Origin of the sequence: Aeromonas sp. FDAARGOS 1415 (genome assembly GCF_019048365.1) — a bacterium.
Lineage (GTDB): Bacteria > Pseudomonadota > Gammaproteobacteria > Enterobacterales > Aeromonadaceae > Aeromonas > Aeromonas taiwanensis.
This window is the reverse complement of record NZ_CP077363.1, coordinates 3,522,081-3,983,453: the sequence shown is the minus strand read 5'-3', so window position 1 is coordinate 3,983,453 and position 461,373 is coordinate 3,522,081. Positions and strand designations below refer to the sequence as shown.

Sequence of the window (461,373 nt, the reverse complement as noted above, 5' to 3'; positions counted from 1 at the left end):
GGAGCCGGGGGCCAGGGACGACTTGACCCAGGGCTTGCGCACCAGGCCGAGCCGGTTGGCGTTGCGGGCCAACAGACCGGCCGCAATCACGTTGCGCGGGTTGCTGGTGTTGGTGCAGCTGGTGATGGCGGCGATGATGACGGCGCCATCCGGCAGCAGGCCGTCCGCCTCCTGGGCGCGGGCCTTGTCCAGATCCACCGCGATGCCCCGTGTGGCGAGTTCGGCCACCGGCAGGCGGCGATGGGGATTGGAGGGGCCGGCCAGGGTACGCACCACGCTCGACAGGTCGAAGTGCAGCACGCGCTCGTACTGGGCGCCCGCTAGGGCGTCGGCCCAGAGGCCCGCCTCCCTGGCGTAGGTCTCGACCAGTTTCACCTGCTCGTCGTCACGACCGGTGAGCCGCAAGTAGTCGAGGGTCTGCTGGTCGATGAAGAACATGGCCGCGGTGGCGCCATATTCCGGCGCCATGTTGGAGATGGTCGCCCGATCGCCGAGGGTCAGGGCCGCGGCCCCTTCGCCGCGAAACTCCAGATAGGCGCCGACCACCTTCTCCTTGCGCAGGAATTCGGTGAGGGAGAGCACCAGGTCGGTGGCGGTGATGCCGGATTGCGGCTTGCCAGTCAGTTCCACGCCGACGATCTCCGGCAGCCGCATCCAGGAGGCGCGGCCCAGCATGACGTTCTCTGCTTCCAGCCCGCCCACCCCCACCGCGATGACACCGAGGGCGTCCACGTGGGGGGTGTGGCTGTCGGTGCCGACGCAGGTGTCCGGGTAGGCCAGGCCGCGGTCCGCGTGGATGACAGGAGACATCTTCTCCAGGTTGATCTGGTGCATGATCCCGTTGCCCGGCGGGATCACCTCGATGTTCTTGAACGCCTGCCTGGTCCAGTTGATGAAGTGGAAGCGATCCTCGTTGCGGCGATCTTCGATGGCGCGGTTCTTCTCGAACGCATCGGGGTCGAAGCCGCCGCACTCCACGGCCAGCGAATGATCGACGATGAGCTGCACCGGTACCACGGGGTTGACCTGGGCGGGGTCGCCCCCCTGATCGGCGATGGCGTCGCGCAGGCCCGCCAGGTCCACCAGGGCGGTCTGGCCCAGGATGTCGTGGCAGACCACCCGGGCCGGGAACCAGGGGAAGTCGCGATCGCGCTTGCCGTGCACTATCTGGCCGAGGCACTCGGTGAGAATGGCCGGGTCGCACCGGCGCACCAGGTTCTCGGCGTGCACGCGGGCGGTGTAGGAGAGCCTGTCCCAGCTGCCTGGCTGGAGGGCGTCGACCGCCTCACGGGCGTCGAAGTAGTCGAGCGCCGTGCCGGGCAGGGGCTTGCGGTATTGAGTGTTGATCATCACTTGCGCTCCTTGAGCGGCACGAAGGCCAGATCTTCCGGGCCGACGTAGTTGGCGCTCGGGCGGATGATCTTGCCGTCGATGCGCTGCTCGATGACATGGGCCGACCAGCCGGCGGTGCGGGCGATGACGAACAACGGGGTGAACATGGCGGTGGGCACCCCCATCATGTGGTAGCTGACGGCGCTGAACCAGTCGAGGTTCGGGAACATCTTCTTGGCATCCCACATCACGGCCTCGAGGCGTTCGGCGATGTCGAACATCTTGGTGCTGCCCTGCTCCTCGGCGAGCTCCTTCGCCACCTGCTTGATCACCTTGTTGCGGGGATCGGAGATGGTGTAGACCGGGTGGCCGAAGCCGATGATGACCTCTTTTCTCTCGATGCGGGCGCGGATGTCCGCCTCCGCCTCGGCCGGGTTCTCATAGCGCTTCTGGATCTCGAAGGCCACCTCGTTGGCACCGCCGTGCTTGGGCCCGCGCAGGGCGCCGATGGCGCCGGTGACGCAGGAGTACATGTCGGAGCCGGTGCCGGCGATGACACGACCGGTGAAGGTGGAGGCGTTGAACTCGTGCTCGGCGTAGAGGATGAGGGAGGTGTGCATGGCTCGCACCCAGGAGTGGCGCGGCTTCTCACCGTGCAACAGGTGCAGGAAGTGGCCGCCGATGGAGTCGTCGTCTGTCTCCACCTCGATGCGCTTGCCGTTGTGGCTGAAGTGGTACCAGTAGAGCAGCACGGAGCCCAGGCTCGCCATCAGCTTGTCGGCGATGTCCCGGGCGCCCGGGTGGTTGTGGTCATCCTTCTCCGGGGCGAGGCACCCGAGCACAGAGACGGCTGTGCGCATCACGTCCATGGGGTGGGCGGAGGGGGGCAGCTGCTCCAGGGCGGTTCTGACCCCGGTGGGCAGGCCGCGCAGGGCCTTGAGTTTGGCCTTGTAGGCGGCGAGCTCCGCCACGTTGGGCAGGTGCCCGTGCACCAGCAGGTGGGCTATCTCCTCGAACTCGCAGCTGGTGGCTACGTCCAGGATGTCGTAGCCGCGATAGTGCAGATCGTTGCCGGAGAGGCCCACGGTACACAGGGCGGTGTTGCCGGCGGGGGTGCCGGAGAGGGCGACGGATTTCTTCGGCTTGAAGCCGGCGGTGGTTTCAGAAATGGCGCTCATCACATATCTCCTTGATTCAGTCCGTTGAGGCACCGGCCGCCGGCATGGGCAGCCGATGGTCGGTTATTCCTTGGTAGACGGGTCCTTGGTGAACAGTCTGTCCAGCGTCTGTTCGTAGTGGTGGTAGCCGAGGAAGTCGTAGAGGGACTCCCGGGTCTGCATGGTGTCGACCACGGCCCGCTGGTGGCCGTCACGGCGAAGCGCCTGATAGACGTTGAGGGCGGCCTGGTTGGCGGCGCGGGCGGCGCTCAGGGGGTAGAGCACCATGTCGACGCCGTGGGCCGCGAGCAGATCCTTGTCAAACAGCTCTGTCTTGCCGAATTCGGTCATGTTCGCGAGGATCGGCACCCCGGCCGCCTGCTTGAAGCGATCGTACTGGTCCAGCTCGGTGACCGCCTCGGCGAAGATCATGTCGGCGCCGGCTTCTGCATAGGCGGCGGCGCGCTCCAGAGCCGATCCCAGCCCCTCCACGGCCAGGGCGTCGGTGCGAGCCATGATGACGAAGCTCTCGTCCTGGCGGGCATCCACCGCCGCCCTGATCCTGTCCACCATCTCTGCGGTGGAGACCACGGCCTTGTTGGGCCTGTGGCCGCAGCGCTTCTGGGCCACCTGATCTTCCATGTGCACGGCAGCCACACCGCCACGCTCGAAGGCGCGGATGGTGCGGGCGATGTTGAAGGCGCCCCCCCAGCCAGTGTCGATGTCCACCAGAAGCGGTACCCGGGTGGCGGCGGTGATGCGTTCGGCATCGATCAGCACGTCGTTCATGGAGGTCATGCCGAGATCCGGCAGGCCATAGGAGGCGTTGGCCACCCCGGCACCGGAGAGGTAGAGAGCCTTGAAGCCGCTGCGCTCGGCCATCAGCGCCATGTAGGCGTTGATGGTGCCGACGATCTGCAGGGGCTTCTCGTTGGCCAGGGCAGTGCGAAAACGCGTCCCGGCCGAGGGGGAGAGGTTGGACATGGTGACTCCTGTCATGGTGTTCATATGTTGCTGTGGATACTGGCTGTGAATACCTCCATCTCACACTACGTTTACGTTAACGTCAATTATGCTTAGGTCCAAGGCCCGTCCGCCTGTGGGCGTGAGGGCCTTCCTCTCTTATTAATCCAGGTAATTCAATAAGCTATCTATTCATGCCCCGGGCGGAGCTGGCCAGATGCCTCTGCCTGTTGTCGATGAGACAGCGGGAAAGGTGTCCCATGACGGCAAGTTCAAGGGAGAGGCGAGGGAGCCCGACCCTATGCGGTAATCCCCGGGACCGGCACCGGCAAGGTGGGCAAGAAACGGATCCGGGTGCAGGAGCTCGGCAGGGCGGGCGAGGGTTGAGCCCCCATCACAAGACCGGACGAGGCCCCTCAGCCATCCCTACTCTTTGCGGGGGCATATTGTTGTGGCCGAAACGCTTGACTACGCTAATTGAGCCATTACACAAGAGGCATGCGCTATGGGTAAACAACAGGTTCATCTTGTCAACGAAGAAGTGGATTTTTCCGTTCATGAACAGCTGGTCTCCACTACGGATCTGCAGGGGGTCATCACCTATGCCAATGATAATTTTTGCCGGGTGGCGGGATACAGCCGGGCGGAGATGATTGGCCAGCACCACAACATGGTGCGCCACCCCGACATGCCCAAGGCGGCCTTTGCCGATCTCTGGAGCAAGCTGAAACAAGGCAAACCCTGGCGTGGCATGGTGAAGAACCGTTGCAAGGATGGGCGCTACTACTGGGTGGATGCCTATGTCACCCCCATCTTCGAACAGGGGCGGATCAACGGCTACCAGTCGGTGCGCAGCCGCGCCGTTCCCGAGATGAAGGAGGTGGCCGCCCGCACCTACGCCAGACTGAAGGCGGTGGAGCGGGGGGAGCGCAAGGCCGTGCTGAGCCTGCGCCCAATGCGCCACGGGCTCGCCATCGTCGGTCTCTTGTTGATGCTTGCCGGTGGCATTTACGCGATGGGACCCTGGGCCCCCCTGTTCACCCTGCTGCCCCTGGTGTGGCTGGGGCTGCTCTACCGTCATGCCCTCTTCTCCACCCCCCGTTTCCTGCGCCAGCTCGCCGAGGAGTACGACAGCCTGACCCGGCTCATCTATTCGGGGGATGAGCCCAGCGCCATCGCCGACTTCCATATCAAGTTGTTGCAGGCCAGGATCCGTACCGTCCTTGGGCGGGTGGATGACGCGACCCTCTCCCTGCAGGAGCTGGCGGCCCATCTCAAGACTGCCTCCAGCGAGGCCAGCGCCGACATCGCCGAACAGGATATCCAGACCCAGCAGGTGGCGACGGCCATCACCGAGATGGCGGCGACGGCCCACGAGATCGCCCGCAACATCCAGGAGACGGACAACCAGATCGCCCATGCCAAGGCCCACTGCGAGCATACCGACCAGCAGCTGGAAGAGACCCAGCAGCGGGTCACCGAGCTCGCCACCCAGGCGGAGCACGCCTTCACGGCCGCTGTGGCGCTGGCCGAGGAGTCGGATCGCATCGGGGTGTTGATGAACGAGATCCAGGGGATCGCGGATCAGACCAATCTGCTGGCGCTCAACGCCGCCATCGAGGCGGCGCGGGCGGGTGAGCAGGGGCGCGGTTTCGCGGTGGTGGCGGACGAGGTGCGTACCCTCTCCACTCGTACCCACAAGGCGACCGAGCAGATCCAGGGCAGCATAGGGCAGATCCAGCGCACCCTGAACAGCTGGAAAGGGATGATGCAGCAGAACCTGCAGCAGACCCAGTCCTGCGTGGCCCTGACCCGGCAGGGATCGGAGAGCCTGCACGAGGTGCTGACGGAGATAGAGCGGGTGGTGGATCTCTCGACCCAGATTTCAGCGGCAGCCGAGCAGCAGCAGGCGGTGGTGGAAGACATCAGTCGCAACGTCAACGCCATCTCCCAGCACTCCCATACCAACAGCAGCAAGATGCAGGACATGGACGCCTCGAGCGACATCCTGCTCACCAAGGCGTGCCAGCTCAAATCCCTGGGGCAGACCTTCGGCTAGATTTCGTCATTTCCGTCATGGAAGAAGGCCACCCCAGGGGTGGCCTTCTTCCATTGGATCGCGGCAGTGGTGGGAGTTGCTCTGCCTGCTCTGCCTGCTCTGCCTGCTCTGCCTGCTCTGCCTGCCCCGTCAGCCGGATTGCTCCGCGAGGGTGATGAAGCTGCCGCTCTTGTCACAGTACATGGCCTTGTCTGCCTGGATGAGCCACTGCTCCGGGCTCCAGTCATGCTGGTAGTGGCTGATCCCTATGCTGATCCCGACCTGCATGGGCTGGTCGTTCACCACGAAGGGGGCCTGCATGGCCTGGCGGATCACCTCGGCTATCTCCTCTGCCTGGTGGGTGGTGTACGCGGGCAGCAGCAGAATGAACTCATCCCCCGCCAGACGGGCGAAGTAGCACTGGTGGCCGATGGCATCATGGATCCGTCTGGCCAGCTGGCAGAGGATGGCATCCCCCTGGCTGTGGCCGAAGTTGTCATTGATGCGCTTGAAGTCGTTGAGATCGCAAAACAGCAGGCAGCCCGGGTTGGCGCTCTGTACCTGCTCCTTCAGCTGCTCCATCAGGCTCAGCCGGTTGGGCAAGCCGGTCAGGGGATCGAGGCGGGCCAGCTGCAGTATCTCTTGCTCGCGCTGCTGGCGCAGGGCCACCTCCCGGTTCAGGCGCTTGTTGCAGAGCAGCAGATAGAGGGAAAGCAGCAGGATGAGGGCGCCCACTCCCAGGCTCAGCAGGAACCAGGGGCGCCAGAATATCCACTGATCCGACGGAACCTGATAGAGGAAGCGGCGCAGGGCCACCGGTTTGGCCACGAGCCCTATCTCGACGAGCTGCTGCATGATATGGGCGAAGCGATCCGGATTCATATACCCGATCTCCACATAGAGCGGCTGGATCATCTCCTTGCTCATCTGCAACTCGTATTCCATGTGGGCTTGGCTGCGGTTGACGCCATATTCCGTGCGCAACAGGGTGATGGCTTCCTCGGGGTGGGCGAGGGCGTAGCGCCATCCCTTCAGGCTCGCCGCTCGAAAACGCGCCACCCGATCCGGGTTGAGCTGCTCCTGTGCCTGGGTGGTGAAGAGGATGTCGCTGTAGAAGTCGACGCCGTAATTGCGGGGGTTGATGACGGAGACCGAGATACCGCGCTCCTCCAGATAGAAGGGCTCGTTGCTCAGGTAGGCGTTGAAGATGTCAATCTTGCCCGTGATGAGATCGTCGATGTTGACCGAGGTCGGCACCGGGATGAGCTGGCGTTCGTGAAGCCCCTGATAGTAGAGGGTGGCCATCAATTCGGCATCCTGATGGCCGGGAAACATCATGATCCGTTTGCCACGCATGTCGGCAACGGTGAGAATGCCGCTGTCGCGGCGGGCCAGGAAGATGGACGGAGAGTGCTGGTAGACGCTGGCGAGCGCCAGCAGAGGCTCTCCCCGGGCATAGCCGGTCAGCACCTCGGTATTGCCGACCCCGAAGTCGGCGCGCCCGGCCAGGACCTCCTGGACGGGGCTGATCCCCTTGCCGCCGGGACGGATCTCGACATCCAGTCCGGCATCGGCATAGAACCCCTTGGCCTTGGCCATGTGATAGCCCACAAACTGGGGCTGGTGCAGCCAGCGCAGTTGCAGGACCACCCGGTCCGGCTGTTCCTGGGGGCGTTCACTGGCCAGGAGGGGCGACGCATAGCTGGCGCCAAGCAACAAAAGCCAAAACAGGCATCTTCTCATTCGTGCGATTCTTGTGCTGAGGGTCCATGGGGATGGCCAGCAGGCCCGCATTCAATTTTTTAACATATTACATTCTAAAGGGTTATACATGTACCGGATACAGCTGCAGCACAAAGATTTCTTGGTGATCAACAAGAGCCCGGGTCTTGGCATGCACGACGACGCCGGCGAGCCGGGTCTGGTCAATCTGGTGCGAGCCGACACCGGGCTGGAACTCTACCCCGTTCACCGCCTCGACAAGATGACGTCCGGGCTGGTGCTGCTGGCCCGCACCCCGGAAGCAAACCGCGCCCTCAGCATGGCGTTTGCGGCGAGGGAGGTGAGCAAGCAGTATCTGGCGCTCTCGGATCGCAAGCCGAAGAAGAAGCAAGGCTGGGTGAAGGGAGACATGGAGAAGGGGCGCGGCGGCAGCTGGATGCTGACCCGCACCCAGGAGAATCCCGCCATCAGCTGGTTCGATTCGGTGTCGGTGCAGGAGGGGTTGCGCCTCTATCGCATCAAGCCCCAGACCGGCAAGACCCATCAGATCCGGGTGGCCTTGAAGAGCATAGGGGCCCCCATTCTCGGGGATGAGCGCTATGGCGGGACCACGGCCGATCGCGGCTACCTGCACGCCTGGCGCCTCGCCTTTACCCTGGCAGGGGAGGCGTTCGACGTCGTCTGCCCGCCCGATGAGGGAGAGCGCTTCTTGCTGCCCGAGTTGCACACCGCCATCTCGGGCCTGGCCGAGTGAGCGATCAAAAGCGGATCCCCGGATCGGGCTGGATCCTGGCGGATTTTGACGACACCCTGGCTCCCGGTGACAGCCACGCCGGCTTGCTGCGCCATATCCTGCGCCGCCGTCTCTGGCCGCTGCTGCTGTGGCCGGTGATCGCGCTGGGCGGGTTTGTCTATCTGCTGCCTCGCCTGCGCCGGCAGGGGCTCACGCTTATCTGGTGGGCCATCACTCTGGGGCTCTCTCCCCTGGCGTGGCGTGCTCTGGTGCGGGAGTACAGCCTCACCCGGCCCGGCCTGTATCCGGAGGCGCGCGCGCTCCTGATGGGGGAGGGGGCGCGTTGCTGGATCATCTCCGCGAGTCCCCGTGCCCTGGTGCGCGCCCAGCTCCATCGGCGTTTGCCAAGGCTTCCTCACCGCATCATCGGCTCACGGATGTGCTATTGCGCCGGCGGCCTGGTCCCCCGGGTTTACTGCCATGGGCCGCGCAAGCTGCTGCCGGAAATCCGGCTGCTCGACGTCGCCCTTGCCTTGAGTGACAGCCTGCACGATCTGCCGCTGCTGGCGCTCGGGCGAGCGGCCTGGCTCGTCAATCCCACTCACCGTCGCCTGCAACAGGCCCGGGCCCGTCTGCCTCACCTCAGGGTGAAAACCTGGCGCCTGTAAGGCAAAGCTGACAGCCTGGCGACCCCGCCGGGGGCACTCCGCAAGGTCGCGGCCTCAATGTCACATTTCATTTACATCTTGTGGCGGCGACCTCCGCCCAACTATCTGATGCCAGCCTCTTCTCTTTCGTCGTGCCGATACCTCTAATGAAACAAGTTATTAACAACGCCGGTGGTGGCTGTCTGTAGCGTCCTTCCGGTGTGACCCGTTTCGTCATCAGCCCATCGCAAGGAGCGCATCATGACCACCCCCTCTTCCCGTACTCACACCATCAACCCCCTCGGGACCGATGGCTTCGAATTCGTCGAGTACACGGCCCCGGATCTCAAGGGCATTGCGGCCCTCAAGGCATTGTTCGTCTCCCTGGGGTTTGCCGAGGTGGCCAAGCACAGGCACAAGCAGTGCTGGCTCTATCGCCAGGGTGACATCAACTTCGTGGTCAATGCCGAGCCCCACTCCCAGGCGGAGGAGTTCGCCAGGGCCCACGGCCCGAGCGTGTGCGGCATGGCGTTTCGGGTGGCCGATGCGGGCCTTGCCCAGCAGTATGCCATCGCCCAGGGAGCCAAGCCCTTTGTCGGCAAGATAGGGCCCATGGAGCTCAACATCCCCGCCATCTACGGCATCGGCGAGAGCACGCTCTCCTTTGTTGACAGGTACGGCGAGCGGGGATCCATCTATGACGTGGATTTCGTCTTCTACCCGGACTGGCAGGCGCGCATGGCCGAGGTGGACGCGGGACTCTATGAGATCGATCACCTGACCCACAACGTGCACCGCGGCAACATGAACCTCTGGTCGAATTTCTACGAGCGGATCGGCAACTTCCGCGAGATCCGCTACTTCGACATCGAGGGCAAGCTGACGGGCCTGCATTCCCGCGCCATGACGGCACCCTGCGGCAAAATTCGCATTCCCATCAACGAGTCGGCGGACGACAAGTCCCAGATCGAGGAGTACCTGCGCCAGTACAAGGGGGAGGGGATCCAGCACATCGCGCTGGCCTCCAATGACATCTACCAGACCATCCGCACCCTGCGCGAGCGCGGCACCGGCTTCATGCCGACCCCGGATACTTATTACGAGGGGGTAAACCGCCGGGTCGAGGGGCATCAGGAGGATCTGGCTGCGCTGAAAGCGCTGCGCATCCTCATCGACGGCTCGCCGACGAAGGACGGCATCCTGCTGCAGATCTTCACCGACACCGTCATCGGCCCCGTCTTCTTCGAGATCATCCAGCGCAAGGGGAACGAGGGGTTCGGGGAGGGCAACTTCCAGGCACTGTTCGAATCCATCGAACTGGACCAGATCCGCCGCGGCGTGCTGGATGGCGCAACGCAAGGCGAGAAAAACGGAGCACAGCGCGATGCGTAACTGGATAAGCTTCCCACATCGGGAGGGGACCCACTCCCGCCAGGCCCACGCCGATCTGCCCGAGCAGGCCATCTACGAGCGCGAGCTGGGGCGCTCGGGCTTCTTCGGCCCGGCCACCCACATGCACCACAAGCACGCCCCCACCGACTGGACCCAGTGGGAGGGGCCGCTGCGACCGCGGGCCTTCGACCTCAACAACTTGCAAGAGGAGGTCCGCTCCCTCTCCCCCTGGGTGATGCCGGACATCCTCAGCAACCCCCACTGCCGTTACCGGATCTGGCGCCTGCATGAGTCCATGCCGTTCCTGGTGCGCAACGCCGACGGCGACGAGCTGCTGTTCATCCACGAGGGGGGCGGCGAGTTCTATTGCGACTACGGCCACCTGACCCTGAGAGATGGGGACTACGTGGTGATCCCCCGCGGCACCATGTGGCGCATCGAACCCACGGCGCCGCTCTTCATCCTGATGATAGAGGCGACGGACGACAGCTATCAGCTGCCGGACAAGGGGCTGGTGGGCAAGCACGCCATCTTCGATCCGACGGCGCTGGACGTGCCCGCCATCGACGAGCGCTTCCTGGCCCAGCAGGACGAGAACCCCTGGTCGCTGCAGATCAAGCGCCACAACCAGGTCTCGGTCGTCACCTGGCCGTTCAACCCCCTGGATGCCCAGGGGTGGCACGGGGATCTCTGCGTGGTGCGCCTCAACTGGCGCGACATCCGCCCGCTGATGAGCCACCGCTACCACCTGCCGCCCTCGGCCCACTCCACCTTCGTGGCGAGCCGGTTCGTCATCTGCACCTTCGTGCCGCGGCCCATCGAGAGCGATCCCGGTGCGCTGCGGGTGCCCTTCTACCACAGCAACGACGACTTCGACGAGGTGCTCTTCTACCACGCGGGGGACTTCTTCAGCCGGGACAACATCGAGCGGGGCATGGTCACCTTCCACCCCGCCGGCTTCACCCACGGCCCCCATCCCAAGGCGTTTGCGGCGGGCCTGGCCCATGCCAAGACGTTCACCGACGAGGTGGCGGTGATGCTCGATACCCGGGACGCCCTCACCGTCGGCGAGATCTGCGAGAAGGCCGAAAACAGTCAATATGTCACCAGCTGGCAGAGCCCAGGCACCAGCGGCAAATAAGGAATTTCCCATGAAATTGGCAACCCTGAACAATGGCAAACGGGACGGCGTCCTGGCGGTGGTCAGCCGCGATCTGACCCGGGCGGTGCACGTCAGCGAGCTGGCGCCCACCCTGCAGGCGGCCCTCGACGAGTGGGCAGAGCTCTCGCCGCAACTGGCGCTCGTCTATCAGCGGCTCAACGACGGCGACTGTCCCGATGCCTTCCCCTTCGATCAGAACGCCTGCCTCTCCCCCTTGCCACGGGCCTACCAGTGGGCGGACGGCAGCGCCTACGTCAACCACGTGGAGCTGGTGCGCAAGGCGCGTGGCGCCGAGATGCCGGAGAGCTTCTGGCACGATCCCCTGATGTACCAGGGGGGCTCGGACAGCTTCCTGTCGCCGCGGGGTCCCATCGTGATGGGCTCCGAGGAGTGGGGCATCGATTTCGAGTCTGAGGTGGCCGTCATCACCGACGACGTGCCCATGGGCACCAGCCCGCAGGCGGCCGCCAGCCACATCAAGCTCCTGATGCTGGTCAACGACGTGAGCCTGCGCAATCTCATTCCCGGCGAGCTCGCCAAGGGATTTGGCTTCTTCCAGTCCAAGCCCTCCAGCGCCTTCTCGCCGGTGGCCATCACCCCGGACGAGCTGGGGGAGGCGTGGCACGATGGCAAGGTACATCTGCCGCTGCTGACCCATCTCAACGGCGCCCTGTTCGGTGCCCCCGACGCCGGGGTGGACATGACCTTCAACTTCCCCGAACTGGTCGCCCACGCCGCCCTGACCCGACCCCTCGGGGCGGGCTGCATCATCGGCTCGGGCACCGTCTCCAACTACGACAGAAGTGCCGGCTCCTCCTGCCTCGCCGAGCGGCGGATGCTGGAAATTATCGAGTCTGGTCAAGCCACTACACCCTTCCTGCGCTTTGGTGATACAGTGTCCATCGCGATGCAGGATCGCAACGGACTGAGTCTGTTTGGCACCATTTTGCAGCGGGTCATGCCGGCGGACGCCAGCCAGACGAAGTAAGAAAGCCGGCAAGGGCAGAGGCCGGCCAGCGAGCGGCGGGTGCCCTTGCACCTGCCAACACAGGGACAGACTATGTTGCAGTTGTTTGGATATTGGCGTTCATCGGCAAGTTATCGGGTGCGGATCGTGATGCAGCTCAAGGGGCTCGACTACGAGCAGCATCCGATCAATCTGCGGCAGGGAGAGCAGCGGGAGAAAGCCTACCGCCGGATCAATCCCCAGGGGCTGGTGCCCTTTCTGGTGGACGGCGAGGTGCAGGTCGGCCAGTCGGTGGCCATCATGGAGTACCTCGACGAGACTTACCCCGCCCACCCCCTGATGCCGTCCGCCCCCCTGGAGCGGGCCCGGGTGCGCCAGATCGTCAACATGATCGCCTGTGACATTCACCCCCTCAACAACCTGCGGGTGCTGAACTACCTGGGGGAGCACTTCAGGGCGGGCAAAGAGCAGGAAGCGGCCTGGTATCGCCACTGGATTGACGAGACCTTCAGCGCCCTGGAGCAGCTGTTGATGACCACCGCCGGCATCTATTGCGTCGGCAACGAGGTGACCCTGGCGGACTGCATGCTGGTGCCCCAGGTCTACAACGCCCGCCGCTTCGACATGACCCTGGACGACTACCCCACCATCAATCGCATCGTCGCCAACTGCGAGCAGCTGCAGGCCTTTATCAAGGCCGCCCCGGCCAATCAGCCGGATGCGCAGGTCTGATACCAGGGCATCCGTTTCGATAGGCGCACAGTGCCGTGCTCGACAGTTCGAGCGATAGCCGCGACGCCGTGACGAATGGCTGACATGAAAAAGCCCCTCTCAGGAGGGGCTTTCTGCTATCCGGGGCTGTGCCTTGGCTCAGTAACCCTGCTGGTGGACGTCCATCACGGCGCGACCGGACGGGTCGGCCATCTCCTTGAACTTGGCATCCCACTCCAGCGCGGTCGGGGTGGAGCAGGCGACCGACTTGCCGTAGGGCACGGTGCGGGCGGCGGACTCCAGCGGGAAGTGCTCGTCGAAGATGGCGCGGTAGTAGTACGCCTCCTTGGTGAGCGGGGTGTTGATGGGGAAGCGGAACGCCGCCGCCTCGAACATCTGATCCGTCACTTCCTGCTCGACCATGGCTTTCAGGCTGTCGATCCACGAATAGCCCACGCCATCGGAGAACTGCTCCTTCTGGCGCCACGCCACCTCGTGGGGCAGCAGATCCTCGAAGGCTTCGCGCAGGATGTGCTTCTCGATCTTGCCCTTGCCGCACATCTTGTCGGTGGGGTTGAGGCGCATCGCCACGTCCATGAACTCCTTGTCGAGGAAGGGCACGCGACCCTCCACGCCCCAGGCGGCCATGGACTTGTTGGCCCGCAGGCAGTCGTAGAGGTGCAGGGCGGACAGCTTGCGCACCGTCTCCTCGTGGAACTCGCGAGCGTTCGGCGCCTTGTGGAAGTAGAGGTAGCCGCCAAACAGCTCGTCGGAGCCTTCGCCGGAGAGCACCATCTTGATGCCCATCGCCTTGATGTAGCGCGCCATCAGGTACATGGGTGTGGAGGCGCGGATGGTGGTGACGTCATAGGTCTCGAGGTGATAGATGACGTCCCGCAGGGCATCCAGCCCCTCCTGCACCGTGAAGTGGATCTGGTGGTGGATGGTGCCGAGGTGGTCGGCCACCTTGCGGGCGGCGGCGAGATCCGGGGAGCCTTCCAGACCCACGGCGAAGGAGTGCAGCTGGGGCCACCAGGCTTCGCTCTTGCCGTCGTCTTCCACCCGGCGGGCGGCGTAGAGCTTGGTGATGGCGGAGATGACGGACGAATCCAGACCGCCGGAGAGCAGCACGCCGTAGGGCACGTCACACATCAGCTGGCGCTTGACCGCCGCTTCCAGAGCGGCCTTGAGCTCGGCTCTGTCGCTCTGGTTGTGCTCGACCGCACCGTATTCCATCCAGTCGCGCTTGTACCACTGTTTGAGCTCGCCATCCTTGCTCCACAGGTAGTGTCCCGGCGGGAAGGTTTCGACGCTCTTGCACACTGGCACCAGGGCCTTCATCTCGGAGGCGACATAGAAGTTGCCGTGCTCGTCGCGGCCGGTATAGAGGGGGATGATCCCCATGTGGTCGCGGCCGATGAGGTAGGCGTCCTGCTCGGCATCGTAGAGGATGAAGGCGAAGATGCCGTTGAGATCGTCCAGGAAGGCGGGGCCCTTCTCCTTGTAGAGGGCCAGCAGCACCTCGCAGTCGGAGTGGGTCTGGAAGCGGAAGTCGACCTTGAGGTTCTTCTCCAGCTCCTTGTGGTTGTAGATCTCGCCGTTGACGGCCAGCACGTGGGTGCGCTCGGGGTTGTACAGGGGTTGGGCGCCGTTGCCCGGGTCGACGATGGCCAGGCGCTCGTGCACCAGGATGGCCTTGTCGGAGCTGTAGACGCCGGACCAGTCAGGCCCGCGGTGACGCAGTCGCTTGGACATCTCCAGGGCCGATTTGCGCAAGGTGGCGGAGTCGGTCTTGATGTCCAGAATGCCGAAAATAGAACACATTGGCGGTAATCCTCTTGATTTTTATATGAGCCCCCCACGTTTGGGCTCGAAATTCCATTTACATTCCTCGCCAATCACAATGCCTAGCGGAAAACCCTTTTGCAAGCGGGAAAACCGCAGAAAATCATGCCGTAAGCGTCAAGCTGCGCCAGGGGATGGCGACCGTCCGGCCGCCGGGGAGGGGAGTGAGGTTGACGTGCGCGTCAGGTCGCGGCGGGTTCGAAGATGACGTAGAGCTTGCGGCAGGGGACCAGGGTCTCCCACTCGCCGACAAAACCGGCGGGAATGACGAACTGATCCCCGGGTTTCAGGTGCAGCTGGCCGCCCTGACCGTCGTGGATGCAGGCCTCGCCCTCCAGCATCTGGCAGTATTCGTGCTCGGTGTAGTGCACAGCCCAGCGTCCCGCCTCGCAGGACCAGAAGCCCACGTGAAACTGCTGGCTGGGGTCGGAGTAATGATTCCAGGCGATCTGAGACGGGTTGCCCGCCCTGATGCGATCCCTTGCCGGCATCAGCGGGGTGGGGGAGACGGCGTGCTTGTCCAGCAGGATCCAGTCGTTCAGGCTCTTCATGGTGCGTCCTTGCAGTGGCGGGGAGCATCCTGCTCCCGTTTAGTTTGTTTAACAATGTTGCGCTTACGTTAAACGATGACGGCCCCCTTGCCAAGGGGGCCGTGCTGGTGGGTTGCCGTCCGGGCGAGGTGGCGAGGGGATCAGACGATGTCGATGTCGACCACGGAGTCGAAGATGTGGTTCGGCCTAAACGGCATGCGGTCGATGTCCGCCACCTTGCTCACCCCGGAGAGCACCAGTACCGTCTCGAGACCGGCCTGGAAGCCCGCCAGGATGTCGGTGCGCAGGTTGTCGCCGATGATGATGGTGTTGTCGGAGTGGGCCTCCATCCGGTTCAGGGCGGCGCGGATGATCCAGGCGCTCGGCTTGCCCACGTAGAACGGCTTCTTGCCGGTCATCCGCTCGATGGGGGCGCACAGGGCGCCGCAGGCCGGGTACATCAGGGGGCCGTGGGTATCCGGGTTGGTGGCGATGAAGCGGGCCCCCTGATCCACGAACTTGGCGCCGAGCTGCATCATGCTCCAGTTGTAGTTGCGGGTTTCGCCCACCACCACGAAGTCGGGGTCGATGTCGGTGATGGTGAAACCGGCCTTGTAGAGCTCGTGGGTCAGGGCCCCTTCACCGATCACATAGGCTTTCTTGCCATCCTGGCGCTTGAGAAAATCGGCGGTCCCCATGGCGGAGGTGTAGAAGCACTCCTCGGGCACCTCGATGCCGGCGGAGCGGAAGCGGTTTTGCAGATCTTTCTGGGTCTGGGCCGGGTAGTTGGTGAGAAACAGCAGCTTGCTGCCCTGCTCCAGCAGGCGGTGGACGAAGCGATCGGCACCGGGCACCAGATCGTTGTTGTGCAGGATGACGCCGTCGATGTCGCAGATGACGCTTTTCTTCATGAATACTCCTTGTCGGGCACAGGCGCGGGGGCGGAGGCTCCCACCTTTTAATGTCTTCAATCGGTTATGGTTTTTGTGTCGCCATTATAAGGCGCTTTGATGACAAGTCTCCCTCGGTGCGACAGATGGGTGCACAATGAAAGGGAAGGAGGGCGTCGCCCTGGCCGCGCCCGAACCGGATCTGACGATGGAGCCGTCACCATGGATACCTTTATTGCCGATTTGCCCAAGCTGGAACTGCACCTGCACATCGAGGGGACCCTGGAGCCCGAGCTGATGTTCGCCCTTGCCCGGCGCAATGGCGTGGCGCTGCCCTGGCCCGACGTGGCGAGCCTGCGCACCGCCTATGAGTTCGACAGCCTGCAATCCTTTCTCGACCTCTACTATCAGGGGGCCAGCGTGCTGGTCACCGAGCAGGACTTCTTCGATCTCACCTGGGCCTACCTCGAGCGCTGCGTGGCGGATCACGTGGTCCACGTGGAGATCTTCTTCGATCCCCAGACCCACACCGCCCGCGGCATCCCGTTCGAGACGGTGCTCGGCGGCATAGAGCGGGCGCTGAAGGATGGCGAAGAGGCCTTCGGCATCAGCTGGCGGCTTATCATGAGTTTCCTGCGCCACCTGAGCGAAGAGGAGGCGTTCGCCACCCTGGCAGAGGCCGAGCCGCACCTCGCGCGTCTGCACGGGATTGGTCTGGATTCGAGCGAACTGGGCAACCCCCCGGGCAAGTTTGCCCGGGTGTTTGCCCGATGCCGCGAGCTGGGACTGCCGGCGGTGGCCCATGCGGGGGAGGAGGGGCCGGCGGACTACATCTGGCAGAGCATCCAGGAGCTGCAGATCCGGCGCATCGATCACGGGGTGCGCTGCAGCGACGAGCCCGAGCTGGTGCGCTACCTGGCGGATACCCGGCTGCCGCTCACCGTCTGTCCGCTCTCCAACGTGCGCCTCAGGGTGTTCGACGAGATGGCGCACCACAATGTGCTGCACCTGCTGGAACAGGGGCTCTGCGTCACCATCAACTCGGACGACCCTGCCTATTTCGGCGGCTACATGGGGGCGAACTTCCGGGCTCTGGTGCAGGGACTCGGTGCGAGCCGGGAGCAGCTCTGCCGTCTGTGCCTCAATGCGGTGGAGGCCAGCTGGCTCGATCTGGCAGACAAGGTGCGCCTGACCCGGGAGATCCGTGGCTATGCCGCGACCCACGGGGTGATCCTGCACTGATGGCCCGCGTCAGCCAGCCCCCCGCGCAATACGCGCAATAAAAGAGAGGCCCGCCAGACATGGCGGGCCTCTCTCGTCTCAGGGGGCGGCCGAGGATCAGGCTCCTTCGGCCTTATAGACGGGGTAGTCGGTCAGCCCCTTCTCGCCGCCGCCAAACAGGGTGGCGGGATCGTGGGGGGCAAACGGGTAGCCGTGACGCAGGCGGTTCGGCAGATCCGGGTTCGCCACGAAGGGGCGACCGAAGCCAATCATGTCCGCCCAGCCCGCCTCGATGGCGGCACGCGCCCGCTCACCGTCGTACTTGCCCGCATAGATGAGGGTGTTGGGGAAGGCATCCCTCAGCCCCTGCTTGAAGCTCTCTGCCATCAGGGGAGCGTCGTCCCAATCCGCTTCCGCGACGTGCAGGTAGGTGACATTGAGGCGGCCCAACAGGCGGGCGGCGGCCAGATAGGTCTCCTGCGGATTGGCGTCCACTGTGCCGTTCAAGGTGGTGAGCGGCGCGAGGCGCACCCCAACCCGATCGGCGCCAATCTCCTGGCTCACCGCCTCGGTCACCTCTTTCAGGAAGCGCAGCCGGTTCTCCAGGGATCCGCCGTAGCCATCGGTGCGGGCGTTGGATTCGGAGTCGAGGAACTGGTTGATGAGGTAGCCGTTGGCGGCGTGCAGCTCGATGCCGTCGAAGCCCGCCTCCATGGCGTTGCGGGCCGCCTGGCGAAACTGCCCCACCACGGCGTCGATGTCATCCTGGGTCATGGCGCGGGGGGTGACCGTCTCGACAAACCCCGGGGCATCGCTGCCGTTGTCGACGAACACCTTGACCCCTTTCGCCTGAATGGCGGAGGAGGAGATGGGCTGGGCGCCGCCGATGTTGTCCGGGTGGGTGACCCGGCCCACGTGCCAGAGCTGGGCGAACATGGTCCCCCCCTTGGCGTGCACGGCGTCCGTGACCCGTTTCCAGCCGGCCACCTGTTCGGCGCTATAGATCCCCGGCGTCCAGGCATAGCCCTTGCCCATGGGGTCGACTTGGGTGCCCTCGCTGATGATGAGGCCGGCGTCGGCACGCTGGGCGTAATAGGTCGCCATCATGGCGTTGGCCACATCGCCGGGCTGACTGGCGCGGGAGCGGGTCATGGGGGGCATGACGATGCGGTTGTTGAGGTGCAACTGGCCGAGGCGAAGGGGGCAGAACAGGGGATCGTGGTTCATGGTGAACTCCTCGTGTTGGAATGGAGGAGACTCTAGCGGTGATGACCATTGCGAAAAAGAGGGGAGATTGCAGAAGAGAATTGCCGTTTTCACAGCAATAGCCCTGATCCCGTGGCGGACACCACGAGAAAGAGGGCCCGGGGGCCCTCTTGTCATATGGCGACTCTGGCTCAGGCGTCGACAGGGGTCACGCGAACTCGCTCGATGCGGCGCTCGCTCACCCCCATGACCTCGAAGCGGAACTGGCCGAGGTGCAGCTGCTGACCGGCCTCGGGCAGGCTGCCGAAGTGGGAGAGCAGCATGCCCGCCAGCGTCACGTACTCGTCGCTCTCGCTCACCAGGCCGTCGCAGTTCAGGGCCTGCTCGACCTGGTGGATGTTGGTGCTGCCGTTGATAAGCCAGCCTGCGCCGTCGATGACCACGTCCGGGGCCTCGTCCTCGTCCGGCAGCTCGCCCACGATAGCCTCCAGCAGGTCGTGGGTGGTGACCAGCCCCTGGATGACGCCGAACTCGTCCGCCACCAGGATGAGGCTGCCGCGCGCCTGGCGCAGCTCCGCCAGCAGGCGGATCACGTTGATGGTCTGCGGCACGATTATGGGGTCGTTCTGTCTGGCCAGCTCGGCCAGGGATTGCCCCTCGTTGAGGGCAAACAGCAGATCCCTGGCCTTCACCACCCCGATGATCTCGTCCAGCTCCCCGTCGCAGACCGGGAACAGGCTGTGGGGGGCCCGCTGCAGCAGGGTGCGGATCTCGTCCGCGGAGTCATTGATGTCGATCCACTCCATCTCGGCCCTGGGGGTCATGATGGTGCGGATGGAACGCTCGGCCAGCGACAGCACGCCGCTCACCATGTAGCGCTCCTCCTCGCCAAAGCCGGGGGGCAGGGGCTGCTCCAGCGCCTCTTCCTCGTCTTCTTGCGGGTGTGCGGAGCGCTTGTTGCCCCCCATCAGCTTGAAGATGGCGGCCGTGGTGCGCTCGCGCAGGGGCTGGCGGGCCTCATGGCGCAGGGCACTGCGCTGGGCGAGCTGGTTGAAGAACTCGATGAGCACCGAGAAGCCGATGGCCGCATAGAGGTAGCCCTTCGGAATGTGGAAGCCGAAGCCCTCCGCCACCAGGCTGAAGCCGATCATCAGCAGGAAGCTCAGGCAGAGCACCACCACCGTGGGGTGGGCGTTGACGAAGCGGGTCAGGGGCTTGGAGGCGAGCACCATCACCACCATGGCGATGGTGACGGCCGCCATCATGACGCCGAGGTGATCCACCATGCCGACGGCGGTGATGATGGAGTCCAGGGAGAAGACCGCATCCAGCACCAGGATCTGGGCGATCACCACCCCGAACCCGGCATAGACGCCGGTGGTGCCCTGCTCCTCCGGCTTGGCCTCGAGCCGCTCGTGCAGCTCGGAGGTCGCCTTGAACAGCAGGAAGAGGCCGCCTCCCATCAGGATGAGATCCCGACCGGAGAAGGGATGATCCCAGACGTGCAAAATGGGACTCGTCAGGGTGACCAGCCAGGACATGACGCTGAGCAGTCCGAGACGCATCAGCAGGGCCAGGGACAGGCCGATGATGCGCGCCTTGTCCCGCTGGGCGGGGGGCAGCTTTTTCACCAGGATGGCGATGAAGACCAGGTTGTCGATCCCGAGTACGATTTCCAGGATGATCAGGGTGAGCAGACCGACCCAGATAGAGGGGTCCAGCAAAAATTCCATGTGATAAACCTCAGTAAAAACAGATGCGACGAATGTGGGTCACGGCAAGGGGGCCGTGGCAGAGCAGGGCATCTCGTCAGAGGCGTTGGTTGAGCAGGTACAGATAGGCTTTGATGGGGAAAGACGAAGGGCTACTTCGGGGATTGTCCATGATGGGCAATAAAACCTCGGGTCAAAAGTGAGCTCTGATGATAACGGCTCGCAGCCATTTGGCAATAGGTCTGTGATGGCCCTGTGACGAGGGGGTTGCCAGGGGGAGGCGGGTGGCGCAGCCTGAACATCGGCCGCACGAAGAGGGGGGGCACGCGGGGCCGGGCTGCCCCGCGCGTTACCGGGACCTTGGCCGGGCTCAGAGCCAGCGCTTCTCCCGGGTGAAGCAGACCGACAGCCAGGCATCACCCAGGGTGTCCCCGAGGCGGGACCAGAGCTCCTGGCGCAGGGCATCCTGGCGCTCGACGGGCCACTCCTGGCCCGGGGCCACCAGGATGTTGAGCTCGAGATCGAAGCGGCGCCCGCTCTTTGCCAGGTGGCTGTAGCACTCGACCCCATGGCGCTGGCGCAGGGCTTCGACTTCACGGGCGACTAGGCGAGAGACGTCCCCCTTGGGGGCGATTTTCAGCACCTCCCGCAGGTTGCGACCCAGCACCTTGATGGGAATGAGGGTGGCGCACAGGGCCAGGAGAGAGACCAGTACCGGGTCTATGTAGCGATTGTAGTGGCCGTAGCCCAGGGTATCGAGGCCGATGGCGACCACGAAGCCGGCGAGCAGGGTGGCGCTCAGCAGGGTATCGACCAGCCACTCCTTGGAGTCCACCCGCACCAGCTCGGAGTCGACCCGTTCGGCCACGTCGGCCTCGATGAGGTAGAGGACACCGCAGAAGAAGGTGGAGACGGCGGCATAGATGAGGGCGTGGCCGAGATCGATCTCCCGTCCCCCTGCCAGCAAGGAGACGATGCCGCCATAGAGGGCGCCGAGGCAGAGCAGCAGGATGATGGCGCCGTTGATGACGTTGGCGATGGGCTCGAAGTGGGCGTAGCCGTACTGGAAGCGGGCGTCGGAGGGGCGGGTGACCAGGTAGGCGGTGATGAGTCCCAGGCCCGTCATGCCCATGCTGAACAGGGTGAAGATGCCATCGAGCATGATGGCGTTGGAGCCGACGAAGAGGCCATAACCGATGCCGAAGATGGCAAAGGTGATGCAACCAAACAGCGACAGGGTCAGCGCCTGTTTTTCGGTGCGAACCAGCGTACTGATAACATGGCTGTAATGAGCCATAAAAGTCCTCCTTTCAAATGGTGAAGATTGCGCGCGCAAGCGGTTTTCTAGCTGATATACTGCCCGCTCACATGTGAGCGGACTGGTCCGGGCACCCGCGAAGAGGCTGGCCCGGGCGGTCGTTGTCGCCGGTATTCCGGCATCAAGCAAAGGAAGGGAACAAGGATTCATGATCCCGAGACTCGATTACCAGGACAGTTTGTCACCTACAACCCTGCAGTTTCTTGAGTTGCTGGCGCGATCAGCATTTCGTGGTGATATCGAAAAGTCTTATGCAAGCCGGTTGGCGATGGCGACGGATAACAGCGTCTATCAGGTCGTACCTCAGGCGGTTCTCTATCCGCGCAGCGCGGACGATATAGCGGTGATGCTCAAGCTGGCCCAGGGGCCCGAATTCGCGGCCTTGAGTTTCTTCCCTCGCGGCGGCGGTACCGGCACCAATGGTCAATCCTTGGGCGGCGGCATTATCGTCGATCTCTCGCGCCATATGAACCAGATCATGGAAATTAATCTGGAGGAGGGCTGGGTGCGGGCCCAGGCCGGGGTGGTGAAGGATCAGCTCAACGCCTATTTGAAGCCCCACGGCTACTTCTTCTCGCCGGATCTCTCCACCTCCAACCGCGCGACCCTGGGGGGCATGGTCAACACCGACGCCTCCGGGCAGGGGTCCCTGGTCTACGGCAAGACCTCGGATCACGTGCTGGGTCTGAAAGCCGTGCTGGAGAACGGCGACATCATGGCCACCGAGCCGGTCAACGGCTCGCGGCTCCAGGACAAGCTGGCCCTCGAGAGCCGCGAGGGAGAGATCTATCGCACCCTCTATCGCATCGGCAAGGAGCGGCGCGCCGACATCGAGGCCACCTTCCCCAAGCTCAACCGCTTTTTGACCGGATACGATCTCAAACACCTCTATATCCCCGAGAGCGACACCCTGGATGTGAGCCGGGTGCTGTGCGGCTCTGAAGGGTCCCTTGGCTTCATCACCGAGGCGAAGCTCAACATCACCCCCATTCCGCGTTACCGGACCCTGGTCAACGTCAAGTACGACAGCTTCCCCTCGGCCCTGCGCAACGCCCCCTTTATGGTGCAGGCCCACGCCCTGTCGGTGGAGACCGTGGACTCCCGCGTGCTGGGACTGGCCCGGGCCGACATCATCTGGCACTCGGTGAAGGATCTCATCCAGGACGTGCCGGGCAAAGATCTGCAGGGGCTCAACATCGTCGAGTTTGCCGACACCGATGAGGCCGAGCATCAAAGCAAGGTGGCCGAGCTGTGCCGGCGCATCGACGGCCTGCTGGCGAAGGGAGACGCCGGGATCATCGGCTATCAGGTGTGCGACCACCTGCCGAGCATCGAGACCATCTACGGCATGCGCAAGAAGTCGGTGGGGCTGCTTGGCAACGCCGAGGGGCGCAAGAAGCCGGTGGCCTTTACCGAAGATACTGCGGTTCCTCCCGAGTCACTCGCGGACTTTATCATGGAGTTTCGCGCCCTGCTGGACGCCCACGGCCTCGACTACGGCATGTTTGGCCACGTCGATGCGGGTGTCCTGCACGTGCGCCCGGCGCTGGACCTGTGCGACCCCGAGCAGGAGGTGCTGCTGCGGCGCATCTCGGATCAGGTGGTGGCGCTCACCGCGAAATATGGCGGCCTGATGTGGGGGGAGCACGGCAAGGGGTTCCGCTCAGAATACAGTCCCGCCTTCTTCGGCGAGCTGTGGGAGGAGCTGCAACGGGTCAAGGGAGCCTTCGATCCCCAGAACCGCGTCAATCCGGGCAAGATCTGCATGCCTTATGGCAGCGGCGCCGAGCTGGTGTCGGTGGACGGGCCCAAGCGCGGCAAGTTCGACAGGCAGATCCCGGTAGCGGTGCGGGAAAGCTATACCCGGGCTCTGGACTGCAACGGCAACGGTCTGTGCTTTACCTTCGAGACCGACTCCCCCATGTGCCCTTCGGTCAAGATCAGCCGCGATCGCCGCCACTCCCCCAAGGGGCGTGCCGGCCTGATGCGCGAATGGTTGCGCCAGCTGGCGGAGCAGGGCTTCGATCCCCTCGCCGAGGAGGTGGCGCTGCAAAGCGGCGGTCTGCGCGTCAAGCAGATTGTCGACAAGTTCCGCAATACGGTGGCCCGCGCTCGCGGCCAGTATGACTTCTCCCACGAGGTGATGGAGGCGATGGAGGGGTGTCTGGCATGCAAGGCGTGCACCAGCCAGTGCCCCATCAAGGTGGATGTGCCCACCTTCCGCGCCCGCTTTATGCAGCTCTATCACAGCCGCTACCTGCGTGGCCCCAAGGATTACTTCGTCGGCACCGTGGAGAGCTATACCCCCCTGCTCGCCAAGGTGCCCAAGCTGGTCAACTTCTTCCTCGAAAAAGAGTGGGCCCAGAAGGCGGCCGAGAAGAGCATCGGCATGGTGGACGTGCCGCTCTTGAGCGTGCCGACCCTGGCCGAGGAGCTGCGCGATCACAAGGCCCGCTACTTCGACCTGCCGGGCCTCGAGGCCATGAGCCCCGAGCAGCGTAAAAAAGTGGTGCTCATCGTGCAGGATCCCTTCACCAGCTATTACGACGCCCCCGTGGTGCGCGACCTGGTGAAGCTCGCCGGCAAGCTCGGGCTGCAGCCCTATCTGCTGCCGTTCAAACCCAACGGCAAGCCCCAGCACGTGAAGGGATTCCTGCGCGCCTTCGCCCGCACCGCGGCGAGCAGCGCCCAGTTCCTCAACAAGGTGGCGGCGCTGGGCATTCCCATGGTGGGGGTGGATCCCTCTCTGGTGCTCTGCTACCGGGATGAGTACGCCAAGGCCCTGGGTCCGGCGCGCGGCAACTTCCAGGTGCTGCTGCCCCAGGAGTGGCTGCTCTCCTTGCCGGCGGACGCGCTGCCGGTGCGCGAGGAGGCTGCCGCCGAGCCCTGGTACCTGTTCGCCCACTGCACCGAGAAGACTGCCAAGCCGTCGACCCACGGCGACTGGAGCACCCTGTTCAGCCGCTTTGGCGCCAAGTTGCAGCCGGTGTCAGTGGGCTGCTGCGGCATGGCGGGCACCTATGGTCACGACGCCAAGCAGGTGGAGAACTCCAAGGGGATCTACGGTCTGAGCTGGGCCGAGCCTCTGGCGCGCCTGCCCAAGGAGCGCTGCCTCGCCACCGGTTATTCGTGCCGCAGCCAAGTCAAGCGGATGGAGGGGGAGAAGCTCAGACACCCGTTGCAGGCGCTGCTGGAACTGCTCTGATGCTCAGCTTCCCCAAGGGATTCCGGGTGCCAAAGGCGTATCGGCACCCGCACTTCCTGCTGCTGCCCGCCACGCCCTCCCAGGCGGTGCTGGAGTTCGTCGCCATCCTGCGCGAGCGGGAGCAGCTCCATCAGCTGTTTCGGCCGAATGACCTCTGGCCCTCGGCCGATTTCAGCCTGAGCCAGCACGAGGCGGATCTGGAGTGGCAGCGCTCCGAGTTTCTGGCCAAGCGCTCCTTTGCTTATGGCCTCTGGAGCCCGGACAGGGAGCCGCAGTTCTGGGGGGGCGTCTACCTCTACCCCTCTGTGCTGCCTGAGGTGGCGGTGGAGCTCTTCTTCTGGAAGGTGGCCGAGGCGCCGCTGGAGGAGGCCGAGCTGGAGGCTGCCTTGCGGGCCTGGCTTGCCAGGGTCTGGCGCTGGCCAGATCCGCGCCTGCCGGGGCGGGAGATGCCCTGGGTCGAGTGGCCCGGGGTGACCTACCCCTGGTGAGATACATCCCTTGTGACAAGTTGCCCCGGTCGGGGCATCTTTTTTTATTCGCCTTTATCGCCGACACTGCCCAGGTCGCCCATATCGGCGCTTATCCCTTTATCGGATCAGGAGTCCGCTCACCATGAGCCAAGAGAACAGCCACATCTGGCGCAAGCCCATGAGCCTGGAAAGGCTCAACGCCAGTTCCCGCCACACCCTGATGGAACACCTCGACATCGTCTACACCGCCTTAGGTCCCGACTGGCTAGAGGCCACCATGCCGGTGGATCACCGCACCCACCAGCCGCTCGGCATGCTGCACGGCGGCGCCTCCGTGGTGCTGGCGGAAACCCTGGGTTCGCTCGCGGCCAACATGGCGGTGGGGGAGGATAGCTATTGCGTGGGGCTGGAGGTGAATGCCAACCACCTGCGCGCCAAGCGGGAAGGGGTGGTGACGGGGCGCTGCGCGCCGCTGCATCTGGGGGCGACGACCCAGGTGTGGCAGATTGAAATTCGGGATGAACGGGAGCGCTTGCTATGCACCAGCCGGCTCACCATGGCGGTGCTGAAACACAAGCGGGAGCGGGACTCCAGCGCAGTCTGATCGGCAATAACGCACCATGAGTGAAAAATAAGCAAGCCATACTCGCCAGATCCCTCTATAATTGCCAACGTCTTGAGAGGCTTATCACATTTTTCAAGACAGCAGAACAAAGTGGCGCTATAATCGCCGCCTTTTTGCTATTCCGCGGTGTTAGCCGCCTGCCTTAATCTGGAAGAATCTATGTCTGATACCGAACAACTGCCCCTTTTTAGTGAGCTTGGACTGGCCGCGCCTGTACTGAAAGCGCTGCAGGACGTGGGCTATGAGCGCCCGTCCCCCATCCAGGCCGCAGCAATTCCCCACCTGATGGCGGGCCACGATCTGCTGGGGCAGGCACAAACCGGTACAGGGAAGACCGCTGCTTTTGCCTTGCCTCTGTTGTCTCGTCTGGAAGCCGGTAACCGCAACACCCAGATCCTGGTGCTGGCGCCGACCCGCGAACTGGCCCTGCAGGTGGCTGAGGCGTGCCAACGCTACGCTCACCACATGCCCGATTTCCACGTGCTGCCCATCTACGGCGGCGCCTCCTACGAGACCCAGACCCGCGCCCTGCGTCGCGGTGCCCAGGTGGTCGTCGGTACCCCGGGCCGCGTGATGGACCTGATCCGTCGCAAGAACCTGGATCTCTCCGGTCTGAAAGCCCTGGTGCTGGACGAAGCGGACGAAATGCTGCGCATGGGCTTTATCGACGACGTTGACTGGATCATGGATCAGTGCCCGTCTGGCCGTCAGGTTGCCCTGTTCTCTGCCACCATGCCGGAGCAGATCCGTCGCGTGGCCCAGAAGCACCTGAAGCAGCCCAAAGAGATCAAGATCGCTTCCAAGACTGCCACCGCCACCACCATCCGCCAGCGCTACTGGCAGGTGACCGGTCTGCACAAGCTGGACGCCATGACCCGTCTGCTGGAAGTGGAATCCTACGAAGCCCTGCTGGTGTTCGTACGCACCAAGAATGCCGCCGAAGAGCTGGCTGGCAAGCTGGCCGCCCGTGGTCATGCCTGTGAAGCCCTGCACGGTGACATCCCGCAGAAGCTGCGTGAGCGTACCGTTGACAAGCTGCGTCAGGGCCAGCTGGACATCCTGATCGCCACCGACGTGGTCGCCCGTGGTCTGGACGTCGAGCGCATCACCCACGTGGTGAACTACGACATTCCCTACGACACCGAGTCCTACGTTCACCGTATCGGCCGTACCGGCCGTGCCGGTCGCAAGGGCGAGGCCATCCTGTTCGTGGCGCCGCGCGAGCGCCGCATGCTGCGTGCCATCGAGCACGCCACCCGTCAGGCCATCGAGCCGATGAAGATGCCGAGCACCGAGGACATCAACCAGCACCGTCTGGCCAAGTTCAAGGAGCGCATCCGCGAAACCATGATGGGCGAAGAGCTCGAGATCTACCACAACCTGGTGAACGAGCTGATCGAAGAAGATTCTGCCGATCCGCTGGAGCTGGCTGCTGCGCTGGCCAAGCTGGTACAGGGCGACCAGCCGCTGCTGCTGGATGACTCCATCCCGGATCCGCTGCTCAATGCCGGCAACGATCGCGGTGGCTTCGAGCGTCGTGAGTTCAACGACCGCGGTGGCCGTGACTTCGGTGACCGTGGCGATCGTCCGGCCCGTCGCATGCCCTCCCTGGAGCCGCGTCCGCTTAAGGACAACCCGGACGTGGAGATGGAGCGCTACCGCGTAGACGTGGGTGCCCATCACGGCGTCAAGCCGGGTCAGATCGTCGGCGCCATTGCCAACGAGGCGAACATCGAGAGCCGCTTCATCGGCAACATCGACATCGCAGATGACTTCTCCACCGTGGACCTGCCCAAGGGCATCAGCCCCGAGGTGCTTGAGGTGATCAAGAAGGCCCGTGTCTGCCAGCGCCCGCTGCAGATCAGCCGCTACACCGAAGTGCCGGCCGGCGGCAACACCAGCAGCCGTCCGCCGCGCGGTGATCGTCCGTTCCGCAGCGACCGTCCTTTCAACAAGGATCGCCGTCCGCAGGGCGACCGTCCTTTCAACAAGGATCGTCGTGAAGGCGGCTTCAACAAGGATCGCAAGTTCAGCAAGCGTCGCGACAGCTAAGCCCGCATCGCACTGACAAGAGGCCGCTCATGGAGCGGCTTTTTTGTGCCCGTCATTCGGCCAGACCCTGTGGCCCGGTTATGTCGCGAAGGCCCGGGGGTCTCCAGCGTTGCCGATAAGGGGGCCGACATTGTGTAATCCGGAGCTGGCTAATCGGGAGCTGGCAAGACAACGCGGCCTGCAACGGCACCCATGAGGAGTGGCGACTGAGTGCGACTTTGGTCTGAAGGGAAACACCGGCATTTGCATATGGGTCGATTGAGTGCGATGAATACAGTCACCAGAATGCTATGACAAGGAGGGTCAGCATGGGGAAATGGCTTGGCGGGGTGCTGGTGTTGTCCGGGTGTCTCGTGTCGGGGATGGTGTCGGCCGAGGAGTCCTTCCTCCGTATAAAGGGGAATGGCTGCTGCGGTGGCAAGGGGGAGGCGGTGCTGACCCGGGCCGAATTCGAGGCGCTGCCCCAGACGGAGGTGAAGACGGGGACGCCCTGGACCGAGGGGGAGCACCTCTATCGCGGGGTGCTGCTGCGGGATCTGCTCGGTGCCTACGGCCTGAAGAGTCAGGAGATCAAGGCCCTGGCCATCAATGACTACTGGGCTGTGCTGCCGAAGGCGGATGGGGACAAGTATGCGGTGCTGCTGGCGGAGAAGCAGGACGGCAAGCCATTGACCCTGCGCAACAAGGGGCCGCTCTGGATCGTCTATCCCCTCTCGGATCATCCCGAACTTGACAAGGAGCTCTATCACAACCGGATGGTGTGGCAATTGGCCGCCATCGAGAGCCAATAAGATGCTGCGCGGCAAGTTTCTGACCCTTCTTCTCATGGTGACCAGCTTTCTGGGGGTCGCCATCTGGTCGGTCTGGAACTATGACCGCGCCTTCAATGCGGTGGCACGCTACACCCAGCTCTCCGCCTGGTCGTTGGCCCAACTGGAGCTTGAAGTCCACGCCTTCGATGAGGCGCTGAAGTTGTATCGGGCTCGCGCCGTCAGCCGGGAGGAGATGAACAAGCGCTTTGACATCGCCTGGAACCGGCTCGATGTCTTCTTGCATGGGGAGGAGGCAAAGTCGGTTCGGGCACGCTTCGATGCGGACAAGGCGGTCGGCGGAATACTGGTCCTCTTCGAGTCGTACGAACAGGAGGTGGTGAGCGGGGAGCCGGACTCTCCCGGGCTCAAGGCGTTGACGGCGGCACTGGATGAAGACATGCAGGCGGTGCGGGACGTGATGGTGAAGAACTTCACCGGGCCCTCCGCCATCGCGCAGCAGGAGTTGATCAACGAGTCGCGGGCCCAGAACTTCTTTATCCTGGGGTTCCTGATGCTGGCGACCATGGTGATGTTGCTGCTGCTGTTTCGCGAGATGCGCCACCAGCACTTTCTGGCGTGGAATGATCCCCTGACCCGATTGCCGAACCGGGCTGCGCTCATCAAGCACCTCCAGGAGCGAACCAGGCATCGGAGGTCACGAAGTACCATCACCGTCTGTCTCATCGATCTCGGCCACTTCAGGGAGGTCAACGACAGCCTTGGCTATGAGGTGGGGGACTGCCTGCTCAGGGGGCTTGCAGCCCGGATCCGGAGCGCGTCTGGCCCGGGGATCTTCGTCGCCCGTACCGGCAGCGACGAGTTCGCACTCATCATCTCCGGGGCCATGCCCGCCTTTCTCCGTTTCCCGTTTCTGGAGCAGCTGCGCAGCGATCTGGCCGAGCTGGTGTTTGCGGCGGACCCCGCCCATCGGGTTCGGGTCTTCATGGGGATCAGCCAATACGTGCGGCCAAACCACACACCGGAGGAGATGCTGCTGTTTGCCGATATTGCCCTCGACAGCGCCAAGCGCAAGCGACTGCATCGCAACGTGGTCTTTTCCAGCAGCATGTTCCGGCTCCACCAGCGCAAGCGCCAGCTCTCGGCCGAGTTGCGCGACCTGATCCAGTCTCCGGACTGCCCGCAGCTTCGTCTCGACTATCAGCCCATCGTGCGCAGCCAGAGCGTGGTGCGGCTCGGCGCCGAGGCGCTGATCCGCTGGCAGCACCCGGAATACGGCGCGATACCTCCCCTCGATATAGTCGCGCTGGCGGAAGAGAACGGCCTGGGGGAGGCGCTGGGGGAGTGGATCATCCGGCGGCTGCAGCAGGATCTTGCCGGCTTCCCGGTGGCCCTGCTCGAGCCGCTGGAGATCTCCATCAATCTCTCTGGCTCCATGTTCAACATGGGGCTGGCGACGGCGCTGGCAGCGCAGATGGAGGAGGGCCCCCTGGGCCTGGACCAGCTGATTGTGGAGTTGACCGAAACCATTGCCCTGGACGATATTGCCCTGAGCAAGCAGATCATCCATACCCTGCGCCAGACCGGTGTGCGGGTGGCCCTCGACGATTTCGGCACTGGCTGGTCCTCCTTCTCCTACCTGCGCGAACTCTCTTTCGACAAGCTCAAGATCGACCGCTCCTTCATCACCGCCATCGACAAGGATCCCCGTCAGGCGCTGTTCGTCGAGACCATCACCACGTTGTCGCACCAGCTGGAGGTGCAGGTGGTGGCAGAGGGGGTGGAGACCTGGGAGGAGCTCAGGGCGGTGCTCGAGATCGGGGTGGACGAGATCCAGGGATACTTCTACTCGAAGCCCTTGCCGCTGCCGGAGTTCCTGCTGTTCTGCCGTCGCTATCTCGCCCAGCATGCCGTCGTGCAGGCGGTGGCGCTGGGTTAGCCCGGCAGGGCATGCTGCCTTGCGTCTTGTCCCGGTGCGGCCATGTGTCTGCACCTTGTCGAGCCCCCGTCCCGATCTGAGTGTCCTGTTGCCGGGCCGCCCGTGACACGGCTTATCTGTGCCCTTATCGGCGAACATGGAGAACGAGGGTGCGAGGGGGCAGGCTCAATGCTACCTTGTGCCACGAACAGTGCCAAAGGGTGGGAAAGAGGAGTCATCGATGGATCGCTTGGGGGTGATGGAAGTGTTTGTGCTGGCGGTGGAGACCGGTTCGTTCTCGGCGGTTGCCCGCCGGTTGGGATTGGGGCAACCCACGGTCTCCAGGCTCATCGCCCAGTTGGAGACGCACCTTGGCAGCCGCCTGTTGTTGCGCTCGACCCGCGGGTTGGCGCCCACCGAGGCGGGGGAGGCCTACTATCTGCGGGCCAGAGAGATCCTGGCCCAGGTCAACGAGGCCGACGCCATGGTACAGCAGTGCCGGGCGGGCCTGAGCGGGCGTCTGCGGGTGAGCGCCCCCGTCACCTTCGCCCGACAGAACATCATTCCCCATCTTGCCGGTTTTCTGGCCGCCCATCCCGGGCTGGATCTCGAGATCCTGATGAATGACGGCAATGTCGATCTCATTGCGGCTGGCGTCGATGTGGCCCTGCGACTCGGAAAACAGGCGGACTCGGCGCTGGTCGCCCGCCGTCTCTCCCGATGCGAGATGCGGGTGCTGGCGACGCCGGCCTATCTGGCGGCCAAAGGTTCGCCTGCGTCTCCCCAGGCGCTGCAACAACATGATCTGGTGCTCTACAGCCCAAGACCCGGGATGAGACAGCAATGGCGGTTTCGCCGTGACAGCCAGGAGCTGGTGGTGTCCGGGCGGGGCAGGCTGACGGTCTCGGCCGCCGAAGGCATGCGTGCCGCCGTGCTGGCGGGGCTGGGGCTTGGCATCGCATCTGAGTGGATGTTTGCCCAGGAGCTTGCCCGCGGTGAGGTCGTGGCGGTGCTGCCCGAGTGGCAACTGCCTGAACAGGAACTCTGGACTCTGCTCCCGGCGGGTCGCCAGCCTGGCGCCAAGGCGAGCGCCTTCCTCGCATTCGTGGCCGGCCTGCCCGGTCTGGGGCATGCGCCAGCGGAATAACAGTTATGGTGCCCGTCCCTCTACTGGAGCCGTCTCTCCCCGGGTAGGCTGTGCGCATTGACCCCGTATCTGCGCGGGCTCCCCTTTATCACGAGGAGAAGATCATGAGTACATCGCCCTCTGCCAGAGGCGCCATCACCCCTGGCCCCTCCCTGCTCTTCGCCATGGCCCTGTCCTGTGGTCTGGCGGTCGCCAACATCTATTACAACCAGCCCATGCTGGCCGTGATGGCGCAAGACTTTCCCGGGCACTCCGCCATCCCCCTCATCGCCATGCTGACCCAGCTCGGTTATGCCGCCGGTCTGCTCTTGCTGGTGCCGCTGGGGGATGTGGTCGAGCGTCGCTGGCTCATTCCGGGGCAGTTCGGGCTGATCGCGCTGGCCTCCCTGCTGGCGGCCACGGCCACGGAGGCCACCACCTTGATGGTGGCCTCCATCCTGCTCGGTATCGGGGCCACGGCGGCCCAGCAGATAGTGCCGGTGGCGGCGACCCTGGCCGATCCGGACAGGCGGGGAGCCGTGGTGGGCAGCGTGATGAGCGGCCTGCTCGCCGGGATCCTGCTGAGCCGCACAGTCGCCGGCCTGGTCACCGCCTACGGCAGCTGGCGCGCCATGTTCTGGCTGGCCATCCCGCTGGCCCTGGCGGGGGCGCTGCTGATGGCGAGGATGATACCGCCGGGATTGCCGCGCTCCCCCCTGGGCTATGGCCGTCTGCTCCACTCCCTGATCGGGCTGTGGCGCGAGGAGCCCGCCCTGCGCCGTGCCACCCTGACCCAGGCCTTGCTGTTTGCCTCCTTCAGCGCCTTCTGGACCGTGCTGGCCTTCTACCTGGCCGAACCCGGTTACGGGCTTGGGGCCGACGTTGCCGGCCTGTTCGGTGCCATCGGGGTGGCGGGGGTCGTGGCGGCGCCCCTTGCAGGCCGGATGGCGGACCGGCTGGGAGCCAAACCTGTGGTGCTGGCCGGCGCCATGCTGGTGGTCCTGGCCTGGATCTGCTTCGAGCTGTGGCTCTCCCTGGCCGGGTTGGCGTGCGGGGTCATTCTGCTGGATCTAGGGGTGCAGAGTGCGCTCATCGCCCATCAACAGCGGATCTATGGCCTGAGGCCGGAGGCGAGGGGGCGCATCAACACCCTCTTCATGACCGGTATGTTCCTGGGGGGGACGCTTGGCTCCAGTCTAGCCATGCTGGTCTGGCAGCAGGGGCACTGGATCGGCGTGGGGGCAGCCGGCATGGGGCTGGCCCTGGTGGCCTGTCTCTGCGCCCTGGCCTGGCCGCGGGAGTGGCAACCCGTGGCCTGAAGAAGGTGGAAGAGGAAAGAAAAAGGCGACCTCAGGGTCGCCTTTTGTCTGCCTGTTTGTCCTGAATGGGCTCAGAGCACCATAGCGGCGATCCAGCCGAAGATCACCAGCGGGATGTTGTAGTGGATAAAGGTGGGGACCACGCTGTCCCAGATGTGGTCGTGCTGGCCATCGGCGTTGAGGCCCGACGTGGGGCCCAGGGTCGAGTCGGAGGCGGGGGAGCCCGCATCTCCGAGCGCGCCGGCGGTGCCCACCAGGGCGATGGTCGCCATGGGCGAGAAGCCGAGGTGGATGCACAGGGGCACGTAGATGGTGGCGATGATGGGCACGGTGGAGAAGGAGGAGCCTATGCCCATGGTGATGAGCAGCCCCACCAGCAGCATCAGGAAGGCGGCCAGCCCCTTGTGACCGGCCATCATGCCGGAGACGGACTGCACCAGGCTCTCGACACCGTGGGTCTCCTTCATCACGGCGGCGAAGCCGGCGGCGGAGATCATGATGAAGCCGATGAGGGACATCATGCGCACCCCCTGGGTAAAGGCGTCCTGACTCTCGCGGAACTTGATGACGCCGCCACAGGTGAAGATGACGAAACCCGCCAGCGCCCCGAGGACGATGCTGTTGGTCATCAGCTGCAGGCCCAGCGCCACGGCGATGGCCAGCAGGGCGACCCAGATGTGGTTCAGGTTGAGATCCACCGTCTCGGGCTCGGCGGCCAGGATCTTCTGCAGGTCATACTGGCGCGGCTTGCGGTAGGTGAAGAAGACGGCGATGAGCAGGCCGACGAACATGCCCAGCACCGGAATGGCCATCGCCAGCGGCAGCTGGCTGTATTCCACCGGCACGCCGTTGTCGACGAGGTTCTTGGCCAGGATGTTGTTCAGGAAGATACCGCCAAAACCCACCGGCAGCAGCATATAGGTCGCGGTCAGGCCGAAGGTGATGACGCAGGCCACCTGGCGGCGATCGATCTGCATCTGGGCCATGACGTGCAGGAGCGGCGGGATCAGGATGGGAATGAAGGCGATGTGTACCGGGATCAGGTTCTGGGAAGAGATGGAGACCGCGAGCACGGAGGCGAGTAGCAGGCTCTTGACCCAGAGGATGCGGGCGCTGCTGGCATCCTTGCCGAGCTGGCTTATCACCTTGCGAGCCAGCAAGTCGGTGATGCCGGAGCGGGAGATGGCCACCGCGAAGGCGCCCAGCATGGCGTAGGAGAGGGCGATCTCGGCGCCGCCACCCAGACCACCGGTGAAGGTGCTGAGGGTCTGCTCGAGGGAGAGTCCGCCGAGCAGACCACCCACAATCGCACCGATGGCGAGGGAGACCACCACATTGATCCGCAGCAGGCTGAGCACCAGCATCAGCGCCACTGCGATAACAACAGGATTCATTTGATTTCCTTATAGTTTGTGTTGCTGTCTGTCGTGTGAAAGGCAGTTAGTTTGCGAAAAACGTGACAAATGTCGAGAAAAAAATCGGCCATAGCCGTGATTCGGCAGCATCTTGTCGTTGAGTATGGATCTGGGCTTGAATAGCGTCCCTCTTTGGCGCCTATACCAGGCAGAAGGGCATTCAGTCTGACCTGATGGGCGGCCTGGCTACCCCGGAAACAGACAGGCTGCCATGGGGCAGCCTGTTGCAGGAGTGCTCAGGCACTCACTGTTCGGCCTCGCCGGCGGCTTCCTCCGGGTTGGCGGGCGGCCAGCCTCCCAGGCTCTTCCAGCGATTGACGATATGACAGAACAGCTCGGTGGTGCGTTCTGTGTCGTAGAGGGCGGAGTGCGCCTCTTTGTTGTCAAAGGGGATGCTGGCGCACTGACATGCCTTGGCGAGGACCGTCTGCCCCAGGGCCAGGCCCGAGAGGGCCGCGGTGTCGAAGGTGGCGAAGGGGTGGAAGGGATTGCGCTTGAGGCCGGCCCGCTCGGCGGCGGCCATGACGAAGCCGTGATCGAAGGTGGCGTTGTGAGCAACGATGATGGCACGGCCACAATCCTGTTCTTTCATGCCCTTGCGCACCCCCTTGAAGATCTCGGTGAGTGCCTCCTTCTCCTCCACGGCGCCGCGCAGGGGATTGAAGGGGTCGATGCCGGTGAACTCCAGTGCCGCCTTCTCCAGATTGGCGCCCTCAAAGGGGGTCACATGAAAATGGAAGATCTGGTCGGGCACGAGCCAGCCCTGCTCGTCCATCTTGAGGGTATGGGCTGCGATTTCCAGCAGGGCATCTGTCTTGGCATTGAATCCGGCGGTTTCAACATCGATGACGACGGGGTAAAAGCCACGAAAGCGGCCCTTGAGGGTGTGAACGGCGTCGGTCATGGTATCTCGGTCGGCGTGAAAGGAGGCGGCATTATGGCAAAAAAGCAGGCCCTTGTCCCTCATCCGCCGATATGGGAGGGTGTTCGGTTCTATTTGAAGCACTTGCGCCTATAATTGGCGACTTCAACCATGGAGGGAGAGGCGATGAAAAAGCTGGGATTGGCACACAAGATGCTGCTGGTAGTCTGTTTGCCACTGTTGGCCCTGCTGTTCTTTTCTGGTCGGTACGTCTATGAACGCTACCAGGTCGAACAGGAGATGAGCGAGGCGCTGGCCGCGCTGGCCGTGGTGAAGGAGGCGGCGCAGCTGGCCCATGAGCTGCAAAAGGAGCGCGGCATGTCGGCCGGCTTCCTGGGCTCCGGCGGCAACAAGTTCCGCGATGCCCTGCCGACCCAGCGCAAGGTGGTCGACACCCTGCTGCAACGCTTCCAGCAGGATCCGGCCCTGCTGGCCCTGACCGAGGTGCAACAGGGGTTGGCGGGGCTGACTGCCATGCGTGAGCGGGTCAGTGCCCTGGGGGTCGAGGTGGCGGATCAGGTCGGCTTCTATACCCGCCTGGTGACCCGGTTGCTGGCCGTGGTGGATCAGATCAGTGTCGATAGCCACGACGCCACCATAGCGCTGCAGACCAATGCCTATGCCGCCTTCTTGCAGAGCAAGGAGCGCATGGGGCTGGAGCGGGCAACCCTGAGCAACGTGTTCGGGCGCGACAGCTTCACGCCGGCACTGTTGCAGCAGTTCATCTCTCTCCTGTCCGCCCAGAACACCTACCTCGAGCGTTTCCAGGCGGTGGCGAGCCCCTCCCAGCGTCAGTTGCTGAGCGACAGCCTGGCTTCCCCGGTGGTGGCCAGGGTGGCACAGATGGAGAAGCTGGCCCTGGAGAAGGCGACCAGCGGCGGATTCGGGATCGATGCTGAAGCCTGGTTTGCCCTGAGCACCGACAAGATAGGCCTGCTCAAAGAGATAGAAGACAGCCTCTATCGGCAGCTGCTCGATCGGGTCGAGCAGATGCGGGCCAGGAGCGCGGGCGCATTCTGGTGGGGGACGCTCGGCGTGCTTCTGTGCATCGCCCTGACCACCTTCGTCAGCTGGCGGGTGGTGCGGGATCTTCATCTGGGCTTCATGGCCCTGCACCAGACCTTCAAGAAGCTGGTGCAGGAGAACGACCTGACCGTGCGGGTGAACTGGCGCTCGGGGGACGAGCTGGGGGCGCTGGCACAGGACTTGAACCGCTTCCTTGCCCATCTGGAGAGTCTGTTGCTGGCGGTGCGCCGCTCCTGCGACGTGCTGATGCACAGCGCCGCCACCTCGGCCAGCGTCATTGCCGAGGTGAATGCCGGCGTGGCCAAGGGATTCGGGCAGGTGGATCTGGTGGCGACCGCCGCCACCGAGATGGCCTCGACGGTGGCCGAGATTGCCCGCAACGCCACCCAGACCTCCCAGGCGACCCAGCAGGCCATCGGCCGGGCCCGGCAGGGTGACAAGGAGGTGGATCAGACCATAGACGCCATCCAGCAGGTGGCGGGCACTCTGGCCGACACCCGGCAGCTGGTGGACAGCCTGCACCGTGACACCGAGTCGGTGGGGGAGGCCTTGAGCCTCATCAAGCAGATTTCCGACAGGACCAATCTGCTGGCCCTCAATGCGGCCATCGAGGCGGCCCGCGCCGGGGAGTCCGGGCGCGGCTTTGCGGTGGTGGCCGAAGAGGTGAGGGCGCTCGCCGGGCGCACCCAGCAGGCGGCGGATGAGATAGAGCAGATGCTGGGTCGCCTGCGCCAGGGGGCTGATCAGGCGGTCACGGCCATGCACATGGGCACGGAGCAGGCAGGCCTCAGCGTGACGGAGGCCAAAAGGGCGGGGAATGAGTTGACCGACATCGTCAACGAGGTGCGCAAGGTGAGTGACATGACCGCCCAGGTGGCCACCGCGACCGAGGAACAGCGCTACGTGACTGACGATATCCAGCACAACGTGTTGACCATCCGCGAAGTGTACGAGGCGCATCGCCAGCATTCTGAAACCCTGCAGCAGCACAGTGCCGAGCTGGACCAACTGGCCCGAGAGCTGGCGGGGCGTCTCGCCAGCTTCAAACTGATGGCGCATTCTTCCCCCCACTGAGCGTTTTGCCCTAAAGCTTGCCCCGCCACGGCCGATAGGTAATTCGAGATATCGTGGAGGGCAAGCCGTTGAATGCTTGGGTGTTGGGGTTGGTCAGCATATCAGTGAGTATGCAGTTGCAGGCGGGAGTGACCGAATTCGGCGCCGGCCTGGATCAATCCGTCTGGCGCCTGACTTCGGATACCCAGGTGGAGTGCAGGCTGGAGCATCCCATTCCCCGCTGGGGCACGGGGGCCTTCGTCAGCCGGGCGGGTCGCAAGATCAATCTGGATTTCGAGCTGAAAGGACAGCGCCCCCAGGCGCGCACCCAGACAGTGAGCCTCGGGATCATGCCTCCCAGCTGGCGCCCCGGTGTCGCGGGGCGGCAGATAAGCCAGCTGCAGTTTTACCAGCAGTTCGACGGCCTGGTCGCGGGCCAGACCGCCTGGACCATGCTGGACGAACTGGAAGGGGGGCGCATGCCGACCTTCCAGTATCGTGACTGGTATCGTCAGGACAGGCCGGTCCGGGTCTCCCTCTCCTCGGTCAACTTCAGGGTCAAGTACCAGGCTTTCATGGACTGTCTGAGCGGCCTCTTGCCCTACAGCTTCAACGACATCGCCTTCAGCGTGCTCTCCTACGACAAGAACAGCGATCAGTTGTCACCGGCCTCCAAGCGGCGACTGGCGATGATCGGTGACTATGTGAAGGCGGACAAGAGCATCGATGTGGTGGTGATCGACGCTTACAGCGACAGCTATGGCGGCCGCTGGCCAAACCAGAAGCTCTCCGAGAAGCGGGCCGATGCCATCAAGCAGGTGTTTGTGGATCTTGGCATCGAGGAGGGCAAGATCTCGGTGGAAGGCCATGGCGAGAAACAGCACGTGGCCTCCAATGAGACGGATGCGGGGCGTGCCAAGAACCGGCGGGTGGTGATCAACATGGGCCGTAACGGCACCATCTGACCGGGTGGCCGTGGTGAGTGCGGCCTCTTTTCTCATGCCGCCATGAAATCCAGCCATAAAAAATGCCAGTCGGCGGGGCCGACTGGCATTTTTTTCAGGGATACGCGCTTACTTGGCCAGGGATTCCGGCAGATCTTCGCGGATCTTGCCGAGCATCTCTTTCAGGACGCGGGGATTGGCCACGACGATGTTGCCGGAGTTCTCGTAGTTGTGACCACCGACGAAGTCGGTGACGATGGCGCCGGCTTCCTTGGCCAGCAGCTCACCGGCTGCGGTGTCCCAGGGCTTCAGGCCGATTTCCCAGAAACCGTCGATGCGACCGGCGGCCACATAGGCCAGATCCAGGGCGGCAGAGCCGGCACGGCGGATGTCGGCACATTCGATGAACATGCTCTGGAACATCTTCAGGTAAGACTCGATGTGGTGCTTCTGCTTGAACGGGAAACCGGTAGCCAGGATGGTGCCGGACAGTTCTTTGGCCTTGCCGACACGGATACGGTAGCCGTTCAGCTGGGCGCCGCTGCCACGGGTGGCGGTGAACAGCTCATCGCGGATGGGATCGTAGATGACGGCTTGTTCGGTCTTGCCCTTGACGCGCAGGGCGATGGAGACGGCAAAGTGCGGAATGCCCTTGACCAGGTTGGTCGTGCCATCCAGTGGGTCGATGATCCATTGGTAATCCGGATTGGTACCGGCGATCTCACCAGACTCTTCAGCCACGATGCTGTGTTCCGGGTAAGATTTCTTGATGGTATGAATGATGGCCGCTTCGGCGTCACGGTCAACGTTGGTCACGAAGTCATTGCTGCCCTTCTGGATAACCTCGATGTTCTCGGGTTGAGAGAAGGCTTTTACTACAACTTGACCGGCGTTGCGCGCAGCGCGCACGGCGATATTCAGCATCGGATGCATAGGTTCACCACTGGATGTTAAAGAACGGGGGATAAAAGGACGCGGTATCTTACCAGTATTCCGGGGAATGGCAACCATTATAGCCTGGCACGTACATATCCCGGACTGATAGATCTGACGGCTCCAATAAAGGCTCATCTTCGTCTAATCTTATCGCGACAGCTGGATAACAGGCTGTGGTTAGCATAGGGACATGAACCATGAATCTGTCATTAGCCAGTCAAAAACCGTCGGCGACGACAACATTGGACGTGTTGGCCGCCTTGCGTCGTGCCAACGGGTCAGGGGATTACTTCCGCGAGGTCAGGGTGACGGAGCCGGAGCAGTGGCAACCGTCGAAGGAAGAGGCGGCCGTCTTGCTGCTGGAAGAAGATGATGGGGCATGGCCGGCCCCCGTCTGGAGCACCAGCGGTGACACCCTGGGGCTGCCGGTGTTGCCGCTTCTGGTGCAACGGCAATTTGATCGGCCTCGCCAGGGGCCGGACGTCAGGGATCCACATTTCTATTTCGTCTCCAACGGCATCGTGCTGGACGAGGGGGAGCTGACGGACCCCGCCTGCAGCCTGGTATTGCAGAGCAAGCTGGGATCCTACTTCCCGCTGCTCTCCCGCCTCATCCTGCTGCGTCAGCGTCAACCCATGGTGCTGTGCAGCTAGCGACCCATCTCCCCTGATGCAGAGTGTTCAAGCGGCGCAATATTTGTCATAAGGAACAAGGAAATATGTTACACCGGTAGGCCGGTATAACATGTTCCAACAGACCGATATGCGCCGCGAGCCATGGCGCCTGCACGCCAGACGACAATGGTTCGTGTCTGCGTCGCCACAGGAGGTGAGATGAAGATTTATGAATTGAAACGGGCCCCCAACGCCCGCCGGGTCAGGATGTTTCTGGCGGAGAAGGGGATCGAGATGGCCTATCAACAGGTCGATCTGGGCGCGGGGGAGAACCTCGCGCCCGAGTTTCTGGCCAAGAACCCGGCGGGGCGCATACCTGTGCTCGAGCTCGATGACGGCACCTATCTCAGCGAGACCCTGGCCATCTGCCGTTATTTCGAAGAACTGCATCCCGAGCCCAACCTGTTTGGCCGCACGGCACTGGAGCGCGCCACCGTCGAGATGTGGAGCCGCTTCATCGAGTTCAACCTCTGGTTGCCGACGGGCATGGCGTTTCGCCATATCACAGGTTTTTACAAGGACAGGGAGACCGTCTTCCCCGAGTGGGGTGAAGAGTGCAAGCAGCAGGCCCTGGCCTGGTTTGCCAAGCTCGATGCCAGGCTGGCCGAGCAGCCCTATGTGGCGGGGGAGCGCTTCACCATCGCCGACATCCTGGCCCTGTGCTCCATCGACTTTGGCAAGGTCGTCGATATTCGCATCGCCCCCGAACAGCGTCATTTGCAGGCCTGGCACGACAGGGTGAGTTCACGTCCCAGCGCCCAAGCCTGATACTCATGTTAGAACATTCAAGGAGTTCAAGATGATTGATCTGTATACCGCCGCCACTCCCAATGGCTTCAAGATCTCGATCGCCCTCGAAGAGATGGGGCTGCCCTACCGGGTGATCCCCCTCGACTTCTCGACCATGGAGCAGAAGCAGCCCGAGTTCCTGGCCATCAACCCCAATGGCCGCATCCCGGCCATCGTCGATCGGGACAACGGGGACTTCGCTGTGTTCGAGTCCGGCGCCATCCTTCTCTATCTGGCGGAGAAGACCGGCAAGTTGCTGCCCCAGGATCCCAAGCGCCGCTCCCAGGCCATCCAGTGGCTGATGTTCCAGATGGGCGGTGTCGGTCCCATGATGGGGCAGGCCAACGTCTTCTATCGCTACTTCCCCGAGAAGATCCCGGCCGCCATCGAGCGTTACCAGAAGGAGGGGCGCCGCCTCTTCGAGGTGCTCGACGGCCACCTGGCGAATCATGAGTACCTGGCCGACGAGTACAGCATCGCCGACATCGCCACCTGGCCCTGGGTGCGCATTCATGACTGGAGCGGTATCTCCATCGAGGGGCTGGTGCACCTGCAGGCCTGGATGGCACGGATGGAGGCCAAGCCGGCTTGCCAGAAGGGGATCACCATACCGCCGCGCAACGAGACCCCCGAGGATCAGGTCAAGCGGGCACAGCAGATGGTGACCCGCTGACGCAAGAGGATGGCCCGTGACGGGCCATCTCTTTTTCTCCTCTATCCCTCCTTCCTTGCATCTCTTTCCCCATTGCCCGCCTTGCGCCCTTGTGTTCCTGAGCCTCTCACCGAGGATGGTGTGGTGGCGGGTGGTTCATTGACGGAGTTCTGGCGGGCAAACAGGCCAGACGTGGCGGCTAAGGGCTGATGGGGAGGTGGGCTAAGGGTGTCGGAATACCGATCACGACCCTGTGAACGACCGGCTGACGGGGACTCAGACTCGTGACATTAGAAAAACTTGGGAAAGCAGATTATAAAGATTAGTTCGTTTTTTGTGACATGAATCACTAAGATTGTCGCAAGCCAAAGAGCGTCCTGCTCCTGGCGGGTGCGGGTCCTCCGCCTTGTTTCATTTCTTCACCGACCCTTGCCTGACTCCTCCTGCAGATCCCAGCCCGGAGGGTGGCGGCTTATTGATTTTTTCGGACGACAGCTATGTATCGGCACAGTTTCTATCCCCTGTTTTTCCTGACCATCCTGATGGTCGCCGTGGGTCAGATGACCCAGACCCTCTATGTGCCCTCCATTCCCATGATGGCGGGGGACTTTCACGTGGCCTCCGGCCAGCTGCAGGCGGTGATGGCCTGCTACCTGATCCCCTATGGCCTCTCCCAGTTCGTCTACGGCCCTCTGTCCGATCGCATCGGCCGTCGACCCGTGCTGCTCATCGGCATGATGGTATTTCTGGTGGGGACCCTGACCATTCAGCTCATCCCGCACTTTGCCGCCCTGCTTGCCGGCAGCTTCATCCAGGGGCTGGGCACCGGCGCCGGGGGCGCCATGAGCCGGACCGTGATGCGGGATCGCTACAGCGGCGCCGAGCTCAACCGCGCCAACAGCCTGGTGAGCATGGGGGTCATCTTCTCGCCCCTGCTGGCCCCTGTGCTGGGGGGCTGGCTGACCGAGCTGTTCAACTGGCGCGCCGGCTACTGGTTCCTGTTCGGCTTCGGCGCCCTGACCACCCTGGCCCTGCTGGCCTGGTTTGGCGAGACCTTGCCTGAGGCGGCCCGGCAGCAGCCGCTGCGCGTCGGCGCGGCCTATCGTCACGTGCTCGGCAACCCGCGCTTTCAGGGCAATCTGCTCTGCCTGATGGCCACCTTTGCGGGGCTCGCGGTCTTCGAGGCGGCGGCCGGGGTGTTGCTGGGGGATGTGCTGAGGCTGAGCGCCCGTACCGTGAGCGTGCTGTTCGTGCTGCCGCTGCCGGGTTATCTGTTCGGGGCCTGGCTCTCCGCCAGGCTGAGCTATCGCCTGAGCCAGGGCAAGCTGATGCGCCTTGGCATCGCCTTCCTGGCGCTGGGGGCGCTCATCATCCTGTTGTCCGGCCTGTTCGGGGTCGTGAGCGCCGCCTCCCTGGTGGGCGGGGCTGCGGTCTACTTCATCGGCAGCGGCATCCTTTATCCGACCGCCACCTCCTGCGCCATCGAGCCCTTCCCCGGCCAGGCGGGCACCGCCGGCGCCATTCTCGGTGGCATGCAGAACCTGGGGGCCGGGGTGGTCACCCTGCTGGCGGCCAGCTTCCCGATGACGGGGCAGGTGACCCTGGGCGCCATCATGGCCGTGATGGTGCTGATCGTGGCGCTGAGCTTTGTCTGGCTACGCCACCACGGCTCCCCCCGGGAGCAGATGGCGGTCTGATGGGCCGTACCCTGCGCAAACCCGCCCCTGTGGCGGGTTTTTTTATTTCCCCCAGGTCGCGGTGGAACAGGAGGACACCGATAAGCGCACAGGGTAAAGAGGGGAGGGGGGAACGCAGACAAAGAAAAAGCCCGTCGTGATGACGGGCTTTTTGGGTAGGTACCCCGGAGATGCCGTTGCCGGTTTGGGCCCTTGAACCGTCGGTTCAAGGCGGAGATCTAATCTGGCCGCAGGCTTCTCGGTCGGGCCGAGCATGCTCAATAGCCAGAAGGCAGACCCCCTGTTTGGTATGAATATCGGCTCGGGGACTTGAACCGGCTGACAAACACTCCAGGGAATTTCAAAACTCGGTGCGATTAGGGCTGTTGCCCCTCCTCGCTGGATTCACCGTATTGACCGTGCTCGATCAAGGCTGCCTCTATGGTGCGTTGCAGCATCTTGATCCGCTTGTCCATGGTCTCAGAGTATTGGTGGTTTTTCTCTTTTTCAAGGCAGAGCTCGTGACAGAAATTGAGCGCTGCCATGACTGCCAGCTGTTCGTTGCTGGAGACCTTGGAACGTTGACGAAGCTCGATGAGCTTGTCGGTCAGCTGGTCGGCGGCCTGGCGCAGGGCATCCTGTTGTCCCAGGGGACAGGACACCTTGTAGGGACGTCCCAAAATGACGATTTCTACGGCCTCTATGCTCATGCCTTCCTCAATACGGCGGGGCTGATTTCCGCCTTTATCCACGTGGACAACTGGGCGGGACTATATAGCGCAGATGCAGAACTTTCAAGGCCTTGCTGGCTCTGGAGAGGGGAGAATGCTAGGATCCGGGCCATAAATTCTGCATATTTGCCTGAACTTTGAGCGGATCCCCGATGAGCAAAACGAACCCCCTGAAATACGCGGCCGTGGCCGACCTGATGGAGCAGCACGAGCTGATGGCGACGGCTGTCGAGGCCCATGGCGTGATCTGCGGCCTGGTGTGCGGTGGCGTGGCACTGGACGACAAGAGCTGGTTGCCCCATTTCAACGATCTGGTCAACGACGGCTTCGGCTTGCCGGCCCCGGTGCGCCAGGTGATGACCGAACTCTATCAGGAGGTCATCGAGAGCCTGATGGCGCAAAAAGGGGTCGAGTTGCTGCTGCCGAATGACGAAACGCCCCTCGACGAGCGCATCGATGCCCTGGTGGACTGGTCCCAGGCCTTCCTCGCCGGTTTTGGCGTGGTGCAACAGGAGCTCTCCAAGGCATCCGAAGAGCTGCAGGAGATGATCCAGGACATCGCCAGCATCACCCAGGTCTCTGCGGAGTTCGATCAGGAGGACGACGAGAACGAAGCCTCCTTCCTGGTGCTCTACGAACATGTACGCCTCGGGGTCATGATGGCGTTCGAGGAGTTTGGCAAGCGCCCGGACGCACCGAGCACCCCGCCGACCCTGCATTGAGCATCCGGCCAACCCGGTACATGAGAAAGAGAGCGCCCCATGGCGCTCTTTTCTTGTCGCTGGTGGGGGGAAACCGGTTGGGACGGCACGCCGGTGCGCGGCGCCAGATCGCTTTTTTGCCCGTGGCTTCGCATCCCGCCTGCCGGCTTTGTGATACGATTGGCCCACGTTTTTTGCCTATGCCCTCTTCTCATGTCTCAATCTGATCTGGCTCACGTCGACGTGACTATCGTCGGCGGCGGTATGAGCGGCGCCGTGCTGGCCCTCTCCCTCGCCGCCCTCCGGGGACCGGATGGTGCCCCCCTGCAGATCCTGCTGCTGGAGGCGAGCGCCCCCGAGCTCAATGCCCATCCCGGCTTCGACGCGCGCGCCATCGCCCTCTCGGCGGGCACCTGCGAGGCCTTGACTCGCCACGGCATCTGGTCCCGTTTCGCCCCCCATTGCGCCCCCATCACCGACATTCACGTCTCGGATCGGGGCCACTGCGGCCAGGCCAGGCTGTCGGCGGCGGAATACGGCTTGCCGGCGCTCGGCCAGGTGATCGAACTCTCTGCCGCCGGCATCGAGTTGCAGCGGGCGCTTGCCGCCACCCCGCAGATCCGGGTGTGCTGCCCGGCCCAGCTCGCACAGATTGACCCCGACGAAGAAGGGGTGACCCTGACCCTCGCCACGAACGAGCGCTATCGGACCCGGCTGCTGGTGGCGGCGGATGGGGGCAACTCCTTCGTGCGCCAGCACTTCAAGATGCCGGTCAGTCGCCACGACTATGGCCAGAATGCCATCATCGCCACCGTGAAGACCGCCCAGGATCCCGCCGGGCGGGCCTTCGAGCGCTTCACCGAAGGGGGGCCGCTCGCCCTGCTGCCGATGCAGGAGGGGCTCTCCTCCCTGGTCTGGAGCCTGGCGCGGGACGAGGCACAGGCCCTGATGGCGCTGGATGACGCGGCGTTTCTCGCCCGCCTGCAGGAGGCCTTTGGCTGGCGCCTCGGGCGTTTCGAACGCACCGGCGTGCGCCACCTCTATCCGCTGGTGCTGACGGTGGCCGATTATCCCCTGGCCCAGCGCACCGTGCTGGTGGGCAATGCGGCTCACCTGTTGCACCCCATCGCCGGTCAGGGCTTCAACCTCGGCATGCGCGACCTTGACCTGCTCACCCGTGCCGTTGGCCAGGCGCTCCTGGCGGGGGAGGACATCGGCAGCTTCGAGGTGCTGAACGGTTACTGGCAATCGCGCCGGGAGGATCAAGCCCAGACCGTCTGGCTCACCTCCTCCTTGGCCCAGCTCTTCTCCAACGGCCACGCTCCCCTGGTGGCGGGGCGCAACCTGGCGCTCTCCCTGATGGGACGACTGCCCTGGCTCAAGGCGCCGCTGGCTTCCCGCACCCTGGGGTTCGTCACCGACCTGTGCCGGCCATGAGGCGCCGCCTGGCCCGGTGGACACGACATATCGAAGAGGCGCGCCCGCGGGCGTGGCTCCGCTGATCCCGGGGATCAGCCACGAAAGGACATAAGAGAATGCAGATGCAAGAAGTAGATGTGGTGATCGTTGGCGGGGGCATGGTGGGCCTGGGGCTGGCCGCAGCGCTCAAGAACCGTGCGCTCAAGGTGGCCATCGTGGAGGGGCAGCTGCCGGAGCCCTTGCTGGGCGAGGCGCCGGACAACAGGGTCAGCGCCCTGAGTCTGGCCAGCCAGCGCATCCTGCAGGGGGTCGGCGCCTGGGCCGGGATCGAGGCACGCCGCCTGCAGCCCTACGAGAAGATGGCGGTGTGGGAGCAGGACAGCTTTGGCCAGATCGCGTTCGACGCCGCCACCCTGCGTCAGCCGGCGCTCGGCCACATCGTCGAGAATCGGGTCATCCAGCTGGCGCTGCTGGAGGCCATCGAAGGGGCCAGCAATATCCAGATACTGACGCCGGCCCGGGCCAAGAGCCTGCAGAGCGGTCCAGCGGGATCCCTCCTCTTGCTCGAGGATGGCCAGGCCATCTCGGCCAGACTGGTAGTGGCCGCCGATGGTGCCCACTCCTGGGTGCGCCGTCAGGCCGATATCCCGCTGACCAGCTGGGACTACGGCCACCACGCCCTGGTGGCGACGGTGCGCTGTGCCGAGCCCCACGAGGCGGTCGCCCGCCAGATCTTCACCCCCCAGGGGCCGCTCGCCTTCCTGCCCCTGTGGCAGCCCGATCTCTGCTCCATCGTCTGGTCGGTGCCCGCCGCCCGGGCCGAGGCGCTGTGCGCCTGCGATGACGACTCCTTCAATCGCCAGCTCACTGCCGCCTTCGACGCCAGGCTCGGGCTGTGCAAGGTGGAGGGGGCCCGCAGCGCCATCCCGCTTACCGCCCGCTACGCCCGTGACTTTGCCCGCGAGCGTCTGGTGCTGGTGGGGGATGCGGCCCACACCATACACCCGCTGGCGGGGCAGGGGGTCAATCTGGGGTTGCTGGATGCGGCGGCCCTGGCGGAGCAGATCCTCAGGCACCACGGCATGGGGGCGGACATCGGTCTGCTCGCCAACCTGCGGGGTTACGAGCGCTGGCGCAAGAGCGAGGCCGCCCGCATGCTGGCGGCGATGGAAGGGCTCAAGCGGCTGTTTGCAGGCAGCAACCCCCTCAAGAAACTGGTGCGCGGGGTGGGGCTCTGTGCCGTCGACGGGCTGGGTCCCCTCAAACAGGGCGTGGTCCGGGCGGCCATGGGGCTGGAAGGGGAGCTCCCCGCCCTGGCCAAGGGTGAAAAAATCTAATATTACTCCGGTATTTTAACAAGAAAACTAATCTGACAAGGCTGTATGCCCCTGCGGGGTGTCAGCCTTTAATGTTGGCAATCAGCGAAACGTTTTTCTGTAAATTGTGACGAAGCGGTTAAAATCAACATTAAATCTTGTCGATGTGCGGTTTGCACTGTTTTTATCACTGTTTTTGCCTTAGTGTCTGGTGTCAGTGTATCGGGTGAGGATTAGTTTTTTTTGAGCGGCGCCACGGCGCGCTTGTCATATAATCCGCACCGTTCAAGGAATCACTCCTGCCCGCCCGGGCGGGAACGAGCACAGAGCTTGTGGTCCGTTTTTCCCGACGAGCCGGGGCGGATTGCGAGTGTTGTCGCGAACGCTTAAGGAAACACAGCGATGATCCAGACTACTGTATTGCATCCCAAACACCTGGAAGCGGGTGCCAAGATGGTGGACTTCCACGGTTGGGAGATGCCCATCAACTACGGCTCCCAGCTGGAAGAGCACCACGCGGTGCGCACCGATGCAGGCATGTTCGATGTCTCCCACATGACCATCGTCGATTTGACCGGCGATCGGGTCAAAGCCTTCCTGCAACACCTGCTGGCCAACGACGTGGCCAAACTCACCGTCTCCGGCAAGGCCCTCTACAGCGGTATGCTGACCCCGGAAGGCGGCGTCATCGATGACCTCATCACCTATTACCTGACCGATACCTTCTACCGCCTGGTGGTGAACTCCGCCACCCGCGAGAAGGATCTGGCCTGGATCCGTCACCACGCCCAGGACTTCGGCGTGGACGTGACCGAGCGCCCCGAGCTCGCCATGATCGCGGTGCAGGGGCCGAATGCGAAGGCCAAGGCGGCCAAGGTGTTCAGCGCCGAGCAAAATGCCGCAGTGGAAGGCATGAAGCCCTTCTTCGGTGTGCAGGCTGGCGAGCTCTTCATCGCCACCACCGGCTACACCGGTGAAGATGGCTACGAGATCGTGGTGCCGCAAGAGCAGGCGTGCGATCTGTGGCAGGCGCTGCTGGACAGCGGCGTGGCCCCCTGCGGCCTGGGCGCCCGCGACACCCTGCGCCTCGAAGCGGGCATGAACCTCTACGGCCAGGACATGGACGAGAGCATCAGCCCGCTTGCCGCCAACATGGCCTGGACCATCGCCTGGGAGCCTAGCGATCGCGCTTTCATCGGCCGCGCCGTGCTGGAGGCCCAGAAGGCCGCCGGCAACCAGCCCAAGCTGGTGGGTCTGGTGATGGAAGAGAAGGGCGTGCTGCGTGCCGGCATGCCGGTCACCTTCACCAGCGAGAGCGGCGAAGTGCGCGAGGGGGTGATCACCTCGGGTTCCTTCTCGCCGACCCTGGGCTACAGCATCGCCCTGGCGCGGGTGCCCCGCGACATCGGCGAGCAGGCCCAGGTCGAGATCCGCAAGAAGCTGGTCACTGTCAAAGTCACCAAGCCGGCGTTCGTGCGCAACGGCCAGCCATTGGTGTAATCATTCATTGCGGCGAAGGGAGTTCCCTTCGCCGAACCGTTTTTGTTGAAGCGATCCAAGAGCATAAAGGAAGCACAAATGAGCCATATCCCGAGCGAACTGAAATATGCCACCTCCCACGAGTGGGTCCGTGTTGAAGCCAACGGCGAAGCCGTGGTCGGTATCACCGAGCACGCCCAGGATCTGCTGGGTGACATGGTGTTCGTCGATCTGCCGGAAGTGGGCAAGCAGGTGAGCGCCGGTGAAGACTGCGCCGTGGCCGAGTCCGTCAAGGCCGCCTCCGACATCTACAGCCCGGTGAGTGGCGAGATCCTGGCCGTCAACGAAGAGCTGGAAGGCAGCCCCGAGCTGGTCAACTCCGATCCGTACGGCGCTGGCTGGCTGTTCCGCATCAAGCTGGACGACGCGGGTGAGCTCGCCAACCTGCTGGATGCCGACGGCTACCAGAACGTGGTGGACGAAGAGTAATGCCCCCGGGCCCTGCCAACACAGCAGGGCCCTCTTGTATGCCTGCCATCCTGCGGCCATGGAGGTCGCAGGAAGGGCGCAGCCTTTGCGCCTGCGGGATGCCTCTGCCGCATCCCCCGTCTGCCCGCGGCGGACACAGAACACGAGTGGAGCCGGTATCAGCCGGCTACAGGAACATCAGGTCTTGGTTATCAGAACGTCATACCAGGACTTAATTACCAGGAAATAGGGAAATGACCCAGTCACTGTTTGAACTCGAGCAAAAAACCGATTTCATCCGCCGTCACATCGGCCCGGGTGAGGAAGAACTGCGGGCCCTGCTCGCCACCGTGGGCGCCGAGAGCCTGGAGGATCTGATTGAGCAGACGGTCCCCGCCGCCATCCGCCGCCCGGGGCCGCTCGGCATCGGCGCCCCCATGACAGAAGTGGAAGCCCTGGCCAAGCTCAAGGGCTATGCCGCCAAGAACCAGATCGCCAAGAGCTACATCGGCATGGGGTATCACGACACCCACGTGCCCCACGTCATCCTGCGCAACGTGCTGGAAAACCCGGGCTGGTACACCGCCTACACCCCCTATCAGCCCGAGCTGGCCCAGGGCCGTCTCGAAGCCCTGCTCAACTTCCAGCAGCTGACCCTGGATCTCACCGGCATGGATCTGGCCAGTGCCTCCCTGCTGGATGAAGCCACCGCCGCTGCCGAAGCCATGGCGCTGGCCAAGCGCATGGCGAAATCCAAGTCCAATACCTTCTTCGTGGCCGACGACGTGCACCCCCAGGTGATCGACGTGGTCAAGGAGCGCGCGGTGCACTTCGGGTTCGACGTGGCTGTGGGCCCCGCGAGCGATGCGGTGAGCGAAGAGGTGTTCGGTGCCATGTTCCAGTACCCGGGCACCACCGGCAACGTGACCGATCTGCGCGCGTTGATCGCGGCGGTCCAGGCCCAGAAGGGGCTGGCCTGCGTCGGGACCGATATGCTCTCCCTGCTGCTGCTCAAATCCCCGGGTGAACTGGGTGCAGACGTGGTGTTCGGCAGTGCCCAGCGCTTCGGCGTGCCCATGGGCTACGGTGGCCCCCACGCCGCCTTCTTCGCCACCCGCGACGCCTACAAGCGCTCCATGCCGGGCCGCATCATCGGCGTCTCCAAGGATGCCCGTGGCAAGGCCGCCCTGCGCATGGCCATGCAGACCCGCGAGCAGCACATCCGCCGCGAGAAGGCCAACTCCAACATCTGTACCGCCCAGGTGCTGCTGGCCAACATGGCGAGCTTCTACGCCGTCTACCACGGCCCGGTGGGGCTCAAAACCATCGCCTCCCGCGTCCATCGCCTGACCACCATCCTGGCGCTGGGTCTGAAAGCCAAGGGCGTGGCCCTCAAGCACGACAGCTGGTTCGATACGCTCACTGTACTGGCAGGCGACAAGGCTGCCCTGATCGCCAAGGCCGAAGGGCTCGGCATCAACCTGCGCGCGGATCTGGACGGCGCCGTGGGCGTTTCTCTGTCTGAGACCACCACCCGCGGTGACGTGGCCGAGCTGTTCGAGCTGTTCCTGGGGGCGGGCCACGGCCTGGATCTGGAAGTGCTGGACAAGGCGGCCCAGGGCCATCACGGCATCCCGCAGGATCTGCTGCGCACCGACGCCGTGCTGACCCACGAGGTGTTCAACAAGTACCACTCCGAGACCGAGATGCTGCGCTACATCCACCGTCTCGAAGCGAAAGATCTGGCGCTGAACTACGCCATGATCTCGCTCGGCTCCTGCACCATGAAGCTCAATGCCACCGCCGAGATGATCCCGGTGACCTGGCCCGAGTTCGGCAAGCTGCACCCCTTCGCGCCGCTCAAGCAGACCCAGGGCTACCAGCTGCTGCTGGCGGATCTGGAAGACTGGCTGGTGAAGGTGACCGGTTACGACGCGGTCTGCATGCAGCCCAACTCCGGCGCCCAGGGCGAATACGCGGGTCTGCTCGCCATCAAGAAGTACCACGAGTCCCGCGGCGAGGGGCATCGCGATGTCTGCCTCATCCCGGCGTCCGCCCACGGCACCAACCCGGCCTCCGCCCAGATGGCGGGCCTCAAGGTGATCGTCACCGCCTGCGACAAGGCCGGCAACGTGGATCTGGACGACCTGCGTGCCAAGGCCGCCGAGGTGGGAGATCAGCTCTCCTGCCTGATGGTGACCTACCCCTCCACCCACGGGGTGTACGAAGAGACCATCAAGGAGGTGTGCGACATCGTGCACCTGTATGGCGGTCAGGTGTACCTGGATGGCGCCAACATGAACGCGCAGGTGGGCCTGACGGCACCGGGCTTCATCGGGGCGGACGTCTCCCACCTCAACCTGCACAAGACCTTCGCCATCCCCCACGGCGGTGGCGGTCCGGGCATGGGCCCCATCGGCGTGAAACAGCACCTGGCACCCTTCGTGGCCGGTCACGCCGTGGTCAAGACCGACAAGGAGAGCCGTGACAATGGCGCCGTGTCGGCCGCTCCGTTTGGCTCGGCCAGCATCCTGCCCATCAGCTGGATGTACATCGCCATGCTGGGGGACGAGGGGCTGAAGAAATCCACCCAGGTCGCCATCCTCAACGCCAACTACCTGGCCAAGAAGCTCGGCGAGTCCTTCCCGGTGCTCTACACCGGGCGCAATGGCCGGGTGGCCCACGAGTGCATCCTGGACATCCGCCCGCTCAAAGAAGCCTCCGGCATCAGCGAGATGGACGTGGCCAAGCGCCTGATGGACTACGGTTTCCACGCGCCGACCATGAGCTTCCCGGTGGCGGGCACCCTGATGGTCGAGCCGACCGAATCCGAATCCAAGCGCGAGCTGGATCGCTTCGTGGAAGCCATGACCGCCATCCGCGCCGAGATCGCCAAGGTGCAGGACGGCCACTGGAGCCTGACCGACAACCCCCTGGTCCATGCCCCGCATACCCAGGATGACGTGATGGATGCAGAGTGGAATCGCGCCTACACCCGCGCCGAGGCGGTCTTCCCGTCCGACGCCGTGCGCGCCAGCAAGCTGTGGCCGTCGGTGAACCGCATCGACGACGTCTATGGCGATCGCAACCTGTTCTGCTCCTGCGTACCGACCGAAGACTACGCCAACTAAGCGGCGTGCTGATCACGGACATTTAAGTTGGAAACCGTGACATTGAAGTTGGAAACCGACCATTCAAGTTGGAAACTCAAAGGCCCTGCAACAGCAGGGCCTTTTTATTTTGTGCGGTGAATATCTGTAATTAAATTACAAAAATGATCTCGGTTGGATCTTTCAGGCTGGCCAGGGTCTACCTCTTGTCAATGGCACACATAAAAGCATCATTCCAATTGATGCAAAAATAATTGGCGTTAATATTGACTCAGTAGCGTCAGATGCGACACACTGTAACTGCATCATTAACGATGAAGAGATTTTTTGTGAAGCTGAACCAAATTGCCACCATCAGTGCTGGGCACCCCTATCGCGGCAAGATCCCGGAGATCGATTCCGGCAGCATGGCCGTGGTGCAGATGAGAGATGCCTCGCCAGAAGGGGGGGTTGACTGGTCTGCCTGCCTTCGTTCTGAGCCTACCAGCAAGAAGGAGCCTGATTGGCTGCAAACCGGCGATATCCTGGTGGCGGCCCGTGGCAGCACTAACTATGCCGTGCTGGTCGATACCGGGCTTGCACCATTGTCCGCCGTAGCCGCCCCTCACTTCTATGTGGTGCGGTTGCATAGCGAGGCGCTCAGTCCCGAATTTCTGGCCTGGCAGCTCAATCAGTCCCCTTGCCAGCGCTACTTCGAGCTTCACGCCGAAGGCAGCGCGGCAAAAAGTATTCGCCGTCAGGTGTTGGAGGAGGCCCCTATCGGCATCCCGTCTCTTGAGAGACAAGCCGCCATCATGAAGCTGGTCCACAGCCTGCGTGAAGAACGAAACCTGATGCAACAACTGCAACGTAACGGCGAGCAGATGATGCAGGCCATCGCTGCCAGCCTGCTCGAACAATCCGATCAGCCTGCGAAATAGTTTCGCTGAGCAGCCCATTTTTCCAAGAAATACCCAAGGAATTGTGACTTATGACTACCTCGATAAACCAGGACGATATCAACAAGGCCCTCTGGTCTGCCTGCGATACCTTCCGGGGCACCATCAGTGCCGATACCTATAAAGATTTCGTGCTCACCATGCTGTTCCTGAAATACATCTCCGATGTCTGGCAGGATCACTACGATGGCTACAAGGCCGAATATGGCGATGAGCCGGAGCTCATTGAAGAGATGCTCAAAAACGAGCGTTTCGTGCTGCCCAAACAGGCCAGTTTCTACGCTCTTTATGAGCGTCGTCACGAGCCTGGCAACGGTGAGCGGATCGATCAGGCGCTGCACGCCATCGAAGAGGCCAACGGCACCAAGCTCAAAGACGCGGGCAAGAGCGTGTTTCAGGACATCAGCTTCAACACCGACCGCCTCGGCGAAGAGAAGCAGAAGAACACCATACTGCGCCACCTGATGGAAGACTTTGCCAAGGATGAGCTAAACCTCAAGCCGAGCCGGGTCGGCACTCTGGATGTGATCGGCAACGCCTATGAGTATCTCATCAAAAACTTCGCCGCCAGCGGCGGCCAGAAGGCTGGGGAGTTCTATACCCCGCCCGAAGTCTCCGATCTTATCGCCGAGTTGCTGGAGCCGATGCCGGGCGACACCATCTGCGATCCGGCCTGTGGCTCGGGGTCGCTGTTGATGAAGTGCGGCCGCAAGGTAGTAGCAAATCATGGCGAGAAGCACTACGCCCTCTATGGGCAGGAGGCCATCGGCTCTACCTGGTCGCTGGCCAAGATGAACATGTTCCTGCACGGGGAAGACAACCACAAGATCGAGTGGGGCGACACCATCCGCAACCCCAAGTTGCTCGATAAAAACGGCGATCTGCTGCGCTTTGATATCGTGACCGCCAACCCGCCCTTTTCGCTGGATAAATGGGGTTATGAGGAGGCGGGGAACGATAAGTTTGGTCGCTTCAAGCGAGGGCTGCCGCCCAAAACCAAAGGGGATTACGCCTTTATCCTCCATATGATTGAGACCCTTAAGCCTAAGAGCGGCCGCATGGGGGTCGTGGTGCCTCACGGCGTGCTATTCCGGGGCTCTTCTGAGGGTAAGATCCGCCAGCAGCTGATCGATGAAAACCTGCTTGATGCAGTGATTGGCCTGCCGGAAAAGCTCTTCTACGGCACCGGTATCCCCGCCGCCATTCTGATCTTTAAAAAGCAGAAGGTGGATGACAATGTGCTGTTTATCGACGCCAGCCGCGAGTTCAAGGCGGGTAAAAACCAGAACCTGTTAAGCGCGGACAATATCGCCAAAATTGTCGCCACCTACCGCAACGGCGGCAATGTCGATAAATACGCCTATCTCGCCTCGCTTAAAGAGATCAAGGAGAACGACTACAACCTCAATATCCCACGCTATGTGGATACCTTCGAGGAGGAAGAGGAGATCGATCTGCTAGCGGTGCGGGCCGAGCGCGAACAACTGAAAACCCAACTGGCCGAGCTGGAAACCGAGATGGCTAAGTATCTGAAGGAGTTGGGATATGGCGCGTAGTTTAGCTAAGAACCGTCTTCCGGCTGGATGGAAATACGATCTATTAGACAAATTTTCAACTCGTTGTAGCGGTCATACGCCTAGTAAATCTTTTCCGGAGTACTGGAATGGAGGCATTAAATGGATTTCTCTGGCAGATAGCTATCGCTTAGACCAAGGCTATGTTTATCAAACTGATAATGAGATATCTGAAGCTGGAATAGCTAATAGTTCAGCGGAGCTGCATCCAGCAGAGACTGTCGTTTTATCTCGCGATGCAGGTATAGGAAAAAGTGGTGTAATGGCTGTGCCTATGGCAGTTAGTCAACACTTTATTGCATGGAAGTGCGACAACAAGGAAATATTAAATAGTTGGTTTTTGTATAACTGGCTTCAGTTGAATAAGGCTGAATTTGAACGTCAAGCTGTTGGATCAACAATTAAGACTATTGGGTTGCCGTATTTCAAAAAGTTAAAAATCGCGGTGCCACCCTACCCAGAGCAAAATAAAATAGCCCACGTCCTCTCCACTTGGGATAAGGCTATCAGCACCACCGAACAACTGCTGGCTAATAGCCAGCAGCAGAAAACGGCACTGATGCAGCAACTGCTCACAGGAAAAAAACGCCTGCTGGATAGCAATGGGATGAGGTTTAGTGGGGAGTGGAGCTTCATCACTTTTGACGACATGTTCAAGGTTAACAACAAAAAATCAGCTCAAGTTAAATCGTCAGATTATCTTGAAGCTGGCGCTGTACCTGTTGTCGATCAGGGTAAACAGTTGATCGTAGGGTATTGTAATAATGAAGAAATCTATACCGACATTCCTGTAATTGTTTTTGGCGATCATACTCGTTGCTTAAAATGGGTGGACTTTGAATTTTGCCCAGGGGCTGATGGAACACAATGAATCGCCCCGGCTTCTCTAGACACTTTTGAGCCGTTCGAAATATTGCTTTTCACACTCTACTGGCGATAGCCCGTTGTTGAAACTGTGCCGACGCTTGGGGTTGTAAAACATTTCAATGTAATCGAACACATCCCGCCGGGCCTCCTCGCGATCCGCATAGGTTTTACGTCGGATCCGCTCGCGTTTTAGGAGCTGGAAGAAACTCTCCGCCACCGCGTTATCATGACAGTTACCACGTCTGCTCATGCTGGCCTTGAGCCGGTGCTCCCGCAAAAAATCCTGCCAGTCATAGCTGCTAAACTGGCTACCTTGGTCGGAATGAACCAACACTTCCTGCTCAGGTCGCCGTCGCCACACCGCCATCAGTAACGCGCTGATGGCTAGCTCTCGGTCGATCCTTGGCCTCATTGACCAACCAATGACTTGTCGTGAAAACAAATCCAATACTGCGGCCAGATAGAGCCAGCCTTCATGGGTTCGGATATAAGTGATGTCCGTTACCCAGACCTTATTTGGCTCAGTCACATCGAACTGGCGCTCAAGATGATTCGGTGCAACCACTGCCGGCTGGCCACCATAATGACCGGGACGGCGACGATAACCGGTTTGTGAACGTAAACCCTCATGACGCATTAATCGCGCCACCCGGTGTTTCCCGCAGGTCTCTCCCATCTCTCGCAGGTCATCCCGGATCTTACGATAACCATAGACGCCCCCGCTTTCTAGCCAACATTGCTTGATCTGGCCCAGGAGGCGTTGGTCTTCCAGGGCTCGGGCAGATAAAGGCTGGAGCTGCCAGGCGTAATAACCGCTCGGGTGGACATTCATCATTCGACACAGTCTGCGGATGGGATATGTGGACGCGTGCTCCCGGATGAAGGCGTACCTTACCCTGACAGCTTGGCAAAGTACGCGGCGGCCTTTTTTAAGATATCTCGCTCATCGGTGACGCGGCGCAGTTCAGCCTTGAGGCGCCTAATTTCGGCTTGCTGGCTGGAGTCATGCTGTTGCTGCACGTCGGGTTGGCTGTAGCGCCTGATCCAGGCGTAAAGACTATGGCTGGAAACACCAAGCCGCTCAGCAACCTCTGCCACTGGGTAATTCCGCTCAGTCACTTGCTTGACGGCGGCCAATTTGAATTCTTCCGTGTAACGTTGCTGTTTGCTCATAACACCTCCTGAATGACCTCAGTTTGAGGCTCTTGGGGTGTCTAGGAAAGTAGGGGCGATTCAGACAGCCAATACGCACAAGGCCACCCCCAGGGGTGGCCTTGTTGTTTGTGGCACCCGCGCGAACGGGCTAGTCGTCCCGGCGCGCCGCCTCGATGAGGGCAATTTCAATCTTGCCCATCTGCATCATGGCCTCGAAGGCGCGCCTCGCGGCGGCAGGGTCGGGATCGGTGATCGCCTCGGTGAGGGCCAGGGGGGTGATCTGCCAGGAGATGCCCCACCTGTCCTGGCACCAGCCGCACTCGCTCGCCTGACCGCCGTGCTCGATGATGGCGTGCCAGTAGCGATCCGTTTCAGCCTGGTCCTGGGTGGCCACCTGGAACGAGAAGGCCCAGTTGTGGCTGACCCCGGGCCCGCCGTTGAGGCCGAGGCAGGGGATCCCCATCACGCTGAACTCGACCGTCAGCACGTCCCCTTTCTTGCCGGCGGGATAGTCGGCCGGGGCCCGGTGTACGGCACCGACGGCGGAGTCGGGGAAAGTGCTGGCGTAGAAGTGCGCCGCCGCTTCGGCATCCCCGTCGAACCAGAGGCAGATCCGGTTCTTTGCTGCTTGCGTCATTTTATTTCTCCGTTGAAAACAGCGGGGCCGTTGCCGGCCAGATACTGCTATGGGGAGGGAGTGGCGGCCGATGCGGCCGCCGTGTCGGTGGCCTGTACGGCGGCACTGAGCTGCAGCTTGAATTGATCCAGCTGCGCTCTGGCCTGTTTGGCCTGTTCCGCCTGGAGTTTTCCGGTGGTTGCCGCCGTGCTGACCAGTTCGCCGCCGCACCCGGTCAACAGGGCAGCGATAAGCGGCAGCAGGTATCTGGATGTCGACATGGATCCCCCATGGCCTGGTGGTCAACAGTGTGCGCCTCCCTCGGCGAGGCCGTTCAGGGTTGAGTGTAGTGCCAGAGTGAACATGGACGCTTGAAGGGGGGTCGCTCCCTTCCGTCTCACTCCGTCACAGGCCAATGCCTTATCACTGGGGGATCTGCCAGGTTCAAGCCTTGTCCAGGCTTGAATACCCTGCTCTGCGGTCTGGCTGTCGCGACCACTCTGCCAGTTCCCGATGAACCCATGCTCAAGGGGGTATCACCAAGGCACAGTGCATGGCACGTGCCGATGCTGAGGGTGCTGACTCTGGCCAGGTCTGTTGTTGTGTGGCAGTCAAGTGCCCTCATGCGGTTGCCCCGACGCTGGATATTGGTGCAGGATGCCTGAACGGCATCATGCAAATCCGCGTGATCCACCACAAGGAGCGAGCGATGGACAGTACCCAGCGATTCTCGACCCGGGTCGAGGCCTATGTGAAATATCGCCCCGGCTACCCGGCGGCCATGCTGGATTTTCTGGCAAGCGACTTGGACATGGGGCCCCAGACCCAGGTGGCCGACATCGGGGCCGGCACCGGCATCCTGACGGCCCTGCTGGCCCCCCGGGTACAGAAGGTGTGGGCGGTGGAGCCCAATGACGAGATGCGGGGCGCGGCCAGGCGGATGCTGGCGGACGCGGGCAACATCGGCTGGCTGCACGGCAGTGCGGAGGCCACCGGCCTGCCGACGGGCTCGGTGGTTCTGGTGACGGTGGCCCAGGCGTTTCACTGGTTCGATCGCGCAGCCTTTCGGCAGGAGTGCCAGCGCTTGCTCAGACCCGGTGGCCGGGTTGCCCTCATCTGGAACGATCGACTGATGAACACCGACTTTCTCAAGGCTTACGAGGAGGGGCTGCACGCCTATTCGGGAGACTACGAGGAGGTCAATCACCGCAACCTCGGCGAGGCGGATTTTCGCGCCTTCTTCACCGGGGAGTACCGGCTCGATCGCTTCGAGAACAGCCAGCTGTTCGATCTCGACGGGGTGCTGGGGCGGCTCAACTCCTCCTCCTATGCGCCTGTCGTCGGCACCCCGGCCCACGATCAAATGACGGCGCTCATCCGCCGCGAGTTCGAGCGCCATGCGGTGAACGGCAAGATAGCCTTCAACTACAGCACCCTGGTCTACAGCGGCCGGGTATGAGGCCGGAGATGACAAGGCCCTCGCCACGGGTGCGAGGGCCTTGTGTTAAGTGGCTGGCTCTCGCATCGGGATGATGCGAAGCAGCCTGTCGCAGGGGACGGTGACGCTAGCCTTTATCGATGCCGAGGATGGTCATGGCCTTGGCCAGGGTATCGACCGATTCCTGATGCTTGCCCGCCTTGTGCAGGTTCTCTCCGTCCGCTCTCAACTGCTTCACCTCGGCCAGCTGTTCGGCACTGAGGGCCGGGCCGGCGGCCAGGGCATCATCGATCTTCTTCATGTCCATGGGACAGTGGAAGGCGAGGACGCCGCCGGAGAAGAGCAGGGCGGTCAACAACAGCATGAGTCTCATCTTGACGATCTCCGTGATGGAACCCGTTAAGCATAGTCCCGGGCTGGCAGGCGGGTTGAAGTGGACGGGAGGCCGGGGCTACCATGATCCTTTCGCCACGAGGAGGTTCCATGACGATCAGACGATTGTTCTCCCCCCTGACCAGCCTGGTGATATTCATTCTGGGTCACGGCCTGTTCAACACCCTGCTGACGCTGCGCCTGTCGGCGGAGGAGGTGTCGGCCCAGGCCATCGGCCTGGTGTCGGCCGCCTACTTCGGCGGGCTGGTGCTGGGCGCCTTTGTCAACGCCCGCCTCATCATCCGGGTTGGCCACATCCGGGCCTATGCGGCCTATGCTTCCCTGCTCTGTTTCCTGTTCCTGCTGCACGGCATGGTGGTCGAGCCTGTCACCTGGGCGGTACTGCGACTGGTGGGGGGCTTCGCCACCGGCGGCCTGTTTGTGGTGCTGGAGTCCTGGATGCTGGTCTCCAGCACCCCGGCCAACCGGGGGCGTCTGATGTCTCTTTACATGATCCTGCTCTACGGCTCCCTGGCTCTGGGCCAGCAGCTGCTGAAGTGGGTGGATCCCATGGTGCTGACCCCCTTCGCCCTGTGCGCCATGGCGGCGACCCTGTCGGTGGTGCCGCTCGCCCTCTCCCGGGTGGCGACCCCTGCCATGGTGGCCCCCCAGGCGGTCGGGGTGCGGGAGCTGGTGCGGCTGACCCCTGCGGGGATGGCGAGCAGCTTTACCTCCGGTCTGGTGCTGGGGGCCATCTATGGCCTGTTGCCGCTCTATTTCGCCGACAGCGGCGCCTCTCTCGCCCGGGTGGCGGACATGATGGCGCTGGTGATCCTGGGGGGCATGTGCCTGCAATACCCCATCGGCCGGATGTCGGATCGCTACGACAGGCGGGGGGTGATCCTGCTGCTCTGCGCCGTGCTGACCCTGCTCGCGATCCTGATGGTGTTGCTGCCGGATGCCTGGCGCGGCCCCGTCGAGGGGAGCCTGGTGTTCCTGCTGGGGGGCATGGCGTTCTCCATCTATCCCTTGAGCCTCAGCCACGCCTGCGACGAGCTGGATCCGGATCAGGTGCTGGGGGCCAATCAGGGGCTGCTGCTCGCCTACAGCCTGGGAGCCATGATAGGCCCCTTGCTGGCCCCCTTCGTCATGGGGTGGTTCGGGCCGCAAGGGTTGTTCGTCTACTTCGCGCTGTGCGGGTTGCTGCTGTCCGCCTATCTGGAGTGGCGCAGGAGGCAGCGGGCGCCCATCCCCCTGGCCGAGCACCAGGTCTTCATGCCGGTGCCGCCCAATACCCCCATGACGGCGGAGCTTGAGCCCAGAACGGATCTGGACGGGGAGGCGGTCCCCACGAGCTATGCCACGCCGGAGCCCGCAGCGCCTGAACCAGAGGCGAGCGAACCGGAAGAGGCCAAGTGCTGAACCTGGTGATTCACCCATAAAAAACCGACTCCCTGGAGTCGGTTTTTTGTTGGCCTGAAGAGGATTATCAGGCAGTCACGGTGTCGGCCTGGGTGGCCTGGGCCTCCGGAGCCGGGGTGCGAATGAGGTAATCGAACGCACCCAGGGCAGCGGTAGCACCAGCCCCCATGGAGATGATGATCTGTTTGAACGGCACCGTGGTGGCGTCCCCTGCGGCGTAGACGCCGGGCAATGAGGTGGCACCCTTGGTGTCGATCTCGATCTCGCCAAAGCGGGTCAGGGCAATCTCGCTCCCTTTCAGGAACTCGGTGTTCGGCACCAGACCGATCTGGACGAAGATGCCAGCCACCGCCAGGTGCTTGATTTTCCCGGTGGTGCGATCTTCGTAGTCCATGCCCACCACCTTGCTGCCGTCCCCGATCACTTCTGTGGTACGGGCGCTCATGATGATGTCGATGTTGCCCATGGAGCGGGCCTTCTTCTGCAGCACCTCGTCGGCACGCAGGGTATCGGCAAACTCCACCACGGTGACGTGTTCGACGATGCCGGCCAGGTCGATGGCCGCTTCGATGCCGGAGTTACCGCCACCGATCACCGCCACGCGCTTGCCCTTGAAGAAGGGACCGTCGCAGTGGGGGCAATAAGCCACGCCTTTGGTGCGGTACTCGAGCTCACCCGGCACGTTCAGGTCGCGCCAGCGGGCACCGGTCGCCAGGATGACGGCGCGGCTCTTCAGGGTGGCGCCGGAGGCGAGATCCACGTTCACGTAGCCATCCTTGCTGATGGCGGCGGCACGCTGCTCGGTGATCACTTCCACGCCGTACTGCTTGACGTGCTGCTCCAGGCTGGCGGCCAGCTTGGGGCCCTCGGTGTAGGGCACGGAGATGAAGTTCTCGATGCCGACGGTGTCCATCACCTGGCCACCGAAACGCTCGGCGACGATGGCGGTGCGGATGCCTTTGCGGGCGGCATAGATGGCGGCAGCGGCGCCGGCCGGGCCACCGCCCACGACCAGCACGTCGTAGGGAGCTTTTTCGCTCAGCTCAGCGGCCTTGCGCTCGGCGGCGCCGCTGTCGACCTTGGCCAGGATCTCTTCCAGGGAGATGCGGCCCTGGCTGAACGGCTGACCGTTCATATAGACGTTCGGGACTGCCATGATCTGGCGCTCGTTGACCTCGTCCTGGAACAGGGCGCCGTCGATCATCACGTGCGTGATGTTCGGGTTCAGGGTCGCCATCAGGTTCAGGGCCTGTACCACGTCCGGGCAGTTGTGGCAGGAGAGGGAGATATAAGTCTCGAAGTGGAACTCACCCTTCAGATTCCTGATCTGCTCCAGCACGGCCGGATCGGCCTTGGAGGGGTGGCCGCCGCTTTGCAGCAGGGCGAGCACCAGGGAGGTGAATTCATGACCCATGGGGATGCCGGCAAAGTGCACGCGCGGGGCTTGGCCCTGGGACGCGATGCTCATGGAAGGCTTGCGGGCGGCAGTGCCAGAGGTCTGGGTAATCTTGGGGGACATCTCGGCGATCTCGGTGGCCAATGCCAGGAGTTCGGCGGATTTGTCGCTGTCGTTGCCGGACACGCTGATCTCGATGGGATTGACGATGTACTGCAAGTAACCGTTGAGCTGTTGTTTGAGGTTGGTATCTAACATGGTCGAATTCCTTCTTGCTGAATGCGGGTCGGCGATATGACTGAATACAGTAAAGGCTGGGCCGAAAAGCAGGCCGTCGCCCTTGAGCCAGGCCGGAAAACAGACCGGCCCTGAAACGGGCCGGTCTTTAGAGCGGGGAGGCTTAGATTTTGCCTACCAGATCCAGGGACGGGGCCAGAGTGGCTTCGCCTTCTTTCCACTTGGCCGGGCAGACTTCACCCGGGTGAGCGGCAACGTACTGGGCAGCCTTGACCTTGCGCAGCAGCTCCAGAGCGTCACGACCGATGCCGCCAGCGTTGATTTCAACGATCTGGATGACGCCGTTCGGGTCGATAACGAAGGTACCGCGGTCAGCCAGGCCAGCTTCTTCGATCATCACGCCGAAGTTGCGGGTGATGGTGCCGGTGGGGTCACCGATCATCGGGTACTGGATCTTCTTGATGGTGTCAGAAGTGTCGTGCCAGGCCTTGTGGGTGAAGTGGGTGTCGGTGGAGACGGCGTAGATCTCGACGCCCAGCTTCTTGAAGGAAGCGTAGTTGTCTGCCAGGTCGCCCAGCTCGGTCGGGCAAACGAAGGTGAAGTCAGCCGGGTAGAAGAACACCACGGACCACTTGCCTTTCAGGTCAGCGTCGGACACCTGAACGAATTTGCCTTCGTGGTAGGCGGTAGCGTTGAACGGCTTGATTTCAGTGTTGATGTAGGTAGACATGTATTTGCTCCTTGGTGATGTACATATGCCTGTCTGGTGTTGAGTCTTGTGCCAGACGAGGCGCTTAACTTTCGATGGAGGCATCATAGTGGCTTTTTCTAATCGGTCAAAGCCACAATTTTGAATCACATAAATCTATTTATTAGATAACCCATCGCAACTGTACCTGACATGAATATCTCAGGCCTGCAGAGATAACTCATTGTCGAAGTTCAATTTCTGTCCTCCGTGTCACATTTTCAAGGCCCGGGTGGGATCTTGTTTTATGTGGCGGGGTGGGGAAGGGGTGGCGGGAGAGGAAAAACGCGGACAAAAAAATCCCGGCGCGGTCGCAATGACAGGGCCGGGTCATCAAACAAGGAATGGCGATATAAATGCTTTACAGCAAAGACTAACTACGGGGTGTGCAAACTTGCGGATATATGAAGAGAAGAAGTCGGGTGCACAATCCTCATCTCCTCTTCGGCAACCATTGCATGACGGGCATCTTAGTGTGATGAAGATCACATTGCAAGTTTGTGGTGTAATTTTTCAGTCAAACTGAAAGTGTTTCAGCATTATAGCCGTTTAAATAGACTGAAAACGCTTTTATTGTAATTTTATTACAGTTTTTTGTGATCAAAAGTCGGTGGGGGGGTCCTGTTCTTCCATCAGCTCCAGCAGGTTGATGGCCACCGCGATGAAATCCGACTCGGTGACGATGCCGATCAGCTTGCGCCCCTTGAGCACCGGCAGGCAGCCATATTTGTGGCGCTGCAGATAGAGTGCCGCCTCCTTGATGCCCGCATGGGGATCCACGCTCGCCACCTGGCGGGTCATGATCTCGTCGAGCTGGACACTGTCGGTGAATTCCGCCTCCCGCTCCGGGTTGATCAGCAGCAGCTTGGACTCGCGGGTGGCCAGGATGTCGGAAAGGGTGACCAGGCCCAGCAGGTGGTGGTGCTCGTCGACGATAGGGATGTGGCGGATCCGCTCCTGCTGCATCAGCTCCATTGCCTGCTTGACGCTGTTCTCCGGACCCAGGGTGAAGGGATGTTCAGTCATGATCTCGGATAGGGTCATCATGGTGGGCCTCCTTGTGTATCTGCTTTCACCCTAGCCCAGCCCCGGCGGGCAGAACATGATCAGGGTCAATACAAAAGAGTAAAGGTTTTTTAACGGGGGGTCTCTCACAGAATTGCCCGCTATCCCTTGTCTGCCTTGGGTTTTTAGTCTTTTGGGTTGCCTTGCAAGAGGGGGATAACTAGACTAGCCGCCGATTCCCCCGAGGTGAAAGATGCAAGTATCCGATTTTCATTTTGATCTGCCAGACGAGCTGATTGCCCGCTACCCGATGGCGGAGCGGACCGCCAGCCGCCTGCTGCAGCTCGACGGTCAAACCGGCGCCCTGCGCCACGGTCACTTTGTGGATGTGCTTGACCAGCTCAACCCCGGCGATCTGCTGGTGTTCAATAATACCCGGGTCATCCCCGCGCGCATGTTTGGCCAGAAGGCCAGCGGCGGCAAGCTGGAGGTGCTGGTGGAGCGCATTCTGGACGAGCACAGCGTGCTGGCGCACGTCCGCTCGTCCAAGTCCCCCAAGCCAGGCACCCGCCTGATCCTGGATGCCGGTGCCGACGGCGTGCCCGTCGAGGCCGAGATGCGGGCTCGTCACGACGCCCTGTTCGAGATCCACTTCCTGGACCCGCGCCCGGTGCTGGAGATCCTGGAGGCCATCGGCCACATGCCGCTGCCGCCCTATATCGACCGCCCCGACGAGGACGCCGACAAGGAGCGCTACCAGACCGTCTACAACCAGAAGCCTGGTGCCGTGGCGGCGCCGACCGCCGGCCTGCACTTCGACGAGCCGCTGCTTGAACGGATCCGCGCCAAGGGGATAGCGACGGCCTTCGTCACCCTGCACGTAGGGGCGGGCACCTTCCAGCCGGTGCGCGTCGACAAGATTGAAGATCACCACATGCACTCGGAATATGCCGAGGTCCCGCAGGAGGTGGTGGATGCCATCGCGGCAACACGAGCCCGTGGCGGTCGTGTCGTCGCGGTCGGGACCACCTCGGTGCGATCGCTCGAGAGCGCGGCCAAGGTGACCCTGGCCCAGGGCAAGCCGCTGGCGCCTTTCTTCAGCGACACCGACATCTTCATCTTCCCGGGCTACGAGTTCCAGGTGGTCGATGCGATGATCACCAACTTCCACCTGCCCGAATCCACCCTGATCATGCTGGTCAGCGCCTTCGCCGGCTACGACAATGTGATGACCGCCTATCAGGCCGCCGTGACCGGGCAGTACCGTTTCTTCAGCTACGGGGACGCCATGTTCGTCACCCGTCGCCGGGCGCAGGCTTAAACCTCGCCCTTCAGAAGCCGTTCAGGGACTGCTTGTCAGTATCCCGGCCGGCTTCTTTTTTCCGGGCCCATCGGGCCCTCCGTTGTCAGACTGTTTCTCTGACTGATAGAGGTAGCAATGAAATTTGAACTGAAAACCACCGATGGCCGTGCCCGTCGCGGCCAGCTGGTATTCGAGCGCGGCACAGTGCAGACCCCGGCCTTCATGCCGGTCGGCACTTACGGTACCGTCAAGGGGATGACCCCGGAAGAGGTGCGCGACACCGGCGCCCAGATCCTGCTCGGCAACACCTTCCACCTCTGGCTGCGCCCGGGTCAGGAAGTGATGCGCGCCCACGGCGATCTGCACGACTTCATGAACTGGCAGGGGCCCATCCTGACCGACTCCGGCGGTTTCCAAGTGTTCAGCCTGGGTCACATCCGCAAGATCACCGAGGAGGGGGTGCACTTCCGCCATCCCATCAACGGCGAGAAGATCTTCCTCGACCCCGAGAAGTCCATGGAGATCCAGTACGATCTGGGCTCCGACATCGTGATGATCTTCGACGAGTGCACCCCGTACCCGGCCACTTATGAAGAGGCGCGCAAGTCCATGGAGATGTCCCTGCGCTGGGCCAAGCGCTCCCGGGACAAGTTCGATGCCCTGGGCAACAAGAACGCCCTGTTCGGTATCATCCAGGGCTCCGTCTATGAGCCGCTGCGGGATGTCTCCCTGGACGGCTTGCTGGAGATCGGCTTCGACGGCTATGCGGTCGGTGGTCTCGCCGTGGGGGAGCCCAAGGAAGACATGCACCGCATCCTCGAGCACGTCTGCCCGCGCATTCCGGCGGACAAGCCGCGCTACCTGATGGGGGTGGGCAAGCCGGAAGATCTGGTGGAAGGGGTGCGCCGCGGTATCGACATGTTCGACTGCGTGATGCCGACCCGCAACGCCCGCAACGGCCACCTGTTCACCACGGACGGCGTGGTCAAGATCCGCAACGCCAAGTACCGGGAAGACACCAGCACCCTGGATGCGGATTGTGACTGCTACACCTGCAAGAACTACACCCGCAGCTATCTGTACCATCTGGACAAGTGCAACGAGATCCTGGGTGCCCGTCTGAATACCATCCACAACCTGCGTTATTACCAGCGCGTGATGCAGGGTTTGCGGGACGCGATCGAGCAGGGTAAATTAGACGACTTTGTAACTGAGTTTTACCGTCGGCAAGGGAAGCCTGTGCCTCCACTGGCTGAAAATGACGTGAAATAACAACGATATATAAGTTAGTTTTCAAATCTACATCAATAAGAGGTTGTTAAATGAGCATTATCTCCAAGGCGTATGCAGAAGGCGCGGCTCCGGCAGCACAGGGTGGTGGCATGGAAATGATCATCATGCTGGCCGTGTTCGGTCTCATCTTCTATTTCATGATCTACCGTCCCCAGGCCAAGCGTGCCAAGGAGCATCGCAATCTGATGAGCTCCCTCTCCAAGGGCGACGAAGTGCTCACTTCCGGTGGCCTGGTCGGCAAGATCGCCAAGGTCTCCGCCGATAGCGACTACATTGTGCTGGCCCTGAACGATCAGACCCAGGTCACCATCAAGCGTGACTTCGTCTCTGCCGTTCTGCCCAAGGGTTCTATCCAGTCCCTCTAATCTCCCGAGGAGCACAGCGTGTTAAATCGCTATCCGCTGTGGAAATACCTGATGGTGATCGTGGTGATCGCCATCGGTTTTCTATATGCAGCCCCCAATCTTTACGGCGAAGACCCGGCTCTGCAGGTCTCTGCCAGCCGCGGTGCCGAAGTCAAACTAGAAACCCTCGATCAGGTGAAAGAGACGCTGGAGGCAACCGGGATCCCGGTCAAGCATGCGGCGTTCGAGCACGGCTTCATCCTGATCCGTTTCAATAACACCGAAGACCAGCTCAAGGCCCGTGACATCGTTGCCAACAAGCTGGGCGACAACTTCATCACCGCCCTCAACCTGGCACCGTCCACCCCCGCCTGGCTCGAAGCCATCGGCGCGGCGCCCCTGAAACTCGGTCTTGACCTGCGCGGCGGCGTGCACTTCCTGATGGAAGTGGACATGGCCGAGGCGCTGACCAAGCAGCAGGAGCAGATGGTCCAGGACTTCCGCTCCGAGCTGCGCACCCAGAAGATCCGTTACTCCGGCGTGCGCCGGGTCGGCGATCAGGTGCAGGTGGTGTTCCGTGACGAGGCTGATCAGGCCAAGGCGATCTCCTATCTGCGCCGTCAGAACCCGGATCTCACCTTCACAGGCGAGCAAAAGGGGGATGACTTCATCCTGCTGGCCGCCTTGAGCGAAGCCAAGATCAAGGAGGTGAAGAAGTACGCCCTCGAGCAGAACATCACCATCATCCGCAACCGGGTGAACGAGCTGGGGGTGGCCGAGCCGCTGGTCCAGCAGCAGGGCGCCGAGCGCATCGTCGTCGAGCTGCCGGGGATCCAGGACACCGCCCGTGCCAAGGAGATCCTGGGGGCCACCGCGACCCTGGAGTTCCACATGGTCGATGAGGCCGCCGACATCCAGGCCGCCGCCAGTGGCCGGGTGCCGCCGAGCTCCAAGGTCTACAACGATCGCAACGGTCGTCCCGTGGTGCTGCACAAGCGCGTGATCCTGACCGGTGACCACATTGTGGGTGCCCAGTCCGGCTTCGATGAGTACAGCCGTCCCCAGGTCAACATCAAGCTCGATGGCCAGGGTGGCAACAAGATGGCCAACTTCACCAAGGACAACGTTGGCAAGGGCATGGCCACCGTCTTCATCGAGTACAAGCCGGTGGGACAGCCTGGTCCGGATGGCAAGCGCAAGTTCCGCAAGCAGGAAGAGGTGATCAACGTCGCGACTATCCAGTCTCGTCTGGGTAGCCAGTTCCGCATCACCGGGATCGACAACGCCAACGAAGCCCACAACCTGGCGCTTCTGCTGCGTGCCGGTGCCCTGATTGCCCCCATCCAGATCGTCGAAGAGCGCACCATAGGCCCGAGCCTGGGTCAGCAGAACATCGACAGCGGGATGGAAGCCATCGGCTGGGCCATGCTGGTGATCGTGCTGTTCATGGGGATCTACTACCGAGCCTTCGGCTGGGTGGCAAACCTGGCGCTGACCATGAACCTGGTGCTCATCGTCGGCATCATGTCGATGATCCCCGGGGCCACCATGACCCTGCCGGGCATCGCCGGTATCGTGCTGACGCTCGGCATGGCGGTGGATGCGAACGTGCTGATCTACGAGCGTATTCGTGAAGAGATCCGCAACGGCCGCGGAGTGCAGCAAGCCATTCACATGGGCTTTGATCGTGCCTTCTCCACCATCGCCGACTCGAACGTCACCTCGCTCATCACCTGCGTGATCCTGTTCGGTATCGGCACCGGTGCCATCAAGGGCTTCGCCCTGACCCTCGGGATCGGTCTGACCGCCTCCATGTTTACCGCCATTACGGTATCCCGCGCCATCATCAACCTGGCCTGGGGCGGACGGCGCATCGACAAGCTGCCGATCTAAGGAAGAGACATGTTTCAAATTCTACATTTTGAAAAGCCCATCCCCTTCATGCGCTTCGCCAAGCTGGGGATGGTCCTCTCCGCGCTGGTGACGGTGTTCGCTCTCTACGTTCTGTACGACCGCGGCCTGAACTGGGGGTTGGACTTCACCGGTGGCACCACCATCGAGGTGGGGTTCGAGCAGTCGGTGAGCCTGGACAAGATGCACGAGGCGCTGGATCAGCAGAAGATTGAAGGGGCAACCCTGCAGTTCTTCGGCTCCAGCCGTGACGTGCTGGTGCGCATGACCCCGAAAGAGGGGGTCAAGGTGGAACAGCAGGGCAACGAAGTGCTGGCGGCAGCCAAGCTGATCGACGAGAGTGCCGTGCTCAAGCGCGTCGAGTTCGTCGGCCCCTCCGTGGGTGACGAGCTGGCGACAGACGGTGCCCTGGCCATGCTGGCCTCCATCCTCTGTATCCTGATCTACGTGGCGGTGCGCTTCGAGTGGCGTCTGGCCACCGGGGGTATCCTCTCCCTGGCTCACGATGTGATCATCACCCTCGGCATCTTTGCCTACTTCCAGTACGAGTTCGATCTGACCGTGCTGGCGGCGCTGATGACGCTGGTGGGGTACTCCCTGAACGACACCATCGTCGTGTTCGACCGCGTGCGGGAGAACTTCCGCAAGGTGCGCCGTGGGGATACCGCGGAGATCATGGATCTCTCCATGACCGAGACCCTGAGCCGGACCATCATCACCTCGGGGTTGACCTTCGTGGTGGTGGTGGCGCTGCTGCTCAAGGGCGGGCCGCTCATCCACGGCTTTGCCATCGCCATGGTGATCGGGGTGGCCTTCGGGACCTACTCCTCCATCTATGTGGCGAGTGCCTCTGCCATGTTCCTCGGGGTCAAGCGGGAGCACATGCTGCCGACCCAGGTGGAAAAAGAGGGAGCGGATCAACAAGAGATCCTGCCGTAACAGACAAGGGCGCCGCAAGGCGCCCTTTCTCTTGTGGGCTGGGTGAGTCATGATGCTTCCCACACACCCATCTCCGATTACCCAACGCAAGGAGCAAGCCAATGCAACATAACCCCCGTTTTCTGGCCCTGGTCGAGGCCATTCGTCCGCAGGTGCAGGAAACCGACGTTCACCAGATCAAGCGCTGGCAGGATGGAGGCCGGGATTTTCACCTGGTCGACGTGCGCGAGGAGAGCGAATGGGCCAAGGGCCATCTGCCAGGCGCCACCTACCTGGGGCGTGGGGTGATAGAGCGGGACATCGAGACCCGCTATCCCGATCCGACGACCGAGCTCTACCTCTATTGTGGTGGCGGATTTCGCTCCATCCTGGTGGCGGACAACCTGCAGAAGATGGGGTATTCCCACGTCGTCAGTGTCGATGGAGGCTTTCGTGGTTGGAGTGAGGCCGGATACCCTGTCGAATCCTGATTTATTTGAGGGATAGGGGTTGCGCCACATGACAAACGGCCCCGTGATCTTTACCATATGCGGGGTCAAGCGTAAGCGTCGGAGTGTTCATTGAACGTCAGGATAGGGATTGGATACCTCACGGGTATCCTGTTGTTGCTCCCCATGTGGGGATGCAGCAGTAGCAGTCAGGTACAAACGCCTCAAGTTCCCAAGCCGCAACCCGCTTCACTGGTATTGGCGACCCCTTTGCAGGTCTCCTACCAGAGCGAGTTGGCGCTGGCGCGACTCGGGCAGATGCTCAGTGAAATGGAATTGACGACCGAACAGCGGGCAGAACTCTTCTACGAGCGTGCCGTGGTGTTTGACCGGGTTGGCTTGCGCTCCCTCGCACGGCTCGACTTCAACCGCGCTCTGCGGGAGAAGCCCGACTTTGCCGAGGCTTACAACTTCATCGGTGTCTATCTGGTTCAGCAGCAGAACTATGACGAGGCCTATGAGGCCTTCGATTCGGCCCTGGAGCTGGCCCCGGATTACGACTATGCCTATCTCAATCGGGGGATTGCCCTCTATTACGGCAACCGTCCCGAGCTCGCCACGGCCGATATGAAGCGCTTCTACGAGGCGCAACCGGAAGACCCTTACCGGGTGCTCTGGCTCTACCTGGCCGAGCAGAAGCTCAACGGGCCGGCGGCCATGAGCCGGATGCGCGAGCGGCTCAACAAGTATGATGACGATGCCTGGAACTGGGATCTGGTTCGCCTCTACACCGGCGAGATCAATGCCACCCAGCTGATGACCAACGTGGTGAAAGGGGTGAAGGACAACCGGGAGCTCGCCGAGCGCCTGTGCGAAACCTACTTCTATCTCGGCAAGTTCGAGCTGGCCAAGGGCAACCGCAAGGAGGCCATCAGCTACTTCAAGCTGGCGCTGGCGAACAACGTCTATGACTTCATCGAGCATCGCTACTCCCTGCTGGAGCTGGAGCTGATGGCGCGCAAACCCCTTCCGCCAGGTGCCCAGGGCAAGAACGGCAAGGCGTGATGCGCCTGTCGCCCCTGTGAAAAAGGCCTCATTGCGAGGCCTTTTTGCTGTCTGCGATATGGGATTGCTGCCCGGCTCGGGCCTGGGGCAGGGGACCATGATGGTCGCCCTGCTGTGCGCATCTCTTCGTTATTCCACCAGGCTCATGCCCGGGATCTGGCGCCAGTAGCCGTTGCAGTCCCGCTCCTGTTGCAGAGGAAGGGGGGCCTGCCCCTGCGCATTGGCCTTGAAGCGTGCCAGCATGTCCAGGGTGTCCAGTCCCTGGGGAGAGAGACGCACCACGTCCACCAGTCCTGCCATGCCCGCAAGCTCGTTGCCCAGGTTGTAGCAGTAGCCGGACTGGGTCTGGATGCCGTTGAGGTTGAACACCTTCTGCCCCTCGCGGCTGTTGGCCAGCCGTCCGGTGGGGTAGTGGATGCAGGCGAGCTCACAGCTGTCCTTGGGCTTGTCCAGGGAGCGGGCGGTGAAGCAGCGCGCCGAGTAGGCGAGGGGCAGATGACCATAGGCGAAGACCTCCACCTCGAACTGCTGGCGCTCCTTGCCCAGATCCTGGACAAGCTGCACCAGCCAGTCGCGGGACAGCTCCACCGGCATCACCCAGCGTTGCATCCCGCTTCTGAGCAGCATGCGCAGCACGTCGGCGTTGTAGGCGTTGATGGCGGGGCCGCAGACAAAGGGGAGGCCGCCCTCGCGGGCAAGTTGAACCGTGCCCAGATCGTTGGCCTCGATCAGGAGATCGCCGTTGTCGACCAGCCGCTTGACCTCCTTGAGCTCCGACGGCGCCGAGATCAGGGCCAGGGTGGAGAGCACGGCCTGCTTGCCGGAGCCGGCCACCTGGCGGGCCAGGGCAATCCAGTCATCCACTTTGAGTTCACGGCGCTTGCTGCACACCGTCTCCCCCAGATAGATGATGTCGGCCTGGCTTTGGGCTGCCGCCTCATAGAAGGCCTGGGTATCGGCCTTGGGCCAGTAGAAGAGCAGGGGCCCGAGAGAGAATTGCATCAGTGGCGCTCCTTGTTGCCGCAAGTGAAGAGGAGAAAAGAGAAGGGCATCGGGGACTCCTTACTGCCACTGGCGATGATAGGCACCGAGGGTGGTCTGGCTTCCCTCGGAGACGCGGGCGAGCTGGGCGTCCCACTCGGCCTTGACCTGATAGGCTTCGGGGTTGGCTTGATAGGCATCGATGGCGGCGCGCCAGACCCGGGTCACCTGCTCCACATAGGCAGGACTGCGCTGGCGTCCTTCGATCTTCACCGACTGGATGCCGGTCTGGCACAACTCGGGCAACAGGCCCAGGGTGTTGAGGCTGGTCGGCTCCTCCAGGGCATGGTAGGTCTGGCCGTCCACCTCGAAGCGCCCCTTGCACAGGGTCGGGTAGCCGGCGTTTTCACCCCGGCCGTAGCGATCGATCAGCACCTCGTTGAGCCGCGACTCGAGGCCGAGTGGGGTTTCCTCCCAGCGCACGAACTTGGCGGGTGAGCAGGCCCCCACGGTATTGGGGCTCTCGCCGGTCATGTAGGACGAGAGGTAGCAGCGCCCTTCCGCCATGATGCAGAGGCTGCCGAAGGCGAACACCTCTAGGCCGACGTCGGTCTCGCGGGCCAGCTGTTTCACCTGGTGCATGGAGAGCACCCGCGGCAGTACCACACGGCCGACGTTGAAGTGCTGCTGGTAGAAGCGGATGGCGGCGGCGTTGGTGGCGCTGGCCTGTACCGACACGTGAAGTTCCATGTCGGGGTGGCGGCGACTGGCGTAATCGAGCACGGCGAGATCGGCGATGATCAGGGCATCGGCCCCGAGCGCCACCCCCTTGTCGACCGCCTGCTTCCAGCGGGCATCGGAGCCAGGGTGGGCGAAGGTGTTGATGGCGATGTGCAACTTGCGGCCGTGCTGGTGCACGTAGTCGACCGCTTTATCCAGCTTGCTGTCGGTGAAGTTGAGGCCGGCGAAATGGCGGGCGTTGGTGTCATCCTTGAAGCCGATATAGACGGCGTCGGCTCCGTTGTCCACGGCCGTCTTCAGTGCCGGCAGGCTGCCTGCCGGGCAGAGTAATTCCATCGGGTACGCTCCGAGAGGGCAAAATGTAAAAAAGTGGCCCGATTGTATGCATGCTCGCGCCCCCACTTTTTGACCTGAGGCAGCTTTAGGTGGCTTTACCCTTCTCGAGGTAAGTGGGCACAAGTTTGATTTTCAACAGGATCTGGATGAAGGGCCTGTGCTTGAATGCGCAAAAAACTGGGAGTTTATCGTGCTTCAACAACTGCAACACCGCCTGGTCGAACAGGCTCCTCGTCTCTTGCGCCACCCCCTCAAGCTGGTGCCCTTCGCCTTGCAACAGAACCTGATGGAGGCCCTCCTGGCAAAGGTATTCGGGGAGGCCATCGACGAGGGGGATTTTGCATTTCTGGCGGGAAAATGGCTGAAGGTCGAGGTCACGGATCTCGGGCTCTGCTGGTTTATCAGCGAACGTGACGGGAAGCTGGTGGTAGCCCGTCAGTGCGAACAGCCCGATGTCTGCTTCAGCGGCAGCAGCCAGGATCTCATCCTGATCGCCGGGCGCCGTGAAGATCCGGATTCCCTCTTCTTCCAGCGCAGATTGAAGATAGAAGGGAAGACGGAGCTGGGTCTGGAGGTGAAAAACCTGATGGACAGCCTGGATCTCGACGGTCTGCCCGCCCTGATGAAGTATCCCCTGATGGATCTGGCCACGCTGATCGAACGCGTCCGCGCCAACGCGCCCTCAGCGCAGGAGCCGGCTCCCGCGTCTGTGGGTTGAGCTGCGCCTCAGTTGCTTGGCCAACCCCCTGGCATGGTGGCGGTGCAGACGCCGGGCCCACAGGCATCGACAGCCCCACAAACAGGGGAGCAGCGCCAGCAGCGGCGTGGTCTCAGGCAGGCGCAGCAGCATCAGCCCCAGCGCCAGCCACAGAAACGGCAGGGCCTCATAGAACCATTCAGGTTGCAGCCAGCGCTTGGCCGGGAAGATCACGAGATCGGTACGCCGGTAGTTGGAACGCATCATCCAGATGAGGGTCCCCACCACAAACAGCAGGGCGGCCGCGAGCCAGATCAGGGGAGAGTGGGCGAAGAGCCACAGGGCGGCGGCCATGAACAGATACAGCTGCGGCAGTTGCTCGTAGATCCAGAGAGGAAGCATGGACGGGCTCCGTGACGGCGGCTCATCCTTTAAAGCTAGTCTGAGGGCGCACCTCTCCTCAGGCCGGTTGGTTATACGAAGGATCACGTTAGTTCTGAAATGCGAGGTCAGAAGCGGTGCCAAAATAGCGATTGGTTATGTTACAATTGCGCGCCATTTTTGACTGAAGATTGACTGGGCATGCTGGATCAGATTCGTATCGTCTTGGTAAACACCTCCCACACCGGCAACATGGGGTCTGCGGCGCGGGCCATGAAGACCATGGGGTTAACCCAGTTGGTGCTGGTCGATCCGCAAGCCTTGCCGGACGAAGAGGCGGTCGCCCTGGCGGCCGGTGCCAGCGATGTCCTCGCCAGTGCCCGCATCGTGCCGACGCTGGATGAGGCTATCGCCGATTGTGGCCTGGTCATCGGTACCAGTGCCCGCTCCCGTACCCTGAGCTGGCCCATGCTGGATCCCCGAGAGGCGGGCCATCAGCTTGTGCAGGAAGGGGGTCAGCATCCGGTCGCCCTGGTCTTTGGCCGGGAACGCACCGGCCTCACCAACGACGAGCTGCAGAAGTGCCACTACCATGTGGCCATTCCGGCCAACCCCGACTATAGCTCGCTCAATCTGGCCATGGCGGTGCAGACCCTCTGCTATGAGATACGGATGCGCTGGCTGGCGCTGCAGGAACAGCCGGCCTCAGAACCGGGTGCGGAGCCGGTGGCCTATCCCAGCGCGCAGCAACTGGAGGGGTTCTATCTGCATCTGGAGCAGACGCTGCAAAAGACGGGATTCATTGCCGACGATCACCCTGGTCACGTGATGAGCAAGCTGCGTCGCCTGTTCAATCGGGCTCGACCGGAGGCGGTGGAGCTGAATATCCTGCGCGGCATCCTCACCTCGGTTCAGAAATCCCGGCCGCAGGATTAATCCCGACTGATTTACTCAACCATATACTTGACTGATTTAGTCGGGTATGTGACCATGTGCCTTATATTGATTGGTTCGCAAGACGGTAAGGCATATGAGACTGACCTCAAAAGGACGTTACGCAGTGACAGCCATGCTCGACGTGGCGTTGCATGCAGAGCAGGGGCCCGTTCCCCTCGCTGATATTTCAGAACGCCAGGGCATCTCCTTGTCCTATCTGGAACAGCTGTTTGCCCGTCTGCGCAAGCATGGCCTGGTGAGCAGCGTACGTGGCCCGGGCGGCGGCTATCGCCTCGGTCTGGCCCCTGGCGAGATTTCGGTAGGTCAGGTGATCACCGCGGTCGATGAATCGGTCGATGCGACCAAGTGCCTCGGCAAGGGGGGCTGCCACGGCGGTACCCAGTGTTTGACCCACTCCCTGTGGCGCGACCTGAGCGAGCGAATCTCGAGCTTCCTCGGTGATATCACCCTGGCGGAGCTGGTCGGCCAGGCCGATGTGCGCCGCATAGCCGGCAAGCAAGATGAACAAATGAAGACCGTGTTGTCCCTGGTTGACCGGGCAGAACGCGGTGATGTGAGCTTGAAAGTCCAACTATAAACGTGCTTTCCACGACGAGTCGCAGTGTGACCCCGTCGTAACGGAGAAAAAGATGAAACTGCCTATTTACCTTGATTATTCGGCAACCTGTCCGGTGGACCCGCGTGTCGCAGAAAAAATGATGCAGTGCCTCACCATGGACGGCCTGTTTGGCAATCCTGCCTCCCGTTCCCACCGTTTCGGCTGGCAGGCCGAAGAGGCGGTCGATCTGGCCCGTAATCAAGTGGCAGAGCTGATCGGTGCCGACCCGCGCGAGATCGTCTTCACCTCCGGTGCGACCGAGTCCAACAACCTGGCCATCAAGGGCATCGCCCATTTCTACGCCGGCAAGGGCAAGCACATCATCACCTCCAAGACCGAGCACAAGGCCGTTCTGGATACCTGCCGTCAGCTGGAACGTGAAGGCTACGAGGTGACCTATCTCGAGCCCATGCCCAACGGCCTGTTCACTCTGGAGCAGATCGAAGGCGCACTGCGCGATGACACCATCCTGGTGAGCATCATGCACGTCAACAACGAGATCGGCGTGGTTCAAGACATCGCCGCCATCGGCGAACTGTGCCGCTCCCGCAAGATCCTGCTGCACGTGGACGCGGTCCAGAGCGTGGGCAAGATCCCGGTTGACGTGGAAGCCCTGAAGGTTGACCTGCTCTCCATGTCTGCCCACAAGGTATACGGTCCCAAGGGGATCGGAGCCCTGTACGTGCGCCGCAAGCCGCGAGTACGTCTGGAAGCCCAGATGCACGGTGGCGGTCACGAGCGCGGCATGCGTTCCGGCACCCTGGCAACCCACCAGATCGTCGGCATGGGTGAAGCCTTCCGCATCGCCAAGGAAGAGATGGCGAGCGAGAGCCAGCACATCATGGCCCTGCGTCAACGTCTGTGGGACGGCATCAAGAACATCGAAGAAGTCTATATCAACGGGGATCTGGACCACCGTGTCCCGGGTAACCTGAACGTCAGCTTCGCCTATGTGGAAGGGGAATCCCTCATCATGGCGCTGAAGGATCTGGCTGTCTCCTCCGGCTCGGCCTGTACCTCTGCCAGCCTGGAACCCTCCTACGTGCTGCGCGCCCTGGGCCTGAACGACGAGTTGGCACACAGCTCTATCCGTTTCAGCATCGGTCGCTTCACCACGGAAGAGGAGATCGACTACGCAATCAAGCTCATCTGCGACTCCATCGGTCGTCTGCGCGAGATGTCCCCCCTGTGGGAGATGTTCAAGGACGGCGTCGATCTGAACACGGTCGAATGGGCACATCACTGATCCTTGCCACAAGTGCAAGTGTTTGGTGAACAACGGAATTAGCAGGAGTTAGATATGGCTTACAGTGAAAAAGTAATCGACCACTACGAGAATCCCCGCAACGTCGGTGGTTTTGACAAAAACGACCCCAGCGTCGCCACCGGCATGGTCGGTGCACCGGCCTGCGGCGATGTCATGAAGCTGCAACTGAAGATCAGCGATGACGGCATCATCGAAGACGCCAAGTTCAAGACCTACGGTTGTGGTTCTGCCATCGCCTCCAGCTCCCTGGTGACCGAGTGGGTCAAGGGCAAGACCCTGGACGAAGCGGCCGGCATCAAGAACACCGACATCGCCGAAGAGCTGGCGCTGCCGCCGGTGAAGATCCACTGCTCCATCCTGGCGGAGGATGCCATCAAGGCCGCCATCGCCGATTACAAGCAGAAGAAAGGTCTTTAAGGTCCGGAGAGCAGTATGGCCATAACCATGACAGATGCCGCAGCGGCGCGGGTTTCCTCCTTCATGACCAACCGGGGCAAGGGCATCGGCCTGCGCCTCGGTGTCAAGACGACCGGCTGTTCGGGCCTTGCCTACGTGCTCGAGTTCGTGGATGAGCTGGCCGCCGAGGATCAGGTGTTCGAGCAAAAAGGCGTCAAGATCATCGTCGATGCCAAGAGCCTGATCCACCTGGATGGCACCGAGCTGGACTTCGTGAAGGAAGGCCTCAACGAGGGTTTCCAGTTCAACAACCCCAATGCCAAGGGCGAATGCGGTTGTGGCGAAAGCTTCAGCGTCTAGGTGATTGAGCTGACGAGAAATCGTCGGCTCAACAGCCTCGCCAGCGTCAAAGGCCAGTGCTTTCGTGTCTGACGCCTTGCTCATCAACACAGTGGTATGGCCCCCATGCCACTGCTTCCATGTTCAAGACGAGTGTGATGGCGGTACCCGCGGTATTGTCTGAGGACGTACGATGAATCATTTCGAGCTGTTCGGGCTGGCAGAGGGCTTCGAGCTCGATACTCGCCAGTTGGCTGACACCTATCGTCAGTTGCAAGCCCGTTTTCACCCCGATCGTTTTGCCACCGCCCCCGAGCGGGAGCAGCTGGCTGCGGTGCAGCGTGCTGCCCAGATCAACGATGCCTTTACTACCCTCAAGGCGCCCCTGCGCCGAGCCGAGTATCTGCTCTCCCTGCGCGGTACCGATATCCGTGGCGAACAGCAGACGCTGCAAGATCCTGCCTTCCTGATGCAACAGCTGGAGTGGCGCGAGCGTCTGGCCGATCTCAAAGGAGATGCGGATCCTGAGGGGGCCGTCCAAGATTTTCGCCGAGAAATCAGGCATGATCACCAGTCTCTGATGCAACGGCTGACCCAGGCCCTCACGTCGGGTGAGGATCTGACCGCAGCGGATTGCGTCCGCAAGCTCAAGTTTGTCGACAAGCTCCTCGAGGAGCTGGAACGATTCGAAGACTCGCTGTTCGAGTCTTGATCCCCTAACGCAGGAATTGTGATTACCCATGGCATTACTGCAAATCGCCGAGCCAGGCCAGAGCGCCGCGCCTCACCAGCATAAACGGGCCGTCGGCATCGATCTCGGCACCACCAACTCCCTGGTCGCCGCCGTGCGCAGCGGCCAGGCCGATACCCTCTGCGACGAGCAGGGGCGTTTCCTGCTGCCCTCCGTGGTGCACTATCAGACCGATGGCCAGGTGCGGGTCGGGGTTGACGCCAAACGTGAGGCGGCCCTCGATCCCCACAACACCATCGTCTCGGTCAAACGGATGATGGGCAAGGCGCTGGCCGACATCGATACCCGCCAGCAACCCTATGAGTTCGTGGCTGCCGACAACGGCATGCCCCAGCTTCAGACCCGTCAGGGACTGGTCAACCCGGTTCAGGTCTCCGCCGAGATCCTGAAGACCCTGGCAGAGCGCGGCACCGCCTCCCTCGGGGGAGATCTCGACGGCGTGGTCATCACGGTGCCCGCCTATTTCGACGATGCCCAGCGTCAGGGCACCAAGGATGCTGCCAGGCTGGCCGGTCTGCACGTGCTGCGCCTGCTGAACGAGCCCACTGCGGCGGCCATCGCCTATGGTCTTGACTCCGGTCAGGAAGGGGTGATCGCCGTCTATGATCTCGGCGGTGGCACCTTCGATATCTCCATTTTGCGCCTGCATCGCGGCGTCTTTGAAGTGATGGCCACCGGCGGCGATTCGGCCCTGGGTGGCGACGATTTCGACCACCTGCTGGCGGACTGGCTCAAAGAGCAAGCCGGGTTGTCCGGTCAGCTCGACGCCCGTACCCAGCGCGAACTGCTGGACGTGGCCGCCAGCGTCAAACACGGCCTGACGGATGCCGACAGCGTCCCTTGCGCCTTTGCCGGCTGGCAGGGTACGGTCACCCGCAGCGAGTTTGACGCGCTCATCACCCCCCTGGTCAAGCGTACCCTGCTGGCATGCCGCCGCGCCCTGCGCGATGCGGGTCTCGAGCAGGAGGAGGTGCTGGAAGTGGTGATGGTCGGCGGCTCGACCCGGGTGCCTCTGGTGCGCGAGCTGGTGGGGGAGTTCTTCCAGCGCCCGCCGCTCACCAGCATCGACCCCGACAAGGTGGTGGCCATCGGTGCCGCCATCCAGGCTGATATCCTGGTGGGCAACAAGCCCGACGCCGAGATGTTGCTGCTGGACGTGATCCCGCTCTCTCTGGGTCTTGAGACCATGGGAGGCCTCGCCGAGAAGGTGATCCCGCGCAACACCACCATACCGGTGGCCCGTGCCCAGGAGTTCACCACCTTCAAGGATGGTCAGACCGCGATGGCGATCCATGTGGTGCAGGGGGAGCGCGAGCTGGTGGCGGATTGCCGTTCCCTGGCCCGCTTCACCCTGACGGGCATTCCGCCCATGGCGGCGGGGGCGGCCCACATTCGCGTCACCTTCCAGGTGGACGCGGACGGTCTGCTGTCGGTCAGCGCCATGGAGAAATCCTCCGGCGTGCAGGCCGAAATCCAGGTCAAGCCCTCCTACGGGCTGGCGGAAGAGGACATTCTCAGCATGCTGAGCGCCTCCATCGCCAATGCCCAGCAGGACATGGACGCCCGCATGCTGGCGGAGCAGCAGGTCGAGGCGGATCGCGTGGTCGAGAGCCTCAATGCCGCCCTGGCCGCCGATGGCGAGGCGCTGTTGAGCCCTGCCGAACGCGCGCACATTGATGAGGCCATCCAGCATCTGCTGGTCATGCGCCACACTGGTACCACGAATCAAATCAAAGATGCCATCGAGGCGGCGGATGCTGCCAGTGGCGAGTTTGCGGCCCGTCGCATGGATGCTTCCATTCGCAAGGTGCTGACCGGCCAAAACGTCAACAAGGTGTAATATGCCAAAAGTGATCATTCTGCCTCACCCCGAACTCTGTCCGGAGGGCGCGGCCCTCGAAGGCGTGAGCGGTGAGACCATACTGGACATCGCGCTGCGCAACGGCATCGAAGTCGAGCACGCCTGCGAGAAGTCCTGCGCCTGCACCACCTGCCACTGCATCGTGCGGGAAGGGTTCGACTCCCTGGAGCCCAGCGACGAGCTGGAAGACGACATGCTGGACAAGGCGTGGGGGCTGGAGCCGGAATCCCGCCTAAGCTGCCAGGCCAGGCTAGCGGACGAGGATCTGGTGGTGGAACTGCCCAAGTACACCCTGAACCTGGCGTCCGAACGCCACTGATGGCCGCTTAATTACACATGAGTGAATTGAGTGTGCAGCATCACGCGGTGCAGTAATGATATGGTGAAGGCCGTGACCCTTGAGGGTGCGGCCTTTTTTGTGCCCGCGATTTCCCTATTCGTAGATGAAAGTGCCAATAACAAGGAAGCAAGAGAACATGGCTGACATGATGAACGTACGGTTGTCCTCCCAGGCGGCCGCTCCCCACTGGGGCGAGGGTGCCCTGCTCAGTTTCAATGGCGACGAGGCCCATCTCCACCTTGGGGCCGGTAGCCAGGAGAAAGAGGCGCTGCGCACCATCCAGCGCGGGGCCAGACGCCTCGAGTCCAGCGGCATCAAGCGCGTCAGACTGGTGGGCGAGGGCTGGGATCTGGAGCGCCGTTACGCGTTTTCCCAGGGTTTCTACGCCGCCAAGGGTGTGCGCGAAATGGACTTCGGCGAGCAGAGCGACAAGGAAGCTGGCGAGCTGGCGGCCCTGCTCAAGGCGGCCCGCTGGGTGCGCGAGGTGACCAACGGCTGCCCGGAGGAGATCTATCCCATGAGCCTGGCGGAGTCCGCGCTGCTGCTGATCCGCAGCCTGGGCGGCGACAAGGTGAGCGCCCGCATCACCGCCGGTGAGGCGCTGCGTGAATCCGGGCACATCGGGATCTGGTCGGTGGGCCGCGGCAGCGAGCGCGAACCCGTGCTGCTCGAACTCGACTACAACCCGACCGGAGATGCCAACGCCCCCGTGCTGGCAGCCCTGGTGGGCAAGGGGATCACCTTCGATTCCGGCGGCTACTCCATGAAGTCCTCCGACAACATGCTGCCGATGAAGTCCGACATGGGCGGTGCTGCCATGGTGACCGGCGCCCTGGCACTGGCCATCAGCCGTGGCCTCAAGCAGCGGGTCAAACTCATCCTCTGCTGCGCCGAGAACCTGGTCTCCGGCCACGCCTTCAAGCTTGGCGACATCCTCACCTATCGCAATGGCATCACGGTGGAGATCCAGAACACCGATGCGGAAGGTCGTCTGGTGCTGGCAGACGGCCTGCTGGCCGCGAGCGAAAGCGGGGCCGCCTACATCCTCGATGCCGCTACCCTGACCGGCGCCGCCAAGACGGCGCTGGGTCGCGACTACAACGCCGTGTTCGCCCTCGATGAGTCCGAGCAGGTGCGTGCGCTGGCCGCCGCCAAGGCCGAAAACGAGCAGGCCTGGGCCCTGCCGCTGGAGCCCTGGCACGCGGGCCAGCTCACCTCCGCCTTTGCCGAGCTGGGGAACGTGGCCTCCGCCGAAGGCACCGCCGGTGCCACCACGGCGGCCGCCTTCCTGTCCCGTTTCGTGCGTGACGAAGGTAAAGGCTGGGTGCACCTGGATCTGGCCGCCTCCTATCAGAAGTCCGGCAACGATCTCTGGGCGACCGGCGCCAAGGGCCACGGTCTGAGAACCATAGCGCGCTGGTTGCAGGAGGTGGGCGCATGAACGTCTGGCTGAGCCGAGAGTTTGCGCCGGCCGAGTGGGGGGAGGGGGCACTGCTCTCCCATCGCGCCGATGGCATGGTGATCCACCTGGTGACCTCTACCCCCTTGCTGGACATCCAGCAGGCGGCGCGTCGCCTGTGTAGCCAGGGGATCCAGCAGGTGGTCCTGGCCGGTCACTGGGAACGGGAGCAGCAGTGGGCCTTCGCCCAGGGGCTGCAGACGCCCAAGGCGGAAGTGGCCCTGCAGTGGGCCACCTCGTCCGAGGAGGACAGGGAGGAGCTGGAGGCGCGCTGGCTCTGCGGGCGCTGGGTGCGGGAGATGACCAATGCCACGCCGGAGCAGCTGGGACCGCTAGAGCTGGCGGTGGAGGCGGCAGCCTTCCTCACCGAGCTGGCACCGGATCGTATCAGCCATCGCATCCTCAAGGGAGAGGCGCTGCAGCAGGCGGGTTGGGTCGGCCTCTATCAGGTCGGCCGTGGCAGCGATCGCGAGCCCGTGATGCTGGAGCTGGATTTCAACCCCAGCAAGGATCCCAAGGCGCCGGTGGCGGCCGCACTGGTGGGCAAGGGGATCACCTTCGACTCCGGCGGCTACTCCATGAAGACCTCCCAGGGCATGCTGACCATGAAGCACGACATGGGGGGCGCCGCCATCGTGACGGGCGCCCTGGCGCTGGCCATATTGCGCGGGTTAGACAAGCGGGTGAAGCTCATCCTCTGCTGCGCCGAGAACCTGGTCTCCGGTCATGCCTACAAGCTGGGCGACATCCTCACCTACAAGAACGGCACCACGGTGGAGATAGTCAACACCGATGCCGAGGGTCGCCTGGTGCTGGCCGATGGCCTGCAGCTGGCCGGCGAATCCGGTGCGCCCCTCATCATCGACGCGGCCACCCTGACGGGGGCGGCCGTGATGGCGCTGGGTGGGCGCTACAACGCCCTGTTCGGCCTCGACAAGGGGCTGGTGAGCCGCGCCATGGCGTACTCGGATGCGGAGCAGGAGCCGGCCTGGCCCCTGCCGCTGGAACCCTGGCATCGCCACCAGTGCCCGTCCCACTACGCCGACACCGCCAACAGCCGTCCGGTGCCGGGGGGTGGCCCGGGTGGTGCCTCCAACGCGGCGGGCTTCCTCTCCCGCTTCGTGCCCAACGAGGGGAGGGGGTGGTTGCACGTGGATCTGGCTGCCTGCTTCAACGAGAACGGTGACAGTCTCTGGGCGCCGGGGGCCAACACCCTGGGGATGCGTACCATAGCGCACGCCCTGCTGACGGAGACACGTTCGGCGATCTGATAACGCGAAAGGGCACCCCGGGGTGCCCTTTTCGACCGTGCTGCTTTGCTGAGCAATTGATAGGGTTTCAGGGCATTAGCAAGGCAATCGTGCGCAAGCGCACATTTTTTCTTACCCCCATGGCACAAGATGAGTCACCATGTTGTTTCAAGGAATCTTTTGTTTAACAAAAAGTTGATTTTTTGTGTGTTGTTTCGCGCTTTGTTTACGTATAATCGCCGCCGAAAAATGGATTCCTACAATAAACCTCTGTAGTTAAGGAAAGAACTCAATGGCTATCGAACGTACCTTCTCTATCGTCAAACCGGACGCGGTCAGCAAGAACCTGATTGGTGCCATTTATGCTCGCTTCGAGAGCGCCGGTCTGAAAGTGGTTGCTGCCAAGATGCTGCACCTGACCAGCGAACAGGCCGCCGGTTTCTACGCCGAGCACCAGGGCAAGCCGTTTTATGACGGTCTGGTCGGCTTCATGACCTCCGGTCCCGTCATGGTGCAAGTGCTGGAAGGGGAAGACGCCATCCGCCGTCACCGTGAAATCATGGGCGCCACCAACCCGAAAGAAGCCCTGGCCGGTACCCTGCGTTCCTGCTACGCCGAGAGCATCGATCGCAACGCCGTTCACGGCTCCGACGCCCCGGCCTCTGCCGCCCGCGAGATCGCCTACTTCTTCTCCGACGACGAGATCTGCCCGCGCGGCTGATGTTGTCTGGTGATGCCCAAGGGAGCCTCGGCTCCCTTTTGTTTTTTGGTCATTCGGTCAATATCCATTTATTCTCCAGGTGGAAAGCCGGACCCATTATTTGTACAATGCCGCCCCCTGACGTAGGTCAGCCGATAATTTATGAAGTGTGTGAGCTGAGGCCCTTGATGAGCGAAATGAAAACCAACCTGCTGGATCTCGATCGGGATGCCATGCGTGCCTTCTTCGTCGAATTGGGCGAGAAGCCGTTCCGGGCCGATCAGATAATGAAGTGGATCTATCACTTTGGTTGTGATGATTTCGATCAGATGAGCAACGTCAACAAGGCGCTGCGCGAGCGCCTCAAGGCCATCGCCGAGATCCGTGCCCCCGAAATCAGCCGCGAGCAGCGCTCCGCAGACGGCACCATCAAGTGGGCCCTGCAGGTGGGAGATCAGGAGGTCGAGACCGTCTACATCCCGGAAGCGGATCGCGCGACCCTGTGCGTCTCCTCCCAGGTGGGCTGCGCCCTGGCCTGTACCTTCTGCTCCACTGCCCAGCAAGGCTTCAACCGCAACCTGAAGGTCTCCGAGATCATCGGTCAGGTGTGGCGCGCCGCCAAGGTCGTCGGTGGCAAGCGTCCCATCACCAACGTGGTGATGATGGGCATGGGCGAGCCGCTGCTCAACCTCGCCAACGTGGTGCCGGCCATGAAGCTGATGATGGACGACTTCGGCTTCAGCATCTCCAAGCGTCGCGTCACCCTCTCCACCTCCGGCGTGGTACCTGCACTGGACATGCTGGGGGACCAGATCGACGTGGCCCTGGCCATCTCCCTGCACGCACCGAACGACCAGCTTCGCTCCGAGATCATGCCGATCAACGACAAGTACAACATCGAGTCCTTCCTTGCCGGGGTTCGCCGCTATCTGGCTAAATCCAACGCCAACGGCGGTCGGGTCACCGTGGAATATGTGCTGCTCGATCATATCAATGACGACATGCAGCATGCCCATGAGCTGGCCAAGGTCCTCAAGGAAACCCCTTGCAAGATCAACTTGATCCCGTTCAACCCCTTCCCGGGCAACCCGTTTGGCAAGCCGAGCAACAGCCGCATCGACCGCTTCTCCAAGGTGCTGATGGAATATGGTCTGACCGTCATCGTGCGCAAGACCCGCGGGGACGACATCGATGCCGCCTGTGGCCAGCTGGTGGGGGAGGTAATCGACCGTACCAAGCGCACCATGAAAAATCGGATGCAACAGGATGGGATTTCCGTCAAAATGGTTTAACTCCTAAGCCATTGTATAGACAGGAAATGGATATCCGTACATTGATCGTAGTGGCAGCGCTCAGTGCGCTGCCAGGCTGTGTGACAGAGACCACTTACGCTGGCCAGAATTCGACCCAGCGTGAAGTGGGTCCCGACCTCAAGGCCGCCGCCCAGACTCGCCTCGATCTGGGGATCCAATACCTGCGTCAGGGCAATGCCGAACAGGCGAAGTTCAACCTTGACCGGGCCCTCCAGTACGATCCCAATAATCCTCAGGTTTACATCGGTTTTGCCTACTTCTACCAGCAGGTGTCGGATTTCAAGGCGGCCGAGGTGAACTACAAGAAAGCGCTGGCCATGGATCCGTCCAATGCTGACGCGATGAACAACTATGGCGCCTTCCTCTGCAACCGCGGCCGCTTCGACGAGGCGGACAAGGCTTTCATGCAGGCGGTGAGTCAGCCCGATTACGTCAAGATCGCCGATACCTACGAGAATGCGGCGCTCTGCTCGATGCAAAATCACAGAAATGATAAGGCTGGCGAGTACTATCGTCTGGCCTTGGGGTATAATCCCCGCAATCCTAGGTTATTGCTGGACATGGCGGAGCTTTCCATGAAAGATGGCAAGCTGCCTGACGTCCAGTCTTACCTCGTGCGCTTTGCCGAAGTGGCAGAGGAAAACGAGGAGAGCCTCTGGCTCCGGCTGCGGCTGGCCCAGGCCATGGACAAACCGGCATTACTTCACCAATTCGGGACTGAGCTGGTAAGGCAATATCCCACTTCGCAACAAGCCAAGCGTTACTTAGCCAATGACTACTGAACAGCCACACGATTTCCAAGACGACTCCCAGGCAGCGGGCCCAGGCCAGCTGCTGCGCAATGCCCGTGAACAGCTCGGCTGGACGCGAGAACAGGTTGCGTCCCGCATTCACCTTCGTCTGACCCTGATCGCCGCCATCGAAGCGGATACCTACGACAAGCATACGTCCCATACCTTCATTCGCGGCTATCTGCGCGCCTATGCCAAGCTGGTCGGCATTCCCGAGGAGACCATCCTCGCCGCCTACGACAAGCTGGGGTTGACCCCCCCCGACAACATCGACATGCAGAGCTTCTCCCGCCGCTCCCGTCAGCAGGCCAATGACAGCCGCCTGAAGGTGATGACCTGGCTGGTGATCCTGGTGTTGATCGGTCTCTCCGTCGCCTGGTGGTGGCAGAGCACGGCGCGCCGCTCCGCCGGTGAGGAGGCTCTGGCCGCCACCGAGATAAGCAGCACCGAGAGTACCCCCAGCGCCGCCGTGCCGTCCGAGGTGGATGTCGACGTCGCCGCGCCCGTTCTGCCCGCGGTCTCCGAGGCCGTCTCGACCGCGCCTGTCGTGAGCGATGCCGCCGCGACCGTGCCGGCCGTGGTGGCCGAGCCGAGCGCCGCTGTATCGACCGATGCCTCTGCCGCCGTGGCGACCGAGTCACCTGCCCAGGATGAGACTGCCGAACCGGCCAAGGCGCCGCAGCTCAAGATGAGCTTCACCGCCGACTGCTGGCTGGATGTGAAGGATGCCAACGGCAAGACCCTGTTCAGCGGGCTGAAGAAGGCGAACGACGAGCTTGTGCTGGAAGGACCCGAGCCACTCAAATTCATCATTGGCGCGCCCATGGCGGTCAATCTCGAATACCAGGGCAAGTCCTTCGACATGAGCCGTTACAACAACGGCCGGACTGCCCGCTTCTCACTGCCGCAGGAGTAATCAGTCCGCCATGTCTGTTCACGAAAAGCCCGCACACGAATCTCCCATCATTCGTCGCAAATCCAGGCAGATCATGGTCGGTAATGTACCGGTTGGGGGCGATGCCCCCATCACGGTGCAGACCATGACCAACACCAAGACCACGGACGTGGCCGCCACCGTCGAGCAGATCCAGCGGATCGAGCGGGTGGGGGCAGACATCGTCCGGGTGTCGGTGCCCACCATGGAGGCGGCGGAAGCGTTCAAGCTCATCAAGCAGCAGACCCGCATCCCCATCGTCGCCGACATCCACTTCGACTACCGCATCGCCCTGAAAGTGGCCGAGTACGGTGCCGACTGCCTGCGCATCAACCCGGGCAACATCGGCAACGAAGAGCGGGTGCGCGCCGTGGTCGACTGCGCCCGCCACTACAACATCCCGATCCGCATCGGGGTGAATGGCGGCTCCCTGGAGCGGGACCTGCAGGAAAAATACGGGGAACCCACCCCGGAAGCCCTGCTGGAATCGGCCATGCGCCACGTGGACTACCTGGATCGCCTCAACTTCGACAACTTCAAGGTGAGCGTCAAGGCGTCCGACGTCTTCCTGGCGGTCGGCGCCTACCGCCTGCTGGCCAAACAGATCGATCAGCCGCTGCATCTGGGCATCACGGAGGCGGGCGGTTTTCGCGCCGGCGCAGTCAAGTCCGCCATCGGCCTCGGCATGCTGCTGAGCGAAGGGATCGGTGACACCCTGCGCATCTCCCTAGCCGCCGATCCGGTGGAAGAGGTGAAGGTGGGCTTCGATATCCTGAAATCCCTGCGCATCCGTTCCCGCGGCATCAACTTCATCGCCTGTCCCTCCTGCTCCCGCCAGGAGTTCGACGTCATCGGCACCGTCAATGCCCTGGAAGAGCGGCTGGAGGACATCATCACGCCGATGGATGTCTCCATCATTGGCTGCGTGGTGAACGGTCCGGGGGAGGCGCTGGTCTCCGATCTGGGCCTTGCGGGCGCCGCCAACAAGAGCGCCTTCTACGAAGGGGGCCAGCGGGTCGACCGGCTCGACAACAAGGATCTCGTGCCGACCCTGGAGCGACGCATCCGCGCCCGGGCCGCCATGCTGGATCCGGCCAACCAGATCCAGATAGACAAGGGTTGAACCCCTGAGGGTTCAACCAGAGCGGGGCCACCTGGGGTGGCCCCGGCTTTAGGTTATTGATTTTACATCCCGCATCCGGGCGCCCGATTTTACCTCGGGGTCGAAAATCCCTATAATGCGGCCAAATTTTACCTCTTTTTCTCGAGTATCAACGTGGCAAAACAGATCCAAGCGATTCGCGGTATGAATGATTGCCTGCCGGAGCAGAGCCCGGTATGGCAGAAAGTGGAACAGATCCTGCGCCAGGTCGTCGCCAGCTATGGCTACAGCGAAGTGCGCATGCCCATCGTCGAGCAGACCCATCTGTTCAAGCGCGCCATCGGTGAAGTGACCGACGTGGTCGAAAAAGAGATGTACACCTTTGAAGACCGCAACGGCGATAGCCTGAGCCTGCGTCCGGAAGGGACCGCCAGCTGCGTGCGGGCCGGCATCGAGCACGGTCTGCTTTACAACCAGGAACGCCGGATGTGGTACATGGGCCCCATGTTCCGCCACGAGCGTCCCCAGAAGGGTCGTTATCGCCAGTTCCACCAGTTTGGTGTCGAGCTGTTTGGCATCAACGGTCCGGACATCGACGCCGAGCTCATCATGCTGACCCATCGCCTGTGGCGCCTGTTCGGCATCCAGGATCACGTCACCCTGCAGCTCAACACCCTTGGTCAGAGTGCCGAGCGCGCCGCCTATCGCGATGCCCTGGTAGCCTATCTGGAGCAATACAAGAGCGAGCTGGACGAAGAGAGCCAGCGCCGCATGTACAGCAACCCGCTGCGGGTGCTGGATTCCAAGGACGAGAAGGTCCAGGCCATTCTGGTGGGCGCGCCGCGCCTGTTCGACCACCTGGGCGAAGAGAGCCTGGCCCACTTCGAGGGGCTCAAGCGCCTGCTCACCGCCGCCGGCATCCAGTTTGAAGTGAACGAGCGCCTGGTTCGCGGCCTCGACTACTACAACCTCACCGTGTTCGAGTGGGTCACCAACAGCCTAGGTGCCCAGGGCACCGTCTGTGCCGGTGGCCGCTACGACGGCCTGGTGGAGCAGCTTGGCGGCCAGCCGACCCCGGCCGTGGGCTTCGCCATGGGCATGGAGCGTCTGGTGCTGATGCTGGAGACCCTGGAGCTCAATGCCGACATCCGCCCGGCGGTGGATGTTTACCTCTGCATGGTGGGCGAGGGGACCGAGCAGGCCGGCTTTGCCTTGGCCGAGCGGCTGCGCGATGCGCTGCCTGACCTGCGCCTGATGAGCCACTGCGGCGGCGGCAACTTCAAGAAACAACTCAAGCGTGCCGACAAGAGCGGTGCGGCCATTGCCCTGATCCTCGGCGAGACCGAGGCGCAAAGCGGCGAGATCACCATCAAATATCTGCGTGGCCAGGCCGAGCAACAGACCGTCTCGGTCGATGCCGCCATCGCCCTGCTGGCAGCTAAAGGAGAGTAAGCTGTGGAAGTGTATACCACTGAAGAACAACAGGTTGAGGTCATCAAGAACTGGTGGAAAGAGAACGGCACCTCGGTCATCGCAGGGACGGTGATCGGTCTGGTCGGTCTCTTCGGCTGGCGTTATTACAACGAGATGCAGCAGGGCAACCAGGAAGCCGCCTCCCAGGCTTACAACGAGATGACTGCCCAGCTCGCCAAGGGTGACGACGCCGCCCTGGAACAGGCGAAGAGCTTCATCACCGCCCACAAGGGCGATGCCTATGCGGAACTGGCCGCCCTGCAACTGGCGGCGGCTGCCGTCAAGGCAGGCAAGCTGGATCTGGCGGCCGAGCAGCTGACCCAGGTGGCCAGCAGCGGGGACGACAGCATCAAGCCCATCGCCGGCCTGCGCCTGGCCCGTGTCCTGAACGATCAGGGCAAGGCCGATGAAGCGCTGGCCCAGCTTGGCAAGATCAGCAACGACGCCTTCAAGGCCCAGGTTGCCGAAGTACGCGGCGACATCCTGCACAAGCAGGGCAAGGCGGAAGAGGCGCGGGATGCTTACCAGGCGGCGGCGGATGCCGGCGGTCTGCAGTCGAGCAGCGAACTCAAGTTGAAGATGGACGATCTGGCGCTGCCAGCGGTGACTACGGGCGAGGCTCCGGATGCGTAATCTCTACAAGCGAGTGGTGCTGGGAGCGGCCGTCTCCCTGGCCCTGCAGGGGTGCTCCCTGTTCAGTTCCGACGAAGATCTCAACCCCATGGCCCCGTTGCCCACGGTGGAGTCTGCGTTCACCGCCGACACCGCCTGGTCCTCCTCGGTGGGCGATGGCATCGGCGACTTCTACTCCCAGCTCAAGCCGGTGGTGGAAGAGGATCACATCTATGCCGCGGCCCGGGACGGTGACGTGACCGCCTTCGATCGCGAGAGCGGCAAGGAGCTGTGGAGCGTGGATCTGGCTGATCTGCCAGTCAACGCCGACAAGCGCAGCGCCCGCCTCTCCGGCGGTCTGGTCTCCCGCTATGGCAAGCTGTTCCTGGGGTCCGAGAACGGGGTGGTCTACGCCCTGAACGAGGCAAACGGGGAAGTGCTGTGGCAGACGACTGTGCCCGGTGAAGTGGTGGCGAGCCCCGCCGTCGAGGATGGCCGTGTGGTGGTGCTGACTACCTCGGGTCGCCTGGTGGCGCTCGACACCGACGAGGGCAAGCTGCAGTGGAGCCTGTCCGAAGAGCAGCCCCCCCTGACCCTGCGCAGTGCCGGTGCCCCCATCATCACCAACGGCGCCGTACTCTACGGCCGTGCCGACGGCAAGGTGGGCATCGCCCTGCTCAGCAACGGCCAGCCGGTGCGCCAGTCCAAGGTGGCCGACCCGCGCGGTGCCACCGAACTGGATCGCATGGTGGACGTGGACGCCACTCCCCTCATCGCCGGTGATGAGCTCTATGCCATCGCCTACAATGGTCAGCTGATGGCCCGCAAGCTGATGAGCGGCGACGAGGTGTGGAAGCGCAAATACTCCGGCTACCGCGACATGGCGGTGACCGGCAATGCCATCGTATTGACCGACAGCCGCAGCCACCTGTTTGCGGTCGACCGTCGCAATGGCCTCGAGCTGTGGTCCAACACCCAGCTGGAAAACCGCACCGTGACTGCCCCCGTCATCCTGGGTGACTATGTGGTAGTCGGCGATGTGGAAGGTTACCTGTACTGGCTGGATCGGACCGACGGGTCCATCAAGGCCATGCAGCAGCTCGACAGCAGTGGTCTGTATGCCGCGCCCCTGGTGGACGGCGACACCCTGTATGTGCAGAGCCGGGGCGGCAAGCTGTACGCCATCAAGCGTCCCTGATCGCCCGAAATTGGAATATCCGGCTCCTGGTCTTCGGACCCGGAGCCTTTGTCGTCTTGAGAATGAGGCTTTTATGACTCCTGTAGTAGCCCTGGTGGGCCGCCCCAACGTGGGGAAATCCACCCTGTTCAACCGCCTGACCCGTACCCGGGATGCCCTGGTTGCCGACTTCCCCGGCCTGACCCGGGACCGCAAATACGGCCAGGCGAAGCTGGGCGAGCTGGAATTTATCGTGGTCGATACCGGCGGTATCGATGGCACCGAGGAGGGGATCGAGCTGAAGATGGCCGAGCAGTCCCTGCTGGCCATCGAAGAGGCGGACGTGGTGCTCTTCATGGTGGATGCGCGGGCCGGCTTGACCGCCGCGGATCAGGCCATCGCCGAGCACCTGCGCAAGACCCACAAGAAGGTGTTTCTTGTGGCCAACAAGACCGACGGCATCGACGGTGATTCCGCGGTCTCCGAGTTCTACGGCCTGGCCCTGGGCGAGGTCTACCAGATGGCGGCGGCCCACGGCCGTGGCGTACTGAGCCTGCTGGAGCTGGCTCTGGCTCCCCACCTGGAAGAGCTGGTCGGTGCGGCCACTGGCGAAGAGGTGCAGGAAGAAGAGGAGGACTTCGACGAAGAGGCCCTGCTGCGCCTGGTAGCCAGCGGCGAGCTGGATACCCGTGAGGACACCAAGGAGACCCCGTTCGCCGATCTGCCCATCAAGTTTGCCATCGTCGGTCGCCCCAACGTCGGCAAGTCCACCCTGACCAACCGCATGCTGGGTGAAGATCGCGTCATCGTCTATGACATGCCGGGCACCACCCGTGACTCCGTCTACATCCCGATGGAGCGCGATGAACAGAAATACGTGGTCATCGACACCGCCGGCGTGCGTCGTCGCGGCAAGGTGCACGAGACGGTGGAGAAGTTCTCCGTCATCAAGACCCTGAAGGCCATCGAGGACGCCAACGTCTGCCTGCTGGTGATCGATGCCCGCGAGACCATCACGGATCAGGACTTGAGCATCCTCGGCTTCGTGCTCAACAGCGGCCGCTCCGTGGTGCTGGTGGTGAACAAGTGGGACGGCCTGGATCAGAAGGTGAAAGAGGACGTCAAGAACGAGCTGGACCGTCGTCTGGGCTTCATCGACTTCGCCCGCGTTCACTTCATCTCAGCCCTGCACGGCAGCGGTGTCGGCCACCTGTTCGAGTCCATCAACGAGGCCTACGAGTCCGCCACCCGTCGTACCAGCACCGCCATGCTGACCCGCATCATGCAGATGGCCCAGGAAGATCACCAGCCGCCCATGGTGAACGGTCGCCGGGTCAAGCTGAAGTATGCCCACGCCGGTGGCTACAACCCGCCGCGCATCGTGATCCACGGCAACCAGCTGAACGATCTGCCGGATTCGTACAAGCGCTATCTCATCAACTACTTCCGCAAGTCGTTGAAGATCATGGGTACCCCGATCCGGGTCGAGTTCCAGGAGTCGGTCAACCCGTTCGAGGGCAGGAAGAACACCCTGACCCTGAGCCAGGAGCGCCAGCGCAAGCGTCTGCTCAAGGCCAAGACGAAGAAATAAGGCCAGGCGGCTGCCCTCACCGGCAGCCGTTTTTATTGGAGTCGATGGAGGAGGGGAATGCGTGGTGGGCCCACCCAGCGCACATTCACTTTGAGAGGAGTCGAGTATGAGTGCACCCTTGTGTCCGGCCTGTCAGGTCGAACTGGACAGCCGTGGCGACGAGACGCGCTGCAGCCAGTGCCAGACCCGCTATCGCATCCGGGCCCTGTGCCCGACCTGCGGGCAGGGGCTGGAGCGGCTTAGGGCCTGTGGCGCGGTGGATTACTTCTGCAATCACTGCAACACCCTGGTCTCCAAGCGCACCGTGCAGTTCGAGGCGGTGGCGGCGCCGGAGTGAGGCAATAAAAAACCCGGCGGATGCCGGGTTTATACTGTGTGCTCCGCTATCAGCAGCGTGAAGGAGCGGTTTCTGTGCCATATCTTGCGCTTGGTGTCGGCCAGCTTGAGCTTGCGTCTCGGGCTCCAGGCACATTTGGTCTTTCGGGCCAACATGGCTCTTCTGCGTGCTCGCATCTTGTTCTCCTCCCTGGTCTCCTCGGCCGAAGGGCGGCTGGGCAGGTAGTGCAACGTGATGAATACATTGCAATAAGCCAGACTCGCGTCCCTCGGATCTGGTTGGATGTTAACAGAGAATCTGCTGGGAAAACACACCCCCAGGGCTAGGGGGTGATGATCTGCTTGACCACCTCGGCGATGATGGCGGGACGCTCCATCGGGGCGGCCGGTTCGCTGCTGTCGTCCTCATCCAGCTCCTCGCGGCGGTGGGCCTTCTGCTGTTCGTTGTCGAGCCAGAGCAGACTCTGGTAGTACTGGCGCACGTTGTTGACATAGTTGCGCGCCTCGCCGCCACGGGCATAGCCGTAGCGCACCTTGCGATGCCAGCGTGCCTGTTGCAGCAGGGGCAGCACCTCCTTGACGTCGCTCCAGGCATCCGGATTCTTGCCAAGCTGCTTGGTCAGGCGTCGCGCATCCATCATGTGGCCGTAGCCGATGTTGTAGGCGGTGAGGGCGAACCACACCTTCTCGTCCGCCGGCACCGAGTCCGGCACCTTATCCATCATCTCCTCCAGATAGCGGGCACCGCCCTTGATGCTCTCCTCCGGATGGGTCCGGTCGCTGATCCCCATCGCCTTGGCGGTGGGCTCGGTCAGCATCATCATGCCGCGCACCCCGGTGTAGGAGCGGGCCTGGGGGTCCCAGTGGGACTCCTGATAGCTGATGGCGGCCAGCAGCCGCCAGTCTATCTCTCGGGCGTGGGTCTGGAACATCGCCTGGTACTTGGGCAGCAGGCTCTTGGCACGCTTGAGGAAGGTGCGGGTGTCGACGAAATCGAAGTTCTGCACGTGGCCGAAGTACTTCTCGTCCAGCTTGGCGATGGCGCCATCCATGAAGCGCTGGCCGAAGAAGTCGATGATGCTGGCGTAGAGGCTGTCATCGGGCACCTTGGTCATGGCCCAGGCCACGGTCTGCTTGCTGGCCAGGGTCAGCCCCTCGGTGAGCTCGGGATAGTAGCGTTGGGTACGGGCCAAGATGGTGTCCTGCACCACGGTGTAGTCCACCTCGCCGTCGGCCACCTGCTTGAGCAGCTCCTCCACGTCCGCGTCCCGGTTGGTGCGCCAGTTGAGGTTGGGGTACTGCTTGGCCAGCTCCCTCATCAGATCCTCGCCGGTGGAGCCCGCCGGCACCACGATGCTGCCCTTGATGTCCCCCAGCCCTTTGGGCCTGGGAGAACCGTTGCGGTAGACCAGCTTGGGAGAGACCTGGTAGAAGCCGGGGCCGAAGCGAAACAGCTTGCGCCGCTCCGGGGTCACGACGATGGCGGCGGCGGCGAGATCCAGCTTGCCCTTTTGTAGCTGTTCGACCAGCTCGGCGGTGCTGTAGGCCGGCACTATGGTCAGCTTGACCCCCAGCCAGTCGGCGTAGAGCTGCGCCAGTTCATAGTCGAAGCCCTGGGCGACGTCATCACGCTGGTAGTAGGAGGTGGGGCCATAGAGGGTGCCGACCCGGATCTCGCCCCGTTGGCGGATCTGTTCCAGCTGGCTGGAGGGGGTATGGAAGTCGCAACCGGCCAGGGCCAGCGTCAACATCATCCCGATAAACAGTCGAAAAATGCAGCGCAAGTAGGTGAGTACCCTTGTTGAAAAAATCGGCATTTGTCAAAAGAGAGGCCCCTTTATACCAGAGAGTCCGGAGGGAGTCACATCGTGGGAGATGAGAAAAACGTTTGTTCGTGCTGGGGCTGATCCCTATAATACGCGCGTCTCAAATCCCCCCACACTCTAAAACTTGGTGAGAAAGGTATATGGAAATCTTGCGTGGTGCCCCAGCACTGTCTGAGTTTCGTGTCCACAAGCTGCTGCAGAGCTGCGCACAGAGAGGAGTAGAGATAGCAAGCGTCTATGCCGAATACGTGCATTTTGCCGAGCTGACGAGCCCGCTGTCGCCCCCGGAGCGAGCGACCTTGGGCCAGCTGCTGCGCTACGGCCCGACCATCCCGGAACACACCCCCAGCGGTCAGCTGTTCCTCGTTACCCCCCGCCCCGGCACTATCTCCCCCTGGTCTTCCAAAGCAACCGACATCGCCCACAACTGCGGCCTGAAACAGGTCAAGCGGCTGGAGCGCGGCATTGCCTATTACGTGCAGGCCAAGGGTGAGCTGAGCGTTGCCCAGCGCGCCGATGTGGCTGCCCTGCTGCACGATCGCATGATGGAAGTGGTGTTCGGCGAGATGAACGAGGCCGCCGCCCTGTTTGCCCACCACGAGCCCCGTCCCTTTACCCAGGTGGACGTGCTGGGTGGCGGTCGCGCCGCTCTGGTCGAGGCCAACGTGGCCCTGGGTCTGGCCCTGGCGGACGACGAAATCGACTATCTGGTGACGAACTTCACCCGACTTGGTCGCAACCCCAACGACATCGAGCTCTACATGTTTGCCCAGGCGAACTCCGAGCACTGCCGTCACAAGATCTTCAACGCCGACTGGACCATCGACGGTGAGCAGCAGCCCAAGTCGCTGTTCAAGATGATCAAGAACACCTTCGAGCAGACGCCAGATCATGTCCTGTCTGCCTATAAAGACAACGCCGCCGTGATGGAAGGGAGTCAGGGGGGTCGCTTCTTCCCGAGCCCCGCCAGCGGCGAATACCAGTATCACCAGGAGCGCGTCGACATCCTGATGAAGGTGGAGACCCACAACCACCCGACCGCCATCTCCCCGTTCCCGGGGGCGGCCACCGGCTCCGGCGGCGAAATCCGCGACGAGGGCGCGACAGGCCGTGGCGCCAAGCCCAAGGCGGGCCTGGTCGGCTTCTCCGTCTCCAACCTGCGCATCCCCGGCTTCGAGCAGCCCTGGGAGCAGAATTTCGGCAAGCCGAGCCGCATTGTCAGCGCCTTCGACATCATGCAGGAAGGCCCGCTCGGCGGCGCCGCCTTCAACAACGAGTTCGGTCGTCCGGCCATTCTCGGTTACTTCCGCACCTTCGAAGAGCAGGTGCCGAGCCACAACGGCGTCGAGGTGCGCGGCTACCACAAGCCCATCATGCTGGCGGGCGGCATCGGCAACATCCGCTCCGAGCACGTCCAGAAGGGGGAGATCCCCGTGGGCGCGGCCCTCATCGTGCTGGGGGGCCCGGCCATGAACATCGGTCTGGGGGGCGGCGCAGCATCAAGCATGGCTTCCGGCCAGTCTGCCGAGGATCTCGATTTTGCCTCCGTGCAGCGGGACAACCCCGAGATGGAGCGCCGCTGTCAGGAAGTGATCGACCGCTGCTGGCAGTTGGGGGATGAGAACCCCATCGTCTTCATCCACGATGTGGGGGCCGGTGGCCTCTCCAACGCCATGCCGGAGCTGGTGAGCGACGGCGATCGCGGTGGTCGCTTCGATTTGCGCGCCATCCCGAACGACGAGCCGGGCATGAGCCCGCTGGAAGTCTGGTGCAACGAGTCCCAGGAGCGTTACGTGCTGGCCGTGGCCCAGGACAAGCTGCCCCTGTTCAAGGCCCTGTGCGAGCGTGAACGCGCCCCTTATGCCGTCATCGGCACCGCCACCGAAGAAAAGCACCTGACCCTGTCCGATGCACACTTCGACAACCAGCCCATCGATCTGCCGCTCGACGTGCTGCTCGGCAAGGCGCCCAAGATGCACCGCGACGTGCAGAGCCTGCCCGCCCAGGGCAAGGCGCTGCAACTGGACGGCATCACCTTGAGCGACGCCGCCGAGCGCGTGCTGCGTCTGCCGACCGTGGCGGAGAAGTCCTTCCTCATCACCATCGGCGATCGCTCGGTGACGGGCCTCGTTAACCGCGACCAGATGGTCGGCCCCTGGCAGATCCCGGTGGCCGATTGCGCCGTCACCGCCGCCACCTACGACAGCTATCACGGCGAAGCCATGTCCATGGGCGAGCGCACCCCGGTGGCGCTGCTCTCTCACGCGGCCTCCGCCCGTATGGCGGTGGCCGAGGCCCTGACCAACCTGGCGCCGGCCCACATCGGGTCGCTCAAGCGGGTCAAGCTCTCCGCCAACTGGATGTCTGCCGCCGGTCACCCGGGGGAAGATGCGGGTCTCTACGAGGCGGTCAAGGCGGTGGGCGAGGAGCTCTGCCCGGCCCTTGGCATCACCATCCCGGTGGGCAAGGACTCCATGTCCATGAAGACCCGCTGGCAGCAGGACGGGGAAGAGCGCAGCGTCACCTCGCCGCTCTCCCTGCTCATCTCCGCCTTTGCCCGGGTCGAGGACGTGCGCAACACAGTGACCCCGCAGCTGCGCACCGATCTCGGTGAGACCGACCTCATCCTCATCGACCTTGGCAACGGCAAGCAGCGCCTCGGCGCCTCCGCCCTGGCCCAGGTCTACCGCCAGCTGGGGCAAAGTGCCCCGGATCTGGACAACCCGGTCCAGCTCAAGGGCTTCTTCAACGCCATCCAGGCGCTGGTGGCGGATCGCAAGCTGATCGCCTACCACGACCGCTCCGACGGTGGTCTCTTCGTCACCCTGACCGAGATGGCGTTTGCCGGTCACTGCGGCCTCGACATCCAGCTCGACCGCGTGGGTGGTGACCTGCTGCCGGCCCTGTTCAACGAGGAGCTGGGTGCCGTCATCCAGGTGCGCCGCGACGACAAGGAAGCGGTGCTGACCCTGCTGGCCGGCCACGGCCTGGCCGCCTGCTCCCACGTGCTGGGCACGGTGCGCGAAGACGACCTCATCCTGTTCCAGCGTGCCGGCACCGAGGTGTACCGCGCGAGCCGCACCGCCCTTCGCACCATCTGGGGCGAGACCAGCTGGCAGATGCAGCGCCTGCGTGACAACCCGGAGTGCGCGGATCAGGAGCACGCCGCGCGCCAGGACGCCACCGATCCGGGCCTGCAGGCCAGACTGACCTACAACCCGTCCGAGGACGTGGCCGCGCCCTACATCGCCCGCGGGGTCTCCCCCCGTCTGGCGGTGCTGCGCGAGCAGGGGGTCAACTCCCACGTGGAGATGGCGGCGGCGTTCGACCGCGCCGGCTTTGCCGCGGTCGACGTGCACATGAGCGACATCCTCAGTGGCCGCATCAAGCTGGAGGAGTTCCAGACCCTGGTGGCCTGTGGCGGCTTCTCCTACGGTGACGTGCTGGGGGCGGGCGAGGGCTGGGCCAAGTCCATCCTGTTCAACGACAACGCCCGCGAGCAGTTCCAGCGCTTCTTCGAGCGCGGCGATACCCTCTCCTTGGGCGTGTGCAACGGCTGTCAGATGATGTCCAACCTGCGCACCCTGATCCCGGGGGCCGATCTCTGGCCGCGCTTCGTGCGCAACCGCTCCGAGCGCTTCGAGGCGCGCTTCAGCCTGGTGGAAGTGCAGGACTCCCCGTCCGCCTTCTTCGCCGGCATGGCGGGCTCCGTGATGCCGATTGCCGTCTCCCACGGGGAAGGGCGCGTGGAAGTGCGCGACGGCGCTCACCTGGATGCGCTGCAACAGAGCGGTCTGGTGGGTCTGCGTTTCGTGGACAACCGCGGCAACGTGACCGAGCAGTACCCGGCCAACCCGAACGGCGCACCGGCGGGCATCACTGCGGTGACCACCACGGATGGTCGCGCCACCATCATGATGCCGCACCCGGAGCGGGTGTTCCGCACCGTGGCGAACTCCTGGCACCCGGACAACTGGGGCGAGGATGGCGCCTGGATGCGCATGTTCCGCAATGCTCGGGTTCGCCTGGGTTAATCCCGCGCGTACTTGAGCTCCGAATCAGAACCGGCCCCCGTGGCCGGTTTTTTTTATGGGCGGGTGGGGCACTCTTCAATTCTGTGAGCCGATGGCCGGAGGCAGACGCACAGTGCTCAGAGCAATACGGGAAGCGGGCTAAGGGGGGAGGGGGCTGGCACCCTGATCCGGGCTGCCCCCGGGAGATAAAAAAACCGGCCACGGGGGCCGGTTTTTTCCTGGAGGGCGAGTTCCTAGCGCAGCACCACGTGCTGGAAGCCCTGCACCAGGCTGATGACGGGCTGGGGATAGATGCCGAGCGCTACCACCAGGATGGCGGAGAGCAGCACCACCAGGCCCCCGGAGGAGAAGGCCCAGTCGGCCGTGGCATCGCGCAGTTGCATGCCGGGCTCGCGCAGGTAGAGGGTGACCATGACCCGCAGGTAGTAGTAGAGACCCAGGGCACTGCCGAGCACGATGGCGCCACTGAGCCACCACAGCTTGGCATCCACGGTGACGCCGATGAGGTAGAACTTGCCGATGAAGCCGAGGGTCATGGGGATGCCCGCCAGGGAGAGCATCATCACCGTCATCACCGCCGTCAGATAGGGGCGTTTCCAGAACAGGCCGCGGTAGCTGTGCAGGGAGTCCGCATCCTTGCCGCGATAGGGGCTGGACATCATGCTGATGACGCCGAAGGCCCCCAGGCTGGTGAACAGATACATCAGCAGATAGACGCCGGCCGCTTCCACCGGCATCTCGCCGAGGCGACTCGCCACCACCACCGCCAGCAGATAGCCGAAGTGGGAGATGGAGGAGTAACCCATCATCCGCTTGATGTTGGTCTGGATCAGCGCCAGGAGGTTGCCGACCACGATGGAGATGACCGCCATGGCCGCCAGCAGCCAGTGGATCATGGGATCCGAGGTGGCCGGCACCGCCAGGTAGAAGCGCAGCAGCACGCAGAACACGGCGATCTTGCTCACGGTGGCGAGGAAGGTGGCCACAGGTGCAGGGGCCCCTTCGTAGACGTCCGGGGTCCAGAGGTGGAAGGGGGCGAGGGACAGCTTGAAGGCGAAGCCTACCAGCATCAGGCCGAAGCCCCCCATCAACAGCGGGTGGTGGGCCGGGCTCTGGGCCAGGGTCAGGCCGAGATCGCTGAAGCTGAGGCTCCCCGCCTGGGCATAAAGCAGCGCCATGCCGAACAGCAGGAAGGCAGTGGCGCTGGCGGAGAGCACCATGTACTTGATGCTGGCCTCCAGCGAGTGGCGCTCGCGATAGGCATAGCCCACCAGGCCGAACATGGGCAGGGTCAGCATCTCGATCCCGATAAACAGCGACGCGAGATGGCGGGAGCCCGCCAGCACCAGACCACCGGCAGTGGCGATGAGCAGCAGCAGGTAGAACTCTTCCCGGTTGTCCGGGTAGCCCTTGAGCCAGGTGCGGCCGAAGGTGCAGGTGGCCAGGGCACCGATGAGCACCAGCCCCATGTAGAAGACCGCATAGCTGTCCACTTGCAGCAGGGGCGTGACCCCCTGATCCCCCTGGGCCATCACGACGGGCAGGGAGAAGAGCGCGAGGTTGAGGCCGGCAATGGTCACCGTGAAGGCGGTGTCGTCGCAGCGCTTCCAGGCGATGGCCAGCATCAGGGCCACCATGGCCCCTGTGGTCAGCAGCAGGGGCAGCAAGGCCAGCAGTTGAGAAGCAGTAAACGTCATGACAGGGCTCCCGACATGGACATGGAAGGCGAAAGAGAAAGCATCATTGCAGCGCTCCCGTGTCTGGCAGCGCATACCAGTGCAGCACGCTCAGCAGGCTGCTGCTGGCGGTATCCAGCACCGGCTGGGGATAGAGGCCGAGCAGCACCAGGAGGCCGGCGATGGTCAGCATCATGGCCAGTTCCCGCTTGTCCAGCCCCTTGAGCACGCTCTCCTCCTTGGGGGTACCGAAGCAGGCGCGCTGCAACATGATGAGGGAGTAGACCGATGCCAGCACCAGGCCGAAGGTGGCGATGACGGTCATGATGGGGGCCACCTGGAAGCTGCCGATGAGGATCAGGAACTCGCCGACGAAGTTGCCGGTGCCCGGCATCCCGAGGGAGGCCACAGAGAAGAACAGCATGACGCCGGGCAGGTAGCGCAGGCGTCCCCAGAGGCCGCCCATCTGGCGCAGGTCCCGGGTGTGCAGGCGCTCGTAGAGCTGGCCGCACAGGATGAAGAGGCCGGCGGCGGAGAGACCGTGGGCGATCATCTGCACCACGGCACCCTGCAGGGCGAGCTCGCTGCCGGAATAGATGGCGATCATCACGAAGCCCATGTGGGAGATGCTGGTGTAGGCTACCAGCCGCTTGATGTCGGTCTGGGCGAACGCCAGTAGGGCGCCGTAGACGATGCCGATGAGGCCGAGGCCCATGGCGTAGGGAGCGAACTCGGCGGAGGCCTCGGGGAAGAGCGGCAGGGTGAAGCGCAGCAGGCCGTAGGCGGCGGTTTTGAGCAGGATGCCAGCGAGATCCACGGAACCTGCGGTGGGCGCCTGGCTGTGGGCGTCAGGCAGCCAGCCGTGCAGGGGCACCAGGGGCATCTTGACCGCGAAGGCGATGAAGAAGCCCAGCATCAGCAGCCACTGTACCGTGTTGCTCATGGGGGTGTTCAGCAGCTCCTGATAGTTGAAGGTGAAGACGCCAGTGGCGGCGTGGTGGGTCAGCACCAGGCCCAGGATGGCCACCAGCATGATGAGGCCGCTCGCCTGGGTGTAGATGAAGAACTTGGTGGCGGCGTTGATGCGCGACTTGCCGTCGGTGACCGAGTGGCCCCAGAGCGCGATCAGGAAGTACATGGGGACCAGCATCATCTCCCAGAAGAAGAAGAAGAGGAACAGGTCCACCGCCATGAAGACGCCGAGTACGCCCCCCAGGATCCACAGCAGGTTCAGGTGGAAGAAGCCGATGCGCTGCACGATCTCCTTCCAGGAACAGAGGATGGCCAGCACGCCGATGAAGCTGGTGAGCATCACCATCAGGAGCGACAGGCCGTCCACCGCCAGATGCAGGGAGATGCCGAAGCGGGGGATCCAGGGCTGTTGCCACTCTGCCGCCCAGACGGGCAGGCCGGGGCTGGCCAGGGTGAAGTCACCGCCGAGCCAGATGGCGCTGGAGAGCACCAGGCAGGCGCTCATGGAGGCGAGGGCCACCCAGCGGACGAACTGGCCACCGAGTCGCTCCATCTGCCAGCAGAGCAAGCCGCCGATGAAGGGTATTAACAAGATCCAGAGTAAGGTCACGATATCAGCTCTCGTCTATGTTCTGGTCGTTGTGCAGGCCCGCAGGCCTGCGTGAAATTGACATGCCATGGGATCAACCGAGCAGCAGCAGGGCCAGGATCAGGGCGGCACCCATCCCCATGGAGGCGGCATACCAGCGCAGCTTGCCGGAGACGGTCCATGCCAGCAGCTGGTGGCCGGCTTGTGCCAGCACGGCGGGCAGATTCATCAATCGGTCCAGCGGGTCCTTGCCGAGCAGCCGGGTGGCCAGCAGGTAGGGCTTGACCCAGAGCAGGTCATAGAGCCAGTCAAAGCCCCAGGCGTTGAACCAGAGGGTACCCAGCAGACGGCCAGGCCCGCTCTCGGCGACTCCCTTCACCAGACGGCGTTCGCCCAGGAACAGGAAGGCGGCCAACGCGATGCCTGCCACGGCGATGAGGCCGGAGAGGATCTCCAGGGCATGGCGACCCTCCTCGATCTGATCCCCCGGGCCCGCCGGCAGCACACCGGCCAGGGGCGGCACGATGAGGGCACCCACACCGGTGGAGAGCACCAGCAGCACCAGCAGCGGCAGCTGGTGGGCCAGGCCGTGACCGGCGTGAGCCTCGGTCTGCGCCTTGCCGTGGAAGGCGATGAAGATGAGGCGGAAGGTGTAGAGGGAGGTCAGGAAGGCCCCGCCCAGGCCCGCCCACAGCAGGGCGCTCTGGCCGCTGGCCTGCACTTGCCAGAGGATGGCGTCCTTGCTGTAGAAGCCGGCGGTCACCAGCGGCAGCGCGGCGAGCGCCGAGCCCCCCACCAGGAAGCAGGCGTAGACCAGGGGCAGACTCTTGCGAAGGCCCCCCATCTTGAAGATGTTCTGCTCGTGGTGGGTCGCATTGATCACGGCCCCGGCGGAGAGGAACAAGAGCGCCTTGAAGAAGGCGTGGGTCATCAGGTGGAAGATGGCCCCTTCCCAGGCACCGACCCCCAGGGCCAGGAACATGTAGCCGATCTGGCTCATGGTGGAGTAGGCCAGGATCCGCTTGATGTCGGTCTGCACCAGGGCGGCGAAGCCTGCCAGCACCAGGGTCACGGCACCTACGACGGCCACCAGATGCAGGATCTCGGGGGCGAGCAGGAAGAGACCGTGGGTACGGGCGATGAGGTATACCCCCGCCGTCACCATGGTGGCCGCGTGGATCAACGCCGAGACCGGGGTCGGACCCGCCATGGCATCCGCCAGCCAGGTCTGCAGCGGCAGCTGGGCGGACTTGCCGACCGCGCCGCCGAGCAGCATCAGGCAGGCGAACGACAGGGCAGGGGAGCCGTCGGCAAACATGGCCGGGGCCCGCACCAGCAGCTCGTGGATGTTGAGGGTGCCGAGCTCGCGGTAGAGCACGAACAGACCGATGGCTAGGAAGACGTCACCGACCCGGGTCACCACGAACGCCTTGAGGGCGGCCGCCCCGTTGGCGGGGTTGCGGTAGTAGAAGCCGATCAGCAGGTAGCTGCACAGGCCCACCCCTTCCCACCCCAGGTAGACGAACAGCAGATCGTCTGCCAGCACCAGGAACAGCATGCTGGCGATGAAGAGGTTGGTGTAGGTGAAGAAGCGGGAATAACCCTCTTCCCCGCGCATGTACCAGGAGGCGAACAGGTGGATGAAGAAGCCAACCCCGGTCACCACCCCCAGCATGGTCAGCGACAGCCCGTCCAGGGAGAGGCGGAAGGCGGGCTGGAACTCGCCCACCGTCATCCACTGCCACAGGGTCTGGGTATAGACGCCGCCTTCCGGCTGGTGATTGAGGAAGTCGAACCCGACCCAGGCAGTGGTCAGGGCCGACAGGCCTATGCTGCCGACGCCGATGAGCGCCGAGGTGCGCTCACCGAGGCGGCCGAGGGAGAAGGCCAGCAGCAGCCATCCCAACAGGGGGAACAGAAAAGTCAGGTATAGGAGGCTCATCCGCGCATCTCGCTCACAGTGTCCACGTTCAGGGTGTGGTAACGACGATAGAGCAGCAGTAACAGGGCGAGGCCGATACTGGCCTCCGCTGCCGCCAGAGAAATCACCAGTATGTACATGATCTGGCCGTCGGCCTGGGCCCAGCGGCTACCCGCCACCACGAACGCCAGGGCGGACGCATTCATCATGATCTCGATACTCATGAGGATAAACAGCAGGTTGCGGCGTATCAGCAAGCCACACAGGCCGATGGCGAACAGGATGGCCGCCAGCAGGAGGCCGTGCTCCATGGGTATTCCACTCATCGCCATTCTCCTTGTGCTTGCTGGATGGAAAGGGGGCAGGCCGCCGGCAGCAGGCCATGCATCACCATGGGAATGCCGCTCATTGCTGACCTCCTTCTTGTGTGGTGCGGGGCACGGAGAGCACTTCCCCGCTCTTGTCCTCGCGGCCCAGGTGATAGGCGGTGACCAGGCCCGCCAGCAGCAGGATGGAGGCGAGCTCCACCGCCAGCACGTAGGGGCCGAACAGGGCGATGCCGACCTCCTTGGCGCTGACGTCGGTCTGACCCAGCTCACCGCCGGTTACCCCGAGGATGCCCTGGGCCAGGAAACCCAAGAGGACGAGGGAGAGCAGGGCGGGGCCGCCCCAGGTGGTGGGGGTGAGCCACTTCTTCTCCTGATCCTGGGCCGAGCCCAGGTTCAGCATCATCACCACGAACACGAACAGCACCATGATGGCGCCGGCGTAGACGATCACCTGCAGGGCCCCTGCGAAGGCGGCGCCCAGGCAGAAGAAGATCATGGCCACGGCGATGAGGGAGATGATGAGATTGAGCAGCGCGTGCATGGGGTTGCTGGTGCTGATCACCCGCAGCGTGCTGTAAACGGCGACCAGGGCCGCGGCATAGAATGCCAGTTCCATGATTGACTCCTAGGGCAGCAGGCTCTTGACATCGATGGGCTTGGCTTCGTTCTCGGCATCCCCTTTCGGCTTGCCGTCGATGGCCATCCCGCTCATGCGGTAGAAGTTGTAGTCCGGGTACTTGCCGGGGCCGCTGATCAGCAGATCTTCCTTCTCGTACACCAGATCCTGGCGGCGATACTCCCCCATCTCGAAATCCGGCGTCAGCTGGATGGCGGTGGTGGGGCAGGCCTCTTCGCACAGGCCGCAGAAGATGCAGCGGGAGAAGTTGATGCGAAAGAACTCCGGATACCAGCGGCCGTCTTCCCGTTCCGCCTTCTGCAGGGAGATGCAGCCGACCGGGCAGGCGACGGCGCACAGGTTGCACGCCACGCAGCGCTCGTCGCCGTCAGGGTCGCGGGTCAGCACGATGCGGCCGCGAAAACGCGGGGCGGCATAGACCGGCTGTTCCGGGTAGCTCAGGGTTTCGCGAGGGCGCCAGGCATGGGAGAAGACCATCCCCAGGCTGCGCAGTTGGGTGCCGACACCCTTGATAATGCTCGTAATTTTCATTGGTGCCTCATTACATGTTCAGCAGCACGACTGCGCCTGTGACCAGCATGTTGAGCAGGGTCAGGGGCAGGCAGACTTTCCAGCCAAAGGACATCACCTGGTCGAAGCGCGGGCGGGGCAGGGAGGCCCGCAGCAGGATGAAGAACACCATGAAACAGGCGGTCTTCAGGGCGAACCAGATGAAGGGCGGCAGCCAGGGGCCGTGCCAGCCACCGAAGAAGAGGGTCACGATGAGCGAAGAGATCAGTACTATGCCGATGTACTCGCCCACGAAGAAGAGACCCCACTTCATGCCCGCGTACTCGATGTGATAGCCGTCGGCGAGCTCCTGCTCGGCTTCCGGCTGATCGAACGGGTGGCGGTGGGTGACGGCGACCCCGGCGAACAGGAAGGTGACGAAGCCCAGGATCTGGGGGATCACGTTCCACATGCCGGCCTGGGCCTCGACGATGTCACGCAGGTTGAAGCTGCCGGTCTGGATGACGATGCCCATGAGCGACAGTCCCAGGAACACCTCGTAGGAGAGGGTCTGGGCGGAGGCGCGCAGGCTGCCGAGCAATGAGTACTTGTTGTTGCTCGACCAGCCGGCGAACAGCACGGCGTAGACCGCCAGCCCCGCGATGGCCAGGATGTAGAGCAGGCCCACGTTGAGATCCGCCACGCCCCAGGTGGGGGTGATGGGCACCACCGCAAACGCCAGGATGAAGGCGGTGAAGGCGATGATGGGGGCCAGCACGAAGATCCGGCGATCCGCGAACGGCGGGATCCAGTCCTCCTTGAAGAACATCTTGACCATGTCGGCCGCCAGCTGCAGCAGACCGAAGGGGCCAACCCGGTTGGGGCCGTAACGATCCTGCCAGAGTGCCAGCAGACGGCGCTCGATGAAGCTCATGAAGGCACCGGCCCCCACTATCCCCACCAGCACGATCAGGGCCTTGCCGATTTCCAGCAACAGATCAATCAGCGCATCGCTCATGCGATCACCTCCTGCAGGTTATCGAGAAGGGCGTGGTGCAGCGCGGTCGGCAGACCGTTGACGCCGAGCGGCAGCCCCACCAGACCCTGGGCCAGCTTGTCGCTCAGGCGCAGGGCCAGGCGCCAGTGGTTGCCACCCCAGGAGAAGGCGACCTGGCTGCCGGCGCCCAGGGCCAGACGCGCCGCGTCGGCCGGGTTCAGCACCAGGGCGGGCTCGCCCATGCGGGCCTGGATGACCGGACTGCGGGCGGAGAGCTCTTCGCCGCCGAACAGCTGATCGTAACTCACCACCTGCAGGGCTGCCTGGGCGTGGAAGGGGGCGGGGATGACATCGAACCAGCCGAGGCTATCCTCGCCCGGCTCCAGCAGGCGACGGCCGGGATCCCCGGCGCGCAGGTTGCCACCCACCTCGTCCTGGAACTTGTTCCAGGCGGAGGGCGAGTTCCAGCCCGGTGCCCAGGCGAAGGGCACCTGGGAGAGGGGCTGGCGGGCACCGGCGTAGCCTTCCATGGAGAAGGCGAACGGGGAGTCGGGATCCTGCGCCACCCTGGGCTCGCTCACGTTCTGATCCGCCAGCATGGAGGTGCGGCCGCTGTAGCGGTGCGGCTCGCGGGCGAGCTTCATGCCGCGGATGCGCAGGCCGGCGTTGGGAGCAGGCTCGCGCATGGTGCTGAGCTGCGGGGTGCTGGCGGCGCACTCGGCGCTCACGTCGTCGAAGGTGCTCCAGCGCAGGGGCTTGCGTGCCAGCGTCCCCTGCAGGGCGGCCAGCCAGCGCCAGCCCTCGCGCACCTGGATGTCGGCGTCGTAGAAGGCGGGGGAATAGACCTGGAAGAAGCGCTGGGCGCGGCCTTCCATATTGATAAGCGTCCCGTCGCCTTCGGCGAAGCTGGCGGCGGGCAGCACCAGGCTCGCCTTCTTGGCGGTCTGGGTGTCCTGGTGGTCCACCAGCAGCAGGTGCTGCAGGCGTTCGAGGGCGGCATCCACCCGGCTGCGCGGCGCACGGCGGTAGAGATCGTTCTCCAGCACCACCAGGGCGAGTTTCTCCTCCCCTTCGATGCGCTCGAGAGCGGCCTCCAGGGGAGCGGCATCCCGGGCCAGCATGGCCAGCCCCAGACTGTTGACCTCCTGGGCCACCAGGGCGAGCTCCACCGCCTGGCCGCGGCCCTTGAGGGCGCGGGCGATGTTGCTGGCCGCCTCGATCAGGGCCAGTGAACGGGCACCATTGCCTGCGATGATGAGGGGCTTCCTGGCGCTACCGAGCAGTTCGGCCCAGCGGGCTGCCAGGGCCTGCTGCTCGGGAGCGAGATCCGTCGGCGCCGGAGCAGAAGCATCCAGCAGGTGGGCGATGGCGAAGCCAAGGCGCGCCTGATCCGTGTGAGGGGCGTGCAGGGTGCCGCTCGCCACGTCATCAAGACGGGTGGCATCCAGGCTGGTGATGAGCAGGGGGTAGCGTTCGTTCTGGGCCAGGGTCTGCACCGCGGCGACCTGCCACAGATCCACTTTCAGCTTGCGGGCGATCTCGCGCCCCTTGCCCTTGACTGCCTGGCGCAGGGCCAGGGCGATGCGGGCGGCGGTCTGGGTGACGTCTTCGCCGAGCACCAGCACGGCGTCGGCTTCTTCCATGTCGCGCAGGCTGGGGGTGCGCACACCGCCCTGCTCCAGGATCTGCAGCATCTTCTGCAGGCATTCCCATTCGCTCTGCTCGACACCAGAGTAGAAGTTGGCGGCGCCCACCAGCTCGCGCAGGGCGTAGTTGCTCTCAAGCGACGCCCGGGGCGAGCCGATGCCGATGAGGCCGGAGGCGGTGCGCAGGGCATCCGCGGCGCGGTTCAGGGCACCGTCCACCGTGATGGCCAGCCTGTCGCCGCCCTCTTGCAAGAGGGGCTGGCGGGGGCGGTCGGCCAGGTTGACGTGACCGTAGCCGAAGCGACCGCGATCGCACAGGAAGTAGTGGTTCAAGGCGCCGTGGAAGCGGTTTTCGATGCGGCGCAGCTCACCGTAGCGCTCACCCGGGCTGATGTTGCAGCCGACGGAGCACCCCTGGCAGATGCTGGGGGCAAACTGCATGTCCCACTTGCGGTTGTAGCGCTCGGAGTGGGTCTTGTCGGTGAAGACGCCGGTGGGGCAGACCTCCACCAGGTTGCCGGAGAACTCGCTCTCCAGGGTGCCATCCTCGACCCGGCCGAAGTAGACGTTGTCATGGGCGCCATAGACCCCGAGATCCTCGCCACCGGCGTAGTCCTTGTAGTAGCGCACGCAGCGATAGCAGGCGATGCAGCGGTTCATCTCGTGGTTGATGAAGGGGCCCAGATCCTGGTTCTGGTGGGTGCGCTTGGTGAAGCGGTAGCGGCGGCTGTTGTGGCCGGTCATCACCGTCATGTCCTGCAGGTGGCAGGCGCCGCCCTCTTCGCACACCGGGCAGTCGTGGGGGTGGTTGGTCATCTGCCACTCCACCACCGTCTTGCGAAACTCCTTCGCCTCTTCGTCCTCGATGGAGATATAGGTGCCATCGGTGGAGGGGGTCATGCAGGACATGACCAGGCGGCCGCGCTTGTCGTCGGCATTCTGATACTGTTTGACCGCGCACTGGCGGCAGGCACCGACGCTACCGAGCGCCGGGTGCCAGCAAAAATAGGGGACGTCCAGACCCAGCGACAGACAGGCTTGCAGCAGGTTGTCTGCCCCGTCTACCTCGTACTCTTTACCGTCTACATGAATGGTTGCCATACAACTTCCCTGAAACCTGTTTTGTGAAATCGGCTATTGCCCGATGCGTCCGGGCGTTTACCAGCGCTCGCCCAGCAGGTTGGGCTGGATGCCCTTGAACAGCTTGTGATTGTCCTGCGCGGCCTTGACTCCGGCCTCGAATTCGGAGCGGAAATACTTCATCGCACTGCCAAGGGGCTCGACGGCACCTGGGGCGTGGGCGCAGAAGGTCTTGCCCGGGCCGAGGAAGCTGACCAGCTGCTCCAGGGTGGCGAGATCCTCGGGCTGGCCTTCACCCCGCTCCAGGGCCCGCAGGATCTTGACGCTCCAGGGCAGGCCGTCGCGGCAGGGGGTGCACCAGCCGCAGGATTCGCGGGCGAAGAACTCCTCCATGTTGCGCAGCAGAGAGACCATGTTGATGCTGTCATCCACCGCCATGGCAAGGCCCGTCCCCATCCGGGTGCCGACCTTGCCGATGCCGCCGGCATACATCTGGGCATCCAGGTGTTCGGGCAGCAGGAAGCCGGTACCGGCGCCGCCCGGTTGCCAGGCCTTGAGGCGATAGCCGGGTTTCATTCCGCCGGCGTACTCCTCGAACAGCTCGCGGGCGGTGATGCCAAAGGGCAGCTCCCACAGCCCCGGGTTGTTCACCTTGCCGGAGAAGCCCATCAGCTTGGTGCCGTGATCTTCCGAGCCGGGCAGGGCCAGCCCCTGATACCAGGCCACGCCGTTGCCGATGATGGCGGGCACGTTGCACAGGGTTTCGACGTTGTTGACGCAGGTGGGCTTGCCCCAGACGCCGGAAACGGCGGGGAAGGGGGGTTTGGCCCGCGGGTTGGCGCGCCGCCCTTCCAGGGAGTTGATGAGGGCGGTCTCTTCGCCACAGATGTAGCGGCCGGCACCGGTGTGGACGAACAGCTCGAAATCAAATCCCGAGCCCAGGATGTTCTTGCCAAGGAGCCCGGCGGCCTTGGCTTCTTCCACGGCGCGGCGCAGGTGGATGGCGGCGTCCACGTACTCGCCGCGCAGGAAGATGTAGCCGCGATAGGCCTTGAGGGCCCTGGCCGAGATGATCATCCCCTCGATGAGCAGATGGGGCAGCTGCTCCATCAGCAGCCGATCCTTGTAGGTGTTCGGCTCCATCTCGTCGGCGTTGCAGAGCAGGTAACGGATGTTCATGCTCTCGTCCTTGGGCATCAGTCCCCACTTCACCCCGGTGGAGAAGCCTGCGCCGCCGCGCCCCTTGAGGCCGGCATCCTTGACGGTGCTGACAATCTCGTCCGGGCTCATCTGGCCCAGCGCCTTGCGGGCGGCCTCGTAGCCCTGCTTGGCCTGGTACTCCTCGAGCCAGACCGGCTGGCCGTCGTCCCGCAGGCGCCAGGTGAGGGGATGCGTCTCGGCAGCGCGGGGGATGCGGTTGGCGGTGCCGAGGGAGGCGAGAGTCTTGCCTGGCTGGATGCTCATGGGTAAGCCTCCAGGGTCTTGAGCAGGCTGACGGCGTCGAGCCCGCCATAGGTGTCGTCATCGATCATGATGGCCGGCCCCTTGTCGCAGTTGCCGAGGCAGCAGACCGGCAGCAGGGTGAAGCGGCCATCCGGGGAGGTCTGGCCGGGGGACAGATTGACGACCTCTTTCAGGCCGGCCAGCAGCTGCTCATGGCCGTTGATATAGCAGACCATGCTGTCGCAGACGCGAATGATGTGGCGACCCACCGGCTGGCGGAAGATCTGGCTGTAGAAGGTGGCGACCCCTTCCACGTCGCTGGCGGGGATGCCGAGCTCGGCACCGATGGCGTGGATGGCACCATCCGGTACCCAGCCGCGGGCCTGCTGCACTATCTTGAGCGCTTCGATGCTGGCGGCACGGGGATCTTCGTAGTGGTGTTTCTCGTGTTCGATGGCATCGCGCTCCGCCTGGCTCAGGACGAAATCGCCCTGCTGGCTGCTGCATGCCCCTTGCCCTTGTGGGGTCTGGTTATTGTGACACTGACATTGGCTCATGACTTGACCTTTTGTGGCTTGTCCCTTTACTGCGCGTCTCGCCCTTCGCCCCGTCTGCCGGGGCGAGAGGACTCAACGATCCACATCTGACATAACGAAATCGATACTGCCCAGGTAGACGATGAGGTCCGACACCATCTGGCCGCGGATCACCGAGGGGATCTGCTGCAGGTGGGCGAAGCTCGGGGTGCGGATCCGGGTCCGGTAGCTCATGGTGGAGCCGTCACTGGTCAGGTAGTAGCTGTTGACCCCCTTGGTTGCCTCTATCATCTGGAAGGACTCGGCGGCCGGCATGACGGGCCCCCAGGAGACTTGCAGGAAGTGGGTGATCAGGGTCTCGATGTCCTGCAGGGTGCGATCTTTCGGCGGTGGCGTGGTGAGCGGGTGATCCGCCTTGAACGGCCCTTCGGGCATGTTCTTCATGCACTGCTCAATGATGCGCAGGCTCTGGCGGATCTCCTCGATGCGCACGGTGGCGCGGTCGTAGGCATCCCCGTTCGCTCCCACCGGCACCTCGAACTCGAACTGGTCGTAACCGGAATACGGGCGCCATTTGCGCACGTCGAAGTTGAGGCCGGTGGCGCGCAGACCGCCCCCCGTGGTGCCCCAGGCCAGGGCCTGCGCCGTGTTGTAGGCGGCGACGCCTATGGTGCGGCCGCGCAGTATGCTGTTGCGCATGGCGGCTTTTTCATACTCCATCAAGCGCTTGGGCAGCCAGCTCAGCAGGTTGTCCTGGATGAGGCGGGCCCAGCCGGTGGGCAGATCGTGGGCCACGCCGCCGATGCGGAACCAGGCCGGGTGCATGCGTGCGCCCGTGATGGCTTCGATGATGGTGTAGATCTTCTGCCGGTCGGTGAAGGTGAAGAAGACCGGGGTCATGGCCCCCACGTCCTGGATATAGGTGCCAAGGAACAGCAGGTGGCTCTGGATGCGGAACAGCTCCGCCATCATGACCCGGATCACGTCGACCCGGCCCGGCACCTTGATGCCCGCCAGCTTCTCGACCGCCAGCACATAGGGCAGGTTGTTCATCACGCCGCCCAGATATTCGACCCGGTCGGTGTAGGGGATGTAGCTGTGCCAGGACTGGCGCTCTCCCATCTTCTCGGCGCCGCGGTGGTGATAGCCGATGTCGGGCACGCAGTCGCGGATCTCCTCCCCGTCGAGCTGCAGCACCAGGCGAAATGCCCCGTGGGCGGAGGGGTGGTTCGGGCCGAGGTTCAGGAACATGTAGTCCTCGTTCTCGTTGCCCCGGGCCATGCCCCACTCTTCGGGCTTGAACAGGAGGTTGTCCTGCTCCTGATCCTGCTTGACCGCATCGAGCATGAAGGGATCGAACTCGGTCGCCCGCGCCGGGTAGTCCTTGCGCAGCGGGTGTCCCTGCCAGCTCTTGGGCATCATGATGCGGGTCAGATGGGGGTGGCCGTCGAAGGTGATGCCCATCAGATCCCACACTTCACGCTCGTACCAGTTGGCATTGGGGAAGTGGCAGCTGACGGTGGGCAGATGCAGATCGCTCTCCTTGAGCGGCACCTTCAGCATGACGTCGGCGTTGCGGTCGATGGAGACGAGGTGATAGAAAACGGTGAAGTCGCTCTCGGGCAGACCGTGGCGATGGCTGCGCATCCGTTCGTCGGTGGCGCTCAAGTCGAACAGCATCACGAAGGGGGAGGGCAGCGTTTTAAGGAACCCCATCACGTCCAGCAGCAGTTCCCGGGAGAGCCAGATGACGGGGACACCGGTGCGGGTGCTCTGCACGGTGAAGCGCTCGGCGCCGAAGTGGGCGAACAGCTCGCCCACCACCTGGGCATCGGCGTGATCGACGGTTTGCCACTGGGCCATGGTGTAGTTGCTTGGGAATTCTCGAGTCAGTTTCATGGTCAGATCTCATCCGGCGTGCGCAGGTTGGTCACGTTGATCCGCTCGCCGCGCTTGCGTTCCTTCTCGGCCTGCATCTGGGGGCGATAGACACCCTGATCTCCCACTACCCAGGAGAGGGGGCGGCGTTCCTTGCCGATGGAGTCCTGCAGCAGCATCAGGGCCTGCAGGAAGGCCTCGGGGCGGGGCGGGCAGCCCGGAATGTAGACGTCGACCGGCAGGAACTTGTCCACCCCCTGGACGACGGAGTAGATGTCGTACATGCCGCCGGAGTTGGCACAGGCGCCCATGGAGATGACCCACTTGGGTTCGAGCAACTGTTCATAGAGGCGCTGGATGACGGGCGCCATCTTGATGAAGGGGGTACCGGCGATCACCATGAAGTCCGCCTGGCGCGGTGAGGCGCGAATGACTTCGGCGCCGAAGCGGGCCACGTCATGGGGGGAAGTGAAGGCGGTACACATCTCCACATAGCAGCAGGAGATGCCGAAGTTGTAAGGCCAGAGGGAGTTCTTGCGGCCCCAGTTGACGGTGTCTTGCAGCACCTCTTCGAGACGCCCGATCATGATGCCACGGGTCGCTTGCTGCGCCAGTGGATCATCGACGGTCTGGCGCTGTTCCTGGGGGTAGCGCTCGACGGGCGCATCCGGGTCAATCCGGGTCAGGGTGTACTTCATGGTGCAACCTCAAAGAGATAATCGGTAGTTCAGTCTGGTTTCTTGTCAGTCAGGACACGCTTTTTCGGCGCCCAGTCGAGGGCGCCGATGCGCCACAGGTAGATGAGGCCTACCAGCAGCAAGGTGATGAAGATGGTGGCTTCGATGAAGCCGACCCAGCCGCTTTCCCGAACGGACACGGACCAGGCAAAGAGATAGAGCGCCTCGACATCGAAGATGACGAAGAACATGGCGACCAGATAAAACTTGGCGGAGAAGCGCAGGCGGGCGTTGCCCACGGAATCCACGCCTGACTCGAAGGGTTTGTTCTTGGCTCGGCCATAGGCACGACCCCCCAGCAGGGCTGCCAGACCTATCATGATAAGGCAGATGCAGATGGCGCCAATGACATAGACAGCAAAAGCCCAATGCTGGACGGCAATATCAGCAAACATATAGGTTTTCCCTAACCAAATTAATCATGTGACTTAACAATGGTGTTACGTAGTATGCCACTTTCATACTGATTTACATGCCATTTCAGCGGATTAATTATTAATCATCAGAGGGAAAATCGCGTTTTGCTAGCGGGGTCAATTTTCTCATTTGAGAATCGTTTTCAATCGTTTTTGAGAGGCCCCAAAAACAGGGAATGTTTGAAAAGAGGGAGGTGTCGCAGGAGAGAAAAGACCCCGCATGGCGGGGTCTGTTTCAGGGTTTGAGGAGGGGCAGGGCCTGTTCCGCCGCTTTGCCCTGGGAGAGCACGATCTCCACCCGCCGATTGGCCTGGCGGTGTTCCGGGGTGTCATTGGGATAACGGGGCTGGGTGTCGGCCACCCCTTGTGCAATGACCCGTCGCGAATCCAGCTTGGGATTGGTCAGCAGGGTGTGGACTATGGTGGCCGCCCGCAACACCGACAGCTCCCAATTGTTGCGATAGAGTTCCACCGGCGCCTGGGAGTTGTCGGTGTGGCCGGTGACCACCACCATGCCGGGGATATCGGCCAGGACGTCGGAGACCTTGTTGACCAGGGGGATGAACTGGGGTTGCAGGAAGGCCGAGTCCGCCGGGAACAGGGTCTTCTCGCCGATGCGGATCACCAGCTGGCTGCCAAGCTGTTCTACTTCGATCTCCTTGGATTCGATCTGGCTCTTGAGCTGCTGCTCCAGCTTCTGCTTGGTGCTGATGGTCCAGTCCTGCTCCTTGGTCTTGTGGGGCCAGGATTCGGTCGCACTGGGCTTCTCGGACGATCCTATGGTCTCGTTGAAGGGATCGGAGGCCGATGCAGGAGCTTCGGTGTCGAGCACCTTTTCCTGCTGCGACGTACCCGGGGTGGTCTTGGACTCGGGCTCCAGGATACCTGTGCCCCCCTGCATCACGGGGGAGCCCGCAGGCAGCGAGACCAGGCCTATCTTGCCGAGCGACTCGATAAAGCCCTGTATCAGTACCCGGGTCTCCGACTGCTTGGCCATGGCGAACGAATAAAGCACCACGAACAGGGCGAACAGCAATGTCATGAAGTCGGCATAGGAGACCAGCCAGCGCTCGTGGTTCTCCGGCGCCTCAGCCTTTTTCTTTTTCGCCACCGTGGCCTCCGAGGTAGGGTTCAAGGGTCACTTGCAGCCGCTGTTGTGACTCGCCGTCCACGATGCAGAGGATGCCGGTCAGGGTCATCTCCTTGTAGTGGCGGATCTGGTGGGCGAAGCCCTTGTAGCGGTTGCCAAAGGGCAGGAAGATCAGGTTGGCGGCACCAACCCCGTAGATGGTGGCGATGAAGGCCACCGCGATGGCGCCCCCCAGTTTGTCCGGTGCATCCAGCAGCCCCATGGCGTGGATGAGGCCAAATACGGCCCCGACGATCCCCATGGTCGGGCAGTAGCCGCCCATGGCTTCATAAAATTTGACGGTCTGTTCGAGATCCTCCTGCTCGAACTCGATCTCGTTTTCCAGCACCTCGTGGATCTTGGTCTTCTCGTAACCGTCCACCATCATCTGGACCCCTTTCTTCAGGAAAGGATCCTTGATGTCGTCGATCATCCCCTCCAGCGCCAGCATGCCGCTGCGCCGCGCATTGCCTGCGAGGGTTTCCAGCAGCTGGGCCTGTTCCAGCATGTCGAGACGCAGGGGAGAGATGAGCCACTTGAAGCGTTTGAAGGTCTTGCCGACCACGGAGAAGGGGAACTGGGTCAGCGCCGCCCCCACGGTCCCGCCGATGACGATGAGGAAGGCGGGGAGATCGAGCAGGGCACTGGGATGCCCCCCCTCGATGATGTTGCCACCCAGGATGGCAGCCAGGGCCAGCAGCAAACCAATCAGACTCATGTGTCCATATTCCCTATGCGTTGTTTGTGGCTAGTGTAGCCACTTAACTATCAGTTTTTCAAAACGATATCCAATCGGTGAGCAAATATCCGGGGGGGAAGATCGACCAGGTCATCTCCCTCTTTTCTACCCGTAGGGGTCATGGGGGCTGCCATAAAATGGGAGCCGCATGCCATTTGATGGAGCACCACAATGGCTCCGACTACCGGTAGGCTCTGCACGAGGATATTGGCAGGATCCTGACGTGGATCTCGCTGTCAGCCCCAGTGTGATGATCCTATCCTGCTCCTCCCTTGGCTGCGCTGGCATGGGTATGCACTTTAAAATGGCTGGCGTTTGATATCAGCCAAGGCACGGTACTTTTGCGGCCGATTAGGCATATTCGGATAGCGTTTGGATCTGCACCTTGTCACGGGATACCACCACCTATTACTCGTAGTGGCTATATTTTGATAGTTTGCTCATTAATTGGGCTGACATATCGGGTTACTGGCGGGACCTTGGTAACCCCAAGGTGTATGGAATAGAACCAAGAGTGAGGAACATATGAAGCCTTTTGCAAAGTCATTGCTGGCTGTTTCGATTAGCGCTCTGTTGTTTGGCTGTGGTGGCGGTGATTCGACTGACAATAGCGGCACACCTAGTACCGACGACGGGGGGACGGACAATCCCCCTGTGACTACCGTTCAGTTAAAGGTTCAGGCCATTGATGGCGTGCTCAAGGGCGCGCGCGTATGGGTGGATCTCAATCGCAATGGCCTCCAGGATGAGCAGGAGCCAACAGGCACCTCTGATGACCGGGGTCAGGTGCTGTTTACTCTGACAGAGGAGCAGGGAAACGCGCCCATCTATGTGATGGCCATTCCTGGGGAGACGGAGGATCTGGAGCGTGGGCCCATCGAGACAGCCTTCACCCTGGCTGCACCAGCCAACAGTGGTACGGTGCGGGTCGTCAGTCCGTTGACCACCCTGCTGTTCCTGGAGATCGCCAAGACCAGTGATCCGGCGCAAGCCAGGGTGGCGCTGGCCAACCGACTTGGCATTGACCCGGATATGTTGGAATCCAATTTCATCGAACAGGACAATGGTCTGGTCGCATTTATTGCCAAGAGCATCGTCGACGCGTTGCCTGCAACGGGCTTGCCCATCGATGCGACCAAACAGGAGACGATGCGGTTGATGTTGAATGCCAGTGCCAGTGACGCGGCAGCCATCTATGTCAAGCTGGGAAGCGTGCATGAGGGGGCAGAAGGCTTGCCCACCCTGAAGCGCGAGATCGATTACAACACTCACCAGATCGTTTTTAGCGTGGAATTCGCGACTCGCAAGGTGGTTGATGGCAAGGCAGTTAGCCAGGGGATCAAATATTACTGGGACAGCATGGCCAACGACTATGAGAGGCTCAATGGCGATCCCCTCGTTGCCACCGTCTGGACACTGGAAGAGCGTCAGTTGGGCGACGGTACAATAGAGCGCCATTCGACCTGGGAAAAGGATTTAAACAAAGATGGCGTGCGTCATTTCAAGGGGCAATTGCTGAGCTTGGGTACGAGTGAACACTGGACAGAGTACTATGACGAAGGCTCCAATTGTGATGAGTCGGCTGTGGGCTGTGTCGATAATGGTCGACACTACGATAATACCGATCTCAGGGCCGCCTTGGCCGCGAAGGATTACAGCACCATCGATTTTGTTCAGGTATCGGACAAGATGGCAGTGACGGGCGGACATGATATCAAGATGGTTGAATACACGCCTGATGCCCCTACCCAGGACTGGTTCAAGCCGTTATCCCCCGGCACAGCTGGCTACAGTCGCCTGGAGCACAGGGTCACGGACAGCGAGGGCACTAGGGTCATCTTCGAGCATGACTGGCATGCGGATGGTTCGATCAATCAACGCGAGTCTCTGCTGACTCGTCTTGATGGCTCGACGCGTTTCGCGTCGGGCAAGATAGTCTGGGCTAATCCGTTGGGCGATGAGTTTGAGGAGTATGCCGATTACAACACCTTTGGTCCCACGAGGACTTCCTACTGGTATGACACCGTCACCGATAGGATTCATACCGGGGTTAATCTGCAGACATTGACTATCGAAGGGAAGCGCTATCTGCTGGATGAAGATAACCAGATAAAATTGAGTGACAGCGCTCATCCTGAAGGTTACCTGTTCAATCAGTATCGGGTGGAGCAGCAGGATATATCGGCCGATGAGCGCCACATCTATGTGACGTGGGATCATAGGGTTCAGCAGGGCTACGAAGCCCTCAATCAGGACAGCTCTGGCCAGGAGTTCAAGGTCATGCTGCGTCACAAGGGAACTGGTGATGCGATGGACGGCTGGTGGATTGGCCATGACTTTGCAGAGTGGAACTCACGCGAGATTGCGGATTTACCTGACAAGATCCTGAGCTTGCGTGCGCAAGGAGTCAGCTTTGGTCAGATCAACGCCGACAATCTGCCGGGGTTGAGTATCTACGACCAAGCTGCACTCGACGGCCCGCTGTTCAAGACAGGCACAAAGCGCTATCTAGTGACCAATGACAGCTGGCTGGGGGGATCTGGTACTCAGAAACTGACGTTCAATGGTATGCTTATCGATGATCCGGATCAGGACCTGTTGCTGCATCTGGATGGCGGAATGATGTCCCTGGTGCTGCTGAAAGGGAATGAGCCGACCCCTTGCACTTGGTGGACATGCTGGGAGCAGCGCTTCAGCCAGATAGATACCATTAATCCGGTGAAGGGCATAGTGACCTTTCGGCATGGGGTGGATGATCCCACCACAACCCTCTATCTGAGGGAGGAAGATGCTGACGCAGCCCTAGCGACGCCTTGAACCCAAAGTCAAAATAAAGGAAAAGGGCCTGCCTTGCGACAGGCCCTTTTCCTTTATTTGGCGGTGAGGGAGGGATGATTCGCCACAGCGTGGCTCACCCCTTCGGGGCGGCCTGCGACCGTTCATCGCAGCAAGCTGCTCTGTTCGAACCCGACGAGGTTTCTCACCCTCCCTCCATCGGCATCGGATGTTGCCATGTCACCAGATGCAAAAAACCGACCATCAGGTCGGTTTTTAAAATTTGGCGGTGAGGGAGGGATTCGAACCCTCGATACGTTGCCGTATACACACTTTCCAGGCGTGCTCCTTCAGCCACTCGGACACCTCACCAAATTTTTATTTCTTGAAGTGGCTTTCGGAGCACGCTGCGCGTGCATCTTGCCGACTTCGTCGGTGGGCAGCCTCTCGGTCACCTCACCAAATTTTGGTCTGTGGTTTAACGTGTTCAGCCAACACGGTGTTCGTTGCGCCGTTGCGCTGGAACGGGGCGTAATTTAGGGGAAAGGGCTGCCGGGGTCAACCTCTTTTCCCCTTATTTTTCATAATCTTTATCGAATGCCTATCCCTTGAACAGAATGCCGTTTTTTTGAACCCGATCAGGGCTTGTCGAGGATGATCAGGCTGTCGGGCAGCTCGTTCTGATCCCGGGTCGCCGGAAACGCATCCGTCAGGATGGCGCTGGTACGCTCCACGCACTCGAGGAAGCCCTGTTCGACCTCCTTGTTGCGCACCCGCACCACGAAGTCGTCGATGATTTCTTGCCACTGGGCGTTGTCGATGTGCTGGGCGATGCCGTCGTCCACCAGGATCTCCACATAGTGTTCCGCGACCGAGACGAAGATCAGCACCCCGAGCCGGTCGCGGGTGCGGTGCAACCCCTGCTCGATAAACTGCAGGCGGGCCATCAGGGCAGCCCTGTGCTGGCGTACCTTTTTGGGAATGAGCCGCATCTTGATGGGGGTCCAGTGGAACAGCAGGCTCAGCAGCAGCCAGACGGACCACTGCACCAGCAGGATCTCGTACCAGCCGAGCCAGAAGCCGAGCTGGAACACCAGCAGGGGGGTGAGCATGGCCAGCAGGGCGGCCCACAGGGTCGGAATGTAACGGTAACCATCGCTGGCCGGTGCCAGCACCGTCACGAGTTCGGCGTCCGTGGCCTGTTCGGCCTGGCGCACCCTGGCCTGCAAGGTGTGATAAAACTGTTTTGAAATCATTTTGTTGTCTCGTTTCCCTGATTACCAACCGCCGGAGGCGCCGCCGCCACCGAAACTGCCACCACCACCGCTGAAGCCGCCACCGCCCCCGAAGCTGCCACCGGAGCGACCGGTGCCAAATCCACCGGCCAGATAGGCGGCGCGGCGTCGGCCACGACCGCCCCCACCGCCGCCCCCGCGCAGGTTGTGCAGCACGATCATCACAATCACCACCAGGATAAAGAGCCAGGGGCCCCCGAGTTTCTCCTCCTTGCTGGCGTTGTCCACGGGCTGATACTCCCCGGCCAGGGCCTGCATGATGGCCTGGCTGCCGGAGACGATGCCGTCCACCATGTTGCCCCGCTTGAAGGCGGGCAGGATCCGGGTCTGGATGATGTTCGCGGCGATGGCGTCGGGCAGGGCGCCTTCCAGGCCATAACCCACCTCGATGCGCACCTTGCGCTCGTTCTGGGCGATGAGCAGCAGGACGCCGTTATCTTTTCCCTTCTGGCCGATGCCCCAGTGGCGACCGAGCTGATAGCCGTACTCCTCTATGGTCTCGCCATCCAGGCTGTCGATGGAGACCACCACCAGCTGGATACCGCTGCGCTGCTCGAAGGCGGCCAGTTGCTGGGTCAGCTGGTGGGCCTGCTTGCGGGACATCAGGCTGGCGTCATCCACCACCCGCCCGGTCAGGGCCGGGAAGTCGGGAGCGGCATGCAGCGCCGTGGCCCAGCACAGCAGGCAGAGCGTCAGCCAGCGTTTCATCAGGCTCATTGGAAGCTGACCTTGGGCGCCTCATCGGCACCGGGCTTGGCGCTGAACGTGGGCTTGGCCTCCAGATCCGAGTAGAGCAGCTTGGACCAGATGACCCCGGGGAAGGTGCGGATCTCGGTGTTGAACTGGCGCACTGCCTCTATGTAGTCCCGTCTGGCCACCGCGATGCGGTTCTCGGTGCCCTCCAGCTGGGCCTGCAGGGTGAGAAATTGCTGATCCGCCTTGAGGTCGGGGTAGCGCTCGACCACCACCATCAGGCGGGAGAGGGCGCTGGAGAGCTGATCCTGGGCCGCCTCGAATGCCTTGAGCTGGGAAGGGTCGCTCGCCTGCACGCTGCCGACCCGGGCCCGGGCATCGGTCACGGCCTTCAGGGTCTCCTGCTCGTGGCTGGCATAGCCCTTGACGGTGGCCACCAGGTTGGGAATGAGATCGGCCCGGCGCTGGTACTGGTTCTCCACCTGGCCCCAGCTCGCCTTGACCTGCTCATCCAGGGTCGGAATGGTGTTCACACCGCAGCCGGTCAAGCCCAGCAGCAGGGTCAGGGTCAGGGTCAGGGTCAGCAGGCCGCGCAGGGGCCCGCGCCAGAGTGCAGTAGCCATCTTGTTGTTCTCCATTGAAATTTCCAGCATTTATCGGTTCACCATAACAGCTTGTGGTCAGCCCTCACAACGTGCGGGCAACACGGGGGGACGGTAGCTCATCGACACCTTGGGCAACTGGGGCTTGTCCTTGATCCAGGAGGCCAGCTCCTCCCCGCAGCCGTTGCCGGGGGGGATGGGGGCCTGGGGCTGGCAATCCGGGCTGTTCGCCGGGCAGCGCAGCCGCACGTGAAAGTGGCTGAAGTGGCCGACCCAGGGGCGCAGCTTGGCGACCCAGGCCTCGCCGGGGGCCTGCTTGCACACCTCGGCCTTGATGACGGGGTTGATGAAGATGCGCGCCACCTCGGGCTGATCGGCCGCCATGTGCAGCAAATTGAGCTGCCGGGGGCCGAAGCGGCCGGGCAGCATGCGGTAGCTGGGCTCGTCGATCAGCGCCCACTCCCTGGGGGCATCCTGCTCCCATTTGCTGATGGGTCTGTCGGCCATCCGGAACCAGATGTCCGCATCGAGGCCGGTCTGGTGGCTGCGATGGCCGGAGGTGAAGGGGCCGCCGTGCATCATGGCGAGATCGGCGATATAGAGATCCGGCATGCCCGCCAGCCTGGTCCGGTTGGCCAGGTGCTGCAGATAGTGGATGAGACTCGGGTGGCCGTAATAGCGCAGCCGTTTGCTGCGGATCACCTGATAGCCCGGTCCTTCCAGCGGCAGGGCCACGGCATTTTTCAGACAGCCGGCCGAGTAGCCGCCGATGGCTTCGGCATAGAGGGCGCTGGTGGTGAATAGCAGGGCGGTGGCGAACATGGGACTCCCGGTGATGACGCCCGGTGCGGGCTCAGACAGCCCCAAGCATACCAAGAGTGCCCGCCGGCCGTCATCCGCGCCGCCGTGTCGGTTGCAACCTGCGGCCCGGCTCGCGCACAATGCGCGGCAACGCAGTGACGGCAGACCGTCTGCAACCATATGAGGAGAATTGGAGATGAGAGTCAGTGAGCTGGCAACGCGGGCAGGGGTGAGCTGGCTGATGCCCCCGGCACGGCGTTTCTACGGGATCATGAGCGTGTTGCTGCTGGCGAGCCTGGGCACTGTGGTGGCCGCGCTCTGGCTGGGCTATCCCGAGATGGGGCTGCTGCCCTGGGTCGGCCTGGTGTTTGGCGGCATCGTGTTGGTGATGATGGTGTTGCCGCGCAACTGGCAGCGCTGGCGCCTGGCGGAGATCGCCTGGGATGAGCATCACCTCTACCTGCTCAACGGCGGCGAGGACAGGGCGCTGGCCCTGCCGAGGGCGGTACTGGTGGGTATCACGCGGGATCGCAAGGTGGGCCACGATGGCCAGTGGCTCGACTTCAGCCTGGATCTCGGACTGGATGACACTGCACTGGCCGACGCCACCACCCTGCTGGGACTGGGCCGGGAAGGGACCCATGAGACGGCACCCGGTGTCTATCGCTTCGGGTTTAAACGGGCCTGGCACAGCCGCCGCGCCCTGGACAGGGTGCTGGCCACGCTCTACCCCGTCTGACTATTTTCTCGACAACTTTCTCGACAACGCGTGCCAAAGCTCAGATACTGCGTCTGATTCGATTTGATCTTTTCTGCTCCGATAATCCAAGAGATCAACGACTTGGAATACGAAGCGGGAAGCGCCACGGCATGATGCCATGGCTGGTCCGGCCTGGGGGTTGTGCCCTTACTCCCAGATCGGTGGATGCATAGATAAGGCACCTTGAATCGAGAGTGGATGGCATGAAGATTTACGTAGGTAATCTGTCGTACCGGATGACGGCCGACGAACTGACAACCGTGTTCAGCCAATTTGGGCAGGTAGACAAGGTCGATATCATCATCGACCGGGATACCGGTCAGTCCAAGGGATTTGGCTTCATTGAAATGCCTGTGAACGGGGATGCCGAGAAGGCCATTGCCGAACTGCATGGCACCGAGGTAGGCGGCCGCACCATCACGGTCAATCAGGCCAAACCGAAGACAGATGCACCCCGTGGTCGCCCCCAGCGCCATCGTTGAATCGTCTCGATAACGCAAAACGGCATGGAATCTTCCATGCCGTTTTTGTTTTCAGGGTCTGGGCAAGACTCAGGGCACGTCATACCCCAGGGCCGCCTTGCGGATGCGGAACCACTGCTGGCGGTTGAGCTGGATGGACTCGGCCGCCACGGCGGCGGCGATCCGCTCCCGCTTGCCTGAGCCGATGAGGGGCAGCGGTTGGCTCGGCAACATCATGACCCAGGCGTAGACCACCTGCTCGATCTGCTCGGCACCCACCTCCTGGCGGATCTGCTCGAGCTCGGCGCGCAGCGGGCCATAGGCGGGATCGTTGAACAGTCGTCCGCCCCCGAGGCAGGACCAGGCCATGGGCTTGATGCGCAGCTGCTGGCACTGATCCAGGGCGCCGTCCAGGGTGCCCTCCTGGTGCAGCGGCGAGATCTCCAGCTGGTTGGTCACGAGCGGGAAGGGCAGGCGGGACTGCAGCAGGGCAAACTGGTGGGGCGTGAAGTTGGAGACCCCGGCATGCTTGATCTTGCCGGCCTGCTTGAGGCTGATGAAGGCCTCGGCCACCTCGTCGGCGTTCATCAGAGGATCGGGGCGGTGGATCAGCAGCAGATCCAGGTGATCGGTGCCGAGCTTTTGCAGGGAGGCCTCGGCACTGGCGACGATGTGCCCCTTGCCGGTGTTGTAGTGGTTCAGCGCGTGCGCCGGGTTGGCGGTGAGGGCGATGCCGCACTTGCTGACGATTTCCATCTTGTGGCGCAGGGAAGGCTCCAGGCGCAGGGCATGGCCGAAGGCCTCCTCGCACTGGTAGCCGCCGTAGATGTCGGCGTGATCTATGGTGGTGACCCCGAGATCCAGGTGGTATTTCATCAGATCCAGCAGGGCGGCAGGGGAGAGCTGCCACTCCATCAGGCGCCAGTAACCCATGATGAGGCGGGAGAAGGTGGGGCCTTGATCGTGCAGGGCCAGGCGGGATACGGACATGGTGATTCCTCTACGGATAAAGAGACGGATAAAAGTGCTGCCAGCATCTTGGTCTCTTCCGGTGGACAAGGCAATAATGCGCCCTTCTTGATTTCGAACTATGGTTCTGGCCGACAGACGAGCCCGGGCCTGCATGCCCGAGTGATGAGAGAGCGATGAGAGAGGTTGTGATGGAAGGATTTGCCACCAGGCTGCAAAGCCTGATCGGGGAGGGGAGCGTCAGCGCGTTCGCCCGCAAGGTGGGGTTGAGCGAGGCGTTGATCCGCAAGTATCTGAAAGGGGCCGAGCCCGGCCTTGGCAAGGCGAACCAGATCGCCATGGGAGCGAATTGCTCCCTGGAGTGGCTCGCCACCGGCTGCGGTTACCTCTATCGTCAGGCCGAGGTGGTGGACAGGGACGCCCTGGCGGCGGCAGGGGCCCTAGTGCAGGAAAAACTCCCCGGCCAACCGATGCCGGACGAGGCCCAGCTGGTGACCCTGCTCGCCTATTACCAGTTCCTGCGCAGCCACAAGCAGGCCGACGGTTTTCTGGATCTGGCGCGGGCGCGGGAATTTGGCCGCCACCTGGCGGAGGCCTGAGCCGGAGGCTGCGTGCGGCAGCCCGCCGTTCTTCTGATACCCTCTAAGCAGTGAATACATCCAAGGACACGCAGATGAGCTATCTGATCCTGGGCAGTGGCGGACTGGGCTGTGCGCTGGCGCACGAGCTCGCGGAGCGCGGTGAAGCGTGGTTGCTGGCGGGCAGGCAGTTGCCGAAGGGGCTGGATCCGGCCTGCTACTTCCCGTTGCAGGAGGTGGACCCGCTCTCCTTCGAGGCCCTGTTCACCCTCTACGATGGGGACTCCCTGCCCACCGTGGTGATCAACACCATAGGCCTGCTGCACGATCTCGCCCACATGCCGGAGCGGCGGGTGGAGGAGGTGACCCCCGAGTGGCTGGAGGAGAGCCTGCTGGCCAATGCCTGGCCCCACCTGGCCCTCGGCGCCAGCCTGAGCAGGCTGATGACCCCAGAGAGCCGGCTCTGGCTCTGCTCCCTCTCGGATCTGGCGGGCAGCCTGGCGGCCGCCGATCGGAGCCCGGTGCGCCGCTACAGCTACCGGATGAGCAAGGCCGCCCTCAACATGGGGGCCCGGATCCTGGCGGGGGAGTGGGCCGAACGTTTCCCCGGTGCCGGGGTCATCACTGTGCATCCCGGACTCATGGACACCCCCATGCAGCAACCCTTCCGGCAGGAGATTGGCGCTGCCCAGTTGCAGGATCCCGCCCGGGTCGCCAGCCGCCTGCTGGACCTCCTGGGGACGCTGACGCCGGCACACTCCGGCTGCTTCGTGGACTTGCAGGGCAACCCCTTGCCCTGGTGAGCCGCCGGGCTCACATTCCCGTCTCCCTTCCCTTGCCAGCCGGGTTCCGGCTGGTTAATGTCATCGTCCTGCATCAGGAGGATGACATGCGCTATATCGATTTGCGAAGTGATACGGTGACCCGGCCCACGGAGGCCATGCGCCAAAGCATGCTCCATGCCGAGGTGGGGGACGATGTCTACGGGGAAGATCCCACCATCAATGCGCTGGAGCGCCGGGGGGCGGAGCTGCTCGGCAAGGAGGCGGCCCTGTTCGTGCCGTCCGGCACCATGTCCAACCTGCTGGCCATGATGAGTCACTGCCAGCGCGGAGAAGGGGCCATACTGGGGTCGGCCTCCCACATCTATCGCTACGAGGCGCAAGGCTCTGCCGTGCTGGGCTCGGTGGCCCTCCAGTCCGTGCCCACGCAGGCCGACGGCACCCTGGCGCTCGAAGACGTGCGGGCCGCCATCGCCCCCGATGACGCCCACTTCGTCCAGACGCGCCTCGTCTGCCTCGAAAATACCCATAACGGCAAGGTGCTGCCGTTGTCCTATCTGCGCGAGATGCGCGCCCTGGTGGACGAGCACGGCCTGCGACTGCACCTGGACGGCGCCCGTCTGTTCAATGCGGTGGTGGCGAGTGGCGAACCGGTCGCGGCCATCGCGGCCCCCTTCGACAGCGTCTCCGTCTGCCTCTCCAAGGGGTTGGGGGCGCCGGTGGGTTCCCTTCTGGTGGGCAGCTCTTCCTTCATCGCACGCGCCAGGCGCCTGCGTAAAATGTTGGGCGGTGGCATGCGCCAGGCAGGGATCCTGGCCCAGGCCGGCCTGTTTGCCCTGGAGCAGCACGTGGCACGGCTGGCGGACGATCACCGCCGCGCCCGGCGCCTGGCCGAGGGGTTGGCCACCCTGCCCGGCATCGTGCTGAACCTGGGGGAGGTGCAGACCAACATGGTGTTCCTGCGCCTGGCGAAGGGGGAGAGTGCAGAGCTGCTCGCCTTCATGAAGGAGCGCGGTATCCTCTTCTCCGGGTACGGAGAGCTCAGACTGGTCACCCACCTGCAGATCACCGACGACGACATCGACGAGGTGATCGATGCGTTCACCGAGTTTCTGAACGACTGAACGCGGTTATAGCCGCAAAGAGCAAGGGCGCCATCGGCGCCCTTGTTGCATTGGTTTCCCGGATCAGCCCTGGCGCTGGTTGGTGATCAGCATGGCCTCGTCGGTGGCGTCGTAGATCATGATGGCGAGGTGAGTGACCTCGCCGGTGAAGTCGGCCAGGGGGACCAGGGTGAGGTTCTGGTACATGTAGGGGGCCGAGCCCGTGATGGGGCGGTAGTTGGAGAAGCGCAGCAGATAGGGGCGCTGCTCCCAGGTGCTGAAGGCGCGGTTGTTGAGCTTGAAGACCATGTTGGCCTTGCGCTCGAACCAGGCCTTGTCGACATCGGGGAAGAGCTCGAACAGCCCCTGATCGCGCACCTCGCTGGCCAGTCGGCCGCTGTGGCTCTCCATGAAGCCGTTCCACACCTGGATCCGGTATGCCTTGTCGAGCACGACCAACCCCACGTCCAGGTTCTGGACTATGTTCATCAGCCAATGAAATTCCCGAATTTCCATGGTCACTCCTAGAGCAGGTGCTTGATGTTGTTATTGTTGCTGGCGATGGGACCAAATCGCTAGAGCATATGCATGATCTTGTTGTTCATGGTGGCGATGGAATCTTCGGTAAACAGCAGCAGCAGATCGCACTGCACCGCGTAGCCCTGCACCCGGTAGTTGATCTCGATGGCCAGGGTACGGCGCCAGCGGCTCTGGTTGGTGCGAATGAGTTCCTGGATGGGCCTGTGCTGGCCGAGCACCACGGGATGGCCCTGGCTGAAAGGGGTGTCGAGCTGGTTGGCATAGCCGCGCAGGAAGGCGCCGATCAGCACGTTGGCCGTGTCCATCAAGAGCTCCAGCTCGGCGCCGTGATCCAGTGCCCCCTGATGGTTCATCAGCCGCGCCAGATCCTGGAAGCTGGCGTCGTGGAACAGCAGGAGCGCCTCGCCGGCAATGCCGGCACCGATGAAGCCCTGGCAGACCGCAGAGAGGGTATCCGACTCGGCGGCCGCGGAGAGGGCCATGTGCAGCTCGGAGACTTCCAGCACGTTGACGTTCGGGATGGGAAGCTGGACGAAGGCGTCGAGCAGGCGAGCCAGCAGATCCGCCCCCTGGCCCATGGCGACGTTGGCAAGCTCCTGATAGACATCCCGCAGCTCGGGGGTGAGCAGGGCCGGAGCGGGGCTTGGCTGGTGGTCGCTGGCGGTCAGGGAGGGGAGAACGGGGGGCTTCTCCGCCGGCTGCCACAGGCCGTGGCGCTTGAGCAGGGTCAGCAGGGCCTCGGGGGACGCCGGTTTCTTGATGAAGTCGAGGGCCCCGAGCGCCATGACGCGCTCATGGGCCTCCGGCTGGATGTCCCCGGAGACGACGATCACCTTGCTGCGCAGCCCTTCCCGCTGGAGGGTTTCGAGCACGCCGTAGCCGTCCATCTCCGGCATGGTGAGATCCAGAAAGATGAGATCCCCGTGGCCCATCAGGATCTGCTCCACCCCCTCCAGGCCATCGGCGGCCTGGTGCAGGGTGACATGCCAGTCGGCAGGGAGGGCACGCATCAGCTGCTTGCGGGCGAACCCTGAGTCATCACATACCAATACATTCATAGTGTTAGCCGACCTGTGCAACGAAGGTTGCGCTAAGTGTGGGTCATCAGCCGTCAGATGCAACGGGCAGCGGCAGGGCCGGCAAGAATTGATCGTCCCGCTGATGGGTGCGATAGCGCACGGAATATTTCTCGACGAAATCGGCGAACATCTTAACACGCAGCGGAGTGAACTGGGGCTGGCAATGGAGCATGTAGAAGGGGCGCCTCCCGGATTGCCAGTCCGCCAGCACAGGGACCAGCTGCTGGTCCTGCAGGAAGGGGTGGACGTAGTGCAGCGGGGCATTGACAATGCCGAGGTGACGGCGGGCCGCCCGCACTGCGGCCTGGGTCTGGTCGATGCAAAGGCGTGGCGTGCGCTTGATGCAGACCGTCTGCTCGTCCCGGCCGCTCAGCTGCCAGTACTGGTGAGGCCAGCAGTAGATGAGTGCGTGATCTTCCAGCTGGGCAGGGTGGGACGGCACCCCCATCTTCTCGAGATAGAGGGGGGAGGCGAAGAGGCCGTATTCGATGTGCCCGAGGCAGATCGCGTTGGGCAGGGTCTGGGAGAGCTCGCCGTTGAAGAACACCAGATCCCTGTCCTGATCCGCATGGGGGGCATGGTCATTGGTCTGGCGGATGTCGAACTGCACCCCGGGATAGCGCAGGCCGAAGTCCGCCAGCATGTCGACCAGGATGGTGTTGGAGAGGGCGATGGGGGCGGCGAGGCGGATGAGGCCGCTGATGTCGGTCTCCTCGCCCCGGATCTCGCCGGTCGCCTGCTCGATTTCGGCCAGCGGGGTGCACAGGCGTTCGTAATAGCGCAGCCCCTCGTCGGTGAGGCGCAGCTTGCGGGTGGATCTGTGCAGCAGGCTGCATCCGAGCTGTTCTTCCAGTTGGGAGATCCGGCGACTGATGGTGCCGGTCGGCATGCCCAGGGCGGCGGCGGCGTGGGAGAAACCGCCCTCTTGCACCACCTTGACGAACAGATAGAACTCTTCGATGTACTTCATAAGCGGTTTAGGGGGTGTGCTGGCTGTAACAGGCCAGAGACCTTATGAAGTGTCACCAGGCTTGGCAAGCGCAATCCGGCGTTTAATTGATCTGGATTAGATTCGACTCCCGCTGGTATTGATGCAGCAAATGGACAAAATCGGCGGGGGGCCTGTCCAGGCTGTTGTCCGGCACCAGCAGATCGTAGCCGAGGAGATCCCGAAGCCGGGTCATCCGGTTGCCGAGCATGGCGATCACCCCCTCGTAGTGGTGGCCCGACGGGGAGCGAAAGCGGCTCTCTTCCAGCAGGCCTTCTCCCAGCAGGCCGCCACCGCAGCCGCCGGTGGGGCAATCGGGCTGCTCGCTGTTCATGGCCTGCAACAGCACAGCGCGCTGCTCGGTCAGCAGGCGCACGGCGAGCCTGGGTGTGATCAGCGTCAAAAAATCATCGTAATCTTTTATCTTCAAACCTATGTAGGGCAGGTCCACGAGATCCCACCCGGAATGGATGCGTGGTTGGTCAATTCGCTGAATATTTCTCCACTTCAGTATCCAGCCACCGTACTTGTGGTGGTATTGCAGACAATCCTGACACAAAGAGAGACTAAAATGAGGCTCACCCAGCTTCAATGCTCCGACAAGAATTGTCATCAGTCCCGCCAGGAGGAGGGAAATCGCGGGCATTAGTAGTTGTTCACTGAGAAAAAAAAGTATAAAAATCATAGCAATGGTTATCACCATGCCCAACAATACCAGTGTGAGTCCATTTCTCCTGACCATGGGTCTCACATGCAGCGTTTTCATATGATTTCGGCCCTTTTTTTACATGTTTGTTACCAGATTATGGGCCGAAACGGATTTTGTACCAGCGGGATCGCGTCCGAGCGGCGTGGTGATGGCTGGTCCGGCCATGAGTTTTTCAGCATGAATCATCACTCAACATGAATACGCTAGACGAACGCCAGCTCACCGTGATGGATGTACTCCATACGCCCGTCTGGGTCTATGACATCCAGCGCCATCATATTTACTGGGCCAACGGCTCGGCGCTGGGGCTGTGGGAGGCGAGTTCGCTGGCCGAGCTGCAGTCCCGGGATTTCTCCTCCGACATGGCCGCCGCCATCGATCTGCTGCTGCAACGCTATCTCGGCGATTTCCAACAGAATCGCAGCTACAACGAGTGGTGGACCCTCTCCCCAAAGGGCGTCAAGAAGCAGGTCTACCTGCGTCTTTCCGGCATCCAGCTTGCCGGGCGTCAGATGATGATGGCGGAAGCGGTCATCGATGCGGACACCCTCTATCAGGAGTCCTCTCTCGCCACCGGCGACACCCTGGCCTGCCTGTTTGACAACCTGGGCGTGCTCGAGAGCGGCAACCACCACTTCGACATGTGTTTCGGAGATGGTATCGGCAGCCTGGACCAGGTCTTCTCCGGGGCGGACGATGCCTTCTATCACCGCCTCTCCCGCCTGGATGAAGTGGTGGCCGAGGGGGAGTGCCGGACCCTCAAGGGGATGCGCTGGTTCCAGTACCAGTTTCGCCACATCCAGCAGGGCGCCCGGATCCTGCTGACCATGCGGGACATCACGGACCGCAAGCTCGAGGAGTTGGAACACCGCCACCTGGCCTGGCACGACTCCCTCACCGGACTGCTCAACCGCTACGGACTGATGAAGTCCCTCGAGGCCTATTGCGGCCTGGGGGGACGCTTCGCCCTGGTCTTCATGGATCTGGACAACTTCAAGCTGGTCAATGACAACTATGGCCACAAGGCCGGGGATCGTCTGCTGGAACGGGTCGCCGGCCGCCTAAAGCAGATCTGCCCCCGGGACGTGGAACTGGCACGTCTCGGGGGAGATGAATTCACGGCCCTGGTGCCTCTCAATCAGGCAAGCGAGCGGGCCCAGGAGGTGGCGGACCTCATGCTCTCCCAGATGAGCAAACCGCTGCAGTTGAGCGGCGTGCCCGAGGTCACCATAGGTGGCAGCATCGGCATCGCCATCTATCCGGACGATGCCGATGACGGGGACAACCTGATCACGCGCGCCGACATGGCCATGTACCAGGCCAAGCAGATGGGGCGCCTGCGCTGGCAGCGCTTCACCCCCAGCATGCAGCAGAGCCTGCACCGCAAGCTAACCCTGAAGCAGTTTTTGGCCAAGGCCGTCGGCCGGGGGGAGCTGAACCTGTGTTACCAACCTCAGGTGGATGCGGTTCAGGGCCGGGTCATCGGCTTCGAGGCCCTGGTGCGTTGGTACAACCCCGTGCTGGGACATGTGTCGCCGGGGGAGTTCATCCCCCTGGCGGAGGAGATGGGGCTCATCCGTGAGATCGGCGGCTGGGTGCTCTCCACCGCGCTGGCCCAGATGGGGGAGTGGCAGCGCCAATGGCAGGTGCGGGTGCCGGTGTCGGTCAATCTGTCGGGCTTCCAGCTCTCCTCCGACCTGCCCGAGCTGGTGGCCCGGCAGCTCGAGGAGTTCGCCGTGGAGGCAGAACTGCTGACCCTGGAGCTGACCGAGACGGTGCTGATGCTGGACATGAAGGGAAGCATCGAGATCCTCGATGCCCTGAGCGAGCAGGGGATCAAGATCGCTATCGATGACTTTGGTACCGGCTACTCTTCCCTGGCCTATCTCAACCGACTGCCCATCGACACCATCAAACTGGATCGCTCCTTCGTGGTCGGCCTCAACCTGCCGGTGATCCGGGCCACGGTGGCCATGGCGACGAGCCTGGGGCTCGGGATCCTGGCGGAAGGTGTGGAGGACGAGCACGAACTGGCGGCGCTCCAGGCCCAGGGGTGTCACGTCTTCCAGGGGTTCCTGTTCAGCCAGCCCATGACCCCTGACGCAGTGGCGTCGGCGGGGTTCGGCGTCCAGTGCCGACTGGGGCATTATCCCCTCGCAAGCCGTTGAGAACCTTGCCGATAAATGTGCGGCATGTCCCATTTATGAAGCGGGAGATGCCAAATTAAACATAATTAATCGAATATTTGTCTCGAATCATGGGATTCGTTGGACGTTATCGCTAGTATGCGCGCTCATTCCTTGGTAACGGAGTATCACCATAATGAGTCAAGCCGCAGTGAACGAGCGTCCGGCCAATACCGGTGGCTGGTTGAACCGCTTTCTGAACGGGGTCGAGAAGGCGGGCAACAAGCTGCCGGATCCCGCCATGTTGTTCCTTTATGCCCTGCTGATCGTCTGGGTCGGCTCCTGGATAGGCTCCCAGTTCACCTTCGATCTGGTCAATCCCCGCACCGGGGAGGCCGTGGTCGTCAACAACCTGCTGACCGGGGCGGGCCTGGCCGAATTCCTCTCCAGCATGGTCACCACCTTCACCGGTTTTGCCCCCCTTGGCATCGTGCTGGTCGCCATGCTGGGTGTCGGGGTGGCCGAGCAGTCCGGCTTCATCAACACCGGGCTCAAGAAACTGCTCAAGGTCACGCCGGCGCGCTTCCTGACCCCCATGCTGATCCTGGTGGCCATCGTCAGCCATACCGCAGCCGATGCGGGCTACGTGCTGGTGATCCCCATCGGTGGCATCATCTTCCACGCGGCGGGTCGTCATCCGCTGGCGGGGATTGCCGCCGCTTTTGCCGGCGTCTCCGGCGGCTTTGCGGCGAACTTCCTGCCCTCGGGCGGTGACGCCCTGCTGCAGGGCTTCACCCAGTCCGCCGCCCAGTTGCTTGACCCCGACTACATGGTCAATACCCTGTGCAACATCATCTTCACCGGCGCCTCCTCCCTGCTGATCATCTGTGTGGGCTGGTTCGTCACCGAGAGAATTGTCGAGCCGCGCCTCAAACAGGTGCCCCTCAACGAGGATCTGGAAAGTGCCGACGAGATGGGGCGCTACAGCGAACGAGAGAGCCGTGCCTTCAACTGGGCCGGGTTCGCCATGCTGGCGGCCGTGGTGCTGCTGGGGCTGGCCCTGTCTCCGGGTGACTCGCCGCTGCGGGCACCGGATGGTTCCCTGACCACCTTCGCCGCCCCGGTGATGAAGTCCATCGTGCCCCTCATCTTCCTGCTCTTCATCCTGCCCGGCATCGTATACGGCTTCGTGGCAGGCAGCTTCAAGAGCGGCAAGGACGTGATTGACGCCATGTCGGCCACCATGAACAAGATGGGCTCCTACATGGTGATGGCCTTCTTCTGCGCCCTCTTCATCAAGGCGTTTGGCGACTCCAACCTGGGAACCCTGCTGGCGCTCTCGGGCGCCGAGGTGCTGCACGCCCTGGCGCTGCCGGGGGAGGTGACCATCGTCGGGATGATCCTGCTCACCGCCACCGTCAACCTGGTGGTGGGGTCGGCCTCCGCCAAGTGGGCCCTCATCAGCCCGATTCTGGTGCCCATGTTGATGGCGGTCGGTATCTCGCCTGAGCTGACCCAGGCTGCGTATCGCGTGGGCGACTCCGCCTCCAACATCATCACCCCGCTGATGGTCTTCTTCCCCCTGGTGGTGGTCTATTGCCAGCAGTATGTGAAAAGCACCGGCATCGGCACCCTGGTCTCCATGATGCTGCCTTATTCCCTGGCCTTCCTGGTGAGCTGGACCATCTTCCTGCTGGTCTACTGGGGGCTGGGCTTCCCGCTCGGGTTGCAGGCACCCTATGTGTATCCGGCCCCCTGAGGGCGGCGAGGGGCCTTGGGCCCCTCGATTTTTTTGGGTACAGTGTGGCCTCCATTGTGGAGGTACCATGAACCCGACCATCGATCTCATCCTTTCCCATCGCTCTATTCGCCAGTTCACTTCGCAGCCCATCACCGCAGAGCAGCTCGATCAGATCCTGAGTGCCGCCCAGAGCGCCGCGAGTTCCAGCTTCCTGCAGGCCAACAGCATCATCCGGGTTACCGACAAGGGGCTGCGCACCACCCTGGCCGAGCTGGCCGGCCACCAGGCCTACGTGGCCGAGGCGGCGGAGTTTCTGCTGTTTTGTGCCGACTACCAGCGCCACAGCCAGATCGTCCCCGAGGCCCAGACCGGGTTTGTGGAGCAGCTCCTCATCGGCGCCATCGACGGTGCCCTGATGGCCCAGAATGCACTGTTGGCCGCCCAGTCCCTGGGGCTGGGGGGGGTCTACATCGGCGGCATTCGCAACAATCCGGCCGCGGTGAGCGAGTTGCTGGGGCTGCCCCAACAGGTGATACCGCTGTTTGGCCTTTGCCTTGGCCACCCTGCCCAGCAGCCGGAGCAGAAGCCCCGCCTGCCCCGGGCGCTGGTGGTGCATGAGAACCGCTATCCGGCGGCCCTGGATCGCGCCCTGCTGGCCCAGTATGACCAGCAGATCCACGACTACTATCAGGGGCGCAGCAGCAACAACAAGCAGCAGACCTGGAGCGGGCAGATCAGGGCCATCCTCGGCAAGGAGGCCAGGCCCTTCATGCTGGGGTTCCTGCAGTCGAAGGGTTTTTGCCTCAAGTAATGGGGGCGGCGGGCGATATGGAACATGGCGCCGCAGGTTTTGTGCCCTGCTCGTGTTCTTGTGAGGCAGGGCGGGATCTGGGCGCTATCCTATGTGGCTAAGCTGTTGTAGGATCACGCAATTGGATTGGGACTGGAGTGTGAACACCCTATGATTTTAACCTTGATATTGCTGTCAATTGGCGCACTCCTGTTTCTGGTCATCGCCTACAACGTGGTGCAGCAATACAAACAGAAGGCCGAGGCGGACAAGCGCCAGGCCATCGCCCGCCACAAGGCCGTGGCCGACGAGACCGAAGAGGTGCTGCTGAACGTCAACCTGGTGCCCTTCTCCAAGAACATGGTGTTGCTGATGCAGCACCGCATTCTGGATGCCTATCGCGCCATCGCCCTGGTCATGCCGAACGCACAGATCAAGCAGCGCATCGTCGATGTCCAGACCCAGATCAAGAATGTGCAGGAGAACTACAGCAGCCAGGACGAGGGCCACTTCAAGACGCCGGAGTCCGACCGCCAGGCTATCCAGATGCTGCAGCTGGCCAAGAAGATGCGGGCCGTGCTGCGGGTCGAGCACAACAAGGGCAAGATAGATCCACAGGGGTTCGCCCAGGAGGATCGCCGCCTCGAGCTGATGCAACTCAAGATCAACATCGCCAACCTGCTCAAGCGGGCCATGGATGCCCAGATCCAGGGGCAGTACGGCACCTGCCGCCAGCTCTACACCAAGGGACTCGGCGCCCTGGCCAACGTCTCCGACAAGGATCCCTACCTGCTGGCTCGGGAAGAGGACATGCGTCAGGGGATGCGGCAGCTGGAAGAGCACCTGCAGCAGCACAGCGAGAAGGAGCTGCAAAACCTCAAGGACAAAGAGGCCGACGAACTCGACGTCCTGTTCCAACCGAAGAAGAAATGGTGACCATGTCTCATCCACTGGATTCCACGCTGGGGCCCATGGCCCCATTCGTTTGCCAACTGCTCACGGAAATGCACGCCATCATGGGGGCATCAGACTCCCCCGTGGTGGACCATCTCTGCTACCGGGCCGCCACCCTGCCGGAATATCTGGAGTTGAAAGAGACGCTGGCGGCGCACGGGGTATTGCTGGTGGAGGGGATGATAGGGGGGCGCCCCATCGCTACCTATCGTCTGCATCGGCCCGTCAGCTGGCAGCAGGTCACCGTGCCCTGCATCGAGCTGGCCGCCCCCAAGGCGGGACGCAGCCATCAGGCCGGTCTCGAGCATATCGAGCTGGTGGTGCCGTCGCTCCAGGCCCTGGTGGTAGCCCATCCCGATGTGGCGTTCAAGACGGCCAATATGGATGACGGGCGCAACCCTGACGTGGGCCTGATGCTGCCCTCCGGGCAGATCAAGTTTCACTTGCGCCCGCTTTCTGAGGTGATCGACGAAGAGCTGTGTACCGGTGCCGTGGTGCCCGTACCGGCGGATTACTACGATGGCCTGTGAGTCGACGGTCCGCCGGCGCCGGGCTGGGTGAGGACAGGGGGCTGCGCCGCGCGCCCCTTCAACTGCCCCAGCCAGAGACTCAAGCCCGCGGTCACGCACAGTACCAGCTCGATGCCGAGCACCAGCCCGCCCAAGCCCCCCCGCTCCCAGAAGGGATGCAGATACAAACCACCCAGACTGGCTCCCAGATAGTACCCCACCAGATAGAGCGATGAGGCGAGTGCCCGGTTGTGCTCCACGTGCTGGCCGACCCAGGCGCTGGCACAGGCGTGGGCGAGGAAGAAGCCGAAGCTCGATATCAGCAGCCCCCCGATGATGGCGACCAGGGTGCCTTGCAACAGGGCGAGGCTGCCGAGCGCCATCAGGGTGATCCCCGCCAGCAACATGCGTTGCGGGCCCCAGCGATGGGCGCCGCGCCCGCTCAGGGAGGAGGCGAGGGTGCCGGTGAGGTAGGTCAGAAACAACATGCCGAGCCACTGGGTTGGCAGGGAGAAGGGGGCCTTGGCCAGCAGGAAGGTGAGGTAGCTGTACTGGTTCAGAAAGACCATGAAGTTGAGCCCGCCGATGAGGTAGGCCCCTGCCAGCAGCGGGTTGCCGAGGTGGCTCTGGATGGCGCGGCGCAGCTGTCCGGGGGCGGCTTCCACGGCCACGAAGCGGGTCTGGGCCGGCAGCAGCCAGATGACCAGGGGGAGCAGGGCGAGGCTGATGAGGCCGATGCCGAGGAAGGTGTGCTGCCAGTCACCGAATCCGCCGGCCAGCAGACCGCCGACCACCCGGCCTGCGATGCCCCCCAGGGAATTGGCGGCGATGTAGACCCCGACTGCAGAGAGCAGGGCTCGCTTGCTGAACTCTTCCCCCATGTAGGCGATGGCTGTGGCTGGCAGCCCCGCCAGCAGCATCCCCTGCAGGATGCGCAAGCTCACCAGCAGATCGAACCGGGTCACCCAGGGGATGCACAGGGAAAGCAGGATGGCGGCGCTCAGGGTCCATAGCATGATCCGCCGCCGCCCGAACCTGTCCGCCAGGCGGGCGCAGATGAGCAGCGATCCTGCGAGCCCGGCGGTGCAGCCGGCCAGGGTCCAGCTGGCGGACAAGGAGCTGACGGAGAACACCTCTGCCAGGAGGGGCAGCAGGGGGTGAGTCTGGTAGAGATTGAGAAATACCAGGAAGGATCCCAGGCTGAGGGCCAGGGTGGCGCGTATCCATTCGCGACTACCTACTTCGATCATGTGGAGTTGTCCCGACGACTTTTGTGCAGAGTAGTGGGCCGTTTACTATAAATATAATATATTTAAATTATTGCTCCGATAAATGAAATTGATATGGATCTGAAACAGCTTGGTTATCTGCTGGCGGTACGCGATGCCGGCTCCTTCACCCGGGCGGCACAGGCGCTGCACGTGGCCCAGCCAGCTGTCAGCATGGCCATCGCCAAGCTGGAGCTGCAGCTCGATCTGCGCCTGTTCGACCGGCAGGACCGCAGCGTGCGCCTCACGCCGGAGGGGGAGGTGCTCTGCCGCCACGCCGAGCGGCTGCTGCGCCAGATGCACCAGGCAGAGGCAGAGATGGCCGAGCTCAAGGGGCTGGAGCGGGGGGAGGTGCGCATCGGCATCCCCTACATGATGGGATCCTACTATTTTCCCCCTATCCTGATGGCCTTCAAGCACCGCTATCCCGGTTTGAAGATCAGGGTAGAGGAGGCGGGGACCCGGGAGCTGCTCAGCCGCATGGTGGACGGCAGCCTGGATCTCGCCATCCTCATCACCAGCGATCTGCCGCCAGCCCTCGAGGGGGCCCAGCTCCTGCGCGAGGAGATGCTGATGGTGGTCGGGGAGGAGCATCCGCTGCGGGAGGCGGGGGCCGTCTCGTTGCCGCAGTTTTTCGGCCAGGATCTCGCCATGTTCCGGCGAGGGTTCTACCACAGGGAGCACATGGAGGTGCTGGCACAGGGGCTTGGGCTAGAACCCAACATCGCCTTCGAGAGCAACCTCATTCCGCTGCTCAAGGCCGTGGTGCGCCAGGGGTTTGCCGTGACCACCTTCCTGCGCATGGCGCTGGAAGAGGAGCCGGCGCTCACCGGCATCCCCTTCGCTCCCCCCATCTTTCTCGATCTCTGCGTGGCCTGGCGGCGGGGGGATCCCCTCTCCATGGCGAACCGGGCGCTGCGCGACTTCCTGCTGTCACAGGCTGCACCGGGAGCAGACCCCGGCCCAGGGTGACGACGCCAACAAAAACGCCTCCCAAGGGAGGCGTTTTTCATGTCGAGTTCGGCCAGGCGGCATCACTTCTTGAGCAGGTGGTCCAGCTTGTTGGCCTTGGTGGAGAGATAGAACTCGTTGTGGGGGTTGCGCCCTTCCTGCAGGGGCACGCGCTCCGCCACTTGAATGCCAAAGGATTCCATCGCCTTCATCTTGCGCGGGTTGTTGGTCATCAGACGCAGGGACTTGACCTCGAGCGCCTTGAGCATGTCGGCACAGATGGTGTAATCGCGCATGTCGGCGGCAAAGCCCAGCGCCACGTTGGCCTCGACGGTATCAGCCCCCTGATCCTGCAGATGATAGGCACGGATCTTGTTGAGCAGACCGATGCCTCGCCCTTCCTGACGTACATAGAGCAGGACGCCGCGGCCTGCCTTGGCGATGTTCTCCAGGGCGGCCTGCAGCTGGAAGCCGCAGTCGCAGCGCAGGCTGAACAGGGCATCCCCGGTCAGGCACTCGGAATGGATGCGCCCCAGTACGGGCTCACCGTCAGCGATGTCGCCCATCACCAGCGCGGCATGATCCTTGCCAGTGCCGGTTTCCTGAAAACCAACCAGCGTGAAAGTGCCCCAGGGGGTCGGCAACTTGGATTTGGCCACGAGGGTAACGCTGCTCATATGGTTGCTCCTGACTACAGCTGCTTGAAAAAGGGCGGCTAGTGTAGCGCGCATCGCTCATAACAACCATAAGAACAAAACCTTGCGTGCGCAGGGGGTTAGCGGATTGGTCAGAATTGGCGCAATCGCGACGACTTTTGCGCAATTGTGCGCCCCGACAACTGCCAGCGCCGGTGCATTCGGGTATAATCGGCGCCCATTACCCCATCCCGACCAGGGATGCGTAACCAGTCAAGATGCCGAGTACGCAGGAGAACGAATATGCCTCACATGGCCCCCGTTATGACGATTGATGGCCCGAGTGGCGCAGGGAAAGGCACGCTGTGCCAGCTGTTGGCGGCGAAACTGGGTTGGCACCTGCTCGATTCCGGGGCCATCTATCGGGTACTGGCCCTGGCGGCCCTGCATCACGATGTGGAGCTGGATGCCGAAGCGGCGCTGGTCCCCCTGGCCGCCAATCTGGACGTGCAGTTCCAGGTGGAGGGTGATCTGGTCAAGGTGGTGCTGGAAGGGGAGGACGTTTCCCGCACCATCCGCACCGAAGAGGTAGGCAATGCCGCGAGCAAGATCGCCGCCTTCCCGCGCGTGCGCGAAGCCCTGTTGCGCCGCCAGCGTGCATTCCGCCAAGCCCCTGGTCTCATTGCCGACGGTCGCGACATGGGCACAGTGGTTTTCCCCGAGGCCAACGTGAAGATTTTCCTCGACGCCAGCGCCGAGGAACGGGCCCAGCGCCGCTATAAGCAGTTGCAAGATAAGGGCTTTGATGTTAACTTTGAGCGTCTTTTAACCGAGATTCGGGAGCGTGACGATCGCGATAGAAATCGTGCCGTTGCCCCCCTGAAACCCGCGGAAGATGCTCTTGTGGTAGACTCAACGTCTATGACCATAGATGAAGTGCTGGTGACGGTACTTGCCTATGCAGAGCAACAACTTGGTGACATCGGCGCAAGCTGATGCCAGTCGTCTGCACCATGGATGGCGCAGATAATTTAAAACAACCCCGCTTGTGCAGGATTGCAGGTGGATGTTTCATTTGTGACATAAACAATGATCGAATCTTTTGCTCAACTCTTTGAAGAGTCCCTGAACGCCGTTGAAACCCGTCAAGGTTCCATCGTCAAGGGCACTGTCGTTGCTATCGAGAACGGTTTCGTACTGGTTGATGCCGGTCTGAAATCCGAGTCTGCTATCCCGGCTGAAGAATTCAAGAACGCCATGGGCGAGCTGGAAATCAACGTAGGTGACTCCGTTGACGTGGCTCTGGACTCTATCGAAGATGGTTTCGGCGAAACCAAGCTGTCCCGCGAAAAAGCCAAGCGCCACGAAGCCTGGCTGCAGCTTGAAAAAGCTTACGAAGAGCAAGCTACCGTTATCGGTATCATCAACGGCAAGGTCAAGGGTGGTTTCACCGTTGAACTGAACGGCATCCGTGCCTTCCTGCCGGGTTCCCTGGTTGACGTGCGTCCGATCCGTGACACCGCTCACCTGGAAAACAAAGAACTCGAGTTCAAAGTCATCAAGCTGGACCAGAAGCGCAACAATGTTGTTGTTTCCCGTCGTGCCGTGATCGAAACCGAGAACACCTCCGAGCGCGAAAGCCTGCTGGCCAACCTGCAAGAAGGTCAAGAAGTTAAGGGTATCGTCAAGAACCTGACCGACTACGGTGCATTCGTAGATCTGGGCGGCGTTGACGGCCTGCTGCACATCACCGACATGGCGTGGAAGCGTGTTAAGCATCCTTCCGAAATCGTGAACGTTGGCGACGAGATCGCAGTCAAGGTTCTGAAGTTCGACCGCGAGCGTACCCGTGTATCCCTGGGTCTGAAGCAGCTGGGCGAAGATCCCTGGGTTGCTATCGCCAAGCGTTACCCGGAGACCACCCGTCTGTCTGGCCGCGTGACCAACCTGACCGACTACGGCTGCTTCGTTGAAATCGAAGAAGGCGTTGAAGGCCTGGTACACGTATCCGAGATGGATTGGACCAACAAGAACATCCACCCGTCCAAGGTTGTTAACGTTGGCGACGTGGTTGACGTGATGGTTCTGGATATCGACGAAGAGCGTCGTCGTATCTCCCTGGGTCTGAAGCAGTGCAAGTCCAACCCGTGGCAGCTGTTTGCCGAAACTCACGCCAAGGGCGACCGTGTTTCCGGCAAGATCAAGTCCATCACTGACTTCGGTATCTTCATCGGTCTGGACGGCGGTATCGACGGCCTGGTTCACCTGTCTGACATCTCCTGGAACAACCAGGGTGAAGAAGCTGTGCGTGAATTCAAGAAGGGCGACGAGATCGAAGCCGTTGTTCTGCAAGTGGACCCGGAGCGTGAGCGCATCTCCCTGGGCGTCAAGCAGATCGAAGAAGACCCGTTCAACAAGTACCTGTCTGATAACAAGAAAGGTGCTATCGTGAAGGGTAAGGTTACCGAGGTTGATGCCAAGGGTGCCGTGATCGAACTGGCTGACGGCGTAGAAGGCTACCTGCGTGCCTCCGACGCTGCTCGTGACCGCGTAGAAGACGCCACTCTGGTGCTGTCTGTTGGTGACGAAGTTGAAGCTAAATTCATGGGCGTTGATCGCAAGAACCGCACCGTAAGCCTGTCTGTCCGCGCTAAGGACGAGGCTGACGAGCGTGTTGCCATCGACAACCTGAACCAACAAGAAGAAGTTGTGTTCAGCAATGCCATGGCTGAAGCGTTCAAAGCCGCCAAGGGTGAGTAATCCTTGATGCAAGAAAAGGGCGGCATTGCGCCGCCCTTTTTTATCCTGGCAAAATGTTTATTGCATGTGATCGGGGAAGGAGATTTAACCTTATGACCAAATCAGATCTCATCGAACAACTGGCAGCCAGCCGCATGCATATGCCGGCCAAGGATGTCGAAGCCGCCATCAAGGAGATCCTTGAGCAGATGGCATCGACCTTGCAAAACGGCGACCGGATTGAAATCCGAGGATTTGGAAGTTTTTCACTGCACTATCGTGCGCCCCGTGTGGGTCGCAACCCCAAGACAGGGGACAAGGTTGAACTGACCGGGAAATATGTCCCGCACTTCAAGCCTGGCAAAGAGTTGCGCGAGCGCGTGAACATCGTCGAATAATGCAGAAAATGGCATACCAGGGTATGCCTTTTTTATTTTTACCGTCTTTAACCTGCGCAAACCTGCGCATTGTCGGGTTTCTCGCAGTCTTTTCCCATTCGCTCTAGAGTCTGCCGGTGATTTTAAGGATAATCAGTTTCTCATTAGCTACAGACAGGGAGCTCCCATGAAGCGTATCTTGGCCCTCATCCCATTGGTGCTGGTGTTTGTTCTGACGCTGGCCATAGGTTCGCAAAACGGTCAGCTGGTACAGTTCAATTATCTGATCGCCCAGGGGGAGTTCTCGCTCTCCATGTTGCTGGGATTCTTCTTCGCCGGTGGTTTCCTGCTGGGCTGGCTGGTATTCGGCCTGCTCTTCCTGCGCCTCAAACTGCAAAACCGCACTCTGAATCGAACCATGCGTCGTCAATCTCGCGAGTTGGAGCTTGCCCGGTCGACAACCAAGGAATAATGTCCCTCGATGCTTGAACTGCTTTTCCTGCTGTTGCCCATTGCCGCCGGTTATGGCTGGTATATGGGACGCAGGAGTGTTCGCCAGGACACCCAGCAACAGAGTAACAAGTTTTCCCGCCAGTACGTGGCGGGTCTCAACTATTTGCTGTCCGATGAATCCGACAAGGCGGTGGATCTCTTCATCCAGCTGCTGGAGGTGGACAGCGAAACCATCGAAACCCATCTCTCCCTCGGCAACCTGTTCCGCCAGCGGGGCGAGGTCGATCGTGCCATCAAGATCCACCAGAACCTGGTCGCCCGCCAGCTGACCCGGGAGCAGCGCCAGCTCGCGCTGCAGGAGCTGGCCCGCGATTTTCTGGCCGCAGGGCTCCTGGATCGGGCCGAAGCGCTCTGGAAGGAGCTTTGCGAGGACAGTGACTTCGAGGAGACGGCGTTGGCCCAGCTGCTCGTCATCCATCAGAAACTGCGTGACTGGGACAGGGCCATCGAGGTGGCCAGTCGCCTGCAGAAATTCCAGGGCAAGAAACTGGCCGAACCCATCTCTCATTTTTATTGCGAGCAGGCGGAGAACGCCCTGCGCGACGGCGACAGGGTAACGGGCATCGCCAAACTCAAGCGTGCCCTCGGCGCCTATCCGGCTTGCGCACGGGCGAGCCTGCGACTGGCCGATCTCTCGATGGAGGAGGGCAAGTTCGAGGAGGCCAGCAAGGAGCTGCTGCGGGTGTTCGAACAGGACATCGATTTTGCCTCCGAAGCCATCCCCAAGCTGCTCGACTGTTATCGCGAGCTCGGCCGCAGCGAGGCGCTGATCCCGCTGCTGGAAAAGGCGGTGGAGGATCATGCCGGAGTCAGCGTGACGCTGGCACTGGCCAACCTGGTCGAGGCACGCGACGGCCTGAGCCAGGCCCGCGCTCTGGTGCTGCGCCAACTGCGCCGCCACCCCTCCATGAAAGGCTTCTATCAGCTGGTCGGCTTCCAGCTGGCAAGCGCTGAAGAGGGGCCGGCCAAGGAGAGCCTCGAGCTGCTGCAGCAGCTGGTCGGCGAGCAGATCAAGATCAAGTCGACCCACAAGTGCCGTCAGTGCGGCTTTGCGACCCATTCGCTGTTCTGGCAGTGTCCTTCCTGCCGGCAGTGGGGCTCCATCAAGCCGATCCGTGGCCTGGATGGAGAATAAGAGTCAGCAGATAAGACGTCAGCCCCCATGTGGGACAGGTGCGCTGCCCACCCTGTCGACCAAGGACACCCAAGTAATTCAGATGCCAGTGTGCACCCGGTCTGCGGTCCGGCTGCCTCTGGATGTGGCATAACAACCCATAGGAAGTGACATGCAAGACCCCAAAGTACTGGTTGCGCTGGATTATCAGCACGAAGCCGACGCCTTCGCCTTCATCGAACAGATCTCCCCGGCCCAGTGCCGCCTCAAGGTAGGCAAGGAGATGTTTACCCTGTTTGGCCCCCAGTTCGTCCGCCAGCTGGTGGCAAAGGGGTTCGACGTCTTCCTGGATCTGAAATTCCACGACATCCCCAACACGGTGGCCAAGGCGGTGGCGGCAAGCGCTGAACTTGGCGTCTGGATGGTGAATGTCCACGCCAGCGGCGGCGAGCGGATGATGCGTGCCGCCAAGGAGGCGCTGCTGCCATACGGCGACAAGGCCCCCCTGCTCATCGGGGTGACGGTGCTGACCAGCATGGAGCAGTCCGACATGGCGCCTCTGGGGCTGGATGTGACCCCGGCAGAGCAGGTGATCCGTCTGGCCACCCTCGCCAAGGCGGCGGGACTGGATGGCGTGGTCTGCTCCGCCGAGGAGGCTCGCGAGCTGAAGGCTCTGCTCGGGGCCGAGTTCAAGCTGGTGACCCCGGGCATTCGTCCAAGCGGATCCGCCGCCGGGGATCAGCGCCGCGTCATGACACCGCTGGCAGCGGTGGAAGCGGGTGCCGACTACCTGGTCATCGGGCGTCCCATTACCCAGTCAGGGGAGCCTGCTGCCGTGCTGGGGGCGATCAATGCCGAGCTGAGCCGCTAACGGACTGAGCCTCGATAACACAACAGGCCGGATCCCAGATCCGGCCTGTCGCATTTTGGGGAATGGCTGACGGCTGCCCGGTGGACGGGCTCAGCTCTTGCTGACCTGGATACCCAGGCTGATGGGGAAGAGGCCGAGGAGCAGGCCGGCGCCGGACCCGATGAGGTGCGATTCGATATGCACCCTGGCCCCGATGAGGGCGGAAACCGGGCTCTCTCCGGCGCTGTAGAAATCCACACCCAGCTTGATGACGATGCCCAGCAGCATGAGCCAGCCGGAGTGACGGCGGTAGCGAATATCCTGCATGGCCCCCCATACGAACAGGCCGTGCAGCAGGCCGGAGAGGCCCATGTACCACAGGGTCTGCGGGCACCACCACCAGATCCCGAGCCCGACGGCGGCGCCGAGCAAGAGCAGCAGCACGGGCAGGCGCCACCCTGTCAGATACTCCTGAAACAGGCTGTAGAGTACCGCCAGCCCGCAGAGGTTGAGCAGCAGGTGCCATCCATTGGTGTGGGCCAGATTGCCTGTTATGATGCGCCACCCTTCGCCCTGGGCGATCAGGTCGCGTTCGAAAGCGAGTTGATGGTTCGGCACGGTGAAGAAGAGCAAGGCAGTGACGAGCGAAAGCGCGATGACCCAGAGCAGACCCGATTTTTCAGACAACATGAAACAGCCCAACGACAAAGAGAGCCGATACTGTACACGCTGTACCCGAGCCCTCAAAGCGTGCCTGTGCGATTATATCCGGCGGGTACCTCATCTCGCACCGCTCCACATCCTGCAACACCCCGGCGAGGTGGGACACCCCAAGGGGACGGCCGCGCTGCTGGCGGCGTCTCTCACCGATGTCCGCATCCACGTGGGTGAGGATTTCTCCGGCGACGAGGCGCTCAATGCCCTGCTGGCCGACCCCAAAGTACAGTGCTATCTGCTGTGGCCTGATGAGGATGCGATGACTCCGGCACAGGCGAGGTCGCACCTCGCACGCCGTGCCGATGGGGGAGAGGCGAGGGCGCACTTCATTCTGCTCGATGGCACCTGGCGCAAGGCATACCGCATGCTGCACAGCTCGACGGCCCTGCTCGGGCTGCCGCGGATCACGCTCGGCGATCTTGCCGGGCAGTATTCCATTCGCAAAAAGCCGTTTCCCGGCGCCTTGTCGACCCTGGAGGCGGGCTACCATCTGTTATCCCAATGGGAGGGCGAGCCTGAGCGCTTCGCCCCTCTGATGACCCTTTTTACCCATTTGAACCGGCAGTGGCATGACTTTGCACAGGGTCGTCGCCGTTGAACTGCCCAGAGGAGTGATGAACGTGAAAAAAGCCGTCGTGGTATTCAGTGGGGGACAGGACAGCACCACCTGTCTGGTGCAGGCTCAGGCTCTTTATGACGAAGTGCACGCCATCACCTTCGATTACGGCCAGCGCCACCGGGCGGAGATAGAGACCGCGCGCCGGCTGGCCGGGGCGCTTGGCATTGCCGCCCACAAGGTGATGGACGTCACCATGCTGGGGGAGCTCGCCATCTCGGCCCTGACCCGGGACGATATCCCGGTGAGCGGTGAGCTGCAGGATAACGGCCTGCCCAATACCTTCGTACCCGGGCGAAACATCCTGTTCCTGACCCTGGCCTCCATTTACGCCTATCAGGTGGGCGCCGAGGCGGTGATCACCGGGGTGTGCGAGACCGATTTCTCCGGCTACCCCGATTGCCGCGACGAGTTTGTCAAAGCGCTCAATCAGGCGGTCTCCCTGGGGCTGGATCGCGCCATTCGCTTCGAGACCCCCCTGATGTGGCTCGACAAGGCCGAGACCTGGGCACTGGCGGATCACTACGGTCACCTGGATACCGTGCGCCACCAGACCCTGACTTGCTATAACGGCATCCAGGGGGATGGCTGCGGGGCTTGTCCTGCCTGCGAGCTGCGCCGACGGGGGCTAGACCTCTATCTGGCCGACAGGGCAGCCATTGCGGCCCGGTTGTACGAGAAAACCGGGCTCGGTGAGAAAAGCGGAAGTTGAGCCTGTGCCGCGCCGGGCTTTGGGGTATAATCCGCGCCTTTTGTAGCCAGTCGTGATCAAGATGCACTATCCAATCAACGAGATCTTCCAGACCATCCAGGGGGAGGGGGTCTTCACCGGCCTGCCCGCCATCTTCGTTCGCCTGCAGGGCTGCCCGGTGGGGTGCCCCTGGTGCGACACCCGCCATACCTGGGTGGTGGATCCCGCCCGTGAGGTCGGGCGCGGCGAGGTGCTGGACAGATCCAACGAATCCGATGGCTGGAGCAAGATGAGCACCCACGACATCCTGGCCAGCTTCGATACCCTGGGATACCGGGCGCGCCACGTGGTGTTAACCGGTGGCGAGCCCTGCCTCTATGATCTGCACGAGCTCTCGTCGGCCCTGGTGGCATCGGGTTACCAGGTGCAGATCGAAACCAGCGGCACCAGCGAGATCCTGACCCATGAGCAGACCTGGGTGACCGTCTCCCCCAAGATCGGCATGAAAGGGGGGTTGCCGGTGCTGGTGTCGGCCCTGGAGCGGGCCAACGAGATCAAGCACCCGGTAGCGACGGAGCGACACATCGAGGAGCTCGACGCCCTGCTGGCGAGCGCCCGGCTGCGCGAGGATGTGGTGATCGCGCTGCAACCCATCAGCCAGAAACCCAGAGCCACCGAGCTGGCGATGGCGACCTGCATCGCCCGCAACTGGCGGCTCTCCATCCAGACCCATAAATACCTGAATATCGATTGATATGGACGGACTCGGTGATGAGAGGGTATTGCTAACCCTGACGCAGAAGATGCCGTACGGGAAATATCGCGGGCGGCGCATCATCGATATTCCTGAACCCTATCTGGTATGGATGGCACGCAGCGGCTTTCCTGCCGGCGCCCTTGGCCAATCTTTGGCACTGGCGTACGAGATAAAACTCAATGGGCTGGAGTCCATGATTATTCCCATTATTAACAGGATGTCAGAATGAGAATATATACGAGGCAGGGGGACAAGGGGCTCACGCGTCTGGCTGACGGAACTTCCCTGGCCAAAGATGATCGACGTGTGGAAACTTATGGTGCCATCGACGAGCTGAATTCCCAGATAGGACTCTTGATGGCCGAAATACCCGCCGACGAGACGGTATTATTGGCCGAGCTGATATTGCTGCAGCAAGAGCTGTTTGATCTGGGCGGCGAGCTGGCCTTTTCCAGCGAGGCGCAAGAGGCCAGCCTCTGGCAGGTCAACGAGAGCTGGACCCAGAGACTGGAGCAGCAGATCGATGCCTACAGCGCCCAGCTGCCGGTGTTGCGTAATTTCATTTTGCCGAGCGGATCGCGGGCGGCTGCCCAGGCCCACGTGGTACGTACCCTGACCCGCCGCTGCGAGCGCTTGCTGCTGGGGCTGAGCCGGGAAGAGCGGGTGAACCCGGCTGTCCTGCCTTACCTGAATCGGCTAAGTGATTGGTTTTTCACGGTGGCCAGATATCTGCTGGTCTCGCAGGGCATCCCTGAAGTGCTCTGGGTTAAGGCCGCAGAGCGGCGCTGAAGGGCAGACTCTGGCAATAAAAAACCTCGCCTGGCGAGGTTTTTTATTTGGCGGGGAAGGGCATTCACGCTCAGATGGCAAAGTCTTCCACGGACTTGCCTTCGGCCACGGCCTTGGCAATGACGGAGGGCATGCGACCCTGGCCGGTCCAGGTCTTTTCCACGCCATTATCGAGATAACGATATTTGGCGGGACGGGGGGCGCGTTTGCCTTTGCTGGCCTTGGGGCTGTCGATGGCGGCCGTGGTCACCAATTCAGCCGGATCGATTCCCGCGGCTTTCAGCATTTCGGCGTATTCGGCAATTTTCTTTTGATGTTCTTCGCGGGCCTGGCGTTCGGCAGATTCATCCTGTTGACGCTCAGCGACCACGGCGGAGAGTTTCTCCAATCCCTCTTCCAGCTGTTCCAGCGTCAATTCACGGCAAGTTGCCCGCAGGCTACGGATATTCAACAGTACTTTCAAAAACTCGTTCATATTGGCTACCACGCGAGCAGAATATTATGGAGGGGAAGATGTTTTTCGGTAATTTATAGGGGGGGTTGGCATCAAGTCAAGTCTACCGAAATAATTAATTAGGCTGATAAATTAAGAAGCGTAAATATTCTTGAAGATATATTTATCCTGTTGGATGTGTGCATTTCCGAATGAGTTCCAGGTAGATGAAAATGTCGCTCTGTGCCAATATTGCGAACCATTTGACTACCATTTCCCCTTGTTTTGCCATAGCTGCCTTGAAATTTAATCAAAAAACTTGCTATCACCCGGTGGCTCGATAAAATGTGCCGCGAATACCTTTAAGTAGAGGCGCGCTGCCTATGACTACTTGTGCGGAGGGTGATGCCGATGATGCACAAGGAAAGGAGTCAGCGCCGAAGTGACCAGGCCATCATACCGGGTTGCTGGTTCTGCATCTAATAGGTGCAGGACTGCCATAGTCATTCACTATGGAGCGCTACCTGAAGGGGCTGAGGAGTATGACCTCCCCATGGGTTTTGTTTCTTTGATCCTCTCGGTAGATCTCCACCTGTTGTCTTTAGGTGCAAAGAGATCATGGACATCGTTCACTTCGCCGACTCCGGTTGGTCCGTCGTTCCCCCCTTGCTGGCCGTCGCCCTGGCGATCATCACCCGCCGCGTCCTGGTGTCGCTGGGGGTGGGCATAGTCGCAGGCAGCCTGCTGCTGAACCAGTTTTCTCCTCTCGATTCCCTGCATTACATGCTGAACACAGTGCTGAAGATCTTCTGGGTCGATGGCGCGCTCAATCGTGACAACGTCAACATGATCATCTTCATGTTGCTCCTCGGTGGCCTCATCAGCCTGATGAGCGTCTCCGGGGCGACCCGGGCCTTTGCGGAGTGGGCCGAGCGCCGCGCCAAGACCCGCAAGGGGGCCAAGACGCTCACCGGTCTGATGGTGTTTGCCTTCTTCATCGATGACTTCTTCCACAGCCTGTCGGTGGGGGCCATCTGTCGTCCGGTGACCGATCGCTTCCAGATCTCCCGCGCCAAACTGGCCTATTTGCTGGACTCCACCGCCGCACCGGTCTGCGTGCTGATGCCCATCTCCTCCTGGGGGGCCTACATCATCGCCCTGGTGGGGGGCATCATGGCGGCTCACGGTCTGACCGAGCAGAGCCCCATCTCGGCCTTCGTGGAGATGATCCCCATGAATCTCTATGCCGTGTTTACCCTGATCATGGTGCTGGTGGTGATCGCCTTCCAGCTCGATATCGGCCCCATGCGCCAGCACGAGCAGTGGGCCCTGGAGGGCAAGCTGTGGGATGAGTCCAAGGGCCGCCCCATCGGTCTGGACATGGAGAGCCCGGAGGAGAGCAATGGCGGCATGATTGACATGGTGCTGCCGATCCTGACCCTGACCCTGGCTACCGTCTATTTCATGATCGACTCCGGTGCCACCGTGCTGGCCGACAAGGGGCTGCCGTTCAGCGTGCTCGGCTCCTTCGAGAACACCAATGTGGGTTCTTCCCTGGTCTATGGCGCCCTGTGCAGCCTGGTGGTCTCCATCGGCCTGGCCATGCGCCTGAAGCTGGGCGCCAGCAACTGGATGAAGGCTGCGCCGCAAGGGATCATGGCCATGCTGCCGGCCATCAACATCCTGCTGTTTGCCTGGACCATTGGCGCCGTGGTGCGCGACGTGGAGACCGGCAAGTACCTGGCTTCCCTGGCCAACGGCAACCTGCCCGTCGAAGTACTGCCTGCCGTGGTCTTCGTGCTCTCCTGCGCCATGGCGTTTGCCACCGGCACCAGCTGGGGCACCTTCGGCATCATGCTGCCGCTTGCCGGCGACATGGCAGCGGCCAGCGATGCGGCCCTGATGCTGCCCATGCTGGCGGCCGTGCTGGCGGGGTCGGTGTTCGGCGATCACAGCTCGCCCATCTCCAGCACCAGCATACTGTCGGCCACCGGCGCCGGTTGCCATCACATCGATCACGTGATGACGCAGCTTCCCTATGCGCTGGCTGTCGCCTTCGGTGCCGCCCTCGGCTACCTGGTGATGGGGCTGATGCATTCTGTGCTGGCCGGCTTCACCGTCAGTGCGCTCTGGTTCCTGATATTCTCTGGCTACCATTTGCGCAAAACCCGGCAGCATCGCGCGCTGGCCGTCGCATAAGAGCACAAGGGGCCTTCGGGCCCCTTGGTTTTGGCGGGGGCTTTCGTTAGCATGCGCCCCATCATTCCCCTTTCGGAACTCCATCATGGCTTCACTGCACTACAAATTTGCCACCATGAATTCAGGCAAATCGACCCAGCTCATCCAGGCTCATTTCAACTATCTGGAGCGCGGCATGGTTCCGCTGGCCATGACCCCGGCCATCGACGATCGTTTCGGGCTCGGGGTCATCAGTGCCAGGGTAGGGCTGGAGCTGAGGGTGGAAGTGTTCAGCGACACCTGCGATCTGTTCGAGATGGTCAAGGCGCGTCACGCCGAGCGTCACATCGATGTCTTCATCGTGGACGAGGCGCAGTTCCTGACCCGTGAACAGGTCTATCAGCTCGCCCGCATCGTCGATGAGCAGGACATCCCGGTGATCGCCTACGGCCTCAAGACCGATTTTCGTGGCGAACTCTTCCCCGGCTCCTACCACCTGCTCTGCCTGGCCGACAAGTTCGAGGAGCTGAAAAGCATCTGCTGGTGCGGCAACAAGGCCCACATGAACTCTCGCGTCAATGAAGCAGGGCAGGTGATGCGTGATGGCGAGCAGGTGGAGATCGGCGGCAACGATCGCTATGTGTCGCTCTGCCGCAAGCACTATCTGGAGGGGCGGGCTTTCAAGTAACCCGCGGCTGATGCGTGCAACGTGAACAAGAAAGGCGCCAATATGGCGCCTTTCTTGTTTCTGACGGCTCAGTCGATCTCGATATCGACGGGGGCGATGATGGGATCGGCCACCGGCAGGCGGTGGAACAGCTGGCGAAAATGCTGCTGCACCCGGCCTATGTCCACCAGGGACATGCCGGAGGCGAAGCCGAACCAGACGTAGAGGCCGGTGAGATCGCGGAACATGGGGGGCAGGTAGCGGGGAGCATCGATGAGCCCCTCCAGATAGTGCTGGTAGAGCACAGGGATGTCGTCCAGGGTCACCTTGCCGACGAACAGCATGGGCAGGATCTCGGGCACCCCCTCCAGCACGGCGCTGCGGATGAAGTTGACCGTCTCCACATAGCCCTTCACATAGGAGAGATCCTTGGTGAAGCAGGCACCGCCGGCCACCATGCCACCGCGAAAGACCCGTTGGGTGATCTTGTAGGCATCGTGTTCGCTGGCCCCCTTGTCCACAAAGTGCCGGAACACCTCGATGAAGTCGGCGCCGCGCTCCGCCATGTCGATGGCCATGACCCGATCCGAGATGCGCTTGGCCCTGTCCGGGAAAGAGCTGAAGGTGAGGGTCTCGATGAGCACGGCGAGCCCCTCCTGGCAGGCGGTGATGCGCGGCGAGCCGGCGCCGAGCCAGGTGGCGTAGGATTGCTGACGACCGTTCAAGGTGGTGCCCACGTGAACCCAGCCCTCGTGCACCTCCAGCACCTGGAGATCGAGCTCCGAGAAGCGGGCGTGGGAGTTGAGCTTGATGTAATCCCCCCCGGCGGCGGCATCGGAGACGATGCCATCGCTGAGTTTCACCTGTACTGTGCCGTCGCTGAAGTAACTCGACAGCTTGCCCTGCAACCTCGCCACTGCGGCGTCCCCCTCGAACTCCTTGGGGTAGGGGCGTACCAGATGACGGGCACCGGGCAGGGAGAAGATATCGCACAGCCGCGCACCCAGCTCTTTCAGGGTTTTGCGATCCCCGCGCAGGTGATCGCTGGCCGAGCCGTAGAGCCGCTGGCTGTAGCGCTGGAAATCCGGTTGCCCGCGCTGGCGCAGCATCTCGATCACCACCATGTATTGATCCACCGTCTCTTGCAGGATCCGCCCCAGATCGTCCTGGGGACCGAGGCGCCGGCGGATCCTGTCCCTCAGCTCCTTGAGCTCCAGGTATTTGTTGCGGGGATCGAATCCCAGGGGGAGGGCGTGATAGAAGTCTGCGTCGATGGCGGGCAGCTCCCTCCCACCCTTGGCGAGAAAGTCGTCTTGCAGGTGGCGGGGCCATTTGATCGCATCCAGGATGCGGATGGGCTTTTGCAGGGCGAGCAGTTCATCCGAGAGGGATTTCAGGTGCAGGCGATACTTTTCTTGGATGGTCATCTGGCCTTCCATGGAGGCGGGGGGCTACGAGAATGGCTGAGTATAGGCACAGGGATTGTCAAAAAGAAGCGGGACCGCGGCTGATCCGGCCTGTGTGCTTTTGGTTGTCTGAAAATTGGTTTAGACTGCGCCCCTTGATCCCTATAGCGTCGTGGAAATGATGAATATCCCCAGCTCTGAAATGATAATGCGTTGGTTGCAGCAGGCCCGGATCGAGCACTATGTGTGCGATCAGTGCCACGGCATCCACATGGTCTCCCTGCAGTCCGTCGAGGGCATTCAGGAGAGCCGGATCTTCGTCGAAGAGGAAGGGCTGCTGTTTTCATCCGAGCTGGAGGTGCGCCCCTCATCCCTGCTGCCGCTGATGGCCGAGCTGGGGCGTCTCAACATGCAGTATCCCTCCCTCAAGGTGTTCCTCGACATCATCGACGACAACCTGCCGCGCCTCATCGTGGGCCACACCGTCTTTACCCGCGCGGGGCTCAGTGTCGAGCAGTTCCTGCTGTTCGTGGAGAGCACCACGTCGGCCACCCACGAAGTGGTGGCCGAATGCGAACGTCTGGGCTTCCTGAACCTGCCGGAAATCCAGGTTGCGCCGGAGTCCGTGCACTGATTTGTGCGTTTAATGTGCGAACGGTTCGCTGCGGCCAAAAAGCCGTTGACGGCGGCGGGGCTTTCCCCTACATTACGCCCCGTTCCAGCGCAACCGCGCAACGAACACCGTGTTGGCTGAGCACGTTAAACCACAGACCAAAATTTGGTGAGGTGTCCGAGTGGCTGAAGGAGCACGCCTGGAAAGTGTGTATACGGCAACGTATCGAGGGTTCGAATCCCTCCCTCACCGCCAAATATAACCCGTTGAATTTCAACGGGTTTTTTCATTTCTAGACTTACGTGATTTTTTTCCTGGATCAACTGGGTGGAACAATCATGTATCTGAGTAAAAATGCCTCCGGCACCTACTACACTCGTCTCCCGCTGCCTAAGTCATTACGTGACCGTGGCTTGCCCTTCGCTATCCGTACTTCCCTTTGCACCAAAGATCGTCAGCTCGCCGTAGACCGAAACCTGGCTGTGGCAGCTCGTACTCGCGCACTTATCGCGGCTACCCCTGCCGATACAGCCCCCCGCAGTTTCTATCGCTGGATCCGCGCCGATCTAGACGCGTTCAAAGCAGCGGGGTTCATCCCTCCTCAAACACCTTCCATACCTCGTGAACCTTCTGTTGATGCCCCAGCTTGCCCCAGCAGTGGGATCACGCTCACCCACGCATTGGCGAGATTCATCGAGGCTAAAACCAGTGAGGGGATCCAGCACAAGTCGGTGGGCCAGCTCCAACTTCGGATCAACGCCTTCGTCACCTGGGCCAAAGGGGTTAAAGTCGATGAGGTGACGCCCGCGCTGGCACAGGAGTATCGCAACGGCTTGCTGCGTAAGGCCGACATCAGTTTCAAAACCAAGACCGATTATTTGGCTGCCCTGAAACAGTTCTTCCGTTGGTGCGTGGCACTGGACTATTGCAGTCGTAACCCATTCGATGGGCTGACGGCAGGTAAAAAGCCGAACAAACGGGCGGATGAGGAGCGAGTGCGCTGGTATCGCCCTCAACTGGCCCAACTGTTTGCCAGCCTGCGCAGCAAACAATCCCAGAAAGGCAAAAAGTTGAAAATCCAGGACTGGTGGGTACCGCTCTTGTGCCTGTATGCAGGGCTGCGTCCCTCTGAGGCCTGTCAGCTCAAAACTCACAACATCAAACAGGTCGAGGGGATTTGGTGTTTGGTGGTCGATGCGGGAGAAGCGGATCAGCAGCTCAAAACCGTCAATGCGTACCGTACCGTGCCACTGCACAGTGCGTTGATCGGACATCAATTCCTGGACTATGTGGAGAGTCGTCGCAGTCAAGGGAAGGTATTTTTGTTCGATGACCAACCATCAGGCAAAGACGACGACTGGGCGCATAACATCACCTGTCGCTTCCAACGCCACCTCAATGATGCTGGCATCGTAGGTCAGGGCCGTCCCACGCTTTACGGGCTGCGGCATACTGAATCGCCCCGGCTTCTCTAGACACTTTTGAGCCGTTCGAAATATTGCTTTTCACACTCTACTGGCGATAGCCCGTTGTTGAAACTGTGCCGACGCTTGGGGTTGTAAAACATTTCAATGTAATCGAACACATCCCGCCGGGCCTCCTCGCGATCCGCATAGGTTTTACGTCGGATCCGCTCGCGTTTTAGGAGCTGGAAGAAACTCTCCGCCACCGCGTTATCATGACAGTTACCACGTCTGCTCATGCTGGCCTTGAGCCGGTGCTCCCGCAAAAAATCCTGCCAGTCATAGCTGCTAAACTGGCTACCTTGGTCGGAATGAACCAACACTTCCTGCTCAGGTCGCCGTCGCCACACCGCCATCAGTAACGCGCTGATGGCTAGCTCTCGGTCGATCCTTGGCCTCATTGACCAACCAATGACTTGTCGTGAAAACAAATCCAATACTGCGGCCAGATAGAGCCAGCCTTCATGGGTTCGGATATAAGTGATGTCCGTTACCCAGACCTTATTTGGCTCAGTCACATCGAACTGGCGCTCAAGATGATTCGGTGCAACCACTGCCGGCTGGCCACCATAATGACCGGGACGGCGACGATAACCGGTTTGTGAACGTAAACCCTCATGACGCATTAATCGCGCCACCCGGTGTTTCCCGCAGGTCTCTCCCATCTCTCGCAGGTCATCCCGGATCTTACGATAACCATAGACGCCCCCGCTTTCTAGCCAACATTGCTTGATCTGGCCCAGGAGGCGTTGGTCTTCCAGGGCTCGGGCAGATAAAGGCTGGAGCTGCCAGGCGTAATAACCGCTCGGGTGGACATTCATCATTCGACACAGTCTGCGGATGGGATATGTGGACGCGTGCTCCCGGATGAAGGCGTACCTTACCCTGACAGCTTGGCAAAGTACGCGGCGGCCTTTTTTAAGATATCTCGCTCATCGGTGACGCGGCGCAGTTCAGCCTTGAGGCGCCTAATTTCGGCTTGCTGGCTGGAGTCATGCTGTTGCTGCACGTCGGGTTGGCTGTAGCGCCTGATCCAGGCGTAAAGACTATGGCTGGAAACACCAAGCCGCTCAGCAACCTCTGCCACTGGGTAATTCCGCTCAGTCACTTGCTTGACGGCGGCCAATTTGAATTCTTCCGTGTAACGTTGCTGTTTGCTCATAACACCTCCTGAATGACCTCAGTTTGAGGCTCTTGGGGTGTCTAGGAAAGTAGGGGCGATTCAGCTGTACTAATTTCTTGGTTGTCAATCGGCAACACATTTTCGTTCGGCGGCAAGCCGGGTGAGAAAAGCATTGGTCTCAGCAGAACCGAGTTCCTACGTGTGTCGCAGTTGATGAAAGCGTATGAAATTGCGGATCCAGTACAAGTAGGACTTTTCAGTACGGATGCTGTAGTGATGTAAACGCATCACTGTCCTGACCTGTTCACGCAGGCGGGGCTTGCTGGCGCCTTCCATCTAATCACTGTTATGTACTAAGAGGCTTACGTGGATACTGAGTTTTTAATCATACCGGTGTATAGAATATCTTCAGAAAAGTATTATCAACAACGAGAGGAGTTTGTTGAGAAGCATTTATATAATAGTAGCAACGAAGAGTTAAACGAACTAGCTAGGCAGGTTCATAAAGAACAACCTAGCGTTAAATTGCAATCACAATATATTTTACGTAATAGTTACGGCTCTGTTTGGGACTTTAATGAAATCATTGGGTATATAAAACTTCACTTCGTAGGAAACCAAATTAGAGGTGAGTATTGGGCTGTTAAAGCTAGGCGAATTGTAAAAACTCGTAAAAAAGAATTTGAATATAAAACACATAAATTAGCTGCTGAAATGTCCATTTCAAGAGGCCTAGATAACAATGAAATTTTTGAAGTCGTAACTCAGTATATAGATAGGTGTAGAAAAGAACTTAAAAATAGATATATCGATGATGCTCAACTTAAAACAATAGGTGAGTTTGTTGATTGGCGAAAATTAATGGAAAGCTATTCTCTTTAATGTCAAGCACATAACAAGGCACTTAAACGGAACTAAAACAGTGGGTTACGTTTCGCTTCGCTACACATTATAACCCACAATTTTAGTCTGCTTAGTGCGACGTTAAATTGCACTGGAAATATCGAGGTTAAATGGACGTTCTTACTTTTATATCGGAACTAATTAAAGCTGTGGCATGGCCAGCTACAGCCATTGCCCTCGTTGTCTTGCTCCGGAAACCAATCGTTGAACTTATACCTTTGCTACGCAAGTTGAAATATAAGGAAATTGAGCTTGAATTTGCTCAAGAGGTTTCTGAACTAAAAGCTGAAGTTGAGGCAATAGCAAAGGAGAAGGGGGAAGAGGCCCCATCAATCGCTTCTACGTCCTCGAACCTTTTAAATCTTGTTACCTTTTCAACTCGTGCAGCAATCATGGAGGCTTGGCTAGAAGTCGAGTCTGCAAGTGTAACTGTAGCGAGTTCATTCTGGGGGAAACCTCCAAATGAAACCTCCTGGAATATGCCAAGACTTGGAGAATATCTGCTTCAGTGTAAAATAATTGATGAAAAGCAGCTTTCTGTTTTCAACAAGTTGAGGCAGCTAAGAAATAAAGCTGCACATGCACAGGAGTTGGATCTTAGCGAAAACGATGCGAGGTCTTATGTTCAGCTTGCTTCTGATCTCGCCAAACACATTAGAGAGGCATAGTGCAGGTGCAATTTAACAAGCCGCTCAAATTCGTTCCGACCATAAAAAGCGTGGCCTCCACCGGACTCGCTAACGCTCGCCGTTTAGCGGGGCGTTAGCTTTCTTTCACTACCAACTATCACATATATTAAAAGGACATGTCATGACAATTTTCGAACCAGGTGTTCAATATAAAGATCTTGATGGATCTGTTCATGCAGATCGAGATGACAATCAAAATGCAACTGATTATCTAAGAAACCACCACCACATTTCTGAGAATAGCTTTGTACTCGGCATTCAAGTTTATTCGTCTGTACATAATGTAAGAGAACATACCCTTACAGTTAGGTTTCTACATTCAAATATTGGTGGTTATGACAATATCCAAGAGAAAATGAAAGCTGAAGGTGATGCTCTAGCTCTAAACGAAATTGAAATTGATATGCCTTACAATGAATTTTTTGGGCTATTTAAACGCTTTAGCTTAACTTTATCACCCAATGGCTTGCTAGAAGGCAAGTCATATGCCGCAATATAAAAGCTAACAAGTTGCTTAATTTCGTTCCGGTCACAAACAATGTGGCCTCCACTGGACTGCCTACGCTGCGCTGCGGCAGCCAATTAGCAATACGTTATTAAGCCCTGCTAGCCTCGGTGTTAAATTTAAGGATTGAATATATGAATATGGCTGTTGAACACACTAAGGCAAAATTCTGGAAGTGCGCATTACAAGTAAATCCTGCAAGTTATATAAAGTACCGAGGGAAGAATCAGGGTATATCAGAAGATGACTACAATCAGAAACTATTGGAAGTTTGCCTTGAGGAATCAATAAAGGTTGTGGGAATAGCCGATCATGGCAATGTTGATTCTGTTGTAAAAATCAAAGAAACTTTTAATGCACAAGGAGTCATCGTATTTCCAGGATTTGAAATTGCATCTAGTGAGAAAATACATTTAGTTTGTTTATACCCAGAAGATACAAGTATTCAGACTTTAAAGAATTATTTATATGAGTTTGATATAGATAGTTTTAATGGCACAAAACCATCAACTAAAAGTGCAGACTTCATTCTGTCTACAGTTAAGGATAAAGGTGGCTTTGTGTATGCTGCACATTGCACAGATGACAGCGGTGTTTTAAAACAAAAATTAAACAATATTTGGAAAAATCCGAATTTACATGCGGCACAAATCCCTACTTCATTAGAAGCACTGAAAGAACAAGGTGATCAAGCATATCACCAGATTCTTCTAAATAAAAACCCTGATTATAAACGTGAAAAAAATATTGCGATTATAAATGCTAAAGATATAGAAGACCCTGAAACATTAAGAAAAGAAAATGCGACTTGCTTGGTTAAAATGTCAACGCCCTGCTTTTCCTCATTTAAACTAGCGTTTTCAGATTCTGAATCCCGTGTTCGCCTTAACTCTGATATTAAAGAGAAATATTACTCTAGAATAGAATCGGTTAGGTTTGTTGGTGGGTTTCTCGATGGAATTCATATTAACTATTCTGAGCATTTAAATGCTTTAATAGGTGGCAGAGGAACAGGTAAATCGACTTTAATAGAGGCGATTCGCTATGTTTTAAATATTGAACCTATTAGTAAAGAAACAAAAGCACAACACCTTAAAGTTATAAAGCAGAATCTTGGTTCAGGGTTCGCTGAATTAACTATCAAGTCAGCAGTAAAACATGGGAAATTGTATAAAATATCAAGACGCTATGGTGAATCCCCGATAGTAAAAGATGAAAGCGGAGCTGTTTCTATTTTTTCTCCTAGAGACTTATTACCTAATATTGAAATATTTGGTCAAAATGAAATTCATGAAATCGCCAAAGAACCAAGTGAGCAACTAAAAGTAGTAGAACGATTTCTAAATACAGATAAAATTGAGCAAGAGTCAGGTATTTCAACAGTTAAGGAGTCGTTAGTTACAACAAGAAATAATATCGCTGATTTAACATCTAGCGTCTCTAGCTTAGAATCTGATGTGGAAGCCTTGAAGGCTCACGAGGAAGATGAAAATAGGTATAAAGAGCTTGGAATAGACCAGCAATTGAAACTATTACCAATCGTTGAGTCGGAAAGAAGTACTTTCAAAACGGTTGCAGAAAAGATGGACACGTTAAAGAAAGCACTAAAAGAGTTCTATGAATCTATTCCATGCGGTGACTTTATTACCGAAGAGTTGATTAAGGGATTTCCCGACAAAAAAACATTTGAAAACGCTAAATTAGTATTGTCTGAATTAAAAGATAACATCAATAAATCTATTGCAAAAATAGAATTGGATTCAGAAAGTTCTCAGCAGAAGATAGATCTACTTGACAAAGAACTTCAAGAAAGCATACAGAAACAAGAAGAGTCCATCACTAAAGAGTTTAAAAAGTTGGCTCCTGTTGAAGGTTTGACTGGAAAACAAATTGGTGAACAATATCGGGATTTAATTAAAAATATCGAGAGATTAAAACCCAAGCGTGCGGAACTTGTAACTGAACAAGGTAAGCTGGACAAAGAAATAGCTAAGAGACAGACTCTACTGTCTGAGTTGTCCGAGAAAAAAACCAACAGAGCTACAGCTTTTGAAAAGGGCGTAAAACAGCTAAATAGAAAATTAAAGGGCAATATAAAAGTAAATTACTCAGCAGAAAAAGATAGACTGGGATTAATAAAACTTATCGTAAGTTATCATTTACCTGATGTCGCTGAGGGAAGACTTTCTTGGATGAAAGGTGTAGATGAGTTCTCGGCACCTCTATTCGCAGAGACTATCAAGAAAGGATCGGATGCTTTATTAGAGAAAAATTGGGGTATGACTTCGACTACCGCTGATAGATTATCAAAAATCAGCAATAAACAAATAATGGAAATTGAAGAATTTAAGATCGATGATTTGGTTGGTATTGAGCTGAATGTTTCGAGCAGTGAAGAGCCTTTATATAAAAAACTTGATTCATTATCAACAGGTCAACAGTGTACAGCCTTATTGCACATGCTCTTACTTGATAACCAAGATCCTCTACTTTTAGATCAACCGGAAGATAATCTCGACAACGCATTTATTGCAGAACGAATTGTTACCCAAGTGCGAGATGCCAAACTAACCAGACAGTTTATTTTTGCTACACATAATGCAAATATACCTGTTTTTGGTGACGCTGAATGGATTGGAGTTTTGGAATCAACGAATGAAAATGCAACTTTGCCCATTCAAAATCAAGGTTCAATAGATCAGCCAAATATTCAAAACCTTGCTGCTAAAATTCTTGAAGGTGGTGAAGATGCATTTAATCGAAGAAAAGAAAAATATGGTTTTAAGTAAGGGCTAAAAAACAAGGAATTTAAACGGAACTAAAACAGTTGGTTAGGTTCCGCTTCGCTCCACATTATAACCAACAATTTTAGTCCGCTTAATGCGGCGTTACCGCAAAGCAGGAGTTCGCGAGGACGTGAATCGATTCGCCATTCAGAGGAAACGATAACATGATTCCGATAGTCAGAAAGTATGTTCATGTTCTTGACATTTCAAAATTTCTCTTTATAAAATATGTAGAAAACTCATGGCAATAGCTTGAGTCAATTGCGTTGCTTTTATGGTCGACAATAATGGCGTAAGTCATTGAAAATGAAGGTTATATTTGTGCTGTGATATATAAAAGTGAGGGTTCGAATCCCTCCCTCACCGCCAAATTGTAAAAAACCGACCTGATGGTCGGTTTTTTGCTTTGGGGAAGAATCATCGGCTCATCTCGAAGAGAGAGGGAGAGATGCCTCGACGGGCTCGAGCAGAACAGCTGGCTGCGATGAATGGCCAGAGGCCGCCCCGAAGGGGTGAGTCACGCAGTGGCGAATTATCCCTCCCTCACAGCCAAATAAAGCAAAGGGCCCCGTCGCAAGACGGGGCCTTTTGCTTTATCCGATGATGGGTGGCTCGGTTCGAACCCTGTTAGACAGGCGGGCGTCAGGGAGGGGACAATCCCGACCGGGAAGCTCACTTCAGAAGGGACCACCCAGGTGAGTCCTTTTCACATCTCGCTCGGAACTTCGGGAGGCTGAGAACCCTCGCGGGGTTCGTGCAGAGTGGCTGGCTGCGATGAACGGCCGGGGGCCGCCCAGAAGGGATGAGCCACGCAGTGGCGAATTATCCCTCCCTCACCGCCAGGCTTTACCCTGAATGGTCTTTTGCTCTCAGCCTTTCCGCCGCCTTGTCCGTTGCTCTCGTTATCGCCTCAGTCTGGAGACATAGGGGATATTCCGGTACTTGTGTTCCCAGGGCAGGCCATAGCCGACCAACAGGTCATCGCTCGTCATTTCGTAGGCATAAAACTGCTCGGCGGGGATAGCCACGCGCCCCTGTTTGACAAACAGGGTCGCGATGGACAGCGAGCGTGGCGCGAACGCCTGCAGGTGCGCGACCAGCCGCTTCATTGTGCCGCCCGATTCGATGGCGTCGTCCATCAGGATGACGTCTCTGCCCCGGATGCCGACATTGTCGTGAAAGACGATGGGGGAGGCGTTGTGGCGCTCCCCCGGAGTGTGGGGGCAGGAGATATAGTCCATGGCGACATCAAAGCGCAGCGCCCTGACGACATCGGCGGTAAACAGCATGCCGCCCGGCACCACGGTGATCACCACCGCCTCCGTGAATCGCTCGTTGAGCCGCTTGGCGATGACCTCGACGCCGAGCGCAATGTCCTCGGTTTTCAATACCACCTCGCCGAAAACAGGGTTTCTCATGGCAGCTCCTGACAGGTTGTTGAAAGAGGGGTGGCCCGTGGTGCCAGCCGCACGCGTCTGCTGAGCAGCAGGGCCAGCACCATCAGCAAGACGACGCCGTGGAGGGCTGCCGGCAGACCGAAGGCGTCGGCGCCAAAGCCGACCAGGGTGGGGCCGGAGAGCACCCCGACATAGCCCAGGGTGGAGACGGCGGTGATCGCCAGGGCCCCCGGCATGAGCGACTGCTGGCCGGCCGCCGAAAACATGACGGGGACGATGTTGGAGCAGCCCAGGCCGATCAGCGCATACCCCAGCAGCGCCGTCTGCCACTGGGGCAGCGACAGGCTGAGCAGGAAACCCGTGACGGCGATCAAGGTGCCTGCTGTCACCACCACGCGGGCCCCCAGCCTGGCGACGGCGCGATCCCCGAGCAGGCGCCCCGTCGTCATGGCGATGGAGAAGAAGAGGATGCCCAGCCCCGCCGCGCTCGCCGGCACGGCGCGGTATTCGTTGAGGAAGATGCCGCTCCAGTCGAGCACTGTCCCCTCGGCCAGGAAGAACACGAAGCAGACGATGCCGATGACGACGACGGGCCCTCGCGGCAGGGCGAAGAGCGGCCCGCTGCGGGCGGTGGCGTCCGTCCTGTAGCCGGGGGCGTTCAGTACCAGCAGGGCCATGATCAGCAGCGAGGTTGCCAGGGTCGCGGCGATGGGGCCCATGCCGAGGGTGAGCAGCAGGGCCAGGATGAAGGCGCCGGCCATGCCGCCCAGGCTGTAGAAGCCATGAAAGCCGGACATGAGCGGCCTCTTTGCCTCCTGCTCGACGGCCAGGGCGTGGATGTTCATCGCGCAGCCCGTGGTGCCGACACTCATCCCGTAGCAGACCAGGGTGAGGGCCAGCAGCCAGGGAGAGCTTGCCAGCAGCAGGCAGGGCAGCAGTAGGGCGATGGCGGACACCGCCCCCACGAGCACCCGCTTGCACCCGACGCGGCTGGTATAGATGCCTGCGATGGGCATGCCAAGCAGTGCGCCGCCTCCGAGGCAGAGCAGCATGATGCCCAGGGTGGCGTCGCTTATCTGGGCGTTCAGTTTGACGAAGGGGATGATGGAGGCCCAGGCCGCCGTGGCAAAGCCCGAGCAGAAGAAGGTAGCTCGGGTGGCGAGCCGCTCACGCCGGGGCCGCCGGCTGGAGAGTGTGGACAACATGGGGTCTCCTTGAATGACAATCGAAGGAGGGGGGCTGTGCCTGGGATCCTCCGAGCGAGGAGGCCATGCTATGATCATTTAGATCAAATATGAACATAAATGATCTTATTTTTGTTTGTGTGTGTTCATTGTGGCGATATGATGACCTCGGTCAGAATGCATACATCCGAGGTAACAGCATGATCAAACTCATCATCACGGACATGGACGGCACCTTCCTCAATAGCAGGGGGGATTACAACCGAGCCCTGTTCGCCGAGGTGGTTGCCGCCATGGCGCAGCAGGGGATACATTTTGCGCCCTGCACGGGAAAACAGGTCGACCGGGTCGAGGAGCTGCTGGGGGCGCAGAGCGCCAATTTCTGGATCCTGGGAGACAGCGCCACCCGGATCAAGCACCAGGGTCGCTACGTCTATCAGTCGCTGCTGGACAACGCCCTGGGTCTGGTCATCATCCGTCGGTTGGAGCGTCTGCCGGGTGAGCACATCGTCATCGCCTGCACGGCGGCCTGCGCGGCGATCCGGGAGGAGGTGCCGGATCATCTGAAAGCCCTGGTGCGCCGCTCCTACACCCAGGTGCAGACGGTCGCCGATTTTGGCGATATCACCGCGGACTTTGTGAAGATCACCGTCTATGACGAGCAGGGCCGCTGCCTGGAGCTGCGGAGCCAGCTTGACGAGTTTGATGACGAGGCCTACATAGTGGCGTCCGACAAGCAGTGGATAGACATCGCCAATGCCGGCGTGCACAAGGGGACGACGGTGGCCAGGTTGCAGCAGCTGGTCGGCGCCGGTCGCCATGAGACCCTGGTCTTTGGCGACGGGCTCAACGACATCGAGCTGATGGAGTGCGCCGACTTCAGCTTCGCCATGCGCAATGGCCACGACGAGACCAAGGACGCCGCCAATTTCATCATCCGCTCGAACGATGAAGACGCCGTCATGCACACCATCTTGCAACTGCTCGCACTGCAGCGGCAGGGGGCGTGAGACGGGCCGGGCGATGATTGCCCGGCCATTACAAGGGAACACCATGGACAAGTATTCACCGGAGGAGCGACGCCTCCTCATTCTGGATCTGCTGGCCGCGCACCACAAGGTGATGGCGGCGGAGCTGGCGGAGCCGCTGGGCACCACGGAGGCGACCATCAGGCGGGATCTGCGCTATCTGGCCGATGAGGGGCGCTGCAAGCGCATTCACGGTGGCGCCATCTCCCTGTCGCCACAGACGGGGACCCTGACCGAGCGCAGTACCCAGCATGTAGCGGAGAAGCAGGCGCTGGCCGTGGCCGCCCTGAGCCTGGTCAAACCGAACCAGCTGATCTTCCTGGATGCCAGCAGCACCCACCTGCTATTGGCCTCCCTCATGCCGGAGCATCAGGGCCTGACGGTGGTGACCAACAGCCCGGCCATCGCCTGCCGGCTGCTGGAGAGACCCGGCATCAGGACCATCCTCCTCGGTGGCGAGCAGGATCCGCTGGTCGGCGGGGCCGTCGACATCACGGCGGCCGAGACCATCAAAAAGTTCCGCTTCGACCTCGGCTTCCTGGGGGTCTGCGCCTGGTCCTCGGATCTCGGCTTCAGCGCCGTGCATTACCAGGACAGCGAGTTCAAACGCCGGGTCGCGGAGCGTTCCGGCTCGCTGGCGGTGCTGTGCAATGACGACAAGCTGGAGTCCTTGGCCTCCTACCCCTATCTGCACGCCGCGGATCTCGACTACCTGATCTGCACCCGGCAGGACCCCGCCCTGCTCAAGGCGTTCGAAGGGGAGGGCTGCACCGTCATCACCGCCGGCTGACCCTGGGGCGGCGGCCGTATCAGAAAGCCGCGGCCGTGGAGCCCGGGCGCACTGCTCATCAGAATGAGCACGGCCCCCGTGGTATTCACGGCCGCGTTTCCCTGAATCGGGCGTGATAATCATCACGTTTCCCGCATTTACTTTTCGCCCTTCTCGATTGATTTGGTCCTTTTGTTACACTGCGTGACATCGTTACAAATCAGATTTATATCGACTCAGGGCGAACGGGAATGTTTAATAATCAATTGGTCTCCACGTTAAATACCTTTGAGTTTAAAGTTTATAACTATGTGATGAAACATCATCAGACGGTTATTTACATGACGATCAGGGAGCTGGCCGAAGCGAGCGATGTGTCAACCGCCACCATATTGCGCTTTTGCAAGAAAATGAATTGCAGTGGCTATGCGGAATTAAAAGCCTATCTCAAGATGAATGCCGAGAAGCGCAGTCAAATATCCGTTCCCCACGGAGCCAACGAGTTTCTCGCATTTTTCAAGAGCATCAACAACGAGGAGTTCGATGCCCTGATCCTGAACGCGGCGGAGCAGATCGCTGGTGCCGAGCGGGTGATCTTCGTGGGGGCCGGCACCTCGGGCACGCTCGGGCGTTACGGGGCGCGCTTCTTCTCCAACATTGGCAAGTTCAGCAACCACATCGACGATCCCTACTACCCGGTCAACACCGACATGTACAAGCAGGCGGTGGCGATCGTGCTCTCGGTCTCGGGAGAGACGACGGAGATCATCAAGCTGGCGGAGCAATTCCTGCTGCATCACTGCAAGGTCATCACCATCACCAGCGACAATAAATCCACATTGGCACAGATGGCGGATTTCAATATTTCATATCATGCGGCGAGAGTGGTGGTCGACAATGAATATGATATTACTACCCAAGTGCCGGTGATTTATATTATCGAATCCATTGGTCGCCAATTGGCAAAAACAATCAGCGCCGAGTTGTCACAGGGCGTGTCTTTTCCGTAACAAGTGACATCGTTGGGGATTTGTTATGCCGTGACAAGGTGAAATGCTTTCCCTACCATCCATTATCGAAATTTGCATGACGTCGATATTAATTAATACATGGCAGGGAAGAATAACTATGGCAATTAACTATGCGGATTCGGCGAAACAGATCGTCGAATTAATCGGTGGTGATGACAACGTGGTGAGCGTCACCCATTGCGCCACGCGCCTGCGGTTCGTCCTCAAAGAGACGGGGCGGGTCGACAAGGAGGTGCTGAAACGGGTGAAGGGGGTCATCACCGTCATCGAATCCAGCGGCCAGTTGCAGGTGGTGATCGGCAATCACGTCGGGGATGCCTACCGGGAGGTGCTGCGTCTGGTGCAGATCGACGAGGGCGCCGCGGTCAGCGCCCCCAGGGTCGGGCTCGTCAACCACCTGATGGACATCATCTCCAGCATCTTCGCCCCCTTCCTCTATCCGCTGGCCGCCTGCGGCGTGTTGCAGGGGCTCATCTCCTTCTTCGCCGCCATCGGCTGGATGGACGCTGGTAGCGGGACTTTCCGCATTCTCAACTTCGTCTCCTGGACCGGGTTCACCTTCCTGCCGGTGATGGTGGCCTTCACCGCCGCCAGGAAGTTCAACGTCAACCCCTTCACCGCGGTCATCGCGGCCTGTGCCCTGGTCTCGCCTGACTACATGAACATGCTGACCGCGAACAAGATCGTTCTGGCGAACTCCGCGGATCCGGCGGTCCAGGCGCTGATGCAGTCGGCCATGGAGAACCCGGCCATCAACGAGGCCATCGTCAACCTGACGGGGATCCCCCTCAACAGCGCGCCGCTCACCTTCTTCGGCCTGCCGGTACAATATCTGAGCTACACCGCGGCGGTGATCCCCATCATCCTGATGGTGTGGGCCATGTCGTATGTGCAGCGCTTCTTCGAGCGGATCCTGCCCGTGGTGGTGCGCAACCTCTTCACCCCCATGTTTTGCCTCGCCATCATGGTGCCGCTGACCCTGCTCGCGTTCGGCCCCATCGGCAACCTGATCGGTGGCGCCATCGGCGGCATCTACAACACCCTCTATCACCTGAGCCCCGCCATCGCTGGGTTCGTGGTCGGCGCAGTCTGGACACCGCTGGTGACCCTGGGCGTGCATTGGGGCATCACCCCGGTCACCGTCGGCAACTACGCCACCTTGGGCTATGACACCTTTACCGGCCTGCAAGCCTCCGCCGTGTTCGGCATCGCCGGCGCCGTGTTCGGGGTCTACTTCAAGGCCAAGGATCCCGAGCTGAAAAGCGTGACCCTCTCGGCCGGCGTGACCGCCCTGTTTGGCATCACCGAACCCGCCATCTACGGGGTGGCCCTGCGCTTCAAACGCCCGCTCATCTGCGGCTGCCTGGCCGGTGCAATCGGCGGCACGGTCGCGGGGGCCTTCAACGCGGTCTCCTGGAGTTACTGCATCCCCGGCATCGCCGTGCTGCCGGTGTTCTTCAAAGAGGGCCACATGGCGCAGTTCCTGGGCTTCCTGCTCTCCATCGGCGTGGCCTTTACCCTGGGCGTCATCTTCTCCTGGATGGCGGGCTTTCAGACCGATGCCGAAATAAGCCAACCCCAGCCGCTGACATCCAAAGCCGTATAAGGAGTGACAAGTCATGAAGAACGCATTGCCGAAAGATTTTATGTGGGGCGGGGCGGTTGCCGCCCATCAGGTCGAAGGGGGCTGGGATCAGGGGGGCAAGGGGATGAGCATCGTCGACGTGCTCACCAGCGGCGCCCACGGGGTGGAGCGCATCATCACCGACAAGATTGAAGAAGGCCATCGCTACGCCAACCACGAGGCGGTGGATTTCTACCACCGCTATCGGGACGATATCGCACTGTTTGCCGAGATGGGCTTCAAGTGTTTTCGTACCTCCATCGCCTGGTCGCGCATCTTCCCGTTGGGGGACGAGCTGGAACCGAACGAGGAGGGGTTGCGCTTCTATGACGATATGTTTGACGAGTTGCTGCGCCATGGCATCGAGCCCGTCATCACCCTCTCTCACTTCGAGATGCCCAACCACCTGGTGACGGCATACGGCGGCTGGAAGAGCCGCAAGCTGGTGGACTTCTTCGTGCGCTTCAGCGAGGTGGTGCTGCGCCGCTACCAGCACAAGGTCAAATACTGGATGACCTTCAACGAGATCAACAACCAGCGCAACTGGAAGGTCCCCCTGTTCGGCTACTGCTGCTCCGGGGTCATCTATCCCCAGGAGCCGAACCCGGAGGAGTGCATGTACCAGGTGCTGCACCACCAGTTCGTGGCGAGCGCCAGGGTGGTCAGCCTGGGCCATGCCATCAATCCGGACTTGCAGATCGGTTGCATGCTGGCCATGGTGCCGCTCTATCCCTACTCCTGCCACCCGGACGACGTCATGTATGCCGAGATCGCCATGCGCGAGCGCTTCCTGTTCGGGGATGTGCACATGCGCGGCCATTACCCCGCCTATATCCGCAGGGAATGGCAACGCAAGGGCTACCGGATCGCGATGGAGCCGGAGGACGAAGAGATACTGCGGGCGGGCTGCGCCGACTACATCGGGCTCAGCTACTACATGAGCAACGCGGTGCGGGCCCTGTGGGCCGGCACGGGCACCGCCCTGTCGGGCTTCGAGGGCAGCGTGCCCAATCCCCATGTGAAGGCGTCAGAGTGGGGCTGGCAGATAGACCCCGTAGGGCTGCGCTACACCCTGAACCAGCTCTACGGGCGCTACGAGAAACCGCTCTTCATCGTCGAGAACGGCTTCGGGGCGCGGGACGTCAAGAATGAGCAGGGCGAGATCGACGATGACTACCGCATCGCCTATCTACGAGCCCACATCGAGCAGATGAAGCTCGCCATCGTCGAGGACGGGGTGGAGGTGATGGGCTACACCCCCTGGGGGTGCCTGGACTGTGTCTCCTTCACCACGGGGGAGTACAGCAAGCGCTATGGCTTCATCCACGTGGACAGGCATGACGATGGTAGCGGCAGCTTCGCCCGCACCAGAAAGCGCAGCTTCGACTGGTATCGGCAGGTCATCGCCAGCAACGGCGAGACGCTCTGACCCGGCAGACCGAGTCGAGCTGGCCTGACAGGCCACGGTCATCGCAGCCTCCATCACGGCCTCCATCACGGCGTAGGAACCTGATGGAGGCTTTTTATTGGCGCGTTGTGTGGAAGGGAGAGGGGACGGTCCTGGTCGTGAGGGGGCTGGTGAAGGGAGCTCTATCGCCGCGAGAAGAGGGGAAAGAGGTAGGGAGCTGGAGGCGATCCATAAAAAACGCCCCGTTCCCGGGGCGTCGGGAACGGGGCGCCTGTAAGCGTCCTCAGGCGAGGTCGAAGCGATCCAGGTTCATCACCTTGGTCCAGGCCGCCACGAAGTCCTTCACGAACTTCTCCTTGGCATCCGTACTGGCGTACACCTCGGCCAGGGCGCGCAGCTGGGAGTTGGATCCGAACACCAGATCGACCCGGGAGCCGGTCCACTTGACCTTGCCGCTCTGGCGATCACTGCCTTCATAGACACCCGGGCTGCCCGCCGCCGGCTTCCACTCCGTGCCCATATCCAGCAGGTTGACGAAGAAGTCGTTGGAGAGGGTGCCCGGGGTGGCGGTAAAGACCCCGTGGCAGTTGCCCGCATTGGTGCCGAGCACCCGCATGCCACCTACCAGTACCGTCATCTCCGGCGCGCTCAGGGTGAGCAGCTGCGCCTTGTCGATCAGCATGGCCTCCGCGAAGCCCGCGCACTCGCCCGCGTAGTTGCGGAACCCGTCGGCGAGGGGTTCGAGCACGGCGAAGGAGTCGACATCCGTCTGGGCCTGTGAGGCATCCATCCGGCCGGGAGCGAAGGGCACCGTCACGGCGACACCGGCCAGCTTGGCGGCCTGCTCGACCCCCACGCCGCCTGCCAGCACGATGAGGTCGGCGAGGGATACCCGCTTGCCACCGGTGGCCGAGGCGTTGAAGGCCTGCTGGATCCCGTCGAGGGCCTGCAGCACCTTGGCGAGCTGGGCCGGCTGGTTGACGGCCCAATCCTTTTGCGGGGCGAGGCGGATGCGGGCACCGTTGGCGCCGCCACGCTTGTCGGAGCCGCGGAAGGTGGAGGCAGAGGCCCAGGCGGTCGACACCAGCTCGGCCACGGACAGGGAGGCCGCCAGGATCTTCTCCTTGAGCATGGCCACGTCCTTGTCATCGATCAGGGGATGATTGACGGCGGGGATGGGGTCTTGCCAGATCAGCTCCTCTTTGGGCACTTCCGGCCCCAGGTAGCGGGCGATGGGTCCCATGTCACGGTGAGTCAGCTTGAACCAGGCACGGGCGAAGGCATCGGCGAAGGCCTGCGGATCCTCGTAGAAGTGGCGGGAGATCTTGCCGAACTCGGGGTCGAAGCGCAGGGTCAGGTCGGTGGTGAGCATGGTCGGCTTGTGGAACTTGCCCGGGATGTGCGCATCGGGAATGATCTCGGGCGCATCCTTGGCCACCCACTGCTTGGCGCCGGCCGGCGACTTGGTCAGTTCCCACTCGTACTTGAACAGGTTCTCGAAGAAGTTGTTGCTCCACAGGGCCGGGGTCTTGGTCCAGGTCACCTCGAGGCCGCTGGATACGGTGTCTTTGCCGTGGCCGCTGCCGTAATTGCTCATCCAGCCGAGGCCCTGGGCCTCCAGGGGGGCGGCTTCCGGCTCAGGTCCCTTGTGGGATTCCGGCGCGGCGCCGTGGGCCTTGCCGAAGGTGTGACCGCCGGCGATGAGGGCCACCGTCTCTTCATCGTTCATCGCCATGCGACCGAAGGTGGAGCGGATGTCCTTGGCCGCCTCCATATAGTCGCCGCTGGCGTTCGGTCCTTCCGGGTTGACGTAGATGAGACCCATGTGGGTGGCGCCGAAGGGGGCGGTGAGCTCGCGGTCCCCCTTGACCCGATCCGGGTCGACCCCGAGCCAGGCGATTTCATCCCCCCAGTTCACGTCCTGATCCGGCTCCCACACGTCCGGGCGACCACCGCCGAACCCGAAGGTGCGGAATCCCATGCTCTCCAGGGCGACGTTGCCGGCGAGGATCAAGAGATCGGCCCAGGAGATCTTGTTGCCGTACTTCTGCTTGATGGGCCAGAGCAGGCGGCGCGACTTGTCGATGTTGACGTTGTCCGGCCAGCTGTTGAGCGGGGCGAAGCGCTGCTGACCGCGACCGCCGCCACCGCGACCGTCTGTGGTGCGATAGGTACCCGCGGCGTGCCAGGTCATGCGGATGAACTGGGGGCCGTAGTGACCGAAGTCCGCCGGCCACCACTCCTGGGAATCTGTCATCAGTTTGACCAGGTCTTTCTTGAGGGCCTGATAGTCGAGGCTCGCGAAGGCCTTGGCGTAGTCGAAATCCTTGCCCATGGGATCGGAGCTGGTGGAATGCTGGTGCAGCAGATCCAGCCGCAACTGGTTCGGCCACCAATCACGATTGGTTCTGCCGACGCCGGCGGTGTGGTTGAAGGGGCATTTGCTTTCTTCACTCATCTCGGTCTCTCCTTGGAGGGCATCTACATTGCTGACAACTTAGTATGGAAACATTTCCACCGGACGGTGGGGTACCATGAGGCTGTTTTCCTCTCGCCACGACGGGTGGATTTTCAATTACTCCTTGCTTTTCAATTGATTGATTGAATTTGATGGGAATGGATTACGAAAAGATGAATCACGGCCATCGAGTTTGGCGATCTGCCGTGACCCTGTTTCGGCGGGATCTGGGATCTTATTGATTTATTTATCTATATCATGGGCGCCAGCCCCGAAATTTGCGCTGTGTCATGGCATGCCGGGATCACGGGCTCTGGCTGGTGCTTTCGTCCATTTCTGTGACCCAGGCACTCGAGCCGCATCACCCGGCCTGACGACGGTATAAAGCGTAGAGGGATAATGGATAAAAGTGGGGAAAGGGGCCAAGACGGGCAGATTGCGCCTCCAGGAGGCGCCCCCAGAGAGTGAGAGATAGGGGAGCAAAGAGATAAAGAGGGGGGAAGAGAAATAGGAAAAAGGGAGAAGAGCGTAAAAACAAAAAGACCGGCACTGGGCCGGTCAAGGCGACACCGCAGTGTCGCATCATCAGGTTGTGGGCAACCTGGGGGAATAATGGGGTGGCTGATGGGGCTCGAACCCACGACAACCGGAATCACAATCCGGGACTCTACCAACTGAGCTACAGCCACCACTGAAATCTGCCGTCAATGTGCGCTTATTATAACGCCGCGACATTGATGGCGCGCCCTGCAGGATTCGAACCTGCGACCCACGGCTTAGAAGGCCGTTGCTCTATCCGACTGAGCTAAGGGCGCGTTGTATCAAGAAATCCGGAGGACTTCCCGATGAACCTGGTCGGTGATAAAGGATTCGAACCTTTGACCCTCTGGTCCCAAACCAGATGCGCTACCGGGCTGCGCTAATCACCGAAAATTCACTGTCCAGCATACCGGGGACGGTACGACTGGGCAACGGGCGGGCATCATACCCAAGCGCCAAAGTCAGCGTCAACGACTTTTTCCGCCAGTAAATTCAAGTGCCTACTTATTGCCCGTCAGGCGAGAGCTGCTAACACCCGCGCCAAAAAAATGCGACAATGCGCGCAGTTGAACACATGGTGAGTGAAGAACGATGTCTGCCAAAATCATTGATGGAAAACAGGTTGCGCAAACGATTCGCAATCAGGTCGCAGCGCAAGTCCAACAGCGGTTGGCTCAGGGGAAGCGGGCACCGGGTCTGGCGGTGATCCTGGTGGGGCTGGATCCGGCGTCCCAGGTCTATGTGGGCAGCAAGCGTCGTGCCTGTGAAGAGGTGGGCTTTGTCTCCCGCTCCTATGACCTGAGTGCCACTGCCACTCAGGAGGAGTTGCTGGCGCTGATCGACCAGCTCAACGGGGATCCGGAAGTGGATGGCATCCTGGTGCAGCTCCCCCTGCCGGCCCACTGCGACACTACCCAGGTGCTGGAGCGCATTCGTCCCGACAAGGACGTGGATGGCTTCCACCCCTACAACGTGGGTCGTCTGGCCCAGCGCATCCCGGCGCTGCGCCCCTGCACCCCCAAGGGGATCATGACTCTGATCGAGACCACCGGCGTCAAGACCCACGGTCTGCATGCGGTGGTGGTCGGGGCCTCCAACATAGTGGGGCGCCCGATGACGCTGGAGCTGCTGCTGGCCGGCTGCACCACCACGACCTGCCACCGCTTCACCCAGGATCTGGAGACCCAGGTGCGCCGGGCCGATCTGCTGGTGGTGGCGGTGGGCAAGCCCAACTTTATTCCGGGGGAGTGGGTCAAACCGGGCGCCCTGGTGATCGACGTGGGCATCAACCGCCTGGCGGACGGCTCCCTGGTGGGGGACGTGGAGTATGAAACGGCGCGCAATCACGCCGCCTTCATCACCCCGGTACCGGGGGGCGTGGGGCCCATGACGGTGGCCAGCCTGATGGAGAATACCCTGAGCGCCTGCCAGGACTATCACGACGCCTGAGCCAGTGTGTCGCCTGGGCGAACAGGGTCGGCGACATAGACAAGCAGACAAGAGAAAGGGAAGGCCTGGCCTTCCCTTTTTTATTGCGCGGCGCCTGTTGAGCGTGGCGACTGGGGTCAGATCAGGGCCAGGGCGGCGGCCAGATCGGCGATCAGATCGTCGGCATCCTCCACCCCGATGCTAAAGCGGATGAGATCGTCATTGACCCCGGCGGCGAGGCGGCTCGCCTCGTCCATGGCGGCGTGGGTGGTGCTGGCTGGATGGCAGGCCAGGCTCTCGAGATCCCCCAGGCTCACCGCCTGCACGAACAGCTGCAGGTTGTCGAGCAGGGTGGCGCAGCGCGCAAACCCCCCCTCCAGCTCGATGCTCACCATGCCGCCAAAACCGCTGGCGAAGGCGCCGAGGGCGTCGTGGCCAGGATGGCTCGCGAGCCCAGGGTAGATCACCTTCTTCACCGCCGGATGGGCGGCCAGGAAGTCGGCCACCTTCTGGGCGTTGTGCAGGTGGGCATCCATGCGCAGGGGCAGGGTCTTGACCCCGCGCTGCAGCAGGTAGGCCTCCTGCGGGCCTATGGGGGAGCCGATGTGCTTGAGGGCCACGGTGCGCACCGACTTCATCAGCGCGTGAGAGCCCGCCACCACCCCGGCGATGATGTCGCCATGACCGCCCAGGTACTTGGTGCCGCTGTGCATCACCAGATCGACCCCGAGCTCCAGCGGGCGCAGCAGATAGGGGGTGAGGAAGGTGTTGTCACAGACGGTGATGGCGCCCACCTTGCGGGCCGCCTCCACCACCACCCGGGGATCCACCACCTTGAGGGTGGGGTTGGTCAGGGTTTCGAACAGTACCACCTTGGTGGCCGGGCGGATGTTGGCCAGCAGATCCTGATCGCTATCGTAGGCGGTGATCTTGATGCCGGCACGGCTGAAGGTCTGCTTGAGAAACGCATCTGTGCCGCCGTAGAGGGGGCCGATATAGGCCACTTCATCGCCGCTGTCCGCCAGGGCGTACATGATGGCGCTCACCGCCGCCATGCCACTCGCCACCACCAGGGCCTCGTCTGCCCCCTCCAGTGCTGCCAGCTTCTGCTCCAGCTCGGCGGTGGTGGGGTTGCCAAAGCGGCTGTAGATGAAGCCGGGGGCCTGACCGGCGAAGCGCTCCTTGCCCGTCTGGGCATTGAAGTAGCTGAAGGTGCTGCTCTGGTAGAGCGGGGTGGTGAGGGCGCCGGTCTGGGGATCGATCCGCTGGCCGCTGTGCACGCTCATGGTCTTGAATTTCATCGTGTTACTCCGTCATTGCCAGGCCGTGGCCCAACTGCTTGTGTCATGGATTGGCGGGGCGCCGCGGCGTCCCGCCCTGTCATCAATATGGCAAATTCAGGCGGGCTCGGTCCGCACGCTACCTGCCGTCCGTTCACGGCCCTGCGCCATCGGGGCGCCATAGTGGCGGGCCGCCACATCCGGGTGGGAGCGCAGCCTCCCCTTGAGCACGTTCTCCCCCACCTGATAGAAGAGCGGGTTGGCGGGATCGCTCTGGGGTCCTTCGGCCAGTGCCGCCAGCTCGGGGGAGAGGCTAAGCAGTGGCACAGTCGCATCCAGCCTTGCCGCCATAAAGAAGGCGCAGGAGAGGCGCGATACCCCGGGCGGCGGGCTCACCACCCGGTGCAGGGTGGCCTTGAGGTAGCCGTCGGACGCCAGCTCCAGCAGCTCGCCGATGTTGACCACCAGGGCCCCCGGCACGGGCGGCGCCGGGATCCAGCCGTTCGCCGTCTCCACTTCGAGCCCGGAGTGTTCGTCCTGCATCACCAGGGTCAGGTAGCCGGGATCCTTGTGGGCGCCGACCCCCTGACCGCTACCACCCGCCTCGCGCCCCGGGTAGTGAATGAGCTTCATGTGCTGGTAGGGGGCACCGCGGATGCTCTCGTCGAACACCCCGGCCGGCTGCGCCAGCACCTCGGCGAAGGCGGCCAGCAGGGTGAGACTGATGTCGCTCAGCTTCTCCTGCCACGCCAGCAACTGCGCCTTCATCCCGGGCAGGGCGGCGGGCCACTGGTTGGGGCCGGTGAGCCGCTGCCAGGGCTGGGTCAGGGTGGCGGCGTCGAGGGCCGCCTCTTCGTTCATGATGTCGAACTGCTCCCGCAGATCCGGCCGCGCCCGGGTGAGTTCGGCCCCCACCTGGTTGTAGCCGCGAAAGTGGGGGGAGTGCACCATCTGCACCGCCAGCTTCTCCTGCGCAGGCAGGGCGAAGAAGCGGGCCGCGAGCGCCAGTGTCTCCCGCTGCGCCGATTCACTCAGGCCGTGGCCCACCAGATAGAAGAAGCCCACCTCGCGGGCCGCCTTGCCGAGCGTGGCCAGCATCTGGTTGCGCGCGTCAGGGGCGCCCTGGAGGGCGGCGAAATCGATGAGCGGCAGCGATGGGTATGTCATGGGCATCTCCTCATGTTCCGGGGGCGTGACCTGTCAGCACAGGGGCGCCAGATGGATTGAGGGTGATGCTACTGTTCGGTGTTATAAGTGCGAAACAATAAATTATTCTTAGTTATATACAAAATTCGAAATAGAATTCGATGCCCATTCGGGGTGGCGGCCAGAACGCGGCTCGGGCCCATCTTGGCCGAATGAGTTGGCCGAATGCACTGACCGAAGCAGTCGACCGTCTGGCGGGGGGCTCCCGAAGGCGGGGTCAGATAAGGGGCCCCGGGCGGCAAGATGGTAAGGGGACAAGGGCGGCCGGATGACCGAGCGACAGCACGCAAAGAGGGAGGCCCAGGCCTCCCTCTTTCTCATGGCGGGGCCAGGCCCCTGATTGGCGGCGATACCCCATCGCTTTGCCGCAGGCGGCTCAATATCCCAGGGTGAAGCGCTGGCGCAGGTGGGCCGGCTTTTCCGCCTCGTTCAGCACGCCGTCCGCCAGATCCCCGACCGTGATGCTAGCGGGTTTGTCTCCGTCAAACAGCACCTGATCGGAGCCGAGCCGGTAGCCGCCGCGCTTCTCGCCGGGTTCCAGGAACACGGGCGGGGAGACGAAGCGCCAGTCGAGGGCGGCTTCACGGCGAAGGGTGGTGAGGCCGTCGCGGGCCGCCAGGGCTCCCTGTTTCCACTCGGCCGGGAAGTCCGGGGTATCCACCAGCTGCACGCCGGGGGCGATCTCCAGGCTGCCGGCACCGCCGACCACCAGCAGCCAGCGTTTGGCCGCGACGGCGGCGGCCACGATGGCGCTGGCGCCCTTGAGGTACTGGTCGTAGATGTCCGGCACTGTCCAGCCCGGGTTGTAGGCGCTGATCACTCTATCGTGCCCCTCGATGATCCCGGCCAGGGCCTGGCTGTCCTGGGCGTCCACCGCCACCGCGGTGACCTGCGGGTGGGGGGCAATCTTGCTGATGTCGCGCACGATGGCGGTGACGTGGTGGCCGCGGCTGACGGCCTCCTGGAGGATGGTGGAACCGACAAAACCGCTGGCACCGATCAGGGCAATTTTCATGGGGATTCTCCTTCACTGTTGGAATGAGGCTATCCTACGCCCCCGGATGTGATTTAATAATCCACTATAAATTGCATTCACTTGTAAGCAAGGCTTCATAATGGATCAGCTCAGACGCTACGCCATCTTCGCCGCCGTGGTGGAGTCGGGCAGCATGACCGGCGCCGCCAAGGCCCTCGGCATGACCCCGTCCGCCGTCAGCCAGCACATCGGCCAGCTAGAGGGACTGCTCGGCCTGCCCCTGCTGCACCGCTCCACCCGCCGCCTCAGCCTGACCGAGGCGGGGGAGGTGGTGTGGCAGGGGTGCCAGTCCCTGCGCCAGACCCTGAACCAGACCGAGCTGCGCCTCTCGGAGGTGCGCGACAGCTTGCTCGGGGAGGTGCGGATCACCGCGCCCGTGGGGATGGCGGGGCAGCCGCTGGCGCGGGCGCTCTCACCGCTGCTGCAGGCGCACCCGGGCCTGTGCATCCAGATCATCGCCGACGACGGCAAGCGGGATCTCATCAAGGAGCGTATCGACGTGGCGCTGCGGGTCGGGACACTCGAAGATTCCACCCTGGTGGCCCGCAGACTGGGTCAGACCCGGATGCTGCTGTGCGCCTCGCCCGCCTATCTGGCGCGCAAGGGCACGCCGCGCACGCCGGTGGATCTGCTGACCCACGACTGGCTGGCCTCGGACATGCTGGGCGGGAGCCTGCTCCTGCTGGACGACAAGGGGCAACCCCACCGGCTCAGACCCAAGCCCAGGGTGCTGTGCAACAACGTGCTGCCCCTGCGCCAGTTCACCCTGGCGGGGCAGGGGATCTCGCTGCAACCCGAGGGGGAGATCGAGGAGGATCTCGCCTCGGGCCGCCTGCTGGCGCTGCTGCCGGGCTTTCAGGCGCCCGCCATGGAGATCCACGCCATCACGCCCCAGCGGGAGATCCCGGAGAAGGTGCGCCGGGTGATCAGCGCCCTGCGAAGCCACTTCGCCGAGCACGGCCAGAGCCGCGCCCAGTAAGCGGTAATGAAAAGGGGCGGCCGGGTTCCCCCGGCCGCCCCCGACGCCTCGCGCGGGCTTATTTCATGTAGAGGCCGCCGTTGATGGCCAGGGTTTCCCCCGTGATATAGGCCCCCGCTTCGCTGGCGAGGAAGGCCACGGCGGCGGCGATCTCCTCCGGCTTGGCCAGACGGCGCATGGGGATATCGGCCTTGATGCTGTCGAGCACGTCGGTGCGGATCGCCGCCACCATGGGGGTGGCGGTGTAGCCGGGGGCAATGGCGTTGACCGTGACCCCGAAGCGGGCCCCCTCCGCCGCCAGCGCCTTGGTGAAGCCCAGCATGCCCGCCTTGGCCGCCGAGTAGTTGACCTGACCGAACTGCCCCTTCTGGCCATTGACCGAGGAGATGTTGATGATGCGGGCATCGCGCTGCTCGCACATGGCGTCGAACAGCGGCTGGGTCACGTTGTAGAGGCTGCACAGATTGGTGTGGATCACCTCGAACCACTGATCCGGCGTCATCCGCTTGAAGGCGCCATCCCGGGTGATGCCGGCGTTGTTCACCAGCACGTCGACCCGTCCCTCCTCCTGCAGCAGTCGGCCCAGGGTCTCGCGGCACATGGCAGTGTCGGCCACGTCCAGCGCCAGCAGCCGCACCCGATCCGGATGATGCCCCTGGTCGTTGAACCACTCCCGCGCCGCCGCCGCGCTGGTGCTGGAGTGGGTGGCGACGATGCGATACCCCTGTTCCAGCAGGGCGGTGGTGATGGCGGTGCCGATGCCGCCACGGGCTCCGGTGATCACGGCAATTTTCTTCATCCTGGCTCTCCCTGGCATGTCGCGACGAAAGGATGCCCTGCACGGGCAATTGATAACCTTGTCCGTATCCACTGTGACAGGAGAAGGCGTCACTTTTGTGACGGGTTGGCGTGAGCCGCGCCCCTTTATCCGTCGCCGGCTCCCCCTTGCCGCGGGCAGGGCGGCCATGTTTAATGGGCGCTCTCATCCCGGCAGGCTGTGATCCGCACGCATCATGACACCGACACTTCCTCTTCCATCTCCCGGCCCGGCACCGGAGACCCATGCCCACTTCACCCGCATCGAGCGGGTGCTGGACTACATCCACGCCAACCTGGATCAGCCGCTCTCCCTGGAACAGCTGGCGGAGCAGAGCTGCTGGTCCCGCTGGCAGCTGCAGCGGGTGTTCCTGCACGAGACCGGCCAGACGGTGGCCCACTACGTGCGCGAGCTCAGGCTGAGCCAGGCGGCAGAGGCCCTGCTCTCGACCCGGCAGCGGGTGCTGGATCTGGCGCTCGGCCATGGTTTTGGCTCCGAGGTGAGCTTCAGCCGCGCCTTCAAGCAGCAGTTCGGCTGCTCGCCGCTGGCCTATCGCAAGCGGGGGCTGCGGCTGGGGCTCTCCCTGCCGCTGGCCCGGGCCCAGACAGCGCCGATCCTTAACCCGAAATGGGTCCAGGTGCGGGTGGAGAGCCGTCCGGGCTTCGTGCTGCACGGGGTGAGGGGGACGATCCGGGGGCTGTTTGCTCCGTCGCCGGACTTTCAGCAGACGGTGCCCGCGATCTGGCGCGCCCTGCGCGAGGCGGGGGGCCTGGGTTCGTCCGGCGAGCTGCTGGGGGTGGTGGATGTGTCGACGGCGGGCGAGGCGTTGCTGCCCTACTGGGCCGGGGTTCCGGCGGGGGAGGAGGAGGTGATGCCCGCAGGCCTTGCACGACTGCGGGTGCCGCCCCAGGAGTACGCGGTCATCACCCATGTGGGGCCCATCGACGAGCTGGCCCGGACCCTCACCTGGTTCATCCTGCACTGGCTGCCCACCTCCGGTTACCGGGGCCTGGACGGTTTCGAGCTGGAGCGCTACCCCACGGAATTCGACGGCCGACAGGTGGATGCCCGCATGGAGTACTGGCTGCCCGTCGCCCCTTGCGGGGGAGCTTGAGCGCCTGTTTGTGCCTCTCCTGCCGGCGTCATCAGTCTGTTCCCCCGAACCCAAGGCGTGCTGGTGCCGAGACCGATAGCCATTTGAACTCACCAGCGCCGTTCGTTGCCAATGAGTCTTGTCATTTGAGACTGACTTCCTCCTGATCTCTCTGCGTTTCCCGCCAACATGCCCCAAATTGTTAATTCCGGGGCGAAATAGAACAATAAAATGCAAATGATATTTGTTACTATTCACACGCAGTTGGCAGTCGAGGATCAGATGCAACTTGTTCACCCCCCATTGACCGTGGTCGCCGCGACCATCTCCACCCTGTTGTCCGGTGCCGTGTTGGCCGCCCCCGCGAGTCAGGAAGCGGCGCGCGCCGACGAGACCCTGACCGTGCTCGGTCAGACCTATCGCAATACCGCGACCAAGAGCCGGCTCGACCCCGTCGAGACACCCCAGGCGATCTCGGTGGTGGACGGCGAGACCCTGGAGCAGCGGGGCGTGAGTTCGGTGAGCGAGGCGCTGCGCTACGTGCCCGGGGTCAACACCGAGCTGCGCGGTGGGGCCGTGAACCGGCTGGATCTGTTCAACATCCGCGGCTTTGACAACTACCAGAACTTCTATGACGGCCTGCTGCTGCAGTACAACGAGTGGAACCTGCAACCCCAGATAGATCCGGTGGCCATCGAGCAGCTGGAGGTGTTCAAGGGGCCGACCTCGGTGCTCTATGGCAGCATGCCGCCGGGCGGCATGGTCAACCTCATCGCCAAGCGCCCCCAGCGGGAGGCCAGCCACAGCGTGAGCCTGGCGAGCGGCACCGGCGATCTCAAGGAGATGACCCTGGACAGCACGGGGGCCATCAACGACAGGCTTGCCTACCGGGTGGTGGGGCTGGCTCGCCAGAAGGAGGGGCAGGCGGTGACCTCCGAAGAGGAGCGCTACGTTTTCGCACCGTCCCTGGACTGGCAGCTCGGCGAGCAGACCCTGCTGAACCTCAACCTCTACTACCAGAAAGATCCCGAGGCGGGTATCTACACCACTGTGCCCGCCAGCGGCTCGGTCAAGATCAATCCCCTGGGGCAGCTCGGCAGCGACACCTTCCTCGGGGACGAGAACTGGAACGAGTACAACCGTGAGGTGACTCTGGTCGGCTACAAGCTGAGCCACGACTTCAACGCGAGCTGGCAGGTGCTGCAGAATGCCCGTTACATGGATGCGTCCGCCTATCAGCGCAACACCTACAACGCGGCCCTGGGGGCGGACAACCGCACCCTGGCCCGCAATGCCTATCTCACCGATGAGGACTCCCGCGGTTTCGTCATCGACAACCAGCTGGCGGGCAAGGTGCAGACCGGCGCGGCCCAGCACAACCTGCTGCTCGGGGTCGACTACCAGTACCTGGATGCCCACGTGCTCTACCGGGATACGCTCGACTACTCGGCGCCCGCCATCGACATCTTCAATCCGGACCACAGCCAGATAGTGCCCGGGGCGCTCACCTTCAACTATCAGGATAAGAAGGTGATCCGCCAGTCCCAGAGTGGCGTCTATCTGCAGGATCAGGTGCGCCTCGACCGGCTGGTGGCCATCGGCGGTGCCCGCTACGACCGCTACCGGATGGACACCGACAGCCGGACCCTCTATCAGGGGGCGGACAGCCAGTCCCTGGCCCAGATCGATCAGGACAACCTCTCCTTCCGCCTGGGGGCGCTCTACGAGCTGGATAACGGCCTCTCGCCCTACGTGAGCTATGCCGAGAGCTTCGAGCCGGTACCGGGGGCAGACAAGAATGGCAAGGCGTTCAAGCCGGCCACCGGTCAGCAGTGGGAGGGGGGGCTCAAGTTCCTCTCCGAGGACATGAGCAAGACGGCCACGCTCTCCGCCTTCCACATCACCAAGGAGAACGCCCTGGTGACGGATCCGGACAACGTCTACGGGCCCAAGCTGCAGACCGGGGAGACCGTCTCCCGGGGCATCGAGCTGGAGGGGCGCGCCGATCTCACCAGCAGGCTGGACCTGACCGCCAGCTACACCCTGATGGACATGGAGATCACCCGGGACACCACCAGCCTGCAGGGCAAGACCCCGGTCTGGGTGCCAAGGCAGATGGCGTCGCTGTGGAGCAACTACCAGCTGGGGGGCAGCCTTGAGGGGATGCGGGTGGGCACCGGCCTACGCTACGTGGGGGAGGCCGAGATCGATGCCGCCAACACGGGCAAGGTGCCGGACTACCTCCTGATGGACATGTCCGCCTCCTATGAGCTGGCCGCCCTCAGCGCGAGCCTGAAGGGGGTGGGGGTGTCACTCAGCGCCAGCAACCTGTTCAACAAGACCTACTACTCCTGCTATGACCAGAACAACTGCTGGTTCGGGGCCGAGCGAAGCGTGGAGGCGCGACTCAAATACGCATTCTGACCCTGCGCCCCGGGCCGCGTCCGGGGCATTCACCCTTCGGCGGCGATGGCCGCGAGAGCGCCCGGCAGCGCGGCCTCGGCGCGCTGGCGCTGCATGGCGAACATTCCCGGGCGGCGGAGCACGACGCCCTGTTTGCAGCCGCGGCTGCGCTGATCCCTTCCCTCAAGGGGCAAGGGCGGGTGGCGGGCAGTCAGCCCCCGCTGCTGACGGCGTCCGCGTGCAACACCCCCGGCGAGGTGGCGGTGGCCCTGCATGATCACTGGCGGCAGGCACACCCGGAGGCGGGCCCGGCCTACTGGCTGACCCGCAGCTGGGGCATGCTCTGCTGGCAGTCCATCTATCTTGCCATGGTGGCGGTTTACCGGCACAAGGCCGTGCCCGCGCTGGACAGGCTGGGACAGTGGTATGAGGCGGGGCTGGTGTCCGGCTTCTGCCTGCCCCTGGAGCCCATGATCAAGGGAGAGGTGGAGACCCTGATCGCAGTGGCGGGGGAGCGGCTGCAGGCCCACTGGCAGGGACTGCTCGCGCTCGTCGGGGAGGGGCAGCGGCTGCGGCCCGGCTTCGTGCGCCCGCTCCTGGCCGACGATCTGCTGGCGGCCCTGGTGCGGGTGCCCGAGTTCTTCGGGGAGGTGCGCCGGGAGGCGGTCGCGGCCCACGCGCCACTCTGGCTCGCCGCCTGCGGCCTGCCTGACGAGCATCTGGCGGGCTGGCGCCCGGCCGCCTTGCCCCTGGATGGCCTCCCGGGCTATGTGCGCCAGCGCTGCTGCCTGCACTACAAGCGTCGGGACGGGGATCTCTGCGGCAACTGCCCGAGGCGGCAGGGGGCCGTGAGCTGTTCAGAGGGGTGATGCCCGGGAGTGGATCCCGGGGAATCATTGGTATGAGAGCCGCCCTGGGCGGCTTTTTTCATGCCTCCTGCGGCGCGCTTCCCATCCGGGTGCGAATGCGCTCGAACAGGCTCTGCAGGCAGGCCTGATCCCGATCGGCGGCCCGCACCGCGCCATACATATGGCGGCGCACGCCCTCTCCGAGCGGGCGCGCCTCGAGCAGCCCCTGGCGCACGAACTCGTCGCTGGCCCAGCGGGGCAGGGCGGCGACCCCGAGGCCAGCGGCGGCCATCTGCAGCATCACAGAGGTGTTGTCCACCGGCTTGCAGCGGGCGGGCTCCACCCCGGCCGGCTGCAGGAAGCGGCTGAACACGTCCATGCGGGCGCGCTCCACCGGGTAGACCAGCAACACCTCCTGGCGAAGATCCTCCGGCACTATGGTGCGCCGCTGGCAGAGGGGGTGATCCGGTGCCATCACCAGGGTGAGATCGAAGGCGAACAGGGGCTCGAAGTGCAGATCCCCGCGAGCCTGCACGTCGGAGGTGAGCAGCAGATCGAGCTGGCCGCCGAGCAGGGCGCTGATGGCGTCAAAGCCCGGCACCGACTCCACCTCCAGATCCACCCCGGGCCACTGGCGGCGAAAGTCCGGCAGCAGCGGCAGCAGCCACTGGATGCAGCTGTGGCAGTCCAGGGCCAGGTGCAGCCTGCCCGCGTCGCCGCTGTGCAGGGCCTGCAACTGGCGCTCGGTCAGCGCCAGGGCGGGCAGCACCTGACGGGCCAGGGCGAGGAGATGCTGCCCCGCTGCCGTCAGCACCAGGGGGCGGCTCTTGCGAAGAAACAGCTCCAGGTTGAGGCGGGTCTCCAGCTCCTTGAGCTGATGGGAGAGGGCGGACTGGGTGAGGTTGAGGGTGAGCGCCGCCCCGGCCAGCGACCCCTGCTCGGCCAGGGCGCTGATGGTCTTCAGGTGTTTGAGATCGATGCCCGGATTGCTGCTTGCAGGGTTGTTGGACTGGTTGGGCACACCCATGGCACTGCTCCTTTGTGCGTCAGTTGAGAAATTCTTGAGAGCCAGTTGAAGAGGATTCAATAGCCAAGGCCACCTTATCTCGTCATTCTGGATGTGTAAACATCTGGATGGCCAAATCATCCAGTTTCCCATCAGATGAATGAGCATAAGGAATTGGACCTATGACACGAGCACACACCCTGGGCTTCCCCCGTATCGGCGCCAAGCGCGAGCTGAAATTTGCCCTCGAATCCTACTGGCGTGGCGAGACCACCCAGGCCGAACTCGTTGCCGTGGGCAAGAGCCTGCGTGAGCGTCACTGGCAGGCACAGCGCACCGCCGGGGTCAACCTGCTGCCGGTGGGCGACTTCGCCTGGTACGATCAGGTGCTGGGTACCAGCCTGCTGGTGGATGCGGTGCCCGCCCGTCACCGCCACGGCGACACCGATCTCGACACCCTGTTCCGGGTGGCCCGTGGCCGTGCGCCGACCGGCCCCGCCGCCGCCGCCGCCGAGATGACCAAGTGGTTCAACACCAACTACCACTACCTGGTGCCCGAGTTCAGCCGCGATCAGCGCTTCAAGCTGGGCTGGAGCCAGCTGTTTGACGAGGTGGAAGAGGCCAAGGCCCTGGGGCTGCCGGTCAAGGCGGTGCTGCTGGGCCCCGTTTCCTACCTCTGGCTCGGCAAGGAAAAAGAGAGCGGTTTCTCCCGTCTCGAGCTGCTGGAGCGCCTGCTTATCGTCTATCAGGAAATTTTGGCGAAACTGGCCGCTCAGGGCGTGGAGTGGGTACAGATCGACGAGCCGGCCCTGGCCCTGGATCTGCCGGACGAATGGCGTCTGGCCTACCTCAAGGCGTATGAGCGCCTGAGCGGTCCCTGCAAGCTGCTGCTCACCACCTACTTCGGCTCTGTGGCCCATCAGCGCGACATCATCACCAGCCTGAAGGCGGACGGCCTGCACCTGGATCTGGTGGCGGCCCCCGAGCAGCTCGAGACGCTGGTCCCGCACCTGCCGGCCCAGTGGGTGCTCTCGGCTGGCGTCATCAACGGCCGCAACGTCTGGCGCGCCAACCTGGCCAGGCTGGCCCCGACCCTCAAGGCACTGAAAGAGAAGCTCGGCGAGCGCCTCTGGGTCGGCTCCTCCTGCTCCCTGCTGCACAGCCCGGTGGATCTCACCCTGGAGCACGAGCTGGATCCCCAGACCCGCAGCTGGTTCGCCTTCGCCCTGCAGAAGTGCTATGAGCTGGGACTGCTGGCGGACTATCTGGATGGCGGGGATCTGGACAAGATTGCGGCCTACAGCCAGCCCATCGTCGATCGGGAGTCCGACAGCCGGGTGCACAAGAAGGCGGTGCAGTCGCGCCTGGCCAGCCTCACCAACAGCGACTTCAGCCGCCAGAGCGTCTACCCGGTGCGTGCCGAGGCCCAGCGCGCGGATCTCAAGCTGCCGCTCCTGCCCACCACCACCATCGGCTCCTTCCCGCAGACCGCCGCGATCCGGGGGCTGCGCCAGGAGTGGCGTGCCGGTCGCATCGACAACGGTGCCTACGAGGCGGGCATCCAGGCCCAGATCAAGGATGCCATCGAACGTCAGGAGGCCATCGGGCTGGACGTGCTGGTACATGGCGAGGCCGAGCGCAATGACATGGTGGAGTATTTCGGCGAGCTGCTGGACGGCTTTGCCATCACCCGCTTCGGCTGGGTACAGAGCTACGGCTCCCGCTGCGTCAAGCCGCCGGTGATCACCCGTGACATCGACCGTCCGACCCCCATGACCCTGGCCTGGACCCAGTTTGCCCAGAGCCTGACCGAGAAGCCGGTGAAGGGGATGCTGACCGGTCCCGTGACCATCCTCTGCTGGTCTTTCCCGCGGGAAGACGTGAGCCGCGAGCAGTCCGCCCTGCAGATTGGCCTGGCCATTCGCGACGAGGTGGCGGATCTGGAAGCCGCCGGCATCAAGATCATCCAGATCGACGAGCCGGCGATCCGCGAAGGGTTGCCCCTGCGCAAGCAGGATCACCAGGCCTATCTGGACTGGGCGGTGCGGGCGTTCCGCCTGAGCGCGAGCCCTGTGGTGGACAGCACCCAGATCCACACCCACATGTGCTACAGCGACTTCAACCTCATCATCGAGGCGGTGGCGGCACTCGACGCGGACGTCATCACCATCGAGACCAGCCGCAGCCAGATGCAGTTGCTCGAGGCGTTCGAGCGCTTCAACTACCCCAACGAAATCGGGCCGGGCGTCTACGACATCCACTCCCCGAACGTGCCGAGCCAGGGCTGGATTGAGGATCTGATCCGCAAGGCCGCCAAGCAGATCCCGGCGGACCGGCTCTGGGTCAACCCGGACTGCGGCCTCAAGACCCGCGGCTGGGATGAGACCACCGCCGCCCTCAAGGTGATGGTCGACGCGACCCGGGCACTGCGCGCCGAGCTGGCCTGACGGCCCTGACTGGCCCGGTGAAACACCGGGGCACGGAACAGACAGAGTGACGAGAGAGGGAAGGCGAGAGCCTTCCCTCTTTTTTTCGTGTCTTGCGTGCTGATGGAATGTTCCTGCGCCAGGTCTGCGGCAGCCGATGGCAATGGGAGGCTTGATCACCAGATTCCGACAAGGGGTGAGGGTACCCGGGCGACGGGGACGCTGGTGCTCGGCGGTGGAAGTTGGCTAGAATTGCGCATTTGAAATAAATGTTATCGACAGCGGGAGCAGGATGCAGTTCAGGGATTTCTTGCCGGTATCGACCAATACCAGCATCAAAGAGAGTTGTTATGGTGCCCTCGGCGCCCTGGTCGGTTTGCTGGGCACCGCCTGGCTGTGCCGCTGGGGGCTAGGGCTTGAGGTGCACTGGCTGATCGCCCCCATGGGGGCCTCCGCCGTGCTGCTGTTTGCCGCCCCGGCGAGCCCCCTGGCGCAGCCCTGGTCCATCCTGGTGGGCAACGGCGTCTCGGCGCTGATGGGGGTGTTGAGCGCCAGCCTGGTGCCGGATCTGACGATCGCCTCGGCCCTGGCGGTGATGCTGGCCATCGCCGCCATGTTCCTCACCCGCAGCCTGCATCCCCCCGGCGGGGCGGTGGCCCTGACCGCCGTCATCGGTGGCGAGGGGATCCGGGCGCTGGGGGTGGGCTATGTGCTGCTGCCGGTGTTGCTCAACTCCTCGTTGCTGCTGGCCATGGGCCTCTTCTACAACCGGCTGCTGGGACGACGCTACCCCCACACCGGCAAGGTGGCGCCCAACCGGCACCAGACCGCCGATCCCCAGCCGAGCGAGCGCCTTGCGACCCAGGCCACGGACATCGATTTTGCGCTGGAAAAACACGGGGAGCTCCTCGACATCAACCGTCAGGATCTGCAGGAGCTGCTGCAGGAGGCCCAGTTGCACGCCCTGCGCGAGCGGGTGGGCACGGTGCGCTGCCAGGATGTGATGTCGCGGGATCTCGTCGTCACGGCGCCGACCGCGTCGGCCATGGCGGCCTGGCACCTGCTCTCCCGGCATCAGATCAAGGCGTTGCCGGTGGCGGACGAGGAGGGCAGGTTGCTTGGCATCATTACCCTGCACGACCTGATGATCGACCGGGCGGAGCGGCAACCTAGATCCCAAGCGGATCTCGAGGGGCTGACTGTGGCGGATCTGATGACCCGGGAGGTGCAGACGGCGCGGCGCTACCAGCCGCTCTACGATCTGGTGGAGGCTTTCTCCGACGGCGGACTGCACCACATGCCGGTGGTGGAGGGGGACCAGCTGGTGGGGATCATCACCCAGTCCGACATGGTGGCAGCCCTCTTCACCCTGGCCCTGCAACCCGGGCTGGCCCGAGAACGGGAGCCAGGTGCCGACAATCCATAAGAAAGGGGCCCCGCGAGGGGCCCTTGTCATTACGGTTCCGGGGCTGCACCTGTCTTTGCAATGGCGGTGCCCGCCGCAGCCCTGGTCGCCCGGCGTGCACGGGAGGTCTGACACGCGAGGAATAAAAAGAGAGGGAGTGCCTGGCACTCCCTCTCTCTATCAAGGCGATGGCAGCAGAGGCCTTAGCCGTAGCGGGCCAGGGTCAACCCCTCGTCGCTGATGGCAGGCGCCGTGCCGGAGATGAGATCGCTCAGCAACTGGCCCGAGCCCGCCGCCATGGTCCAGCCCAGGGTGCCGTGGCCGGTGTTGAGCCACAGGCCCGGGATGGGGCTCGGCCCCACCAGAGGCGTGCCGTCCGGCGTCATGGGGCGCAGCCCGGTCCAGAACTCGGCGCGGCTGATGTCGCCCCCCTCGGGGAAGAGATCGCCGACGACCATGGCCAGGGTGTCGTGGCGTTTCGGGTTGAGGGCCAGGTTGTAGCCCGACAGCTCCGCCATGCCGCCGACCCGGATCCGCTCGTCGAAGCGGGTGATGGCCACCTTGTAGGTCTCATCGAGCACGGTACTGCGGGGGGCGCCGGCGGCATCCGTCATCGGCAGGGTGAGGGAGTAGCCCTTGACCGGGTAGACGGGGAGCGAGATCCCCAAGGGGCGCAGGAAGCCGGTGCCATAGCTGCCGAGGGCACAGACGATGGCGTCGGCCTTGAAGCGCTGCTCACCGGCGCGCACCGCCACGGCGCGCCCCTGGGCGAGCTCGACCTCGTCGATGGCGCAGTTGAACACGAACTTGACCCCGAGCCGCTGCGCTTCGGCAGCCATGGCCTTGGTGAAGCGGAAGCAGTCGCCGGTCTCGTCCCCCGGCAGGCGCAGGCCGCCCACCACCTTGCCCCGCACCCGGGCCAGGGCGGGTTCCACCTCCTCGCAGCCGCCGGCATCCAGCGACTGGTAGGGAACGCCGTACTCCTCCAGCACCTCGATGTCTCGCTGGCTGGCGTCCAGCTGGGCCTGACTGCGAAACAGCTGCAGGGTGCCGAGTTGGCGCCCCTCATAGTCGAGGTCCAGCTCCTCTCTCAGCCCCTTCATGCAGTCCCGGCTGTACTCGGCCAGACGCACCATGCGCCCCTTGTTGACCGCATAGGCGGCCGGGGTGCAGTTGGCGAACATCTTGAGCATCCAGCGCAGCTGGAAGGGATCCGAGGTCGGGCGCACGGTGAAGGGGGCGTGCTTTTGCAGCATCCACTTGGCGGCCTTGAGGGGGATGCCGGGAGCCGCCCAGGGAGAGGCATAACCCGGGGAGATCTGACCCGCATTGGCATGGCTTGTTTCGAGTGCCACCCCATCACGCCGCTCCAGCAGGGTCACCCTGTGACCGGCTTTGGCCAGATACCAGGCGCTGGTCACGCCGACCACGCCACCACCGAGTACTACTATGTCCATCTTGTCTCTCCTTGACTGGGGCCTCCACCTTAATAAGCCGCCACAGGATATTCAACTGGTGTAGATATAATTGGGATATATATCTATTCACATTTTGTTAACTGGCTCTCAATATCGAAATTTTCATCATTATTGGCATTAAGTGCTGGTTCTTGGGCCGCGTTGGGAAGGGGGGCGTCGTCGCCAGCAGGGCGACAGCGGGGAGCGTGCCCGGCCGGTTGATCCGGGCGGTATCGCCAAGCGGTGAGAGGGCTGTGGGGTGGGGCCAGCCTGGCAGCGGGTCGAACATCAGGTGTTGAGCAATAAATGCTGATGCAGCAAGTGAAGCTGCAAAGAAAAGGCCCCCGCACCTGACGATGCGGGGGCCTCGTTGTCTGACGGACCTTATTGGTTGCTGAACAGCTTGGGCCTTGGGCTGGACTGGGCGGTCAGGGTCATGCGACCGGAGGTTTCCAGCCAGGTCTTGATTTTCCGGGCGTCGGCGACCCGCTCGTTCGTGGTGTTGGCGTGGAGCAGCACCATGACCACGGGTTCATTGCTGACCCGGGTCCCCATGACCAGGCAGCGACCCGCCTCGCGGATATAGCCGGTCTTGGAAACCAGAACGGGCCACTGGCCTTCCCGGACCAGGCTGTTGGAGTTGCGATAGTGCAACTGGCGCTTGCCGTTGCGCACCAGGCGCTGCTCGGAGGCGGTGTATTGGCGGATCAGCGGGTAGGTGGAGGCGGCAGCGGCCAGCTTGGCGAGATCGTGGGCGGTGGAGACGTTGCGCGGGTTGAGCCCGGTGCTGTCGGCGAAATGGGTGCTCCACATGCCGAGCATGCGGGCCTTGGCATTCATCGCCTCGATGAAGGCCTTGCGACCGCCCGGGTAGTACCGTCCCAATGCGGAAGCGGCGCGGTTTTCAGACGACATCAGGGCGATGTGCAGCATGTCGGCGCGGCTCAGGCGCGAGCCCACCGCGAGGCGGGAGCCTGTGCCCTTGAGCCTGTCCACGTCGTCCATGGTGACGGTCAGGGTCTCGTTGAGGCGCAGGTTGGCATCCAGTACCACCAGGGCCGTCATCAGCTTGGTGATGGAGGCGATGGACATTACCCGATTGGCGTTGCGCTCGGCCAGGATCTCGCCGGTACGCGGATTGGCGACCACGAAGGCATCAGATCTCAGGGCGAGATCGGTGCGTGGGGCAATCAGTTGGGAGGAGGAAGAGGTCGCAGAAAACGGGTTGGCATGGGCGCTTTCCATGCTGGCGGGAAGGAGGAAGGCGCCGAGCAGCAGGGGAAGAAAAGGGCGAAGGTTCATGATTGGACTCTACTACGACTCACAGGGACATTTGGCTAAGTTATATGACGGTAATTGACGCTTCACAACGTCTGGCGGCCCGATATTTCAATTTTATGGGTTGGCGCACCTTGAAATAGCCGAATTCACGGCTATGGCGCCCTTTCGCGGGATTCATAATGAGCCACACCTGGCGCGCACATTGGCCGGGTTCAGCCCGTCATGGGGCGCACTATATGCCCTTTCTGACCCATCATTGCTACTCTTTTTGTGCCTTCCGGTGCGGCATCGGGTCGAACGCACCATTAATCCTCTTTGTGTCGGTGAAGATGGGCGCCGTCAGGGGCTTCGAGGGAGGTGTCAGCCGACCCGGATCAGCGCAGTGCCACCCTCATCAGCGGCGAGGGGCGGCGCGCCACAAAATGGTGCCAGACATGGTCATAGAGCGCCTGCTGGCCGGGGAAACTCACCAGTCCCTTGGCCTCGGCCAAGGTGCACCAGCGATATTCGGTGTGCTCGTCGTTGAGAGTGACCGTTTGATTGGGCGGGCAATAGACCACAAAGACCGGCACTACCTCCACCGTATTTGAAGCGCTTTCGTAAAATTGTTCCAGATAATGGGCTGTGTATAACTCGCAAACCGAGATACCCGTCTCTTCGCCAAACTCGCGAATAATGGTCTGCCAGCCGGTTTCCCCCGCCTCAACCGTGCCCGCCACATGGCACCAGAAACCGCCCTTGACCCGTTTCATCACCAGCAGCTTTGTTTCGCCATCAATCGTTGAGAGGGCGACACCGGAGACGGCTTTACAGCGAATGGGGATCATGGGGGAGGCTCCAAAAAAAGGTTCAATAGACGCCTATTGTTCGGCCGCCGACGGGAGGCTGGCAAGTGATTTCTCTGCCATCAGCGCTTGTGCGGGCCAAACGTGACAGGGGCATTCAGCCCCCATTATGTGTGTAGTCAGCCCCCCATCATGCGGGCTGTCTGGATCGCCTCGATCAGCGCGGCCCGGTTGATGCGGGGGCGCTCCTCGTCCAGCAACTGCTGCCAGAGGGCGATGGCCTGGGAGTAGCGGCCGTGCAGAAAGTGATCGGAGGCGAGCAGCATCAGGGCGCTCACCTCACCCTTGTCCTGCTTGAGCGCACTATCGAGCAGGCGCTTGGCCTCCGGGGTCAGCTGCTGGCCCGCTTGGTAGTAGCGCACTGTGGCCTGGGCGGCCTGGGTCGCGGCACTGGCCCCCCCTTCTTGCAGGGCGAGACGTTGGTAGGCGAGCAGGGCATTGTCGTACTCGTCCCGATAGAGATAGAGCTGGCCGAGCGCCGCCCAGCCGTCGAGATCGGCAGGGTTGGCTTGCAGGCGCTGGTGCAGGGCGCCCAGCTCCTTGTCCTGCAGATCCCGCGGGCTCAATCCCGCCAGCGGATCGGGGCGCGACTGATAAGCCTGCCACGCCTGATAGCGGCCGGTTCCGGCATAAATGCCGGCCATCAGCGCCAGCAGAAGGGCCCCAAGTGGCATCCATGACTGCTGCCAGGACCGGGCGGAGCGAGAGTCGGCCAGCCGGGCGCGCAGGGCCTGCTCGGCGGAGGGGGTGGCGTTGGCGAGACGGGCCAGCTCCAGCTCCCGGTAGAGACGGCTGTGGTGGGCAAGCCCCGCCTGCTGCTCGGCCATGATGCACCGGTTCAGCTCGGCCCTGGGGTCGTGGGCGAGCATCCCCTCGGTTCTGTCGCCGACAAGGGGCACCCGCGCCGGTTGCCGGCGATGCAGGCTCCTGCGCAGGCGATTGAGGGCCAACAACAGCAAGAGGGCGGGGCCACCCCAGAGCAGCGCCGTGCTGGCCTTGAGGGGCGGGTCATAGCGCACGAAATCGCCGAAGCGCTCCGTCATGCGGGCGATCACCTGTTCATCAGACTGTCCCTCGTCCACCCAGCGGTAGACCTCGAGCCGCAGATCCCGCGCGATGGGGGAGTTGGACTCCACCAGGTTCTGATTCTGGCACTGGGGGCAGCGCAGGGCGCGGGCCAGCTCCTGAGCGCGGGTTTGCCGCTCGGGGTGGCGAAACTCATAGGTGTCGACCCCGCTGGCAAGGGCCCCGAGGCTCAAGGCCAGCAAGAGCGGCGCGATCAGGGCGTAGCAGAGACGGCTCATGGCTTGCTCTCCTGCACTTCTCTCTCCACTTCGGGCTGGCTAGCGGTGTTGCTGCGGGCCTTTGCAAGCAGGGGGGCAAACTGGCGTTGCCAGATCTCCCGGGTGAGCAGGCCGGTATGACGGGTCAGCAGGGTGCCGTCGCCGGCAAAGAGATAGGTCTCCGGCGTGCCGTAGACGCCGAGCTCCAGGGCGAGTCGGCCGTCGGGGTCGGCCAGCACGGCGCGATAGGGGTTGCCTGCCTTTGCCAGCCAGGCGCGGGCCGCATCCCCCTTGTCCCGATAGTTGAGGCCGTAGAGGGGCACGGAGCCCGCAAGCTCACCCAGCAGCGGATGTTCGGCGCGGCAGTTGGGGCACCAGCTGGCCCAGACGTTGAGCACAAAGGGTTCCCCTTTCAGGCTGGCGGTGTCAATGGCCGCCCCTCCCAGCAAGTTCTCACTCTGCCAGGCTGGCAGGGTGCGCCCTGCGACGGCCTCATCCTGGCCGTAGGGGTTGTTGCCAAGGCCGAGCCAGAGCAGGGTGCCGAGCCCCAGGGTCAGCACGAGAGGAAGAAAGAGACGCAGGCGGGATCTCATAGGGACTCCTGTTCGAGCCGGGGGCAGGGGGCTGTGGTCGGGGCCGGACGGGCCGCAAGCAAGGGGCGGCGGGCGAGCAGGCGCAGGGTGCCCCCCGCCATCATCAGGAGGCCGCCGAGCCAGATCCATCGCACCAGCGGCTTGTGGTGCAGGCGCATGGCGTAGGCATTGGGCCCCATCTTCTCGCCGAGCACCACGTAGAGATCGCCCAGCATTCCCCACGCGATGCCGGGCTCGTTCATGTTCATGGTGCGCACGCTGTAGTGGCGCCGTTCAGGCGCGAGTCTGGCAACCTCCTGGCCCCCCTTGTGCACGCTGAGGGTGATGCGCTCGGCGGTGTAGTTGGGGCCAATCAGCGGCTCGCTCCCCTCATAGCGAAACTCGAAGGCGCCGAGCCGATAGGGCTGGCCTGCGGCGAGCACTGTTCCCCCCTCCTGGCTGTGGTGACTGACCTGTGCAATGCCGAGGGCGCACACCGCCACCCCGAGATGGGCCAGCAGGCTGCCGAGCCGGTTGAGGGTGAGCTCGCGCAGGGCGGCCGGTCGGGAGAGCGGGAGCAGCAGGCTCGCCACCAGCCAGAGGCCGACCATGTTGGCAAGGATGCCGCTCCAGCCCGCGGTTCCCTGTCCCCGATAGGCGAGGCTGAGGAGTCCGCCTCCCAGCACGCCGAGCAGCAGCGGCAACAGCCAGCGCCAGCGGGAGCAGCTGGCCAGCCTCTGCCAGCGCAGACGGGGGATCTGGGTCATCAGCGCCATCAGCACCAGGGCCAGGGGCACGAAGAGGGTGTTGAAGTAGGGGGCACCCACGGAGAGGGATCCCAGATGGAGCGACTGGAACACCATGGGGTAGAAGGTGCCGAGCAGCACGCTGGCACAGGCCACGCAGAGCAGCAAGATGGTGGCCCCGAGCAGCCCCTCTTTCGACCAGAAACCGAAGCGGGCGTAGGGGGCGCGGGTGTCGGCCCGCAGGGCAAAAAGAGTGAGAGCGAAGGTCAGCAGCAGGCCGAGCAGCAGCAAGAGGGTGAGGCCGCGATCCGGATCCACCGCGAAGGCATGCACCGAGGTGATCACGCCGGAGCGCACCACGAAGGTGCCGAGCAGGCTCAAGGAGAAGGTGAAGATGGAGAGCAGCAGCACGGCGTGGCCGTAGGCGCCGCGCTTCTCGCACACCACCAGGGCGTGGAGCAGGGCGGTGCCGAGCAGCCAGGGTAAGAGGGAGGCATTTTCCACCGGATCCCAGAACCACCAGCCGCCCCAGCCGAGCTCGTAGTAGGCCCACCAGGAGCCCAGCACGATGCCGGCGGTGAGAAACACCCAGGAGCCGAGTGCCCAGGGGCGGCTCCAGTGGGCCACGGCACCGTCGAGCCGGCCCGAATGCAGCGCCGCCATGGCGAAGGCGAAGTTGACTGCAAAGCCGACGTAGCCGAGATAGAGCAGGGGCGGGTGGAGGATGAGTCCGATGTCCTGCAGCATGGGGTTGAGATCGCGCCCCTCCAGCGGCCCCGGGAACTGCCTGTCAAACGGGCTGGAGAAGATCAGGGTATAGAGGCCGAACAGCCCGACGATCAGCCCCATGATGGCGAGTACCCGCACCAGGATCAGCGAGTCGACCCGCGCCGAGCAAAGGGCCACCAGGGCGCCCCAGAGGGCCAGCGCGAAGACGAAGAAGAGCATGGAGCCCTCGTGCCCCCCCCACACCGCCGCCAGTTTGAACCCCAGGGGCAGGGCGCTGTTGGCGTGCTGGGCCACATAGACCAGGGTGAAGTCATTCTGGGCGAAGCAGATCCCGAGCAGCACCAGGGCGGCACCGAGCAGGGCGGCATTGAGCAGCGCCAGCGGCCTGGCACAGTCCAGCAAGGCCGGGGAGGCGAACCGCAGCCCCAGCCAGGGCAGCAGCCCTTGCACCAGGGCGAGCCCGGTCGCCAGCAGCAGTGAGAGATAGCCGAACTCCGCCAGCACACAACCTCCAGTCAATCATTCGTCTATGTTATGCCGCAGCGTCTGCACCGTACCGGCGCTGGGGGATAACATCCACATTCCTGGTAACAACCAATCGCAACAAATAAGCGCCAGTCACCCGAAGGTGGCTGGCGCTGGTGATCATACCGTTATACGACTGTCATTTGACCGGCGTAGAGCACGAAGTAGCGCAGCAGCAGTATCCCCACCAGGGTCAGGCTGCAGACCAGCACCAGATGGCCGTTTCTCTCCTGCAGGGGAGCCGGGGTCAAGAGGGCGATCAGCTGGGGCAGCAGCATGCCGATGCCCACCACCCCCACCCAGAACACCTGGGCCCAGAAACCGCTGCCGATGGCGGCCCACATGGCCACCTCTTTCTGGCCGCCACCGAAGTAGAGGCCGGTGAAGAAGCAGACCAGCAGCAGCACCTCCACCGCCAGCACCGGCCGTTCGAAGCGGTGGACAAAGCTGACCCCCTGGCTGTGGTGGTTCTCCCTGAACAGGGTCACTGCCAGCAAGATGGTGGAGGCGATGCCGGAGCTGACGCCGGAGACCAGGAACAGCACCGGCAGTACCGGGTTGTTCAGGAGCGGATAGGTCTTGAGCGCCGAGAGCAGGAAGCCGGTATAGGCTCCCAGCAGCACGGCGAGCAGCAACAAGAGCGGTGCCAGCATCTGTTCAACGCGGGCAAGCCAGGCGATCAGCCCATCCACAAAGGCGAACTTCTCTTTGAGGAAGCGGCTGCGCAGGGTCTCGATCTCGCTTCTGAACACCACTGCCAGCCAGGCGAACAGCACCGCCATGTAGAGCTGGAACAGCATGACCCCCATGGACATCACGGAGTCGAACTGGTAGTGGAACATCAGCTTCCAGAAGGTCCAGGGACGGGCCAGATGGAAGATGAGGATGAGTAACCCCAGGATCACGCTCGCGGGCGCCAGGATGGCGGTCGCCTTGATGATGCCGCTCTCGCTGCCTGCCCCTTTGCGGCGCAACAGCACCGAGAGGGTGGTGGCCCCGGCGGAGATGCCGAGCAGGAACAGGTAGATCGCGATCGGCCAGTCCCACACCAGCGAGGGGAAGTGAAATGCCTCTTGCATCGTCATGACTTTATCTCCCCTTTGGGCACGCGGTACATCTTGGGCGAGGTGCCGAGCGCCTGCTTGTAGCGATAGGTGGTCTCCTTCACCAGCCGCTTGGCGATGGGGCTGTCCGGGTCATCCAGATTGCCGAACACCAGCGCCTTGGTGGGGCAGGAGACCACGCACGCCGGCTCCTTGCCCTGGGCCAGATTGGTCTTGCGGCAAAAGTCGCACTTGTCGGCAACCTTGGTCACAGGGTTGATAAAGCGCACCTGATAGGGGCAGGCGGCCAGGCAATACATGCAGCCGACGCAGAGATCCGGGTCCACATCGACGATGCCATCCTCGGTGCGGATATGGGAGGCACCGGTCGGACAGACGTGGACGCAGGGGGCGTTGTCACAGTGCTGGCAGGACTTGCGAAAGAAGTGGTACTCGGCGTCGGGATATTCGCCGACGGGGCCGGAGCGGAGGATCTCGAGGCGCGAGACCCCTTCCGGCACCTGATTCACTTCCCGGCAGGCATCCATGCAGGCGGTGCAGCCGATGCAGGCCCGCTCGTCGTGGAGCATGCCAAAGCGCACCCCGTCGATGGTCTGGCTGTGGGCGAGGGTGGCTGCGCCTGCTCGCACGGGGCCCGTCATCATGATGAGGGCCCCGGCGCTCATCCCCGCCATGAATTGACGGCGAGAGCAGCTCATGGCGCCTCCTTGCCCAGGCTGGCCGTCTGGTTGGCCGCCTTGGCCTGGTGCTGCTTGCTGTGGCAGTCGACGCAGAGCTTGATGCGGGACTTCTCTGGAATAGCGACCATGGGCTCCTTGGCCGGGTGCAGGGCGTGGCAGCTGGTGCAGGTGAGCTTGGTGGCGTGCACATCGTGGGCCCAGAGCGCCTCGCGCAGGGGCTTGGGCTCGTGGCAGCTCATGCAGACGCTGTTCTGCTCCACGATGGGGTAGGCCTCTGTGCTCTTCTTGTCGCTGAAGCTGTTGCTAAAGCGCATCACGTCCTTGACCCCTTCCCGGTGCTGGGGGGAGGGCTGACCGTGGCAGTTGGTGCAGGTCACCGGTTTGAGGTTGTTGGGATTGGTCGCCTGGCCATGCTTGCCGTGCATGACGTCGTCCTGATCCTTGTGGCAGTCGGTGCAGGCCTTGTCGGCGCTGCGCAAGAATTCCACCGCGTGGGTGGGGGGCACGGCGGCGGGAGCGGTTGTCTGCTCGGTGGCCTGGCCCTGCAGGCTGGTGAGCAGCATGGCCGCCATCAGCATCAGTCGTAAGAAATCCATCGTTAAATCACCCATAGGAAGCCTCCATCCATTGCGAGCCCGGCCAGGCCGGGCTCGCAGGCGCCATTACTGTGCCAGCCGTCCGGCCGCTTTGGCCTCGGCATCCCAGGCGGGGACTGTGGTCTTGAGGAACTGGGCCTTGTCGCCGTTCATCTGCTTCATGTCCATGCCAAGGGCGGCCTGGGCTTTCTCCTTGGTGGAGATGTCAGGGATGGCGATCTCGTGGCTGATCCCCTTGGCAGCCAGCAGGCGTGCCAGCTTGGTGCGGGCGTCGGCGGCCTTGTCCAGGGCGGTTCCCAGCATGCGCAGCGCCACTTCCGGGGCGTGCATCTGCACCCCGTGGGAGGCGATGGAGAAGTCCCAGCGCCACTGGGCGTGACGGATGTCCTGCAGAATGTCCTTCATTTCGGCCTCGGTGGCACCGGCATCCCAGGCAGCCTTGGCCTCGAAGTGGGCGTGCACCAGCTGCTTCTCGACTTTGAGCTTGATTTCGGTGACGGCATCCTTGCGCTGCTTGACCACCCCTTGCAGCATCTCTTTGCTCTGGGTGTGGCAGTTGCGGCAGGTCTGGTCGAAGCGATCGAAGGGGTTGCCTACCTTGTGGTCCGTGTAGACCTTGCCCTGTTCGTTCTGCACCTTGGGCATGTGGCAGTCGACGCAGGCGACGTTGTTCTGGCCGTGAATGCCGGCGCGCCAGGTCTCGTACTCGGGGTGCTGGGCTTTGAGCATGGGGGTCCTGGAGAGGGCATGGGTCCAGTCGGCAAAGCCGATGTCATCGTAATACTGCTCCATCTGCTCCACTGTGGTGCCCTTGTCCCAGGGGAATTTCACCGCCTTGGTCGGGCCGGTGAAGTAGTACTCCACGTGGCACTGGCCGCACACCTGGGACTGCTGATCGAACCGGCCCTGCTCCTTGAACGGCTTGCCGATGGCGGTCATGGCCCGATCGGCGTAGGGACGGGAGAGGTGCAGGGCGGGCTTGCCCTCCTTGAACTCTTTCGACGCGGTGTCGTGGCAGTCGGCGCAGCCGATGGTGTTGACGATCTCGGGACCACCCTTGGCCCACATCCCCTTGAAGTAGCCATCCTCACCCTTCTCGTCGATGACGCGGGCCACATCCGGGCCTTTGCAGCTCCAGCAGGCCATGGGCAGGGGACCATCTTCGGCGCTCTTGGGGGCGCCGGTGCGCAGGGTCTCGCGCACGTCGGTCAGCGCATAGAAGTGACCGCGCGGTTTGTTGTAATCCTTGGCGAAGGCATAGCCGCCCCAGAGCACCACCATCTGCGGATCTTCCGCCAGGGCATCGGTGCGCTCGCGACTCTCGCCGGTGGCCTTCCAGCTGCTGAACTGATCGGCGTGATCCTTGGCGAACAGCTCGCTGCGCGCCTCTACCTTGCCCTTGGGGGCGGCCTCCTCTGCCTGCGCCAGATTGCCTGCACCGAGCAGGGCGGTCAGCAGCAGGGCGGCGAAGCCTGGCCGAAATAGCTTGTCATATGAACCCACAGTCATCACTCCCAGATAAAAAGTCCATCTCTGGCCTGACCGTTCCATCTCGGTGTGGACATCTGTGCTCATCATCGACGGGCATGGCAGGCCGATTAATTGTTATGGCTGCATATAGATTGGAATTTATGCAATTGATCGAGGGAATAATACCAAATGGGTAAAATGGATAATGATTTATCCCGACGGGAATTGCGCTAGATCAATTGCCATGGGGGGAGGATCCCAAAAGTGGGATCCAGGTTGAATTATCGAGTGTCATCTGGGGGTTGCTGCCTCGCTTTTTCCGCAGGCAGGAGCGCTGGAGTGTACCACCCCAGGATGTACCGCAAGGCGAAGTGGGCGTGCAGGGAGGGGCTAGCATCTGCTCGGCCCGGGAGGAGGGAGTGAACGCGTGAATACACATGCACGATTTTGCCTGTGCTGGCCAGGGGGATTCTGCCTGCTGAAATAGTGAGGCGGGTCGGAAAATAGGGGGGGGCCAGAAACTGTCGCGTTCTCGGGAGCCAGAAGAACCGGATGTTTGTCTGAAACGGCTGTGAAAGCGCTTTTATGTCTGCGTTAAATCAATTTTTAAGTATTTAAGTGCAATTAATTGGAGGGTTTGCCGCATTTTCTTTCGATATTATCGAAAATGACGAAGTGTTGCGCTGGGTTGTTGGCGGTAAAATAGCCGCCTGTCACGGCGACTTTCCTTATTAAGCTTCATGCGCTGGGAAGTCTGTATTTACCCGTTGGAGGATGTATGGCCGAGCTGCGAATCGAGAAACCGACTCTTATTGCCAAGGTGGAAGGCACTGTGTTTGTGATGGATGCCGAGGGCGCCCTTCGCCCCGCCACCCCTGGTATGCAACTGGAGCCGGGAATGCGCCTGGTCAGCGGATCCGACGGACATGTGGAACTGGTCGATACTGGCGGCGAGCCCTCCGGGCCTGCCCGGCCGGAGGCATCGCCCGAGCCTCTGGCGGCGGATCCCGAGCTTGCCAGCTTGCAGGAGGCTATCCGCCAGGGGGTTGACCCGACCGCCCAGTTTGAAGAGACGGCGGCGGGCAATGCCGCCACCGGCAACGTCGGTGGCGTGGCCGGCTCCAGCGCCGGGGGCTTTGTGGTGGTGGATCGCACCAATGATGCGACCCTGTCCGAGGCGGGCTTCGACACGGATCACCAGGGTGTCGCCCGGGGCAGTGAAACCCCCTATGTGGAAGATCAGGATCAGCAGGCCCATATCACCATCACCGAGCCCCAGACCGACGACAACATCATCAATGCCGACGAGGCGACCGGCGTCATCATTCGCGGGTTCGTTCGGGACGTCGAGGTAGGCCAGACGGTGACCGTTACCCTGACGGATCAGGAGGGCCATCGCCTGACCACCACCACAGTGGTGTTACCCGGCTTCGTCTGGGAGGCGAACTTCGGGGATGTCACCGGCAAGCTGGTGGACGGCCCCCTCAACATCCAGGCGGATACCCGGGATGCCGCCGGCAACCGGGCCAGCGACACCGGCGAGACCCTGCTCGACACCATCACCACCATCACCCTGGATCTGGCGGACGAGAGCGACACCGGCACCAGCCAGACCGATGATCTGACCCGCGACACCACACCACTTCTGCAAGGGAAGGGGGAGCCGGGCGCTACCGTTACCCTGACCCTGGAGGGCAAGGTGATGGCCGTGCTCACCGTGGATGGCAACGGCAACTGGCAATATCAGATCCCCGATACCCTGGCGGACGGCGCCCATGATTTTCGTGTCGAGGCGGTGGACATTGCGGGCAACCGGGCGAGCGACACCCTGACGGTGACGGTGGATACCCGGGCTGCCATCGACATCGACGATCTCGACACCAGCCGCATTCTCGGCCATGACCAGGTCACCCTGAGCGGCACGACCACGGACGTGGAGGCGGGGCAGCGGGTCACCATCACCCTTATCGGCCAGAATGGCGAGGCCCTCTACAGCGGCAGCGCCCTGGTGGGCAGCGACGGTCGCTGGCAGCTGGATGGCCTGGATCTCACCGGCATCCAGGGCCCCTATGAGGTGCGCGCCGAGGTGACGGATCTGGCGGGCAACCGGGTGATTGACGGGGCCCCTCTCATCGGACAGAGCGATACCCTGACCCTGTCGGAGGCGGATCTGGCCGGGGGGCCGGTGAGCGCCACCGGATCCCTGCACACCGGGGCCGGGCTCGATGGCAGCCTGCAGGTGAGCTTCGGGGCCGATCAGAGCGCCCTCAATCAGCTCGGCCTGACCAGCCACGGGACGGCGCTCGCCTACCAGGTCAGCGGCCAGACCCTTACCGCCAGCGCCGGCGGCCACTCCATCTTTACCCTGACCCTGGCCAACGACGGCAGCTATCGCATCGTCTGGCACCAGAGCCTGGATCACGGCCAGGAGAGCCTGAGCCTGCCTTTCAACCTGGAGTACCGCGACAGCGACGGGGATCTGGTGAGCGCCCATCTCACCGTCAACCTGGTAGACAGCACACCCCCGGACTTCACCATCGCCCCCATCAGCCTTGTGGAAGATGATTTCACCCATCCGGCGGCGGTGGTGGGCGAGAGCCAGTTCGTCGTGGGTCATCAGTCCGATCCCCTGCTGGCGGACTCCCTCGCCTTCGCCGATCAGGCCAATACCCTCGTTCGCCTCAACGGCAGCGGTCTTGCCAGCGACGGCCACCTGCTCAGCTTCGAATTCAGCGGCGATCGCCTGCTGACGGGCTACTACCTGGATGGCAATGGCAAGCGGGTCGAGGTGCTCAAGGCCGAGCTCGGCGCAGCCCAGTCGGGCAGCGACATCCAGGGCAAGGTCACCGTCTCCCTTGTCGGGCCCCTGGATCATCAGGGCAGCGACAGGCTCTCCCTCGGGCTCACCGTTTCCGCCAGGGAGATAGACGGGGATGAGACCCGCGCCGATCTGGTTGTCTCCATCGACGACGGTGTGGACCCCAGCCTTGGCATCGACAGCGGTGTCACCTTGCAGGAAGGGGCCTCTGGCCAGACCCTGGATGGCCAGTTGCCGGTCACTGTGGGCAGCGATCGCCTGGTGTCTCTGAACTTCGAGGCAAGCCAGCCCGCCCTGGATAACCTCACCAGCGGCGGCCAGCCGACCAGCTATCAGGTCAACGGCAACGTCATCACCCTGCTGGATGCGGACGGCAAGACCATTCTGACCGTGACCCTGGGGCTGGATGGCAAGTACCAGGTGGTGCTCGACGGCGTGCTGGATCAGCCGGTCAGCACCAACAGCGTCAACCTGGGGTTGCAGGTACAGGGCACCGACTTTGACGGGGACAAGAGCAACCTGGGCACCCTCAATATCCATATCACCGATGGCGTGCTGCCCCAGGTCGACCCCGTCTCCCTCACCCTGGTGGAGGACAGCGACTGGAGCGCGGCCCAGACCCTCTCCGGCGATCTCGATATCACCGCAGGCGCCGACCCCCTGGTCAACATCGCGTTCGATGCCAGCCAGCCCGGCCTGCAGGGGCTCACCAGCGGCGGCGCACCTGTGGTCATCACCATCGGCGGCAACAGCATCAGCGGCACCGTCAACGGCCAGAATGTCTTTACCCTGACGCTGGATCCGCAGGGGCACTATGTTTTCACCCTCAACCAGCCGCTGGATCAGGGGGGCGCTGACTGCCTGCTGAAGGCGGGCTTCACCCTGACGGACAGCGACGGGGACACCGTTTCTTCCACCCTGACCGTGGCCATCGGCGACGGGGCCAATCCAGTCATCAGCGCCGTGACCGGCACCGAGATGACGGAGGCGAACCAGGGGGATGCCGCCGTGGTGAGCACCATGAGCTTTACCGTGAGCCATGGCTCGGATGCATTGGATCAAGGCAGTCTCAGGTTCGATATCGCCGCCATTCAGCAGAGCCTGGATGGCAAGTACAGCAGCCACGGCAGCCCGGTGACCTTCACCCTGGATGCCAACGGCGAGCTGGTGGGGACCAGCGCGGACGGCCGCGAGGTGCTGCGGGCCGAGCTGGATTTGGTGGAGAGCAACGGCAACTGGAGCGTCACCGCCAGGGTGACCCTGGGGGCCGAGCTGGATCACCAGGGGAGCGAATCCCTCGAGCTGCCGCTCGGGGTCACCCTCACGGACAAGGACGGAGACAGGGTCTCGACCACCTTACCCCTGACCGTCAGGGACGGTCATGCGCCGGGCTTCGTGGCGGGCAGTGGGGTAGACCTGAGCGAGAGTCGCCTCGATGGCAGCAACAGTCTGACCGAGGTGGGTCATTTCACGCTGGAGGCGGGGTCGGACCGGGTGAGTCAGGTGTCGTTTGCCGATCCCTCCGAGCAACCCCCCCTGACCGCCCTCGGCCAGTCGGTGCAATACGAGCTGGTGAGCGGGGATCCCGGTATCCCGGGCAGCCAGGTGCTCAAGGGGTATGTGGAGGTGGGTGACCAGCGCATCGAGGTGCTCCAGGTCGAGCTGGTAGGCACGCTCGACAACGCTGTCAGCAACAGGTTCGACTACAAGGTGACCCTCTATCAGGGGGTGCATCAAAACGGCGGTGATGGCGCCACCAGCCTGCCCCTCAAACTCGACATCATCGACAGTGACAAGGGGGGCGGCAACAACGACAGCACCACGGGCACCCTGGACATCACCATCAGCGAGGGGGTCAGGCCTATCGTCAACGGGGTGACCATCGACAGCGTGACCCTGGGCGAGGGGCGCTTCGATGGCGCCGCCAGTGGCGCGACCGCCGACGATCAGCTCATCGCGGGCAAGGTGACGGTGCAGGCCTATTCCGACCCCATCGTCGATGTGCGCCTGGTCCTGAGCGGTCAGGTGATGGACGTCAACGGCAATCCCGTCACTCACAACGGCGAGCCCCTCACCTGGCAAGAGGTGCCGGGCAGCAACGGCCATTCCTTCCAGGCCCTGACAGCCAGCGGCACCCTGGTGCTGAGCGTGACCCTGCCCAATGTGCCCGATAGCGTCGCGGCGCACAGCAAGGTGGAGTTCGATTATCAGGTGGTGACCCACACCAACCTGGATCACGGCGCCGGCGATCGGCTCAATATCGAGGTCGGGATGCAGGTGACGGACAGCGATGGCACCGTCAGCAAAGGCGATACCGTCATTCATGTGACCGATGCCGCCGATCCCCACCTCGGCATCGACAGCGGTGTCACCTTGCAGGAAGGGGCCTCTGGCCAGACCCTGGATGGCCAGTTGCCGGTGAGCGTGGGCAGCGATCGCCTGGTGTCGCTGAACTTCGAGGCAAGCCAGCCCGCCCTGGATAACCTCACCAGCGGTGGCCAGCCGACCAGCTATCAGGTCAACGGCAACCTCATCACCCTGCTGGATGCGGGCGGCAAGACCATTCTGACCGTGACCCTGGGGCTGGATGGCAAGTACCAGGTGGCGCTCGACGGCGTGCTGGATCAGCCGGTCAGCACCAACAGCGTCAACCTGGGGTTGCAGGTACAGGGCACCGACTTTGACGGGGACAAGAGCAACCTGGGCACCCTCAATATCCATATCACCGATGGCGTGCTGCCCCAGGTCGACCCCGTCTCCCTCACCCTGGTGGAGGACAGCGACTGGAGCGCGGCCCAGACCCTCTCCGGCGATCTCGATATCACCGCAGGCGCCGACCCCCTGGTCAACATCGCGTTCGATGCCAGCCAGCCCGGCCTGCAGGGGCTCACCAGCGGCGGCGCACCTGTGGTCATCACCATCGGCGGCAACAGCATCAGCGGCACCGTCAACGGCCAGAATGTCTTTACCCTGACGCTGGATCCGCAGGGGCACTATGTTTTCACCCTCAACCAGCCGCTGGATCAGGGGGGCGCTGACTGCCTGCTGAAGGCGGGCTTCACCCTGACGGACAGCGACGGGGACACCGTTTCTTCCACCCTGACCGTGGCCATCGGCGACGGGGCCAATCCAGTCATCAGCGCCGTGACCGGCACCGAGATGACGGAGGCGAACCAGGGGGATGCCGCCGTGGTGAGCACCATGAGCTTTACCGTGAGCCATGGCGCGGATGCATTGGATCAAGGCAGCCTCACATTCGATATCGCGGCCATACAAGGCAGCCTGGATGGCAAGTACAGCAGCCACGGCAGCCCGGTGACCTTCACCCTGGATGCCAACGGGGATCTGGTGGGGACCAGTGCGGATGGCCGCGAGGTACTGCGTGCCGAGCTGGATTTGGTTGAGAGCAACGGCAACTGGAGCGTCACGGCCAGGGTGACCCTGGGGGCCGAGCTGGATCACCAGGGGAGCGAGTCCCTCGACCTGCCGCTCACCGTCACCCTGACCGACAAGGATGGGGACAGGGTCTCCACCGACTTGCCGCTCACCATCAAGGATGGCCATGCGCCGCACTTCGTGGCGGGCAGCGGAGTGAGCCTGGATGAGCGTGGGCTCGACGGCCACAACACCCTGACCGGCACTGGCCATTTCCAGGTCAATGCGGGTTCGGATCGGGTGAGCGAGGTGTCGTTTGCCGACATCAGCGAGCAACCTGCGCTGACCGCGTTGGGCCAAAGCGTCAAATACGAACTGGTGGACGGGGATCCCGGTATCCCGGGCAGCCAGGTGCTCAAGGGGTATGTGGAGGTGGGTGGCCAGCGCATCGAGGTGCTCCAGGTCGAACTGGTGGGCACGCTCGACAACGCCGCCAGCAACGGCTTTGACTACAAGGTGACCCTGTTCGAGGGGGTTCACCAGAGCGGCGGCAACGCCATCGACCTGCCGTTCAAGCTCAACATCGTCGACAGCGACAAGGGGGCGGGCAACAACGACAGCACCACGGGCACCCTCAGCATCCGCATTTCGGAAGGGGCCAACCCGACCCTCACCCTGACCGGCGTGAGCGTCAGTGAAGGTCGCTTCGATGGCGCCGCCAGCAACCAGACCGCGGACGATCAGCACGCCACCGGCACCCTGACCATCACGGCGGACTCCGATCCCGTGGTGGATGTGCGGCTGACCCTCTCGGGCCAGGTGGTGGATGGGAGCGGCAAGGCCATCACCCACAACGGGGAGACCCTCACCTGGCAAGAGGTGGCGGGCAGCAAGGGCCACAGCTTCCAGGCAGTGACTGCGAGCGGCACCCTGGTGCTGACGGTGACCCTGCCGAGCGTGCCGGGGCGCATCGAAGCCCATACCCAGGCAACCCTCGATTACCAGGTGACGGTGCACACCAACCTGGATCACGGGGCGGATGACAAGCTCAACCTGAGCCTGCCGGTGAAGGTGACCGACAGCGATGGCAGCGTGATCACCGGCAGCACCACGGCGGTGATCACCGATGCGGCGGATCCCGTGATCACCGCCATCGAGGGGGTGACCGTCAAGGAGTCGGACCTCAACGGGGGCAGTGGCCAGCATGGGGGCACCAGCCCGTCAGGTACGGGAGAGATTGCCATCGGCCAGGTGACGATCGCCGCCGGGAGCGACCGGGTGGTTTCCCTGCAACTGGATGTGGCCCGCTTCAACGCCCTCAATACCCTGACGTCGGGGGGCAAGGTGGTCACCCTGGGCGCAGACAGCCAGCCGGGTGTCTACCTGGGCAAGGACAGCGCAGGCAAGCTCATCTTCAAGCTGACCCTGGATGTGTCCGGCCGCTACACCTTCGAGCTGACCGGCAACCTGGATCACAGCGTCCAGGGCAAGGATCTGCTGGATATCCAGCTGCCATTGCAGGCACGGGACAGTGACGGGGATCTGAGCGCCGAAGTGATCGGTCATGTGAGCGTGCAGGACGACGTGCCGGTGGCCGTGGACGCGAGCAAGACCCTGAATGAAGGGGCGAAAGTGACCGGCGATCTGCTGGCCACTGCCAGCGAGGGGGCGGATGATGCGGTGGTGAGAGCGGTGACCATCAATGGCACCGAGCACCCCATCGCCGCCACAGGCAACACCACCATCTCGGTGACAGATGGCACGGGGCAGATCATCGGCACCCTGGTGATCAATGCCGAGGGTGACTACAGCTTCACCGCCAAATCAGGCATCGATCACAGCAACAGCACCCTGGTACAGCAGATAGGCTTCCACCTGGTGGATGGCGACGGAGATACCGACGACGGTCTTCTGACCCTGACCATCAGGGACGAGGCGGGCAAGCTCACCGTGAGCGCAGTCACCGGCCAGGAGGATGCGGGGGCGAGCGATCCGGGCCAGGGGATCCCCATCACCATTAACCTGGATGTGGGGGATTTCGATCGGGGCGAGCACGTGGAGCAGTTGCTTATCCAGGCGCCAGCCAACGCCCAGGGCACCTTCTATTTCAACGGCGTCGCACTGACCACCATCACCCAGGGGGGCAAGACCTGGTATGAGGTGCCGCCCGCGGCCATGGTGGCGGTGGCCACCACCGATGACAAGTTCCAGCTCACCGGTGTCACCTTTGTGCCGAACCACGACTACTCGAGCTACAACAACGGAGGTGCTGCGCTGCGCTTCCCGGTGCAGTTGCAGGTGGGGGTCACCGAAGGGAGCAAGCCCCCGGTGCTGACCGGCAATCTGGACATCACGGTGCAGGGCATTGCCGACAAACCCCTGTGGGATGCGGGCAGCACGCACCAGCACTACACCACGGACGAGGACAGCAGCGGCATCGCCCTCAACGTCAAGGCGGGTCTCACCGATACGGACGGCTCCGAGACCCTGAGCTACCAGATAGAGTGGGCCTCCGGCCAGGGCACGCTGACCCTGAATGGCAAGGTGCTCACTCCGGGGGCGAACGGCCTCTATACGGTGGCCGGTGGCGACATCAACAAGGTGACCGTGGTGCCCGGCAAGGACTACAGCGGTGACATCAAGCTCATTGTGACCCCGGTGAGCACGGAGAAGACCCCGGTGGTGACCGGCAAGGAGACGGCCCTCGGCGATCCGCTGGAGGTGATTGTCAACGTAAACCCTCTGGCGGACGACGCCAAGCTGACGGTGCGCGAGATCCAGGGCAAGGAAGATACCCTGATCGATCTGGGCAGCAAGATTGGGCTCGCCTATCTGGGAGACACCACGGATGGCTCCGAGCAGCTGTTCGTGCGCATCAGCGGCCTGCCCGCCGGTGCCACCCTGCTGCTTGGCGGGGTGGCGGTCACTCTGGATGCCAACGGCTACTACGAGGTGCCCTATGACCGCATCAATGACCTCAAGCTGCTGCCGCCCAAAAACAGCAACGTCGATTTCGATCTCACCATCAAGGGGGTGGTGAAGGACACCGCCATCCTGACCGATGCCAGCGGCCAGACCCACACTGTGGTGAACGAGAAGGAGACCGGCAGCCAGAGCCTGCACGTGGATCTGGTGGGGGTAGTGGATGAACCCCATTTCGATCTCAATACCACCGACTGGACCCAGGATGGCAACGGCTACAGCATCACCATCCAGGAGGATGGCCGGGCACCGCTGGACTTCAAGCTCACCTCGGGGGAGTGGACGGATACCCCGCTCGATCACTCGGAAACCCTCAACCTGGTGCTGGAAGGGCTGCCGGAAGGGGCCAGGGTATTCGACGGCAGTGGCAAGGAGCTGACCCTGACCTTCGCCGGGCTCGATGGCAAGGGCAATCCTCTCTATCAGGTGGATGTGACCAGCCTTGGCAACCTGCAGATCCAGCCGCCCCCCAACAGCACTGCCGATCTGCACCTGGTCGGCCACGTGGTGGTGACCGAGAACGACGGCGATCACAAGAGTTTCGACGTGCCCCTCACCATCAAGGTGGAGCCGGCCATCGACGCCACCGACTATGCCAAGACCAGCCATGGCCTGGAGGATCAGTTCACCGTCCTCGACTGGCAGCCTGACCTGACCGACGGCGCCGAGAAGGTGACCCACCTCAGCCTGTCCGGTATCGAACCCGGGTATGAAGTCTGGATCCGCGTGGGCGGGGTCGAGACCCAGCTGACCGTGAGCGGCGGCGCCGTGGAGTTGAGCGACGCCGAGCTGCAAAGCCTGCTCGGCGGTGGCCAGCTGTTGGTGAGAGGGCCCGAGGACAGCGACAGGGACACCACCCTCCAGAGCCATGTCACGGTGACACAAGTGGACGTGGACTCCAGCGCCACTGCCCAGAAGGTGATCGACGGCACCCTGCATGTGGATATCCAGGCGGTGGTGGAGCCCGATGGCAACCTGGTGCAGACCGGTCAGCTGGAGAGCCCGGACGGGCACGACATCCCGCTGGACGGCGTCTTCGTGTTCGAGGATCTGGACCCCAGCAGTGATGAGGTCATCGACTACCTGGTGATCAGCGATCTGCCCCCCGGCTTCGTGGTGGTGGGGGGGATCAACGACGGCCAGGGCAACTGGACCGTGCCCCATGACGCCCTCGGCAGCTACGCCTTGCGCTCGCCGGATGGCTTCACCGGCACCGTCACCTTCAAGGTGAGCGCCAGGGTGATCGACCTTGGCGACAACAACGAGGGGGATGTGAGCGCCCCGGCCTATCGGGAGATCACCGCCAGTGCCGACTTCCATAGCGCGACCCACTCGGGCCAGGTGGCCGCCGATGTCGATTTTGACAACAGTTCCCCCATCACCGGGGTGGAGGATCACGGCGTCAACTTCGGCAGCCAGCTCAAGCAGATGGTGACCCTGGGCACGGCGGACAGCGGGGATGACGAGCTCAGCATCGTCATCACTGGTCTCCCCCCGGGCGTCAACGTGCAGGGGCTCACCTTCGACTTCGTTAACGGCGAGTACCTCATCAAGCTGCCGGGTGGCCTCGATGATCTCGACCGCCTGACCCTGACCCTGCCGCAAGACTATGCCGGTGACGGCCTGCACTTCAATGTGCGCCTGGTCAACACCGACACCGTGAGCGGTGACACCAAGATGGTGGAGAAGGACGTCACCCTCTCCATCACCCCGGAGGTGGACGTCAACGGCGGGGCGGACGGCCTGCCCGAGCTGCAACTGAACGTGAAGGATGTGAACGGCGACGGCCAGCCTGACAACCTGGAAGACACCGAGATCCACCTCGATCTCTCGGTGAAACTCGCCGACATCAGCCCCTCGGTGGCCGATGGCGGTCTCGAGACCGTGGAGCGGGTGGTCGTGACCGTGGATCCCCAGTATGGTCACTTCCTCGACACGCACGGCCAGCCGGTCTCCACCCTCAGGGTGAACGATCCGGCGGGTCTCAAGGATCTGGTCTTCGTGCCCAAGGAGCACTTCAGCGGCAAGGTGCCGCTGGCGGTGACGGTGGAGATCCTCGATACCGCCACCACGGGCACGGATCGGGGGAGCTGGGGCGGCAACGTGAGCTTCGAGGTGCTGCCGGTCAACGATCCGGCCAACCTCACGGTCCAGAACGCCACGGGCCAGGAAGATGGCAGCGTGAGCCTGGGGGGGCTGGGGGCCAGCCTCATCGACAACGATGGCTCCGAGCAGATAGTGGGGCTGCAGATCAAGGGTGTGCCGGATGGCTTCACCCTGTCCGCCCCGGCGGTGAACAATGGTGGCGGGGTGTGGCAGGTGCCTGTGGGCACCGACTTCTCCACCCTGACCCTGATCCCGCCTGCGGACTTCAGCGGCACCGTGGATCTGACCCTGAGCGCCTTCACCCTGGACAAGGGGCTGACCCTGCCCCTTGAAACCAGTGCGGGCTTCACCGTCACCGTCAATCCGGTGGGGGATGCGGTCATCACCGACATGCAGGATCAGGCGAGCGGCACCGAAGGGGACGTGATCACCCTGCACCTGGGGGTAGAGACCCGGGACACCCATGCCACCGGTGGCAGCGCCGGCAATGTGCAGGAGAACGGGCCCGAGCAGGTGCGCGTCACCCTGGAAGGGGTGCCGGACGGGGCAGAAATCCGCTTGCCGAGCGGGGTCCGCGGTACCGTGGTGGATCTGGGGGGCGGCCGCTGGCAGGTCACCACGGATGGGGGCAAGCTCGACGGGGTGGAGCTGGTGACCCATGACGCCAACGGCGCCATGGCGATCAAGGTGACGGCCCAGAGCCTGGACAACGGCGCCCTCGGCCCCGAAGTGAACGGCACCATCCATCTCGATGTAAGCCCGGTCAACGATGCCCCCGTCAACGTGCTGCCCGGGGATCCCCAGGTGGCCCAGGAGGACGAGCCCTTCGTCATCCAGGGTCTGCAGGTCAAGGACGTGGATGCGGGCAACGGCATCATGGAAGTGCGCCTGTCGGTAGAGCACGGCACCCTGACCCTGCCGGACGGGAGCGGCGTGACCCTGACCGGCAACGGCACCGGCGATGTGGTGCTGACCGGCACCCTGGCGGATCTCAATGCCCTGCTCTCGGGCGGGGTCACCTATCAGGGCAACCCGGACTTCCACGGCAATGACGCCTTGACCATGGTGACGGACGATCGGGGCAATACCGGCAGCGGTGGCGCCCTGAGTGACACCGACGTGCTGCCCATTGAGGTACAACCGGTCAACGATGCCCCCGTCAACCAGCTGCCGACGACGCCCCAGGTGGTGCAGGAAGACCAGCCCTTCACCATTCACGGGCTGCAGGTGAGCGATGTGGATGCGGGCACCAGTCCCCTCTCGGTGACCCTCTCCGTGCTGCACGGCACCCTGGAGCTGGCGGCGGGCAGCGGCGTGACGGTGAGCGGCAGCGGCAGCAACACCCTGGTGCTGAGCGGTTCCCAGGACGCCATCAATGCCTTGCTCTCTGGCGGCGTGACCTATCAGGGTGAGCAGGATTTCAATGGCCAGGATGCCCTGACCATGGTGACCAATGATCTTGGCAGCACCGGCAGCGGTGGCCCCCTGAGCGACACCGACGTGTTGCCCATCGAGGTCGCGCCGGTCAACGATGCCCCTGTCACCCAGGTACCGGGCACCCAGCAGGTGAAAGAGGATGGCTCCCTGTCGCTCACCGGGATCAGCGTGAAGGACGTGGATGCGGGCAGTGCGCCCATCTCCATGATGCTGCGGGTGGAGCACGGTGTGCTGACCCTGCTGGGGGCGGCGGGCGCCGTCTCGGTGCAGGGGGCGGGGACCGGCGTGATGACTCTGGTGGGATCGCTCGATGATCTCAACAGCCTGCTGGCCGGCAACCTGCATTACGAACCGGCCAGGGACTTCTGGGGTCAGGACAACCTGAGCATCACCACCTCGGATCTGGGCAACACCGGCGCCGGTGGCGTCCTGACCGACAGCGCCCAGATCGCCATCCAGGTGACGGCCGAGCCGGACGATCCCCAGCTGGGGGTCGGCACCCACGATATCCTTGCGCTGCAAGGGGCCTGGGTGCCGCTCAACCTCAGTGCCAGCGTGGTCAATCCGGCAACCGGCGAGCTGTCGGTGCGTATCCAGAATCTGGGTGGTGCCCAGGTGGTGGACGAGCACGGCCAGAGTGTCGGCCATGCGGATGGCAACGACTGGCTGCTGCCCATGGACCAGTCCGTTCCCATCTACGTCAAGGATCTGCCGGCGGGGGATCATGCCCTCACCCTGAGCGCCGAATCCAGCCTGGGTGGCAGCACTCTGAGCTCGGCCACGGAGACCATCACCATCCACAGCCAGAGCGGCCACGATCTGCTGGGCTCGGATCAGGGAGACTGGTTGTTCGGCTCCACCGGCAATGACCGCCTCCTGGGCGGCATGGGGGATGATGTGCTGCGGGGGGGTCAGGGCAACGACATCCTGAGCGGTGGCGCCGGCAGCGATCTCTTCGTGTGGGGCAGTGGTGACGAGGGGACGACGGCGCAGCCTGCCATCGACACCATCACCGACTTCCGTCCCCAGGAGGGGGACAGGATCGATCTGGCCGACCTGCTCAAGGGGGTGACTGGCAACAGCGTGGATAGCCTGCTTGGCCATCTGCAGGCGTCGGTGACCAGCGTGGGTCACGGCCTGAGCGACGTGAACCTGTCGGTGTCACCGGCGGGGGATGGCCATGTCACCCAGCAGATCACCCTGAAGGACGTGGATCTGAGCGGCTGGAGCCTGAGCGGCACCTCGTCCCACGACATACTGCAATCCATGCTGGATCAGCACAGCCTGATCGTCCAGCACCCCTGATGGGGCGGATGTGAATGAAAAGAGCCGGCGCTTGCCGGCTCTTTTTCCATCTGGTGTTGGCTTATCGGCCCCTTTGCCGAGCGGGTCGTCTGGCCGGGCGTGGCAAGGGGATCAAGCCAGGGCTCTGGCCAGCAGGTGGATAGGGTGTTCACAGGGGAACGCCGTGCTCATCTCGATCTGCCACTTGCAGGTCTCGCAGTCGGTGATGACGAGATCGGGCTTGAGGCGGTTTATCTGATCAAACAGCCCCTCGCCTATGGTCTGGCTGGTCTCGTAGTTCTCCGACTTGAAGCCGTAGGTGCCGGCGATGCCGCAGCACTGGGACTCCAGCACGGTCACCTTGACCCCCGGGATGGCGCGCAGCAATTCGAGTGTGTAGATGACGCCCCCCATCTTCTCCATGTGGCAGGGGGTGTGGTAGGCGATGTGCAGCCCGAGCGGCTTCATGGCCGGCTTGTTGCCCTTGTAGAACTCGTTCCACAAAAAGCGGGTCACCAGGGAGATGCGATCGCGCACCTTGTGGTTGTCCTGCTCCAGCAGGTGGGGGTATTCGTCCCGCAAGGTGAAGCCGCAGGTGGAGGAGGTGGTGAGCAGCGGCATCTCGTTGCCAAGCAGGCTGTTTTCCAGCTGCTGGATGTTGAAGGCCGCCTGCTGTTTGGCCTTGTCCATGAAGCCGTTGGCTATCAGCGGCACGCCGCAGCACTTCTCCCGCTCGAGCAGCTGCACGCCGATCTTCATGGCGTTGAGCACCTGCACCAGCTCCTTGCCGAGCTGAGGGTGGTTGTAGTTGACGTAGCAGCCGTGGAAGTAGGCGACCTGGCGCGCAAAGCTGGCTTGGGTCTCCTTCTGCTTCTTGTACCAGCCGCGGAAGGTGCCCTGGGAGTACTTGGGCAGGTTCCGGTGGGAGGAGACCCCGAGCGCCTTGTCCAGCACCAGCTTCATCGGCTTGAGGCCGGTAGTGAAGTTGACGACCGGGGCCATCAGGGTGGACATGCTGCCCATGAGATCCGTGTGGGAGAGCACGAATTCGCGGATCCCGGGTTTGAAGCCGCTGTACTGGTGCTTGGCCTTGGCGATGATGTCGCCGATGCGCACCCCGCTCGGGCAGGCCACCTCGCAGCGCTTGCAGTTGGTGCAGTACTTGAGGGCGCTGTCAAAGAGCTCGGGGCTCTTGATGCGCAGCCGCTCCCCGTCCGGCCCTGCCTGCTTGGGGCCCGGGTAGGCGGGATTGGCCTTGGCCACCGGACAGTAGGCGGTGCAGACGGTGCATTTGATGCACTGATCGAAAGTTTGGTTGGCGTGATCCAGTAGCATGTCAGTTCTCCTCCCGTCGAGTTTGAAGGCACGGGATATGGGGCGAAATCATCATTGGGCTGAACTCAAAATGTGGCCGGCGGCCTGCCAGCCGGTGGCAACCGCGACACCTGAACCTGACCCCTCTTTTATGGGGTCATAGTGGGCCAGTACGCTGCCCGCCCCATAGAGGTTGGCAAGCGGCTTGCCCCCGCGCAGCACTCTGAGCTTGTCGTCGGTCTTGACCCCGAAGCCCATGAAGGGATGGTGGTCGAACAGCCGGCGACCGGCCCAGGCATCGCGCTCTTCGAGGCTCAAGACGTCGGCATCGAAGATGGGTTCGCGAATGCCGCGCAGGCGCGACTCCAGCCCGCGGCTGAAGAAGCTGCCGGAGGCGAGCACGAAGTGGTCCGCCTCGAACAGCTGATCGTCGCCATTCTGGCTGTGCACGCCGACGACACGGTTGCCTTCGTAGCGGGCGCCCAGCACCCGTTCGCTGGTGAGGAAGGTGCCGCCAAGAGCGATGAAACGACGTTTGAGGGCTTCCTGCATCCGCATGCCGATAAGCGATGGCGGCATGGTGGCGACCTCCCGGATGGTGCAGCCGGTGCGCGTTTCCAGATCCCCCAGGCGCGGGCCGACCAGTCCGAGCGAGAGGCAGGCGGGCAACACGATATGGCGACAGCCGGGTTCGCCGCACTCCATCACCATGCGGCTGATCTCGCGAGCCAGATCCGCCATCAGGGAGTGGTTGCCGCCCCCCTGCTTGTCAAACAAGCGGGCGATGTCGGCGGAGCGAAACTCGTGGGGATTGCGGCTGAACTCGGCCAGCTGGGGAATGCGAATGTCACCGGTCAGGATACGGCAGTGGGCGAAGCGGGGGTGGGTCGCGAGATTTGCTGCCGCAAGCCGTGGGTGAAAGTCGCGAAAACCCTCCAGGGTGGCCAGCAGCAGGGTATCCGGCACGGGGGCGTCGGTGACGCAGGCGCAAGTCTCGGGGGAGATCCAGGTGGATTTCAGGGTGCCGATGGGGGTCAGGCGCTGGTGGTTGTGCTCCTGGCGAAACAGCGACAACCCCTCTTCTGCGCAGTGGTGCTGCAGATCGGCAAGGCTCGCCTCGATATGGGTCATCCCCACCTTGTTGTAGGGGTGCTCGGGGTTGGCAGCCATGAAGGCGGGCAGGGCGGCGCGGGGATCTCCCTCGCTCTCCAGCAGATCCACCGAGCCGGAGGAAAAGTGCAGGGCGCTCTGACCGGAGGCCATCAGCAGGGTCTTCTGGCCCGCCTCGGCCAGGCGCAGGGCCGCCGAGAGGCCCGCCATGCCGCCGCCAATCACTATGGTGTCAAATTTCATGGGGCGTCTCCTCGTGTGTCTCTGTGGCATGGCTCTGGGGGGCGGACTCGTTCACCAGTCGGGGGGCCGTCCACTCACCCAGGCCAAACAGGCCTTCATAGATCCAGTAGGTAAATTCCGCTTCCCGCAGGGCATCGCCCCAGAGCACGGGGCGGGTCCCCTTGTAGCGCTCCTCCAGGAACTGGCGCAGCATGACGCAGGCCTGGCGGCCATCAGCCTTGCCGTACTCCTGCATCAGGCCGGCGGCGCGATAGGCGCACAGCTCACCCTGACAAGGGCCCATGCCCAGACGGGTGCGGCGGCGCAGATCCACCAGGTTGTCCACGTCGAGCTCCCGCAGGGCGTACTCGATTTCGCCGGCGGTCACCATCTCGCATTCGCAGATGAGGGCGTTGGCCTTGGGATTGTCACGGAAGAAGGCGATGACCCGTTCCCCGTGGCGATACTGGGCAGAGCCTTCGACCGGTGCCGAGAGGCCGGGAGCGGAGACCTTCTCCGGATCCCGCGAGCCTGGCAGGTTCAGCTCGGCGGTGCGGCACGGTTTGCTGTTGCCGAGCTTCCTGGCCAGCAGATCGGTGGCCCACTCCGCCATCAGGCGATAGGTCATCAGCTTGCCTCCAGTGATGGTGTTGAAGCCCTGCAGACCGTCCCGCTCGGCGTGATCCAGCAGCACGATACCGCGGCTGATGTTGCGGCCCGATTCGTCACCATCCACCGCGACCAAAGGGCGCACCCCGGCGTAGGCCCGCAGCAAGCGGGTGCGTGCCATGATGGGGGCAAGTTTTATCCCCTCGCGCAGCAGCACTTCCACCTCGTCCGGCTCCACGGTGAGCTGATCAATCTTGTGATAATCGATGCGGCTGGAGGTGGTGCCGATGAGGGAGATGGTATCGCCCGGCACCAGGATGTCGGCGTCTGCCGGCTTGCGGCAGCGGTTGAGCACCAGCTGGTTGATGCGGTAATCCATGATGAGCAGGGAGCCCTTGGCAGGGAACATGCGGATGCCGAGATCGGCGTACTCGCAGATCTGCTGGCCCCAGATGCCGGCGGCGTTGATCACCTCCTGGCACTCTACCTCGAACGCTTCACCGGTGCGGGTGTTGATGGCCTTGACGCCGTGCACTCTGTCCTGGGTGCGCAGCAGCCCCAGCACCTTGCTGTGAGTGAAGATGCGGGCGCCGTGCTCCTTGGCGTCCAAGACGTTTGCGGCGGCGAGGCGGAAGGGGTCGACCGTGCCGTCCGGCACCTGAATCGCTCCTATCATGGCCGGGTTGGCATTGGGTTCGAGCTGCAGCGCCTCGCGGGGATCGAGCTGACGGGTCTCGATGCCGGCCAGGGCGCAGGCGTCCATGAAGGTCTTTTGAAAGCCGATGTCATCTTCCGGCAGGGTCAGGAACAGGCCGCCGGTGTCCTCTACGCAGTGGCTGGCGATCCGCTTGAGGATGCGGTTCTCCTGAATGCATTCGCGGGCGGACTCCTGATCCGTCACCGCGTAGCGGGCGCCGGAGTGGAGCAGACCGTGATTGCGGCCCGTGGTGCCGGCGGCGATGTCGTCCCGCTCAAGGAGGAGGCAGTCGATGCCGCGCAGCGCACAATCGCGCATGATGCCGGCGCCGGTGGCGCCACCGCCTATGATGACGACTTGTGTGGTTATTCTTTTCATTGTGCCCGTCTCATCTCTTCCAGATGGGCTCAGTGTGGCGCCTCTATGGTTGAAAATGTTTGATATGGGCCAAGTTAATGAGCGTAAACGAGCATTTGGTGATGGTTGGTGAGAGTTATGTGACAGAGGTCACGGGAGAGCAGATAGGAAGAAGGGCCGGATCCCGGCGAGGGAAAAGAGCAGGTGTGACCATGGGAGGGGCGGGCATCCGTGCCCGGGAAGAGGCCCGCACTGGGGGAGGCAAGCTGCGGGCCTGTGCGGATTAACGCAGTGCGTCTGTGTCTGGGGTCTTTGAGACCATCATTTGCCCGTTGAATTCGAGGTTCATGAAGAGAGCGTTGCTGTTGCGCTGCCCGTCCTGGTCGAATTTCACCCCGTAGACGATGTTGTCGAGCAATTTACCCTGATTGCAGATGATGCCGCTGAGGAGCAGGAGATCCTGGCCATCCTCCAGGGGCTGAAAACGCAGGACGATGGGGTGCTGCATCTTGAGGGGCGGGGCGAGGTAGCTGGTCTTGAACGCACATCCCTCAAAGGAGATGTCGGTGAGCTGGATGGGGATCTTGGTGTCGCCGTTGGTGGTCCAGCCGGTCAGGTTCACCGGGTAGCGCGTCTCTCTGCGGATCTTGTTGATGGTCACCTGTTTGGGCACCCGGGTGGTGATCAGGAGTGGCGTCTCTCCTGCCAGCTCGATCACGCTGTCGAAATGCACCATGGCCCCCAGGCCGCGCTCGCAGATGACGGAGACATGCACCCGGTAGCCGGGTTTGCAGTATGACAGCAGGTCCTCCCGGTTGATGGCGTGGAAGGTGAAATAGAGGTAGGGCTGGCGATCCAGGCCGACGAGTACCGCAGGCAGGCGTTTCGTCTTGCCGGTGGGCAGGTTGACCTGGATGCCTGCCTGGCTGGCCGGTTGCAGGTATAACAGGACGTCGGAGCCCTGTATTGCCTGACCGCTCCCTTTGATGGCGGCAAGGCGCTGTTGAATGGATTCTGCAAGACGTTCATCCATGGCTGTATTCCTGTCCCGATTAAATAACGTCAGTTTAAAAAGCCTGTTTTATTCGAAGCAACATTTTTTGAATTTCTTGCCGCTGCCACAGGGGCAGGGATCGTTGCGGCCCACCCGCAGCGGCGCCGGATCCTGTTCGCCGTCAGTGTAGACCCAACGCCCCTGATACCGCACGAAGCGGGAGCGCTCGTGCAGGCAGTGGCGCGCATCCCCTTCCACAAACCAGGCCTTGAACTCCACCATGCCGGTCTCGTCATGGGGGCCGCCCCGGCTTGCGAGGATCTCGAGACCGTCCCAGCGGGTATCGCTTCGGGAGAGCTCGTCTGCGGTCAGTGTCCCCAGATGGTCGGGATGCCAGCTGTGCACCAGGTAGTCACCCAGTCCCAGCACGAAGGCACTGTAACGGGAACGCATCAGCTGCTCCGCGCTGGTGGCGGCCTGGCCGCCGTGGAGAGCGCCGCAGCACAGGGAGAGGGGAAGGGAAGAACCGCAAGGACATTGGCTCATAGGTCAGCTCATCGGGTCGATAATGGAAGGTGGCGGGATTGTAGCGAATGCCATCCCCCCTCGGCCAGCAGGTCGAGCCGGTAGGAACGGAACACCCACATAAAAATCGCTAAAGGAAGTGCATGATGACGCTGAAACAGAAGATCCTGTTGCTGGGCGCGGTCCCCATCCTGTTGATGGCCCTGGTGGTCAATCTCAGCAATTATCTGATGTCCAGGAGCGATCTGGAGTCAGAGCTGGTGATGGCAAGGGAGAAGGCGGTCAAGGAGCGCAAGGCGCTGCTCAGCAGCTATCTGATGCTCGCCAAAACCGCCATCGAGCAGGCCTATGCGGGGCCGGACAACCCCGAGACCCGCCAGCGGGTGCTCGAGACATTGCGGCCATTGCGCTATGGCAGCGACGGTTACTTCTTCGTCTATGACTATCAGGGCAACACCCTGCTGCTGCCGACCCGCCCCGAGGTGGAGGGCAAGAACCGCTGGCAGGACAAGGACACCAAGGGCACCTTCCTCATCCAGGGGATCATCAAGTCGGCGCGGGAGGGGGACGGGTTCTCCGAGTACTGGACCAACAAGCCGTCCCTCGGACGGGATGCCCCCAAGCTCTCCTTCAACCTGGTGCTCGACAAGTATCAGTGGGTGGTGGGCACGGGCTTTTACATCGACGACATCGACAGCGAGCTGGCGACCCTGCGCACCGAGCGTGAGGAGGCGATGCATGGCTCCCTGCAGAGCAGCGTGCTGATCATTCTGGTGATCCTGGGGGTGACTCTGGCCGCCACCGTGGTGATCGGCAACCGGGCAACCCGGCCGCTGGCGGAGGCGGTGGCAGCTCTCAACGACATCGCCGACGGGGAGGGGGATCTGACCCGGCGCCTCAAGGTGCAGGGCAAGGACGAGGTGGGCCAGCTGGCCACGGCGTTCAACCGCTTTGTCGAGCGGATCCAGTCGGTGGTGAGCCAGGTGGGGGAGACCAGCCATCAGCTGCTTGGCGCCGTGCACAGGCTGCACAGCCTGAGCGAGCACGCCGACAGGCAGATGCAGGGGCATGGCAGGGAGACGGATCAGGTGGTCACTGCGGTGACCGAGATGAGCTCCACCGCTCAGGAAGTGGCGGCGAGCGCTTCCAATGCGGCCAGTGCCACCAGCGACGCGGCGCGCGAATCGGATGCCGCACGCGGGGTGGTGAGCAGCGCCATCGGCAGCATCAACCGGCTGGTGGAGGAGGTGCACGTGGCCGCCGGGGTCATCGAGCAGCTGGCGCAGGAGACCGGCAAGATAGGGTCCGTGGTGGAGGTCATTCGCGGCATTGCCGAACAGACCAATCTGCTGGCACTCAATGCCGCCATTGAGGCGGCCCGGGCAGGTGAACAGGGACGGGGCTTTGCGGTGGTGGCGGACGAGGTGCGTTCACTGGCGGGCCGCACCCAGCAAAGCACCAAGGAGATCAACGAGATGCTGCAGCGGCTGCAGGGCGGCGTCAGGCAGGCGGTGGAGGTGATGCAGGCGAGCGAATCCCGCAGCCAGGAGACGGTGCAGGAGGCGAGCCATATCGCCAGCTCCCTCGACAGCATGGTGACGGCGGTCGGCACCATCAACGACATGAACATCCAGATCGCCACGGCGGCCGAGGAGCAGCACGCGGTCTCCGAGGAGATCAACAAGAATCTGGTGGCCATCCAGCAGATCGTCAACGAGCTGACCGAGGCCGCCGGGGAGTCCAGCACCACCACCCGCACCCTGGCCGACACGGGTGACAAATTGCGTCAACTCGTCTCCCGCTTCCGTTACTAGTCACATATTTGCCGTCTGGACGTGATTTCCAGACGGCAAATTTGGGGTTCGGCGCAGAATGTGGGAAAATCGCGTCATTCGTTCCTTTCGTTAGCCCCTACCCTATGAATGAGATCGTGAAAGGCAGTATCGATTTGATCCGTCAGCTCAACTACGGCCTGGTCTACGCCAGCCTGGAGGAGCACAAGGAGCTGTCCCGTACCGATCTGTCCCGCCTGACCGGTCTCTCTCCTGCCAGCATCACCAAGATCACCCGCGAGCTGCTCGACGGGGGGCTGGTGGTCACCTGCGGCGAGAGCTCGGTGGGGCGCGGTCGCCGTCAGACCCTGCTGCGCATCAACGAGCGTCGCTTCCAGTTTCTCTCCATGCGTCTGGGCCGTGGTTATGTGGACATGGCCCTGTTCGATCTGGCCGGCCGCTCCCTGGCGCGCCATCGCCATCTCTTCAGCGAGGTGGAGCGCGCGGATCTGCTGGCCAGCCTGGTGCATGCCATCGAGGGCTTCCTGCCCAAGAAGGCACTGCGTCTGGCCTGTATCGCCCTCTGCCTGCCGGGGCAGGTGGAGCGTCACTCCGGCATGGTCAAGCACTTCCCCTATTACGATCTGCGCAACTGGCCCCTCGGCCCCACCCTGCAGGCGGCGTTCGAGGTCCCCGTGCTGGTGAGCGGTGACGTGCGCACCTGGATCCAGGCCGAGCGCGAATGGGGGGCCGCCAAGAACTGCGCCGATGCGGTGCTGGTATTCGTGCACAACGACATCGGGGTCGGCATGGTGGTCAACGGCCAGCTCATCGAGAGCGAGTCGGCCCTGCTCGGGGATCTCAGCCACCTGCAGCTCGAACCCTATGGCCAGCGCTGTTACTGCGGCGGCTTCGGCTGCGCCTGCACGCTCGTGACCAATCAGGCCCTGGAGGCCCAGTACCGGGATCTGCGCGAGCGGATGCAGGAACACGATCTGCCCGAGAGCGTCAACATCCGCGAGCTGTGCGAGCTGGCGCTGGCGGGCAACAGCCTCTGTCAGGATATCCTCCATCAGGCGGCGGGGCGGCTCTCCCGGGTGCTCTCCAACCTCATCTGCCTGCTCAACCCGGGCAAGTTGCTGCTGGGGGGGGAGATCACCCGGGCCGATCGGCTGCTGTTCCCCATGCTGCACCAGTCCCTGGCGAGCCAGTTGCCGGCCGAGTACCTGGTGCGCCTGCAGATCGAATCCACCCATTTCTACGAAGATCCCACCAAGCCCACCTCGGTGCAGGTGCACAAGGCCCTGCGCGACGGCAGCCTGCTGCTCGAACTGTTGCGAGGGGACAAGGAGGCATGAAACTCGGGTTGCAAGGACGCATCCTCTTCATGCTCTGTCTGGTCAGTCTGTTGCAGCTGGTGCTGCTGAGCGGGGCCAGCTACTACTATGTCGCCGAGCAGCGCTATCAGGATGTGGGGGATCAGGCCCTCGACGTGGCGCGGCTGGTGGCCCGGGAGCCCGGCGTCATCGCCGGGGTGAAACGGGCCGACACCGTCCGCCTCAACGTGCTGGTGGAGCGGATGCGGGGGGAGGTCGGTGCGAGCTATATCGTCATCGGCGACGTCGATGCCAGGCGTCTGGTTCACCCCAACGCAGACAGGCTTGGCAAGCCCATGGTGGGAGATGATCCTGCCCGGGCCCTGGCGGGGGAGTTCTACATCTCGAGGGCAGAAGGCTCCCTTGGCAGCGCGGTGCGGGGCAAGGGGCCCATTCGCGACGAGATGGGCAGGGTGATAGGGGTCGTCTCGGTCGGTTATCTGGTGCGGGACATTGACGCCGATCTGCGCGGTTTCCTGCGCTTTGGCCTGCTCTGCACCCTGCTCATCGTGATCCTCAACAGCGCCGCCGCCGCCTGGCTGGCCCGGCGCTACAAGAAGGCCATCTTCGGCTTCGAACCCGAGCAGATAGGGCGCCTCTATGCCGAGCTCGACTGTACCCTGCGCACGGTGCGCGAGGGGATCCTCACCATAGACGAGCAGGGCAGGCTCACTTCCATCAATCCCAACGGCATCCGGTTGCTGCGCCTGGATGAAACCGTTGCCAGGGCCGCCATCGGCCGACCCATCGGCCAGCTGCTGCCGGGCAGCCGCATGCTCTCCATCTTGCAGGAGCAGAGCCCCCAGTTCGACGAGGAGATAGTCCTGAATGGCCAGCCCCTCATCGTCAACCGCCTGCCCCTGGTGCAGGAAGGCCGCCTCATCGGCGCCGTGTCGAGCTTTCGGCGCAAGGACGAGCTGGCCGAGCTCAGCGCCCAGCTCTCCCAGGTGCAGGCCTACAGCGATCTGCTGCGGGTACAGACCCACGAACACAACAATCAGCTCGGCACCATCGCCGGACTCATCGAGCTGGGAGCCACCCGGGAGGCGCTGGCCTTCATCGGGCGGGAGGCGGACACCGAGCAGACCCTGCTCAGCTTCCTGATGGGCGCCATTGCCAAGCCCAAGGTGGCCGGGCTGCTGCTTGGCAAGTACCACAGGGCCCACGAGCTGGGCTTGGTGCTGGAAGTTGACCCTGATTCCCGCCTGCACGACATCCCCCATCGCGTGAGCGGTTCCCAGCTGGTGACCCTGCTTGGCAACCTCATCGACAATGCCTTCGAGGCGACCCGTCGCCACGGCGCACCCTATCAGCCAATCCGGGTCGCCTTAAGCGATCTGGGGCAGGATCTCATCCTCGAGGTGGAGGACGGGGCCGGCGGGGTGGATCCCGCCCTGGCGGACACCTTGTTCGAGCGAGGCGTGAGCAGCAAGGCCGAGCCCGGTCACGGCATTGGCCTCGCCCTGGTGCGCAAGACCCTGGATTCCCTGCAGGGGCAGATCACCATAGAAGCCACGGCGCAGGGAAGTTGCGTCGTCTGTTACATTCCAAAGGAGGTGTGAGTGATCAAGATCCTGATCGTCGAAGACGATCCGGCCATCGCCGAAATCCACCGCCGCTTCGTGCAGCGGCTGCCTGGGTTTGACGTGCTGGGGGTGGCGCTCACCCTGTTCGACGCGAGGGAGCAGATCGCCATCCTGAAACCCGATCTGGTGCTGCTGGATGTGTGGCTGCCGGACGGAGAGGGCTTTTGCCTGCTGCGCGAATTGCGCCAGGCGGGGGCCAGCCTGGACGTCATCCTGCTCACCGCCGCCCGGGAGGCGAGCGCCCTGCAGGAGGCGATGCGCCTCGGGGTGGTGGATTTCATCTTGAAACCCGTGGTGTTCGAGCGGCTGCGCGACACCCTGGAGAAGTACCGTCAGAGCATTGCCGCCCTGGCGGCCCTCGCGGACATCGATCAGCAGGCGGTGGACGCCCTGTTGGGCACGCCCTTGCAACAGGTGGCGGCCGCCGGGCTGCCCAAGGGCATCGACGGCATCACCCTGCAACGGGTATTGGCCGCCCTGGCCGCCGAGGGGGCCAGTGCCGAGGAGATAGGTACCCGGATCGGGGTGAGCCGCACCACGGCGCGCCGCTATCTGGAGTTTCTGGTGGGGCAGCAGCTGGCGAGTCCGGAACTCGAATACGGCACCGTCGGGCGGCCGGAGCGGCGTTATCGCAAGCAGTGACCCCGAAGCCAGGGTCGTTGCGTCCAGACAAAGAAAAGAGCGCCTTTCGGCGCTCTTTTTATGATCAGGTTTGCTCCCAATGGGGCATCAAGGGCTCTGCTCGTTATGAGTAGGGCACAGAGGCGGCAGAGGCTCATTGATTCAGTGGCTGATGGCCGGCTCTCCCTTGGGAGCCCGGCGGGCTTGCCACCACTGCCAGGCTGGCAGCAGCAACATCACCAGGGTCACCAGGGTGAAGCCCAGGGTGATGGGGCGCTCCCACAGGAAGCTCAGGGAGCCGTCGTTGATGACCAGGGCGCGGCGCAGGTTGTCCTCCAGCATGCCCCCCAGGATGAAGCCGAGCAGCATGGGTGCCATGGGGAAGTCCAGCAGACGCAGGCCGATGGCGATGAGGGCCACCAGTGACATGACATAGATGTCCATGGTGTTGAACGAGACCAGATAGACCCCGATCAGCGAGAAAAGCAGCACCATGGGGATCAGCACGGGGCGCGGTACCTGCAGGATCTTGGCCAGATAAGGGATGAGCGGCAGGTTCAGGATCAAGAGTACCACGTTGCCCAGGTACATGGAGATGATCACCGACCAGAACACGTCCGGATGCTCCATGAAGAGGCGCGGGCCCGGCTGGATGCCATAGGCAATGAGGGCGCCCAGCATCAGGGCCGTGGTGCCGGAGCCCGGGATCCCCAGGGTCAGCAGGGGGACGAAGGCACCGCTGGAGGCGGCGTTGTTGGCCGCTTCCGGGGCGGCGACACCGGTCAGGCTGCCCTTGCCAAATTCATCCCTCTTCTCCTTGCGGGCCAGATTGCGCTCGGCGCCGTAGGCCATGAAGGAGGCGATGGTGGCACCGGCTCCCGGCAGCACGCCGATGAAGAAGCCGAGTACCGATGAACGGGTGACCGGGGTTGCTATCTCCTTGACCTCCTCCTTGCTGAGCTTCAGGGAGCCGAGCTTCTGGATCTGCTCAGCCTCTTCGGCGCGGGAATCCTTGCCCGGGCGCAGCACCGTCATCAGGATCTCCGCCAGGGCGAAGGTGGCCATGGCCAGCAGCAGGAAGGAGAAACCGTCCCGCAAGTCCGGCAGACCGAAGGTGAACCTGTCCACTCCGACGCTGCGATCGATACCGATGGTGGAGATCATGATGCCGAACAGCGCCATGATCAGCGCCTTGAGCACCTGCCCCTTGCCGGCAAAGGCCGCCACCGCCGACAGCCCCAGCACCATGAGGGCGAAGTAGTCCGCCGACTGGAAGGAGAGGGAGACCTTGGCGAGCAGGGGGGCCGCCACCATCAGGAAGATGGCCGACAGGGTGCCGCCGACGAAGGAGGCATAGGCCGCGATGGCCAGCGCCTTGCCCGCATAGCCCTTGCGTGCCATGGGATAGCCGTCGATGGCGGTGATCATGCTGGCGGAGCAGCCCGGGGTATTGATGAGGATGGAGGCGGTGGAACCGCCAAACATGGAGCCGTAATAGACCCCGGCCATCAGAATGATGCCGGAGGCCGGATCCAGCCCGTAGGTGATGGGGATCATCAGGGCGATGGCGGTGACGGGCCCGAGGCCCGGCAGCATGCCGATGAAGGTGCCGACAAAGCAGCCGACCACCACCATGAAGAGGTTGATGGGCATCATGGCGGTGCCGAGCCCTTGCAGAATGCCGTCTAACATGGATTCTCCTTATCCCAGCAACTGGGTGAACAGCCGACCCGGCTCGAGATAGACATTGAGCCCCTTGGTCAGCAGGGCCCAGAAAATGAGGGTAAATGGCACGCTCACCTTGCAGGCGAAGGCGAGACTGGGTTCGCCCATCAGCCGGATCCCGACGATGAGGAACAGGGTGGTGGCGACGAGGAAACCGAGCCAGGTCAGGGCCACGCCGTAGATGATCATCAGGACGAGAAAGGCGAACACCAGCCGCCAGTTGCCGGACTCTTTCTGCAGCAGCTCGCCCCCTGGGGAGGCCATCAGCAGCAGGGAGAGCACTATGCCGACGCCAGCCAGGGCATAGGGCAGGGTGCTGGCGGTAAAGGGTTCATATTCGTCCCCCGGGTAGCCCGGGATCTGGGTGGCATGGTAGCCATAGGCGAGGGAGAGCAGCAAAAACAGCAGCCCCCCGAACCGCTCCTTGGTCAGGTGCATAGGAATGACTCCAATGGGGCGGGCCGGGCCCGCCATGGGGTTGTGGGATTACTTGATGAAGCCGAGCTCGCGCATCAGGCCGCCGATCTCTTGCTCCTGGCTGTTGAGGAAGGCGGTGAACTCGGGACCGGCCTGATAGCGATTGGTCCAGCTGTTGCGGGCACGAACCGTCTCCCACTCCGGCTTGTCATACATCTGCTTGAGCAGGGCGGCAAACTCGGCCGACTTCTCGGCGCTCACGCTGGGGGAGGCGAAATAGCCGCGCCAGTTGGCAAACACCGTGGGGTTGCCCTGTTCGCTGAAGGTGGGGATGTCTTTCGCATCCGGCATGCGTTCGGAGGCTGTCATGCCGAGGATCCGCATCTGGCCGGACTTGACCGCTTCCATCGCCTCGCCAAAACCGGTAGAGAGCACCTGGGTCTCTCCCGCGAGCACTGCGGCCATGGCACTGCCGCCGGCATCATAGGCCACGTAACGCAGCTTGCTGGCGTCGGCACCGGCGTTCTTGAAGGTCATGGCGGCCACCAGGTGATCCAGGCTGCCGCGGGCGGAGCCCCCGGCTATCTTCACCTTGGCGGGGTTTGCCTCATAGGCGGCCAGCAGCTGGGGCCAGCTCTGGTAGGGAGAGTCCAGCGGCACGGCCAGTGCCTGGTAGTCGGCGATGATGGCCGCGACCGGGGTGAGATCCCGGAACGATTGCGGCAGTTCCTTGGAGAGGGATTTGACGATGATGGGGGTGGAGTTGACCATCAGGGTCTTGTCGGACTGGGCCGAGGTCTCGATGAGATGGGCGATGGCCTTGGCGCCGCCACCGGCCGAGATGTTCTGGTAGGAGGCGGTCTGGATCAGGCCGGACTTGGTCAGAGCCTCGCCGGTGCCGCGGGCTGTGTTGTCCCAGCCGCCGCCGGCACCGCCCGGGATGAGGAAGTGGATCTCGTCGATCTGGGCGTGGGCGCCAAAGCTCAGTGCGAGCAGGCCGCCTATCAGGGTGCGCTTGAAGGTTCCTTGCAACATGGTGCTCTCCTTGTGATTGTTGCAGGAAGGTTAATTAATCATGTCTGACTGGAAAACAATCTGACCGTAATGGCTATTAAGGCTGTTGTGGCCATTGTGTTCATTCTGGTCACGGTAAGATGAGGGAAAATGCGCATAGAAACGAGGCGCCCGTGAGCGCCTCGTCCGCTAAGGATCACTGGGTCGGTTTCGCCGCCGATGTGCTGACGTCTTCCTTCGCCTCCTGCTTCAGGGCCTCGCTGGCCTGCTGGCGCAGCTTCATCTGCTCCACCACCAGCTTGTAGGCGATGTAGTACTTGTAGATGTTGCCCACGTAGGTGACGGTCTCTGGCCCTATCTTCTCGGCCGCCACGTACTCGACGTTGTGGAACCAGACGTTGGGATCCAGCCCTCGCTTCCTGGTCTCGGCACGGAGCCTGGCCACCCGGGCAGGGCCGGCATTGTAGGAGGCGAAGGTAAAGAGTGCCTTGTCGAGGGCGGTCATGGGCTCGTCCGCATAGTAGTGGTCGATCATCCAGCGCATGTATTTGACGCCGCCGTGGATGTTGGGCTCGAGCTGGCGGATGTCGCCCACCTTGAGACCCTTGCCGGTGGCGGGCATGATCTGCATGACGCCGATGACGCCGATGACGCCGATGGCGCCGACGTGGCTGCGCGCTTTCTGGTTGAGGGCGGACTCCTGGTAGCCCTGGGCCGCCATCAGCAACCAGTCCACGTCGTATTTCTCGCCGTATTCACGAAACAGCTCCACCACCTGCAGGAATTTCTTGCGGTCGGCCTCGGCGGCGGCACTCCTGACGTACTTGTTCTGCTTGAGATAGCGGGCGAGGAGTTCATCCCCGGTCGCCTTGCCACGCAGCGCCTTGATCTGCTCGTTGAGCATGGCGAGCAGCTGGGTACTCTCCTTGCGCACCGCCCAGGCGATGATGCCCCCCTCCCGGAAGACGGGGTCGTCGTGGATGGTGATCTTGGGGAAGATCTTCTGCCAGAAACGGGCCTTGTGCTCGTCCATGACGATGAAAGGCAGGAGGCCTGCATTGACCATCTCCACCAGATCTTCATCTTCCAGCACTTCGGAGGCGGGCTGGATGTCGATGAGGGGCTCTCCCGCCGCCTTGCGGGCCTGGTTGTAAGCCATGAGGCTCTCGAAATAGCTGGAGGATGGGCGCACGTAGATGCGTTTGCCCCCCAGATCGGCGGCGCTCTCCACCTTGGGCGAGTAGGGGCCGGAGACGAGCAGCTCCCGCACGTCTTGCAGCAGGGGATCGGTGAAGGCCACGCCCTGCTCCTTGCGCTTGTCCGTGATGGTGAGATTGGCGGCGGCGATGTCCCCCTTGCCGGCGATGAGGGCGCTCAGCAGGGCTTCCCGGGCCACGGGAATGAAGACGAAGTGCACCTTGAGGTGGCGCTTGATGGCCTTGTCCTTGCGCAGCTGCTCGTTGAGCCGCTTCTCGACCTGGACGAAGGCGTCGTAGGTGACACCCCGTTGCACGCCCTTGTTGATGAAGTAGCCGGTCTTGTTGTAGGTCGTCAGTACCCGGATGGAGCGGCGCTCCAGCATGGCGTCAAGGTCGCCCAGCATGGGTTTGGCAAGCTCGTTGCCCTCGAAGCTCAGGGCGCTTTTTTGTGTTTCCTCATCGGTGGCCGCCTGCTTGTCGGATTCGGCCCCCCAGGCTGGCGTCAGGGAGCAGAACAGCCAGATCACGACAATCCATAAGCGTTTCATAACGTACACCTCACTCGTTTTATTGAGTGTAAGTGGCGCCTTGCGGGGGATTTAGCTTATTGGGTTTGATAGAGAGAGCCCCATAGCACGATTTCCACTATTCAACCCCCTGGCCGTCTGCCCATGAAAAAAGGAGCCCCGAGGCTCCTCTTTTTCTGGGTGTTGCGGGCCCGCCTGGCTAGAACCAGAAGCCGATGATGAAGGAGCCCGCCAGGGTCAGCATCACGTTGGCCACCGCATAGGTGCCGGCGTAACCGAGCGCAGGGATGGAGCTGTTGGCAGCCTCGTTCACCACGTCCATGGCCGGGGCGCAGGTTCGGGCCCCGGTGATGGCGCCGAGCAGCAAGGCCGGGTTCATTTTGAGCACCCAGACCCCGAACAGGTAGCCGACCAGCACCGGCAAGGTGGTGACCAGCATGCCGGAGAAGAGCACCACCATCCCCACCTCGCTCAGGTGATCCAGGATGCCCCCCCCGGCCTTGAGGCCGGTGCTCACCATAAAGACGGCAAGGCCGAGATCCTTGGCCAGACGCAGGGCGCCCGGCGGCACATAGCCGACCGTCGGGTGGTTGGCCCGCAGGTAGCCCATCAGGATCCCCGCCAGCAGCAGGCCAACGGCGTTGCCGAGGCCGAACTCGATCTGGCCGAACACCAGGGAGACGGAGCCGATCAGCAGCCCCAGCACGAAGAAGGTGGCAAAGGCCACCAGATCCGTGGTCTGGCTGTGGATGCTGATGAAGCCGATCTTGTTGGCCAGCAGCTTGACCCGCTGTTTCTCGCCGCTGATCTGCAGCACGTCACCCTTTTGCAGCATGATATTGCGATCGAACGGCATCTCGATCTGGGAGCGCACCACCCGGTTCAGGAAGCACCCCTTCTCGGTGAGGTTGAGCTCCACCAGATGACGGCCCACCACGGCATCGTTCTTCACCACGATCTCTTCGGTGACGATCTGCAGGTCAAGCAGGTTGCGATCGAACACCTCTTTGCCGTTGCGGTAGTTGACGTCGAGCTTCTCGTGGCTCTCGGGGTAGCCCACCAGAGCGATCTCGTCCCCTTCTTGAATGACGGCATCACCGTCGGGGCTCGCCAGGATGCCGTTGCGGCGAATACGCTCCACATAGCAGCCGGTGTGGGGATAGATGCCGGTCTCCCGCAGGGTACGTCCCCCGATCCAGGCGGCCAGCTCCGGGCCGACCCGATAGGCGCGGATGATGGGCAGATAGGTCTTGCGGCTCTCGCTGTCTGAGAGGCCCCGTTCACGGGCAATCTTCTGCGCCTCGGTATTGAGATCGAGTCGCGCCAGCGAGGGGAGGTAGCGCACCACCAGCATCAGACCCACCAGCCCCACCAGATAGGTCAGGGCGTAGCCGATGCCCATGTTGTCCAGCACCGACTGCATGTCGGTCTGGTGGGGCAGGTTGAGCAGGCCGCTGCGCAGGGCATCCTGGGCACCGACCAGGGCCGGGGTCGAGGTGAGCGAGCCCGCCAGAATGCCCGCCGCCATGCCCGGCCCCAGATTGAAGAACTTGGCGAGCCCCACGGTCAGCAGCAGGGCGCTCAGCAGGATCACCAGGGTCAGGGTGATGTAGTGGATGCCGTCGCGCAGGAAGACGCTGAAGAAGTGGGGGCCCGCCTCTATGCCCACACAGAAGATGAACAGCATGAAGCCGACGTTTTCGGTGGAGGTGGAGAACTGGAATCCCATCTGGCCGAACAGCAGGGCGGTGAAGAGCACGCCAATGGTATTGCCTATCTGGAAGTTGCCGATGCGGACCTTGCCCAGCAGCAGGCCGAAGGCCAATACCACGAACAGCAGCAGGGAGTCGCTTTGATGTAGCAGTGTCACGAAATCTATGGTCATGCCCGGAAAAACCGAGGAAAAAAGTGGGGCCGACATTGTGCCGGATCCCTCGGCAAGAAAGAAGCGTCAAAGCGGATTGGCAGCCAGTTAAGTGGTGTGCTCTCGGGGCAGAGGGGGGATGCGTGGGCCCTTTGGGGTAAACGGCTCTATTTTACCCTGCCATCCACGGTGTCAATGAGTGATTTGTGCTGTCGGGCGAAGAGGCGGCACTCCCCCTGTGGACAATTTATTACCTGCTGCATGGGGAGCAATTGAGCATGTTTTTCAGCATTTTTCACTGGGGGGAAGGTTGGGTGACAAAGGAATCCTTAGCATCATCCGGCGAGTGCTGACCCGTGGCACGGGGGATGGCGAAAAAATACTGCGCCAGGGCGAGGGCATTGCCCTGGTTGACCCCATTTAGGGGGGAGAGCAAAAACAGCAGAAAATGGGGATAGCGGCGTGGTAGCACCGATGAAGGGAGGCGATCGTCGCCAACCTAGACGAGGCGTGGCTTTGGCCAAGTTACCCACAGAAACTGTGGATAACCCTGTTTATGAAACTTGGCGATCAGGCTGTATCCCGCGCCAATACTGGGCTGCAAGGGCTGTTCAAAAAATACCTGCAAAAAATTGTTTCTTTAAAAATCAGATAGTTATACGCAGCAGAACAAAACGCTGCTGGTCGGGAATGGGGGATCAAAAGGGGAGCGCGCCGCAAGCGATGGCTTGTGCATTAAAATTGGCAGAGGAAAGCACTAAAGTGGATAACTTGCACCGAGATGGTGAGGAGATTGGCTCCCCCGACTGGACTTGAACCAGTGACATACGGATTAACAGTCCGCCGTTCTACCGACTGAACTACGGGGGAACATCAGGCAAGGAGGTGCATCATACAGAGGTCGCATTTCGGGGTCAATAGCCATCAGAGCAGGTTGGCGGATACCCAGGCTCGCCGACTCGGGGTACACTGCTCCCTTGCCGTTTTTTGCCGGGAGTCGTCATGAGCAAGTTATTCCAGTTGGCCAGCCAGTTCCAACCCGCCGGGGATCAGCCGAGGGCCATCGCCCAGCTGCTCGACGGCCTCGAGTCGGGCCTCGCGCACCAGACCCTGCTCGGGGTGACCGGCTCGGGCAAGACCTTCACCATGGCCAACGTTATCGCGACCCTCAACCGCCCCACCATGATCCTGGCCCCCAACAAGACCCTGGCGGCCCAGCTCTACGGGGAGATGAAGGAGTTCTTCCCCGACAACGCGGTGGAGTACTTCGTCTCTTATTACGACTACTACCAGCCCGAGGCCTATGTGCCGACCACGGACACCTTCATCGAGAAGGATGCCTCCATCAACGATCACATCGAGCAGATGCGGCTGTCGGCCACCAAGGCGCTGCTGGAGCGGCGCGATGTGGTGATCGTCGCCTCGGTGTCGGCCATCTATGGCCTCGGGGATCCCCAGGCCTACCTCAGCATGATGCTGCACCTCAAAGTGGGGGACGTGATCAACCAGCGGGACATATTGCGCCGCCTCGCCGAGCTGCAATACACCCGCAACGACATGGCCTTCCAGCGCGGCACCTTCCGGGTGCGGGGGGAGGTGATGGACATCTACCCCGCCGAGTCGGACAAACTGGCCCTGCGGGTGGAGCTGTTTGATGAAGAGGTGGAGCGGCTCTCCCTGTTTGACCCGCTGACCGGTGCCATCGAGCAGACGGTGGTGCGCTACACCATCTACCCCAAGACCCACTACGCCACCCCGCGGGAGACCATCCTGGGGGCCATCGAGCACATCAAGGAGGAGCTCAAGGGGCGGCGCGAGCAGCTGTTGTCCCTCAACAAGCTGGTGGAAGAGCAGCGCATCAGCCAGCGCACCCAGTTCGACATGGAGATGATGCAGGAGCTCGGCTACTGCTCCGGCATCGAGAACTACAGCCGCTACCTCTCCGGCCGCGCGCCGGGGGAGCCGCCGCCCACCCTGTTCGACTACCTGCCGGGGGACGGCCTGCTCATCATCGACGAATCCCACGTCACGGTGCCCCAGATCGGCGCCATGTTCAAAGGGGACAGATCCCGCAAGGAGACCCTGGTGGAGTACGGTTTCCGCCTGCCGTCGGCGCTGGACAACCGCCCCCTCAAGTTCGACGAGTTCGAGGCCCTGATGCCGCAGACGGTGTTCGTGTCGGCGACCCCCGGTCCCTACGAGCTGGAGAAGTCCGGCGGCGACGTGGTGCAGCAGGTGGTGCGCCCCACCGGCCTGCTCGATCCCGAGGTCGAGGTGCGGCCGGTCAGCACCCAGGTGGATGACCTGCTCTCCGAGATCCGCAAGCGGGTCGCCGTGGAGGAGCGGGTGCTGGTGACGACGCTCACCAAGCGGATGGCGGAGGACTTGACCGAATACCTGGCGGATCACGAGGTGCGGGTGCGTTACCTGCACTCCGACATCGATACCGTGGAGCGGGTGGAGATCATCCGCGATCTGCGTCTGGGCAAGTTCGATGTGCTGGTGGGCATCAACCTGCTGCGCGAAGGCCTCGACATGCCGGAGGTCTCTCTGGTGGCCATTCTGGATGCGGATAAAGAGGGCTTCCTGCGCTCCACTCGTTCGCTTATCCAGACCATAGGCCGGGCGGCGCGCAACCTCAACGGCAAGGTCATCCTCTACGGGGACACCATCACCAACTCCATGAAGGTGGCCATCGAGGAGACCGAGCGGCGCCGCGCCCTGCAACACACCCACAACCTGGAACACGGCATCACGCCTAAGGGACTCAACAAGTCCATCGGCGATGTGATGGACATGGGGGGCAGCCGCACCGCGGGCAAGGCCGGCAAGGGGAGCCGCAAGGCCGCCGAGCCCCAAGGGGAGTACCATGCCCGCTCCGCCAGCGAGATCGCCAAGGAGATCAAGCGGATGGAGGAGCAGATGTTCCAGCATGCGCGGGATCTGGAGTTCGAACAGGCGGCGGCGCTGCGGGATCAGATCCAGCGGCTGCGCGGCGAGCTGATCGAATCATGAGCGCCAGACGCTGGCTCATCTGGCGGCGCCTGCGTCGCCTCTACCTCGGCTTTCGCCATCCTGCCACCCCCTGGTGGGCGAAGGGGCTGGTGATCCTTATCCTGATCTACGGCATCAGCCCGGTGGACCTGGTGCCGGACCTGGTGCCTCTCGTCGGCTGGCTCGATGATGCGACCCTGCTGATGCTCCTGTTGTGGGGCTGGGAGAAATGCCTGCCCGGCGCCGTGGTGGCCGCACTGGACAAGCTCGACTGAGGTCGCTTGGCCCAGTGCCTGGGCGGTGCTGGAGCGGCAGCGGACGGGGCAGGACTGGGGGCATGGAGGGCGCCCTCTGATGCTGGATGAAAAAGGGGGCCTGGAGGCGATTGTGAGCCAGGTCTCATTGGCGTAGACTCCACGCCGTTCACTTCATGGGTACCAAAAAATGGAACTGATCCTCTTTGTCATCGACTTTATCCTGCACGTCGACGTGCATCTGAAAGAGTTGTTCGAACACTACGGCGTCTGGGTGTACGCCATCCTGTTTATCATCATCTTCTGCGAGACGGGTCTGGTGGTCACGCCCTTCCTGCCCGGTGATTCCCTGCTGTTTGCCGCCGGCGCCCTGACCGTGGACAGCGCACTCAATGTGCACACCCTGGCCGGGGTGCTGATCATCGCCGCCGTGCTTGGCAACGTGGTGAATTACACCATAGGCCACTTCTTCGGGGAGCAGCTGTTTCGCAATCCTGACTCGAAGATCTTCCGCCGTGACCATCTGGTCAAGACGCACGCCTTCTATGCCAAGCACGGGGGGAAGACCATCATCATCACCCGCTTCCTGCCCATAGTACGTACCTTCGCGCCTTTCGTGGCCGGCATGGGCGCCATGACCTATCCCCGCTTCCTGGTGTTCAACCTGGTGGGTGGTCTCCTGTGGGTGCTCTCCTTCGTCTACGCGGGCCACTTCTTCGGCAATCTGCCTGTGGTGCGCCACAATTTCACCCTGCTCATCTTCGGCATCATCGCCATTTCGCTGTTGCCCATGGTGATCGGCATGGCGAAAGCCAGGATGAATGCCAACAAGACGGCTGTCTGAACCGGACAAGGTTGATTGCAACAAAGGGGCCATGGGCCCCTTTTTGTTATTTGTGATTGACCCATTGCCAAGGCAACCACTCAGCAGACTAGCTGGTCGCTGGCGCAGGTGACGACCGCTCTCTGATGGTGCCAGGAGAAGGTGCTGGTGGCCCAGAACGAACTGCGGGGCAGAATAAAAAGGGAGCCTTGGGCTCCCTTTTTGGATGCATCGACCGGTGTTTAGTTGCAGCAGCGGCCCTTGATGAGGTTGCCGATGGCGACCACCACGAAGACCAGCAGGTAGGCGGCAAAGATGACCACCAGCCACTGGGGCATGGAGAAGCTGAGGAATTGCCAGCTGATCTCGCTGCAGTCACCGTCCGGGAAGAACAACCAGGGGATCCACTGATCGAGCGGTGCCCAGCTGGGGAAGTCGACGAACCCTTCGCACACGTTGAAGGGGGAGGGGTTCATCTGGTAATCCACGTGCTTGAGGGCCAGTTTCAGGCCCCAGAAGACGCTGTAACCCCACAGCAGCATGGCGCTCCAGCGTACGTACCATTTGTGGGGGGCTGCCATCCCGAGCAGACCGGCGGCCAGCACGCCGAGAATGGCGATCCGCTCGTAGATGCACATCACGCAGGGGTGCAGACCCAGTACGTGCTGGAAGAAGAGGGCACACAGCTCGAGGAAGAGCGCCGACGCAGCCAGCAACCCCCAGGCCAGGCGATGGCTGGCAATACGGCGAAGAAACTCGATCATCTGATTGATCTCACGGAGAAAAAGAGTGGCTGAATTAGAGCAGAGCCCTATCTAAAAAGAAAGGGGCCGAACAGACCCTCTCATCATCAATGTGCGGCCGGGGTCGGCAGCGGTACGGCGGCGTGATCGACCAGCCAGCCTGCGTGGTAGAACCACTCGGTGGCAGGGCCGAGCAGCAGCTCCACTGCAAAGAAACCGACCAGGCCCAGCACCAGGGTATAGGGCAGAGCCATCCACACCATGCGGCCGTACGAGAGGCGCAGCAGCGGTGCCAGTGCCGAGGTCAGCATGAACAGGAACGCGGCCTGGCCATTGGGGGTGGCGACCGATGGTAGATTGGTACCGGTGTTGATGGCCACCGCCAGCAGGTCAAAGTGATCGCGGCTGATGGCACCGTTGATCAGCGCCGTCTTCACCTCGTTGATGTAGACGGTGCCGACGAAGACGTTGTCACTGACCATGGAGAGCAGGCCGTTGGCCAGATAGAAGAGGGCGAGCTGATCCTCCGGCTTGGCCGCCAGTACCCACTGGATCACCGGCTTGAACAGCTGTTGGTCGATGATCACCGCCACCACGCTGAAGAAGACGGTGAGCAGGGCGGTGAAGGGGAGCGCCTCCTGGAACGCCTTGCCAAGCGCGTGTTCTTCGGTGACGCCGGTGAAGGCGGTCGCGAGCACGATGACCGTCAGGCCGATCAGCCCGACTGCGGCAAGGTGCAGGGCCAGACCCGTGATGAGCCAGACGGCGATCACCGCCTGGACGATCAGCTTGGCCTTGTCCTGGGGGGAGCGCTGTGCATCCTCCTCGCGTTCATAGGCTTCCATGATGTGACGGACGGGGTCGGGCAGCCGGGTGCCGTAACCAAACAGGCGGAACTTTTCGACCAGGATGCAGGTGAGCAGGCCACAGAGGAACACGGGGATGGTGACGGGAGCCATGCGCACGGCAAATTCGCCGAAATGCCAGCCCGCCTGTTCACCGATGATGAGGTTCTGGGGCTCACCGACCAGGGTGCAGACGCCCCCCAGTGCGGTGCCGATGGCCGCGTGCATCATGAGGCTTCGCAAGAAGGCGCGGAACTCGTTCAGATGCTGGCGGGAAAGCTCGTCAATCTCCTCGTCGTCGTGGTGCAGGTTGCCGGACTCGTCCCGTGAGGCCACCTTGTGGTAGATGGCGTAGAAGCCGGTGGCAACGCTGATCACCACGGCGATCACGGTCAGGGCGTCGAGGAAGGCGGACAAGAAAGCCGATACCAGGCAGAAGGCGAGGGAGAGCCAGGTCTTGGAGCGGATGCGCACCAGCATCTTGGTGAAGACATAGAGCAGCAACTGCTTCATGAAATAGATGCCAGCCACCATGAAGACCAGCAGTAGCAGCACCTCTATATTGGCCACCAGCTCATGCTTGATCTGGTTGGCCGAGGTCATGCCGATGAGTACCGCCTCGATGGCCAGAAGACCGCCTGGCTGCAGCGGATAGCATTTGAGCGCCATCGCCAGGGTGAAGATGAACTCGACAACCAGCAACCAGCCGGCAAGGAAGGGGTCAAAGTAGAAGATGATCGGGTTGATCAGCAGGAATAAAACGATGGCAATTTTGTACCATCGGGGGGCATTGCCCAAAAAATTCTTTGTAAAAGCGCGCCCTAGGCTGATTGGCATAATGATGATTCTCTGTTCTGTTGTTGATATCTGAGTCTATGCAGCCGAGCCCGACTCGACCCGAACATCCGGATATTCACCTGTATCAGATTGATTGCACATGATTTTAATCAAGGGAGCGATAACTATAAATAAGGTGGAGAGACTTGCCCAGTGATGAAGTGCTCATCACGGCATCATTTGGTGTTGCTTGGCTCCTGAGTTGTTGCGCATCACATATTTTTAACAAAAAGATTGGGTTAATGTGAGCAGAGGACTGACCTTCTGCTTGCCAGCATGACCGGCTTTGCTATTATTCGTGAGCCTTTTTACGCACTACAACAGAGTCATTACATGGTCATAAAAGCGCAAAGCCCTGCCGGGTTTGCCGAGGAATACATCATCGAGTCCATCTGGAACAATCGCTTTCCTCCTGGATCCATTCTGCCGGCGGAGCGTGAACTGTCCGAGCTGATTGGCGTGACTCGCACTACCTTGCGCGAAGTGTTGCAGCGCCTTGCCCGCGATGGCTGGCTCACCATCCAGCATGGCAAACCGACCAAGGTGAACAATTTCTGGGAAACCTCGGGCCTCAATATCCTGGAGACCCTGGCGCGTCTCGATCAGGACAAGGTGCCGGATCTGGTGGCCCAGCTGCTGTCGGCCCGCACCAACATCTGCACTATCTTCATACGGGGCGCCATTCGCAACAACCCGGAACAGGCCGCCGAGATCCTCCGTGGGGCCGACGAGGTGGAGAACACGGCCGAAGCCTATGCGGAGTTCGATTATCGTCTCCATCACCAGCTCTCATTTGCTTCCGGCAACCCCATCTATGCCCTGATCCTCAACGGTTTCAAGGGGCTGTATAGCCGCGTCGGGCGTTACTACTTCTCCGACAAGCAGGCGCGGGAAACTGCGGATGCCTACTACAAGACGCTGCGCAAGCTGGCCGAGACCAAGGATCACGAAGCCGTGTTCATGACAGTGCGCCAGTACGGTATCGAGTCGGGCAAGTTGTGGACCCGGTTGCGTCAGGACATGCCGAGCAACCTGTGTGACAACTGATTGCTGCGACGCAAGAGAAACGCGCCTGAAGGCGCGTTTTTTTATGCTCGATCTTCTGCTGTTGCCCGTCAGGTCATGCTCTTGCGCTCCGGGCAGCGGCCTATGATGTCGGCCGCAAGCTCGCCGTTGTCCTGCTCCAGTATCACGTCGAATCCCCACAGCTGGTGCAGATGCTTGAGCACCTCGTGGCGTGACTCGCCAAGAGGGATGCGATTGTGGGGCACGTAGCGCAGGGTGAGGGAGCGATCGCCCTTCACCGCCACGTTGTAGACCTGAATGTTGGGCTCCAGATTGCTCAGGTTGTACTGGGCTGACAGGGTGCTGCGCACCAGCCGGTAACCCTCCTCGTTGTGGATGGCGGAGACCTTGAGGTAGTTCTTCAGGTCGTCGTCGTCGATGGCAAACAGCTTCATGTCGCGCATCACCTTGGGACTGAGGAACTGGCTGATGAAGCTCTCGTCCTTGAAGTTCTGCATGGCAAAATGCAGGGTTTCGACCCAGTTTGTGCCGGCGTAGTCCGGGAACCAGTGTCTGTCCTCCTCGGTCGGGTGCTCGCAGATGCGGCGCAGGTCCGTGAACATGGCGAAGCCGAGGGCGTAGGGGTTGATGCCGGAGTAGTAGCGGCTGTTGTAGGGGGGCTGATACACCACATTGGTGTGGCTGTGCAGCACCTCCAGCATGAAGCGATCGCTTATCTTCCCCTCGTCGTAGAGGTGGTTGAGGATGGTGTAGTGCCAGAAGGTGGCCCACCCTTCGTTCATCACCTGGGTCTGCTTCTGGGGATAGAAGTATTGGCTGATCTTGCGCACGATGCGCACGATTTCGCGCTGCCAGGGTTCGAGCAGGGGGGCATTCTTCTCGATGAAATAGAGGATGTTCTCCTGGGGCTCCGCCGGGTAGCGCCTGTCTTCGACCCCGGAGATCTTGTGCTGCTTAGGCAGGGTGCGCCACAGCTCGTTGACCTGGGTCTGCAGGTAGTCTTCCCGCGCCTTCTGGCGCCGCTTTTCCTCCGCCAGCGAGATCTTCTGTGGCCGTTTGTAGCGATCCACCCCGAAGTTCATCAGGGCATGGCAAGAGTCGAGCAGCCGCTCGACGGCATCGATGCCGTGTTTCTCCTCGCATTCGGTGATGTAGTTCTTGGCGAACAGCAGGTAGTCGATGATGGAGGAGGCATCGGTCCAGGCCTTGAACAGGTAGTTGTTCTTGAAGAAGGAGTTGTGGCCGTAGCAGGCGTGGGCCATCACCAGGGCCTGCATCGGCATGGTGTTCTCCTCCATCAGGTAGGCGATGCAGGGATCCGAGTTGATGACGATCTCGTAGGCCAGCCCCATCTGGCCACGCTTGTAGTTGCGTTCGGTGTGGATGAAGCGCTTGCCGAATGACCAGTGCTGATAGCCGATGGGCATGCCGACGCTGGAGTAGGCATCCATCATCTGTTCCGCCGTGATCACCTCGATCTGGTTGGGGTAGGTGTCCAGCCGATAGAACTTGGCCACCCGGGAGATCTCCTGATGATAAGTCTCCAGCAGATCGAAGTTCCAGTCAGGGCCATCGTCCAGCGGTGCTATTTTTCTCGCGGTTTCTGCCATAGGGGGTCCCTCAAGCCGCTTGCTTCTTGAACAGCTCCCGGAAGACCGGATAGATGTCCTCTACCTTGCGAATGTGCTCCATCGCGAAGTGGGCGTACTGCTCTGCCACCGATTCGTACTCGTGCCACAGGGTCTGGTGGGCTCGGGTGGTGATCTCGATGTAGGAGTAGTAACGCACCCGCGGCATGATGTCGCGCATCAGGATCTCCCGGCACTGAGGGGAATCATCCGCCCAGTTGTCCCCATCGGACGCCTGCGCCGCATAGATGTTCCACTGGTTGGCGGGATAACGCTCGTTGATGATGTCGCTCATCATCTTGAGGGCGCTGGAGACGATGGTGCCGCCCGTCTCCTGGGAGTAGAAGAACTCGTGCTCGTCCACCTCCTTGGCCTGGGTGTGGTGGCGGATGTAGACCACCTCCACGTTCTTGTAGGTCCGGCTCAGGAAGAGGTAGAGCAGGATATAGAAACGCTTGGCCATCTCCTTGGTGGCCTGATCCATGGAGCCGGAGACATCCATCAGACAGAACATCACCGCCTGGCTGGACGGGACCGGCCGTTTGACGAAGTTGTTGAACTTGAGATCGAAGGTGTCGATGAAGGGCACCGCCTCGATCCGCCGTTTCAGCTCGCGGATCTCCTTCTCGAGCTGCGCCATCTCGGCAAAGTGATCGTTGGGCTCGCTGGCCAGCTGGGCCAATCGCGCTTCCAGTTCACGCAGCTGGCGTTTCTTGCCCGCCTGCAGCGCCATGCGCCGGGCCAGGGAGTTTTGCAAGGATCTCACCACGTTGATGTTGGCGGGCACCCCGTTGGAGGTGTAGCCCGCCCGGTAGGTTTTCATCTCCATCAGCTGATTGAGCTGGGTCTTCTGCAGCCGCGGCAGCTCGAGATCTTCGAACAGCAGATCGAGGTATTCATCCTTGGAGATCTGGAAGACGAAGTCATCCACCCCTTCTCCCTGATCCGACGCCTGGCCTTCGCCGCTCCCCTGACCGCCACCCCCTCCCTTGGGACGGTCAATCTTGTCGCCGGAGACGAACTGATCGTTGCCCGGGTGCACCATCTCCCGTTTGCCCCCCTGTCCCTGATGGAAGTGGGGCTCACCGATGTCCTTGGTCGGGATGCTGATGCTCTCGCCCTTGTCCACGTCCTGGATGCTGCGCTTGGAGACAGCATCCGAGACCGCTTGTTTTATCTGCTTCTTGTAACGGCGGATGAAGCGCTGCCGATTGACAGCGCTTTTGTTTTTGCCGTTGAGCCTGCGGTCGATAAAATGCGCCATAACTCCCCCTTGAACAGGTCAGGGTCAGGATGACTTGCGGACCCTGAGATACCACTCGGAGAGCAGGCGCACCTGTTTGCGGGTGTAGCCCTTCTCCATCATCCGTTCGACAAAGTTATCGTGCTTCTTCTGCTCCTCGGCCGAGGTTTTGCTGTTGAAGGAGATAACCGGCAGCAGCTCTTCCGTGTTGGAGAACATCTTCTTCTCGATCACGGTGCGCAGCTTCTCGTAACTGGTCCAGTTGGGGTTACGGCCTGCATTGTTGGCCCGGGCACGCAGCACGAAGTTGACGATTTCGTTGCGGAAATCCTTCGGGTTGCTGATCCCGGCGGGTTTTTCGATCTTCTCCAGCTCGCTGTTGAGAGATGCCCGGTCAAACAGCTGGCCGGTCTCGGGGTCACGGTACTCCTGATCCTGGATCCAGAAGTCGGCGTAGGTGACGTAGCGATCGAAGATGTTCTGGCCGTACTCGGAGTACGACTCGAGATAGGCGGTCTGGATCTCTTTTCCGATGAACTCCACGTAGCGCGGGGTCAGGTAGCCCTTGATGAACTCCAGATAGCGATCGTGCAGTTCTTGCGGGAACTGCTCCCGTTCGATCTGTTGTTCCAGCACATAGAAGAGGTGCACCGGGTTGGCGGCCACTTCCGCGTGGTCGAAGTTGAAGACGCGGGAGAGAATCTTGAACGCGAAGCGGGTGGAGAGACCGTTCATCCCCTCGTCCACGCCGGCGTAGTCGCGGTACTCCTGGTAGCTCTTCGCCTTGGGATCCGTGTCCTTGAGGCTCTCGCCGTCATAGACCCGCATCTTGGAGTAGAGGCTGGAGTTTTCCGGCTCTTTGAGGCGCGACAGCACAGAGAACTGGCCCAGCAGCTCCAGGGTGCCCGGGGCGCATTTGGCCTCGGTCAGTTCGCTGTTGAACAGCAGTTTTTCATAGATTTTCACCTCTTCCGAGACACGCAGGCAGTAGGGCACCTTGACGATGTAAACCCGGTCGAGGAAGGCCTCGTTGTTCTTGTTGTTGCGGAACTGCTGCCACTCGGATTCGTTGGAGTGGGCCAGCAGGATGCCGTCGAAGGGGAGGGCGGAGAGCCCTTCGGTCCCGTTGTAGTTCCCCTCTTGCGTTGCGGTCAGCAGCGGGTGCAGCACCTTGATGGGGGCCTTGAACATCTCCACGAATTCCATCATCCCCTGGTTCGCCTTGCACAGGGCGCCGGAGTAGGAGTAGGCGTCGGCGTCATCCTGGGCATAGTGTTCCAGCATGCGGATATCCACCTTGCCCACCAGGGAGGAGATGTCCTGGTTGTTGTCATCGCCCGGTTCGGTCTTGGCGATGGCGATCTGGTCGAGAATGGAGGGGTTGACCTTCTCCACCTTGAACTTGGTGATGTCGCCGCCAAATTCGTGCAGGCGCTTGGCGACCCAGGGGGACATGATGGGTCTCAGGTAGCGGCGAGGAATGCCGTACTCCTTTTCCAGGATCTCGCCATCCTCCTCGATGTCGAACAGGCAGAAGGGGTGGTCGTTGACCGGTGAACCCTTGATGCGATAGATGGGCACCTTTTGCATCAGGGACTTGAGCTTCTCTGCCAGCGAGGATTTACCACCGCCAACCGGCCCCAGCAGATAGAGGATCTGTTTCTTCTCTTCCAGACCCTGAGCCGAATGTTTGAGATAGGAGACGATCTGCTCTATGGCATCTTCCATGCCATAGAAGTCTTTGAAAGCGGGATAGCGCGCGACGACGCGGTTGGAAAAGAGGCGGCTGAGGCGCGGATTGGTCGAGGTATCGATCATTTCCGGCTCGCCGATGGCTGTCAGCAGACGTTCGGCGGCGGAGGCGTAGCAGGATTTATCCTGTTTGCACATATCCAGAAACTCCTGGATGCTGTACTCCTCCTCTCTGGCCTTCTCATACCGCTGTTGATAGTGCTCGAAGATGCCCATAACTTAGCCCTCGTTATAGTCGCTTGCCCTGAAAAAGAGTGGATCACTACTTTTGTTCTGTTTACGTCTTAAGCCTAGTCAACAGCCCCCAGTAATCCATCGCCATCATTGGTTTAAGTTTGTACGGGAGCTTCCCGATCAAGATGCGGGAAGGTGCAGCCAATGACATACCTATGTTACTGACTGTTAAATTATTTCTGCCACGACAGTGATGTAAATGTCAAAGACATAAAAAATAAATGTTTGCGTGGCAGGGGGGAGAATAGAGGGTTTACCGATCCCGTGCAGCCGCAGTGCAGGCGGTGCAAGGGATGCGAAGAAAAGAGGGTAAAAATATATTCCGCTTACGTTAACGTAACGCATCCTGTTTGGTGTTTTAGCTCTAATTTTTACATTGACGCTACATTCTGGCTGCTCTAGATTGGCCCTGTGTCGAGCAGTCATCGCTTTAGCAAGAGAGTGGGTGATTGTGCAGATACTAAGCTCTGTTTAAGCACGTTTCCGTTGGCTTGACCCTCGCAACCGCGAGGGTCTTATTTTTTCAGCGTCCGGCGATTGAGGTCTCGTCGGGATAAAGCGCGGAGACCGCGCACAGCACGTCGGCGAAGGGGTGCGCCGCGAGTTGTCCAAAGCCCGCGAGTTGCCTAGCCTTGAGGCGGGTGGTGAGCGGGGTGGCGATGCCGCACAGGAAGCGCGTCAGTACCCGGGGCGAGCGCTGGTGGCTCAGGGCGACAAAGGGATCGCACCAGGCGCGCAGACCGTGTTCGTTTGGCAAGGGCGCAATCGGCTCCGGGGGCAGCTGGGCGACCTCTCCCCGGCAGACGGAACAGTGCCCGCACCGCTCGGGCGCCGCGTCGTCGGCAAAATAGCGGGCCAGTGCGTGGCTCAGGCAAGCGGTCGACGAGAAGAACGCCAGCAGGGCCTGCAGACGGCCCAGCTCGCTCTGCTCTTTCTTTTCAAACAGCCCATGGAGCTCTTCGGCCCGTGTCACCGTATCGATATGCTGGCGCAGCACCCGATAGACCTCGGTCATCTGTTTGCTTTCCAGCTCGATCCAGCCCTGCTGCTGCAGGTAATCCAGCGCCGCCGCGGCCCGCTGGCGTTCCCCCTGATATCCCTGCCACAGCGCATCGAAGTCCATGGTGCACCAGGTGCGCGCCTGGGGAGCGCACGCAAACAGCTGCTCCAGAAACTGGCGGCGTTCGGGATTGAAACGGGCAAGGATCTCCTGCTTTTCCAGCACGAGCTTGAAACGGTACTCGGCAAAGTAGCTGTAGGCTGGCGCTATGATGCCCGCCATCTCCAGATAGACCAGCAGGGTCTTGAGGGGCAGCTGGCGGATGTTGGTCTCGTTGGAGAGGCGCAGCAGGCTGAATTCCCACTCGCTCCCGCTTTGCAGCAGGATTTCGAGCAGCGTGACGATGGCCGAGCGATCCGGGGTGTCACCATAGACAAAATTCTCCAGCACCGGCAGCTGGGTACGGCTGGCCAGGACGGTACAGCGGGAGGGGAGGCCGTCGCGCCCGGCACGGCCTATTTCCTGGCTGTAGTTCTCGATGGATTTCGGCAGATCGTAATGAATGACCCGGCGAATGTCGGCCTTGTCGATACCCATGCCAAAGGCGATGGTGGCGACGATGCAAGCGATCTGGCCGGTCATGAAGTCGTGCTGGATCTGGCTGCGCAGGGCGGGATCCAGCCCCGCATGGTAGGCGCACGCCCGGATGCCGCTGGCCTGCAACTGCGCGGCGCACTGCTCTGCGCTGTGTTGCAGGGTGACATAGACGATGGTGGGGGCACCGGGATCCCGGTGCAGCTCCTCGCGCAGCCAGTTATCCCGTGCGCGCCCGCCCAGCGGGAGCACGGCCAGGTCCAGGTTGGGGCGATAGAAGCCGGTCACCACCAGATCTTCTCCGTCGATGGCGAACTTCTCCTGCATATCGGCCATGACCGCCGGGGTGGCGGTGGCGGTCAGCAGCAGTACCTGAGGAATGCCGAGCTCGCGGCGATGATCCGGCAACTTCAGGTAGTCGGGGCGAAAGTTGTGACCCCATTCCGAGATGCAGTGGGCTTCGTCCACCACCAGCAGGGAGAGGGGTACCTGGGCGATGAAGCGGCGAAAGCGTTCGTTCTTGAGGCGCTCTACCGAGATCATCAGGATCTTGAGCTGGCCATCGCTGGCCTGCTGCATCACGTGCCGGCTCTCTTCCACCGTCTGGCTGGAGTCCAGGGTCGCGGCCGCGATCCCCTTGCGCTGCAAGAAGGCGAGTTGATCGTGCATCAGCGCCAGCAGGGGGGAGATGACCAGGGTCAGGTGCGGCAGTGCCAGAGCGGGCAGCTGATAGCAGAGGGATTTGCCAGCCCCGGTCGGGAAGATGGCCGCCGCACTCTTGCCCGCCAGCAGACGGCTGATCACCGCCTCCTGACCCGGGCGCAATTGATCGAAGCCGAAGTGTCGTGTCAGCAGAGAGGTGATCATGGCAAGGCTCCTTGACAAAGGGCGACATCATACCACTCCTGGGCCCCCCGTGACCGAGGATCGGACTGGTTTGGTGACATTTCAACCGGCGTTGATATTGTGTTATCACATTGTTGTAGATTTTTTGTGAGGTAACCCTGATATTTTTCAGTGATTATGTGGAAAAAAACGATGGCAGATGGGATATTCCTTGTCCGCAACCCCACGCGAACGGGACAGATCCACCAGAAGAGCTGCCCACGGCGCCACCGTCATCGGACCGGTACCAATGCGCGGGGCTGGTTGCCAACAGGACTAATGATTCACGCACCATGAGTGCACAGGGACTACTTGATGACACAACAACACCCCCTCATTCGACTGGTCAACAGCACCAGTCTGGTTAGCCAGATCCTGGTCGGTCTGGTATTCGGTATCCTCCTTGCCATGTTCATGCCCGAGTGGGCCAAGGCGGCGGGCCTGCTTGGCAGCCTGTTCGTCGGCGCCCTGAAGGCCGTGGCGCCGCTGCTGGTCTTCGTGCTGGTGATGTCGGCGATCATCGGCCACAAGCAGGGTCAGAAGACCAACATGAAACCTATTCTGCTGCTCTATGTGCTGGGTACCTTCCTGGCGGCAGCGGTGGCCGTGGTCGCAAGCTTCCTCTTCCCTTCCGACCTGCACCTGGTGGCCGGCAACGCCGAGATCACGCCGCCTGGCGGCATCACGGAAGTGCTGCAGACCCTGCTGTTCAACGTGGTGACCAACCCGGTGAAAGCGCTGCTGGACGCCAACTACATCGGCATCCTGGCCTGGGCCATCGGCCTTGGCATCGCCATGCGTCACGCCAATGAGAGCACCAAGGCGCTGATTTCCGATCTGTCCCACGGGGTGTCTACCATCGTCAAGGCCGTGATCCGTTGCGCCCCGCTCGGCATTCTGGGTCTGGTCGCATCCACCCTGGCCGAGACCGGCTTCGACGCACTGTTCGGCTATGCCCAGCTGCTGGTGGTGCTGATCGGCTGCATGCTGTTCATCGCCTTCGTGGTCAACCCGCTCATCGTGTTCTGGAAGATCAAGCGCAATCCCTATCCGCTGGTGCTGACCTGCCTGAAAGAGAGCGGCGTGACCGCCTTCTTCACCCGCAGCTCCGCGGCCAACATCCCGGTCAACATGGCCCTGGCCGAGAAGCTGCGCCTGCCGGAAGATACCTATGCGGTCTCCATCCCGCTGGGAGCCACCATCAACATGGCCGGCGCCGCCATCACCATCACCGTGCTCTCCATGGCGGCGGTGCACACTCTGGGCATGGAAGTGGATCTGGCGACGGCCATTCTGCTCTCCGTGGTCGCCACCATCAGCGCCTGCGGCGCTTCCGGCGTGGCTGGCGGCTCCCTGCTGCTGATCCCGCTGGCGTGCAGCCTGTTCGGCATCAGCAACGACATCGCCATGCAGGTGGTGGCCGTTGGCTTCATCATCGGGGTGTTGCAGGATTCCGCCGAAACGGCCCTCAACAGCTCCACCGACGTGCTGTTCACCGCGGCTGCCTGCATGGCCGAGGATGAGAGCCTGCTGGATGCCGCTCCGGTTCCCAGCCGCGAAGCCTGATCTTCTCGTTTTAAACGAGATGCTGGCGCCCTCCTCGGAGGGCGCTTTTTATTGCCTGCCCTCTGCCCTCTGCCCTCTGCCCTCTGCCCTCTGTCATCAACCATCAACCATCTGCCATCAACCTCAGCGCGGTCAGTTCCTGACCGTCTCGTAGGATGTGCTCCCGGATCTTTCCTGCATCGCCCCGGTGTTGGCTATGGGGCTGATCACGGCGCCTGGTCGAGGGGCTTGCCAGGGGGCGAGGGCCTGTGCTGGTGAACCCAAAAGGCTCCATGCCACAGACCCGAAAAGCGATTTGACCTGGACTGTCGTGAGGGCAGACGGTTTGCCGATGCCTGAGTGCCTGCCCACTCTTCTATCAGATCCGTCGACCTGAATCGGTGGTGACGGCAAGCGCCACTGGCGCGGTCCGCGCTGGCGGGGGGCGTCCGCGATCTAGTGTCTTTCGCCAGTTCTCTTTGCCCGGTCACGCCTCTTTGTGAAAACGTCCGGCGCTTGCACTTAGGTAGAGGGCGCGATGGTGGCGTGGCGGCAAGAGGGAGATGCGAACGGATGGGATAGGCAAGGGAAGAGGGCAAGGGTCTTCGTTGCCTGTGATGGTGTCAGGAGGGGCAGTGGCTGGAATGGGTTGGAAGAGGGGGGCGGGAAGGCTTGCCTTGACAGGCGCTGTAATAAACACAGCCCGGCAGACTGAGCCTGCCGGGCTGTGGGGGATGAGTCGGGCCAGGGGGGCCCGACGCTATCGAGGGCGGGATTAGCCGACCAGCTGATAGAGGATGGCGGAGATGGCGATAAGACCCATGACTGCCACGAAGACGTTGCTGATCTGACCCTGGTATTTCGCCATGGCCGGTACGCGCTTGATGGCGTACATGGGCATGAGGAACAGGATGGTGGCGATGATGGGGCCACCCAGGGACTCGATCATCCCGAGGATGGAGGGGTTGATCACGGCCACGCCCCACAGGGTCAGGATGAAGAAGGCGATGATGAACAGCTCGATCTTCTTGTGGTTCGGCTCTTTGCCGGAGTTGCGCATGTTCTGGACGATCATCCCTTTCAGGCCTTCACGGGCACCCAGATAGTGACCGAAGAAGGAGGAGACGATGGCCACGAAGGCAACCAGCGGACCGAAGTAGGAGATGATGGGGCTGGCATGCTGGTTGGCCAGGTAGGAGAGCACGGCGATGTTCTGGGACTTGGCTTCTGCCAGTTGGGCCGGTGTCAGGCTCATCACGCAGGAGAAGACGAAGAACATCACGAAACCCAGCAGGATGAGGGCGGTGCGCTTGAGGATTGCGTCGGACTTGGCGACGGCATTGTCACCGTGATCGCGACGCTGGGCCAGGGCGAAGCTGGAGATGGCCGGGCTGTGGTTGAAGGAGAACACCAGCACGGGAATGGTCAGCCACAGGGTGGTGGCAAAGTCCTTGGCGCTTGGCACTTCGCTCAGGGCCGCGCCGGTCCAGTCCGGAATGAGGTAGAGGGAGATACCGGCCAGAATGGCGATGAGCGGGTAGACCAGGAATTCGGTGACCTTCAGCATCAGCTTCTCGCCAGCCAGCATCACGGACATCATGGCCATGATCAGCACGATGGAGAGGATCCAGCGCGGTGGCGGCGTCATCTGCAGCTGGTTGACCAGGAAGCTTTCCACCGTGTTGGTGATGCCCACCCCGTAGATCAGCACGATGGGGTAGATGGCGAAGAAGTAGAGCAGGGTGATGAGCTTGCCGGCACCGATGCCGAAGTGCTCTTCCACCACCTCGGTGATGTCTGCGTTGGGCTGCTTGGAGGAAAGCACGAAACGGGCCAGGCCGCGGTGAGCCAGGTAGGTCATGGGGCCGACCAGCAGCGCCATCACGACCAGCGGCCAGAAGCCACCCATGCCGGCGTTGATGGGCAGGAACAGGATGCCAGCACCGACTGCGGTACCGAACAGGCTGATCACCCAGGTGGAGTCTTGCTTGCTCCAACCACGTGCTTGGGTAGAGCGGGTTCCTTGCTCCTGTACGGCTGCAACATCCTGTGCGCCAGTGACTGTATTGGACATGTGTCTCACCCCGAATGTGTGGTTTTAATTAGTCGGCGCAAGAATACTGTCTTTTTAATCAAAAATGTTGATCAAATTCACCTTTATCAGGTCGAAACCCGTACTTTCTTGTAGAAATGTGATCAAAAGAATAAAAAATCAAAATTTATTTATCATATGCAATGTTATTTGAGTGTTAATTGGATAATTTCTCGCCCGGTTAAGTTATCAATATGTTGCTCTGACAGGTGCTGGGCCAACTGGCGGATCATGCTGGCGGTGGCGCCCCAGATGAAGGAGTGGCCCCAGGGGATCCAGTAGATGGTGTGGTGTCTGCCCGATCGCGGCAGGGTGAGGGCGATGTGATGGGCCGGGTTCAGCACATGGCTCAAGGGCACCTCGAAGGCCTGCGCGACCTCATCCTGGCTCAGGGTCAGGCGATAGCCGGGGTCGAGCATGGCCAGCACCGGCAGCACATCGTAGCGGGAGACGGTGTTGAGGGGGGTGAGACTGCCGATGACCCGGATCTGGGCGGCGGGGATGCCGAGCTCCTCCTCGGTCTCCCGCAGTGCCGTGTGGATCAGACTCTCGTCCTCCGGATCCTGGCGTCCGCCGGGAAAGCTGATCTGACCCGGGTGGTGGCGCAGGGCCGGGCTGCGCCGGGTCAACAGCAGGTGGAGGCCCCGGGGGCGCTCCACCAGGGGCATCAAGACCGCCGCTGGCTTGAGCCCCCCCAGTGCCAGGCGATGGGCGGGGGCGGGGCGTTGCAGCAGGAAGCGGGTCAGCAGCTCGGTGCGCGTCATCTGAATGTGGTCCTCCTCTGCTCTTGGGTCTGCGGTGCCGCATGCCAGATTCATAGCGTGCCCAGCAGCGGCAGGATGCGGGCCACCTTGTCGTAGGTCTCCTGATACTCGGCGTCCGGGTCGGAGTCGGCGATGATGCCGCCCCCCGCCCAGCAGTGGAGGTGACCGGTTTCGGCGATCAGGGTGCGAATACAGATGCTGGTGTCCATCCGCCCATGCTGGCTCAGGTAGCCGATGCTGCCGCAGTAGGCGTTGCGTCTGTGGGGCTCCAGCTCCTCGATGATCTCCATTGCCCGGATTTTGGGGGCGCCCGTGATGGAGCCGCCGGGGAAACAGGCACGCAACAGATCCACGCCCTGCCAGCGGGCATCCAGCTCCCCGTGAATGGTGGAGACCAGGTGGTGCACCGCAGGGAAGGACTCCACGGCAAAGAGGTGCGGCACGGTGACGGTGCCCGGGCGGCTCACCCGGCCGATGTCGTTGCGCAGCAGATCCACGATCATCAGGTTCTCCGACCTGTCCTTGTCTGCGTGGGCTAGCTCGTCCGCCACCCGGGCGTCTAGCTCGGGATCCGGATGGCGGGGGCGGGTGCCCTTGATGGGTTTGGTTTCGATATGGCGATCGTCGAGCAGCAGAAAGCGCTCGGGGGAGAGGCTCAAAATGGCGCTCTGGGGCAGGCGGAAAAAGGCGGAGAACGGCGCCTTGTTGGCGGCACTGAGGGCGCAATAGGCGAACCACTCGTCTCCCTCATAGGGGGCGCTGAAACGCTGGGTCAGGTTGATCTGGTAGCAGTCTCCCGCCGCCAGATAGGCCTGGATGCGGGCAAACTTGTCGCCATACTCGGCCCGGCTCATGTTGCTCTGCCAGGGGCCCAACAAGCCAAAGGGGCGCGTCTCCTGCCCGGTTTGTGCCATCAGCCACGCCAGCCGGCGGTCGAGTCCGGTCTCGTCCCCCCAGTGCACCAGCTGCCAGCGGTCGGTCGCCACGTCCCGCAGCAAGGCCCAATCGTAGATGCCCACCGCCATGTCGGGGACCTGGATGTCCCTTTGGGCCCGTGTGGGCAGACGCTCGAATCGCCGCCCCAGATCGTAGCCGAACAACCCCAGGGCTCCCCCGATAAACGGCAGGCCAGAGTTATCCTCCACCTGATCACCGAGCAGGGCCTGCTGGGTATCGGCGAGCAGGGCGAGGGGATCCTCGTGGTGGTGGCTCAGGTGCCCAGCCCGGGTGAGGCTGGTGCTCTCACCCCGGGTCTCCAGGGTGGCCAGAGGATCGGCACTGATGATGTCAAAGCGGTTGTCGGCCCCCTGGGGGCCGGCGGATTCCAGCAGGATGGCCCAGGGCTGGTGTTGCAAGCGGGCAAACCAGGTGTGGAGCGAGGCTTGCGGGTCGAAATGGTGGATATGCAGTCTTGGTTTCATTTTTTGTTACATAGGCAACAGTTTGCACCCGGCTCCCTAGCCGGTTCGGGTGGTCAAGCGTATCATGGCCGCCGGCATTTTTAAGAAAAACACCGTTATAAAAACACGCCGTAGTCTGCCGGCTCCAGGTGCATTTGCCGCCTGCCGAAGGCCCGGCTCATATGGAAGCCCTTGCTCGCGCTAGCGATAACAAGGACCAGTGAGGATGATATGAGCATCATTAAAAAACAGGACTTTATCGATTCCATTGCTGACGCCCTGCAGTACATCTCCTTCTACCACCCCCTCGATTTCGTGCAGGCCGCCAAGGCCGCCTACGACCGCGAGATCAACCCGGCCGCCAAGGATGCCCTGGCCCAGATCCTGATCAACTCCCGCATGTCTGCCGAAGGTCATCGCCCGCTCTGTCAGGACACCGGCATCGTCACCTGTTTCGTCAAGATCGGCATGCAGGTGCAGTGGGACAGCGACATGACGGTCCAGGAGATGGTGGACGAAGGCACCCGCCGCGCCTACACCAATCCGGACAACCCGCTGCGTGCCAGCGTGCTGGCCGATCCGGCCGGCAGCCGCAAGAACACCAGAGACAACGCCCCGGCCGTGGTGCACATCGACATGATCCCCGGCGACAAGGTAGAGGTGAGCATTGCGGCCAAGGGGGGCGGCTCCGAGAACAAGTCCAAGATGGTGATGCTCAACCCCTCCGACGACGTCGTCGAGTGGGTGCTGAAAACCGTGCCGACCATGGGCGCCGGCTGGTGCCCGCCGGGCATGTTGGGTATCGGCATCGGCGGCACCGCCGAGAAGGCGGCCGTGCTCGCCAAGGAAGCCCTGATGGAGCACATCGACATCCAGGAGCTGATCGCCCGTGGTCCCGAGACCACCGAAGAGAAGCTGCGGGTCGAGCTCTATGACAAGGTCAACCGGCTGGGGATCGGCGCCCAGGGCCTCGGCGGTCTCACCACCGTGCTCGACGTGAAGGTGAAATCTGCCCCGACCCACGCCGCCTCCAAGCCCGTGGTGATGATCCCCAACTGCGCTGCCACCCGCCACGTGCATTTCGAGCTCGATGGCTCGGGCCCGGCGGAGCTGACCCCGCCCAAGCTGGAAGACTGGCCGGAGATCACCCGCGAGTCCGGCGGCAACGTGCGCCGTGTCAACGTGGATGGCATCACCAAGGCCGAGCTCGCCAGCTGGAAGAGTGGCGATACCGTGCTGCTCTCCGGCAAGATCCTGACCGGTCGCGATGCCGCTCACAAGCGTATCGCCGACATGCTCAAGAATGGCGAAGGGCTGCCGGAAGGGGTCGATTTCACCAACCGCTTCATCTATTACGTGGGTCCGGTCGACGCGGTCCGTGACGAAGTGGTTGGCCCGGCCGGCCCCACCACCTCCACCCGGATGGACAAGTTCACCGACATGATGCTGGGGGAAACCGGCCTCATCGGCATGATCGGCAAGTCCGAGCGTGGCCCCAAGACGGTCGAGAGCATCAAGCAGCACCAGGCCGTCTATCTGATGGCGGTGGGTGGCGCCGCCTACCTGGTGGCGAAAGCCATCAAGAAGGCGCGCGTGGTGGCCTTTGCCGATCTGGGGATGGAGGCCATCTACGAGTTCGAGGTGGAAGACATGCCGGTCACCGTGGCGGTCGACTCCCAGGGCAACAACATCCATGAAACCGGGCCGGCCTACTGGTCTGCCAAGATTGCCGAGCTGGATACCAAGCTGGCGTGATGCGTTTCAACCCCGCGTGCCGGGGGCGGGCAAGGTGCCCGGCATGGCCATGACGAAAGGCGACCTCTGGGTCGCCTTTTTTGTGCTCCGCATTTGCCTGCTGCAGCGCAGTGACAATGACTAGATAGCCGGATAACGCAGCGATCATCCTTGCGGCTGCTCTGGCTCCGGAGGCGCGATCAGTGGTTCAGGTACACATCCTGACCGCCGTAGCTCATGGCGCTCCCCTGGGAGGGGGCGGGCTCGAAGAAGCGGGTCAGGACGCCGGCGCGCTGGCCTAGGGTGTTCAATCTGCCGCGATCCAGGGCAACCTGCTCCGGCAGCCAGGTCAGTACGGCGGCGCAGTGGCCATTGACCAGGCTCTGCTCCAGCAGACGCTGCCAGTTCCTGATCTTGCGACCGTGCACGACCAGCACCCTGGCAGGGTTGATCCCACGTGCCTGCAGCTGTTCGGCCACGGGCAGGCCGGGCGGTGCGATGAGCAGGATCCAGCCGCTGTCGCTCTGGCTCAGACGCCCCAGGGCATCCAGCAACGGCGTCTCCTGCAGGTGTGCGCCAAGCCGATGATCATGCCCCATCTTGCTCTGATGGCGGGTAGGCCAGGTGGTGATCACACCGGCAGAGGAGGAGAGAGGGCGATGACTCAGGGGCTGGCTCATATGTCGTTCCTGTATGAATAACCATGCTGTATGCGTATACAGTAGTTCTATCCAGTGGAAGTGACAAGCCATTTGTGGTTAAAAATGTGAGCTAATTAACAAGGTTCATGGTTAACCTATTGAATATCAATGGTATTTACATCCTTGTTGGCGCGGGTGTTTTTTGACCTGTAGACAAAGTGCGGGCCGGCGCCCATGGTTATACAGTCTGTATGACCAGAGGAGGGGGCAAGATGGACATCAGTACCTTGCAGCGGCTGGATGCCAATATTCTGCTCGGGATCATCAACGAGAAGCTGCGGCTGGAGTGCGATGGTCTGGAAGAGCTGCTGGCTTACTACGACATGACGGAGGATCAGCTGGCGACCCGTCTGCAGCAGATTGGGTATCACTACGACCCCGTGAGCAACCAGTTCAAGGCTCATGGTTAATTGGCATGGCAGGGTGCTCCGTCTGGAGCACCTTCCTTTTATTGCCCCTTGACCATGGCAAGGATTGAAAGCGGTTTCATCCACCATCATCTTGCCCGTTATTTTCACGTATTTTCAGCCGTAGGCAAACATTGAAAACCTATTCATGGGACTATCTTTTTTTGTTTTATGTATGCCTTTGATTTTATTGTGTATTTATATTTTGTTCAGGCGATTTAAAGGAAAGGGTTTTCATGGTGAAACTGTCATTTTTATGCGTTAAAGTGTGACTCACGTTAACTTTTAAACCCCAGCCTTTAGCTAGTATGCCCACGCCGGAGCATATTCAGAGATAACAACAGCACCGGTCCCCAATGGGATGACATTTTTATTTGTAACGAAGGAAAATGGTTTATGGCTACCAAGAAGAAGACAGACCAGGATCTCCAACTGGATAAAGATCAGCTCAAGGCGAGTATCGTGCGTCACCTGCGTTCTACCTTGGGTACAAGCGAACAGAAAGCCTCTCCGGATGCCTGGTGGAAAGCGACCGCTGCCGCCGTCAATGAACAGGTGTACGAGCGCCTGACCCGCACTCAGCAGACTCACTTCAAGAAAGATACTCGTGCGATTCACTATCTCTCTGCTGAATTCCTGATGGGGCGTCTGACCTCCAACAACCTGCACAACCTATCCCTGTACAAGATCTGCGAAGAAGCGCTGGGTGAGCTGGGTCTGGAACTGACCGATCTGTGTGAGCAAGAGCCGGACATGGCCCTCGGCAACGGTGGTCTGGGCCGTCTGGCAGCCTGTTTCATCGACTCCCTGGCCACCCTCAACTACCCGGCGGTCGGCTATGGCATCCATTACGAGCACGGTCTGTTCCGTCAGGAGATCCAGGATGGTCGCCAGATCGAGCGTCCGGACTCCTGGCGCGAATACGGCAACCCCTGGGAGATCTGCCGCCCGGAATCGGTGCAGGAGATCCCCCTCTACGGCTACGTGGAAACCGTGTTTGGTGACAAGGGTGGCCTGAAGAAGGTGTGGCACGCCGGTCGCAAGATCAAAGGGGTGCCCTGGGACATTCCTGTGGTCGGCTTCGGTGGCCACACCGTCAATATCCTGCGTCTGTGGGAATCCCGTGCCTCCGAGTTCTTCGACTGGGACGTGTTCAACGCCGGTGGTTACATCGACTCCCAGGCCGAGAAGGCCCAGGCCGAGACCATCTCCAAGGTGCTCTACCCGAACGACGAGACCGACGCGGGCAAGGAGCTGCGCCTGATCCAGCAGTACTTCTTCTGCGCCTGCTCCATCAAGGACATCCTGCGCCGCTACAAGCGGGTACACGGCGCCGATTTCAGCAACTTTGCCGCGCAGATCGCCATCCAGCTCAACGATACCCACCCGACCGTGGCCATCCCCGAGCTGATGCGCGTGCTGGTTGACGAAGAGGGGCTGAACTGGGATACCGCCTGGGGCATCTGCTACCAGGTCTTCTCCTACACCAACCACACCCTGCTGCCCGAGGCGCTGGAGAAGTGGTCCGTCAGCCTGTTCGAGAAGGTGCTGCCCCGCCATCTGGAAATCATTTACGAAATCAACGCCCGCTTCCTGAACGAGCTGGTGGAGCCCAAGTGGCCGGGTAACGACGCCATCAAGGCCAAGCTTTCCATCATCGAAGAGGGTGACGTGCGCAAAGTGCGCATGGGCAACCTGTGCGTCATCGGCTCCTCCAAGGTGAACGGTGTGGCCGAGATCCACTCCAAGCTGGTGAAAGAAGACCTCTTCCCCGAGTATGCCGAGCTGTGGCCGGAGAAGATGTGCAACGTCACCAACGGCGTGACTCCCCGTCGCTGGCTGCTGGCCTGCAACCCCGAGCTCGCCGGGCTCTACAACGAGGTGGTGGGCAAGGAGTGGCCGCTGCAACTGGACAAGCTGCGCAGCGTGGTGAAGTTTGCCGATGACAAGGCCTTCCAGCAGCAGTTCATGAGCATCAAGCGCCACAACAAGGAGAAGCTGGTCAAGGTCATCAAGGCCGAAACCGGCATCGACGTGAGCGCCGAGGCGATCTTCGACGTCCAGATCAAGCGTCTGCACGAATACAAGCGCCAGCAGCTGAACCTCATCCACATCATGGCGCTCTACCGTCGCCTGCTGGCGAACCCGGATTATGACATGCATCCGCGCGTGTTCATCTTCGGCTCCAAAGCGGCGCCCGGTTACAAACTGGCCAAGGACATCATCTACGCCATCAACAAGCTGGCTGAGCGGGTCAACAACGATGCCCGTATCCAGGGCAAGCTGAAAGTGGTGTTCATGCCGAACTACCGCGTGAGCCTGGCCGAGAAGCTGATCCCGGCGGCGGACGTCTCCGAGCAGATCTCCACCGCAGGTTACGAGGCATCCGGTACCGGCAACATGAAGATGGCACTGAACGGCGCCATCACCATAGGTACCCTGGACGGCGCCAACATCGAGATCGCCGAAGAGGCGGGCGCCGAGAACTGCGCCATCTTCGGTCTGAACGTGGACGAGGTGAAGTCCCTGAAGGCGCGCGGCTACAACCCGTACGACTTCTACTACGCCAACTCCGAGCTCAAGGCTGTACTGGACTGGTTCGATACCGACTACTTCACGCCCGGCCGCCCGGGGGAGCTCTCCTCCATCAAGCGTTCTCTGCTGGAAGGGGGGGATCCCTACCTGACCCTGGCGGACTTCGAGTCCTACTCCGAGGCACACAAGCTGATCGATGCCTGGTACCGGGATCCGGCTCTGTGGGCGAAGAAGGCCATCATCAACTCCGCCACCATGGGCAAGTTCAACTCCGACCGCTCCATCCAGGACTACGTGGACCGGATCTGGAAGCTGACAAGCTGCAGCGTCGGTTGAGTGCCATCCCTGATGAAAAACCCCGCATGGCGGGGTTTTTTTATGTCACATGAATAGCGCTGTGCCATCAGGGATTGTCGACCACCCGGGTGCCCGCCGGGACCCGTTTCCTGCCGGTGATCATCCCCCTGACGAGATCCCCCCGCACCAGGCGATCGAGGGCGATGACCGCCAGCACATGGATGAAGATGGCGACCTGCAGCGTCTTGGCAAAGAACTCGTGCACCTCCTCCATGAGGTGGCTGCCGGAGAGCGGCCCGAACTCGGTCAGGATCCCGCTAACAGCCGTGCCTACCAGGCAGGTCAACAGCAGCAACACCATCAGGGATCCCAGGGGATTGTGGCCGGCATAATAGGGATGCCGCCCCTTGAACGTTTCCTTGAGATAGGCGATGACGCCGGCCGGCGTCGGCAGCCAGTGGGCAAAGCGGGCGTGGTAGGAGCCGATGAATCCCCACAAAATGCGCAGCACCAGCAGTCCGGCAAGCGCGTATCCCGCATAGCGGTGGTTGCGCGCACCCTCCTCGAGAATGAACAGATTCAGTACGCACAGAGCGACGGTGGCCCAGTGAAAGATCCTGACCACACCGTCCCACACCTTGATCTCCTTGCTGCTTTGCATCGCTTTCTCCATGGCATTTCCCTCTCGTTGTGATGGGTTGGTGCCATCCGCCTCACGGAGGACACCCTTATCGTTGCCTGCATCATGGGAGGGATTTCTTAAGGACGTGTTAATGCAGGAGGGAGTGATTGCCTTGTCAGGTCTCACGTGACGCACGCAAAACAAAGCCCCGACATTGCGGGGCTTTGAGGTCATTCCGTCAGGTCGCCGGTATCAAGAGGCGGTGGGGTTCAATGGAGAATATCCCCCATGAAATAGGCCAGCATGGTCAGAATGACGGTGAACACCAGGTTCAGCACCAGGCCCGCCCGCATCATCTCCCGCTGCTGGATGTGGCCGCTCGCGAAGACGATGGCGTTGGGCGGTGTGGCCACCGGCAGCATGAAGGCGCAGGAGGCGCCGACCGCGATCAGCACGGACACCACGATGGGGGAGACCCCCAGCGCTTCGGCCACCCCGGCGAACAGCGGCACCAGGAGCGCGGCGGTGGCGGTGTTGGAGACCAGCTCGGTCAGGAACACCACGAAGGCGGCCAGGCAGAGCAGGATCACGAAGATCGGCATGGTGGCGAGGCCGCTGGAGAGGTGCTCCGCCAGGAAGGCATTGGCCCCGGTCTGCTTCAGGATGGCGCTTAAGGTGAGGCCACCTCCGAACAGCAGCAGCACGCCCCAGTCGGTGTTCTGGTTGATGTCATCCCAGTTGGCCACCCGGCTGACGGCGATGGCCAGGATGGCGCCCATGGCGATCAGGGTATCGAACTGGGGAATGCCACCCAAGGCCTTGGCGAGAGGCTGGGAGCCGATCCACAGCAGTACAGTGGTGAGGAAGATGAGCAGGGTCACCTTGCGCTGGCCCGTCCACTCGATGGTGACCTGCTCGGTGCTGACCTGATGGGAGAGGTCGGGACGGGTCACCAGATAGAGCAGGCCGATGCCCACCGGCATGAAGATGAGTACCACGGGAATACCGAATTTCAGCCAGTCGGTGAAGCCCAGTCCCATCTGGGCGGCGGCGATGGCATTGGGGGGGCTGCCCACCAGGGTGCCGATACCGCCGATGCTGGCGCTGTAGGCGACGCCAAGCAGAACGAAGACCAGGGTACGGCGCTCCTTGTGGACATCCAGCCCCTTGAGCATGCCGAGGGCCAGCGGCATCATCATGGCGGCGGTGGCGGTGTTGCTGATCCACATGGAGAGGGCTGCCGTGATGGTGAAGAGCACGATGGCGGCCCAGCCGAGGTGTCCCTTGGCGAGTTGCATCACCTTGGCGGCGATCTGGGTGTCCAGTCCCTGCTTGGAGAGCGCTGCCGCCAGGGCAAAGCCGCCAAAGAAGAGGAACAGGACGGGGTTGGCGAAGTCGGTCAGCGACTTGCTCATGTCGAATACCCCGAGCAGGGTAGCGAGCACGGGAATGGAGATGGCGGTGATGGTGATGTTGACCGCCTCGGTCAGCCAGAGGATGGCGATGAAGATCAGGATGGCGAGCCCCTTGTTGACCATGGGATCAAAGGGTAGCCAGGCCAGCATGGCACAGAGCAGGAGCAGATCCAGGATGACGATCCCGGACTTGATGTCCAGCCAGCGCGAGGGGGTGGAGGGTAGTGCTGAGGTATGCATGTTGTTCTCTCGGTTAATTTATGGTTGTTGTTGTGTTGCCGAGATTACATTCAAGCCCCTGTTTGAAACAGGGGCTTGTGGTCAAACCATGTGGCGACTCACAGAGTCAAGTGAAAATGGATCCTGTATTAAACAAAAATTAAACATTCTGTTTTCATTTGGCTGTATTGACAAAGGAGAGCAGCCACTCCTTGAACATCCCCTTGGGCAGAGCCCCGCTGCGCTGGGCCAGGATCTTCCCCCCCTGGAAGATCATCAGGGTCGGAATGCTGCGGATGGCGTAGCGGCTGGCAACGGCGGCCTCCTGCTCTGTGTCGAGCTTCACGAAACGCAGGCGGGGTTCAAGCTCCCGGGCGACCTCCTGGAAGATGGGGGCGAACTGCATGCAGGGACCGCACCAGCTAGCCCAGAAATCGACGACCACCGGAATGTCGGACTGGATCAGGGCATCGAACTGCGCCAGTCGACCCACTACCGGGCTCTGGGCGAAGAGGGGATCGTGACAGCGCCCGCACTTTGCATTTGAGTCTGCTTTTTCGGCTGGCAGGCGGTTGCGGGTAAAGCATTGGCTACAATAGGTGGTGACAAGTGACATAATTGCTTCCTTATTTCATGGCCCGGCAACATCTTTATTGCATTCAGAGCGCCGACTAACGGTAACATAGCACTCAGGTGTTTTTCACAGTGGGCCCTCCGGTCGTGACCCTTCGTCACCGGGTGGCCGACCATGACATGAGAATCGAGACGGGATGAAGAGTGTTGCACGGGTGAATCGTGTTGTCTTTGGCCTTATCATCGTATCGCTGCTGGCGTTTTCTGCCTATTGCTGGCAATTGCTCAGCCAGCAGCAACGCGCCTTTGATCTGAGCGTGGCTGCGGAGCTGGTTCTGAATCGGGTCAATACCGACACCGTGTATCTGCTTGGGCGCGAGAAGGCCAGCGATGGCAGTGTGCAGCAGCGCCTCAGCCTGCTGTCCAGCAATCTGGACCGCTTCGTGAGCAAGGTGCGCGAAGACCCGGATTCGGCCGGAGATCCCGGCTCCCAAGCACTGCAGCGGGACATCGACGGCTATCTGCTGGATCTCGCCAAGCTCTACACCATAGAGATGACCATAGAGTACCTGGCGCCCCGCTTCGAGGGGCAGATCCGGGCGCTGCAGGGGAGCTTGCCGGCTGGTGAGGGGCAATATCGCGATCTCACCGAGCTGCAGCGTCTGAGTCACTTTCTCAGGCGCAGCTGGGACACGAGTGAGCAGCGCCACCTGCTGGCACTGCAGCAGCGCCTGCTGGACCTCTATCAGGGGCAGCCCAGGGTGGCGGCCGCCGTCCGGCTGAGCGAGGAGCTCAACCAGCAGGTGATGGAGTACCACCGCCTGCGCAATCACATTGTCGAGATGAAGGGGCTCAGCTCGCTGCCCGCGTGGAAGCAGAGCAAGCTGGAGCTGGCGTCCTCCCTCAAGAGCCGGTTCTATCTGATGGTGCTGGGGGGGGCGCTGCTCTGCTTCTCTCTGGTGGCCGCGACCCTGTGGCGCCGCAACCAGAAGCTGAGCGAGCTCTCCCGCCATGCCGGCTTGCTGGCCCAGGCCAAGAGCGATTTCCTGGCCAACATGAGCCACGAGATCCGTACCCCCATGAACGCCATCATCGGCTTCAGCGCCCTGGCCCTGCAGAGCAACCTGGATCCCCAGCAGCGGGATTATCTCAACAAGATCAAATCCTCGTCAGATACCCTGCTGCTGCTCATCAACGACATCCTGGATCTCACCAAGGTGGAGTCCGGCAAGCTGACGCTGGAGGAGATCGACTTCGATCTCAGCGAGCAGCTCGACTCCCTGGCCGCCATGTTTGCCGACCTGGCGGAGCGCAAGCACATCGAGGTCATCATCAACAAGTCCCCTGCCGTACCGGATTTCCTGCGCGGGGATCCGCTGCGTCTCGGTCAGGTGCTGGTCAATCTGGTCAACAACGCCATCAAGTTCACCGAGCGGGGGGAGGTGGAGGTGGCCATCACCCTGGTCAATCAGCATCCCATGCGGGTCTGTTTCAGCGTGCGTGACACCGGCATCGGCATCGCCCCGGAGAAGGTGGCGCAGCTGTTCCAGCCCTTCACCCAGCTGGAGGCGGGCAACACCCGCAAATACGGTGGCTCCGGTCTGGGCCTCAACATCTCACAGCGCCTGGTGGGGCTGATGGGGGGGGAGATCCGGGTGCAGAGCAAGCCCGGGGTGGGCTCCACCTTCCTGTTCGAGATCCCCATCTCCCAGGCGGTCTACGGGGTCTCCGGGCGCCGGGTCTTCTTCGATCATCAGCCTCTCATCCTGATGATGGATGACAACGAGTTGGTGCTGGAGCTGGCCAAGGACATCCTGGGCCGCGCCGGCGCCACCGTGATCGCGGTCAACAGCCTCTCCCGGGCCCGCCAGGTGCTGCGGGAGGAGGGGCACCATATCCGGCTCGCCATCTTCGACTGGCGCATGGGCCAGGAGGATGGTCTGGATCTCGCCCTCGAGATGCACCAGCACAGCCAGTGGCGGCGACTGCCCGTCCTGATGACCAGCGCCTGGTCAAGGGAGGGGCTGCACGGGCGCATGGAGAGCATGGGGCTGACCCACTTCCTGGCCAAGCCGATGACAGAGAACGCCCTGCTGGCCAAGGTGGACGAGCTGCTCAATGGCAGCTCCCACGACAGCAAGGTCCGTCAGGCCGAGGTGCAGGGGGATCAGCAGCATTTTCGCGATCTGCTGCAGGGCACCCGGGTGCTGCTGGCGGAAGACAACAGGGTCAACCAGCAACTCATCATGGAGTACCTGCGCCGGGTGGATGCCAAGGTCACCGTGGTGGATAACGGGCGCGAGGCGGTGGAGCAGGTGGCGGAGCAGCCGTTCGACGTCATCCTGATGGATCTGCAGATGCCGGTGCTGGACGGGCTGGATGCAACCCGCCAGATCCGCAAGATGGTGGACAAGCACGACGTCCCCATCATCGCCCTGACCGCGAGCGCCATGCCGGGGGATCGGGAGCGTTGCCTCGGGGTCGGCATGAACGGCTATGTGACCAAGCCGGTGAGCAAGCTGGATCTCTACAACAACCTGCTGCAGTGGGTGAAGAACAGCGACGGCGAGTCCAGGGTGCCCCTCGAGGTCAAGCCGCCGGATCTGATGGGGGTGCTGGATCTGGACGATGCCCTGCGTCGGTTGGAACAGGACAGGGAGGCGCTGCAGATCCTGTTCAAGCTGTTCCTCTCCGAGCACAGGGACGATCTGTGGGACATACGCTCCGCCTTGCGCCGCCAGCAGCCCGAGGTGGCGTGCCGGCTGCTGCACACCCTCAAGGGGGTGTCGGCCAACATCTCCGCCTCCCGCCTGCAACAGCTGGCCGGGGAGCTGGAGTGGCGGCTTAGGCTGCAGGAGGAGCTGAGCGAGGGGGAGTTGAACCAGCTGCAGCAGGTCTTCACCCAGACCCGGGAAGAGGTGTCCCACTTCCTGCTGACCGGGGAGTCGCAGGAGTCGGTCGCCTTCCCGTTCTCGCCTCAGGACAAGCGGATCTGAGGGGCCAGATAGCAATCGTTCTCAAGTCGCCCGCTTCGAGCTATGATGACCGACCCCATCGCCCCCGCCACGGGGGCGATTGTATTGGGCTTCTCTCTATGACCAGGCGGCGTCCCGTGCCGCGAGCAAGGATTTTACTGTGAGCGTATTTTTGCGGCTTGGCTGGTTCTTCAAGGATCAGTGGCGGCGTTATCTGATGGCCATCTCCCTCCTGATGCTGGTGGCCCTGTTGACCGTGATCCCCCCCAAGGTGGTGGGCTGGGTGGTGGATGGCATCACCCAGGGAGGGCTCGATAGCGCCCGGTTGACGGGCTATCTCGCGGGGCTGTTCGGCCTTGGCCTGCTCATCTATCTGCTGCGCTACGTGTGGCGGGTCATGCTGTTCGGCGCCTCCTACCGGCTCGCCTATGTGCTGCGCAATCGGCTCTTCACCCACTTCACCCGCATGAGCCCGGACTTCTACCAGCGCCATCGCACCGGCGATCTGATGGCCCACGCCACCAACGACATCCAGGCGGTGGAGATGACCGCCGGGGAGGGGGTGCTGACCCTGGTGGACTCCATGATCGTCGGCATCCTAGTGCTCTCCATCATGTGCAGCCAGTACTCCTGGCAGCTGACCCTGCTCTCCCTGCTGCCGCTGCCGGTGATGGCGTTCTTCATGAACCGCTTCGGCACCCAGATCTACAAGGAGTTCAAGGCGGCGCAGGGGGCCTTCTCCCGCCTCAATAACAAGACCCAGGAGGCCCTCTCCGGGGTGCGTGTGCTCAAGTCCTACGCGGTGGAGTCTCTCGAAGACAAGGGCTTTGCCGAGCTGACCCGCCAGGCGGGGGAGCGCAACATGGCGGTGGCGCGCATCGACGCCAAGTTCGACCCAGTCATCTATCTGTGCATAGGCTGCTCCTATTTCCTCGCGGTGGCTGGCGGCAGCGCTTTGGTGCTGCGTGACGAGCTGACCCTGGGGGAGCTCACCAGCTTCACCATGTACCTGGGGCAGCTGATCTGGCCCATGTTCGCCATCGCCTGGCTGTTCAACATCATAGAGCGGGGCAGCGCCGCCTATTCGCGCATCGAGAGCCTGCTGGCCGAGCGCAGCGACATCGAGGAGCCCGCCTCGCCGCAGCCGCTCGCCTCGCCCTTCCCCCTGGCAATGAAGGGGGTGGCCTACCGGCTCGAGTCGCGCACTCTGCTCCATGGCATCGACCTTACCTTGTCCGGGGGAGGCATGCTCGGCATCGTGGGGCGTACCGGCGCGGGCAAGAGCTCCCTGCTCAAGCTCCTGATGCGCCTGGCCAACCCGAGCGCCGGGCAGATCACAATGGGCGGCGTGCCCATCGAACGGCTGGCCCTTGGCGAGCTGCGCAGCCAGTTTGCCTACGTGCCCCAGGAGCCCTTCCTGTTTTCCACCACCATAGCCGCCAACATCGCCCTCGGCAGGCCGGATGCCAGCCAGGAAGAGATAGAGCGGGTGGCGCGCATCGCCTGCGTGCACGATGACATCGTCCGTTTCCCCAGGGGGTACGAAACCGAGGTGGGGGAGAAGGGGGTGACCCTTTCCGGCGGCCAGAAGCAGCGGCTCGCCATCGCCCGGGCCCTCTTGCTGGAGGCGCCCATCCTGGTGCTGGACGACGCCCTGTCGGCGGTGGATGCCCACACCGAGCAGCAGATCCTGCACGCCCTCAAGGCCCACAAGCGCACCCTCATTCTGGTGAGCCACCGCATGACGGCGGTGGAGCAGGCGGACGAGATCCTGGTGCTGGAGCAGGGGCACGTCAGCGAACGGGGCCGCCACGGCGCCCTGATGGCCCACAACGGCTGGTATGCGGACATGGTCCGTTACCAGCGCCTCGAACAAGATGTGGAGGAGAGCCTGTGAACCCAAACATGACAAGGCTGTCGGGTGATCTGTTGCGCCCGTTCTCTGCCCCTGAAACACGCGCTGGGGAGTCTCTGTGAACCCGACGATCAAACGCCTGCTGGCCTATTGCGCCCGTTACCCCGCCTGGCTGACCCAGGCGGGCATCTGCCTGCTGCTGGCCACCGGTGCCGAGGTGGCGGGTCCCCTGCTCATCAAGCTCTTCATCGACGACTACCTGGCGCCGCGCCGGCTGGAGTGGGGCGTCATCGCCGCCATCGCGGCGGGCTATCTCGGCCTGCAGGTACTCTCGGCCGCGGGTTTTTATCTGCAATCCCTGCGCTTCAACCGCATCGCCCAGGCGGTGGTGCAGCGTTTGCGCGAGCAGGTGTTTGCCACCGCGATCCGATTGCCTGCCCGCTACTTCGACAAGCATCGCTCCGGCTCGCTTATCTCCCGCATCACCAACGACACCGAGGCGATCATGAACCTCTATGTGCAGGTGATCGGGCTCCTGGTGCAGAAGGTGGTGCTCCTGTGTGGCATCCTCCTCTCCATGGCGCTGCTGGATCTGCGCCTGATGCTGGTGTGCGCCGCGCTGCTGCCGGCGGTGGGGGCCGTGATGTGGCTCTACCAACGCCTGAGCGTACCCGTGGTGCGGGCGACCCGCAGCCTGCTCTCCGACATCAACAGCCGCCTCAACGAGTCGCTTCAGGGGATGCCGGTCATTCAGGCCATGGTGCAGGAGCGCCACTTCGCCAACGCCTTCGCCGGGGTCAACCAGGAGCACTGGGCCGCCAGGATCAAGGGGCTCAAGATCAACGGCATCCTGCTGCGCCCCCTCATCGATCTCTTCTACATGATGGTGCTCATCGGCCTGCTGGCCCTGTTTGCCCACGAGGGGCTGAGCGCGGGGGGCGCCATCCAGGTGGGGGTGCTCTACGCCTTCATCAGCTATCTCGGGCGGATGATCGAGCCCCTGATCGAGATGACCAACCAGCTCAACCAGCTGCAACAGGCCATGGTGGCGGGGGAGCGGGTCTTCGCCCTGCTGGACGAAACCCGTGAGAGCACGGCGGGGGAGGCGGTGTCCCTGGAGGGGCGGGTCAGTTTCGAGGGGGTGAGCTTCTCCTACGACGGGGAGCAGCGGGTGCTGCACGAGGTGAGCTTCGCCACCCGGCCCGGCCGGATGCTGGCGCTGGTGGGTCACACCGGCAGCGGCAAGTCCACCATCATCAGCCTGCTGATGGGCTTCTATCCCCTGGATCAGGGGACGATCCGGTTCGATGATCACCCCATGGGCGAGCTGGCACTCGCGGCGGTGCGCCGCAGCATCGGCTTGGTGCAGCAGGATCCCTTCATCTTCGTCGGGACTCTGGCAGAAAACCTGCGCCTCGGGCGCGACGGCATCGCGGATGAACGGCTCTGGCAGGCCCTGGAAGAGGTGCAGCTCGCCGACTTCGTGCGCCGCCTGCCGCAGGGGCTCGAGACCCTGATGGAGGAGGGGGGCAAGAACCTCTCCGCTGGCCAGCGCCAGCTGCTCTCCTTTGCCCGCGCCCTGGTGGGGGATCCGCGCATCCTCATCCTGGACGAGGCGACCGCGAGCGTGGACTCCCAGACCGAGCTCGCGCTCTCCCAGGCGCTTGCGGCGGCGCGCCGTGGCCGCACCACCATCGCCATCGCCCATCGTCTCTCCACCATCGTCGATGCGGACGAGATCCTGCTGCTCTCTCGCGGTCAGGTGAGCGAGCGGGGCACCCATGGCGAGCTGATGGCGCTCGGGGGGCACTATGCCCAGCTGTTCGAGATGCAGAGCCAGGGGGCCTGGCTCGAGGAGAGGCGGGCCTGAGCGCGGGTCAATTCAAGGCGTGAAAACGACATCACCGGCCAGGAGCCGGTGATGTCGTTTCTGTGAGGTGCTTTTATCCCTGATTCGGGGCCGGCTCCGGGATTTCCCAGTCTCCCCCCAGGGCCTTGTGCAGCAGGACCACCTTGGTGGCGCTGTTAAGCCGCGCCACGATTTCGGCATCCTGCACACTGTTTTGCTGGCGCTCGGCGTCCAGCACCGAAAGGTGGTTGACCAGACCGGCCCGGTAGAGGGCCCTGGCCTTGGTGAGGGCGGTTTGCGCCTGTCGGTTCGCCTCGCCCAGATGTTTGCTGTATTCCAGGCTGTTGCCGTAGGCGACCAGGGTGGTTTCCACCTCGTTGAAGGCGCTGTTGACCTGGTTCTGATAGGCCAGCGCCGCCTCTTTCAGACCCGCCTCCTGGATTTTGACCATGGCCTCGCCGCGGCCGCCGTCGAACAGGTTCCACGACACGCCGGCACCCAGGGCCCAGGTGGTCGAGCCTGACTCAAAGAGATTGCTTGTCTCGCCGGAGACCAGACCGGGGGCACCGGTCAGGAACACCTTGGGATAGCGGTCCGCGATGGCCGCGCCCACCTCCTGATTCTTGGCGGCGATGGCCCGCTCGGCGAGGGCGATGTCGGGTCGACGGGTCAAGAGCGACGCGGGCAGACCGGTCGGCACCAGCGCCTTCATGCTCGGCAGGGGCGCAGGCGAGAAACGGGCCCGGGTCTGGCTGACGGGCTCTCCCAGCAGCACGGCGAGCCGGCTCAGGTGGACGCTCCTGGCCGTCTCCAGCATGGGAAGGCTGGCCCTGGCGGTGGCAAGGCCGGCGCGAGCATTGGCCACATCGAGCTCCGAGCCGTAGCCGGTACGATTCAGGGATTCAACCATGACCAGCGTCTCCTCCTGCTCGCGCAGGTTCTTGGTGGCGATGGCGATGCGCTCCTCGGCGCCGCGATATTGCAGGTAGTTGCTGATCACATCGGCCGTCATGGCGGTGTTGAGCCCCTGGCGCATGATCTCGGCCTGCTCGGCGCGAATGGCGGCGGCCTGGCTCAGGCTGTCGATGCGCCCGAACAGGTCCAGCTCCCAGGCGGCATTGATCCCGACAAACGTCTCGGTGGGATCGCGGTCCACCAATTGGGCCGTGCCGCCCCCGAGCGCCGGGGGCAGGGCGATGCCGCTCACCGCCTGTCCCATCAGCGCCTCGTTTTCGCTCAGGCGGATGTCGGCATAGCCGGCTCCCAGGGTCAGGGTTGGCACCTTGAACGAGGCTACGGCGCTCTGGTAGGCCTGGGCCGCCTGAATGCGCTGGCTCGCGATCTTCAATGTGATGCTCTGGCGCTGCGCCCTCGCTACCAGCTCATTGAGCTGGGGGTCGTTGAACTGGGTCCACCAGGTGTGGCCAAGTTCACCCCGGGTTGTGGTGCCCTGGGCTCCCTGATTGAGATAGACGCTGTTGAGGCGGCTCTCGGGGGGCTGGTAATCGGGGGCCATGGCGCAGCCCCCCAGCATGATCAGGGTCGCAATCGCGCCCATGCTGCGCTTATTCATGGCGGTGTTCCTCTTCGGTAATCTGTTTATTGACTGTGGCTTCAGCTTGTTGCTCCGCCCGGAAGAAGAGCATGTAGAGCGCAGGCATGATGAACAGCGAGAGCACGGAGGCCGCGACCAGACCGCCGATGATGGTGGCCGCCATCTGATCGAACAGGCTGTCGGTCAACAGCGGTACCATGCCGAGCACCGTGGTCAGCGCCGCCATGGAGATCGCCATGGTGCGGTTGAGGGTCGCCTCCTTGACCGCCTCGGCGAGGGTGCGGCCACTGCGCCGCTCCAGCTCGATCTGGTCGAGCAGCACTATGCCGTTTTTGATGATCATGCCCGACAGGCAGATCATGCCGACAATGGCCATGAAGCCGAATGGCTTGTCCGTGAGCAACAAGGCCCAGATGATGCCAATCGATGCCAGCGGCAGCGTGGTAAAGATGATGATGGGCTGACGATAGGCGTTGAACAGGGCCACCAGTATGATGAGCATCATCACCGCCGCCTTGGGGTTCTGCTCCATTAGGTCGTCGATGGAGCGCTTCTCGTCGTAGTACTCGCCGCCCCAGTGCATCTCATAACCGGCGGGCAGTGTGATGGCCTCCAGCTGGGGGGCCAGCTCTTTGCGTACCTCGGAGGCTGTGGTTCCCCCCTTCACGTCGGCCTGCACCGTGATGGCCGGGAGCCGGTTGCGGCGCCAGATCATGCTCTCTTCCCCGGTGATCTCGATGCCATCGATGACCTGGCCGAGCGGCACGCTGTGCTGGCCGAGGAGGGATCGCACCGGCAGGCTCTCCAGGTTTTCCAGGGAACCGTTGGCGCTGCGCAGCTTGATGGGGATCATGTCGTCCTGGTGGCGCAGGGTGCCGATCTGTACTCCTTCGGTGGCGCGGCTGATAGCCAGGGCGATATCGGTCCGGGTGACGCCCGCCTGGCGCGCGGCCGCCTGGTTGATGATGGGGGTCATCACCTTGCTCTCCTGACGCCAGTCATCACGGATGTACTTGGTATCGGGGTGGGCCTGCAGGATGGCTTGTGCCTGCGCCGACAGTTGTTTCAGCACCTTGGGATCCGGCCCTTCGAAGCGGGCCTCGATGCTGAACTTGTCCTTGGTGGCCAGCTTGAGCGGGCGGAATCTGGGCTCGGCATAGGGGAAGCGGCTCGCGAGCCAGGTATCGCCCCGGGCGACCAGGGGGGCTATGTCGTCAAACTCTCTGGTGTTGATCAGGATCTGGCCATAGCTCTGATCCAGCGGCTCCGGCTCGATGGTAACCGAGAAACGGGGGGCGCTCTCGCCCACGTAGCTGGAGATGCTCGCCACCTCGGGTTGCTGCAACAGCCACTGTTCGATCGCCTTCATGTCCTGGGAGACGTTGTCGATGCGACCGCCGCTCGGTAGCCAGTAGTCGAGGAAGACGATGCTGCGATCCGAGCTCGGCATGAAGTTGACCTTGAGCAGGGGCGCGCTCAGCACGGTGAGCAGCAGCAGGGGCAACACCAGGGCAAGGGCACTCTTGGGGTTCTCCACCGTCCAGTTGACAGCCTGGTGATAGAGACGGGACGCCTTGCTCCTGGGCGCGCTGCTCTCATCCTGGCCCGATGCCTTGATGAAGGCCCAGCACATCAGCGGGGTGACCACCATGGCGACCACCCAGGAGAGCAGCAGGGAGCTGCACAACACCTGGACGATGGAGAGGGAGAACTCCGCCGAGTCGGTCTGGGAGAGCAGCACGGGGGCGGTCCCCAGGCAGGCGATCACGGTCGCCCCCAGGAGCGGCAACGCCATCTCCTGCACGGACTCCTTGACGGCGGTGGTGCGTTCTATTCCCTTGCGCAGCTTGGTGGCAAACAGATCCACGATGACGATGGCGTTGTCGACCAGCATGCCGAGGGCCAGGATGAAGGAGCCGAGCGAGACGCGCTGCAGATCGACCCCGGTGAGGTTCATGTAGACCAGGGTGAACAGTATGGTCAGCAGCAGGCTGGCCCCGACGATGGTGGCGCTGCGCCAGCCCATGAAGACCAGCAACACCACCACCACGATGACGATGCTCTCGAGCAGGTTGAGCACGAAGTTGTTGATGGACTTCATCACCTCGGTGGGCTGGTAGGCGATGACGCCGACCCCGGTGCCAAGGGGCTGTTCGGCCTCGAATTGCTGCAATACCCGGGTCAGTTCGTCACCGATGCTGACCACGTTGATCCCGTCCTGGGGGCTGACGGCGAGGGTGATGGCCTGCTGGCCGTTGTAGCGACTCTCGGTCAGGGCCGGGCTCTGGTAGGAGAGATGGACATCGGCCACGTCCCCCAGGCGCAAGGTGCCTGTGCCGGCCCCGGGCTGCCCCGTGGTGAGCATCAGGTTGCGAATATCCTCCACGTTGCGGTACTGGCCGCTCTGGGCGACGCGCAGGTTCTCGATGCCGAGGTGATAGTCGCCGGTCTGCACCGGGACGTTCTGGCTGTTGAGCTGGGTGACCAGCTCCGCCAGGGAGATGTGGCTCTCCGCCAGGCGCTCTTCCGAGACATCGATGTTGACCACCTGCTCGTTGACCCCGTGCAGCTGCACCTTCTTGACCCCGGGCACCGCCTTGATCCTGCGCTGCAGTTCGCGGGCCTGATCTTTCAGCTGGTGCATGGGGATGTCATCGCCATAGACGGCGAACAGCATGCCGTACACCTCGGAGAACTCGTCCTGCACTATGCTGACCTGGGCCTGGACGGGCAGCTCCAGCTTCACGTCCTGGATCTTGCGGCGCAGCAGGTCCCACTGCTGGGGCAGCTCGTCGGTGCCGTATTTTTCCTGCAGATCCACGAAGATCATGGAGCTGCCGGGACGGGAGAGGGATCTGAGCTTCCACAGCGATCCCATCTCCTGGATCTTGGTCTCTATCTTGTCGGTGACCAGCTGCTCGACCTCCTGGGCATTGGCGCCCGGATAGAGGGTGACGACGACGGCGCTCTTCACCGTGAAGGAGGGGTCTTCCAGCTTGCCGAGATCGAAATAGGCGTAGACCCCCGCGATGGCGCAGAGGGTGGCGAAGAAGATGACGAAGGTCTTCTGCCGGATGGCGAACAAGGAGAGATTCATGACTGTCCATCCACCTGGTTGATGACGGCGATGGCCTGACCCTCTTTGAGCAGGGCGCTGCCGGCGGTGACTATCTTGTCGCCAGCCTTCAGTTTCCCCTCCACGCAGAGGGTGTCGTGGCGCTGGCTGACGACGGTGACGGGCACGTGGCTCGCCGCTGCGGCCTTGATGGCGATCACCTGGGGTTGTCCGTCCAGGCTCTTGATGGCCGTGGCGGGCAGGCAGTAGATGCGCTCGCTCGCGGGCAGGGACAGCTCGACGTTGATGGCCTTGCCGGGTACCAGCTCGGGGGCGTTATCCAGCAGCCTGAAGGTCACCTTGTAGGTGCGCTTGAGGGGATCCGGCAGGCTGGCGATCTCGGTGCTGACGGCCTTCACACCGGCTTCCTGGCGATACCAGGTCACCCGGGCCTGCATCCCGCTTCTCATCTGACCGATCTGCTGCTCCGGCACGTCGACCACGGCATCGAGGGCCGTCGGCTGGTGCAGGGAGAAGACAGGCCGGCCCGGCGAGGTCTGTTCGTGCTCCTCGATAAAGCGCTGGCCGATGATCCCGTCAAACGGCGCCTTGAGCTCGCTGTAGGCGAGGGCGTCTTCGGCCTGCTTGAGGGATTGCTGCAGCATCTGGACCCGGGCATTGGCCTGGTTCTTGGCGCTGGTGGCGCGCTCCAGGTTGATGCTGGCCATGGCTTTGTCCTGCACGGCCTGACGGGTGCGGCCCAGTTCGACGACCGCCAGTTTGTAGGCGGCTTTCGCCTCGCCAAGCTGGGCCTTGATGGCCTCTCGTTGAACCCGGAAATCATGGGGGTCGAGGCGTGCAATCACCTGCCCCTCGCTCACCCTGTCCCCCTCCTTTACCAGGATCTGCTCCAGGGTGCCCGGCACGCGAAACGCGAGGCTGGCACTCTGGTGCGACTTGATCTCGCCGCTGAACTTCAGGCTGTAGAGGCTCTTGCTGTCGGAGAGCTGCATGGCATTCACCGGTCGTGGCGGCTTGACCACCTCGGGTGTCGTGTCGGTGCCGCAGCCGGCGAGCAGGCCTCCCAGGATGAGGACAGAGAGACCGGGAGGGGAAAACAGGTGTTGCATGGGGAAATCCAGTTAATCAGGTGTGAAGAAGATATGTTATCGAATCCAATTGGTGAGATAATCAGGCCATAACAATCCTCACTGTCACGAATTTTGTGACAATAGAGGGTAAGGGATGCAGTCGGCGTGCTGCAGAGTGATGCGAGAGGGGAGTGAGAGCGAAATGAAGAGGCGGGAGCCGAGATGAAGATCGACGATCTCAAGCTGTTTTTGTCGGTGGTGGAGCTGGGAGGCTTTACCAGTGCCGCCGACGCGCTGAATATTCCGCGCGCCAACGTGAGCCGGCGCATAAAGGAGCTCGAGGCCGAGCTGAACGTGAAGCTGCTGACCCGCACGACCCGTCGGCTGACCATGACCTCGGTGGGGCTGGAGTATTACAACAGCCTGCAGAACATCATTCCCATGCTGGATCATACCCACGAGCAGATCCGGACCCAGAGTCACGAGCCCACCGGCAACATCAAGATCGGCCTGCTCAATGAGTCCGATATCTTCATCCACGACCTGCTCAAGCGCTTTCTGGAGAAATACCCCAAGATCAACCTCGAGCTGCACCTGAGCGCCGTCGGCTACCGGGATATCTTCAACTACGGTCTGGATGCCAGCATCCATATCGGCGTGGTGAACGATGGCAGCTTCGTCGCCAGGCCCATCATGCCCTTCACCCGCAAGCTCTACGCGAGCCCCAGGTACATCGAGCAGTACGGCAGGCCCAAGTCCCTCGAGGATCTGCACCAGCACAAGGTGCTGACCCTGCGCCTGCCGGATGGCCAGCTCGACAACCGGCTGATCTTCAATCGGGGCGAGGTGGTGATCAACAGCAGGGTGATTTCGAACAGCTCCTACTACATCCGCCATGCGGTCTTCCAGGGGGACTGCATCGGCATCTTGCCGGAGATCATCGTCAAGTCGTTTGTCGAGAGCGGCGAGCTCATCGATCTGCTGCCGGAATACGAGACCACTCTCGACAACATCTGGCTGGTCTATCCCGGCAAGAAGGGGCTCTCCTACGCGGCGCGACTCTTTATCGACTACATACTGGCGGAGATGGCGAGCCTGCTGCCCGAGCAGAAGACGCGACAGATGGCGGTGAAAGCCCCCCGCGAATAGCGGGTGGCCGTGGCGGCCCAGCCTTGAATCCGGCGAGTCATGCTGGCAACATGTTGTTTACATTAACTCATCGGATCAGTTTGCAATGGACCTGCAACGCTTCAAAGCCAACCTCGCCCTGCGCCTCTTTGCCTGGCGCTATATCCCCGTCATCGGCTTCTGTGCCCCCGTCATCGAGCAGATGGACGCGCGGGCGCTGCGCATCCGCATTCCGCTGGGCTGGCGCACCCGCAACCACCTCGGCAGCATGTACTTCGGGGCGCTCGCCACCGGCGCCGATCTGGTGGGCGGCCTGCTGGTGATGGAGAAGGGGCGGGCACGGCGCAAGAAGGTGCATTTCGCCTTCAAGGACGTGCAGGGGGAGTTCTTGAAACGCCCGGAGGGGGACGTGCAGTTTGACTGCGAGGCGGGGGAGGAGATTGACGCCATGATCGACGAGTCCCTGGCGAGCGGTCAGCGCATCAACCGCCCCATCCGGGTGGTGGCCACCTGCCCGTCGCTCAACGGGGACGAGGCGATGGCGCGCTTCGTGCTGACCCTCTCGATCAAGGCCAGCTGAATGCAAAAGGGCGCTTTGGCGCCCTTATTCAGGCAGGGGTCAGAGGATGTCGGGACTAACCCCTTCCTTCACGACCACCTTCATGCCGATGAAGTTGACCACCCGCTCGGCCATGGTGCTGGACAGCGCTTGGGTGGCCGAGCGTCGGGATCAGAGGATCTCGGAGCTGACGCCTTCTTTCACCACGACCTTCATGCCGTTGAAGTTGACCACTTGCTCGGCGACTATCTTGCAGCGTTTGCGGGTCTCGACCTGACCGTCCACTTCCACCAGGCCCTCGGCGACCAGCGCCTTGGCGGCACCGCCACAATCGGCCCAACCCTGATGCTTGATCAGGTCACACAAGGCAACGAAGGGGTGACCTTCGAGCAGAAACGTCTCCATGGGAAATCCTCTAGCTGGATGAATGGCTGAAACAGCGGGGGCTCATTTTAGGCAGTTAGGCGGGGCAGGGAAAGGGCAAGTGGCCGTTGGCCGGGAAAAAAGCCGTGGCAGGGAAAATGGCGAGCCCGGCGGGTGCTGGGCTCGCAGGGCGTCAGGGGCGCTTCACCACCGCCTCTCCCGTGACGGCGAGGTCGCCGCTCGGGGTATAGATGCGGGTGGCCAGGGTGGCGATGGGCTTGTCGTCCCGCAGGGCGATCACCTCCACCTCCGCCGTCACCTCGTCCCCGACGAAGACCGGGAGCTTGAAGGAGAGGCTCTGGCCCAGGTAGATGCTCCCCTTGCCCGGCAACTGCTGACCCAGGAGCCCGGAGAAGAGGCTCGCCAGCAGCATGCCGTGGACGATGGGGCGCTCGAACACCGTGGTGGCGGCAAAGTCCGGGTCCAGGTGCAGGGGGTTGAAATCCTCCGACAGGCCGGCGAAGGCCGCGACCTCGGCCGGGCCGAAGCGCTTGGTCAGGCTCGCCTTCTGCCCAACGGCCAGGGATGGTGCGTTCATGCGGGTTCCTCCTCTTGCACCTTGGCGCCGGCAAACACCGGATTGAGCCGTTCCTTGACGTAGCTGCCGGGGGCTGCCTCCAGCCCGTCGCCCGGCAGGCGGGCGGGAACGGGCCCTGTCTCGTCACGGCTCTGGATGAAGCGCATCATCTCGGGCCACCAGGAGCCGCCGCTGTGGGTCGCCCCCGCCAGCCAGGCTTCCGGGCTGTCCACCTCGGCCTCGTTCTGCCAGAAGCCGTATTTGTTGGCGCCTGGCGGATTGATGATGCCGGCGATGTGACCGGATTCGGCCAGGAGGAAGCGCCGCTCGCCCCCGAACAGCGCCATGCCCTGCCAGGTGCCCTGCCAGAGGGCGATGTGATCGTCAACGGCCGACACCAGCAGCACCGGGGTCTTCACCTTGGCGAGATCGATGCGGGTGTTGCGGATCCGAAGCTCCCCCTTCGCCAGCTGATTCTCCAGATAGAGTCGGCGCAGCAGGCTGTTGTGGGTCTTGCCCGCCACGTTGGTGCTGTCGCTGTTCCAGTGCAGCAGATCGAAGGCCACCGGGCTCTGGCCCTTGAGGTAGCTGTCGATGTAGTAGTTCCAGTAGAGGCTGTTCTCTCGCAGCAGGCTGAAGGAGACCGCCAGCTGGCGCCCGTCCATGATGCCCTTGGCCTCGTTCTGGGCCTCGAGCGCGGCGATGATGGGCTCGTGGATGAAGATGCCAAGCTCCCCCGGCTGGGAGAAGTCGAGCAGGGTGGTGAACAGGGTGGCGGAGCGAACCCGCTGCTTCTGGCGCCTGGCGGCCAGCCATCCCATCGCCAGTGACAATGCGGTGCCACCGATGCAGTAGCCGATGCCGTGCACCTCCCGCTCGCCGGTGGCCGCCTCCACGGCATCCAGGGCGGCGATGACGCCGTCCACCACGTAGTCGTCGAGATCGACCTGGGCCTGGGCCACGCCCGGGTTGCGCCAGGAGATCATGAACACCGTCTGGCCCTGGGCGACCAGCCAGGCGACCAGGGAGTTCTGGGGCCGCATGTCCATGATGTAGTACTTGTTGATGAAGGGGGGCACGATCAGCACAGGCGTCTTGCCCACCGTCTCCGTGGTCGGGCTGTACTGGATGAGCTCATAGAGCTCGGCGCGCTGTACCACCCGGCCCGGGGTGGTCGCCAGATCCCGCCCCAGCTCGAAGGCGGACTCGTCGGTCAGACGGATGTTGAGGTGATCGGCGCTGCGCTCAAGGTCCTCGGCCAGGAGCGCGAGGCCGCGCACCAGGTTCTGGCCGTCGGACTCCAGAGTCAGCTTGAGCAGTTCCGGGTTGGTGGCCAGGAAATTGCTGGGCGCCATGGCATTGATGTACTGGCGAGTGAAGAAGCGCAGCCGCACCCGGCTCTTCTCTGGCACGCCATCCAGGGCATCCACCGAGGCCAGCAGGTGTCTGGCGGTCAGCAGATAGGATTGCTTGAGGTAGTCATAGAGGGGTTGATCGCTCCAGGCCTCGGCCTTGAAGCGGCGATCGCTGCGATCCGGGGCGATCACCGGTTCGCTCGGCTGGCCTGCACTCTTGAGCAGGGTGTGCTGCATCAGCTTGAGCTGATCCTGCCACCAGTTCATCTGGGCATTGATCAGCTGCCAGGGCTGCTGGCTGCCTTGCTCCAGCACCTTGCCCAGATCGTCCAGATTGGTCTGCAGCAGGGCCTGGGCGGTGCGTTCGGTCTGGGCCCTGGCCATGGCCAGCAGCTTGTCGTTGTAGTGGGCCAGGGCCTCGAACAGCGGGCCGTAAGATGGTTGGCTCATGGGTTCTCCTTCACCCACTCCCGGGGCAGGCAGGGGCCCGCACGCTCGTCGTGGGGAGATGTGGCTGCCCGGACGGGCAGCCAGGGGTTATCAGGCCTTGCCCGTGCTCTGCTTGATGCCGTCTGCGGTCAGGGCATCCAGATCTTCCTTGAACTGCAGGCCGAGGGCGTTCAGCTTCTGGATGTCATCCAGCATCTGGCGGGAGAGCTGGCTGGCGCTCTCCAGTTGCACGGTGCCGAGGGCGGCCAGGCTCTGGGCATCCTGCACCTTGCTCACGGCCTGCAGCTGGTTCAGCCCCAGTTCGGCGTAGGCATTGGCAGATGCCAGTTGCAACCGGGTCAGCTGTTCGATGTTGCTGGCCAGCAGCTGGTTGTAGCGGGTGAGGGGGGCGGCAAAGCCTTGCATCTGCTCGGTAAAGCTCTTGATCACGTCCATATTCATCATGGTCTCCAGTTCGGCAGAACAGTGTTGTTGCGGGTCAATTGACCCTTCTTTCGGGTACAGCTCGTCATCCCTGTCTTACGTGTCGCTTGCTCTGTTCAAACGCACGTTTGAGCATTCTGCAACCAAAGCGTCTTTGGTGTAAATGACATAAATGTTAATTTCTGTTTGAATTTTTTGTCAGCCGTGCGGGTCAGGTCATGGATTCAGACGAGTGGTGACGCAGGGAAGGGGGTGGGGCCTCGTCCCGCCGGTCAGGCGCTGGTACCCTTGCGCCACACTCCTCTTCTCAAGGAAGCCCCGATGAAGCCTCTTGCCTTGCTGCTCGGCGGCAGCACCCTGTTCCTCGCAGGTCTGGCCCAGGCCAGCACCCCTGTCCAGATCTCCCTGCCCGGTGTCAACCTGCCCGCCTCCCACCATGTGGAAGGGGCGCGCGCCTCCTTCCTGTATGGTCGCACCGGCCAGGTGAAGGGCATCGATCTGCCGGTATTCGCCCTCTCCGACGTGGACCAGTTCACCGGCTTGCAGCTGGGCATCTTCTTCGGCGCCGCCCGGGTGCGTCACCAGTTTGGCGGGGTCGCCATCAACGCAGTCAACTGGCACCAGGGACAGGACACCGGGATCAACCTCGGCTTCGTCAACCTGACCAACAACGTGAGAGGGGTGAACTGGGGGGCCGTCAACATCGCCCAGGGCAATGCCATGACCAACGTCGGCTTCGTCAACTATGCCGAGCGCACCACCTTCCAGCTGGGCTTCGTCAATGCCACCCGGCACCTCGATGGCCTGCAGATAGGCCTCGCCAACTACGCCGAGAACGGCATCTTCCCCATCCTGCCTCTGGTGAACTTCAAGAAATCCTTCTAACCGTGCCGTCGCCCCTTGCTTTAGGAGGGGCAGTCATTACCCTGTGCTCCATCAATAGTGTGTGGAGGTGACAGGGGCATGACAACGGAACACATGGATGCCATCGGCATCGGCTGGGATGTGAGGGGCTGGCAGGGCAATGCCCAGGCGGTGGCGGTGGTGGGCTGGCAGGCTCGCGAGCAGCGCCTTCACTGGCTCGGCATCTCCCCCCTGTTCCGGCTGAGCTCCCGGGTGGCGCCGGATCTGGATGCCCTGCTGCGCCCAGCGCTACAAGACGAGATGGCGCTGATGCAGGTGCTCGCCTGCCCGCACCTCGCCCTCGGCATCGACGCTCCCCTGGCATTTCCACGGGCCCTCGGCGAGCTGCTGGCGGGGAAGGGGGGCGAGTGCGCCGTGCCCCAGCGGGAGATAGACAACCCCTATGCCTATCGGGACTGCGAGCGCTGGCTATACGAGCAATATGGCAAGAAACCGCTGTCGGCCACCTTCGACAGGCTCGGCAACAACGCCACCCTGGCGCTCTCCATGCTGCCGCGCCTTGGGGATCTGCAGCTGGTACCCAAGCTGGCAAGGGAGGCGCAGCGCGCCGTGCTGGAGGTCTATCCGGCGCTTGCCAAGGTGGGGGGCAAGGCCTCCGCGGTGCGGCCCGAGTTGCAGCCCCATCTGCCGGCCACCCTGGTGCCGGGCACCGATCCCTACGATGCCGCCCTCTGTGCCCTGATGGCACTGCAATATGCGGCCGGTGGGAGCGTCACTCTGCTGCCGCCCCTGGTGCCGCCAGCGGCCGACTTGGCGCTGGACGAGGGGTGGGTCTACCACTTCGCCCGCCCCTGAACCTGAGTCGGTGCAGGGCTGCTGGCCCTGTCCCCACTGACCCCAGAGCCTTTCGCGGCTTTTTTCCATGGGCTTCATGGATTTCACTGACGCGTGCAGCCTGTTGCGGTGGGGCGGCCAAGCCGCCCGGTATCGCTTTTCGCAGAGGCACCATCCAGGACGAAGTGAGGAGGGGAGTGGCATCCTTTGTCGTCAACCCCCCTGTATTGCCAGCGTCACGACCCCTGTCCCCTCGAACGGGCGCCTTGAGTGCGCGTAGCGCCAGGCTTTCTACATGCTCCCATCCCCCACAATTTTCCCTGTTCAGCTCTCAAGCTGGTTGATGACCTCCGCGGCCGAAGGATGACGTGCCTGGTCTCGTTGCCATCGCGATTTGCGCCGATCACCAGGTGCGCTGCTGTTTTTATCTCCGCATATGCCATCAAACAAAAATTGTCTTTTACAAAATGACACCTCCGAGCGCTCTGTGGGTCCGTTGTACCGCACCCAGGGAAGAGGGTCGGCAGGCGAGTCTTGAGCCAAATAAGGCTTTGTGCTGCACAAGGGTGGAACTGCCGTATCTTCATCTTATATATTGCGCCTTTCTCCTGACTCGTCTCTGCGGTGATCTCCATGAAGCGCATTCTCTCTATTCAGTCCCACGTGGTGTTTGGCTGTGCCGGCAACAGCGCCGCCGTGTTTCCCATGCGCCGCCTCGGCATGGAGGTATGGCCCATCAACACGGTGCAATTCTCCAACCATACCCAGTACGAGGCGGGCTGGCAGGGGATGGCGATGCCGGCGGGCCACATCGGCGCCCTGTGTGAAGGGCTGGGGAATATCGAGGTGCTGGGGCGTTGTGACGCGGTGCTGAGCGGTTACCTGGGGTCGGCGGAGCAGGGGGACGAGATCCTCGCGGTGGTGGCTGCGGTGAAGAGCGCCAATCCGGCGGCCCTCTATTTCTGCGATCCCGTCATGGGTCACCCGGAGAAGGGCTGCATAGTGGCGCCCGGCGTTACCCGCTTCCTGACGGAGAAGGCGCTGCCGGTGGCGGACATCATGGCCCCCAACCTGCTGGAGCTGGAGACCCTGTGCGGTGTTCATCTGGCGACCCTGGCCCAGACCCGGGCCGCGGCTCATCAACTGCTGGAAAGCGGGGTGAAGATGGTGCTGGTCAAGCACCTGGGCCGCGCCGCCAGCGTGGCCGGGCGTTTCGAGATGCTGCTGGCCACCCCGCAGGGGGACTATCTGATCTCCCGCCCGCTCTACGACTTTGCCCGTCAGCCGGTGGGGGTGGGGGATCTCATCAGCGCCCTGATGCTGGCCAACCTGCAGGCGGGGTACGAGGCGGTGAGCGCGTTTGAGCGAACCAATGCCGCGGTGGATGCGGTGCTGCGCCAGACCTGGGAGGTGGATGCCTACGAACTGCAGCTGATCGCCGCGCAGGGTGCTTTTGTCGATCCCGTGATCGCCCACAGGGCCGAGCGACTGGCCGACGCCCTGGCGTGATCCCTCACCCTGGTCGGGCGTTGATCAGGGGAGTACTCCCTCGAAATGCTGGACGGTGGGGAAGGGGTCGTAGAAGTGGTGGAGCAGCGCTTTCCACTCCTGGTACTGGGGTGAGCCCCTGAAACCTTCGGTATGATCCTCGAGCCGCTGCCAGTTGACCAGCAGCAGGTAGTGATGGGGATCGTTCAAGGCGCGCTGCAGCTGGTGGCCGGCGTAGCCCGGCATGGCGCTGATGATGCGCTGGGCCTGGGCGAAGGCCTGCTCGAAGGCGGTGGCCTGGCCCGGGATAACCTGCAGATGGGCAACTTCCAGTATCATGATGGCTCCTTGCCAAGGTGGTCTGATTGAATACGTTCAATTGAAAAGATGGCATCCCGGCCATCAGTCTCACCGCCGACAACACTGCCCTGAGATGGACTTGCCGGCGACGGAGGCGCCATCATGGCGCCCGGCTCAGAGCTGCTTGTAGAAGAACTGGGTGGCCGCCAGCGAACCGTCCGCGTTGCGGGCGAAGTCGGGGATCTGGCCGGCCTCCTGATAGCCGAGCTGGCGGTAGAGGGTGGAAGCCACGTCGCCGACCCGGGTATCCAGCACCAGCAGCGTGCGTTTGGCATCGCGGGCTCCCTGCTCCATGGCGTTCATGAGGGCGCGACCCACCCCCTTGCCACGGGCCTGGCTGTGGACCATCAGCTTTTCCACTTCGGCCCTGTGCCCGCCGTTGGCCTTGGTGCACAGGGAGAGCTGCAGGGCGCCGATCAGATGGTGGTGATCGAATGCCACCCAGAGCTTGCGCACCCCCTCGGCCAGCTCCCCCTCGATGCCTTGCCAGTACGCCAGCCCCTGCTCCTCCTGCAGGGGGGGCAGGAAGCCCACAGATGCACCGCTGGCCACGCAATCTTGCAGCAGGGTGATCAGCGCAGGCTTGATGCCTCTGGTGCTCTCGACCTCAATGATTTCCATTGACTCTCCTCATCTTCTCTCTCGTTGCCAATTAAAGGGGATGGTCGGTGCCTGTCCCGAGAAGGCCGCGCCCTAGCGGATCAGCCCCTGCTCCGCCAACCACTGGAACAGCAGTCGGGAGACGGGGGAGATCTGATCCTGGTGGCGGCTGTCCAGCCAGCGCAGCTCGGCGATCTCCGCCGAGGCGATGGGGGTGCCGTCGGCCTCGCCGGTGTAGCAGCGCAGATTCACCATCACCCCTTGCGGCTTGCCGTCCGCCTGGGCGCTGAATTCACAGGCCAGGCGCAGGGTCTCGGAGTGGAGCCTCACCGCCAGCTCCTCCTCGATTTCGCGCACCAGGGCGGCCTCGTCGCTCTCTCCCGGCTCGCGTTTGCCGCCGGGAATGTAGTAAAGGGTCTTGCCGTGAGAGCGGGCGCACAGCAGTTGCCCCTCCTTGAAGGTCAGCCAGGCGAGTTTGTCGATCATGGGCAGATTCCTCTTGTCAAAATCAGGTCCGCGGCTCACACAGGGTGCGGTAGGAGCGGCTCTCCCGCTGGCCGGGGTCGAGCCCCAGTGTTGTGGCCAGCGCCAGCAACTGCTCGCGATAGGCAGGCAGGGCGGCCTCGTCGTCGGTCATGATGGCGAGCTCGGCAAAATCCCCGACGCCCGCCAGGTGATCCAGGGTGATGTGAAAAGGGCCGACGAAATAGATGCTGCGCCGCTTGTGGATGGTCAGCACCGGCTGGTAGCCCAGGGTGTGCACCATGCTGGCGGCCTTGTCGGCATCGGAGATATTGACCGCCTCGCAGCGATCGGGGCCGGGCCCCTTCACGATCCAGAGCCGGATGCCGGCAGTCTGCATGGTGCGGATCACCAGGCTCTTGCCCTCCCGGGCGAGGGCGCCATCCGCCGTGTCGAAGTAGCAGTCCTGCTCCTGGTCCCCTTCCACCATCACCTCGGGGTCGAGGGCCGCGAGGGCGCGGGAAAAGGCTGCGCTGTTCTCCAGGCGGTATTTGAACTCCACCTCGAAACGCCCCTGAAAATGTGTAGTCACGGCCATGTGTCGGAACTCAAACGGCAACGGAATGGAGCAGACTAGCAAAAGCACAGGTCCCGCCCAAGCACCGGGATCACAGCTTGGGGTCGACAGCGTGTTTTATGACCATCTGGCGAGGGAAAATCCGTCCTGGCGCACAGCTTGCCGCCGGCTGTCTGGGCGCGAGCCGGGGGCTGTGCTCTAATGAGGTCCCTCTTTGGCGGTATTTTCCGCCCCTGAACAATGACAACGAGGCGGCGGCCCGGGCCGCGCCAGTGGAGCCACAGATGCAGATCACCACATTGACCCCCTTTATCGGATTGGGGGGGGCGGGCAACTTCGCCGGTCACCTGGAGCAGGCGGGGGAGGCGGCGGACTTCGTCGCCGTCCAGGTTGCCGACAAGGTGGCCCCCAAGGCGCTGTTCCCCTTCTACGTGCCGTCCCATCCTGGCCAGCTCGGGGTCTTTCCCCTGAGCGGCGAGGCCATCTTCCTGCCCGAGGCGGCGGTGAGCGGGGACGAGAAGGTGCAGATCGAGCCGGAAGTGGCGCTCTGGTGCGAGCTGGAGTACGCGGGGGAGCAGGTGGTAGCCATCCGCCCCCTGGCGTTCGGCGCCTACAACGACTGCTCCATCCGCCGCCCCAACGCGAAGAAGATCAGCGAGAAGAAGAACTGGGGCGCAGAGAGCAAGGGACTGGCGGAGCAGCTGCTGCCGCTCTCCCACTTCGGGGCGGGTTGCGAGCTCGATGACTACCGCATCGCCTGCTATCTGGAGCGCGATGGCGAGCTGCACCCCTACGGGGTCGACAGCGCGGCGGTGGATTACAGCTACTTCCACGACCAGTTGCTGAGCTGGGCCATCGACAAGTTCAACCATCAGCAGGACGAGGGACCGGCCGAGCACATCCAGGGGCTGCTGGCCCAGGCGGGACGCCCGGCCCATGCCCTCATCAGCATAGGCGCCACCCGCTACACCCCCTTCGGCGAGACCCACTTCCTCGCGCCCGGTGACACCGCCTGCGTGGTGGTCTATCCGGGCAGTCGCTACGGCGAGGCGGATATTCGCGAGGCCATCCGCACCCGTCGCTTCGGCGCCGACGTCTCGGCCCTGCTCCAGGCGGTCAAGACCCGCTGAGGCGCGTCTGTCGTGAATCCGGGGGCTAGCCCCCGGTGTTGCTGAGCCCGCAAGGCGAGCGCCTCTCTTACCTGGTCCGGCGATTTGGCTTACCATTGCCGTTTTTACCGGGAAACGGGGTAGTCGATGCTCGAGTTGAAAACCATGGGGTTGTTTCTGGTGACGGCGCTGGCCGAGATCCTGGGGTGCTATCTGCCCTATCTCTGGCTCACCCAGGGACGCAGCGCCTGGCTGCTGTTACCGGCGGGTGTCAGCCTGGCCCTGTTCGCCTGGTTGCTCTCCCTGCACCCGACCGCCGCCGGTCGCGTCTATGCCGCCTATGGCGGCGTCTATATCTTCGTGGCCATCCTCTGGCTCTGGCTGGTGGATGGCATCAGACCCACGTTGTGGGACTGGGTGGGATCGGGTGTTGCCCTGACGGGCATGGCCATCATCATGTTCGCTCCCCGCGAGGCGTGAGATGACGTAGCCCCAGTGTCAAGGAGAAGGACGATGACGGTGATCAGGGTCTGTACCCCTCAGGATGTGGCCGGTCTGCTGGCCCTCTATCGTGAATTGCGTCCCCGGGATCCACCGCTGGCACCGGAACCCGCCCGCTCAGCCCTGACGGCGGTGCTGGCGCAACCACACCTGCGGATCCTGGTGGCGGAGGTGGATGGCCAGCTGGCCGCCACCTGCCAGCTTGGCGTGATTGCGACCCTGACCAACGGTGGCAGGCCGTTCGGCATCATCGAGCACGTGGTCACGGCAGCGCGCTTTCGGCGCCAGGGCCTGAGCCAGAGGGTGCTTGAGCAGGCGCTGACCCTGGCCTGGGAGCTGGATTGCTACAAGGTGATGCTGCTGTCGGGGGAGGGGCGCGAAGGGGCTCACCGTCTGTATGAAAAGCTGGGCTTCAAGGCCGGTATCGAGAGAGGGTTTGTCATCAAACAGGTCGATGCCATGGCCGCCGGGCCGGTTTCGGGCGAGTAGCCCATTGAGTGAACACCGGATGAGAGGAACAGAGACGCCGACAAGGGATGCCCAGATCCAGTAAAAAACCGCCCGAGGGCGGTTTTTTCATGATGGCGTCGGTGCGCTGGCTCACTCCTCGTTGGAGTTGTCCTGATAGTCGCCCCGCTGGGCCTTGGGCAGGCGGCGCATGGGGGCAAAACCGATGTCCTCGCCCACCACTTCCCGCTTGCGGGACTTGTTTTGAGGAGGCTGGGCCGGCTTCTTGGCGCCATCCCCCTTGCCTTTGCCGGCGGCGGGCTTGCCCTTGCCACCCTTGGCATTGGCGGCGCCACGGGCGCGGGGCGGGTTTTGCACCGGCTTGCTGCCGGGCAGGGTCTGGCGGCTCGGCTTGCCGCTCGGCTCGTACCCTTCCATGATCTCGACGGAGAGGGATTGGCCGATCAGTGCCTCGATGGCCTTGAGCTGACCGAGCTCGTCCTGGCTCACCAGGGAGATGGCCTCACCGCCGCGCCCGGCGCGGCCGGTACGGCCGATGCGGTGGATGTAATCCTCCGCCATCTGGGGCAGCTCGAAGTTGATCACGTGGGGCAGCTGATCGATATCCAAGCCCCGGGCGGCGATGTCGGTGGCAACCAGCACCCGCACCTTGCCTTCACGGAAATCGGCCAGCGCCCGGTTGCGGGCCCCCTGGCTCTTGTCGCCGTGGATGGCGACGGTGTCCAGACCGTCTTTTTGCATCTGCTGGGCGAGCCTGTCGGCAATCTGCTTGGTGCGCACGAACACCAGCACCCGCTGCCAGTTGCCACGGCCGATCATGTGGGAGAGCATCTCCCGGCGGCGTTCCCGATCGACCTGGATGATGCGCTGGGTCACCTGCTCGGCGGCGGTGTTGCTGGGATCCACCTCGATGAGGGTGGGATCCTTGAGCAGATCGTCCGCCAGCGCCTTGATGTCATTGGAGAAGGTGGCGGAGAAGAGCAGGGTCTGACGCTCGTCCGGCAGCGCCTTCATGATGCGGCGGATATCGGTGATGAAGCCCATGTCGAGCATGCGATCCGCTTCATCCAGCACCAGCAGCTCCAGGGCGCTCAGGGTCAGAGCCCCCTGGGTCAGCAGATCCAGCAGGCGGCCCGGGGTGGCGACCAGGATGTCGACCCCGAGCTTGATGGCGTCCAGGTTCGGCTTGATGCTGACGCCGCCATAGGCGATCAGGGTGCGAAACGGCAGGTGGTGGGCGTACTTGATGATGCTCTCGCCCACCTGGGCGGCCAGCTCCCGGGTCGGGGTCAGCACCAGGGCGCGCACCTGGCGGCGGCCGCCACGGCCGTGGTTGGCCAGCAGACGATGGAGCATGGGCAGGGTGAAACCGGCCGTCTTGCCTGTGCCTGTCTGGGCGCCGCCCAGCACGTCCTGCCCGGCCAGGATGGCGGGAATGGCTTGCTGCTGGATGGGGGTGGGCTCTTCATAACCCAGCTCCTTGACGGCCCGCAGGATGTGCGGGGACAGACCCAGTTCATTGAATGACATCTTCGAGGGACACTCCGAGCCTTGGGCTCAACGGGTGACGACGGCCTTGGCCCGTCACGGCATGAAAATTAAGGTGGGTCGCAGGGGAAGGGCTGGGCCCGTCCGGCGGGGCGACCACACAAGAGACAGTGGGCGCGTAATATAGCAGAAGCGAGGCGCACGCGCAGTAGCGGCGTCACAGATGGGCACGGCAGGGTGTGCGTCGTCATGGGGAGGGTGGGGGTTGGAGAGGCGGTTCACGCCCTCGGACAGCCCCCGGCAAGGGGTCAGAGCAGCGCCTCTATGGCCTGCACCAGATCCTCCGGCTTGGTCTGGGGGGCGAAGCGGTCCGCCACCCGACCCTCCCGGTCGATGAGAAACTTGGTGAAGTTCCACTTGATGGCCTCGCTGCCGAGCAGGCCGGGCTTTTGCTGCTTGAGCCAGCGATAGAAGGGGTGGGCCTGGGCACCGTTGACCTCGCACTTGGCCATCAGGGGGAAGCTGACAGGATAGTCGATGGCGCAGAAGCGGGCGATCTCCTCGGCATCCCCCGGCTCCTGGTGGCCGAACTGATCGCAGGGAAAGCCCAGGATCTCGAACCCTTGCTGGCCGAACTGGCGATAGAGGGCCTCAAGCCCGGTGTATTGGGGGGTGAACCCGCAGCGGCTGGCCACGTTGACCACCAGCACAACTCGGCCCTGCAGATCGCCGGTGGAGCAGGTCGTGCCGTCGAGGCGCTGCAGGGGGATAAGGGGCAAGGGCATGGCACTCTCCTGAGATGGACGACAAGGTGCCCCGTGGGGCTCTCCCAGCACGTTAGCGGGCCCGGAGCCGGGGAGCAAGGGGAAGAAAGGGGCGGCGGGCGGCGGGTCGTATTGATGGCGGGACTTCTCAGGAGAAGCAATCCGGTTTGTGCCGGTGAGCCGAAGTCGCTAAAAAGCGCACTCTCTTCCCTCGCTGCGAGCCTATCTTGGACTATCAAGCCGTCATGGATGCCATTTACACCCGGGGATGGGTGATAGTGGACGATTTTTTAACCGCCGCCGAGGTGGATGCCCTCAAGGCCTGTCTGCCGGACGAGTGGCGACCGGCGGGGATCGGCCGCGAGACCCTGCACCAGGACAACCGCGACATTCGCCGGGATCAGATCCACTGGCTGGACGCCTCCCTCGGCGCGCCGGTGGCGGATTACCTGGCGCGCATGGAGTCCCTGCGCCTGGCGGCGAACCGCAGCCTGATGCTGGGGCTGTTCGACTACGAGGCGCACTTCGCCCGCTACCGGCGCGGCGACTTCTATGCCACCCACCGCGACGCCTTCGCCGGGCGATCCAACCGTCGCCTCACCTCGGTGTTCTATCTCAACAACGACTGGCAACCAGAAGCGGGGGGACTATTGCGGGTCTATGGCGACGACGAGCAGTTCTTGATGGACGTCTCTCCCAAGGGGGGGCGGCTGGTATTGTTCCTGTCGGAGGAGTTTCCCCACGAGGTGCTGCCTGCGAGCGAGGAGCGTTACAGCATCGCCGGCTGGTTTAGGGTCAACGGCAATGGCGCCGGGCGGGTCGATCCGCCCCGCTGAGCGCATTTCGTCCAGTATCTGACACAGGCGGACACTTTTACGGGTCAGGAGGGGGGAAGGGCGGACCCATCGGCTGACAAGGCTTCCCCTCCCTTGCTACACTGCCCGCACTTATGTTCGTTTCCGGCTTCGTCCTGTGATGGGAACATGCTCGCACCTCCCTCTGCGCTCGCAGGGGGAGGGTGAACAGGCTCTTCGGTTGGTTTTTTACAGGGTGATGACGAAGCCGCTTCTCCCAAGGGATCACATCTAATGAAGAACATGCATGTCTTGCTGCTGTGCGGCGGCGGTGGCTCCGAGCACGAAGTGTCTCTGCGCAGCGCCAATTTCCTCGAAAAACAGCTGGGGCTCCTGCCCGGTGTGGAAGTGACCCGGGTCGAGATGTTCGCCGATCGCTGGCTCTCCGCCGATGGTCGCGAGTGCAAGCTGGGGCTGGACAAGCTGCTCTCCTTCGACAGCGTGGCCCGTCCGGTGGACTACGTGGTGCCCTGCATCCACGGCTACCCGGGTGAGACAGGGGATCTGCAATCTTTCCTCGAGCTGGCGGGCCTGCCCTACCTCGGCTGCGACGCCGAGGCGAGCAAGATCTGCTTCAACAAGATCAGCACCAAGCTGTGGCTCTCCGCCATCGGCATTCCCAACACCCCCTATCTGTTCCTGACCGAGCAGAACGAGGAGGCGGTGAACGAGGCGAAGGCGGCCCTGGCCAAGTGGGGCAAGGTATTCATCAAGGCGGCTTCCCAGGGCTCCTCTGTGGGCTGCTACTCCGCCAGCAACGAGGCCGATCTGGTGCAGGGGATCAAGGATGCCTTCGGCTACTCCGAGCAGGTGCTGATCGAGAAAGCGGTCAAGCCCCGCGAGCTGGAAGTGGCGGTCTACCAGTACGGTGACGAGCTGGTGGCCACCTATCCCGGGGAGATCTGCGTGCCCCAGGACAAGTTCTACACCTATGAAGAGAAGTACAGCAGCGCCAGCCACACCGAGACCGCGCTCAAGGCCGAGGGGCTGACCCAGGCCCAGGCCGATGCCATCCACGAGTATGCCTTGAAGGCGTTCCGTCAGCTCAAGCTGACCCATCTGTCGCGCATCGACTTCTTCCTGACCGAAGAGGGGGAGATCCTGCTCAACGAGATCAATACCTTCCCGGGCATGACCTCCATCTCCATGTTCCCGAAGCTGCTGGAGCATCACGGCCACAACTTTGCCGACTACCTGGAGCGGATCCTGCGCAAGGCAGTCTGACGCCGGGGCCAGATCCGGTTGCAGCGCATTGTCAGAAGGGGCCTCAAGGCCCCTTTTTCATGGGGATGCCGCGGCAGGTGCCGGGTGAGGGAAGGGGAGCCGTGTGCCCCTCGGCAAGCCTTGCCGCAGGCTGCGACCGCCGTTACAATCTGCCCCCTTTTATTTCGCCACAGGCGCCGCCAGAGCCGCGTTCCATGAAGCCCATTCCCGATCACGCCGTCAATCGCCTGCGCCTGTGGCGCAAGAGCGTCTCGACCCGCCCCTTCCTTGCCCGTGGCGGCAGCGTGCCGCGCTGCGACGCCTGCCAGCTGCGCCACGACTGGTGTGCCTGCGACTGGCGCCCCGCCCTCAAGGCGAAGGCCGGTTTCTGCCTGATGATGTATGACAGCGAGCCCATGAAGCCCTCCAACACCGGGCGCCTCATCGCCGACGTGCTGCCGGACACCACCTGGGCGTTTCTCTGGTCGCGTACCGAGCCTCATCCCGAGCTGCTGGCGCTGCTGGCGGATCCCGCCTGGCAGCCCTACGTGGTCTTCCCCGCCTGCGAAAAGGAGCCGACCCGTCTGACCTCGGTGGTGACACCGGTTCCGGGCAAGAAGCCGCTCTTCATCCTGCTGGACGGCACCTGGCCCGAGGCGCGCAAGATGTTCAACAAGAGCCCCTACCTTGACGGCTTCCCGGTGCTCGCCATCAAGCCCGATGCGCTCTCCACCTACGGCATGCGGGTCGCCCACAGCGACGAGCACCTGTGCACCGCCGAGGTGGCGGCCTGCGTGCTGGAGGTGGCGGGGGAGCTGCAGGCCGGTCAGGCGTTGCAGCTCTGGTTCAATCTTTTCAGCAGCCGCTACATGGCGGGCCGGGTCAGCCGGGCCCCCGGCGAGGATGAGACACCGCTGCTGCAGGGGCTGGAGGCCATCAAGAGGCCGGCTGCGGCGCTGGATTAACCCTCTTCAGCAGCCGCTACATGGCGGGCCGGGTCAGCCGTGCCCCCGGCGAGGATGAGACACCGCTGCTGCAAGGGCTGGAGGCCATCAAGGAGCAGGCAGTCTCTTGTACTTGATTGATGAAAATAAGGAATCGATTGGCTGCCACTGTTTCGTTGGCCTCATGAGCCCGCGGTCGCTAGGATAGCGTCCTGCATTGTGCTCATACAGGGCCCCGGCGTGGTTGCGGGCGGCCCATCACACGAGGTCTATGGATGGAACTGGAACTGTTCACCCTGGTCGCCCTGTTCGGGGTGGCCCTCATCGCCGGCTTTATCGACGCCATCGCCGGGGGCGGCGGTCTCCTGACCGTGCCGGCCCTGCTCGCGACCGGCATGCCGCCGGCCCTGGTGCTCGGCACCAACAAGCTGCAGAGCAGCTTCGGCTCCTTCTCCGCCACCTGGTTCTATGCCCGCAAGGGGCTGCTGGAGTGGGCCATCATCTGGCCTGCGGTCATCTGCACCTTCATCGGCGCGGCCATCGGCACCCTGGCGGTACAGACCATAGATGCCGCCATCCTGGAGCGGTTGCTCCCCTTCCTGCTGATGGCCTTCGCCTGCTACTTCTACTTCTCCCCCCGGGTGAGCGATGCGGAGAGCCAGCGCCGCCTCACGCCCATGGCGTTCGCCCTGCTGGTGGGCGGGGGTGTGGGCTTTTATGACGGCTTCTTCGGGCCGGGCACAGGGTCGTTTTTTGCCATCGGCTTCGTGGCCCTGGCGGGCTTTGGCATGGCGCGGGCTACCGCTCACACCAAGCTGCTCAACTTCACCTCCAACATCGCCTCCCTGCTGTTCTTCACCCTGGGGGGCAAGGTGGTGTGGAGTGTGGGCCTGTGCATGGCGATGGGGCAGTTCATCGGGGCGCGCATGGGTTCCAAGCTGGTGCTCAAGAAGGGGGTGAAGCTCATCAAGCCGCTGCTGGTGACCGTCTCCCTCCTGATGTCTGCCAAGCTGGTGTGGAGCCAGTATCCCGAGCTCTTTGCCTGGCTGGGCTGAACCTGACACCCGAAATGACGAGGGCCCGATCCGCTGGATCGGGCCCTCTTGTTTTCAGCCCTGAGCCGTCAGCTGCCGGAAATGGGCCTGCAGGGCCTGGACCAGGCGGGCAATGCGATCGCGCTTGAGGCTGTTTGGCCGATAGACCAGGTGGAGCGGGCGCCCCAGCCCCGGCAGGGGGCGGGCCCGTGTCCCTTGCTCGCCCACCAGGGCCAGCAGGCCTGCGGGCAGCAGCACGGGGCCAATGCCCGCCTTGGCCAGCTCGATTAGCGCCAGGTAGGAGTCGAGCTCCATGGCCGGCGTCAGGCCGAGGGCCGCCAGCGGCTCGCGCAGGTAGCGGTTGGAGGGGTTCTCCAGATCCATGGTCAGTATCCTGCGCTCCCCCTCCTGGTCCCCGGTTCTCACTTCCCCCTGATCATCGCCCACCAGATAGAAGGGCTCCTCCAGCAGTCGTTCGGTGCACAGGCCGTGCCCCGGCGGCAGGCGCCCGGCGCAGATGCCGAGCAGGGCGTCACCGCCGCGCACCCGGGCCAGGATCACCGGCGTGTGGTGGGTGGAGAGGGCGATATGGGGATCCTGCTGCAGGTAGTCGTGCATGAAGCGGGCGAGGTAGCCCGCCAGCAGGGTCTCGGAGCAGGCGACGGGCAGGGGAGTCTGGTCGGTGAGGATCTGGCTGTCCGTCAGCACCCCCTTCATCTCGGCCAGGCTCGGGGCTACCCGGGTGAGCAGCTCCCTGGCCTGGGGAGTGAGGCGGGTGTGGCGCCCATCCGGCTCGACGAGCTTCTTGCCGAGGCGCTGCTCCAGCTGGGCAATGCGCTTGCTGACCGCCGACTGGCTGATATAGAGGCGGCTTGCGACCTTGGCCATGGTGCCCTCGCTCGCCAGCAGGCAGAGTGTTTCCAGCCCTTCCAGTAACATGCTCTCTCCCGTCCTCGTCTGTTGAAAGCGGTTACCTTAGGGGCTGGTGGCATCAGGGGCAAGTACCGTTTGTAGCCCGTGCCAGCGGCCAGCGCCACGCCTTGACGGGCGGGGCGAAGATCACCAGGTTGCCGATGAGGCTCACCACCACGCCGACGATGGAGACCGTCTGCCAGACGAAGCCTTCATAGAAGGTGGAGAGGGTCAGCGCCACCAGGGGGAAGAGCACGGTGGCGTAGGCCGCCTTGCTGGGGCCGATGCGCCCCACCAGGGTGAGGTAGGCGGTGAAGGCGATGACGGAGCCGAAGATGGCCAGATAGACCATGGCCGCGAGGTAGCGAGGATCGGTGGGCAGCGTCAGGGACTGACCGAGTACCGTGACCCAGCCCAGCAGCAGCGCCACGCCGTAGACCATGCCCCAGGGCACCATCTGCAGCACGTGATAGCCCTGGCGCTGGCCCCGGGCCGAGACCAGGTTGCCCAGCGAGAAGCAGAGGGTGCCGGCGCAGGCAAACAGCAGCCCCTTCCAGCCGTTTGCACCGAGTTGCGCATCCACGAGCACGGGCCAGAACAGCAGCAGGGTGCCGAGGAGCCCCAGCAGGGAGCCTTGCAGCCAGCGTAAGCCGGGGCGCTTGCCCTCGAACAGCCAGAGGTTGAGGCCGTTGAAGATGCTGGCGCTGGCGAAGATCACCGCCGACATGCCACTCGGGATATAGAGGGTGGCGTGGTAGAAGCAGAGAAAATTGGTGGAGAAGAGCAGGGCACCGAGCAGGGCGGCGTAGCGTTGGCCGGCCCAGGGCAGGCGCGGGAACTTGCCGCTCACCGTGAGCAGGGCAAACAGGGCCAGCGCCGCCAGGGCGAAGCGGTAGAGCACCGAGACCTCGATGGGGATGGGGCCGAGTTGCCAGGCGATGGCAATCCAGGTGCTGCCCCAGATAAGGACGGTGGAGACATAGAGCATCAGGTTCATGGGGTGACCAACAAGCAGAAAGAGTGACGTGGGATCAGCATGGGCCGCCGGACGGCCGCTGGCTTGCACCATCTTGCGGTTTTTTCCAAGGAGGCGCAGCCTTTGACCATGAGGCGCGATAAGATGGCGACAGACGAGACGGGCGCAGGCCCGGGAGGACAGAGGGCAGCATTCCATGCAGCAGACAATGCCACAGCTCACGCAGCCGCTCATGCAGCAAACAAGGCTGGCGGGGGTATTTGACGCCCTGGTCAGCACCGGGGCCCGGCTGGAGGATTCCTGCTGGCTGGAGCCCGGGCTCGGGGTGGCCAGCTGGCGCAACCGCTACGATCAGACCCGCTATCACAAGCCGGGCCACCACACCATCAGCGTCTATCTGCAGGGGGGCGAGCAGACCGAACGCCTCGACGGTCCCGGGGGCCACGGCGGTGCCGGCAAGGTGTGCATCATGCCGGATCACCACAGATCCGAGTGGCTGGTGCGCGAGGAGTTTCGCTTCTTCCACCTCTATTTCACCCCGGTGCACCTCATCGGCATCGCCGAGCAGGTGTGCGACAAGGAGGGGCGTCACCTGCAGCTGGAAGACAAGACCTTCATCGACGATCCCCTGGCGGCAGCCCTGGTGCAGGGGCAACTGATGCAGCTCGACTGGCAGCACGGCGTGGATCGCATGGCGCTCTCCCACGGCGCCTGGATGCTGATGCTGCACGCCTACCGCCACCATACCCGGGAAGCCCCCGGCCTGCCGGAGGTGAGAGGGGGGCTCGCGCCCGCCGTGGTGCGGCGGGTGCAGGAGTATCTGGTGGCGCATCTGGCCGATCCGGTCTCCCTGGGGGATCTCGCCCGGGAGGCGGGCCTCAGCGAATATCACTTCGCCCGGATGTTTGGCCAGAGCCTGGGCTGCCCGCCTCATCGCTACCTGCTGGGGCTGCGGCTCAAACGGGCCAAGCAGCTGCTGGCGGGGAGCGACCCCTTGGCCAGCATCGCCGTGCAGTGCGGCTTCTCCTCCCAGGCCCACTTCGGCAATCGCTTCCGGGAGGCCTTCGGCCTGAGCCCGGGTCAATGGCGCGCCCAGCTGTCATTCTCCTGTCACAGATAACCCTGAGACTCTGGGCAAAAGAGGTGTACCCTCTGTCTCTCGTCCATTGAAAGGAAAGCCCATTGAATCATCGCAAACGTCAGATCCGTACCCGTCACCTCTGGTTCAGCCACTGGAATGCCCCCCAGGATCGCGCCAGCCTGCCCACGCCCCCCGAACCTCTCGTTCCTCACAGTTCCCGCTGAAAACGCCCCGTCCCGGTAGGATTTTTCCGGCAACTTTGCCACTATTGCGCCATCAGGATGGACTGGATATGGCCGCATGTTTCTGGAACGCATCGAAGTCAAAGGTTTTCGCGGAATAAATCGCCTCTCTCTCGGGCTGGACAACACCACTGTGCTCATCGGCGAAAACGCCTGGGGCAAGTCCAGCCTGCTGCGGGCCCTCTGGTGTCTGCTGGGGGATGCCGAGCCCTATCAATTCGGTCACGATGACTTCCATCAGCCCGAGGATCCCGAGCTGGCCCCGGCGCGCACTCTGCAACTGGTGCTCACCTTCAGTGAATACCGTCCCCAGATGTGCCAGCACTCCCGCCGTCTGGCGCGGCTCGGGGCAGCCTGGATCCCCCACAAGGACAAGTTCCACCGGGTGCACTATCGCGCCAGCGCCGAGCTGCAGGACGATGGCAGCGTGCTTACCACCCACGATTTTCTCGACGGTATCGGCAAGAGCTTGGCCCTGGACAACAACGACGAGCTGGTGCGCCTGCTCATCACCATGAACCCGGTATTCCGGTTGCGGGACGCCCGTACCGCCCGCGAGGGGGTCGAGCGGCTGCCCTGGGGAGATCTCTGCGAGCAGCGGCTGGGGGAGCTGGCCGGCAAGCTCACCGACGAGCCCCAGCGCATCGGGGAGCCCGAGCTCAAGGAGGCGCTGCAGGCGGTGCAGCAGTTGATGGAGCACTACTTCAGCGCCCTGGCACCCATCAAGCACAAGCCCCGCAGTCAGCGGGAGATCGTCAATCGCCCCATGACACTGCGCAATCCCGGCAACCTGCAGGTGCTGCTGCGCAACGCAGACAACCGGGCGCTGCAACTGGCCATGGCGGGCATGGCCGCCATGCTGCTCCACGCCCGGGGCAACCGGGAGCTGGAGGAGGGGGCCAGACCCATACTGATGCTGGAAGACCCCGAGAGCCGCCTGCACCCCACCATGCTGGCCCTGGCCTGGGGGCTGCTCGAACAGCTGCCCGGCCAGAAGCTGCTCACCACCAACTCGGGGGACCTGCTCTCCTCCTTGCCCCTCAACCAGGTGCGCCGTCTGGTGCGCCGCCAGCAGGATATCCTCTGCCACCAGCTGGGGGGGGAGCGCTACAGCAGCGACGATCTGCGCAAAATTGCCTTCCACGTGCGGATCAACCGACCCATGTCGATGTTCGCCCGTTGCTGGCTGCTGGTGGAAGGGGAGACGGAGATCTGGCTGCTCTCCGAGCTCGCCCAGATCTGCGGCTACAGCCTGCGGGCCGAAGGGGTGCGCATCATCGAGTTCGCCCAGTGCGGCCAGGCCCCCCTCATCAAGGTGGCCCGGGACTTCGGAATAGAGTGGCACCTGCTCACTGACGGTGACGAGGCGGGGGCCAAGTATGCAAGCTCCGCCCGCTCCCTGCTCAAGGGGGAGCGCGAGCGGGACCGGCTGACTCAGCTGCCGGCGGCGGACATAGAGCACTACCTCTACCAGAACGGGTTCGAGGGGGTGTTCCGGCGCGAGGCCGGGGTGGGCGGGCGCTCCACCCTGAACGCCGGGCGCATCATCGCCAAGGCCATCCACCATCGCAGCAAGCCCGGCATGGCTCTGGCGGTGGTGGAGGAGGCGGAGCGCCTCGGTGGTGAGCACATCCCGCCGGTGCTGCGTCAGATGTTCGCCCGGGTGGTCGCACTGGCCCGCGGGCAAAGCTGAGCCCACGGCGTTGGGAACCGGGGGGAGTTTGGATATACTCCCTGCCTCTTAACACGTGACGGGCGCCACCTGCGCCCGGATCCAGACAGTTCCCGGAGACCCTATGTTCGTCCAACTTCCTTTTTGGCTCTTCCCCCTGACCGGGCTGATGGCCCTGGGTGCCCTGATCGCCCTCGGGATCGTCCTGTGGCGCGGCGACCTCTGCCCGGGTCAGCGCTCGCGGATCACCACCCAGATCTTCTCCGTCTGGGTCATCACCGGGCTTTCCCTGATGCTGGCGGTGGAGGCCAAGGTGACGGGGTGGGTGATCTGGAGCGGGGGCGCGGCCCTGGTGCTGGGCATCGCGCTGTCGATGGCCCAGTCCCGCCTCGAGGGCAAGCGCGCCATTTCCGCCCGCCTGCTGTGGCTGCCCGCCCTGCCGCTCGCCCTCTATGGGGTCGGTCTGCTGCAGATCCAGGGCTGGCTCGGTGGCCTGCTGCAGATGGTGTTGCTGGGGGCGGCCTTTGCCCACCTGATGCTGCTGCGCGCCCGCCATCGTCTGCAGGCCTTCAACCTGCTGCTGCCCCTGGCTGGCCTGGTGGCCGCCATCCTGAGTCTTATCTGGCTGGCGGTGCTGGTGGCCTGGCAGGGGAGCGGTGCTGGGCTGGATGCGCTGATCCCGGGGGTGCTGACCCAGGCCGGTCTGCTGGTCGCCGCCCTGCTGCTCTGGTTCAGCCCCCTCTACCGTCAGCAGGAGACGGCCCCCGTGGTGCTCTCCGTGACCCTGTGCGGCCTCATCATCGCCCAGATAGCGGCGACCAGCGTGCTGCACCAGCTGGCCTGAGCCCACGGATAGCAGAACCCGCGCAGAGCCCGCACCTCATGATGCGGGCTTTTTTATGGTCGGCGGGGGGAGTGAGGGCGGATTGGGGGCCCGTCTTTAGCAGGGGAAGGGGGCTGCAGGAGAGGGGGGAAGTGGCTAGTTGCCTGATAAAACTGCGATTTGTTGCAAAAGAAAACAGCATGTGACGGTTTAATCTTCGAATAAACTTTTTTTAGGATATTTACTTGCAATCTCAGCGTTGGCGCCTATTATGGGCGACCTCGGACGCGGGGTGGAGCAGCTCGGTAGCTCGTCGGGCTCATAACCCGAAGGTCGTCGGTTCAAATCCGGCCCCCGCAACCAACTATTTGTGTCCATGGCAAGCGCTAGCGCCTGCGGTGGAGACGAAGACAGCAAAAGGCAACTGCTCTGCTTTTTGTGGTGGCAATACAATTCGGACGCGGGGTGGAGCAGCTCGGTAGCTCGTCGGGCTCATAACCCGAAGGTCGTCGGTTCAAATCCGGCCCCCGCAACCAACTTATTTGTGTCCATGGCAAGGCAAACGCCTGGCGGTGGAGACGAAGACAGCAAGGGGCAACTGCTCTGTCTCTTGTGGTGGCAGTACAATTCGGACGCGGGGTGGAGCAGCTCGGTAGCTCGTCGGGCTCATAACCCGAAGGTCGTCGGTTCAAATCCGGCCCCCGCAACCAACTTATTTGTGTCCATGGCAAGGCAAACGCCTGGCGGTGGAGACGAAGACAGCAAGGGGCAACTGCTCTGTCTCTTGTGGTGGCAGTACAATTCGGACGCGGGGTGGAGCAGCTCGGTAGCTCGTCGGGCTCATAACCCGAAGGTCGTCGGTTCAAATCCGGCCCCCGCAACCAACTTATTTGTGTCCATGGCAGGCAATGCCGTGCGGTGGGGACGAAGACAACAAGGGACAACTGCTCTGTCTCTTGTGGTGGCAGTACAATTCGGACGCGGGGTGGAGCAGCTCGGTAGCTCGTCGGGCTCATAACCCGAAGGTCGTCGGTTCAAATCCGGCCCCCGCAACCAACTTATTTGTGTCCATGGCAAGGCAAACGCCTGGCGGTGGAGACGAAGACAGCAAGGGGCAACTGCTCTGTCTCTTGTGGTGGCAGTACAATTCGGACGCGGGGTGGAGCAGCTCGGTAGCTCGTCGGGCTCATAACCCGAAGGTCGTCGGTTCAAATCCGGCCCCCGCAACCAACTTATTTGTGTCCATGGCAGGCAATGCCGTGCGGTGGGGACGAAGACAACAAGGGACAACTGCTCTGTCTCTTGTGGTGGCAGTACAATTCGGACGCGGGGTGGAGCAGCTCGGTAGCTCGTCGGGCTCATAACCCGAAGGTCGTCGGTTCAAATCCGGCCCCCGCAACCATTTTCTCCTCTCTTTTCACTCGTTTTACCCCTTGTTCAGCACTCCTCAGCCTTGAATGCACACATTAATGTGTGTTTTTGCGATCTCTTGCGCCATTTGTTCGGTATCATCCTGGTTTCTGTTCATGGATGAGGCCGCTGCCCGTGATGCAACCTTTCAGCTATTCCCCCCCCAAGATAACCCTGCAGACCCGTACTCTCGACGAGGTGATGGCGAGCCCTGCTCCCGTCAAGATCCTGCTCATCGCCGAGACCGCGCGGGATGCCCTGCTGGCACAGGCCCCCTTCGCCGGGGTGGCGGCCCAGATAGCCCTGGGTCAGAAGGGGCCCTACCGGCTGGCAGACGGCCGGGGGGTGCAGCTGGTGATCTTCGCCGATCCGGCGCCCGTGCGGGATCACCGTCTCTACAAGCAGGTGCGCACCTGGGTGGCTTCCCTTTCGGGGCTCAAGACGACGGAGCTGGCGCTGCACCTGGAAGGTTTCGATGACGCCAGCAGGGCGCGCCTGGGAGAGCTGGTGATCGCCGCCCTGCTGGCGGCCGATGTGCGGCTACCGACCCAGAAGCGGGGGGAGGAGGAGGGCGCCGGCTACCAGAGCCTGCAGATCTCCCCGCCCTGGGATCTGGATCTGACCCGCCTGACGGCTGAGGCCGAGGGCAATGGCCTGGCCCGTCACCTGGCTGTGCTGCCTGCCTCCGAGCTCAATGCCCAAGGTTACCGGGCCTTTGTGCGACAGCTGGCACAGGAGCAGGGTTGGCAGTGGCAGGAGTTCGACGAGGCCACCCTTGCCGAGCAGGGGGCCGGCGCCTTCCTGGCGGTGGCCAGAGGCTCGGCGGATGGCCAGGCCGCCATCGTCAGACTCAGCTACTGTCCAGCCAATCCGGTGCGCCGCGTCGCGCTGGTGGGCAAGGGGATCTGCCACGACTCCGGTGGCTATAACCTGAAAGTCGGCGGCAGCATGTATGGCATGCACCTGGACATGGGGGGCAGCGCGGTGGCGCTCGGCACCCTCCATGCCATCAGCCGGGCCAGATTGCCCTATGAGGTAGACTGCTGGCTCGCCATCGCCGAGAACCACATAGGCCCGCTGGCCTACCGGCCCGGGGAGGTGGTGACCGCCCTCAATGGCACCACCATCGAAGTGGTGGACACCGACGCCGAGGGGCGCATGGTGCTGGCGGATGCCCTGACTCTGGCGGCGCAGGAAAAGCCGGATCTGCTGATCGACTACGCCACCCTGACCGGGGCCTGCAAGCGGGCGCTCGGCAGCCGCTACAGCGGTGCCTTCACCAATCGCCCCGAATGGCTGGGCAACCTGATCAGCCTGGGTCAGCAGAGCGGCGAGCGGGTCTGGCCCTTCCCGCTGGACGAGGATTACGACGACAACCTCGATAGCGAGTGGGCCGATCTGTTACAGTGCGCGCCGGGGAGCTCGCCGGATCACATCGATGCCGCCCGCTTCCTCAGCCGCTTCGTGCCTGCCGCCACGCCCTGGCTGCACCTGGATCTGAGCGGTTTTCGCAACAAGGGGGGCAACGGGGTGGTCGGCAGCGAGGTGACCGGATTTGGTGTCAGGCTGTCGCTGACCCTGCTCGCCAGCCCCCTGGGCATGAGCGAGCCAGACGCCTGATAAACCCCTGAGAATCAATAAGGACAAGCGTGAAACAAGCAAGCTATGACTGGGTGCTGTTCGATCTGGACGAAACCCTGCTCGATTTCCCGGTCGCCCAGGCCCTGGAGCGGACTCTGCAGATCTACGGCGTGGTGCCGACACCGCCCAGGATGGCGGAGTACCATGCCCTGAACCAGCGGTTGTGGCAGCAGTACAACTCGGGCGAAATCGACGCTACCCACCTGCAGCAGACCCGTTTCTCCCTGTTTGCGGAGCAGGTGGCGGCGTCCCCCATGGCGATGAACGACACCTTCCTGCAGCAGATCATCGCCCTGAGCGTCCCGCTGGAGGGGGTGGAAGAGACCCTGCAGGCCCTGAAGGGCCGGGTCAGGATGGGGATCATTACCAACGGCTTCAGCGTGCCCCAGCGCGGGCGCCTGGACAAACTGGGCTGGCATGCGTGGTTTGAGCCCCTCGTTATCTCCGACGAGGTGCAGGTGACCAAGCCGGCGGCGGCCATCTTCCAGCACGCGCTGGAGCTGATGGGGCAGCCGAGCCCGGCGCGGGTGCTGATGGTGGGGGACAACCCCAAGACCGACATCGCCGGTGCCGCGGCCCAGGGGCTCGCCACCTGCTGGTACAACCCGTCCCGGGAGGCGGGGCCCTGCGAGGCGACCCACGAGATCCACCACTTCGCCCACCTCTCGGAGATCGTGCTGGGGGCCTGAGCCCGGCCATGGGCACGCAGAGACAGGCAGAAACAAAAAGGCAGCCCTCGGGCTGCCTTTTTTCATGGGGCACCCATCAGCGGCCGAGACGGTGGAGCATCCAGGCCTCCAGCAGCGCCACCCCGGGGGCGAGCACGGACTCGTCGAAGTCGAACTCCGGGTGATGGTGGGGCGCCGCCAGATTGGCCCCCAGGATGAGGTAGGCAGCCTGGCCCCCGCTCTGCTGCACCCGCTCGATGAGAAAGCTCGCGTCCTCGCTGGCACCGAAGCGGCGGCTATGGATGGTCTCGAGCGCTATCCCCTGTGCCAGAGGCACGAGCTCCTCGATGAGGGCCGGGCTGTTCTCGATACCGGTGGCTTCCCCCTGCTTGCGGATGAGGTAGGTGGCACCCTGCATCAGGGCGGCCCCTTCCACTATCTGCTGCACCTGGTTGAACATGTAGTCATTCAACGCCGGCGTGGCGCCACGGGTCTCCCCCATCAGCCGGGCATGGCCGGGGATGACATTGCGGCCGCTGCCGCCATGGAGCTGGCCCACATTGATGCGGGTCATGCCGTCGCGGTGGCGGGGGATGCCGAGCATGGCAGTGGTGGCCATGCAGGCCGCCGCCAGGGCATTGTGGCCCGCGTTGGGCTCGAGCCCGGCATGGGCGGCTTGCCCCATAAACTCCACGTCAAACTTGGTGGAGCAGAGAAACTCGGTGGGGTTGACCACCAGCTCGCCACTGTTGGCGTGGATGCCGATGTGCAGCGCCAGCAGGGCGTCCACGTCATCGAGCTGACCGCCGGCCGCCAGTGCCTTGCCGCCGCGGCATCCCTCTTCGGCAGGTTGAAAGAAGAGTTTGATGCGGCCGGTGAGCTTATCCCCCTGGGCGGCGATCCGCTCGGCCAGCACCAGCCCGATGGCGGTATGGCCGTCGTGGGCACAGGCATGCATCCAGCCCGGGTTGGTGGAGTGCCACCCCTCCTGGCTGGGCAGGTGGGCCGCCTCTTCACTCTCTTGCACCTCCACCGCGTCGATGTCGAAGCGAAACGCCAGGGTGGGGCCGGGACGACCGCTGTCCCACAGGCCCATCACCCCGGTGAGCTCGTCGATGCGCGCCAGCCAGTCGGGGTGGGCGCCCTGGCGCAGGGCGCGCTTCTTCTCGGCGTCAACGTCGATCTCCCGCCCCATGATGAGGTTGCTGGCGAGCAGTTGATCCCCGAGCATGACGGAGAAACCGAGTTCATTGAGGTGGTGGGCGATGAGGGTGCTGGTGCGAAACTCGCACCAGGCGGCTTCGGGGAGACGGTGAAGGTCGCGGCGCCAGTGGCGCAAGGCATCCTGAGTCATGGTCATTCCTGCGTGGCAAATCCAGGGGACATTGTGACGGTCAGGGGGGCAAGAGTAAATCCCGTGCCGCTGGATGCAACAAGGGGAGCACTCAGGCTCCCCTTGCAATCATGGCGAACAGGCCAGTCAGGACGTTAATTGCTCACCAGCACCGGATAATCCGGCTTTCCCGTCGCATTTCGTCACACCACCTCAAAAGGGCGTGTTTGTGCGTCATTTATCACCGCACAGGCGGTGATAATGATGGGGTCTGGGTGTCAGCTGACTGTTTGACCGGCTTACAGCTGTGCCAGTGAAGGCAGAGAGACGGCAACCAGGGTGAAGAACACGGTAAAAACGGCGGTAACAACGAACTCTTTCATGATTTTGTCTCCCTTGGTTGACTGTTGATGGGTCCAAGATACCACAATGACTCGATAAAACAATGGAAAATGCATTTATATAAAGAAACTGGCACAGTTTGATGATAAAGCCATATTTTTGCATCTTTGTGTCCGTTTTATCGCCCACTTCTGGTGATGGCTTGTGTTTATGCTCTCAATCTTTATTTTTTGTATTTTATTTCAATAGGTTAATGATTGGGTATTGATGTCTAATATATGGCTTTGAATGACGCTCATCCTGTTTTTATCAGTTTTGTGGCAGAAAAATGCTCCCTGGTACGCCGGTAAGTGTCGTCAGGATGGGGTTGGTTGGCTGGGCGCGTCATGTTTTGCCTCCTGTCATGTTATTTCCCCCTATATGCAAAAAATCCAGTCAGGGCGGCGGTTTCTGGCCATGCGCCTTGGGCGCTGTTTGCAATTAACCGGCGAAAAGTGGCGATAAGGCGTCGATAAATGGGGGCTCATCCGTGATCCTGGTCAGATAATGCTCGCATCTTTCCAGGTGCAGCGAAAAAGCACTGCCTGTCTGGGATCTGCTGAGCGCGAGCTGGCTTCCTTAAAAAGGCCTGGGAAGAAAATGAGCCGAACGCAGGGGGGCGGGGGTGGAGAGCGCCGCAGGCCTTGCACCGAGCTGGCGGGATAGATGGCACCGATCAGGTGAGGAAACACACCCAGACAGGGAAGGGACTGGAATAACGCACCCAGGGGATAAGGGAAGGGTTGTCAGGACGCCTCTTTATGCTTTGGAAGGGCAGGTGAAGAGGCCATGCGGGCAGAGTGAATATCGCGGGCGAGGGCAGCGCAGACATAAAAAAACCCTCCGGAGGAGGGTTTTGTCACACAACCTGATTAGCACCGCTCGCAACGGGAGCGAAGGCTTAGAACAGGGTGGTGGAGAGATCGTACAGCTCCTGGTTGAACGGGCGCTTGAGGTTCTCGATGCAGTCGATGATGTCGTGGTGCACCATCTCGTTGCCCTGGATACCGACGCAGCGGCCACCCTGGCCGGCCAGCAGCTGCTCGACGGCGAAGGCACCCATGCGGCTGGACATGATGCGGTCACGGGCAGTCGGGGCACCGCCACGCTGGATGTGGCCCAGGATGGTGGCGCGGGTTTCGCGGCCGGTCATGGCTTCGATGTCTTTCGCCAGGGCGTTGACGTCGGTGACGTGCTCGCAGATGGTGATGATGGCGTGCTTCTTGCCCTTGGTCTCGCCTTCCTTGATCTGTTGCAGCAGCTTCTCCTTGTCGAAGGCCACTTCCGGCACGATCACGTACTCGGCGCCACCGGCAACCGCGGCAGACATGGCCAGATCGCCGCAGTGGCGGCCCATGATCTCGACCACGGAGATGCGGTGGTGGGAGCTGCAGGTGTCGCGCAGACGGTCGATGGCGTCGACGACCACGTTCAGAGCGGTGTCAAAGCCGATGGTGAAGTCGGTACCGGCGATGTCGTTGTCGATGGTGCCCGGCAGGCCGATGCAGGGGAAGCCTTCCTCGGTCAGCTTCTTGGCACCCATGTAGGAGCCGTCACCGCCGATGACCACCAGGGCGTCGATGCCGTGCTTCTTCAGGTTCTCGACCGCCTCGGCACGGACTTTCGGGTCCTTGAAGGCGGGGAAGCGGGCGGAGCCCAGGAAGGTGCCGCCGCGGTTCACCACATCGGAGACACTGTGGCGCTCGAGCTTGACGATCCTGTCCTGATGCAGACCGAGGTAGCCATCATAGATGCCGTAGACTTCCAGGCCATGATGCAGACCGGCGCGCACCACGGCGCGGATGGCTGCGTTCATACCCGGTGCGTCACCACCACTGGTCAAAACACCAATACGTTTGATTTGTTTGGTCATGAGTGCCTCTGGATCTGAGTTGTCGAAAATCTATATCTGAAAAATACGGCGAGCCCGCTTTTACTATATCGGCTTTCCTATGGCGAAGGGTCCATAGGAAAGCGATATGAAGAGAGGGGCAAGCCCCTCTCTTCTGGCCGCTTACTTGGCGGCGCCAGCGATGATCTGGGAGAAGTCGTCCACTTTCAGGGACGCACCGCCCACCAGGCCGCCGTCGATGTCCGGCTGACCGAACAGGTCGGCAGCGGTAGCACCGGTCACGGAGCCGCCGTACAGGATCTGTACCTTGGCAGCCACGTCTGCGTCAAAGCCGGCCAGGTACTGGCGGATGTGAGCGTGCACGGCCTGTGCGATTTCCGGGGTGGCAGTCTTGCCGGTGCCGATGGCCCAGACCGGCTCGTAGGCAATGACGGCGTTGCTGAAGGAGGCGATGCCGCAGCGGTCGATGACGGCTTTCAGCTGGGTCTCGACGACCTGGTTGGTGGTACCGGCTTCGAACTGAGCCAGGGTCTCACCGATGCACAGGACAGGGACCAGGCCGCCCTTCTGGATGGCTTCGTACTTGGCTGCCACCACGTCGTCGGTCTCTGCGTGCAGGGTACGGCGCTCGCTGTGACCGACCAGGGAGTAGGTGCAACCGAAGGCTTTGAGCATGGAGGGGGCGTTCTCGCCGGTGAAGGCGCCGGACTCGTGAACGTCGGCGTTCTGGGCACCGTAGGCGATCTTGCTGCCGGCGGTCAGTTGTTCAACCAGACCCAAAAAGATAACAGGCGGGCAGACGGCGACTTGCACGGAAGGATGAGCGGCAGCGGCCGGGGTCAGTCCTTTGATCAGAGCTTCCACGGAAGCCTTGGTGCCGTTCAGTTTCCAGTTACCCATTACCAGGTGCTGTCTCATCTTCTATATCTCCTAGGCATTTGATTGCGCAACATTATATGAATTGAACCGAGCCCAAGATAGCTGACCCGGCGGCAAATGACGTAATTTTTTTTCGCTTTCCTGATCCAAATCAGGAATGAAAGGCGCGATTGCTCACTCGGTGACCTGCCCCCGCAAACGGGCCCACCATACCCCAATCCACTCGTGAATGGCAGCCTCGGAATACATCAGATAGCGCCCCTTGGGGAGGTAGGTATAGAGGGGTTGCGGCACCTGACTCTGCTTGGCGGTGTAATCGGTGGGGGCCGGCACCGCATCGAGTCCCTGACCGCGATAGAGGGCCATGGCGCGAGGCAGATGGGTGGCCGAGCTCACTAGCGCCACCCGCTTGCCCTTGAGGTGGCGGGCGATGCTGACTGCCTCGTCATGGGTGTCTTTGTTGTTTTCAAACAACTTCATCCGGGCGCGCGGGATGCCGAGCGTCTCGGCCATGCGGGCGTTGACCTCGGCGTTCGACAGCGGATCCCCCGACACATAGCCTGAGAAGATGAGCTCCGCTTGCGGATAAGCCTGGGCGAGGCGTACCCCCTCCAGGGTGCGGGCCAGGGAGATGTTGTTCTGCCAGCTGATCATGGGCACGGCGGGATCGCTCACATGGCCGTTGCCGAGCACGACGATGGCGTCGAGATGGGGATGCTGGCTCACCTCGAAGGGTGGATAGGTCTGCTCGAGCCCACGGGCCAGCTCATAGCTCACCGGGCGCATTCCCATCAGGGCAACGATCACCAGGGAGAGGGTCGCCAGCAGCTTGCCGGTTTTCTGGAAACGGGTGAACCAGAGCAGCCCGAGCGCCAGCAGCAATAAGGAGAGGGAGAAGGGGAGCGGCATCAGCAGCTGGCCCAGCCATTTCTTGATGACAAAGAGGTTGAGCTCGAACACGACAGCGACGTCCTTGAGTTTTCAGCAAATTCGGGATGTGACAGAATACCCCTCTTTTTGGTCTGGCCCAATCCTGAGGCCAAGAGTTGAGTGCGTCTTGAAGCAAGATCAGAGTTTTGACGGGCGTGCGGACAAGTTCGCCCGCAACATCTACGACTCCACCAAGGGGTGCATCCGCACGACCGTGGTGTGGAGCGACATCGAGGCCTGCCTGGCACGCCTGGGCAACCGGCCCCTGCGCATCCTGGATGCGGGGGGCGGCTTTGGCTACTTCGCCCAGAAGCTGGCGGCCATGGGCCATCAGGTGGAGCTGTGCGATCTCTCGGCGGAGATGCTGGCCCTGGCCCGCACCCAGATCGCCGAGAAGGGGCTGGAAGACAGAATTCGTCTCATCCATTGCCCCATTCAGGATCTGAAGCAACACGTGACCGGTACCTTCGATCTGGTGCTCTGCCACGCCGTGCTGGAGTGGCTCGCCGAGCCGCGCCAGACCTTGCTGGGTCTGTTCCCTTTCGTCAAGGCAGGGGGCATACTGTCGCTGCTTTTTTACAATCGTCACGGCCTCCTGTTCCAGAGCCTGGTGGTGGGCAATTTCGATTATGTGCGCCTGGGCCTTCGCAAGAAGCGCCAGACTGCCCTGACCCCCACCAATCCCCAGATCCCCGAGCAGGTCTATGACTGGATAGGCAGGGGAGGCTTGCGGATCATCGGCAAGACCGGGGTGCGGTTCATCCACGACTACATGCGCCACAAGCAGGATCAGGTCGAGAAGTTCGACGATCTGCTGGCCATGGAGCAGCAGTACTGCCGGCAGGAACCCTTTGTCTCCCTGGGTCGCTATATCCATGTGATGGCCCAGAAACCGGCCGGTTGAGACACACCGGCGTGAATACGATGCGGGATCCAGCCGCCGGGGCGCCACCGACCCCGGCCTATATCACCACGGCGGGCGAGTGACCCGCCGGCTATAACAACGAGATGATAACGTCATGATGAGTACATCCCGTACCCTGCCAGAGACGGTGGGATGGGTCAGACAGGAGGGGTTGTCCCTGAACCTCCCCACCGACCGGCTGGCCTTTCTGATCGCGATCAAGACCCTGTCCGAGGACGAGTCTGATCTCTCGGAGGCCGCGCTGCACGATGCCTTCGGCTATGTGAGCAGCGCCTTCGGCCAGATGGACGAGACCCTCACCGGTCGCGCCAACAACGCCATCAACGATCTCATTCGCCAGCAGCTGCTGTCGCGCTTCACCACCGACATGGTGGCGGGGGAGAGCCTCTACCGCCTGTCGCGCCTTGGCATGAGCATCGTCGACTTCTTCCTGGAGAGCCGTCAGGTGGACTCCATCAAGCTCTCCATCCTGCTCGAGCACCTGGCCGCCGAGCTCGACACTGCCCGCAAGGCCGCGCTCGAGACCAATACCCGGGAGCAGTGGGATGCCGAGGTGCTGCCGCGCCTCACCTTTTCGCTTGAGGAGACGCTCGGGCGCATCGATCTCACCCAGCGCGCTATGGACGAGCAGCAGAATCAGGTGAAGGGCGAGATCGCGGCCCTGCTGACCCAGAACTGGGTCGACGCCATCCACAGCTGCGAGAAGCTCCTGCACGAGACCGGCCAGACCCTGCGCGAGCTGCAGGACACCCTGGATGCCGCCGGCCACCGCCTGCAGGCGGGCCTGCTCAACATCCAGGAGGCGGCCCAGGGGCGCGACGATCTCTTCCACGTCGAGGAGCTGACTCACGCCCTGCAGGGGCGGCTGGACGTCATCACCGCCTGGGGCCAGCAGTGCATCGAGCTCTGGTCCCGCTACGACAGACACGTCCACAAGTTCATCCGCAACGCCATCGACATGGACAAGAACCGCGCCTTCAGCCAGCGGCTGCGGGAATCCATCCGCAACTTCGAGCAGCACAACTGGCTGCTGCGAGTGGCCGAGGAGCCGCGTCTGCTGGAGCTGCGCGATGAGACCATCGCTATCCACGACGAGGAGGTCACCGGCGAGGTGCCGCTGGAGATGGAGTACGTGGAGATGGTGGACATCAATCAGGAGCTGGCCGAGCGTATCGAGCGCTACCTGGCCCGCTACCCCGAGCAGGGCCATCAGCTGGATCTCGCAGACGTGCTGCGGGAGTACCTGCTGGACTACCCGGCCCACGCCCACTTCGACGTGGCGCGCCTCCTGATCGATCAGGCCGTGCGTCTCGGCCATGCCAGCGGTGAGCGCGAGCATCACCGTCAGCCCGCATGGAAACCCATTAACCAAGCTGGATCCAAGGTTCAGGCCTATGTCATCGATCAATACTGAGTTTCCCTTGCCCCTGCGGCTCGCAGAGGCCATCGCCAACCCCTTGTTTCCGCGCATCGACACCGCCCTGCGCTCCGGTCGTCACATCAGTGCCGACGAGTTCGAGCAGCACTCTGCCCTGGTGGAGTACCACGGCGAGCTGGAGATCTTCTACGGCCGCTATCAGGTCGAGCTCATCAAGGCGCCGGAAGGCTTCTTCTACCTGCGCCCGCGCCCGAGTGCCGACATCGGAACAACAGTGTTATCTGAGCTCGATATGCTGGTGGGCAAGGTGCTCTGCTACCTGTTCCTGAGCCCGGACCGCCTCGCCTCGGAAGGGGTCTTCTCCATGGCCGAGCTGCAGGAGGAGGTGCTGGGGCTGGCGGACGAGAAACAGCTGCTGCGCATGGTCAACAGCCGCTCCGGCGGCACCGATCTCGACAAGAAGAAGCTCCTCGAGAAGATCCGCACCTCCATGCGTCGCCTCAAGCGCCTCGGGATGATCACCGCCCTTGGCAACAGCGACAAGTTCCGGGTCAACGAGTCCGTATTCCGCTTCGCCGCCGACGTGCGCTCCGACGAGGATCCCCGCGCGGTGCAGCTGCGGATGATCCAGGAGGGGGAGGCCATCTTCCACGACGACGAGATGCCGAGCAGCGATTCCCTGTTCGAGGACATCGAAGGGGATCTGGACGAAGAGCAGCTTGAGCTGGAGGTCGAAGATGATCTGCGAGACTAATTTTCTGGCACAGATGGAGACGAGAGTCCTGATGGAGAGTGCGGCGTGAGAGGTAAATTCAAATCCCTGACCATGGTCAACTGGAACGGCTTCTTCGCCCGGACCTTCGATCTCGACCAGCTGGTGACCACCTTGTCCGGCGGCAACGGCGCGGGCAAGTCCACCACCATGGCGGCCTTCATCGCGGCCCTCATTCCCGATCAGTCCCTGCTCCACTTCCGTAACACCACGGAGGCGGGTTCCTCCAGCGCGTCCCGCGACAAGGGGCTCTACGGCAAGCTGCAGCGCGGTCACTGCTACTCTGTGCTCGAGGTGATGAACAGCCGCGAGCAGCGGATCTGGGTCGGCGTGCACCTGGAGCAGGTGGCGAACCGCGACAACAAGGTGAACATCACCCCGTTCGCCTTGGTGGACGTGCCCGAGCACCTGGCGCCCACCGATCTGCTGCTGGAGAAGCTCGACGACGGCAAGGGGCGGGTGCGTGCCTTCGCCGATCTGAAAGGGGCGGCGGCGGAGCTCGGCGCCATCAAGGTCGCCAAGTTCAATACGGTGACCGATTATCACAACTTCATGTTCGAGTTCGGCATCACGCCGAAGAAGCTGCGTGATCAGAAGGATCGCGGCAAGTTCTATCGCCTGATCGAGGCCTCCCTCTACGGCGGCATCTCATCGTCCATCAGCCGCTCCCTGCGGGAATACCTGCTGCCGGAGAACTCTGGCGTGCGCAAGGCGTTCCAGGACATGGAGGCGGCCATCTACGAGAACCGCCGCACTCTGGAGGCGATCAAGGAGACCCAGGGTCAGCGGGATCTGTTCAAGAACCTGATCACCGAGACCACCCATTACGTGGCCGCGGAGTATGTGCGGGGCGCCGCCGAGAAGAGCCGGCTCTCCGAGCTGGCCCTGAAGGCCCGTGCCGAGCTCGCGGGCAAGCGTCGCCTGCTCGCCGAAGAGAAGCAGCGCGCCATCTATCTGGCGGACGAGGTGGATCAGCTCACCAACCGCGAGAAGCTCCTGACCGACGAGCTGGAGTCCGCCGCCGAGCACCTGGCCAAGGTGATGGCGGCCGTCAACCTGCAGAAGAAGATCGAGATGTACCGCGCCGATCTCGCGGAGCTGGTGGACAAGCTCGAGCAGCAGCAGGCGGTGGTGGAAGAGATCCACGGCCAGTTGCTGGAGGTGGAAGAGCGCAAGGAGCTGGCCCAGGCAGAGGTGGACAGCCTCAAGACCCAGCTCGCGGACTACCAGCAGGCGCTGGATATCCAGCAGACCCGCGCCATCCAGTACCGCCAGGCGGTGCAGGCCCTGGAAAACGCCCGCGAGCAGTGCGAACTGCCGGGGTTGACCGCCGAACAGGCGAGTGACGCCCTGCACCAGTTCCGCGCCGCCGAGCAGAGCCTGACCCGTCAGGTGCTGGCCGCCGAGCAGCAGCTGGCGCTCGCCAAGGCGGCGGTGGCCGAGCACGAGGCGGCGCTGGCGCTGCTTTTGAGCATCGCTCCCGAGACCGCCCGTGAGGCTGCCTGGCCCCAAGCCCAGGCCCTGCTCAAGCGCCATATCGAGGACAAGGCCCGCATTGCCCAGGGGCAGGGTTTGCGCACCGCCCTGGCCCGCCTCGAGAAGGAGAGCGAAAGCCAGAAGACCCTCTTGCGGCTGCGAGACGAGCTGGCCCAGGCGTCTGGTCAGCACATTGCGAGCCAGGACGAGCTGGAACTCTTCCTCGAAGCCCAGCGCACCCGTCAGGAAGAGCTCGCCGAACAGCAGGGCGAGGTCAACCAGCGCCGCGCCAGCCTGGAGCATCAGGGGGCCCAGCTGGGCCGCGATATCGCGGAGCTGACCAAGCTCGCTCCCCGCTGGCTCAAGTCCTTCGAGAAGCTCGAGCAGCTGCGCGAGCAGAGCGGTTTGCCGCTCGCCACCGCCGAAGAACTTTCTTCCGGCATGCAGAGCGTGCTCGACAAGGAGCGCGAGTTCGAACAGGAGAGCAACCGCATAGCGGCGCAGAAACAGGCGCTGGAGCTGCAAATTCGCAACCTGCAGCTGGGGGCCGGCGAGGCCGATCCGCGCCTTGCCCGCATCGCCGAGCAGGTGGGGGGCGTGCTGCTCTCCGACGTTTACGACGACATCTCCATCGACGATGCCCCTTACTACTCCGCGCTCTACGGTCCGGCTCGCAGCGCCCTGGTGGTGCTCGACCTGGAAGGCGCCATCGAGCGGCTGAAAAAGCTGGAAGATTGCCCGGAGGACATCTACCTCATTCAGGGCAACCCCGACTCCTTTGACGAGGATCTGGTGGAGGCGGACGAGTTGGGGGACGCCGTGCTGGTGCGCACCAGCAAGCGTCAGGTGCGCTTCTCCCGCTACCCCGATCTGCCGCTCTTTGGCCGCGCCGCCCGGGAAAAACGGATCGAGCAGCTGGACCTGGAACGGGAAAATCTCATCGAGGGCTACGCCAAGGCCGCCTTCGAGCAGCAGAAGTACCACCGCCTCTACGGCCACTTCCGCGACTTTATCGGTGCCCACCTGGATATCGCCTTCCGCCCCGACCCGGAAGCGGAAGTGCAGGCCAAACAGGCCGAGCAGCGCAAGCTGCAAGAGACCATCGCCGAGTGTGACAAGCAGCTGGCCGAGGCCAAGGCGGCCGCCGCCCAGCTGACCCGCCATATCCAGCTGGTGCAGGGGATGCTGCCCTTCGCCCATCTCTTTGCCGAGACAGACCTGGCGGCCCGCCTCGAGGCGGCTCACGCCGACGTGGAAGCGTTGAAACAGGCCGAAGCCTTTATCGCCAAGCACGGCAAGGCGCTGGAAAAACTGGAAACCATGGTGCAGGTGCTGCGCCAGGATCCGCAGGATCTCTCTGCCCTACAGGCGGCGTTTGACGAAGCCAACGAATTGCTGGCGGAGCAGAAGCGCCGTTGCTACGCCCTCGATCAGCTGGTGGCCCGCCTGCCGCACTTTGCCTATCAGGATGCGCAGGACCTGCTCGGCAAGGCCTCCGAGATGAGCGAGCGACTCAAAGAGAAGCTCAAGGTGGCGGAACTGGCCGCCCGCACCGCCGGCGAGCAGCACAAGCTGATCGCCTTGCGCCACACCGAGGCGCTGCAGCTGCGCACGGCGCTGGATTCCAGCGCCGCGGCCAAGGGGCAGACCCTGGCGGAGTTCGAGCAGGAGCTGGGGGCCATGGGGCTCTCCCTGTCGGATGACATGGAAGAGAAGGCCCGCGCCCACAAGAAAGAGATCGAAGAGCTGCTCATCCGCACCCGGACCCGTCGTACCAGCGCCGAGGCCCAGCTGCAGGTGTGCAAGCGCGAAATCGAATCCCTCGGCGGTCGTCTCAAGCTGGAAGGCAAGGATTACTACGGCGCTCGCAAATCCCTGGTGGGCCACAAGGCGAGCTGGTCGCGGGTGGTGCGCCTGGCGCGGGAGACCGACGTCGAGAAGCGCCTCAACAAGCGCGAGCTGGCGTACCTCGACAGCGACGAGCTGCGCTCCATGTCGGACAAGGCCCTCGGCGCCCTGCGGGTGGCAGTGGCCCACGACGAGGCCCTGCGCGATGCGCTGCGTCTGTCGGAAGGCAACCGCAACACCGAGCAGAAGGTCGCCTTCTACGTGCAGGTCTACCGTTACCTCAAAGATCGCATCCGCAACGACATCATCCGCTCGGACGATCCGGTGGAGGCCATCGAGGAGATGGAGATCGAGCTGGCCCGTCTGGCCGACGAGCTCAAGCAGCGGGAGAATCACCTGTCTCTCTCCTCCCACGAGGTGGCGGCCAAGATCACCAACATCATCCGCCGGGAGCAGAACCGCATCCGGGTGCTGAACCAGGGGTTGCAGAACATCGCCTTCGGCCTGGTGCGCGGGGTGCGCCTCAACGTCAATATCCGCGAGGCCCACACTCGCCTCCTGACGGCGCTCGCCGATCAGAGCGCCATGCACAACGATCTGTTCGCCGACAAGGAGCTCAGCTTCTCCGAGGCCATGGCCAAGCTGTTCCAGCGTCTGAACCCGCAGGTGGAGCAGGGGGAGCGCAACTACCAGGTGATGGGGGACGTGCTGCTGGACTATCGCAACTACCTGGAGCTCGAAATCGAGGTGCAGCGCGGTGCCGATGGCTGGCTGCGGGCCGAGAGCGGCGCCCTCTCTACCGGCGAGGCGATCGGCACCGGTCAGGCCATCCTCTTGATGGTGCTGATTAGCTGGGAGGAGGAGTCCCGCCGCCTGCGCGGCAAGGACATCGCTCCCTGCCGTCTGCTGTTCCTGGACGAAGCGGCGCGCCTGGATGGCAAGTCCATCGCCACCCTGTTCGAGCTGTGCGAGCGGCAGGACATGCAGCTCCTCATCGCGGCGCCCGAGAACATCAGCCCCGAGAAGGGCACCACCTACAAGCTCATCCGCAAGGTGCAGGGCAAGCACGAACACGTGCACGTGGTGGGACTGCGGGGCTTCGGCTTTGCCGATGACAAGCTGATCGCCTGAGGTCGCATCACCTGACACAGGCTGACGGAGCGATAACCAAAACGGGAGGCACAGGCCTCCCGTTTTCCATGGGAAAGTGAGAGAGTAGCCCCCTGTTTGCAGGATTGAACCTGGCGTTGACGCTATGGCCTTTGAGCCGGTGTGGCGCCGAACACTGAGTCGAGGAAGTGGATGATGATCACCATGGTGCAAAAGGGGGTGCTGATCCCCCTGAGTCTGTTGCTGGCCGCCTGCAGCAGCCAGCCGCAGGCCGGTGAGGATGGCAGCGTGCGCGGTTACACCCAGACGGGGCTCGCCTCCTACTATGCCGATCGCTACCACAACAAGAGGACCGCGAGCGGCGAACTGCACAAGAGGGGGGGCAACACGGCGGCTCACATGACGCTGCCCTTCGGCACCCAGGTCAAGGTTACCAACCTCGCCAACGGCAAGAGCGTGGTGGTACGGGTCAACGACAGGGGCAACTTTGCCAGGGGACGCATCATCGATCTCTCCAGGGCAGCGTTCAGCGCCATCGGCAATCCCCGATCCGGGCTTATCAAGGTGAAGCTGGAGGTAGTCCCTTAGCGATTGTCAGTACAGCGTCATCGAAACGGGAGGCACTGCCTCCCGTTTTGTTTTTTGGGGGACACAGCGAGGTGGTCAAGTTCCAGCAGTGATTCTCCGCTACCCTCTGAGGGAGATCGCCATGCCTGTAAGGCACACGGGAGAGGGCACGTTTCGATGCAGAGGACGTTGTTGCTGGTGCGCCATGGCAAGTCGAGCTGGGAAGAGGCTGGGCTGCCTGACAGGGCGCGCCCCCTGGCTCCACGGGGGCTGCGTGATGCCCCTTTGATGGGGGGCCGGTTGGCACGGGCGGGGGTGAAGCCCGATCTCATCCTCTCGAGCCCCGCCTGCCGGGCCCTGTCGACGGCCAGGCTGATCGCCGGGGCGCTGGGTTACCCGATTAGCCGGATAGCGGTCGATGATCGCCTCTACGGGTGCGATGTGGATATCCTGCTCGAGGTGGTGGGGGAGTTTGCCGACACGCTGGGGTGCGTGATGCTCGTCGGTCACGATCCGGAGTTCACTGCCCTGGCCCATCGCTTCTCAAGCAAGATCACCCGGATGCCGACCTGCGCCGTCGCGTGCTTCACCTTTGATGCGCCATCCTGGTCGGCGCTGGCGGCCCGATCCCTCAAGGGGGTGAGCTTCGATTATCCCAAGCTGCACCGGGATGAGCGGGGCCACAAGCCATGAAAAAGGGGAGCCAGGGCTCCCCTCACTGCGCCTTGGCGTTCCACCTACTCGACAGAGATCGGCCCCTTGGTGCCTGCATCGTTGTCGACCCAGCCATCTTCTCCCTTGATGCGGCGATCCCCCTGGATGGTGTAGGTGACCATGCCTTGCTTGAACACCAGGGCACCGTCGGACTTCTTGGCCTTGACCGGCTTGCCGTTGACCCATACCCGGTCCTGGGCATCGATGCGGATGGTGGCCACGGTGGCGCCCGTTTCGGGGAAGGTGGCGACCCAGTTGCCGGTATAGGGGCTGCCGCTGGTCGCGGGTGCCGCGCCAAATCCTGCGGCAGCATTCTCTGCCTTGGTCTTGTTGATGTCGCACCCGTTGAGTTCGCTCACCTGGGTACAACCGGAACGCTCCAGTTTCTGCTTGTAGCTGAGGTTGAGGCCACCGTCGGCGGCCGGGGCCGGGGTGCCAAATCCCGCCTTTGCATTCTCCGCCTTGCTCTTGTGGATGTCACAGCCCTGGGCCTCGGTGACCTGGGTGCAGCCGGAGCGCTCCAGCTGTTCGGCGTATTTGGCATTGATGGCGTGAACCTGGGCGCTGCCCAGCAGGGACAGGGTCAGGATGAGTGCAGCATTTCTGAACATGATCGGTTCCTCAAGGGATGGGTAAGGCTGGTGCACTGCGGCTCTGGCCCCAAGGCGCCGGGCTTGCCATCAGGGTGGCAAGATGGCGACACTCTCTCACGTTAGCAGCAGATGCGTCGCTCGCCAGATGGCGGTGGGAGAGGATGGGGGTCAGCTCTGGGGTATACGCACCCCCTTGTCGAGATAGAGGCTGCTGTAATGGGCCCTGTGGGTGACGAACATCACCTGGTGCCGGCTGCCGTCGGAGAGGATGACGAAGTCGCCGGCCTGGGCCGGGCTCTGCAGGAGGATCTCGTGATCGGGGGCGGTCAGCTTGTCGGCCTCCTCCCTGAAGGTGAGGGTGTAGGAATACATATGGCGCTCCACAACAGGCTCATATACGGACACGTTTACAACTCTAGCTCCGACGGCAGGGATCTGCGGCGCCCAAGCGGCACCACGACGAGATCATCGAGATCCGGCAGGGGGAGGAGATGGGCATGCTGCCGCGGCGTGATGACGAGACCCCGGCAGAATCCGGGCCTCCGGCCGGGCAAGGTGGATAGGAGGTGAGCACAGGAGATCATCCGGGTGATGGGGCTCGAATCTGTGATTACCCGGCCTGGTCGCGGAGAGAGCTCAATAAAAAAACCGCCTGAGGGCGGTTTTTTCATTGGCTAGTCATCCTACTTCAGGGCTTTTTTCAGCTTCTTTATCTTGCTCTCGTGCTTGGCGATCTTTGCCTGACGGGCGGCAATCTTCTTCTTGAGCTCTTTCTTGCTGGCCATGGGGTTGCTCCTTGGGGTCGGGGGCATCATGGGGATCATGGTGCCCGGGGTCTCTCCATGCGTGCCGGGAAGGCCCTCTCCACTGACACACTGGCAGCCAGGGGAGGGGGCATACCGCGGAACTGGTTTGCAGGATAGTCCAGTTTTCCCCTGGCGCCACCCGAATGCCAGGATATTGGGGCAACAAAAAAGCGCCCCTGGGGGCGCTTCTGTCCGGCAGGGGCGGTATCAGGCCTTCTTCAGGTAGGCGGCCACCAGCACGATCTGCATGCCGTTGACCTTGCCCTCGATGTGCAGGGGATTGTTGGTCAGGCGAATGCCCTTGACCAGGGTACCGCGCTTGGCGGTGAACCCGGCGCCCTTGACGTCCAGATCCTTGATCAGGGTGACGGAGTCCCCTTCGACCAGCACGGCGCCGTTGGAATCGACGGTCGGCACGCTGTCGTCATCGTCACTCGCCACGCCGGCTTCTGCCCAGGCCTTGGTCTCTTCTTCCATGTACATCATGTCCAGCATGTCCTGGGCCCAGAGCTCGCCCCGGGTGCTAAGGGCCTTGAGCTGGCGCCAGGCCATCACCTGCACCGCCGGCACCTGGCTCCACATGCTGTCACCCAGGCAGCGCCAGTGGTTGACGTCCGTGGTGTCCGGCTGTTCCAGCTGGCCACGGCAGGTGGTGCAGAGTGCCACGCTGTGGTCGTCGTCATTGGCGGGGGAGTGCGGCACCGGGAAGGCAGTCAGCGCATGTTCTGCGCCACACAGCTCGCATTTGGCATTCGCACGGGCTTGCAGGATGGCATTGATGGTCATGTTTGGATTCCGTTGATAGGGGTAAAGCGGCTCGCCGGGGCGGGCAGCGCGAAGGAGGGGGCGGAATATAGCACAAATCCCTGTATTTTGTCAGGCTACCGCCCGAGGCTTGTGCAGAGACGTGGTGACGAGTGCTTTTTGACGGCAGATCGCTAGAATGAGCCACCCTTTTGCACTGCAGGACAGGTTCACCGTGCTGGCCCACCGTTTTCGACAACTGGATCGCTTGCTCACCGACGAGAAACACTGGTGGCAATACCAGCCCTATCACCACCTGGGGCTTGCCTTCGCCAGCGAGGCGCCTGCCCTCGCCGAGTGCCTGGAGGCCCTGAGCCTTGAGGAGATAGCACGCCTCGATGGCGACATGGGGGCGCTCTGCACCCTGCTTGCTCCCTGGATCCCGGCGGGAGCCGAGCTGCAGGCCCTGAGCTCGCTCGCCGAGTTCGTGCCCGAGCCGGTGCAGTGCGCCAGGGCCGTGGCGATGTACATGCCGGGGCGCAAGCAGGCGCAGATAGAGGCCTTCACCGGTTGCCTGCCGCCTCACCCAGGCCCCTATCTGGAGTGGTGCGCCGGCAAGGGACACCTGGGAAGGCTGGTCTCCCTGCACCGGGGGAGCGAGATCCTGAGCCTGGAGTGGCAGGGCGAACTCTGTGAGGAGGGGCGGCGCCTCGCGGCGCGCGACGGAGCGCAGATGACCTTCGTGGAGGCGGACGCCTTCGCTCCTGCCTCGGGGCACCTCATCGCCGAACACCACCACGCCATGGCACTGCACGCCTGCGGCGATCTGCACACCCACCTGCTGGCGCGAGTAACCGAGCGGCGTGCCCGGGGGGTGACCCTCTCTCCCTGCTGCTACCACCTGATCCGGGGCGATCGCTACGAGCCCCTCTCCCTGGCCGCCAAGGGCAGCGCATTGCGCCTTGGCAAGAGCGACCTCAAGCTGCCGCTGCAGGAGACGGTGACCGGCGGTGCCCGCATCGCCCGACTGCGGGAACAGGAGGTGGTGTGGCGCCTCGCCTTCGACTGCCTGCAGCGCCAGCTGCGCGGAGTAGATGAGTATCTGCCGGTGCCGAACCTGCAAAAGAGCCTGCTGACCGGCGGCTTCGAGGCCTTCTGCGGCTGGGCCGCCGAGCGCAAGGGGATAAGTCTGCCGACGGGGCTCGATTATGACGGCTTCCTGCTCATGGGAGAGCGGCGCTTCGGGGATGTTGCCCGTATGGAGCTGGTACGCCATCTGTTCCGCCGCCCCCTCGAAATCTGGCTCCTGCTCGATCGCGCCCTCTTCCTCGAGGAGCAGGGGTACGAGGTGGAGGTGGGGACCTTCTGCCCCAAGCCCATGACCCCGCGCAACCTGCTGATCCGGGCGGTGCGCACTCACAGCGCCTAGCCGAAGAGGGTCTCGGCATGTGGCGACGGGCCTGCGCGATGGCAACGTTCGCCGCCGGTTCCTCCTCGAAAAAGAGCGCCATCTGAGTGCAGCGGTGAAATGGCTCACATTTTCGCCAAATTCTTAATTCTTGTCGTGAATTTAGTTGTCGGGATGCCTATGCTCCCCCCTGACTTTATTGCGAGACAAGGATGGTTACCCATGTTCACACTCAAGCGCACTGCCTGTCTGGTTGCCCTCTTCTGGGCACTTCCGGGCCAGGCCGCCATGACGATCCAGCCCGATCCCCAGCACAGCGGCGGCTATGTGATTGCGGCGGCGGATCTTGCCAGCGCGGCGCAGGCCAAGACCGCCAACCCCATGTACGGGATCTGGTCCAAGGCCCTCGCGACCCGGCCCAATAGCGTGGTGGAGGCGATAGTGGCACGCGCCCCCGGCAACCCGGACAACGTCAAGCGGGTCGAGCGGGTCTTCACCGAAGCGGACTGGGACTTCCTGACCCAGATGGCCGCCCCGGAATACACTTACGAGCGTTTCCTGCGGGCGGTCGGCAAGTTCCCCGCCTTCTGCGGCGACTACACGGACGGGCGCAACGCCGACGCCATCTGCAAGAAGTCCATCATCACCGCCTTCGCCCACTTCGCCCAGGAGACCGGCGGCCACATCGGCAAGGACAATGTCTCCGACAATCCGCTGGGGCTTGAGGAGTGGCAGCAGGCCCTGGTGCACGTGCGGGAGATGGGCTGGTCGGAGGGACAGACCGGCTACACCACGGGTTGCGGCCAGAACGACTGGCAGAACAGGAAGTGGCCGTGCAGTACCGGCCAGGGCTATTTCGGCCGTGGTGCCAAGCAGCTCTCCTACCACTTCAACTACGGCGCCTTCTCCGAGGCAATGTTTGGCGGCGATGCCACCGTGCTCCTCAACAACCCGGGGCTGGTGGCGGACTCCTGGCTCAACCTCGCCTCCGCCATCTGGTTCTTCCTGACGCCCCAGGCCCCCAAGCCCGCCATGCTGCACGTGATCGACCGCACCTTGGTGCCCTCCCAGCGGGAGATCGCGGCGGGCATCGGCTATGGCTTTGGCACCACCATCAACGTCATCAACGGCGGCATCGAGTGCGGCGAACAGAACAGGGACAAGGGGCAGCCGGTCAACCGTATCCGCTACTGGGAAGGGCTGGCGGCCCACTTCGGGATCCCCGTGCTGGCCGACGAGAAGAACACCTGCTGGCAGCAGACCCCCTATGGCAGCCTCAACCTCAACGGCGCCACCGACGTGCTCTACACCAACTGGGACGGCAACTGGAAATACTACCCGGACAGACCCGGTGGCTACTCGTTCGAATGTGAGCTGGTGGGCTTCCAGACCGCCTATTCGGCCCTGGTGCCGGGGGATTACGAGAAGTGCGTGACCAACGTCTACGGCTCCCACGCCAACTGGCCCAAGGTGCGGGTGGTGGCCCAGCTCGATCCTGCACCCGTCGATCCGACCACGCCACCGGTGGGTGGCGTCCCCGCCTGGGAGGCAAGCAAGGTCTACACCGCTGGCAACAAGGTGAGCCACAAGGGGGTCATCTATCAGGCCAAGTGGTGGACCCAGGGCAATGAGCCGGGCAAGGGGGATCCCTGGGCTTTGGTGAACTGAGCCGCGGCAGCAGCATGAGCAGGGGAGGCGACAGGCCTCCCCTGTTTGTCTGTGGGCCGGCTCCCATTGTTCGTTCTCTTTTGGCACTGATAAAGTGCAATTTCCCCTCAGCAAGGAACGTTGCCGATGAACATCGCCATCCATTTTGAAATCCCGGTGCAGGAGATGGCACGGGCCATCCGTTTCTACGAAGCACTCTTCGACCTCGTCCTGGCGCAGGTCGAGATAGATGGCAACGAGATGGCGCTCTTCCCTCTGCATGAAGGGGAGGAGGGCAGCTCAGGTGCCCTGGCAAAAGGGGGGAGCTATGTGCCGAGCCTGGAGGGCACCCGGATCTACCTGAGGGTGCCTGACATCGAGCGGACCCTGGGGCGGGCGCTGCAGTTGGGTGGAGAGTGCCTCTACCCCGTGACCCGGGTGAGCGAGCGCATGGGTGGCGGAATTCAGGGATTGCGAGGGCAACCGCATCGCCTTGCAGGAGATAGTTCTGGCCGCCCGTCAACTGCCGGGATAACGGGGGATGCGCCCCGCGAACCGGTTGCCTGGCTGGGGGGATCGCCGGATGGTCTGTTGTCGCTGCCCGATTTGCGTGCTACTTCATCTGGTGCGACGGGGGATCGGAGGCGCTCTTCGCTCCCTTTGTCGCCCTGTATTCAAGGAGGCATCATGGAAGGTCATTGTCTGTGTGGCGGGGTCCGGGTGGCGAGCGGCGATCACAAGGAGGTCAACCTCTGTCACTGCGCCATGTGCCGGCGCTGGTCCGGTGGGCCCATGTTTGCGGTCCACGGCGGCAAGGGCGTGCGCTTCACCGGGATCACCCCGGTGGCCTACCGCTCGTCCGAATGGGCGGAGCGCGGTTTCTGCCCCGCCTGCGGTACCCACCTCTTCTATCACCTGCTGCCGACGGATGAGTACATCCTCTGTGCCGGGCTGTTCCAGGAACAGGGGTTCGAGCTCACCGGGCAGATCTTCATCGACGAGAAGCCGGACTTTTACGAGCTCAAGAACGATACCCCGACCCTGACCGGACAGCAGGTGTTCGAACAGTTTGCCCCCAAACCCTGACGACGGGAGCCAGTGCTGATGGAGCTGGTGGTGATCCGCCATGGGGAGACCCGGGCCAACGCCGAGGGGCGTTATCTGGGGGCGCTGGATCTGCCCCTCAACGACCGGGGGCGGGAGCAGGTGGTCGAGCTGGCGCAAGCCCTTGCGGGTGAGGGGCCGTTTGCCTGCCTGCTCTCGTCCCCCTTGCTGCGCGCCAGGCAGAGTGCGCAGCCAATTGCTCGGGAGCTGGCGCTGCCGGTCCGGATAGAGCCCGCCTTTCGTGAACGCCACGTGGGACTCTTCGAGGGGTTGACCCAGACAGAAGCGAGAGAGCGCTACCCAGCACTCTGGGCGCGCAACATTACCCGTCGCTGGGACGAGGCACCTCCCGGCGGCGAATCCCTGGATGCGGTGATAGCGCGGGTATCCCGGGGGCTGACCGCGCTGGTGCACAGGCATGGTGGGGAGCGGGTATTGCTGGTGGCCCACGGGGTGGTGGCCAAGGTGATCCGCGCCCTCACCGGCGCAGGTTTTACCGACTTCTTCTCGTGGCAGCTGCATAACGGCGGCAGGCTGGTGGTCAGGCTGGATCCTGCCCGGCCGCCGGTATATTGCCAGCGCCCAGTGGGGCAGGAGTAATCCCGCTTTTTGATGATGGCCGTGCTGACTCGACCCGTGATGGCGATCACTCCAGGCCCTGAGGAAAGAGGGTGACCGCCTGGCCGGCCAGGCAGAGTACAACAGTGAGTAAAGGAGAGTGCGATGAAGATAAGCGTCAGTGTCCTGATAGAGCGCCCCCTGGCCGAGGTATGGCTGGGCTGGAACACGCCAGCCAGCATCATGGAGTGGAACGCCGCCTCTCCACAGTGGCACTGTCCCCAAAGCCGGGTGGATCTGCGGGTCGGGGGGCGTTTTAGCCACCGCATGGCGGCCAGGGATGGCAGCATGGGGTTCGATTTCGAGGGCACCTTCACCGAGGTCAGGGCGCCGACGGGGCTTCGCTACGTCATGGACGATGGCCGCGAGGTCAGCGTGCGGTTCGTGGAGGAGCAGGGCGGCACCCGGGTGGAGGAGGTGTTCGACGCCGAGTCCCAGCACAGCGGCGAGGCGCAGCGGGCCGGCTGGCAGAGCATCCTGGATAACTTCAAGCGCCATATGGAGGCCACCGGATAAGGCGCCATGGCGGCGCCAATAAAAAACCACCGCAGCTTGTCGGTGGTTTTTTTATATTGGGCCGGGCGTGGGCAACCCAGGGGCTAGCGCGAAGGGGTCACTCTTCGATATCCAGCAGCACCAGGATGGCGCTCTCGCCCCCCCATTCCCGCGGCGCCTGGTGGAAGGCCTGCACGTTGGGATGCTGGGCCAGCCAGCTCGGGATGCGCTGCTTCAGGATATGTTTGCCGATGCCGTGCATCACCGAGGCGACGTGAATGTTCTCGCGTCGGCAGAGAGTGAGCAGGGCGGCCAGCTCCTGTTTGGCCTGCTGCTGGTTCATGCCGTGCAGGTCCAGGTAGATCTCCGGCGGGTAGCTGCCGCGCTTGAGCTTTTTCAGCTCGAATTTCGACACGTCTTCACGCACGTAACGGGTCGGCCCGTCCGCCTCGAGATGGGGCTGGTACTCGTCGCTGAAAAAGTGGTCTACCCCAAGCTTTTCGCGGCTCTCGCGCACTTCGCGTTTCTGCTTGACCGGGCTTGAGGAGGCCCTTATGGTATCTTGCTTTATTTTCCGGGTACCTTTGACCGCATCGCGAAACAGCAGGCTTTCCTCGTCTGTGAGTGAGGGCGTTTTTTTCATCAGGTACTCGTCTTGCTCGCTGTATAAAATTCTCGGGCCGGATATTACTCGACTTGGAGGTGGATTTGGACAAGATATTTATCGATGAGGTGGTTGCCGAGATGCACACCATCCAGGACATGTTGCGCTGGGCCATGAGTCGTTTCAACGACGCCGGGATCTTCTACGGACATGGTACCGACAACGCCTGGGATGAGGCCGTGCAACTGGTGCTGCCCGCGTTACATCTGCCGCCGGACGTGGATCCGGCCATGCGCCACTCCCGCCTGACCACCAGCGAGCGTCACCGCATCGCCGAGCTCATCATCCGCCGCGTGCAGGAGCGGGTGCCGGCACCTTATCTCACCAACAAGGCCTGGTATGCCGGTTGGGAGTTCTATGTGGACGAGCGTGTGCTCATTCCGCGCTCCCCGATTGCCGAGATGGTGGCCAACCGCTTCGCCCCCTTCCTGAAGGACGAGCCGACCCGGATCATGGATCTTTGCACCGGCTCCGGTTGCATCGCCATCATCATGGCCCACGAGTTCCCCCACGCGGAAGTGGATGCCATCGACATCAGCGTCGATGCCCTCAACGTGGCCGAGCGCAACATCAACGATCACGGCCTCGAGCAGCAGGTCATCCCCATCCGCTCCGATCTGTTCCGGGATCTGCCGGCCGGTGACAAGTACGATCTCATCGTCTCCAACCCCCCCTATGTGGATTCCGAAGACATGTCGGATCTGCCGGAGGAGTTTCGCCACGAACCGGAGCTGGCCCTGGCGTCGGGCTCCGACGGCCTCAAGCTCACCAAGCGCATCCTGGCCAACGCCGCCGACTTCCTGAAAGAGGATGGGGTGCTGGTGGTCGAGGTGGGCAACAGCATGATCCATCTGGAAGCCCAGTTCCCCGAGGTGCCCTTCACCTGGGTCGAGTTCGAGAACGGCGGCCACGGCGTCTTTGTGATGACCCGCGCAGAACTTGATCAGTACCAGGCCCATTTCGCGATCTACAAGAACTAAGCAGCAAGGAGCACCCATGGCAGGGAACAGTTTTGGCCAACTCTTTCGGGTCACCACCTTTGGCGAGAGCCACGGCCTGGCGCTAGGCGCCGTGGTCGACGGCTGCCCGCCGGGGCTGGAAATCAGCGAGGCGGATCTGCAGGGGGATCTGGACCGGCGCAAGCCCGGCACCTCACGCTACACCACCCAGCGCCGCGAGGCGGACGAGGTGAAGATCCTCTCCGGGGTGTTCGAGGGCAGGACCACGGGCACCTCCATCGGCCTGCTCATCGAGAACACCGATCAGCGCTCCAAGGATTACTCCGAGATCAAGGATCTGTTCCGCCCCGGCCACGCCGACTACACCTATCACCAGAAGTACGGCCAGCGTGACTACCGTGGCGGCGGCCGATCCTCTGCCCGCGAAACCGCCATGCGGGTGGCGGCGGGGGCCATCGCCAAGAAGTACCTCAAGCAGGTGCACGGCATCGAGATCGTCGGCTTCCTCTCCCAGCTCGGCCCCATCAAGGCGGAGGCCTTCGACGAGACCCAGATCGAACAGAACCCCTTCTTCTTCCCCGATGCGGGCAAGCTGGAGGCGCTCGATGAATACATGCGTGCCCTGAAGAAAGAGGGCAACAGCGTGGGTGCCAAGGTCTCCGTGGTGGCGCGCAACGTGCCGGTGGGGCTGGGCGAACCCGTGTTCGATCGCCTCGACGCCGACATCGCCCACGCCATGATGGGCATCAACGCGGTGAAAGGGGTCGAGATCGGTGACGGTTTCGGGGTGGTGGAGCAGAAGGGCTCCGAGCACCGGGACGAGATGACGCCGACCGGCTTTGCCAGCAACCATGCGGGCGGCATCCTGGGCGGTATCTCCTCCGGCCAGGATATCGTGGTGAGCATGGCCCTCAAGCCCACCTCCAGCATCACGGTGCCGGGCAAGACCATCACCACCAGCGGTGAGGCCACCGAGATGATCACCAAGGGACGCCACGACCCCTGCGTCGGCATCCGTGCCGTGCCCATCGCCGAGGCCATGCTGGCCCTGGTGCTGATGGATCACCTGCTGCGTCACCGCGCCCAGAACCAGGGCGTGCACACCCAGACCCCGCAGCTGCGCTGATCGCGCAACTGCCAGGGTGAGTGATCACCAGAGACGACAAGGCGACCCCCGGGGTCGCCTTTTTTATGGTTTCTTGCCTTCGGCCTGTGGGTCAGATGGCCGGGGCCGTGGAAGGCTGGCTTGCGTCCAGGCGGCAATGGGGCGGGGCTAGGGCAGGATCCGGTGAGGGGAGGGCGGCGATGGCGGCATCGATGCGGGCGATGGCGTCCTCGCTTACGGTCTCTTTTGCGAACATCAGGCTGACCGGCTGCTGATGCAGCAGCACCTGACACTGCACGAAGCCGTTTGCACCGAGCTGGGTCAAGCGGTGGCGGGCATGCTGCCACTCCATGATGACCCCGTCGAGGCGCCGCGCCAGCAAGAGAGTGAGCAGCCGATCGTCCGAGTTGTATTCGACCGCCTGCCCAAGAGCGGGGCACTGCGCGCTCACAGGCAGGGGGCGGGTGCCCCGCAGCTTGCCAAGACGCAGCCCCGTCTGGCCACAGAGATCCGACAGCTGGGTTATCCCCTGCCAGCGATCGCCGCCAGCCTGGGGGGCGCCCTGGCTCAGCAACACGAAGCTGGCGCGCCGGTAGGGGGTCGAGAAGCGGGCAAACTGCTCCCGCTCCGGTGTCTTCAGGGCGCCCATGGCCACATCCAGCTGTTGGTGCTTCATGAGATGCAGGGCCCGGGCCCAGGGGAGGTTGCGGAACACGGGGTAAAAGCCCGCATCATGGAAGATCTGGCGGGTCAGGGTCACGTCCAGTCCACCCAGGGTACCGTCGGCGTCGATCTCGCTGAAGGGGGGCCAGTGGCTCCAGGCTACCGACATCGTCTCCCTGGCGCCGAGCGGCAGGCTCAGGAGTAGCGGCAAGGCGAGGGCCAGGGTGCGCCGGATAACGGCGGGGGTGAACATCCTTCTCAAGCAGAACCTCCTGTTCCATGTGTTGCGCCGCCCCCTCCCTCTTGCGCAGGGGCCCAGAGCCATAAGGCCGCATTTTCGCCATTCTGCCGCGCCCTGGCCGGCTTTTCCACCCGCGCTGGGAGGCCCATCACATTTTCCTCGTGTAAGTGCGCCAACTCCGTTAGACTGCGCCTCTATTCTTTCCCCTTTGCTCTGCTCCCCGGGGAAATCGTGTTTTCTCCATAGGCCCGGATCCTGTGAGATGGCATCGGCTCGGCAGAGGAGCCCCACCACAATCCCCGGCGCCGCTATCCCTAGCAGGTAACTATGAGTTTTACTTCCCTCGGTCTGGCCGAACCCTTGTTGCGTGCCGTTGCCGAGCAAGGCTACGACACCCCGTCTCCCATCCAGCAACAAGCAATTCCGGCCGTCCTGGCTGGCCGTGACCTGATGGCCGCCGCCCAGACCGGGACCGGCAAGACCGCAGGCTTCACCCTGCCGATGCTCCAGCGCCTCACCGAGAGCAAACGCAAGGTTTCCCCGAACCGTATCCGTGCCCTGGTGCTGACCCCGACCCGCGAGCTGGCCGCCCAGGTGGGCGAGAGCGTGCGCAACTACGGCAAGCACCTGCCGATCCGCAGCCACGTGGTCTTCGGTGGCGTGAGCATCAACCCCCAGATGATGGCGACCCGCCGTGGTCTGGACGTGCTGGTAGCCTGCCCGGGCCGCCTGATGGACCTTTACAACCAGAACGCCGTCAAATTTGACGAAGTCGAGATCCTGGTGCTGGACGAAGCGGATCGCATGCTCGACATGGGCTTTATCCGCGACATCCGCCGCATCCTGGCCTTGCTGCCGAAGAAGCGTCAGAACCTGCTCTTCTCCGCCACCTTCGCCGACGAAATTCGCGAGCTGGCCACCGGCCTGCTGGACAACCCGGCGGTGATCGAAGTGACCCCGCGCAACAGCACCGCCGAGCGCATCGAGCAGCTGGTGCACCCGTGCGACAAGGCCAACAAGATCGCCCTGCTGAGCCACCTCATCTCCAGCAACGACTGGCAGCAGGTGCTGGTCTTTACCCGCACCAAGCACATCGCCAACCGGGTTGCCGAGAAGCTTGAGAAAGACGGCATCAGCGCCGCAGCCATCCACGGCAACAAGAGCCAGGGGGCCCGTACCCGCGCTCTGTCCGGTTTCAAGGATGGCAGTGTGCGCGTCATGGTGGCGACCGACATCGCCGCCCGCGGCCTCGACATCGACAAGCTGCCCCAGGTGGTGAACTTCGAGCTGCCAAACGTGGCGGAAGATTACGTGCACCGTATCGGTCGTACCGGCCGTGCCGGCGCCGCCGGTCACGCCATCTCCCTGGTGGCGGCGGACGAGGGCAAGCTCATCAAGGCCATCGAGCGCCTGACCAAGCAGAGCATCCCCTGCGAGCAGGTGGCGGGCTTCGAAGCCTCCCGCGAGACGCTGGACAACATCGCCCGTGGCATCGGCGCGCCGCTGCGCAAAGAGCCGCGCGATCCGAGCGAGCAGCGCCGTGCGCCGCGCCCGCAAGGTCAAGGCCAGGGCCAGCGTCAGGGCGCCGGTCGCTCCGGCAATGGCGCGGGTGGTAACGGTGGTGGCAATCGCGGCGGCAACGGCGGCAAGCCCAAGCCCCAGGGCGGTCAACGCCCGGAAGGCGGCGCAGGCAAGCCGGCCCAGGCCCGTCGTCCGCGTCGTGCCAGCCACAACCAGTAAGCGCCTCGGGAGCCTCTCCTGCGCTGAAAGATTGAATGAAAAGCCCCGCCAATCTGGCGGGGCTTTTTACATCCGGAGGAGGTTATTCCCCGTATAGCCTTATCTGCAGTACGTTGGCGATGGCGCTGCCATTCCAGTGGTATTCCAGATGCCGGGCCTGGTGGATTTGGGTGATGAGGCGGGGGCGGTAGAGCACGTAGCAGTCGTGGCCGCTGTGGCGCACCGAGCGGTAGTGGATGCCGTCCGCTCCGCCGCGCTTCTGCTCTTGGGCAAAGGCCTGGGAGTGGCCGTAGTCGGTGGCGTGATAGAGGGGGGAGGCGAGGTAGTCCTCCCCCCGGATGTCGACGAGGCTGGCACAAAACTCGGTGTGGAGCACCCGCATCTGCAGCTTCTGGGCCGGCTCGCTGGTGTAGCCGAAGACGCGCTCCTGGTGATAGACGGTTTCTTTCACCGCGGTATCGAGCAGGGGGGCGCAGTAGTAGCCGCCAAAATCCCCCGTGGTGAAGCGGGCCCCCTCCGGATGGAGGTGGGTGAAGGCGGCCATCACATAGCTGCCGCCGGCCAGCCCCACCAGCCAATCCTCTTTCGGTACGCGCGCCAGCTCTCCGGCCTCTTCCCGCAGGCGATCGTTGGTCAGGGCCTCGACGGCCCAGACCGCCTCCAGCTCATCCGCGTTGGCCACGTCCTCATAGAGGCAGATGGGGGGATAGCGGCTCGGGATGATACGAAAGGCCTGCTGATCCTGCAGCTCGCTCGATGGCGGTACCGCGGACATCAGGCCATGCCTCCGCGCCAGGCGTGCAACCGGTTGGCCACCTCATAGAGATCGGCGACCCGCCCCCCCTGCATGACATCCATGGCGCTGCGCCCGGCGAAGAAGGGGTGGCTGTTGGGCTTGCGTACCCAGCCGTAGATGCTCTCATCGACGCTGAACAGCACCCGCAGGCTCTTGTGGATGTTGAGGATGTAGCTCATCCGCTCCTGCAGATCGGCGCTGAGACGGATACCACCGCTCGCCTCTTTGTACTTGTTCAATGTCGAACGGGAGGAGATGCCGAGCAGGGTCAGCTGTTCATCCGTGCTGCACCGCCATTTATCCAGAATGCGAAACACCACCGGCAGCGCCTTGCTGGGATCGACGGCGCTCTCGCGTTGGGGGGTCTGTGCTATTGCGGCCATGATGCCTCCTGAACCTGAGTGCCGGCGCGGGCACGGATACGGCTTGTCGTCTGGCTATGAGTGTAGGGGAGTGACGCATGATTGTACATATTCGTACAAAATGACATGTGTATGTTCAGATGTGACAGCGTTGATTTTTGCCTTATCCGTAGGCGCTCAAAGAGGGGTCAAGAAAGAGAGGGTCAACAAAAAGCCCCGCCAATAAGGCGGGGCTTTGCTTTTCCATCCAGGGCCGGACGTCGGTCGTCAGAGCGCGGGCAGGAAGCCCAGGCTTACGCTGACCTGCACCCCGACGATCAGCACCCCCATGGCACCGGCCAGGCCCAGGGCCAGCACGCCGCCCGGGACCCGGTAGTGGTGGGGCTCGGCCTGCTTGCGGCTCTGCCAGACCAGGGCCACCGGCAGCAGCACCGCCAGCACCGCGAGCGCGATGGCGGCGTAGCCGAGCGCCATGATGAAACCCTGGGGGAAGTAGAGGGCAAACAGCAGGGGCGGCACGAAGGTGATGAGGCCGGTCTGGGTGCGGCCCTGCCAGTTGTCCTTGCGACGGGTCACCTTGGCCATGAAGTCGAACAGCCCCAGCGTCACCCCGAGGAAGGAGGTGGCAAGCGCAAGATCCGCAAAGAGGTGCATCGCCTGGTTGAAGGCGGGCCAGCTGACCAGGCTGCCGACGTTGGCCAGCAGGCTGTCCAGGGCGCCACCGGTCTGGATGAGGGATGCTTGACCGAGCAGCCCGAGGATAGCCACTTGCCACAGCACGTAGAGGATGAGCGGCAGAGCGGAGCCCCACACGAAGACCCGGCGCAGCTGCTTGGGACAGTCGCCCAGGTAGAGCATCACGCTCGGAATGGAGCCGTGGAAGCCGAAGGAGGTGAATATCACCGGCAGGCCCGCCAGCAGCAGGCCCTGACCGAGCGGCATGGAGAGCAGGTGCTCCCCCTGGGCACGGGGTAGCAGCAGGGCCAGCACGGCCACCATGATCACCAGTTTCACGGTGAACATCAGGCGGTTGAGGTAATCCACCTGCCTGGTGCCGACGCAGACCATGCCGCCAAACAGCAGGGTAAAGGCCCAGGCGGCCTGCTCCTGACTCAGGGGCAGACCCGCGTCTGCCAGTGCCTGGGCAAGCAGGCTGCTGCCACCGCTGATGTAGGCGGAGGCCAGCGCGTAGAACAGCATCAGGATGCAGAAGGAGGCGATGCCTTTGCCCCAGGGACCGAGCAGGTGATCCGCCAGCTGGTGCAGGTACCACTTGCCGGTGCTGAGGCTGGCTTCCACCTGCAGCATGGCGGTGAAGGCCATCAGGGCCCAGAGGCCGATCATCAGCATGAGGGTGGCGGGGCCGCCGAGCGACGAAGAGGCCAGCGGCAGGGCCAGCATGCCGGCGCCTATGGTGGTGCCGGCAATCAACAGGGTACAACCCAGGGTCTTGGTGTTCATGTTATCCATCCGAATCTAAAAACAACGTCATGAGAGGGGGGCAGGGTGCCAAGTGTCGGGGTGCCTCCGGGGAAGGCCGGAGGCTAGCAATATCGGAGTGGAGACATCGTTACGAACAGCCGCAGGTTGTAAAACAGGGTTGCCACGTTAGCGGATTAAAATATCGAAAACAAGCGAGATTGAGCGAAGGTTCTACTGTGAAAGGCATTTGAGTGGAAATAAAAGATGACAACCCGCGGCGGCAGGTGGCGTAAAAATGCGCAAAGGCGACCGTGGTCGCCTTCGGCACGTCCATTTCGCGTCAGCGGCGGCGTTTCAGGGTGCGGCTCACATAGTGCAGGCCGGCGCGGTAGGTGCCGTTGATGGCATCCAGGGCCAGGGTAAGCGCCTGGCCGGCGAGGGCGTCGTGCTGCTGGGGCAGGGAGTTGATGCCAAAGGGGAGGAAGTCGAGCAGGCGATCGTCCCCGAAGGTGGCCATGGCGATCCGGCTCATGTCGCTCTCCTGCTCCAGCAGGTAGTCGAGCACCCCCTCCATCAGGATGTAGGAGGTGGCCACCAGGGCCTCGGGCAACTGGCCGAGTTGCTGATGCAGCGTCTTGATCAGGCGATAACCCTCGGCGCGGGAGAACTGCTCCCCCTCGCAGACGTGGGGCGTCAGGGGGCTGGCATGGCTGGCGAGGGCCTGCTGGAAACCGGCGAGGCGCTCACAGCTGATCGTGAGGGTGGGCAGGGCGGTGATCAGGGCCACATGGTGCAGGGGGGAGCCGAGCAGGGAGGCGGTGAGATCGAAGCTCGCCTTCTGGTTTTCGCTCGCCACGGTGACGAAGTGATCGGCGCTCATGGCCCGGTCGATGGCGAGGATCTGCACCCCGCGAGTCTGCTGCTCCAGATAGAAGGGATCCGAGGGGGGCAGGCAGCTCGCCACCAGCAGTGCATCCACATGACGGCTGACCAGCATGCGGGCCAGCTCCTTCTCGGTCTCGGGTTCGTCTTCCGAGCAGACGATCAGCAGCTGATAACCCTGGGTGCGGGCCCCCTGTTCGAGCCGCTTGGCGAGCTTGGCGTAGCTGGCGTTCTCGAGGTCGGGCAGGATGAAGCCCAGCGTCTTGGTCTGGCCGCCACGCAGGGAAGCGGCGCGGCTGTCAGGCTGGTAGTTGTGGGCATGGACCACGGCCATTACCTTGTCACGGGTGGTCTGGCTGATGCGGTATTGATCGGCCTTGCCGTTGATCACATAGCTGGCCGTGGTGCGCGAGACGCCGGCCAGTGCGGCGATTTCATCCAGTTTCATCATATTGGCTCTGTTTGAGTTGCTAGGCCCGCGCCGGTTCCTGGTTGGGGGCACCGAAAAGTGTGCGCGGGATCATATCATTGAAAAGCACTCTTAGCGGGATCTTGAACAATTGGCTGAAACGATTCAGTCTGAGTGTAAGTGAAACGATTCAGCTTGTCAGTAGGCGATGATTATCTGAGCTTTGAAATGGGTTGCGGCTCACCAAAGAGAGAGATCCCCGTCTATTGTCAGCAGGCTAGTTACCCGAAAACCACGTTGAGTTGAGCCGGCTCGCCCCGAGGCGCCGCCGGACCTGATGGAGAATCTCTATGTTGAAGTTGGCGCGACAGCAAATCCTGCTGGGACAAACGGTGACGACCAAGGCGGACGCCATCGCCCTCCTGGCCGGCAAACTGACCGAAGCCGGTCTGGTGGAGGCTGGCTACGTGGACGGCATGCTGGCACGAGAAGCCCAGCACGCCACCTACCTGGGCAGCGGCATCGCCATTCCCCACGGCACCACGGATACTCGCCATCTGGTGAAGAGCACCGGCGTCATGGTGGCCCAGTTCCCTCACGGCATCGAGTGGGATGACGGGCAGACGGCCTATGTGGCCATCGGCATCGCTGCCAAGTCCGACGAGCACCTGGGGATCCTGCGCCAGCTCACCCACGTGCTGGGTGATGAACAGGCGGCGGCCCGCCTCAAGGAGGCCACCGACGAAGAGACCATCATCGACATCCTGACCGGCGCCAGCGCGGCAAAAGAGGTCCAGTTCCTGACCCTGGCCGATTTCCCGGCCGACGATCAGGACCAGCTGCTGCTGGGGGCTGCGGCCCGCGCCAAATCCGCAGGATGGGGAGACGCTGCCATGGTGAGCGCCCTGCTGGCCAGTGCTCCCGTCCATCTGGGGGAGGGGATCTGGCTGGCCCGCGCCCAGGCCGCCCAGACCGGCTGGGTGCTGGCGACCCCGAGTGCGGTGCTGACCGCAGGTGATCAGCCTGTCAGCGCCCTGCTGCTGCTGTGCGCCGCAGATAGCGGCCATCTGGCGCAGCTCGACAACCTGGCCCGTCTCGCCGCCGCAGGCCAGCTCGGGGCCCTGGCGGGCAGCGATGGCCTCGCCATGCTGCAATCCGGCCCGGCGAGCGGTCTGTCCGATACCTTCACCATCATCAACCCCCATGGCCTGCATGCCCGCCCGGGCGCCATGCTGGTCAAGGTTGCCAAGGAGTATGAGTCCGACATTCGCGTGGCGAACCTCGACGGTAGCGGCGAAGCCGTCTCCGCCAAGAGCCTGATGAAGGTCATCGGCCTCGGCGTCAAGTGCGGTCATCGTCTCGCGTTTCGTGCCGAAGGGCCGGATGCCGAAGCCGCTCTCAAGGGGCTGGGTGAGGCCATCGCCGCCGGCCTGGGCGAGGGGGCACACTGATGGACATCGTCACCATCACCCTGAACCCGGCGCTCGATCTCACCACCCGCCTGGAGGCCATGCACCCTGGCGAGGTGAACCTGGTGAGCGAGGCGAATTTGCGCGCCGCCGGCAAGGGGATCAACGTCGCCATGGTCCTGAAAGATCTCGGCCGTGACGTGGGCCTGACCGGCTGGCTTGGCGCCGAGAACCAGCAGAGCTTTGTCTCCCTGTTCGAGGAGCGTGCCCTGGCCGATCACTTCGTGCGAGTCGCGGGCAGCACCCGCATCAACGTCAAGATCTCCGAGCAATCCGGCCGGGTCACCGATCTCAATCTGCCGGGGCTCACCGTGCACGAGGCCGAGGTGAGCGCGCTGGAGGCAGAGCTGGAGCGGCTGGCACCCAAGGCCGACTGGTTCGTGCTGGCGGGCAGCCTGCCCAAGGGCGTGGCGCCGGCCTACTGCGGCCATCTCATCGCGCTGCTCAAGGCCAGGGGCAAGCAGGTGATCTTCGATTGCAGCGGCGCGGCCCTCACCGAAGGGCTCAAAGCGGCGCCGACCCTGGTCAAACCGAATCTGGAGGAGCTTGAGCAGTGGGCCGGGCGCCCCATCCGGACCCTGGAGGAACAGGCGGAGTGCGCTAGTGCGCTGCAGGCCAGCGGGATCCCCCACGTGGTGATCTCCAACGGCGCTGACGGCCTCGTCTGGTTTGGACCGGATGCCACCTGGCAGGCCATTCCGCCGCGCATGGAGGTGGTCAGCACTGTCGGTGCCGGCGACTCCCTGGTGGCCGGGCTGGCCCATGGTCTCAGCCTCGGCTGGGGCGCAGAGCAGACCCTGCGTCTGGCCACCGCCGTCTCGGCCCTGGCGGTGAGCCAGGTAGCCGTCGGTTTTAGCGATATCAAGGTGCTGGATCCCTTGCTCGAGCAGGTGCGCCTGACTCGCCTGGATGCGGCACAACGTCAACCCCATTCCCATTCAATGGATAACTCAGGAGATGCCCAATGAAAGCAATTCTGGTTACGGCTTGCCCGGCGGGCATTGCCACCAGCTTTCTCGCTGCAAAACGGATAGAACAGCAGGCCAAACTGGCGGGCTGGGAACTCATCCTCGATGTCGACTCCAGCGTGCAGCCACGTCAGGCGCCAAGCAAGGAGCAGATTGCCGCCGCCGACCTGGTGCTGGTCGTGGCCAGTGCCCCGGTGGATCTGGCCGCCTATGACGGCAAGTCGCTCTATCGGGGTGACATGGACCTGGCGCTGCAAGATCCGGCCGCCCTGCTGGAGGCCGCGCGCAGCGGTGCCAGCGTCTATCGCCATCAAGCCGCGCCTGCCGTGGCCAAGGCTGACGCCGGTGCCAAGCGCATCGTCGCGGTGACCGCCTGTCCGACCGGGGTGGCCCACACCTTCATGTCGGCGGAAGCGCTGGAAACCATGGCCAAGCAGCTGGGCCATCAGATCCGCGTCGAGACCCAGGGCTCGGTCGGTGCCCAGAACGCCCTGACGGCGGACGAGATTGCATCCGCCGATCTGGTGTTCCTCGCCACCGACATCGAGGTGGACATGGCGCGCTTCGACGGCAAGCCTGTCTATCGCACCAGCACAGGGGCTGCCCTCAAGAAGACCCGCGCCGAGCTCGACAAGGCCTGGACCGAGGCCAAGACCTATCGCCACAGCGGCGCTGCCTCCCCCAAGAAAGAGGAGAAGGCGGGCCCCTACAAGCACCTGCTGACCGGCGTCTCCTTCATGCTGCCCATGGTGGTGGCGGGCGGCCTTATCATCGCCCTGTCATTCGTGTTTGGGATTGAGGCGTTCAAGGAGGAGGGGACCCTCGCGGCGGCCCTGATGAAGATCGGCGGCGGCTCCGCCTTCGCCCTGATGATCCCTGTGCTGGCGGGCTACATCGCCTACTCCATCGCCGACCGTCCGGGTCTCGCTCCCGGCATGATCGCCGGTATGCTGGCAAGCTCCCTGGGCGCCGGTTTCCTCGGTGGCATCGTCGGTGGCTTCCTCGCCGGTTACAGTGCCAAGTACCTGAGCGACAAGGTGCGCCTGCCGGTGACCCTGGAAGCGCTCAAACCCATCCTCATCATCCCGCTCTTTGCCAGCCTGTTTACCGGCCTGGTGATGATCTACGTGGTGGGCGGCCCGGTGGCTGGCATCATGAACGCCATGACCGAGTTCCTCAACAACATGGGCTCCGCCAACGCCGTGCTGCTGGGTGTCATCATCGGCGCCATGATGTGCTTCGACATGGGTGGCCCGGTCAACAAGGCGGCCTACGCCTTCGGGGTCGGCCTGCTCGCCTCCAAGACCTACGCCCCCATGGCCGCCGTGATGGCCGCCGGCATGGTGCCGGCACTGGGGATGGGCATCGCCACCTTCCTGGCCAGCAAGAAGTTCATCAAGGCGGAGCAGGAAGCGGGCAAGGCCTCCTTCGTACTGGGTCTGTGCTTCATCTCCGAGGGGGCCATCCCGTTTGCCGCCAAGGATCCCATGCGGGTCATCCCGGCCTGCATGGTGGGCGGTGCCCTGACCGGTGCCCTCTCCATGCTGTTTGGCTGCGAGCTGGTGGCACCCCACGGCGGCCTGTTCGTGCTCTTCATCCCGAATGCCATCAGCAACGTCATGATGTACATCCTGGCGATTGCGGCGGGGTCGCTCCTGACCGGGGTCTCCTATGCCATGCTCAAGCGCGGCGAGGAGCAGGCCAGGCTGGCGACGGCCTGAGCCGGATGTGGGTAAATGAAAAAGGCGGCCTGCGGGCCGCCTTTCTTATGGTTGGCAAAAAGGGGGAAAGCGTCAGAAATCCAGATCGGGCTGCGCCGGGGCCTCGGGCGGTTCACCTTCCCTGGCCTTGCGCCGCGCCGCCTCGACCCTGGCCTTGCGATTGCGGCACAGGCGCAGCACCTCCTGCTGCTGGACAGGGGTCATCTTCTGCCAGTAGAAACGCTCTTCCCGGCTGCGCAGGCACCCCTTGCAATACCCCTTGTTGTTCAGCTCGCAGACCCCGACGCAGGGGCTCTCGAGCGGGAAGAATTCGAGCTGTTCCATCCATGACCTCTCACACCTTGTCACCTTGTTATAACCCAGAAGATCCCTGCAGGAAAAATCCGTCGTGTGAGGGTGGAAGGCGTTTGCTTTCCCATGGCAATTTTGGCATCTTCCCCGCCGTGCAAGACACAAGGTGTTATATGAGGACATATGAATAGACATGCGTACTGGTTGGCCGCCGCCGTGGTGGGGTTGGCCGGTTGTGCGGGCAGCCCTGAACCGGTCAAGGCGCCCCAGAAAAAGGCGGATTCCAGATGCTTTCTGAACTGTGAGGTCCCGGAAAACCTGGGCAAGCAGTATCTGGATGGTGCCCTGCCAGGGGATCTGGTGCGGGTGGAGCGGGTCAACAGCCGCGCGCGTGCAGATTACAGCAAGTTCGGCCCCCAGAGCCGGCTGGTGCTGGAGCGATCCGGCCGCATGGCGAGCCGCTATGGGGAGCTCTATCGTCAGCTCTCCCGTTGGGTGGCCAATGGGGGTGATCCCGCCCAGATCACCCGCTACGGCGTCAGCCTGGCCCAGCTCGGCGGCGCCGATCGCATGGGCAACGTGCTCTTCACCGGCTACTACTCGCCGGTGCTGGAGGTGCGTCACCGCCCGGATGCCGAGTACAAGTACCCCATCTACGCCATGCCCAACTGTGGCGGGCGCTGCCCGAGCCGGGCCCAGATCCACAGAGGTGCGCTGGCCAACCGCGGGCTGGAGCTGGGCTACAGCCGCTCCCTCATCGACAACTTCCTGATGGACGTGCAGGGCTCGGGCTTCGTCCACTACGGCGATGACGACCGGCTGCAATACCTCGGCTACAGCGGCAAGAACGGTCACGGCTACGTGAGCATCGGCCGGGTGCTCATCGACCGCGGCGAGGTACCCAAGGAGCAGATGTCCATGAAGGCCATCAAGGAGTGGGCGAGCCGCCAGCCGGAGGAGAGCGTGAAGGAGCTGGTGGAGCAGAACCCCTCCTATGTCTTCTTCGAGCGCCGTCCCACCAACGACGTGGTCGGGGCTGCGGGCATTCCGCTGCTGCCTATGGCGGCGGTGGCGGCCGACAAGACCCTGCTGCCCATGGGCACCCCCATCCTCGCGGAAGTGCCGCTGCTCGACAAGGCCGGCAACTGGACCGGCAAGCACCAGCTGCGCCTGCTGATCGCGCTCGATGTGGGCGGCGCGGTGAAGAAGGGACACCTGGATCTCTACCACGGCATGGGGGAGAGGGCCGGTGTGGAAGCGGGGCACTACAAGCACTTCGGCCGTGTCTGGAAGCTGGGCCTGCACCACGGGCCGACAGCTGCCCCCTGGTTGTAATCCGCTGAGGGGAAGGGCGTCTGCAAGAGGGCGCCCTCAACGAAGAGATAGAGAGAAAAAAGCCGCCGGATTGCTCCGGCGGCTTTTTGTTTGCTGTGCAGAACCCGGGGGACGGGGCTGTCAGCCCTTCCGGATATCCAGCTTGATGGCACCGACCGGCTGGCAGCAGCAGGGGAGGCACTCCCCCTGGGAGACAAAGGCGAGCGGGACGGCGGCATAGTGCACCTTGCCTGCCAGCAGCGGCGTGCGGCAGGCGCCGCAGTAGCCGCTGCGACACTGGAACTCGACCCTGTGGCCGTGGCGCTCCAGGGTTTCCAGCACGCTCTCGCCGGGATGGGCGTGCAACACCCCGTCCCGGGTATGGACCCGGGGCGTTGCGGCCTCGTGCTCGGCGTCTCTCAGAGACGGGGCGGGGGGCAGGGTGCCGATGGCCTCACTCACGGCAAGACCTCACCAAGAGACGGCATGAAGGTTGCCGTCAGTCCGGGCGCGTGCAATCACAGCTCGAAGTCACCGAGATCGTCGGCGTGCACTTCGCTGTCGATCTGACCGACCAGGTAGGAACTCACTTCCACTTCCTGAGGCGCCACCTGCACGTTGTCGGAGGAGAGCCAGGTGTTGATCCAGGGGATGGGGTTCTGCTTGGTGCCGGCAAAGGCCGGCTGCAGGCCCACCGCCGCCATGCGCAGGTTGGTGATGTACTCCACGTACTGGCAGAGGATGTCCTTGTTCAGGCCGATCATGGAGCCGTCCTGGAACAGGTACTCGGCCCACTCCTTCTCCTGCAGGGCCGCTTCCTTGAACAGCTCGAAGCAGGCCTGCTCGCACTCGACAGCGATCTCCGCCATGTCGGGATCGTCGTTGCCGCTGCGCATCAGGTTCAGCATATGCTGCGTCCCCGTCAGGTGCAGGGCCTCGTCGCGGGCGATCATCTTGATGATCTTGGCGTTGCCCTCCATCAGCTCGCGCTCGGCGAAGGCGAAGGAGCAGGCGAAGCTCACGTAGAAGCGGATCGCCTCCAGGGCGTTGACGCTCATCAGGCAGAGATAGAGCTTCTTCTTGAGCTCGCGCAGGCTGATGGTCACCTCGCGATCCCCGATCCGGTGGGTCCCCTCACCGTGCAGGTGATAGACGGAGGTCGCCTCGATGAGATCGTCGTAGAAGTGGCTGATGGAGCCGGCGCGCTTCAGGATCTGCTCGTTGGTCACGATGTCGTCGAACACCTGGCCCGGGTTGTTGACGATGTTGCGGATGATGTGGGTGTAGGAGCGAGAGTGAATGGTCTCGGAGAAGGCCCAGGTCTCGATCCAGGTCTCCAGCTCCGGGATGGAGACCAGCGGCAGCAGCGCCACGTTGGGGCTGCGGCCCTGGATGGAGTCCAGCAGGGTCTGGTACTTCAGGTTGGAGATGAAGATGTGCTGCTCGTGGGGGGGCAGGGCCTGGAAGTCGATGCGGTCGTGGGAGACGTCCACCTCTTCCGGGCGCCAGAAGAAGGAGAGCTGCTTTTCGATCAGCCGCTCGAAGATGTCGTGCTTTTGCTGATCATAACGGGCCACGTTGACCGATTGGCCGAAGAACATCGGCTCCTTGAGCTGATCGTTTTGGGTCTGGCAGAAAGTTGAATAGGCCATGGTTCGACTGTCGTGAAATGGGGGAAACAGGAAGGCGGGAGCTTCATGCTCCCGCCCGGTTCATCAGATGGCTCGGCGGTTAGATCTTGCAAGCCCCGCCGGCACACCCGTCATCCTGCAGATCGGTCTGGGTGTCGTCTGCACCGTCACGGGTGTTGTGGTAGTAGAGGGTCTTGAGGCCGTACTTGTAGGCGGTCAGCAAGTCCTTGAGCAGCTGCTTCATCGGCACTTTGTTGCCTTCGAAGCGGGCCGGATCATAGTTGGTGTTGGCGGAGATCGCCTGATCCACGAACTTCTGCATGATGCCGACCAGCTGCAGGTAACCGTCGACGCTCGGCTGTTTCCACAGCAGCTCGTACTGATCCTTCAGGCGATGGTACTCGGGCACCACCTGCTTGAGGATACCGTCCTTGGAGGCCTTGACGGAGACCAGGCCGCGGGGCGGCTCGATGCCGTTGGTGGCGTTGGAGATCTGGCTGGAGGTCTCGCTTGGCATCAGGGCGGTCAGGGTGGAGTTGCGCAGACCCACGGTGCGGATCTCCTCGCGCAGGCTTTCCCAGTCCAGGTGCAGCGGCTCGTTGCACAGGCCATCCAGATCCTTCTTGTAGGTATCGATAGGCAGGATACCCTGGGCGTAGGTAGTCTCGTTGAACGCCGGGCAGGGGCCGAACTCGCGGGCCAGCTGCACGGAGGCCTTCAGCAGGTAGTACTGGATCGCCTCGAAGGTGCGGTGGGTCAGCGCCAGACCGGAACCGTCGGAGTAGCGGGCACCGTTCTTCGCCAGGTAGTAGGCGTAGTTGATGACGCCGATCCCCAGGGTGCGGCGGTTCATGCTGCCCTTCATGGCGGCCTTGAGCGGGTAGTCCTGATAGTCGAGCAGGGCGTCCAGGGCGCGTACCGCCAGATCAGCCATCTCTTCCAGGTCTTCCAGCTTCTCGATGGCACCCAGGTTGAAGGCGGAGAGGGTGCACAGGGCAATCTCGCCGTCCTCGTCGTCCACGTTGTTCAGCGGCTTGGTGGGCAGCGCAATTTCGAGGCAGAGGTTGGACTGGCGTACCGGCGCCACGCTCGGATCGAACGGGCTGTGGGTGTTGCAGTGATCCACGTTCTGGATGTAGATGCGACCGGTACCGGCACGCTCCTGCATCATCAGGGAGAAGAGATCCACCGCCTTCAGGGTCTTCTTGCGAATGGCCGGATCCTGCTCGTACTTGACGTAGAGCTCCTCGAACTTGTCCTGATCCGCGAAGAAGGCGTCATAGAGACCCGGTGCGTCGGACGGGGAGAACAAGGTGATGTCACTGCCCTTGATGAGGCGCTGGTACATCAGCTTGTTGATCTGCACGCCGTAGTCCATGTGACGGACCCGGTTCTCTTCCACGCCGCGGTTGTTCTTCAGTACCAGCAGGCTTTCGACCTCGGTGTGCCACAGGGGGTAGAAGAGGGTGGCGGCACCGCCGCGCACGCCGCCCTGGGAGCAGCACTTCACGGCAGTCTGGAAGTACTTGTAGAAGGGGATGCAGCCGGTGTGGAAGGCTTCGCCGCCACGGATGGGGCTGCCCAGACCACGGATGCGGCCGGCGTTGATGCCGATGCCGGCGCGCTGGGAGACGTAACGCACGATGGCGCTGGCGGTCGCGTTGATGGAGTCCAGACTGTCATCGCACTCGATCAGCACGCAGGAGCTGAACTGGCGGGTCGGGGTGCGCACGCCGCTCATGATCGGGGTCGGCAGGGAGATCTTGAAGGTCGAGACCGCATCATAGAAGCGCTTGATGTAGTCCAGACGGGTATCCTTCGGATACTTGGAGAAGAGGCAGGCCGCCACCAGGATGTAGAGGAACTGCGGACTCTCGTAAATTTCGCCGGTGACGCGGTTCTGGACCAGGTACTTGCCTTCCAGCTGCTTGACCGCCGCGTAGGAGAAGTCCATGTCACGCCAGTGATCGAGGTAGCCGTTCAGCTCCTCGAACTCGGCCTGGGTATAGTCTTCCAGCAGGTGCTTGTCGTACTTGCCCATGTCCACCAGCTTGGCGACATGCTGATACAGGTGGGGCGGCTCGAACTGGCCGTAGGCCTTCTTGCGCAGGTGGAAGATGGCCAGACGGGCGGCCATGTACTGGTAGTCCGGGCTTTGCTCGGAGATGAGGTCAGCAGCAGCCTTGATGATGGTCTCGTGGATGTCGGCGGTACGGATGCCGTCATAGAACTGGATGTGGGACTTGAGCTCCACCTGGGAGACCGACACATTGTCGAGCTTCTCGGCGGCCCAGTCGAGCACACGGTGGATCTTGTCCAGATCGATGGGTTCTTTGTGTCCGTTACGCTTCGTCACAAACAAGTTCATTGGCTGATGACCCCTTTCATTGATACCTGGCGGTATCGGTTGATTCCCGAAAAACCATCGCGCGACGCTCCCGACGGGCCAATCCAGGCGACGGGGTGGGGGCGTAATGCGCGATGAATCACAAGATATAGTGTTATTTTGAATTCGAACTACAAGATAGTGAGGTCGTCACGGCATTGCAATCTGTGGATAACGCATTAGCTGTGGATAAATTGTGGGTGTCGTGAGCCGAGTTAGTGGACGCTCACAGCGAACGGGTTTTCATGCGTCCGATCCGGTAAATGCAAGTCCGGTGATCGAAGATGGAAAATTAAAATAACTTTTTTTGCTTGCGAAAGCAGGGTGTTTTTACTAGCAAATTCAGCCTGGTTATCCCTTGCGCAGACAGGGTCAAAAGGTGTCCTTTTCCCCTTTCTGGAGGGTTGCCAAACCCGGTGAAAGAGGGAACGCCTGGGATCCCTCTGGTGGTTGCCCGTGGGGCCGTGAGCCATCACCGTGTTCATATGGCTATTGATGGACGGCCAAAGCTGTCTGGCGAATCCATCTATAGTCCGGCTTCAGGTCAGCTCGTAGCGCAACCAGTGGTGCAGGGCCTGCACGGTATCAAAGTGAAGGTCGGCACCCCAGTCGGCGGGATCCTCATTGTCATTCAGATAACCCCAGCCTGCGACGGCGGTGCGCATCCCCGCATTGCGACCCGCCTCGATGTCGCGTACGTGATCCCCCACATAGAGGCAGTGCGCCGCGTCCACCCCGAGCCGCTCGCAGGCAAAGTACATGGGGGCGGGGTCGGGCTTGCGCACCGGCAGGGTGTCGGCGCTGACCGCCACGCCGCAGCTGGCGAGCTCGGGCAGGGCGGCCAGGAGCGGCTCGGTGAGAAAGCCCGGCTTGTTGGTGACGATGCCCCAGGGCAGTTGCCGCTCGTCCAGCCACTCGATGAGATCCACCATGCCTTCATAGGGGCGGGTGCCGACGCAGAGGTTGGCCGCGTAGTAGTCCAGCAGGGCGGTGCGAAGGCGCGTGGCCCCGAGCTCCTCGAGCAGCTCCTCCCCAAGGCCGGCCCTGAGCAGCCCGAGGGCCCCGTGGGAGGTGGTCTGGCGGATGATGTCGTCAGAAAGCGGTGCAAAGCCTTCGCTCACCAGCACGTGGTTGACGGCGGCGCCGAGATCCGGCGCGGTGTCGAGCAGGGTGCCGTCCAGATCAAACAGGACGCAGCGAAGGGGCATAGGGTGGGGGACGCTCATCAGCCTTGCTCCGGGCGCTCGAAGGCGACCATGTAGTTGACGTCGACGTTGCGACCGAGTTTGAAGCTGTTGGAGAGCGGCGCATAGTGCACGCCGCTCATGTCCCGCACCAGCAGGCCCGCCGCTTCGCCCATGCGACAGAGTTCGGCCGGGGTGATGAACTTCTTGTGGTCGTGGGTGCCCTTGGGGACCATCTTCAGCAGGTACTCGGCCCCGAGGATCATCATCAGATAGGCTTTGGGGTTGCGGTTGATGGTGGAGACGAACACCTTGCCCCCCGGGCGCACCAGGGTTGCGATGGCGCGCAGCACCGAGGCCGGATCCGGCACGTGCTCCAGCATCTCCATGCAGGTGACCACGTCATACTGGCCCGGAGCTTCGCCCGCGTGGGCCTCGGCGGTGATCTGGCGGTACTCGAGCTCCACTCCTGCTTCCAGTGCGTGCAGACGGGCGACGCCCAGGGGCTCCTTGCCCATGTCGATGCCGGTGACGCGGGCACCCCGGCGGGCCATGCTCTCGGAGAGGATGCCGCCACCACAGCCGATGTCGAGCACGCGCTTGCCAAACAGGCCGCCGCTCTTGTCGGTGATCCAGTCAAGGCGGACCGGGTTGATTTGATGCAGCGGCTTGAATTCGCCCTCCATGTCCCACCAGCGGGAGGCGATGGCTTCAAATTTGGCGATTTCTGTCAGATCGACATTGGCATCACTATTCATGTTTTGATGATCCTGTGGCAAGGCGCGCAGCGGGCTGGGCGCGCGCAATCTATTGTCCTGGCGCGCATTATAACGGACCGACCTCGTCGCACCAGCCCGATGTGCTCATCGGATTTGTGGCTTAATGTATTTGGCTCAGTGTGTTACCATGTCGCGCTGTTTAAGCCAAAGAACAACTAATTAGGGATTAAGGCTTTCTATGAGCGATCTGGCCAGAGAGATCACGCCGGTCAACATCGAAGAAGAGCTCAAGAGTTCCTATCTGGATTACGCCATGAGCGTGATCGTAGGACGAGCTCTGCCGGATGTGCGTGATGGCTTGAAACCGGTTCACCGCCGCGTTCTGTATGCAATGAACGAGCTGGGGAACGACTGGAACAAGCCCTATAAAAAATCGGCCCGTGTGGTCGGTGACGTAATCGGTAAATATCACCCGCATGGCGACAGCGCCGTGTATGACACCATCGTCCGTATGGCGCAGGATTTCTCCATGCGCTACATGCTGGTCGACGGTCAGGGCAACTTCGGTTCGGTGGACGGCGACAACGCCGCGGCCATGCGTTACACCGAAGTGCGGATGGCGCGCATCTCCCACGAGCTGCTGGCCGATCTGGACAAAGAGACCGTGGACTGGGTGCCGAACTACGACGGCACCGAGATGATCCCGGCTGTCATGCCCACCAAGGTCCCCACCCTGCTGGTCAACGGCTCCTCCGGTATCGCGGTGGGCATGGCGACCAACATCCCGCCTCACAACCTCACCGAGATTGTCAACGGCTGTCTGGCGCTGATCGAAAACGGCGACCTCACCATTGACGAGCTGATGACCCATGTCACTGGCCCGGATTTCCCCACCGGCGGCATCATCAACGGTCGTTCCGGCATCGTGCAGGCGTACCGTACCGGTCGCGGCTCCATCTATGTGCGCGCCAAGGCCGAGGTGGAAGTGGACGAGAAGAGTGGTCGCGAGACCATCATCGTTCACGAGATCCCCTATCAGGTGAACAAGGCTCGTCTGATCGAGAAGATCGCCGAGCTGGTCAAAGAGAAGAAGATCGAGGGCATCAGCGCCCTGCGCGATGAGTCCGACAAGGACGGCATGCGCATCGTCATCGAGATCAAGCGCGGCGAGTCCGGCGAGATTGTGCTGAACAATCTCTACAAGCACACCCAGATGCAGACCACGTTCGGCATCAACATGGTGGCGCTGGACAACAACCAGCCCAAGGTGATGAACCTTAAAGAGATCCTGGATGCCTTCCTGCTGCACCGCCGCGAAGTGGTGACCCGCCGGACCGTGTTCGAACTGCGCAAGGCGCGGGATCGGGCGCACATCCTGGAAGGGTTGGCGGTGGCTCTGGCCAACATCGATCCCATCATCGAGCTCATTCGCCACAGTGCGACCCCGGCGGATGCGAAAGCCGCCCTGGTGGCCAAGGGTTGGGAACTCGGCAACGTGGCCGCCATGCTGGAAAAAGCGGGCGACGACGCGGCTCGCCCCGAGTGGCTGGAGCCTGAGTTCGGCATTCGCGACGGGCAGTACTTCCTGACCGAGATCCAGGCCCAGGCCATCCTTGACCTGCGTCTGCACAAGCTGACCGGCCTCGAGCACGAGAAGATCCTGGAAGAGTATCAATCTCTGCTGGATCTCATCGCCGAGCTGCTGCACATCCTGGCAAGCCCGGAACGCCTGATGGAAGTGATCCGCGACGAACTGCTGGCCGTGCGTGAGCAGTACGGCGACGAGCGTCGCACCGAGATCAGCATGTCCAGTGCCGAGATCAACATCGAAGATCTGATCACCCCGGAAGACGTGGTCGTGACCCTGTCTCACCAGGGCTATGTGAAGTATCAGCCGCTCTCCGACTACGAGGCCCAGCGCCGCGGTGGTCGTGGCAAGTCGGCCACCCGGATCAAGGAAGAGGACTTTGTGGAGCGTCTGCTGGTGGCCAACACCCACGACACCATTCTGTGCTTCTCCACCCGTGGCAAGGTCTACTGGCTCAAGGTGTATCAGCTGCCGGAAGCGTCCCGTGGCGCCCGCGGTCGTCCGATTATCAACCTGCTGCCGCTGGATGAGGGTGAGCGCATCACCGCCATCCTGCCGGTGAAAGAGTATGACGCCGAGAAGTACGTCTTCTTCGCCACCGCCAACGGCACCGTGAAGAAGACCAGCCTGTCCGACTTCAGCCGTCCGCTCTCCTCCGGTATCCGTGCCATCAACCTCAAAGAGGGTGATGAGCTGATCGGGGTGGACATCACCGATGGCAGCAACGAGATCATGCTGTTCTCCGATGCGGGCAAGGTGGTTCGCTTCGCGGAAGGCAGCGGTCGCGCTGATGCCGATGCCACTGACGAGGTCGAAACCGACGACGATGCCGGCAACGACGATGACGGCAGCGACAACGGCGAAGGCACCGAGAGCAAGGGTACCTTCAAGGGCGTGCGACCCATGGGCCGTACCGCTGCCGGTGTGCGCGGCATCAAGCTGGGCGCTGGTGACAAGGTGGTCTCCCTCATCGTGCCGCGCGGCGAAGGGGCTATCCTCACCGCCACCGAGAATGGTTACGGCAAGCGTACCGCGCTGGACGAATACCCGACCAAGAGCCGGGGTACCCAGGGCGTCATCTCCATCAAGGTGGATGAGCGCAACGGCAAGGTGATCGATGCGATCCAGGTCGAGGATACCGACCAGATCATGCTGATCACCAACGGCGGTACCCTGGTACGTACTCGCGTTGCCGAGGTGAGCGTCATCGGCCGCAACACCGGCGGTGTGCGTCTGATCCGTACCGGTGAAGACGAAACCGTGGTCGGCCTGCAGCGCGTTGCCGAGAGCGACGAAGAGGAAACCGAGGCCCTGGCCGTCGAGGGGGAGGTGTCTGAAGGCACCAATACCGCCGCAGACACCGGTGCCGTCGATACCGGGGAGGCGGGTGACGAGTAATCGTTCCCCCTTTACCCGATACAAGAGAGCGACCTTCAGGTCGCTCTTTTTTTATGCCCGCCGTTGGCTGCCCCAGCCAGGCTGCCGCCAGAGCGGCAACCGAGATGTCATCGGGGCGTCATGCCCCTGTCATGGGGGCAGGGCATCTTGCCTGTGTCGGCGATCACAGCGGCGGCCTCTGCCGCGAAGGAGTATCTTATGACGAGCTGGGTAATGTGGGAGATCTGGTGGAGCAGGATGTGGGGACAGGAGACCGGGAAGAATGTACCCGCCGGGGAAGAGGAGGTTGCGTATGAACCTTCACGCCTGCCGGCGGAGCTGATCGAGCAGGGTAAACCGGTGCGTTCTTATCCATCGAGAGCGCGAGGTTGAGGGCAAGGCTCAAAACAGCCGCAGTTGCTCGCCCGGGCGGATGAAACGATCCAGGTTCAGCTGGATGTGGCGCTTGCCCAGTTGCAGCCGCCTGCTGATGAGGCGAAATCGCTGGGCGAGCAGGTCGGCAAACTGCCCTTCGCCGCGCATGCGGGTGCCGAAGGCGTGGCTGTTGAGGACACCGCCCCGGCTTGCCCGCAGCTGGTTCAATATGGCCTCCTTTTGGCCCGGATAGTACTCATCCAGCCAGTCGCTGAAGAGGGTGGTCAACTCGTGGGGCAGGCGCAGCAGGATGTAATCGGCGCAGCCGGCGCCAGCGGCCACGGCGGCCTTGATGATCTGCTCGAGCTCGGGCTCGTTGAGCCGCGGGATCATGGGGGCGGCCAGCACCCCCACCGGCACGCCCGCCAGCGCCAGTTTCTCGATCACCTTGAGCCGGCCCGCCCCTGTGCTGGCCCTGGGCTCCAGCTGTCGCCGCAGGGTTTCATTCAAGGTAGTGACCGACACCATCACCTGGCAGAGCCCCTCTTGGGCCAGCTCCGTCAGCAGATCGAGGTCGCGCAGGATCATGGCGCTCTTGGTGATGATCCCCACCGGGTGGCGATGGGCCAGCATCACCTCCAGCAGCTGGCGGGTGAGGCGATAGTGGTGTTCGATGGGCTGATAGGGGTCGGTATTGGCCCCGAGGAATATGATTTGGGGTTGGTAGCTCGGCTTGGCAAACTCCCGGCGCAGCAGCTCGCCGGCGTTGAGCTTGGCAAATAGCCGGGTCTCGAAGTCGAGACCCGGAGAGAGCTCGAGGTAGGCGTGGCTCGGTCTGGCATAGCAGTAAATGCAGACGTGCTATGTTAAAGGTTCCATAGTCTTGATCTGTTCAAAAAATGACCAAAAAGTGCTTTCCATACGTTCGTTTCTCATCTACTCGACAAGAAGATGGAAGCACCAGAGAGCGTCAAAACGCCCTTATAGACGCTTTCGTTGCTAAACACGGTCTGACGGTAGACAGAGCATTGGAAGACGCAGGAACGTCCGCCTTTCGCGGTCTCAATGCATCGGCTGATGGTGTGCTTGGCGGTTTTTTGAAACAAGTCAGGGAAGGTGAAATTGAGAAAGGTTCTTATCTGCTTATTGAGAACTTTGACCGACTTTCACGGGATAAAATCGTTCGTAGTAATCAAATATTTACCGATATTCTAAATGCTGGAATAAAAATAGTTATCCTTGATAGGGACAAAATCTTTGATATTAACAATCTTGATATTGGAGATTGGATAACTGCACTTATTGAGTTTGAACGAGCAAACAAAGAAAGTGAAAGGAAAAGTGATTTTTCATCAAAGGCTTGGAATATCAATCGCAATAAAATGCGAAATGGTGAAATCGTAACTAAAAAAGTTCCAAATTGGTTGAGTGTCGAAGATGGTGTTTTTATCGTCGATTTAGATAAGGTTAATAGGATAACCCATCTCTTTAATCTTTCGCTCAAATATGGGCTATTAGAAGCTACTAAAAGATATAATCAAGAGTATGCGGATAAGCTGGCACCGCATCAGGTTCAATATATCCTTGGAAATAGAAAGTTGATTGGTGAGCATCAACCCAAAAAGTTATATTGGGAAGATGGCGGCAAGAGAAGATTAAAAGATGAGGGAAACCCGATTCCAAATTATTACCCAGCAGTTATAGAACAGGAACTGTTCTATAAAGTGCAGGAAATCATTAAAGGCAGGAAGCCATTCACAGGAAACTACAATAAGCAGCAATATAATATTTTTCGCGGCTTAATCTATTGTCGTTGGTGTGGCGGCACCATTAGATATATGAATAAGGGAGAAAGAGATTATTTTATTTGTACGAATAGTATGGGCCATAAATGTATGGCTCCAGGTCAACAGTCTATTCGTGGAAAAAAATTATTTTCGTTGTTTTTCCAGTTTACAGACAAGTTGAATATTCAGTCGCTTATCAATGAGAGTAAAGATTATACAGCAATAAAGACCAATATTCTTAAGGTTGAGAATGACAAGAAGAGAATCCAGAATAGAATTGATGACTTCAAGTCAAGTTTAAAAAAGATGATTCTTGAACAGCAATCAGTTCCTAATTCATTTTACGAAGTTGTAAACGACCTTGAAAATGATTTGGCATCTTTGGAAGAAAAATCAAAAACATTGAATGAAGAATACAAGCAAGCAACTCAGTCATATAACGCATTGCTTGAAGTTGAACACATAGACATTGAGTCAATCATTTACGATAGGTCGGAAGCAGCGATTGAAAAAAGAGTTGCTTACAACTCAACGCTTAAGCATATCTTTAAGGGTATAGCAATTGATTGGTTGGGCGGTATGCTTGTGCTTGAGTTTAAAGACGGCACAGAACGATATTTAAAAGAAGGTCAAAGAGTTCCAGTAGATATTCCAACAGATTTCGATGAAGTGTTAGATATAGAATAATTCCTCGCGTATGCGTATGCGTGCGTTGAAGATATCTATATATAAGATAACAGTAATCAGATAACTAAATGGCCGGCTAAATTAGTCGGCTTTTTTGTGCTCTTGAAAACATTATAATATATGGTAGCTTAATTATATAACCTAAAACTTTTTATAGTTTTATCAACCAGTTGTTCAACTCCCCACACTTTCCATTCTGGAAAGACGCTTCGCTTGAGGGAAGTTCAACTGGTCCCTAGCCGGGAAGGCAGAAGCAGAAGAATATCAACAATTACTAAGAGGACTTATGAATGTAAAAAATACGACTATGATTTGGAAACGATTAAACTTTATCGCACAGAAAACTAGAAGCAATAAAACCGCTGGTATGCGTCAACTCATTGCTTCTCTTTATCACACTCTAAGGATTGTGAAAAAGAAAGAACTTGAGTTCAACGAAGAACTATCCAAACACAATAGAATAATTTATCAAGGGAAAATTATTCCACTTGATAAGTTATCTATTGATGAGCGTATGGCGATTGTAGATGAAATTATTACCTCCATCGAAAATGATATAAGTTCACATGAGAACATCACTACCATTAAAAATGACCGCTCGAAATACGCCAGCAAACTGAAAGGATTGCTTAAGAAAGAAAATGAACCTGACGACCTTAAAACTCTAATCAATACGGTCCTAAATAGCAGCGGCCATATTGATATAGCTGTAATTGATGGCTTAGAGGATATGGGTTTAAAGAGGGTGAATGACAAAAGGTCAGCACTCACAAAGTTTATTGATTTGCATAACCAAGTGGTTGGAGCAGAAAACAACTCATTGCATAAGAATAAAACAGTCATCCAAGAGTCATTCTTCAAGTTCCCTACGAAAAATAACATCAATGAAGTAAAGCCAGACCATTATCTTAATATTATATATAACTTCCATCGCACACATTTGCCTGACTATAAAATAATGACTTGTGTTTTCCACGGAGATGAAACACTAAGTAAAAAAGGGCTAAATAATGGCGTACATCCGCATATATTCATAAATGGGAAAAATAGTAAGACTGGACAGTATGACCTTGTTAATGCTCAGCTTGAACTTGTAAATCAGCATCTAAGAAATACTAATAGACCAGAATTAAAAAATAATTCTTTTAAATCTGCTCAGCAAATAGGAGAGGTATACCAAGAGCTTGTTTATCAGTATGTAAACAAGAAACTTAAAGAATATGGTTATTTAATAGAAGCAACTGTAAGCGAGAAAACATTAGAGCATAAAGAGAAGCTGGCAAAAATTCGACTTGAACAGAATAAGGCAAAAATATCAAGAAGCCATAATCTACTTTCTTTTACTGAAGAAGAAATAGAAAGGGCTGAGGCAGAAAAGAAGAAACTTGAACTTGAAAACAAGCGTAAAGCCGAAGAATTAGAGAACAAGAAGAAAAACTTCAATCAACTTATCAAGAATATAAACGACAATAGCACCAAATTAACAAAACTTAATGGAGATATTGAAAGCAAGGAAAATCGCCTTTCAATACTCAATAATGACTTAACTTTGAAAGAAGACGAACTATCAACTATTAAGAAAGAGATTAAACAAGGGTTGAATAATAAGGCTAAATTATCTACCCAGAATGAAAGATTAAATAGAGATATTGAGCAGAAGAACAAGCAGCATAAGAAAACGATTGAGAAGCACGATAAGGAACTCGAAAATCTTAATAAGAAGATAGCCCAAGCGAATTATCAATATACTGAAATCGTATCCAAGTTGAACGATAGTTTAGACAGGTTATCTTTGTCCATCACTGATTTATCTATCGTTAGGCACGATAGTCATTCCTCAGTTTCACATAAAAGAAAAACTGAAAATAAGTTCAAGTCTGACATATATGATATTTATTCGAGACTTACGCCGGATGCGAGAAAAGTCATCAAGGAAGATATAAAAAATGACTTACAGAAGGCTGGGCTTGATACTAAGTTGGCGGATTTAAGTTTTACGGATAAAACCAAGTTAGTGCTGGGAGATGTGTTTCTAAACAAAGAACAAGTAGGGCTTGATAATGTAGAAATTGAAGAAATCAAAGAAAGAAGAAAACTATTAAAGCCATACTAATACTTGACTAAATAATGGTTTTAGAAATAAAGAGCCTTTAAGGTTCTTTTTTTGTTGAGCAATTCTAGGTTAAGAGATATATCTCGGAAGTTAATATCATCACCCAGAAAAAAACACCGTTAGGTGCTTTCTCTTAATTCCTGCTTTAATTTGGCTTTTAATTCTATAGCATCTTTGTCTATTTGTGCTTTAGCCGTAGTCCATTGTTCAATATACATTTCCTGATGGCGTTCAACTAATGACAAAACCAAATCATCTAAATTGGCTTGTTTTGCTTTATTTCCAGCCTCGGCAAATGAACCAATTAAGTAATTATTGCTAATTGATTTACCTTCAGTGAATCCAGCGATTAATTTCTTTGCCAGACTTGAAGTTAATTTGAACGCTGGATACTCCAACATTTCAATCATTTTGACAAAATCAATTAAGAATAACGCTTTTTGTTTTCTCTTATATCCGCTGATTTGTCCACCAATCCAACCCTTTACTTCTGCTTGATTTTTAAGATTTGATTTCTCCATAATTTTCTCCGTTGTTAGTTATAACATAACACCCAATAAACTATTGTCAAGGGTTCGGAGATATATCCTTTAAGCCAAGGTTGTTGGATAAAAAAAAGAGCCTTCAAGGCTCTTTCGATTTAATTATCAGCGTAATACTTTATTTGCTGTTATTTATTATCCAGTTGCTTTATCTATATTTGACTTATTTTAAACTTGTAGTATATTAAAAAGAGGTGAAGCCCTAATGCGATTAACATTAAGGCTTCGGGTTGAATACTGATAGCGGCAGATTCAACATATTTTAGTTATATCATATTCTAATAACTTGTCAAATATAAAACCTGCCGAAATATCCATATCCTAATAATAAATTTCAGTGTTTAACTCTCTTGCAATGTAGGAAATTCAAGCGATTGTTTCGTTGCATAGAGCTAAGTAAGCACCCTACTCTTAATTTATTATTAGTAGGTAAAACGGGGATACTGCAAATGCTTACGACCTACCAGCCATATAGTGATATATGTTGAACAAGGTGCAGTTAAGGCGTTGATATAGCCGACATAGTGTTCAAAGTTTAGAATGAGTATCACATATCTAAACCCCGAGCTATTAAGTTCAGGTAAGGCTCCAACTGATTTAGTTTATTAAGTCAGGAAGACCAGCTTTGCCCGAGCTTTTAGACTGGAAGGATAAAAGCGAAAGGCAAGGCTGGAATTAAGTGTTTTATAAATTAATAATTAATACAATAACCTTTCTTTTAGATTAGATATCTTATCATTTAAAAAGTTATGGAAATGACTCGAAATTAATTCTCTGCTTAGTAAATACGGAGCTAAGAGTTCTATTCTTGTTATAATTTCGGCCGCATCTGGTTTTTTATCTTCATTTATTAAGCGGCTGATTTTTTCTAAAGCAATTTGCAATGAACATTCTTCGGAGTTTCGTTGGGAATCCCAACAGCAATCAATATATTCCTCAAATTCACCGCCAGGCTCTAACTCTTTAAGCGTTGCTGATACTCTATAGTCGTGCTTTAAAGTTATAAACACAGCTTCAATGAGCGACTGCTTTCCCTTCGCAGTGTCCATAATAAACTCCGCATCTTAATACTGAGCTAAATATTATAGGTAACTAATCTGTAAAAAAGTTCAATGAAGTATTTTAGACGATACGAGCGTACCAGCCTACCCGCTTCCCTTTGTTTTATCTAGCCTTGTAAAACTGGTTGAAAATCACTCAATTTACGATGGAACGTTTTGCAGAGCACATCCAGCCGTGTTCGCACCCTTGATAGGGATTGATGGAGCGGCCGAAGGGGACGTCCGGCGAGCTGTTGTAGCTGATGATGCTGCGGGCGGTGATTTCTTTCACCTCGGTACGGGGAACGCCCGCTTCAAACGCAGCCTCCCACTCGGTAGATGACCAGCCATCATCGACGGCGTCGATCTGCGGGCCGCTGAAGCGGTGCTCGATATTGTGGCTGCTGCCTCGTCCTGCCATCTCATTCCTCAGGCTGCTGTATATCCATACAGTTATTTTGCAGAGAGGAAAGTCAAACTGCAAGTCCGCCAGGCCAGGGCAAAGAAGTAACGTCAGGGCATCTCCTGCTTGATCTGCTGCTACATTTCGTTTACATAGACGAAATGCGAACTGGATCACGGAAATCCCTATGAAACCCACTACCTCCCGCTGGCTTTTCATCGCCATCCTCGCCCTGGTCATCTGGCGTCTGATCCCGCTCTCCACCGAACAGGAGATGGCGGCGGCCAACCGTGCCTGGCGGACAGGGCACTTCGATGAAGCGACCCGGATCTGGTCGCCTCTGGCGGATGAGGGCCAGCCAAGGGCCCAGGCGTTGATGGGCTGGAGCCATGAAGTGGGGCAGGGGAGCGAGCAGGACATTGGCCGCGCTATCGCACTCTATCGTCAGTCAGCCGAGGCGGGGGATGCCTTCGGTCAATACCGGCTGGCGGAGGTCTATCTGCGGGGCGTCGGGGTGACGCGGGATCTGCGCGAGGCGTTTCGCTGGATGGAGCTGGCTGCCAGGAACGGCGATGTGCCCGCCATGCTGAAGGTAGGGATGCTGCACCTGATGGGGGTCAATGGCCGTGTCGACATGGCCGAGGCGAAACAGTGGCTCTATCAGGCCTCGCAAAAGGGCAACAAGATGGCACTCCAGGTGTTGCAGGAGCTGGCGCTGGCCGAGGAGGGGCGCAGCGCCTTCGATTTCAACGGCAGCTCTCTGTTGAGCGCCGGCTAGCGAATCAGCGGCTGGCGGTGACCTTGCCCGGGGTCACGTCGGTGACATAGAGGGTACTGCGTTCGGCGCTGTGCACTATGCTGCATACCTCGCGCTTGCTGCCATCGCTCAGGATCACCAGCTCCCCGATATGCACGGGACAGTGTGTCGTCAGCAGGTGGTCCGGGTGGATGATCTTCTCCGCATGCTCCGGAAACGAAATGTCATAGGTGTACATCATGCTCTCCTTGCTTGGGCTGTCGCCTCACTGGAAACCTAGCACAGCGGGTGGTTTCTCGGGGTGGCGTGCCAGCCCCGGTGCCCTCCGGTGATTCGGTCCGGCCTGTTTCCATGGTATGCAAAATCGCCAAGACAACTTGTCTGAGTTGTCGCGTCTGATACAATCCTTCGCTGTACCTGTCAATTGCAAGCCATGCACAGCCTTCAGAGTGTGTACCACGGTGTGTAGCAACCGCATTGTGAGCGGTGAAACATTCACGTGAACAGCTTGAAATTCAAGGACATTTTTCATTCACATGTGCCCTTTGGTAGGGGGCACCACTGTCTAAGGAAACACCGAATGCCAATCATTACTCTGCCTGACGGCAGCCAACGTCAATTCCCCCACGCCGTTTCCGTCATGGACGTCGCCGCAGACATCGGTCCCGGCCTCGCCAAGGCGTGCATTGCCGGCCGGGTGAACGGTGAACTGGTGGATGCTTGCGAGCTGATCGAAGCCGATGCCTCCCTGGCCATCATCACCGCCAAAGACGAAGACGGTCTGGATATCCTGCGCCACTCCTGTGCCCACCTGTTGGGTCATGCCATCAAGCAGCTCTGGCCCCAGACCAAGATGGCCATCGGTCCCGTCATCGACAACGGTTTCTATTACGACGTCGATCTCGACCGCACCCTGACCGAGGAAGATCTGGCCGCCCTGGAAGAGCGCATGCTGACGCTGGCCGCCAAGGATTACGACGTCGTCAAGAAGAAGGTCTCCTGGCAGGAAGCGCGCGACGTGTTCGCAGCCCGCGGCGAGACCTACAAGGTCGAGATCCTGGATCAGAACATTGCCCGTGATGATCAGCCCGGTCTCTATCATCACGAAGAGTACATCGACATGTGCCGTGGCCCTCACGTGCCCAACATGCGTCACTGCCATCACTTCAAGCTGCAGAAGATGTCCGGCGCCTACTGGCGCGGTGACTCCAACAACAAGATGTTGCAGCGCATCTACGGCACCGCCTGGGCCGACAAGAAGCAGCTGAAGGCCTATCTGCAGCGCCTCGAAGAGGCCGCCAAGCGCGACCACCGCAAGATCGGTAAGCAACTCGACCTGTACCACATGCAGGAAGAAGCGCCGGGCATGGTGTTCTGGCACAACGACGGATGGACCATCTTCCGCGAGCTGGAGACCTTCATTCGCGGCAAGCTCAAAGAGTACGACTATCAGGAAGTGAAGGGTCCCTTCATGATGGATCGCGTGCTGTGGGAGCGTTCAGGTCACTGGGAGAAATACGCCCAGGCCATGTTCACCACCCAGTCCGAGAACCGCGAGTACGCCATCAAGCCGATGAACTGCCCGGGCCACGTGCAGATCTTCAACCAGGGCCTGAAATCCTACCGCGATCTGCCGCTGCGCATGGCCGAGTTCGGCTCCTGCCACCGCAACGAGCCGTCCGGTTCCCTGCACGGCCTGATGCGGGTACGGGGCTTCACCCAGGATGATGCCCACATCTTCTGTACCGAAGAGCAGATCATGGAAGAGGTGTCTGCGTGCATCCGCATGGTCTACGACGTCTACGGCACCTTCGGCTTCGAGAACATCGTGGTCAAGCTCTCCACCCGTCCGGAGCAGCGCATCGGCTCCGACGAGGCCTGGGATCGCGCCGAGGCTGCCCTGGCCGAAGCGCTGGAGCTGAACGGTCTGAAGTTCGACCTGCAGCCGGGCGAGGGGGCCTTCTACGGTCCGAAGATCGAGTTCACCCTGCACGATTGCCTTGATCGTGCCTGGCAGTGTGGTACCGTGCAGCTCGACTTTGCCCTGCCGGGCCGTCTGGGGGCCACTTATGTGGGCGAAGACAACGAGCGCCACGTGCCCGTGATGATCCACCGTGCCATTCTGGGCTCGCTGGAGCGTTTCATCGGGATCCTGACCGAAGAGTACGCCGGACTGTTCCCGACCTGGTTGGCACCTACCCAGGCCGTGGTCATGAATATTACCGACAATCAGGCCGATTATGCGGTGAAAGTAGCCAAAGCATTGAATGATGCGGGCCTTCGCGCAAAAGCGGACTTGAGAAATGAGAAGATTGGCTTTAAAATCCGCGAGCATACTTTGAAGCGGGTACCTTTTATGCTGGTCTGCGGCGATAAAGAAGTAGAAGCCGGCAAGATTGCAGTACGTACCCGTAAAGGGGCTGACCTGGGCTCTTATCCTGTTGAAGAGCTGATTGCTCTGTTGACCCAGGAAGTTCAGACCCGCGGACAAAAGAAAGTGGAGGAATAAGCTATAAAAGGCGGAAAAAAACTGGGCAAGCAACCGCAAGCCCGCGCTCACCGGATCAATGAAGAGATCCGTCTGAAAGAAGTTCGTCTGACTGGCCTGGATGGTGAAGCCATTGGCATCACCTCCATCCAGGATGCTCTGAACTTGGCCCTTGAGGCCGGAGTGGATCTGGTCGAGATCAGTCCGAACGCTGAGCCGCCCGTTTGCCGGATCATGGATTACGGCAAATTCCTCTACGAAAAGAGCAAAACCACCAAAGAACAGAAGAAGAAGCAGAAAGTCGTCCAGGTCAAGGAAATCAAATTCCGTCCTGGCACCGACGAAGGCGACTATCAGGTAAAACTACGCAACCTGGTTCGCTTTCTGGAAGACGGGGACAAGGCGAAGGTCACCCTGCGCTTCCGTGGTCGTGAAATGGCCCACCAGGATCTTGGTATCAAGGTTCTCGAGCGCGTCAAGAACGATCTGGAAGAGCTGGCCGTAGTCGAATCGTTCCCGAAAGTCGAAGGCCGTCAAGCTGTGATGGTCCTCGCACCCAAGAAGAAATCTTAAGGCCCACAAGAAATTGACTCATGGGGCTTGCTCCATGAGTCGGTTCGCCTTGCGATTTTGTTGTCACTCACAATGCGGAGTATGAAATGCCGAAGATGAAAACCAACCGGGGCGCCGCAAAGCGCTTCAAGAAGACTGGCTCAGGTCGCTTCAAGTGCAAGCACAACCACCTGCGTCACATCCTGACCAAGAAGAGCAGTAAGCGTAAGCGTCAGCTGGGACCGAAGTTCTTTGTTTCCGCTGCCGACCACAAACGTGTTGTCGCTTGTCTGCCGTACGCATAAGGGGGGATGTGAAAAATGCCAAGAGTTAAACGTGGTGTGACCGCTCGCGCTCGTCACAAGAAAGTAATGAAAGCCGCCAAGGGTTACTACGGCGCCCGTTCCCGTGTCTACCGCGTAGCGGTACAAGCGGTAACCAAAGCTGGTCAGTATGCCTACCGTGACCGTCGCCAGAAGAAGCGTCAGTTCCGTCAACTGTGGATTGCGCGTATCAACGCTGCAGCCCGTCAGAACGGTCTGTCCTACAGCCGTCTGATCGACGGTCTGAAGAAGGCTTCCATCGAGATCGATCGCAAGATCCTCTCCGATATCGCCGTTCACGACAAGCTGGCTTTCACCGCCCTGGTTGAAAAGGCCAAAGCAGCTCTGGTTTAATCCGGTTCTGTTTTATAGATGATAAAAGGAGGCTCAGGCCTCCTTTTTTGTATCTGTAATTTACGGTTTGAACTCGCTTTCTCTTTTTCGTGTCTGTGCTTTTATGGCCATGCTCATCGAATGTTAAGCGGTGCTCAGGGTGTGGGCGGGGCAGGGAATTGCACGAAGGGCCCCTCTGGCATTTGCTCCGGCGTCAGGTAGGCGGGGGCCGGAGCGCCTGCAGCCCCCAGATGCTTGGTGAAGCGGTAGATGGCGCGAAGGTCGTCCTCCGACATATCCCTGAGCGCAAACCACGGCATGGGCGGCCGGTATTGCCGGGTCTTTGCCTGGGCCAGCCACTGCTCTTCGCTGATCGTCTGCATGTAGCGGCGCAGATTGCTCGGGTAGGTGGTGCCCCAGGGGCCTCGCCAGCCAAGGCTGTCGCCTGTCAGCCACTCCTGCTCGGGCACGGCCCCTCCGCTCTGTGCATAGCCGGGGGTATGACAATCGTTGCAGCCCGATATCTTGAGCAGATAACGGCCGCGATCATGCATGAGGTCTTCGCTGCTGGCACTCAATGGGCCGGTGAACAATGCGGTGATCAGGGTGATCCCGATCATTCCTGTGGTAGCACTTTTCATACTGATCCCTGTCGATGGCTGCGCGGCATCATGCCGCTCCAGACCTAAAAGTAAGGGTGATGCCGCCTATTCCCGCAAGGAAGGGGGAGTGGGGGGATTGTCAGGCGACTAACTGGCTGCTCTCTTGGACCATCGAACTCTGGTGGCGCCGCCATGGCCAGCTACTGAAAGCAGGGGGGTTATGCACAAGAAGCACCTCAGCGATGCTATTTGCCCGGGTTCATAGGCACATCCACCTCCTGCCGCATGAGAGAAAGTGCCCGATAATTGCTCCCCAAGCGCCGTCGCGAAGCCCTGGCGCACTCTCGATTGGCTCATTACTCGTTGATATGCATCTTGCTGATTTGATGGGCATATTAGGTCGAATACATCCTCCTTTTTGTTGCCCGTAGTGGATGGTGCGGCGGGGGATCAGGCTTCACAGGTCCTGCTATTAGCTCCATATGCCAACAAACTAGATTAAATCTCCATTATTTCAGACGAGTGGGGAAGCACTTGGGGCTCGCTTGATATAACAAAATGATTTGCAGGGAGAAAAGGGCACCTTAACTATGGTCAGTGAAGGGGCTTTTTTTGTATTATTCCCCTCTTGACCTTATTTAGCCTAAAGGCTCCTGTACCGGGAGTGGTGACGAGGAAGACATGCAACAGCTTGAAGAAGTAGTCGGCCAGGCCAAGGCCGAGATTGAGGGCGTAAGCGACATCGCCGCCCTCGACGAGATCCGGGTCAAATATCTGGGTAAAAAGGGCTTTTTTACCGAGCAGATGAAGGGCCTGGGCGCCCTGTCCGCTGAAGAGCGTCCGGCCGCCGGCGCCGTGATCAACCAGGCCAAACAGCAGGTTCAGGATGCCCTGAACGATCGTCGTGAAGCCCTCGAAGTCGCCGTGCTGAACCAGAAACTGGCCGCCGAGACCATCGACGTCAGCCTGCCGGGCCGCCGTATCGAGAATGGCGGTCTGCACCCGGTGACCCGCACTATCGAGCGCATCGAGCGCCTGTTTGGCGAGATGGGCTTCAAGGTTGCCCGTGGTCCCGAGATTGAAGACGGCTTCCACAACTTCGATGCGCTGAACATCCCGGCTCATCACCCGGCGCGTACCGATCACGACACCTTCTACTTCAATCCCGATCTGATGCTGCGCACCCACACCTCGGGCGTGCAGATCCGCACCATGGAACATCAGCAGCCGCCGATCCGCATCATCGCGCCGGGCCGCGTCTATCGTAACGACTACGACATGACCCACACCCCGATGTTCCACCAGGTCGAAGGCCTGCTGGTTGACGAGCATGCCAGCTTCACCGAGCTCAAGGGCATACTGCACGACTTCCTGCGCAACTACTTCGAGGAAGATTTGACCATTCGCTTCCGTCCTTCCTACTTCCCGTTCACCGAGCCGAGCGCCGAAGTGGACGTGATGGGCAAGAACGGCAAGTGGCTGGAAGTGCTGGGTTGCGGCATGGTGCATCCGAACGTGCTGCGTTCGGTCGGCATCGATCCGGAAAAATACTCCGGCTTTGCCTTCGGCATGGGCGTTGAGCGCCTGACCATGCTGCGTTACGGGGTCAACGACCTGCGTGCCTTCTTCGAAAACGACCTGCGCTTCCTCAAGCAGTTCAAGTAAGGGCGAGAGAACATGAAATTCAGTAAATCCTGGGTGATGGAGTGGGTCCGCACCGAGTTGAGTGACAACGCACTGGCCGAGCAGATCACCATGGCTGGTCTGGAAGTGGACGCCGTGGAAGCGGTGGCCGGCCAGTTCAACAATGTGGTGGTGGGTGAAGTGGTCGAGTGCGCCCAGCATCCGGACGCCGACAAGCTGCGGGTGACCAAGGTCAACGTGGGCGAGGCCGAGCTGCTTGACATCGTCTGCGGCGCGCCGAACTGCCGCCAGGGCCTCAAAGTCTGCGTGGCCAAGGTCGGGGCGACCCTGCCGGGTGATTTCACCATCAAGAAGGCCAAGCTGCGTGGCCAGCCGTCCCATGGCATGCTCTGCTCCTTCAGCGAGCTGGGCATCGACGTCGAGGCCGATGGCATCATCGAGCTGCCGCTTGACGCCCCCATCGGCACCGATATCCGCGACTACCTCGCGCTCAACGACGTCAGCATCGACGTTGATCTGACTCCGAACCGTGCCGACTGTCTCGGCATCGCGGGTCTGGCCCGTGAAATCGGCGTGCTCAACAGCGTGGACGTGGTCGAGCCGACCTGGACCCCTGCTGCTGCCACCATCGACGCTACCTTCCCGATCCGGGTCGAAGCGCCGGCAGACTGCCCCCGTTATCTGGGGCGCGTCATCAAGGGGCTGAACCTGCACGCCCAGAGCCCGCTCTGGATGCAGGAGAAGCTGCGCCGTGGCGGCATTCGCTCCATCGACGCCATCGTCGACATCACCAACTATCTGCTGCTGGAATACGGTCAGCCGATGCACGCCTTCGACTTGGCCAAGTTGGAAGGGGAACTGGTGGTGCGTCGCGCCAAGGCCGACGAGCCCATGACCCTGCTCGATGGCAACGACGTGAAGCTCAAAGAGACCACGCTCGTGATTGCCGATGCCAAGGGCCCTGCCTGCATGGCCGGCATCTTCGGCGGCGATCGCACCGGTGTGTCCGAGACCACGACCGACATCCTGCTGGAGTGCGCCTTCTTCGCGCCGCTCTCCATCACCGGCCGTGCCCGTGCCTACGGTTTGCACACCGACTCCTCCCACCGCTTCGAGCGCGGGGTGGATCCGGAGCTGCAGGACAAGGTGATGGATCGCGCCACCCGTCTGCTGCTTGATATCTGTGGCGGTGAAGCAGGTCCGGTCATCGAGGTCAAATCCGATGCCCATCTGCCGAAGGCTGCCCCCATCAAGCTGCGCCGCACCAAGCTCGACAAGGTGATCGGCATCAGCGTGGCGGATGCGCAGGTGGTCGAGATCCTGACTCGCCTCGGCATGCAGGTGACCGTGGACGCCGACGGTTGGACCGCGCTGGCCCCCTCCTGGCGCTTTGACATCGCCATCGAGGAAGATCTCATCGAGGAAGTGGCCCGCATCTACGGCTACAACAACATCCCGAACCTGAAACCCGCCGCCTCCCTGGCCATGGTGGAGCAGGCAGAAGGGCAGGTGACCCTGAAGCGGGTGCGCGACCTGCTGGTCGACAGAGGCTTCCAGGAAGCGATCACCTACAGCTTCGTGGATCCCAAGGCTCAGCAGACCCTGTTCCCGCAGAGCGACGCCATCGTGCTGCCAAACCCCATCTCCGTCGAGATGTCCGCCATGCGCGTGTCGCTCTTCCCGGGTCTGGTGCAGGCGGTCGTCTACAACCAGAACCGTCAGCAGCCGCGTGTGCGCTTGTTCGAGCAGGGCCTGCGTTTCATCAAGGACGCGAGCGCCGAGAACGGCATCCGTCAGGAGCCCATGCTGGCCGGCATCATCACCGGCAACCAGGGCGACGAGCACTGGGACGTCAAGGCGCGCGCCGTCGACTTCTTCGATTTGAAGGGCGATCTGGAAGCCGTGCTGGACCTGACCGCCGAAGGCGCCACCTTCACCTTCGAGCGTGCCGAGCACAGCGCCCTGCATCCGGGCCAGAGCGCGGCCATCCTGCGCAATGGTGCCGTCATCGGCCACATCGGCGTGATCCACCCGAGCCTCGAGAAGAAGCTGGGGCTCAAGACTCGCGCCGTCATGTTCGAGCTGGAGCTGGACAAGCTGACGCCGGCCAAGGTGCCGGTTGCGGCCGAAGTGTCCCGCTTCCCGGCCAACCGTCGCGACATCGCCGTGGTGGTTGACAGACAGATCCTGGCTGGCGACGTTCTGGCAGTAATTAAAAAAGTTGGCGGAAATCAGTTAGTTGGAATAAACTTGTTCGACGTATACCAGGGTGCTGGTATGGCAGAGGACAAGAAGAGTCTGGCCATCAGCCTGGTGTTGCAAGACACCCAGCGCACCCTGGAGGAGAAAGAGATCGCCGAGACCGTAGACAATGTCGTGCGGGCCCTTGGTGAAGAGTTGAATGCATCCTTGAGGGATTGATCTATGGCGCTTACCAAAGCCGACATTGCAGAGCACCTGTTCACCCAGCTCGGGATGAGCAAGCGTGAAGCCAAAGATATGGTGGAAGCCTTCTTTGAGGAGATCCGACAAGCGCTCGAACGTGGCGAACAGGTCAAGATTTCAGGCTTCGGTAACTTCGATCTTCGCGAGAAGAACCAGCGTCCCGGACGCAACCCCAAGACGGGCGAGGATATTCCCATCAGCGCCCGCCGCGTGGTGACCTTCCGGCCCGGCCAGAAGCTCAAGGCCAGGGTAGAAAATGTTGAACCCAACGAGTGATAAAAAGCCAGGCAATAGCCTGGCTTTTCCGTTTCGATGATAAGAATTCTGCTCCTGTCCGGTGCGCTGCTGGCCCTGCCGCTGCGAGCCGCCATGCTTCCCCTGTCACCCGGGGCCCAGGCCTATGCTGATGCGCTCACCGGGCTGACCTTCTGTTACCCCGCCCTGCAGCGCCCTCCCTATCTGGAAGAGCAGGGGGGGCTGCTCATCGATCAGGTGACGCGCCTGGCCCAGCAACTGCCGGTGCCGCTGCGTTTCGAGACCTTGCCCAACTGGGCGGCCACCTTGCAGGGCCTGCAGGACGGTCGCTGCGATCTCATCCCCCATGTGAGCCCTTTCCTGCAGACGCCGCCCGGCATGGCGCTGAGCCGGGCCATGCTGGAGGCGGAGTCCGCCATCCTCTATCGCGGCGAACTCGACGAAGCCCGGTTTCTGGTCTCGCCCATCTGGCGGGCACAGGGGATCCTGACGCGGCTCTATCCTCGCGCCTCCCAGCTGCCCCTGACCGAGGCGGAAAACTGGTACGGCGCCCTCATTGCGGGGCGAGGCAGCGCCTATCTCGGGGACTACCTGCAGCTGCGTTACCTGATGCGGGAGTACCCGGACGAAGGGCTGCGCCTGCGTCGTCTGCGCAGCGACGATCTGGTGCTCAGCTACCGGTTGATGATGCGGGACAGGCCCGAGCTGCGCGAGTTGGTGGACAAGGCGATCCGCTTCCTGCCGCCGGGCAGCCTCTATCGGGATCTGGGGCGCTACCTGCCCCAGAGCGATCAGGACGTGAACCCCCTGCACTTCACCGACAAGGAGCAGGCCTGGCTCGTGGGCAAGGCCCACACCATCAAGGTGGTGGCGGATCCCGGCTTCATGCCCTACAGCGGCGTCAGCGAGCAGGGGGATTTAACGGGCTGGAGTGCAGACGTCTTGCGGGAAGTGGGCCGGCAGACGGGGCTGCATTTCGAGCTGGTGCCCGCCGCGAGCAGGGAGGAGGCCCTGGCCAAGCTGCGCAGCGGAGAGGCTACCATGATGGCCGGTCTGCTGGAGTCGCCGGCGCTGGGAGCGGAGTTTGACTTCACCCGGGTGGTGGCGACCAGCCGCTATGCCCTGGTCAGCCGCAAGCTGGGGGCGCCGCACTCCCTGGCCGAGGTCAGCGGCAAGGTGGTGGTCCCCCGGATGCTCTATGACACCGGGCTGCTCGCCCGCTTCGGCCACCATGAGTGGGAGGTGGCCGACAACCTGCTTGAGGGGCTGGCGGCGGTGCAGCGCGGCGATGCCGAGGCCATGCTGGCCGAGCTCTACCAGCTGCAGTATCCGCTTCGCAACAATCAGCTGGGCGAGCTGACCGTCACCGAGCTGCCGGAGCGCTTCGGCCTGGGCTTTGCCATCCGCCCCGGGCAGACCAGGCTGGCTGGCGTGCTGGAGCAGAGCCTGATGGCCATCACGGATCGCCAGGTGGACGATCTGGTACAGCGCTGGCGCCGCCTGGTCCTGAACCAGCAGGAGGGGGTCAGCTATGGCTTTTGGCTCGGCTCCGTCCTGCTGGCCCTGCTGATCAGCATGGCGGTGATCTGGCTGATCTGGCGATCCCGCCAGCAGCTGGCCCAGGAGGCCCGTGAGCGCCAAAAGGCGGAGCAGGCCCTGGCGCTGGAGAGCCAGTTTCGGGAATCCCTCTTCCAGGCGTTGCCGGTTCCCGTCTTCTTGCGTGACGACAAGGGGGAGGTGATCAAGCGCAACACGCGGGCCAAGCGGATGGAGGCCCGTTACGCCGCCGATCTCGTGCTGCCTGCCCCCCAGTTGCAGGGGGCGGAGGGGGAGCTGGCGCTGGGTGATCAGGTCTACTCCTATGCCCAGATCCCGCTGCGCCTGGGGCCCCAGGCGCCGGCCGGGGATCTTATCGCCCTCTCCGACATCAGCGCCTTGCGCGAGCGCACCCGGCTGCTGCGCCAGGCGGAGCGGCGCCTGCGGGCCCTGACCAACACGGTGCCCGGCGTGGTGCTGCAATTTACCCTGCAGAGTGGTGCCATCAGCCGGGTGGAGTTTGTGAGCCGTGGCAGCCACGAGCTGCTGGGGCTGGCCAGCCAGCAGATCCGCGTCAATCCCAACGAGGCGCTCACCCGCATCTCCCGCCAGGACAGGCGCGAGATGCGCGCCCCCATGCTGACCATGCTGCAGGCGGGGCGGCCCTTCTCCCATCTGTTGCGCTACCAGCATCCCGCCAAGGGCACGCGATGGCTGCAGTTCTCCGGCAGGGGACGGCGTCAGGGCGCGGGGTGGCGCGTCTACGGGGTGGTGCAGGATGCGACCGGCAGGGTGGAGCAGGAGCACAAGCTGCAGCTCTCCCATGAGCAGGCCCAGCAGGCGGTGCTGGCGAAGGGGCGCTTCCTCGCCGCCGTGAGTCACGAGATCCGCACCCCCATGAATGCCATGCTGGGGCTGCTGGAGTGGCTGGATCAGACCGCGCTCAATGCCGAGCAGGCCTCGGTGCTGGCACACGTCAGGCAGGCGGGCAACGAACTGCTGAGCCTGCTCAACGACGTGCTCGACTTCAGCCGCAACGAGACGAGCGGGCTCAGGCTCTCCGCGCAGCCCACCGATCTGGTGGAGCTGTGCGAGCACGTGGCGGCGGTGCACTGGTCCAAGGCGCGCTCCCGGCATCTGCAGCTGCGCCTCGAGCTGGATCCGGCGCTGCCCGCCCTGATGGAGCTCGATCCCCACAGGGTGCAGCAGGTGCTGCACAACCTGCTCTCCAACGCCATCAAGTTCAGCGAGCGGGGGGAGGTGGTGCTCTGGGCACGCCGGCAGGGGGAGTGGATCCGGTGCGGTGTGGACGATCAGGGGCCCGGCATCAGTGCCGAGTTGCTGCCCCGCCTGTTCCAGCCCTTCGAGCAGGGGGAGGAGCCGGGCCAGCTCAGGGCTCAGGGCACGGGACTGGGACTTGCCATCTGTCGCCAGCTGATGGAGCAGATGGGGGGCTGGATCCGGGTCGAGCCCGTGACCACCGGCGGCAGTCGCTTCGTCTGTTCCTTGCCCCTCAGGCCTGCGCAGGAGAAGGCGCCCTGGCAGCCCAGGGTCAAGCAGCTGTCCCTGCAACTGCCTGCGCAAGAGCTGGCGTATATCCGGGCCTGGCTCGCCGCGTTTGGCATCACGGAGGATGCCTCTGCGCCCGTCCTTGGCGCGTTTGAGGACGAGCAGGGATTGCGTGCCTGGTCATGGCAGGGAGAGCCCTGGATCCCGGGCTCTGTGATCAGCCTGCTGCAGCCCCGTCTTGCCCAGGAGGGGGAGGAGATAGCGGATCTGCCGGGCGCCGGCATGCGGGTGCTTCTGGTGGAAGATCACGAGGTGAACCGGGTGCTGATCAGCATGCAACTCGGTCAGCTGGGGGCCCGGGTGCTGAGCGCCGCCAATGGCCGCCTTGCCCTCGACATCCTGCGCTCCGAGACGGTGGATCTGGTGCTGACCGATCTGCAGATGCCGGTGATGGACGGCGCCGAGCTGTGTCGGCAGCTGCGCGCCGATGCGCGCTGGCAGCAGCTGCCTGTGTATGTGATCACCGCCGATCTCAGTGAGCAGGCTGCGCAGCGGCTGGCCGAGTGCGGCTGTCAGGGGCGGTTGGACAAGCCCGTCCTCCTGAAGGAGCTGGCCACCTTGCTGCGTACCGTGTCCGGTCGCAACGGCGGGGGGACGGCGCAGTCGCCTGCGACCGCGGCCATGGCCCTGTCGCCGCTGCTGAGTCCGCCCCTCATCGCGCTGTATCTGACCTCGGTTCGCCAGGAACTTGCGGACATTGAGCACTACGTCACACAAGGGGACCAGGCCGCCCTCGATACGGCTTTACACAAGATGAAGGGGGCCGCCAAAATGGTGGGGGCCAACCCGCTGGTCCAGGTGATCGACCGTTGGCAGGAGGCCCCCGGACACCCCCTTGCAGCAGAGTTGCGACTGACCGTGGAAGAGGTCTGCCGGCAACTGGGTGAGAGAGCATGAGATGATCATCACAGAGGAAGAGTTGCTGGCCTTGCTGGAGTCTGATGACAGCCAGGAGCCGGTGTTTCACCCCGTCAGCGTCTACGCCCTGGACGCCGCCTCCCATCAGGCGGTCAAGGCTGCCGGCTTGCCGCCCTATGCCAGTCTGCACCGCACCCGTCCCGATGCCGGCTGGCAATGGGACGGGCTGTTTGCCACGGGGGCCATCGCCCTGTTCGACCCCGCCTCTCATGCCGGGGCCGACTATCTGCCGCAGCTGCTGACCCCGGGGGTGGGGATCTACCGCCTCTCCGATCCCTGGCAGGAAGGGCTCCAGGCGCGGGAGCGGGAATGGCGAGCCTGGCTCGCCCAGCTGCAAGTCTTGCTGCTCGAGGATCACCCCTTCCAGGGGGCCTGCATCCAGCAGGAGATAGAGGCCCTGGGGCTGCCCTGCCAATGGGTGCAGGAGGGGGAAGGGTGCCTCAAGGCGCTGGAAGAGGATGGAGTGGGATTGCTTATCTGCGATCTTAGCCTGGCGGAGCAGGATGCCATCAGCCTGCTGATGAGCCACCCTCAGTATCGCCGCAGCGGCCTGCCCATCGTGCTGCTCTCCGCCCACGATCAGACTCTGATCGACGGGGCCAGGCGCCTGCTGCACGATGCGGGCTTCAACGTGCTGGCCGCACTGGCCAAGCCCTTGCTGAGCGACGATTTGCTGCGCCTGCTCAAGGTGCTCTATCTGGGGCCACAACGCCAGCGCAGGCTGGGTGGCCTGAAGCGGACCATCCGCAGCTGGCAGGGGGAGGCGAGGGGAGAGCTCGGCCTGCTGGCGGAGGCGGGGGCGTTCACGCTCCCCGTCTGGCTGAGCGTGAGCGGTCTGCCCCCTCACTGGGAACCGCTCAAGGCCTGGCTGGAGCAGCATGGGCGCCCGGCGAGCGAGCTGACCCTGGTCATCCATCGGCGGGACAACCTGCTGAACCATGCGGATCGCTTCGCCCTGGTGCTCCAGGCGAGCCTGGCCGGGGCGAGGCTCGCCCTGCTGCAGGACAACGCCCAGCACCTGCCGTTCGATCTGCTGGAGCGGTTGCCGCTGCAATCCCTGCTGCTGGGACAGCATATGCAGTCCGAGATCGAGGCCATGGCAGGAGACTCCCTGCTGGCCCGTTTCATACAGCGCGCCAGGGATCTCGGCATCGCGCTCTATCTCGACGATCCCTTCAACCTGCTCGACCCTACCCAGTGGCAGGATCGCGGCATAGCGGGGCGCTGGTAAGCCGTGCCGCGCTACCTCTGCTGGCCCCTCGACGAGGGGCGTCTGGTACGGGGGCTGACGGGCTGGACGCCCCCCGCCTCGCGCGCCGCCCTGCCCATGGCGATGGAGGTGGGCGGCGTGCCCTGCCGGCTGCGGGAGCTGGCGGGGAGCGATCCCGAGTCCATCCGGGCGGCCTATGATGCGCTCAGCGAGCAGAGCGTCTATCTGCGCTTCATGCGGGCCAAGCAGCCTGCGACGGCCGAGCAGCTCGCCTTCTTTCTCGACTACCCCAGAGAACCCCAGATAGGGTTGCTGCTGACCGACGAGCAAGGGGCACCGCTTGCCATGGCCCAGTCCGTGCGCCGGCGCCTGCACCCGGACAGGGCCGAGTTTTCCTGCATAGTGGCGGATCATTTCCAGCATCGCGGCGCCGGGCGGCGCATCCTGATGGCGCTGGCCCTGCTGGCTTACGGGGAGGGGATACGGGAGTGGACGGCCGAAGTGCTCGGCCAGAACCGCCCCATGCTGTCGCTCCTGAAGGGGCTGGGGCTGCCGCTGACCCTGGTGACGGGGCGGGAGATGGTCTTCGCCAGACTGGATCTGGGCGTCCTGCGAGGATGGTTTCCCCCCCAGCCCTAAGACCAAGGGAGAATGTGCCGTCCCTTGCTCCTGTGCTAAGGTCAGCCTGTTACCCGTTGGAGGAGAACAACCATGGTGCAGTCAGCCAAACATATCGTGATCCTCACCGGTGCCGGCATCTCTGCCGAGTCCGGTATCAAGACGTTCCGGGCCTGCGATGGCCTGTGGGAGGAGCACAGGGTGGAAGATGTGGCCACCCCGGAGGGCTATGCACGGGATCCCGAACTGGTGCAGCGCTTCTACAACGCAAGACGCCATCAGTTGCAGCGGGACGAGGTCCATCCCAATCCTGCCCACTATGCCCTGGCCCGCCTCGAGCGCCTGTTGCCGGGACGCGTGACCCTGATCACCCAGAACATCGACAACCTGCACGAGAGCGCCGGCAGCAAGAATCTCATCCACATGCACGGGGAGCTGCTCAAGGCCCGCTGCCCGGGGTCGGGCCAGGTGATCGAATGGCGCGGGGATCTGCATCAGGACGAGCTCTGCTCCTGCTGCCAGCTCCCCCAGCCGCTGCGCCCCCACGTGGTCTGGTTCGGCGAGATGCCGCTGGGGCTGGATCGTATCTACTCGGCCCTGGCCCAGTGCGATCTCTTCATCTCCATCGGTACCTCTGGCGCCGTCTATCCTGCCGCCGGGTTCGTGCATGAGGCGGGGCTGAACGGTGCCCACACAGTGGAGCTCAATCTGGAACCCAGTGAAGTGGGCAGCCAGTTCGACGAGAAGCGTTATGGCCCGGCCTCCCTGCTGGTACCGGCCTTCGTGGACGAGTTGCTGCAAAGCTGCGGTGTGCACCAGCCCAAACCGATCGATGGTCACAACTGGATGGAAATGCGTGGTTCATAACGATTGAAAGTGAGCACGGTTGCATTGACCCGGTGAAGTCGCCAAACTGGCCCTTAGACTCGGGTGCAACTGGCAAGACCATCATGAAGATTCGACAATACGGGTTCCTCTCTCTTCTCCTGGCGCTGATTTCGTTCGGCACCGAGGCCGCTTCTCCCCTGTTGCAATTGATCCTGCCTGACAAGCAGGAAATCTCCCTCGATGAGGCGGCGCTGGCCGCCTTGCCCCAGGCCGAGTTCGAGACGGCCACCCCCTGGACCGTCGGCGTTCACCGCTACCGCGGCCCGACCCTGGCCAGTGTGCTGGCGGCGCATCATGTCGCCGATGCCAGCCTGCTCGACGTGGTGGCGCTCAACGGCTATCGGCAGCGGGTCGATCTCTCCCTGTTTGCCAAGGTGCCGCTCACCCTGGTGCGTTATCAGGATGACAAGCCGCTCACCCGCCGCAACAAGGGCCCCCTCTGGCTGCTCATCCCCCTCTCGGCCCATCCCGAGATGGATGTCTCTACCATCCACAACAACATGGTCTGGCAGACGATCCGCATCGAGGTCGTCAAGTGAGCCGTCGACAGCGCCACAACCTGCTGCTTGCAGCCATCTCCCTGCTGTTTCTGTTCTCATCCGTCTGGGGCCTGCTGCTGCAGAGCCGCCACGAACAGCTCGTCGACAAGTTCTATCGCAATATCCACTGGAACATCAGCCAGGTGATGCAGGAGTCCCAGCGCCTCCTCTACGATCTACGCCTCTATCGGGCCGGGGGACTCGATATGGAGACCCTGAGCCTGCATTACGATCTGCTCTGGAACAGGCTGGATGTGTTTCTGGTCAGCTCGGAGACGGCGGATGCCCGCTCCCGCCACGGCTTGGGCGAGGTACTGACCAGGCTGTTTGCCGAGGTCAAGGCGCTGGACCCCCAGATCCAGGCCGGTGCGCTGCAAGAGGGGAAGGCCCTCAACCAGTCGCTGGCCAGGATTGCCGGTCTCACCCGCCAGGTGGAGCTGATAGGGGATCAGATCCTCTCCGGCCAGGAGCGGGAGGCGTCGCTCAACCAGCTGCGCCAGAGCCTGTTCTGGATCCAGATCTGGCAGCTCATCCTGTTGATCATGGGGGGGATACTGGTCTTTGCCCTGATCCGCACCAACCTGCATAATCGCCGCCTCTCCCTGCTGGACCCCATGACCCGGCTCGGCAACCGCCGGGCCCTGCAGGGGCAGCTCAAACCTTCCCTGCTGCGCGGCAAGGTCCAGGCTCTGGCTGTGCTCGATCTGAAGCGGTTCAAGCAGGTCAATGATCTGCTCGGCTACCAGGTCGGTGATCGCCTGCTGCAGGCGGTTGCTGCCCGGTTGCGGCAAGCCTATCCCGGTCACGCCTACCGGCTGGGAGGGGACGAGTTCGCCGTAGTGCTGGCCACCGAACCCGGTGATCTCGACGCCCGCATGGCGGCCATGGTGGCGCTGTTGCAGTTCGAGTTCGTGACCCGGGAGAGCCGCTTCGATCTCGCCTGCCGTTTCGGGGTCGCCAAGGCCGAGGAAGAGATGGATGCCGAGCAGTTGCTGGAGCAGGCCATCCTGGCCCTGAACCACGCCAAACGGGACAATGAGACCCTGGTCTGGTACCAGGCGTCGATGAAGGCTGCCCTTAGCATGAACCAGCGGCAGTTGCACCAGTTGCGGGAGTGGCTGGGGGGCGCCGCGCCTTCGCCCCTGGAGACGGTGTGCGAAGCCCTGAAAGACGAGCGGGGGGAGATGGTGACGGCCATCAGCGCGCGTTGGCAGGTAGGACAGCAGGCGTGCGACGTGGGCTGGATGCAGGAGCGCGGCGTGCTGGGTCCGGTGATGGCCAGGCTGCTGCTGGAAGAGGCTCATCGGCAGCCACTGTTGCTGGAACTGAACCAGCCGTCGCAACTGGTCCACGTGCTGGCCTCCCTGCCACCCTTGCCCCCCGGAGCGCTGATCCTGGCCCTGCCGACCCTGGTGGAGGATGCCGCCCTGCTCGAGACGGTGCGCCGGCATGACTGCGTGCTGGCGCTGTGCGAGCTCGGCAGCCGTGTACCCACCCTGTTGCGGGCGGGCTGGCCGGTTCGTTACTGGTTGCCGGACCCCTCGGATCACGACGCCCTGCTGCAGCCCCTGGCCAGACAGCTGGGGCTGCGACGCCTGAGCCGCCTGGGCGCGGCGGAGCTGGGCGACAGGCGCAAGCAGCAAGAGCCCCGTTGACGGGCAGATAAGACGAAAAAGGGCGGCCCGAGCCGCCCTTTTCGTGTTCGTGGATCAGGCTGCGGGGGCCGGGGGAAGGGGAGCGCAGGAGTCTCTGATCACCAGATCCGGCTCCACGGTGATCCGGCGATTGTCTATCTGCTCGCCGTTGATGCGGGCCAGCAGCCGGGTGACGGCGAGGCGGCCTAGCTCCTCCTTGGGCTGGTTGACCGTGGTCAGGGCGGGCGACATGTACTGGGCCAGGGCCACGTTGTCATAGCCGACCAGGGAGAGATCCCGGGGGATGACGAGCCCGGCGCGATGGGCGGCGCTGATGACCCCCATGGCCATCATGTCATTGCAGACGAAGAGGGCGGTGGGGCGCTCGGGGAGTACCAGCAGACGCGCCATGGCGGCGGCACCGCTGGCGCAGTCGAAGTCTCCCTCCTGGATCCAGGCCGGATTGACACTGAGCCCCGCCTCCTGCATCGCCTGCTCGAAGCCTGCCTGGCGCTGGTTGGCGGGGGCCCGACGCTGGGGGCCCGTGATGCAGCCGATGGCGGTGTGACCCAGCGCCAGCAGGTGGCGGGTCGCCAGGTAGCCGCCGCGGTGAGAGTTGTCGGCGATGAGATCCACCTCGCCATTCTCCATGCCCCAGTCCATCACCACCACCGGCAGGCTCTTGAGCCAGGCGAGCTGGTTGAACATCTCCTGCTGCCCCTCGCTGCACATGATGAGCAGGCCATCCACCCGTTTTCTGAGCATCATTCTGAGGTAGGAGAGGGCGGTTTCTGCCTGTCCCTCCGTGTTGCCCAGCATCAGGTTGTAGCCCTGCTCGAAGCAGTAGCGCTCCACCCCGCGCACCACTTCGGCGAAGAAGGGGTTGCTGGAAGTGGTGACCAGCATGCCGATACTGTGGGTCTCCTTCACCTTGAGGCTGCGGGCCACCAGACTCGGGGCATAGTTGAGGTCACGCATGGCGGCGAAGACCCGCTCCCGGGTCTCCTCGGCCACGAAGCGGGTCTCGTTGATGACGTGGGAGACGGTGGTGGTGGAAACCCCCGCCCGCGCCGCCACCTCCTTGATATTGGCCATCAGTGCCCCTGCGCCGCTTGGTCCTGGAGGAAGGCATCGACATCCTGCTTGCCCGGGATGGAACTCTGGGCACCGAAACGGGTTACCGAGAGCGCCGCCGCGCCGTGGGCGAAGCGCACCGCGTCGTGGAAGCCGGCGCCGGCCAGCTCGGCTGCCAGCAGGGCGCCGTTGAAGGTATCCCCCGCGGCCGTGGTGTCCACCGCCTTGACCCGAAAGCCTGGAATGAGCTGTTGCTGTTTCCCGTTGCTGCAATAGACGCCCTGGGAGCCCAGGGTGATCATCACGTCCGTAATCCCCATCTCGTGGAAGCGTTTGGCCGCTTCCCGGGCGCTGGCTTCGTCCGTGACCTTGACGCCGGTCAGCAGCTCGGCCTCGGTCTGGTTGGGCGTGATGAGGTCCACCAGCCCCAGCAACTCGGCCGGGAGGGGCCGGGCGGGGGCCGGGTTCAGCACCACCCGGGTGCCGTGGGATCTGGCCAGGCGAGCCGCTTCCTGCACAGTCTCGAGGGGGACTTCCAGCTGCAGCAGCAGGGTGTGGGCGTCGGCGATCATGGTCTCGTGGCCCTTGACCACGGCCGGGGAGAGGGCGCCATTGGCCTCGGCGGAGATGCCGATGCTGTTCTCCCCTTCGTCGCTCACATAGATGATGGCGATGCCGGTGGGCAGCCGTTCGTCGAGCTCGACGGCGCTCACATCGATGCCGTCTTTGGCAAAGCCCGCCTTCATCTGCTGGCCGATGGCGTCGTCGCCGATGCGGGCGATAAAGGAGACTTCTGCACCCAACCGGGCGGCGGCCACCGCCTGATTGGCCCCCTTGCCGCCTGGCACGACCTGATAGCTGTGGCCGGTCAGGGTTTCACCGGGGCGGGGGAAGTGGGGGACGCGCAGCACATGATCCGCATTGACGCTGCCGAGAACTACGAGACGATTCATTCCTATCACCCTTGTTGAGAACATCCTGGCCTGAGTGGGCCCAGGCCGGGAGGCTCTGATGGAGAAAGGGGGGAGGCGAACCTCCCCCTCGCGCTTACTTGCTGACGATTTGCAGCGGGACCGGGATGGACTGATCTACCGCCTGGCCCTTGAGCACCTTGTCGGCGGTTTCCACGCCGATGGCACCGATCAGGGCCGGTTGCTGGGCCACGGTGGCGGCCAGTTTACCCTTGGCCACGGCAGCCTTGCCATCGTCGGTGCCGTCGAAGCCGACGATCATCACCTCTTTGCCGGCGGCCTGTACGGCGCGGATGGCACCCAGCGCCATCTCGTCGTTCTGGGCGAACACGGCCTGCGCGGTCGGATGGGCGGCCAGCAGGTTCTCCATGACGTTCAGACCCTTGGTGCGGTCAAAGTCGGCGGGCTGGGAGGCCAGCACCTGCAGCTTGTTGGCGGTGACCGCCAGGGCGAAGCCTTCGCCACGGTCGCGGGCGGCGGAGGTACCGGCGATCCCTTCGAGCTGGATCACCTTGGCGCCGCTGCCCAGCTTCTCGGCGATGAAGTCGCCAGCCAGCTTGCCACCGGCCACGTTGTCGGAGGCGATGTGGGCCTTGACCTCACCCTGCGCCGCGCCGCGGTCCAGGGTCAGCACCGGGATGCTGGCCTTGTTGGCCAGGCGGATGGCGTTGCCTACGGCTTCGGAGTCGGTCGGGTTGATCAGGATGGCGCCTACCTTGCGCACGGTGAGATCTTCCACGTTGGAGAGCTCCTTGGCCGGGTCATTCTGGGAGTCCAGTACCACCAGGTCGTAGCCCAGCTCCTTGGCCTTGGCTTCGGCCCCCTCCTTCATGGTCACGAAGAAGGGGTTGTTGAGGGTGGAGACCACCATCGCCAGGGTGTGATCGGCGGCCTGGGCGGTGCCCAGCACGGACATGATGGCGGCGGCGAGCAGGGTATTGAGCTTTTTCATCATTTCATTCCTTGTGTGTGGCGTGGCTTGTTAACGGTTGCTTTTGTTATCGATCATCACGGCGAGCAAGATCACGCTGGCCTTGGCGATCATCTGGTAATAGGAGCTGACGTCGAGCAGGTTGAGGGCGTTGTTGAGGAAGCCGATAATGAGGGCACCGATCAGCGTCCCCATGATGCGGCCCTTGCCCCCCATCAGGCTGGTGCCCCCCAGCACGACGGCGGCGATGGCATCCAACTCGTACCCCATGCCCGCTGTCGGCTGGGCCGAGGAGAGGCGGGAGGTGACGATGAGGCCGGCCAGGGCGGAGAGGGCACCGCACAGACCATATACCGCGAGCTTGACCCGGTCCACATTGATGCCGGAGAGGCGGGTGGCCGATTCGTTGCCGCCCAGGGCATAGATGTAGCGGCCCAGACGGGTGTGGTTGAGCAGGTACCAGGCGAGCAGGAAGACGATGGCCATCAGCCAGATGGGCACCGGCAGGCCGAACAGGTAGCCGGTCCCTATCCAGGCGAAGTGATCGGCGCCGTCACTGAAGCCTGTGGAGATGGGGCGCCCTTCGGTGTAGACCATGGTGATGCCGCGCAGGGCCGTCATGGTGACCAGGGTGGCGATGAAGGCCTGCACCTTGCCCTTGGCGATGATGAGGCCGCTGACGCCGCCGAGCAGGGCACCGGCCCCCAGGGTGAGAGGGATCACCAGCATGATGGGCAGTTCCATGGCGACCATGCTGGCGGCCAGGGCGCCGCACAGGGCCAGCACCGAGCCTACCGACAGATCGATGCCGGCGGTGAGGATGACCAGGGTCATGCCGACCGCCATGATGGCGTTGACCGAGGTCTGGCGCAGGATGTTGAGCAGGTTGTCGGCGGTGAAGAAGTTCGGACTCAGGAAGGAGACCACGCCGATCAGCACCAGCAGGGCCACCAGCGATTTATTCTCGATCCACCAGGCCTTGCTCATGATGCCGCGGCGGGGAAGGGTTTGGGTTGTCATTGTGCTGCCTCTTGCTCTGCTTGCCACTGTTTACCGACGGCGGCCGCCATCAGTTTCTCCTGATTGGCGTCCCGGGTATTGAACTCTGCGCTGATGCGCCCTTCGTGCATCACCAGGATGCGGTCACTCATGCCGAGCACTTCCGGCATCTCGGAGGAGACCAGGATGATGCTCATCCCCTCCTTCTTGAACTGGTTGATGAGCTGGTAGATCTCCTTCTTGGCCCCCACGTCCACGCCGCGGGTCGGCTCGTCTAGGATGAGGACCTTGGGCCTTGTCAGCAGGCCCTTGGCGATGGCTACCTTCTGCTGGTTGCCGCCCGAGAGCAGCTTGATGAGCTGGTCCTGACTCGGGGTCTTGATGTTGAACAGGCGTACGTAGTCGCCCACCGCCTGGCGTTCGGCCTGGCCGTCAATCTTGCCGCCGCGGATGAACTCGCCGAGAGCGCACAGGCTCATGTTCTCCCGCACCGAGAGCTCCAGCACCAGGCCGTCACCCTTGCGATCCTCGGAGATGTAGGCGATGCCGGCGGCCAGGCCATCGGCCGGCCCCCTGGGGGCCAGGGCATGGCCATCCACGGTCACCTGGCCGGCACTGATGGGGCTTGCACCGTAGATAAGCTTCATCAGCTCGGTGCGCCCGGAGCCCATGAGGCCGCTGAAGCCCAGGATCTCCCCCTGGCGCAGGGAGAAGCTCACCCCGCGCACGCCGGGGCCGGCCAGGTCTTTTACCTGCAGGCTGACCGGGCCGAGCTCGCGCACCAGGCGCGGGTACTGCTCCTCCAGCCGGCGACCCACCATCATCTCGATGATCCTGTCTTCGTCGAGATCGCTCACCGCCTGCTCGCCAATCCACTTGCCGTCCCGCAGCACGGTGACCCGATCGCAGATCTCGAAGATCTCCTTCAGGCGGTGGGAGATGTAGACGATGCCGCAGCCCTGCTCGCGCAGCTCGCGGATGACCTTGAACAGCTGCTCGGTTTCGGTGTCGGTCAGGGCATCGGTGGGTTCGTCCATGATGATGACGCTGGCATCAAACGACAGTGCCTTGGCGATCTCCACCATCTGCTGCTCGCCGATGGATAGATCCCCGAGCCGGGTGTCCGGCCCGTGCTTGACCCCGAGACGTGCCAGGAGGCCACTGGCCCGTTCCCGAAGCTGCTTGTGGTCGATGCTGCCGAAACGGGTGCGCGGCTCGCGGCCGAGGAAGATGTTGGCGGCAATCGACAATTCCGGCAGCAGGTTCAGCTCCTGGTGGATGATGCTGATCCCCTGATCCTGGGAGTCGCGCGGTCCCTTGAAGTGGACCGGCTGGCCGCGATAACTGATGGTGCCGCTGTCGGCCTGATAGATGCCGGTCAGTACCTTCATCAGGGTGGACTTGCCGGCGCCGTTTTCGCCGAGCAGGGCCATCACCTGGCCCGGGTAGACCTTGAGGCCTGCCTCATCGAGCGCCCGCACGCCGGGGAAGGTCTTGACGATCCCGCTGAGCGACAGAATGGGCGAGGGGGTTGTACTCATGACTGATTCCTTCAAGGCTTAGAACGCCACGCCGGCGCAGAGGATCAGGTTGGCGTAGGGGGTGACCTCGCCGCTGCGCACGATGGCCTTGCTCTGACGGGAGCGGGCCTTGAACGCCTCGTGCAGGCAGTATTCGATGGCAATGGGCTTGCCCTGTGCCAGGGCGTGGGCCTCTATCTGCTCCACCAGAGCCTGGTGGGCATCCGGGCTGATCTCCCTGATCTCGCTCGCCATGATCACCTTCTCCACCACCAGGTCGGTGAGCAGGGCGGTCAGCACAGTGGTGAGGCTGGGGGTGCCCGCCATCAGCGCCAGATCGATGCGCTCGGGGCCGGCCGGGATGGGCAGGCCCGCGTCGCAGACGGTGATCTCGTCGGTGTGGCCCATCCGGGCGACCAGCGCACTTAGGGGGGCATTGAGCAGCTTGCCTCGTTTCATACAGCACCTCGGCGGTCTGTGACCGCATATCGGATATTGAGCGGGGCAACCGGTTACGCAACCGGTTGCGTCGTTGGGGCGAAAGATAGGCGCTAACCGTTAACGGGTCTAGGCACAGATGAAGAAAATGTGAAAACGATCTCAATGAGGCGCAGGAAAAACGTAAAACGGGTGCCAGAAGAGCACCCGTTTGGTCATGGGCACCGCTGCCCCGGGGAGGAACCGCGGCGCCTGCAGGAGAGAGTCAGACGGCGAGCGCCTCCTGCACGGCGGGGCGCGCCAGCATGCGCCCATGATGGGCCGCCACCTTGGGAAACTCGGCGATGTCCACCCCATCGCTTGCCAGCCAGCCTGCAACCACGAACAGATAGATGTCGGCCAGGCTGAAGCGCTCCCCCAGCACCCAGGGGCCGGCCAGGTAGTGGCGCTCTATCTCGGAGAAACCGTCGCGCATGTTCCGGGGCATCTTGGCCTGCATGGCGGCGATGGCCTGCGCGTCATCGGCCCAGCGGCTGGCCCGGCGCCCGTGGGCATGGGCGACGTGAACGGTGGAGGCCAGGAAGCTGTGCACCTCCTGCATGCGGGCCAGCAGGAAGGGATCGTCCAGGGGGGCCAGCTGCGCCTCTGGGAAGCGCTGGGCGACATAGAGCAGCAGCGCCGGCGTTTCGGTCAGGACGCCGCGCTCGGTCACCAGCGCCGGCACCCGGCCCTTGGGGTTGATGGCCAGATAGGCGGGGGAGCGCTGCTCGCCGGCGGCGAGGTCAAGACGCTGGATCCGGTGCGGGGCGTTGGCCTCCACCAGGGCGATGCGCACCGCCATGGCGCAGGTACCTGGCGCAAGATAGAGGGTCAGTTCGGACATGGCGTACTCCTTGTGTGAACGATGAGGGGAAAGACTCCGTGAATGAGAGGCGCGGCGTCTGCCGAGTCCAGCCGTCATCCTACGCCCGTCGTCACCGGGGGCCAAGCAGGGGGGAACAAGGGTTTTTGCCGCTGGTATCAATGGCTTTCTGAACGGAACATAACAGGAAAAACGGCTACGCATGCCCGGTCAAACCGCTATAATGTGCCACCTTGGATCAGTCGTCAGTGAATGTTGGATAGTCAATTGAGTAATAGAATGCGGATCGGTGGTACCCTCGAACAGTCCCTCAGCCAGGGATACCGTCTGGACTTGCCTGGGGTGCTGAAAGAGGCGTGGCAACAGACCCGGCGCACCGGTTTCGGTCTGGCGCTGGCCATCGTCGGGGTCATGGCAATCTGGATCCTGCTGAGCAACACCCTGCTGGCCCCCTATGTTGCCCAGGAGGGCGGTGACATGGACATGGCCCTGATCCTCAGCCTGCTCATCACGGTGATCATGTCTCCCATGACCTCCTCCCTCGACATGCTGGGGCTGCAACAGTCGGTCGGCGTCCGTGCCCGGCCCGGCCAGGTGTTCGACTTCTTCCGTCATTTCCTGCGTCTGGGCAGCCTGAGCCTGCTCGGCAGCCTCATCACCAGCCTGTTCGGCCCCCTGTTCGAACTGGTGGGCCTGCCGGTGATGCTGGCCTTCATCCCCTCTGCTTTGGTGGGCATGGGGCTGGTGTTCACCGTCCCCCTGGTACTGGAGCGCGGCCTGTCGCCAGCCCAGGCCATTCTGGTCTCCCTCAAGCTGTTTGCCCGCGGCTGGCCCAGCATAGTGCTGCTGCACGGGATCATGCTGGCGCTCTTCTTCCTGGCGCTCATCCCCATGGGGCTGGGGCTTATCTGGGTGGCTCCCCTCTACTTCAACTGCAAGGGGATCCTCTACCGGGATCTGTGCGGGGTCGCCGTGGAGGTGACCGAGGTGGCGGACAACGCTGGCGGGCAGGGGCCGGATCACTTCAACGCCTGACGGACAGGGTTGTCAGGCTGTCGCCAATGTCGGCGCACTATGCTGCGCGATGAAAAAGGATGGCACATGCAGAATCGATACGGGTTGGCGGCCGCGCTGCTGCTGGCTCCCATGCTGGGGCAGGCGGCGCCGTCGCTGGAGCTGGCGTACGGCACCTTCTACAGCCAGATGAAGACGTTCGCCAAGGGGGAGTTCGGTCACGCCAGGCTGGGCTTTTACCTGACCAGTCAGCAAAACGGCCAGCGTTGCCTGCTCACCTCGGCCAGGGTCTCGACCCCGGACAGGGACGTGCCCGCCGAGGTCACGGTGGACAGCGAACTGCGGCTGCCCTATGACGACGATCTCAACCTCGACAAGGCGACCGTGGTGGTCGGGCTCAGCGAGCCGCACGTAGCCTGCGACATGTCGGTGCAGGTGATGGCCGATGCGCCCGCCACCCCCGAGATGCCGCTGGCGGAGATCACCCTGCGTCAGCAGCAGATGCAGCAGTTGCTCGACAAAATGGCCGGCATGGTCGGCAAGTATTTCCTGCCGAAGATGGAAGGGGTGCGTCTCTCCCTGGTGGCGCCTTCAGGGACGGCCTACCTGGTCGAGGGCGCCCGTCAGGAGGCCGTCTCCTGGCAGGAAGGGCAGCTGCTTCTCAGCAACGCCCAGCTGGCAGCGTTTGCCGGTGGCAAGTTGCAACTGCAGGGAGAAGTCCTGCGTCTGACCCCCTGGCTGCACAAGGGGTAAGGGCGACAATCCGTTTATGCTTATGTAGCGAAATAAAAAAGGAGCGCCAGGCGCTCCTTTTTTGTGGGTGACGGGGCTCAACGCACCTCGATCACGTCCAGCATGTCCATCTCGTCGATGTCCAGCAGGGGGGCCTTGGGCAATTCGGGCGGATCGAATGCCTTGTCGCCACCGTCGATGATGCCGGAGTCGCGGTTGATGCTCTTGAAGTCAAACAGCTGGTGATCGAGCAGGTGGCTCGGGATCACGTCCTGAATGGCGGTGAACATGGTCTCGAGACGACCGGGGAAGCGACGATCCCACTCCTGCATCATCTGCTTGATGGCCTGGCGCTGCAGGTTCTCCTGAGAGCCGCACAGGTTGCAGGGGATGATGGGGAAGGCCTTGACCTCGGCATAGCGCACCAGGTCCTTCTCCTTGCAGTAGGCGAGCGGTCGGATCACCACGTTCTTGCCATCGTCGCTCACCAGCTTGGGCGGCATGGATTTCAGCTTGCCACCGTAGAACATGTTGAGGAACAGGGTCTCGAGGATATCGTCACGGTGGTGGCCGAGGGCGATCTTGGTGCAACCCAGCTCCTGGGCGGTACGATACAGAATGCCGCGACGCAGGCGGGAGCAGAGGGCGCAGGTGGTCTTGCCCTCCGGCACCTTCTCCTTGACGATGGAGTAGGTGTCTTCTTCCACGATCTTGAAGTCGATGCCGAGGGAGGTCAGGTATTCCGGCAGCACGTGTTCGGGGAAACCGGGTTGTTTCTGATCCAGGTTGACGGCCACGAGATCGAAATGGATGGGGGCGCTGGCCTTCAGGCTCATCAGGATGTCGAGCATGGCAAAGCTGTCTTTGCCGCCAGACAGGCACACCATGATCTTGTCGCCCTCTTCAATCATGTTGAAGTCGGCGATGGCCTGGCCCACGTTGCGCCGCAGGCGTTTCTGCAGCTTGTTGAAACTGTATTTCTCTTTGGCGTTAAGCTCTTCTAGCATGGCCTCAAACCCGGGACAAAAATAAGCGGCTTATTATAGCCATGTCCCGGGGGAGGGCAAGAAACGCTTATGCAGTATGCCGCCTGTCATCCACCGGGCAGCTGTAATCGTCGGGCTTGAGGATGAGGATATCGCAGTTGAGCCTGTCGACCACGTGTTCCGCCGTGTTGCCGAGCAGGGCGGCGGAGAGCCCGGTACGACCGACGCAACCCATGATCATCAGGGTGGCCTTGAGCTCGTCCGCCATGTCCGGCAGCACCTCTTCGGGCAGGCCTTCTGCCACCTTGGTCCACATGTGGTTGATGCCGAACTGATCGGCGTGTTCCCGCAGCAGATCTTCATGGTGCTTGCGAATGGCGTCGTTGTAAGCGTTGGGATCGAATTCGGGCAGCTCGATGGCCACGTTGACCGGGGTCCCCGGGTAGGTGTTGACCAGATAGAGGTTGGCGCCGAGCAGTTCGGCGATGGCGATCCCCTCGCGGGTGATGCGATCGTTCAAGACCTTCTGTTCCTTGTCATCGCTCGAGCAGTTGATGGCGGCGATGAGGCTGCCACCCCGTTGCCAGTGACCCTCCTTCACCAGCAGGACAGGGCAGGGGCACTTGCGCAATAGGTGCCAGTCGGTCGGGGTGAAGATGAAGGTTTGCAGGAAGGAGTGCTTGTGGGTCGCCTTGACCACCAGATCGTGGCGCTGCTCCAGCACCTCCTGAATGACGCACTCGAAGGGACGGTTGTGCCACAGCACCTTCACCTCGCACTCCACCCCTTTGTCTCGGTAGGGCTGGAGGATCTCGTCGAGCCACTCCCGCCGCTGGGCGATGACACCGTGGCGCATCTCTTCCCGCTCGTCAGCCGACAGCATGGCAGTCATTTCATACGAGAAGTCGTAAATCGTCAGGAGCAGGGTCAGCTGGGCGCCCTGCTCCAGCTCGGCGACCTTGACCGCGCGCTCGAGGGCGATCTGGCGCTCCTCTTCCGGGTTGATCACCACCAGAATGTTTCGGTACTTGACCATGTTCTCCTCCTTGGCAAAAAGGCCAATGATGGCAACTCTTTAGCCATTACAGCTTAGTCCAAGGGGGGCGTCGGGAAGGTGTGCCGGATCAAATTTCAGGGTGAACAGATCCGGCTGAGATTCAGGTGGGCGGAGAGCAGGTCAGCCGCAGGGGGGACGAGTGGCACCGGCCATGATGCCGAGGGCCGTGTGGTCCAATACGGTGATGTACTTGCCCTTGACGCTGATGAGGCCGGATTTCTGGAAACGGCCGAGCAGACGACTGATGGTCTCGACGGTGAGGCCGAGGTAGTTGCCGATGTCGCCCCGGGTCATGGAGAGACGGAACTCCTTGGCGGAGAAACCGCGCTCGGAGAAGCGTACCGACAGGTTGTGCAGGAAGGCGGCGAGGCGCTCTTCGGCATTTTTCTTGGAGAGCAGCAGGATCATCTCCTGATCCCCCATGATTTCGTTGCTCATCAGACGCATGATCTGCTGGCGCAGTTTGGGCATCTTGCCAGAGAGATCGTCGAGCACGTCGAACGGGATCTCGCACACCATGGCGGTTTCCAGCGCCTGGGCGAAGGAGGGGTGTGCCTGCTTGTGGATGGCATCGAAACCGACCAGATCCCCGGCGAGGTGGAAGGCGGTGATCTGCTCGTCACCCTGTTCGGTGATGGTATATGACTTGATGGTCCCGGAACGGATGGCGTAGAGCGACTTCAGTTCATCGCCGGCTTTGAACAACTCTTCGCCCTTCTGGATCGGCTTCTTGCGCTCGATGATGCTGTCCAGCTGATCGAGCTCGGTGTCGTTCAGGGTGAAGGGGATGCAGAGCTGGCTGATGCTGCAATCCTGGCAATGAATTGCACAGCCACCGCTCTGAATACGTCTGCCAGGTTTCTTGTCCGGGATCATAGGCTCATATGAATAATTGATTTATATCAAACAAGTTTACCACCAACTCATCCGTTTTGGATAGGGCTTCAAAAGGATGCCAGCCCGATCCAGAGGGTATGAAGTCCGTATGCCATGAGCAGCAGGGCGCCCCCAAGACGCAGGCTGCGCAGGGTCAGCCAGTAGCGCAGCCGATCGGCAAGCCCCCCCAGGGCAAACAGGGTTGGCAGGGTACCCAGGCCGAAAAAGAGCATGATGAGCGCCCCGCCGCCGGCAGAGCCAGCCGCCGCGCTCCAGGTCAGCATGGAGTAGACCAGACCGCAGGGGAGCCAGCCCCATACCATGCCAAACGGCAGGGCCTGCAGGGCACTGGAGAAGGGGATGAACTTGCCCGCCAGCGGCTTGATGAGTGGCCAGAATTTTGCGCCGATACGCTCTAGCAGCAGTACGCCCTGCCACCAGCCTGCGAGATAGAGGCCAAGCGCTATCATCAGCAGGGCCGCAATTACGCGCAGGACCGCCAGGGCATGCTTGCCTGCCCCCAGCTCGCTGGTGGTGGCCAGCAAGCCCCCCACCAGAGCGCCGGCGATCACATAGCTCAGGATCCGGCCGAGGTTGTAGTTGAGCAGGTAGCAAAGCCGTCCCCAGAAATGCTGCCGGTCGGCGGGTATGGCCATGGAGAGGGCCGCCGAGACGCCGCCGCACATGGCGATGCAGTGGCCGGAGCCCGCCAGTCCCACCAGCAGGGCCCCCAGGAGATCAAGATTGTTTGCCATCATCTTCGCCGTGATCGTCTGACTTTTTCTCTCGCTGGGCGGGCTGCTCCTCGTCAAACAGGATGTTGGATCCCTGCCTGTCGAGATCCTCGAACTGCTCGGAGCGAATGGCCCAGAAGAAGACAACGCCCGCGATGATGACGAACAGGATGGCGATGGGGATGAGGACGAAGATTATATTCATGGCAAGGGCCCTGTGATGAAAACGGTCATGACCACTCGGCGGGGGCTGGATGTCTGCGGCCAGAAAGGGGAGGCACCGCCGTCTGAGCGGTTCATCGGTTGAGCCGCATGGAGTTGGTGACCACGATGAGGGAGCTCAACGACATCCCCGCCGCCGCCAGGTAGGGGGGCAGCCAGCCGCTCGCCGCCAGCGGCAGCACCAGCAGGTTGTAGCCGATGGACCAGGCGAAGTTCTCCTTGATGATCTGGCGGGTGCGAAGCGCCAGGGCGCGGGCCGCCAGCAGGCGGGAGAGATCGTCGGCCAGCAGGATGGCGTCGGCACTGTTCTTGGCGAGATCCGTGCCCCCCGCCATGGCGAAAGAGGCGTGCGCTCCCGCGAGCACCGGGGCGTCGTTGATGCCGTCACCCACCATGATGCTGATATCCCCGGCCGCTTCCCGGGTCTTGAGGTAGGCGAGCTTGCCGTCCGGGGTCACCCCCTTGACCAGCTCGTCGACCCCGAGTTCGCGGGCCAGTTTGTCTGCTTGGGCCGAGCCGTCCCCGGTCAGCATGGTGGTCTGCAGGCCGGCTTGCCTGAAAGCCTGGATCAGGGCGCCGGCATCGGCACGCACCGTGTCGGCCAGGGTGTAGCGGGCGAGCAGCCTGTGGTCGTCGGCAAGATAGACGACGAGATCCCCGGGCACCTCCTGCGGGCTTGCCATGTCGGCGTGCTCTTGATCGGACAGATCCAGCCAGCGGGCACTGCCTACCCGGTACGAGGTGCCCTCGATCTGCCCCTGAATGCCGTGGCCGATCACGGGGGTGACGTCACTTGCTGCGAGCAGCACTCCGTCCGCCACCGGCTGACTGCGAAACGCGCGGGCGATGGGGTGCTCGGAGTAGGCCTCCAAGGCCTGGGCGATGGCAAGGCAGCGGGCGTCATCGAGCTCGGCCAAGGGCTGAACGTTCACCAGGCTGATGTTGCCCGTGGTCAGGGTGCCCGTCTTGTCCATCACCACCCGGTTGGCGCGGGTGAGCACATCCAGCACGTGGCCACGGCGCAGCAGGATACCGCTGCGGGTGAGGTGGGCGGTGGCCGAGGTCAGCGCGGTCGGGGTGGCCAGCGAGAGGGCGCAGGGGCAGGTGGCCACCAGCACCGCCAGGGTGACCCAGAACGCCCGCTCGGGTTCATGAAAGTGCCAGAAGGTCCAGACCGCTGCCGCAATGAGCAAGAGCACCAGGATAAAGTGGCGCGACAGCACGTCCGCCAGCTGGGCGATGGCGGGCTTGTCGTCCAGCGCATGATCCTGCAGCCGCATGATCTGGGCGAGGCGGGACTCCTCGATGGCGTGGCTGACCCGGATCTCCAGGGGCGCGTCCGTGTTGATGGTGCCGGCGAAGACGGGATCCCCCGCCTGTTTGAGCAGGGGTAGCTGCTCGCCGGTCAGCATGGACTCGTTGAGGCTGGCCTGGCCCTGGAGGATGATGCCGTCGGCGGGGAGGGTGGCCCCGGCCAGCACCCGGACCCTGTCTCCTGTCCGCAGGGTCTTGGCCGCCACCTCGTGTTCGCCGTCATCATCGATGCGGGTAGCCATGATGGGCACCAGACGCGCCAGGTTGGAGCTGGACTCCGACGCCTTGCGCCTGGCCCGCAGCTCGAGCAGGCGCCCCAGCAACAGGAAGAAGACGAACATGGTGATGGAGTCGTAATAGACCTCGCCGGTGTTGAAAACCGTGGCCCAGATGGAGGCGACGAAGGCGCCTATCAGCGCAAGTGACACCGAGACGTCCATGGAGAGGTGACCTTGCTTCAGGCTTCTCCAGGCACCCACGTAAAAGGGCTGAGCCGAGTAGATCATGATGGGGGTGGAGAGCAGCAGGCTTATCCACTTGAAGTAGATCATGAACTCCTCTTCCACGCTGATGAAGAGGTCCATGTAGAGCGCCACGGCACACATCATCACCTGCATGGAGCCGAGCCCCGCCAGCGCCATGCGGAACATGTAGCTGCGCACCTCGCGGGCGTAGATCGCCTCCTGCTGGTGGGTCTGGAAGGGGTAGGCGCGATAGCCAACCTTGGCAAATCCCTTGAGAATGTCGCTTAAAGAGAGCTTGTCAGGATCCCATTTGATGCGCGCCCTGTGGGTGGTGGTGTTGACGTTGACATAGTGCAGGCCGGGAAACCCCATCAGATGGCGTTCGATGAGCCAGGCGCAGGCGGCGCAGGTCAGCCCCTCCACGGTGAGCTGGATCTCCCGCAGGGTCCCCGCCTCGGTGACGAAGTCCTGCTGTACCTCGGCGAGATCGTAGTGGGTGAGGGCGGCCAGTTCGGCGGGAACCAGTTCCCCCTTGCTGCCCGGGGCGGTGCGGTGCTCGTAGTAACTGGCGAGACCGCATTCGAGAATGGTCTGTGCCACGGCCTGGCAACCCGGGCAGCACATGGGCTGCACTATGCCTTTGATCTCGAGGGTAAAACTACTGCCAGTGGGAACCGGTTCACCACAGTGAAAACAGCCGGTCATGGTCATCATCCCTCTCTGGTGCTGCCCTCGTGGGCAAGGTAAGGGGGGAGGCGTGTCTGCCGGGGCGACGTGAGCCGCTCATCCATGGCTCAACGTCCCCTGGGATCGAGTTCGACGGGGGCCCGGGTCGGCAGCTGAGCCGTCTCTTGCAGGCGCCATTCATGATTGAAGGCATCGACCCGGATATGCCACTTGCCGGTGACGGGTTTGTCCAGCAACAGGCGGTAGACGCCCTTGCCATCTGCCGTCAGCAGATGCTCGCTGTCCAGGCCCGCCAGGGTCGGGTGAAACAGGGAGAGGCGCAGCGCCTGCCCGGGGGGGATCTCCCCCGACAGGGGCCTGAGGGTCAGCTCCTTGTCGTTGACCGTCAGCTCGATACGGATGCCGAGGGCCTCGGCGCGATCGAACTTGCTGAGATCCTGGTTAATCTCCTTGCCTTGCTTGTAATAGTCTTCCGCCACCAGATTGACACCGTCCTGGCTGGCGATGATGGCGGTGGCAATGCTGCCTACCACGGCGGCGCAGGGGAGGGCGATGATGAACCAGGGCCAGAATTGGCGATACCAGGGTTGAGTCATGGTGCTACCGAAACAAATGGTTAACGAAATGGCGGTAATTCAGCCAACACAAGATAACAAAAAGCCTCGAAGAGTCGAGGCTTTTTGCTGAGTAATCACGTGCTTATCACATGTTACTGCTTATTTTACTGCGCCTGGTGGGACAAGCTATAGACATAGGATGCCAACAGGTGGACCTTGTCTTCTCCCAGGATATCCTTCCAGGCCGGCATCACGCCGTGACGTCCGTGGGTGATGGTCTGCTCGACCACCTGACGGGAACCGCCATACAGCCAGGTGCTGTTGGTGAGATCCGGCGCACCGACGGCGATGCCGCCCTTGGCATCCGGGCCGTGGCAGGCGGCGCAGACCGCGAAGCGGGCTTCACCCTTCTTGGCCTCAACCAGGTCAACCTTGCGGCCGGAGAGGCTCAGCACGTAGGAGGCCACCTCCTTCACCCCGTCCTGACCCAGGATCTCGCCCCAGGCGGCCATGACCCCCTGACGCCCACCCATGATGGTGGTCTTGATCTGGTCGGGTTGACCACCCCATTGCCATTCGCTGTCGGTCAGGTTGGGGAAGCCGCGACCACCGCGGGCATCGGAGCCGTGGCACTGGGAGCAGTTTTGCAGGAACAGACGCTGACCCACCTTCAGGGCTTCCGGATCCTTGGCGATTTCGGTGATCTCCTTGTAGCTCTTGCCGTCCGCCTGATAGGTCAGCTCGCGGAACTTGGCACCGTAGACCTCATCGGCCTTGGCGAGTTCACGATCGTACTCGACCGCGCGGCCTTCCGCCTTGGCAGATGCTGCCGCGGCCTTGGATTCCGCCAGGGAGCGAACGTCCTGGTTGGAGCTCTGCCAGCCCAGCAGACCCTTGAAGTTGCCAAGGCCCGGGAAGGCGAGCAGGTAGATGAGCCCGGTGACAATGAAGAAGAGGAACATGTAGGACCACCACTTCGGCAACGGGTTATTGATCTCCTCGATGCCGTCGAAGGTGTGGCCCATGGGCTTGCCCTCTTCGGCGCCCATCTTGTCCTTCATGCACCAGGCCAGCAGCAGGAAGCAGCCGAGAATGGTGCCAAGGCTTATGACGGTCACAAAAATGCTAAACAGAGTGCTCATTATTGCTTCGCTCCTGCGTTCTTGTTATCAGCACTGGGTTGCTCGTCATCGGCAAAAACCAGGTTGGCGGCCTCGTCGAAGGAGGCCTTGCGGCGCTTGCTGTAAGCCCAGACGATGATGCCGATCATGATGAGCATCAGCAGCAGGGTGTACAGACCGCGGAAGGTGCCGTAATCCATATTCCGACTCCTTATTTCAGGGCATGACCCAGGGATTGCAGATAGGCCACCAGGGCATCCAGTTCCGTCTTGCCCTTGACTGCCTCGCCGGCTCCCTGAATGTCGGCGTCGGTGTAGGGCACGCCGAAGTGATCCCGGAACAGGGCCAGCTTCTTGCCGGTCAGCTCGCCGCTCAGCACGTTGGTCTCGAGCCAGGGGAAGGCGGGCATGTTGGACTCGGGCACCACGTCGCGCGGGTTGATGAGGTGGGCGCGGTGCCAGTCATCGGAGTAGCGGCCGCCGACGCGGGCCAGATCCGGACCGGTACGCTTGGAGCCCCACAGGAAGGGGTGCTCCCACACGCTCTCGCCGGCGACCGAGTAGTGGCCGTAGCGCTCGGTTTCGGCGCGGAACGGGCGGATCATCTGGCTGTGACAGACGTTGCACCCTTCGCGGATGAAGATGTCGCGGCCTTCCATCTGCAGGGCGGTGTAGGGCTTGAGGCCCTCCACCGGCTCCGTGGTCTGCTTCTGGAAGAACAGCGGGGTGATCTCGACCAGGCCCCCGAGGCTGATGGCAAAGATGATGCCGACCACCAGCATGGGAACGCTCTTTTCAAAAATTTCGTGACGGTTGTTGTTGCTCATGCGTTAGACCCCTTCAAATCAGGCTGGCTGTGCGACGGGTTCCAGGGAACCCTTGGGCGCAGTGACGGTGCGATAGGCGTTGTAGGCCATCAGCAGCATGCCGGTGACGAAGAAGCAGCCACCCAGGAAGCGCACGAAGTAGAAGGGATAGGACGCCTGCAGCGCCTCCACGAAGCTGTAGGTCAGGGTGCCGTCGTCGTTGACCGCACGCCACATCAGACCCTGCATCACACCGGAAATCCACATGGCGACGATGTAGAGCACGGTGCCCACGGTGGCCAGCCAGAAGTGGACGTTGATGAGCTTGATGCTGTACATGCGGCCCTGGCCGAACAGGTTCGGGATCAGGTGATACACGGCGCCGATGGAAACCATGGCAACCCAGCCCAGGGCACCGGAGTGGACGTGACCAATGGTCCAGTCGGTGTAGTGGGAGAGGGCGTTGACCGTCTTGATCGCCATCATGGGGCCTTCGAAGGTGGACATGCCGTAGAAGGAGAGGGAGACGATCAGGAAGCGCAGGATGGGGTCATAGCGCAGCTTGTGCCAGGCGCCTGACAGGGTCATGATGCCGTTGATCATGCCGCCCCAGGAGGGGACGAACAGGATGAGGGACATCACCATCCCGAGGGACTGTGCCCAGTCAGGCAGGGCGGTGTAGTGCAGGTGGTGCGGACCGGCCCAGATATAGAGGGAGATCAGCGCCCAGAAGTGCACGATGGAGAGACGGTAGGAGTAGACCGGACGTCCGGCCTGCTTGGGCACGAAGTAGTACATCATGCCGAGGAAGCCCGCCGTCAGCAGGAAGCCCACCGCGTTGTGGCCATACCACCACTGCACCATGGCATCCATGGCACCGGAGTACATGGAGTAGGACTTCATGCCGGAGAGCGGCACTTCCATGTTGTTGACGATGTGCAGCACGGCGACCGTGATGATGAAGGCACCGAAGAACCAGTTCGCCACATAGATGTGGGAGGTGGTGCGCTTGACCAGGGTGCCGAAGAAGACGATGGCATAGCTGACCCAGACCACGGCGATGGCGATGTCAATCGGCCATTCCAGCTCGGCGTACTCCTTGGAGGTGGTGTATCCCAGGGGCAGCGAGATGGCGGCAGAGAGGATGATCGCCTGCCAGCCCCAGAACACGAAGGAGGCGAGGGGGCCACCAAACAGCCGGGTCTGACAGGTGCGTTGTACCACGTAGAAGGAGGTGGCCATCAGGGCGCTGCAACCAAATGCGAAGATGACCGCGTTGGTGTGCAGGGGGCGCAGACGGCTGTAGGTCAGCCAGGGGGTATCGAAGTTGAGAGCAGGCCAGATCAACTGGGCTGCGATCAGTACACCAACCGACATACCGACAATTCCCCAGACAATCGTCATGACGGTGAACTGGCGCACAACGGTGTAGTTGTACTCAGGGTGGTTTGTTGTATGGCTCATCGTTGTATTCCGCTTCCGATGCTGTTGTTTGTTTTTGCCCAGATGTTCAGGGCCATTTTCACCCCGTTTTTGCAAAATCCTTTCGTTAACATCTGTTAATAAAAGGAAAAGCAAAAGGTGGATAAATGAAAATTCATTGAGAATGATACTGAACTGGTCGGTAAAATAACAGTACAAACAGTGATATATTTGGCTCCAGCGGGTCTCGTGCCTGCCAGTTTTTGCCATGCGCCAGATCACGAAAATCACATTTTTAAAGTACCTTACAGGGTTGTTTTTTCATGAAAGAGAGACTCACTTCACGCAAAATCGCGCACTTGACCATGGTGCTTGCCATTTTGCTCTCCCTGATGGCCTATCGGACCTGGTTTTCGGGCCCCCAAAGCGAGAATTCGAGGGGCACAAATGATCAGATTTGTGATCTGTCCCACAGCCCCTGTCCGCTGCGAGTGGGCGATGCGACCCTGACGGTCAGCATCGACGGCCTGCCGATCCGCCCTGAACATGACTTTGTCTTGCGTCTTCAGGGTAGTAGCGCGCAGGCCATCGCGCCGAAGGCGGCCTGGCTGGAGGGAAAGGAGATGTTCATGGGCCGGATCCCCGTGCAGTTTGAGGCAGGCAGCGGCGGCTGGCAGGCCAGGGCACAGGTGGGCGCCTGCACCTCGGCGACCATGACCTGGCTGCTCAATCTGGAGTGGAACAGTGGTCAGCGCCAGCAGTTGGCGCTAAGCGTTTCCCGCTGAACGGGCGGCCGGTCATGAACCGGGAAGGGGGGGAAAGTGAAAATTGATTTGAATTTTTCGGGCAGGACGGTACCTTGCATCCATTATCAAGGAGTGAAGTTCATTTAATCATGATTGAAAAACAAGCATTTTATCGCACCCTCAACCAGCAGGCCCAGGCATTGCTCGAGGGAGAGCCCGACATGATCGCCACCCTGGCGAACCTCTCTGCGCTGCTCAATCAGGAGCTGACCGACATCAACTGGGTCGGCTTTTACCTGTTGCAGGGAGAGACCCTGGTGCTGGGGCCCTTCCAGGGCAAGCCCGCCTGCGTGCGGATCCCGGTCGGGCGCGGGGTGTGCGGCACGGCGGTCGCCGAGGGCAAGACCCAGCTGGTGGACGACGTGCACCAGTTCGCGGGGCACATCGCCTGTGACGGTGCCAGCAACTCGGAAATCGTGATCCCGCTGCGCCGTGCCGGCCAGATCATCGGGGTACTGGATATCGATAGCCCGATTTTTAGCCGCTTCGATGAACAAGACCGGATCGGCCTTGAAGAAACGGTGCAAATTTTGGAAAGCATGCTCTAAGTCATTGCTAGATGGTTCGCAAAAGGTCCCAAGCTCTCTATAATGGGGCCTTTGTTGTGTTCGGGCATGCCCGTGCGTCTATATGAAAGCCAAGGTTATACATGGAAAACACTGAAAAGCTGAAGAACAGTAAAGAGATCGTCGCCTACCTGGTCGAGAAATTCCCGGCCTGCTTCATCGCTGAAGGAGAGGCCAAGCCACTCAAGATTGGCATCTTCCAGGATCTGGCTGCGCGTCTTGCCGACGACGAGAGAGTCTCCAAGACCATGCTGCGCTCTGCTCTGCGTCAATACACCTCCAGCTGGCGTTACCTGCATGGCCTCAAGGCTGGCCAGGCCCGTGTCGATCTGGACGGCAACCCGGGTGAACTGCTGACCGAAGAGCACATCGAACACGCCAAGCAGGCGCTCAAGGAGAGCAAGGAGCGCGTCTTCGCCAGCCGTCGCACCAACACCAAGGAGAAGGAAGACAAGCCCAAGCAGCCGCGCCGCAACGCGCCGCGCAAGGCTGACGCTCCGCGTGCCGACAAGCCGAAAGCCGCTCCCAAGGCCGCTCCGGTGGCTGATGAAGCCCCGCTGGTCAAGGTGGATGCCGCTACCCTGAAAGTGGATCAGGGCGTGCGCGTCGTGCTGGGCAAGTCCCCGGTGCCCGCGACCATCAAGGAAGTGACCAAGGATGACGTACAGGTTCAATTGCAGACCGGCATGATGTTGCGGGTCAAGTTCGAGCATCTGGTTCTCTAAGGAGACGCATGTTGAAGCATGGCGTAATTCGTTTTTCCCTCGTAGCCTGTGGCCTGGCGCTCGCCGGGCTCGCGCAGGCCATCGAGCCGGTGCTCAAGGAGAGTGATTTGCCTGTGTTGGCTCAGGAGAGCCAACATGCTACGGCCAGCAAGCGAATTGCCAACCTGTTTACCCGCTCCCACTACAAACAGTTCAAGCTGGACGATGCCTTTTCCTCCGTGGTCTTTGACAAGTATCTGGAGAATCTGGACTACAGCCGCAACCTGTTTCTGGCCTCTGACATCAGCCGTTTTGAAAAGTACCGTACCGGTTTTGACACCGACCTCGAACGAGGGCGGCTGGCTCCGGCCTACGAGATGTTCAACCTGAGTCAGCAGCGACGTTACGAGCGGTTCGAATACGCCCTCAAGCTGCTCGACACCCCCTTCGACTTTACCCAGAAAGACAATTACGTCTTCGATCGGGAAGGGGCTCCCTGGCCCAAGGATGAAGCCGAGCTCAACGAGCTGTGGCGTCAGCGGGTCAAGTTCGATGCCCTGAGCCTCAAACTCAGCGGCAAGGAGTGGCCCGAGATCAAGGAGCTGCTTGGCAAGCGTTATAACAACGCCATCAAGCGGATGTCCCAGACCGAGAGCGAGGACGTGTTCCAGCTCTTCATGAACTCCTTCGCCCGTGCCATCGAGCCGCACACCAGCTATCTCTCGCCGCGCAGCGCCGATCGCTTCAACACCGAGATGAACCTCTCGCTGGAAGGGATTGGTGCCGTGCTGCAGGCGGAGGATGACTTCACCGTCATCCGCTCCCTGGTGCCCGGCGGTCCGGCCGCCAAGTCCAACCACTTGAAGCCCGATGACAAGATCACCGGGGTGGGGCAGGACGACGGCAAGATCGTCGACGTGATCGGCTGGCGTCTGGACGATGTGGTCGAGCTCATCAAGGGCCCGAAAGGCAGCAAGGTGAAGCTGGAGATCCAGCGCGGCAAGGGCGCCAGCGCCAAGACCGAGCTGGTGGAGCTGACCCGTGACAAGGTGCGCCTGGAAGACAGGGCCGCCAAGTCCAAGGTGATCACCGCCGAAGGCAAGAAGATCGGCGTGCTCGAGATCCCGAGCTTCTACGTCAACCTGCACGACGACGTGATCAAGGAGCTCTCCAGCCTCAACAAGCAGAAGATCGACGGTCTCATCGTGGATCTGCGCGGCAACGGCGGCGGTGCCCTGACGGAAGCCTCCGCCCTGAGCGGTCTCTTCTTCGCCAGCGGCCCGGTCGTGCAGATCCGTGATCACATGGGTCGCATCACCGTCAACGGTGACGACGACGGCAACGTCTATTACGGCGGCCCCATGTCGGTGATGATCGACCGCTACAGCGCGTCGGCCTCCGAAATCTTCGCTGCCGCCATGCAGGATTACGGCCGCGCCCTGATCCTCGGCGAGAACTCGTTCGGCAAGGGCACGGTGCAGCAGCATCGCAGCCTGGCCAAGGTGTACGACTTCTACGAGCAGCCGCTTGGCCACGTCCAGTACACCATCGCCAAGTTCTACCGCATCGATGGCGGTAGCACCCAGAACAAGGGAGTGGCGCCTGACATCGCCTTCCCGACGGCGGTGGCGCCGGACGAGACGGGGGAGAGCCGCGAGTTCAACGCCCTGCCCTGGGACAAGATCGCCTCGGCGAGTTACGACAAGCTGGGTGATTTCTCCGGCATGCTGCCCAGGTTGAAGTCGGCACACGAGGCGCGGATCATCAAGGATCCGGAGTTCGCCTACGTGCTGCAGGACATCAAGGAGTATCAGGCGGAGAAGGACAAGAAGTCGGTTTCCCTGAACGAAGCCGAGCGGCTGGCCGAACAGGCCAAGCAGGACGAGAAGGCGCTGGCGCGAGCCAACGAACGTCTGACCCGTCTTGGCAAGCCTGAGGTGAAGAGCCTGGATGAACTGCCCGCCGATTTCGAGGCGCCCGACGAGTATCAGGTCGAAGCGGCCAACATCACGGCGGATCTGGCCAGTCTCAGCAAGAAGAGCTGATCATGGCCATGCCATGCTGATTGACAAGGGCGACTCAGGTCGCCCTTTCTTTTGCCTGAATGCAAACTATTTGACCCTGTCCGAGCCTTGTGACAGCCTCTGACACGTCAATAACAAAGCGTGGAAGCACACAATAATGACCGATCTCTCCCAGGCCATGACGGCCAAATATCGCCAGGACTACCGGGCTCCCTTCTACTGGTGCGACAGCATCGACCTCGATTTCCAGTTGCAGGAGCCCCTGACCCGGGTCACTGCCATCTCGCGGCTGCGCCGCAACGGTGCTCACAACGAGCCCCTGGTACTGGACGGCGAGGGGCTTGACCTCGTCAGCATCAGCCTGGATGGCGTTCCTTTCAGCCAGTACGAGCAGGGGGAGGGCAGCCTGACCCTGTTCAATCTGCCCGCCGAGTGCGTGCTGACCATAGTCACCGACATCAACCCAGCCGCCAACACGGCGCTGGAAGGGCTCTACAAGTCAGGCGAAGCCTACTGCACCCAGTGTGAGGCGGAGGGCTTTCGTCGAATCACCTATTACATGGACAGGCCGGATATCCTGGCCCGTTACAGCACCCGCATCAGCGCCGACAAGGCCAGGTACCCCTATCTGCTCTCCAACGGCAACAAGGTGGCGAGCGGTGATCTGGACGGTGGCCGCCACTTCGTGCAGTGGCAGGATCCCTTCCCCAAGCCGAGCTATCTCTTCGCCCTGGTGGCGGGGGATTTCGACGTGGAGCGCAACCACTTCGTCACCAAAAGCGGCCGCCAGGTGGCCCTCGAGATCTTCGTGGACAAGGGCAACCTGGACAGAGCCGGCTTTGCCATGGAGAGCCTCATCAATTCCATGCGCTGGGACGAGCAGCGCTTCGGCCTCGAGTACGACCTCGACATCTACATGATCGTGGCGGTGGACTTCTTCAACATGGGCGCCATGGAGAACAAGGGGCTCAACATCTTCAACTCCAAGTTCGTGCTGGCCAACCCGGCCACCGCCACCGACGGCGATTACCACGGCATCGAGCGGGTGATCGGTCACGAATACTTCCACAACTGGACCGGCAACCGGGTCACCTGCCGTGACTGGTTCCAGTTAAGCCTCAAAGAGGGGCTGACGGTGTTCCGGGATCAGGAGTTCTCCTCCGATCTGGGTTCGCGCGGGGTCAACCGCATCAACAACGTGCGCACCGTGCGAGGCCCGCAGTTTGCCGAAGACGCCGGTCCCATGGCGCACCCCATCCGCCCGGATGTGGTGATCGAGATGAACAACTTCTACACCCTGACCGTCTACGAAAAGGGTTCTGAAGTGATCCGCATGATGCACACCCTGCTGGGCGAAGACGCCTTCCAGGCGGGCATGCGCCTCTACTTCGAGCGCCACGACGGCTCGGCCGCCACCTGTGACGACTTCGTGCAGGCGATGGAGGATGCCTCCGGCGTGGATCTCGGCCGCTTCCGCCGCTGGTACAGCCAGTCCGGCACCCCCGAGCTCACCGTGACCGACGAGTATGATGCCGCCAGCGGCGTCTACCGCCTGCACGTGCGCCAGCACACCCCGCCGACCCAGGATCAGCCGCAAAAGCTGCCGCTGCACATTCCCTTCGACATCGAGCTCTATGATGAGCAAGGTGCCGTCATCGCCCTGCAGTACGAGGGCAAGGCCATCGGCAACGTCCTCAACGTGCTGGAAGCACAGCAGACGTTCGAATTCGATCAAGTGCCGGTCAAGCCGGTGCCCTCCCTGCTGCGGGACTTCTCCGCGCCGGTGAAGCTGCATTTTGACTACAGCGACGAGGCGCTCGCCTTCCTGATGCGCTTTGCGCGCAACGAGTTTGCCCGCTGGGATGCCGCCCAGATGCTGATCAACAAGGCGGTGATCGACGGTGTTGCCCGGGTGCAGCAGGGGCAGGAGGTCGCGCTCTCCCAAACCTTGCTGGCGGCTTTTGAGGGCATTCTGGCGGACGGGGCCCTGGATCCCGCCCTCAAGGCGGAGATCCTGGCGCTGCCGGGAGAGGCAACCCTGGCCGAGCTGTTCGACGTGGCCGACATTGACGCCATCCATCGGGTGCGCGGCGAGATCCAGCGTGCGCTGGCCGAAGGCTTCGGCGCTGCGCTGCTGACCTGTTACGAGAGCCTGCGCCTGCCGGCATACCGGGTGGTGCATGAGGACATGGCCAAGCGCGCCCTCAAGGGGGTGGTACTCGGCTACCTGGCGGCCCTGGATCCGATGCAGGCCGACGCCCTGGTGCGGGAGCAGTACAGCCGTGCCGACAACATGACCGACACCCTGGCCGCCTTGCAGGTCGCCAACGGCCACCTGCTGGCGTGCCGTGCCGAGCTCCTTGCCGACTTCGAGGGCAAGTGGGCGCACGATGGTCTGGTGCTGGACAACTGGCTGCGTCTGGTGGGCAGCAAACCCGCCGCCGACGTGCTCGGCGAGGTGAAGCAGGCGATGGCCCACCCGACCTTCAGCATCCGCAACCCGAACCGGCTGCGGGCGCTGGTGGGCAGTTTCGCCATGAGCAACCAGGTGCAGTTCCACGCCGTGGATGGCAGCGGCTACCGCTTCCTGACCGATCTTCTGATCGAGCTCAACGAGGTCAATCCCCAGGTGGCGTCCCGCCTCATCACCCCGCTCATCCAGTTCAAGCGGCTCGATGAGGGGCGCAAGGCGCTTGTCCGCGCCGAGCTGACCCGCCTGGCGAACCTGGACGGCCTGGCACGGGATCTGTTCGAGAAGGTGAGCAAGGCGCTGGCCCAGTAAGCGTCCTGATGGCGGGCAGGGGAGTCAGGCTCTCCTGCCCGTTTTTACATGGAATACAGAGAGTGGAGGAGCAATGAGGCAATACACATTTCGGCTGGCCCTCGGCCGGGACGAGATCATGCTGATGTATCAGGGGCATGTCAGGCGGCTGGTGGTGCGCACCGAGCAGGGGCTGACCCTGGAGCTGGGGCTGGAGAAGTTCCGTGGCTTCGTGTCACAGGACGGGGTTTATGGCTACTTTCGGCTGACAACCCAGGACGATCATCGCTTCATTTCCCTGGAACGCATAAATTAACAAAACTTGAACATTTTTCCGGGTAATTATCTGCTTAAAGTCACTATCTATCCGGCAAATCTCGCATCATCCAGTGTGATTTTCTGATTTTTGCCAACTTGGCAAAATTTATCACAACCCAAGCCGTGATCTGCCCCTTGTTTTTAACATCCCGTTATCACCTTTGCTCGCCTTCCTTGATCCAAGACATTACACTCGCTGCAACTCTGTACCGGTGGGCATCCAGGGTGGATGTCGCCGTGTCTGTGATGTCGTCCGATAAGGAAACTAGCAATGGCATTGAAAGACGCCCCTACCTCAGTTCTGCTCGAAAACGTTCTCAGCCTGATCCATCAGAAATTGCCCAGAAACAGTGCCTCCCTGGTCGAATGCTTCGTCGCCAAGTTCTACGGCAACATGGCCAGCACCGACCTGCACGATCGCAATGACAGCGATCTCTACGGGGCGGCGCTCAGCCTGTGGAATGCCCTCAATCAGCGTACCGACACCGACCCCTACATCCGGGTCTACAACCCAGAGCTGACCCGTCACGGCTGGCAATCTCCCCATACCATCGTCGAGATCATCCTGCAGGATTCCCCCTTCCTGGTGGACTCCATCCGCATGGCGCTCAAGCGTCGTGGCATCACGGCGCACATGATGCTGCACCAGCCGCTGCACCTGATCCGCAGCGAAGGGGGCAAGATCAGCGCCATCCTGGATCTGGACAACACGGCGTCCCAGACCTCGGTAGAGACCGCCTTCCTCATCGAGATCGACCACCTGACCACTGAAGAGGAGATGGAGGCCCTGACCGCCGAGCTGAACTCGGTGGCGCGGGAAGTGGCCCTGGCGGTGGGGGACTGGCAGCCCATGCTGGCGCGCCTGAACGAGATCATCGACGAGCTGCCCAAACGCAAGCACCCGGTCAGCAAGGCCGAGGTGGACTCCTGCGTCGCCTTCCTGAAATGGGTCGCCGCTCACAACTTCACCCTGATGGGATATCGCCGCTATGACGTCAAGGCGGTGGAGGGGGATCACGAGATCCTGCCCCAGCCGGACTCCAGCCTGGGTCTGATGAAGAACTCCATGAAGGACGAGGGGCAGCGCCTGGGCACCATGCCGGCCAGCGCCCGCCACGCCGCCCTGAGTTCCGACCTGCTGATCCTCACCAAGTCCAACAGCAAGTCCCGGGTGCACCGCCCGGCCTATGTGGATTACATCGGCATCAAGCGCTTCGACGAGCACGGCAAGGTGGTGGGGGAAGATCGCTTCATCGGTCTGTATGCCTCCTCCATCTACAACACCAGCGCGACCCAGATCCCCCTCATCAGCCACCGCCTCGAGCGCATCATGGCCGCCTCCGGTCATGAGAAGGGCTCTCACGCCTACAAGGCGCTGCTGAACGTGCTGGAAACCTACCCGCGCGACGAGCTGATCCAGGCCCGTGAAGAGGAGCTGCTGGCCACCGGCCTCGGCGTGCTGGAGATGCAGGAGCGCGACATGCTGCGTCTGTTCGTGCGCCGCGACGTTTACGGCCGCTTCTTCTCCTGCATGGTCTATGTCACCAAGGAGCGCTACAACACGGCGCTGCGCATCAAGACCCAGCAGATCCTGCAAAAGTATTTCGGCAGCAGCGAAGAGGTGGAGTTCAACGTCTACTTCACCGAGGGCGTGCTGGCACGGACCCACTACATAGTGCGGGTCAACAACAACAACGTGGATGTGGATGTGAACGAAGTACAGAACAACCTGATCGAAGCGGCCCGCAGCTGGGATGACCGTCTGGATTCCGTGCTGCTCTCCCATTATGGCGAGGCCCGCGGCAACGAACTGCGCCGTCGCTTCAGCACAGCCTTCCCCCGTGCCTACAAGGAAGACGTGCTGCCGGGTTCCGCCGTGGCAGACATCATGGCCCTCGATGGCCTGAGTGAAGCCGAGCCCCTGGGCATGCTGTTCTACCGCGCCCAGGAGGAGGAGAACGATCGCCGGGTGCGCCTCAAGCTGTTCCACCGCACCGAGCCCATCCACCTCTCCGACGTCCTGCCCATGCTGGAAAACATGGGGCTGCGCGTCATCGGCGAGACTCCCTATCAGGTGCGCACCCCGACCGGCGAGGTATTCTGGATCCTCGACTTCTCCATGCTGCTGCGCGGCGAACAGCCGTTCGATCTGGAGCAGAGCCAGCAGCGCTTCCAGGAGGCCTTCGCCGCCATCTGGAACAAGACCCTGGAAGATGACGGCTTCAACCGCCTGGTGCTGGGGGCCGGCCTCAGCGGCCGCCAGGTCTCTGTGCTGCGCGCCTATGCCAAATACATGCGCCAGACCGGCGTCTCCTTCAGCCAGTCCTATATCGAGGAGACCCTGACCCGTTATCCCAATATCGCCCAGCTGCTGTTCACCCTGTTCGAGCAACGCCTGGATCCGGCCGGCAAGCAGGACGCCAAGGTACAGGCCAAGCTGCACGAGCAGCTCGCCGCCAAGCTCGATCAGGTCGCCAACCTGGACGACGATCGCATCATCCGCCGCTACGTGGAGATGATCGACGCGACCCTGCGCACCAACTACTACCAGCCGGACGGTGCGGGCAACATCAAGCCCTACATCTCCTTCAAGCTGGCCCCCTCCAGCATCACCGACATGCCGCTGCCGCTGCCGAAGTTCGAGATCTTCGTCTACTCCCCGCGGGTGGAAGGGGTGCATCTGCGCTGGGGCAAGGTGGCCCGTGGCGGCCTGCGCTGGTCCGATCGCAAGGAAGACTTCCGCACCGAGGTGCTGGGTCTGGTGAAGGCGCAGCAGGTGAAGAACACCGTCATCGTGCCGGTCGGCGCCAAGGGCGGCTTCTACTGCAAGCAGATGCCGGCGGGTGCGTCCCGTGCCGTCATCCAGGAAGAGGGCAAGGCCTGCTACCGCCTGTTCATCCGCGGTCTACTGGACGTCACCGACAACATCATCAAGGGTGAGGTGATCCCGCCGAAATCCGTGGTACGCCACGACGAGGATGACTACTACCTGGTGGTGGCGGCCGACAAGGGCACCGCGACCTTCTCCGACATTGCCAACGAAATCAGCCTGGAATATGGCCACTGGCTCGGCGATGCCTTTGCCTCCGGCGGCTCGGTCGGCTATGACCACAAGAAGATGGGCATCACCGCCCGCGGCGCCTGGGAGTCGGTCAAGCGCCACTTCCGCGAGATCGGCGTCAACTGTCAGACCACGGACTTCACCTGCGTGGGCATAGGCGACATGGCCGGCGACGTGTTCGGCAACGGCATGCTGCTCTCCGAGCACATCCAGCTGGTGGGCGCCTTCAACCACATGCACATCTTCGTCGACCCGACCCCGAATGCGGCCAGGAGCTTCGTCGAACGCCAGCGCCTGTTCGAACTGCCGGGCTCCAGCTGGGATGACTACAACCGCGAGCTCATCTCCAAGGGGGGCGGCATCTTCCTGCGCTCGGCCAAGTCCATCAAGCTGAGCCCCGAGATGCAGACCCTGCTCGGCACCGACAAGGCCAGCATGGCACCGAACGAGCTGATCAAGGCCCTGCTCTGCCTGAACGTGGACTTGCTCTGGAACGGCGGCATCGGCACCTATGTGAAGAGTGCCCGCGAGAGCGACGCCGACGTCGGGGATCGCAGCAACGACGTGCTGCGGGTCAACGGTCGTGACCTGCGTGCCCGCATCGTGGGCGAGGGTGGCAACCTGGGCTTCACCCAGCTCGGCCGGGTGGAGTATGCGAGCCAGGGCGGTCGCATCAACACCGACTTCACCGACAACGTGGGCGGCGTGGACTGCTCCGACAACGAGGTGAACATCAAGATCCTGCTGAACCAGCTGGTGGCCGCCGGGGATCTGACCCTCAAGCAGCGCAACCAGATGCTCTACGAGATGACGGATGCGGTGGCGCAGGTGGTCATCACCAACGCCTATCGCCAGTCCCAGTCCATCTCGGTCACGGCGTTCCGTGGCGACGAGCAGCTCAAGGAGCAGCAGCGCTTCATCCAGGGGCTGGAGCGGGAAGGCAAGCTGGACCGCGGTCTCGAGTTCCTCCCCTCCGACGAGGAGCTCTCCGAGCGGATGGCGGCAGGGCAGGGGCTGACCCGACCCGAGCTGGCGGTGCTGGTGGCCTACGGCAAGATGGTGCTCAAAGAGCAGCTCAACTGCCCGGAAGTGACCGACGAGCCCTTCCTCGCCAACATGCTGGTGACCAGCTTCCCGGCCCAGCTGCAGCAGCAGTTCGGCGCGGCCCTTGCCCAGCATCCGCTGTGCGGCGAGATCATCGCGACCCGGGTGGCCAACATGCTGGTCAACGACATGGGGCTCAACTTCGCCAGCCGGATGAAGGACGAGACCGGTGCCTCGGTGGCGGAAGTGGCCTGCTGCTTCGCCATGGCCCGGGAAGTGTTCGGCCTCAATACCCTGTGGCGTGACATTGAAGGGTGTGACAATCAGGTGGATGCCAACACCCAGCTCGAGCTGATGTTCTACAGCCGCCGCATCGTGCGCCGCGCCACCCGCTGGTTCCTGCGCGCTCGCAACCGCAGCTGGAGCATCGGCGAGAACATCGCCTTCTTCCGCCCGGCCTTCGAGACCCTGGCCGAGCATCTCTACGAGGTGATGGACGAGAGCGAAGTGGCCGAGCACCAGCAGGCGGTCGCCGCCCTGGTGGCCAGAGCGGTTCCCGAGCATATCGCCCGTCAGGTGGCCCACATGAGCAGCCTCTTCTCCTGCCTGGATCTGGCTCAGATCGCCGCGGAGCACAAGACTGACATCCTGCGCGCCGCCAACGTCTACTACCGTCTCGGTGCCAAGCTGGATCTGCACTGGTTCCTCGAGCAGATCAACCATCAGCCTGTGGGCAACCACTGGCAGGCGATGGCGCGCTCCTCCTTCCGCGAGGATCTGGACTGGCAACAACGCAGCCTCACTTCCGTGGTACTGGAAGGGTGCAAAGAGCAGGGAGAATGCGCTACCATACTGGCCGACTGGATTTCGGAGCATGAGCAGCTCTTGTCCCGTTGGACCCACATGTTGGCCGACTTCAAGACTACCAGCACCCACGAGTTCGCCAAGTTCTCGGTGGCCTTGCGAGAGTTGAACCTGCTCCAGTTGAATTGCCGAACCTCGGCATAACCCCAAAAGCCCCGGCCAGTTGCCGGGGCTTTTTTTAAGGAGCAAGCATGCTGTACCCACTCGCCAGGCATTTCCTGTTCAAACTCAATCCGGAACAGGCTCACGATCTCTCCATCAAATATTTGCCCCGCCTTCTCGGTACCCCGCTTGATTGTTTCTTCCGCAACACCCTGCCAAAACGCCCCGTCACCGTCATGGGGCTTAATTTTGCCAATCCGGTGGGGCTGGCCGCAGGATTGGATAAAGACGGGGAGTGTATCGATGCCTTCGGGGCCATGGGGTTTGGCTTTATTGAAGTCGGTACCGTGACCCCCAAGCCCCAGAGTGGCAATGACAAGCCGCGGCTGTTCCGGGTTATTCCGGCCGAGGGGATCATCAACCGGATGGGGTTCAACAATAAGGGGGTCGATCATCTGGTGGCCAGGGTCAAGGAGGCCAAATATCAGGGGGTCATCGGCATCAATATCGGCAAGAACAAGGATACCCCCATCGAACAGGGCAAGGACGATTATCTGATCTGCATGGACAAGGTGTATGAGCACGCCGGTTATATTGCCGTCAATATTTCCTCGCCCAACACCCCTGGGCTGCGTCAATTGCAATACGGTGACGCACTGGACGAATTGCTGGCCGCACTGAAGCAGCGCCAACAGGAGTTGGCAGCAAAATATAAGAAGTATGTGCCGCTCGCCGTTAAAATTGCCCCGGATCTCTCCCAGGATGAAATTAACCAGGTCGCGACATCCCTGGTCAAGAATGGCATCGATGGAGTCATCGCCACCAATACCACCCTCGAGCGCGACATGATTTACGACATGCCCCATGCCGGGGAAGCGGGTGGTCTGAGCGGTCGTCCTCTACAGCACAAGAGCACCGAGGTGATCCGCCAGCTGGCCAAGGCACTCGATGGCGCGCTGCCCATCATCGGGGTGGGCGGTATCGACAGCGCCATGGCCGCTCGGGAGAAACTGGCGGCGGGTGCCAGTCTTGTCCAGATTTACAGTGGCTTTATTTATAAGGGCCCGAGTCTGGTGAAAGAAATCGTTACCCATATTTAAAAAGTAATCGACTGCCCTTATTTAAAGTTGCTCAATTTCTCGACATGGAATAAAGTCGAGTAACCGCTTAGATAAGGGCATCTCCATGTGTATCCAACCCAATGACAATTGGCAGTGGCATTATGACGCTCAGGATGATCGTCTGATGCTGGATTTATCCGATCGCATGATATTTGCCACCGAATATAAAGGTCGACAGCTTGTTCCCTGTTCCTTCACCACCCAGCCTTTTTGCGTGGATGATGCGGCCCTCTATTATCAGCTGATGGACAAGGCATCCGAACTCGACTGGAGCACGCCCCATCAGGTTCAGCTGGTGCTTAATGCCATCGCCGTCAGCCGCTTTTATAAACCCCTGATGCCGCAGAGTTGGTTCTTTCATGAGCAGTCGACCCACTTTATGCCGGAAATGGGATCCTTGGTGTGGATGGATACGCCCCATGGTCGGGGAGAATTCATGATCATCGAAGCCGGGGATCAGGCCAGCGTCTGCCTGAACCTGACCGATGAACTGGTGCTGACCACCAGCAAGATCCTGCCACGGTTCGCCGTGATCAAGGTGATGAATAACCGGATGCAAGCCAGAGTGCGGGCACAGACACAATTCCGGGAAGTCGGCTGACGCCGGGCTCGTTATATGACGACGAATAGGCCAGTTATATTGGTCTGATATTTGAGCGCTGCTCCGCTGTCTTGTTCAATTATTTCTCCTTTCTCCTTCGTCAGGTCGTCATGACCGTTTTCTGTCCGGCCCGGACAAGATTTTCAAATTCTTTACGAATGCCATGGTAGACAGATGCCAGTTAGGGGAGGGATCCTCTTGCCGGATCCTGCCGCCCGCAAGGGGGAGGGGAGAGTTTGCCGTGTCCTTCCCGTGAATATTCGTGTGATGCCCAAGGTTCGGGTGCCGAGTGCGGGCCGATAAGGTATAATGCGGCACTATTTTTATGGCATCCCCGTGAGCGTGATGAAAGAATTTTTTGCAACCTGCCCCAAGGGGCTGGAAAACCTGCTGGCCGTCGAGCTGACCAACCTGGGCGCGGAGCAGGTCCGTGAGACCGTGGCTGGCGTCCACTTCAAGGGCGAGCTGGCCGTCGGCTACAAGGCCTGTCTGTGGAGCCGTTTTGCCTCCCGCATCGTGCTGGTGCTCTCCGAATTCCAGATGAACGACGATCTGGACCTCTATCTGGGGGCCCACACCATTCCCTGGGAGGAGCACTTCTCCGGCACCGCCACCATAGCCGTGGACTTTACCGGTACCAACGCTTCCATTCGCAATACCCAGTACGGGGCGCTCAAGATCAAGGATGCCATCGTCGATCGCTTCACCAAACGCGGACATGTGCGCCCGGACGTGGACAAGAGATCCCCGGACATTCGCATCATGGCGCATCTGGGCAAGGGCAAGGCCAACATCACGCTGGACCTGTCAGGCCCCGCGCTGCACCAGCGCTTCTACCGTCAGGGCACCGGTGAGGCTCCCCTCAAGGAGAACCTGGCCGCGGCCATGATTGCCCGTAGCGGCTGGGCCGGCGAGCCTATGATGGACCCCATGTGCGGCTCCGGTACCCTGCTGATCGAAGCGGCTTTCATCGCCGCCGACATGGCGCCGGCCCTGCGCCGGGAGCGCTTCGGTTTCGATCGCTGGCTGCAGCACGACAGCGAACTGTGGCAGAGCCTGATGATGGAGGCGCAAGTGCGCGCCAAGCGCGGCATGCAGCGCTGTGAAGTGAAGCTGTTCGGCTGCGATGCGGACGCCCGCGTGCTGATGAAGGCGCGCGACAACGCGAAAGCGGCCGGCGTAGCTCACCTCATCACCTTCAAGCAGGCCGATGCGACCGCCCTGGAAAACCCGCTGCCCATGGCCGCGGAAGGGGAGACCCGTCAGGTGGGCATGCTCATTTCCAACCCGCCCTATGGCGAGCGTCTCGGCGAGTTTCCGGCCCTGCTGGAAGTGCACCAGGCTCTGGGCGACGCTCTGCGTCGCAGCTTCCAGGGGTGGAAGGTCACCATCCTCTCCGCCTCGCCGGAGCTCTTGAGCTGCCTGCGCCTGCGCGCCGACAAACAGTACCGTCTGTTCAACGGGGCACTGGAATGCCAGCTGCGCAACTACCAGATCGCGCTGGACTCCGTCGCCTCCCAGAAAGAGGTGGCCCAGGATTTTGCCAATCGGCTGCGCAAGAATCTGAAGGCCCTCGAGAAGTGGGCGAAGAAAGAGAATCTCGACTGCTACCGTCTCTATGACGCGGATCTGCCGGAATACAACGCCGCCATCGACCGCTATCAGGACTATCTGGTGGTGCAGGAGTACGCGGCGCCCAAGGATATCCCCGCCCAGAAGACCCGTCAGCGCCTGCTCGACATGGTCCAGGCCGCCATCAAGGTGACCGGCATGGATGGCGAGAAGGTGATCCTGAAGGTGCGCGAGCGTCAGGAAGGCAAGCAGCAATATCAGAAGCTCTCCGAAGAGCAGCACCGGATGGAAGTGCAGGAGTACGGCGCCCGTCTGTGGGTCAACCTCTACGACTACCTGGACACCGGTCTCTTCCTCGACCACCGTCAGACCCGTCGCATGCTGGGGGAGATGGCCCGTGGCAAGCGCTTCCTGAACCTCTTTGCCTACACCGGCAGTGCCACCGTGCACGCGGGGCTTGGCGGTGCCAGCGAAACCACCACGGTGGACATGTCGCGCACCTACCTGACCTGGGCGCAGGACAACATGCGTTTGAACTCGCTGGTGGGCCGTGAGCACAAGTTCGTGCAGGCCGACTGCCTGAAGTGGCTTTCCGAGGCGGACGAGCAGTACGACCTCATCTTCATCGATCCGCCCACCTTCTCCAACTCCAAGCGGATGGACGAGAGCTTCGACGTGCAGCGGGATCACCTGCTGCTGATGCAGCACCTCAAGCGCCTGCTGGCTGCAGGTGGCACCCTGGTGTTCTCCAACAACAAGCGCCACTTCAAGATGGATCTGGCCGGTCTCGAGGCCATCGGCCTCAAGGCACAGAACATCACCGGCAAGACCCGGCCGAAGGATTTCGAGCGCAACCAGCACATCCACAACTGCTGGATCATCACCCACGCCGAGGCGCAAGGCTGATGCTGACCCTGTTTCACACCGACGGCTGCCACCTGTGCGAGCAGGCCTGGGCGCTGGTGGAACAGGCCGGGCTGGCCGGGGAGACCCGCCGCTGCGACATCCTGGAGGATGATGCCTGGCTCGCGGCCTACCGGGTGCGGATCCCGGTGCTCTGCGATGACGCCGGGCGTGAGCTGGGCTGGCCCTTTACCCTGGCTGAGCTCAGGACCTGGCTGCGCGGCCAGGGGTGATACCGATTTGACGATGAAACGGGGGGAGATCCAGTCTGCCGCCCGTTTTTTCATAAGCAACAAGGAACAAACATGGCTCTTTTGACATTGCACGGCGCCTCCCTGTCGTTCAGTGACTTCCCGCTGCTCGACCAGGCCGAACTCACCATAGAGCGGGGCGAGCGCCTCTGTCTGGTGGGGCGCAACGGGGCGGGCAAGTCCACCCTGATGAAGGTGATCGCCGGCGAACTGCCGCTGGACGACGGCCGTCTGGTGCTGCAGCAGGACTTGAAAGTGACCCGTCTCGAGCAGGATCCCCCTGCCTCGAGCGAACTCACCGTGTTCGACTATGCCGCCGAAGGGCTGGCCGGGGTGGGGGAGCTGCTCAAACAGTATCACCACGTCTCCATGGCGCTGGCGACCGACCCCTCCGATGCCAACATTCGCAAGATGAGCCAGTTGCAGGAGCAGCTCGACTACCAGAATGGCTGGCAGTATGAGACCCGCATCAACCAGGTGCTGACCCTGCTCGATCTCGACCCCGACGTGACCCTCGACAGCCTCTCCGGCGGCTGGCTGCGCAAGGTGGCCCTGGCCCGCGCCCTGGCGTGCGACCCGGATCTGCTGCTGCTGGACGAGCCGACCAACCACCTGGACATCGACGCCATCAACTGGCTGGAAGAGTTCCTGAAAGATTTCCGTGGCGCCATCGTCTTCATCTCCCACGACCGGGAGTTCATCCACAAGCTGGCGACCCGGATCATCGATCTCGATCGCGGCGTGATCACCTCCTGGCCCGGTAACTACGACGAGTACCTGCAAGGCAAGGAGGAGTGGCTGCGGGTCGAGGAGCTGAAAAACGCCGAGTTCGACCGCAAGCTGGCCCAGGAAGAGGTGTGGGTGCGCCAGGGGATCAAGGCCCGACGTACCCGTAACGAAGGGCGGGTGCGCGCCCTCAAGGCGATGCGGATGGAGCGTACCCAGCGTCGGGAGCTGCAGGGCAAGGCCAAGCTGCAGCTGGACGAGGCAAGCCGCTCCGGCAAGCTGGTGTTCGAGACCGAGGGGGTGGGCCTGGACTTCGGGGATCGCACCCTGTTCCAGGGGCTGGACTTGCAGGTGCTGCGCGGGGACAAGATTGCCCTAGTCGGCCCAAACGGGTGCGGCAAGTCGACCCTGATCAAGCTGCTGCTCGGCCAGCTCGAGGCGAGCCGCGGCTCGGTGCGTCAGGGTACCAACCTGGAGGTGGCCTACTTCGATCAGTACCGCGAGCAGCTCGATCCCGAGAAGACGGTGGTGGACAACGTGGGGGAGGGCAAGCAGGAGGTGATGGTGCGCGGCCGCTCCCGCCACATCCTCGGTTACCTTCAAGACTTCTTGTTCGAGCCCAAGCGGGCGCGTACCCCGGTCAAGGCCTTGTCAGGGGGCGAGAAAAACCGTCTACTCTTGGCCAAACTCTTCCTCAAACCCAGTAACTTGTTGATTCTGGATGAACCAACCAACGACCTGGATGTCGAAACGCTGGAACTGCTGGAGGAGCTGCTAACCGACTATCCGGGTACCCTGCTGCTGGTCAGCCACGATCGCCGTTTCATCGACAATACCGTGACCGGTTGCTGGCTGTTTGAAGGGAATGGGCGGATCAGCGATTATGTCGGGGGTTATGCCGACATGATGGCCACCCGCGCCCAGCAGGCTTCCTTGCTGGCAGCCAAGGCGGCACCGGCCAAGGTGGCAGAGCCTGTCGTGCAGGCGGCGGAGCCGGTGAAAAAAACACGAAAGCTCTCTTACAAGTTGCAACTGGAACTGGATAATCTGCCTGCACGACTGGAGCAGCTGGAAGCGGAACTCGATGCCCTCCAGGGGGAGATCAACCATCCCGGTTTCTTCTCCCTGCCGGCGGAGCAGACCCAGTCCAAACTGGATGCATTGAATGCGGCAGAGGCCGCATTGGAACACGCCTTCTCCCGTTGGGAGGAGTTGGAAGCGTTGAAACATCAAGACTAAGGAAGTAGATGAAAAAGCAATTATCCATGCTGGCCATCCTGGTCGGCGCCAGCCTCAATGCGCAGGCGGCACAGAGCTCCTTTTTCACCATCGTTGACGACGAAGTCAAAGGCTATGCCAGCGCGATCAGCGCTGACGGCAGCGGCCTCGTCGGGATCAACACCAAGAACAACATGGCCGAGTACTTCTCGACCGTGCGGTTTGCCGACTTCCTGGTCGATCGTTTCCGTTTCGAGCAGGGCTGCATGCTCTCCAGCTCGGTCTGCAAATCCTTCTGGAACGACAACCCGGGTTTTGCCTATCAGTGGCGCCGCGATTTCCTCGATAACGTCGATCAGCGCGGCAACGTAGGTTACGTGCAGCTGGGCGAGACCGACGGCCTGGTGACCGCGCTGGGTGATACACCGGCGGATCGGGTGGGTTACAAGGTGGATGGCAAGCTGCGCACCGCCTTTGCCGTGGTCGATGATGGCAATGCGGTCGAGCTGAAAGATGCGGCCAGCACCCATGGCCTGAGCGTGCCGACCGCCATCAAGAAGCTGGACAACGGTCAGTATCTGGTGACCGGGGCTGCCGCAAGCGACAAATATCGCCACAAGGTAGGCGGCGACTTCTACAAGTGGTGTTTCGAGGGGAACGACAGCGAGTACGGTGATTCCCGTTACTGCCCCGGGGTCGATACCCAGGCCAGCTTCTGGTTGCTCAATAGCTCTGGCGCGCTTAACACGCTGATCCAGGCCGGCGACTATGCCCATCAGCGTGATGAGGTGTTGCAGACGGCCTCCGCGCTCGGCGCTGCCGAGTACAACGGCACCCTGTACGGTGTGGGTTACAGCTCTAGCGGCGAAGTAGGGTCTGGGGATCTGGATGGCCGCAACATTGCCAGCTACTGGACTCTGGATCTGAGTGCCGGCACCGTAGGGGCTACCAAGATCATTCCGCTGCCGGAAGGGGAGCCAGGCAAGGACGACGCCAAGCTGCAACACAGCTGGGCGGTGGCCGTCAACGACAATGGCTATGTCATCGGCAACCAGCGCTATCGCCTCAACAAGGGCCAGAACCGCCCGGTGGAGATGTTCCTCTTCAACCTGAACACCCCGACTACCTCGGCCGTGGTGCCCCTGCAGGACAAGCCGCTCTCCGGTTCCGGTTCCGAGGCGGCGGCCATCAACGACCACAACATGGTGGTTGGCTGGCGTGACTCCCGCCACCAGACCCAGCCTGTGGTCAATGGCACCAACCGCATGCAGGAGGCCTTCCTGCTCAACGCGGCCGCCCCGGCCAACAGCTGGTACCTCAACGATTTGATCTGTGGTACGGATGACGCTGGTAACAAGCAGTGCGCCCAGAATGGCTACTACTACCACATCGCCTATGCCAGCGGCATCAGCAGCGATGGCACTATCGCGGCAACTGCCTATCGCTACAACAGCGAGAGCGAACTGAACAACCGCAGCAATGCCACCGTGGTGGCCGTCAAGCTGAAGCCCGCTGTCGCGGACTACCAGGGCAATACACCGGCCAGCTATGTGGTCAGCAATGCCCCGCTCAACAACCAGACCGGTCAGGATGGTGACGGTGGTGGCGGTGGCAGCCTGTTCTGGCTGACTCTGCTGGCGTTGCCCTTCGCCTGGCTGCGTCGTTACCAGCGATAAAAATATGTGTCATGAAAAATTAATGCGGTTCAGTATCTTGTGTCACAACGCCTGAATAGCATGAAATTTTTTGTTTGACCCTGCCTCCCCCCTGGGGTAAAGATGAAAGCGATCGGTGAAAAACTGGTCGCTTTTTTTGTTCCACGAAGAGGGTCGTAGATGATGAAGAGACAGAAACGGGACCGTCTGGAGAGAGCTCGCGCTCGTGGTTATCAGGCTGGCGTAGTCGGCAAACAGAAAGAAGCGTGTCCGTATCAATGCCTGGATGCCAGAGGGCACTGGCTTGGTGGTTGGCGCGACGCCATGGAAGGGCGAGGCTCAGGCCTCTTCATGAAGTAACCTGCTTCATCACTCATTGCAAAAAGGAAAGGGGCCATTGCGGCCCCTTTACGTTATCTCTCTGGCAACGAGCCAGAGTCATCAGAATGCGGTGGTGTCCTTGAACAGACCCACTTTCAGATCCGTGGCACTGTAGATGGGACGGCCATCCACTTCTACCACGCCATCGGCGATGCCCATGACCAGCTTGCGGTTGATGACACGCTTGAAGGTGATCTTGTAGGTGACCTTCTTGGCCGTCGGCAGGATCTGGCCGGTGAACTTGACCTCGCCAACCCCCAGCGCACGTCCTTTGCCCGGACCGCCTTTCCAGCCCAGGAAGAAACCGACCAGCTGCCACATGGCATCCAGACCCAGACAACCTGGCATGACGGGATCGCCGGGGAAGTGGCAGTCGAAGAACCAGAGATCCGGAGTGATGTCGAGTTCGGCCAGGATCTCGCCCTTGCCATGCTCGCCACCGTGGTCATTGATCTTGACGATGCGATCCATCATCAGCATGTTGGGGGCGGGCAGCTGGCTGTTACCCTCACCAAACAGTTCCCCACGGCTGCAGGCAAGCAGCTCTTCACGGGTAAAGGACTCTTTGCCCTGTTCGCACAGGGAGAGGCGGGGAGCAGTGGTGTCGTTGTCTAGGGTCACGCTGTTTATCCTTCATATGGGTCAAAGCCGGGCCAATTTAGCTTACAGTTGTTCGCCAAACAACTCCGATCACTTTATTAATGGCCGAGAAGCCGATCAAGCAAACGGCGCAGCACGCCGCTCCTGGCTGTCGTGCCGTTGAGTTCGTCCAGCCGATCCTGGATCCGGCCAAACAGGGTATCCGGCATGTCGGGCTCGCCGGCGACGCAACCGGTCAGCAGCTCGATGGCCTCTTCCACGTGATCCACCGGGTGGATATGGAACTGGCCAGCCTCGACGGCGGCGATCACCTCGTCGGAGAGGTTGAGCTGCTGGGCATTGGTGCCAGGCAACAGTATGCCTTGCTTGCCGTTGAGACCGTGGATCTTGCACACCCGGAAGAAGCCTTCAATCTTCTCGTTCACACCGCCAACGGCCTGCACATTGCCGAACTGATCCACCGCGCCGGTGACGGCGAAGTGCTGGTAGATGGGCTGGCGGGCGAGGGCGGAGAGCAGGGCACACAGGCCGGTCAGAGAGGCGCTGTCGCCGTCGATCTCGTGGTAGGACTGCTCGAACACCAGGTTGGCCGACAGCGGCGAGGGGTTCTCGGCACCGAATTTGTTGGAGAGGTAGCCGTGGATGATCATCATCGCCTTGGCGTGGATGTGGCCGGCGAGCTCGGCCTTGCGCTCGATATCTGCCACGTCGCCATCCCCCAGGTGGACGGTGGCGGTCAGGCGTACCGGCTCGCCGAAGTCATAGGGGTGACCCGCGACCTGGATCACGGAGAGACCGTTGATCTGGCCGACCTCTTCACCGTCGGTCTGCAGCAGGATCTGGCCGTCGATGACCCCCTGATCCGATTGCTCCACCAGATAGTTGAGGCGGTAATCCTGCTCCTCCAGGGCGAGCATGATGTGCTCCTCGGTCACGCAGTCTGCCTCCAGCTCGCGGGCCAGGCTGTCGGACATGCGCATGATGGCGCTGAGCTGCACCTCGGAGAGGGAGAGCCACTCCTGGTGGTCACACAGGCGGCTGGCGTGGCGACAGAGGGCGAGGAGGGCACCTGGCGTGAAGTCCAGCAACTCCCAGCGCTCGCGCAACCAGGCCAGATATTGCAGAAACGCGGGTAAGTCCTCTTCTATGTTCACCTCGGAGACCAGATCGGCTCGCAGGAAGATGCGCTCCGCCATGTCTCTGTCCAGCATCTGGAATTCGGCAACATCCAGTCGATCACCCACCAGGATCAGCTTGAACCGTATCGGCGTTGCTTCCGGGGTGAAGAAGGGGGTGAGAGTCTTGCCTTCCTGATAGGCGTTCCAGTCCAGCTCGCCTTTTTGCATGGCATTCTTGAGCTTGAACCAGAGGTGGGGCTGATCCAGCAACTCGTCGAGCTGCAGGATGAGGTAGCCACCGTTGGCCTCACGCAGCAGGCCCGGTTCCAGCAGATGCTGGTTGGCATAGACGGAGCCTTGTTCCGTCTGGTAGTTGATGGAGCCGAACAGGGTGTCCCAGTTCAAATCGCGGCCATAGATGACAGGGGCTTGCTGATCCTCATGGTGGATCAGCAGGTTGATGAGCACGGGGTGCTGGAACTCGAGCCCCTGGGCCACATGGGCCGCCAGATCGGAGAGAAAGTCCACAATCTTGGGGTCATTGTTCTGTTTGCGAATGATCCTGGTGACCAGGCGCTCGGCATCCAGGTGATGACTCATCAGCTTGAGCAGCTCACCGACCATTTCGCAGAATTCGAAACCGGAGCCCGGTTGCAGCCGCAGCCAGATGGGCTTGAACGGGTTGTTGAGGTTCTCGGTGTAGCAGAGGTCGAACAGGTCGCCATCCTTGCCGTTGGATGAGGCAATCAGGGTCTGGCAGACATTTTCATAATCCGCACCGGGGAAGCCGTTGAGGATCATGACCGGGCAGTCGCCATCAAAACTGGCCAACCGCTTGATGCCCGAAATGGCTCTGGGTTGCAGCGCAGCAAAAGGAATGGGTTCGAGTTCGCCGAGCGCAGGGAACTGCTCAATCGTGAAAGCGGGTTTTAATTGTTCTGATGTTAATTCAGCCACTTAAGACATCCGGTCGGGGATAGGATCATTTGCCACTATTATACACAGTTCGGTTGAGGGTGACAGAATACCAAGATACAGCATTTAACATAATATACATTATGCGCGGTGTTGTGTTTTAGGCGTATCAGCTGTGTATCCAGGCAAATATCTGCTATTGGTCACTGGTTATCTCTCACGTGTACAGGCTTAGTCGAGCAAGCGGTCTAGCGGTTTTCTGCTGGCGCTCTCGTGGCGTTCGCTGCTGCCAGTGTGCAGATACTTGGAGGTAGTGTCGATGCTGTCGTGACCCGCATCGGCTTGCACGTGGGACAGCGGTCGGCCATGCAGGTTGATGTCATGGGTGATGCCGGTGTGGCGAATGGAATGCGGGGTCAGGTTGCGCATCTCGGCCGCATCCTGAGCAAAGCCGTCTTGCTCGGCGAGCGTGGCTGCTTGCTCGAACACCGCCATGACCAGGTCTCTCAGCTGACGGATGCCGAGATTGGCATTGAGCTCGCCTTGTTCGCGGCCATGGGCCGCGGCCTTGTGGCGCACGAAGAGCGGAGTCTGCTCGCCGGGTGTCGGCATCGGCGAGAGCCCAAGAAAGGTACGATAGCGAGCCAAGGCTTCGAGCAGAGCCTGGGAGACGGCCACGGTACGGCGTTTGCCACCCTTGCTGCGCGGGATGTCATAGCCCCAGACGCCTGTCTTGCCATCACGGCGAAACTGGCTCATGACCGGGCTGAACCCCGGCCTCGCGGCTACCTCCGAAATACGCAGATAACAGGCGTACATCAGGCAGATGAGAAAGCGGCTGCGCTCGTGCTGAGCCGGGTCCTCGGCTGCCAGCTGTTCGGTGGCCTGCATCACATAGGACCACTGCAACTCGGTGAAAGATTGCGCCTCGTCGCCGGCATCCTGGTTGAGTGGCCGCTTCACCCGCTGCAGCAGGAGTGCCGGGTTGCGATCCATGTACTCCTCCTGAATAAGGAACTGGAAGAAGGCTGACAAGATGGCGAGCTTGGTTTTCATCGCCTGTTCGCTCAGGCGATACGGCAACTCCCGGCCCAGATCCCGTTTGCCCAGGAAAGGACGCCACAGGGGGTTGGGTAGCCTCTCCCCCCACTCCTTGTCGAGCACGAACTGGGCCACGTTCCGATAGGCGATAAGCTCCGATGGTGGCGCCTGGCAATAGTCGAGATAGCGCATCATGATGCGCCTGGTGAGATCCCTGGGGCTGATGGCCACCTCGCAGAAGCACCAATGCAGGAAGGTGGTGAGCTCGCTGCGGTAGGTCTTGTAGTTGTTCTCGCTGTGACGCTGCTCCAGCAGCCAGTCGACGGCCAGCTCGTAGACGAGCCCTGCATCGGGGATATTGCCAAGACTCAGGGTGGCCAGATACTGGTTGACCTGGGGATTGCCCGCTTCCAGGTGGGTCACGCTGTCGAACAGCGGCATGGCGGGTGGAAGTTGAGGATGGGTCATGATGATGTTTGTGTTATCGAGTCGATGGAACTAGTGGGTGTCACGCCATCCTGATGCCGATAAATGGGGTTATCGGCATCAGGGCTCACAGGTCGTCCAGAGAGCGGCTGTCACAATATGCGATATGGCATATCGTATGGCGACGAACACGCTGCACATAAAAACATTCAATGAATATGCAATGTGGTTGGAAAATTTTCGGGGTAAATACCGAGGAAAGTGACTTTTTTTGCTGCCTTTATGCATATCACGCGGCAGAAGAAGGCGGTTCCCCTGCCCGCGTCGATATCAGGCCACGCTCTTGAGGGACTTTCCCTTTGCAGGGATGGCATCCAGCTTCTCATCTTTGTTGGTGCCGGGGACACTCCCCTGCCCTTTGCCTCCGCGCAGCACGTTTTGCAGCAGATCCCGCTGTTCTGCCAAGTAGAAGGCCAGGCTCTCCTGCTGCTCCGGTGCCAGCGCGACGGGGGCACCCGCCAGCAGCGTCATCAGCTCGTCGGCAGTATCCAGCAGCTTGTCATAGGCATCAGCCTCCTTCTTGCTGGTAAACGTCATCTTCTCCACTCCCCCACGTACCACAACATACTTGATTTCAACGGCCATCGCGGCGTCCTCCTCATGATAGTGAACATAAGTATATGTATGGATATACAGTATCGCAAGTCACGTCGGCGAGAAGGCAGCAGTGACCCTGTCAAGAGCCTGAGGTCAGCCCGCTGTGATGAATCGGGGTATGGCCTCAGGATGGTTGCCGCTCCCCCACTCCACTGGGAGATCTGCCCCTTTTCTTGGGTATGGCTTGCTGTGCGGCAAGACAGGAAGGGCGTTTTAGGGTAAATTTTATCAATTCCTTCAACAGGTTGAATTGTATGTCGGATCCGCATTCCGTGATCGTCTGCCCGGCCTGCGACTTGCTGATCGAACGCAAGTTGTTGCCGCTGCGGCGTCACGCCCATTGTCCCCGCTGTCACCAGCACCTCTACGGGCGCTATGCCTTTCGCCCTTCCCAGTTGATGGCGCTGACCATCACCGGCTTCCTGCTGTTGCCCTCCGCGTTTTTTGAGCCGTTGATCTACCTGCGTCTGGCCGGGGTCAATTCCGAGGCAAACCTGGTGAAGGGCATTCTGATGCTGTTCTCAGAGAGCGAGGTCTGGGTGGCGAGCCTGGTGCTCTGGTGCGCCGTGGTGGCACCGACGGGGTTGCTGCTCGGGGTGTTTGCGCTGGCATCCGGGCTCGCCAAACGCTGGCACCTGCTGGCCTTGACCCTGAAATCGGTCGAGGTCTTCCGCCACTGGGCCATGCTGGAGGTGTACATCGTCAGCCTGCTGGTCGCCCTGTTCAAGCTGGTCGATATCGCCGACGTGCGTCTGGGGGGAGGCCTGCTCAGCCTGGGTTGCCTGATGCTGCTCAACATGACGCTGCTCATCCTCTTCGATCCCGCCCCCTACTGGGCTCGGATCCCGCTGCAACAGGCCACGGAGCCAGACAATGACCCTGACAAGCGCACGTAAACTGGGGCTCTGTCGCTGTCATACCTGCGGCTTGCTGGTGCGCTACCAGAGCGCCATGAGCTGCCCCCGTTGCCAGACACCCTTGCAGATGCGCATTCCCCATTCCCTCGCCTGGACGTGGGGACTGCTGGCGCTGGCCACCTTCATGCTGTTGCCGGCCAATCTCTTGCCCATCACCCACTTCTACAACAAGGGATTATTGCAGTCCGATACCATCTTCAGCGGTATCATGGCGCTCTATCGCAGCAAGATGTCCGGCATCGCCACCATAGTGCTGACCGCGAGCATCGTAGTCCCCATCGGCAAGATAGTGGGTCTTGGGTGGATCTGCTGGCAGTTGCAGCGCAGCAAGCCGGTACGCCGCAAGCGTCAGCTCATCATGTACCGCATCATCGATTTCATCGGGCGCTGGTCCATGCTGGACCTGTTCGTCATCTCGCTGATGGTGGCCCTGGTGGATCGCGGCGTACTGCTCAACGTGCGTGCCGGTCCCGGGGCGACGGCTTTTGCCGGCGTGGTGGTGCTCACCATGATGTCGGCCCGGATGCTCGATACCCGCCTGTTGTGGGACAAGGCGGCCCGTTAATGTCTTTTGTGTCGGATGTGCTGTGATCACAGCCAATGTAAGGAGTCCGTATGATCGGGGCTGAACCCGTCATTAAGAAACATCGCTGGTTATCCCCGGTCTGGCTGCTGCCCTTCATCGCCCTCTTGCTGGCGGGAGGCTTCCTCTACCAGCAGTGGGCAAGCAGCGGCCAGATGATCCGCATCAACTTTGCCCAGGGCAACGGCATCCTGCCGGGCAAGACCCAGCTGCGCTATCAGGGGGTGGCCATCGGCGTCGTCCAGGAGCTGGGGCTGGCGGAGGATGGTCGCAAGATAGCAGTGCTGGCCAAGGTCGACAGTCGCGCCCGCCCGCTCATTCGCAAGGGGTCCGATTTCTGGCTGGTGAGCCCCAAGGCGTCGCTCACCGAGATCTCCGGCCTGGATACCCTGGTCTCCGGCAACTACATCAACGTGCAGCCCGGCCGGGAGAACAACCCGCTGGAGGACGAGTTCGATGCCCTGGACGGCCCCCCCCCCGGCTATCAGGCCCAGGGGCGGACCCTGCACCTGACCGCCGACTCGCTGGGGTCGGTCGGTATCGGGGCCAAGATCTACTTCCGCGGGCTGGAGGTGGGGAGTGTCATCAATACCCGCCTCGGGGAAGCGAACCAGAACGTGATCCTGGATCTGGTGATAGAGCCGCGCTTCGAACACCTCGTCAAGACGGATAGCCGCTTCTGGAACATCAGCGGCATCAAGGGCTCCTTCAGCCTGGCGGGCGTGAGCGTGGAGGCCGGCAGCCTTACCTCCATCCTGAGCGGCGGCATCGCCTTTGACTCCCCCAAGGATTCCCCCATCGCCCAGAAGGGGGTGAATTTTGTCCTCTACAAGGGGCTGGCCGAGGCGGCCCGGGGCGAACGCATCACCATCCAGGCGGGCGAACTCCCCATCAAGGAGGGCATGCCCATCCTGTATGAAGGGATCGAGATTGGCCGGGTCGACCCCATTCGCCTGACCGAACAGGGCCGGGTCGTGACGGCGCTGATCAACCCTGAACAGGCATTTCGGATGACCGGCAAGAGCCGCCTCCTCTGGGAGACGGTCTCCCTCTCCCCGTCCGGCGTCAAGCATGCGGATCGCCTGCTGGCCGGGCCCGCCATCCGCCTTGACTACGTGGCAGGTGAGCAGGTCAACACCATGACGCTGACGGAGCAGGCACAGCGTGGCGGCACCAGGCTGACCCTGCAGGCGGACGATCTCGCCGGCTTGAGCGAGGGCGCACCGCTCTGGTTCAAGGGGCTGCAGATAGGCCAGCTGGGGACGCTGACCCTGGATGCGGGGGGCAATGCCCGCGTCGACCTGCTGGTGAACGAAGGTTATCAGCACCTGCTGCAGCGGGCGCGCTTCTACCGTGCGTCCCCCCTGCAGGTCGAGGCCGATCTCAGCGGGCTCAAGGTGGAGGCCAGTCCGGCGAGTGCCTGGCTGGCGGGCGGGATCAAACTGGTACAGGCACCGCAGGGTGAGCGTATCGATCGCCTCTACCCCAGTCAGGAGCTGGCCCTGCTCGGCAGTCGCAACGCCAGGCCGGCGCGCTGGACACTGCGCGCCGAGCAGGCTGACGGCATCGGCATTGGCTCCCCCGTGTTCTACCTGGGGTTGGAAGCGGGCAAGGTCAAAGGGCTGAAAGCCGAGGATGGTGGCGTGGCGATCACCCTGGAGATCGACGCCACCTATGCCCCCCTCCTCAAGCAGCAGCCCCAGTTCTGGAAGAAGGCCGCCATCGACGGCAAGATCCGGCTCGACGGGGTACAGGTCAAGATGGGTAACCTCGCCACCCTGCTGCGCGGTGCCATCGAGTTCGACAGCCTCGGCACCGGTCGCAGCAGTCATCAGCTCTTTGACAGCAAGGAGCAGGCCGGCACCCAGGTGCGTACCCTCACCCTGACCGCCGATCATAACCCGGGGCTCGGGGTCGGCAGCCCCATCCGCTATCGGGGTGTCGACATCGGCAAGGTGGAGCAGATCGAGCTGGATCCCTCCCTCGGCCAGGTGCGTTTCAAGGCCGAGCTGGCGCAGCAGTATGCCGCCCGCTTCCTGCAATCCGGCGCACGCTACACCCTGGTGCAGGCCAAGGTGGGACTGGGGGGCGTCACCCACCTCGACACCCTGATCAAGGGCGCCTTCGTGGAGGCTACCCCGGGCCAGGGCGCGGGCAAGGAGCGATTCCCGTTGAGCGAGAGCGGCCCCGTCGGCTTGGCGCTGACTTTAAAAAGCCCCGCCGTCGACGGCGTCAGCGTGGGCAGTCCTCTGCTGTTTAGAAAGATGGTGGTGGGCAGCGTCACCGGCGTGGTGCTGGCCCGCGATGGCAGCGAGGTGCTGATCGACGTGAACGTCGACGGGCAGTACGCCCACCTGGTGCGAGCCAACAGCCGCTTCTGGAACGTCTCCGGCGTCAAGGCCGACATCGGCCTGACCGGTGGCACCATAGAGGTAGAAACCGTGCAGAGCCTGCTGGCCGGCGGCATCGCCTTCAATACCCCGGAGCGGGAGATGGGGGCCACCGTCAAGGCGGGTCACAGTTACCCGCTGCACTCCAAGGCGGAGAAGGAGTGGCTGGAGTGGAGCCCCCGCATCCAGCCCTGACCCCTAGCTCTTATAAAAACCGGCCGTGTGCCGGTTTTTTTTATGGGCACGCCTTTCACCGCCGGGCGAAAGGCGCCTGAAGGAAATGCCCGTACTGTGGTAAGATGTCGCCCCTCATTTTGGGTCAGCGAGATTGCGACGTGCACGACAACACCTACCTTCCCGATCACTTCCTCCGCCACATTGCGGCCATCATGCCGTCCCATCTCTCCATGGAGGAGTTCGTGGCGAGTTGTCGTCGCCCGCTGCGGCGCAGCATCCGGGTCAACACCCTCAAGATCGCCGTGCACGAGTTTGTCGCCCGCATGGCGCCCCTGGGTTGGCAACTGGACCCCGTTCCCTGGTGCGAGACCGGCTTCTGGCTGACTCGCAGCGACGAGAGCGTCCCCCTTGGCAACACCGCCGAACACCTGTGCGGCCTCTTCTACATCCAGGAGGCGAGCTCCATGCTGCCGGTGACGGCGCTCTTTGCCTGCGAGCAGATAAAACGGGATGGCATGTTGCTGGACGCGGCCGCCGCCCCCGGCTCCAAGACCACCCAGATCGCGGCCCTGATGGAGAACCAGGGGATGTTGATCGCCAACGAGTTTTCCAGCAGCAGGCTCAAGGTACTGAGTGCGAATATCCAGCGCTGCGGTGTGACCAACGTGGGGATGACCCACTTTGATGCCAAGGTCTTTGGTCAGTGGTTGCCGGAAACCTTCGACGCCATCCTGCTCGATGCCCCCTGCTCCGGCGAGGGGACGGTGCGCAAGGATGAAGATGCCCTGCGCAACTGGAGCCTCGAGAGCATCGAGGAGATCGCTGCCGTGCAGCAGGGGTTGCTGGAGAGTGCCTTCCACGCGCTCAAGCCCGGCGGCGTCCTGGTCTACTCCACCTGTACCCTGAGTGAGCAGGAGAACCAGGCCGTGTGCCAATCCCTGCTGGACAAATTCGGCGATGCCCTGAGTTTCGACTCCCTGGCGGACCTCTTCCCGGGAGCGGAGCAGACTTGCACGAAGGAAGGATACCTGCACGTTTGGCCCCAGATTTTCGATTCTGAAGGCTTTTTCGTCGCCAGATTGCGCAAGCATCACTCCGTGCCCAACACCATGTTCAAGCCGGGCAAGCTCGGCAAGTTCCCCTTCTCTCCCCTGCCGGAGAAAGAAGCTGTTCCCATGCTGCGGGAGATCGAGGCGAGCTTCGGGATCGCTCCCCGTGGCCAGTTGTTTGGCCGCAACGACGAGATCTGGCTCTTCCCCGATGCCTTCGAGCAGGTACAGGGCAAGCTGCGCTTCGATCGCATCGGCATCAAGCTGGCGGAAACATTCAAGAAGGGATATCGGTTGACCCATGAATGGGCGCTTGCCTATGGCGCGCTGGCCACGCGGGGATACATCGATCTGGATGTCGCCAATGCTCGGGAATTCATGATGGGGCGGGATGTCTGGCCCGAGCAACAGGCGGGTAACGGCGAGGTCATCGTCCGCTATCAGGGGCATCCGCTCGGCATGGGGAAATGGGTGGGGAGTCGCATCAAGAATGCCCTGCCCCGCGAACTGGTACGGGACAACAACCTGTTCAACGAGTGAGCTCGGGCGCCGGTAAAAGGCGCCTGATCGAGTCTTAAAAACCCACACTCTGGTTGAACATTTAGCCGGTTCTTGAAATGCCTCTAGCCTTGTCTAAGCTTAAGGCTATCCACATACCAGTTAGCGCACGGCTCTGCAAGGAGCCAATTCCCCTATGCCAGGTACAAGGAATTCGTACCTGGCTTTTTTTGTCCCTATGCCTTTTCGAAGCATCCCTGTTTCTCCTTTCTCTTCCCTACTCCAGGGTCTCCACCGGCGATCTCTCCGAACGCACTTGAGGCACCAGCTCATGCTGGTAGAGCAGATCGATCGCCTGCTCGATGAGGGAGGCCTGGCTGTCTTCCAGGTGGAGACCCAGTTCCTGCAACCGCTCGGCATGGCGATTGCTGATCCAGCATTGCAGCCGGCTGTGGGTTTCCTGCTTGCGCTTCACATGTTGACGCTGTCGCTCGGCGTTGTCTTGCGCCCCGCTCGTCTTCATTTCTTGGCTCATATGACCTTGCTGGATAGAAAAATGGAGACTGTTATCTCTCACTTATTCCCGTGTTAAGGTGAGGATGACAGCATTATGCTCACCTCTCGACTCAGGAACCAAATGAAGGGATAAATATATCATCAGATCAATGGGATATAATTTAACATAAAAATATCTTATACGCGGTCAGAATCGGTTCCAGAGTCAGGCCCCCCGCCGTCATCATCCCCAGTGCCAGCGCGGTCCCTGTGCTGGCGCAGTACTTTTTTAGGGCGTCATACCAGGCCGCTTTTGCAACCGGTGTCTTGGCTCTGACAGCTTGAAGTGAAATCATCACTTCTAGTGGATCTAGCCCCGCCCCTTCGGCGAGGAAAATTGCAGTTTCATCAGTGAATTGCTTTTTCCCTTTCTTGATTTCTGCAATATGAGCGCTGCTAAAACCAAGGTCTTGGCAAACTTCAGCGTATTTTGTGTAGTTTTTGGCTCTCATATAGGCCGCCATCAACGCTTTTGAGTCCATTTTATTTCCTCCGGTTAGCTAGCTTACTTGTTTACTACCCTGATTTTGCACCATTTTGCCGCCTTGCACATAGTTCGTTAACTAGCTAAAACTTTCGCTAGTTTACGAGGAAGGTAGGTTTATATGGAACGCACGACCCTACAGCAAGAAGTCCCTGTTTACCACGTTTGCCAGGAATGTGCCGGTTCTGGCTGTGCGGCCTGTTCTGACCTCTGCATCTTGGATGGGGATATCGAGCTTGATCCTTATGAGTGCCGTTATTGTGGTTGGATTGGTGGTCACGTTGACGGCTGTGTTTCCGTTGATCCCGATATCGATCAGACCTCCGAGGTAGGTGCGTGATGAACATCTACGCTTGGTCTTACTTCGGCCTCTTCGCCATCGCCGTCTTAACTCACTTCCTCCTTGAGTGGTATCGGAGGCAAAGATGAGTATTCAGCCTTTTAATGGTCGGCATGGCATGGGTATGACCTTCACATCCTACGCCGCCCAGCGAACTCTTGACGGTTCTCGCAAGGCCCCTACTCGTCCGACTCTGTTGGCTACGCCAGTTCTGACCGCTGATGAACTGACGCCAGAGGAATACCTGGGCAAGTTGCAATCTGAGCGTGGCCTTCAGGATGAGGATGTGCAACTTCTGCACCGTATCTATGCCGATGGCTACCAGAAAACTACGGTTGCCCTCGCCTCCCCTGCTCCGGCACGTCCGTTCACACCGGTTCCGTTTTCTGCCGAAGCCGTTGCCGACAAGTTCGCCGCCCTGCCCATTGGCACCGCCGAGGATGCCAAGCTGCGCGAGCGTGTCGTGCTCCGTCACCCCTCATGCGTAGGATGGTTCACACATGTCTATCAATCGCGTAATGCGCTACTGGGCGTACAAGCTGCTAACGAGGCAGTGCGCAGGCTGGACGAGTCTCTTTCTGTTCGGTCTGAGCTTGGCGAACTCCGTTACTCTCTTGACGATGACGGTGTCGATACCTTTGCCCAGCGATTCGCTGACCATACCGGTCGTCTGGTTTCTACAAGGAGCCATGTGGTTGCTCTCCGGCTGGTCATGGAGCTGGCTTATCAGTACGGCCTTAGTCCTGTGGATACAATCACCGATGAGCAGCAAGAAGACCCCTATCCTACCCTTAATCGCTGGGCCGACATGGCATGGGTTCGCCGTCGCGTACGCCGCGTCTCAGCTCGCCGTCTTTATGACGCCGCTCGGGAACATGCCCTTATCAGCGCAAGACTGGCAGCATATACAACTGATCTCTCTGTTGCTCGGCGGTCCTATCGCCTTGCACGAAATGACGAAACTCTGTCTGCCCTTGTTGCGCACAATGTTCAGGATGTCTTTGATGCGGTAGGCATGAAAGAGGCGGTCGACGCCAGTACCAGCAACCGCACCAACCGCCGCGCCGAACTGATGACCCGCCTCCGTGGTTTCGAGGAGTGCGCTAAAGAGCAACGTCATGTTGCAATCTTCCTGACGTTTACGTGTCCCAGCCGCTTCCATTCCGTGCACCGCAACGGCACCAGTAACCAGAACTGGATTGATGCCGGTCGCCCGACCGTCAGGGCCGCCCAAGGCTGGCTTATCAATGCCTGGAACAACATCCGCAAGCGTGCCAACGAGGCCGAAATCAAGCCCTACGGTTTCCGGTTCGCCGAGCCTCACCATGATGGCACCCCTCATTGGCATGCCGTCCTGTTCATGTCCACCCGTGACGCCAAGGACTACCTCAAAATCTGCCGCGACCAGATGCTGGCCGATTCCGGCAACGAGCCAGGCGCAAAGCAACACCGCTTCAAGGTCGTCTTCATCGACCCGCGCAAGGGCTCTGCCGTGGGGTACTGCTCCAAGTACGTAGCCAAGAATATCGACGGTTATGCAGTGGGCAAAGACCATGAAGCCGGCAAGCGAGCCAAGGCCGTCGACACGGCCATCCGTGTCGATGCATGGAAGTCAGACAACCGCATCCGCCAGTTCCAGCAAATCGGCGGCCCCTCCGTGACTGCGTGGCGCGAGTTCCGCCGTCTGCGCACCGAACTCGACCAGGAAAACCCGATGTTCCAAGACCTGACCCCCGAGCAGCACTTTGCGCTCGAAAACGTCCGCAAGGCTGCTGACGCCGGAGACTGGGCCGCCTTCTGCTGCGCCATGGGTGGCGTCCAGGTGCGCCGCGCTGACCAGACCGTGAAGGTTCAGTACGGCATCCCCGAGGCCATGATGATGCTCTGCGATGAGGATGGGGTGATGCTCCGCACTCCTCGCACCAAGACCCAGTATGGCGACAAGGCCGCCCTGCGGGCCATGGGCCTGATGTACTGCGACGTGTTCCTGCTCACCCGCGCCAAGGATTGGCTCATTACCTCCAAGGAGCGCTGGGAAGCGGCGTGCAAGAAAACCATGGAGGGTATCGCCGAGCAGTTCGACACCCTGCACGAGGAGCGGGTTTACCAGTTCATGGAGTACGAGGCCTATGAAGCCATGCGCCAAGTGGCCATCTGTGACCACCAGTCCCGTGTCTGGCTTCTGTATCCCGACACCGACCGCCTCGCGGGGTCCCCTCCGGGGTGCGAGCCGGACGGTGTCGGCTTGGACCCGTGTCATTAACTGTCCTGTCTTTACCAAAACCCAAACAACCGGAGAAGCGAAATGGAAATTGTTGGAAACATCATGGATGCCGACGACATCGTGCTGAGTACCCGTAACCGCAACGGCACCGATGTGCAGGTCGGTTCATTCAAGTTCATGACCACCAAGCCCACCTCGGTCATCGAGGTCGGCCTGAGCGAGGAACAGGTCAAGGGCAATATGCACGTCGAGCTCAAGGCGCTGGTCGGCAGTCGTATCACCCTCCAGCTCGAATATGTCGATAGCGCCTATGCCGGTGCTCAGGGCCAGCACAAGCAGTTCAACGGCTTCCGCCTGTTCGCCCTGCCAGCGAAGAAGGCGTAATCATGCGCTGCGTCCAGGTAACCGCTGAGGGCTTCCTGCAGGCCGTCGATGTGGCGCTTGACCAGTGCCAAGGCGCGTATCTGGTCGAGCAACAAGACATAGCGTCCATGGTCGCCTGGCTCGACCCTGCGACCGTGGGCTATGGCAACTTGGTGGCACTTTTGGGTGCTGCTTTTACGGGTGTGATCACGGTGTATTACTCCTCATGGGCGTGGGCCCGTGTCCGCTCAGTTATTGCAATGAGATAAGGAAAATCGTATGCAAAACATCAACATGAAGAAGCTCACCATCATCGCCGCTATGCTGCTCACCGCTGGTGTTGCACATGCCGAAGGTGAAATCGATCTGTCCGGTGTTCAGACCGCGTTCCTAGCCACTATCGCCGCCATCACCCTGTTCGTCGGGGCTGCGGGGCTGGGCAAGGCCGGTCTGGGTGCGGTGATCTGGGGCTGGCGTAAAGCCGTCAGCGTGGTCAGCGGACGGTAACATCATGTTGCACCCCAAAGGGGCGGCTCACGCCGTCCCTTTTTTATTGGAGAGGACGCCATGGTTTGGGTTCCCATAATGTTTGTCACAGGGTTGGTGCTGGCATATGCGTACATATCAGGAAGTAATTCGCGCCATTAGTGTGCGCTGGTTAATCAAGAAAGCCCTCAGAACTACAATATATTTCCTTAATCCGTTCAGGCTGATTAAATGTTGTATTTATTTGGTGTTGGGGGCAATATTCCTTGGTGTGCTGACGCTTGTTATAGGTAATTATGCGCGTGCTGCTGAGTGGGTCCCTGCAAGTCAAGTTTTAAGCCCTTCTGGTGGCGGCTCTTGTTATTATAGAGAAGGCTATGGCCGTGTTTCTGCAACATCCATGCAGAATTGCATTGATCAGGCCGTTAGTTTTTACTCGACTTTTAATTATGCTTACGATTCCACTGGGTTAACTTCTGTTTTTACGACTACCCCGTTGCAGTACAAGACCTTTTTCACACTTAAACATAAAATAAACGGTGGTATTTTAAATCTTGATATGGTTCATGGCTCTGTTACTCCCGTTTATTCTTGTCCGCCGTCTGGTAATCCAGATTTCACTATGGGTCCAATAGTTAACAACCATGGCACTGTTTGTGAGAAAAAACCTATTGAGTGTTTGATTGGTTCTGTCAAAGAGACCAACGTAATTACTGGCAAGGAGTTCTGCCGCCCTATCTGTGAAGGCATCGCAGGTAACACCCTCGAAAATGTCTCTTATTTTCAGTCTATGTTCGGCTCTGTGCAGATACAGTGTTATGGTCAGTGCTCAATTTTGCCGTCAGGTGTTTCTATCAGTTCTGGGCAGACTCCGAATATCTATACCGGTGATATCAAGTTCACCGGTGAAAACTGCCCAGTGCAGACCAATGGCCAGACGGACACGGTTGATCAGTCTGGTGACGTTCAAGCGCCCGAATCCTCTGATGCAACCAACGCCGCTCAAAACCAGCTCCAGAACGCCGCCAGCGGTGCCATTTCCAACGCCGTATCCGGTTCGTCAGGCACGGCAGACCTCAATGAGGTTGTCGACAAGATAGCCGAGTCCAGCAACGCCGAAATTAAGGCCAGCTCCGAGCAGAACGCCGCGTTGGGTCAGGTCATCCAGAACACCGGCAAGGATATCCAGGCATCCATCAAAGAGGCGCAGTTATCGGCGTCACAAGGCAATGCGGGCGCCAGTCTTGGGCAGGTTCAGACGGCCAACGCCATCAAAGATGGCAATGCCCAGTTGGGCACCAAGTTGGACGCTATCAAGGATGCCATCGAGGCGGGCAATGGGGATGAAGGCGGCGAAGAGGAGCCAGACCCTACCCTGCCCCCTGAAGATACCTCCATTTCTGTGGATCCCAATGATGTGAATCCGAACCCCAATGACTGGGGGACACGTAACTACGGCACCGTTTTGCAACAACACGTTGCATTTATGAATGAGTTGCCATTGTTCTCGACAACCAAACAGTTCTTCCAGGTGAATATGAGTGGCGGGGCTTGTCCGCACTTCTATCTGAGTTTGCCGGAAATAGGCGGCATGGGTGGCAATACCCTCGACTTCAACGTGTTCTGTAGTGAGGAATTTCGGCAATTGTTTGTCATCGTCGCGCTGTGTATCAAGCTGCTCGGTTTGGCGTATGGCTTTAGATTAGCCTTCTTGGACTAAGGGGTCTGACATGGAATTGCTCAAGTCGTTCAGGGATTGGCTTCGCGACATGATTGAAAGTGTCATCATGTGGGTTGTCGGTCTGTTTCAGGCGGTATTCCAGTGGTTTGAAGATGTTCTGCTGAACATATTCGAGAGTGTGTTGGAAGGCATCCGATATGTCATTGCTGCTATTCCCATGCCGGACATTCTGCAATATTCGCTGCAAGACATATTCAACATCATGCCATCGGATTTGATTTACCTGCTGAACATGTCGGGTATATCCGAAGCCATGATGTTTGTGTCCCTTGGCTTCGCGTTCAGGATGGTTCGCAAGGTCGCCACGCTGTTCCAATGGTAACCGCGTGACCGGATTTTTTATGTTAAATGGCGGCGTAACATGCTGATATTTCATGAAGGTTTGCCGGGGAGCGGCAAAAGTTATGAGGCGTTGGTGGCCCATATTATCCCAAGACTCAAGGATGGTCGGACGGTTGATGCCTATATCGAGGGGTTGAATTTCGAGAAGATTGCCGAGTTGGCGGAGATCACGCTCGAGGAATGCCATGAGCGGCTCAAGCAGATATCGCGTGAGCAGGTGCTCAACATTCATGAGCATGTGCGGGACAAGAGTCTGGTTATCATCGATGAGGCGCAAAACTTCTGGCCGACTGGCCGTGCGCGATTACCTGACCCGATCATCCAATTCGTCACCGAACACCGGCATCGCGGCCTCGATGTGGTGCTGATGGGGCAGAACCTTAACGATGTTCACAGCATGTGGCGCAACCGGATAGACAAGAAATTTGTTTTTATGAAGCTGGACGCCGTGGGGCAGGACAAGCGCTATTCCTGGACGGCTTACAAGGGGTCTCTGCGTGGTAGTGGCCAGCGTACTCGTATTGAGTTCGAGAAGCTCACGGGCGGTTTCAAGGTCTATGACCCCAAATATTTTGGCAGCTATGCCAGCACCACCACCGAAGACAACGAAATGGGGTCCTATAAAGATGACCGGACCAACATTTTCAAGTCTGCCAAGTTCAAGTACGGGATGCCGCTGGCGCTCCTGCTGTTCGTCGGTGGCCTCTGGTTCTGCTTGGACTTGCTGTTCAACTTCACCGAAAAGACGGGGGTGGATCAGACGGTCAAGGTGAAAGAGCAACATCAGGTTGCATCTGCACCTACATCACCAGGTCAGCCCGCCCCCGCTCCCCCTCCTCCGCCTCTGCCCAAGGTGGATGATCTGTTCACTCAGTCTATTGAAGGCTTCAAGCCGGTGCTCACGTCCCAGACGGTCGTCAATGGGGTGTTGCTCGATGCCTGGATTGAGGTGTGGGATGACAAGGACAATTCCGTTGGCATGTGGCGTTCGTCTGATCTCACCCAGTTGGGTTGGACGGTAGCCATCAAGACCTACGGTCTGGTGATCAGCAAGGGCAAGGTCACCATGCTCATCCGAGAGCGCAACACCGTGCCGGATACCAAGCGGGATAGCATCACTGCCTCGGCATCCGAGACCGTGGAGCAGGCGCTGTAGTGATTGTTCAGTTCGAATTGTCTTTTATACCTCTCGGTCTCGACGGCGAGTTGGAGAGAACTGCTCAACTCTTGGTAGGCATAGCAGTATGGTGATTCCGATAATTGGAGTCAGGAAAATTGACACATATAGCCACCCGAAAACATTGCGATTGAGCGAGTGGGCCATCATGCAGACGGCGACAAGGTTAAGGAGATAAATACAGATCACTATGGTGATGTAGTTGCTGATGGGGTAGAGGATTAGATTTTCCATATAGGGCTCAAAGTTGGAGGCGATTGAGATAAATTACCTTCAATTTGACAAAAAGTGTATTGACTCACCTCACCAGAGAATAGGGGCGCAGCCCCTATAAGGCGGCCCACATATGCCGATTGTCGTGACGTAGGTAGGACCGCCGACACTTCTCTTGGGTGTTACCGTGAGACTCGGCCCCCCTCCTCCTGCAAAACCGGCTTTTAAGGCCTTCAGGTTGCCGAGGTCGTTGAACGCCTCAGCGTTTCGCGGGCCTCCAACGTTTGAAATCTTCCTTGCCCATGATGTCTATCAACTCCAGGCGTTGGCGTGTCATTTGCGACCCTGCGGGGGTGATCAGGTGGTATCCCGACATGCGCCACCCGTCCCAGTATCGTGTGAAGATGCTGGGTAATTCCCTACCAGCAGCCATCCTCATGACCCGTTGGCACACTGCGGGGATGTCTTTTCCCTCGTCCCAAAGCGTGACCTCCTTCACAGAAACAAAACAAAGCGCGGCGGTTTCTTCCTTGCTCAAACCGCATTCAAACCAGCGAAAAATGAAATTTCTTGTGATACTACGTTCCATGTGATTCAAACCGTCAAAACCGGACAATTTCCGGCGCGTACCAGTTTGAGCCCCCATTTAACGTAATCTCATCAGTGACGCGGTTATTTAAAGCAGCCCCATAAGAGCATGATCGGAGAACTTGTGCGCATCGTCGAAGTACTCCTGCAGGGTACGCATGTCCTTGTGACGGGTCACCTCGATAATCTTGTTCATGGGCTTGCCCGCCGTCACCGCCGAGGTGATGAATCCCCGCCTCAGACTGTGGCCACTCACATGCAGATCATTGATGACCTGACCGGTTCGCCGCTTGATCATCAGGTTGATACCCTGCGGCCCTAACGGGTCAGCTGTGAGCTGTCCCCAGCGGGTCATCCGACGAAAAAGGGCTCCCTCGCGGATCCTGCTCTGGGTGAGCCAACGCTGCAACGCCGACACCGGACAGTATTGCTTGCCAGGGATCAGGGCGATCTCGGTTTCGTGGAGCTGATGCTTGCTCGGCTTGAGACGAAGCCGTACCCCCTGCCCCACGAACTGCAGATCATTCACCTCTATCCTGGCGGCTTCAGAGCGGCGCAGGGCACCGCTGAACATCAGCAGCAGCAGGGTGTGATCCCTCAGTCCCGCCAGGCTGGAGGTATCTATCTCGTCGAGCACACTGATCAGGGGTTGCAGGGTCAGGGCGCCCGTCTTGCGTTTGCGGTTATCCCCGAGTCGCACTATGCCACGCATCATCTCTTTGATTTCGGCATGTTCGGTCGGCATGGGGTGGATGCCCTTCTGCTTGAAGGCATAACGGATGCCGGCGAGCCGTCTCACCAGGGTCGCCGGTTTGCGCGGCTCCCCATTGCGAAGCTCTCCCTTCCCCTCTTTTTTGTCCAGCCACACCCAGTCCGCCAGAATGCCGTCGGCCTGATCCGCGAGAAAGTTCATGATGTCGTGATGGGTAGTCTGCAGGGGATCAAGCCCATGCAATTGGCACCAGAAGACAAAGATACGAGTGTCAGCCTGGTAGGCATTGAGGGTAGAGCCTGCTTTGGCACTGCGTAAAAAACGCCTCGCCCTGCTGTTGAGCTGTGCGTCGAACACGCCTTGCAATGAGTGGGCTGCTGAACTTGAGAGGGTTGGATGGGTCACGTAAGTTGATGATTTTATGTGAAGTTGCGGAGGATCTTACAGGATCTTTCAAGGTTATCAAGTATCGATAATATTCATTATCGATACTTGATGTCTCTATTTACTGTCTCCTTTTCCTCTCGGATTCTATTCGTCGTATCCTTTGATACCGATATGCAAGTCCATTAGGAAATTGCATTAGCTGGATATCGCCGTGAGAGATAATGAGCCGGGTAGTTGATATTTACTTGGAGTTAGCCTGGGGATTTAAAATAATCAGCCCCAACATGCGGGGCTGATTGGGGTTATTTCTTTGCCAGCTTGAACAGCGTGAAGAAATTGTGGCTGGTGGCCTCTGCCAATTCGGCCAGCGGGATCTGGCGAAGATCGGCAATGAACTGGGCCACGTCCCGCACAAATGCGGGCTCGTTCTCTCTCCCCCGATGAGGGACGGGTGCCAGATAGGGCGAGTCGGTTTCGACCAGCAGGCGTTCCAGCGGCAAGGCCTTGACCACGGCCTGCAGGGCGGCGGCATTCTTGAAGGTGGCGATCCCAGAAATGGAGATATAGAATCCCATGGCCATCGCGGCCTCGGCCATCTCGAGGGACTCGGTGAAGCAGTGCAGCACACCGCCCACCTGTTCCGCTCCCTCCTCCCGCATGATCCTCAGGGTATCGTCCTGGGCATCCCGGGTATGGATGATGAGCGGCTTGTTCAGTGCCCGGGCCACCCGGATATGCTCCCGGAAGGAGACTTGCTGTACGTCCTTGTTTTCCGGTGAGTAGAAGTAGTCGAGCCCGGTTTCCCCGATGGCGACAACTCTGTCGTCAGCCGCCTGGGTCAGCAGCAAGGTGGCATCGACACCGGGATCCTGATTGAGCGGGTGAACACCGCAGGAGGCAAACACCTGGGGATAGGGGGCGATGGCAGCCAGCATGGTCGGGAATTGCGCCTGGGTCACGCTCACGCAGAGAAAGTATCCCACGTCCTGTTGCGCCGCCTTGGCCAGCACGTCGGCCATGTCCGTCTGCTTGGTGCCATAGCTGAGTCGATCGAGGTGGCAATGGGAATCAACGAGTAACATAGAGAACCTTGTTTATAACCAGCGATTGAGCCAGTTCATCAGATGGATGTTGGGATTGGAGAGCTGGCCTGGTTGGCACGCCGCCTTGAGCGCGACCAGTTGCTGCTCGGCCTCGAGCAGCCGTTCGCTGCCGTGGCGCTCGGCCAGCTGTTGGCTAAGCGCAGCCAGATCTGGCATCGCCAGCTGGTGGTGGCCACAACCCGCCTGGGTCTTGAGGGCGTCGCACAAGAACAGCTGCAGCCAGTGCAACCGGACCTGGGTCGCCTCCGCCAGCTGGGCACAGACACTCGTCGCCCGGCTGGGTGTCTGCGACAGGGAGGTGAAGCCCTCAAGCAGAGTACGCCTGGCGCTGTCCTGCTGCTCCTCGATGTAATTCAACACCCGAAGCGGCGCCCCCTGGCAGATCCGGACCTGGGCCTGGGTGGCCTGATGCCCCTGCTCTGCCAGCCAGGACAGGGTTTCCCCCTCCGACGGCAGCTGGCAGACATGCTTGTGGCAACGGCTGAGAATGGTGGGCAGCAGACGGGAGACCTGGGAGGCGATCAGCAGCAGCAGGCTGTCCCCTGCCGGCTCTTCCAGGGTTTTCAGCAAGGCATTGGCGGCGGACTCCGTCATGCGCTCTGCGTCCTGGATGATGACCACCTTGCCACGACCGAGTTGGGAGGTGCTCTGCAGACGACCGCAGATTTCGCGGATGGCTTCGACCCCTATGGTCTTGCCCTCGGGCCCTATGGTGCCAAGATCCGGATGATGGCCCTTCTCGAACAGCTGGCAGGAGTGACACTGACCGCAAGGCTCGCCCCGTTGTGGTTGCTGGCACAGGTGCAGTCGGGCCAGGCGCTCGGCCAGCTGCTCCTTGCCAAGGCCGGGATCCCCAAGCAGCAGCCAGGCGTGGCCGAGCCGTCCGGCCTGGGCCGTCTGGCTCAGGGCATGCCAGTCCGGGATCAACCAGGGATACATAGGCCCTCGCTTGCCAGATAGCGCGCCAGCGCCGCCTCGATGGCGGCCTTGACTTGCGCCGGGGTCTGGCCGGCATCGATCACCTGGATGGCATCATCGGCGGCCGCCAGCTCGAGGTAGCGTTGGCGGGTGCGCTCGAAGAAGCCGATCTGCTCCAGCTCGATGCGGTCCAGCTCGCCGCGATGACGGGCACGCTGCAAGCCGATGGCGGGATCGATATCGAGGTAGAGGGTCAAGTCCGGCTTGAAATCGCCGAGCACGGCCCGCTTGATGGCGCCGATGAGGTTCGCATCGATACCGCGCCCGCCCCCCTGATAGGCCTGAGAGGAGAGATCGTGTCTATCCCCCACCACCCAGACGCCGTCGGCCAGCGCCGGTTTGATGCGGGTCTCCACCAGTTGTACCCGGGATGCGTACATCAGCAGCAGTTCGGCCTCCACGGTCAGGCGCTCGTCGTGCACCTCCTTGACGATGGCCCGCATCCGCTCCGCCAGCGGCGTGCCACCCGGCTCTCTGGTGCATTCGATCCGCTCGATCCCATGAGCCCGTAGATAGTCGGTCACGTAGCGCACCGCGGAGCTCTTCCCTGCCCCTTCCAATCCTTCAATCACGATAAATTTAGACATTAGGGCTTCTTCAATATGTATTCGCGTACCGCCCGATTGTGTTCATCGAGGGTCTTGGAGAAATAGTGGGCACCGCCCCCCTTGGCGACGAAATAGAGATAGTCGGTCGACAGGGGGTTAAGTGCCGCTTCGATGGAGGCCTTGCCCGGCATGGCGATGGGAGTCGGCGGCAAGCCGTCGATCACATAGGTGTTATAGGGGTTCACGTCGGTCAGATCGCTGCGGCGAATGTTGCCATCGTACCTGTCCTTCACCCCGTAGATGACGGTGGGATCGGTCTGCAACTTCATGCCAAGGCGCAAGCGATTGACGAATACCGAGGCGATCTGGGCCCGCTCATCCGGCTGCCCCGTCTCTTTCTCGATGATGGAGGCCATGATCAGCGCCTCATACGGAGTCTTGTAGGGCAGATTGGCTTGACGCTTCTCCCAGGATTCGTCCAGGAAGGCTTTCATGTCCTGATAGGCGCGGCGCAGGATGGAGATGTCGCTGGCATGGGTGGTGTAGGCGTAGGTTTCCGGCAGGAACCAGCCCTCCAGCTTGCCATTCTCGATGCCGAGCTCCTGAGCCAGGTCCGCCTCACTCTGCTCCAGGGTCAGGCGTTCCAGATAGGGTGCACTGGAGAGCTGCTTCAGCCAGTCCTCAAAACGGGAGCCCTCGACGAAGGTCAGGCTGAAGTGAAACTCCTTGCCCGATGCAAACAGGGAGAGGGTCTCCTTGAGCGGTGCCCCCTCCTTGATCTCGTAAGTACCGGACTTGATAGCCACCAGTTCGGGGTGGCCGCGCAACCAGAGGCGCACCGCCCAGGGGCTGGTGTCTCCCTCCCCCAGTTCGGCAATCAGGCGCGCCGCATGGGCGCCTTTTTCGACGGTAAAGAGGCGGGTCGGCCCCTTGTTGGTGAGGGTCTCCACCTGTTGCCATTTGTAATACACATACCCTCCCGCGGCGGCAACGGTCAGTGCCGCCCCCGCGATCAGGGTGTAGAGCCGATTAAACTTCAATGACCAAACGCTCCTGTAAACGGCGGATCAATACCGGGCTGGGATAGTGCACATCCCCGATACGGGTGATCGGCACTATCCCCATCAGGGTATTGCTCAACCATACTTCTTCGGCCTGCCATAAAGACTCCAAAGGAGCCTCAACGACACGCAGTTCAATGCCCATCTGTTTAAGCATCGCCATCACACGCTTGCGCATGATGCCATCAATCCCGGCGCGGGAGAGATCCGGTGTGAACACCGTTCTGCCACGACGCCAAAACAGATTTGCGCTGACCCCTTCTACCAGAAATCCCCGACTGTTCAATACTATACCTTCGACTCCGCCACGCGCCGCAAGTTCGCGCTTCAGCATAACTTGTTCCAGACGCCCGAGGGTCTTGAGGCCCGCCAGCATGGGGACATCTCCCAGCTGCTGCTGGCAGACCAGGGCGGTGATGCCGTCCTGCTGCCAGCCATGATAATGTGCCGGGTAGGGCGCCAGGGAGACAATGCGGGTCGGCGTGTCACATCCGGTACAGTCATAGCCCCGTCCGCCTGCGCCCCGGGTCAGCACTATCTTGACGACAGCCTGCGTCTGCCCTGCTGCCAATTGCGCCACTTCGGTGGCGAGAAGATCCCAGGGCTGATCGGCCATGCCGAGCCGGGCGTTGGCATATTGCAGCCGGGCCAGATGGGCCGGCCACCAGACCACCTTCCCCTCCCTCGCCAGCATGGTAGTGAAATGGCCATCGCCATATGCCAGACCACGATCCCTGGCGTTGAGGGTTTCTGTCGGTATTCCGTTAATCAGCAAGTGGATCCCTCCGATAAAAAAGGCCCGATACATGGTATCGGGCCCGACTCTTTGCGTAGCAAGCCGCCCAGGGCGAATTATACGCGCTTGAAGATCAGGGAGCCATTGGTGCCGCCAAAACCAAAGGAGTTGGACAGGGCATACTCAAACTGACCGGCCTTGGCCACGTGGGGCACCAGATCCAGATCGCACTCCTCATCCGGATTGTCCAGGTTGATGGTGGGAGGCACCATCTGATCACGCAGGGAGAGCACAGTGATGATGGCCTCGATGGCCCCCGCCGCCCCCAACAGGTGACCGGTCATGGACTTGGTGGAGCTGACCATCAGGGACTTGGCGTGCTCGCCAAACACCTTCTTCATGCCGCGCAGCTCGGCGACATCGCCCAGCGGAGTGGAGGTGCCGTGGGCGTTGATGTAACCCACCTGCTCGGGCGCGATGCCGGCGTCCTTGATGGCGTTCTTCATGGCGCGCGCACCACCGTCACCATCCGAGGGGGGCGCCGTCATGTGATAGGCGTCGCCGCTCATGCCAAAACCGACCAGCTCGGCATAGATCTTGGCGCCACGGGCCTTGGCGTGCTCGTACTCTTCCAGCACCAGAACACCGGCACCGTCACCCAGCACGAAGCCGTCGCGATCCTTGTCCCAGGGACGGCTCGCCTTCTGCGGCTCGTCATTGCGGGTAGAGAGTGCCTTGGCAGCGGCAAAGCCGCCCATGCCCATGGGGGTCGATGCCTTCTCGGCGCCACCGGCCACCATCACGTCCGCATCACCATAGGCGATCATCCGACCGGCCATGCCGATGGCATGGGTGCCTGTGGTGCAGGCGGTGGTGACGGCGATGTTCGGGCCCTGCAGGCCTTTCATGATGGAGAGATGACCGGACACCATATTGATGATGGTGGACGGTACGAAGAAGGGGCTCAGCTTGCGGGGACCGCCGTTGACCAGGCTGCTGTGGTTCTGCTCGATGAGACCCAGGCCGCCGATGCCGGAGCCGATGGCAACGCCAACCCGCTCGGCATTTTCTTCGTTGATGACCAGGCCGGAATCGTCCAGTGCCTGCACACCCGCCGCCACGCCGTACTGGATGAAGAGATCCATCTTGCGGGCTTCTTTGCGGTTGATGCCGAACTGTTCGGGATCGAAATCTTTGACCAGGCCTGCGAAACGGGTCGCAAACTCGCTGGCATCAAAATGGTCGATGAGGGAAATGCCGCTCTGCCCGTTGAGCAGGGCTTGCCAGCTGGATTCGGCAGTGTTGCCTACCGGGGAAAGCATCCCCAAGCCGGTCACCACGACTCTGCGTTTTGACACTGAGGTAGTCTCCGAGAGGTGTTTTGAAAGGGGGTAAACATAAAAGAAGCGGCCCTTGGGCCGCTTCTTTCAGAACAGGAACTTATTCCTGATTAGCGGTGATGTAGTCGATAGCCGCTTGAACAGTGGTGATCTTCTCGGCTTCTTCATCAGGAATTTCGGTATCGAATTCTTCTTCCAGCGCCATTACCAGTTCAACGGTATCCAAAGAGTCAGCGCCCAGGTCGTCGACGAAGGAAGCAGCGTTTTTCACGTCTTCTTCTTTAACACCCAGTTGTTCGATGATGATTTTCTTTACGCGTTCTTCGATGTTGCTCATGACCTGAATTTTCCTTTAAAAATACGCTATTGCGTCTGGTTGGGGTAGTGTATTCAATTGACGTGAGTTTGCAAGTGACTTACCGCTGGTCAAACCACGAAATGTGCCAAACTTCGGCGTATTATCGCAAATTTGAACAGAACTCACGACAAATTGATTACACCATGTACATCCCGCCATTAACATGCAGGGTTTCGCCGGTAATATAGGCGGCATCATCCGATGCCAAGAATACCACAGCGGCAGCAATTTCCTTCGGATCGCCCAGACGGGCGGCAGGTACCTGATTCATGATGCCGGCGCGCTGCTCTTCGTTGAGCGCCTTGGTCATGTCGGTTTCGATGAAACCGGGGGCAACCGCATTCACCGTGATGCCACGGGATGCCACTTCACGAGCCAGTGACTTGGTGAAGCCAACCAGACCCGCCTTCGCAGCAGCATAGTTGACCTGACCGGCGTTGCCCATGGTACCGACCACGGAGCCGATGCTGATGATGCGACCGTTGCGCTTCTTCATCATGGCGCGCAATACCGGCTTGCTCAGGCGGTACAGGGAGGTGAGATTGGTGTCGATGATCTCGTTCCACTCATCATCCTTCATCCGCATCAGCAGGTTGTCGCGGGTGATGCCGGCGTTGTTGATCAGGATGTCGATCTCACCGAAACGCGCCTTGATGGCAGCGAAGACGGTTTCGATGGATTCCTGGCTGGTCACGTTCAGTGCCATGCCGCAGCCCTGCTCGCCCAGATAGGCGCTGATGGCGTCGGCACCGCTCTCGCTGGTCGCCGTGCCCACGACTTTTGCACCACGGGCCGCAAATGTCTCGGCAATCGCACGACCGATGCCACGACTGGCACCGGTGACCAACACAACCTTATCGGTAAAACTCATGACTTGCTCCTGTTTACTTGATCTGGGCCAGCGCCTGCTCGAATGAGGCGGCGTCATTGGCGTGAATGCCTTCCACCCGCGCGTCGATGCGCTTGGCCAGCCCGGTCAGCACCTTGCCCGGCCCCATCTCGATCTCGAGGGTGACGCCGTCGTTGGCCATCCACTCTACCGTCTCGGTCCAACGGACCGGACTGAACAGCTGGCGTACCAAAGCTTGCTTGATGGCGGCCGGATCCTGCTCACAGGATACGTCGACATTATTGATGACGGCGATGGCAGGAACCTTGATCTCGATCCCGTCCAGCGCGGCGGCCAGTTTTTCGGCGGCCGGTTTCATCAGGGCGCAGTGGGACGGCACGGAAACCGGCAGCGGCAGCGCGCGTTTGGCACCGGATTCCTTCATCAGCACGTTGGCGCGCTCGACGGCCTCTTTGTGGCCGGCGATGACCACCTGGCCCGGGGAGTTGAAGTTCACCGGTGAGACGACCTGGCCCTGTGCCGCTTTCTCGCAGTTGGCGGCGATGCTCTCATTGTCCAGGCCGATGATGGCGGCCATGGCACCGGTGCCTTCCGGCACGGCTTCCTGCATGGCAAGACCGCGCAGCTCGACCAGCTTGACGGCATCGCTAAAGCCCAGCGCGTAACTGCACACCAGGGCGGAGTATTCCCCCAGGCTGTGGCCGGCCATCACGGCAGGGGTTGCCCCGCCCTGCTGTTGCCACAGGCGCCACAGGGCAACGGAGGCGGTCAAGAGCGCCGGCTGGGTGCGCCAGGTCTTGTTCAGATCCTCGGACGGCCCTTCCATTACCAGGGCAAACAGGTCATAACCCAGCACCTGGCTCGCCTCGGCGAAGGTCTCTTTAATCACGGCGTGTTGCTCGGCCAGCTCGGCCAGCATGCCGACGCTCTGGGAGCCTTGTCCCGGGAAGGCAATGGCAAATCGGGTCATCATTGATTCCTTTAAGGTAAGACGAATTAGGGAAGCGGGCGCCCGAGGACCGGGCGCCGCTCGGTATCAGAGGCGAACCAGCGCGGAGCCCCAGGCAAAACCGCCGCCGAAGGCTTCCAGCAATACCAGCTGGCCGGGTTTGATGCGACCGTCACGCACCCCTTCATCGAAGGCGATGGGCACAGAGGCGGCAGAGGTGTTGCCGTGGCGGTCCAGGGTCAGGATCACCTTGTCGAGCCCCATGCCGAGTTTCTTGGCGGTGGCGTTGATGATGCGGAAGTTGGCCTGATGAGGCACCAGCCAGTCCAGCTCGCTCGGATCGATGTTGGCGGCGGCCAGAGTTTCGGTCACGATCTCGCTCAGGCGCGTCACCGCCACCTTGAAGACATCGTTCCCCTTCATGTACATGTAGGCTTCGAGCTCGGCACCCGGCATGCCACGACGGGGTTGCGGCAATTTGAGCAGCTCGCCGTAACGACCATCTGCGTGCAGATGGGTGGAGAGGATACCCGGCGTCTCGCTGGCGCCGATCACCACGGCCCCTGCCCCGTCACCGAACAGAATGATGGTGCCGCGATCATCGGGATCGCACATGCGAGACAGCACGTCGGCACCCACCACCAGGACGTGGCGGGCTGCACCGGATTTGACGAACTGATCGGCGATGGCGAGGGCATACGTAAAGCCAGCACAGGCGGCGGCAACGTCAAAGGCCGGGATCCCCGGCACCTCGAGCAGCCCCTGCAGTTCGCAGGCGGCGGCAGGGAAGGCATTCTCCGCACTGGTGGTGGCCAGCACTATCATGTCCAGATCGGCCGCGGTCAGACCCGCGGCGTCCAGCGCCCGCAAGGCCGCCTGATGAGAAAGGGTGGCGACGGTTTCGTCGCTGCCCGCGATGCGGCGTTCACGGATCCCGGTGCGTTCCACGATCCATTCGTCACTGGTCTCAACCATCTGTTCAAGATCGGCGTTGGTACGAACCGAACTCGGCAGATAACTGCCAGTACCCAGAATTTTGCTATGCATAGAGTTTTATAAATCCCTGTCGGAAAAGACAGATTCAAGGCGATCTGCTATCTGCAATGGAAGTTGATGTTTGGCTTCTTGTGCGGCAAGCAGGATCGCATGACACAGAGCGCGCCGTTCGGCCCGCCCATGGCTTTTTACCACAATGCCGCGCAATCCTAACAGACTCGCGCCATTATACTGGTCGGGGTTCAGGTAAGAAAAACGCCGTTTGAACATAAATCCGGCGAGTCGGCCAAGAATACTGCGTTTTTTGCGAGGATATCCGGCCAGTTCGGCCATCATGCGCACAACGCCCTCGGCAGTCTTGAGCGCCACGTTGCCGACAAAACCGTCGCAGACGATGACGTCACAGTCGCCACTGAAGATCCTGTCCCCCTCGATGAAACCGGCAAAATTGAGGGCGCGGCACTGGCGCAGCAGCTCGGCACTGTGGCGGACCAGGTCGTTGCCCTTGATCTCCTCCTCTCCCACGTTGAGCAGCGCCACCCGGGGGGAAGCTATACCTTCGACCTTTTCCGCGACCACGGCCCCCATCACCGCAAATTGCAGCAGGGTATCGGCATCGCAGCTCACGTTCGCCCCCAGATCCAGCATCACGGTGCGCTTGCCATTCACGGTCGGCAGCGCCTTGATGAGCGCGGGGCGGTCGACCCCGGGCAGGGACTTGAGCACGCACTTGGCCATGGCCATCAGGGCCCCGGTGTTGCCGGCACTGACGCAGGCATCGGCAGCGCCGCTCTTGACCAAGTCCAGGGTCACGCGCATGGAGGAGTCTTTCAGGGTACGCAGTGCCACGATCGGCTTTTCGCCCATTCCCACAACCTGGGAGGCATGCACGAGTCGAACGCGAGGATGATTCAGCAAGCCATGTTGCTGCAGCAGAGGTGCGGTCTGGTGTTGGTCACCGACCAGGACAAGATGTAGCTGGGGCAGAAGAGACAGTGCCTGCACGGCGGCAGGCACTGTTTCCGAGGGGCCGATATCACCCCCCATTATGTCTAGCGCGACAGTTTGCGTAGACAAAGGCAATCCTTAAGCGATTACCTTTTTACCGCGGTAGAAACCATCGGCAGTCACGTGGTGACGACGATGAATTTCGCCACTGGTCTGATCAACAGTCAGGGCTGCAGTGGTCAGTGCATCGTGGGAACGACGCATGCCACGCTTGGCGCGGGTTTTACGGTTCTGTTGTACGGCCATGGTAGGCTAACTCCTAAAATTCACTTACGTTTGAGCGCTTCAAGAACTGCAAAGGGATTCGGCCGCTCATCAGCAGGTTCGATTTCACCCCAGGTCATCTCCATGTTACCTCGCGGGCAGACATCCACTGGATGCATGGCCACCTGAGGTAACGAGAGGATGAGTTCATCCTCCAGGATTTGATGAAGATCTATCTCGCCGTTTTCGTCCAACTCAATGGGCTCATAAGCTTCCGGCAGTTCTTCCTCGTTTGTCCTTTCGAACAGCGGAGTGTAGATAAAACTAGCTTCACAAAGGTGTTCGAACGTCTCTCCACAACGCTGGCAAACCAGGTCAACCTTGGCATGGGCAGTGCCTTTCATAACGGTCAACTTCTGGACATCTTTGCCAAAGTGCAGGGTGACATCCACATCACTTCGCAAGCCTTCGGTTGATTCCTCCAGCCTGGGCATCTGCGACTTTTCCACTATCCCGACATAATCGAGTAGCTTCAAGGCATTACGGACTGGATCAACCTTAACGGGCAACTTCACCTTTTGCATAGGGCGCGAATATTATAGGTCCAACAAGGGATAGTCAAAGGAAAAAGTCCTTACCGCCGATGATTTTAACTGCACAGGCCCCTGCAGGCAGGAACTTGTGTTCATCGGTGGCCGATTATGCCACAAGCCGCAGGATCCCGCACAGGATCCTGCATCGCCAGAGCGAGGACGGGCCATGGCCCCTCCCCTCCTCCCTCAGGAAATATCGGGACAGCGCTGGCCACCGCCGAGTAAACGTTGCGAAGGGGCAACCCTGGGCTGCTCTTCCATCAGGCGCCGTATGGCTTGAAAACTCTCCATGGCGGCCTTGATGGCCATGGAATTAACCAGCCAGCCAGGCAGGTTGTTGCCCGGATTGGTGTAGGTTTCGAGCCGGATCAGGGTGGTGCCATCCGCTCTGGGCCTGGCTTCCCAGCGACCTGAGCTCTCCCGGATCCGGGCCAGCCCGTGATGCAGCGGCAAGGCATCCGGCTCTGCCCAGACCTCGAGCGTCAATCCGCAGTCGACATTCCTGATCAGATGAGAGCGGGTGATCAGTTCTCTGTCCTGCACCGGCCAGGGGGCATGAAGCCGGGTGTAAACCAGATCGTCATCGGGGCCTGACTTTGCCAATAGCCGTACCTCACGACTCTGGGGCAACCACTCCCGGTGGCGCGCCGTGTTGCGCAGTACGGCCAGCAGCGCGGCCGGCTCGGCCCTGACGATCATCTCCAGACGCAGCGCCAGAAAAGCGGCTGGAGGGCGTGGCTGTGTCCAGAGCAGGATCCCCCCTTCCCCCTGGCGGTATTGCCATCCCGCGCCCCAGGCGGTGAAGGGGAGCAGCATCAGGATCAGCACCGCGTATCTCGTCATCTCTTCTCGCCCTCGTCATGTCGTCCCTGTGTCATTCTTGACCGCCGGCGTGCAAGCTTCCAGCTCAGAGGCTGTCACCACCGCTCATGGGCCCATGCCCGGGGATATTTGCGCCGACCGTTGCCCGAAGATAGAATCAAGCAATTGATTTATAAATGGATATCCCTAGAAGATGCAAATGCCCCTGATCCTCGCCTCCACGTCACGCTATCGCAAGGCGCTGCTGGAAAAACTCGGCCTGCCGTTCCAGTGCGCCTCTCCAGAGGTGGATGAAACCCCCATTCCCGGAGAATCGGCAGAAGCCCTGGTTAGCCGACTGGCACACGCCAAGGCGATGGCCATTGCCGAGCGTCATGATCACGGGCTGATCATCGGGTCGGATCAGGTGTGTGTCTGTGACGGGCAGATTCTTGGCAAGCCGGGTACGGTGGAGAACGCAGTGGCCCAGCTGATGAGGGCGCAAGGCAAGCATGTCACCTTCCTCACCGGTCTGTGCGTGATCGATACCGCAAGCGGCCATGCCGAACAGATGGTGGAGCCTTTCGCGGTGCATTTTCGCTCTCTGGACGAGGCCGCCATCCGCCGTTATGTGGAGGCTGAACTGCCCCTCGACTGCGCCGGCAGTTTCAAGTGCGAAGGGATGGGGATAGTACTGTTCGAGGCCTTGGAGGGACGAGATCCCAATGCGTTGATCGGCCTCCCCCTTATAGCCCTGATCGACCTGCTAGGGCGCCATGGCCTGCATCTGCCCTGAGACGAGGGCGCGATGGCAATAAAAAACGGGAGCCTTGGCTCCCGTTCGAGTTTCAGCGTGGCAGCTTGCCGAGGAACGCCTCGAGTTCCGGTGACAGCGGCGCCTCCACCTGCATCTCCCGGTCGTCGGCGGGATGGGTGAAGCTGAGCTTCCAGGCATGCAGGAACAGCCGCTTCAAGCCCTGGGCGCGCATCTTCTCATCGAACGCCGCCTCCCCGTACTTGTCATCGCAAGCGATGGGATGGCCGGCGTGCTGGGTATGCACCCGGATCTGGTGCGTACGCCCGGTGATCGGGCTGCACTCCACCAAGGTGGCGTCGGCGAACTGGCGGGCAATCCTGAAACGGGTCTCGGACGGCTTGCCATCGCTGCTGACCCGCACCACGCGCTCGCCGGACTGCAGATCGTTCTTGCGCAGCGGGGCATTGATGACCTTGACGTGGGGCTGCCACTGGCCGCGCACCAGCGCCAGGTACTGTTTGCGCATGGTCTTGACCCGCAGCTGTTCGTGCAGGCTGCGCAGGGCGCTGCGCTTCTTGGCAACCAAGAGCACGCCGGAGGTGTCGCGATCCAGCCGGTGCACCAGCTCGAGGAAACGGGCTTCCGGGCGCAGGGCGCGCAGCCCCTCGATGACGCCAAAGGAGAGACCGCTGCCACCGTGCACCGCCATGCCGGACGGCTTGTTCAGCACTATCATGGCGTCGTCTTCAAACAGGATCTGGCTCTCCAGACGCTGGATGCTGCCAAGGTTGGCAGAGGGCAGTTCGTTCTTCTCGGCCACGCGCACGGGGGGCACCCGCACCTCGTCGCCCGCGCAGAGTTTGTACTCCGGTTTGATGCGCTTCTTGTTGACGCGCACCTCCCCTTTGCGAAGGATGCGATAGATCAGGCTCTTGGGGACGCCCTTTAACTGAGTCTTGAGAAAATTGTCGATGCGCTGCCCGTCATGCTCAGCTTCGATGGTGAGCAGCTGCACTTGTTGATGTATCTGTGTCATGGCGCGGATTTTAACACCGCCGACAGCCCTTGGCTGCATGCTTTGTTAAAAAATGGCGTCTTGCTATAAAAGTGGTTTAAATGGGATAATAAACAAGGTTTTGTCATTGTGTTCAAGCCTTGTACTAAGTGGCCAAAATGTATGCCACCCAATCCCGAAACACCGTGTATACAAGAACATGACGGTTCCCGGGTGCGAGGTACAACGCATGGAGAACGCAAACAGAACCGACGTAAATTGTCTCCACACCGGTATCCTTAATTCACGCCCTCTCGAGATGGCTGAACCAGAGTGCCCTTAGTTTGCGCCTCATGCATGCCCCAACCGGGAGGTTGCCCCAGCATGCTGAAGACCCGAGGCCGGCGCCGGCAGGACCCTGTGGAGGAATCAAAATGACAAAATAATGAGAACTCAATGAAAAGAATGCTAATCAACGCGACTCAGGAAGAGGAGTTGCGCGTAGCGCTGGTTGACGGACAACAGCTCTACGATTTGGATATTGAAAGTCCGGGGCATGAGCAGAAAAAAGCGAACATTTACAAGGGTAAAATCACCCGCGTAGAACCTAGTCTCGAAGCTGCTTTTGTCGACTATGGCGCCGAGCGCCACGGTTTCCTGCCGTTGAAGGAAATCGCCCGCAATTACTTCCCCTCCGGTTACTCCTATCAGGGTCGTCCCAACATCAAAGAAGTGGTCCGCGAAGGCCAGGAAGTCATCGTCCAGATCGACAAGGAAGAGCGTGGCACCAAGGGTGCGGCCCTCACCACCTTCATCAGTCTGGCCGGCAGCTACCTGGTGCTGATGCCGAACAACCCCCGTGCCGGCGGCATTTCCCGTCGCATCGAGGGTGACGAGCGGACTGAACTGAAAGAAGCCCTGAGTGGTCTGACCGTGCCGGACGGCATGGGCCTCATCGTGCGTACCGCCGGTGTGGGCAAGTCCCCGGAAGAGCTGGAATGGGATCTGAACGTTCTGCTGAACCACTGGGACTCCATCCACAAGGCGTCACAGAATCGCTCCGCGCCGGTGCTCATCCATCAGGAGAGCAACGTGATCGTGCGCGCCATTCGTGACTACCTGCGCCGCGATGTGGGCGAGATCCTGATCGACAATCCGGTCATCTTCGAACGTGCCAAGTCGCATATCGAGCTGGTTCGTCCCGATTTCCTCAATCGCGTGAAGCTGTACAAGGGTGACGTCGCCCTGTTCAACCACTTCCAGATCGAGAGCCAGATCGAGTCGGCCTTCCAGCGTGAAGTGCGTCTGCCCTCCGGCGGCAGCATCGTGATCGATCCGACCGAGGCGCTGACCTCCATCGATATCAACTCCTCCCGCGCCACCAAGGGCGGCGATATCGAAGAGACCGCGCTGCAGACCAACCTGGAAGCGGCCGACGAGATTGCCCGTCAATTGCGTCTGCGCGACCTGGGTGGTCTCATTGTCATCGACTTCATTGACATGACCCCGGTTCGCCATCAGCGCGAGGTGGAAAACCGCCTGCGTGAAGCGGTGCATCAGGACCGTGCCCGCATCCAGCTGGGGCGTATCTCCCGCTTCGGTCTGCTGGAGATGTCCCGTCAGCGTCTGCGTCCCTCCCTCAACGAGTCCAGCAGCCATATCTGCCCCCGTTGCCAGGGTCAGGGGGTCATCCGTGACAACGAATCCCTCGCCCTGTCCATCCTGCGCCTCATCGAAGAAGAGGCCATGAAGGACAACACCGAGCAGGTGCATGCCCAGGTCCCGGTCGATGTTGCCGCCTATCTGCTCAACGAAAAGCGCACCTCCATCGCCAACCTGGAACAGCGCAATGATGTGCGTGTCTACATCATTCCGAACCAGCATCTGGAAACGCCTCACTACGAAGTGACCCGCATCCGTCAGAACGAAATTCCGGAAGCGGCCAGCTACGAGCTCAAGACCGAGATTGCCAAGCCGGTGTACCAGCCGCGCCAGGCTCAGGTCATCGAACGTGAGCAGCCCCTGCTGCAAGGCTTCGCCCAGGCTCCCCAGCCTGTCGCCCCCGTCGCCGCACCAGCACCTGTTGCCGCTCCGGCACCGGTAGAAACCGGTCTGTTTGGCAAGCTGGTCAAGGCTATTTCCGGTCTGTTCGGCTCTTCCACCGATGCCGCCCCTGCCGAGGTAAAGGCTCCTGCCGAGAAGCCGGCTGCCCAGCGCGAAGCGCGCAAGGACGAAGGCCATCGCCATCAACGCGACGAGTCTCGCAGCCGCGGTCAGCGTGGTCGTCGTGACGACAATCGCGGCAACCGCAGTGCCGAGGCCGGTGAGAAGCGCGAAGGCGCTGCCAGCCGCGAGAGCGGTGATCGCAATCGCCGTCCGCGCAAAGAACGTGAGCCTCGTCAAGAGCGTGAACCGCGTCAGGAACGTGAAGTGCGCAGCGAACAGCGCATGGAGCGTGAGCCACGCGAGCCCCGTCAGGAACGTGAACCGCGCGCCCCGCGTCCGGCCCGCGAGCCACGTGCCCCGCGTGAGCCCCGTGCCGAGGTCGTGGTTGAAGCGCTCGATACCGTTGAGACCGCCGTTGCCAGCGCAGAGCCGCGCCAGGAAAAAGAGCAGAAAGTGGCCGAGCGCCGCGAACGTCGCCAGCTGCGCAAGCAGATCCGCGTCGATGTCGCCGCCGACACCCCTGCCCTGCCCGTAGACGAGCAGACCGCTGATGTCGCCGAGATGCAAGCCGTTGCCGCTGAACAGCAAGAAGAGCAGGGTGAAGGCCAGCGCCGTTCCCGTCGCACTCCTCGCAATCAGCGCATCGAGGGTCAACGTCGCAAGCGCATCAACGAGGAAGCGCGTGGTCAGCGTGATGACGAAGCCCAGGGCGAAGTACAACTGACTGCCGCCGCTCAGGCCGACGCTGCGCAGGTGAAGGTGGAAGAGCCTGCCGTTCCTGTCATCACCATCCCGAGCGCGGAAGCCGTGGCTGCCGCACTGCAGGCGTCCGCCGCTCTGACCGAGCACGTGGTTGCTGAAGCTGTTGCCGAAGAAGCTGCTGAGCAGGCACAAGCCGCACTGGTTGCCGAGTCTGCCACCGCCGAGGCTGCCGTGCAGGTTGAACCTGTCGTTGCTGCCCCTGTGGTCGTGGAAGCCGCCGCCGAGGTGGTTGCTGCCGAGCCTGCGGTTGTCGACGTGGAGACCAAGGCCGAGGAAGCCCCGCAAAGCGAAGCTGTCGTGGCCGAATCCGTGGCTGACGACGTCACCTACGTGGACGCAGCCCCTGCCGTGATCGCCGAGCCGGTTGCTCCCGTAGCGCCAGTTGTTGCCGACGTCGCCGCCAAGGCATCTGCAGCAGCAGAGCCCGAAGCCGTCGTTGAAGCCGCCGAGCCTGTGACCCAGGTCGTGAGCAAGGGGGCCGGTGTATTGGCCCGCGCTCGCAAGGCCTCTGCTCCCATGACAACCCCGGCTGCGGCCCCCGCGCCGACGCCTCGCGAGCCGGTTGAATACGCTCCTCTGGTGCGTAGCGCGGTCGCGACCTCCGGTCGTCACGGTGGCAGCACCTCTGCCAGCAACGTGGCAACCAGCCCGGCCGGTCGCCCCTGAGCTAACTCGCTAGCCTGACAAAAGAGCCACACAATGTGTGGCTCTTTTTTTTTTGACTGGTAAATACCATTTTAGCGGTGCCCTGCTTTCTTCAGGGTTCTCTGGTGCTCAGAGAAACCAGACCTCCATCGCGTGAGTACCCAACCAAACATCCCACGCTTGTTGCCAGTCTTCAAAGTATCCCTGACAGATGTTCATTCTCCGCACATATTGATGCCTCGCCTTTTCCTTGTCCCCCGAACCGTTGGCAGCGCCCTGGCGCTTCATCAGCCCACCCGATATTGTCGAACCACCGCTCAGCCGGGCTAGAGCAGTGGCCTGCGAACGACCAAGCATTTATTTCGCGCAATGCCGAACCCTATCTTCGCAATCTGGAGCGGGCACATCCCTGGAGGACGTATCCGAGGGGTATCTGCCCTCTCATCAACGCACCTCCCCCGCGCTTGCCGTGCTGTTTCTCTTATTGGCTACGAGGGTGTTTTGAGGAAAACATGAGGGTTAAGGTGGGAGACCTTGGTTATTAAAAATCTAGTTTGATGGCATATAGAGTCTTATGTCGAAGATATAGGAGAAGCGAGATTTCATGGCGTGTGTGGTCGGGCTATCAACCCTGGTAGGCCAACCATTACAGCCAGTTTCTTGCATAGCCTCTGATAACCGCTGAACCCACATAATGAAGCCAGCGAGCCTCCCCCTGACATCCTCCAAATACCCCAAGACTCTTTCCGGGACAAGAAAAAAGGGCCCGCAGGCCCTTTAAATCGCGTGTCTTATCCGGTCATCAGCCGCCGAACAGATTGTTGCTTACCAGGAACAGGCCGCCGGAGAGCAGCATGGTGAGTGGCAATGTCAGCACCCAGGCCAGCAGAATGGTCTTGATGGTCTGACTCTGCAGACCAGACTTGTTGGCCACCATGGTTCCCGCCACCGCAGAAGAGAGGATGTGGGTGGTGGAAACCGGCATGCCGGTCAGACTGGCTACCCCGATGGAGGCGGCTGCCGTGATCTGGGCGGCAATGCCCTGGCTGTAGGTCATGCCGGAAGAGCCGATCTTCTCGCCCACGGTATAGACGATGCGACGCCAGCCCACCATGGTGCCGCAGCCCAAGGCCAGAGCGATGGAGACGATGACCCAGGTCGGTGCATATTCGGCGGTGGCGGTCAGATCCTTGCGCCATTTGGCGAGATCCGTCAGCTCCTTGGCCGGCAGCGGCAACTTGGAGACCTTGCGAGCGGTATCGTCGATACACAGCAGCAGACGACGCACTTCACGGCGATCCACCAGGCTCATCTCCTCATAGGTGCGCACCTGGCCAAGACGACTGTCGAGGGTAGCCATGGCTTGCAGAGCCTCACCGGCCTCACAGTGGGTCATCAGCTCTTCCTGGGCCTTGGCCGGTACGCTGAAGTTCACCAGATGGGAGACCTGCTCTTGATTGCGCTGGTAGATCTCCATGATGCGCTGGTTGGCATCCTGGGTGCGGTCCAGATCATAGGAGCGGCTGTTCATGTCCAGGGCAAAATAGGCGGGCGCCATGCAGATCAGCACCAGCATCACCAGACCGATCCCCTTCTGACCGTCGTTGGAGCCGTGCACGAAGCTCACCCCCATGGCGGAGGCCACCAGCGTCAGACGGGCCCAGAATGGCGGGTGCTTCTTGCCATCCACCAGCAGACGCTCTTCCGGGGTCTTGTGGATCTTGCTGCCGAGCCAGATCCGCTTCATGGCGAACAGCAGCAGAGCGGCAATGATGAAGCCCACGGTGGGAGAAATAATGAGGGAAAGCATGATGTCGATGGCTTTACCGACGTTGATGCCCTCTTTCAGGGGCTGATCGCTGATCAGGGCATAGGCACCGCCTACCCCCAGGATGGAGCCGATCAGGGTGTGAGAGCTGGACGCCGGGATGCCGAAATACCAGGTCCCCAGATTCCAGACAATGGCTGAAAACAGCAGGGAGAAGACCATGATCAGGCCCTGGGTGGAGTCCATCCCCAGCAGCAGATCGATGGGCAACAGATGGACGATGGCATAGGCCACCCCCAACCCTCCGAGCATGACCCCGGCAAAGTTGAACAGGCCGGAAGCCACCACCGCCATATGGGCAGGCATCGCCTTGGTATAGATAACCGTTGCTACCGCGTTGGCGGTATCGTGGAAGCCATTGATGAACTCATAGGCCAGCACAAAAAAAACGGCCAATACCAAACCGATTGACCACCAAAAACCCAAACCACTAAACATTTCAAACATAAAAACGAACCTGTTTATGAGTTGCGGCGGATTATGCCAGAAGGCTCGATGCGCCATACCCGTTGTTGAAATATTTCAGTAAGAAAAAAAAAGGGCATTCCGACAGAAAATGTCTTAGCCCCTCTCGGAGTGAGGCTTGTCGAAGATTAATTAAAGCCCCTCACCACCCTCAATTTAAGCCTCATAAGAGGCTAATTCATCAAAAGTAGCAAGTCGACGGCCCCCCTTTTTTCATCCTGTTGCCATCAACGCCTCGCTCGTCAGACATGCAAAGAGGGTGCAATTGCACCCTCTTTATACAGGCAAGACGATATGTGGCGGCTCAGTCCTGGTTGATCCGGCTCGCCACGGCACCTTGCTGGCTCTTGTACTTGGCGTTCTCACGCTTGTTGTACGGGCGGGCCGCGGTGCCCGAGAGCATCTCGAAGTTCAGCGCACCGATCTTCATCTTGGGACGCAGGGCCAGGGGCAGCTTGCCGCCGTTGTAGAACTCCAGCACGATGCGGCCGGACCAGCCCGGATCGATGCGGTGTGCGGTCACGTGCACCATGAGACCGAGGCGCGCCAGGGAGGAGCGACCATCCAGCCAGCCGACAATATCGGCGGGCAGGGTCACGGATTCATAGGTTACCGCCAGTGCCAGCTGGCCCGGGTGCAGATAGAAGGCTTCGCCGTCGGGAATGTGGATCTCCTCGCTCATCACCCGCTCGATGGCATCGGCCATCTCGGCACTGGTGCCGCCGAGGTCGATATAAGGCGCGGTATGATCGCGAAACACCCGAAACTCGTTGCCGAGCAGCACGTCGACGCTGACGCCACTGATCCGCTCAACACCGGGCCGAGGCTCGATGACGATCTTGCCTTCATCCAGATGCCGTTCGATATCGGTATCACAAAGACGCATTGTGCGACTCTCCTGAAAAATGATTCATTTGAAAAAGCCGGGCATCACCCGGCTTGTTTTCACTCAACCAATCAGCATGTGGCGGATACGCGCCTTGAGCATGTCGATGGCGATGCGGTTCTTGCCGCCGCGGGGCACGATCACGTCCGCATATTGCTTGGACGGGTCGATAAATTGCATGAACATGGGGCGCACCGTCTTCTGGTACTGCTTGAGCACGGAGTCCATGGTACGGCCACGCTCCTGCACGTCGCGCACTAGGCGGCGCAGCAGGCAGATGTCCAGCGGGGTATCCATAAAGATGGAGGCGTCCATCAGATCCCGCAGCCGGTTGTCGGTTAGCAGCAGGATCCCTTCCAGAATGATCACCTTGCGCGGCGCAAAGCGGGTCACTTCACTCATCCGGGTGTGTTCGGAGTAGGAGTATTGCGGGATCTCGACCCCCTCCCCCTTGAGCAGAGAACCCAGGTGCTCGACCAGCAGGCTGTGATCCATGGAGCTGGGATGGTCATAGTTGGTCTTGACCCGCTCTTCCATGGTCAGGTGGGATTGATCCTTGTAATAGCAATCCTCGGAGATGACACCGATTTCCCCAGCCCCCAATTCGGCCACCAGCTCTTCATAGATGGTTTGAGCGATAAGACTCTTGCCGGAAGCGGATGCACCAGCAATACCGATGATCACACAGGAATGTTGAGTATCAGACATTGAAAATACCTAAAGAGAAGAGCACTGGGGATTGTTTAAACCGATCCATTATATGAAAAAGGGTGGGCCATGCCCACCCCAAATCCGCCTCGCGCGGTCGACAGCCGATTATTCGTCCAGCGCCATCGTGTAGAGCGGGGTCGCAATCGGTTTACCGCTGAAATAGAGCTCGGCGCCCACCCGACGCGCCAACTTCAGGTAGGTCTGTGCCAGTTCGCCGTCCGGCTTCCCGAACACGGTGGGACAGCCGTCATCCATGTGCTGGCGAATGTCGATGTGCAGCGGCAGCTGACCGAGCAGCGCCACCTGATACTGCTCCGCCATCTTCTGGCCGCCGCCGGTTCCGAACAGGGGCTCGTGGTGGCCGCAAGCGCTGCAGACGTGATAGCTCATGTTCTCGACGATGCCGAGCACGGGCACATTAACCTTGTTGAACATGGCGATCCCCTTGCGGGCATCGGCCAGGGCCACGTCCTGCGGGGTGGTGACGATCACCGCAGCCGTGGTCGGCACCTGCTGGGCCAGGGTGAGCTGGATGTCGCCGGTGCCCGGCGGCATGTCCACCACCAGATAGTCCACCTCGCCCCACCGGGTCTCGTGCAGGATCTGTCCCAGCGCCTTGCTCGCCATGGGGCCGCGCCAGATGGTGGCATCCTGCTCGGCCACCAGATAGCCGATGCTGTTGCTCTTGATGCCACACGCCATAACAGGCTCCATCATCTTGCCATCGAAGCTCACGGGGCGCTCCTTGAGGGTCCCCGTCATGGTCGGGATGGAGGGGCCATAGATGTCCGCATCGAGGATAGCCACCCTGGCCCCCTCTTTTTGCAGCGCCAGCGCCAGGTTGACCGCCGTGGTGGATTTGCCCACCCCGCCCTTGCCGGAGGCGACCACCAGGATGTTGCGAATGCCCTGTACCGCCGCCAGTTGCTGCGCACGCGGCATGCTGGCCACCTCTATATCCCCCGTCCAGTCGATGCGGGTCGCCCCGGTGGCACTGCGCAGCCGCGCATCGAAGGCCTCTTTTATCTGTTCAAACAGGGATTGACCGGCAAAGGGCAGCACCAGCTTGATGGTCAGGGTCTGCCCCTGATGCTCCACGGTTCGCACAAAACCGGCTGCGACCAGATCCTTGCCCCATCCGGCCGGCTTAAATTCGGCCAGGATATTTTTTACTGAATCAATCACCATTAACTCCCCATTATGTTGTCGTTATCCTGAGGTGGACGGTTACCGCACACAAATCAGTGGCTTGCCGATGCCTGCGTGGCGCCACAGGCCATGGCCGGACGGGCCACAACCCTAGGCAGGGCGCCCCCAATTCGGGTAACATGCACGGCACTGTATCATCCCAACAGGCACATAAAGAACGTATTATGGCAACTGATCCTCGTAGAATGCTGGTAACCTGCGCCCTCCCCTATGCCAACGGCTCCATCCACCTCGGTCACATGCTGGAACACATCCAGGCCGATATCTGGGTTCGTTATCAGCGAATGCGCGGCCATCAGGTGCACTTCGTCTGTGCCGACGATGCCCATGGCACCCCCATCATGCTCAAGGCCCAGCAGATGGGGATCACGCCGGAAGAGATGATTGCCGCCGTCTCCCAGGAGCACCAGAGTGACTTCGCCGGTTTCAACATCAGCTTCGACAACTATCACTCGACCCACAGTGACGAAAACCGCGAGCTGGCCGGGCTTATCTACGGTCGTCTGAAAGAGTCGGGCAAGATCAAGATCCGCACCATCTCCCAGCTGTTCGATCCGGAAAAATCCATGTTCCTGCCGGATCGCTTCGTCAAGGGCACCTGCCCCAAGTGCAAGTCCCCCGAGCAATACGGCGACAACTGCGACAGCTGCGGCGCCACCTACAGCCCGACCGAGCTCATCGATCCGAAATCCGCCGTCTCCGGCGCGACCCCGGTGATGAAGGACTCAGAGCACTACTTCTTCGACCTGCCGCAATTCGAAGCCTGGCTGGCTGGCTGGGTGCGTGGCTCCGGCGCCATCCAGGAAGAGATGGCCAACAAGATGCAGGAGTGGTTCGAAAGCGGCCTGCAGCAGTGGGACATCACCCGTGATGCCCCCTACTTCGGCTTCGAAATTCCTGGTGCCCCGGGCAAGTACTTCTACGTCTGGCTCGATGCCCCCATCGGTTACATGGCCTCCTTCAAGAACCTGTGCAACAAGCGTGGCGACATCGACTTCGACAGCTACTGGAAGGCAGACTCCGACGCCGAGCTCTACCACTTCATCGGCAAGGACATCGCCTACTTCCACTGCCTGTTCTGGCCGGCCATGCTCGAAGGCGCTAACTTCCGCAAGCCTACCAAGGTCAACGTACACGGCTACGTGACCGTCAACGGCGCCAAGATGTCCAAGTCCAAGGGCACCTTCATCAAGGCCTCTACCTACCTGAATCACCTGGACCCGGAGTGCCTGCGTTACTACTACGCCGCCAAGCTCAACAGCCGCATCGATGACCTGGATCTCAACCTGGAAGACTTCGTCTCCCGCGTCAACGCCGACGTGGTCAACAAGCTGGTGAACCTCGCCTCCCGCAACGCAGGCTTTATCGCCAAGCGCTTTGACGGCAAGCTGGCCACCACTTGCGCCGAGCCAGAGCTCTACGCCGAGTTCGCGAGCGCCAGCGCCGTCATCGCGGAAGCCTACGAGAGCCGCGAGTTCAGCCGTGCCATCCGCGAGATCATGGCACTGGCCGACAAGGCGAACCGCTACGTGGACGACAAGGCTCCCTGGGTCATCGCCAAGCAGGAGGGCGCAGACGCCGAGCTGCAAGCGGTCTGCTCCGTCGGCATCAACCTGTTCCGGGTGCTGATGGCGTACTTGAAGCCCGTCATGCCCGAGCTCGCCGAGCGCGCCGAGGCCTTCCTGGGCGAGACCCTGACCTGGGACGGCATCGCTGCCCCCCTGGTCGACCACACCGTTGCCCCCTTCAAGGCCCTCTTCTCCCGCATCGAGCCGGCCAAGATTGAAGCCATGATCGAGGCCTCCAAGGAGGATCTCGCCAAGGAGCAGGCGCCGAAAGTAACCGGTCCCCTGGTCGACGACCCCATCAGCGAGACCATCGCCTACGACGACTTCGCCAAGATTGACCTGCGCGTGGCGCTGATCAAGAAGGCCGAAGCGGTGCCGGAAGCAGAGAAACTGCTGAAACTGCAGCTGGACATCGGCGGCGAAACCCGTCAGGTGTTCGCCGGCATCAAGTCTGCCTACAACCCGGAAGATCTGGAAGGCAAGCTGACCGTGATGGTGGCCAACCTGGCCCCGCGCAAGATGCGCTTCGGCATGTCCGAGGGCATGGTGCTGGCCGCCGGCCCGGGCGGCAAGGATCTCTGGATCCTGGAGCCCCAGGAAGGCGCTCAGCCCGGCATGCGTGTCAAATAAGCTGTACGCAACATGACATGAGAAGAGAGGCCAATGGCCTCTCTTTTTTTTCCTGCCTGATTGTTCTCCAGAGGCTAACGCTGCAGCGCCAGTCTGAGGCCGACCAGCTCCGCCTGGCGACAATCGAGTTGGCGCAACTGGCAAAGGATGGCCTCTTTCAGGGCCCGCTTCTGCCTGCCGTGCCCTGGCTCCCTATCGAGACGCCTGAGCCATTGCCGCGAATCCTGCAGCTGACCCAGCCTGTCCTGCCAATCCACCAGCATGGCAAGCCAGGCCGACTCCCCCGCCCCCTGGCCGAGCAGCAACTCCACCCCGTAGCGGGTCTGCTTCAACACCAGTCGCAGCCTGTGCCAATGGCGCAGCCGCTGCCTGCGCCTGGCAGAAACCGGTACGGGCTCCGCCAGGCAATCGGCGAGATCCAGCGCCAGATGCAGCTGGAACAATGGCAAGGGGTTGAAGTCGGCGGGCACCTGCCGGAGTCTTTCCAGCCAGCGGGTCAGGCGCACCGTCAGCATGGGCACCCGGGGGGCATCGCCATGGCGGGAGGAAGCCCCAAAGTGTGCCGCATAGACCTGGGCATCGCGCAGGGTGGAGAGCCGGCCCACCGCACACTCGAGTCGCCGCTCCAGGCCGGGAGCATGGACGAGGGGCCGCCACAGGGCGAGCAGGGCAAGCAGGCGGCGCGCCGCAATCCGGTAGGCGTGCACCTCGTCCGTGCCGGCCCGCTGGCGCAGAGCCAGGGTGGCCGCCCCGTATTCACCGATGAGGCGGCAGGCCTGCTCCATCCCCCCTGTCGTCATCCTCCGCTCCCGATCAGTTGGTATGAAAACCCGATCCCGTGGGCGGCAACGCCTGGGCACACTCCATCCGGGTCACGGTGGCGGTTCGGGGCCCGTGCTCCAGCCAGCCCAGCATCATCTGTACTTTTTGCTCCGGGCCGGCAATGAGGATCTCAACCGACCCATCCTCCAGGTTGTAGGCGTGGCCTCGCAACCCCAGTTGCAGCGCCCGCTCCCGGGTGAAGTAACGAAACCCCACCCCTTGCACCTGGCCCCACACCCGCACGACAAACGATTGCTCTCCCATTTATCACACCTTTCGCTTAAGTAATTTCTCTCCGGGGCGATAATGAACGCGACATTTCCTCCCCTTGCAGGACGCAATACCATTATGAAAGAAGTTAAATTCCGGTGGGTTGACCGTTATCTCATTCACCTCACGATTAACGAGAAATTTCTCATTACCTTCTGGTTTCCCCTGTTGTTCATCGCCTTCCTCACCTGGTATCTGCTGGCCGACGGTCATGATCAAGAGATGCGGATCAGGCTGGATCAGCTCCAGCAGCGGGTCGACACCACAGCCCAGCTGGTCAGCCAGCAGCCGACCCTCACCCTGCCGGCGGATCTCGTCCTGTCACCGACCGCCACGACCGGCCTGAACCAGCAGGGAGAGGTCTATCACTATAGCGCCAGCGCAGGCCAGGCGGGCTTCCTGACCGGCTCCCTGGACACCGGTCGCTATTCCCTCTGGGATGGCCAGGGCACGACCCTCACCATCATCGCCGTGCTGGCGGCCCTGCTGGCCCTCATCACGCACTATCTGATGACCTTCGTCTCCGGGGCCCTCTACTCCACCAACAAGGCACTACAGACGGTGGCGGGGGGCGATCTCACCTTCCGCCTCAACTTCTTCCCGGTGCGGGACGAGTTCTCCATCCTGGCAGGCAGCATCGACAAGTTCACCGATCGCCAGCACAAGATAGTCCAACTGGTGGAGGAGTCGGTCGAGGCACTCACCCTGGCGGCGGACGAGTTTCGCGAACACGCCAGTGACGGCGAGACCCAGGCCCGCGCCCAGCGCCAGCACATGGACTCCCTGGCCACCGCCATGGAGCAGATGTCTGCGGCCATCCGGGAAGTGGCCCGCAATGCCAACGACACCCTGCTTCAAACCCGCCAGTCAAGCGAGGAAGCCGCCCACGGCGCACAGCGGGTCGCCCGCACCATCAATGCCATCGCCACCCTGGCAGACGAGATAGGCAACGCCTCCGGCGCCGTCGAGCGGCTGACCCACAACGCCAACCGCATCAACGAGGTGATCAGCGTCATCAACGCCATCTCCCAGCAGACCAACCTGCTGGCCCTCAACGCCGCCATCGAGGCGGCCCGGGCTGGTGAGCAGGGCCGCGGCTTTGCCGTGGTGGCGGACGAAGTACGCACCCTCGCCAGCCGCACCCAGCAGGCCACGGTGGAGATCCAGCAGATGATCGAAGAGCTGCAGGCCGGCACCGGGGCGCTGAACGACATCATGGAGAAGACGGTGGGCCGCGCCGCCAGCAGCCAGCAGCTCATCACCGAGGTCGGTCTCGACATCGACAAACTCAGCAGCCACAGCGATGCGGTGCTGGAGATGAGCACCCAGATAGCCACCTCGAGCGAAGAGCAGAGCTCGGTGGCCGAGGAGATAACCCGCAGTCTGGACAAGGTGCGGCAAGAGGCGTGCCGGGTGGAAGAATCCGCCAGCGCTGCGGTGGCTGGCACCATGGGCCTCAAGGGCACGGCCAGCGAGCTTGGCCAGGCGTTGACCGGCCTCAGGATCTGAGCCCCCATCCCCCACAGGCCATCCCCGGATGGCCTGTGTTTTTTCAGGGGTACGATAAACTTGACTATCCACCCCTTCATTCACGCAAGTCACCTGTAGATGTACTTATCGCCGCGACGTGGCTTGCACCCCCACCCAGACAACCCCTACTATATGCCCCCTTCTCTTTCTACCATCTGGCAACTACCCATGAGCGCTTCCATTTATCTCGTCAAAGGCCGCGAAAAATCCCTGCTGCGTCGCCACCCCTGGATCTTCTCCAAGGGCATCGAGCGGGTTCAGGGCAATCCCATCGACGGCGACACCGTCGAGATCTACACCAACGATGGCAAGTGGCTCGCCCGTGGCGCCTGGTCCGGCAGCTCCCAGATCCGCGCCCGGGTCTGGACCTTCGACAAGGACGAGACCATCGATCTCGACTTCTTTATCCGCCGCCTCTCCTATGCCCAGGAGTCCCGCGATCCGCTGATCAAACGCCAGGGCCTCACCGGCTATCGCCTGTGCGCCGCCGAGTCCGACGGTCTGCCGGGTCTGACCATCGACCGTTACGCCGACTTCCTGGTGTGCCAGATCCTCTCCGCCGGCGCCGAGTTCCAGCGCGACCTCATCACCCAGGCCCTGCGCACCCTCTACCCCGAGTGCAGCATCTATGAGCGCTCCGACGTGGCGGTGCGCAAGAAGGAAGGGCTGAAAGAGCGCACCGGCGTCATCCATGGCGAGACCCCGACCGAGCCCGTGATGATCGAGGAGAACGGCGGCGTCAAGATCCTGGTGGACATCCGCAACGGCCACAAGACCGGCTTCTATCTGGATCAGCGGGACAACCGTCAGGCCGCCGCCAAGTACACCGAAGGCAAGCGGGTGCTGAACTGCTTCTGCTACACTGGCGGTTTTGGCGTCTATGCCCTCAAGGGCGGCGCCAAGGAGGTGGTCAACGTGGATCTCTCCCAGAACGCCCTGGACATCGCCCGCCAGAACGCCGAGCTGAACGGCCTGGATACCAGCAATACCCAGTTCGTGCGCCACGACGTGTTCAAGCTGCTGCGGGAATACCGCGAGAAGGGCGAGAAGTTCGATGTCATCGTGCTGGATCCCCCCAAGTTTGCCGAGAGCAAGGCTCAGCTGCTGGGTGCCTGCCGCGGCTACAAGGACATCAACATGCTGGCCTTCCAGCTGCTGGCGCCGGGTGGCGTGCTGCTGACCTACTCCTGCTCCGGCCTGATGGAGCAGAGCCTGTTCCAGAAGATCGTCGCCGATGCGGCCCTCGATGCCGGTCGCGATGCCCAGATCCTGGAGCTGCTTTCCCAGGCCTCCGATCACCCCATCGGCACCGCCTATCCGGAAGGCTTCTACCTCAAGGGCCTGGTGGTACGCGCCCGCTGATCGGCACCCCCTCTCTCCTTTTGAACTATCAGGCCCCAATGCGGGCCTGAATTTTTTGACCTCGCTGGCATGTGTGCCGCCGCCCCTCCTTGTCTCCACACAGCCCCCACACTCACCATCGGCTTCAGCTACGCCCTCTTCCCCCCTCTTTGCACAATATGTGTGCGTCCATGATCACAATCACACTCATACGACTCTTAATTTCGTATTTTGGTGTCACCTGAAGCTATCAGGCCCCAGGCCGACCGCCCCATCAGGGGTGATGGTCGGCACAACAAAAATTGATGTCAGGCCAAGCTGAACATCACAAAGGATCCCGTCATGAATCAATCATTGCCGCTGTTGACGCCGCTGCGGGGCATCGCCGCCCTGATGGTGGTGTTGTTCCACGCCAGACTGCTGCTCTTTCCCCAGTGGAAGGAGCCTATCGCCGAAGCGACTCAACTCATCGAGAACGGCTATCTCTGGGTCGATCTCTTCTTCATCCTGAGCGGCCTGGTGCTGGCCCACGTCTATGGGGAGGCCTGTTGTGGCCCTCGTCGCACCATCGGCTATGGCCGTTTCCTCTGGCTGAGGCTGACCCGCATCTACCCTCTCTATCTCGTGACCCTGTTGCTGCTGGTGGGATGGGAGCTTTACAAGGCGCAGCATCAGGTAGGCTTCTATGCCGGCCCCCTGTTCAGGATGTGGGAGTGGGAGGGAATGCCGCCCTTCGGTTCTCCCTTCACGCCCCCCGAGGCGCTCCCCGGTGCCTTCTTGCTGCTGCAGGTGCTCACGGACCATGGGCTGACCTGGAACTTTGCAGCCTGGTCCCTGAGCGTGGAGTGGATAAGCTATCTGTTGTTCCCGCTGCTCATTCCGCTCGCGGTGACCCGCAGCCGCTGGTGTCATCTCGCCCCCGTCATGGCGTTCGCCGTGCTGACCTATATCGTCTTCAGCCAGGGCACTCTGGATGTCACCAGCGGGGCGCTGGCCGTGGGGCGAGGCGTCAGTGAATTCGTGCTCGGGCTCTGGCTGCTCCCCAGAGTCAAGGCCGCACAGCATCTGCCCGTGATACAGCGGGATCTGCCGCTGTTGCTGGCCTTTGCCCTCCCCTGGCTACTGCTGCAATTCCCCATGACGCCCATCCTGACGCTGCTGCTGATCGGCGCCTATGTGCTGCTGATCTGGATTGCCGCAGCCCAGGTGAACCGGCAAAGCCCCTTGCTGCGCCTGCTCGACAACCGCGTCACTAACTGGCTCGGGGATCTCTCCTACTCTAT

General features: G+C 61.8%; 390 protein-coding genes, 13 tRNA genes, 2 other RNA genes, 3 pseudogenes and 1 riboswitch (2 of these 409 running past the window's edge). Of the genes and pseudogenes, 217 read left to right on the top strand and 191 right to left on the bottom strand.

All coding sequences use genetic code 11. The annotated features are described in order from the left end of the window. From acnD to prpB, 3 genes are all read right to left on the bottom strand, one after another. Nucleotides 1–1,350 carry the 5' portion of a Fe/S-dependent 2-methylisocitrate dehydratase AcnD gene (gene acnD, locus I6L45_RS18515; RefSeq protein ID WP_216982892.1) on the bottom strand. Its footprint begins 1,269 nt before the window's first position, so 1,350 of the gene's 2,619 nt are visible here — the first part of the coding sequence; it begins with the start codon at nucleotides 1,348–1,350; its stop codon lies off the left edge, out of view. After that, nucleotides 1,350–2,501 carry a 2-methylcitrate synthase gene (prpC, locus tag I6L45_RS18510; RefSeq protein ID WP_200872255.1) on the bottom strand — a complete coding sequence of 384 codons (1,152 nt, stop codon included), beginning with the start codon at nucleotides 2,499–2,501 and terminating at the stop codon, nucleotides 1,350–1,352. The genes acnD and prpC overlap by 1 nt, the downstream gene beginning before the upstream one ends. A gap of 72 nt (nucleotides 2,502–2,573) precedes the next feature. After that, nucleotides 2,574–3,473, bottom strand: a complete 900-nt coding sequence (gene prpB / locus I6L45_RS18505; protein ID WP_216982891.1) for a methylisocitrate lyase — start codon at nucleotides 3,471–3,473, stop codon at nucleotides 2,574–2,576. Between the two features lie 484 nt (nucleotides 3,474–3,957). Here prpB and I6L45_RS18500 point away from each other — a divergent pair, with 484 nt between their 5' ends. Continuing rightward, nucleotides 3,958–5,511, top strand: coding sequence for a PAS domain-containing methyl-accepting chemotaxis protein (locus I6L45_RS18500; RefSeq protein ID WP_043759767.1), 1,554 nt, complete (start codon nucleotides 3,958–3,960; stop codon nucleotides 5,509–5,511). A 129-nt stretch (nucleotides 5,512–5,640) separates the two neighbouring features. Here I6L45_RS18500 and I6L45_RS18495 read toward each other — a convergent pair whose 3' ends face one another. After that, nucleotides 5,641–7,233, bottom strand: coding sequence for a GGDEF domain-containing protein (locus I6L45_RS18495; protein WP_216982890.1), 1,593 nt, complete (start codon nucleotides 7,231–7,233; stop codon nucleotides 5,641–5,643). Between the two features lie 88 nt (nucleotides 7,234–7,321). On the opposite strand from I6L45_RS18495, the gene I6L45_RS18490 reads away from it, so the two are divergent. The 6 genes from I6L45_RS18490 to maiA all read left to right on the top strand — a co-directional run bounded on the left by I6L45_RS18490 (nucleotide 7,322) and on the right by maiA (nucleotide 12,845). After that, nucleotides 7,322–7,966 (top strand): TIGR01621 family pseudouridine synthase, encoded by a 645-nt coding sequence (locus I6L45_RS18490; protein WP_216982889.1) that lies wholly within the window; start codon nucleotides 7,322–7,324, stop codon nucleotides 7,964–7,966. Then, nucleotides 7,963–8,613 carry an HAD family hydrolase gene (locus I6L45_RS18485; RefSeq protein WP_216982888.1) on the top strand — a complete coding sequence of 217 codons (651 nt, stop codon included), beginning with the start codon at nucleotides 7,963–7,965 and terminating at the stop codon, nucleotides 8,611–8,613. Before I6L45_RS18490 ends, I6L45_RS18485 begins: the two co-directional genes overlap by 4 nt. A gap of 240 nt (nucleotides 8,614–8,853) precedes the next feature. Further along, the gene (gene hppD / locus I6L45_RS18480; protein WP_216982887.1) at nucleotides 8,854–9,984 is read left to right on the top strand and encodes a 4-hydroxyphenylpyruvate dioxygenase; all 1,131 of its coding nucleotides are present in this window, start codon (nucleotides 8,854–8,856) and stop codon (nucleotides 9,982–9,984) included. Next, complete coding sequence (locus tag I6L45_RS18475) at nucleotides 9,977–11,125, top strand: homogentisate 1,2-dioxygenase (protein ID WP_216982886.1); 1,149 nt, start codon at nucleotides 9,977–9,979, stop codon at nucleotides 11,123–11,125. The genes hppD and I6L45_RS18475 overlap by 8 nt, the downstream gene beginning before the upstream one ends. 10 nt (nucleotides 11,126–11,135) lie before the next feature. Then, on the top strand, nucleotides 11,136–12,134 hold the full coding sequence (locus I6L45_RS18470) for a fumarylacetoacetate hydrolase family protein (protein WP_043759780.1): 999 nt from the start codon (nucleotides 11,136–11,138) through the stop codon (nucleotides 12,132–12,134). Between the two features lie 72 nt (nucleotides 12,135–12,206). Beyond that, nucleotides 12,207–12,845 carry a maleylacetoacetate isomerase gene (gene maiA / locus I6L45_RS18465; RefSeq protein ID WP_167576661.1) on the top strand — a complete coding sequence of 213 codons (639 nt, stop codon included), beginning with the start codon at nucleotides 12,207–12,209 and terminating at the stop codon, nucleotides 12,843–12,845. A 138-nt stretch (nucleotides 12,846–12,983) separates the two neighbouring features. Here the strand turns inward: maiA and asnB are convergent, their stop codons facing one another. From asnB to I6L45_RS18450, 3 genes are all read right to left on the bottom strand, one after another. Next, entirely contained in the window at nucleotides 12,984–14,648 is a 1,665-nt protein-coding gene (asnB, locus tag I6L45_RS18460) for an asparagine synthase B (RefSeq protein WP_216982885.1), read from the bottom strand. 203 nt (nucleotides 14,649–14,851) lie between these two features. Further along, nucleotides 14,852–15,220 carry a cupin domain-containing protein gene (locus I6L45_RS18455; protein WP_134695634.1) on the bottom strand — a complete coding sequence of 123 codons (369 nt, stop codon included), beginning with the start codon at nucleotides 15,218–15,220 and terminating at the stop codon, nucleotides 14,852–14,854. Nucleotides 15,221–15,360: 140 nt separating this feature from the next. Beyond that, nucleotides 15,361–16,110: an HAD-IIA family hydrolase gene (locus I6L45_RS18450; protein WP_043759790.1), complete on the bottom strand. Its 750-nt coding sequence runs from the start codon at nucleotides 16,108–16,110 to the stop codon at nucleotides 15,361–15,363. Between the two features lie 201 nt (nucleotides 16,111–16,311). Here I6L45_RS18450 and I6L45_RS18445 point away from each other — a divergent pair, with 201 nt between their 5' ends. Continuing rightward, nucleotides 16,312–17,331, top strand: a complete 1,020-nt coding sequence (locus tag I6L45_RS18445) for an adenosine deaminase (protein ID WP_134695633.1) — start codon at nucleotides 16,312–16,314, stop codon at nucleotides 17,329–17,331. Between the two features lie 96 nt (nucleotides 17,332–17,427). On the opposite strand, the gene I6L45_RS18440 is transcribed toward I6L45_RS18445, so the two are convergent. The 3 genes from I6L45_RS18440 to I6L45_RS18430 form a co-directional block, all read right to left on the bottom strand. Further along, a complete protein-coding gene (locus I6L45_RS18440; RefSeq protein WP_216982884.1) occupies nucleotides 17,428–18,537 on the bottom strand; it encodes an alkene reductase in 1,110 nt (369 codons plus the stop codon). 170 nt (nucleotides 18,538–18,707) lie between these two features. Further along, complete coding sequence (locus I6L45_RS18435) at nucleotides 18,708–20,249, bottom strand: TerC family protein (protein WP_216982883.1); 1,542 nt, start codon at nucleotides 20,247–20,249, stop codon at nucleotides 18,708–18,710. 349 nt (nucleotides 20,250–20,598) lie between these two features. Further along, entirely contained in the window at nucleotides 20,599–21,525 is a 927-nt protein-coding gene (locus I6L45_RS18430) for a cation diffusion facilitator family transporter (RefSeq protein ID WP_216982882.1), read from the bottom strand. 169 nt (nucleotides 21,526–21,694) lie between these two features. On the opposite strand from I6L45_RS18430, the gene I6L45_RS18425 reads away from it, so the two are divergent. From I6L45_RS18425 to I6L45_RS18390, 8 genes are all read left to right on the top strand, one after another. After that, nucleotides 21,695–24,751, top strand: coding sequence for an FAD-binding and (Fe-S)-binding domain-containing protein (locus I6L45_RS18425; protein WP_216982881.1), 3,057 nt, complete (start codon nucleotides 21,695–21,697; stop codon nucleotides 24,749–24,751). Then, entirely contained in the window at nucleotides 24,751–25,239 is a 489-nt protein-coding gene (locus I6L45_RS18420) for a hypothetical protein (protein WP_216982880.1), read from the top strand. The genes I6L45_RS18425 and I6L45_RS18420 overlap by 1 nt, the downstream gene beginning before the upstream one ends. Nucleotides 25,240–25,363: 124 nt before the next feature. Next, on the top strand, nucleotides 25,364–25,825 hold the full coding sequence (locus I6L45_RS18415) for a hotdog fold thioesterase (RefSeq protein ID WP_216982879.1): 462 nt from the start codon (nucleotides 25,364–25,366) through the stop codon (nucleotides 25,823–25,825). Nucleotides 25,826–26,005: 180 nt separating this feature from the next. Beyond that, nucleotides 26,006–27,898: a DEAD/DEAH box helicase gene (locus tag I6L45_RS18410; RefSeq protein ID WP_043759808.1), complete on the top strand. Its 1,893-nt coding sequence runs from the start codon at nucleotides 26,006–26,008 to the stop codon at nucleotides 27,896–27,898. 308 nt (nucleotides 27,899–28,206) lie between these two features. After that, a complete protein-coding gene (locus I6L45_RS18405) occupies nucleotides 28,207–28,689 on the top strand; it encodes a molybdopterin-binding oxidoreductase (protein ID WP_210549943.1) in 483 nt (160 codons plus the stop codon). A gap of 1 nt (nucleotide 28,690) precedes the next feature. Beyond that, nucleotides 28,691–30,607 (top strand): bifunctional diguanylate cyclase/phosphodiesterase, encoded by a 1,917-nt coding sequence (locus tag I6L45_RS18400; RefSeq protein ID WP_216982878.1) that lies wholly within the window; start codon nucleotides 28,691–28,693, stop codon nucleotides 30,605–30,607. A 220-nt stretch (nucleotides 30,608–30,827) separates the two neighbouring features. Next, a complete protein-coding gene (locus tag I6L45_RS18395) occupies nucleotides 30,828–31,733 on the top strand; it encodes a LysR family transcriptional regulator (protein ID WP_216982877.1) in 906 nt (301 codons plus the stop codon). A 104-nt stretch (nucleotides 31,734–31,837) separates the two neighbouring features. After that, entirely contained in the window at nucleotides 31,838–33,031 is a 1,194-nt protein-coding gene (locus tag I6L45_RS18390; protein WP_216982876.1) for an MFS transporter, read from the top strand. 71 nt (nucleotides 33,032–33,102) lie between these two features. Here the strand turns inward: I6L45_RS18390 and I6L45_RS18385 are convergent, their stop codons facing one another. Next, the gene (locus I6L45_RS18385; RefSeq protein ID WP_043759814.1) at nucleotides 33,103–34,425 is read right to left on the bottom strand and encodes a Na+/H+ antiporter family protein; all 1,323 of its coding nucleotides are present in this window, start codon (nucleotides 34,423–34,425) and stop codon (nucleotides 33,103–33,105) included. Nucleotides 34,426–34,690: 265 nt separating this feature from the next. After that, a complete protein-coding gene (gene rnt, locus I6L45_RS18380; protein ID WP_216982875.1) occupies nucleotides 34,691–35,350 on the bottom strand; it encodes a ribonuclease T in 660 nt (219 codons plus the stop codon). A 144-nt stretch (nucleotides 35,351–35,494) separates the two neighbouring features. On the opposite strand from rnt, the gene I6L45_RS18375 reads away from it, so the two are divergent. Next, nucleotides 35,495–37,468 carry a methyl-accepting chemotaxis protein gene (locus I6L45_RS18375; protein ID WP_216982874.1) on the top strand — a complete coding sequence of 658 codons (1,974 nt, stop codon included), beginning with the start codon at nucleotides 35,495–35,497 and terminating at the stop codon, nucleotides 37,466–37,468. A gap of 68 nt (nucleotides 37,469–37,536) precedes the next feature. After that, a complete protein-coding gene (locus I6L45_RS18370) occupies nucleotides 37,537–38,412 on the top strand; it encodes an OmpA family protein (protein WP_197068419.1) in 876 nt (291 codons plus the stop codon). A 108-nt stretch (nucleotides 38,413–38,520) separates the two neighbouring features. Here I6L45_RS18370 and suhB read toward each other — a convergent pair whose 3' ends face one another. Beyond that, nucleotides 38,521–39,324, bottom strand: coding sequence for an inositol-1-monophosphatase (gene suhB, locus I6L45_RS18365; protein WP_216982873.1), 804 nt, complete (start codon nucleotides 39,322–39,324; stop codon nucleotides 38,521–38,523). 200 nt (nucleotides 39,325–39,524) lie between these two features. Between suhB and I6L45_RS18360 the strand changes: the two genes are divergently transcribed. From I6L45_RS18360 to emrD, 4 genes are all read left to right on the top strand, one after another. Then, nucleotides 39,525–39,980, top strand: a complete 456-nt coding sequence (locus I6L45_RS18360; protein WP_216982872.1) for a hypothetical protein — start codon at nucleotides 39,525–39,527, stop codon at nucleotides 39,978–39,980. Between the two features lie 180 nt (nucleotides 39,981–40,160). Continuing rightward, complete coding sequence (locus I6L45_RS18355; RefSeq protein WP_216982871.1) at nucleotides 40,161–40,769, top strand: glutathione S-transferase family protein; 609 nt, start codon at nucleotides 40,161–40,163, stop codon at nucleotides 40,767–40,769. 31 nt (nucleotides 40,770–40,800) lie between these two features. Continuing rightward, nucleotides 40,801–41,463 carry a glutathione S-transferase family protein gene (locus I6L45_RS18350; protein WP_210549949.1) on the top strand — a complete coding sequence of 221 codons (663 nt, stop codon included), beginning with the start codon at nucleotides 40,801–40,803 and terminating at the stop codon, nucleotides 41,461–41,463. Between the two features lie 476 nt (nucleotides 41,464–41,939). Next, nucleotides 41,940–43,139: a multidrug efflux MFS transporter EmrD gene (gene emrD / locus I6L45_RS18345; RefSeq protein ID WP_216982870.1), complete on the top strand. Its 1,200-nt coding sequence runs from the start codon at nucleotides 41,940–41,942 to the stop codon at nucleotides 43,137–43,139. A 157-nt stretch (nucleotides 43,140–43,296) separates the two neighbouring features. Here emrD and ssrS read toward each other — a convergent pair. Together ssrS and zapA are read right to left on the bottom strand one after the other, a co-directional pair. After that, nucleotides 43,297–43,479, bottom strand: a non-coding RNA gene (gene ssrS / locus I6L45_RS18340) — 6S RNA. 16 nt (nucleotides 43,480–43,495) lie between these two features. Further along, nucleotides 43,496–43,828: a cell division protein ZapA gene (gene zapA / locus I6L45_RS18335; RefSeq protein ID WP_043759835.1), complete on the bottom strand. Its 333-nt coding sequence runs from the start codon at nucleotides 43,826–43,828 to the stop codon at nucleotides 43,496–43,498. A gap of 173 nt (nucleotides 43,829–44,001) precedes the next feature. Here zapA and I6L45_RS18330 point away from each other — a divergent pair, with 173 nt between their 5' ends. The 9 genes from I6L45_RS18330 (at nucleotide 44,002) to I6L45_RS18290 (ending at nucleotide 55,725) form a co-directional block, all read left to right on the top strand. Continuing rightward, entirely contained in the window at nucleotides 44,002–44,571 is a 570-nt protein-coding gene (locus I6L45_RS18330) for a UPF0149 family protein (RefSeq protein ID WP_134695620.1), read from the top strand. A 192-nt stretch (nucleotides 44,572–44,763) separates the two neighbouring features. Next, nucleotides 44,764–45,987, top strand: a complete 1,224-nt coding sequence (gene ubiH, locus I6L45_RS18325; RefSeq protein WP_216982869.1) for a 2-octaprenyl-6-methoxyphenyl hydroxylase — start codon at nucleotides 44,764–44,766, stop codon at nucleotides 45,985–45,987. 98 nt (nucleotides 45,988–46,085) lie between these two features. After that, complete coding sequence (locus I6L45_RS18320; protein ID WP_216982868.1) at nucleotides 46,086–47,306, top strand: FAD-dependent 2-octaprenylphenol hydroxylase; 1,221 nt, start codon at nucleotides 46,086–46,088, stop codon at nucleotides 47,304–47,306. 381 nt (nucleotides 47,307–47,687) lie between these two features. Next, nucleotides 47,688–48,785 carry a glycine cleavage system aminomethyltransferase GcvT gene (gene gcvT, locus I6L45_RS18315; RefSeq protein ID WP_216982867.1) on the top strand — a complete coding sequence of 366 codons (1,098 nt, stop codon included), beginning with the start codon at nucleotides 47,688–47,690 and terminating at the stop codon, nucleotides 48,783–48,785. A 78-nt stretch (nucleotides 48,786–48,863) separates the two neighbouring features. Beyond that, nucleotides 48,864–49,253, top strand: coding sequence for a glycine cleavage system protein GcvH (gcvH, locus tag I6L45_RS18310; protein ID WP_042076214.1), 390 nt, complete (start codon nucleotides 48,864–48,866; stop codon nucleotides 49,251–49,253). Nucleotides 49,254–49,486: 233 nt separating this feature from the next. Then, nucleotides 49,487–52,363: an aminomethyl-transferring glycine dehydrogenase gene (gene gcvP / locus I6L45_RS18305; protein WP_216982866.1), complete on the top strand. Its 2,877-nt coding sequence runs from the start codon at nucleotides 49,487–49,489 to the stop codon at nucleotides 52,361–52,363. Between the two features lie 308 nt (nucleotides 52,364–52,671). Next, nucleotides 52,672–53,262, top strand: coding sequence for a restriction endonuclease subunit S (locus tag I6L45_RS18300; RefSeq protein ID WP_254204346.1), 591 nt, complete (start codon nucleotides 52,672–52,674; stop codon nucleotides 53,260–53,262). A gap of 50 nt (nucleotides 53,263–53,312) precedes the next feature. Next, entirely contained in the window at nucleotides 53,313–54,836 is a 1,524-nt protein-coding gene (locus I6L45_RS18295; protein WP_216982864.1) for a type I restriction-modification system subunit M, read from the top strand. Beyond that, nucleotides 54,826–55,725: a restriction endonuclease subunit S gene (locus I6L45_RS18290; protein WP_216982863.1), complete on the top strand. Its 900-nt coding sequence runs from the start codon at nucleotides 54,826–54,828 to the stop codon at nucleotides 55,723–55,725. Before I6L45_RS18295 ends, I6L45_RS18290 begins: the two co-directional genes overlap by 11 nt. A gap of 15 nt (nucleotides 55,726–55,740) precedes the next feature. Here the strand turns inward: I6L45_RS18290 and I6L45_RS18285 are convergent. The 3 genes from I6L45_RS18285 to I6L45_RS18275 all read right to left on the bottom strand — a co-directional run bounded on the left by I6L45_RS18285 (nucleotide 55,741) and on the right by I6L45_RS18275 (nucleotide 57,773). Then, nucleotides 55,741–56,894, bottom strand: a protein-coding gene (locus I6L45_RS18285) for an IS3 family transposase (protein ID WP_216982260.1) whose coding sequence is annotated in 2 segments (ribosomal slippage) — nucleotides 55,741–56,657 and nucleotides 56,657–56,894 — 1,155 coding nt in all. Because the reading frame shifts where the segments join, the coding sequence is not laid out codon by codon here. Nucleotides 56,895–57,024: 130 nt separating this feature from the next. Then, the gene (locus I6L45_RS18280; protein WP_216982862.1) at nucleotides 57,025–57,513 is read right to left on the bottom strand and encodes a VOC family protein; all 489 of its coding nucleotides are present in this window, start codon (nucleotides 57,511–57,513) and stop codon (nucleotides 57,025–57,027) included. A 47-nt stretch (nucleotides 57,514–57,560) separates the two neighbouring features. Further along, nucleotides 57,561–57,773, bottom strand: coding sequence for a hypothetical protein (locus I6L45_RS18275; RefSeq protein WP_210549961.1), 213 nt, complete (start codon nucleotides 57,771–57,773; stop codon nucleotides 57,561–57,563). A 428-nt stretch (nucleotides 57,774–58,201) separates the two neighbouring features. On the opposite strand from I6L45_RS18275, the gene I6L45_RS18270 reads away from it, so the two are divergent. Continuing rightward, nucleotides 58,202–58,951, top strand: coding sequence for a class I SAM-dependent methyltransferase (locus I6L45_RS18270; RefSeq protein WP_216982861.1), 750 nt, complete (start codon nucleotides 58,202–58,204; stop codon nucleotides 58,949–58,951). 106 nt (nucleotides 58,952–59,057) lie between these two features. Here the strand turns inward: I6L45_RS18270 and I6L45_RS18265 are convergent, their stop codons facing one another. Continuing rightward, on the bottom strand, nucleotides 59,058–59,303 hold the full coding sequence (locus tag I6L45_RS18265; protein WP_210549963.1) for a hypothetical protein: 246 nt from the start codon (nucleotides 59,301–59,303) through the stop codon (nucleotides 59,058–59,060). A 110-nt stretch (nucleotides 59,304–59,413) separates the two neighbouring features. Between I6L45_RS18265 and I6L45_RS18260 the strand changes: the two genes are divergently transcribed. After that, nucleotides 59,414–60,724 carry an MFS transporter gene (locus I6L45_RS18260; protein WP_216982860.1) on the top strand — a complete coding sequence of 437 codons (1,311 nt, stop codon included), beginning with the start codon at nucleotides 59,414–59,416 and terminating at the stop codon, nucleotides 60,722–60,724. A gap of 67 nt (nucleotides 60,725–60,791) precedes the next feature. Here I6L45_RS18260 and ahpF read toward each other — a convergent pair whose 3' ends face one another. The 3 genes from ahpF to I6L45_RS18245 form a co-directional block, all read right to left on the bottom strand. Beyond that, nucleotides 60,792–62,378 carry an alkyl hydroperoxide reductase subunit F gene (gene ahpF / locus I6L45_RS18255; RefSeq protein WP_216982859.1) on the bottom strand — a complete coding sequence of 529 codons (1,587 nt, stop codon included), beginning with the start codon at nucleotides 62,376–62,378 and terminating at the stop codon, nucleotides 60,792–60,794. 142 nt (nucleotides 62,379–62,520) lie between these two features. Then, the gene (gene ahpC / locus I6L45_RS18250) at nucleotides 62,521–63,087 is read right to left on the bottom strand and encodes an alkyl hydroperoxide reductase subunit C (protein WP_043759863.1); all 567 of its coding nucleotides are present in this window, start codon (nucleotides 63,085–63,087) and stop codon (nucleotides 62,521–62,523) included. 618 nt (nucleotides 63,088–63,705) lie between these two features. Then, the gene (locus I6L45_RS18245) at nucleotides 63,706–64,152 is read right to left on the bottom strand and encodes a CBS domain-containing protein (RefSeq protein ID WP_216982858.1); all 447 of its coding nucleotides are present in this window, start codon (nucleotides 64,150–64,152) and stop codon (nucleotides 63,706–63,708) included. A 211-nt stretch (nucleotides 64,153–64,363) separates the two neighbouring features. Here I6L45_RS18245 and queA point away from each other — a divergent pair, with 211 nt between their 5' ends. The 7 genes from queA to nlpI all read left to right on the top strand — a co-directional run bounded on the left by queA (nucleotide 64,364) and on the right by nlpI (nucleotide 71,393). Next, entirely contained in the window at nucleotides 64,364–65,431 is a 1,068-nt protein-coding gene (gene queA, locus I6L45_RS18240; protein ID WP_216982857.1) for a tRNA preQ1(34) S-adenosylmethionine ribosyltransferase-isomerase QueA, read from the top strand. Between the two features lie 117 nt (nucleotides 65,432–65,548). Then, nucleotides 65,549–66,685 carry a tRNA guanosine(34) transglycosylase Tgt gene (gene tgt, locus I6L45_RS18235; RefSeq protein WP_043759869.1) on the top strand — a complete coding sequence of 379 codons (1,137 nt, stop codon included), beginning with the start codon at nucleotides 65,549–65,551 and terminating at the stop codon, nucleotides 66,683–66,685. Between the two features lie 50 nt (nucleotides 66,686–66,735). Beyond that, entirely contained in the window at nucleotides 66,736–67,071 is a 336-nt protein-coding gene (yajC, locus tag I6L45_RS18230) for a preprotein translocase subunit YajC (protein ID WP_010675070.1), read from the top strand. 18 nt (nucleotides 67,072–67,089) lie between these two features. Continuing rightward, nucleotides 67,090–68,943 (top strand): protein translocase subunit SecD, encoded by a 1,854-nt coding sequence (gene secD, locus I6L45_RS18225; protein WP_134695003.1) that lies wholly within the window; start codon nucleotides 67,090–67,092, stop codon nucleotides 68,941–68,943. A gap of 9 nt (nucleotides 68,944–68,952) precedes the next feature. Then, the gene (gene secF / locus I6L45_RS18220; protein ID WP_043759873.1) at nucleotides 68,953–69,900 is read left to right on the top strand and encodes a protein translocase subunit SecF; all 948 of its coding nucleotides are present in this window, start codon (nucleotides 68,953–68,955) and stop codon (nucleotides 69,898–69,900) included. Nucleotides 69,901–70,001: 101 nt separating this feature from the next. Then, on the top strand, nucleotides 70,002–70,370 hold the full coding sequence (locus I6L45_RS18215; protein ID WP_216982856.1) for a rhodanese-like domain-containing protein: 369 nt from the start codon (nucleotides 70,002–70,004) through the stop codon (nucleotides 70,368–70,370). Nucleotides 70,371–70,460: 90 nt separating this feature from the next. Continuing rightward, nucleotides 70,461–71,393, top strand: a complete 933-nt coding sequence (gene nlpI, locus I6L45_RS18210) for a lipoprotein NlpI (RefSeq protein WP_280634145.1) — start codon at nucleotides 70,461–70,463, stop codon at nucleotides 71,391–71,393. A 129-nt stretch (nucleotides 71,394–71,522) separates the two neighbouring features. On the opposite strand, the gene I6L45_RS18205 is transcribed toward nlpI, so the two are convergent. Both I6L45_RS18205 and I6L45_RS18200 read right to left on the bottom strand, forming a co-directional pair. Then, nucleotides 71,523–72,395: a U32 family peptidase gene (locus I6L45_RS18205; protein ID WP_216982855.1), complete on the bottom strand. Its 873-nt coding sequence runs from the start codon at nucleotides 72,393–72,395 to the stop codon at nucleotides 71,523–71,525. 60 nt (nucleotides 72,396–72,455) lie between these two features. Further along, nucleotides 72,456–73,451: a peptidase U32 family protein gene (locus tag I6L45_RS18200; protein ID WP_043759880.1), complete on the bottom strand. Its 996-nt coding sequence runs from the start codon at nucleotides 73,449–73,451 to the stop codon at nucleotides 72,456–72,458. Between the two features lie 190 nt (nucleotides 73,452–73,641). Between I6L45_RS18200 and I6L45_RS18195 the strand changes: the two genes are divergently transcribed. Then, nucleotides 73,642–74,169 carry an SCP2 domain-containing protein gene (locus I6L45_RS18195; RefSeq protein WP_134695005.1) on the top strand — a complete coding sequence of 176 codons (528 nt, stop codon included), beginning with the start codon at nucleotides 73,642–73,644 and terminating at the stop codon, nucleotides 74,167–74,169. Here I6L45_RS18195 and I6L45_RS18190 read toward each other — a convergent pair. Then, nucleotides 74,134–74,550 (bottom strand): hypothetical protein, encoded by a 417-nt coding sequence (locus tag I6L45_RS18190; RefSeq protein WP_043759882.1) that lies wholly within the window; start codon nucleotides 74,548–74,550, stop codon nucleotides 74,134–74,136. The genes I6L45_RS18195 and I6L45_RS18190 overlap by 36 nt on opposite strands. A 180-nt stretch (nucleotides 74,551–74,730) precedes the next feature. Between I6L45_RS18190 and trmJ the strand changes: the two genes are divergently transcribed. The 20 genes from trmJ (at nucleotide 74,731) to I6L45_RS18090 (ending at nucleotide 93,777) form a co-directional block, all read left to right on the top strand. Continuing rightward, complete coding sequence (trmJ, locus tag I6L45_RS18185; RefSeq protein ID WP_216982854.1) at nucleotides 74,731–75,465, top strand: tRNA (cytosine(32)/uridine(32)-2'-O)-methyltransferase TrmJ; 735 nt, start codon at nucleotides 74,731–74,733, stop codon at nucleotides 75,463–75,465. 94 nt (nucleotides 75,466–75,559) lie between these two features. Continuing rightward, entirely contained in the window at nucleotides 75,560–76,063 is a 504-nt protein-coding gene (iscR, locus tag I6L45_RS18180) for a Fe-S cluster assembly transcriptional regulator IscR (RefSeq protein WP_025327241.1), read from the top strand. A gap of 52 nt (nucleotides 76,064–76,115) precedes the next feature. Beyond that, the gene (locus I6L45_RS18175) at nucleotides 76,116–77,330 is read left to right on the top strand and encodes an IscS subfamily cysteine desulfurase (protein WP_043759886.1); all 1,215 of its coding nucleotides are present in this window, start codon (nucleotides 76,116–76,118) and stop codon (nucleotides 77,328–77,330) included. 54 nt (nucleotides 77,331–77,384) lie between these two features. Further along, on the top strand, nucleotides 77,385–77,768 hold the full coding sequence (gene iscU, locus I6L45_RS18170) for a Fe-S cluster assembly scaffold IscU (protein WP_010675059.1): 384 nt from the start codon (nucleotides 77,385–77,387) through the stop codon (nucleotides 77,766–77,768). A 15-nt stretch (nucleotides 77,769–77,783) separates the two neighbouring features. Further along, on the top strand, nucleotides 77,784–78,107 hold the full coding sequence (gene iscA / locus I6L45_RS18165) for an iron-sulfur cluster assembly protein IscA (RefSeq protein WP_042076614.1): 324 nt from the start codon (nucleotides 77,784–77,786) through the stop codon (nucleotides 78,105–78,107). Between the two features lie 172 nt (nucleotides 78,108–78,279). Next, nucleotides 78,280–78,798, top strand: a complete 519-nt coding sequence (gene hscB, locus I6L45_RS18160) for a co-chaperone HscB (RefSeq protein ID WP_043759888.1) — start codon at nucleotides 78,280–78,282, stop codon at nucleotides 78,796–78,798. 28 nt (nucleotides 78,799–78,826) lie between these two features. Continuing rightward, nucleotides 78,827–80,677: a Fe-S protein assembly chaperone HscA gene (gene hscA, locus I6L45_RS18155; RefSeq protein WP_216982853.1), complete on the top strand. Its 1,851-nt coding sequence runs from the start codon at nucleotides 78,827–78,829 to the stop codon at nucleotides 80,675–80,677. A 1-nt stretch (nucleotide 80,678) separates the two neighbouring features. After that, a complete protein-coding gene (gene fdx, locus I6L45_RS18150) occupies nucleotides 80,679–81,017 on the top strand; it encodes an ISC system 2Fe-2S type ferredoxin (RefSeq protein ID WP_043759889.1) in 339 nt (112 codons plus the stop codon). Between the two features lie 157 nt (nucleotides 81,018–81,174). After that, entirely contained in the window at nucleotides 81,175–82,479 is a 1,305-nt protein-coding gene (gene pepB, locus I6L45_RS18145; RefSeq protein ID WP_216982852.1) for an aminopeptidase PepB, read from the top strand. Further along, nucleotides 82,476–83,768 (top strand): aminopeptidase PepB, encoded by a 1,293-nt coding sequence (pepB, locus tag I6L45_RS18140; protein WP_216982851.1) that lies wholly within the window; start codon nucleotides 82,476–82,478, stop codon nucleotides 83,766–83,768. The genes pepB (I6L45_RS18145) and pepB (I6L45_RS18140) overlap by 4 nt, the downstream gene beginning before the upstream one ends. A 271-nt stretch (nucleotides 83,769–84,039) precedes the next feature. Continuing rightward, nucleotides 84,040–84,468: a nucleoside-diphosphate kinase gene (ndk, locus tag I6L45_RS18135; RefSeq protein WP_043759893.1), complete on the top strand. Its 429-nt coding sequence runs from the start codon at nucleotides 84,040–84,042 to the stop codon at nucleotides 84,466–84,468. Nucleotides 84,469–84,635: 167 nt separating this feature from the next. Beyond that, nucleotides 84,636–85,739, top strand: coding sequence for a bifunctional tRNA (adenosine(37)-C2)-methyltransferase TrmG/ribosomal RNA large subunit methyltransferase RlmN (locus I6L45_RS18130; RefSeq protein WP_043808070.1), 1,104 nt, complete (start codon nucleotides 84,636–84,638; stop codon nucleotides 85,737–85,739). Nucleotides 85,740–85,750: 11 nt separating this feature from the next. Further along, complete coding sequence (gene tapF, locus I6L45_RS18125; RefSeq protein WP_081843715.1) at nucleotides 85,751–86,542, top strand: PilW family type IVa pilus biogenesis/stability lipoprotein TapF; 792 nt, start codon at nucleotides 85,751–85,753, stop codon at nucleotides 86,540–86,542. Then, nucleotides 86,532–87,467: a cytoskeleton protein RodZ gene (rodZ, locus tag I6L45_RS18120; protein WP_216982850.1), complete on the top strand. Its 936-nt coding sequence runs from the start codon at nucleotides 86,532–86,534 to the stop codon at nucleotides 87,465–87,467. The genes tapF and rodZ overlap by 11 nt, the downstream gene beginning before the upstream one ends. 10 nt (nucleotides 87,468–87,477) lie before the next feature. Beyond that, complete coding sequence (gene ispG, locus I6L45_RS18115) at nucleotides 87,478–88,608, top strand: flavodoxin-dependent (E)-4-hydroxy-3-methylbut-2-enyl-diphosphate synthase (protein ID WP_043759924.1); 1,131 nt, start codon at nucleotides 87,478–87,480, stop codon at nucleotides 88,606–88,608. A gap of 153 nt (nucleotides 88,609–88,761) precedes the next feature. Then, the gene (hisS, locus tag I6L45_RS18110; RefSeq protein WP_210549976.1) at nucleotides 88,762–90,039 is read left to right on the top strand and encodes a histidine--tRNA ligase; all 1,278 of its coding nucleotides are present in this window, start codon (nucleotides 88,762–88,764) and stop codon (nucleotides 90,037–90,039) included. Nucleotides 90,040–90,042: 3 nt separating this feature from the next. Further along, a complete protein-coding gene (locus tag I6L45_RS18105; RefSeq protein WP_043759927.1) occupies nucleotides 90,043–90,693 on the top strand; it encodes a tetratricopeptide repeat protein in 651 nt (216 codons plus the stop codon). Continuing rightward, entirely contained in the window at nucleotides 90,686–91,870 is a 1,185-nt protein-coding gene (bamB, locus tag I6L45_RS18100) for an outer membrane protein assembly factor BamB (protein WP_134695014.1), read from the top strand. The genes I6L45_RS18105 and bamB overlap by 8 nt, the downstream gene beginning before the upstream one ends. A 73-nt stretch (nucleotides 91,871–91,943) precedes the next feature. Further along, nucleotides 91,944–93,440 carry a ribosome biogenesis GTPase Der gene (gene der, locus I6L45_RS18095; protein ID WP_216982849.1) on the top strand — a complete coding sequence of 499 codons (1,497 nt, stop codon included), beginning with the start codon at nucleotides 91,944–91,946 and terminating at the stop codon, nucleotides 93,438–93,440. A gap of 106 nt (nucleotides 93,441–93,546) precedes the next feature. Continuing rightward, a complete protein-coding gene (locus tag I6L45_RS18090; RefSeq protein ID WP_210549978.1) occupies nucleotides 93,547–93,777 on the top strand; it encodes a zinc ribbon domain-containing protein in 231 nt (76 codons plus the stop codon). 322 nt (nucleotides 93,778–94,099) lie between these two features. Here the strand turns inward: I6L45_RS18090 and mltF are convergent, their stop codons facing one another. Next, on the bottom strand, nucleotides 94,100–95,593 hold the full coding sequence (gene mltF / locus I6L45_RS18085; protein WP_216982848.1) for a membrane-bound lytic murein transglycosylase MltF: 1,494 nt from the start codon (nucleotides 95,591–95,593) through the stop codon (nucleotides 94,100–94,102). 149 nt (nucleotides 95,594–95,742) lie between these two features. Here mltF and purL point away from each other — a divergent pair, with 149 nt between their 5' ends. Then, nucleotides 95,743–99,636, top strand: coding sequence for a phosphoribosylformylglycinamidine synthase (purL, locus tag I6L45_RS18080; RefSeq protein WP_216982847.1), 3,894 nt, complete (start codon nucleotides 95,743–95,745; stop codon nucleotides 99,634–99,636). 233 nt (nucleotides 99,637–99,869) lie between these two features. Here purL and nuoN read toward each other — a convergent pair whose 3' ends face one another. The 15 genes from nuoN to I6L45_RS18005 form a co-directional block, all read right to left on the bottom strand. Further along, nucleotides 99,870–101,333 carry an NADH-quinone oxidoreductase subunit NuoN gene (nuoN, locus tag I6L45_RS18075; RefSeq protein ID WP_134695018.1) on the bottom strand — a complete coding sequence of 488 codons (1,464 nt, stop codon included), beginning with the start codon at nucleotides 101,331–101,333 and terminating at the stop codon, nucleotides 99,870–99,872. A 43-nt stretch (nucleotides 101,334–101,376) separates the two neighbouring features. Further along, nucleotides 101,377–102,894, bottom strand: coding sequence for an NADH-quinone oxidoreductase subunit M (gene nuoM / locus I6L45_RS18070; RefSeq protein ID WP_216982846.1), 1,518 nt, complete (start codon nucleotides 102,892–102,894; stop codon nucleotides 101,377–101,379). 73 nt (nucleotides 102,895–102,967) lie between these two features. Continuing rightward, nucleotides 102,968–104,815: an NADH-quinone oxidoreductase subunit L gene (gene nuoL, locus I6L45_RS18065; RefSeq protein WP_216982845.1), complete on the bottom strand. Its 1,848-nt coding sequence runs from the start codon at nucleotides 104,813–104,815 to the stop codon at nucleotides 102,968–102,970. Then, nucleotides 104,812–105,120, bottom strand: a complete 309-nt coding sequence (gene nuoK, locus I6L45_RS18060; protein ID WP_010675036.1) for an NADH-quinone oxidoreductase subunit NuoK — start codon at nucleotides 105,118–105,120, stop codon at nucleotides 104,812–104,814. Before nuoK ends, nuoL begins: the two co-directional genes overlap by 4 nt. Nucleotides 105,121–105,199: 79 nt before the next feature. Further along, on the bottom strand, nucleotides 105,200–105,739 hold the full coding sequence (gene nuoJ, locus I6L45_RS18055; RefSeq protein WP_216982844.1) for an NADH-quinone oxidoreductase subunit J: 540 nt from the start codon (nucleotides 105,737–105,739) through the stop codon (nucleotides 105,200–105,202). Nucleotides 105,740–105,748: 9 nt separating this feature from the next. Continuing rightward, the gene (nuoI, locus tag I6L45_RS18050; protein ID WP_042076570.1) at nucleotides 105,749–106,291 is read right to left on the bottom strand and encodes an NADH-quinone oxidoreductase subunit NuoI; all 543 of its coding nucleotides are present in this window, start codon (nucleotides 106,289–106,291) and stop codon (nucleotides 105,749–105,751) included. A 10-nt stretch (nucleotides 106,292–106,301) separates the two neighbouring features. After that, nucleotides 106,302–107,267 (bottom strand): NADH-quinone oxidoreductase subunit NuoH, encoded by a 966-nt coding sequence (gene nuoH, locus I6L45_RS18045; RefSeq protein WP_042076569.1) that lies wholly within the window; start codon nucleotides 107,265–107,267, stop codon nucleotides 106,302–106,304. Further along, on the bottom strand, nucleotides 107,264–109,993 hold the full coding sequence (gene nuoG / locus I6L45_RS18040; protein ID WP_216982843.1) for an NADH-quinone oxidoreductase subunit NuoG: 2,730 nt from the start codon (nucleotides 109,991–109,993) through the stop codon (nucleotides 107,264–107,266). Before nuoG ends, nuoH begins: the two co-directional genes overlap by 4 nt. Nucleotides 109,994–110,050: 57 nt before the next feature. Beyond that, nucleotides 110,051–111,436 carry an NADH-quinone oxidoreductase subunit NuoF gene (gene nuoF, locus I6L45_RS18035; protein ID WP_210549984.1) on the bottom strand — a complete coding sequence of 462 codons (1,386 nt, stop codon included), beginning with the start codon at nucleotides 111,434–111,436 and terminating at the stop codon, nucleotides 110,051–110,053. Further along, nucleotides 111,433–111,972: an NADH-quinone oxidoreductase subunit NuoE gene (gene nuoE / locus I6L45_RS18030; RefSeq protein ID WP_254204345.1), complete on the bottom strand. Its 540-nt coding sequence runs from the start codon at nucleotides 111,970–111,972 to the stop codon at nucleotides 111,433–111,435. Before nuoE ends, nuoF begins: the two co-directional genes overlap by 4 nt. A gap of 72 nt (nucleotides 111,973–112,044) precedes the next feature. Beyond that, the gene (nuoC, locus tag I6L45_RS18025; RefSeq protein WP_302054814.1) at nucleotides 112,045–113,814 is read right to left on the bottom strand and encodes an NADH-quinone oxidoreductase subunit C/D; all 1,770 of its coding nucleotides are present in this window, start codon (nucleotides 113,812–113,814) and stop codon (nucleotides 112,045–112,047) included. Between the two features lie 38 nt (nucleotides 113,815–113,852). Then, on the bottom strand, nucleotides 113,853–114,527 hold the full coding sequence (locus I6L45_RS18020) for an NADH-quinone oxidoreductase subunit B family protein (RefSeq protein ID WP_043759954.1): 675 nt from the start codon (nucleotides 114,525–114,527) through the stop codon (nucleotides 113,853–113,855). Between the two features lie 29 nt (nucleotides 114,528–114,556). Beyond that, nucleotides 114,557–114,961, bottom strand: coding sequence for an NADH-quinone oxidoreductase subunit A (locus I6L45_RS18015; RefSeq protein ID WP_043759955.1), 405 nt, complete (start codon nucleotides 114,959–114,961; stop codon nucleotides 114,557–114,559). Nucleotides 114,962–115,217: 256 nt separating this feature from the next. Next, the gene (locus tag I6L45_RS18010; protein ID WP_043759957.1) at nucleotides 115,218–116,093 is read right to left on the bottom strand and encodes a flagellar motor protein MotB; all 876 of its coding nucleotides are present in this window, start codon (nucleotides 116,091–116,093) and stop codon (nucleotides 115,218–115,220) included. Then, complete coding sequence (locus tag I6L45_RS18005; protein ID WP_025327212.1) at nucleotides 116,071–116,829, bottom strand: flagellar motor protein; 759 nt, start codon at nucleotides 116,827–116,829, stop codon at nucleotides 116,071–116,073. Before I6L45_RS18005 ends, I6L45_RS18010 begins: the two co-directional genes overlap by 23 nt. A 546-nt stretch (nucleotides 116,830–117,375) precedes the next feature. On the opposite strand from I6L45_RS18005, the gene I6L45_RS18000 reads away from it, so the two are divergent. Continuing rightward, nucleotides 117,376–119,667 carry a hypothetical protein gene (locus I6L45_RS18000; RefSeq protein WP_216982841.1) on the top strand — a complete coding sequence of 764 codons (2,292 nt, stop codon included), beginning with the start codon at nucleotides 117,376–117,378 and terminating at the stop codon, nucleotides 119,665–119,667. Nucleotides 119,668–119,725: 58 nt separating this feature from the next. Here I6L45_RS18000 and I6L45_RS17995 read toward each other — a convergent pair. From I6L45_RS17995 to mepA, 6 genes are all read right to left on the bottom strand, one after another. Next, nucleotides 119,726–119,854: non-coding RNA, RtT sRNA (locus I6L45_RS17995), on the bottom strand. A 55-nt stretch (nucleotides 119,855–119,909) separates the two neighbouring features. Further along, nucleotides 119,910–119,997, bottom strand: a tRNA-Ser gene (locus tag I6L45_RS17990). Between the two features lie 266 nt (nucleotides 119,998–120,263). After that, complete coding sequence (locus tag I6L45_RS17985; RefSeq protein WP_134695030.1) at nucleotides 120,264–120,881, bottom strand: TPM domain-containing protein; 618 nt, start codon at nucleotides 120,879–120,881, stop codon at nucleotides 120,264–120,266. A 21-nt stretch (nucleotides 120,882–120,902) separates the two neighbouring features. Next, nucleotides 120,903–121,637, bottom strand: a complete 735-nt coding sequence (locus tag I6L45_RS17980; RefSeq protein ID WP_216982840.1) for a YgcG family protein — start codon at nucleotides 121,635–121,637, stop codon at nucleotides 120,903–120,905. Continuing rightward, the gene (locus I6L45_RS17975) at nucleotides 121,634–122,251 is read right to left on the bottom strand and encodes a LemA family protein (protein ID WP_216984242.1); all 618 of its coding nucleotides are present in this window, start codon (nucleotides 122,249–122,251) and stop codon (nucleotides 121,634–121,636) included. The genes I6L45_RS17980 and I6L45_RS17975 overlap by 4 nt, the downstream gene beginning before the upstream one ends. Before the next feature lie 42 nt (nucleotides 122,252–122,293). Next, a complete protein-coding gene (gene mepA, locus I6L45_RS17970; protein WP_216982839.1) occupies nucleotides 122,294–123,037 on the bottom strand; it encodes a penicillin-insensitive murein endopeptidase in 744 nt (247 codons plus the stop codon). A 175-nt stretch (nucleotides 123,038–123,212) separates the two neighbouring features. Between mepA and I6L45_RS17965 the strand changes: the two genes are divergently transcribed. Next, on the top strand, nucleotides 123,213–123,755 hold the full coding sequence (locus tag I6L45_RS17965) for a hypothetical protein (protein WP_216982838.1): 543 nt from the start codon (nucleotides 123,213–123,215) through the stop codon (nucleotides 123,753–123,755). Nucleotides 123,756–124,012: 257 nt separating this feature from the next. Further along, entirely contained in the window at nucleotides 124,013–124,258 is a 246-nt protein-coding gene (locus I6L45_RS17960; protein ID WP_043759970.1) for an RNA-binding protein, read from the top strand. Nucleotides 124,259–124,327: 69 nt separating this feature from the next. On the opposite strand, the gene I6L45_RS17955 is transcribed toward I6L45_RS17960, so the two are convergent. After that, on the bottom strand, nucleotides 124,328–125,227 hold the full coding sequence (locus tag I6L45_RS17955) for an aldo/keto reductase family oxidoreductase (protein ID WP_216982837.1): 900 nt from the start codon (nucleotides 125,225–125,227) through the stop codon (nucleotides 124,328–124,330). 170 nt (nucleotides 125,228–125,397) lie between these two features. Between I6L45_RS17955 and I6L45_RS17950 the strand changes: the two genes are divergently transcribed. The 3 genes from I6L45_RS17950 (at nucleotide 125,398) to ltaE (ending at nucleotide 127,690) form a co-directional block, all read left to right on the top strand. Continuing rightward, nucleotides 125,398–125,805 carry an XRE family transcriptional regulator gene (locus tag I6L45_RS17950; RefSeq protein WP_216982836.1) on the top strand — a complete coding sequence of 136 codons (408 nt, stop codon included), beginning with the start codon at nucleotides 125,398–125,400 and terminating at the stop codon, nucleotides 125,803–125,805. A 74-nt stretch (nucleotides 125,806–125,879) separates the two neighbouring features. After that, the gene (locus I6L45_RS17945; RefSeq protein WP_216982835.1) at nucleotides 125,880–126,587 is read left to right on the top strand and encodes a short-chain dehydrogenase; all 708 of its coding nucleotides are present in this window, start codon (nucleotides 125,880–125,882) and stop codon (nucleotides 126,585–126,587) included. Between the two features lie 86 nt (nucleotides 126,588–126,673). Further along, nucleotides 126,674–127,690: a low-specificity L-threonine aldolase gene (gene ltaE, locus I6L45_RS17940; RefSeq protein WP_216982834.1), complete on the top strand. Its 1,017-nt coding sequence runs from the start codon at nucleotides 126,674–126,676 to the stop codon at nucleotides 127,688–127,690. Between the two features lie 63 nt (nucleotides 127,691–127,753). On the opposite strand, the gene I6L45_RS17935 is transcribed toward ltaE, so the two are convergent. The 4 genes from I6L45_RS17935 to I6L45_RS17920 form a co-directional block, all read right to left on the bottom strand. Then, nucleotides 127,754–128,185, bottom strand: coding sequence for a PAS domain-containing protein (locus I6L45_RS17935; protein ID WP_167576586.1), 432 nt, complete (start codon nucleotides 128,183–128,185; stop codon nucleotides 127,754–127,756). Nucleotides 128,186–128,244: 59 nt separating this feature from the next. Beyond that, nucleotides 128,245–129,267: a response regulator gene (locus tag I6L45_RS17930; protein ID WP_210549993.1), complete on the bottom strand. Its 1,023-nt coding sequence runs from the start codon at nucleotides 129,265–129,267 to the stop codon at nucleotides 128,245–128,247. Nucleotides 129,268–129,313: 46 nt separating this feature from the next. Continuing rightward, nucleotides 129,314–130,258, bottom strand: coding sequence for a LysR family transcriptional regulator (locus I6L45_RS17925; RefSeq protein ID WP_043759984.1), 945 nt, complete (start codon nucleotides 130,256–130,258; stop codon nucleotides 129,314–129,316). Nucleotides 130,259–130,340: 82 nt separating this feature from the next. Continuing rightward, nucleotides 130,341–131,042 carry a DUF2982 domain-containing protein gene (locus I6L45_RS17920; RefSeq protein WP_216982833.1) on the bottom strand — a complete coding sequence of 234 codons (702 nt, stop codon included), beginning with the start codon at nucleotides 131,040–131,042 and terminating at the stop codon, nucleotides 130,341–130,343. A gap of 170 nt (nucleotides 131,043–131,212) precedes the next feature. Between I6L45_RS17920 and I6L45_RS17915 the strand changes: the two genes are divergently transcribed. From I6L45_RS17915 to I6L45_RS17895, 5 genes are all read left to right on the top strand, one after another. After that, nucleotides 131,213–133,153 carry a bifunctional diguanylate cyclase/phosphodiesterase gene (locus I6L45_RS17915; protein WP_216984241.1) on the top strand — a complete coding sequence of 647 codons (1,941 nt, stop codon included), beginning with the start codon at nucleotides 131,213–131,215 and terminating at the stop codon, nucleotides 133,151–133,153. A gap of 154 nt (nucleotides 133,154–133,307) precedes the next feature. Further along, a complete protein-coding gene (locus I6L45_RS17910) occupies nucleotides 133,308–134,870 on the top strand; it encodes an AbgT family transporter (protein ID WP_216982832.1) in 1,563 nt (520 codons plus the stop codon). Between the two features lie 67 nt (nucleotides 134,871–134,937). Beyond that, nucleotides 134,938–135,663: an oxygen-insensitive NADPH nitroreductase gene (gene nfsA / locus I6L45_RS17905; RefSeq protein ID WP_216982831.1), complete on the top strand. Its 726-nt coding sequence runs from the start codon at nucleotides 134,938–134,940 to the stop codon at nucleotides 135,661–135,663. Nucleotides 135,664–135,813: 150 nt separating this feature from the next. After that, nucleotides 135,814–136,578, top strand: a complete 765-nt coding sequence (locus I6L45_RS17900; RefSeq protein WP_216982830.1) for a DNA repair protein — start codon at nucleotides 135,814–135,816, stop codon at nucleotides 136,576–136,578. Then, a complete protein-coding gene (locus I6L45_RS17895) occupies nucleotides 136,572–137,126 on the top strand; it encodes a VOC family protein (RefSeq protein ID WP_216982829.1) in 555 nt (184 codons plus the stop codon). The genes I6L45_RS17900 and I6L45_RS17895 overlap by 7 nt, the downstream gene beginning before the upstream one ends. Here I6L45_RS17895 and I6L45_RS17890 read toward each other — a convergent pair. Next, on the bottom strand, nucleotides 137,111–138,355 hold the full coding sequence (locus I6L45_RS17890; protein ID WP_216982828.1) for an MFS transporter: 1,245 nt from the start codon (nucleotides 138,353–138,355) through the stop codon (nucleotides 137,111–137,113). The two genes, I6L45_RS17895 and I6L45_RS17890, sit on opposite strands and share 16 nt — an antisense overlap. 93 nt (nucleotides 138,356–138,448) lie before the next feature. On the opposite strand from I6L45_RS17890, the gene I6L45_RS17885 reads away from it, so the two are divergent. Further along, complete coding sequence (locus I6L45_RS17885; protein WP_216982827.1) at nucleotides 138,449–139,345, top strand: LysR family transcriptional regulator; 897 nt, start codon at nucleotides 138,449–138,451, stop codon at nucleotides 139,343–139,345. A 62-nt stretch (nucleotides 139,346–139,407) separates the two neighbouring features. Here I6L45_RS17885 and ribA read toward each other — a convergent pair whose 3' ends face one another. After that, a complete protein-coding gene (gene ribA / locus I6L45_RS17880) occupies nucleotides 139,408–140,001 on the bottom strand; it encodes a GTP cyclohydrolase II (protein WP_216982826.1) in 594 nt (197 codons plus the stop codon). 261 nt (nucleotides 140,002–140,262) lie between these two features. On the opposite strand from ribA, the gene cmk reads away from it, so the two are divergent. From cmk to pyrF, 6 genes are all read left to right on the top strand, one after another. Further along, complete coding sequence (gene cmk / locus I6L45_RS17875) at nucleotides 140,263–140,955, top strand: (d)CMP kinase (protein WP_043760001.1); 693 nt, start codon at nucleotides 140,263–140,265, stop codon at nucleotides 140,953–140,955. Nucleotides 140,956–141,048: 93 nt separating this feature from the next. Continuing rightward, nucleotides 141,049–142,719, top strand: coding sequence for a 30S ribosomal protein S1 (gene rpsA, locus I6L45_RS17870; RefSeq protein WP_005299919.1), 1,671 nt, complete (start codon nucleotides 141,049–141,051; stop codon nucleotides 142,717–142,719). A 92-nt stretch (nucleotides 142,720–142,811) separates the two neighbouring features. After that, nucleotides 142,812–143,096, top strand: a complete 285-nt coding sequence (ihfB, locus tag I6L45_RS17865) for an integration host factor subunit beta (protein WP_005337145.1) — start codon at nucleotides 142,812–142,814, stop codon at nucleotides 143,094–143,096. Between the two features lie 166 nt (nucleotides 143,097–143,262). After that, complete coding sequence (locus I6L45_RS17860) at nucleotides 143,263–143,547, top strand: LapA family protein (RefSeq protein WP_010675000.1); 285 nt, start codon at nucleotides 143,263–143,265, stop codon at nucleotides 143,545–143,547. A 9-nt stretch (nucleotides 143,548–143,556) separates the two neighbouring features. Next, on the top strand, nucleotides 143,557–144,723 hold the full coding sequence (lapB, locus tag I6L45_RS17855; RefSeq protein WP_216982825.1) for a lipopolysaccharide assembly protein LapB: 1,167 nt from the start codon (nucleotides 143,557–143,559) through the stop codon (nucleotides 144,721–144,723). Nucleotides 144,724–144,874: 151 nt separating this feature from the next. Beyond that, the gene (pyrF, locus tag I6L45_RS17850; protein WP_216982824.1) at nucleotides 144,875–145,573 is read left to right on the top strand and encodes an orotidine-5'-phosphate decarboxylase; all 699 of its coding nucleotides are present in this window, start codon (nucleotides 144,875–144,877) and stop codon (nucleotides 145,571–145,573) included. A gap of 90 nt (nucleotides 145,574–145,663) precedes the next feature. Here pyrF and rrtA read toward each other — a convergent pair whose 3' ends face one another. Continuing rightward, nucleotides 145,664–146,242: a rhombosortase gene (gene rrtA, locus I6L45_RS17845; protein ID WP_254204344.1), complete on the bottom strand. Its 579-nt coding sequence runs from the start codon at nucleotides 146,240–146,242 to the stop codon at nucleotides 145,664–145,666. On the opposite strand from rrtA, the gene I6L45_RS17840 reads away from it, so the two are divergent. The 5 genes from I6L45_RS17840 to I6L45_RS17820 all read left to right on the top strand — a co-directional run bounded on the left by I6L45_RS17840 (nucleotide 146,208) and on the right by I6L45_RS17820 (nucleotide 149,122). Continuing rightward, nucleotides 146,208–146,867 carry a tRNA-uridine aminocarboxypropyltransferase gene (locus tag I6L45_RS17840; RefSeq protein ID WP_216982823.1) on the top strand — a complete coding sequence of 220 codons (660 nt, stop codon included), beginning with the start codon at nucleotides 146,208–146,210 and terminating at the stop codon, nucleotides 146,865–146,867. The two genes, rrtA and I6L45_RS17840, sit on opposite strands and share 35 nt — an antisense overlap. 22 nt (nucleotides 146,868–146,889) lie before the next feature. Further along, a complete protein-coding gene (queC, locus tag I6L45_RS17835; protein ID WP_216982822.1) occupies nucleotides 146,890–147,597 on the top strand; it encodes a 7-cyano-7-deazaguanine synthase QueC in 708 nt (235 codons plus the stop codon). A gap of 61 nt (nucleotides 147,598–147,658) precedes the next feature. After that, entirely contained in the window at nucleotides 147,659–148,330 is a 672-nt protein-coding gene (gene queE, locus I6L45_RS17830; protein WP_216982821.1) for a 7-carboxy-7-deazaguanine synthase QueE, read from the top strand. 1 nt (nucleotide 148,331) lies between these two features. Continuing rightward, nucleotides 148,332–148,562 carry a DUF3820 family protein gene (locus tag I6L45_RS17825; protein ID WP_043760020.1) on the top strand — a complete coding sequence of 77 codons (231 nt, stop codon included), beginning with the start codon at nucleotides 148,332–148,334 and terminating at the stop codon, nucleotides 148,560–148,562. Continuing rightward, entirely contained in the window at nucleotides 148,559–149,122 is a 564-nt protein-coding gene (locus I6L45_RS17820; RefSeq protein WP_216982820.1) for a cob(I)yrinic acid a,c-diamide adenosyltransferase, read from the top strand. The genes I6L45_RS17825 and I6L45_RS17820 overlap by 4 nt, the downstream gene beginning before the upstream one ends. A 70-nt stretch (nucleotides 149,123–149,192) precedes the next feature. Here the strand turns inward: I6L45_RS17820 and I6L45_RS17815 are convergent, their stop codons facing one another. Next, entirely contained in the window at nucleotides 149,193–149,597 is a 405-nt protein-coding gene (locus I6L45_RS17815; protein WP_043760023.1) for an H-NS family nucleoid-associated regulatory protein, read from the bottom strand. A gap of 317 nt (nucleotides 149,598–149,914) precedes the next feature. After that, nucleotides 149,915–150,086, top strand: a riboswitch (Lysine riboswitch). Between the two features lie 87 nt (nucleotides 150,087–150,173). Between I6L45_RS17815 and I6L45_RS17810 the strand changes: the two genes are divergently transcribed. Further along, nucleotides 150,174–151,754 carry a Na+/H+ antiporter NhaC family protein gene (locus tag I6L45_RS17810; protein WP_043760024.1) on the top strand — a complete coding sequence of 527 codons (1,581 nt, stop codon included), beginning with the start codon at nucleotides 150,174–150,176 and terminating at the stop codon, nucleotides 151,752–151,754. Nucleotides 151,755–151,839: 85 nt separating this feature from the next. Further along, nucleotides 151,840–152,421, top strand: coding sequence for a thymidine kinase (locus tag I6L45_RS17805; RefSeq protein WP_043760026.1), 582 nt, complete (start codon nucleotides 151,840–151,842; stop codon nucleotides 152,419–152,421). A gap of 68 nt (nucleotides 152,422–152,489) precedes the next feature. Here the strand turns inward: I6L45_RS17805 and I6L45_RS17800 are convergent, their stop codons facing one another. Next, a complete protein-coding gene (locus tag I6L45_RS17800) occupies nucleotides 152,490–153,827 on the bottom strand; it encodes a flavohemoglobin expression-modulating QEGLA motif protein (RefSeq protein ID WP_216982819.1) in 1,338 nt (445 codons plus the stop codon). A 157-nt stretch (nucleotides 153,828–153,984) separates the two neighbouring features. On the opposite strand from I6L45_RS17800, the gene I6L45_RS17795 reads away from it, so the two are divergent. The 3 genes from I6L45_RS17795 to I6L45_RS17785 all read left to right on the top strand — a co-directional run bounded on the left by I6L45_RS17795 (nucleotide 153,985) and on the right by I6L45_RS17785 (nucleotide 155,894). Then, nucleotides 153,985–154,440, top strand: a complete 456-nt coding sequence (locus tag I6L45_RS17795) for a YbjN domain-containing protein (RefSeq protein ID WP_197068463.1) — start codon at nucleotides 153,985–153,987, stop codon at nucleotides 154,438–154,440. Nucleotides 154,441–154,586: 146 nt separating this feature from the next. Further along, nucleotides 154,587–154,674 (top strand) — tRNA-Ser (locus I6L45_RS17790). Between the two features lie 83 nt (nucleotides 154,675–154,757). Then, nucleotides 154,758–155,894 carry a phage integrase N-terminal SAM-like domain-containing protein gene (locus I6L45_RS17785; RefSeq protein WP_254204343.1) on the top strand — a complete coding sequence of 379 codons (1,137 nt, stop codon included), beginning with the start codon at nucleotides 154,758–154,760 and terminating at the stop codon, nucleotides 155,892–155,894. Here I6L45_RS17785 and I6L45_RS17780 read toward each other — a convergent pair. Continuing rightward, nucleotides 155,891–157,044 (bottom strand): IS3 family transposase gene (locus I6L45_RS17780; RefSeq protein ID WP_216982260.1). Its coding sequence is split into 2 segments (ribosomal slippage): nucleotides 155,891–156,807 and nucleotides 156,807–157,044, totalling 1,155 coding nucleotides; the frame shifts between segments, so codons are not numbered across the junction. The genes I6L45_RS17785 and I6L45_RS17780 overlap by 4 nt on opposite strands. 156 nt (nucleotides 157,045–157,200) lie before the next feature. Further along, a complete protein-coding gene (locus I6L45_RS17775) occupies nucleotides 157,201–157,293 on the bottom strand; it encodes a phage integrase N-terminal SAM-like domain-containing protein (RefSeq protein ID WP_254204398.1) in 93 nt (30 codons plus the stop codon). 78 nt (nucleotides 157,294–157,371) lie between these two features. Here I6L45_RS17775 and I6L45_RS17770 point away from each other — a divergent pair, with 78 nt between their 5' ends. From I6L45_RS17770 to I6L45_RS17750, 5 genes and pseudogenes are all read left to right on the top strand, one after another. Next, nucleotides 157,372–157,887, top strand: a complete 516-nt coding sequence (locus I6L45_RS17770; RefSeq protein WP_216982818.1) for a hypothetical protein — start codon at nucleotides 157,372–157,374, stop codon at nucleotides 157,885–157,887. A 131-nt stretch (nucleotides 157,888–158,018) separates the two neighbouring features. After that, complete coding sequence (locus tag I6L45_RS17765) at nucleotides 158,019–158,576, top strand: hypothetical protein (protein ID WP_216982817.1); 558 nt, start codon at nucleotides 158,019–158,021, stop codon at nucleotides 158,574–158,576. Between the two features lie 142 nt (nucleotides 158,577–158,718). Then, nucleotides 158,719–159,096, top strand: coding sequence for a hypothetical protein (locus I6L45_RS17760; protein WP_216982816.1), 378 nt, complete (start codon nucleotides 158,719–158,721; stop codon nucleotides 159,094–159,096). Between the two features lie 140 nt (nucleotides 159,097–159,236). Beyond that, entirely contained in the window at nucleotides 159,237–161,891 is a 2,655-nt protein-coding gene (locus I6L45_RS17755) for a TrlF family AAA-like ATPase (protein WP_216982815.1), read from the top strand. Between the two features lie 265 nt (nucleotides 161,892–162,156). After that, a pseudogene (locus tag I6L45_RS17750) lies at nucleotides 162,157–162,257 on the top strand. 533 nt (nucleotides 162,258–162,790) lie between these two features. Here the strand turns inward: I6L45_RS17750 and I6L45_RS17745 are convergent. Together I6L45_RS17745 and I6L45_RS17740 are read right to left on the bottom strand one after the other, a co-directional pair. Further along, nucleotides 162,791–163,306: a phosphoribosyltransferase gene (locus tag I6L45_RS17745; RefSeq protein ID WP_216982814.1), complete on the bottom strand. Its 516-nt coding sequence runs from the start codon at nucleotides 163,304–163,306 to the stop codon at nucleotides 162,791–162,793. Next, the gene (locus tag I6L45_RS17740) at nucleotides 163,303–164,490 is read right to left on the bottom strand and encodes an MFS transporter (protein ID WP_216982813.1); all 1,188 of its coding nucleotides are present in this window, start codon (nucleotides 164,488–164,490) and stop codon (nucleotides 163,303–163,305) included. Before I6L45_RS17740 ends, I6L45_RS17745 begins: the two co-directional genes overlap by 4 nt. A 179-nt stretch (nucleotides 164,491–164,669) precedes the next feature. On the opposite strand from I6L45_RS17740, the gene I6L45_RS17735 reads away from it, so the two are divergent. The 5 genes from I6L45_RS17735 (at nucleotide 164,670) to I6L45_RS17715 (ending at nucleotide 170,350) form a co-directional block, all read left to right on the top strand. Further along, nucleotides 164,670–165,479, top strand: a complete 810-nt coding sequence (locus I6L45_RS17735; protein ID WP_216982812.1) for an HAD family hydrolase — start codon at nucleotides 164,670–164,672, stop codon at nucleotides 165,477–165,479. A 43-nt stretch (nucleotides 165,480–165,522) separates the two neighbouring features. Beyond that, entirely contained in the window at nucleotides 165,523–166,287 is a 765-nt protein-coding gene (locus I6L45_RS17730; protein ID WP_216982811.1) for a DeoR/GlpR family DNA-binding transcription regulator, read from the top strand. 230 nt (nucleotides 166,288–166,517) lie between these two features. Next, complete coding sequence (locus I6L45_RS17725) at nucleotides 166,518–167,276, top strand: MurR/RpiR family transcriptional regulator (protein WP_216982810.1); 759 nt, start codon at nucleotides 166,518–166,520, stop codon at nucleotides 167,274–167,276. Between the two features lie 118 nt (nucleotides 167,277–167,394). Beyond that, entirely contained in the window at nucleotides 167,395–168,903 is a 1,509-nt protein-coding gene (locus tag I6L45_RS17720) for a PTS transporter subunit EIIC (protein ID WP_216982809.1), read from the top strand. Nucleotides 168,904–168,916: 13 nt separating this feature from the next. Further along, a complete protein-coding gene (locus I6L45_RS17715) occupies nucleotides 168,917–170,350 on the top strand; it encodes a 6-phospho-beta-glucosidase (RefSeq protein WP_216982808.1) in 1,434 nt (477 codons plus the stop codon). A gap of 262 nt (nucleotides 170,351–170,612) precedes the next feature. Here the strand turns inward: I6L45_RS17715 and katG are convergent, their stop codons facing one another. From katG to I6L45_RS17695, 4 genes are all read right to left on the bottom strand, one after another. Next, the gene (gene katG / locus I6L45_RS17710) at nucleotides 170,613–172,787 is read right to left on the bottom strand and encodes a catalase/peroxidase HPI (RefSeq protein ID WP_216982807.1); all 2,175 of its coding nucleotides are present in this window, start codon (nucleotides 172,785–172,787) and stop codon (nucleotides 170,613–170,615) included. 613 nt (nucleotides 172,788–173,400) lie between these two features. Then, nucleotides 173,401–173,476 (bottom strand) — tRNA-His (locus tag I6L45_RS17705). A 49-nt stretch (nucleotides 173,477–173,525) separates the two neighbouring features. Continuing rightward, nucleotides 173,526–173,602 (bottom strand) — tRNA-Arg (locus I6L45_RS17700). 37 nt (nucleotides 173,603–173,639) lie between these two features. Continuing rightward, nucleotides 173,640–173,716: transfer RNA gene (locus I6L45_RS17695), tRNA-Pro, on the bottom strand. A 202-nt stretch (nucleotides 173,717–173,918) separates the two neighbouring features. Here I6L45_RS17695 and folD point away from each other — a divergent pair. After that, nucleotides 173,919–174,776: a bifunctional methylenetetrahydrofolate dehydrogenase/methenyltetrahydrofolate cyclohydrolase FolD gene (gene folD / locus I6L45_RS17690; RefSeq protein WP_043760043.1), complete on the top strand. Its 858-nt coding sequence runs from the start codon at nucleotides 173,919–173,921 to the stop codon at nucleotides 174,774–174,776. Between the two features lie 116 nt (nucleotides 174,777–174,892). On the opposite strand, the gene I6L45_RS17685 is transcribed toward folD, so the two are convergent. From I6L45_RS17685 to I6L45_RS17675, 3 genes are all read right to left on the bottom strand, one after another. After that, nucleotides 174,893–176,056: a PLP-dependent aspartate aminotransferase family protein gene (locus tag I6L45_RS17685; protein ID WP_216982806.1), complete on the bottom strand. Its 1,164-nt coding sequence runs from the start codon at nucleotides 176,054–176,056 to the stop codon at nucleotides 174,893–174,895. A gap of 96 nt (nucleotides 176,057–176,152) precedes the next feature. Continuing rightward, nucleotides 176,153–177,202 carry an isopenicillin N synthase family oxygenase gene (locus tag I6L45_RS17680; RefSeq protein ID WP_216982805.1) on the bottom strand — a complete coding sequence of 350 codons (1,050 nt, stop codon included), beginning with the start codon at nucleotides 177,200–177,202 and terminating at the stop codon, nucleotides 176,153–176,155. Nucleotides 177,203–177,617: 415 nt separating this feature from the next. Further along, the gene (locus tag I6L45_RS17675) at nucleotides 177,618–178,256 is read right to left on the bottom strand and encodes an NAD(P)-dependent oxidoreductase (RefSeq protein ID WP_216982804.1); all 639 of its coding nucleotides are present in this window, start codon (nucleotides 178,254–178,256) and stop codon (nucleotides 177,618–177,620) included. 100 nt (nucleotides 178,257–178,356) lie between these two features. On the opposite strand from I6L45_RS17675, the gene I6L45_RS17670 reads away from it, so the two are divergent. Then, nucleotides 178,357–179,256, top strand: a complete 900-nt coding sequence (locus tag I6L45_RS17670) for a LysR family transcriptional regulator (protein ID WP_216982803.1) — start codon at nucleotides 178,357–178,359, stop codon at nucleotides 179,254–179,256. Nucleotides 179,257–179,314: 58 nt separating this feature from the next. On the opposite strand, the gene I6L45_RS17665 is transcribed toward I6L45_RS17670, so the two are convergent. Then, nucleotides 179,315–180,055: an SDR family oxidoreductase gene (locus I6L45_RS17665; RefSeq protein ID WP_216982802.1), complete on the bottom strand. Its 741-nt coding sequence runs from the start codon at nucleotides 180,053–180,055 to the stop codon at nucleotides 179,315–179,317. Between the two features lie 214 nt (nucleotides 180,056–180,269). Here I6L45_RS17665 and I6L45_RS17660 point away from each other — a divergent pair, with 214 nt between their 5' ends. The 3 genes from I6L45_RS17660 (at nucleotide 180,270) to I6L45_RS17650 (ending at nucleotide 184,438) form a co-directional block, all read left to right on the top strand. Further along, entirely contained in the window at nucleotides 180,270–181,187 is a 918-nt protein-coding gene (locus I6L45_RS17660) for a helix-turn-helix domain-containing protein (RefSeq protein ID WP_216982801.1), read from the top strand. 261 nt (nucleotides 181,188–181,448) lie between these two features. Further along, complete coding sequence (locus I6L45_RS17655; RefSeq protein ID WP_216982800.1) at nucleotides 181,449–183,590, top strand: TonB-dependent siderophore receptor; 2,142 nt, start codon at nucleotides 181,449–181,451, stop codon at nucleotides 183,588–183,590. An 83-nt stretch (nucleotides 183,591–183,673) separates the two neighbouring features. Next, on the top strand, nucleotides 183,674–184,438 hold the full coding sequence (locus tag I6L45_RS17650) for a siderophore ferric iron reductase (protein WP_216984239.1): 765 nt from the start codon (nucleotides 183,674–183,676) through the stop codon (nucleotides 184,436–184,438). 58 nt (nucleotides 184,439–184,496) lie between these two features. On the opposite strand, the gene I6L45_RS17645 is transcribed toward I6L45_RS17650, so the two are convergent. Then, nucleotides 184,497–185,444: a LysR substrate-binding domain-containing protein gene (locus I6L45_RS17645; protein ID WP_216982799.1), complete on the bottom strand. Its 948-nt coding sequence runs from the start codon at nucleotides 185,442–185,444 to the stop codon at nucleotides 184,497–184,499. A 161-nt stretch (nucleotides 185,445–185,605) separates the two neighbouring features. Here I6L45_RS17645 and metE point away from each other — a divergent pair, with 161 nt between their 5' ends. After that, on the top strand, nucleotides 185,606–187,870 hold the full coding sequence (metE, locus tag I6L45_RS17640; RefSeq protein WP_216982798.1) for a 5-methyltetrahydropteroyltriglutamate--homocysteine S-methyltransferase: 2,265 nt from the start codon (nucleotides 185,606–185,608) through the stop codon (nucleotides 187,868–187,870). Between the two features lie 271 nt (nucleotides 187,871–188,141). Next, nucleotides 188,142–189,275 carry an HPP family protein gene (locus I6L45_RS17635; RefSeq protein ID WP_216982797.1) on the top strand — a complete coding sequence of 378 codons (1,134 nt, stop codon included), beginning with the start codon at nucleotides 188,142–188,144 and terminating at the stop codon, nucleotides 189,273–189,275. 182 nt (nucleotides 189,276–189,457) lie between these two features. On the opposite strand, the gene I6L45_RS17630 is transcribed toward I6L45_RS17635, so the two are convergent. From I6L45_RS17630 to nrfA, 10 genes are all read right to left on the bottom strand, one after another. Then, on the bottom strand, nucleotides 189,458–190,711 hold the full coding sequence (locus I6L45_RS17630) for a D-amino acid dehydrogenase (protein WP_210550017.1): 1,254 nt from the start codon (nucleotides 190,709–190,711) through the stop codon (nucleotides 189,458–189,460). Between the two features lie 384 nt (nucleotides 190,712–191,095). Beyond that, nucleotides 191,096–192,013 (bottom strand): serine hydrolase, encoded by a 918-nt coding sequence (locus I6L45_RS17625; RefSeq protein WP_216982796.1) that lies wholly within the window; start codon nucleotides 192,011–192,013, stop codon nucleotides 191,096–191,098. Nucleotides 192,014–192,366: 353 nt separating this feature from the next. Beyond that, nucleotides 192,367–192,819, bottom strand: a complete 453-nt coding sequence (locus I6L45_RS17620) for an NUDIX pyrophosphatase (RefSeq protein WP_216982795.1) — start codon at nucleotides 192,817–192,819, stop codon at nucleotides 192,367–192,369. 137 nt (nucleotides 192,820–192,956) lie between these two features. Further along, nucleotides 192,957–194,141, bottom strand: coding sequence for a heme lyase NrfEFG subunit NrfF (gene nrfF, locus I6L45_RS17615; protein WP_216982794.1), 1,185 nt, complete (start codon nucleotides 194,139–194,141; stop codon nucleotides 192,957–192,959). Continuing rightward, nucleotides 194,138–194,713, bottom strand: a complete 576-nt coding sequence (locus tag I6L45_RS17610; protein ID WP_216982793.1) for a DsbE family thiol:disulfide interchange protein — start codon at nucleotides 194,711–194,713, stop codon at nucleotides 194,138–194,140. Before I6L45_RS17610 ends, nrfF begins: the two co-directional genes overlap by 4 nt. After that, nucleotides 194,710–196,671, bottom strand: coding sequence for a heme lyase NrfEFG subunit NrfE (gene nrfE, locus I6L45_RS17605; RefSeq protein WP_216982792.1), 1,962 nt, complete (start codon nucleotides 196,669–196,671; stop codon nucleotides 194,710–194,712). The genes I6L45_RS17610 and nrfE overlap by 4 nt, the downstream gene beginning before the upstream one ends. A 149-nt stretch (nucleotides 196,672–196,820) precedes the next feature. Further along, entirely contained in the window at nucleotides 196,821–197,777 is a 957-nt protein-coding gene (nrfD, locus tag I6L45_RS17600; RefSeq protein ID WP_216982791.1) for a cytochrome c nitrite reductase subunit NrfD, read from the bottom strand. Next, complete coding sequence (locus I6L45_RS17595) at nucleotides 197,774–198,454, bottom strand: 4Fe-4S dicluster domain-containing protein (RefSeq protein WP_216982790.1); 681 nt, start codon at nucleotides 198,452–198,454, stop codon at nucleotides 197,774–197,776. Before I6L45_RS17595 ends, nrfD begins: the two co-directional genes overlap by 4 nt. Beyond that, the gene (gene nrfB / locus I6L45_RS17590; protein ID WP_216982789.1) at nucleotides 198,451–199,047 is read right to left on the bottom strand and encodes a cytochrome c nitrite reductase pentaheme subunit; all 597 of its coding nucleotides are present in this window, start codon (nucleotides 199,045–199,047) and stop codon (nucleotides 198,451–198,453) included. The genes I6L45_RS17595 and nrfB overlap by 4 nt, the downstream gene beginning before the upstream one ends. A gap of 51 nt (nucleotides 199,048–199,098) precedes the next feature. Beyond that, complete coding sequence (gene nrfA / locus I6L45_RS17585) at nucleotides 199,099–200,541, bottom strand: ammonia-forming nitrite reductase cytochrome c552 subunit (RefSeq protein WP_216982788.1); 1,443 nt, start codon at nucleotides 200,539–200,541, stop codon at nucleotides 199,099–199,101. A gap of 739 nt (nucleotides 200,542–201,280) precedes the next feature. Here nrfA and I6L45_RS17580 point away from each other — a divergent pair. Next, nucleotides 201,281–214,525, top strand: a complete 13,245-nt coding sequence (locus I6L45_RS17580) for a retention module-containing protein (protein WP_216982787.1) — start codon at nucleotides 201,281–201,283, stop codon at nucleotides 214,523–214,525. 111 nt (nucleotides 214,526–214,636) lie between these two features. Here the strand turns inward: I6L45_RS17580 and glpC are convergent, their stop codons facing one another. The 5 genes from glpC to I6L45_RS17555 form a co-directional block, all read right to left on the bottom strand. Beyond that, nucleotides 214,637–215,839: an anaerobic glycerol-3-phosphate dehydrogenase subunit GlpC gene (glpC, locus tag I6L45_RS17575; protein WP_216982786.1), complete on the bottom strand. Its 1,203-nt coding sequence runs from the start codon at nucleotides 215,837–215,839 to the stop codon at nucleotides 214,637–214,639. Between the two features lie 51 nt (nucleotides 215,840–215,890). Then, nucleotides 215,891–217,171, bottom strand: a complete 1,281-nt coding sequence (gene glpB, locus I6L45_RS17570) for a glycerol-3-phosphate dehydrogenase subunit GlpB (RefSeq protein WP_216982785.1) — start codon at nucleotides 217,169–217,171, stop codon at nucleotides 215,891–215,893. After that, nucleotides 217,161–218,834: an anaerobic glycerol-3-phosphate dehydrogenase subunit A gene (glpA, locus tag I6L45_RS17565; RefSeq protein WP_216982784.1), complete on the bottom strand. Its 1,674-nt coding sequence runs from the start codon at nucleotides 218,832–218,834 to the stop codon at nucleotides 217,161–217,163. Before glpA ends, glpB begins: the two co-directional genes overlap by 11 nt. Nucleotides 218,835–219,096: 262 nt before the next feature. After that, the gene (locus tag I6L45_RS17560) at nucleotides 219,097–219,846 is read right to left on the bottom strand and encodes a PilZ domain-containing protein (protein ID WP_216982783.1); all 750 of its coding nucleotides are present in this window, start codon (nucleotides 219,844–219,846) and stop codon (nucleotides 219,097–219,099) included. A gap of 48 nt (nucleotides 219,847–219,894) precedes the next feature. Continuing rightward, nucleotides 219,895–220,353, bottom strand: a complete 459-nt coding sequence (locus I6L45_RS17555; RefSeq protein WP_081843723.1) for a YchJ family protein — start codon at nucleotides 220,351–220,353, stop codon at nucleotides 219,895–219,897. A gap of 125 nt (nucleotides 220,354–220,478) precedes the next feature. Here I6L45_RS17555 and I6L45_RS17550 point away from each other — a divergent pair, with 125 nt between their 5' ends. From I6L45_RS17550 to I6L45_RS17535, 4 genes are all read left to right on the top strand, one after another. Beyond that, complete coding sequence (locus I6L45_RS17550; RefSeq protein ID WP_216984238.1) at nucleotides 220,479–222,146, top strand: methyl-accepting chemotaxis protein; 1,668 nt, start codon at nucleotides 220,479–220,481, stop codon at nucleotides 222,144–222,146. Nucleotides 222,147–222,250: 104 nt separating this feature from the next. Further along, nucleotides 222,251–223,462, top strand: a complete 1,212-nt coding sequence (locus I6L45_RS17545; RefSeq protein WP_216982782.1) for an ROK family protein — start codon at nucleotides 222,251–222,253, stop codon at nucleotides 223,460–223,462. Beyond that, complete coding sequence (locus I6L45_RS17540; RefSeq protein WP_216982781.1) at nucleotides 223,459–225,042, top strand: sensor histidine kinase; 1,584 nt, start codon at nucleotides 223,459–223,461, stop codon at nucleotides 225,040–225,042. Before I6L45_RS17545 ends, I6L45_RS17540 begins: the two co-directional genes overlap by 4 nt. After that, nucleotides 225,043–225,708 (top strand): response regulator, encoded by a 666-nt coding sequence (locus tag I6L45_RS17535; RefSeq protein ID WP_216982780.1) that lies wholly within the window; start codon nucleotides 225,043–225,045, stop codon nucleotides 225,706–225,708. It abuts the gene before it with no gap. 141 nt (nucleotides 225,709–225,849) lie between these two features. Here I6L45_RS17535 and I6L45_RS17530 read toward each other — a convergent pair whose 3' ends face one another. From I6L45_RS17530 to I6L45_RS17510, 5 genes are all read right to left on the bottom strand, one after another. Beyond that, nucleotides 225,850–227,379 (bottom strand): tripartite tricarboxylate transporter permease, encoded by a 1,530-nt coding sequence (locus I6L45_RS17530; protein ID WP_216982779.1) that lies wholly within the window; start codon nucleotides 227,377–227,379, stop codon nucleotides 225,850–225,852. A 9-nt stretch (nucleotides 227,380–227,388) separates the two neighbouring features. Beyond that, nucleotides 227,389–227,850, bottom strand: coding sequence for a tripartite tricarboxylate transporter TctB family protein (locus I6L45_RS17525; protein ID WP_216982778.1), 462 nt, complete (start codon nucleotides 227,848–227,850; stop codon nucleotides 227,389–227,391). Nucleotides 227,851–227,898: 48 nt separating this feature from the next. Next, nucleotides 227,899–228,864 carry a tripartite tricarboxylate transporter substrate binding protein gene (locus I6L45_RS17520; protein ID WP_043760105.1) on the bottom strand — a complete coding sequence of 322 codons (966 nt, stop codon included), beginning with the start codon at nucleotides 228,862–228,864 and terminating at the stop codon, nucleotides 227,899–227,901. 175 nt (nucleotides 228,865–229,039) lie between these two features. Continuing rightward, on the bottom strand, nucleotides 229,040–230,590 hold the full coding sequence (locus I6L45_RS17515; RefSeq protein ID WP_216982777.1) for a lytic transglycosylase F: 1,551 nt from the start codon (nucleotides 230,588–230,590) through the stop codon (nucleotides 229,040–229,042). 178 nt (nucleotides 230,591–230,768) lie between these two features. After that, nucleotides 230,769–232,454 (bottom strand): aspartate:alanine antiporter, encoded by a 1,686-nt coding sequence (locus I6L45_RS17510; protein WP_029314601.1) that lies wholly within the window; start codon nucleotides 232,452–232,454, stop codon nucleotides 230,769–230,771. Nucleotides 232,455–232,949: 495 nt separating this feature from the next. Here I6L45_RS17510 and I6L45_RS17505 point away from each other — a divergent pair, with 495 nt between their 5' ends. Continuing rightward, nucleotides 232,950–233,249 carry a hypothetical protein gene (locus I6L45_RS17505; RefSeq protein WP_216982776.1) on the top strand — a complete coding sequence of 100 codons (300 nt, stop codon included), beginning with the start codon at nucleotides 232,950–232,952 and terminating at the stop codon, nucleotides 233,247–233,249. Here the strand turns inward: I6L45_RS17505 and I6L45_RS17500 are convergent. Continuing rightward, nucleotides 233,228–233,303: transfer RNA gene (locus I6L45_RS17500), tRNA-Asn, on the bottom strand. The genes I6L45_RS17505 and I6L45_RS17500 overlap by 22 nt on opposite strands. Before the next feature lie 132 nt (nucleotides 233,304–233,435). Here I6L45_RS17500 and uvrB point away from each other — a divergent pair. The 3 genes from uvrB (at nucleotide 233,436) to I6L45_RS17485 (ending at nucleotide 236,525) form a co-directional block, all read left to right on the top strand. After that, nucleotides 233,436–235,448 (top strand): excinuclease ABC subunit UvrB, encoded by a 2,013-nt coding sequence (uvrB, locus tag I6L45_RS17495; protein ID WP_216982775.1) that lies wholly within the window; start codon nucleotides 233,436–233,438, stop codon nucleotides 235,446–235,448. Then, entirely contained in the window at nucleotides 235,445–235,702 is a 258-nt protein-coding gene (locus tag I6L45_RS17490) for a YkvA family protein (RefSeq protein WP_216982774.1), read from the top strand. The genes uvrB and I6L45_RS17490 overlap by 4 nt, the downstream gene beginning before the upstream one ends. Nucleotides 235,703–235,871: 169 nt before the next feature. After that, the gene (locus I6L45_RS17485; RefSeq protein ID WP_043760116.1) at nucleotides 235,872–236,525 is read left to right on the top strand and encodes a DedA family protein; all 654 of its coding nucleotides are present in this window, start codon (nucleotides 235,872–235,874) and stop codon (nucleotides 236,523–236,525) included. A gap of 221 nt (nucleotides 236,526–236,746) precedes the next feature. On the opposite strand, the gene dsbB is transcribed toward I6L45_RS17485, so the two are convergent. Then, nucleotides 236,747–237,268: a disulfide bond formation protein DsbB gene (gene dsbB, locus I6L45_RS17480; protein ID WP_216982773.1), complete on the bottom strand. Its 522-nt coding sequence runs from the start codon at nucleotides 237,266–237,268 to the stop codon at nucleotides 236,747–236,749. An 86-nt stretch (nucleotides 237,269–237,354) separates the two neighbouring features. Beyond that, on the bottom strand, nucleotides 237,355–238,929 hold the full coding sequence (gene nhaB, locus I6L45_RS17475; protein ID WP_043760118.1) for a Na(+)/H(+) antiporter NhaB: 1,575 nt from the start codon (nucleotides 238,927–238,929) through the stop codon (nucleotides 237,355–237,357). A 333-nt stretch (nucleotides 238,930–239,262) separates the two neighbouring features. On the opposite strand from nhaB, the gene fadR reads away from it, so the two are divergent. Continuing rightward, a complete protein-coding gene (fadR, locus tag I6L45_RS17470; protein ID WP_043760120.1) occupies nucleotides 239,263–239,976 on the top strand; it encodes a fatty acid metabolism transcriptional regulator FadR in 714 nt (237 codons plus the stop codon). Between the two features lie 68 nt (nucleotides 239,977–240,044). Here the strand turns inward: fadR and I6L45_RS17465 are convergent, their stop codons facing one another. From I6L45_RS17465 to I6L45_RS17450, 4 genes are all read right to left on the bottom strand, one after another. Beyond that, nucleotides 240,045–241,565 carry a SpoVR family protein gene (locus I6L45_RS17465; protein ID WP_216982772.1) on the bottom strand — a complete coding sequence of 507 codons (1,521 nt, stop codon included), beginning with the start codon at nucleotides 241,563–241,565 and terminating at the stop codon, nucleotides 240,045–240,047. A gap of 10 nt (nucleotides 241,566–241,575) precedes the next feature. After that, the gene (locus I6L45_RS17460; protein WP_043760125.1) at nucleotides 241,576–242,847 is read right to left on the bottom strand and encodes a YeaH/YhbH family protein; all 1,272 of its coding nucleotides are present in this window, start codon (nucleotides 242,845–242,847) and stop codon (nucleotides 241,576–241,578) included. A 24-nt stretch (nucleotides 242,848–242,871) separates the two neighbouring features. Beyond that, on the bottom strand, nucleotides 242,872–244,794 hold the full coding sequence (locus I6L45_RS17455) for a PrkA family serine protein kinase (RefSeq protein ID WP_043808309.1): 1,923 nt from the start codon (nucleotides 244,792–244,794) through the stop codon (nucleotides 242,872–242,874). Nucleotides 244,795–245,335: 541 nt separating this feature from the next. Beyond that, nucleotides 245,336–247,273: an ATP-dependent DNA helicase RecQ gene (locus tag I6L45_RS17450; RefSeq protein WP_216982771.1), complete on the bottom strand. Its 1,938-nt coding sequence runs from the start codon at nucleotides 247,271–247,273 to the stop codon at nucleotides 245,336–245,338. A 333-nt stretch (nucleotides 247,274–247,606) separates the two neighbouring features. Here I6L45_RS17450 and sstT point away from each other — a divergent pair, with 333 nt between their 5' ends. After that, the gene (sstT, locus tag I6L45_RS17445; RefSeq protein WP_216982770.1) at nucleotides 247,607–248,857 is read left to right on the top strand and encodes a serine/threonine transporter SstT; all 1,251 of its coding nucleotides are present in this window, start codon (nucleotides 247,607–247,609) and stop codon (nucleotides 248,855–248,857) included. 754 nt (nucleotides 248,858–249,611) lie between these two features. Here sstT and I6L45_RS17440 read toward each other — a convergent pair. From I6L45_RS17440 to pabB, 3 genes are all read right to left on the bottom strand, one after another. Further along, nucleotides 249,612–250,910: an HAAAP family serine/threonine permease gene (locus I6L45_RS17440; RefSeq protein ID WP_216982769.1), complete on the bottom strand. Its 1,299-nt coding sequence runs from the start codon at nucleotides 250,908–250,910 to the stop codon at nucleotides 249,612–249,614. 164 nt (nucleotides 250,911–251,074) lie between these two features. After that, nucleotides 251,075–251,692, bottom strand: a complete 618-nt coding sequence (locus tag I6L45_RS17435; protein WP_216982768.1) for a CoA pyrophosphatase — start codon at nucleotides 251,690–251,692, stop codon at nucleotides 251,075–251,077. Nucleotides 251,693–251,742: 50 nt separating this feature from the next. After that, complete coding sequence (pabB, locus tag I6L45_RS17430; protein WP_216982767.1) at nucleotides 251,743–253,113, bottom strand: aminodeoxychorismate synthase component I; 1,371 nt, start codon at nucleotides 253,111–253,113, stop codon at nucleotides 251,743–251,745. Between the two features lie 210 nt (nucleotides 253,114–253,323). On the opposite strand from pabB, the gene I6L45_RS17425 reads away from it, so the two are divergent. Continuing rightward, complete coding sequence (locus I6L45_RS17425) at nucleotides 253,324–254,847, top strand: fumarate hydratase (protein WP_216982766.1); 1,524 nt, start codon at nucleotides 253,324–253,326, stop codon at nucleotides 254,845–254,847. A 179-nt stretch (nucleotides 254,848–255,026) separates the two neighbouring features. On the opposite strand, the gene I6L45_RS17420 is transcribed toward I6L45_RS17425, so the two are convergent. Beyond that, nucleotides 255,027–255,506: a cell division inhibitor gene (locus tag I6L45_RS17420; protein WP_216982765.1), complete on the bottom strand. Its 480-nt coding sequence runs from the start codon at nucleotides 255,504–255,506 to the stop codon at nucleotides 255,027–255,029. 233 nt (nucleotides 255,507–255,739) lie between these two features. On the opposite strand from I6L45_RS17420, the gene I6L45_RS17415 reads away from it, so the two are divergent. Next, nucleotides 255,740–255,937: a DUF4250 domain-containing protein gene (locus I6L45_RS17415; RefSeq protein WP_216982764.1), complete on the top strand. Its 198-nt coding sequence runs from the start codon at nucleotides 255,740–255,742 to the stop codon at nucleotides 255,935–255,937. Between the two features lie 393 nt (nucleotides 255,938–256,330). Further along, nucleotides 256,331–258,805, top strand: coding sequence for a glycogen/starch/alpha-glucan phosphorylase (locus tag I6L45_RS17410; protein ID WP_216982763.1), 2,475 nt, complete (start codon nucleotides 256,331–256,333; stop codon nucleotides 258,803–258,805). Nucleotides 258,806–258,872: 67 nt separating this feature from the next. Here I6L45_RS17410 and I6L45_RS17405 read toward each other — a convergent pair whose 3' ends face one another. The 3 genes from I6L45_RS17405 to trxC all read right to left on the bottom strand — a co-directional run bounded on the left by I6L45_RS17405 (nucleotide 258,873) and on the right by trxC (nucleotide 261,638). Next, a complete protein-coding gene (locus I6L45_RS17405) occupies nucleotides 258,873–259,427 on the bottom strand; it encodes a cytochrome b/b6 domain-containing protein (RefSeq protein WP_216982762.1) in 555 nt (184 codons plus the stop codon). Between the two features lie 230 nt (nucleotides 259,428–259,657). Further along, nucleotides 259,658–261,043 carry a DASS family sodium-coupled anion symporter gene (locus tag I6L45_RS17400; protein WP_216982761.1) on the bottom strand — a complete coding sequence of 462 codons (1,386 nt, stop codon included), beginning with the start codon at nucleotides 261,041–261,043 and terminating at the stop codon, nucleotides 259,658–259,660. A 154-nt stretch (nucleotides 261,044–261,197) separates the two neighbouring features. Beyond that, nucleotides 261,198–261,638, bottom strand: a complete 441-nt coding sequence (trxC, locus tag I6L45_RS17395; RefSeq protein ID WP_216982760.1) for a thioredoxin TrxC — start codon at nucleotides 261,636–261,638, stop codon at nucleotides 261,198–261,200. Between the two features lie 154 nt (nucleotides 261,639–261,792). On the opposite strand from trxC, the gene I6L45_RS17390 reads away from it, so the two are divergent. From I6L45_RS17390 to I6L45_RS17380, 3 genes are all read left to right on the top strand, one after another. After that, complete coding sequence (locus I6L45_RS17390) at nucleotides 261,793–264,591, top strand: response regulator (RefSeq protein ID WP_216982759.1); 2,799 nt, start codon at nucleotides 261,793–261,795, stop codon at nucleotides 264,589–264,591. 139 nt (nucleotides 264,592–264,730) lie between these two features. Then, nucleotides 264,731–266,467 carry an ABC transporter transmembrane domain-containing protein gene (locus I6L45_RS17385; RefSeq protein WP_216982758.1) on the top strand — a complete coding sequence of 579 codons (1,737 nt, stop codon included), beginning with the start codon at nucleotides 264,731–264,733 and terminating at the stop codon, nucleotides 266,465–266,467. Between the two features lie 76 nt (nucleotides 266,468–266,543). Continuing rightward, nucleotides 266,544–268,295: an ABC transporter transmembrane domain-containing protein gene (locus tag I6L45_RS17380; RefSeq protein ID WP_216982757.1), complete on the top strand. Its 1,752-nt coding sequence runs from the start codon at nucleotides 266,544–266,546 to the stop codon at nucleotides 268,293–268,295. Between the two features lie 73 nt (nucleotides 268,296–268,368). Here I6L45_RS17380 and I6L45_RS17375 read toward each other — a convergent pair whose 3' ends face one another. The 3 genes from I6L45_RS17375 to I6L45_RS17365 are packed head-to-tail and all read right to left on the bottom strand — an operon-like array spanning nucleotide 268,369 to nucleotide 274,014. Then, nucleotides 268,369–269,847, bottom strand: coding sequence for an efflux transporter outer membrane subunit (locus tag I6L45_RS17375; RefSeq protein ID WP_216982756.1), 1,479 nt, complete (start codon nucleotides 269,845–269,847; stop codon nucleotides 268,369–268,371). Next, a complete protein-coding gene (locus tag I6L45_RS17370) occupies nucleotides 269,840–272,926 on the bottom strand; it encodes an efflux RND transporter permease subunit (protein ID WP_216982755.1) in 3,087 nt (1,028 codons plus the stop codon). The genes I6L45_RS17375 and I6L45_RS17370 overlap by 8 nt, the downstream gene beginning before the upstream one ends. Beyond that, entirely contained in the window at nucleotides 272,923–274,014 is a 1,092-nt protein-coding gene (locus I6L45_RS17365) for an efflux RND transporter periplasmic adaptor subunit (RefSeq protein ID WP_216982754.1), read from the bottom strand. Before I6L45_RS17365 ends, I6L45_RS17370 begins: the two co-directional genes overlap by 4 nt. A gap of 183 nt (nucleotides 274,015–274,197) precedes the next feature. On the opposite strand from I6L45_RS17365, the gene I6L45_RS17360 reads away from it, so the two are divergent. Together I6L45_RS17360 and I6L45_RS17355 are read left to right on the top strand one after the other, a co-directional pair. Next, nucleotides 274,198–275,124 (top strand): LysR family transcriptional regulator, encoded by a 927-nt coding sequence (locus I6L45_RS17360; RefSeq protein ID WP_216982753.1) that lies wholly within the window; start codon nucleotides 274,198–274,200, stop codon nucleotides 275,122–275,124. A gap of 85 nt (nucleotides 275,125–275,209) precedes the next feature. Beyond that, nucleotides 275,210–275,683 carry a DUF4442 domain-containing protein gene (locus I6L45_RS17355; RefSeq protein WP_216982752.1) on the top strand — a complete coding sequence of 158 codons (474 nt, stop codon included), beginning with the start codon at nucleotides 275,210–275,212 and terminating at the stop codon, nucleotides 275,681–275,683. A gap of 150 nt (nucleotides 275,684–275,833) precedes the next feature. On the opposite strand, the gene ybcJ is transcribed toward I6L45_RS17355, so the two are convergent. From ybcJ to I6L45_RS17335, 4 genes are all read right to left on the bottom strand, one after another. Beyond that, the gene (gene ybcJ / locus I6L45_RS17350; protein ID WP_216982751.1) at nucleotides 275,834–276,067 is read right to left on the bottom strand and encodes a ribosome-associated protein YbcJ; all 234 of its coding nucleotides are present in this window, start codon (nucleotides 276,065–276,067) and stop codon (nucleotides 275,834–275,836) included. A gap of 151 nt (nucleotides 276,068–276,218) precedes the next feature. Next, entirely contained in the window at nucleotides 276,219–276,623 is a 405-nt protein-coding gene (locus I6L45_RS17345) for a MaoC family dehydratase (protein WP_043760202.1), read from the bottom strand. After that, nucleotides 276,620–278,407 carry a class I poly(R)-hydroxyalkanoic acid synthase gene (locus tag I6L45_RS17340; RefSeq protein ID WP_216982750.1) on the bottom strand — a complete coding sequence of 596 codons (1,788 nt, stop codon included), beginning with the start codon at nucleotides 278,405–278,407 and terminating at the stop codon, nucleotides 276,620–276,622. The genes I6L45_RS17345 and I6L45_RS17340 overlap by 4 nt, the downstream gene beginning before the upstream one ends. A 90-nt stretch (nucleotides 278,408–278,497) precedes the next feature. Beyond that, nucleotides 278,498–278,848 (bottom strand): phasin family protein, encoded by a 351-nt coding sequence (locus I6L45_RS17335; RefSeq protein WP_216982749.1) that lies wholly within the window; start codon nucleotides 278,846–278,848, stop codon nucleotides 278,498–278,500. Nucleotides 278,849–279,151: 303 nt separating this feature from the next. Here I6L45_RS17335 and I6L45_RS17330 point away from each other — a divergent pair, with 303 nt between their 5' ends. The 3 genes from I6L45_RS17330 (at nucleotide 279,152) to pdxY (ending at nucleotide 282,037) form a co-directional block, all read left to right on the top strand. Continuing rightward, nucleotides 279,152–279,715 (top strand): phaC PHA synthase, encoded by a 564-nt coding sequence (locus I6L45_RS17330; RefSeq protein ID WP_134696272.1) that lies wholly within the window; start codon nucleotides 279,152–279,154, stop codon nucleotides 279,713–279,715. Nucleotides 279,716–279,793: 78 nt separating this feature from the next. Then, nucleotides 279,794–280,549, top strand: a complete 756-nt coding sequence (locus tag I6L45_RS17325) for a DUF429 domain-containing protein (protein WP_216982748.1) — start codon at nucleotides 279,794–279,796, stop codon at nucleotides 280,547–280,549. A gap of 612 nt (nucleotides 280,550–281,161) precedes the next feature. Continuing rightward, nucleotides 281,162–282,037: a pyridoxal kinase PdxY gene (gene pdxY, locus I6L45_RS17320; protein WP_216982747.1), complete on the top strand. Its 876-nt coding sequence runs from the start codon at nucleotides 281,162–281,164 to the stop codon at nucleotides 282,035–282,037. Between the two features lie 24 nt (nucleotides 282,038–282,061). On the opposite strand, the gene I6L45_RS17315 is transcribed toward pdxY, so the two are convergent. From I6L45_RS17315 to I6L45_RS17300, 4 genes are all read right to left on the bottom strand, one after another. After that, entirely contained in the window at nucleotides 282,062–282,355 is a 294-nt protein-coding gene (locus tag I6L45_RS17315) for an antibiotic biosynthesis monooxygenase (RefSeq protein WP_216982746.1), read from the bottom strand. Between the two features lie 135 nt (nucleotides 282,356–282,490). Then, nucleotides 282,491–282,997, bottom strand: a complete 507-nt coding sequence (locus tag I6L45_RS17310; RefSeq protein WP_043760215.1) for a GNAT family N-acetyltransferase — start codon at nucleotides 282,995–282,997, stop codon at nucleotides 282,491–282,493. A 72-nt stretch (nucleotides 282,998–283,069) separates the two neighbouring features. Beyond that, the gene (locus I6L45_RS17305; protein ID WP_216982745.1) at nucleotides 283,070–283,462 is read right to left on the bottom strand and encodes an NUDIX domain-containing protein; all 393 of its coding nucleotides are present in this window, start codon (nucleotides 283,460–283,462) and stop codon (nucleotides 283,070–283,072) included. Nucleotides 283,463–283,484: 22 nt separating this feature from the next. Beyond that, nucleotides 283,485–284,030 carry a class IV adenylate cyclase gene (locus I6L45_RS17300; protein ID WP_254204342.1) on the bottom strand — a complete coding sequence of 182 codons (546 nt, stop codon included), beginning with the start codon at nucleotides 284,028–284,030 and terminating at the stop codon, nucleotides 283,485–283,487. A 269-nt stretch (nucleotides 284,031–284,299) separates the two neighbouring features. On the opposite strand from I6L45_RS17300, the gene I6L45_RS17295 reads away from it, so the two are divergent. The 3 genes from I6L45_RS17295 to I6L45_RS17285 all read left to right on the top strand — a co-directional run bounded on the left by I6L45_RS17295 (nucleotide 284,300) and on the right by I6L45_RS17285 (nucleotide 286,114). After that, nucleotides 284,300–285,145, top strand: a complete 846-nt coding sequence (locus tag I6L45_RS17295) for a DUF5718 family protein (protein ID WP_216982743.1) — start codon at nucleotides 284,300–284,302, stop codon at nucleotides 285,143–285,145. Between the two features lie 126 nt (nucleotides 285,146–285,271). Beyond that, nucleotides 285,272–285,604 carry a YnfA family protein gene (locus I6L45_RS17290; protein WP_043760223.1) on the top strand — a complete coding sequence of 111 codons (333 nt, stop codon included), beginning with the start codon at nucleotides 285,272–285,274 and terminating at the stop codon, nucleotides 285,602–285,604. Between the two features lie 33 nt (nucleotides 285,605–285,637). After that, complete coding sequence (locus I6L45_RS17285; protein WP_216982742.1) at nucleotides 285,638–286,114, top strand: GNAT family N-acetyltransferase; 477 nt, start codon at nucleotides 285,638–285,640, stop codon at nucleotides 286,112–286,114. Between the two features lie 111 nt (nucleotides 286,115–286,225). Here I6L45_RS17285 and I6L45_RS17280 read toward each other — a convergent pair whose 3' ends face one another. Then, nucleotides 286,226–287,623 (bottom strand): DEAD/DEAH box helicase, encoded by a 1,398-nt coding sequence (locus tag I6L45_RS17280; protein WP_216982741.1) that lies wholly within the window; start codon nucleotides 287,621–287,623, stop codon nucleotides 286,226–286,228. 266 nt (nucleotides 287,624–287,889) lie between these two features. Continuing rightward, complete coding sequence (locus I6L45_RS17275; RefSeq protein WP_216982740.1) at nucleotides 287,890–288,366, bottom strand: glutathione peroxidase; 477 nt, start codon at nucleotides 288,364–288,366, stop codon at nucleotides 287,890–287,892. A gap of 206 nt (nucleotides 288,367–288,572) precedes the next feature. Between I6L45_RS17275 and I6L45_RS17270 the strand changes: the two genes are divergently transcribed. The 4 genes from I6L45_RS17270 to I6L45_RS17255 all read left to right on the top strand — a co-directional run bounded on the left by I6L45_RS17270 (nucleotide 288,573) and on the right by I6L45_RS17255 (nucleotide 292,401). After that, on the top strand, nucleotides 288,573–289,181 hold the full coding sequence (locus tag I6L45_RS17270) for a 2OG-Fe(II) oxygenase (RefSeq protein WP_216982739.1): 609 nt from the start codon (nucleotides 288,573–288,575) through the stop codon (nucleotides 289,179–289,181). Nucleotides 289,182–289,433: 252 nt separating this feature from the next. Then, nucleotides 289,434–290,423, top strand: a complete 990-nt coding sequence (locus I6L45_RS17265) for a D-alanine--D-alanine ligase (protein WP_216982738.1) — start codon at nucleotides 289,434–289,436, stop codon at nucleotides 290,421–290,423. Nucleotides 290,424–290,617: 194 nt separating this feature from the next. Continuing rightward, complete coding sequence (locus I6L45_RS17260; RefSeq protein ID WP_216982737.1) at nucleotides 290,618–291,367, top strand: tRNA-uridine aminocarboxypropyltransferase; 750 nt, start codon at nucleotides 290,618–290,620, stop codon at nucleotides 291,365–291,367. A 254-nt stretch (nucleotides 291,368–291,621) separates the two neighbouring features. Continuing rightward, nucleotides 291,622–292,401, top strand: a complete 780-nt coding sequence (locus I6L45_RS17255; protein ID WP_043760237.1) for a TSUP family transporter — start codon at nucleotides 291,622–291,624, stop codon at nucleotides 292,399–292,401. Between the two features lie 54 nt (nucleotides 292,402–292,455). On the opposite strand, the gene I6L45_RS17250 is transcribed toward I6L45_RS17255, so the two are convergent. Next, the gene (locus I6L45_RS17250; RefSeq protein WP_216982736.1) at nucleotides 292,456–293,319 is read right to left on the bottom strand and encodes a LysR family transcriptional regulator; all 864 of its coding nucleotides are present in this window, start codon (nucleotides 293,317–293,319) and stop codon (nucleotides 292,456–292,458) included. A gap of 52 nt (nucleotides 293,320–293,371) precedes the next feature. After that, the gene (locus I6L45_RS17245; RefSeq protein WP_134696258.1) at nucleotides 293,372–294,289 is read right to left on the bottom strand and encodes a DMT family transporter; all 918 of its coding nucleotides are present in this window, start codon (nucleotides 294,287–294,289) and stop codon (nucleotides 293,372–293,374) included. A 211-nt stretch (nucleotides 294,290–294,500) separates the two neighbouring features. On the opposite strand from I6L45_RS17245, the gene I6L45_RS17240 reads away from it, so the two are divergent. The 13 genes from I6L45_RS17240 to yjjG all read left to right on the top strand — a co-directional run bounded on the left by I6L45_RS17240 (nucleotide 294,501) and on the right by yjjG (nucleotide 301,826). Then, nucleotides 294,501–295,388, top strand: coding sequence for a helix-turn-helix domain-containing protein (locus I6L45_RS17240; protein WP_216982735.1), 888 nt, complete (start codon nucleotides 294,501–294,503; stop codon nucleotides 295,386–295,388). Between the two features lie 62 nt (nucleotides 295,389–295,450). Beyond that, nucleotides 295,451–295,573: a hypothetical protein gene (locus I6L45_RS20145; RefSeq protein WP_268749066.1), complete on the top strand. Its 123-nt coding sequence runs from the start codon at nucleotides 295,451–295,453 to the stop codon at nucleotides 295,571–295,573. Between the two features lie 76 nt (nucleotides 295,574–295,649). Further along, nucleotides 295,650–297,284, top strand: coding sequence for an ATP-dependent endonuclease (locus I6L45_RS17235; RefSeq protein ID WP_134696256.1), 1,635 nt, complete (start codon nucleotides 295,650–295,652; stop codon nucleotides 297,282–297,284). Between the two features lie 103 nt (nucleotides 297,285–297,387). Then, entirely contained in the window at nucleotides 297,388–298,107 is a 720-nt protein-coding gene (locus I6L45_RS17230; protein ID WP_216982734.1) for a hypothetical protein, read from the top strand. 265 nt (nucleotides 298,108–298,372) lie between these two features. Then, a tRNA-Met gene (locus tag I6L45_RS17225) sits at nucleotides 298,373–298,449 on the top strand. 96 nt (nucleotides 298,450–298,545) lie between these two features. After that, a tRNA-Met gene (locus I6L45_RS17220) sits at nucleotides 298,546–298,622 on the top strand. A gap of 97 nt (nucleotides 298,623–298,719) precedes the next feature. Beyond that, nucleotides 298,720–298,796, top strand: a tRNA-Met gene (locus I6L45_RS17215). Between the two features lie 97 nt (nucleotides 298,797–298,893). Next, a tRNA-Met gene (locus tag I6L45_RS17210) sits at nucleotides 298,894–298,970 on the top strand. A 95-nt stretch (nucleotides 298,971–299,065) separates the two neighbouring features. Further along, nucleotides 299,066–299,142, top strand: a tRNA-Met gene (locus tag I6L45_RS17205). 97 nt (nucleotides 299,143–299,239) lie between these two features. Then, nucleotides 299,240–299,316 (top strand) — tRNA-Met (locus I6L45_RS17200). A 95-nt stretch (nucleotides 299,317–299,411) separates the two neighbouring features. After that, a tRNA-Met gene (locus I6L45_RS17195) sits at nucleotides 299,412–299,488 on the top strand. 143 nt (nucleotides 299,489–299,631) lie between these two features. Next, entirely contained in the window at nucleotides 299,632–301,116 is a 1,485-nt protein-coding gene (locus I6L45_RS17190; protein ID WP_216982733.1) for a leucyl aminopeptidase family protein, read from the top strand. A 29-nt stretch (nucleotides 301,117–301,145) separates the two neighbouring features. Beyond that, a complete protein-coding gene (gene yjjG / locus I6L45_RS17185; RefSeq protein ID WP_216982732.1) occupies nucleotides 301,146–301,826 on the top strand; it encodes a pyrimidine 5'-nucleotidase in 681 nt (226 codons plus the stop codon). A 76-nt stretch (nucleotides 301,827–301,902) separates the two neighbouring features. Here the strand turns inward: yjjG and I6L45_RS17180 are convergent, their stop codons facing one another. The 4 genes from I6L45_RS17180 to I6L45_RS17165 all read right to left on the bottom strand — a co-directional run bounded on the left by I6L45_RS17180 (nucleotide 301,903) and on the right by I6L45_RS17165 (nucleotide 307,159). Then, nucleotides 301,903–303,159, bottom strand: a complete 1,257-nt coding sequence (locus I6L45_RS17180; protein WP_216982731.1) for an amidohydrolase — start codon at nucleotides 303,157–303,159, stop codon at nucleotides 301,903–301,905. A 1,261-nt stretch (nucleotides 303,160–304,420) separates the two neighbouring features. Further along, nucleotides 304,421–305,392 carry a 6-phosphofructokinase gene (pfkA, locus tag I6L45_RS17175; RefSeq protein WP_043760260.1) on the bottom strand — a complete coding sequence of 324 codons (972 nt, stop codon included), beginning with the start codon at nucleotides 305,390–305,392 and terminating at the stop codon, nucleotides 304,421–304,423. Between the two features lie 141 nt (nucleotides 305,393–305,533). Further along, nucleotides 305,534–306,289 carry a triose-phosphate isomerase gene (gene tpiA / locus I6L45_RS17170; RefSeq protein WP_043760261.1) on the bottom strand — a complete coding sequence of 252 codons (756 nt, stop codon included), beginning with the start codon at nucleotides 306,287–306,289 and terminating at the stop codon, nucleotides 305,534–305,536. Nucleotides 306,290–306,424: 135 nt separating this feature from the next. Then, on the bottom strand, nucleotides 306,425–307,159 hold the full coding sequence (locus tag I6L45_RS17165; RefSeq protein ID WP_254204397.1) for an ElyC/SanA/YdcF family protein: 735 nt from the start codon (nucleotides 307,157–307,159) through the stop codon (nucleotides 306,425–306,427). A 148-nt stretch (nucleotides 307,160–307,307) separates the two neighbouring features. Between I6L45_RS17165 and cmoM the strand changes: the two genes are divergently transcribed. The 6 genes from cmoM (at nucleotide 307,308) to I6L45_RS17135 (ending at nucleotide 315,949) form a co-directional block, all read left to right on the top strand. After that, a complete protein-coding gene (cmoM, locus tag I6L45_RS17160; protein WP_216982729.1) occupies nucleotides 307,308–308,084 on the top strand; it encodes a tRNA uridine 5-oxyacetic acid(34) methyltransferase CmoM in 777 nt (258 codons plus the stop codon). A gap of 115 nt (nucleotides 308,085–308,199) precedes the next feature. Then, nucleotides 308,200–309,519, top strand: a complete 1,320-nt coding sequence (gene mukF, locus I6L45_RS17155; protein ID WP_210548868.1) for a chromosome partition protein MukF — start codon at nucleotides 308,200–308,202, stop codon at nucleotides 309,517–309,519. Further along, nucleotides 309,500–310,237 carry a chromosome partition protein MukE gene (mukE, locus tag I6L45_RS17150; RefSeq protein WP_043760270.1) on the top strand — a complete coding sequence of 246 codons (738 nt, stop codon included), beginning with the start codon at nucleotides 309,500–309,502 and terminating at the stop codon, nucleotides 310,235–310,237. The genes mukF and mukE overlap by 20 nt, the downstream gene beginning before the upstream one ends. Nucleotides 310,238–310,282: 45 nt before the next feature. Beyond that, entirely contained in the window at nucleotides 310,283–314,710 is a 4,428-nt protein-coding gene (mukB, locus tag I6L45_RS17145; RefSeq protein WP_216982728.1) for a chromosome partition protein MukB, read from the top strand. 174 nt (nucleotides 314,711–314,884) lie between these two features. Beyond that, entirely contained in the window at nucleotides 314,885–315,277 is a 393-nt protein-coding gene (locus tag I6L45_RS17140) for a septal ring lytic transglycosylase RlpA family protein (protein ID WP_134694516.1), read from the top strand. 156 nt (nucleotides 315,278–315,433) lie between these two features. After that, nucleotides 315,434–315,949 carry a histidine phosphatase family protein gene (locus I6L45_RS17135; protein ID WP_216982727.1) on the top strand — a complete coding sequence of 172 codons (516 nt, stop codon included), beginning with the start codon at nucleotides 315,434–315,436 and terminating at the stop codon, nucleotides 315,947–315,949. Nucleotides 315,950–315,993: 44 nt separating this feature from the next. Here the strand turns inward: I6L45_RS17135 and I6L45_RS17130 are convergent, their stop codons facing one another. The 3 genes from I6L45_RS17130 to I6L45_RS17120 form a co-directional block, all read right to left on the bottom strand. Beyond that, complete coding sequence (locus I6L45_RS17130) at nucleotides 315,994–316,581, bottom strand: hypothetical protein (RefSeq protein WP_216982726.1); 588 nt, start codon at nucleotides 316,579–316,581, stop codon at nucleotides 315,994–315,996. 150 nt (nucleotides 316,582–316,731) lie between these two features. Further along, complete coding sequence (locus I6L45_RS17125) at nucleotides 316,732–316,935, bottom strand: hypothetical protein (protein ID WP_043760281.1); 204 nt, start codon at nucleotides 316,933–316,935, stop codon at nucleotides 316,732–316,734. A 641-nt stretch (nucleotides 316,936–317,576) separates the two neighbouring features. After that, complete coding sequence (locus I6L45_RS17120) at nucleotides 317,577–318,155, bottom strand: alkylphosphonate utilization protein (RefSeq protein ID WP_216982725.1); 579 nt, start codon at nucleotides 318,153–318,155, stop codon at nucleotides 317,577–317,579. Nucleotides 318,156–318,312: 157 nt separating this feature from the next. On the opposite strand from I6L45_RS17120, the gene I6L45_RS17115 reads away from it, so the two are divergent. The 5 genes from I6L45_RS17115 to I6L45_RS17090 all read left to right on the top strand — a co-directional run bounded on the left by I6L45_RS17115 (nucleotide 318,313) and on the right by I6L45_RS17090 (nucleotide 323,406). Next, complete coding sequence (locus I6L45_RS17115; protein ID WP_216982724.1) at nucleotides 318,313–319,542, top strand: methyltransferase; 1,230 nt, start codon at nucleotides 318,313–318,315, stop codon at nucleotides 319,540–319,542. A 201-nt stretch (nucleotides 319,543–319,743) separates the two neighbouring features. Next, nucleotides 319,744–321,189 carry a chitinase gene (locus I6L45_RS17110; RefSeq protein ID WP_216982723.1) on the top strand — a complete coding sequence of 482 codons (1,446 nt, stop codon included), beginning with the start codon at nucleotides 319,744–319,746 and terminating at the stop codon, nucleotides 321,187–321,189. A 666-nt stretch (nucleotides 321,190–321,855) separates the two neighbouring features. Next, nucleotides 321,856–322,254, top strand: a complete 399-nt coding sequence (locus I6L45_RS20200; protein ID WP_216982722.1) for a GFA family protein — start codon at nucleotides 321,856–321,858, stop codon at nucleotides 322,252–322,254. 18 nt (nucleotides 322,255–322,272) lie between these two features. After that, nucleotides 322,273–322,872, top strand: coding sequence for a histidine phosphatase family protein (locus tag I6L45_RS17095; RefSeq protein ID WP_216982721.1), 600 nt, complete (start codon nucleotides 322,273–322,275; stop codon nucleotides 322,870–322,872). A gap of 123 nt (nucleotides 322,873–322,995) precedes the next feature. Further along, nucleotides 322,996–323,406, top strand: a complete 411-nt coding sequence (locus I6L45_RS17090) for an SRPBCC family protein (protein ID WP_216982720.1) — start codon at nucleotides 322,996–322,998, stop codon at nucleotides 323,404–323,406. Between the two features lie 97 nt (nucleotides 323,407–323,503). Here the strand turns inward: I6L45_RS17090 and smrB are convergent, their stop codons facing one another. Next, nucleotides 323,504–324,028: an endonuclease SmrB gene (gene smrB / locus I6L45_RS17085; RefSeq protein WP_210548848.1), complete on the bottom strand. Its 525-nt coding sequence runs from the start codon at nucleotides 324,026–324,028 to the stop codon at nucleotides 323,504–323,506. Nucleotides 324,029–324,093: 65 nt separating this feature from the next. On the opposite strand from smrB, the gene prmB reads away from it, so the two are divergent. Beyond that, nucleotides 324,094–325,029 (top strand): 50S ribosomal protein L3 N(5)-glutamine methyltransferase, encoded by a 936-nt coding sequence (prmB, locus tag I6L45_RS17080; RefSeq protein ID WP_134694469.1) that lies wholly within the window; start codon nucleotides 324,094–324,096, stop codon nucleotides 325,027–325,029. Between the two features lie 16 nt (nucleotides 325,030–325,045). Then, complete coding sequence (gene aroC, locus I6L45_RS17075) at nucleotides 325,046–326,134, top strand: chorismate synthase (RefSeq protein WP_134694467.1); 1,089 nt, start codon at nucleotides 325,046–325,048, stop codon at nucleotides 326,132–326,134. Between the two features lie 91 nt (nucleotides 326,135–326,225). Here aroC and I6L45_RS17070 read toward each other — a convergent pair whose 3' ends face one another. Further along, a complete protein-coding gene (locus tag I6L45_RS17070) occupies nucleotides 326,226–327,029 on the bottom strand; it encodes an ABC transporter substrate-binding protein (RefSeq protein WP_216984237.1) in 804 nt (267 codons plus the stop codon). 315 nt (nucleotides 327,030–327,344) lie between these two features. On the opposite strand from I6L45_RS17070, the gene I6L45_RS17065 reads away from it, so the two are divergent. Next, nucleotides 327,345–328,757, top strand: coding sequence for a DEAD/DEAH box helicase (locus I6L45_RS17065; RefSeq protein WP_134694465.1), 1,413 nt, complete (start codon nucleotides 327,345–327,347; stop codon nucleotides 328,755–328,757). A gap of 82 nt (nucleotides 328,758–328,839) precedes the next feature. On the opposite strand, the gene I6L45_RS17060 is transcribed toward I6L45_RS17065, so the two are convergent. The 4 genes from I6L45_RS17060 to cra all read right to left on the bottom strand — a co-directional run bounded on the left by I6L45_RS17060 (nucleotide 328,840) and on the right by cra (nucleotide 332,670). Next, entirely contained in the window at nucleotides 328,840–329,532 is a 693-nt protein-coding gene (locus I6L45_RS17060; RefSeq protein ID WP_216982719.1) for an RES family NAD+ phosphorylase, read from the bottom strand. Then, nucleotides 329,532–329,936, bottom strand: a complete 405-nt coding sequence (locus I6L45_RS17055) for an MbcA/ParS/Xre antitoxin family protein (protein WP_216982718.1) — start codon at nucleotides 329,934–329,936, stop codon at nucleotides 329,532–329,534. Before I6L45_RS17055 ends, I6L45_RS17060 begins: the two co-directional genes overlap by 1 nt. Nucleotides 329,937–330,182: 246 nt before the next feature. After that, on the bottom strand, nucleotides 330,183–331,376 hold the full coding sequence (locus tag I6L45_RS17050) for an aromatic amino acid transport family protein (protein ID WP_043808091.1): 1,194 nt from the start codon (nucleotides 331,374–331,376) through the stop codon (nucleotides 330,183–330,185). Nucleotides 331,377–331,677: 301 nt separating this feature from the next. Next, complete coding sequence (cra, locus tag I6L45_RS17045; RefSeq protein WP_216982717.1) at nucleotides 331,678–332,670, bottom strand: catabolite repressor/activator; 993 nt, start codon at nucleotides 332,668–332,670, stop codon at nucleotides 331,678–331,680. A gap of 308 nt (nucleotides 332,671–332,978) precedes the next feature. On the opposite strand from cra, the gene fruB reads away from it, so the two are divergent. The 3 genes from fruB to fruA are packed head-to-tail and all read left to right on the top strand — an operon-like array spanning nucleotide 332,979 to nucleotide 336,786. After that, nucleotides 332,979–334,079, top strand: coding sequence for a fused PTS fructose transporter subunit IIA/HPr protein (gene fruB / locus I6L45_RS17040; protein WP_216982716.1), 1,101 nt, complete (start codon nucleotides 332,979–332,981; stop codon nucleotides 334,077–334,079). Next, nucleotides 334,079–335,065: a 1-phosphofructokinase gene (gene pfkB, locus I6L45_RS17035; protein WP_216982715.1), complete on the top strand. Its 987-nt coding sequence runs from the start codon at nucleotides 334,079–334,081 to the stop codon at nucleotides 335,063–335,065. The genes fruB and pfkB overlap by 1 nt, the downstream gene beginning before the upstream one ends. Further along, a complete protein-coding gene (gene fruA / locus I6L45_RS17030; RefSeq protein ID WP_216982714.1) occupies nucleotides 335,062–336,786 on the top strand; it encodes a PTS fructose transporter subunit IIBC in 1,725 nt (574 codons plus the stop codon). Before pfkB ends, fruA begins: the two co-directional genes overlap by 4 nt. A 72-nt stretch (nucleotides 336,787–336,858) precedes the next feature. On the opposite strand, the gene I6L45_RS17025 is transcribed toward fruA, so the two are convergent. Then, complete coding sequence (locus tag I6L45_RS17025; RefSeq protein ID WP_134694449.1) at nucleotides 336,859–337,110, bottom strand: DUF1289 domain-containing protein; 252 nt, start codon at nucleotides 337,108–337,110, stop codon at nucleotides 336,859–336,861. 150 nt (nucleotides 337,111–337,260) lie between these two features. On the opposite strand from I6L45_RS17025, the gene mltA reads away from it, so the two are divergent. Next, nucleotides 337,261–338,412: a murein transglycosylase A gene (mltA, locus tag I6L45_RS17020; RefSeq protein ID WP_216982713.1), complete on the top strand. Its 1,152-nt coding sequence runs from the start codon at nucleotides 337,261–337,263 to the stop codon at nucleotides 338,410–338,412. Nucleotides 338,413–338,532: 120 nt separating this feature from the next. Here mltA and yfaE read toward each other — a convergent pair whose 3' ends face one another. From yfaE to ubiG, 5 genes are all read right to left on the bottom strand, one after another. Further along, nucleotides 338,533–338,832, bottom strand: a complete 300-nt coding sequence (gene yfaE, locus I6L45_RS17015) for a class I ribonucleotide reductase maintenance protein YfaE (RefSeq protein ID WP_269429547.1) — start codon at nucleotides 338,830–338,832, stop codon at nucleotides 338,533–338,535. A 77-nt stretch (nucleotides 338,833–338,909) separates the two neighbouring features. Next, a complete protein-coding gene (nrdB, locus tag I6L45_RS17010; protein ID WP_010674816.1) occupies nucleotides 338,910–340,043 on the bottom strand; it encodes a class Ia ribonucleoside-diphosphate reductase subunit beta in 1,134 nt (377 codons plus the stop codon). A 79-nt stretch (nucleotides 340,044–340,122) separates the two neighbouring features. Then, nucleotides 340,123–342,390 carry a class 1a ribonucleoside-diphosphate reductase subunit alpha gene (nrdA, locus tag I6L45_RS17005; protein WP_216982712.1) on the bottom strand — a complete coding sequence of 756 codons (2,268 nt, stop codon included), beginning with the start codon at nucleotides 342,388–342,390 and terminating at the stop codon, nucleotides 340,123–340,125. 557 nt (nucleotides 342,391–342,947) lie between these two features. Further along, nucleotides 342,948–343,634: an HAD family hydrolase gene (locus I6L45_RS17000; RefSeq protein ID WP_216982711.1), complete on the bottom strand. Its 687-nt coding sequence runs from the start codon at nucleotides 343,632–343,634 to the stop codon at nucleotides 342,948–342,950. Further along, complete coding sequence (ubiG, locus tag I6L45_RS16995) at nucleotides 343,634–344,350, bottom strand: bifunctional 2-polyprenyl-6-hydroxyphenol methylase/3-demethylubiquinol 3-O-methyltransferase UbiG (protein WP_216982710.1); 717 nt, start codon at nucleotides 344,348–344,350, stop codon at nucleotides 343,634–343,636. Before ubiG ends, I6L45_RS17000 begins: the two co-directional genes overlap by 1 nt. Nucleotides 344,351–344,549: 199 nt before the next feature. On the opposite strand from ubiG, the gene gyrA reads away from it, so the two are divergent. Further along, nucleotides 344,550–347,297: a DNA topoisomerase (ATP-hydrolyzing) subunit A gene (gene gyrA, locus I6L45_RS16990; protein WP_216982709.1), complete on the top strand. Its 2,748-nt coding sequence runs from the start codon at nucleotides 344,550–344,552 to the stop codon at nucleotides 347,295–347,297. A gap of 381 nt (nucleotides 347,298–347,678) precedes the next feature. Here the strand turns inward: gyrA and I6L45_RS16985 are convergent. Next, a pseudogene (locus tag I6L45_RS16985) lies at nucleotides 347,679–348,506 on the bottom strand (PA0069 family radical SAM protein); the annotation flags it as partial. A gap of 44 nt (nucleotides 348,507–348,550) precedes the next feature. Here I6L45_RS16985 and I6L45_RS16980 point away from each other — a divergent pair. Together I6L45_RS16980 and I6L45_RS16975 are read left to right on the top strand one after the other, a co-directional pair. Beyond that, on the top strand, nucleotides 348,551–350,125 hold the full coding sequence (locus I6L45_RS16980) for a recombinase family protein (RefSeq protein ID WP_216982708.1): 1,575 nt from the start codon (nucleotides 348,551–348,553) through the stop codon (nucleotides 350,123–350,125). 286 nt (nucleotides 350,126–350,411) lie between these two features. Then, nucleotides 350,412–352,238: a hypothetical protein gene (locus tag I6L45_RS16975; protein WP_216982707.1), complete on the top strand. Its 1,827-nt coding sequence runs from the start codon at nucleotides 350,412–350,414 to the stop codon at nucleotides 352,236–352,238. 119 nt (nucleotides 352,239–352,357) lie between these two features. On the opposite strand, the gene I6L45_RS16970 is transcribed toward I6L45_RS16975, so the two are convergent. The 3 genes and pseudogenes from I6L45_RS16970 to I6L45_RS16960 form a co-directional block, all read right to left on the bottom strand. Then, a complete protein-coding gene (locus I6L45_RS16970) occupies nucleotides 352,358–352,759 on the bottom strand; it encodes a hypothetical protein (RefSeq protein WP_216982706.1) in 402 nt (133 codons plus the stop codon). A gap of 719 nt (nucleotides 352,760–353,478) precedes the next feature. Further along, entirely contained in the window at nucleotides 353,479–353,829 is a 351-nt protein-coding gene (locus tag I6L45_RS16965) for a hypothetical protein (RefSeq protein WP_125871050.1), read from the bottom strand. 160 nt (nucleotides 353,830–353,989) lie between these two features. After that, nucleotides 353,990–354,241: pseudogene (locus I6L45_RS16960) on the bottom strand (radical SAM protein); the annotation flags it as partial. Nucleotides 354,242–354,410: 169 nt separating this feature from the next. Between I6L45_RS16960 and I6L45_RS16955 the strand changes: the two are divergent. After that, a complete protein-coding gene (locus I6L45_RS16955; RefSeq protein WP_216982705.1) occupies nucleotides 354,411–355,001 on the top strand; it encodes a tetratricopeptide repeat protein in 591 nt (196 codons plus the stop codon). A gap of 4 nt (nucleotides 355,002–355,005) precedes the next feature. Here the strand turns inward: I6L45_RS16955 and I6L45_RS16950 are convergent, their stop codons facing one another. Beyond that, nucleotides 355,006–355,218 (bottom strand): hypothetical protein, encoded by a 213-nt coding sequence (locus I6L45_RS16950; protein WP_043760335.1) that lies wholly within the window; start codon nucleotides 355,216–355,218, stop codon nucleotides 355,006–355,008. Between the two features lie 342 nt (nucleotides 355,219–355,560). On the opposite strand from I6L45_RS16950, the gene thrS reads away from it, so the two are divergent. The 4 genes from thrS (at nucleotide 355,561) to rplT (ending at nucleotide 358,697) form a co-directional block, all read left to right on the top strand. Next, nucleotides 355,561–357,489 carry a threonine--tRNA ligase gene (gene thrS / locus I6L45_RS16945; protein WP_216982704.1) on the top strand — a complete coding sequence of 643 codons (1,929 nt, stop codon included), beginning with the start codon at nucleotides 355,561–355,563 and terminating at the stop codon, nucleotides 357,487–357,489. Between the two features lie 21 nt (nucleotides 357,490–357,510). Beyond that, nucleotides 357,511–358,041 carry a translation initiation factor IF-3 gene (infC, locus tag I6L45_RS16940; protein WP_185219337.1) on the top strand — a complete coding sequence of 177 codons (531 nt, stop codon included), beginning with the start codon at nucleotides 357,511–357,513 and terminating at the stop codon, nucleotides 358,039–358,041. Nucleotides 358,042–358,127: 86 nt separating this feature from the next. Next, nucleotides 358,128–358,325, top strand: a complete 198-nt coding sequence (gene rpmI, locus I6L45_RS16935; RefSeq protein WP_005300673.1) for a 50S ribosomal protein L35 — start codon at nucleotides 358,128–358,130, stop codon at nucleotides 358,323–358,325. 15 nt (nucleotides 358,326–358,340) lie between these two features. After that, the gene (gene rplT, locus I6L45_RS16930) at nucleotides 358,341–358,697 is read left to right on the top strand and encodes a 50S ribosomal protein L20 (protein WP_010674800.1); all 357 of its coding nucleotides are present in this window, start codon (nucleotides 358,341–358,343) and stop codon (nucleotides 358,695–358,697) included. A 134-nt stretch (nucleotides 358,698–358,831) separates the two neighbouring features. Here rplT and I6L45_RS16925 read toward each other — a convergent pair whose 3' ends face one another. Next, on the bottom strand, nucleotides 358,832–359,317 hold the full coding sequence (locus I6L45_RS16925) for a hypothetical protein (RefSeq protein ID WP_043760366.1): 486 nt from the start codon (nucleotides 359,315–359,317) through the stop codon (nucleotides 358,832–358,834). Nucleotides 359,318–359,959: 642 nt separating this feature from the next. Between I6L45_RS16925 and pheS the strand changes: the two genes are divergently transcribed. The 9 genes from pheS (at nucleotide 359,960) to I6L45_RS16880 (ending at nucleotide 372,555) form a co-directional block, all read left to right on the top strand. Beyond that, nucleotides 359,960–360,943, top strand: coding sequence for a phenylalanine--tRNA ligase subunit alpha (gene pheS / locus I6L45_RS16920; protein ID WP_134694432.1), 984 nt, complete (start codon nucleotides 359,960–359,962; stop codon nucleotides 360,941–360,943). 12 nt (nucleotides 360,944–360,955) lie between these two features. Then, the gene (pheT, locus tag I6L45_RS16915) at nucleotides 360,956–363,343 is read left to right on the top strand and encodes a phenylalanine--tRNA ligase subunit beta (RefSeq protein ID WP_216982703.1); all 2,388 of its coding nucleotides are present in this window, start codon (nucleotides 360,956–360,958) and stop codon (nucleotides 363,341–363,343) included. Between the two features lie 3 nt (nucleotides 363,344–363,346). Then, complete coding sequence (ihfA, locus tag I6L45_RS16910) at nucleotides 363,347–363,643, top strand: integration host factor subunit alpha (RefSeq protein ID WP_005300715.1); 297 nt, start codon at nucleotides 363,347–363,349, stop codon at nucleotides 363,641–363,643. 54 nt (nucleotides 363,644–363,697) lie between these two features. Beyond that, nucleotides 363,698–367,624, top strand: a complete 3,927-nt coding sequence (locus I6L45_RS16905; RefSeq protein ID WP_216984236.1) for a transporter substrate-binding domain-containing protein — start codon at nucleotides 363,698–363,700, stop codon at nucleotides 367,622–367,624. Nucleotide 367,625: 1 nt separating this feature from the next. Beyond that, nucleotides 367,626–368,876 (top strand): response regulator, encoded by a 1,251-nt coding sequence (locus I6L45_RS16900; RefSeq protein ID WP_216982702.1) that lies wholly within the window; start codon nucleotides 367,626–367,628, stop codon nucleotides 368,874–368,876. A gap of 3 nt (nucleotides 368,877–368,879) precedes the next feature. Further along, a complete protein-coding gene (locus tag I6L45_RS16895) occupies nucleotides 368,880–369,494 on the top strand; it encodes a GNAT family N-acetyltransferase (protein WP_134694424.1) in 615 nt (204 codons plus the stop codon). Between the two features lie 72 nt (nucleotides 369,495–369,566). Further along, a complete protein-coding gene (gene cobB, locus I6L45_RS16890) occupies nucleotides 369,567–370,340 on the top strand; it encodes a Sir2 family NAD+-dependent deacetylase (RefSeq protein WP_043760379.1) in 774 nt (257 codons plus the stop codon). 80 nt (nucleotides 370,341–370,420) lie between these two features. Next, nucleotides 370,421–370,900, top strand: coding sequence for a hypothetical protein (locus I6L45_RS16885; protein ID WP_216984235.1), 480 nt, complete (start codon nucleotides 370,421–370,423; stop codon nucleotides 370,898–370,900). Beyond that, nucleotides 370,897–372,555 carry a diguanylate cyclase gene (locus I6L45_RS16880; RefSeq protein WP_254204340.1) on the top strand — a complete coding sequence of 553 codons (1,659 nt, stop codon included), beginning with the start codon at nucleotides 370,897–370,899 and terminating at the stop codon, nucleotides 372,553–372,555. Before I6L45_RS16885 ends, I6L45_RS16880 begins: the two co-directional genes overlap by 4 nt. A gap of 54 nt (nucleotides 372,556–372,609) precedes the next feature. Here I6L45_RS16880 and I6L45_RS16875 read toward each other — a convergent pair whose 3' ends face one another. The 7 genes from I6L45_RS16875 to I6L45_RS16845 all read right to left on the bottom strand — a co-directional run bounded on the left by I6L45_RS16875 (nucleotide 372,610) and on the right by I6L45_RS16845 (nucleotide 379,350). Continuing rightward, entirely contained in the window at nucleotides 372,610–373,629 is a 1,020-nt protein-coding gene (locus tag I6L45_RS16875; protein ID WP_216982701.1) for a substrate-binding domain-containing protein, read from the bottom strand. Continuing rightward, nucleotides 373,629–374,561 carry a ribokinase gene (gene rbsK / locus I6L45_RS16870; protein WP_216982700.1) on the bottom strand — a complete coding sequence of 311 codons (933 nt, stop codon included), beginning with the start codon at nucleotides 374,559–374,561 and terminating at the stop codon, nucleotides 373,629–373,631. Before rbsK ends, I6L45_RS16875 begins: the two co-directional genes overlap by 1 nt. A gap of 94 nt (nucleotides 374,562–374,655) precedes the next feature. Continuing rightward, nucleotides 374,656–375,531: a ribose ABC transporter substrate-binding protein RbsB gene (gene rbsB, locus I6L45_RS16865; protein WP_043760385.1), complete on the bottom strand. Its 876-nt coding sequence runs from the start codon at nucleotides 375,529–375,531 to the stop codon at nucleotides 374,656–374,658. Between the two features lie 30 nt (nucleotides 375,532–375,561). Then, the gene (gene rbsC / locus I6L45_RS16860; RefSeq protein WP_043760387.1) at nucleotides 375,562–376,530 is read right to left on the bottom strand and encodes a ribose ABC transporter permease; all 969 of its coding nucleotides are present in this window, start codon (nucleotides 376,528–376,530) and stop codon (nucleotides 375,562–375,564) included. Beyond that, nucleotides 376,527–378,050 (bottom strand): ribose ABC transporter ATP-binding protein RbsA, encoded by a 1,524-nt coding sequence (gene rbsA, locus I6L45_RS16855; protein WP_216982699.1) that lies wholly within the window; start codon nucleotides 378,048–378,050, stop codon nucleotides 376,527–376,529. Before rbsA ends, rbsC begins: the two co-directional genes overlap by 4 nt. An 18-nt stretch (nucleotides 378,051–378,068) precedes the next feature. Beyond that, nucleotides 378,069–378,488, bottom strand: coding sequence for a D-ribose pyranase (rbsD, locus tag I6L45_RS16850; protein WP_216982698.1), 420 nt, complete (start codon nucleotides 378,486–378,488; stop codon nucleotides 378,069–378,071). A 244-nt stretch (nucleotides 378,489–378,732) separates the two neighbouring features. Continuing rightward, entirely contained in the window at nucleotides 378,733–379,350 is a 618-nt protein-coding gene (locus I6L45_RS16845) for a glutathione S-transferase family protein (protein WP_216982697.1), read from the bottom strand. A gap of 258 nt (nucleotides 379,351–379,608) precedes the next feature. Between I6L45_RS16845 and I6L45_RS16840 the strand changes: the two genes are divergently transcribed. Both I6L45_RS16840 and I6L45_RS16835 read left to right on the top strand, forming a co-directional pair. Next, nucleotides 379,609–380,364 (top strand): hypothetical protein, encoded by a 756-nt coding sequence (locus I6L45_RS16840; RefSeq protein WP_216984233.1) that lies wholly within the window; start codon nucleotides 379,609–379,611, stop codon nucleotides 380,362–380,364. Nucleotides 380,365–380,430: 66 nt separating this feature from the next. Further along, nucleotides 380,431–381,096, top strand: coding sequence for a DUF2987 domain-containing protein (locus I6L45_RS16835; RefSeq protein WP_216982696.1), 666 nt, complete (start codon nucleotides 380,431–380,433; stop codon nucleotides 381,094–381,096). 77 nt (nucleotides 381,097–381,173) lie between these two features. Here the strand turns inward: I6L45_RS16835 and ttcA are convergent, their stop codons facing one another. From ttcA to ccoN, 11 genes are all read right to left on the bottom strand, one after another. After that, complete coding sequence (ttcA, locus tag I6L45_RS16830; RefSeq protein ID WP_043760401.1) at nucleotides 381,174–382,082, bottom strand: tRNA 2-thiocytidine(32) synthetase TtcA; 909 nt, start codon at nucleotides 382,080–382,082, stop codon at nucleotides 381,174–381,176. Nucleotides 382,083–382,149: 67 nt separating this feature from the next. Beyond that, on the bottom strand, nucleotides 382,150–383,097 hold the full coding sequence (uspE, locus tag I6L45_RS16825; protein WP_043760404.1) for a universal stress protein UspE: 948 nt from the start codon (nucleotides 383,095–383,097) through the stop codon (nucleotides 382,150–382,152). Between the two features lie 141 nt (nucleotides 383,098–383,238). Further along, on the bottom strand, nucleotides 383,239–383,994 hold the full coding sequence (locus I6L45_RS16820; protein ID WP_043760407.1) for an FNR family transcription factor: 756 nt from the start codon (nucleotides 383,992–383,994) through the stop codon (nucleotides 383,239–383,241). Nucleotides 383,995–384,062: 68 nt separating this feature from the next. Beyond that, nucleotides 384,063–384,749: a sulfite exporter TauE/SafE family protein gene (locus I6L45_RS16815; protein ID WP_216982695.1), complete on the bottom strand. Its 687-nt coding sequence runs from the start codon at nucleotides 384,747–384,749 to the stop codon at nucleotides 384,063–384,065. Continuing rightward, nucleotides 384,733–384,933: a cbb3-type cytochrome oxidase assembly protein CcoS gene (gene ccoS, locus I6L45_RS16810; RefSeq protein ID WP_216982694.1), complete on the bottom strand. Its 201-nt coding sequence runs from the start codon at nucleotides 384,931–384,933 to the stop codon at nucleotides 384,733–384,735. The genes I6L45_RS16815 and ccoS overlap by 17 nt, the downstream gene beginning before the upstream one ends. 91 nt (nucleotides 384,934–385,024) lie before the next feature. Next, nucleotides 385,025–387,433 (bottom strand): heavy metal translocating P-type ATPase, encoded by a 2,409-nt coding sequence (locus tag I6L45_RS16805; protein ID WP_216982693.1) that lies wholly within the window; start codon nucleotides 387,431–387,433, stop codon nucleotides 385,025–385,027. A gap of 89 nt (nucleotides 387,434–387,522) precedes the next feature. Further along, on the bottom strand, nucleotides 387,523–388,011 hold the full coding sequence (locus I6L45_RS16800) for a FixH family protein (RefSeq protein WP_216982692.1): 489 nt from the start codon (nucleotides 388,009–388,011) through the stop codon (nucleotides 387,523–387,525). A gap of 125 nt (nucleotides 388,012–388,136) precedes the next feature. Continuing rightward, on the bottom strand, nucleotides 388,137–389,114 hold the full coding sequence (gene ccoP, locus I6L45_RS16795) for a cytochrome-c oxidase, cbb3-type subunit III (protein WP_043760429.1): 978 nt from the start codon (nucleotides 389,112–389,114) through the stop codon (nucleotides 388,137–388,139). Continuing rightward, on the bottom strand, nucleotides 389,114–389,293 hold the full coding sequence (locus I6L45_RS16790; RefSeq protein ID WP_043760432.1) for a CcoQ/FixQ family Cbb3-type cytochrome c oxidase assembly chaperone: 180 nt from the start codon (nucleotides 389,291–389,293) through the stop codon (nucleotides 389,114–389,116). Before I6L45_RS16790 ends, ccoP begins: the two co-directional genes overlap by 1 nt. An 11-nt stretch (nucleotides 389,294–389,304) precedes the next feature. Then, a complete protein-coding gene (gene ccoO, locus I6L45_RS16785; protein WP_043760434.1) occupies nucleotides 389,305–389,919 on the bottom strand; it encodes a cytochrome-c oxidase, cbb3-type subunit II in 615 nt (204 codons plus the stop codon). A gap of 18 nt (nucleotides 389,920–389,937) precedes the next feature. Next, complete coding sequence (gene ccoN / locus I6L45_RS16780; protein ID WP_043760435.1) at nucleotides 389,938–391,362, bottom strand: cytochrome-c oxidase, cbb3-type subunit I; 1,425 nt, start codon at nucleotides 391,360–391,362, stop codon at nucleotides 389,938–389,940. Nucleotides 391,363–391,643: 281 nt separating this feature from the next. Between ccoN and I6L45_RS16775 the strand changes: the two genes are divergently transcribed. The 14 genes from I6L45_RS16775 (at nucleotide 391,644) to rmf (ending at nucleotide 411,977) form a co-directional block, all read left to right on the top strand. Then, on the top strand, nucleotides 391,644–392,105 hold the full coding sequence (locus tag I6L45_RS16775; protein ID WP_216982691.1) for a hypothetical protein: 462 nt from the start codon (nucleotides 391,644–391,646) through the stop codon (nucleotides 392,103–392,105). Nucleotides 392,106–392,215: 110 nt separating this feature from the next. Continuing rightward, on the top strand, nucleotides 392,216–392,674 hold the full coding sequence (locus I6L45_RS16770) for a GAF domain-containing protein (RefSeq protein ID WP_043760439.1): 459 nt from the start codon (nucleotides 392,216–392,218) through the stop codon (nucleotides 392,672–392,674). 101 nt (nucleotides 392,675–392,775) lie between these two features. Further along, a complete protein-coding gene (gene proQ, locus I6L45_RS16765; RefSeq protein ID WP_216982690.1) occupies nucleotides 392,776–393,417 on the top strand; it encodes an RNA chaperone ProQ in 642 nt (213 codons plus the stop codon). An 8-nt stretch (nucleotides 393,418–393,425) separates the two neighbouring features. Beyond that, complete coding sequence (gene prc / locus I6L45_RS16760; RefSeq protein ID WP_216982689.1) at nucleotides 393,426–395,441, top strand: carboxy terminal-processing peptidase; 2,016 nt, start codon at nucleotides 393,426–393,428, stop codon at nucleotides 395,439–395,441. Nucleotides 395,442–395,577: 136 nt separating this feature from the next. Next, a complete protein-coding gene (gene pepN, locus I6L45_RS16755; protein ID WP_216982688.1) occupies nucleotides 395,578–398,202 on the top strand; it encodes an aminopeptidase N in 2,625 nt (874 codons plus the stop codon). 73 nt (nucleotides 398,203–398,275) lie between these two features. Then, the gene (locus I6L45_RS16750) at nucleotides 398,276–398,497 is read left to right on the top strand and encodes a DUF2835 family protein (protein ID WP_216982687.1); all 222 of its coding nucleotides are present in this window, start codon (nucleotides 398,276–398,278) and stop codon (nucleotides 398,495–398,497) included. Nucleotides 398,498–398,770: 273 nt separating this feature from the next. Then, nucleotides 398,771–403,612: an NAD-glutamate dehydrogenase gene (locus I6L45_RS16745; RefSeq protein ID WP_216982686.1), complete on the top strand. Its 4,842-nt coding sequence runs from the start codon at nucleotides 398,771–398,773 to the stop codon at nucleotides 403,610–403,612. Nucleotides 403,613–403,659: 47 nt separating this feature from the next. Beyond that, complete coding sequence (gene pyrD / locus I6L45_RS16740) at nucleotides 403,660–404,670, top strand: quinone-dependent dihydroorotate dehydrogenase (protein ID WP_216982685.1); 1,011 nt, start codon at nucleotides 403,660–403,662, stop codon at nucleotides 404,668–404,670. An 85-nt stretch (nucleotides 404,671–404,755) separates the two neighbouring features. Beyond that, nucleotides 404,756–405,292, top strand: a complete 537-nt coding sequence (locus tag I6L45_RS16735) for a cell division protein ZapC (RefSeq protein WP_134694380.1) — start codon at nucleotides 404,756–404,758, stop codon at nucleotides 405,290–405,292. A 309-nt stretch (nucleotides 405,293–405,601) separates the two neighbouring features. Then, complete coding sequence (gene rlmKL, locus I6L45_RS16730) at nucleotides 405,602–407,770, top strand: bifunctional 23S rRNA (guanine(2069)-N(7))-methyltransferase RlmK/23S rRNA (guanine(2445)-N(2))-methyltransferase RlmL (protein WP_216982684.1); 2,169 nt, start codon at nucleotides 405,602–405,604, stop codon at nucleotides 407,768–407,770. Beyond that, nucleotides 407,770–408,000: a glutaredoxin family protein gene (locus tag I6L45_RS16725; RefSeq protein WP_134694376.1), complete on the top strand. Its 231-nt coding sequence runs from the start codon at nucleotides 407,770–407,772 to the stop codon at nucleotides 407,998–408,000. Before rlmKL ends, I6L45_RS16725 begins: the two co-directional genes overlap by 1 nt. A gap of 72 nt (nucleotides 408,001–408,072) precedes the next feature. Next, a complete protein-coding gene (locus tag I6L45_RS16720) occupies nucleotides 408,073–409,983 on the top strand; it encodes an ABC transporter ATP-binding protein (RefSeq protein WP_216982683.1) in 1,911 nt (636 codons plus the stop codon). An 8-nt stretch (nucleotides 409,984–409,991) separates the two neighbouring features. Beyond that, nucleotides 409,992–411,638: a DUF3466 family protein gene (locus I6L45_RS16715; RefSeq protein ID WP_216982682.1), complete on the top strand. Its 1,647-nt coding sequence runs from the start codon at nucleotides 409,992–409,994 to the stop codon at nucleotides 411,636–411,638. A 162-nt stretch (nucleotides 411,639–411,800) separates the two neighbouring features. Further along, nucleotides 411,801–411,977: a ribosome modulation factor gene (rmf, locus tag I6L45_RS16710; protein ID WP_010674759.1), complete on the top strand. Its 177-nt coding sequence runs from the start codon at nucleotides 411,801–411,803 to the stop codon at nucleotides 411,975–411,977. Nucleotides 411,978–412,058: 81 nt separating this feature from the next. On the opposite strand, the gene fabA is transcribed toward rmf, so the two are convergent. The 4 genes from fabA to I6L45_RS16690 form a co-directional block, all read right to left on the bottom strand. Beyond that, on the bottom strand, nucleotides 412,059–412,619 hold the full coding sequence (gene fabA / locus I6L45_RS16705; protein ID WP_043760464.1) for a 3-hydroxyacyl-[acyl-carrier-protein] dehydratase FabA: 561 nt from the start codon (nucleotides 412,617–412,619) through the stop codon (nucleotides 412,059–412,061). Between the two features lie 77 nt (nucleotides 412,620–412,696). Next, the gene (locus I6L45_RS16700) at nucleotides 412,697–414,673 is read right to left on the bottom strand and encodes a Lon protease family protein (protein WP_210548762.1); all 1,977 of its coding nucleotides are present in this window, start codon (nucleotides 414,671–414,673) and stop codon (nucleotides 412,697–412,699) included. A 189-nt stretch (nucleotides 414,674–414,862) separates the two neighbouring features. Beyond that, on the bottom strand, nucleotides 414,863–416,140 hold the full coding sequence (locus I6L45_RS16695; protein WP_216982681.1) for a site-specific integrase: 1,278 nt from the start codon (nucleotides 416,138–416,140) through the stop codon (nucleotides 414,863–414,865). Nucleotides 416,141–416,428: 288 nt separating this feature from the next. Beyond that, a complete protein-coding gene (locus I6L45_RS16690; RefSeq protein WP_134694369.1) occupies nucleotides 416,429–416,743 on the bottom strand; it encodes a YebG family protein in 315 nt (104 codons plus the stop codon). Between the two features lie 266 nt (nucleotides 416,744–417,009). On the opposite strand from I6L45_RS16690, the gene I6L45_RS16685 reads away from it, so the two are divergent. The 4 genes from I6L45_RS16685 (at nucleotide 417,010) to rsmF (ending at nucleotide 422,411) form a co-directional block, all read left to right on the top strand. Next, a complete protein-coding gene (locus I6L45_RS16685) occupies nucleotides 417,010–417,651 on the top strand; it encodes a paraquat-inducible protein A (protein WP_216982680.1) in 642 nt (213 codons plus the stop codon). Further along, nucleotides 417,629–418,237 (top strand): paraquat-inducible protein A, encoded by a 609-nt coding sequence (locus I6L45_RS16680; RefSeq protein WP_043760474.1) that lies wholly within the window; start codon nucleotides 417,629–417,631, stop codon nucleotides 418,235–418,237. The genes I6L45_RS16685 and I6L45_RS16680 overlap by 23 nt, the downstream gene beginning before the upstream one ends. A gap of 50 nt (nucleotides 418,238–418,287) precedes the next feature. Then, complete coding sequence (locus I6L45_RS16675; RefSeq protein WP_216982679.1) at nucleotides 418,288–420,840, top strand: MlaD family protein; 2,553 nt, start codon at nucleotides 418,288–418,290, stop codon at nucleotides 420,838–420,840. Nucleotides 420,841–420,980: 140 nt separating this feature from the next. Continuing rightward, on the top strand, nucleotides 420,981–422,411 hold the full coding sequence (gene rsmF / locus I6L45_RS16670) for a 16S rRNA (cytosine(1407)-C(5))-methyltransferase RsmF (protein ID WP_216984232.1): 1,431 nt from the start codon (nucleotides 420,981–420,983) through the stop codon (nucleotides 422,409–422,411). Between the two features lie 235 nt (nucleotides 422,412–422,646). Here the strand turns inward: rsmF and I6L45_RS16665 are convergent, their stop codons facing one another. Together I6L45_RS16665 and I6L45_RS16660 are read right to left on the bottom strand one after the other, a co-directional pair. Further along, a complete protein-coding gene (locus tag I6L45_RS16665; protein ID WP_210548755.1) occupies nucleotides 422,647–422,904 on the bottom strand; it encodes a RepB family protein in 258 nt (85 codons plus the stop codon). 142 nt (nucleotides 422,905–423,046) lie between these two features. Further along, nucleotides 423,047–423,406 (bottom strand): DUF3693 domain-containing protein, encoded by a 360-nt coding sequence (locus tag I6L45_RS16660; protein ID WP_216982678.1) that lies wholly within the window; start codon nucleotides 423,404–423,406, stop codon nucleotides 423,047–423,049. Nucleotides 423,407–423,833: 427 nt separating this feature from the next. Here I6L45_RS16660 and I6L45_RS16655 point away from each other — a divergent pair, with 427 nt between their 5' ends. From I6L45_RS16655 to I6L45_RS16625, 7 genes are all read left to right on the top strand, one after another. Further along, on the top strand, nucleotides 423,834–426,011 hold the full coding sequence (locus tag I6L45_RS16655; RefSeq protein ID WP_216982677.1) for a replication endonuclease: 2,178 nt from the start codon (nucleotides 423,834–423,836) through the stop codon (nucleotides 426,009–426,011). 42 nt (nucleotides 426,012–426,053) lie between these two features. Continuing rightward, a complete protein-coding gene (locus tag I6L45_RS16650; RefSeq protein ID WP_216982676.1) occupies nucleotides 426,054–426,356 on the top strand; it encodes a hypothetical protein in 303 nt (100 codons plus the stop codon). A 2-nt stretch (nucleotides 426,357–426,358) separates the two neighbouring features. Then, nucleotides 426,359–426,604, top strand: a complete 246-nt coding sequence (locus tag I6L45_RS16645) for a hypothetical protein (protein ID WP_216982675.1) — start codon at nucleotides 426,359–426,361, stop codon at nucleotides 426,602–426,604. Nucleotides 426,605–426,614: 10 nt separating this feature from the next. Continuing rightward, nucleotides 426,615–426,842 (top strand): hypothetical protein, encoded by a 228-nt coding sequence (locus tag I6L45_RS16640; RefSeq protein ID WP_216982674.1) that lies wholly within the window; start codon nucleotides 426,615–426,617, stop codon nucleotides 426,840–426,842. Between the two features lie 106 nt (nucleotides 426,843–426,948). Next, the gene (locus tag I6L45_RS16635) at nucleotides 426,949–428,541 is read left to right on the top strand and encodes a hypothetical protein (RefSeq protein WP_216982673.1); all 1,593 of its coding nucleotides are present in this window, start codon (nucleotides 426,949–426,951) and stop codon (nucleotides 428,539–428,541) included. A 10-nt stretch (nucleotides 428,542–428,551) separates the two neighbouring features. After that, nucleotides 428,552–428,884 (top strand): DUF2523 family protein, encoded by a 333-nt coding sequence (locus tag I6L45_RS16630; RefSeq protein WP_216982672.1) that lies wholly within the window; start codon nucleotides 428,552–428,554, stop codon nucleotides 428,882–428,884. A 39-nt stretch (nucleotides 428,885–428,923) separates the two neighbouring features. Then, nucleotides 428,924–430,060: a zonular occludens toxin family protein gene (locus I6L45_RS16625; RefSeq protein WP_216982671.1), complete on the top strand. Its 1,137-nt coding sequence runs from the start codon at nucleotides 428,924–428,926 to the stop codon at nucleotides 430,058–430,060. A 493-nt stretch (nucleotides 430,061–430,553) separates the two neighbouring features. Here I6L45_RS16625 and I6L45_RS16620 read toward each other — a convergent pair whose 3' ends face one another. The 16 genes from I6L45_RS16620 to I6L45_RS16545 form a co-directional block, all read right to left on the bottom strand. Beyond that, nucleotides 430,554–430,883, bottom strand: coding sequence for a DUF3653 domain-containing protein (locus I6L45_RS16620; RefSeq protein WP_216982670.1), 330 nt, complete (start codon nucleotides 430,881–430,883; stop codon nucleotides 430,554–430,556). A gap of 87 nt (nucleotides 430,884–430,970) precedes the next feature. Beyond that, nucleotides 430,971–431,960: a site-specific integrase gene (locus tag I6L45_RS16615; protein ID WP_216982669.1), complete on the bottom strand. Its 990-nt coding sequence runs from the start codon at nucleotides 431,958–431,960 to the stop codon at nucleotides 430,971–430,973. A 323-nt stretch (nucleotides 431,961–432,283) separates the two neighbouring features. Further along, nucleotides 432,284–433,063, bottom strand: a complete 780-nt coding sequence (locus tag I6L45_RS16610; RefSeq protein ID WP_216982668.1) for a TatD family hydrolase — start codon at nucleotides 433,061–433,063, stop codon at nucleotides 432,284–432,286. A gap of 12 nt (nucleotides 433,064–433,075) precedes the next feature. Beyond that, complete coding sequence (holB, locus tag I6L45_RS16605) at nucleotides 433,076–434,023, bottom strand: DNA polymerase III subunit delta' (protein ID WP_216982667.1); 948 nt, start codon at nucleotides 434,021–434,023, stop codon at nucleotides 433,076–433,078. Beyond that, a complete protein-coding gene (gene tmk / locus I6L45_RS16600) occupies nucleotides 434,008–434,649 on the bottom strand; it encodes a dTMP kinase (RefSeq protein WP_210548749.1) in 642 nt (213 codons plus the stop codon). Before tmk ends, holB begins: the two co-directional genes overlap by 16 nt. Next, a complete protein-coding gene (mltG, locus tag I6L45_RS16595; protein ID WP_043760490.1) occupies nucleotides 434,649–435,650 on the bottom strand; it encodes an endolytic transglycosylase MltG in 1,002 nt (333 codons plus the stop codon). The genes tmk and mltG overlap by 1 nt, the downstream gene beginning before the upstream one ends. Then, the gene (gene pabC, locus I6L45_RS16590; RefSeq protein ID WP_216982666.1) at nucleotides 435,640–436,479 is read right to left on the bottom strand and encodes an aminodeoxychorismate lyase; all 840 of its coding nucleotides are present in this window, start codon (nucleotides 436,477–436,479) and stop codon (nucleotides 435,640–435,642) included. Before pabC ends, mltG begins: the two co-directional genes overlap by 11 nt. 44 nt (nucleotides 436,480–436,523) lie before the next feature. Beyond that, a complete protein-coding gene (fabF, locus tag I6L45_RS16585; RefSeq protein WP_210548746.1) occupies nucleotides 436,524–437,765 on the bottom strand; it encodes a beta-ketoacyl-ACP synthase II in 1,242 nt (413 codons plus the stop codon). A gap of 82 nt (nucleotides 437,766–437,847) precedes the next feature. Next, the gene (acpP, locus tag I6L45_RS16580; RefSeq protein WP_005300909.1) at nucleotides 437,848–438,084 is read right to left on the bottom strand and encodes an acyl carrier protein; all 237 of its coding nucleotides are present in this window, start codon (nucleotides 438,082–438,084) and stop codon (nucleotides 437,848–437,850) included. A 157-nt stretch (nucleotides 438,085–438,241) separates the two neighbouring features. After that, nucleotides 438,242–438,976 carry a 3-oxoacyl-ACP reductase FabG gene (gene fabG / locus I6L45_RS16575; protein ID WP_134694354.1) on the bottom strand — a complete coding sequence of 245 codons (735 nt, stop codon included), beginning with the start codon at nucleotides 438,974–438,976 and terminating at the stop codon, nucleotides 438,242–438,244. A gap of 13 nt (nucleotides 438,977–438,989) precedes the next feature. Further along, nucleotides 438,990–439,925: an ACP S-malonyltransferase gene (gene fabD / locus I6L45_RS16570; protein WP_216982665.1), complete on the bottom strand. Its 936-nt coding sequence runs from the start codon at nucleotides 439,923–439,925 to the stop codon at nucleotides 438,990–438,992. Between the two features lie 66 nt (nucleotides 439,926–439,991). Next, nucleotides 439,992–440,951, bottom strand: coding sequence for a beta-ketoacyl-ACP synthase III (locus I6L45_RS16565; protein ID WP_216982664.1), 960 nt, complete (start codon nucleotides 440,949–440,951; stop codon nucleotides 439,992–439,994). Between the two features lie 6 nt (nucleotides 440,952–440,957). After that, on the bottom strand, nucleotides 440,958–441,977 hold the full coding sequence (plsX, locus tag I6L45_RS16560) for a phosphate acyltransferase PlsX (RefSeq protein WP_043760502.1): 1,020 nt from the start codon (nucleotides 441,975–441,977) through the stop codon (nucleotides 440,958–440,960). 9 nt (nucleotides 441,978–441,986) lie between these two features. Further along, on the bottom strand, nucleotides 441,987–442,154 hold the full coding sequence (gene rpmF, locus I6L45_RS16555) for a 50S ribosomal protein L32 (RefSeq protein WP_005300935.1): 168 nt from the start codon (nucleotides 442,152–442,154) through the stop codon (nucleotides 441,987–441,989). Nucleotides 442,155–442,174: 20 nt separating this feature from the next. Continuing rightward, nucleotides 442,175–442,696, bottom strand: coding sequence for a 23S rRNA accumulation protein YceD (yceD, locus tag I6L45_RS16550; protein WP_029314532.1), 522 nt, complete (start codon nucleotides 442,694–442,696; stop codon nucleotides 442,175–442,177). A 195-nt stretch (nucleotides 442,697–442,891) separates the two neighbouring features. After that, a complete protein-coding gene (locus tag I6L45_RS16545) occupies nucleotides 442,892–443,548 on the bottom strand; it encodes an START domain-containing protein (protein ID WP_216982663.1) in 657 nt (218 codons plus the stop codon). A 172-nt stretch (nucleotides 443,549–443,720) separates the two neighbouring features. Here I6L45_RS16545 and I6L45_RS16540 point away from each other — a divergent pair, with 172 nt between their 5' ends. Beyond that, nucleotides 443,721–444,302: a nucleoside triphosphate pyrophosphatase gene (locus I6L45_RS16540; protein ID WP_302054802.1), complete on the top strand. Its 582-nt coding sequence runs from the start codon at nucleotides 443,721–443,723 to the stop codon at nucleotides 444,300–444,302. 52 nt (nucleotides 444,303–444,354) lie between these two features. On the opposite strand, the gene rluC is transcribed toward I6L45_RS16540, so the two are convergent. After that, nucleotides 444,355–445,299: a 23S rRNA pseudouridine(955/2504/2580) synthase RluC gene (rluC, locus tag I6L45_RS16535; RefSeq protein WP_216982662.1), complete on the bottom strand. Its 945-nt coding sequence runs from the start codon at nucleotides 445,297–445,299 to the stop codon at nucleotides 444,355–444,357. A 414-nt stretch (nucleotides 445,300–445,713) separates the two neighbouring features. On the opposite strand from rluC, the gene rne reads away from it, so the two are divergent. Then, complete coding sequence (rne, locus tag I6L45_RS16530) at nucleotides 445,714–448,851, top strand: ribonuclease E (protein WP_216982661.1); 3,138 nt, start codon at nucleotides 445,714–445,716, stop codon at nucleotides 448,849–448,851. Between the two features lie 781 nt (nucleotides 448,852–449,632). Here rne and I6L45_RS16525 read toward each other — a convergent pair. The 4 genes from I6L45_RS16525 to apbC form a co-directional block, all read right to left on the bottom strand. After that, nucleotides 449,633–451,105, bottom strand: coding sequence for an inorganic phosphate transporter (locus I6L45_RS16525; RefSeq protein WP_210548734.1), 1,473 nt, complete (start codon nucleotides 451,103–451,105; stop codon nucleotides 449,633–449,635). A 322-nt stretch (nucleotides 451,106–451,427) separates the two neighbouring features. Further along, complete coding sequence (dcd, locus tag I6L45_RS16520) at nucleotides 451,428–452,009, bottom strand: dCTP deaminase (protein ID WP_043760526.1); 582 nt, start codon at nucleotides 452,007–452,009, stop codon at nucleotides 451,428–451,430. Between the two features lie 63 nt (nucleotides 452,010–452,072). Further along, the gene (udk, locus tag I6L45_RS16515) at nucleotides 452,073–452,717 is read right to left on the bottom strand and encodes a uridine kinase (protein ID WP_134694345.1); all 645 of its coding nucleotides are present in this window, start codon (nucleotides 452,715–452,717) and stop codon (nucleotides 452,073–452,075) included. Nucleotides 452,718–452,825: 108 nt separating this feature from the next. Beyond that, nucleotides 452,826–453,908 (bottom strand): iron-sulfur cluster carrier protein ApbC, encoded by a 1,083-nt coding sequence (apbC, locus tag I6L45_RS16510; RefSeq protein ID WP_043760531.1) that lies wholly within the window; start codon nucleotides 453,906–453,908, stop codon nucleotides 452,826–452,828. A 185-nt stretch (nucleotides 453,909–454,093) separates the two neighbouring features. Here apbC and metG point away from each other — a divergent pair, with 185 nt between their 5' ends. Continuing rightward, nucleotides 454,094–456,127 carry a methionine--tRNA ligase gene (gene metG / locus I6L45_RS16505; protein WP_134694344.1) on the top strand — a complete coding sequence of 678 codons (2,034 nt, stop codon included), beginning with the start codon at nucleotides 454,094–454,096 and terminating at the stop codon, nucleotides 456,125–456,127. A 74-nt stretch (nucleotides 456,128–456,201) separates the two neighbouring features. On the opposite strand, the gene I6L45_RS16500 is transcribed toward metG, so the two are convergent. Together I6L45_RS16500 and I6L45_RS16495 are read right to left on the bottom strand one after the other, a co-directional pair. Next, nucleotides 456,202–456,927, bottom strand: coding sequence for a CHAD domain-containing protein (locus tag I6L45_RS16500; RefSeq protein WP_216982660.1), 726 nt, complete (start codon nucleotides 456,925–456,927; stop codon nucleotides 456,202–456,204). Nucleotides 456,928–456,940: 13 nt separating this feature from the next. Continuing rightward, the gene (locus tag I6L45_RS16495) at nucleotides 456,941–457,213 is read right to left on the bottom strand and encodes an acylphosphatase (protein ID WP_043760538.1); all 273 of its coding nucleotides are present in this window, start codon (nucleotides 457,211–457,213) and stop codon (nucleotides 456,941–456,943) included. A gap of 84 nt (nucleotides 457,214–457,297) precedes the next feature. Here I6L45_RS16495 and I6L45_RS16490 point away from each other — a divergent pair, with 84 nt between their 5' ends. From I6L45_RS16490 to I6L45_RS16480, 3 genes are all read left to right on the top strand, one after another. Next, nucleotides 457,298–458,728 (top strand): methyl-accepting chemotaxis protein, encoded by a 1,431-nt coding sequence (locus I6L45_RS16490; RefSeq protein ID WP_216982659.1) that lies wholly within the window; start codon nucleotides 457,298–457,300, stop codon nucleotides 458,726–458,728. Nucleotides 458,729–458,917: 189 nt separating this feature from the next. Further along, nucleotides 458,918–460,111 (top strand): class I SAM-dependent methyltransferase, encoded by a 1,194-nt coding sequence (locus I6L45_RS16485; RefSeq protein WP_043760542.1) that lies wholly within the window; start codon nucleotides 458,918–458,920, stop codon nucleotides 460,109–460,111. Between the two features lie 321 nt (nucleotides 460,112–460,432). Continuing rightward, nucleotides 460,433–461,373 carry the 5' portion of an acyltransferase gene (locus tag I6L45_RS16480; protein ID WP_216982658.1) on the top strand. Its footprint extends 250 nt past the window's final position, so 941 of the gene's 1,191 nt are visible here — the first part of the coding sequence; it begins with the start codon at nucleotides 460,433–460,435; the stop codon falls past the right edge of the window.

Bases quoted from the DNA above. Each gene is read 5' to 3' on its own strand.
- prpB (WP_216982891.1), bottom strand. From the start codon at position 3,473: ATGTCCAACCTCTCCCCCTCGGCCGGGACGCGTTTTCGCACTGCCCTG.
- I6L45_RS18500 (WP_043759767.1), top strand. From the start codon at position 3,958: ATGGGTAAACAACAGGTTCATCTTGTCAACGAAGAAGTGGATTTTTCC.
- I6L45_RS18495 (WP_216982890.1), bottom strand. From the start codon at position 7,233: ATGAGAAGATGCCTGTTTTGGCTTTTGTTGCTTGGCGCCAGCTATGCG.
- I6L45_RS18490 (WP_216982889.1), top strand. From the start codon at position 7,322: ATGTACCGGATACAGCTGCAGCACAAAGATTTCTTGGTGATCAACAAG.
- hppD (WP_216982887.1), top strand. From the start codon at position 8,854: ATGACCACCCCCTCTTCCCGTACTCACACCATCAACCCCCTCGGGACC.
- I6L45_RS18475 (WP_216982886.1), top strand. From the start codon at position 9,977: ATGCGTAACTGGATAAGCTTCCCACATCGGGAGGGGACCCACTCCCGC.
- I6L45_RS18470 (WP_043759780.1), top strand. From the start codon at position 11,136: ATGAAATTGGCAACCCTGAACAATGGCAAACGGGACGGCGTCCTGGCG.
- maiA (WP_167576661.1), top strand. From the start codon at position 12,207: ATGTTGCAGTTGTTTGGATATTGGCGTTCATCGGCAAGTTATCGGGTG.
- asnB (WP_216982885.1), bottom strand. From the start codon at position 14,648: ATGTGTTCTATTTTCGGCATTCTGGACATCAAGACCGACTCCGCCACC.
- I6L45_RS18455 (WP_134695634.1), bottom strand. From the start codon at position 15,220: ATGAAGAGCCTGAACGACTGGATCCTGCTGGACAAGCACGCCGTCTCC.
- I6L45_RS18450 (WP_043759790.1), bottom strand. From the start codon at position 16,110: ATGAAGAAAAGCGTCATCTGCGACATCGACGGCGTCATCCTGCACAAC.
- I6L45_RS18445 (WP_134695633.1), top strand. From the start codon at position 16,312: ATGGATACCTTTATTGCCGATTTGCCCAAGCTGGAACTGCACCTGCAC.
- I6L45_RS18440 (WP_216982884.1), bottom strand. From the start codon at position 18,537: ATGAACCACGATCCCCTGTTCTGCCCCCTTCGCCTCGGCCAGTTGCAC.
- I6L45_RS18435 (WP_216982883.1), bottom strand. From the start codon at position 20,249: ATGGAATTTTTGCTGGACCCCTCTATCTGGGTCGGTCTGCTCACCCTG.
- I6L45_RS18430 (WP_216982882.1), bottom strand. From the start codon at position 21,525: ATGGCTCATTACAGCCATGTTATCAGTACGCTGGTTCGCACCGAAAAA.
- I6L45_RS18425 (WP_216982881.1), top strand. From the start codon at position 21,695: ATGATCCCGAGACTCGATTACCAGGACAGTTTGTCACCTACAACCCTG.
- I6L45_RS18420 (WP_216982880.1), top strand. From the start codon at position 24,751: ATGCTCAGCTTCCCCAAGGGATTCCGGGTGCCAAAGGCGTATCGGCAC.
- I6L45_RS18415 (WP_216982879.1), top strand. From the start codon at position 25,364: ATGAGCCAAGAGAACAGCCACATCTGGCGCAAGCCCATGAGCCTGGAA.
- I6L45_RS18410 (WP_043759808.1), top strand. From the start codon at position 26,006: ATGTCTGATACCGAACAACTGCCCCTTTTTAGTGAGCTTGGACTGGCC.
- I6L45_RS18405 (WP_210549943.1), top strand. From the start codon at position 28,207: ATGGGGAAATGGCTTGGCGGGGTGCTGGTGTTGTCCGGGTGTCTCGTG.
- I6L45_RS18400 (WP_216982878.1), top strand. From the start codon at position 28,691: ATGCTGCGCGGCAAGTTTCTGACCCTTCTTCTCATGGTGACCAGCTTT.
- I6L45_RS18395 (WP_216982877.1), top strand. From the start codon at position 30,828: ATGGATCGCTTGGGGGTGATGGAAGTGTTTGTGCTGGCGGTGGAGACC.
- I6L45_RS18390 (WP_216982876.1), top strand. From the start codon at position 31,838: ATGAGTACATCGCCCTCTGCCAGAGGCGCCATCACCCCTGGCCCCTCC.
- I6L45_RS18385 (WP_043759814.1), bottom strand. From the start codon at position 34,425: ATGAATCCTGTTGTTATCGCAGTGGCGCTGATGCTGGTGCTCAGCCTG.
- rnt (WP_216982875.1), bottom strand. From the start codon at position 35,350: ATGACCGACGCCGTTCACACCCTCAAGGGCCGCTTTCGTGGCTTTTAC.
- I6L45_RS18375 (WP_216982874.1), top strand. From the start codon at position 35,495: ATGAAAAAGCTGGGATTGGCACACAAGATGCTGCTGGTAGTCTGTTTG.
- suhB (WP_216982873.1), bottom strand. From the start codon at position 39,324: ATGCATCCGATGCTGAATATCGCCGTGCGCGCTGCGCGCAACGCCGGT.
- I6L45_RS18360 (WP_216982872.1), top strand. From the start codon at position 39,525: ATGAATCTGTCATTAGCCAGTCAAAAACCGTCGGCGACGACAACATTG.
- I6L45_RS18355 (WP_216982871.1), top strand. From the start codon at position 40,161: ATGAAGATTTATGAATTGAAACGGGCCCCCAACGCCCGCCGGGTCAGG.
- I6L45_RS18350 (WP_210549949.1), top strand. From the start codon at position 40,801: ATGATTGATCTGTATACCGCCGCCACTCCCAATGGCTTCAAGATCTCG.
- emrD (WP_216982870.1), top strand. From the start codon at position 41,940: ATGTATCGGCACAGTTTCTATCCCCTGTTTTTCCTGACCATCCTGATG.
- zapA (WP_043759835.1), bottom strand. From the start codon at position 43,828: ATGAGCATAGAGGCCGTAGAAATCGTCATTTTGGGACGTCCCTACAAG.
- I6L45_RS18330 (WP_134695620.1), top strand. From the start codon at position 44,002: ATGAGCAAAACGAACCCCCTGAAATACGCGGCCGTGGCCGACCTGATG.
- ubiH (WP_216982869.1), top strand. From the start codon at position 44,764: ATGTCTCAATCTGATCTGGCTCACGTCGACGTGACTATCGTCGGCGGC.
- I6L45_RS18320 (WP_216982868.1), top strand. From the start codon at position 46,086: ATGCAGATGCAAGAAGTAGATGTGGTGATCGTTGGCGGGGGCATGGTG.
- gcvT (WP_216982867.1), top strand. From the start codon at position 47,688: ATGATCCAGACTACTGTATTGCATCCCAAACACCTGGAAGCGGGTGCC.
- gcvH (WP_042076214.1), top strand. From the start codon at position 48,864: ATGAGCCATATCCCGAGCGAACTGAAATATGCCACCTCCCACGAGTGG.
- gcvP (WP_216982866.1), top strand. From the start codon at position 49,487: ATGACCCAGTCACTGTTTGAACTCGAGCAAAAAACCGATTTCATCCGC.
- I6L45_RS18295 (WP_216982864.1), top strand. From the start codon at position 53,313: ATGACTACCTCGATAAACCAGGACGATATCAACAAGGCCCTCTGGTCT.
- I6L45_RS18290 (WP_216982863.1), top strand. From the start codon at position 54,826: ATGGCGCGTAGTTTAGCTAAGAACCGTCTTCCGGCTGGATGGAAATAC.
- I6L45_RS18280 (WP_216982862.1), bottom strand. From the start codon at position 57,513: ATGACGCAAGCAGCAAAGAACCGGATCTGCCTCTGGTTCGACGGGGAT.
- I6L45_RS18275 (WP_210549961.1), bottom strand. From the start codon at position 57,773: ATGTCGACATCCAGATACCTGCTGCCGCTTATCGCTGCCCTGTTGACC.
- I6L45_RS18270 (WP_216982861.1), top strand. From the start codon at position 58,202: ATGGACAGTACCCAGCGATTCTCGACCCGGGTCGAGGCCTATGTGAAA.
- I6L45_RS18265 (WP_210549963.1), bottom strand. From the start codon at position 59,303: ATGAGACTCATGCTGTTGTTGACCGCCCTGCTCTTCTCCGGCGGCGTC.
- I6L45_RS18260 (WP_216982860.1), top strand. From the start codon at position 59,414: ATGACGATCAGACGATTGTTCTCCCCCCTGACCAGCCTGGTGATATTC.
- ahpF (WP_216982859.1), bottom strand. From the start codon at position 62,378: ATGTTAGATACCAACCTCAAACAACAGCTCAACGGTTACTTGCAGTAC.
- ahpC (WP_043759863.1), bottom strand. From the start codon at position 63,087: ATGTCTACCTACATCAACACTGAAATCAAGCCGTTCAACGCTACCGCC.
- I6L45_RS18245 (WP_216982858.1), bottom strand. From the start codon at position 64,152: ATGATGACCCTATCCGAGATCATGACTGAACATCCCTTCACCCTGGGT.
- queA (WP_216982857.1), top strand. From the start codon at position 64,364: ATGCAAGTATCCGATTTTCATTTTGATCTGCCAGACGAGCTGATTGCC.
- tgt (WP_043759869.1), top strand. From the start codon at position 65,549: ATGAAATTTGAACTGAAAACCACCGATGGCCGTGCCCGTCGCGGCCAG.
- yajC (WP_010675070.1), top strand. From the start codon at position 66,736: ATGAGCATTATCTCCAAGGCGTATGCAGAAGGCGCGGCTCCGGCAGCA.
- secF (WP_043759873.1), top strand. From the start codon at position 68,953: ATGTTTCAAATTCTACATTTTGAAAAGCCCATCCCCTTCATGCGCTTC.
- I6L45_RS18215 (WP_216982856.1), top strand. From the start codon at position 70,002: ATGCAACATAACCCCCGTTTTCTGGCCCTGGTCGAGGCCATTCGTCCG.
- I6L45_RS18205 (WP_216982855.1), bottom strand. From the start codon at position 72,395: ATGCAATTCTCTCTCGGGCCCCTGCTCTTCTACTGGCCCAAGGCCGAT.
- I6L45_RS18200 (WP_043759880.1), bottom strand. From the start codon at position 73,451: ATGGAATTACTCTGCCCGGCAGGCAGCCTGCCGGCACTGAAGACGGCC.
- I6L45_RS18190 (WP_043759882.1), bottom strand. From the start codon at position 74,550: ATGCTTCCTCTCTGGATCTACGAGCAACTGCCGCAGCTGTATCTGTTC.
- trmJ (WP_216982854.1), top strand. From the start codon at position 74,731: ATGCTGGATCAGATTCGTATCGTCTTGGTAAACACCTCCCACACCGGC.
- iscR (WP_025327241.1), top strand. From the start codon at position 75,560: ATGAGACTGACCTCAAAAGGACGTTACGCAGTGACAGCCATGCTCGAC.
- I6L45_RS18175 (WP_043759886.1), top strand. From the start codon at position 76,116: ATGAAACTGCCTATTTACCTTGATTATTCGGCAACCTGTCCGGTGGAC.
- iscU (WP_010675059.1), top strand. From the start codon at position 77,385: ATGGCTTACAGTGAAAAAGTAATCGACCACTACGAGAATCCCCGCAAC.
- iscA (WP_042076614.1), top strand. From the start codon at position 77,784: ATGGCCATAACCATGACAGATGCCGCAGCGGCGCGGGTTTCCTCCTTC.
- hscB (WP_043759888.1), top strand. From the start codon at position 78,280: ATGAATCATTTCGAGCTGTTCGGGCTGGCAGAGGGCTTCGAGCTCGAT.
- hscA (WP_216982853.1), top strand. From the start codon at position 78,827: ATGGCATTACTGCAAATCGCCGAGCCAGGCCAGAGCGCCGCGCCTCAC.
- fdx (WP_043759889.1), top strand. From the start codon at position 80,679: ATGCCAAAAGTGATCATTCTGCCTCACCCCGAACTCTGTCCGGAGGGC.
- pepB (WP_216982852.1), top strand. From the start codon at position 81,175: ATGGCTGACATGATGAACGTACGGTTGTCCTCCCAGGCGGCCGCTCCC.
- pepB (WP_216982851.1), top strand. From the start codon at position 82,476: ATGAACGTCTGGCTGAGCCGAGAGTTTGCGCCGGCCGAGTGGGGGGAG.
- ndk (WP_043759893.1), top strand. From the start codon at position 84,040: ATGGCTATCGAACGTACCTTCTCTATCGTCAAACCGGACGCGGTCAGC.
- I6L45_RS18130 (WP_043808070.1), top strand. From the start codon at position 84,636: ATGAGCGAAATGAAAACCAACCTGCTGGATCTCGATCGGGATGCCATG.
- rodZ (WP_216982850.1), top strand. From the start codon at position 86,532: ATGACTACTGAACAGCCACACGATTTCCAAGACGACTCCCAGGCAGCG.
- ispG (WP_043759924.1), top strand. From the start codon at position 87,478: ATGTCTGTTCACGAAAAGCCCGCACACGAATCTCCCATCATTCGTCGC.
- bamB (WP_134695014.1), top strand. From the start codon at position 90,686: ATGCGTAATCTCTACAAGCGAGTGGTGCTGGGAGCGGCCGTCTCCCTG.
- der (WP_216982849.1), top strand. From the start codon at position 91,944: ATGACTCCTGTAGTAGCCCTGGTGGGCCGCCCCAACGTGGGGAAATCC.
- I6L45_RS18090 (WP_210549978.1), top strand. From the start codon at position 93,547: ATGAGTGCACCCTTGTGTCCGGCCTGTCAGGTCGAACTGGACAGCCGT.
- mltF (WP_216982848.1), bottom strand. From the start codon at position 95,593: ATGCCGATTTTTTCAACAAGGGTACTCACCTACTTGCGCTGCATTTTT.
- purL (WP_216982847.1), top strand. From the start codon at position 95,743: ATGGAAATCTTGCGTGGTGCCCCAGCACTGTCTGAGTTTCGTGTCCAC.
- nuoN (WP_134695018.1), bottom strand. From the start codon at position 101,333: ATGACGTTTACTGCTTCTCAACTGCTGGCCTTGCTGCCCCTGCTGCTG.
- nuoL (WP_216982845.1), bottom strand. From the start codon at position 104,815: ATGAGCCTCCTATACCTGACTTTTCTGTTCCCCCTGTTGGGATGGCTG.
- nuoK (WP_010675036.1), bottom strand. From the start codon at position 105,120: ATGAGTGGAATACCCATGGAGCACGGCCTCCTGCTGGCGGCCATCCTG.
- nuoJ (WP_216982844.1), bottom strand. From the start codon at position 105,739: ATGGAACTGGCATTCTATGCCGCGGCCCTGGTCGCCGTTTACAGCACG.
- nuoI (WP_042076570.1), bottom strand. From the start codon at position 106,291: ATGAAAATTACGAGCATTATCAAGGGTGTCGGCACCCAACTGCGCAGC.
- nuoH (WP_042076569.1), bottom strand. From the start codon at position 107,267: ATGAGCGATGCGCTGATTGATCTGTTGCTGGAAATCGGCAAGGCCCTG.
- nuoG (WP_216982843.1), bottom strand. From the start codon at position 109,993: ATGGCAACCATTCATGTAGACGGTAAAGAGTACGAGGTAGACGGGGCA.
- nuoF (WP_210549984.1), bottom strand. From the start codon at position 111,436: ATGAGCATCCAGCCAGGCAAGACTCTCGCCTCCCTCGGCACCGCCAAC.
- nuoE (WP_254204345.1), bottom strand. From the start codon at position 111,972: ATGAGCCAATGTCAGTGTCACAATAACCAGACCCCACAAGGGCAAGGG.
- nuoC (WP_302054814.1), bottom strand. From the start codon at position 113,814: ATGGCCCAGTGGCAAACCGTCGATCACGCCGATGCCCAGGTGGTGGGC.
- I6L45_RS18020 (WP_043759954.1), bottom strand. From the start codon at position 114,527: ATGAAGTACACCCTGACCCGGATTGACCCGGATGCGCCCGTCGAGCGC.
- I6L45_RS18015 (WP_043759955.1), bottom strand. From the start codon at position 114,961: ATGTTTGCTGATATTGCCGTCCAGCATTGGGCTTTTGCTGTCTATGTC.
- I6L45_RS18005 (WP_025327212.1), bottom strand. From the start codon at position 116,829: ATGAGTCTGATTGGTTTGCTGCTGGCCCTGGCTGCCATCCTGGGTGGC.
- I6L45_RS18000 (WP_216982841.1), top strand. From the start codon at position 117,376: ATGAAGCCTTTTGCAAAGTCATTGCTGGCTGTTTCGATTAGCGCTCTG.
- I6L45_RS17985 (WP_134695030.1), bottom strand. From the start codon at position 120,881: ATGATTTCAAAACAGTTTTATCACACCTTGCAGGCCAGGGTGCGCCAG.
- I6L45_RS17980 (WP_216982840.1), bottom strand. From the start codon at position 121,637: ATGAGCCTGATGAAACGCTGGCTGACGCTCTGCCTGCTGTGCTGGGCC.
- I6L45_RS17975 (WP_216984242.1), bottom strand. From the start codon at position 122,251: ATGGAGAACAACAAGATGGCTACTGCACTCTGGCGCGGGCCCCTGCGC.
- mepA (WP_216982839.1), bottom strand. From the start codon at position 123,037: ATGTTCGCCACCGCCCTGCTATTCACCACCAGCGCCCTCTATGCCGAA.
- I6L45_RS17965 (WP_216982838.1), top strand. From the start codon at position 123,213: ATGAGAGTCAGTGAGCTGGCAACGCGGGCAGGGGTGAGCTGGCTGATG.
- I6L45_RS17960 (WP_043759970.1), top strand. From the start codon at position 124,013: ATGACGGCCGACGAACTGACAACCGTGTTCAGCCAATTTGGGCAGGTA.
- I6L45_RS17955 (WP_216982837.1), bottom strand. From the start codon at position 125,227: ATGTCCGTATCCCGCCTGGCCCTGCACGATCAAGGCCCCACCTTCTCC.
- I6L45_RS17950 (WP_216982836.1), top strand. From the start codon at position 125,398: ATGGAAGGATTTGCCACCAGGCTGCAAAGCCTGATCGGGGAGGGGAGC.
- I6L45_RS17945 (WP_216982835.1), top strand. From the start codon at position 125,880: ATGAGCTATCTGATCCTGGGCAGTGGCGGACTGGGCTGTGCGCTGGCG.
- ltaE (WP_216982834.1), top strand. From the start codon at position 126,674: ATGCGCTATATCGATTTGCGAAGTGATACGGTGACCCGGCCCACGGAG.
- I6L45_RS17935 (WP_167576586.1), bottom strand. From the start codon at position 128,185: ATGGAAATTCGGGAATTTCATTGGCTGATGAACATAGTCCAGAACCTG.
- I6L45_RS17930 (WP_210549993.1), bottom strand. From the start codon at position 129,267: ATGAATGTATTGGTATGTGATGACTCAGGGTTCGCCCGCAAGCAGCTG.
- I6L45_RS17925 (WP_043759984.1), bottom strand. From the start codon at position 130,258: ATGAAGTACATCGAAGAGTTCTATCTGTTCGTCAAGGTGGTGCAAGAG.
- I6L45_RS17920 (WP_216982833.1), bottom strand. From the start codon at position 131,042: ATGAAAACGCTGCATGTGAGACCCATGGTCAGGAGAAATGGACTCACA.
- I6L45_RS17915 (WP_216984241.1), top strand. From the start codon at position 131,213: ATGGATGTACTCCATACGCCCGTCTGGGTCTATGACATCCAGCGCCAT.
- I6L45_RS17910 (WP_216982832.1), top strand. From the start codon at position 133,308: ATGAGTCAAGCCGCAGTGAACGAGCGTCCGGCCAATACCGGTGGCTGG.
- nfsA (WP_216982831.1), top strand. From the start codon at position 134,938: ATGAACCCGACCATCGATCTCATCCTTTCCCATCGCTCTATTCGCCAG.
- I6L45_RS17900 (WP_216982830.1), top strand. From the start codon at position 135,814: ATGATTTTAACCTTGATATTGCTGTCAATTGGCGCACTCCTGTTTCTG.
- I6L45_RS17895 (WP_216982829.1), top strand. From the start codon at position 136,572: ATGGTGACCATGTCTCATCCACTGGATTCCACGCTGGGGCCCATGGCC.
- I6L45_RS17890 (WP_216982828.1), bottom strand. From the start codon at position 138,355: ATGATCGAAGTAGGTAGTCGCGAATGGATACGCGCCACCCTGGCCCTC.
- I6L45_RS17885 (WP_216982827.1), top strand. From the start codon at position 138,449: ATGGATCTGAAACAGCTTGGTTATCTGCTGGCGGTACGCGATGCCGGC.
- ribA (WP_216982826.1), bottom strand. From the start codon at position 140,001: ATGAGCAGCGTTACCCTCGTGGCCAAATCCAAGTTGCCGACCCCCTGG.
- cmk (WP_043760001.1), top strand. From the start codon at position 140,263: ATGCCTCACATGGCCCCCGTTATGACGATTGATGGCCCGAGTGGCGCA.
- rpsA (WP_005299919.1), top strand. From the start codon at position 141,049: ATGATCGAATCTTTTGCTCAACTCTTTGAAGAGTCCCTGAACGCCGTT.
- ihfB (WP_005337145.1), top strand. From the start codon at position 142,812: ATGACCAAATCAGATCTCATCGAACAACTGGCAGCCAGCCGCATGCAT.
- I6L45_RS17860 (WP_010675000.1), top strand. From the start codon at position 143,263: ATGAAGCGTATCTTGGCCCTCATCCCATTGGTGCTGGTGTTTGTTCTG.
- lapB (WP_216982825.1), top strand. From the start codon at position 143,557: ATGCTTGAACTGCTTTTCCTGCTGTTGCCCATTGCCGCCGGTTATGGC.
- pyrF (WP_216982824.1), top strand. From the start codon at position 144,875: ATGCAAGACCCCAAAGTACTGGTTGCGCTGGATTATCAGCACGAAGCC.
- I6L45_RS17840 (WP_216982823.1), top strand. From the start codon at position 146,208: ATGACCCAGAGCAGACCCGATTTTTCAGACAACATGAAACAGCCCAAC.
- rrtA (WP_254204344.1), bottom strand. From the start codon at position 146,242: ATGTTGTCTGAAAAATCGGGTCTGCTCTGGGTCATCGCGCTTTCGCTC.
- queE (WP_216982821.1), top strand. From the start codon at position 147,659: ATGCACTATCCAATCAACGAGATCTTCCAGACCATCCAGGGGGAGGGG.
- I6L45_RS17825 (WP_043760020.1), top strand. From the start codon at position 148,332: ATGGACGGACTCGGTGATGAGAGGGTATTGCTAACCCTGACGCAGAAG.
- I6L45_RS17820 (WP_216982820.1), top strand. From the start codon at position 148,559: ATGAGAATATATACGAGGCAGGGGGACAAGGGGCTCACGCGTCTGGCT.
- I6L45_RS17815 (WP_043760023.1), bottom strand. From the start codon at position 149,597: ATGAACGAGTTTTTGAAAGTACTGTTGAATATCCGTAGCCTGCGGGCA.
- I6L45_RS17810 (WP_043760024.1), top strand. From the start codon at position 150,174: ATGGACATCGTTCACTTCGCCGACTCCGGTTGGTCCGTCGTTCCCCCC.
- I6L45_RS17805 (WP_043760026.1), top strand. From the start codon at position 151,840: ATGGCTTCACTGCACTACAAATTTGCCACCATGAATTCAGGCAAATCG.
- I6L45_RS17800 (WP_216982819.1), bottom strand. From the start codon at position 153,827: ATGACCATCCAAGAAAAGTATCGCCTGCACCTGAAATCCCTCTCGGAT.
- I6L45_RS17795 (WP_197068463.1), top strand. From the start codon at position 153,985: ATGATGAATATCCCCAGCTCTGAAATGATAATGCGTTGGTTGCAGCAG.
- I6L45_RS17785 (WP_254204343.1), top strand. From the start codon at position 154,758: ATGTATCTGAGTAAAAATGCCTCCGGCACCTACTACACTCGTCTCCCG.
- I6L45_RS17775 (WP_254204398.1), bottom strand. From the start codon at position 157,293: ATGCGTTTACATCACTACAGCATCCGTACTGAAAAGTCCTACTTGTAC.
- I6L45_RS17765 (WP_216982817.1), top strand. From the start codon at position 158,019: ATGGACGTTCTTACTTTTATATCGGAACTAATTAAAGCTGTGGCATGG.
- I6L45_RS17760 (WP_216982816.1), top strand. From the start codon at position 158,719: ATGACAATTTTCGAACCAGGTGTTCAATATAAAGATCTTGATGGATCT.
- I6L45_RS17755 (WP_216982815.1), top strand. From the start codon at position 159,237: ATGAATATGGCTGTTGAACACACTAAGGCAAAATTCTGGAAGTGCGCA.
- I6L45_RS17745 (WP_216982814.1), bottom strand. From the start codon at position 163,306: ATGAGAAACCCTGTTTTCGGCGAGGTGGTATTGAAAACCGAGGACATT.
- I6L45_RS17740 (WP_216982813.1), bottom strand. From the start codon at position 164,490: ATGTTGTCCACACTCTCCAGCCGGCGGCCCCGGCGTGAGCGGCTCGCC.
- I6L45_RS17735 (WP_216982812.1), top strand. From the start codon at position 164,670: ATGATCAAACTCATCATCACGGACATGGACGGCACCTTCCTCAATAGC.
- I6L45_RS17730 (WP_216982811.1), top strand. From the start codon at position 165,523: ATGGACAAGTATTCACCGGAGGAGCGACGCCTCCTCATTCTGGATCTG.
- I6L45_RS17725 (WP_216982810.1), top strand. From the start codon at position 166,518: ATGTTTAATAATCAATTGGTCTCCACGTTAAATACCTTTGAGTTTAAA.
- I6L45_RS17720 (WP_216982809.1), top strand. From the start codon at position 167,395: ATGGCAATTAACTATGCGGATTCGGCGAAACAGATCGTCGAATTAATC.
- I6L45_RS17715 (WP_216982808.1), top strand. From the start codon at position 168,917: ATGAAGAACGCATTGCCGAAAGATTTTATGTGGGGCGGGGCGGTTGCC.
- katG (WP_216982807.1), bottom strand. From the start codon at position 172,787: ATGAGTGAAGAAAGCAAATGCCCCTTCAACCACACCGCCGGCGTCGGC.
- folD (WP_043760043.1), top strand. From the start codon at position 173,919: ATGTCTGCCAAAATCATTGATGGAAAACAGGTTGCGCAAACGATTCGC.
- I6L45_RS17685 (WP_216982806.1), bottom strand. From the start codon at position 176,056: ATGAAATTCAAGACCATGAGCGTGCACAGCGGCCAGCGGATCGATCCC.
- I6L45_RS17680 (WP_216982805.1), bottom strand. From the start codon at position 177,202: ATGACATACCCATCGCTGCCGCTCATCGATTTCGCCGCCCTCCAGGGC.
- I6L45_RS17675 (WP_216982804.1), bottom strand. From the start codon at position 178,256: ATGAAAATTGCCCTGATCGGTGCCAGCGGTTTTGTCGGTTCCACCATC.
- I6L45_RS17670 (WP_216982803.1), top strand. From the start codon at position 178,357: ATGGATCAGCTCAGACGCTACGCCATCTTCGCCGCCGTGGTGGAGTCG.
- I6L45_RS17665 (WP_216982802.1), bottom strand. From the start codon at position 180,055: ATGAAGAAAATTGCCGTGATCACCGGAGCCCGTGGCGGCATCGGCACC.
- I6L45_RS17660 (WP_216982801.1), top strand. From the start codon at position 180,270: ATGACACCGACACTTCCTCTTCCATCTCCCGGCCCGGCACCGGAGACC.
- I6L45_RS17655 (WP_216982800.1), top strand. From the start codon at position 181,449: ATGCAACTTGTTCACCCCCCATTGACCGTGGTCGCCGCGACCATCTCC.
- I6L45_RS17645 (WP_216982799.1), bottom strand. From the start codon at position 185,444: ATGGGTGTGCCCAACCAGTCCAACAACCCTGCAAGCAGCAATCCGGGC.
- metE (WP_216982798.1), top strand. From the start codon at position 185,606: ATGACACGAGCACACACCCTGGGCTTCCCCCGTATCGGCGCCAAGCGC.
- I6L45_RS17635 (WP_216982797.1), top strand. From the start codon at position 188,142: ATGCAGTTCAGGGATTTCTTGCCGGTATCGACCAATACCAGCATCAAA.
- I6L45_RS17630 (WP_210550017.1), bottom strand. From the start codon at position 190,711: ATGGACATAGTAGTACTCGGTGGTGGCGTGGTCGGCGTGACCAGCGCC.
- I6L45_RS17625 (WP_216982796.1), bottom strand. From the start codon at position 192,013: ATGAACCTTCGCCCTTTTCTTCCCCTGCTGCTCGGCGCCTTCCTCCTT.
- I6L45_RS17620 (WP_216982795.1), bottom strand. From the start codon at position 192,819: ATGATCCCCATTCGCTGTAAAGCCGTCTCCGGTGTCGCCCTCTCAACG.
- nrfF (WP_216982794.1), bottom strand. From the start codon at position 194,141: ATGAGCCGTCTCTGCTACGCCCTGATCGCGCCGCTCTTGCTGGCCTTG.
- I6L45_RS17610 (WP_216982793.1), bottom strand. From the start codon at position 194,713: ATGAGATCCCGCCTGCGTCTCTTTCTTCCTCTCGTGCTGACCCTGGGG.
- nrfD (WP_216982791.1), bottom strand. From the start codon at position 197,777: ATGACGATGCAAGAGGCATTTCACTTCCCCTCGCTGGTGTGGGACTGG.
- I6L45_RS17595 (WP_216982790.1), bottom strand. From the start codon at position 198,454: ATGAGCTGCTCTCGCCGTCAATTCATGGCGGGGATGAGCGCCGGGGCC.
- nrfB (WP_216982789.1), bottom strand. From the start codon at position 199,047: ATGGGTGATTTAACGATGGATTTCTTACGACTGATGCTGATGGCGGCC.
- nrfA (WP_216982788.1), bottom strand. From the start codon at position 200,541: ATGACTGTGGGTTCATATGACAAGCTATTTCGGCCAGGCTTCGCCGCC.
- I6L45_RS17580 (WP_216982787.1), top strand. From the start codon at position 201,281: ATGGCCGAGCTGCGAATCGAGAAACCGACTCTTATTGCCAAGGTGGAA.
- glpC (WP_216982786.1), bottom strand. From the start codon at position 215,839: ATGCTACTGGATCACGCCAACCAAACTTTCGATCAGTGCATCAAATGC.
- glpB (WP_216982785.1), bottom strand. From the start codon at position 217,171: ATGAAATTTGACACCATAGTGATTGGCGGCGGCATGGCGGGCCTCTCG.
- glpA (WP_216982784.1), bottom strand. From the start codon at position 218,834: ATGAAAAGAATAACCACACAAGTCGTCATCATAGGCGGTGGCGCCACC.
- I6L45_RS17560 (WP_216982783.1), bottom strand. From the start codon at position 219,846: ATGGATGAACGTCTTGCAGAATCCATTCAACAGCGCCTTGCCGCCATC.
- I6L45_RS17555 (WP_081843723.1), bottom strand. From the start codon at position 220,353: ATGAGCCAATGTCCTTGCGGTTCTTCCCTTCCCCTCTCCCTGTGCTGC.
- I6L45_RS17550 (WP_216984238.1), top strand. From the start codon at position 220,479: ATGACGCTGAAACAGAAGATCCTGTTGCTGGGCGCGGTCCCCATCCTG.
- I6L45_RS17545 (WP_216982782.1), top strand. From the start codon at position 222,251: ATGAATGAGATCGTGAAAGGCAGTATCGATTTGATCCGTCAGCTCAAC.
- I6L45_RS17540 (WP_216982781.1), top strand. From the start codon at position 223,459: ATGAAACTCGGGTTGCAAGGACGCATCCTCTTCATGCTCTGTCTGGTC.
- I6L45_RS17530 (WP_216982779.1), bottom strand. From the start codon at position 227,379: ATGTTAGACGGCATTCTGCAAGGGCTCGGCACCGCCATGATGCCCATC.
- I6L45_RS17525 (WP_216982778.1), bottom strand. From the start codon at position 227,850: ATGCACCTGACCAAGGAGCGGTTCGGGGGGCTGCTGTTTTTGCTGCTC.
- I6L45_RS17520 (WP_043760105.1), bottom strand. From the start codon at position 228,864: ATGTTGCAAGGAACCTTCAAGCGCACCCTGATAGGCGGCCTGCTCGCA.
- I6L45_RS17515 (WP_216982777.1), bottom strand. From the start codon at position 230,590: ATGAAACGCTTATGGATTGTCGTGATCTGGCTGTTCTGCTCCCTGACG.
- I6L45_RS17510 (WP_029314601.1), bottom strand. From the start codon at position 232,454: ATGACCATAGATTTCGTGACACTGCTACATCAAAGCGACTCCCTGCTG.
- uvrB (WP_216982775.1), top strand. From the start codon at position 233,436: ATGAGCAAGTTATTCCAGTTGGCCAGCCAGTTCCAACCCGCCGGGGAT.
- I6L45_RS17490 (WP_216982774.1), top strand. From the start codon at position 235,445: ATGAGCGCCAGACGCTGGCTCATCTGGCGGCGCCTGCGTCGCCTCTAC.
- I6L45_RS17485 (WP_043760116.1), top strand. From the start codon at position 235,872: ATGGAACTGATCCTCTTTGTCATCGACTTTATCCTGCACGTCGACGTG.
- dsbB (WP_216982773.1), bottom strand. From the start codon at position 237,268: ATGATCGAGTTTCTTCGCCGTATTGCCAGCCATCGCCTGGCCTGGGGG.
- nhaB (WP_043760118.1), bottom strand. From the start codon at position 238,929: ATGCCAATCAGCCTAGGGCGCGCTTTTACAAAGAATTTTTTGGGCAAT.
- fadR (WP_043760120.1), top strand. From the start codon at position 239,263: ATGGTCATAAAAGCGCAAAGCCCTGCCGGGTTTGCCGAGGAATACATC.
- I6L45_RS17465 (WP_216982772.1), bottom strand. From the start codon at position 241,565: ATGGCAGAAACCGCGAGAAAAATAGCACCGCTGGACGATGGCCCTGAC.
- I6L45_RS17460 (WP_043760125.1), bottom strand. From the start codon at position 242,847: ATGGCGCATTTTATCGACCGCAGGCTCAACGGCAAAAACAAAAGCGCT.
- I6L45_RS17455 (WP_043808309.1), bottom strand. From the start codon at position 244,794: ATGGGCATCTTCGAGCACTATCAACAGCGGTATGAGAAGGCCAGAGAG.
- I6L45_RS17450 (WP_216982771.1), bottom strand. From the start codon at position 247,273: ATGATCACCTCTCTGCTGACACGACACTTCGGCTTCGATCAATTGCGC.
- sstT (WP_216982770.1), top strand. From the start codon at position 247,607: ATGACACAACAACACCCCCTCATTCGACTGGTCAACAGCACCAGTCTG.
- I6L45_RS17440 (WP_216982769.1), bottom strand. From the start codon at position 250,910: ATGTCCAATACAGTCACTGGCGCACAGGATGTTGCAGCCGTACAGGAG.
- I6L45_RS17435 (WP_216982768.1), bottom strand. From the start codon at position 251,692: ATGACGCGCACCGAGCTGCTGACCCGCTTCCTGCTGCAACGCCCCGCC.
- pabB (WP_216982767.1), bottom strand. From the start codon at position 253,113: ATGAAACCAAGACTGCATATCCACCATTTCGACCCGCAAGCCTCGCTC.
- I6L45_RS17425 (WP_216982766.1), top strand. From the start codon at position 253,324: ATGAGCATCATTAAAAAACAGGACTTTATCGATTCCATTGCTGACGCC.
- I6L45_RS17420 (WP_216982765.1), bottom strand. From the start codon at position 255,506: ATGAGCCAGCCCCTGAGTCATCGCCCTCTCTCCTCCTCTGCCGGTGTG.
- I6L45_RS17415 (WP_216982764.1), top strand. From the start codon at position 255,740: ATGGACATCAGTACCTTGCAGCGGCTGGATGCCAATATTCTGCTCGGG.
- I6L45_RS17410 (WP_216982763.1), top strand. From the start codon at position 256,331: ATGGCTACCAAGAAGAAGACAGACCAGGATCTCCAACTGGATAAAGAT.
- I6L45_RS17405 (WP_216982762.1), bottom strand. From the start codon at position 259,427: ATGCAAAGCAGCAAGGAGATCAAGGTGTGGGACGGTGTGGTCAGGATC.
- I6L45_RS17400 (WP_216982761.1), bottom strand. From the start codon at position 261,043: ATGCATACCTCAGCACTACCCTCCACCCCCTCGCGCTGGCTGGACATC.
- trxC (WP_216982760.1), bottom strand. From the start codon at position 261,638: ATGTCACTTGTCACCACCTATTGTAGCCAATGCTTTACCCGCAACCGC.
- I6L45_RS17390 (WP_216982759.1), top strand. From the start codon at position 261,793: ATGAAGAGTGTTGCACGGGTGAATCGTGTTGTCTTTGGCCTTATCATC.
- I6L45_RS17375 (WP_216982756.1), bottom strand. From the start codon at position 269,847: ATGAATAAGCGCAGCATGGGCGCGATTGCGACCCTGATCATGCTGGGG.
- I6L45_RS17370 (WP_216982755.1), bottom strand. From the start codon at position 272,926: ATGAATCTCTCCTTGTTCGCCATCCGGCAGAAGACCTTCGTCATCTTC.
- I6L45_RS17365 (WP_216982754.1), bottom strand. From the start codon at position 274,014: ATGCAACACCTGTTTTCCCCTCCCGGTCTCTCTGTCCTCATCCTGGGA.
- I6L45_RS17360 (WP_216982753.1), top strand. From the start codon at position 274,198: ATGAAGATCGACGATCTCAAGCTGTTTTTGTCGGTGGTGGAGCTGGGA.
- I6L45_RS17355 (WP_216982752.1), top strand. From the start codon at position 275,210: ATGGACCTGCAACGCTTCAAAGCCAACCTCGCCCTGCGCCTCTTTGCC.
- ybcJ (WP_216982751.1), bottom strand. From the start codon at position 276,067: ATGGAGACGTTTCTGCTCGAAGGTCACCCCTTCGTTGCCTTGTGTGAC.
- I6L45_RS17345 (WP_043760202.1), bottom strand. From the start codon at position 276,623: ATGAACGCACCATCCCTGGCCGTTGGGCAGAAGGCGAGCCTGACCAAG.
- I6L45_RS17340 (WP_216982750.1), bottom strand. From the start codon at position 278,407: ATGAGCCAACCATCTTACGGCCCGCTGTTCGAGGCCCTGGCCCACTAC.
- I6L45_RS17335 (WP_216982749.1), bottom strand. From the start codon at position 278,848: ATGAATATGGACGTGATCAAGAGCTTTACCGAGCAGATGCAAGGCTTT.
- I6L45_RS17330 (WP_134696272.1), top strand. From the start codon at position 279,152: ATGAAGCCTCTTGCCTTGCTGCTCGGCGGCAGCACCCTGTTCCTCGCA.
- I6L45_RS17325 (WP_216982748.1), top strand. From the start codon at position 279,794: ATGACAACGGAACACATGGATGCCATCGGCATCGGCTGGGATGTGAGG.
- pdxY (WP_216982747.1), top strand. From the start codon at position 281,162: ATGAAGCGCATTCTCTCTATTCAGTCCCACGTGGTGTTTGGCTGTGCC.
- I6L45_RS17315 (WP_216982746.1), bottom strand. From the start codon at position 282,355: ATGATACTGGAAGTTGCCCATCTGCAGGTTATCCCGGGCCAGGCCACC.
- I6L45_RS17310 (WP_043760215.1), bottom strand. From the start codon at position 282,997: ATGGAAATCATTGAGGTCGAGAGCACCAGAGGCATCAAGCCTGCGCTG.
- I6L45_RS17305 (WP_216982745.1), bottom strand. From the start codon at position 283,462: ATGATCGACAAACTCGCCTGGCTGACCTTCAAGGAGGGGCAACTGCTG.
- I6L45_RS17295 (WP_216982743.1), top strand. From the start codon at position 284,300: ATGCAGATCACCACATTGACCCCCTTTATCGGATTGGGGGGGGCGGGC.
- I6L45_RS17290 (WP_043760223.1), top strand. From the start codon at position 285,272: ATGCTCGAGTTGAAAACCATGGGGTTGTTTCTGGTGACGGCGCTGGCC.
- I6L45_RS17285 (WP_216982742.1), top strand. From the start codon at position 285,638: ATGACGGTGATCAGGGTCTGTACCCCTCAGGATGTGGCCGGTCTGCTG.
- I6L45_RS17280 (WP_216982741.1), bottom strand. From the start codon at position 287,623: ATGTCATTCAATGAACTGGGTCTGTCCCCGCACATCCTGCGGGCCGTC.
- I6L45_RS17275 (WP_216982740.1), bottom strand. From the start codon at position 288,366: ATGCCCTTGCCCCTTATCCCCCTGCAGCGCCTCGACGGCACGACCTGC.
- I6L45_RS17265 (WP_216982738.1), top strand. From the start codon at position 289,434: ATGAAGAACATGCATGTCTTGCTGCTGTGCGGCGGCGGTGGCTCCGAG.
- I6L45_RS17260 (WP_216982737.1), top strand. From the start codon at position 290,618: ATGAAGCCCATTCCCGATCACGCCGTCAATCGCCTGCGCCTGTGGCGC.
- I6L45_RS17255 (WP_043760237.1), top strand. From the start codon at position 291,622: ATGGAACTGGAACTGTTCACCCTGGTCGCCCTGTTCGGGGTGGCCCTC.
- I6L45_RS17250 (WP_216982736.1), bottom strand. From the start codon at position 293,319: ATGTTACTGGAAGGGCTGGAAACACTCTGCCTGCTGGCGAGCGAGGGC.
- I6L45_RS17245 (WP_134696258.1), bottom strand. From the start codon at position 294,289: ATGAACCTGATGCTCTATGTCTCCACCGTCCTTATCTGGGGCAGCACC.
- I6L45_RS17240 (WP_216982735.1), top strand. From the start codon at position 294,501: ATGCAGCAAACAAGGCTGGCGGGGGTATTTGACGCCCTGGTCAGCACC.
- I6L45_RS17235 (WP_134696256.1), top strand. From the start codon at position 295,650: ATGTTTCTGGAACGCATCGAAGTCAAAGGTTTTCGCGGAATAAATCGC.
- I6L45_RS17230 (WP_216982734.1), top strand. From the start codon at position 297,388: ATGTTCGTCCAACTTCCTTTTTGGCTCTTCCCCCTGACCGGGCTGATG.
- I6L45_RS17180 (WP_216982731.1), bottom strand. From the start codon at position 303,159: ATGACTCAGGATGCCTTGCGCCACTGGCGCCGCGACCTTCACCGTCTC.
- pfkA (WP_043760260.1), bottom strand. From the start codon at position 305,392: ATGACCAAACAAATCAAACGTATTGGTGTTTTGACCAGTGGTGGTGAC.
- tpiA (WP_043760261.1), bottom strand. From the start codon at position 306,289: ATGAGACAGCACCTGGTAATGGGTAACTGGAAACTGAACGGCACCAAG.
- I6L45_RS17165 (WP_254204397.1), bottom strand. From the start codon at position 307,159: ATGCCGCTCCCCTTCTCCCTCTCCTTATTGCTGCTGGCGCTCGGGCTG.
- mukF (WP_210548868.1), top strand. From the start codon at position 308,200: ATGATGAGTACATCCCGTACCCTGCCAGAGACGGTGGGATGGGTCAGA.
- mukE (WP_043760270.1), top strand. From the start codon at position 309,500: ATGTCATCGATCAATACTGAGTTTCCCTTGCCCCTGCGGCTCGCAGAG.
- I6L45_RS17140 (WP_134694516.1), top strand. From the start codon at position 314,885: ATGATCACCATGGTGCAAAAGGGGGTGCTGATCCCCCTGAGTCTGTTG.
- I6L45_RS17135 (WP_216982727.1), top strand. From the start codon at position 315,434: ATGCAGAGGACGTTGTTGCTGGTGCGCCATGGCAAGTCGAGCTGGGAA.
- I6L45_RS17130 (WP_216982726.1), bottom strand. From the start codon at position 316,581: ATGTTCAGAAATGCTGCACTCATCCTGACCCTGTCCCTGCTGGGCAGC.
- I6L45_RS17125 (WP_043760281.1), bottom strand. From the start codon at position 316,935: ATGTATTCCTACACCCTCACCTTCAGGGAGGAGGCCGACAAGCTGACC.
- I6L45_RS17120 (WP_216982725.1), bottom strand. From the start codon at position 318,155: ATGACCATCAATGCCATCCTGCAAGCCCGTGCGAATGCCAAATGCGAG.
- I6L45_RS17115 (WP_216982724.1), top strand. From the start codon at position 318,313: ATGAGCCACCCTTTTGCACTGCAGGACAGGTTCACCGTGCTGGCCCAC.
- I6L45_RS17110 (WP_216982723.1), top strand. From the start codon at position 319,744: ATGTTCACACTCAAGCGCACTGCCTGTCTGGTTGCCCTCTTCTGGGCA.
- I6L45_RS20200 (WP_216982722.1), top strand. From the start codon at position 321,856: ATGGAAGGTCATTGTCTGTGTGGCGGGGTCCGGGTGGCGAGCGGCGAT.
- I6L45_RS17095 (WP_216982721.1), top strand. From the start codon at position 322,273: ATGGAGCTGGTGGTGATCCGCCATGGGGAGACCCGGGCCAACGCCGAG.
- I6L45_RS17090 (WP_216982720.1), top strand. From the start codon at position 322,996: ATGAAGATAAGCGTCAGTGTCCTGATAGAGCGCCCCCTGGCCGAGGTA.
- smrB (WP_210548848.1), bottom strand. From the start codon at position 324,028: ATGAAAAAAACGCCCTCACTCACAGACGAGGAAAGCCTGCTGTTTCGC.
- aroC (WP_134694467.1), top strand. From the start codon at position 325,046: ATGGCAGGGAACAGTTTTGGCCAACTCTTTCGGGTCACCACCTTTGGC.
- I6L45_RS17070 (WP_216984237.1), bottom strand. From the start codon at position 327,029: ATGTTCACCCCCGCCGTTATCCGGCGCACCCTGGCCCTCGCCTTGCCG.
- I6L45_RS17065 (WP_134694465.1), top strand. From the start codon at position 327,345: ATGAGTTTTACTTCCCTCGGTCTGGCCGAACCCTTGTTGCGTGCCGTT.
- I6L45_RS17060 (WP_216982719.1), bottom strand. From the start codon at position 329,532: ATGTCCGCGGTACCGCCATCGAGCGAGCTGCAGGATCAGCAGGCCTTT.
- I6L45_RS17055 (WP_216982718.1), bottom strand. From the start codon at position 329,936: ATGGCCGCAATAGCACAGACCCCCCAACGCGAGAGCGCCGTCGATCCC.
- I6L45_RS17050 (WP_043808091.1), bottom strand. From the start codon at position 331,376: ATGAACACCAAGACCCTGGGTTGTACCCTGTTGATTGCCGGCACCACC.
- cra (WP_216982717.1), bottom strand. From the start codon at position 332,670: ATGATGAAACTGGATGAAATCGCCGCACTGGCCGGCGTCTCGCGCACC.
- fruB (WP_216982716.1), top strand. From the start codon at position 332,979: ATGTTGAAGTTGGCGCGACAGCAAATCCTGCTGGGACAAACGGTGACG.
- pfkB (WP_216982715.1), top strand. From the start codon at position 334,079: ATGGACATCGTCACCATCACCCTGAACCCGGCGCTCGATCTCACCACC.
- fruA (WP_216982714.1), top strand. From the start codon at position 335,062: ATGAAAGCAATTCTGGTTACGGCTTGCCCGGCGGGCATTGCCACCAGC.
- I6L45_RS17025 (WP_134694449.1), bottom strand. From the start codon at position 337,110: ATGGAACAGCTCGAATTCTTCCCGCTCGAGAGCCCCTGCGTCGGGGTC.
- mltA (WP_216982713.1), top strand. From the start codon at position 337,261: ATGAATAGACATGCGTACTGGTTGGCCGCCGCCGTGGTGGGGTTGGCC.
- nrdB (WP_010674816.1), bottom strand. From the start codon at position 340,043: ATGGCCTATTCAACTTTCTGCCAGACCCAAAACGATCAGCTCAAGGAG.
- nrdA (WP_216982712.1), bottom strand. From the start codon at position 342,390: ATGAACTTGTTTGTGACGAAGCGTAACGGACACAAAGAACCCATCGAT.
- I6L45_RS17000 (WP_216982711.1), bottom strand. From the start codon at position 343,634: ATGAGCGTCCCCCACCCTATGCCCCTTCGCTGCGTCCTGTTTGATCTG.
- ubiG (WP_216982710.1), bottom strand. From the start codon at position 344,350: ATGAATAGTGATGCCAATGTCGATCTGACAGAAATCGCCAAATTTGAA.
- gyrA (WP_216982709.1), top strand. From the start codon at position 344,550: ATGAGCGATCTGGCCAGAGAGATCACGCCGGTCAACATCGAAGAAGAG.
- I6L45_RS16980 (WP_216982708.1), top strand. From the start codon at position 348,551: ATGACCAAAAAGTGCTTTCCATACGTTCGTTTCTCATCTACTCGACAA.
- I6L45_RS16975 (WP_216982707.1), top strand. From the start codon at position 350,412: ATGAATGTAAAAAATACGACTATGATTTGGAAACGATTAAACTTTATC.
- I6L45_RS16970 (WP_216982706.1), bottom strand. From the start codon at position 352,759: ATGGAGAAATCAAATCTTAAAAATCAAGCAGAAGTAAAGGGTTGGATT.
- I6L45_RS16965 (WP_125871050.1), bottom strand. From the start codon at position 353,829: ATGGACACTGCGAAGGGAAAGCAGTCGCTCATTGAAGCTGTGTTTATA.
- I6L45_RS16955 (WP_216982705.1), top strand. From the start codon at position 354,411: ATGAAACCCACTACCTCCCGCTGGCTTTTCATCGCCATCCTCGCCCTG.
- I6L45_RS16950 (WP_043760335.1), bottom strand. From the start codon at position 355,218: ATGTACACCTATGACATTTCGTTTCCGGAGCATGCGGAGAAGATCATC.
- thrS (WP_216982704.1), top strand. From the start codon at position 355,561: ATGCCAATCATTACTCTGCCTGACGGCAGCCAACGTCAATTCCCCCAC.
- rpmI (WP_005300673.1), top strand. From the start codon at position 358,128: ATGCCGAAGATGAAAACCAACCGGGGCGCCGCAAAGCGCTTCAAGAAG.
- rplT (WP_010674800.1), top strand. From the start codon at position 358,341: ATGCCAAGAGTTAAACGTGGTGTGACCGCTCGCGCTCGTCACAAGAAA.
- I6L45_RS16925 (WP_043760366.1), bottom strand. From the start codon at position 359,317: ATGAAAAGTGCTACCACAGGAATGATCGGGATCACCCTGATCACCGCA.
- pheS (WP_134694432.1), top strand. From the start codon at position 359,960: ATGCAACAGCTTGAAGAAGTAGTCGGCCAGGCCAAGGCCGAGATTGAG.
- pheT (WP_216982703.1), top strand. From the start codon at position 360,956: ATGAAATTCAGTAAATCCTGGGTGATGGAGTGGGTCCGCACCGAGTTG.
- ihfA (WP_005300715.1), top strand. From the start codon at position 363,347: ATGGCGCTTACCAAAGCCGACATTGCAGAGCACCTGTTCACCCAGCTC.
- I6L45_RS16900 (WP_216982702.1), top strand. From the start codon at position 367,626: ATGATCATCACAGAGGAAGAGTTGCTGGCCTTGCTGGAGTCTGATGAC.
- cobB (WP_043760379.1), top strand. From the start codon at position 369,567: ATGGTGCAGTCAGCCAAACATATCGTGATCCTCACCGGTGCCGGCATC.
- I6L45_RS16875 (WP_216982701.1), bottom strand. From the start codon at position 373,629: ATGGCCAATATCAAGGAGGTGGCGGCGCGGGCGGGGGTTTCCACCACC.
- rbsK (WP_216982700.1), bottom strand. From the start codon at position 374,561: ATGAATCGTCTCGTAGTTCTCGGCAGCGTCAATGCGGATCATGTGCTG.
- rbsB (WP_043760385.1), bottom strand. From the start codon at position 375,531: ATGAAAAAGCTCAATACCCTGCTCGCCGCCGCCATCATGTCCGTGCTG.
- rbsC (WP_043760387.1), bottom strand. From the start codon at position 376,530: ATGACAACCCAAACCCTTCCCCGCCGCGGCATCATGAGCAAGGCCTGG.
- rbsA (WP_216982699.1), bottom strand. From the start codon at position 378,050: ATGAGTACAACCCCCTCGCCCATTCTGTCGCTCAGCGGGATCGTCAAG.
- rbsD (WP_216982698.1), bottom strand. From the start codon at position 378,488: ATGAAACGAGGCAAGCTGCTCAATGCCCCCCTAAGTGCGCTGGTCGCC.
- I6L45_RS16845 (WP_216982697.1), bottom strand. From the start codon at position 379,350: ATGTCCGAACTGACCCTCTATCTTGCGCCAGGTACCTGCGCCATGGCG.
- I6L45_RS16840 (WP_216984233.1), top strand. From the start codon at position 379,609: ATGCGGATCGGTGGTACCCTCGAACAGTCCCTCAGCCAGGGATACCGT.
- I6L45_RS16835 (WP_216982696.1), top strand. From the start codon at position 380,431: ATGCAGAATCGATACGGGTTGGCGGCCGCGCTGCTGCTGGCTCCCATG.
- ttcA (WP_043760401.1), bottom strand. From the start codon at position 382,082: ATGCTAGAAGAGCTTAACGCCAAAGAGAAATACAGTTTCAACAAGCTG.
- uspE (WP_043760404.1), bottom strand. From the start codon at position 383,097: ATGGTCAAGTACCGAAACATTCTGGTGGTGATCAACCCGGAAGAGGAG.
- I6L45_RS16820 (WP_043760407.1), bottom strand. From the start codon at position 383,994: ATGATCCCGGACAAGAAACCTGGCAGACGTATTCAGAGCGGTGGCTGT.
- I6L45_RS16815 (WP_216982695.1), bottom strand. From the start codon at position 384,749: ATGGCAAACAATCTTGATCTCCTGGGGGCCCTGCTGGTGGGACTGGCG.
- ccoS (WP_216982694.1), bottom strand. From the start codon at position 384,933: ATGAATATAATCTTCGTCCTCATCCCCATCGCCATCCTGTTCGTCATC.
- I6L45_RS16805 (WP_216982693.1), bottom strand. From the start codon at position 387,433: ATGACCGGCTGTTTTCACTGTGGTGAACCGGTTCCCACTGGCAGTAGT.
- I6L45_RS16800 (WP_216982692.1), bottom strand. From the start codon at position 388,011: ATGACTCAACCCTGGTATCGCCAATTCTGGCCCTGGTTCATCATCGCC.
- ccoP (WP_043760429.1), bottom strand. From the start codon at position 389,114: ATGAGCACTCTGTTTAGCATTTTTGTGACCGTCATAAGCCTTGGCACC.
- I6L45_RS16790 (WP_043760432.1), bottom strand. From the start codon at position 389,293: ATGGATTACGGCACCTTCCGCGGTCTGTACACCCTGCTGCTGATGCTC.
- ccoO (WP_043760434.1), bottom strand. From the start codon at position 389,919: ATGAGCAACAACAACCGTCACGAAATTTTTGAAAAGAGCGTTCCCATG.
- ccoN (WP_043760435.1), bottom strand. From the start codon at position 391,362: ATGAGCCATACAACAAACCACCCTGAGTACAACTACACCGTTGTGCGC.
- I6L45_RS16775 (WP_216982691.1), top strand. From the start codon at position 391,644: ATGAAAGAGAGACTCACTTCACGCAAAATCGCGCACTTGACCATGGTG.
- I6L45_RS16770 (WP_043760439.1), top strand. From the start codon at position 392,216: ATGATTGAAAAACAAGCATTTTATCGCACCCTCAACCAGCAGGCCCAG.
- proQ (WP_216982690.1), top strand. From the start codon at position 392,776: ATGGAAAACACTGAAAAGCTGAAGAACAGTAAAGAGATCGTCGCCTAC.
- prc (WP_216982689.1), top strand. From the start codon at position 393,426: ATGTTGAAGCATGGCGTAATTCGTTTTTCCCTCGTAGCCTGTGGCCTG.
- pepN (WP_216982688.1), top strand. From the start codon at position 395,578: ATGACCGATCTCTCCCAGGCCATGACGGCCAAATATCGCCAGGACTAC.
- I6L45_RS16750 (WP_216982687.1), top strand. From the start codon at position 398,276: ATGAGGCAATACACATTTCGGCTGGCCCTCGGCCGGGACGAGATCATG.
- I6L45_RS16745 (WP_216982686.1), top strand. From the start codon at position 398,771: ATGGCATTGAAAGACGCCCCTACCTCAGTTCTGCTCGAAAACGTTCTC.
- pyrD (WP_216982685.1), top strand. From the start codon at position 403,660: ATGCTGTACCCACTCGCCAGGCATTTCCTGTTCAAACTCAATCCGGAA.
- I6L45_RS16735 (WP_134694380.1), top strand. From the start codon at position 404,756: ATGTGTATCCAACCCAATGACAATTGGCAGTGGCATTATGACGCTCAG.
- rlmKL (WP_216982684.1), top strand. From the start codon at position 405,602: ATGCGGCACTATTTTTATGGCATCCCCGTGAGCGTGATGAAAGAATTT.
- I6L45_RS16725 (WP_134694376.1), top strand. From the start codon at position 407,770: ATGCTGACCCTGTTTCACACCGACGGCTGCCACCTGTGCGAGCAGGCC.
- I6L45_RS16720 (WP_216982683.1), top strand. From the start codon at position 408,073: ATGGCTCTTTTGACATTGCACGGCGCCTCCCTGTCGTTCAGTGACTTC.
- I6L45_RS16715 (WP_216982682.1), top strand. From the start codon at position 409,992: ATGAAAAAGCAATTATCCATGCTGGCCATCCTGGTCGGCGCCAGCCTC.
- rmf (WP_010674759.1), top strand. From the start codon at position 411,801: ATGAAGAGACAGAAACGGGACCGTCTGGAGAGAGCTCGCGCTCGTGGT.
- I6L45_RS16695 (WP_216982681.1), bottom strand. From the start codon at position 416,140: ATGACCCATCCTCAACTTCCACCCGCCATGCCGCTGTTCGACAGCGTG.
- I6L45_RS16690 (WP_134694369.1), bottom strand. From the start codon at position 416,743: ATGGCCGTTGAAATCAAGTATGTTGTGGTACGTGGGGGAGTGGAGAAG.
- I6L45_RS16685 (WP_216982680.1), top strand. From the start codon at position 417,010: ATGTCGGATCCGCATTCCGTGATCGTCTGCCCGGCCTGCGACTTGCTG.
- I6L45_RS16680 (WP_043760474.1), top strand. From the start codon at position 417,629: ATGACCCTGACAAGCGCACGTAAACTGGGGCTCTGTCGCTGTCATACC.
- I6L45_RS16675 (WP_216982679.1), top strand. From the start codon at position 418,288: ATGATCGGGGCTGAACCCGTCATTAAGAAACATCGCTGGTTATCCCCG.
- I6L45_RS16665 (WP_210548755.1), bottom strand. From the start codon at position 422,904: ATGAGCCAAGAAATGAAGACGAGCGGGGCGCAAGACAACGCCGAGCGA.
- I6L45_RS16660 (WP_216982678.1), bottom strand. From the start codon at position 423,406: ATGGACTCAAAAGCGTTGATGGCGGCCTATATGAGAGCCAAAAACTAC.
- I6L45_RS16655 (WP_216982677.1), top strand. From the start codon at position 423,834: ATGAGTATTCAGCCTTTTAATGGTCGGCATGGCATGGGTATGACCTTC.
- I6L45_RS16650 (WP_216982676.1), top strand. From the start codon at position 426,054: ATGGAAATTGTTGGAAACATCATGGATGCCGACGACATCGTGCTGAGT.
- I6L45_RS16645 (WP_216982675.1), top strand. From the start codon at position 426,359: ATGCGCTGCGTCCAGGTAACCGCTGAGGGCTTCCTGCAGGCCGTCGAT.
- I6L45_RS16640 (WP_216982674.1), top strand. From the start codon at position 426,615: ATGCAAAACATCAACATGAAGAAGCTCACCATCATCGCCGCTATGCTG.
- I6L45_RS16635 (WP_216982673.1), top strand. From the start codon at position 426,949: ATGCGTACATATCAGGAAGTAATTCGCGCCATTAGTGTGCGCTGGTTA.
- I6L45_RS16630 (WP_216982672.1), top strand. From the start codon at position 428,552: ATGGAATTGCTCAAGTCGTTCAGGGATTGGCTTCGCGACATGATTGAA.
- I6L45_RS16625 (WP_216982671.1), top strand. From the start codon at position 428,924: ATGCTGATATTTCATGAAGGTTTGCCGGGGAGCGGCAAAAGTTATGAG.
- I6L45_RS16620 (WP_216982670.1), bottom strand. From the start codon at position 430,883: ATGGAACGTAGTATCACAAGAAATTTCATTTTTCGCTGGTTTGAATGC.
- I6L45_RS16610 (WP_216982668.1), bottom strand. From the start codon at position 433,063: ATGTTACTCGTTGATTCCCATTGCCACCTCGATCGACTCAGCTATGGC.
- holB (WP_216982667.1), bottom strand. From the start codon at position 434,023: ATGTATCCCTGGTTGATCCCGGACTGGCATGCCCTGAGCCAGACGGCC.
- tmk (WP_210548749.1), bottom strand. From the start codon at position 434,649: ATGTCTAAATTTATCGTGATTGAAGGATTGGAAGGGGCAGGGAAGAGC.
- pabC (WP_216982666.1), bottom strand. From the start codon at position 436,479: ATGTATCGGGCCTTTTTTATCGGAGGGATCCACTTGCTGATTAACGGA.
- acpP (WP_005300909.1), bottom strand. From the start codon at position 438,084: ATGAGCAACATCGAAGAACGCGTAAAGAAAATCATCATCGAACAACTG.
- fabG (WP_134694354.1), bottom strand. From the start codon at position 438,976: ATGAGTTTTACCGATAAGGTTGTGTTGGTCACCGGTGCCAGTCGTGGC.
- fabD (WP_216982665.1), bottom strand. From the start codon at position 439,925: ATGACCCGATTTGCCATTGCCTTCCCGGGACAAGGCTCCCAGAGCGTC.
- I6L45_RS16565 (WP_216982664.1), bottom strand. From the start codon at position 440,951: ATGCATAGCAAAATTCTGGGTACTGGCAGTTATCTGCCGAGTTCGGTT.
- rpmF (WP_005300935.1), bottom strand. From the start codon at position 442,154: ATGGCCGTACAACAGAACCGTAAAACCCGCGCCAAGCGTGGCATGCGT.
- yceD (WP_029314532.1), bottom strand. From the start codon at position 442,696: ATGCAAAAGGTGAAGTTGCCCGTTAAGGTTGATCCAGTCCGTAATGCC.
- I6L45_RS16545 (WP_216982663.1), bottom strand. From the start codon at position 443,548: ATGACGAGATACGCGGTGCTGATCCTGATGCTGCTCCCCTTCACCGCC.
- I6L45_RS16540 (WP_302054802.1), top strand. From the start codon at position 443,721: ATGCAAATGCCCCTGATCCTCGCCTCCACGTCACGCTATCGCAAGGCG.
- rluC (WP_216982662.1), bottom strand. From the start codon at position 445,299: ATGACACAGATACATCAACAAGTGCAGCTGCTCACCATCGAAGCTGAG.
- rne (WP_216982661.1), top strand. From the start codon at position 445,714: ATGAAAAGAATGCTAATCAACGCGACTCAGGAAGAGGAGTTGCGCGTA.
- I6L45_RS16525 (WP_210548734.1), bottom strand. From the start codon at position 451,105: ATGTTTGAAATGTTTAGTGGTTTGGGTTTTTGGTGGTCAATCGGTTTG.
- dcd (WP_043760526.1), bottom strand. From the start codon at position 452,009: ATGCGTCTTTGTGATACCGATATCGAACGGCATCTGGATGAAGGCAAG.
- udk (WP_134694345.1), bottom strand. From the start codon at position 452,717: ATGTCTGATACTCAACATTCCTGTGTGATCATCGGTATTGCTGGTGCA.
- apbC (WP_043760531.1), bottom strand. From the start codon at position 453,908: ATGGTGATTGATTCAGTAAAAAATATCCTGGCCGAATTTAAGCCGGCC.
- metG (WP_134694344.1), top strand. From the start codon at position 454,094: ATGGCAACTGATCCTCGTAGAATGCTGGTAACCTGCGCCCTCCCCTAT.
- I6L45_RS16500 (WP_216982660.1), bottom strand. From the start codon at position 456,927: ATGACGACAGGGGGGATGGAGCAGGCCTGCCGCCTCATCGGTGAATAC.
- I6L45_RS16495 (WP_043760538.1), bottom strand. From the start codon at position 457,213: ATGGGAGAGCAATCGTTTGTCGTGCGGGTGTGGGGCCAGGTGCAAGGG.
- I6L45_RS16490 (WP_216982659.1), top strand. From the start codon at position 457,298: ATGAAAGAAGTTAAATTCCGGTGGGTTGACCGTTATCTCATTCACCTC.
- I6L45_RS16485 (WP_043760542.1), top strand. From the start codon at position 458,918: ATGAGCGCTTCCATTTATCTCGTCAAAGGCCGCGAAAAATCCCTGCTG.